Below are 449,330 nucleotides of genomic sequence, written 5' to 3'. Positions count from 1 at the left end.
GCGTGGTCTCCACCGACAAGGTGTACGCCTATTTCGATGCTGACGAACGCGTTTACCTCAAGTACACGCAGCTGGCCCGCCAAGGCCAGCGCGGGCAAAGCACACCGGTCTACCTGGGCCTGACCAACGAGACTGGCAACCCGCATCTAGGGCAGATGAACTTCGTCGACAACCAGGTCAACCCACGCACCGGCACCATTCGTGGCCGGGCCGTGTTCGACAACAAGCGCGGTGAATTCACCCCTGGCCTGTATGCACGCCTGAAACTGGTCGGCAGCGCACAGTACGATGCTGTGCTGATCAACGATGAAGCGGTGGGCACCGATCTGGGCAAGAAGTACGTGCTGGTCATGGACAAGGACAACAAGGCGGCCTACCGCGCTGTCGAGCTGGGGCCAAAGCTCGAGGGCTTGCGCATCGTGCGCAGCGGGCTAGCCAAGGACGATCGCATCGTCGTCAGGGGCCTGCAGCGGGTACGCCCGGGCTCCCAGGTCACCCCTGAAGAAGCGCCCATGGCCAGTGAGCAGACACTGGCCGCACTCGCCCAGCAACGTCAGGCGCTGGAAGCGAGCACCGGCACGGCCAAAGTGGCCGGCACCACCAACCAGGGCGCCAGCGCCCCTGCGCCGCGCGGTTGAGGAACCCCACCGATGAACTTCTCCAAATTCTTCATCACCCGGCCCATCTTCGCGGCGGTGCTGTCACTGGTGCTGCTGATCGCCGGCTCCATATCGCTGTTCCAGTTGCCCATTAGCGAATACCCCGAAGTCGTACCGCCCACGGTCGTCGTGCGCGCCAACTTCCCGGGTGCCAACCCCAAGGTCATCGGCGAAACCGTCGCCGCGCCCCTGGAGCAAGCCATCACCGGGGTCGAGAACATGCTCTACATGTCTTCGCAGTCCACCGCCGATGGCAAGCTGACCCTGACCATCACCTTCGCCCTGGGGACCGATCTGGACAATGCCCAGGTACAGGTGCAGAACCGTGTGACCCGCACGCAGCCCAAGCTGCCCGAGGAAGTAACCCGTATCGGTATCACGGTGGACAAGGCCTCGCCCGACCTGACCATGGTCGTGCACCTGACCTCACCGGACAACCGCTATGACATGCTCTACCTGTCCAACTACGCCATCTTGAACATCAAGGACGAGCTGGCGCGGCTAGGCGGTGTGGGTGATGTGCAACTGTTTGGCATGGGCGATTATTCTTTGCGCGTGTGGCTGGACCCTAACAAGACCGCCTCGCGCAACCTGACGGCCACCGATGTGGTTACCGCGATTCGCGAGCAGAACCGCCAGGTGGCTGCGGGGCAGCTGGGCGCTCCGCCCGCACCAGGCTCCACCAGCTTCCAGCTCTCGATCAACACCCAGGGTCGCCTGGTCAATGAGGAAGAATTCGAGAACATCATCATCCGGGCCGGTGCGGACGGTGAAATCACGCGCCTGAAGGATATCGCTCGCGTCGAACTGGGCTCCAGCCAGTACGCCCTGCGCTCGCTGCTAAACAACCAGCCCGCCGTGGCCATCCCGATCTTCCAGCGCCCAGGCTCGAACGCCATCGACATCTCCGATGAAGTGCGCGCGAAGATGGCGGAATTGAAGAAAGACTTCCCCGAAGGCATGGACTACAGCATCGTCTACGACCCCACCGTGTTCGTGCGCGGCTCGATCGAGGCGGTGGTGCACACGCTGTTCGAAGCACTGGTGTTAGTCGTGCTGGTGGTCATCCTGTTCCTGCAGACCTGGCGCGCATCGATCATTCCGTTGCTGGCCGTGCCGGTATCGCTGATCGGCACCTTTGCCGTGATGCACCTGTTCGGCTTCTCGCTCAACGCCCTTTCCTTGTTCGGATTAGTGTTGGCAATCGGCATCGTGGTCGATGACGCCATCGTGGTGGTGGAAAACGTCGAGCGCAACATCGGGCTGGGCCTCAAACCGCTCGAGGCCACGCAAAAAGCCATGAGCGAGGTGACAGGCCCGATCATCGCCACCGCCTTGGTGTTGTGCGCGGTGTTCGTCCCTGCAGCGTTCATCTCGGGGCTGACCGGGCAGTTCTACAAGCAGTTTGCCCTGACCATTGCGATCTCTACGGTGATCTCGGCGTTCAACTCGCTGACACTGTCCCCTGCCTTGGCGGCGGTGTTGCTCAAAGACCATCATGCACCCCGGGACACCTTCTCGCGGCTGCTGGACAAGTTGCTGGGCAGCTGGCTTTTTGCGCCGTTCAATCGCTTCTTCGACCGCGCCAGCCATCGCTACGTAGGCGGTGTTCGCCGAGTGATTCGCTCCAGTGGTATCGCCTTGTTCGTCTATGCCGGTTTGATGGGCCTGACCTACCTGGGTTTCTCCTCCACGCCAACGGGTTTCGTACCTGCCCAGGACAAGCAATACCTGGTGGCTTTCGCCCAGCTGCCAGATGCCGCCAGCCTTGACCGCACCGAAGCGGTGATCAAGCGCATGAGCGAGATTGCCCTCAAGCAACCGGGCGTGGCGGACTCTGTCGCGTTCCCGGGCCTTTCGATCAACGGCTTCACCAACAGCCCCAACAGCGGCATCGTGTTCACTCCCCTCAAGCCCTTCGACGAACGCAAGGACCCCAGCCAGTCGGCAGCTGCCATCGCCGCGGCGTTGAACGCCCAGTTCGCGGACATTCAGGACGCCTACATCGCGATCTTCCCGCCGCCGCCCGTGCAAGGTCTGGGTACCATCGGTGGCTTCCGCCTGCAGATTGAGGACCGTGGCAACCTGGGTTACGAAGCGCTGTACAAGGAAACCCAGAACATCATTGCCAAGAGCCATGAGGTGCCAGAGCTCGCGGGCCTGTTCACCAGCTACCAGGTCAATGTGCCGCAGGTCGACGCGGCCATTGATCGCGAGAAAGCCAAGACCCACGGCGTGGCCATCAACGATATCTTCGACACCCTGCAGGTGTACCTGGGGTCGCTGTACACCAACGACTTCAACCGGTTCGGACGTACCTACCAGGTCAACGTGCAGGCCGAGCAGCAGTTCCGACTCGACGCCGAGCAGATCGGCCAACTGAAGGTGCGCAACAACCGGGGCGAGATGATCCCACTGGCCACGTTCCTCAAGGTTACCGACACCTCCGGGCCCGACCGCGTGATGCACTATAACGGCTTCATCACCGCGGAAATCAATGGCGCAGCGGCGCCCGGATACAGTTCAGGCCAGGCCGAAGCAGCCATCGAGAAACTTCTGAAGCAGGAACTGCCCAACGGCATGACCTTCGAGTGGACGGACCTGACCTACCAGCAGATCCTCTCGGGCAACACTGCGCTGTTCGTGTTCCCGTTGTGCGTGCTGTTGGCGTTCCTCGTACTGGCCGCCCAGTACGAGAGCTGGAGCCTGCCCTTGGCCGTGATCCTGATCGTGCCGATGACGCTGCTCTCGGCCATCACCGGGGTCATTGTCTCGGGAGGCGACAACAACATATTCACCCAGATCGGGCTCATCGTCCTGGTGGGGCTTGCCTGCAAGAACGCCATCCTGATCGTCGAGTTCGCCAAGGACGAGCAAGCCAAAGGCCTCGATCCCCTGGCTGCGGTGCTCGAAGCCTGCCGTCTGCGCTTGCGCCCGATCCTGATGACGTCCATCGCGTTCATCATGGGTGTCGTACCGCTGGTGTTCAGCTCAGGTGCGGGCTCGGAGATGCGTCATGCCATGGGCGTGGCGGTGTTCTCCGGGATGATCGGCGTCACGGTGTTCGGCCTGTTCCTGACGCCGGTGTTCTTCTTCCTGATCCGCCGTTTTGTCGAGCGACGTCAGGCCCGCAAGGCCGAGCGCGTCCATCCGCTGGAGAACCCTGCATGAATCTGTTCAAACACCTGACACCGAGCCTGCTCAGCCTGGCCCTGGCGGCTTGCGCGGTGGGACCTGATTACCAGGCTCCGGCCACTGCTCCAGCCCAGCTGGAGGTCGACGCCCAAGCCAAGGCCTATGACCGCACCCGTTTCGAGAGCCTGTGGTGGAAACAGTTCGACGACCCCACCCTGAACCAACTGGTGCAGGCCTCGTTAGAGGGCAACCGAGATCTACAGGTCGCTTTCGCACGGCTTAAGTCCGCTAGGGCAATTCGGGACGATGCCGAAAACGATCAGTTCCCGGTCGTGACAAGCCGTGCCAGCAGTGAAGTGGGCAAAGGCCAGGTGCCTGGCCAGACCGACCACCGGGTCAATGCCGAGCGCTATGACCTGGGCCTGGACATGGCGTGGGAAGTCGACTTGTTCGGGCGAATTTCCCGACAGATCGAAGCCAGCCAGGCTCAGGAAGCAGCAGCGGCGGCCGACCTTCAGCAACTTCAGGTCAGTCTCATCGCCGAGCTGGTCGACGCTTATGGCCAGCTGCGCGGCGCGCAACTGCGTGAACACATTGCCTTGGCTAACCTCAAGACGCAGCAACAGTCACGTACCATCACTGAAACGTTGCGCGATACCGGGGTGGGTAATGAACTGGACGTGGTGCGGGCCGACGCGCGCCTGGCAGGGGTTGAAGCCAGTGTGCCGCAGTTGCAGGCTCAACAGGCCAGATCGCGGCATCGCATCGCCACCTTGCTGGGCCGTCGGCCTGACGCAATCGGTGTGGACCTTTCGCCCAAGGCCCTGCCCGCCATCGCCAAATCCCTGCCTGTGGGCGATCCGGGTGAACTGCTGCGCCGCCGTCCGGACATCCGCAGCGCCGAGCGCCAGCTTGCCGCAGCCACCGCCAACGTCGGGGTGGCGACGGCAGATCTGTTTCCCCGGGTGAGCCTGAGCGGTTTCTTGGGCTTCACCGCAGCGCGCGGCTCTCAGCTCGGCTCCTCGGCAGCGGGCGCCTGGGGGTTGGGCCCCAGCATTACCTGGGCGGCGTTTGACCTGGGTAGCGTGAGGGCGCGGCTGCGCGGCGCCAAGGCCGACGCGCAAGGCGCGCTGGCCAATTATGAGCAGCAGGTACTGTTGGCGCTGGAAGAGTCGGCCAACGCGTTCAGCGACTACGACAAGATCCAGCAGCGCCTGCTGTCGCTGATGCGTCAGAGCGAAGCCAGCCGCAAGGCGGCCGATCTGGCGTCGATCCGCTACCGCGAGGGGTCAGTCGATTACCTGGTGCTGCTAGATGCCGAGCGCGAGCGCCTGAGTGCGGAAGATGCGCAGGCGCTTGGCGAGGTCGACCTCTATCGAGGGATCGTTTCGATCTACAAGGCACTCGGTGGCGGCTGGCAACCCGACACGGTGGCCAGTTCGCACTGAGCAGCAGCACCACAGGCTCCTTTGGTGGGTCCATGACCGACCGTTTGCCCCGCCGATTCAGTTCTGCGGGGCTTTTTTTGCTCAGGCTTGGGGTTTCACGCCCAGCCCGCCACACGCGTGCCCAGCCCCGGTTGCATTTGCCCGTAGGCTGGCCCAAGCTTTGCTACTCCTGACACACGGACCGTCCGATGCCAAGACGTACCCGCTACCTGATTGCACTGCTGGCGTTGATGATGCTGTCAGCGCTGTTCGGCTATCTGTGGCGCGACGTGGAGCCTGAACAGCCAGCCCTGCCCCCGCACAGTTACGTGAAGGCACTGCGCCAGGCACATGACGGTCAGCCCGGCGCTGCACGGGTCTTGTACCAACAGCTGCAGCGCCGTGACCTACCGGCCATCCGCCGAGCGGCCCTGTATGCCGAGCTGCCCAACTATCCGTCTGCGCAAGCCTTCAAGCTTGCCCAGGCAGATCTGAATCATGCCGATGCGATCGTACGCCGCGCCGCCGTGGCGGCGATCAGCCGTCTGCTGCCTGGGCCTCAGCGGAGTGTGATACTTGGCCCCCTGCTCGAAGACAGCGATCAGAGCGTTCGTTTTGCCGCCGTAACGGCGCTGCTGGGCGTGGCCCCGGACAGCATGGGCCTTTACATCCGCGCCATGCACAACGCCATTCAAGCGCAGGAAGAGGTTCTGCTCGCCCAGCCCCAGGACGTAGATGCTCAGGTCCAGCTTGCCCGCCTGTACCTGCACGAGGACGAGTATGCCAAGGCGGGCGCTGCCATCGAGCGGGCATTGGCAGGCGATGACAGTAACCTCGATGCCGTGGCGTTGAAGGTGACCTTGCTTGAGCGCCAAGGGGCGCAGGATGCTTCACGTCAGGTGCTGGCCGATGCGCTGGCAGCAAACCCCGATTCGGCTTTCTTGCAGCATGAGCTCGGCCGTTGGCTGATTCGTCACGACCAGCAGGAGTACGCACTGCTGGCGCTGTCACGGGCGGTGGAACTAGAGCCGGACAATGCCGAGTATCGTCTGAGCCTTGCCAAGACCCTGCATGATCTTGAGCAACTGGATGCGGCCCAAAGGCAGTTGGAAGCCATTCTGAGCAGGACGCCCGCCAATCGGCAAGCCAGAGTCCTGCTGATCGAGTACTGGAAAGAGTCCGGGCAGTTGCAGAATGTGCAGGTGCTGCTCGCCGAACTCGAGCGCCAGAACCCGGATGATCCTTATCTGCAGAAAGACCTTTAGGCATACGGCAGCCCCGTATCAGTTGTCGATCATCTCCAGTACCTGCTCCACCAGCTGCGCCAGCTGGAACGGCTTGCGCAGAAGTGCCGTTCCGGGCTGTTGAATGGAGTCTGACTCGATCTCTTGCAGGGCATAGCCTGTGATGAACAGAATTTTTTGTTCGGGCTTGAGCATGCGCATGGCCCTGGCCACTTGCCTGCCACTGAAGCTGCCGGGTAACCCGATGTCGGTAACCACCAGATCGAACGGCTCATCCTGGCGAAAGCGCTGCAGAGCGCTATTGGCATCTGCGGCATCGGTGACATCGAAGCCAGATTCAAGCAAATATTCGCGCATCACCGTACGCAGGTTCAATTCATCGTCTACCAGCAATACACGCTCGCCGCTCCCCACCCGACCCGGGCTTTTGCGGCCGACGGGCGCTTCGTGAACGGCCTCAAAGCAGCGGGGGAACAGCATGCTCACCTTGGTCCCCTCGCCCACTGCAGACTCGATCCACGCATAGCCACCCGATTGACGTACGAAACCATAGACCATCGACAGCCCCAGCCCAGCACCCCGACCTGGAGGCTTGCTGGTGAAGAAGGGTTCGAAAGCCCTGGCCACGTCGCTGGCCGGCATGCCATGACCTTCATCGGCGACATGCACGGCCACATAGTCGCCCGCAGGCAGTCCTGTTTCATCCGGAAAAGGCACGCTCAGCCGTTCGTTGACGCTCCGAACTGTCACGGTGCCCTTGCCAAGGCATGCCTCGCGCGCATTGGCGCACAGGCACAGCAGTGCGTTTTCCAATGCCGCAACGTCCAAGGACACGACCCAGGATGCGACGTCCAGTTGCCAGTCAATGTGCATCTCGGGGCCCAGAGCGCTCAGCAGCAGTGGCTCGCTTAGGCGTAGTTGGCGATTGAGATGAAGCGGTCTCGGGGCCGACGGCCGATCACGAGAGAAAGCGAGTAGGCGTTGAGTCAGCTCCATGGCGCGTAGCACCGAATCACGAGAAAGCTTCACGTACTCCTCTACACGTTCCAGGCGCCCTTCCTGGAGCCGCAGTTGCAGTAACTCCAGCCCACCCCCAATGCCTGCTAGCAGGTTGTTCATCTCGTTGCCCATGCCGCCGGCCAACTGCCCCACCGCCTCCATGCGCTCGGTGTTACGCATCAACATGCGGGACTGACGCATGGCGTCTTCGCGTGCGCCGGTGATGTCTCGCCCAACGATGGTCACCAATCTCGCACCCACTCGCGCACTCCAGCTGAACCAGTGGTAGTGACCCTCACGGTGCCGCAAGCGTGTCTCGATCGGGTGGGTATCGTTGCGATGCAGCAGCGATTCAATCGCTAGCTGGACCTGCGCAAGGTCTGCAGGATGGACCAGGGACAGAATGGGCAAGTGCTGCACCTGCTCCAGCTCCCATCCTAGAAGGCTTAGCCAGGTGGGATTGACATTGTGCAGCTTGAGGTCGGGGGTGACCGTCATCATGGCGTCGCTTGAGAGCTGCCAGAGCCTTTCCAGCTCACTGACATGAGAGGCAATCTGCCTCTCCAAAGACTTGGCCAGGCTTCGCCAATGCTCACGCCCTCCTTTGTTCGCACTGGTTTCGATAACTGTATGGACAAACCCTGCAACCTCCCCCAGCTCATCGTTCAGTGGGGTATAACCCAAGGCGCACCAAGGTCCTTCAGCGTGATCGCAATAACCGACGCGTACTGGCGCTTCTTCGATAAAACTGGAACGGCCCGCTAGCGCGTCGAACACATACGGGCCCAGACTCTCCCATTGGTCGTGCCACAGCGTATCGAAACGCGCGCCCAATGTGCCTGCCGCCCCCTTGAGCGCCACATAGGCGTCGTTGGGGATGACTGTCAGCTGATTGCCCCACACCACTGCACACGGAAAAGGTGAGTGACACATTGTATCGACGGCGATGCGCAGGCAGGCAGGCCAGTGTGGCAAGGCCCCTAGCGCCGTTTGCGACCAATCGAAGCGCATCACCTGTTCCTTCAAATCGCCCGAGAGTGCGCGTTTGGACAGCTCCCTTGCGACCGATGCGGTTGGGGCTCTAGTTCCTTTTTTGCCGACCAATGTGATTCTCCGTCATAAAGCAAAGGCTGTGGTCTGGATGTGGGCCTACGCACAGGGCTCGTGCGACGTGTCACGTTAGCATAGGCCAACGCCACACAATGACCTCCCTGCCCCGGATGCGCCGATGCGAGCGCGTCGATCGGCTGCGATACCGTTTAGATAAACGGATGACAGCTACACCAAGCCTAACCAAATCCCACACTTTCACGGCTCTCCCCCTACAGTGCCGCTTTTGACAACGACCTAGGATCAAACCAGCCGCCCATCCTGGGCAGCGCGAGGCTTGAGGAACGGTTATCAATGGACAAGTTCGTGCATGCGGGACGTAGCCTGCTTGAGTTGGTACTGCTGATGGCAGTAGGTCTGGTACCTGTCTTTTCGGGACTGCTGGTCATTAACTATCAGCAGGAGGCCAAGCTAGAAGAGAACGCTGAAGTGTCGGTGCGCGAGGCGGTTTTCAGCGTCGATCAAGCCCTGGACCGTGTGCATGAAGTCGCCATGAGTACGCTGCCACTAGCAGGTCAGCCTTGCAGTAGGATCAAACGCGCCCTGGTCGACCAAGTGACCAGCCGTTCAATGCTCAGGTCGCTCGCAGTTATCGAGGACGGCAAGGCCTATTGCAACTCCGCATCGGACTCGCTTGAAGTGCTGACTGAAATCGCCTCGACGGGAGAGTTCTTGACATTCGATCACCAAATGCTGGATGCGCAGGGCTATCTGTTGATGAACATGCACTTGCAAGGTGAGAGAACAGGCGTGATTGCAACAAGCTTTCCGATACAATTACGCTCTGAACTTGACGCTTTCAAAGACGGACTCACACTCGTGCTCGAGTTTGACAAGCACGCCGTATGGAAGGATGGCGATAGCCTGCACGGTGAAAGGCCTTCTGTCGCCGAATTTACCCATGAACTGGCATCCACTCATTACCCTTACCGGGTGGTGGGTGGCTATCCCGAGGGTTACATCGCCCAGGAAATCCGCACGGCCGTGTTCAACGTGCTCCCTTCATTGATGCTGGTGGGGCTCTTGACGGGGTCGGTAATTTACGTGGTGTTGGGCAAGATGCGCGTCAGGCAGCGAGACAGTGCCGTCGATCGCCCAGGACGATGACGGCACTGCCGGCCATTACTCGACGCTCAGCACGCCACGGCGTACCTGGTCCCGCTCGATGGACTCGAACAGCGCCTTGAAGTTGCCTTCGCCGAAACCATCGTCACCCTTGCGCTGGATGAACTCAAAGAACACCGGCCCCAGCAGCGTTTCAGAGAAAATCTGCAATAACAGTCGTTTGTCTCCGGCTTGTGCTGCTCCGTCCAGCAAAATGCCACGTGCCTGAAGCTGATCCACCGGCTCACCATGGTCAGGGAGGCGCTCGGGAAGCATTTCGTAGTAGGTCTGCGGTGGCGGGGTCATGAACCGCATACCCAGCCCTTTGAGAGCATCCCAGGTCTTGACCAGGTCATCGGTCGAAAACGCGACATGCTGGATGCCTTCACCGTTGAACTGCATCAGAAACTCTTCGATCTGCCCCGCCCCCTTAGACGATTCTTCGTTGAGCGGAATCCGGATCATGCCGTCGGGCGCAGTCATGGCCTTTGAGGTCAAACCCGTGTATTCGCCCTTGATGTCGAAGTAGCGTATTTCGCGGAAGTTGAACAACTTCTCGTAGAAGCCGGCCCAATAGGCCATGCGCCCGCGATACACGTTATGGGTCAGGTGGTCGATGACCTTCAGGCCCGCACCGGTCGGGTGGCGATCCACGCCGTCAATGAAATTGAAGTCAATGTCATAGATCGAGCTGCCTTCCTCGAAACGGTCGATCAGATAAAGCGGGGCACCGCCAATGCCCTTAATCGCCGGAAGACGTAATTCCATGGGACCTGTTTCGATTTCGACCGGCTGAGCGCCCAGCTCGAGCGCGCGGGCGTAAGCGTCGTGAGCGTTGCGCACACGAAAGGCCATGCCGCAGATAGACGGGCCATGCTCGGCGGCGAAATACGACGCTACGCTTCTGGGTTCATTGTTCAGGATCAAGTTGATGTCGCCCTGTCGATACAGGTGCACATCCTTGGAGCGGTGGGTGGCCACCTTGGTAAAGCCCAACATCTGGAATACAGGCTCCAGAACACCGGGGGTAGGCGAAGCCAGTTCGATGAACTCGAAGCCCATCAAACCCATAGGATTGTCGAAAATATCAGCCATGTGCGTGTCCTCATCTGCAGCGGATTCAATGTTTGCCTGGGATGTCGAACAGCGCTGGCGGGGAGCACGGAATGCCCCGCACACTGCGCGCGAGGAAGTCGCCGATGATCAATCTGAAGCCAGGGTATGTCATAGGACCCGTACTCAGCAGGTGTGACTCCTCCGAAACAAAGGAGCCTTATTGTTTTTTTCGTAAATCGATTCTACACAGCGTAATTTGCTTTGTCCCGTATTTGTTCCTCGCCCCTGGGCACGGGGCTATGCTTTGTAGCGTCTCCCTAGATTAGTTGCCACTATGCCCCTTTCTAGAAAATCGCGCTCAGGCTTCGGCTGGCGAACCCTGCTGCCTTGGATGGTCGGCGCATTCCCTATCGCATGCGGCATCGCCGTGATGAACTGGCAGATCGAGCGTGATCTGCAAGCTGGCAGCCGAGCGTCTGCCCAGCAGGTCATCGAGCACGTCGAGCGCATCCTCGATGGGGCCTCACGTACTGCGATCGCGTTGCTGCCCTTGGCGGGTACCCCTTGCGCCGAGGCGCAGCTGCTGTTACGTGGCGAAGTCACCCGTAACGCCTTCATTCGCTCGACCAACCTGGTCAAGCAAGATCGGCTGTACTGCAGTTCATTGTTCGGCGCGTTCGATGAACCAGTGACAGCCAGCGACTATGTCGATGGGCACCTGTGGTTGATGGACGGTAATTCCGTTACACCTGGGCACCCGCTGCTGATCTATCGCGCCAGTGACAAAGACCGTGCGGCGATCACCACGGTCGATGGCGATCATCTGCTGATGGCGCTGCGACTGCTCGGTGCAGGCCATGCGCTGTACCTGCGCGTGGGAAGCGCCTGGATGGGCCGAGACGGCATTGTGCACCAGGGTCCAGCCCCGGTTGCGATAAGCGCCCCTGTATTCATCGCGTCTGCACACTATCCGTTTAGCGTTGAAGGCGGCTACATGGCGCCGCAGTCGAGCCGGCTTTGGCGCAGTCACTATCTGGCGCTTCTAGGCTTGCTGGCAGTGCTGGGCGTTCTTGCCGGCGTTGCCTGCCACTGGCAGGTCAGGCGGGCTACCTCGCCGCGTGCCGAACTGCGCAGGGCGCTGGAAGCCGACGAGTTCCTGCCCTATTTCCAACCGGTGGTTCGTCGAGGGGACTACCGCTGGGCCGGTGCCGAAGTGCTCATGCGCTGGAATCACCCGAGCGAAGGGCTGGTAAGGCCCGACCTGTTCATTCCCTATGCCGAGCACAGCGGCCAGATCGTGGCGATGACCCGTTCGCTGATCAAGCACACGGCGAGCAGCCTGGCGCCCTACGCCGCCCTGATGGATGACGGATTCCACATCGGCATCAACATCACGGCCGACCACTGCCGCAGCCTTGAGCTTTTGGATGATTGCCGCGCATTCCTGGCCCACTTCCCACCGGGTCGGGTCATCCTCACGCTGGAGTTGACCGAACGCAAGTTGCTCGAACCCTCGCCCACGACGCTTGAGTTGTTTGAGCAGTTGCATGAGATCGGCGTAATGATCGCCCTCGATGATTTCGGCACGGGCCAGTCGAGCCTCAATTACCTCAGGCAATTCAAGGTGGATTACCTGAAGATAGATCAGAGCTTCGTTGCGCTGATCGGCGGGGACGCGTTGTCCGTTGCCGTTCTCGAAACCATCATCGAACTATCGGTCAAGTTGGGGCTCGGCATCGTGGCCGAAGGCGTCGAAACGCTAGTTCAGCGCGATTACCTCGAGCAACACGGGGTTCACTTCCAGCAGGGTTATCTTTACGCCAAGCCCATGCCTGCCGCCGAGTTTCTGCAGACGCTGGCGGCGCAGCCTGCCGCTTCGCGGTTGCCGCAAAGCACGCCCCCTGAGATCATGCGCGGCTGATCTCAACGCTCATCTCCTGTATACGAGGCACTTGTGTCAAAAGGGATTGTTACATCGGTCATGGCGTCCTGCCTGTTCGCCGTGATGTACTTTTATACATCGCTGCTCAAGCCACTGGACGGCGAGGAAATCTTCGGTTGGCGCACGCTGCTCACTCTGCCTTGCCTGACGCTGTTCATGCTGGTGTCCAAGGACTGGGCAAGGGTGGGCGAATTGCTGCGCAGGGTGAGACGTACACCCCGGCTGCTGCTGGGTATGGTGGGTACGTCCTGGCTGATGGGCGTGCAACTGTGGCTGTTTCTGTGGGCGCCGCTGCATGGACGCAGCCTGGAAGTGTCGATGGGTTACTTCATGTTGCCCCTGGCCATGGTGCTCACGGGCCGATTGGTCTACGGCGAACGATTGTCGCACTTGCAGAAGATTGCAGTGGGCTGTGCAGCGCTTGGGGTGGGCCATGAACTGTATCAGCACGGCAGTTTCGCCTGGGAAACCCTGGTGGTGGTTATCGGCTACCCGATCTATTTCGTGCTGAGGCGCCGCTGCGGCACGGATCATCTAGGCGGGCTGTGGTGCGACATGTGCCTGCTGTTGCCTTGGGCCATCTATTTCGTGGTGCAAGGGCCGCTCTCCAACGCCGACATGCAGGCCCATCCAGGCCTTTATGTACTGATCCCCGTGCTGGGAGCGATCAGCGCGTCCGCGTTGATCGCTTATGTCCTGGCCAGCAGACTATTGCCGTTTAGCCTGTTTGGACTGCTCAGCTACGTCGAGCCGGTCCTGCTGGTCGGCGTAGCCTTGCTGTTGGGCGAAACCATCGGTCCAGACCAATGGCTCACTTACCTGCCCATCTGGGCTGCGGTAGTGGTGCTGGTCATCGAAGGGTTCAAGCACATGCTGCGTCACCGTCGGCGTTCGGTTTAAGCCGCACCTGACGTACCCGGCGCTCTTCCACAGCCTCGACGATTAGCGTCCAGCCGTTCCAGGCAATACGATCGCCTACCACCGGAAGGCGATCGAGCAAGCTCATCACCAGGCCCGCCAGGGTCTGGTAGTCCTCGGTCGCACGAGCAGCGAAGCCCGTTCGAGCCTGCACCTGGGTCAGGTTCACTGCGCCACTGACGACAAAGCCCTCGCTGTCCTGAATGATCCCAGGCCCTTCGACTTCACTGGCGTCAGGTAGCTCACCGGCGATGGATTCGAGAATATCGGTCATGGTCAGCACGCCTGTGAAATCCCCGAACTCGTTGACCACGAAAGCAATATGGGTGGACTGGTTGCGCATCTGTTCCAGGGCGTTAAGGATGCTGAAGCTGTCCAGCAGGTTCAACGGGGCGCGGGCCATGCCCTCCAGGTCAGGCTGATTGCCCGACAGCAGTTCCTTGAGCATTTCTTTCTTGTGCACGAAGCCTAATGGCTCGTCCACCCGACCATCACGAATCAGCGGCAGCCGCGAGTAAGGCGAACTGATCAATGCGTGTGTGATGGCGTCGGGCGGTTGAGCCAGATCGATCACGTCGACTTCCGAGCGCACGGTCATGACTGTCCGGATCGGGCGCTCGGCCAAGTTCAGCACGCCGCTGATCATGACCCGCTCGCGGCGATCGAACAGCACCTGTTCGCCATTGCCCTCTACCATGTCGGCGATCTCTTCCCCGATTTCGTCAGCTTCGACGCGACGACCGCCGAGCAGACGCAATACCGCATGCGCCGTACGCTCACGCAAAGGCCGATGCTGCTGCAGGCTGCGCTTGCGCCGCGCCCTGGCCAGCTGATTGAACAGCTCGATCAGAATCGAGAAGCCGATCGCTGCATACAGATAGCCTTTGGGGATGTGGAAGCCCAGGCCTTCTGCGGTCAGGCTGAAACCGATCATCATCAAAAAGCCCAGGCACAACATGATGACCGTCGGGTGGGCATTGACGAACCGGGTCAGCGGCTTGCTGGCCACGATCATGATACCGATGGAGAAAATCACCGCGATCATCATGATGGACAGGTGTTCGACCATGCCCACGGCGGTGATCACCGCATCCAGAGAGAAGACCGCATCGAGCACCACGATCTGCGCAACGATTGGCCAGAAGGCCGCGTGACGTACCGGGCCGCTGGTCTGGGCGACATGGCCCTCGAGCCGCTCATGCAATTCCATGGTCGCTTTGAACAGCAGGAACACACCACCAAAGAGCATGATCAGGTCGCGCCCCGAGAAACTCTTGTCGAACACCTCGAACAATGGCGCCGTAAGCGTGACCATCCAGGAAATACTCGCCAGCAGACCCAGGCGCATGATCAGCGCCAGGCTCAGGCCAATGATGCGGGCGCGGTCGCGCTGATGAGGGGGAAGCTTGTCAGCCAGAATGGCGATGAATACCAGGTTGTCGATACCCAATACCAATTCCAGGACGATAAGCGTGAGCAGGCCTAGCCAGGCCGTCGGATCAGCCAGCCATTCCATTAGCGAATACTCGTAGAGATTGAGGGGATTGAACGATGTGGCCAGCAAGGCCGGGGACTGGGAGGCTCCGCGAAGGTGCTCATAGTGACCTGAATAACAATTAGGGAAGATGATCCTACAAGCACAGCAGGTTTTCCGGTAAGCGCAAAACTATTACAAACCGTTAGCAACCTATGCCCGTGTGCAGCCGGTGCGTTCACCGGCGCCGGGTGGGCACTTTTGTTCAATACCGGACTGACGTTGTGGCTGGATGATGCCCGGCACATCACCCGTGAGTACTTTGCCATGAATCTAGCATTGTCCATGGCCGCCTTCGCACTGGCGGCCTCCATTTCGCCAGGCCCGGTTAATGTAGTGGCCCTGGCCAGCGGCGTTCGGCACGGCCTTCCCGCCAGCCTGAGCCACGCAGCAGGCGCGACACTGGGTTTTTGCGCGCTCCTGCTGCTGGTGGGCAACGGCCTGCATCAGCTACTGGCACATTGGGCGCCGCTACAGGGTGTGCTCCAGGCCGGGGGCGTGCTGTTTCTGCTTTACATGGCCTTGCGACTCGCCAGCGACGACGGCGCACTGGGCGCCACTCATACCTGCGCGCCCCCTTCAGCCTGGTGCGGGGCAACCATGCAGTGGTTGAACCCCAAGGCGTGGCTTGCCGCAGTGGCCGGGGTGGGCGCCTATGCAGCAGGCGAGCAACAGGCGTTGTGGATCTTTACAGGGATATACGCACCGATATGCTTCGTGTCCGTGGCCTGCTGGGCTTGGGCGGGCAGCGTTGCAGGGCGGCACCTGCAGAGCCCGCGCCCGCTGCGCCTATTGAATCGTACGCTTGCTGCGTTGTTGATCGCCAGCGCAGTAGGGCTGGTCATATAGACTCTGCGGCTTACCGATAATGCCCGGGGGTGGCCGCCAGATGCCGCTTGAATGCCCGCTGCAAGTGCGACTGATCGGCAAAGCCCGCGTGCTGGGCTGCCTCGGCGATCGATTGCCCGTGGCGCAAGTGCGACCGGGCCAGTTGCACACGCTGATCGAGCAGGTAACCGTGCGGCGTCAGGCCGAAGCGCTTGCCAAAGGCACGGATCAGGTAGGCACGCGACAAGCCGCATGCCGTGGCAATGTCTTGTAGCGTTAGCGGATCGCTTCGGTGGGCGCGGATGAACGCTGCGGCCGCCTCAAGGCGCGGGTTGAGCGCAGCCTCAGGCGCCGGTTCATGGTCGAGGAAGCTGGGCAGGTCGCACAGCATCGATATAAGGCCTTGCTCACGCTCGGCCGCATCGGGGTCAAACAGCGTGGCGCATACCGATAGCACCTGCTGATACAGGCCTGGGGCTGCGCTGTATCGTTGGCTCGGCCAGGTAAAACCTACCGATGCCAGCCACGGCGTGTCGATGAACAGCATGATGTATGACCACGGCAGACCCGACACAGGATTGCACGCGTGAATCACGCCCGGATTGATTAACACGGTGCTGCCGGCCGCAACCTCGAACTGTTGGTTACCGCTGACGTAAGTACTGCGCCCGCCGGTGATCACCCCGAGCGAAAAGCTCTCGTGGGAGTGGAATGCGTGGCACACCTGGCGCCCGTCTCCCACCACACGCGCCTCGACGAAGGGCAGTGCCGGATCACGCCAGAACCGAGATACCTCAAGCATCGTCGCTTTGCCCCCATCCCTTGGAATCGGCCTATACTACACCGCCGGAGACGGGAACAGGTCCAGCGTTCGCTCCACTTCCTGGATATCGATACGAAAGCCCTCCCCGTCGGGCAAGCCAACCACGAAACCGAAGTGCTGATGGTCGCGGTCGGTGAGGTACTTGTAGTAGCTGACGAAGCGGTTCGGCGGCTGCAGGGTCAGCAGGCACCCGCCCGCCTCCAGCACGTTCACGCCGTGAACCAATTGGCTCCCCTCCACCCCGATGACCACATGCGCCCCGGCGCAGGCTGCGACGATCGAAGGCACGTCGCTTTTCAACGGATCGACGACGCGAAACCCCCGGGTGAGGCGCAAGTGTTCAGCCAGTGCCAGTTCGTTGCGCAGCAGGCGCAGGTCGCCGTCGCCGCCGCGCAGCAGAAATACGCCTGGGTGCGAGGCGTGGGCCACATGCGCACGAAGCTTGTCGCCCATTGCCCGATACCGGGCATGACGGTCACGGTTATTGCTCTGGTCATCGAACAGCACCAGCTCGCGGAAGAACGCCGTGCGCAGGCGATGCGGCTGCATGCCAAGCCATGCTTCATAGGCAGGGGCCTGGGCGAAGATCGGGTATTTCACGGAGGGCGCGGTGGTGACGGGCATGCCCTCGTTGCAGGCCAGCGCGTAGGTCGGGCAATCCTCCATCAACCAGGTGCCGAACCACGCATTGCCGTTATGCGTGCAGTAGATCGCCCCGCGATCGATCTCATGCTCAACGCTCAGGGGCGCGAACGCGCTATGCCGGTGCGACAGCCACTGGGCAGCCTTGCCCTTGTACAACGCGCCGTCGATCAGCCACACGTCCCTGCACAAATAGCCGCGGGTCGGCCCATGCGCGGTCCGGATGCCGCCTTCCATGGTCGAGCGCGGGTGCACGAAGGGATAGAACCGCTTGCCTTCCCAGCCCGTGACGCGCTCGAGCTGGCCTGGCAAAAATATCGCGGGCGGGGTAATGGACATTTCACCCGGCGCAATGTCCCACGAACGCTCGGCAATGCTCCTGATATCTGGCGAGGCCTGCCTGAGCAGGCGCTTTCGCAACATGTACTGATAAGCAGCCAGGGTCCATGAGCGCGACGAAGGGGCCGCGGGCAAAGTGCTGGGCTGCAAGCTATCACCTGCCATTGAACGTCTCCACGCGAAATTGTCGATTAAGGTGGCCGCTTGGCCCGTGCGTTGCCTGTACCGCACTCAGGTACAGGTGATGATCTCCATTGCCGGCGCTGATGGCAGGCCTGCATACCGCTGCTTGAGCGCCGTGACCAGCTGATCGCCCGCCCCCGCGGCACCATACAAGTAGATCTTGCTGAGCCCGCCGAAGACCATTTCGTGATAACGGCTGGCCAGCGCCTGCTCGCTCGCGCCGTCAGGCACGCCAAGGTGCAGCGTAAGCTTGTCACTTTCGACTGCGAACAATGGCGTCTCCCATAGAAAGTGGGCGATGCCGGATTTGGGCAGGCGCACAAAGAGGTGGGCATGGTTGCCAAGCGAGTCGATGTCGCCGCCTCTTCGACGCTTCCACTTCAACAGCCCGTCGTCGGGCCGTGCCAGACACAGGCCAATGTCGTAGTAATCGAAGCCCTGCCCAAGCGCCCACTCCAGCGCCATGTAAGTCGTAATCGAGTTGACTTCACGCAGACGCTTGGCATCGGAGAACACTGCTTCGCAATAGCCGAAACGCAAAGTGCTCCAGTAGCGCTTGCCGTCGCGAACCACTTCACAACCCAGGTGACAACCGATCACGTGATCACCCTGGACGATGAGGTCGAGCCTGCCGACCTGCCTGGCGATCCTGAAGACTTCATCGGTCGGTATGTGCGACGCAAGAAGGCCCTTGCGGGCTGTGGCATAGGGGCGCAGGAACTCCCGGTCTGCCATCTCGATGTCCTCGTCAGACACCGCCTGGCGCATGTGGTAAAGGGGCCGGTGTTTGCGAATGCTGCGGCGCAACTCGCTGTCATAGCGCGCGGTTATGTCGTCTAGGGGGCGCCCCAACGGCACGACAGCACTCACGTAGTGAGGCACCGTCAGAGCACCCGCTGTAGGAACTTCGCTCACCATCACTACTGGACGTCGTGCGGTTGGCCCTGGACTGATCACTTCAGTAAGGGGGCTGGACAGTCCGGTCATCAGCAACTTCGCCATGTCGCGTTGCTGTTTACGGCCCACATAAAGGATGTCATGGGCACTTTCGTGTTGTAGGCGAAACCGACTAATTTCCCAACGCCAGACACAGGCACGGGCGGCAATCTCACGTGCCTGGGTTGCCAAGTGCCGTAACCGATATCGCTGGGAGGGTGACAGTGAGCGACGAGCCACTGCCCAGAGCGTCTGTTTCATCAGGTTCGACGTCCACTGTAGGTTTTGCGTTCTTGCAGACATATAAAAAAGCCGAAGCACTGCTAACCTATTGATTAATAGAGCATTGCATTACTTGAGATTTCATATTCAGTAACAATTTAAGGTGCTATCAAAGTGTTTGGCAAGTAGCGAGCCTCTATAAAAGCCATATGTTTTATGGCGCCAATAATCCACGGAGCAGCCTGGTCCCGATTGGGACAAGCTATGAGTTATAGCGCCTGGCAATAACCGAGTACCACCGCATCAAATACCCCGTGACGTGTGATAGCGCCTCAACAAAAGGAGCTCGCGCCACATGTCTGAAAGCAACTCAGTGTCACCGACAACTTTGCCACATTGGGCTGCACGGGCCACCGCGCGTCAATGGCAGGCCCTCAAGCACACGCAACAACCCCCTTGGGAAACCCAAGACTGGTTCTGCAATGCCCCACCGGATCTGAGGGAAAGTGTTGCCGCCAGTCATCGGCGATTGATCAACGCGCAGGCAGCGCTGGGTCGAGCGATGCGCGGCCTGGAACAAGTTGCAGAATTCGCAGAGCGTGCCGTGCAGCAGGGCTTGCAGGCGCAAGGTTTGAATGTGGACTTGAAAGCCTGCGAGTTGCTGCGCGTCGAGCAAACCTGGCGATGGGTCGGCCTGCGCTATGTTTATAGCCACCAACGGGAAAACATCGTAAGGGCAGCACTGCAGAACTTTGCCGAGGATGAAGTTTTCTCTTCCCAGAGTGCAATCGCCCTGACCAAGGATATTCACATCACGCCCGTCAGGGTGACAGGCACCGCGCCGATTGGCATGCAAGTGCCGAATGCACAATTTTCCATCGACTCGGAACGCTACCATGTAACTGCGTTGCCCCTCACGCCAGCCGCTTTCGCCGTCATGATGCGAGCGCTGGATTTGGGAAGTGCCTACCAGGCTCATCTGCAAAGGTATTTCGACAGCCCGGCGGTAAAAACGCACATGTTGCAGGTGTTCAAAGCTCGCCTGCAGATGGCGGCGGATCTGGCTGTGCTTAGGCACTTGATCAGCGGCAGCGCCCGCGATGACCTTGACCGCCTGTTACAGGGCGAGCCTTTGCCATGCTGGCGGCTGAGCCTGTTCGGCACCGTCCTGTACGAAGTCATGCTGATCGACCTGGGCCAGGCCGGCCTAGGTGTGTACCTGCCCAGCCACGAACCTGCATTGCGTAGCTGCAAGGACCTGGCAGCCGTGCATGAAGCGCTGGCCATCTTGCTGCTCGAGCCAGCAGCGCGTGAAGCGTTCGCAGGGTATGTAGCCCAAGACCAACGCGGCCACTTCTTCGATATGTTGCAGCAAAACCTGGACGCGAATGGCAATACCCCACTCGATAGCCCCTGGGAACGCGCCGTGGGCGCTGACCTGCGCCCGGCCCGTCAACCCATTGAGGGGGATCCATTTAGCGACTGCTATGTCCGGCACTGGGCACGTCTGCAGCACGAAGCCAGTCTGCTCGCCGTTCCCACCGCACAGTTTGACGCCAATGCCAGGGCCCAACGTCTGGCGACGTGGGAAAGTCGCGGCTGGGACCTGCTCAACATCGCCAGCTTTTTCGTACCAGCGGTGGGCACCTTCATGTTGGCCGTCACTGCTTGCCAGCTCCTGGACGAAGCGTTCGAAGGTTATGAAGCCTGGGAAGCCGGCGATCGTCATCTGGCGCTAGAGCACATCGAATCGGTTGGGATCAACCTTGCGTTGCTAGGCGGTTTCGCCGCAGCAGGACACGCGTTGCCGCGACTGTTCGGCAAACTGCGCGGTACGGCGCTGCAAGAGGTGCGTGGCAGCGATGGCACACTCAGGCTCTGGAACCAGGACTTGGCCCCCTACCGTTCCAATGAAGCGCTGCCAACGCAGTTGCGGCCCAACGCGCTGGGCCAGTACCTGCATGACGGCCGGTACTTCATCAAGATGGACGGACACCTCTATGAGCAGCGGCTGGAGCCTTCACTGTCGCGTTGGCAGATCGTTCACCCCGAGCGGGCAGATGCCTGGCAGCCACCCCTTGAACACAATGGTCAAGGCGCCTGGCGCGCCCAGCACGAGCAGCCAGGCGATTGGCCGCTGGCAACGCTGGTAAAGCGCCTGGGTGAGCCGTTCGAGGCATTTACAGCAGAGCACATCCAGCAAGCGTGCGATGTGACTGGCATTGACGCCCACAGCCTGCGAGACCTGCACCTTCGCGGGCAACCGGCGCCGCCGTTGCTACTGGATGTTCTGCAACGGCTGCGCATTAGCGCCGAATGCCCTTCGATGAACGCACAAGACGCGTCGCAGTGGTTCGAGCAGCGCTACAGCCCAAGCATGTCGCACGCCCCTGGCGTGGACCGCTTGCTATCGACCTACCCGTGCCTCACGCCGCCGTTGGCCAGGCAACTGCTGGGCCGGTTGGAGGCTGGCCAAGTTCTGGCCTGGGAACAGGAAGGGACACTGCCTGCCAGCATCCGCCAATCGGTAGAACAGGTGCACAGCGAGCTACCTCTGGTGCGGGCGCTGGAGGGGCTCGTACAGCCAGCGCTGGCCAATGCCGACACCCAGCGTCTGCTATTCAGCGCGCTTGATGCCATGCCGGACTGGCCCGCCGATATACGTCTGGAATTGCGCGCCGGTAACCCTGACGGCCCGATCCTGGCTCATACCGGCGTAGGTCCGCTCGTTCGTGTGATCAAATCAAGCCAAGGCTATGAAGGATTCCTTGGAGAGCGCCCTGCGCCCGGCATGGTGAGTATCGATATTTGCCAGGCCATCGAACAGGCACTGCCTCGCGCCCGTCGCGACCTGCTGGGTATCGAACATACGGATGGCGCCTCTCTTCGCCACCGAGTGATGACATGGGCCAAGGCAAACCGTGCCACCCTCGCACCCAGGCTTTATGGGCAGCGCAGCCAGCGCCTGGCCACACGAGGCTGGTTGCGTGGCGGGCAGCCGCTTGAGCCACTGCCGGCAGCGCCACGTCAGACCAGCTCGTTGAGCGCAGCCTATCGACGTCTTTTTCCCACTGCGACCGACGCAGAGTTTGCCGACTGGCTCAATGAAGGGGATGACGAAGACAACCTACATGACATGCGCTCGCCGACCCAGCGCTTGCGTGACCTGCAAGCCCGTCTTGAGAATTTGCGTCGTGATCTGGCCCAGTGGGCCGCCCCTAATCCCCAGCACCCACATCAGCGCCACCTTGCCGTGCGCCCTGTCATCAACGCCTGGCAACGGGTGTCGCGCACGGTGCTCGATGGCGGCGGTCGTCTATACAGCCTCGAACTCTCCGAGCTGGATCTGACGCATGAAGACTTGGCTAGCTTGCCGCTAACCGATGATTTCAATCACATCGAGCACCTGTCTCTGCGCGGGAACTCTGCACTCAGCCAGCTACCTGCGGCCTTCCACCAGCGGTTTCCGAATCTCAGGCGGCTACTACTTGGCGATTGCCGCTTCGACCACCTGCCTCGCCTGGCCTTCGGCCAGCAACTGCGCTGGTTGGATGTGGAACGCAACCGCATCACCTGGGACGCCACGGACCAGACTACCCTGCAAAGTTACTCCGGCCTGGCCGTACTTGATCTTAGTGAGAATCCGCTGGTGGCCGCGCCTGACCTGCGCCTGAATCCAGGTATCAGGTCGCTGTTCCTGTCAGGATGCTCGCTGACCGAGTTGCCACAGGGGTTAGCGCAATTAACGGAGCCGCTCACCGTCGACCTGACCGATAACCAGTTCGTGCAGCTACCCGACGGCTTCGCCCTGCCCGTTCATGTAGCCGACCCGCTGTCTTTGGAAAGCAGATGGCTGGCTGGGCCGATACTGAGCCAGATCGAAGCGTACAACGAAATCCACGACGTGGACCTGTTGGTGAATGAGGCTGACTACACCGACTTCTTTGAACAGGCCGGCCCACCTGAATTTGCGCTGTGGCGCCGCTTGCCACTGCAATACCGGCGCGACCTCAGGGCGCTGCTGGAGGCTGAGCCGTTCCTCACCCACCCCGAGCGAGCGCGCCGGGAGTTCTGGCGCCGGTTGGCCGTGATCGATAATGCAGGGCCGGACCGGCAATCCCTATTGGAACAACCTGCAGAGGGTCTATTCGAGCTCGACCTGTGACACCGTGATCACGCGCCGGGCGACCGGCGCACTGCTAAAGCGCTTGCTGTGCGCTGGTATTCTGACCGGGTCAGGCGCATGCTCGTCGCTGAACCGTTTCACTGTGCTAGACCCTTCTCGGCCATTGTGAGGTGCAGTTTCATGGAATCCTTGCTCGACAATCTTTATCCCAACGCCGCCGACGTTCCTCAAGCGTGGCAACTGGGTGCTCCGCTTGAACAACGTGACTACCTTGTGGGCGGTGAACTGCGCCATTGGGACGGACCGTTGGCCACAGTCCGTAGCCCCGTTTGGCTCAAGGACAACGGCCAGGAGCAACAAGTGGTGCTGGGCCACGCTCCGCTGCTCGACGCCGACACGGCCATGACCGCACTGGACGCTGCAGTTCAAGCCTATGACAAGGGGCGCGGAGCATGGCCGAACATGCGGGTAGCAGAGCGCATTGGCCATGTGGAAGCGTTCCTGGCGCGCATGCGCGAGCAGCGTCAGGCCGTGGTCAAGCTACTGATGTGGGAAATCGGCAAGAACCTTGCGGATTCGGAAAAGGAATTCGACCGCACCTGCGACTACATCAATGAAACCATCAATGCCCTCAAGGACTTGGACAGACGCTCCAGCCGCTTCGAGCTCGTGCAGGGCACCCTGGGTCAGATACGCCGCGCGCCTTTGGGCGTGGCGCTGTGCATGGGTCCGTACAACTACCCACTCAACGAAACCTTCACCACCCTGATTCCGGCCTTGATCATGGGCAACACCGTGGTGTTCAAGCCCGCCAAGTTTGGTGTGCTGCTGATCCGCCCGCTGCTCGAAGCCTTCCGCGACAGCTTCCCGCCTGGTGTCATCAATGTCATCTACGGCAAGGGCCGCGAGACCGTCAGCGCAGTGATGGCCAGCGGCAAGGTAGACGTCTTCGCCTTCATCGGCACCCACAAGGCTGCCAGCGATCTCAAGAAGCTGCACCCACGGCCCCATCGGCTGCGCGCGGCACTAGGCCTGGACGCTAAGAACCCCGGCATCGTGCTGCCCCGGGTCGATCTGGACAACGCCGTCGAGCAGGCCCTGACCGGCGCGTTGTCGTTCAACGGCCAGCGTTGCACGGCGCTCAAGATTCTGTTCGTCCATGAAGATGTGGTCGAGGCATTTCTCGACAAGTTCACGCGCAAGCTCGCCACACTCAAGCCGGGCATGCCTTGGGAGCCTGGCGTCGCCCTGACACCGCTGCCTGAACCCGGCAAGATCGATTACCTGGACGGCCTGGTGCACGATGCGACTGACAAGGGAGCACGGGTGGTCAACGAACACGGGGGGCGCAGCCGGGGTTCGTTCTTCTATCCAGCCCTGCTGTATCCGGTGTCGGCGCAGATGCGCGTGTACCAGGAAGAACAGTTCGGGCCGGTTGTGCCGATCGTCCCTTACCGCGATCTGCAGACGGTCATCGACTACGTTCTGGACTCGGACTATGGCCAGCAGCTGAGCCTGTTCGGCAACGATCCTGCCACCGTCGGCAGCCTGATCGACATCTTCGCCAATCAGGTCGGTCGCATCAACATCAATACCCAATGCCAGCGAGGCCCGGACACCTATCCGTTCAATGGCCGCAAGAACAGCGCCGAGGGTACTCTTTCGGTGCACGATGCCTTGAGGGTCTTTTCCATACGCACCCTGGTGGCAACGCGCTTTGAGGACGACAACAAGGCCTTGTTCAGTGACATCATCCGCAATCGGCGGTCGAGTTTCCTGACCACCGACTACATCTTCTGACGGTTGAAAGCGGCACCGCTTTGCTGGAAGCTTGAAGCTCATAGCACGGAGCCGCTCAATGCGTATCATCGACAAGACCGCCGCCCAGGTGCGCAGCCTGACGCCCGCCGAAGACGCGCTGCTGGTGGACTTTGCCACCGGCGGCTTGACCGGGCCCCGCCTGCTGCAGGCCAACCAGATGCTGATGAAGGTGCGCAACGCTAACCAGTGGCTGGCCTGCGATTGCCGCACCGATGCCCTGCCTGTGCTCAATGTCACCCTCAATGGCAACACCGGTACGTTGTTTCTCAAGAACAACCCTGGCACGGCCGAACATGCCCCAGGCTGCCCCTTTACCAAGGATGAACAGGAAGCGGCCGAGCGTGCACAGGCACCTGTCCAGCCGGTGGCCTGGCTGCCCCCCGATACGCCGCTGCGGCTGATCGGCGATTTTCGCACGGGCGCAAGCACAAGCACTAACGGGCCAGGTGAGCGCCGCGAACAACAGCGGTTGCTGGCCTTGTTGCTGACGTGGATCGAGACCAGCGGCCTGAACCTTTACGCCACGCATTTGAAGCAGGACCTGACCGGGCAATTCGCTCAACTGCGTGCTGTGGCCAGTCGCTATCCGCTGGTGGAACGGGTACCGGCCAGCAACTACCTGGAAACGCGCCTGGACATGAAGCACATGATGATGCTCAAGGCGCGTCTGCGTGAGGCCACGATCTTTGGCAATCACCGGCGTCATGGGCTACTGCTCGACTGCATCGACCAGATCAAGGGCCGCAAGGTCTTTCACTACCGAAGCGAAGACGGTTTCGATTTCCAGGGCCACCATCTGTACTGGGGTGGTCAGCGCACCTGCGGCCCGCTGCTGACGCTGGCACTCTATTCACCTACGACTCCCGGCAGTCACTTCTTTGAGCTAATCCACGTGGCCAGCGTACCGGTGCTATCGCGGGGCCATCTGTTTCCGGTCTATCGCGATGAAGAACGCGAACCGCTCAAGGCATTGGTATCGCTGGTGGACTGGATGGCCAGCAAGGGCGTCAAGGTGCAGATGCGCCGTCCGGTGGTTGGCGGGCAGCTCATGGATGAACTGGTGATGACGTCCGACCAAGACCGTGTTCTGTCCATATCGCTGCTTGAACAACCCATCGGGCCCGAACCGGATACCGAGAACTTCAAACGGTATGCCGACTTCAAGAGCCCTGAAACCTTCCGCAAGTTCGTGGCCGGTTTCTTCATGCGCGAGCGATGAACCCCCGCCTCAGCCGAGGAACAGCCGATAAGCCGGGTTATCCGTTTCGTCCCAGTAGCGATAATCCATCTGGTCGAGCGCCACGAATAACCCGGCACGCTCATCGGCAGGCACTTGCAGCGCAGCGAACACCCGCGCATGGGCTGCACCGTGGTTGCGGTAATGGAACAGGCTGATGTTCCAGCGCTGGCCCAGGCGCTCCAGAAACGCCAGCAGTGCCCCGGGGCGCTCTGGAAACTCGAAACGCAGCACCTGCTCGTGACTGCCAGGCGCCAAAGGCCCACCCACGGTGTGGCGCACGTGCAGCTTGGCCAGTTCATTGTCAGTCAGGTCCACAACGTCATAGCCTTGTGCTTTTAAACCGCTCAACAGCTGATCGCGCGGGTCCTGCACGGGGTGCGTTTGCACTCCAACAAACAGACGCGCAGGTTTGCCCGGCTGGCAGCGGTAGTTGAATTCCGTGACTTGGCGCTTGCCCAATGCTTGGCAGAACGCCCGGAAGCTACCGGGCTGATCAGGGATGGTCACCGCAATCACCGCTTCGCGTTGTTCACCCAGTTCGGCGCGCTCTGCCACATGCCTCAACCGATCGAAGTTGATGTTGGCCCCGGAATCGATAGCCACCAGTGTCTGCCCGCCAATACCCTCACGGTCCACGTATTGCTTCATGCCGGCAACTGCCAGAGCGCCCGACGGCTCGGTGATCGAGCGGGTGTCATCGTAGATGTCCTTGATCGCGGCACACAGCGCGTCGCTGCTGACCGTTAGTACCTCGTCCACAGAATGCTGGCATAGCTCGAAGCAGTGGGCGCCCACCTGGGCCACGGCCACCCCATCGGCGAAGGTGCCCACATGCGGGAGCACCACCCGCTCGCCAGCTTGCAGGGCGGCCTGCAGGCAGTTGGCATCCTCCGGTTCTACCCCGATCACCTTGACTTCGGGGCGCAGGTATTTGATATAGGCTGCGATTCCGGCAATCAAGCCACCCCCGCCAACCGGCACGAAAACGGCATGCAGCGGCCCAGGGCACTGCCGAAGAATCTCCATGCCGACCGTGCCTTGACCCGCGATCACATCCGGGTCATCGAAAGGTGGCACAAATGTGGCTCCTTCCAGGTCGGCCAGCTTCAAGGCATGGGCCAGGGCATGGGGGAAGCTGTCACCGTGCAGCACCACCCGTCCCCCGCGGGCGCGCACGCCCTGTACTTTGAGCGAAGGCGTCGTGGACGGCATGACGATCGTGGCCGTCATGCCCAGGTGCGCGGCGGCCATGGCCACGCCCTGAGCGTGATTGCCCGCCGAAACGGTCACTACGCCGGCCTGACGCTGGCGGGTCGTCAACCTCGATAGTCGCGTATAAGCCCCACGGATCTTGAACGAGAATGTGGGTTGCAGGTCTTCGCGTTTGAGCAGTACCCGATTACCCAGCCTGTCGGACAACCCTGCGGCCTCTTGCAGCGGCGTTTCGATGGCCAGGTCATAGACGGGCGCGGCCAAGATACGCCGAACCTGCTCGGACAGCAGTTGCTGAGGGGTGATTGCTCGCGGGGCGGAACACAGGTTGGACATCGTCGACTCCTTGGCCGGTTAACGGTGCCCAGGAGTCAGATGAAAAAAACCCGCCTCCAGGGCGGGTTCGGTGCATGCTCGCGCTAGCCCGCCAATCCAATGATGGCGGTAATAATGCTGGCGAAGGCAGGCTGATAGCGGTTCATGCGCCGAACGTTAGCCCGAGGGCTGGCCGCACGTCAACACTTGGCCTGCTGCGCCGACAACGGCACGTCAAAAACCTTGTCGAAGCCCCACTGGAACACGAAGGCGTAGACGAAGAAGAAGACGAACAGGGCCAGATTGGTCAAAAGCGCTGCCAGCAGGCTGACTTGCAACCAATAAGCCACCAGCGGCAGCAGGATGACCACCAGGCCACCCTCGAAGCCAAGCGCATGCAGCAAGCGGCGCAATAGTGTGCGCTTGCGCTGAGGCTGGCGCGCCTCCCAGCGCTCGAACACCCAGTTGTAGAGCATGTTCCAGCTCATGGCGACGCCTGACATCAGTACCGACAGCACGGTGGACTGCGCCATCCCCGCCCCGAACGCCAGTTCCAGGGCGGGAGCGACGCACGCCACGGCGATGGCCTCGTAGAGAATGGCCTGGACGATCTTGCGGGCCTTGCCTTGCATGTTCAGCTCCCTGAATGACGACCCGACACGCTACAAGATCCCGCCGGTTAAAAGAAGAGGCTTACTACCAGGCATCAGGCATCAGGTCACCTTCCCGGCGGGCAAGCGAATACGGAACTGCGCTCCGCCCAATGGGGACTGGGCAACCGTCAAGGTCCCGCCCTGCCCCTCAATGGCCCGCCTGCTGATCGCCAACCCCAAGCCGAATCCACCCGTGCTGCGGTCACGGCTGCGGTCCAGGCGATAGAACGGCTGGAAGATTCGCTCACGCTCCTCGACGGGAATGCCAATGCCGTCATCTTCTACTGTCAGCAGGCATGCTCCGTCGGGCTCCAGGCGCAAGCGCAGCACCAGGCGCTGCTCGCAGTAGCGCATGGCATTGCGCACCAGGTTCTGCACTGCTCGGGCCGTCAGGCGCGGATCGAGCACGAAGCGTGGCAACTCGGCGTCGGCATGCACCTCCCACTGGATGCCACGCCCGTCCAACTCCTCGGCAAAGCTGCCTAGCACGCTGTCCACCAGCTCGAGCAACGACACCTCCACCCGCTCGCGCGCCTGGTCGGCATTGTACAAACGGCTGTAGGACAACAACTCCAACACCAGTTCGTCCAGCTCTCGCACATGCCCGACCAGCTCTAGCAAACGCTTGCGGCTGGCCGGCGGCACTTCGTCAAATAGCAGCACCAAACCGAAATCCAAGCGTGTCAGAGGCGTGCGCAGCTCGTGGGACACGGCATTGAGCAACTCGCGCTGCTGATTGACATGGCGTTCAAGGTCGCTTGCCATGGTGTCGAACACCCTGGCCAGTTCGCCAATGTTCGAATGCGCCGAGATATGCGTGCGTTCGGACATCTGCCCTTGGCCCAGGCGCCGGGCAGTTTCCTTCAAGCGCTCCAAGTCACGCCAGTGCGGCCATACCCAGAGCAACAGGCAACCGAGCATCGCGGCCCCGATCAACACCGTCACGCCCCAGGACAGGACGTTGATGTCCAAAGGATCGGGCGGCGAATCCAGGCGTACCAGCCAATGGCTGTCCAATGGCGCCAGCAGGGTTTCGTAGTAGCCCCATTGGGCCAGGCGCACTGCCGACTCCCCCTGTGCCAATCGTGCGCGCTCCGTTTCATCCAAGCGGGCATGGTCAATACGCAGCAGCTGTACCTGCAAGGGCGCAAAATCGTCGGCAAGCGCCTGCGCCACGACAGGCCACTGGGACTGGGGAGCCTGGTGAAACTGACGCACGATCAGCGTCTGCACACCTTTGGTCTGGCTGAGGTTGTAGGCCATGAAGCGTTCCTGAAACAGCCCCACGATGGTGTCGGGTATGAACAGCAAGGCTCCGGCATAGGCCACGATGATCAGCAGATACAGCCGCACCAGGATCTTGAACATCGCGGCTTACTCCCACTCGACACGGCTGAACAGATAGCCTTTGCCCCAGACCGTCTTGATCTTGCGTGCTTCGCCTGCGTTGTCGTCGAACTTGCGACGCAGTTTGGAAATGGCCACGTCCACCGAACGGTCAGTGCCGTTGAACTCGATACCGCGCAGCTGTTGAAGAATGCGGTCGCGATTGAGCACCACCCCGGCATTGCGCGCCAGCACGACCAGCAGGTTGAATTCCCCGGCCGACAGGTCGACAGGCTCGCCGCGCCAGGTGACGGTGCGCTCGGCCAGGTCGATACACAACCCACCTACCACGATCAGGTCATGGTCCAGCCTGGGTTCGTTACCGCTACGGCGCAGCAAGGTGCGCACCCTTGCCAGCAACACCCGTGGCTCGCACGGCTTGGTGACGTAGTCGTCAGCACCCATTTCCAGCCCCAGCACCTGGTCATGGCTGTCATCGCGGGCGGTGAGCATCAGGATTGGCAGGCATTGGGACTGATGGCGCAATTGACGACACACCTGCAGGCCGTCCATGCCTGGGAGCATCAGGTCGAGAATCACCAGGTCGGGTTTGTCCCGGCGATATTCGTCCAGCACGTGGTCACCCCGGGCGATGACCCGGACCACGAATTCGTTGCGTTGCAGGTAACTGGCGATGAGCTCGGCCAGGGCGCTGTCGTCTTCGACCAGAAGTATAGTGGGCATGGGTCGCTTGGCAGGCAGATATAGGGACTTGCAGCACTGCGGCTCGGCATGGCCAGGTGAGCGCTGCGTTATAGTGGCCCAAGCTTATAGAAACATCACGGTGCACAACCCATCGTTTCACACTTTTTCACACTCCCCGTACAGCTGTTAACAGCCAATCATGACCCGGGTGCCGTAGCATAGCGCAGATCATCAGCGGAAGATCCCAATGTCCGACACATTCACTGTTACCCTGCGCCGCATGGCGCTTCTGGCGCTTCTGGCGCTTGTAGGCTCGAGCCTGGGCGGCTGTAGCGCTAGCGACGAACCCGAACAGCAAGCCCCGGTCCCGCATGTGCGCGTCGAGACGCTGCAACTGCAACCGTTGGCCATTACCAGCGAGCTCAACGGCCGCATTCTGGCGCCGCGTACCGCTCAGGTGCGGGCTCGGGTGGCCGGCGTGGTGCTCAAACGGGTCTACCGCGAAGGTAGCGACGTCAAGCAGGGCGATGTGTTGTTCCAGATCGATCCGGCACCCTTCAAGGCCGACCTGGACAGCGCTCAGGCGGCACTGGCCAGAGCCGACGCCACCCGTTATCAGGCTCGCCTGCAAGAGCAGCGTTACCGCGAGCTGGTCAACGACAAGGCCGTCAGCGGCCAGGAATACGACAACGCCAAGGCCAGCCTGCTGCAAGCCAACGCAGCGGTGGCCGAGGCCAAGGCAGCCGTGCAACGAGCCCGTCTGAACCTGGGATACGCCACCGTCACCGCCCCCATCGCTGGCCGCATTGGCCGCGCCCAGGTCACCGAAGGCGCATTGGTCGGGCAGAACGAAGCCACGCCGCTGGCGACCATCGAGCAACTGGACCCCATTCATGTCGACGTCACCCAGTCAACCCGTGAGATCACGGCGCTGCGCAAGGCCTTGCGTGCCGGCCAGCTTCAACGGGTCGACGCAGACCAGGCCAGTGTCACCTTGATCGAGGACGACGGCAGTGCCTACCCGCTGCCTGGCAAGCTGTTGTTTTCCGACATCCAGGTCGACCCTTCGACCAATCAGATCACCCTGCGCAGCGAGTTCCCCAACCCCAACCTCGACTTGCTGCCAGGCAGCTATGTGCGCGTGCGCCTGGCCCAGGCCGTGCAAGCGCAAGGCCTGAGTGTCCCGCAACGGGCGATCCTGCGTGACAGTGCAGGCGTGCCGAAGGTGCTGGTCGTGGATGCTCAGTCTCAGGTCAGCGAACGGCAGGTGGTCCTGGGCAGCGTACAGGGCGACCGCTGGGTAGTGCGCGACGGCCTGGCTGCCGGTGACCAGGTGGTGGTCGAAGGCCTGCAACATGCCAAGGCAGGCGAACGTGTGCAGATCGACACCGCGCCCCAGGCCACCTCCGTCACCCAGCACACCGGCCAGTGAGGGCTTGATCGATGCCGCAATTCTTCATTGACCGCCCTATTTTCGCTTGGGTGGTGGCGCTGTTCATCCTGCTGGCTGGCGCCCTGGCCATTCCTCAGTTGCCTGTGGCGCAGTACCCCAATGTTGCGCCACCGCAGGTAGAGATCTACGCCGTATACCCTGGCGCCTCGGCGGCAACCATGGATGAAAGCGTGGTCAGCCTGATCGAGCAGGAGCTCAACGGCGCCGACAACCTGCTGTACTTCGAGTCGCAGAGCAGCCTGGGCAGCGCCACCATCACCGCCACCTTCGAGCCGGGCACCGTGCCCGACCTGGCCCAGGTCGACGTGCAGAACCGCTTGAAAGTGGTCGAGTCGCGCCTGCCACGCCCGGTTACCCAACAAGGGTTGCAGGTGGAAAAGGTGTCCACTGGCTTCCTGCTGCTGGGCACGCTCACCTCCGAGGACGGGAAGTTCGACGAGACCGCGTTGTCCGACATCCTGGCGCGCAACGTGATGAACGAGATCCGGCGCATCAAGGGGGTCGGCAAAGCGCAGCTGTATGGCTCCGAGCGCGCCATGCGCATCTGGATCGACCCGGCAAAGCTGGTCGGCCTGAACCTCACTCCCAACGACGTGGCCGAAGCCATCAGCGCCCAGAATGCGCAGGTAGCGCCCGGCAGCATCGGCGACCTGCCCAGCCCCGCTACCCAGGAGATCACCGCCAACGTGGTGGTCAAGGGCCAACTGACCACGCCAGAAGCGTTTGCCGCCATTGTACTGCGGGCCAATACCGACGGTTCGGTGGTGACCATCGGTGATGTAGCACGGGTAGAAATCGGTGCCCAGGAGTATCAGTACGGCACGCGCCTGAATGGCAAACCGGCCACCGCATTCAGCGTGCAGCTGGCCCCGGGTGCCAACGCCATGGAGACGGCCACACTGGTGCGCGCCAAGATGAAGGACCTGGCGCGCTACTTCCCGGAGGGTGTGAAGTACGATATACCCTACGACACCTCGCCTTTCGTCAAGGTCTCCATACAGCAGGTCATCAGCACGCTGTTCGAAGCGATGGTGCTGGTGTTCGCGGTGATGTTCCTGTTCCTGCAGAACCTGCGTTATACCTTGATTCCCACACTCGTGGTGCCCGTGGCGCTGATGGGTACCTTCGGCGTGATGCTGTTACTGGGCTTCTCGGTCAACGTGCTGACCCTGTTCGGCATGGTCCTGGCCATTGGCATTCTGGTGGATGACGCCATTGTGGTGGTCGAGAACGTTGAGCGAATCATGGCTGAAGAAGGCCTGGCGCCACGGGAAGCCACACGCAAGGCCATGGGCCAGATCAGCGGGGCGATCATCGGCATCACGCTGGTGCTGGTAGCCGTGTTCCTGCCCATGGCCTTCATGAAGGGCTCGGTCGGCGTGATCTACCAGCAGTTTTCGGTGTCCATGGCAGTTTCCATTCTGTTCTCGGCCTTCCTTGCCCTGAGCCTGACGCCGGCGCTGTGCGCGACGTTGCTCAAGCCTGTGAACCAAGGCGAGCATCATCAGCGCGGCGGTTTCTTCGGCTGGTTCAATCGGCGCTTCGAGGGTATGAGCAAGGGCTATGAGGGCTGGGTGTCCCAAGCACTTCGCCGCAGCGGGATCTACCTGCTGGTGTACGCCGTGCTGCTGGGCGTGTTGGGCTACGGCTTCAGTCAGTTGCCCACCGCCTTCCTGCCCACCGAAGATCAGGGTTACACCATCACCGATATCCAACTGCCGCCAGGCGCTAGTCGCATGCGGACCGAACAAGTAGCGGCTCAGATCGAAGCGCACAACGGCGGTGAAGCTGGCGTGGGCAATACCACGGTAATTCTGGGTTTCAGTTTCTCCGGCAGTGGCCAAAATGCCGCGTTGGCCTTCACGACCCTGAAGGACTGGTCCGAACGTGGCGCCGATGACAGTGCCCAGTCCATTGCCGATCGCGCGAACATGGCATTCACACAGCTCAAAGACGCCATCGCCTTCGCCGTACTGCCGCCGCCGATTGACGGGCTAGGCGAGTCCACCGGCTTCGAGTTCCGCCTGCAGGACCGGGGTGGGCTGGGTCATGCCCAACTCATGGCTGCACGTGACGAGCTGCTGGCCAAGGCGAGCAAGAGCCCGCTACTGACCAACGTGCGCGAGGCGTCCCTGGCCGAAAGCCCGCAAGTGGAGCTGGAGATCGACCGCCGTCAGGCCAATGCGCTGGGGGTCTCGTTCGCCGATATCGGCTCGGTGCTGGACGTAGCCGTGGGTTCGAGCTACGTCAATGACTTTCCAAACCAAGGCCGCATGCAGCGGGTGGTGGTGCAAGCTGAGGGCGATCAGCGCAGCCAGGTTGAAGACTTGCTGAAGATCCACGTGCGCAACAGCGTCGGCAAGATGGTGCCGCTTGGCGCCTTCGTCCAGCCCCGATGGGTCAGCGGCCCAGTCCAGCTGACGCGTTACAACGGTTACCCGGCGGTGTCCATTTCGGGTGAGCCGACAGCCGGGCAAAGCTCCGGTCAGGCCATGGCCGAGATCGAGCAAATCGTGGCGCAGCTTCCGCCCGGCGTAGGGCTGGAATGGACCGGATTGTCGCTGCAGGAAAGGCTCTCGGGCAGCCAGGCGCCGGTACTCATGACCCTGTCGCTGCTGGTGGTGTTCCTGTGCCTGGCGGCATTGTATGAAAGCTGGTCGATCCCCACGGCGGTGCTGCTGGTGGTCCCCCTGGGCATTCTGGGTGCGGTGCTGGCGGTCACACTGCGCGGCATGCCCAACGACGTGTTCTTCAAGGTGGGCTTGATCACCTTGATCGGGCTTTCGGCAAAGAACGCCATCCTGATCATCGAGTTCGCCAAAAGCCTGGTGGACCAGGGTATGGATGCCACCCAGGCTGCACTCGAGGCTGCCCGCCTGCGCCTGCGGCCCATCGTGATGACGTCTCTGGCGTTCATCCTTGGGGTGGTGCCACTGGCCATCGCCACCGGTGCCAGCTCGGCAAGCCAGCAAGCCATCGGTACGGGGGTCATTGGCGGTATGTTAAGTGCCACACTGGCGGTGGTCTTCGTACCGGTGTTCTTTGTCGTGGTGATGCGTTTGTCCGGGCGCCGACGACCACTGGAGCCTGGCCACGAGCCAGCCACGCGCGGTCACTGACTGGACAAGCGAAGCGTGAAGTGGGAGGGTTTCGGGCATTGACTGCCAGGAACCCTTTTTCATGCCTGCTACCCTGCCCCCTTGCTCTGTCCTCATGCTCGCCGGCGGCCGTGGCCAACGCATGGGTGGGCGTGACAAAGGGCTGATCGACTGGCAAGGCCGTCCTCTGATTGCCCACGTTCATGCGGTGGTTCGTGGGCTCAGTGATGACCTGATCGTTTCTTGCAATCGCAATAAGCAGGTGTACCAGCGGTACGCCGAGCAATGCGTGAGTGATACCGAGGCCGGCTTCCCTGGCCCACTGGCTGGCGTGCTTGCCGGGTTGGCGGTAGCGCGGCACGGATGGATGGTGGTGCTCGCATGCGATGCGCCACAGATCGATCAGATGTTAGTCAACGACCTGCGGCGCGCCGCTTTAACGGCCAACAGTGCCGCCATGGTCCGCCAAGGTGGGTATTGGCAACCGATGTTCAGCGTGCTGCCCCACGCCATCCTGCCACTGCTTGCGCAAGCCTGGAACGCTGGAGAGCGCAGTTTGCAGAGAGCCTTGCTCGGCTCGCCTGTAGCGGCGGTTGATTGCGCTGAAGAGGATTGTCGGTTGAATAATTTCAATAGCCCGCAGTGGCTTGAGGACTGACAAGGTGGCTGTCGGGGTTTTCCCGGTACGAAGAGCAACGGTGGGCTGTGGCGCGGCCCCAGGAATTTAGCTTCGCAGCATAGATTGCCGGGGCTGTCTCGCAACCTATTGCGGCCTGTCAGGCGCCCCGGCAATGTCGCACTTAAGTGCTATATACGTCAGCAGATATCGTGAATACTGTTCCGAATATAACTATTAAGCGCAACCAGACACCTCTACTCAAAGTTAAAACAGGTTACTGTTTCTTTTAGTGCTTCTGTTGATTTTGACCTTGATCTTGATCTTCGCGACTTCAGAAGGCCGAACGTAGGTCTTGCGGAGGGAGGTGACAGGCATGGATGCCTGTCAAGCGCTGGGCCCCAGGATGGGGCCTACAGCGCGGTCCTCCCGGGAGCAAGACCGGAGTGAGGGAACCCCGAAGCGCAGCGTAGGGGCCGTATGAATGGAGCACAGCGTTTTTTGGTTACTTTTTGTCGCGTTTGACAAAAAGTGACTCGCCCGTTGAACTGACCCCCGAATGTTGGACACCTATCTCACCGGAGGGTGTTCCATGACGAAATACAACCTGGCGCTCAAACAGGCACTCATCGAAGAGTGCCTTTCTGCTCCTAGCATTCATGAAGTGGCGCTAAAGCATGACCTCAGTCCATCGATGCTACGTCGGTGGGTAAAGGGCTATGAAAAACACGGCGCAGCCGGTTTAAGTGCCAAGTACAGCCGCTACGATGCCCAGTTCAAATTGAAGGTTTTGCAGTGCATTGAGCAAGAAGGATTGTCTGCCCAGCAAGCCTGCATCCAGTTTGATATTCGTGGTCCAAGTAGCATCAGGCAGTGGAAAAGGTTGTATGATCAAGGCGGAGTTGAAGCACTTCATCCGCATCATACCCGAGAGTTGAGCATGCCCCGTAAGCCATCGAAAAAAACCAGCGCAAGTCCTCCTACCGCTTCGGATAGCGACCTGACACCCGAGCAAATGCTCGAAGAGCTGGAATATCTGCGTGCGGAGAATGCTTACCTAAAAAAGCTCGATGCCTTGATCCAAGCGGACCCTCGCACTGCGCAGGCGAGAAAACGAAGGCTGTCCAGGGTTTGAGGCACGGGCATCGACTCGCTCTGCTGTTACGTGCCGCCGGGCTTGCACGTAGTACCTTTTATTACCAAAGCAAGGTGTTGTTGACTGACAAGCATGCGGCTTTGAAAGAGAGTATCAACAACGTCTATCACGAGCATAAGGGACGGTATGGCTATCGCCGGATCACTGAGACCCTCAAGCACAACGGTCGGATGATTAATCACAAGAAGGTGCAGCGACTGATGCAGCTTATGGGTCTCCAGTCGCTGGTCAGGGCGAAGAAATATCGCTCGTACCGAGGCTCAGAGGGACTGGTTGCGCCTGATCTGCTCAGGCGAGAATTCAAGGCAGGAGCCCCTAATCAGAAATGGGCAACCGACGTGACAGAGTTCAAAGTGAAGGGGCAGAAGCTGTTTCTTTCGCCGTTGATGGACCTGTATAACGGCGAAATCCTCGCTTATCAGATTAACCGGCGCCCGGAGTTCAAGATGGTCTCGGCAATGCTTGAGCAAGCCTTTGAGCGGCTGAATCCAGGTGATAAACCGATATTGCACTCCGATCAAGGATGGCAGTACAGGCAGCCCACTTACCGGCATATGCTGGCCGAGAAGAACATTGAGCAGAGTATGTCGCGTAAGGGCAACTGCCTAGACAACGCCGCAATGGAAAGCTTTTTCGGCACACTCAAGAGCGAATATTTTTACCTGGAGTCGTTTGAAAATGTCGAGCAGTTGGCTTCAGGACTTGATGATTACATCGCTTACTACAACCAAAAACGCATCAGCCTCAGACTTGATGGCCTGAGTCCGATACAATTTCGGACCCACGCGCTGGCCCCATAGCGCTCACTGTCCAACTTTTGGGGGTCAGTTCACGTAAGGGCGAAAAGGTGACTAAGCGTCGCCATCGCAAATGGACTATGCTCTCTTTCAATACCCACGCCAACGCAATCAAACCTGAAACTTGAAACTTGAAACTTGAAACTTGAAACTTGAAAGCGTGGGCGCGCACAGCAAGTTGGTATTCATTGGCGCGGGTGGCGCACAGTCACCTTTCCGCCCTTACGGCGGCTCACTTTTTGTCTTGTCAAAAAGTGAGCAAAAACCGCCTGCTCCTATCATCCGGCCCCTACGCTGCGCTTCGGGGTTCCCTCGCTCCGGGCTTGCTCCCGGGAGGACCGCGCTGCAGGCCCCATCCTGGGGCCCAGCGCTTGACAGGCATCCATGCCTGTCACCTCCCTGCGCAAGCCCTGCGCTCGGCCTCCTGAAGTCGCGATCTGCGGCGCCTGAACTACCGCGCGCTCAGAAGCAAAAGCCAAAGCAACGGCAACAGCAACAGCAACAGCGGGAGCGGGAGCGGGAGCGGGAGCGGGAGCGGGCGATTTGCCTGGGAAAGACATTGGCATGTCTTTCCGAGACTGCGGCATCGCGCCGCAGGCAGTCAACCCTTGGCAAAACCCTGCAAGCCCGTAGAATCGCGCTTCCTTTTCGCCCGTCGCCTTGAACGGTGGCAACCGGCAACCAAGACCGAGTCCGCGCCTGACCCCATGAACGCTCATGTGAAATAGGCTCAACCCTCCCCGCCCGGCCGTCTTCTCGCATGGCCAAGCGGTTGAGTCTTGCCCAGGTCGCATCCGTGCAGCCTCTACCCTATCCGGGTCGATCGGCGTGCGCGCTCGAAAAGGCCAACCTTCGCATATCCAACTTGAGGTACCTATGTCTGCGCGTTTGCTGGCCATGGCGCTGGCGCCGCTGCTCGGGCTGTTCATCATTGCCCTAGGCAACGGCTTCATGTCTTCTCTGACCACCCTGCGACTCGGCGAGGCTGGCGAGTCTGCCACCACCATCGGCATCGTCTCGTCCACCTACTTCATCGGCCTGACCCTGGGCGCCATCTTCAATGATCGGCTCATCCTGCGCATCGGCCATATCCGCGCCTACACCAGCTTTGCATCGCTGATCGGCGTCACCATCCTGCTGCAAGGCCTGTTCTATGACGTGACCTGGTGGTCGGTGCTGCGCCTGATCAATGGCTGGGCGGCCGTGGGTGTGTTTCTGGTGATCGAAAGCTGGTTGCTGCTGGCCGGGGACGCCAAGATCCGCGGTCGCCTGCTGGCCTTGTACATGATCGCTTTCTATGGCGCCGGCGTGCTGGCCCAGGCAGGGCTTGGCGAGATTACTCGCCTGGGCGAGACCGCGCCCTTCATGCTGGCGGGTGTGCTCACCGCGCTGTCGGTGTTGCCGATCGTGATCCTGCCACGGGTCTCGCCACTGCTGGACCAGGTCGAGCCGCTCAAGCCGCGGCAGCTGCTGGGCGTGGCACCCTCGGGGCTGGTGGGATGTTTTGGTTCCGGCGTGGCCATAGCCGGGATCTACACGTTGCTGCCGCTGTACCTCCAACGTATCGGGCTGGACGTTGGCGAAGTGGGCAATATGATGGCCTGGGTCATCCTCGGGGCCATGCTGCTGCAATACCCCGTGGGGCGTTGGTCGGACCGCAGGGACCGGCAGGACGTGCTGATTGCCCTGGCTGCGGTGTGCGCTGCGCTGGCGCTGGTCACCGTATTCCTGCCCTCGGATGCGTTCCTGCTACCGGCAATGCTGTTTCTACTGGGCGGCGGGGTGTTCACCCTGTACCCGGTGGCGGTCAGCCATGCGGCCGACCGTGCCCCATCCGATGCCCTGGTGCCCATGATCCAAGGGCTGCTGCTGATCAACTCGCTGGGCTCGGCGATGGCGCCGATGGCGATTTCGCCGGTCATGACCGAGTTTGGCGAAGCCGGGCTTTTCTGGGCCTTTGCCGTGGTCAACCTATTGATGGTGGGCTTTTTCCTGTGGCGGCGCGGCAAGCGTCCGGCCGCGGAACACCCTGCCCCGTTCACCGCCTCCACCACCTTCTCGCCTACCGGCGCTGAACTGCGGGTTACCGAGGACCTGATGCATGCTGCCCAGGAGCATCCTCCGATGGAAACGGCCGAACCCAAGCCATCGCATCATGGCGAGGCCTGTTGAGGTAAGCGTGCCGTAAACGACCATCCGTCGCCCTCAGGGCACCTCCTGTGCAGGTCTTTGCCAAAGCAATGACAGATTCCATGCACAGGAGCTTCGCCATGATTCGCATCCGTAGCCTTTCGCTGTCCGTTGCTTTCGCCTTGGCCACCCTGGCCGGTACCAGTCAGGCCGCTACTGACACTACCAACACCGATATGCACCCGAAAACCGACCAGATGGGCGGCAAGACCGCAGGTGAAGGCAGCAGCGTGAACACCCCAGGCAGCAGCCGTGACAATGACAGCAGCAACGCCGGCGCAGCAGGTGCCCATGACGGTGCGGCAGGCGGCTCCAACAGCACCGGCGAAGCCACAGGCTCCGGCGCAGGTGCCACCGGTGGGCAAGCTGAAGATCAAGACAGTCACTAAGACCACGCCTTGTGACCCCCTAACGTAATCATCCCATCGATTACGCTCATAGCATTTTTCCATTGAATGGCCCGCGCAATGTGAAGTAAGCTCGGGCTCATTCACTGGAGAGCAACATGCAAGCAACCATCCACACACTCGTCCCTGCCACTGGCCGCGCTTCGCGCCCAGTATCGGCTGTGACCGTGTGCGTGAATGCACCTGCCTCCTATTACTTCGGGTATTGGTTTAGCCACTAGGCGCCGATACCCACACGGCGTCCACCTTCGAGGGGCCGCCGAACATGAGAATACTCAAACCCCCGGTCGGCCTCCCGACCGGGGGTTTTGTTTTTTCAGGCCTACACCCAAACGATTCAGAGGACAGATTCATGAAATACGACACCTATTACGTAGCTGGCACCTTCACCTGGCGATTTAGCCACGTCCGCTCGGGCCAGCCTGCCGCCTCCGATCGGTTCTGCACAGGTGGCACTGCTTCAGCCAATAGCCAATCACCGATCTGTCGAACACCTCGATAGGGCCGACCGCGCAGGATATAGCGCCTGCCGTCCGCCCAAGGAAAATCCCATGCAAGCATCCAGCCTCGCCCTGCCTCTAACCCAACCTCAAGCTGCCAATACCGCTGTCAGCCGCCGTCTTCCCAGTCCGCACCTGCTCAAACAGCAAATGCCGCTCTCTGCCTCGCTCGCACACCAAGTCCAGGCGCACCGCCAAGCCATTTGCGACATTCTCGAAGGACGCGACCACCGCCTGCTGGTGATCGTAGGGCCGTGCTCGCTGCATGATCCGCGCTCGGCGCTGGAGTACGCCGATCGCCTGGCCGCGTTGAGCCGCCAGGTCGATGATCGCCTGCTGCTGGTGATGCGTGCCTACGTCGAAAAGCCGCGCACGACGGTAGGCTGGAAGGGCCTGGCCTACGATCCCCACCTCGATGGAAGTGACGACATGCACGCAGGCCTGGCACTGTCGCGTGGGCTGATGCTGGGCATGATCGAACGGGGCCTGCCGGTCGCGACCGAATTGCTGCAACCCATGGCTGCTGGCTACTTTGACGATGTACTGGCCTGGGCTGCCATCGGCGCCCGTACTACCGAATCACAGATTCATCGGGAAATGGTCAGCGGGCTGGCGCTGCCGGTGGGCTTCAAGAACGGCACCGATGGCGGCGTGGCCATCGCGACAGACGCCATGCGCAGCGCTGCCCATGCCCACCGGCATTTCGGCATGGATGCACAGGGCTATCCTGCGATCGTCGAAACCCTGGGCAATGCGCACACTCACCTGGTGCTGCGCGGTGGCCATCAGGGCCCGAACTACGACGCCCACAGCGTCGCCCTGGCCCGCCAGGGGCTCGCCAAAGCGGGTCTGCCTGCGCGCATCATGGTCGATTGCAGCCATGCCAACAGTGGCAAGGACCCGGCCCGGCAACCGGCTGTGTTCAACGAGGTGTTGCAACAGCGGTTGAATGGGGACGCCTCGATCGTGGGCACGATGATCGAAGGGCACCTGTTCGAGGGTTGTCAGGCGCTCGGCAAAGGGGCGCTGAAATACGGCGTGTCCATCACCGATGGCTGCCTTGGCTGGAGCACCACCGAAACACTGTTGCACAATGCGGCACGACGTCTAGGTGAGCGGCAAGCCGCACCCTGCGAGACACAACCGGTTGAAGTGCGTTAGGCTTTGCCTCTTTACCCTCCCAAGGAGCAGTACCCCATGGCACGTGCAACCGCCCGTCACATCCTGGTCAACAGCGAAGACAAGTGCAACGAACTCAAGGCCCAGATCGAAGCGGGTGCTGACTTCGGTGAAATCGCCAAGGCCAATTCCACCTGCCCGTCCAGCCGCCAGGGTGGTGACCTGGGCTCGTTCGGTCCAGGCCAGATGGTCAAGGAATTCGATACCGTCGTCTTCAGCGCCCCGGTCAACACCGTCCAGGGTCCGGTCAAGACCCAATTCGGCTACCACCTGCTGGAAGTGACCAGCCGCCAGGACTAAATCCTGCGAAGCAAGCCTGGTAGGAGGGAGTGGCTCAAAGCCGATGTATTGGCGCCATGCGAAGGTCCTCACGGAACCTTTGATCAGCCGCTCCGCTCCTACGCTCAGCCCATCCCGGGCGATGCCCAATGGCTTTCTTCGTTCCAGTCAGCGCCGGCGCGCTGCTAGGGAGCTTTGCATGACCCTCAAAGGCAAGACAGCAGTGATCACAGGTTCCACCAGCGGCATTGGCCTGGGCATTGCCCATGTGCTGGCGCGATCGGGGGCCAGCATCGTGCTCAACGGCTTTGGTGACCCTTCACCGGCCATCGCCAGCCTTGAGCAGTTAGGGGTGCAGGTGCGGCATCACCCCGCAGACCTTGCCGATGCCGCTCAGATCGAGGCCCTGCTGGCCTTTGCTGAACAGGCATTCGGTGCCGTGGACATCCTGGTCAACAATGCAGGCATCCAGCATGTGGCACCCGTCGAGCACTTCCCGGTGGACAGCTGGGACAAGATCATCGCGTTGAACCTGTCTGCGGTCTTCCACGGCACTCGCCTGGTGCTGCCAGGCATGCGTGCCCGCAACTGGGGGCGCATCATCAACATCGCCTCGGTTCATGGGATTGTCGGCTCCACAGGCAAATCCGCGTACGTCGCCGCCAAGCATGGGGTAATTGGCCTGACGAAGGTCGTAGGGCTGGAAACTGCCATGAGCGGCGTGACCTGCAATGCCCTGTGCCCAGGCTGGGTGTTGACGCCGCTGGTGCAGCAGCAGATCGACGCACGTGCAGCAACCGGCATCGATCCCCAGCAGGCACAGCGGGACTTGCTCGCGGAAAAACAGCCTTCGCAGGCGTTCGTAACCCCTGAGCACCTCGGCGAACTCGTGCTGTTTCTGTGCAGCGAGGCTGGCAGCCAGGTACGCGGTGCAGCCTGGAACGTGGACGGTGGATGGCTGGCGCAATAAGCCATGCCGGTTCGCACGGCTAGCGGTGCGTCGGGCATAATGCCTGCTTTCTCTCGCTGCATGCATAGGTAGATCATGAAAGCCCAAGCCCGCCACATCCTGGTCAAGACTGCTGACGAAGCTGAAAAGCTCAAGCAGCGCATCGCCAAGGGTGAGGCGTTCGATGTGCTCGCCAGGAAGTTCTCCCTCTGCCCCTCGGGCAAGCGTGGCGGCGATCTCGGGGAGATTCGACCTGGGCAGATGGTCGGTGCGATCGACCAGGTCATCTTCAAGAAACCCTTGCGCGTGGTGCATGGGCCTGTGAAGAGCAAATTCGGCTATCACCTGGTACAGACGTTCTACCGCGACTGAGTCTCAACACTGCCACCTCAGTACCCAGCAGCTAGCAGTTCTGCCAGTTGTCGCCCTCAAGCCTGCCTCTGTAAAAAGTGCCTGACCCCGCGCAATTGAAGACGGGCGGCGGCTTTGGTATGCGTGTACGACTGATTGGGGCTCACTGAGTTTGTTGGGCGCGACCCTACCATTTGCTCAGGCAGCTTGCACATTTTTCGCTGGCGCCGGTAACGACACGTATGTTTGTGACAGCGGGTCCTCGCCTTCGCTCGTCGATACCGAGGGCGACAACCGCCTGGTGTTTCCGGCGAATTGCACCGGCGCCACCGAAGGCGATGCCACCTTCGGTCCAGGCCGGGACAGTGTCGACATGGCCTCCGGCACGATCGCCGGCAACGTCAATCAGGGCGGCGGCATCGATGACTTCGTCGTGAGCGGCGGCGTGATCGAGGGCAACGTCAAACAGGGTGACGGACTCGACGCACCTGGACAGCCGTGAACAGGAGGCTAGCGGCGTCAACCTGGGTGTGCGCTGGCAGTTCTGACACGCAAGAGGGGCGCGAGGGTAATACGCGCCCTGGCCTTCTTCAACGCCGGACGACCAACAGCCCTGCTCCAGCGCTTGCCAGCATCGCGGCACTGGTGCGATTGAACAACCTACGCGGCCGCGGCCTTGAAAACCATCGCTGCAAATAGGCGCCGATTGCGGCGTAGAGCGCGATAGCTGCCCACTCCAGCAGCAGAAACAGAGCGCCCAGTAGCAGGAACTGTTGACCTACAGGGACGGGGCTGGCGACCGATACGAACTGTGGCAAGAAAGCCGTGAATATCAAGATGGCTTTCGGATTGCCTGCTGCAACCATGAACTCCTGACGCGCCAGACGCCAACTATTGCATGGCGGGTACCCAGCCTCGACGGCCGCGGCCACTGGGGCACGCCACAGTTGCCACGCCAGGTAGAACAGATACCCCGCCCCCACCACCTTTATCGCCAGGAACAGGGTTTCGCTGGTATGCAGGACCACGGCCAGGCCCATGGCCGCAAGGCCTATCATGCCGCTGAAGGCCAGCAGGCGTCCTACCCCGGCAAAGCACGCGGTACGCAAGCCATAGCAACTGGCGTTGTGAAGCGACAACAGGTTGTTGGGGCCTGGTGCCATGTTCAGGGCAAAGCAGGCCGGTATGAAAAGCATCAGGCTGGCAATGTCCATCTCTCTCTCCTCTGAATTCACGGGTTGTATCGCAGGTACCGGGCCGCAGCGTCAAGGTACAGCCACGTGCCACAACTGTACGGGCGAGCAGCGGCTGTTTAAGCTGTCGGTCATCACAAGGACCCTTCGATGCCCCATTCCACTACCACCCTGTGGCGAGACCCGCGCTTGCCGCAGGTCGAGAGCCGCCGCGCCTGTAACAGCCGAGCCTGCTACAAGGCCCATAGCCATCCGACATTCTCTATCGGTGCCGTGGACGCAGGCTCCAGCTTGTTCACGGGTGCAGGCTGCGGTACCGAGCGGCTCACCCCCGGTACGCTGGTGGCGGTCCCCGCGCACCGGGTCCATGCCTGCAACCCCGAGGCAGACCAGCCCTGGAGCTACCAGATGGTGCATGTGGATGCGAGCTGGCTGGCCGAGCTGCGCACTGAGTCCGGCCTGCCCTGCGGCGCCCCTGAGCAACCGGCGCGTGTCAGCCGGGATGCCGAGGCGTACCGCCGGTTCTGCCAACTGAATGCCGTGCTGTTTTCCGAGGCGACCCCGGTGCAAAAGGAGGCCGAGTTGATCGCTTTTCTGTGCGACATGGATTTCGACACCTTCTCGCCCTCGGCCGCAGCACCCGTCCTTCAAGCGCCGGCGCTGCAGGGCTTGCTCATGGACCTGCGCGACCAGGACCCGACTCGCCTGACCGTGGAGTCACTTGCCCGTGAGGCCGGCCTTGGCCGTTATCAACTGATTCGCGCGTTCCGCGCTGCCACAGGTCTGACTCCGCACGCCTACGTGCTCAACGCCAGGATCAACCAGAGTCGTCGACTGCTCCGGCAGGGTCACCGATTGGTGCAAGTCGCCCACGACCTGGGATTCGCTGATCAAAGTCATTTCCAGCGGGTATTCAAGGCGCATGTCGGGATCACACCCGGGCTATACCTCAAGGGGCAGACCACGAAGTAAGGCTGCGCGGTCATCACCTGCAATATTGTTCAATACGCGGGGTTCATGTGCCCGCACACTCGGGCAACTGACCTCAAGCGCCGAGTAACCTGCGACCATGCAAGCGTTTATCCTGATTGCCCTCGCCCACTTCCTGGCGCTGTTGTCGCCAGGGCCGGACTTCTTCCTGATTGCCCGAACTGCCATTGCCAGCGGCTGGCGCGTGGCCAGCGGTGCATGCCTGGGCATTGCATTGGGCAACGGGGTATTCATCGTGCTGGCATTTACCGGAGTATCCATACTGCACGAGGGCAGCGTGCTGTTCGACCTGTTGCAACTGGCTGGTGCGGTTTATCTCATCTACCTGGGTATTGCCTTTGTGCGTCATGCCGGCAGTACCAGCGTCTGCGCGACTTCGGGCAGCACATCGCCCACTTGGTGGCGCAACCTGCAGATGGGCCTGCTGTCAGGCCTGCTCAATCCTAAAAATGCCTTGTTTTATGCAAGCCTGGCCAGCCTGGTGGCGGGCAGTTCCACGGTGTGGAAGGTGTCGTACGGAGTCTGGATGCTCTGCGCGGTGCTTGCCTGGGACTTGCTGGTCGCCGTCGGCATAGGCCACCCGCGGGTGCTGCGGCGATTCAGCGCCGCCCTGCCCTTGCTCGAACGGTTGTCGGGCCTCGTGTTGCTGCTGCTCGGCATGGGTTTGCTGATCACGCTGGCCTGGCGTTGACGAGCGTCAGCGTACGCAGGTCCATCAGACTGAAATGCCCACTGGTCCATCCCCCGGTATCCAGATGCCACACATTGCCCAGCTGCCTGACAGACTGGACGGTGGTATGGCCGACCAGCAGGGCACGCAGCCCATTTATGGGCGTGGTATCGCCCTGCTTCAAACGTCGCCTTGACCACAGGCAGGTTTCAAGCACGTCTGGATCGTCGCCCACTTCGAGCCAGGTACCCAGGGTCGACCAGTCATCGAACGGGCTGTCGGCATGCAGCAGGCCCACAGGGCCGCTTGCCGACTCGACCTGCAAAGCGATTGGCATCTGTTCGAAGCGTTCGACGAAGCGCAGCTGCTCAGCGGCCGCTGAATCGATGAACCATCCACCCCCGGCCGCACGGTACATGTCCAGGTCCAGCCGGCCGCCACGCACCAGGTTGATCGCCAGTGACTCGTGGTTGCCCTGGACCGCGTAGAACCATGGCTGCTCCAGCCAGTGCAGGGCTGCCCGGCTCATTGGACCGCGATCAACCAGGTCGCCAACGCTGAACAGCCGATCCTTGCCCGTATCGAAACCGACGGCGTCCAGGCTTTGCTGCAACCGGTCGAAATGGCCGTGTATGTCTCCCACGGCCAGGTCTCGACCCAGAACATTGGCGCCAACAACCTGGAAACGCTGCATGACCTGATCCCTTAGCAAGTAGGCAAAGACCCTAGGCCCTTGCCTGGACAGCATGGCACAAGCGTCTGGTCGGGAGTATGCTCGGCGATCACGTACCAGGGAAGGAAGTGTCATGAAGCTGTGCGCTGCGCAACTGGGTTCACTCAAGGGCGATGTGGCTGCTAACGTCAGGCGTCATCTGGCCTGCATCGAACAGGCCGCGAACGTGGGCGCTGCCGTGATCGTCTTTCCCGAGTTGTCTTTGACCGGTTACGAACCCAGCATTGCCCGTCAGGCTGCGCTGCCCCTATGCTCTCCACATCTGGACCCGCTGCAAGCGGCAAGTGACCGCCTGGGCATCATCGTTGCGGCGGGATTACCACTGCCAACCCCGAACGGCATCCAGATCGGCATGCCGATCTTTACCCCGAGCGCCCCGCGCCAAGCCTATGCTAAACAGCGCCTGCACGAAGATGAACTGCCCTACTTCTACGCTGGGGCGAGCACCTCGCTGATCCAGGCGGCGCAGCACCGAATCGCGCCGGCCATCTGCTATGAATCCATGTTCATGGCCCACGCTGCATCGGCCAAAGAACGAGGGGCAGACATCTATCTGGTCAGTGTGGCCAAGACGGCAAAAGGCGTAGGGGAAGGACACGCGCATTATCCGCAGGTGGCGCGAGAACTGGGCTTGATCGTGCTGATGGCCAATTGCGTTGGACCTGCCGACCATTTCGTGGCGGCCGGTGGTTCTGCGGCATGGGACAGTGAGGGCCGCCTGCTGGGTTGCCTGGACCCTCACAGCGAAGGCATGCTGCTACTGGACACCGAGGCTGGCACTGCCAGCATCATGCCGCTGGACGCGCCAGCGTGATCTACCTGGTAATGGCCCTGGCGAGCTACGGGCTAAGCTACTACGTGGTCGGATTGCTACTCGATGGCCAGGTGGCTGACATCGCCGAGGGTATGCGCCATCGCACCGATGCTCCGACCCCAGGCCAATACCTGCGCGCCGTTGAGCAACGGTTGCGCCGGGTGCGCTGGGAGTACTCGCTCATGGTAGGTACGGTCCTGACGGCGACGTCGTGCGCCGGCGTCTACTGGCTAGGCTGAAGTTGCAAGTCCATTGGCAACGTTTGCCGGCCTTCTAGGGCCAGTAGCAACTGCTTGGCTGCCAGCCCACCGGCAAAGCCGGTAAGCCCGCCGCTAGCCCCTATGACGCGATGACAGGGTGCGATGATCGAAATCGGATTGCGCCCATTGGCAGCCCCCACCGCCCGCACGGCACTGGGGTTGCCGATTTGCTGGGCGATCTGACCGTACGTGCGGGTTTCACCGAAGGGGATGCTCAGCAACGCGTCCCACACCTGACGCTGGAACGCCGTTCCAGTGAATGCCAAGGCCAGATCGAAACGCTGACGTTTACCGGCAAAGTATTCGCTCAGTTGATGTGCGGTTTCGATCAGAACAGGGCAGCGGTCTTCACGCTGCAGCGGGCCAAGGCGTACCCTGTTCTCTCGTTCCTGCTCCCACAGCACCGCACTCAGCCTTTGATCCTGAGAGACGAGGGTCAGCGTGCCAACTGGCGATGGCATGAGGGTGTACAAGCTGGGCATATCGCGACTCGGGATCCAAAAGGCAGCTTGCGACGGGGTGCTTATGACAAAGCGACTAACCGTAATGGAACTGAATTACTGCGAATCAGCACCGGTCAACACTTGTGAACGCTGCAAGAAACTGACGAGGTGAATCATGACTATCGAAGCTGAGACGCTCGCACAACTCGCACAAGCCCTGAAAGCACAAGGGGCTAGGTTGATCGCTGACCTTACGTTCATCCGCGCGCCTTACCGGTGCGGCAAGCGCTGGGTATGCAATGTAGTACGCCGCAAAACCGCACGCAAGCCTGCACTGCTCCAATGAACGGCGGGCGAAACCACCACACACTTCAGTAGGCGAAGGACCGCCCTTTTTCCTGCAATCACCTACGTAAGCAAATCCGCCCACCGCTGGTGTCAATCAAGACATTCGCGTGCCGCCACCCTCAGCTTGTCGCCCGACAGAAAGCTGCCTTTGTAGAACGTTGCACGGCTACCCTCGCCCGATTCGATCACCTCCAACACATCATCGGTCGTCACCGCACTTGGCGCTGTCATACGTACGCCATGGGGTATGGATTTCTGCGTTGAATTGGGTGCCAGTGCCTGCCACTGCGGCATTACGCAGGCTGCATACTGCTGGGGCGTTTTGGATGTGAGTTTGCTGGCAGTGGGCTTGCCTGGTGAGGCGCAGCCCACAAGTGCTACGCACAGCGCCGGCACGACATAAAGGTAATTAGGCATTTCTTTGGCCTCGATCAGTTGCGGGCATTTTAGCAAGCAGAGCAGGAACGAGTAATGGACCATCGTCGAATGCTGAAAACATCGCGGTTGCCCTTTATTGAACTACCTACGGAACGAATGCAGCCTGTGTTGTTTCTGATGAGCAATCATGCACGGCCACGGTGATGTGGCACTGATTGACTGATCTAATTTGGCTATTCGTTGGAGTCCTACATGGTGTGGTGGCTTGAAGTGCTTGCACAGTTTGCAACCTCCACTGGTCTGGCCATGGTGTGCATCCTGGTGTTCTGGACCTATGGGCTGGCGTTCGGCAGGCTTTACATGAAGCTGCTCGCTTGTCTGCTGGCCAGTGTTCTACTGATGGTTGCTGCATTCCCGCACGGGGTGAATTTTGCTACAGGACTTGGCGCATCAGTGGGCAACAGTCACTCACTGTCGTTGTTCCTGGCTGACGCCACCGGGGTTATCGCTGCGGTTCTGATCGCATCTTTTTTCTTCAATCCGGAACGCTTGATAGAGTAGCCGGCGCTGCGCGCGCTGTCGCCTGACAGTTCTGCCAGTAGCATGGGCAGGTAGAGACTGGCAATGTCATCAGGCCAATCCCGGCACAAGAACGCCTTACCTAAGGATGCCGAACCCATGAAAGAGCCGTCCAAACAAACGCGGTTGTTTTACCAGAGCGGTAAGCTGGTGACCCTTGTAAGTCCCGATCAGCGTCAGCAGATTTTTCGCACCCCTGATACAGCGCTTGCAGAAGCCCGTGCTGATGGCGGCCCTGCCCTACTGGGCACGGACGCTCAAGGATCGGTGCTGATGGTGCAGTCCGAAGACCAGGCACCGTCCTGATGGGACGCGCGGCCAGGTGGAGAAACAGAGTGCGTCCAGGCGCTCCATCGCCCTGCGCCGTTGCCGCAAGCGTCGCCAGGCGCAGCGGACGCGAACATGCTAACGTTGACTCATCTTTCAGCGAGTCAACGTGTTCATGGAATCACTCGATTGCATCAAATCGGACTTGGTCAAAACCGCCGATCATCTAGAAGCGCTTGGCAAAGCCCTCAATGGCCATGCGCGCTTCATACAGGCGCGGGGTGCCCATCCTGATCAGATCGACGTGGACGCGCACATCCAAGCCCTTGCACAGGTGACCGAAGCCCTGCGCGAGGTAGCAACCAAGATGCAGAGCTCGCTTTGCCCTACGGTGCCTAACAAGTAACGCATTGTGTTCGATCCCCATGCACTGCAGATCGCCTCAACGAAACCTGAGCTTGACCACCTTGCTCAAAGCCCACCCGCTGAACACGTAGAACAGGTCCAAGTACAAGCGGCCGGCATAATTGGGCATTGGGTGGTTATCGATGAGCTGCTCAGGGCCGGGGTTAGGCGGCATGAGCGTGTAGAATGCATTCGGGATCAGAGCCAAGGCGATCAACAGCAAATAGGTTGCCCTTCTGATCCACTGCGCGCTTGGTGTAGGCTTGGCTGACCATTTGACGCCGTAGTATGCGATCAGACCTGCTACGGGCAATACCCAGAAATGTGTTGGAATACCAATGAACATTTCAGCCACAGCACTTCTTGTTTCCACGCAAGTTCCTCCAATTGAATAAGCGAAGTATTGCGGTTGGGTTTGTCAAAAGCAAAGCACCCATGACGCCTCTACCCGCCTGGCTGCTATTCGAGCGTTCAGTTGACCTCTTGAGTGAAGGCATCTGTCACTTCCGGAGCGCAGTCACTGTCGCTGGGTTTGCATCCAGCGTGGATGCAAACCCAGTACACGTTCCGTATCGCGCGTAGTAGCGTTCGGCTTTCGACGAACTGCCAGGGTCCGTTGCTATTGCCCACGGACCGGGCCACTCACGAACTGGGAAGTCAAATGGAACACGTTCATTCCGTCAGCCAAGACGTCATCGATTCAGCACTCATCGCGTTTTCACGTTTCAAAATTGGTGAAATCAAGGTATTCGATCTTGAAAGTGCAATGAGTTATGAAGCCGGGCAAGCGCTTGCCCGCAGCGGACTGGTGCGATTCTCGATTCACAAGATGCCTTCGGGGCGGTACCGCATCAGTGACGAAGGCGAAAACGCGATTACCGAAGCAGGCCGAGCACGGCTAGAGGTGATCAGGGGCTGAGTCGACGATTGGCTGCGATCGATCACCAAAGATGCAGCGGCACGGGGTGACCCGTGCCGCCTCGCTCCATCAGATACCCTGACTCCAGTGAGCGGCGATCGCCAATATAACGAAAGCCACCACCGCTTCCACAACGAGGTAGATACCGTAGAAATCCTCTGAAAACATACGCAACTATCCGCTTGAAAGACGACTGTCCACGGCCGGGCGAGCCGGCGCGTAAGTCAGATAAGCGATGGCATTCAGAAGTTCACGCCCAGTGAGCACTATCAGGCAACGCCGGGCGGTATCCCATCTTTGTTCTTGTCCTTGAGCCTCGCTTTTTCCTCCTCGGTGGCGTGAGCCGGTACCTCATCTTTCTTGGGTTCATGCTGCTGATCAGTCATGCTCAAGCTCCTCAACGTGTCATGCGTTAGGCATTGGTCGCGCCCAGCAGTTCAGGCGCATACGCAGCCATCACGTTCCATGATCACGCTTGGGGATGCCCAGGAAATTGCACGAAGCCACTTCACGGGCCTTCATGACGCCCCAGGCCAATGCCCGGGACATGGACTCCTTTGGGCGGTCGTCGAACGCCTCCTCATAGACAGGCATGCCGCCCGGGGCATAGACACCGATGAACAATTGAACCCGGCCGTTTCGCGACAAGCGAACCTGAACATTGATCGACGTTCTGTCGATCAACGTCTCTTCGTGCGCGCGGTGGTGCAACGTAGGATCAGCCCAGGACCAGAACACACTGCCGCGCATCCGCATCGCGCCTCCTAATACTTTAGTCTAATGGCCACTACGGGGGACATTAGCGGCCCGCCGCTTGGGCTACTAGCAAAATATGGCATCGAGCGTTATCGATCAGACGAGCGGAAAACGTCAGTGCCATAATGCAGGACCATGCCGACAGGGAGCCATTGGCGATGCCTGGACACACTGCACATCTGCCGCGAGCATAAATCATGAACACGTTAGTTACCTTCTTCTCAGCCGCGGTGATGCCACTGTTGGCGATTAGCCTGACGGTCATGGCGCACCGGCACGTCATGAAGAAATGGCGAGCGAAGATCGATACCGAACTTGCAGATGCCTTGAGCACCTTAGGGGTCACTAGGTACACATTACTGGTCGACAAATTAACCTCGCCCAGTACGGACAGAACCGCCCAGGTCTATCGCATCCTCCGTGGCGAGCGTGGAGACCATTATCTGTTCATGAAAATTGGAGACCAGCCAGGCCTGCTCAAGCCGCTGAGCAAGGAACGGGCTTTGTTGGCTGTGCGGGTCAATGGTTAATATGCCTTGAAGGACGCATCAGCCTGACTTCGATAAGCACAGAGCGTCAGACTCAGACCGATAGCCTTACTCGTTAAAGGACCAAGAGGTATCAACTCCATGGATGGTCATCCCACGCTTTTTACTGATCGGCTGGTGCTCACGGGTCTGTGCTTGGAGGACGTTGCCTTCATCCAAGAGCAATTCCCCCAATGGGAGGTGGTGCGCTATCTGGATAGTCGGGTTTCATGGCCTTACCCAGTCGACGGCGCCCTGGCCTATGTTCGCGACATTGCGCTGCCGGGAATGGCGGCAGGTTGTGAATGGCATTGGATGATTCGCATGCGTGATGACCCTGACTGCAGACTGGGCAGCATTAGCCTGTTCGAACAGCCCGGAAACAACAGGGGTTTCTGGCTGGCACCGCAGTGGTGGGGTCGCGGTTATATGCGTGAGGCGTGCGCAGTCGTCACCGCCTACTGGTTCGAAACACTGGCGCGGCCGATCATGCAGGTGCCCAAGGCGGTGGCCAATCACGCATCTCGTCGAGTATCAGAATTTGAGGGGATGCGCTTGGTGGGCTTGCAGAAAGGATGGTTTGTAAGCGGCTTGATGGATGTTGAACTCTGGCAGATGACGCGGGCTGACTGGTTGGCAAATACCGCAGCTTACAGGGCTGATGGTCGCGGTATTGGTTGAACTGGAAAGGAGCCATTTGATTCGACTCACCTGTGCCCTGCTTATTGCCAACGCCGTCCTAACCGGGACACTTGGTGGATGAGGTTGCAATGAATAAAGGTCTACTAATCGCGCTGATGGCGACCCTGCTTACAGGATGCAATCACTACTTCAACAGCCCCTATGGCAGTCGCTGGGATCAGCGAAACATCCCCTGCGACGCCACACCACCCAACCAGCCTGGGTGCTACGACAATGTGCATCAAGAAGGGCTTCTCAACAGGCTTTTCGAAAAGGGCTAGTCATGCCTACCTTCTTCACGCGCTTGTTCAAGCGCAAAAATAAGTCAGGGCAGGCTGGGCTCAACCGTTCAACCGATTCCAGCCAGATCAGCCATGCCTGCTCCTTTGCGTTCACGAACAACGATGAGCCAGCGCCCATTACCTGTTCGGGACGACACCATGACGGCCATCATGTCAGCAACAGCGACCCTTCGAGTGACAGCCATTCTGGTGACAGCGCATCGAGTTCCAGCAGTTGTGACTGACGATCCGTCATCTTCTGGGTAACCAGGTCGCGATCAGCCAGATCACACCAGTCGCCAGCACCCAAGGCCACCTGCTTGCGGGGTTCATTGCCATTGCGAGCAACGCGATAACGATCAATGCTGCCCCAGCCCATCGCTTGCGTACTGGTGTAAACCATCTCTGAAAACGCTTATGCCTGTGCTGCAAGTTATCACCACCCACCTTGCACTTTGACGACCGCAGTCTCAACCGTCGCGCTGAGTCAACGCGCCCTGTATCTGCATGAGTTGACGTGTACCGGAACTCTGCGGCCATCTGCATGCGTGTCCCGTTTATAGGCAGGTCAGGGAACAGCACCGCCCGCCTGCTTCATTTCCTGCAAGGCTATCCGCCTGTGCTGCAGCGCTGACTGATCTTCGATCCTACGCACCGCCAGTGTTCTCAATACCTCATAAGCAAGCGCGTTACAGGCAGGCTCCGATACGCCGTCCCCATGCTTGATGTCGATAGCCGCTTGCCGGCGCTCAATCTCCATCCTTGCGGGGTCATACTGAAATGCTGCCGCATGCTCTTCAAGCATCACACTATTGGCAGCAGCCAGGTCGACATCCAGCATTCCGGTGATCGCGCACTGCTCCCCGGTAATGGATGACAGCGCAAAGCCCTTGTACTGAGCCTCCTCCATCACTGGCCGTGCAGGTTGCGCAGTACAGCTTGAAAGCATGACAGTGGCCATAATTAGGCATTGATAGTTTTTCATCAGGTCATGTCAGGTCTAATAAAGTTGATGAGCCATGCATTACAATCGGCCTCGTCAAATCCGCGCTCAAGGCACTGCACGCTCGGCCACGATACTGATGACGCGTAGGCTTCCTATCACGCCTACCGCGCCCCTTTCCAACTATTACCTGTTAAGGATGATGCCATGATCATTCGCCAGGCCACTAATGTCGACCATCCGCAGCTGCTGGACATTTGGCTGCGCGCTGTGCGCGCTACCCACCATTTCTTGCAGCAAGCCGATATTGAGGCATTGCTTGTTCAACTGCGCGATGTCTACCTGCCTGCTGTCGAATTATGGATCGCGGAAGAGCCCAAGGACGGACCGCTTGGGTTCATTGGGCTTAATGAAAGCCACGTAGAAATGCTGTTTATCGAACCCGATCGGCGAGGTGAAGGCATCGGCCGCGCGCTATTGGATCATGCCCGCGGTTTGCGCGGTCAAATCAGTGTTGATGTGAATGAGCAGAATCCGGAAGCGGTTGGGTTCTATCTGCATTATGGCTTTATCCAAACAGGCCGCTCCCCTCTGGATGGCGAGGGTCGTCCCTTCCCCTTGCTGCACCTGAGCTTGCCTGGCTAGCACTGTTGTCAGGGAGCGCTCTATTTCGCTCGTTGGTCAGGACGAAAAGCTCATCGGACCCCAACTGCTCACCTAGAGAGGCAGAGAAATGATCGACCATCTTGATCACCTCGTTTTGACAACCATCGATGTCGAGGCATGCAAGGATTTCTACACCCGCATCATGGGCATGAAGCTGGAAAACTTCGGTGCTGGGCGCTTGGCTATGCGCTTCGGTGAGCAAAAGATCAACGTGCACGTGCGTGGCCACGAATTCGAACCCAAAGCTCACTTGCCGGTACCGGGCGCACTGGACCTCTGCTTCATCGCCTCGATCAGCCTTGAGGAAGTCGTGGCCCACTTGAAAGCACAACAGTGGCCAATCATTGAAGGCCCCGTTCAACGTACCGGCGCCACAGGACCTATCCGATCCATTTATGTGCGCGACCCGGACCTCAACTTGATAGAGATATCGGAGCGGCTCTAGTCGGTTTCGCAAAGCAGAGCGTGGAAGTCCAGGCAGGCCTGGATTAGTCTCAAGAAATTGAGCAGGCTATCGGGGGCTGCCGGTGGCAGCCCCAAATGATCAGGAAAAGAGCTTGAACGCTACCCAGCTCGTCGCCAGGGCGAACACTGCGCCTGCAGCAGCCGACAGAAAGATGCTGCGCGCTTGGTGTTGCGTGCCCTCACGGACCTCGCTGCCCAGCTGTGCTAGGTTCTCTTTCATCTGCTTGATAACTTGATCATGGCTCATGGTCGTCCTCGCTTGGGATGCCAGGTCACGCCTGTCGCAAGACCCTATGGCGCTAGTGTCGACCGAATTGGCGTAAAGCTCAAGACCGCTCGGCGCAAGCCTGTTTTCTCAGTGGGCAGGCTAGAGCTTTTGAATGAAGGCAGCAGCGGTAACGATGACGGTGACTAGCCCTCCCACCGCGACAAATGGGTAAAACAGCGTCTCGCGCTTCATTTTGTTGGCCTCGGCGATCAATTTTCGCGCCTCGGCAGTGAGCTTGTGAATTTCAGCCTAAAGCTTCTCAAGCTCCAGCTCCTCCTTCTCGGTCATTGGTCGTCCTTCCGTGCCTCGAGCCGCACCCCGTCGTGCGTCCTGCGTGCTGCATTATGTGCGCTTGAGTTAGGTAATGCAGCATGCCGCTGTTTTGCAGTTTGGCAGCTTTTCCGACTTCATGAGATTCCACACGGCGCCTGGGGCAGCCGCCGTCAGCGGCTGCACCTCGCTGCATGACATCCAGATTGACGCACCAGCAATACCCTTTGCTATTCCAGCCGAACAAAGGTGGGCTGTGGATCGGCGAGACAAGTGTTACAATCCGCCAGTTCAAATCAGCGCCCAAGGCGCTGAACATCCGTGACCGCCGGCAGTACGCCCCCCCCCACACCTACGCAACCATGTGCTTGATGCCTGGGATGAACCCTGCGTTCATTGCAAATCAGCTCGGCCATAGCGTTGAGATGTTGCTCTCGACCTACGCGAAATGGATCAGCTCCTCCTCGGACTGGAGGGAGCTGGAGAAGCTGCCGCCCCGCGTCACGATTGGCCCATGCGTGGTCCAACCGTGACGCAAGGGGCTAAATACACCTCTGGCCCCCCCCCCCCGCAGGACAAGCACTTGATCTCCACAGCTAACATCACCATGCGCTATGCCATGGGGTTTTGCGGGTGGAAATTTGTCGATTTTGCTGGGCCAAACCCCTCTCACTTCCTCACCGATACTCATGAGTTGGTTCGCGAATTGGTCCGATGGCTTTCATCAGGCCATGATGCCGATCCGGCATAACGCACGTCGTTCCCGGCGTATGCTCCGCTGATTCAAAGTCTGCTATCGACCCACAGCGGACTTTCAGACCGTATCTGCTTGCATCACACATATGTATATTCGTATATTCGGATTTCCATATGTTATGGTGCAGCCATGATTACCCCGCCCGATGTGTTCAAGAACTTATCCGACGAGACCCGTGCTCGCGCCACCTTGCTGATCGCTAGCCTCGGTGAACTCTGTGTCTGCGAACTGATGTGCGCTTTGCATGACAGCCAACCCAAGATAAGTCGCCACCTAGCGCAGCTGCGCAGCAGTGGCATGCTGCTGGACCGTCGACAGGGTCAATGGGTGTACTACCGCCTAAATCCGGATCTTCCCGACTGGGTGCATGAAATGCTGCAGGTAACCTTGCAGGCCAACTCACAGTGGTTGGCAGAAAACTCGCTTCGGCTGCAAAACATGGACGGCCGCCCCGTTCGTGACGCTGCCTGCTGCTGATCAACATCGAGCGAGGCTTTCATGCTGATTGCAATTGCCGTCTTTGTGTTCACCCTAATCTTGGTCATCTGGCAGCCGAAGGGACTTGGGGTTGGCTGGAGTGCCGCACTCGGTGCCCTCATCGCCTTGGCGTCGGGTGCCGTTTCGCTGCACGACATCCCAACCGTGTGGGCGATTGTCTGGAACGCCACCGCCACCTTCATCGCCATCATCATCATCAGCCTGTTGCTGGACGAGGCAGGTTTTTTCGAGTGGGCCGCGTTGTATGTGGCGCGCTGGGCAAACGGCAGCGGTTACCGCCTGTTCGGCTTCTGCGTGCTGCTCGGTGCTGCCGTGTCGGCGCTGTTCGCTAACGATGGTGCGGCGCTGATACTCACGCCCATCGTCATGTCGATGCTTCTCGCGCTGCGTTTTTCTCCTGCCGCGACGCTGGCTTTCGTCATGGCCGCCGGCTTCATCGCCGATACGGCGAGCCTGCCGCTGGTAGTCTCCAACCTGGTGAACATCGTCTCGGCCGACTACTTCAGGCTGGGTTTCAGCGAGTACGCCTCGGTGATGGTGCCGGTGAATTTCGCCAGCGTGGGCGCAACGTTGCTGGTGCTATTCCTGTTCTTCCGCCGTGACATCCCTAAGCAATACACGGTCGGGGCCTTGAAAGTCCCAAGCGAGGCGATTCATGACCGCGCAACCTTCAACGTCGGTGGCTGGGTGCTGGTGGTGCTGTTGATCGGCCTGTTTGCCCTGGAACCACTTGGTATCCCGATCAGTGCGGTAGCCGCAGCCTGTGCGGCGATCCTCTTTGCCGTCGCCGCTCGCGGGCACCGCATTTCGACCCGTCGGGTGCTACGCGAAGCGCCTTGGCAGGTAGTGATCTTTTCTCTTGGGATGTACTTAGTGGTCTACGGGCTGAAGAACGCCGGCCTCACCGATATGCTCACTCACTTACTCGACAGACTTGCGCAGCAAGGGCTGTGGGCTGCCGCCATCGGCACTGGGTTGATCGCCGCATTACTATCCTCTGTCATGAACAACATGCCCAGCGTGCTGGTTGGCGCCCTGTCGATCCAGGCCAGCGAGGCGCAAGGGCTGGTGCGTGAGGCGATGATCTACGCCAACGTCATCGGTTGCGACCTCGGCCCAAAAATCACCCCTATCGGCAGCCTCGCCACGCTGCTCTGGCTGCACGTGCTTGAGCGCAAAGGCGTGCGCATCACCTGGGGTTACTACTTCAAGGTCGGCATCCTGCTGACGCTGCCGGTTCTGTTGGTCACTCTTTCGGCCCTGGCATTGCGCCTGAGCCTCTGACACCCGCCACGAAGCGGAGGAGCCCCCATGCGAGTCCTGTTCATGTGCACGGCCAATAGCTGCCGCAGCATCCTTTCCGAGGCAATGTTCAATCACTTGGCGCCTCCCGGATTTGAAGCCGTCAGTTCCGGCAGTTTTCCGAAGGGCCAAGTGTTGCCTCGCACCCTGACCACTTTGCAGCATGCCGGCATCTCAACCGAAGTGCTGAGCAGCAAGGGCAATGACGCGTTCGTGGACTGCCCTCCTGAGATCGTCATCACGGTGTGCGACAAGGCAGCAGGTGAAGCTTGCCCGGTGTATTTCGGCCCTGCACTGAAGTCTCACTGGGGGCTGGAGGATCCGTCCGATGTCGTGGCTGACCATGCATCGGTCGAAGCAGCATTCCGCGCCACGCTGGCTCGCATCGAGTTACGCTGCCGGGCGTTCTTCGCCCTTTCTTTTGGCACCCTTAGCCGCGACGAACTCAAACGCGAGCTGGATCGCATTGGCGCTCTGTAACCAGGAGGAAGCATGTCCGATCAACTGCCTAATCTCGATCTCTCGCTGTTTGACCTACCGACAGCGACAACCTCTATCAGCGAGCACAAGCCGCGCATCCTTTTACTATACGGATCGACCCGCGAGCGCTCATTCAGCCGCCTACTGGTGGAAGAAGCAGCGCGCCTGCTTGAGCACTTCGGCGCAGAGACCCGCATCTTTAACCCCTCTGGTCTGCCGCTACCTGACGACGTGCCGGTGGAGCATCCCAAGGTGCAGGAGCTGCGTGACCTGGTGCAGTGGTCGGAAGGCCAGGTCTGGTGCTCGCCGGAGCGTCACGGCGCAATGTCCGCCGTGTTCAAAGCCCAAATCGACTGGGTTCCCCTCGCGCTTGGGGCCGTGCGCCCCACCCAGGGCAAGACACTGGCAGTAATGCAGGTCTGCGGCGGCTCGCAGTCATTCAACGTAGTCAACCAGCTGCGGGTGCTGGGCCGCTGGATGCGCATGTTCACGATCCCCAACCAGTCGTCGCTCCCAAAGGCCTATCAGGAGTTCGACGATGTGGGCCGCATGAAGCCGTCTGCGTACTACGATCGCGTGGTGGACGTCATGGAAGAACTGGTCAAATTCACCCTGTTGTTACGTGATCGCCAGCAGTTTCTGGTGGATCGGTATTCGGAACGCAAAGAAAGCGCCGAGCAGCTTTCCGTCCGAGTAAATCAGCGCTCAATCTGAGGCATACATGTGCATTGAAGTCAGACAAGCCCGGCCCGATGACGCTGCGGCGATCCAGGCCATCTACGCCCCTTTCGTGACGACGGCGGCAGCGAACTGGGCTGCGTCGCTGCGCAGCCGCTGGCCAGCAGCGTCAGCGCTAGCACCACCGGCAGCCGCGACAACTCTTTGATCATGGGCAGTGGCTCTCGCCTCCTCCTGCGCCCGCGCGCCTTGACGTTGCTGCTGACGAGCGTCACGCTCACCGATCACCTCGGCAAGACAAACGCCGCTATCGCGCTTGGCCGACACTTGGCCAGCCTGCGCCTGCTCTACACTCCGGCCGTGCTCGTAGGCGCCCCAGTGGCTGGCCACCAAGACCACGGCAGCCGCCAAGCCAACCCAGGGGCTCATGCCACGGTCCCGCCCAGCTCTACCCACCGCCCCAGCAGCTTGTCTAGGCGGTGCGGGTTTTGCCCATAGGTGTTCCTGGGGAAGCTCGTCCAGATGTTCGAGCATTTGGCGATCGCTTGCTGAATACTGCCAGCCTTGATGTCATCCAGCGCGCGCCGCCCCCGGATCTGCTGTGGGGCTATGCGATCCTGGTTCTCAGGACGCACGTCCGAAGGACAGTCGCTTTGGGCAAGGTCGAGGAGAGAACGAAGACAGGAATGGACCGTTTTGTGCTGCTGAACGATCGGGCATTGCGTGCTACCCAGTTCGCCAGGCAATACGCCGATCGCCGCAGGAATGGCAAAGGAGCGGTGGCCGTAACGCCGTTTGTTTTCCCGCCTTCCAAGAGCGCCGAGTATGTCAAGCAGACCTCTGACCTGCATAAGCAGTGGGTACAGGTGCTCAGTGAGCTTGGGATTCGACGTCGCCCCCCATATAACTGCCGCCACACGTATGCGACAATATGCTCAATGTCTGGTCTGAATCCCGCATTTATCGCCCAACAGCTGGGTCACAGCGTTTAAATGCTGCTATCCACCTATGCTCGTTGGCTTAACTCAAGCTCCGACTGGAGCGAGCTGGAAAAACTCAAAATTGGTATCAAATCGGTATCAGGTTGAGATCCAGCCCCGTAAGTGACTGATAGGTTAGCCCTTTGATCTCTACCGCCAACATCACCATGCAATTCGGCTCCAAGCCGCTGTTCGAAAACGTTTCGGTCAAATTCAACAACGGCAACCGCTATGGCCTGATCGGCGCCAATGGCTGCGGCAAGTCGACCTTCATGAAGATCCTGGGCGGCGACCTGGAGCCTTCTGGCGGTCAGGTGATGCTCGAGCCAAACACGCGCCTGGGCAAGCTGCGCCAGGACCAGTTCGCCTACGAAGAATTCACCGTGATCGATACCGTGATCATGGGCCACGGGCATCTCTGGAAGGTCAAGGCCGAGCGTGACCGTATCTACTCGCTGCCTGAAATGTCCGAAGAAGACGGCATGGCGGTCGCCGAGCTGGAAACAGAGTTCGCCGAAATGGATGGCTATACCGCCGAGTCGCGCGCAGGCGAATTGCTGTTGGGCCTGGGTATCCCCCTGGAGCAGCATTTCGGCCCCATGAGCGAAGTGGCGCCAGGCTGGAAACTGCGCGTGCTACTGGCCCAGGCGTTGTTCTCCGACCCTGACGTACTGCTGCTCGACGAGCCGACCAACCACCTGGACATCAATACCATCCGCTGGTTGGAAACCGTGCTCACCGCCCGTAACAGCACCATGGTGATCATTTCCCACGACCGCCACTTCCTCAACAGCGTGTGCACCCACATGGCTGACCTGGACTACGGTGAGCTGCGCCTGTTCCCCGGCAACTACGACGAGTACATGACCGCCGCCACCCAGGCCCGCGAGCAGTTGCTGTCGGACAACGCCAAGAAGAAGGCCCAGATCGCCGAACTGCAGACCTTCGTCAGCCGTTTCTCGGCCAATGCTTCCAAGGCCAAGCAAGCTACCTCGCGGGCCAAGCAGATCGACAAGATCCAGCTGGCCGAGGTCAAGCCGTCGAGCCGGGTCAGCCCGTTCATCCGCTTCGAGCAGACCAAGAAACTGCACCGCCAGGCTGTGACGGTCGAAAAAATGGCCAAGGCCTTCGACGACAAGGTGCTGTTCAAGGACCTCGGCTTCACCGTCGAAGCCGGAGAGCGCGTCGCGATCATCGGGCCCAACGGCATCGGCAAGACCACCTTGCTGCGTACGCTCGTGGGCGAGATGACCCCGGACAAGGGCGAAGTCAAATGGACCGACAGCGCGGAAGTGGGCTACTACGCCCAGGACCACGCCCATGATTTCGAAGACGACATGACCCTGTTCGACTGGATGGGCCAGTGGACATCGGGTGAGCAGGTGATCCGCGGCACGCTGGGGCGCATGCTGTTCTCCAACGATGAAATCCTCAAGTCGGTCAAGGTCATCTCCGGTGGCGAACAGGGCCGCATGCTGTTCGGCAAGCTGATTCTGCAAAAGCCCAACGTGTTGGTCATGGACGAACCGACCAACCACCTGGACATGGAATCGATCGAAGCGTTGAACCTGGCACTGGAAAACTATCCAGGCACCTTGCTCTTCGTCAGCCACGACCGTGAATTCGTCTCCTCGCTTGCGACCCGCATCATCGAGCTGTCAGCCGATGGCGTGGTGGACTTCAGCGGCACCTACGACGAATACCTGCGCAGTCAGGGCGTGGTGGCCTGATTCAGCGTAATCGCTGAACGCCTCTGAGGCTGCGGCGCATCGAGCGTCTGCTCGAAGAACGCAGCCGTCTCGCGTTGCAGCGAACGATGGATGTGCCGGCGGTCCACACCCTCGGCATCCTTGCACAGCGCCGGCATGCGCAGGGCCTGCTCGGCGTCGCAATGCGCCATGAATACGAAATGACCGGCCCCTGCCAGCAGGCGGTAGTCAGGTGTGAGGGGTAACTTGCGAGCCAGGGCCTGGGCGTTGCGATCCACCGCCACGAGCTGGTCCTTGTCGCCGCTGTAGATGAGCGCCGGCAGGTGCACATCGACCAGGGCGTGGCGTCCGAACAGCAGGCTCAGCGGCGCCATCAGCATCACTGCGCCAACGCGTGAGTCTGCCTGTGGCGAAAGTTCGCTGCGGTCGGCAATCAACACACCGTGGGTTTTGCAGGCATCGTGATCATCCGGTCGCTCGAGGCAATACGCACGCAGGCGATCAAGGTCGGGGCGCGCGCCGGCCAGGATCAAGGCGGTTTCGCCGCCAGCCGAATAGCCAATCAATCCGACTTTCCCGCCATTGAGCCGAGGTCCAAGCAGTGCATCGCTGCGCGCTGCGGTGATAGCGGCGCTGACTTGCAGCGGCCGACCGTACAGATTGCTCAGGGTGCCCAGCCGGCTGGGGTCGCGGGCATTGTCGCCTGGGTGGACCACGGCCACCACTACATACCCTTGCTTGGCCAGTGAGGTTGCCAAATAGTGCAAGGCCAGTGGGCTACCAGTGTTGCCATGCGAGAGCACGAGCAACGGGAAACGCCCCTGGGCCACAGGCGCCTCTTCAGCCACCTCCAGCGCGTAGCCGTCGATGTGGCTGGCGCGGGCATGCCCCTTGGCGGGATAGAACGCCAAGGCTTGCATTGGGCGGTTGTCTACCGGGTCGGTCAGGGTCATGTGATGCAGCCCTGCCACCCAGGGCCCAGCATCAGCGGCGCCCATCGGGCCAACGACCATGGCCAGTGCCAGCAAGCAACGAGAAAGGATCATGGGGGCTCTGCGCATCTGCCACTGAATAGCTTGAGCTTAATCGCTGCCCTCCCGTCAAAAATGAAAAACCGATGAAACATCGGCTGCGCCATGGAAGATCCGTTCTGTGTTTGTGCGCGTCATCGAACCCATGGCATATAGGCAGGTCAATCAGACGTCGTCGATCATTCGCAATCGTGGAGAGCCGAGCATGAGCACACCCGCTTACCAACCCCCGAAGGTATGGCGCAACGAAGCGGCCTCGGGGGGCCACTTCGCCAGTATCAACCGGCCGGTCGCCGGGCCTACCCATGACAAGGACCTGCCAGTGGGCGAGCAACCGCTGCAGCTTTATTCGCTGGCGACACCCAATGGCGTCAAGGTCACCATCGCCCTGGAAGAGCTGCTGGAACTTGGCCATGCCGGCGCTGAATACGATGCCTGGCTGATCAGAATTGGCGAGGGTGACCAGTTCTCCAGCGGATTCGTACAGGTCAACCCCAACTCGAAGATCCCCGCATTGCTTGACCGCAGCGTCGAGCCGCCGGTGCGGGTATTCGAATCAGGCTCCATCCTGCTGTACCTGGCCGAGAAGTTCGATGCCCTGCTCCCGCAAACGGCCGCCGAGCGCACCGAAGCCCTGAACTGGCTGTTCTGGCAAATGGGCGCGGCGCCGTACTTGGGTGGTGGGTTCGGGCACTTCTACGTCTATGCGCCTGAAAAGATCGAGTACGCGATCAATCGCTTCACCATGGAAGCCAAGCGCCAGCTGGACGTGCTCGACCGCCGTTTGAGCGAGACCACCTACCTTGCCGGCGGCCATTACAGCATCGCCGACATAGCCGTGTGGTCATGGTACGGCCAGCTGGTGCTGGGCAACCTCTACAACGCTGCTGAGTTTCTCGCGGTTCACGAATACCCCAATGTTCAGCGCTGGGCCCAGGCGATCGCTGCACGGCCCGCCGTGCAGCGGGGCACGCGGGTCAACCGGACCTGGGGAGATGAATCCAGCCAGGTACCGGAGCGGCATTCGGCAGCGGACCTGGACTGAACGGCCCGCTGATGTCGGGCGGCCCTGATTGCGGGGCCGCCCAGGCGTCAACGAAGCGTCCTCGCTCAATGCCCGCATGCATGCACCCGTTTGCCCGTGCGCACACCTGCGCACGCTTTAACCTTCTTGTACACTCCCCGCATTAGCCTAATGCCGTTCACTTAGGGCCGTTTCACGGCCCATCGTGGCACAAGGCCGCTCCTACAAAGCGCTGTGAGCCTGTCAACTCAGCCGTCACGCGGTCAGTGTTAGAGCGGCCTTGTGCCGCGATGGGCCGCGGAGCGGCCCCAACGTTGTCAGATGAACCGCATTACCGCATTAGCCCAACCTGCATTTTCTGGTGAACGCATGATCGAGGTAACCGAGGTTTCCATCGCCGAGCTGCGCAGCGCGCTCGAGTCGGGCCGCACGACGGCGGTCGAACTGGTCAAGGCCTACCTGGCCCGCATAGACGCCTATGATGGCGCCGACACCGACACCGCCCTCAATGCCGTGGTAGTCCGCAATCCTGATGCACTGGCCGAGGCCGAGGCCTCCGACGCCCGCCGGGCCCGTGGAGAGGTGCTCGGGCCATTGGACGGGATACCCTACACCGCCAAGGACAGCTACCTGGTAAAAGGCCTGACCGCAGCGTCCGGCAGCCCGGCCTTTAAGCATCTGGTAGCCCAGCGCGACGCCTTCACCATCGAACGGCTGCGCGGGGCCGGGGCCATCTGCCTGGGCAAGACCAACATGCCACCCATGGCCAACGGTGGCATGCAGCGCGGCGTCTATGGCCGCGCCGAGAGCCCCTACAATGCGGCATACCTGACCGCGCCCTTCGCTTCAGGCTCTTCCAACGGTGCCGGTACCGCGACAGCTGCGAGCTTCAGCGCTTTTGGTCTGGCCGAGGAAACCTGGTCCAGCGGCCGCGGCCCTGCGTCGAACAATGGCCTGTGCGCCTACACACCCTCACGCGGGGTCATTTCGGTAAGGGGTAACTGGCCCCTCACGCCGACGATGGATGTGGTCGTGCCATTCGCCCGCACCATGCATGACCTGCTGGAAATTCTCGACGTGGTCGTGGCCGATGACCCTGATACCCGGGGTGACCTGTGGCGGCTGCAGCCTTGGGTGTCGATCCCGAAGCCCTCGCAGGTACGCCCAGCCAGCTACCTCGACCTGGCAGCGGGCACCGCCGCCTTGCAAGGCAAAAAGTTTGGCGTACCGCGCATGTACATCAACGCCGATGAGCACGCGGGCACGTCGGAAAAGCCGGGTATCGGCGGCCCCACTGGCCAGCGTATCCATACGCGGGCAAGTGTCATGACGCTCTGGCAGCACGCTCGCCAAGCCCTGGAAAACGCCGGTGCGCAGGTTGTGGAAGTCGACTTCCCGCTGGTCACCAACTGCGAAGGCGACCGGCCGGGCGCCCCCACCGTCTACAACCGTGGCATCGTCAGCAAGGCTTTCCTGCACGATGAGCTGTGGGAACTCTCCGGCTGGGCGTTCGACGATTTCCTGCGTGCCAACGACGATCCGAATCTCAATCGGCTGGCGGATGTGGACGGCCCGCAAATCTTCCCACACGACCCCGGCACTTTGCCTAACCGTGAGGATGATCTGGCCGCTGGCATGGACGAGTACGTCACCATGGCCAAGCGCGGCCTGAAGACGTGGGATCAGATCGAGACCCTGCCTGACGGCCTGCGTGGCCTTGAACAGACCCGCAAGATCGACCTGGAAGACTGGATGCAAACCCTTGGGCTGGATGCCGTGCTGTTCCCTACTGTGGCCGATGTAGGGCCTGCCGATGCTGATGTGAACCCGGCGTCGGCTGACATTGCCTGGAGCAATGGCGTGTGGGTGGCCAACGGCAACCTGGCCATACGCCACCTGGGCGTGCCCACGGTCACCGTGCCCATGGGCGTGATGAGCGACATTGGTATGCCGGTAGGCCTGACCTTCGCGGGGCGGGCCTACAGTGACAATGCGCTGTTGAGCTATGCCGCAGCGTTCGAAGCCACGGGTTCACGACGGATCATTCCACCACGCACCCCAGCCTTGGGCTGAAAGCACAGGTGAGCGCTAAGCGACTCGCACAAATCAACATTATGTGTAAATATGCACAAAATGTTGATTTGAAGAGTTCGCATGGCCCTGTTGCCCGAAGATGAACGCCGCTTGACCTTGAACGTGCTCAAAGCCTCTATCGAGGCCTTGGGCAGTGTCGTCACTCACAACACCGAAATTCTGCTTCACGACCTGGACCAGCCCGAGCGGTCCGTCGTGGCCATCGTCAATGGGCACCTTTCTGGCCGGCAGGTGGGCAGTCCTATCCTGGCTGTGCCGGAGCAGGATCAGGGCCTGCAAGCCTTGCTGAAGGCCGCGGCCGATCAGCAAGGCTGTGGGCCCGTTGTGCTGCCCGACTATCCGACCGCCATCAAGGGCCGCACGCTGCGCAGCGCTACCGCGATCTTTCGCGACAGCGCTGGCCACCCCTTCGCCAGCCTTTGCGTCAATACCGATGTCACTGGCCTGGACGCTGCCATGGGCTTTCTACAAAGCTTCGCGCCCATGGGCACCTCGCCCGCAGCCGCAGAGCCCGCCGACATGGAGGCGCTGATGAGCGAGATCATCCAGGCGGCGCTGCATGACACCGGCCAGGGCCGCATGACCCGGCAAGCCAAGATCGAAGCGGTCCGCGTGATGCAGGAACGCGGGCTGTTCATCGTCAAGGGCGGCGTCGAGAAAGCGGCCAACGCCCTCGGCGTGACCCGCTATACCGTCTACAACTACCTCGAACATTTGCGTGGAGCCTCCCAGTGACCTTGCACATCCGTACCCCCCTTATCGAATCACGCCCACTGTCGCTGGCTGCCGATTGCACTGTCTGGCTCAAGCTCGAGGCATTGCAGCCCTGCGGCTCCTTCAAGCTGCGCGGCGTCGCCCACGCCTGTGAGTTCCACCATGCCCGCGGCGCGAAACGGTTCGTGTCTTCCTCAGGCGGCAACGCCGGGCTTGCCGTCGCCTATGTTGGGCGCAAGCTCGGCGTTCCCGTGACCGTGGTCGTGCCCGAGACCACCACCGTGCGTGCCCAAGAATTGCTGCGTCTTGAGCACGCTGAGGTCATCGTCCACGGGCAGTCCTGGCAGGAGGCCAATGCGTTGGCCCTGAGCCTGATGGGTGACGATGCCGCGTTCATTCACCCGTTCGACGACCCTTTGCTGTGGGAAGGCCATGCCAGCCTGGTCGATGAGGTGGCCGAAGCCGGCATCAAGCCCGATGCGGTTGTGCTTTCGGTGGGCGGCGGGGGTTTGCTGAGCGGCGTCGTGCAGGGGCTACAACGTAATGGCTGGGCCGATGTGCCGATCCTGGCCGTGGAAACCCATGGCGCAGCCTCCCTGCATGCCGCCATCGAAGCCGGCGAATTGGTGACCTTGGAGCGGTTGGATACGATTGCCACCACCCTGGGCGCGAAACAGGTAGCCGAACACGCGTTTCGCTGTACCCAGCAACACCCCGTGCAAAGCCTGCTGGTCAGTGACCGGCAGGCCCTGGAGGCGTGCGAGCGCTTTTTGCTGGATCACCGCCTGCTGGTCGAGCCCGCCTGCGCCGCCGCCTTGGCGGTAGCGTATGAGGCCAGCGCGCTGGCAAGCTACCGCAATGTACTGGTGGTCGTGTGCGGGGGCGCCACGGCTACCTTGGCGCAGATCCAGGCATGGCGTGCAGCGCTCGAGGCATGAACCAGCCTGCCGGGAGCGGTCATGAACCGCTCCTTGCATAACCCCGCTGCACTCTGCACGTATAGACACGGCTCATAAAAAAGCCCGTGATACACACGGGCAACTGAGCACCAACGCAATAACCTGTGTTCTCAGCCCTTCTTCAATGCCTGCTCCTTGTGCATGGCCATGTGCCCGGTCTTGTCGCTCTTGACCTCGTACTGTGGCTCCTCTTTTGAGCAATGGCGCTGACGCCCCATGAACTCGACGTCCTTGGTATGCACTTTTTCTACGGTGCCGTGTATGACCCCGGCCTCGGAATTCCAGTGCACCTTGTCACCTTTCTTGAAGGTATTGCTCATCGATTTCTCCTTGTAACCTGCGCGGGAGGATTGAGAGTGTCATCTGTCGTTGTTCTACTGAGCACGCCGAACACAAAAAGATTCAGTCACGGCAACGATGCCCGGACGAAATGCAATTGCACCCTTTCGATCTGCGGCGAGTGAAGGCACAATGCGTGTCCTTTTTTTGGCCGGCCTTGCCGAGGGCCTCTAAATGATCAATACGCCGTACTACCTCATCGACAAGACCAAGCTGCTGAGCAACATGCAGAAGATCGCCTATGTGCGCGAACACTCGGGTGCCAAAGCGCTGCTGGCGCTCAAGTGCTTCGCCACCTGGTCGGTGTTCGACCTGATGCAGCAGTACATGGACGGCACCACGTCGTCTTCACTGTACGAGCTCAAGCTCGGCCGCCAGAAGTTCGCCGGCGAAACCCACGCCTACAGCGTGGCGTGGGCCGACGACGAGGTCCAGGAGATGCTCGAGAACTGCGACAAGATCATCTTCAACTCCATCGGCCAGCTGCAACGTTTCGCAGAGCAATCCGAAGGCAAGGTCCGGGGTCTGCGCGTCAACCCACAAGTCAGCAGCTCGGACTATCAGCTGGCCGACCCGGCACGCCCGTTCAGCCGCCTAGGGGAATGGGACCCTGCCAAGATCGAAACCGTGATCGATCAGGTATCGGGGTTCATGTTCCACAACAACTGCGAGAACGGCGACTTCGCCTTGTTCGACCAGATGCTGACCCGCATCGAGGAACGTTTCGGCCACCTGCTGCACAAAGTGAAATGGGTAAGCCTGGGCGGCGGCATCCATTTCACCGGCGAAGGCTATGCGCTGGACGATTTCTGCGCGCGTCTGAAGGCGTTCTCGCAAACCTATGGCGTACAGGTTTACCTGGAGCCAGGTGAAGCCGCGATCACCCAGAGCGCTTCGCTGGAAGTGACTGTGCTGGACACGCTGTACAACGGTAAGCACCTGGCCGTGGTCGACAGCTCGATCGAAGCGCACATGCTCGACCTGCTGATCTACCGCCTCAATGCCAAGATGGCGCCCAACGACGGTGAGCACACCTACATGGTATGCGGCAAATCGTGCCTGGCCGGCGATATTTTCGGTGAATACCAGTTCGAACGCCCACTGGCGATCGGCGACCGCCTGTCCTTCGTGGATGCTGCGGGTTACACCATGGTCAAGAAAAACTGGTTCAACGGTTTGAAGATGCCATCCATCGTGGTCAAGCAACTCGACGGCAGCGTCGAGGTGGTGCGCGAGTTCGGTTTCGAAGACTACGTTTCCAGCCTGTCGTAAGACAGGCCTCGTCTGTAAGGAGCAACAGGTAAATTGAAGAAGAACGTTCTTATCATTGGTGCAGGAGGTGTCGCCAAGGTGGTGGCCCACAAGTGCGCGCAGCATAACGACGAACTGGGTCGTATTGCCATCGCGTCACGGAACATCTCCAAATGCCAGGCCATCATCGACAGCGTCAAGGCCAAGGGTAGCCTCAAGGTACCCGCCGACATCCAGGCCTTTTCGCTCAATGCCCTCGACGTCGAGGCGACCAAGGCATTGATCCGCGAAACCGAATCGCAAATCGTGATCAATGTCGGCTCTGCATTCCTGAATATGTCGGTGCTGCGTGCATGCATCGATACCGGCGCTGCCTACCTGGATACTGCCATCCACGAAGAGCCGGGCAAGATCTGTGAAACCCCGCCATGGTACGGAAACTACGAGTGGAAACACCTCGAAGAGTGCCAGGCCAAGAACATCACGGCCATTCTCGGTGTCGGTTTCGACCCGGGTGTGGTCAACAGCTACGCAAAGCTTGCGCAGCAGCAGTATTTCGACCGCATTGATTCGATCGACATCCTCGACGTCAATGCAGGCTCGCATGGCAAGTACTTTGCCACCAACTTCGACCCGGAAATCAATTTCCGCGAGTTCACCGGGCAGGTGTGGAGCTGGCAGAACAGCCAGTGGACCAGCAACACCATGTTCGAAGTCAAGCGCACCGATGACCTGCCCGTGGTGGGTTCGCAAAACCTGTACCTCACCGGTCACGATGAAGTGCACTCCATCTCCAAGAACCTGAACGTACCCAACGTCCGGTTCTGGATGAGTTTCGGCGAGCACTACATCAATGTGTTCACGGTCCTGAAAAACCTGGGCCTGCTCAGCGAGCAGCCGGTCAAGACCGCAGAAGGCCTGGAAGTGGTACCGCTGAAAGTGGTCAAGGCCGTGCTGCCTGATCCAGCGTCCCTGGCGCCTGGCTACACCGGCAAGACCTGCATCGGTGACCTGGTCAAGGGCACCAAGGACGGGCAACCGCGTGAAGTGTTCATCTACAACGTGGCCGATCACGAAGAGGCGTACGCCGAAACGGACAGCCAGGGCATTTCCTATACCGCTGGCGTACCACCGGTAGCCGCTGCCTTGCTGGTGGCTCGCGGCGAGTGGGATGCCAAGCGCATGGTCAACGTCGAGGAACTGCCTGCCGAGCCGTTCCTCAAGGCGCTGGACGTGATGGGCCTGCCAACCCGTGTGAAGGACGAAAAAGGCGACCGTCCGTGGGACGCTGAAGCCTGATTCACCCAAGAGGGCGCCTTCGAGGCGCCCTCTTCTTTTATCGACCAACCCCACCATGTCTTTCACGATCGCTGAAACCCAGTAGTTGCCCGCGCCATCAACCACTCATCGGATAACCTACGAATTTGCTGGGATATCTCGCCGGGCGGCGTTCAGCACTTGCAATTGACCCTAGCCCTCAATACTGTATGAATATTCAGTACGACAGGTAAGAGTCATGCAACTGATCGCCAAACTGGGCATTCTTGCCGATGCCGCCAAGTACGATGCATCTTGCGCCAGCAGTGGTGCGCCAAAGCGCAGCTCGCGTGGCGGCAACGGTTTGGGCGCTACCAACGGCATGGGCATTTGCCACAGCTACACCCCAGATGGTCGCTGCGTGTCTCTGCTGAAGATTCTGCTTACCAACTTTTGCCTGTACGACTGCCAGTACTGCGTCAACCGACGCTCGAGCAATGTGCCCCGCGCACGGTTCAGCCCTGAAGAAGTGGTGCGTCTGACGCTGGACTTCTACCGGCGCAACTGCATCAGTGGCCTGTTTTTGAGCTCGGGCATCATCCGCTCGGCTGACTACACCATGGAGCAGCTGATCAGGGTCGCGCGGTTGCTGCGCGAAGAACATAACTTCCGTGGCTATATCCATCTCAAGACCATTCCGGACGCCGATCCGCTGTTGATCGAAGAAGCAGGCCGTCTGGCCGATCGCTTGAGCGTCAACATCGAACTGCCTACCGACGACAGCCTCAAGCGCCTGGCACCGGAAAAGCAAGCATCGACCATCCGTCAAGCCATGGGCGTGATTCATCAAGGGCAGCAAGCGGTAGCCAACGAGCCTCGCGCCCCGCGCTTCACCCCTGCCGGTCAAAGTACCCAGGTCATCGTCGGGGCTGACAGTACTGACGACAGCACACTGCTGCGCAATGCCGAATCGCTGTACCAGGGGTACGGCCTCAAACGTGTCTACTACTCAGCCTTCAGCCCCATTCCCGACAGCCCTGGCAGCGTGCCACTGGCCGCCCCGCCTCTGCTGCGTGAACACCGCCTGTACCAAGCCGATTTTCTCTTGCGCGGGTACGGGTACAAGGCCGGCGAGCTGTTGGGACAAACCGGCAACCTGGCGCTGGATATCGATCCCAAATTGGCATGGGCGCTGGCCAATCGCGAAGTGTTCCCGCTGGATGTGAACCGCGCAGAGCCCGCGCTGCTCGCCCGCATTCCAGGCATAGGCCTGCGCAGCGTGCAGCGCCTGGTCGCCTTGCGCCGTGAGCGGCGTATCCGCTATGACGACCTGATCCAGCTGCGTTGCGTGCTCGACAAGGCCCGGCCCTTTATCGTGACCAGCGATTATCGCCCTGCCCAGGCCGACCTTCGCAGCAGCCTGCTGCGTGCCCGCCTGCGTGAACCACAGGCACCGGTTCAAATGGGGCTATGGGGGTGATAGCGCTCGATTGCGATGACCTGTTCGGCGTCTGGCGGGATCAGGCCAGAGCCTTGCTGAGCCATGGCGTCGATCCGTCACAAGTCACCTGGTCCCAAGGGCCCATGACCGATATGCTGGCCGACACCACCACGCTGCCGGCCGGTACGGGCCCGTTTCGGGCGAAGGTGCCGGCGGCCTTGCTCGGTCAACTGGAGGAAGCGGCACGCTATCACGGCGAGCAGCGGTGGAATCTGTTGTACGAAGTGCTGTGGCGGGTCGCTCACGGCGACCGCACTGCGATGCTGGCCGGTGATCGGCTGGGCAGCGAGCTGCATCGACGCATCAAGCAAGTCAGCCGCGAAGCCCATCACCTGCATGCGTTTTTGCGGTTCGTGCCGCTGCCTGAAGCGTTGGTCGAGCACTTGCAATTGGACCTGGTCGCTTTTCACGAACCTGCTCACGACATTCTGCAAAGCGCCAGCCCGCATTTTGCCGACAGGCTGGGGCGGCTGCGGTGGCTGATCGCGACGCCACGCGATGGCATCCGCTATGACGGCCGCCGCTTCGACTATCAGCGGCAATGCCCGGAGCTCTGGCGGCAATGGGCGCAGCACGCAGAAGACCCTGGCGCCGAATTGTGGCGAACATACTACCGCCACACCTTCAACCCCGCCCGCCTGAACCCCAATGCCCTGCGCCTGCACATGCCTGGCCGCTTCTGGCGCCACTTGCCAGAAGGGATGCTTATTCCTCAACTCGAGGGGCTGGCACGCCAAGGCAAGCAGCGGGACGGCCAGGCCTTGGAAGTCGCAGCCCAGGCTGGCAAGCAGATCAACAAGGCCTCGCGGAACAGTTGACTGCCGGAGCCCGAAAAGCGCGCCTGCCACAAACCCCGTGTTGAGCCGTAATGCTGTTCACTTAGGGCCGCTTCGCGACCCATCGCGGCACTAGGCCGCTCCCACCCTGACTGCGTGACGCTTGAGTCAAAGGGCTCACAGGACAGTGTGGAAGCGGCCTTGTGCCGCGATGGGCCGTGAAACGGCCCCAACGATCTTAAGTGAACAGCACTACGTGTTGAGCCGAACGTTCCGCGTGCCCTGCCGTCATAACCTGAGCCGGTGCCGACACGCAAAGAGGACGCGAGATGACCCAACCCGACCCGTCATACGTCAAGTGGCTTGAAGAACGCTCCATGCTGAAGGCATCCCAGGAGCGGGCCAGCCTGTATTCCGGGCAAGCGCGACTGTGGCAACAGCCCTACGCCCTGGCCCAGCCGCGCCGTGCGACGGAAATCGCTTCGGTCTGGCTGACGGTCTACCCCGATGCGATCATCGCGCCCGACGGTTGCTCGGTGCTGGGCGCTTTGGCCCATGAAGCGCTATGGAAGCGCCTGTCAGAAATTGGTATTCAAGGTGTCCACACCGGGCCAATCAAGCGTTCCGGCGGTATCAGCGGGCGCGAGCTTACGCCGAGCGTGGACGGCAACTTCGACCGGATCAGCTTCGACATCGACCCGCTCTACGGTACCGAGCAGGAATTGGTGCAGATGAGCCGCATGGCCGCCGCCCACAATGCCGTCACCATCGATGACCTGATCCCGTCGCACACCGGCAAAGGCGCCGATTTCCGCCTGGCCGAGCTGGGGCTGGCGCCCTACCCAGGCCTCTACCACATGGTCGAGATCCGTGAAGAGGATTGGGGGCTGCTTCCTGACGTGCCCGAAGGCCGCGATTCGGTCAACCTGCTCCCCGCTCAGTGCGACGAGCTCAAGGCACGCCACTACATCGTCGGTCAGCTGCAACGGGTGATCTTCTTCGAGCCGGGCGTCAAGGAGACCGACTGGAGTGCCACGGCACCGATCACGGGCGTGGATGGCAAGACCCGCCGATGGGTTTACCTGCATTATTTCAAGGACGGTCAACCCTCCCTGAACTGGCTCGACCCGACCTTCACGGCGCAGCAGATGATCATAGGCGATGCCCTGCATGCCCTGGACTGCCTGGGCGCACGTGGTTTGCGCCTGGATGCCAATGGTTTCCTGGGTGTCGAAACACGCGCCAGCGGCACCGCCTGGTCGGAAAGCCACCCCTTGTCGCTGGTCGGTAACCAGTTGATCGGTGGCATGATCCGCAAGGCAGGGGGGTTCAGCTTCCAGGAGCTGAACCTCACCCTCGATGACATCGCCCAGATGTCCAGCGGCGGGGCCGACCTGTCCTACGACTTCATTACCCGACCGGCCTATCAGCACGCGCTACTGACCGGCGATACCGAATTCCTGCGCTTGATGTTCAAGGAAATGCACGCCTTCGGCATCGACCCAGCCTCGCTGATTCATGCGTTGCAAAACCATGATGAGTTGACGGTCGAGCTGGTGCATTTCTGGACCCTGCATGCGCATGACATGTACCTGTACAAGGGCCAGACCTTGCCCGGCAGCATCTTGCGCGAGCATATCCGGGAGGAGATCTACGAGCGCCTGTCCGGTGAGCATGCACCTTACAACCTGCGGTTCGTCACCAATGGCATCTCTTGCACCACGGCCAGCTTGATCACCGCTGCCTTGGGTATCCGGGAGCTTGATGACATCACCTCCGAGCAAGTTGAATCGATTCAGAAGCTGCATCTGCTGCTGGTGATGTACAACGCCATGCAGCCTGGTGTGGTGGCCATATCCGGTTGGGACCTGGTGGGTGCCCTGCCCTTGCCTGCCGAAGCGGTGGCTGAGCGGATGACCGACGGCGACACACGTTGGATCCACCGCGGCGGTTATGATCTGGCAGGTCTGGACCCAGAGGCCCAGGCCTCAGTGCGCGGTATGCCGCGTGCCCGTGCCTTGTACGGCAGCCTTGATGAACAACTCGAGCGCAGTGACTCGTTCGCCAGCAAGGTCAAAAAGCTGCTCGCGGTTCGCCAGGCATATGGCATCGCCACTAGCCGGCAACTGCTGGTGCCCGACGTGACCTCGCCTGGCCTGCTGGTGATGGTGCATGAACTGCCTGCAGGGCGCGGTATCCAGATAACCGCCCTGAACTTCAGCCAGGACGAAATCAGTGAGGAGCTGCAACTGACCGGTTTCACGCCAGGCCCTGTGGTGGACATGATCAACGAAACGGTCGAGGGCGATTTGACCGAGGACGGACGCTTGATGGTTAATCTGGACCCCTATGAGGCGTTGTGCCTGCGCATCGTCAACAGCAGTGGTCACGTCTGAGGTGCGGTGACTTGCATTTGCGGGCGCCTGGGCATAGTTTGCGCAAGTCAACTTACCCGTGCCCAGGAGCAACGCAATGTACACCGGCATCGTCCAGGCCGTCCGCCCTCTGCTTGATGTAGCCCGTCACCCTGGCCACAACCAGTTCACCATCGACCTCACCCCGGCACTGCTCGACGATCTGAAGATCGGTGCCAGTGTCAGCGTTGAAGGGACCTGCCTGTCGGTCACCGAGATCGAAGGCACACACGTTCGCTTCGACGCCATGACGGCAACGCTGGAGCGCACTAACCTGCGTTGTTTGCAGGCCGGCCAAGGAGTGAACATCGAGCGTTCGGCGAAAATGAACGCAGAGGTGGGCGGCCACCTCATGGCTGGCCACATCGCCACCACTGCAGACATCGTAGACATCTCCATCGCTGCCACCGGTGCATACATCAAGTTCCGCATGCCGCCTGAATGGGCCAAGTACGTCTTTGCCCGCGGCTTCATTGGCGTCAATGGCTGCAGCCTCACCGTCGCCGACATCGAGGACAACGTGGTCACTGTCAACCTCATTCCAGAAACCCTGCGCCAGACCACGTTTACCCGTTATCAGGAAGGCGACTTGCTCAATATCGAAGTCGACCACCACACCATGGTGCTGGTCGATGTCGTGGAGCGCACCATTCGCAATACCCTGGCCCGCGAGCAACGGTAGACCCGAGGACTGCACATGCTACCTGCCGCCGCAGCCACACCTAGTTCCAGGCGCCGTCGTGTCCACCGGTTACGAGGCCGCGTAGGGCTCGGTCTGGTGGCCGGCCTGTCGGTACTGGCAGGGATGACCGATGCCATCGGTTTGTTGGCCTTGGGCGATTTCGTCTCGTTCATGAGCGGCAACACCACGCGCCTTGCCGTCGCCATCAACGACGTCGATGGCCCGATGATCCTGCGCCTGGCAGGCGCGCTGCTGGGCTTCGTGGCTGGCAATACCTTGGGTGTGGTGCTGGCGCACAAGTGCCGGCGCCGTGCCTGGCCCGTACTGCTGGTGGTAGCGGTGCTGCTTGGGTTTGCGGGGATGCTGCCAGCGCCGGATACCTCAATACTCTTGTTGGCCGCCACACTGGCGATGGGGATGATCAATGCCGTGGTTGAGCAGGTCAACGGTCTGCCGATTGGCCTGACCTATGTTACCGGTGCCCTTTCGCGATTTGGCCGTGGCCTGGGCCACTGGATGCTGGGCGCTCGCCGCCATGGCTGGCGGGTGCAACTGGTGCCTTGGCTGGGCATGCTGCTGGGAGCAGCATGTGGCGCTTGGTTGCAGAAACACCTAGGGCTGCAGGCTATGGTCGGCAGTTGTGTGCTGACCTGCCTGCTGACCCTGGTGTCGCTGTTCATCCCTCGTGCCTGGCAGCGACGCTACATGCCCCGCTGATCAATCGATACGTGGATGCTGCTGCACCAGCAGCTTGCGCTTGGCTTCCAATTCAGCGATCTGGGTATCGATGTCTTCGATCTTCTGCTCGATATTGTCGTGGTGCTCCTGAAGCAGCTCGCGAGCCTCGTCGATGTCAGACGCTGCTGGCGCCGCGCCACGCAACGGCTTGTTGGCCGTTTCTTTCATGGTCACCCCAGTGATGAAACCAATCACGGCAATCACCATCAGGTAGTAGGCGGGCATGTACAGGTTGCCGGAGCTTTCCACCAGCCAGGCGGCCAGAGTCGGGGTAAGGCCTGCAATCAGCACCGAAATGTTGAAGGCACTGGCCAAGGCGCTGTAGCGGATATGCGTCGGGAACATCGCTGGCAGGGTCGATGCCATCACGCCAATGAAGAAGTTCAGCAGCACGGCCATCAGCAGCAGGCCGGCGAAGATCAAGCCCAGCACACCGCTGTTGATCAGCATGAAGGCAGGAATTGCCGCCGCAAAAAGGCCGACGCTACCCAGGATGATGAAGGGGCGACGGCCGAACTTGTCGCTCAGAAGACCGATTATCGGCTGCACGAACAGCATGCCCACCATGATCGCGATGATGATCAGTACACCATGATCTTCGCTGTAATGCAGGTTGTGGGACAGGTAGCTGGGCATGTAGGTGAGCAGCATGTAGTACGTGACGTTGGTCGCGATCACCACGCCGATGCAGGTGATCAGGCTACGCCAGTGCTTGGTCGCCACTTCCTTGAACGACACCTTCGGCCCGGAAGCCAGGCCTTCACGGTCACCTTGCTCCAGTTTGTCCACATGCTGCTGGAAGGCTGGGGTCTCCTCCAGCGCGTGACGCAAGTACAGACCAATCATACCCAGCGGCAAAGCCAGGAAGAACGGCAGGCGCCAGCCCCATTCAAGGAATTTCTCTTCACCCATCACGGTGGAGATCATCACCACCACGCCGGCGCCCAGGACGAAGCCGGCGATGGAGCCAAAGTCCAACCAGCTGCCCAGGAAACCACGCTTGCGATCAGGTGCATACTCGGCCACGAAGATCGACGCGCCGGTGTACTCACCGCCTACCGAGAAGCCCTGGGCCATCTTGGCCAGCAACAGCAGGATCGGTGCCCATATGCCGATACTGTCATAGGACGGTATCAGGCCAATGGCGAATGTGCTCAAGGACATGATGACGATGGTGGCGGCGAGAATCTTCTGTCGCCCGAAGCGGTCGCCGAGCGCGCCGAAGAACAACCCACCCAGTGGTCGGATCAGGAACGGCACGGAGAAGGTGGCCAGCGCGGCAATCATTTGAACGCTGGGGTCGGCATTGGGGAAGAACACTTTGCCCAGGGCATAGGCGACGAAGCCATAGACGCCGAAGTCGAACCACTCCATCGCGTTGCCCAGCGCAGCGGCGGTAATGGCCTTGCGCATCTTGGCGTCGTCGACGATGGTGATGTCCTTCAGGCCAATCGGCTGAACCCTTTTTTTGCGAGATTTCATTTATTTATCCCTGACGGTGACTGCTCTAAGGGATCAGATACAAAGGGACACTAAATAATTCAGCGCTTAGCGTTTTTTTGTGAAAGCAGGCACAAGGCGGGATGCGAGCCTTGAGGCACTGGGTTGCTGGGGCGGCTGCGCAGCCCCAGCAACCGCGTTTTCAAATACCTTCCAGCGCCAGGTCCATGGCGAAGTAGGTCAGGATCAAGTCGGCGCCCGCACGCTTGATCGCCCCGATGCTCTCGCGCATGACGCGGCCCTCATCGATGGCGCCAGCCAGTCCACCGAACTTGATCATGCGTACTCGCCGCTGACCTGGTAGGCCGCCGCCAATGGCAGGCGCGAGGCGTTACGGATGTCGGCAATCACGTCCAGATAGGCACCGGCCGGCTTGACCATGAGCACGTCGGCGCCTTCCTGCTCATCGAGCAGTGATTCGCGCACCGCCTCGCGGCGGTTCATGGGGTTCATCTGGTAGCTCTTGCGGTCGCCCTTGAGCGCCGTACCGCCCGCTTCGCGGAAAGGCCCATACAACGAAGAGGCGAACTTGGTGGAATAGGCCATGATCGCCGTGTCATGGAAGCCCGCGCCGTCCAACGCGCTGCGTATCGCCTGAACCTGCCCGTCCATGGCCGCCGAAGGCGCGATGAAATCCGCACCTGCCGCTGCGGCGATCACGGCCTGCTTGCCGAGGTTGGCCAAGGTGGCGTCGTTGTCCACGCCGTGGTCATGCAGCACGCCGCAGTGGCCGTGGCTGGTGTATTCGCAGAAGCAGGTGTCGGACATCACGACCATTTCCGGCACTGCATCCTTGCAGATCCGCGACATGCGTGCGACCAGGCCGTTTTCATTCCAGGTGTCGCTGCCCACGGCGTCCAGGTGGTGGGAGACCCCAAAGGTCATCACCGAACGGATGCCGGCACGGGCGTACCGCTCGATTTCCCGCGCCAACAGCTTCTCGGGAAATGCGATTGACGCCAGGCATGCTCTTGATCGGCACGAAGTCATCGATACCCTCCTCCACGAAGATCGGCGGCAGGATCAGATCATCGAGGCGGAACTCGGTCTCCTGAAAGACGCTGCGCAGCGCTTGGCTCTTGCGCAGACGGCGGGGACGGACGGACGGAAAAAGAGTGGACATGACAGCTCCAGAAAGATGAACGGCGTATACCTTAAGCCCGAGCCGCGACACGGAAAGACCAAATGACGAGATATTGTCTTGCGTCAAAGGCAATGACCGTCGCGCAGGCCGAAACCTGGCCGGCGCGGCCTGATGTATGGGGTGGGCGCACCGGTAGGTTGGCTGTGTCAGCGCAGCCAGGGCGGGGTCGGCTCTTCAGCCTGCGGTTGCCCTTGCTCGGCCTCGGCTCGCGCTTCGCGGCGGCGGGCATCGTCCAGCCGGGCGGCGTCGATCTCGCGCATGACGCCGGCCACGTCCGCTGCCTGCTCATCTTCAGCGAACAACCCCGTGAGTGGGCTGTCGGGGCGCAATTCGCCGGCTTCGTAGAGGGCCCACATTTCCTGCGCGTAACGGGTGGCTTTCAGCTCAGGGGCAAAGCGTCCAAAATAATGCGCCATGTTCGACACATCGCGCTGCAGCATGCTGAACGCATGGTTGTTGGCCGCAGCGTCCACTGCCTGGGGCAAGTCGATGATCACCGGCCCGTCCGGACCCAGGAGTACGTTGAACTCCGAGAGGTCGCCATGGACGAGCCCTGAGCAGAGCATCAGTACGATCTGGCTGATCACGAACCCGTGATATAATCCCGCGCCTGGTCCGCCTCGAGGTGAACATCGTTCAGCCGGGGCGCAGCATTGCCATTGGCATCGGTTACCAGCTCCATGAGCAGCACGCCATCCTGGAAGTCGTAGGGCTTGGGTACCCTGACGCCTGCCCCAGCCAGCCGGAACAACGCGGCCACCTCGGCGTTCTGCCAGGCATCCTCGGCTTCCTTGCGCCCGTACTTGCTGCCCTTGGCCATGGCCCGGGCCTGACGGCTGTTACGCACCTTGCGCCCTTCCTGATACTCGGCCGCCTGGCGGAAACTGCGCTTGTTGGCTTCCTTGTACACTTTGGCGCAGCGCACCTGGTTGCCACAGCGCACCACCGTACACGGCGGCCTCCTTGCCACTCATCAACGGCCTCAGTACCTCGTCGACCAGGCCATCCTCGATCAGGGGTTCGATTCTCTTGGGTGTCTTCATCAGGCTGTGTTCGGGTCCTGGGCTGTGATGCGGCCTATCCTCTCACAGCCGAGTCGCACTTGCTTGCCCATGTGCTGCCCATGCCGATAAACAAGCAAGGCCATGCAACAGGCGCCAGATGAATTATTCTTAAATCGCCTGCTGGCCGTTCTTTGGCACAATCAGGCTTTCATCTGGATGTTCGGGATCCCGCATGCCTCGCGTACTCACCATCGAAGACGACGCCGTCACCGGCCAGGAAATCGTCGCTGAACTCAACAGCCATGGCTTGGACGTTGACTGGGCCGACAATGGTCGCGAGGGCCTGGCCAAGGCTATCGCCGGCGGCTATGACCTGATTACCCTTGATCGCATGCTGCCGGAGGTGGACGGGCTGACCATTGTTACTACTTTACGCAATCTCAAGATCGCCACGCCGATCCTGATGATCAGTGCGCTGTCAGACGTGGATGAACGGGTCCGAGGCCTGCGTGCAGGCGGCGACGACTACCTGACCAAACCGTTCGCCTCGGACGAGATGGCAGCGCGCGTCGAAGTCTTGCTACGCCGTAAACAGTGTGCCCATGACGCAGACTCGCCTGCAGGTGGCCGACCTGGAGCTGGACCTCATCACCCATGAAGCCCGACGCGGCGAGCACACGCTCAATTTGCTGCCCACCGAGTACAAACTGCTGGAATACCTGATGCGGCACAGCGGTCAAGTGATTACCCGGATGATGATCTTCGAGGAGGTCTGGGGGTATCACTTCGATCCAGGCACTAACCTCATTGACGTGCACATCGGCCGCCTGCGCAAGAAGATCGACCTGCCTGGCCAGTCGCCGTTGATCCGTACCGTACGGGGCTCCGGTTATATGCCATTGCTGAACCCGTCTAAGGGCTGGAGTTCTTCCACGAGCCGGCTGCTGGCGCTCTACAGCTTCCTGTTCGTGGCCTGGAGCAGCATCCTAATGGGGGTGCTGTACTTCGAGGTTTCCAGCTACCTGAACAAACTCACCCGTCATTCGATGCTGCAGCGCCAACACCTGTTCGCGCACATGAGCGGCAAGCAACTGGACGACGCCCTGATTGCGAGCCAAGCCTTCGAAGAACGCAGCTTCGATGCCTATGGCCTGTTCGACGCGCAACTCAACCCGCTGGGCGGCAGCGTACGTGCCCTGCCCCCTGGGCTGGCGCTGGACGGCAAGATCCACGAGCTCAAGCGCTGCCTGAACGCCGACGACCCGAACATGCCGCGCCATAGCTGCGATGCGGTGGCGATCAAGGTGCAGGATGGCCGCTGGTTGGTGTTGTTCCGGGACAACGGCTCGTTGTTCGTTGTCACGCGTATCATCCTCGACGCCTTGCTATGGGGCATTTCGTTGACGCTGATCCCGGGGTTTGCAGGTTGGTACCTGCTCAGGCGCCGGCCACTCAAGCGCATCCGCGCGGTACAGGCTCAGGCCGAGTTGATCGTGGCGGGCGACCTTACCCATCGCTTGCCGCTGTCGGCACGGCGCGATGAGTTGGACATGCTGGCGGACATCGTCAACGCCATGCTCGACCGCATCGAGCGCCTGATGCATGAGGTAAAAGGTGTGTGCGACAACATCGCCCATGACCTGCGCACGCCGCTGACGCGGCTGCGCGCCCAGCTGTACCGCATACGCCAGCAAAGCGATGCCGATACCGCCCAGGCCGAGGCACTGGATCAAGCCATTGGTGAAACCGATACGCTGATGGCACGCTTTCGCGGGCTGTTGCGGATCAGCGAGCTGGAAGATCGCCAGCGCCGCGCAGGGTTCACGCAGTTGGCCCCCCATGACCTGTTGGTGGAACTGCACGATTTCTACCTGCCACTGGCGGAGGACGGTGGCATCCAGTTGACCTTGCACCAACCAGGGCAACTGGCGCCGCTGCATGGCGACCGCGAATTGTTGTTCGAAGCACTGGCCAACCTGGTGGGCAACGCCATCAAGTTTACGCCCGAAGGTGGGCAGGTGCAGATCACAGCTTCCCAAGATGACACTGGCGTGCACCTGGCGGTGGAGGACACGGGACCTGCATTGCCGAACAGGAGCGTACTGCTGTGCTCAAGCGGTTCTATCGCAGTGACGAGGGGCATCGGCATGCGGGCTTCGGCCTGGGTTTGTCCATCGTGGCGGCGATCGTGGACTTGCACGGGTTTGGGTTGGAGATTGGTGAAAGTCGGTTAGGCGGGGCGAAGTTGGTGTTGCATTGTCCTCTTGCGGGTTTGGTCAAGTAAGCCCATGCAAGGCTGGCAACCTCTGCGGTGGCACCAGGCTGCTCCTTATATCGACCATGACCGCTTTAACCCTGGGAGTTTGCTAACAACCAAGGGCGGAGCGAGGCAATTGACTCCGCCACTCGCTAGAGGCACCCCGCTGTCGTCAACTAGCGGTCAGGTACCCGCCGCTGAGCCTCCAACCCATTCAACAAAGCCTCTACCACCGCGGTGGCCGATTCCAGCCCATGGTCATTACCCAGCAACAGGTCGCAGCAAGTTACACTGGCCAACTCCGTGGCCTTCAGATTGGCGGCATAGGCGCCACGCAACAGCGTGGACAGGTGCACGAGCGCATCTTCAAGATCGACGCCCGGACGTACCGAAAACAAAGGCGGATGGCTACTTTCACAGGTAGAGAATGAGGTGGGCGCGGTTGTGAGACTGGCAGGAGGATCAGGTAACCCTTTTGTCATGGTGTTCTCCTTGATTCATCAGGAGCCGCCACGCAACGTGACCAAACGAATGGGTGGCGACTGTACGCGGGTTGGTCAACCGGGAATCAAGGAAACCGGCGCGCACACGGAGGCGCCCCACGCACAGCCGCCATGACACGAGACAGCCGCGCACAAAAAAACGCCGACTGATTCGCTGAGCGGCGCTGATGGCGCCTTGATGATTGCGGGTGACCAAACCCGGCTGCTGGATTTACAACAGCCCGCGAAGACTAACCCTCCCACGGTGCTTTCAAGCCAAGTGCCCCGCTTGTAACACTTGTAATAGCCATAGCGTGGCGCCGATAACGCACCCTTGGCGCCTGATTCGCAGCTACAGTGAACGGCTATGAAGCCTCAAGGCTGGTTCCAACCGACGCGGACTCACAGCACCACGGGCCCCGGCGCAAAAATGCACGATGCCCCTGCACAATTGTCGATTGTACGAGGCAAATTCGCATGCCAGGATCCAGCGATCCTCCAGCGAACTCCAGATTTCACATGGAAAATCAATAACAAGCAGGGAGACCGCAATGACAGCGCTTATTCAAACGCCGGTTACCGAACACATCCTGAGCGAAGTTCGCAACCAGATCGGCCACCTGCGTCTCAACCGCCCCGCCGGATTGAACGCCCTGACTTTGGACATGGTGCGCAGCTTGCGCAAGCACCTGGACGCCTGGGCTAACGACCCGAACGTACGCGCCATCGTCTTGCGCGGCGAGGGCCCGAAGGGCTTCTGCGCCGGTGGCGACATCCGCTCGCTGCATGACAGCTACAAAGCCGGCGACGACCTGCACGAGGCTTTCTTCGCCGAAGAATATGCCCTGGACTTGCTGATACACCGCTACCGCAAGCCTATTGTGGTGCTCATGGACGGCTTCACCCTCGGCGGTGGCATGGGCCTGGCACAGGGCTGCGACCTGCGCGTGGTCACCGAGCGCAGCCGCCTGGGCATGCCAGAGGTAGGCATCGGCTATTTCCCCGACGTAGGGGGCAGCTACTTCCTGTCACGCCTGCCGGGCGAGCTGGGGACCTACCTCGGCGTAACCGGTACACAAGTCCAGGCGGCCGATGCCCTGTATTGCGGCCTGGCCAACTGGTATGTGACGAGCGACAAGATCGAGGCCCTTGATCGGGAGCTGGACCAGTTATCCCTGAGTGACAATCCGCTCAAGGACTTGCAGAACCTGTTGGCGCGCCTGGGCACCCAGACGCTGGAAGGTCCGCCACTGGCCGCGCTCCGTCCAGCGATCGATCATTTCTTCGCCTTGCCCGATATCTCAGCCATCGTCGAGCAGTTGCGCGCCGTCAGCATCGGCGATAGCCATGCCTGGGCCGTGGCCACTGCTGATCTGTTGGAAACCCGATCCCCCCTGGCCATGGCCGTGACGTTGCAGATGTTGCGCCGCGGTCGACAGTTAAGCCTGGAAGACTGCTTCGCAATGGAGTTGCATCTGGATCGCCAGTGGTTCCAGCACGGCGACATCATCGAGGGCGTGCGCGCCTTGATCATCGACAAGGACAAGCAACCGCGGTGGAATCCCCCTACCTTGCAGGGCCTGGAGCGCCAGCGGATCGACCAATTCTTCGAAGGCCTTTGAGCCTGGGAGCAGCAGATGCAAGACGTGGAACTGAGCGAAGAGCAGATCATGATCCGCGACATGGCCCGCGACTTCGCCCGCGGCGAGATCGCGCCCCACGCCCAGGCGTGGGAAAAGGCTGGCTGGATTGATGACGCCGTCGTGCGCAGCATGGGTGAACTTGGCTTGCTGGGCATGGTGGTCCCCGAGGACTTCGGCGGCAGCTATACCGACTACGTGGCCTATGCGCTGGCGGTCGAAGAGATTTCAGTCGGGTGTGGCTCCACCGGGGCCTTGATGAGCATCCACAACTCGGTAGGGTGCGGCCCGTTGCTGGCCTACGGTACCCCTGAACAGCAGCAGCACTGGTTGCCGCGGCTGGCCAGTGGCGAGGTGATTGGCTGCTTCTGCCTGACCGAGCCCCAGGCGGGATCCGAAGCCCATAACCTGCGCACGCGCGCCGAACTGGTCGACGGGCAATGGGTGATCAACGGCAGCAAGCAGTTCGTCAGCAATGCCCGTCGCGCCGGGCTGGCCGTCGTGTTCGCCGTGACCGATCCGGAGCTTGGCAAGAAAGGGCTGTCGGCGTTTCTCGTACCTACCGACAACCCCGGCTTCAAGGTCGATCGCACCGAACACAAAATGGGTATTCGCGCCTCCGATACCTGCGCGGTGACGCTCGAGCAATGCCGCATTCCGGCTGCCAACCTGCTGGGCGAGCGCGGCAAAGGCCTGGCGATCGCCTTGTCCAATCTCGAAGGCGGGCGAATCGGCATTGCGGCCCAGGCACTGGGCATCGCCAGGGCTGCCTTCGAAGCAGCGCTGGGCTACGCCCGGGAACGTATTCAGTTCGGCAAGCCAATCCACGAACATCAGAGCATCGCCAACCTGCTGGCCGACATGCAGGTGCAGATCAATGCGGCGCGCTTGCTCATCCTGCACGCCGCGCGCCTGCGCAGCGCTGGCAGACCGTGCCTGTCCGAAGCGTCACAGGCCAAGCTGTTTGCCTCGGAAATGGCCGAGCGGGTGTGCTCGATGGCCATACAGGTCCATGGTGGCTACGGCTACCTTGAGGATTATCCGGTCGAGCGGCATTACCGCGATGCGCGCATCACCCAGATCTATGAAGGGTCGAGCGAAATCCAACGGATGTTGATCGCACGTGAGCTTAAACACTACGCGCTGTAAGGCCCGGCCTTCCTGGCCAGGCTTGGACGGGCGGCGGGGCTTGTGCCCCGCTGCCGTCAGCGGCAATAACGGGGGTCTTCGACCACCTGGGCGTGGGCAGCGAAAATCGGCGGCAGCCGCTCCTTGAGGTAGTCGATCCAGGTTCGGACCTTGGCATCCAGGTAATGCCGTGAGGGGTAAATCGCATACAAGGCATTTTCCCGCAGCCGGTAGTCCGCCAGCACCCGGCACAGGCGCCCTTGCTCCATGGCCAGGCTGGCGGTGTAGAACGGCAACAGGCCGATACCCATGCCCAACTCGCTGGCGACCAGCATGGCGTCCGCCACGTTGGTCATGAAGCTGTCCTGGGGTGCGATGACGCAATCGCCACCTGCCTGCGGGAACACCCAGTCACCCTCGTACAGCGGGTAGGCCATGCGCAGGCAGCGATGCTGGTGCAGGTCGTCGGGCCGTGCAGGTACGCCTTTTTCATGCAGATAACCGGGCGCGGCACAGGCAATGCTGAAAATCGCGCCCAAGGGGACGGCAATCAGCTGTGAGTCCGGCAATGCCTGGTCGACGGTGATGACCACATCATGCCCTTCAGCCAGCGGGTCGGGGTTGCGCTGGGACAGCGTCAGCTCGATGACCACTTCGGGACAAAGCGCGTTATAGCCTGCCACCAATGGCATCAACAACAACCCAAGCCCATGGGGACAATGCACACGCAGCCGGCCACGGGGCGTGAGGTGAGCACCACGTGCCTCCCCCACTGCCTCGTCGGTCAATAGCAGTATCTGCCGTGCGCGCTCGAGAAAACGCTCCCCCGCCTCGCTCATGCGCAAGCGTCGGGTGGTGCGGTGCAGCAATCGGGTTTGCAGCTGATTCTCCAGCTCCGCCACGATGCGCGAGACCTGCGCGGCGGAGATGTCCAGCGCGTTGGCCGCCGCGGCGAAGCTGCCGCACTCCACCACCCGGACGAAGGTACGCATGGCCTGCAACATGTCCATGAAAGCTAGTCCTCGAGGTGGGGGCGTTCGGCCAGCAGGCGGGTGATCCAGTCAACCTGTTGTTCGAAGTCGGCGACCTTGGCAGGCGGCACTGCGACGCGGGCCTGGGCGAAATTGGCAAGGGTCTGCTTTTTTTGCCCGAGCATGCGCTGCCACTTCACGTGAAATGCCTGGCCATGGTCCCGCATCAACAGGGGGCCGAAATACAGCTGCTGAGGACTGTAGGCCGCATGACCGGGTTCTGCCACGATGATTTCGTAGTCGAAGCGGTGCTCGCGCAGCACCTCTTCAGCGACGATACGGTAGCCGTTGCTCATCAGCCACTGTCGCACCTGCGGCTCGGCGCCATTGGGTTGCAGTACCAGGCGCTCGACACCCGCCAAACGAGCTCTGCCCGCTTCGAGAATCTCGCACAGGGTCTCGCCGCCCATGCCGCACAGGCTCACGGCCGTGATGCGGTCCTCAGGGACGATGGCCGCCAAACCATCGGCCAGGCGCACGGCGATGCGCGACTCGAGCCCCTGCTTGCGCACGTTGCGCTGAGCGGCCGCATGAGGGGGGCTGGCCACCTCCCCGGCCACTGCGTACTCGATGCGCTCGCGGAGCATCAACGCTACGGGCAAGTAGCCATGATCAGAACCAATATCAGCCAGACGCGCGCCCTGGGGCACATGGGTGGCCACACGCTCCAGGCGCATGGACAAGGTGTGTTCGTTCACGGTAAGCCTCTCTGCAATGGCGGCGATTCTGACCGTGAATGCCGCGCTTTGCAAAAAACCGGCCTCTCGACCGGCGCAGGCCGCTCGCGTAGGCTTGAGGCTTTTCCACCGTGCAAGGCAGACCCCATGGCACATGCTGATATCGTCTACACCCCAGACAGCGACCCAGAATCCATTTCCTCCGATGTCGCCGAATACAACGGGATGCTGGTAACCACTCAGGTCCCGGTGCACCCTGACGGTAGCCTCGCGTTGGGAGATATCGTCGAGCAAAGCGAATGCACGCTGCAGGCCTTGAAGGATGCTCTGGAGAAAGCCGGCAGCGGTATGGACCGGGTGCTGCACCTGACCATCTACCTGACCGACATGGCCGACCGCGCCGCCTTCAACCAGGTGTACCAGCGTTTCTTCGCCAAACCCTGGCCAGTGCGCGCCGCCGTAGGCGTGGCGGCGCTCGCGTTCGAGGGCATGCGCGTGGAAGTGACGGCGATGGCGGCCAAAGGCTGACTGAACAGGACCGGAGGCCGTTGCGGGCCTTGACTGGCATGATCCAGACCTGCGCCCGCTGTTTTCAAGGCCAGAACCTTGGGCATGCGGCCTGGGCGTGGGACCGGCTGCGATAGGCTGCGCAGCCGCCCCGGCCATCCGGCCAGCACAGCCTGAGGGTGTCGCCCAGCACAATCGTCGGTACAATGCCCGGCTATACCGTGACAGCCGAAACCATAACGACATGTCCCTTCCCAAGCATCACCTGGAACTGCTCAGCCCTGCCCGCGACGTGGCCATTGCCCGCGAGGCTATCCTGCATGGCGCCGATGCCATCTATATCGGCGGCCCTAGCTTTGGCGCACGCCATAATGCCTGCAACGAGGTGGGCGATATCGCCGCGCTGGTCGAGTTCGCCCATCGCTACCATGCGCGCGTGTTCACCACCATCAATACCATCTTGCACGACAACGAGCTGGAGCCGGCGCGCGCGCTGATTCACCAGCTGTACGACGCTGGCGTCGATGCGCTGATCGTGCAGGACCTGGGGGTCATGGAGCTCGACATCCCACCCATTGAGCTGCATGCCAGTACCCAGACCGACATTCGTACCCTGGAGCGGGCCAAGTTTCTCGACCAGGCTGGCTTTTCTCAGCTGGTACTTGCACGCGAGCTGAACCTGCAGCAAATCCGGGCCATCGCAGCCGAAACGGACGCCGCCATCGAGTTCTTCATCCATGGCGCGTTGTGCGTGGCGTTCTCCGGGCAATGCAACATCTCCCACGCCCAGACCGGTCGCAGCGCCAACCGGGGCGACTGCTCCCAGGCGTGCCGTCTGCCCTACACGCTCAAGGACGACCAAGGCCGGGTGGTGGCGTTCGAAAAGCACCTGCTGTCGATGAAGGACAACAACCAGACCGCCAATCTGCGCGACCTGGTCGATGCCGGTGTGCGCTCGTTCAAGATCGAAGGGCGCTACAAGGACATGGGCTACGTGAAGAACATCACGGCCCATTACCGCAAGGAGCTCGACGCCATCCTGGAAGACCGTCCTGGCTTGGCCCGCGCCTCGAGCGGTCGTACCGCACACTTCTTCGTACCGGACCCGGACAAGACGTTCCACCGCGGCAGCACCGATTACTTCGTGACTGACCGCAAGGTCGATATCGGCGCTTTCGACTCCCCTACCTTCACCGGCCTGCCAGTGGGTGTGGTGGAGAAAGTTGGCAAGCGCGACCTGCAGGTCGTCACCGACGTGCCGTTGAACAACGGGGATGGCCTCAATGTGCTGGTCAAGCGTGAAGTGGTAGGTTTCAGGGCCAACATTGCCGAGGCACGCGGCGAATTCGAAGAAGACGGCCAAAAGCGCTTCCGCTACCGGGTGGAACCGAACGAGATGCCTGCCGGGCTGCACAAGCTAAGGCCAAACCATCCGCTTTCGCGTAACCTGGACCACAATTGGCAGCAGGCCCTGCAGCGTACGTCGGCCGAACGCCGCATCGGTGTAAGCTGGCAGGCGGTGCTGCGCCAGGAGCGCTTGACCCTGAACGTGACCAGCGAGGAAGGCGTGCAAGTGCAGGTCGCCCTGGATGGCCCATTCGGCCCGGCGAACAAGCCCGAGCAGGCGCTGGACCAACTGCACGACCTGCTTGGCCAGCTCGGCACCACGCTCTACCACGCCGACAGCATCGAACTGGACGCCCCGCAGGCGTTCTTCATTCCCAATTCGCAGCTCAAGGCCCTGCGCCGGCAGGCCATCGAGACGCTGACCGAGCAACGCATACAGGCGCACCCCCACGGCCGGCGCAAGCCGGAAACCTCGCCACCACCGGTCTATCCCGAGTCGCACCTGTCGTTCCTGGCCAACGTCTACAATCAGAAAGCCCGGGATTTCTACCACCGTCATGGTGTGCAGTTGATCGACGCGGCCTATGAAGCCCACGAAGAACACGGTGAAGTGCCGGTGATGATCACCAAGCACTGCCTGCGCTTCTCCTTCAACCTGTGCCCCAAGCAGGCCAAAGGGGTGACCGGGGTGCGTACCAAGGTGGCGCCGATGCAGCTGGTCCAAGGGGATGAAGTACTGACCCTGAAGTTCGACTGCAAACCCTGCGAGATGCACGTGATCGGCAAGATGAAGAACCACATCATCGACCTGCCCACCCCTGGCAGCGCCGTGGCCCAGGTCGTAGGCCACATCAGCCCGGAAGACCTGCTCAAGACCATCGTCCGCGCGCCTCACTGAGGCGCGTTTCAGCGTATCTGGTGCTTGTGCAACAAACGGTAGAAGGTCGGCCGCGAGATGCCCAGCACCTTGGCTGCAACGCTGAGGTTGTCGCTGTGACGGTCCAGCACATCGCACAACGCCTGGCGCTCGGCCTTGTGCTTGTACTCCTCCAGCGTGCCCAGCGGCGGCTGTTGTGCAAACGGCTGCAAACCCAGGTCCTTGGCCTCGATCTGGCGCCCTTCGGCAAGCACCAGCCCACGCCGCACCCGATTGGCCAGCTCACGCACGTTACCCGGCCAATCGTGCCGGCCCATGGCCATCAGCGCGTGCTCACTGAAAGAGCGTGGCCGCCTGCCGGTTTCCAGGCTGTAGAAATGGGCAAAATGATTGGCCAGCATCGACAGATCGCCATGGCGGTCACGTAACGGGGCGGTGACCACCTGCAGGACGTTTAAACGGTAGTACAGGTCTTCCCGGAAGCGGCCCTGCTCGATGGCCTTTTCCAAATCGACGTGGGTGGCGGCCAACACCCGTACATCCACCGGTACTGGCTGGCTGCCTCCCACTCGCTCGATGTGCTTTTCCTGGAGAAAGCGCAGCAGATTGGCCTGCAGTTCCAGTGGCAGGTCGCCGATTTCATCGAGAAACAGCGTGCCGCCGTTAGCGGCTTCGATGCGACCGATCTTGCGTTGGTGGGCGCCTGTGAACGCGCCCTTTTCGTGCCCGAACAGTTCGGACTGAATCAGGTGCTCGGGAATGGCCCCGCAGTTGATCGCCACGAAAGGCTGCCCGCTGCGCTGGGACTGGCGGTGCAGCGTACGCGCCACCAGTTCCTTCCCCGTGCCGCTTTCACCGCGTATCAGCACAGGCGACTCGGTCGGTGCCAGCTTACCCAGCAGCTTGCGCAATTCTCGAATCGGCCGGCTCTCACCCAGTAGCTCATCCTGGGTGTCGAATGCCTTGACCGTGCCCTTGCCACGCAGCCGCGCCATGCCGAAGGCCCGGCCCAGAGTGACCTGCACCCGCGATTCGTCGAAGGGTAATGTATGGAAATCAAAGAACCATTCACAGACGAAATCGCCGACGGCCGGGCAGCGCAGTTGTTCGGCACTCAGCACCGCAATCCACTCGGTGTTGCTGCGCTTGATCATGTCCTTGACCACGTCAGGGTGCTTGAGGTGCGCTTCATCCAGGCGCAGTACACCTACATCGCAACGATGCTCCAGCGCCTGCGCCAAAGCGCAGCTGGCGACCTCCCACCCGGCCTGAACCAAGCCTGGCGTCAGGCGGTGGCAATCGTCACAAGGATCGACGATGAGCAGGCGGCGTTGCACTGCGGTTTGTTGCATGACCGATCCTTGGCGCCAAGTATTGGTTTCTTGAAATAAAACAGTAAGTTGTGGCGCCCGAATAACAGTAGCAATTAAGTTGACGGTGCCTATGACCGTCTGTCTGCCAACACTGCTTTTCCTAATTTCGCCAGGGAATTTTCGATGGTTAACGTCCTCACATGGGGCGCGTTGAAACAAAAATGAATAATCGTTGATTATTTTGCTGCACCCATGTGACTTAATGCCGACTATCGAGCATCAGTACACATAACCCCGCGCTGCATTTCGCGATACATGAGGCGACCTTGAAGCAACGCGGACGTCACTTGAATGTTTGGGACCACAGAGAGACCGAACCATGAATGCCCCGCTCCGTGTCAACGAAGCACTGCTGATCGCCGACCACGCCTTCGAACCCTTCCACTGCGTGGCCTGGGACGCCCCCAACGGCACTGGCGACCTGAGCCTGGCGGTCATCGACCGTACCAGCACCCGCATCGGCAGCAAACAGGTAAACTCGCAAACTTATTCCGACAAAGCTCAGTGGCTTAACCTGATTGAGGAAGTACGCGCAGAACTTTGTGAAAAAGGCTACCACCTGCAGCCGTGGTCGATGCCCAAGTAAATGAACAGCGTTGACATGTGCGTGCTCTGCCACGCACATGTACTTGCGGCCCTGCATATTTCATCCTGCTAACGTGCGACTTGTTGCCGCACCCCGCCGTTATCACTTCATCGCTTCGAAACTAAGCAGGTGTTGATAGTCTGCTGCCAGTTGCTGCGCCAGCCGGCGAGCACGGCCCAGCCGGACCGGGGCCAGCTCCATGTCAACCAGCAAGGTGGGGCACGGCAAGGGCTCGACAGGGTCCCATTGCTGCAGACGACCGTCCGTAAACACCAGGCAGCGTACTTCCTCGTTCGGATAGGCCTTGCGCCGATTGCCCAGCCACTGCCTGGCTTGCTCCAGCGCCGGCAGCAACGGAGTGCCCCCTCCCGCCCCAAGCGCCTGTAACCAAGGTTGCAGCGCGGCCGAAGCCTTGAGCCCATGGCGCTGCCATTGCGGTGCACTGCCACTTGCCGTCAACAAAGCCAGCCGTGCGCGCTGGCGGTAGGCATGGTCGAACAATGTCGCCAACAGCCCTTTGGTGTGCGCGAGCGCCTGATGGCGACGCGTCGAGGCGGAGGCGTCGACGATGATCAGCCATAACTGAGCCGGTGCGCCTCTGCGGGTGTGCCAGCACAAGTCGTCGCGGTGCCGAGGCCGGCCCTTCAACAGGCTCGGCAGCCAGGCGACCTGGCCAGCACTGGCAGCCTGGGCCCGACCGCGGCTTGCACCTGCGCGCGCACCCTTGCCTGCTTGCGCACCCGTCGTCTTGGCCGGCTGACGGATGCTCAGGGCTTTTTTGCCCAGCTCGGCACCTCACGCCTTGGCCCGCTTGCCACAGGCTGTGGGGCCAAAGCACCCCAATCCCCCTGCCCGCCTTTCTCGGCCGAGCTGCTGCCGGTCTGTGCCTGGGGCTGTTCGGGGGCTGCGGGCGGTGTAGCCTGGGCAGGCGACTGCCTACGATGGCGCAAGGCGAAATCTTCCACCGCGTCGATGTCAGACACCTCGATGGCCGCCGCCCCGCGCCATGCGCAGTGAGCGCGGGCGGCGCGCAACCACACCAGGTCTGCCCGCAGCCCATCCACTCCGGCGGCGTAACAGCGCTCGGTGATACTGGCCAAGGTCCGGTCATCCAGCGCGATGTCGTCCAGCGCCTGGCGCGCTGCATGACAGCGCTTGCGCAAGCCCTCCTGGGCCGATGCCCACTCGGCGCGGAACGCCAGGGGGTCATGGTCGAAGGCCAGCCGACGCCGGATGATCTGTTGCCGTGCATCAGGTGCGGGTAGACCGTCGAGCGCCACATTCAGACCGAAGCGGTCGAGCAGTTGGGGACGCAACTCGCCCTCTTCGGGGTTCATGGTGCCGATCAAGACGAAGCGCGCATCGTGACGATGGGAGATGCCGTCGCGTTCGATACGGTTGGTGCCACTGGCGGCGACATCGAGCAGCAAGTCAACCAAGGTGTCCGGCAGCAGGTTGACTTCATCCACATAAAGTACGCCGCCATTGGCCTGAGCCAGCACACCGGGGGAGAACTGCGCCTTGCCTTGCCCGAGTGCCGCATCCAGGTCGAGTGTGCCCACCAGGCGCTCTTCACTGGCGCCCAGCGGCAAGGTCACGAAAGGCCCATCGCCCAGCAGGTCAGCCAAGCCGCGGGCCAGGGTGCTCTTGGCCATGCCGCGCGGACCTTCGATGAGCACCCCGCCGATCCTGGGGTCGATGGCCGTCAGGCACAGCGCCAACTTCAAGTCGTCGGCCCCCACCACGGCGGCCAGGGGAAATTGTGCAGCGTCGTTCATTTCAAGCCTGTTCCTCGCCATCGAGCAGCTGTTCTTCCAGGGCATCGCGGTACTCGCCGGGGGACTGCCAGAGGCCGCGTTGCTGCGCCTCGATCAGCCGTTCGGTGAGGTCGCGCAGCGCCTGCGGGTTGTGCTCGCGCATGAATTCGCGGGTCGCCGGGTCCAGCACATAGGCATCGGCCAGCGACTGGTAATGATGATCGTCGATCAGGTGCGTCGTGGCGTCGAAGGCGAACAGGTTGTCGACCGTCGCCGCCATCTCGAACGCCCCTTTGTAGCCGTGGCGTTTGACGCCGTCGATCCACTTGGGGTTCAGCGCACGCGCGCGGATCACGCGGTTGAGCTCTTCCTTCAACGTGCGGATGCGCGGTCGGTCCACCTGGCTGTGATCACCGTGGTAGCTGGCCACGGACGCGCCTGCCAGCGTTTCAGTGGCCGCCAGCATGCCGCCCTGGAACTGGTAGTAGTCGTTGGAGTCGAGCACGTCATGTTCGTGATTGTCCTGGTTTTGCAGCACCGCCTGCACCTTGCTCAGGCGCTCGACGAACTGTGCCCTGGCCGGCGTGCCCTCGTCCTGCCCGCCATAGGCGTAGCTGCCATGGTTCAGGTAGACCTCGGCCAGGTCTTCACGGGTTTGCCACAGGCGCCCATCGATCGCATTCTGAACGCCAGCCCCGTAGGCACCTGGCTTGGCGCCAAAGACACGCCAACCGGCCTGGCGAGCCGCCTGCTCAGCGTCTACACCCTGCTGCTGCAAAGTCGTACGCTCGCTGCGCACGCGCGCAGCCAACGGGTTCAGATCATCGGGTTCATCAAGACCGGCCACGGCCTGAACGGCAGCATCGAACAGGCGGATGAGGCTGCCAAAGGCGTCCCGGAAGAAACCCGACACCCGCAGCGTCACGTCCACCCGCGGGCGGTCCAGCAGGCTCAGGGGCAGTATCTCGAAATCGTCGACCCGCTGGCTGCCGGTGGCCCAAACGGGCCGCACACCCATCAGTGCCATGGCCTGGGCAATGTCGTCACCACCGGTGCGCATGGTCGCGGTCCCCCACACCGACAGCCCGAGCTGGCGCAAGTGGTCGCCATGGTCTTGCAAATGACGCTCGAGTATCAGGTTGGCCGACGCGAAGCCTAGCCGCCACGCTGTGGTGGTCGGCAAGTTGCGCACATCGACGGTGTAGAAATTGCGGCCTGTGGGCAGTACGTCAAGCCGACCACGGCTGGGCGCGCCACTAGGCCCTGCAGGCACGAAGCGCCCAGCGAGCGCTGCAAGCAGCCCGTTCATCTCGGCGGCGCCACAGGCGTCCAGGCTCGGCGCCACGGTATCGCGCAGGTGATCGACAACGGCCTGAACGGGCTGGCCAAGTTCCGCCTCCAGCGCTGGCAGCGTGCCGTCGAGCGCACCCTCGATAACCTGCAATGCCAGCAGTTCGAGGCGCTCGCGGGTATCGCCAGCCGTACGCCAGGCCTGGTCGCTGATGTTCAGCAGTAGCGTGGGCCGTGGGCCTTGCCAGGGTTGCCCCAGGTCACAGTCCAGCGGATCGAAGCCAGGGACCAGTGCCTTGGCCAGCGCGCGCAACACACTCGCATTGCCGCCACGCCCATCGCCCCGCTCAACCCGCAGCAGTGCCAGCAGCGTGTCCAGGCGCAACCGACCCTCGGGCGACTGGCCGAATACATGCAAGCCATCGCGGATCTGCGATTCCTTGAGGTCGCACAGGTAGGTGTCAAGGCGTGGCAACCAGACGGTTGCATCGTCAAGCTGCCCTTCGAGTTGCAATTCCCGGTCGATGTGGTGGGTCCTGACCAGTTCGAGGATGTCGCGTTGCAACTCACGGGCGCGGCGCGGGTCGAGCAGTTGTGCTTCGTAGAATTCGTCGGCCAATTGCTCCAGGTGGCGTAGCGGGCCGTAGGTCTCGGCGCGGGTCAGCGGCGGCATCAGGTGATCGATGATCACGGCTTGCGTGCGTCGCTTGGCCTGCGCGCCCTCACCTGGGTCGTTGACGATGAACGGATAGATGTTGGGCAGCGGCCCGAGCAGCGCATCCGGCCAGCACGTATCGGACAGCCCTACCCCCTTGCCCGGGAGCCATTCCAGGTTGCCGTGCTTGCCGACATGGATGACAGCGTCGGCCGCATACACATGCCTCAGCCAGAAATAGAACGCCAGGTAGCCATGGGGTGGCACCAGGTCCGGATCGTGATAAACGGCGCTGGGGTCTACCTGATAGCCGCGAGCAGGCTGGATGCCGACGAAGGTCATCCCCATGCGCACCCCTGCCACCATCAAACGGCCCTGGCGGAACATCGGGTCCTGCTCCGGTGGCCCCCAGCGCTCCAGTACCGCCTGGCGGTTGGCGTCCGGCAGGCGGTCGAATGCCGCCTGGTAATCGACCAGGCTCATGCTCTGGGCACAGGGCCGCTGGTCGATCTGGTCGAGGTCGTTGGTCACACCGCCCAGCAATTGATGGATCAACTGGGTACCGCTCTCGGGCAGCTCGCTGACCGGATAGCCTTCAGTGCGCAGCGCACGCAAGATATTGAGCGCCGCAGCCGGCGTGTCCAGGCCCACGCCATTGCCGATGCGCCCATCGCGCGTGGGGTAGTTTGCCAGGATCAACGCCACGCGCTTGTGCGCATTGGGCTGGCGCGCCAGGGTCACCCAGCGCCGTGCCAGCTCGGCCACAAAATCCATGCGCTCGGGGTGGGCGCGGTAGCACACCACATCCGATTGGCTGCGTTCGCTGTGCCAGGCCATGTCCTTGAAGCTGACCGGCCGGGTGATGATGCGGCCGTCCAGTTCCGGTAGCACGATGTGCATGGCCAGGTCACGTGCGCCGAGGCCCTGCTCGCTGGCCTCCCAACCCGGTTGGTTGTCCTGCGCGCAAATGGCCTGCAACACGGGTATGTCTCGTCTTAGGGGGCGCAGGTTAGGACGCTCCGGGCTGGACAGGGCGAAACCCGTGGTGTTGAGCACAACCTCGGCGCCGACCATGTCGAGCCATGCTTCGACCTGTTCCAGGCAGGCGCTTTCCTTCAGGCTGGCCACCGCAATCGGCAACGGGTTCAAACCTGCTGCCTGCAGGCGCTGGCAGAACACATCGATGAAAGCCGTGTTCGCTGCTTGCAGGTGCGAGCGATAGAACAGTATCGGCGCCACCGGATGATCGGCATGCCAGTGCGGGTACCAGTCCTCCAGCGCCCCACTGCCCACCTGAGGGTGGTAAACCGTCGTGCGAAGCAACGCCCGCGGCTCGGCCCAGGGATAGTCACGGTCCAGCCACTGACTGGCAAGGTAGTAGAACAGATTGAGTGCGTTGGCCTTGCCACCCTGGCGAAGGTAGTGCCACAACTGCTCGGCTTGCGCCCCCTGCACGGACCCAAGCCCGGTCAGTTCCGGGTCGGGACGGTCGTCGCCGGGCACCAGAATCACGTGCACGCCGCGCTCGGCGAGCGTAACCAACTGTTCCACACCGTAGCGCCAGTACCCCACGCCGCCGTGCAGCGACACCAGGATGACCTTGGCGTGCTGCAAGACCTGATCGACATAAAGGTCGACCGAAGCGTGGTTCTGCACCTGCATGGGGTTGGCCAGGCGCAAGCTGGGATAGTCGCCGGGCAGCTGCTCGGCGCTGTCGGCGAGCAAGGCCAGGTGCGAATCCCCGCTGCAGAGGATGACCAGTTCGGCTGGCGTCTGGCCGAGGTCGGCAATGCTGTCGTCGGGCACGAAGCCGCCGGGCTGGGTCCGCAGCAGGTGCATGGGTCAGGCGCCCAGAGCGTGGCGCAGACGCGCTTCGAGCTGGGCGGGGTCAAGGTCCTGACCGATCAGCACCAGGCGCGTGACGCGCGGCTCTTCGGCGCGCCAGGCGCGGTCGAAGTGCTTGTCGAAGCGCGTACCTACCCCCTGGATGAGCAAGCGCATCGGCTTGCCAGCGATGGCGGCGAAGCCTTTGACGCGCAGGATGCCGTACTCGACCACCAGTTGGTTGAGCGCCTCGATCAGCACCCGCTCATCGGATTCGGGGAGGTCGATGGAGATGGAATCGAAGGCATCATGGTCATGGTCGTCATGGTCATCGCCGTCGTGATGGGCATCGTGGTGGGTCGGGCGGGCGTCGATGTGCTGCTCGGACTCGGCGCCCAGGCCCAGCAACACCTCCAGCGGCAACTTGCCACTGCTGGCTTCGATGACTTTGACAGCCGCTGGCAGCTCTTCGGCGACCTCGGCACGCACCTTGGCCAGGCCATCGGCATCGATCAGGTCGGCTTTGTTCAACACAACCAGGTCGGCGCTGGCCAGTTGGTCAGCGAACAGCTCGTGCAGGGGGGACTCGTGGTCCAGGTTCGGGTCCAGCTTGCGCTGGGCGTCGACCTGGTCCGGGTAGGCGGCGAAAGTGCCTGCGGCAACGGCGGGGCTGTCGACCACGGTGATCACCGCATCGACGGTGCAGGCGGTGCGGATCTCAGGCCATTGGAAGGCTTGTACCAGCGGCTTGGGCAACGCCAGGCCGCTGGTTTCGATCAGGATATGGTCCAGGTCGCCGCGGCGCGCCACCAGTTCGCGCATCACCGGGAAGAACTCTTCCTGGACGGTGCAGCACAGGCAACCGTTGGCCAGTTCGTACACCCGGCCATTGGCCTCTTCCTCGGTGCAGCCGATGCTGCACTGCTTGAGGATGTCGCCATCAATGCCCAGCTCGCCGAATTCGTTGACGATCACGGCGATGCGCCGACCCTGTGCGTTGTCGAGCATGTGGCGCAACAGGGTAGTCTTGCCCGAGCCCAGGAAGCCGGTGACGATGGTAACGGGGAGCTTGGCCAGTGTTTTCATGTTGCAGTGCCCTTGGCAGAATGGCGCGGGCATGCAGGACGAGCGCCGCCGACCAGACAGGCCAGGCATGTTCGCCACCGGATCACCCCGCCCGGTTTAAAGTCGAAAACGTTGCGAGGCAGGTCTCCTGGCTTGCACCTGCGCCAGGCACGGTCATCAGGACCGGGCTTGGGGGAAGACGCCTTCCCGCGCTTGGCGCAGTGGCAGTGTCGACCCATCAATGGTGCCTACAGTTGCGGGGGCAGCCGCGGCTTGAACCGCGTTCCCGTCTTAGCTCCGGCCTGGCCGGAGAACCTCGAACGGCCAAGGCTACGCAGTGGCTGTCGGGTGGTCAACCGTTGTCGAGGCTGTGGGGACCCGCACTGCTGCCAGACGGCGACCTTCGTCCCGCCCTCGCCCTCGCCACCCACGAATAAAGTGCAAGGCAGTACCCTTTCTCTTCATCGCCTGCCCGCTTTACGCGCTGACCATCCTCCTCTACCCTTCCCACTTCCCCTTCATGAGGTATTCGTCCAATGCGCCATTGATGCCGCCGTCTGCTTGACGGCCAGTCTTCACTTTCCGGTCGCCACCGGAAATGTCGCGGCATTTGTGGAGTTGCACATGACGACTACGTCTATCCTGACGCTGGACAGCGTCACCCTGGTCTTGCCAGATGGCAGGCCACTGTTCACCGATCTCACCCAGACCTTCGACACTACCCGGACCGGCCTGGTAGGCCGCAACGGCGTGGGCAAGACCCTGCTTGGCCAACTGCTCGCTGGCCGGCGTTCACCCAGCAGCGGCACGTGCCAGCGCTTGGGCCGTGTCCATCTTGTCGATCAACAGGTGATCGACACCAGCAAGACCGTGGCCGATCTGGCCCAGATGGGGCCCTTGATCGCAGCGCTCGAACGGATCGCACTCGGCAGCGTGGAGGCGGCTGACTTCGACACCGTCGGCGAGCGCTGGGATGCGCCCGAGCGCCTGCGCGCCCAGCTGCACCGCCATGGCCTGGGCCACCTGGACCTGCAACGCCCTGTCCATACCCTGAGCGGCGGGCAGGCCATGGGCGTGGCGCTGATTGGCGCCTGGTTGAGCGAGGCCGACTTTCTCATACTCGATGAACCTACCAACCACCTGGACGACCACGGTCGCACGCAGTGGCTGGCGATGATGCAAACCTGGAACCGCGGCTTGCTCGTGATAAGCCATGACCGTTCTCTACTCGAGCACATGGACTGTATCCTCGAACTGTCAAGCCTGGGCCTGAAAGCCTATGGCGGCAACTTCAGCCACTATCAGGCACGAAAGCGCTGCGAGACCACGCAAGCTGTGCAGCAGTTGGCACACCTCAAGCGCTCCCAGCAGCAGCAAGCCAGAGCCCAGCTACAGCAACGCCAGGCACTGGACAAAGCCCAGGCCCGGGCGGGGCGCAAGGCCAAGGGCGTGAACCAAGCCAAGATCCTGCTCGATCACCAGCAGCAAGGCGGCCAGGCGACGCTTGGCAAGCAGCGCCGACGCCATCGGGCGGCCGGGCAACAGCTGATCGACAGGGTGCGGGACGCTGCGCAAGCGGTCGAAAGAGCCTGCGAAATTACCGTGCACACGCCAACGCTTGAGCCCAATGTCCAGCGGCAGGTGGTACTGCTGCAAGCCTTGCGCCTGCCGCATGGCACACAAGTACCCATCGACCTCAGCCTGCGCCAGGGCCAACGTTGTGCCCTGACGGGCGTCAATGGCAGCGGCAAGAGCACACTGCTGAAAATGATCGCCGGCCAGTTGCCAGCGCCTGCAGGCCACCTCAAGGTCACAGACCAAACGGCGCTGCTCGACCAGCACTGCAGCGTGTTGTCGGCCGACGTAAGCGCGCTGGAACACGTACAACAGGCCAACCCGGCACTGGATCAGAGCCATGTACGCATGCTGCTGGCTCAGCTGGGCCTGGACGCTGCACGTGTCGCGCTGCCCAGCAGCCTACTCAGTGGAGGCGAGCGCATGAAGGCGGCTCTGGCGGGGATCCTGTACCGCAGGCGACCGGTGGAACTGCTGCTACTGGACGAACCTGGCAACCACCTCGACCTGCCATCGCTCAAGGCCCTGCAAAAGATGCTGGAGCAGTTCACCGGTGCGCTGATGATCGCTTCCCATGACCAGGTGCTGCTCGATGCGCTGAGGCTCGACTGCGCCTTACGCCTTGAAGGGCCGAGCATCAAGTGGTGATAGGACATTTCCGATCCGGCGAAGATGTATTAAGGTGGCGTGTGCGCATATAACAGCAGCCCGAACGTGGGCACTTGCAAGACAACGAGGGTGTCATGAGCAACGAAAGCATTAACTGGGACAAGCTCGGCTTCGACTACATCAAGACCGATAAACGCTATCTGTCTGTCTGGCGCGATGGCGCGTGGGATGAAGGCACCCTGACCGAAGACAACGTGCTGCATATCAGCGAAGGCTCCACGGCCCTGCATTACGGCCAGCAGTGCTTCGAAGGTCTGAAGGCCTACCGTTGCAAGGATGGCTCGATCAACCTGTTCCGCCCTGACCAGAATGCCGCCCGCATGCAGCGCAGCTGTGCGCGCCTGCTCATGCCCCACGTGCCCACCGACGTGTTCATCGAAGCCTGCAAGCAGGTCGTCAAGGCCAACGAGCGCTTCGTGCCCCCCCACGGCAAAGGCGCCCTGTACTTGCGCCCATTCGTCATCGGCACGGGTGACAACATTGGCGTGCGCACTGCGCCGGAGTTCATCTTTTCCGTCTTCGCCATCCCGGTAGGCTCGTACTTCAAAGGCGGCATGAAGCCTCACAACTTCCAGATCTCCAGCTTCGACCGCGCGGCTCCGCAAGGGACCGGCGCTGCCAAGGTGGGTGGTAACTATGCCGCCAGCCTGCAACCAGGCTATGAGGCGAAAAAGGCCAACTTCGCCGATGCCATCTATCTGGACCCGTTGACCCATTCCAAGATCGAGGAAGTAGGTTCGGCCAACTTCTTCGGCATCACGGCCAATAACGAGTTCGTAACGCCCAAGTCGGCTTCGGTGCTGCCGGGTATTACCCGCCTGTCCCTGATGGAGCTGGCGCAGTCTCGCCTGGGCCTGACCGTTATCGAAGGGGATGTGGAAATCAGCCAGCTGGATCGCTTCGTCGAGGCAGGTGCCTGCGGCACTGCGGCGGTGATCACTCCCATCGGCGGCATCGAGTACAACGGCAAGCTGCATGTTTTCCATGACCTGGAGAAGGTCGGCCCCGTTACCCAGAAGCTCTACAACGAATTGACCGGCATTCAGAGCGGCGACATCGAGGCTCCGGCAGGCTGGATCGTCAAAGTGGCCTGATCACTCACACTGCATGATCTAGAAGGCGCGCTCCTCAGGGGGCGCGCCTTTTTTTGCACGTCGAAACAGGCCATTGCGTGCCCGAGCAGGCAACAAGGTTTCCTCCGCGCGCCAGGCCCGGTATCCTTCAAGGCTCTACTGCAAGTCCTTCAGGAAGCCGACCATGATCAGGCCCCTTCTAGTGCTGAGCGCAGCCCTGCTGTTGAGCCCCACGCTCCTGGCCCAGCAGATCAAACGTGAAGTGGGCGACTTTGACTTCACCCTCAGTACGACGCCTACTCGCACCATGGCCCAGGGGCTTATTTCCCCAGCCGCTACCGGCGCCTTTCACGGCGGCCTGGATTTCAGTCACACCAGTGGTTGGTACGTGGGGCAATACACACCCAGCATGGGCGTGGCGCCAGGGTCCACCCTGCGGGTCGACAACTACGTCGGCTACAAGCATCACTTCGACAGTACCCTGGGTTACGAGATCGGCGTGATCCACTACAGCCAACCCAACATCGCAGGTGCAGAGAGCCATGCACTGTATGGGGGTATTTCCATAATGGGCAGCCGATTCGGCGGGGCCTTGCGAGACAACCCAAGCAACCGGATCGGCACCCTGTATGCCGATTTCGGGCAAGTCCCCCTGCTCAACGCCGACCTGACGGTCAAGCTGGCCCATCATCGGCTCGGCACCCCATTCACGATCGGCGACGGCAGCCAGGTCAACGGTTTCTCCGACTGGTCCATGCAGCTGTCGCGCCCCTGGTTAGGCCTGGACCTGAACCTGATCTACAGCGACTCGAACCTGACCGGTGGCGGCTGCGATGCTTATTCGGGGATCAACACCTATTGCGAGAGCGTGGTAACCCTCAAGGCCCAGCGCAGTTTCTTCTAGGCAACCCTGCTCACGCTCAGCCTTTGCCGGCCACTGCCACCTCAAGCCTGTGTCGGCGCCCGTGGACGGGGGGCAGTGACAGCGATGGCCACCCCGCCCAGGACAATCGCGCAGGCAGCCATGGCACGTAGCGACAATGTCTCGCCGATCACGAGCATTCCACCCAACGCGGCGATCACCGGCACGCTCAGTTGCAACGTGGCGGCTTGTTGCGCGCTGATGCGCCGCACCACGCTGTACCAGACGGCGTAACCTGCCGCCGATGCCAAAACCCCAGAGCACACTGCAAAGAACACGCCGGCCATCGAGAACCGCAGCTCGGCACCGAAAACCATCAGCGGCGCACACACGGCTAGGAAGGGCACGCTGCGAATGAAGTTGCCCGCCGTGTCGGCCAGCGGCCGAGGTGATCCCTGCCCCAGCAAGGTGTAGATCCCCCACGCTATACCCGCGACTACCATCAGCAAGGCGCTCGTCAGTGTAGGTGCGTGGCTGCCAGGCAGCAGCAACACGATCAGGCCTGAAAAAGCCATCAGCATGCCTGACAACGTGCGCAGGCTGATCCGTTCCCCACGCAGCAACGCCATGCCGAACATGGTCAGCTGCACAGCGCCAAACAAGAGCAATGCCCCTACCCCTGCATTCAAATCAAGGTAGGCGACGGAGAACAGAAAGGCGTAGCAAAATAACGCCAAGCCACCTCGCCAACTGCCGGCAGCGCCTGAGCAGGGACTGCGCAGCCGTACCAGCCACCACAGGCACAAGGCGCCGCTGCCCAGGCGCAGCGCGGTGAAGCTGATAGCGTCGACGGCGCCATCCTTGAGCGCCAGCCGGCAAAAAACCGAGTTGGCAGCGAAGGCCATCAAGCTGAACATGGCCGGCCAGAACCAGGCGCTCAGCAACGGCCGTTCGATCGGAGATGAGGTCGTGCTCATGGTGTGGTCACCTCTGAGAACCGCTGTGCTTATCGCGCAGGAAGGCGCAAACCTGAGCAGAGATTTACTACACAGCCAGTCGATGGCGCTACCTACCTTGGGAGGAGACAGGCAGCGCCGCCACGGCATCCACCTCGATGAGCATCCCGTCCAGGGCCAGGCGTGGGACCGGTATGAGCGTACAGGTAGGCTTGAGGGCCTGGCCCCACGCGTGGTCCACAGCTTCCACCCATTGCTGGAGCCGCGCCTGGCTATGGTCGACGATCAGTAGGGTGAGCTTGCAGACATGCTCAAGGCCCGCCCCTTTGCTGGACAAGGCCAGCTCCAGGTTGGCAAGGGCCTGGCGCGCCTGATCGGCGAAAACAGGGGATAGAGCCCCACTGGCCTGCTCCCCACCCTGACCCGCGATGAAAAGCAGCCTGCTCCCTGAGCGCACGTCGGCCACATGGGAGTATCCGTTGCCACTGGGGTCATACAGAGATTGAGGGTTGCTCAGTTCAAAAGCGGTGGTGTGCATGGTTTGGGCGCTCGGTTCATGGAATGAGCGCCGAGTATCCAACCTCAAGCAAACCTGAGGTCAAGGGTCGGAAGCGGCCCCAGGACATGATTTATGCGGCTACACCCGCGAGGCTGCCAGACGCCCCCGGCGCCTGGCGCGCAATCACTTCTCTTCCAGTACTGCCTTGCCCTTGACTGCACGCGGCCCGCGCCAGGCCCAGATCGGCAGGCCAGGGAACGGTGCCCACACGACGAACACAATCCACAGCATCTTGCGCTCGGCGCGCCGATCGCTGCCCATGATGTGCCAGATCGCCCAGATCTCCAGCAAAATCAAGATGATTGCCACCACGAACCAAATCGTTCCGATTTCCATGAGCTTCCTCCCATTGGCACTTACCCTATTGATTCACCGAAGACGTCTGGGGTTCCGTTCGATTTGAACGGCGCCAGCGTGTATCCAACCCGCCTGCCCCAGGCCGACGCCCAGCGCATGCCTGAACACGACCTGCACGTTGGCACCAGCCACCCTGCCGATTGTCTTTCATAGGGGCACCGGCCACACTTTGGTGCGAAGCCAGGAAGCGGAGTCCAGCGTGTCCACACCCCGTCAGTTCAGCAAAAAGAGCAGCACCAGCAACATGCTGCGATTAAAGACCAGCAGTGCCAGCGTAGAGGCGCCCTATCGGGTCGACTTCGTTTTGCTCGAACACTTCTCCATGGCCAGCTTCACCGTGGCCATGGACGTGCTGGTCACGGCTAATCTTCTGCGCGCGGACAGCTTCCAATTCACGCCCTTGTCGCTTGCCGGTGACCGTGTGCTCAGTGACCTGGGGCTAGAGTTGATCACGACCGAGCTTTCGGCAACCGCCCTCAAGCACTTGGACTTGCTCGTGGTCTGCGGCGGTTTGCGTACGCCGCTCAAATATCCTGAGCTCGACCGCTTGCTTCAGGACTGCGCATCTCACGGCATGGCCTTGGGCGGCCTGTGGAATGGCGCATGGTTTCTTGGCCGCGCCGGAGCGCTGGATGACTACGGCTGCAGCGTTCATCCCGAACAACGTGCCAGCCTCGCTGAACGCAGCCCGCAGACGCGTATCACGCCCGCAAGCTTCACCCTCGACCGGGACCGACTGAGCGCCGCCAGCCCGAACGGGGCGATGGAATTGATGCTGGGACTGGTACGACGGCTGTACGGTGACGGTCTGGCAGAGGGCGTCGAGGAGATTCTGTCCTTCTCGGGTGCTCGCTATCGGCAAGTGGGCCCCGGGGCCAAGAAGTCGATGAGTCTGCACCTGCGCACCATCGTCGAGCTGATGGAAAACAACCTTGAGGAAACCCTCAGCCTGGACCAGTTGGCGGCTTACAGCGGCCGCTCTCGCCGCCAGATAGACCGCCTGTTCCAGGCGCAGCTAGGCACCTCTCCACGGCGCTACTACATGGAACTTCGCATCACCAAAAGTCGCCGCCTGCTGCAGTACTCCGATCTCTCGGTGATGGAGGTGGCGCTGGCGTGCGGCTTCGTCTCGGTGTCGCACTTCAGTAAATGCTACGCCGCCTATTTCGGTTATCCCCCATCGCGCGAGCAGCGCCTGGGGGATTGAACCTGCTCGCGCTTTTGTGGCGTCAGTCTGACGCAGCAGCGGGCTGCTTCGAAGGAGGGGTCAAGTGCAGCACGCGATCCCGCCCGCCTTCTGCAAGCCAGTAACCGCCGCTGCCATCGGCCACGATGGACTGCGGCGCCTTGAGAAACGACAGCACGGTCTGGCGAGTCCCATCGGGCTTTATGCGCAGCAGCCGTGCCCGGTGCGTGTTGTCTTCACTGATCCAAAGACCACGCTGGTCACAAAACAGGAATGTGGGGTTCCTGAGGCTATCGAACACCACAGGGTCCTTGCCATCCTTGGACAACGCCCGTATCTGCCCGTCGGCTTTCTCGGTGTACAGCAGCCGGCCATCCCCGCATCGGGTCAACCCTTCAGCTTCGGTCAGGCCCGAACGCAGCACGTCCACCTGGCCGCTGCGCCAGTCATAGCGCAGCAAGCGGCCATCACCCTTGCGGTCTTCGATGGCATAAAGGTGGTTGCCCTCGTTCCAAAGGCCCTGCACCGCAATACCGTCGAAAAGCGGTGTGACCTGGCCATCGACAGCCAGACTCACCGGCGCCAGGCCACCTTCCTGGCTGAAGACCCAGCCACCTCTGGCCGCCACCATGCCGTCGGGCTTGGACAGCTGGTCCACGAGCACTTCGCGCTCACCGTCGGGTGCAATCTTGAGAATACTGCCCCGACCATCGTCCAGCTCCTGGCTTACCAGCAGACTGCCGTCGGCCTGGGGAAGCAGCGACGCAGCCTTGTCCACGTTGCGGTGCGCGACCTCCACCTGCCAACCCGAAGCGGCCTGCACGGGGTAGAAGCTTTGCCAGGCGAAAAATCCGAGCGTTGCCATTACAAGGCCGGTGGTAGCGGTGAGCACGATGCGGGTGATGGGTTTACGCAGAAAGGTGGGCATGGAGAACTCCTTGATTCTGCAAGGAATGCTAGCAAGGGGATGTGAAAAAAATGTCGGAAGCAGACACCTGATTACAAAACAAAAGGATATAAAAATAACTAAAAAGTCTAATAATTAGTAATAAAGAAATTGAAGCAGCGCGGTCAGGTGCTTATGTTCTGGTGCTCCCACTCATCGCATATCAAGGATCGCGCCATGCCCCACTCTCTCTTTTCATCACTACGCCGGCGAGCACTGGGAGCACTACTGGCCTCGCTTGCCGGGGCCCTGCTGATAGCCGCAGCGGCGCAGGCGCAAGACAACAGCACCCTGCGCATCGGATACCAGAAATTCAACAGCCTCAACATCCTCAAAGGCAGCGGCGCACTGGAAAAAGCCCTTGCCCCGCAAGGGGTGAGGGTCAGCTGGCATGAGTTTGCCGCCGGCCCACAGTTGCTCGAGGCACTGAGTACCGGTGCCATCGACGTGGGACACGCGGCCGATGCACCTTCGGTGTTCGCCCAGGCGGCCGGCAAACCCGTGGTCTACCTGGCCGCTGAACAGCCTTATCCGCGTGGGATCGGCCTGGTGGTGCGCCAGCAGGACCCTCTGAACGATGTGCAGGATCTGAAGGGCAAGCGCGTGGCCACTGGCCGGGGATGGAATGCCCAGTACTTGCTGGCCGTCGCCTTGCAACAGGCAGGCCTGAGTTACCAGGACATCACCCCGGCCTACGTCAATAACGCAGCCGACGCGATAGCCGCGCTGCAGTCAGGCAGCGTTCAGGCCGCCACACTGTGGGACCCATTCCTGGCTGCAGCCGAGCGGCAGCCAGGGCTGAAAAACCTGCGTGACGGGACCGGCTTGACCAACAACCGCACCTTCTACCTGTCCACCGCCCGCTTCGCGGACAGCCATAAGGCGTTGCTCAGAATATTCTTCAGCGAACTGGCCAAAGCCAGCCAGTGGGCCAATGACAAACCCGGCGACGTCGCCGCCTTGCTGGCGCCGCAGCTTGGCATCAACGCCGATGTTCTGGAAGTAGCAAGTCAACGACGCAACTACAACGCTGTGCCAGTGACCCCAGAGATCGTTGCCGAACAACAGAAGCTGGCCGACACCTTCCAAGGGCTTGGCCTGATCCCCCGCAAACTGAACGTAGCCGAAGCGGTTTACCCTGCTTCCGTGCTGCCTTGAGGCCAGCTCAACATGCCCCGCCCTATACGCTTCAACGCCTTCAGCATGAACGCTGCCAGCCATCAATCGCCTGGCTTGTGGCGCCACCCGCGCAACACCAGCACCGATTTCAACCGCCTGGCTTACTGGACCGACCTGGCCAGGCGACTCGAACGCGGTTTGTTCGACGCACTGTTCATTGCCGATGTCATGGGCATCTATGACGTCTATCAAGGCAGCCCGCACCCGGCCTTGCGCGGCGGCGTCCAGGTGCCGGTGAACGATCCGATGCTGTTGGTCCCCGCCATGGCCGCTGTGACCGAGCACCTGGGCTTCGGGGTCACCTTCTCGCTGACTTACGAGCACCCCTATCCCTTTGCACGGCGCATGTCCACACTCGACCACCTCAGTGACGGGCGCGTGGGCTGGAATATCGTCACCGGCTACCTGGACAGTGCCGCGCGTAACCTGGGGCTCGACCGACAACTGGGGCATGACCTGCGCTATGACTTGGCCGAGGAGTATCTGCAGGTGCTCTACAAACTCTGGGAAAAGAGCTGGGACGACGATGCCCTGGTGCTGGACCGTGAAACGGGCCGCTACGTCGAGCCAACCCGTGTGCACCCCATCGGCCACGCCGGCGCGCACTTCCAGGTACCCGGCATGCACCTCTGCCAGCCATCGCCGCAACGCACACCCGTGCTGTTTCAGGCAGGCGCGTCGGCGCGCGGTCAGCAGTTCGCCGCCAAGCATGCCGAATGCGTGTTCATCAGCGGGCCGACACCCACGGTTCTGCGGCGCTACGCCGATGGCGTGCGTCAGGCCAGCGAAGCGGCGGGACGCGCACGTGACGAGGTGCTGATCTATGCCCAGGCGTTGCTGATCGTCGCGCCCACTCACGAGCAGGCTCAGGCACGCTTTGACCAATACCGCAGTTTCGTCGACATCGAAGCAGCCCTGACACTGTTGTCAGGTTGGACCGGAATCGACCTGGATGGCCTGGACCCTGACGCGCCAATCCAGTACGTGGAAAACGATGCGGGCCGTGCAGCATTGGCAGCCTTCACGGCGGCGGACCCTAGCCGTCAATGGACCGTGCGCGAGGCGGCGCAATTCATCGGGCTAGGAGGACGCGGCCCCGTCCTGATCGGTACGCCAAGTGAAGTCGCCGACCAGTTGGAGGCGTGGGTCGATCAAACCGGTATCGATGGGTTCAACCTCACGTATGCCGTCCAACCTGACGACCTGGCCCATGTCGTGGAGTTGCTGGTTCCCGAACTGCAGCGCCGTGGCCGCTATCCCCGCGGGTACGTCGATGGCACCTTGCGCCACAAGTTGTTCGGCAAAGGAAACCGGCTAACGGCGCACCATGTCGGCAGCCGCGTGAGCATTCAGCAACCAAATACTGGGTATTCCAACATTTAATTTGTAGATGTTCGGCGCGCCACCCTATCCTGTGCCCACGTCCCCTGCACCGCACCGGCCGGTGCGGCCCACGGCATGGGGATAGAACAACAAGTCGAGAGCATTCATGTCGAACCACGCCTATTTCGCGCCCCACGGCGGCCACCCGGCTCAAACCGAGCTGCTGACCGACCGTGCCATGTTCACCGAAGCCTACGCGGTCATTCCCAAGGGCGTGATGCGTGACATCGTCACCAGTCACTTGCCCTTCTGGGACAAGATGCGCATGTGGGTCATCGCCCGGCCGCTGACAGGGTTCGCCGAAACGTTCTCCCAGTACATCGTCGAGGTGGCGCCCGAAGGCGGGAGCGAACGGCCTGAACTGGACCCCAACGCCGAAGCCGTGCTGTTTATCGTCGAAGGCGAGCTGGACATTACCGTCGAGGGTCAGCACCACACACTGGTGCCAGGGGGTTATGCGTTTCTCGCGCCTGGCGCCGAATGGAGCCTGCGCAACAACAGCCAGGCCAATGTCACCTTCCACTGGCTGCGCAAGCACTACCAGAAGGTCGAAGGGCTGGACGTACCGTCTTCGTTCGTGACCCACCGCGACAACGCTACCGTGATCGAAATGCCAGGCACCGAAGGCCGCTGGAAAACCACCCGCTTCGTCGACATGGCTGACATGCGCCATGACATGCACGTCAATATCGTCACTTTCCAGCCAGGTGGGGTCATACCGTTTGCTGAAACCCATGTCATGGAGCACGGGCTTTATGTGCTGGAAGGCAAGGCGGTCTATCGCCTGAATCAGGACTGGGTCGAAGTCGAGGCCGGTGATTTCATGTGGCTGCGGGCCTTCTGCCCACAGGCCTGCTATGCCGGCGGCCCTGGCAACTTCAGTTACCTGCTGTACAAAGACGTGAACCGTCACGTGCACTTGACGCTCAACCCCAAGCGCTGAGCACAGAAGACTGCTCGCCGGTCTCCAAGGCGCACCCGCCAGGGTGCGCCAAATCGCTGTTACTCAACCACCCCACACGCCATGCGAGCGCCACCGCCACCCAACTTCTCGGGGTGATCGCTGTGGTTATCGCCGCCTGCGTGCACCATCAGTGCGTGGCCTTTGAAGTCTTCAGCCTTCAGGCGCGGTGCCAGTACCGGATACGTCGCCTTGCCATCGGCACCTACATACAGCGCCGGCAGGTCGCCGCGGTGGCCGCTGTCATCGTAAGGGCCTTTATGCGCGTTGGTCGATTGCGGGTCCCAGTGCCCCCCCGCCCCGCCTGCTGGCACGGCTTTGCCCGCATCCTGCGCAGGAGCGCAGGACGGATTCTGGTGCAGGTGGAAGCCGTGCACACCGGGCGGCAGGTCCTTGAGGTCCGGGGTAAGCAGCGTTCCGTACTTGTTCTGCTCGATGCTGATGGTGCCGATCGACTTGCCTGGGCCATCGGGGCCTGCCAGCTTGAGCTCGACGGTCTGGGCGGCTTGGGCCAGGCCGGTAGTGGCCAGCAGCGCAGCGATTACAACTGCTTTCATAAGGTTCTCCATGGCGTGGTGAAGGCGGACGTCATACCCGCGTTGTGCATGGGACTGCATCATCGCGCAGTCATTCCCTTGTGCCACAGCCTGAAACACTTAAAGACTGCCACCGGCCAACAGTTGCTTGAGCACCTCTGCCAGGGCCTTGACCGTCGGATCGGCGGTTGGACGGTGCACGATGACGATCTCATAGCTGTCGATTTCGCCCAGCCCCTGCTCGGCGCCCAGTACGCGATGCTCTGCAGTGGCCGCGCGCGGCGGTAGCAGGCTGATGCCCATGCCATCGGCGACAGCGGCCTGGATGCCGCTCAAGCTCGAACTGGTGAAACTGATGCGCCAGCGCCTGCCACTGCGCTCGATGGCCGTGATCATGTCTTCGCGGTACAAGCCCCGCGGCGGAAAGGTCACCAATGGCACCGGGTCCAGTTCAAAGGCAGGCAGGCGCGCGCTGTCGATCCATTGCAGCCGCTCGGGCCAACAGGCGACCCCTTCGCGGCTGTTGCGCCGTTGTTTGAGCAATACCAGGTCCAGTTCGCCATTGTCGTAGGCCTGGCTCAGGTCCCGGCACAGCCCGCTGGTGACCTCCAGCTTTACCTGCGGATTGAGCCGACTAAAGGCCGACAGGGCATGGGTGGTCGATCCACCCACAAAGTCCTCGGGTACACCCAGGCGCACCGTGAAGCCGACCATGGCACCGGCCAAGGCTTCGAGCATCTGATCATTCAGGGCCAGCATATGCCGGGCGTACCCGAGCAGCGTCTGCCCGGCGTCGGTCGGGAGCACGTCGCGGTTGCCACGTACCAGTAGACGGTGCCCTACCATGTCTTCCAGGCGCCGGACTTTCTGGCTGATGGTGGACTGGGTCGAATGCAAGCGCGCGGCAGCCGTGGTGAAACTGCCGCAGTCGGCCACCACGACGATGGCACGCAGAAGGTCCAGGTCGAACAAGGCCCTATTCGATTTCACGTTATGAGACATGCAAGTATTCGACAAATGAATGGGAGGACCGTTTTCTAGCACGCACCTGGGTAGCTCGCAACGCTGGCTTCAATCTCCCAGTGCTACACCTTCACGGCGTGGGTCCGCCCCGCCCAACCAGCCTGTCCCGTCCCGCTGAATGACTTGCAGGCCGCTGGTCATATCCATCGGCGTCACGGTGTGGCCCCACGCCTTGAGCTTGCGAATCAGTGCAGCGCTGGTCAGCCCTGATTCCACCTCGGTTGCACCGTTGCGGCTGCCAAAATTGGGCAGCCCGGCGGCTTGCTGGGGGTCCAGCCGCCAGTCCAGCAACGCGATGAGCGCCTTGTTGACGTAACCGATGATCTGCGAGCCGCCGGGTGAGCCAAGGCTGGCTACCAATTCCCCATGGTCCCGGGAGAACACCAGCGTAGGCGCCATGGCTGACAGGGGCCGCTTGCCCGGTTGAACGCGATTGGCCACTGGCCTGCCCTGCTCCTGGGGCACGAACGAAAAATCGGTCAGCTGGTTATTGAGCAAGAACCCTTTGACCATCAGGTGCGAGCCGAATGCGCCCTCCACCGAGGTGGTCATGGCCACGGCATTGCCGCGATCATCAATGGCGCTTAGGTGGGAGGTGGCTATCCGCGGTGGCGATCGGTCAGGCGCAAGGGTCAACAGCGCACCGCTCGGATGGCCAGGGATGGCCTTGTTCATGCTGCGCTCACCCACCTGACTGGCACGCTGTGCCAGGTAGCCCGGGTCGAGCAGGCCCTTGAGCGGAACGGGTACATAGTCACTGTCGGCCAGGTACTGGGCGCGATCGGCATAAGCCAGTCGCTCGGCCTCGGCGACCAGGTGCACGGCGCGTGCTGGCGCCTCCAGGGTGGCAGCAGTGGCCGAGGGGACGGGTGCCAGGTGCGCCAGATCGTCCCTGGCCGACCTGCGTTGCAATGCCTCCAGTATTCCCAAGGTCTGCAGTACCGCCACGCCCCCGGATGAAGGAGGGGGCATGCCACAAACCTGCCAAGCTTTGTAGGGTCCGCAGACAGGTTCACGCTCGCTGGCCCGGTACTGCTTCAGGTCATCGGCGGACAGATAACCTGGGTTGGTGTGGTTTTGGACGGCCGCCACCATGGCTTGCGCAACCTCGCCGTTGTAAAACGCCTGCGCGCCGTGTTGCGCGATCTGCTCAAGCGTGTCGGCAAGTTCGGGATTACGCAGCTGTGTGCCTACTGCAAGCGGGCGCCCCGTCGTGTCCAGGAAATAGCCAGCCATACTGGGCGAGCGAGCCACGAAGGGGTCGGCTTTCAGCAGCGCATGCAGCCTTGCAGAGACTGGGAACCCGGTGCGGGCCAGTTCGATGGCGGGTTGAAACAACGCTTGCCAGGGCAGCACGCCGTGCTGCTTGTGCGCCAATTCCAGGGCCCGCAATACACCCGGCACCCCCACGGCTCGTCCGCCAATCTGTGCTGACCTAAATGGCATGGGTGCCCCCTTGTCGTCGAGGAACAGGCGTTCGGTCACCTGCGACGGCGCCGTTTCCCGGCCATCGAATGCCTGGGTCCTTTTCCCGTCCCAGTGGAGGATGAATGCGCCGCCGCCGATTCCACTCGACTGAGGCTCGACGAGTGTCAGCACCAGTTGCATCGCAATTGCCGCATCCAGCGCACTGCCCCCGGCGCGCAGGATGCGTTGTCCAGCCTGACTGGCCAGCGGATTGGCGGCAGCGGCCATGTGATGCTTGGCTGCCACCGGCTGCAAGCCTGCGCGATAACCGGAGCCAAGTTCGGGTGCTACGGGCAGCGCTTGCCTGGCCTGGGCCAGGTTACAGGACAGGCTCAGGCACAGCGCGCTGACGGATAGAAAGAGAGGGTTCATGCAGCCGCTTCCTGCGTTGGGCCTGGCACAGATGCGAGGCTGTCGAATCGAAAAGTGCACTGACGCTTTTGTTGAGCGTCCAGGCTGGGCGAGGATAACGCGACTGCGACGCACGGGACCACCAACGGTCACGCGGTTGTGGCGCGGTTCGATTCCGGTCGCCCACCTTGACGTATACGTAAAGCACGCTTCAGGATGGCGGCATATCCTGCCCAGAGCCCTGGTATGAGTACCCAGACCTACAGTATTTCCGACCTGTCCCGTGAGCTGGACATCACCACGCGCGCCATTCGTTTTTACGAAGAGCAAGGGCTGCTGCGCCCCGAGCGACGCGGCCTTGAGCGCATCTATTCGGCGCGGGACAAGGTCAGCCTCAAACTTATCCTGCGTGGCAAGCGCATCGGCTTCTCGCTGGCAGAGTGCCGTGAGTTGATCGAGCTGTACGACCCTTCGGGCGGCAACCTCAAGCAACTGAACAGCATGCTCGCCAAGATCGCCGAGCGGCGCGCCCAACTGGAACAGCAAATGCTCGACATCCACCAGATGCAGCTTGAGCTGGACACTGCCCAGGAGCGCTGTGAACAGGCGCTGGCGTGCACGCTTGCCAATAAAGACCACGGTTGACCGTTACAGGAACCTCATCATGTCCTTGCCTGAAAAAGTTCGTCTGGTAGAAGTTGGCCCTCGCGACGGGCTGCAGAACGAAGCCCAGCCCATCAGTGTCGCCGACAAGGTCCGGCTGGTGGACGACCTCACAGCGGCTGGCCTTGCCTACATCGAAGTGGGCAGTTTCGTTTCACCCAAGTGGGTGCCGCAAATGGCCGGTTCGGCCGAGGTGTTCGCCAGTATCGACCAGCGTCCGGGCGTCACCTACGCAGCGCTGGCGCCCAATCTGCGCGGCTTCGAAGATGCCGCGGCGGCGGGCGTCAAGGAGGTGGCGGTATTCGCCGCCGCGTCCGAGGCATTCTCGCAGCGCAATATCAACTGTTCCATCTCGCAAAGCCTGAGTCGTTTCGAACCCATCATCGAGGCCGCGCGAGCCCAGGGTGTGCGGGTGCGTGGGTACGTATCCTGTGTGCTCGGCTGCCCGTACGAGGGCCCGGTCCGTGCAGAGCAGGTACTGCCGGTGGCGCGTGCCCTGCACCAGATGGGCTGCTACGAAGTGTCGCTGGGCGATACCATCGGTACCGGTACTGCCGGTGACGTTCGACGCTTGTTCGAGGTGATAGCGGCCCATGTTCCCCGCGCGCAATTGGCGGGGCACTTCCACGATACTTATGGCCAAGCCCTGGCCAACGTATATGCGAGCCTTCTTGAAGGCATCAGCACCTTCGACAGCTCGGTGGCGGGTTTGGGTGGCTGCCCCTATGCCAAGGGCGCGACCGGTAACGTCGCGACCGAAGATGTCGTTTACCTGCTTGATGGGTTGGGCATCGAGACCGGTATCGACCTGGAGCGCTTGATCGAGGCTGGGCAGCGCATCAGCACGGTGCTGGGAAGGGCCAATGGATCGCGCGTTGCACGTGCGCGACAGGCGCGCTAGGTCATCAAGGTGTCACAACAATGTGGGTGAAGTGTTACCGCTCGCTTGGCGACGAAGCCAGATACGGGTATCCCGGAAACATCCAGTGAGGTTTTTCCGACACCCTGCTTTCATGAATTTCTTCATGCCATTGATTTAAAAGGGTTTTTCAAAACTGGCACGGGACCTGCTATATCTCTTGCATAACAAGAACAACAAAGCGTCACTTAATAAAAATAATAGAGAACGGCTCTGACAGAACAAGAACAACACGGCAGAGGCGTAGCAAGCAGATTTTTTTGGAGTCGACCCGCATTCCTGGGGCAAGCCCCGCGAATTGGCACAGAACAATAAAACTACCTCAAGGTAGCAGCAGCCAACTCGGATCATGCGTGATGAAGGTCGGTCAGCGCTCAAAAAAATACGTTTGCTCTTGGCCCCGCATGGGGGCCTTGCACCACCAGGGCAGGCTGACAAAAACAACAACAGGCCAGCCCCAAGAATAAAAAGAGCAAGCAGCAACGCTTTGGGGGGAGCTTCGGCTCCCCTTAGTGCTTACCCCTCCTCCTTCTGTTTTTCCTCGTGCTTGCCCTCGGCCTTCTCCACCAGCAGCGGCATCGTGCCCAATACCAGCAGCGCGAGCACCGTACTTATCAATGCAGTGGCTTCCCGGCCCATCCCAGCGGCAGTGCCTATGGCAGCGGTCATCCAAAGGCCAGCGGCGGTGGTCAACCCTTTCACGTGGCTGGTGTCCCGTCCGTTGCCTTTCAAGATGGTGCCTGCTCCGAGAAAACCGATGCCGGCGACGATGCCCTGGATCACGCGGCTAAGGGCCTGTTCGTCGGCGCCTGCCATGCTGGGCGCCAACACGAACAGGGCAGCACCGAGCGACACCAGCATGTGGGTGCGCACCCCGGCGGATTTGCCCCGGTGTTCGCGTTCGAACCCCAAAACCGCGCCGAGCAGCGATGCCATCAACAAGCGAATTAGAATGCGTGTGACCTCGTGCGCATCGGTCACATCCGCGAATTCGATCTGGATGGCGTGCCAGATAGTTTCCATCCTGTACGTTCTCTCCAAAGGCTGAGTGCTTGGCAAACGTCAGGTGCCTAGGTCGTGGGGCCATGCTTGCCCCAAGTGCCAACACATCCACCACGGCCCTTGTGCGAGATCCTGGTTGCCGGCGATGGGCTGCACAGCTGCCCACACCACCGGGCCCTGCATTCCCTGTTCACCTTCATGGACCCCAAGAGCCTCTGCAAAGTGCCGTTGAGCCAAGGGGGTGCAACGATGCTCAATACCCTGCGGTCAACCGTTCGAATTCACATCAGGAGACGTGTCATGCCAGTCGAAATCGATGCTCAAACCCAACGCTGCACGCTCATCAACGACCAGCAGCGTCTCGAAGGCGCCGCTTGTGACATCGAAATCGTGACCGACGAGCGACTGCGCATGTCAGTCGCGGTACTGGGTGCAATGCACACGCCGATCACCGAAATCGAGGCCGATGCGCTCACGGTGGCCGGTGCGGTCGATAGCCGCAGGCATCTTAAGAACACCGCGCCAGGCTCGATCATATAAGGGGCTGCACGGCCTGCACCTCAACTGATATGGTTTTTATCGCCAAGGCTGAGCCTGTGCTGATAGCAGACTGACGGCCATAGTGCACATGCCTGATCCAGGCTAGATGAGCACGGAGCCATGACCGACAGAACGCCTTATTCAGTGATTGCCACTGTCCCTGCCAACCCTTCCCGCCGTGTCGGCGACGCCGCCATTCACACGCGCAGTTTCAGCGGGGTGTACCGCACGCTGCGCATCGGTTTCGCCGGGGCCCTGTTTGCCCTGTTCTTCGGCACTGCCTGGCTGAACTGGAACGGTCGTCAGGCGGTACTGTGGGACCTGGGCAACAGCAAGTTCCACATCTTTGGCGCGACCTTCTGGCCACAGGACTTCATTCTGCTCTCGGCACTGCTGATCATCTGTGCGTTCGGCTTGTTCGCCATCACAGTCTACGCCGGGCGGGTCTGGTGCGGTTACAGCTGCCCGCAAAGCACCTGGACCTGGTTATTCATGTGGTGCGAAAAAATCACCGAAGGCGACCGCAACCAACGCATCAAGCTGGCCGCAGCGCCCTGGAGTCTCGACAAGGCCGCCAGACGCCTCACCAAGCATTCGCTGTGGCTGGCCATAGGCCTGGTCACCGGCGTGACCTTCGTTGGTTACTTCACACCCATTCGTCCGCTGGCAGCCGAACTGCTCACACTTCAACTGGGCGGCGTTGCGCTGTTCTGGGTGTTGTTCTTCACAGCCGCCACCTACTTCAATGCCGGCTTGCTGCGCGAAGCGGTCTGCCTGCACATGTGCCCCTATGCCCGGTTCCAGAGCGTGATGTTCGACAAGGACACCCTGGCCGTGGCTTACGATCCGCGCCGTGGCGAGGCACGTGGCGCGCGCAAGAAAGGCAGCGACGCCCGCGCCCAGGGCCTGGGTGACTGTATCGACTGCACGTTGTGCGTTCAGGTATGCCCTACCGGCATCGACATTCGCGACGGTTTGCAAATGGCCTGCATCGGCTGCGCCGCCTGTATAGATGCCTGCGACGGTGTGATGGACAAGATGGGCTACAGACGTGGGCTGATCGGGTACAAGTCAGAACACAGCCTGCAAGGGGGTACTACGCATTGGCTACGACCACGCCTGCTCGGTTACGCCGCAGCACTGCTGGTGATGATCGGTGCATTGTGCGTGGCGTTGTACCTGCGGCCGATGGTATCGCTGGATGTGATCAAGGACCGTGGTCTGTTCCGCGAAAATGCACTGGGTCAGATCGAGAACATCTACCTGCTCAAGGTGATCAACAAGACCGAGCACACTCAACACTACGCGCTGCGGTTGCTCGATGCCGAGGGCTTTACCCTCCAGGGGCAGACGGCGCTTACCGTATCGGCCGGCGAAATGAGCGAAATTCCGGTGTCGGTGGCGATGCTGGCCGACCGACCCGAAAGCAGCTCGGTGCCGCTTGCATTCGAAATCAGCGAACGCGACGACGCGTCGGTGCGCAGCGTGGCGCACAGCCGCTTCGTGGCGCCCATGAACCGATGACGCCTACACTCCTCTTCCCTTGCCTGCCAGGCTTCGACAGAAGGCCACAATGAAACGTTACGAACGCTTCGCCGACGACATCGCCGAACTCATCCGCTCCGGCGTACTGGGCCCTGGTGAACGCGTGCCCTCCGTGCGGTACGCCAGCCAGACCCATGGGGTCAGCCCCTCCACGGTTTTCCAGGCGTATTACCTGCTGGAACGGCGTGGACTGATTCGCGCCCGGCCGCGCTCGGGCTACTTCGTCAATGCCCACGCCACTCGTCAATTCAGCGAGCCCCAAGCGCTGCACCCGATCAGCGAGTCCACTGATGTGGACGTCAGTGCCCTGGTTTTTTCCATCCTTGATTCGATCAAGGACCCCAACACGGTACCCTTCGGTTCGGCCTTCCCCAGTCCCTCGCTATTCCCTCTGCAGCGCCTGTCCCGGTCACTGGCCAGCGCCAGCCGTGCCATGGACCCTCGTGTGGCGGTCACCGACCTGTCGCCCGGCAACCCGCAACTGCGTCGGCAGATTGCCCTGCGCTACATGGTCGGCGGGCTGATGCTGCCGATGGAAGAGCTGCTGATCACCAACGGCGCACTTGAGGCCCTGAACCTTTGTCTTCAGGCTGTCACCCAGCCAGGTGACCTGGTCGCAATCGAAGCGCCCGCGTTCTATGCTTGCCTGCAGATACTGGAGCGGCTCAAACTCAAAGCCGTGGAAATTCCCGTGCATCCCCGCGAGGGCATGGACCTGGAGGTGCTGGCCCAAACGCTGCAAAAGCACCCGGTCAAGGCGGTGTGGTGCATGACCACGTTCCAGAACCCGGTCGGCGCCAGCATGCCGGAGGCCAAGAAGCAGGCGTTGGTCGAGCTGGTGACACGCCACCAAGTGCCCCTTATTGAAGACGATGTCTACGCCGAGCTCTACTACGCCCAGCAGGCACCCAAGCCTGCGAAGGCATTCGATACCCAGGGCCTGGTCATGCACTGCGGCTCCTTCGCCAAGAGCCTCGCCCCGGGCTACCGCATCGGCTGGGTCGCCGCAGGGCGGTTTGCGCAGAAGGTCGAGCGGTTGAAGCTCATGACCTCGCTCTGCGCCTCGATGCCCGCCCAGGCTGCCATCGCCGACTACCTCCAGCACGGTGGCTACGATCGCCACCTGCGCAAGTTGCGTTATGCACTCGAAGGCCAGCAAGCCAATATGCTGGCGGCGATCGGGCGTCACTTCCCGGCACAGACACGGGTCAGTCAACCGTCAGGGGGGTACTTCCTCTGGCTGGAGTTACCGCAACAGATGGACGCGCTGAAGCTGTTCCACATGGCCCTGGCGCAAGGCATCAGCATTGCCCCGGGGCCGATCTTCTCGCCCACCCGACGCTTCGGCAACTGCATCCGGCTCAACTATGGCAGCCCTTGGAACGAAGCAGCCGAGCAGGCAATGGCCACCCTGGGGCGGATAATTCGCTCTTTCTGAGGTCTGCGTTCAACCCTTCATGCGCGCACGGCTATAGTTGTCGAAATTTCCAAGCCGAATCGCCCGCATGACATCACAAACGCCTCTGGATGACCGCGCAGCGCTACAGGCCAGGCTGCTTGAGCTCGAGGCCGAGCACGAGCAGCTGCGCCTGAAAGCTGCTGCCTATGACGCCGTCGTCGAGCAAATCGATGAAGGCCTGTGCGTCCTGCAAGTGCTCGAGGATGAGCACGGCCAACTCAATGACTATCGCTACCTGATGTACAACGCGGCTTGTGCCCGCCACACCCTCCATTTTAAAGAGGTAGGTTTGACCGCAAGGCAGACCATCCCCGACGAAGTGGACCAATGGCTCCCACATTTCGCCGAGGTGGCGCGTACGGGTGTGCCCCTGCACTTCGAGCAGCGGCTGGCAGTCTCGAACCGGTGGCTGACCTTGAAAGTTAGCCGCCTCGAGCCCGCCTGCGAGCGGATATTGCTGGTTCTGTTCACCGGCAGGCCCGACGAAAACGCTGGCATCCATCAGTTGCAGGCGCTCAACCAGGAACTGGCGCAGCAAGTGGACAGAGAGCTTGCCAGTCGCAAGCTGCTGGGCAATCTGGTCGATCACAGCGTTGCCAACGTATTCGCGGCCGATTGCAACTTCAGGCTGCTGGCGATCAACCGCACCGCGCAGGAAACCCTCAAACGCTGGCGCGGCCTGGTGCCCAAGGTCGGTGAGTACATCCCCGACTTCATCGCCGACCAGCCGGACATCGTCAAGCAACTGAACGGGCTGTGGCCAAGGATCATGACGGGTGAATCTTTCGTGGACACCGTTGCCGTTGGCCTGGAAGGAAATGTCCGCCACTACGAGGTGCGCTACAACCCGCTGCTCGATGCCGAGCAGGTCGTGCAGGGTGGTTTCATGTTCGCCTACGACATCACTGAGCGCGTCGCTGAACAACAGCGCCTTGAGCAAGTGGAAGAAACCCTAAGGCAGTCCCAGAAAATGGAGGCTATCGGACAGCTGACCGGCGGTATCTCCCATGACTTCAACAATTTGCTCGGCAGCATAATGGGGGCGCTGGAGGTTGCCGCTCAGCGACAAACCGAAGGTCGCTATCCGGATGCTGCCAGGCTCATGGGGTTGGCCAGGCAGGATACGAAGCGAGCGGCCACACTGGTGCAACGACTGCTGGCGTTCGCTCGGCAACAGAAACTGAGCCCGCAGACCGTCGACGTCCATGAGTTGGTGACCAGCATGCACGATCTCATCAAAAGCTCGTTGCACGCCAGCATCGAGTTCCAGGACCTCACCAAGTCTGGGCACTGGCTTGTCCAGATAGACCCTTCCCAGCTGGAAAACGCATTGCTCAACCTGTGCATCAATGCACGCGACGCCATGCCGGTAGGCGGCACGCTGATCATTCGCAACAGTGACGTGCGGGTATACCCTTCACTGGCCGAACGACTGCATTTGCCTGTCGGCGATTACGTCAGGATTTCTGTCAGTGACAATGGCGTAGGAATGAGCAGCGATGTGGCAGAACGTGCCATGGAACCGTTTTTCACCACCAAGCCGCTCGGCCAGGGATCGGGACTGGGGCTCCCCATGGTCTACGGTTTCATCCGTCAATCCGAGGGGCAGGTAAAGATCACCAGCTCGCCGGGGCAAGGAACCTGCGTAGACCTCTATCTACCCAAGGACACAGGCCAGGTCGCTGCGAGCATTGACAAGGTATCAACGCCCTTCTGCCCTCCCCAGCAGGGCAAGCATCTGGTCATGCTGGTGGAGGACGAAGACACATTGCGGCTGGTGATAGAGGAACTGCTCATTGATCAAGGGATGGAGGTGCGCGTCTTCACCGAGGGCTCGCAGGCCTTGAAAGCGTTAAGGGCCGGCCTGCAGCCATCGCTGTTGATTACCGACATCGGTTTGCCAGGGAGAGTCAGTGGCAAGCAGCTGGAAACCGCCCTGCCCGACTCGGCAGCCCTGCTCTACATCACTGGCTACGCTGATCAACAGGGCATCGCCATGTCGCGCAGAGGTGCGGTGATGTGCAAGCCCTTCGCATTGGCCGCGCTGGTCGAACAGGTGGGCCTGCTGCTGGCGAGCGCCGCCGCCGACTCGAACAGGCGCAGTTGATGATGCGAGCAGCTGGTCATCTTCCGCCACTCAGGTCGATGAATGTACCTGTCGAATAGGAAGCTTTGTCAGACAGCAGCCAGAGGATCGCCTCGGCCACCTCCTCAGGCCGCCCGCCTCGGCCCATGGGCAACCCAGGCTCGAGTTTGCTGACGCGATCCGGATCTCCCGACAGCGCATGAAAGCCGGTGTGGATGTAGCCGGGCCTGACCCCGTTGACCCTTACCCCTTCAGCAGCCAGCTCTTTGGCCAGGCCCACCGTGAACGTGTCGAGCGCGCCTTTGGAGGCGGCGTAATCAATGTACTCGTTCGGTGACCCGAGGCGGGCGGCCAGGGATGAGACGTTGACGATGCCCCCGCCATTCCCCCCGTGACGTGCGGCCATGCGCAATACAGCGTGCTTGGCGCAGAGCATGGGGCCGACGATGTTGGTCTTCATCATGCTGAGCAATCGCGCCTCGGTCATATGTTCGAGGCGGGTTTGGGGAGCGATGGTGGCGGCATTGTTCACCAGGGCCGAGATCGGCCCCAGATCTTCATCTACACGTTGGAACATCGCGATGATGTCGGCTTCGCTGCTGACGTCGGCGCGCACGGCGATAGCCTTTGCGCCCAAGGTACGGACCTGGCTAAGGATGGCATCGGCAGCTTCATCGTTGCTGCGGTAGTTGATGCACAGATGGTAGCCATGCCGGGCGGCGAGCAGGGCGGTGGCAGCGCCTATGCCGCGGCTGGCACCGGTGATGAGGATGACGGGGTTCATGAGGTGCCGGAGATGTTGAGGTGGTGATTTGACGATAGAGGAAATGAAAGGCGGTTGCCAGTTAAGCGCGCCAAGATGGGCTGAACAAGCAAACTTTCAGTTAGGCGTGAGTTCGTGAATTAATCGACTAAACCCTATCTAAGATAGTGATTTGTTGTCGGTAAATACTGCACCGAAGTCCGAGAATACCCATAGAAAGCGCGTTTCACAACGAAACTTCCTACGAAAATTTGGCCCCCCCTGCGCGATGACATCAGCAATTAAGAATATAAAAGATGGCAAATGGAACACTGTCCTGATTACCCATTCGCCACTGCACGGATGAGCGGCGACACAGAGCCATTGCCATGGAACGAACCCGAACGCAACGTAATGAGATGAGGGATGCCAGTGACCACCGTGAGGATGGCCACATGAGCCTCTTCGACGCGATGGCCAAGCCAGGGGTGGGGGTAGGAAGATCTGCCCCTGATCGGGACGTGCATGCACAAACGTCTTTCCAAGGTTACCGCGCTGATGCGGCGATGTTCAGCAGCGAGGACTCGAAATTCACGGTTCCCCATCAAACTCACTTGGGGCTGCTGCGCAGCCCATCGCGGTCGGTCCGGCGCCCCGGCAAGACCGCTACACAAGCCCCAGTACTTAGCAAAGGCACCGGTCGCGTACCCCAAATCAAACTCAATGCCCGCCCCCCGGCCCCGCCTTGGCCGTAAACGGCGGCTTCGCGAACCAGACCAACAAAATCAACCCTGCGAACACCCACGTCATCAACATGAAGTAGTCCACCGTCGACATCATGTAAGCCTGCCCGTTGAGCACCTGCTCCAGCTGCGCATAGTTGTGCAGGTTCGCCCCACCCATCTGCTCAAGCGTGTGCCGCGTCGCCGGCTCGTACTGACTGATGTGCTCACTCAAGTAGGCATGGTGCTGGTCAGCCCGTCGAATCCAGATCCACGTCGTCAACGAAGCCGCGAAGCTCCCACCCAATGTGCGCAGGAACGTTGCCAAGCCTGATCCGTCGGCTATCTGCTGGGGCGGCAGGTCCGACAACAGGATGCTCAGTGTGGGCATGAAGAACAGCGCAACCCCAATCCCCATGAACAACTGCACCAATGCCACATGCTGGAAATCCACCTGGCTGGTGAACCCCGCCCGCATGTAGCAGCTGCTGCCGATGGCCAGGAACGCTAGCCCTGCCAGAATCCGCAAATCGAAGCGATGCGCGTACTTGCCCACGAATGGTGACATGATTACCGGCAATATCCCGATAGGCGCCACCGCCAGGCCCGCCCAGGTGGCGGTGTAGCCCATCTGTGTCTGCAACCACTGCGGCAGGATCAAGTTGATGCCGAAGAACCCTGCATAGCCACCCACCAGGACGATGGTCCCCACGCGGAAATTGCGGTGGGCGAACAACCGCAGGTTTACCACCGGGTGCCGGTCGGTGAGTTCCCAGATGACGAACACGGCCAAAAACACGACGGAGATCAGCGTGCCGATGATGATGAACGAGGACTCGAACCAGTCCAGGTCATTGCCTTTGTCCAGCACCACCTGCAACGCCCCTACCCCAACAATCAAGGTCAGCAGCCCTATGTAGTCCATCGGCTGCCGGCTGGTGACCACTGGACGATCGCGCATCTGCTGGCGCACCACCGCAGCGGCGAACAGGCCGATAGGCACGTTGATGAAGAAGATCCATGGCCAGCTGTAACTGTCCGTGATCCACCCACCCAGGATGGGCCCGGCAATAGGCGCCACAACCGTTACCATGGCCAGTAGCGCAAGCGCCATACCCCGCTTGGCAGGGGGGTAGACCGCAATCAGCAGGGTCTGGGTCATGGGATACAACGGACCGGCTACCACCCCTTGCAACACCCGAAAGCCTACAAGCTCCGGCATCGATTGGGCGATCCCACACAAGAACGATGCCAGCACGAACAGCAAGGTCGCCCACAGGAACAACTTCACTTCGCCAAAGCGCCGGCTCAACCAGCCCGTCAGCGGCAAGGCGATGGCATTGCTCACGGCGAACGAGGTGATGACCCATGTCCCTTGCTCGTAACTGACCCCCAAGTTGCCCGAGATGGTCGGCAAGGCCACGTTGGCAATGGTGGTGTCCAGCACCTGCATGAACGTGGCAAGCGACAAGCCGATGGTGGTCAGCAGCAGGCTTGGCGGGGTGAACTGGGCAGTGGCGTTATTGCTCATCGCTGAGCCGTCTTGCCAGACGCGCTGTTGTCACGGATCAGTTGCTCGATCAGCTTGTCCGCCTCGACCAACTGGCGATCGTAGACGTCGGTGGTGTAGCTCGCCTGTTGCGGCGGTTGCTGGGCCAGGGCCGGGCCACTCTGGTCGTGCAGGTCCACATCCACAACCGTGGACAGGCCGATTCGCAAGGGATGGTCCTTCAACTGGTCGGGGTTCAGGTGAATCCGCACCGGCACCCGCTGCACGATCTTGATCCAGTTGCCGGTCGCGTTCTGCGCAGGCAGCAAGGCGAAGGCGCTACCGGTGCCGGCACCCAGGCTGTCCACCGTGCCGCTGTAGGTGACGTCGCTACCATACAGGTCGGCAGTGATCTCCACCGGTTGGCCAATGCGCATCTGGCGCAACTGGGTTTCCTTGAAGTTGGCGTCGATCCACACCTGGTCGAGCGGGATCACTGCCATGGTGGCAGTACCGGGTTGCAGGCGCTGCCCGAGCTGCACGCTGCGCTTGGCAACGTAGCCGGTCACCGGCGCGACCAGCGTGGTGCGCGCATGGGCCAGGTAGGCCTGCCGCAGATCGGCCGCCGCGGCCATGACTTCCGGGTGCGAAGCCACCACGGTATCGTCGACCAAAGCGGCACTGGTACTCAGTTGCTGGCGGGCACTGTTGACAGCCGCCTGGGCAACACTCAGGTCATCGCGCGCATGGGAAAGCTCTTCGCCAGCGATGGCGCCGCTTTCGGCCAGCACCTTGCGCCGGTTGAAGTCCTGCTGAGCCTTGCGCAGTTCGGCTTGGCGCGTCTGCAACTGTGCCTTGAGCGAATCGACGTTGCTGTACAGACCACGCACCTGCCTTACGGTACGCGCAAGGTTGGCTTGAGCCGATTGCAGGGCCACCTGGCTGTCGGCCGGGTCGAACTGCAGCAAGACCTGGCCGGCATGTACCAGGTCGCCATCGTCGGCGCCAATGCTGGTGACCGTCCCGGTCACCAATGGCGTGATTTCGACCACGTTGCCGTTGACGTAGGCGTCATCGGTGCTCTCGTACCAACGCCCAACCAGGCTGTACCAGGCCCAGGTGCCTAACCCGCCCAGGATCAGCAGCACCAGCAGGCCAATCAGCCAGAGCTTGCGCTTGCGCGAGGAGGTAGGTGCCTCGGTAGGTGCAGGGGTGTCTGAGGAAGTGTCCATGACAATACCTTGGAATAAAGGAAACGGGGTTCAACGATCACCGAAACGACGGATCGTCAGCGGATCGCCAGCGCCAAGCAGTACCTTGGCCAGCAGACGCTCCAGGTCTTGGAGCTCATCGGCTGCCAGTGCGCCACACAGCTCGTTCATGGCGGCAGCGCCGATCTCGGGCAAACGGTCGGCCAGCCGCTGGCCATCGGCGGTCAACGCCAGGCGCACCACGCGGCGGTCCGTGGGGCATCGGGTGCGTACAAGCAGATCCTTGTGCTCCAGGCGATCGAGCATGCGCGTCATCGATCCGCTGTCCAGACCCAGGTAGCGGCAGACCTCAGCAGGTGTATCAACCTGGTACTGCGTCACGATGATCAATACCTTGAACTGCGCAGCCGTGACGCCCTCGGACTCCAGATGCCAGTCGAGGATCCGGTCCTTCAGAAGCGCCGCACGGCCCAGCAACATGCCGATGGCGCACGTCTCGAAATTGTCAGGCGAGAAATGGGGCATGAATGATTGCTCGAACAAGTGTGTGCAAATATTACTGCCTAGGCAGTGAATGTCAAAGACTTAATTAGCTTGCTATGTACGCGTCACGAGGGCCTCGCGTCATGGCGCGAAGCGTTCTCAAAAGCGAAAAATCTGAAGGCTTTCGCCGGAAAAGACCGGGAAATGAAAGGGATTAGCGGCTTGGCGTGTTCCTCGACGCATCGGTGGAACGTTAGAATGCGCAAAACCCGGAGCCGCGATGAATCAAGACCGCCCTACTATCGACATCGATGACAGCATGGCCGATGCCGCTGCGCACTGGTGCATGCGCCTGCATGAAGGCGATTGCACAACTGCAGAGCGTGAGGCGTTTGGCCGGTGGCTGGCAGCCGATCCGCGTCATGCCGAGGAATACCAAGCCATGCTGGCTATCTGGCACACGGCTGACCTGCTGCCGCGGCCCGCTCAAGCGATCGGGCACGCTGGCCCGGTCAGGCGCAGCGGTCGCAGATGGCGCGCCCAGGCTTACGCAGCCGTCATCGCATTGGCGGCACTGCCGTTGGTGGGATGGATCGGCTGGGAGCAAGGCTGGGTTCCCAACCGCTACCAGCATTTCGAGACCACGGACCACATGCAGACCGTGCAGTTGAGCGACGGCAGCACGGTGCAGCTCAACCTGAATACCGATCTGACTTACCTCAACTTCAAGCACCAGCGCCGTGTCACACTCAAGCATGGCGAGGCATTCTTCACGGTGCACCACGACAGCACCCACCCCTTCGTGGTCCGTGCCGGCAATGGCCAGGCCCGCGTGACAGGTACCCGCTTCAATGTCTGGAAATACCAGGACACGGTTAAAGTGACCCTGGTCGAGGGATCGGTGCTGGTCTCCAGCGAGGGCAAGACGGGCTATCGGCTTGGCCCTGGCATGCAGGCCATCTACCGCAAGGGCGATTTCGAGCCTCAACTGCTGGAAAACAGCAACTTTGCCGACGCGCTGGCCTGGCGCAGCGGCAAACTGGTGCTCGACAACTTGACCCTTGAACAAGCACTGCCGGCCATAAACCGCTACCTCGACAAGCCGCTCAGGCTTGCCGATTCCGGTACCGGTCAGATTCGTATCAGCGGCATCTACAACACCCGGGAGGTAGGCCAGCTGGTCAACAACCTGCCCAAGGTGCTGCCGATCTACCTGACCCGCAGCAACGACGGCAGCACGGTGCTCAACCGTATCTCGCCGCCGCCCGCCAAGCGCTGAGCCGCCTGCTGCTAGAGCGTCATCGCGGCCAGCCACCCGAAGGCCAGCAGCGGCAGGTTGTAGTGAATGAACGTCGGCACCACCGTGTCCCAGATGTGATGGTGCTGCCCGTCCACATTGAGCCCGGAAGTTGGGCCTAGGGTGGAATCCGAGGCTGGCGAGCCTGCGTCACCCAACGCGCCTGCCGTACCCACGATACACACGGTCGCCAAAGGGCCGAAGCCGAGTTGGACGCACAGCGGTACGAAAATCGCAGCCAGAATCGGTACGGTGGAAAACGACGAGCCGATGCCCATGGTGACCAGCAGGCCCACCAACAGCATCAGCAAGGCCCCTACCCCTTTGCTGTGGTTGATCCAATGCGCCGACGTTTCGACGAGGCTTTGTACATCACCAGTGGCTTTCATGACGTCTGCAAAGCCTGAGGCGGTGATCATGATGAAACCAATCATGGCCATCATCTTCATGCCTTCGGTGAACAGGTCATCGGTGTCGCGCCACTTAACGATGCCCGACAGCGAGAAGATCAGAAAGCCGACCATTGCGCCGATGATCATCGAGTCCACCAGCAGCTGGACGACGAACGCGGCAACGATCGCAATGCCGGCCACCAACAGTGTCATCGGGTTGTAGCGCACGCTTACCTGCTCGACCTGCTCGATGCGCGCCAGATCGTAGTCGCGTTTTTTCCGGTAGCTGACAAACACGGCCAACAGCAGGCCTACCAACATGCCAACGGCGGGAATGGCCATGGCGTGGGTGACGTTGATCCCAGTGATATCGACCCCTGCACGCGCTACGTTGGCCAGCAGAATCTGATTGAGGAAGATATTGCCGAAACCCACTGGCAGGAAAATGTAGGGCGTGATCAAGCCGAATGTAATGACGCAAGCGATCAGGCGCCGGTCGATGCGCAGGCGGGTTAGCACATAGAGCAGCGGCGGTACCAGCAATGGAATGAAGGCGATGTGAATGGGCAAAATATTCTGAGACGAGACGGCCACCACCAGCATCAAGCCGATCATCAACCATTTCACCCTGCCACCCTGGTCGTGGCCTTGCCGGTCGATCATGGCCAAAGCCCGGTCGGCCAAGGCATGCGCCAGGCCGGATTTGGCGATGGCCACGGCAAAGGCACCCAGCAGCGCGTAGGACAGCGCCACGGTGGCCCCGCCACCGAGCCCGCCATTGAAGGCCTCAAGCGTGCCTTGCACGCCCAGACCGCCGACCAGCCCACCTGCCAGGGCACCGACGATCAGAGCAATGACCACATGTACGCGGGACAGGCTCAGTATCAGCATGATGCCAACCGCGGCAATCACTGCATTCATGGGGGGCTTACCTCACTGGGGACAAAAAAGCGCGCACTCTGACGCAGTGCACGGCAGATGTCAAAACTGCCACGCAGCGGCGATTTGCCCGCAACCGGGCGGATTAAATTGAATGTTTGAATAAAGAAAAGTCTGTAGGCGCCGATACCCACCTGGGGCTGGAAATCGCCTCGCCCGTGCCCTAACCCTTACCTGTCATAAAAAGGGATCCGACCCATGCCTCTGCGACACCTTTCCATCCAATGGAAAATCACATTGCTGGCCGGCCTGTGCCTGGCCGGCATCGTCACCCTGCTCATCGGATTGTCCCTGTACCGGATGGACCACAGCTCGGACCTGGTCAAGGCCAGCAGCATGCAGATGCTGACCGAATCGGCCCAGTCGCGCATCGAATCCCAGGGCGAGGTGCAGGCCCTGAACATCCGCCGCCAATTCATGGATGCCTACCAGTACGGCGCGGGCTTTGCCAGGCAGGTACTGTTCCTGCGCGAACAGGCCGAAAAGCGCTTTCTCGATGCGTTCGACCTGCGCGAGGACATGACCCGGCAGGTGCGTGCCGCGCTTCAGGCCAACCCCGATCTGCTGGGCCTGTCACTGGTGTTCGAGCCCAATGCGCTGGACAGCAAGGACAGCCTGTTCGCCGGCCAGGCACAGCTTGGCAGCAACGAAACCGGCCGCTTCGCCCTGTACTGGTCGCAACCGCACGTGGGCCAGCTGACCTCAATGGCTCTGCCCGAGCGCGACATGGCCGACACTTCCATCGGGCCTAGCGGCCAACCTGCCAATACCTGGTGGGTATGCCCGCGCACGTCGGGCAAGGTCTGCGTGGTCGAACCCTACTTCTATGCCATCGATGGCCAGCAGGTGCTGATGACCAGCATCGTCTTCCCGCTGGTGGTGGACGGCAAGGCGATAGCCACGCTGTCGGTGGACATCAACCTCAACAGCTTGCAGGCACTGAGCGAACAGGCCAGCCGCAGCCTTTATGAAGGCCGCACCACCGTGGGCATTCTGAGCCCGGTGGGCTTGCTGGCAGGTTACAGTCTAGATGCCAGCAAGCTCTCCCAGCGCTTCGACCAGATCGACACGACCAAGGGTGCAGAGCTGGTGGCCAAGATGGCCGACGGCAAAATGACCATCATCAATGATCGCCAGCGCCTGAAAGTGCTCGCGGCCTTCCGTCCGATTCCGGACGCCAAGCCATGGGGCGTGTTGCTGGACGTCCCTGAAAACGCCCTGACCGGGCCTGCCGAGGCACTGAAACAGGAGCTGGACGCCCTCAACACCAGCGGTACCCTCCTCGAACTGGGCCTTGGCCTGGCAGCAGCCATCTTCGGCCTGCTGATGGTGTGGCTGATGGCCCGTGGCGTTACCCGCCCGATCCTGGGCGTGGCGGCCATGCTCAAGGACATCGCCAGTGGTGAAGGTGACCTGACCCGCCGTTTGACCTACGACAAGCAGGATGAACTGGGCGAACTGGCGGGCTGGTTCAACCGTTTCCTGGACAAACTCCAGCCCACCATCGCCGAGGTAAAGCAGTCGGTACAGGCCGCCCGCTCAACGGCCGATCAGTCATCGGCCATCGCTACCCAGACCAGCGCCGGCATGGAACAGCAATACCGCCAGGTGGACCAGGTAGCCACCGCCTCCCATGAGATGAGCGCGACCGCCCAGGACGTCGCCCGAAGCGCTGCGCAAGCCGCGCAGGCGGCCCGCGACGCCGACCAGGCCACCCGCGAAGGGTTGGCGGTGATCGATCGCACCACCCACAGCATCGACTCACTGGCCGCTGACATGAGCACGGCCATGGCCGAGGTCCAGGGCCTGTCGCAGAACAGCGAGAAAATTGGCTCCGTATTGGAAGTCATCCGCTCGATTGCCGAGCAGACCAACTTGCTGGCGCTCAACGCCGCCATCGAAGCAGCCCGAGCCGGTGAGGCCGGGCGCGGCTTTGCGGTGGTTGCCGACGAAGTCCGCAACCTGGCCCAGCGCACCCAGGAGTCGGTCGAAGAAACCCGCCAGGTCATCGAGGCATTGCAGGACGGTACCCGCGAAGTGGTGGGCGCAATGGACAACAGCCATCGTCAGGCCCAAAGCGGCGTGCAGCAGGTGGGCCAGGCCGTGACCGCCTTGCAGCGCATTGGCCAGGCGGTGACGGTCATCACCGACATGAACCTGCAGATCGCCTCGGCAGCCGAGGAACAAAGCGCGGTGGCCGAGGAAATCAACAGCAACGTGGCGACCATTCGCGATGTCACCGAGTCGCTGTCCGGCCAGGCCAACGAATCGGCGAGGGTCAGTCAGTCGCTCAATGCCTTGGCCAACCAGCAGCAGGCATTGATGGACCAGTTCCGCGTCTGAGTCTGCCGCCTGCGCCGCGTCGTCTACACTTGCCCCATCCCCGAGGGGCTGTAGACGACGAGGTTAGGCATGAAACGAGGTTCATCGCTGCTGTTCGGGGTGCTGTTCGCCCTGGGTGTGGCCACTGCCGACGGCGCTGGCGCTGCCGATCAGAAATCGCCCATTCGCTTTGGCGCCCTTACCTGGGAAAGCGGTGCCTTCACCACCGAACTCCTGCGCGTGATCGTCGAGCGTGGCTACGGCTACGCCACCGAAACATTGCCTGGGAGCACGGTCAGCCTGGAAGTCGCCCTGGCCCGTAACGACCTGCAGGTAATCGCCGAAGAGTGGGCGGGCCGCAGCCCTGCCTGGGTCAAGGCCGAGCAGGCAGGCCAGGTGTTTGCACTGGGCGACACGGTCAAGCATGCCGAAGAAGGCTGGTGGGTACCGGCGTATGTCATCGAGGGCGACGCGTCGCGTAACCTCAAGCCCTTGGCACCTGAGTTGCGCAGCGTCGAGGACCTAAAGCGCTACGCCCCGGTGTTCCGCGACCCCGAATCACCCGACAAAGGCCGTTTCCTGAACAGCCCCAGTGGCTGGACGTCCGAAACCGTGAACAGCCAGAAGCTCAAGGCCTATGGCCTCGACGAACTGTACACGAACTTGCGCACAGGGTCGGGGGCCGCGATGGATGCCGAGATCGGGTCGTCCATTCGCCGGGGCCAACCCGTGCTTTTCTACTACTGGAACCCTACGCCGCTCATGGGCCGCTACAAGCTCGTGCGGCTACAGGAACCTGCATTCGATGCCCAGGCCTGGGCGACGTTGACCGACCCTGCCAACCCAGCTCCAACAGGCAGCAGTTCGCTGCCAGCCAAACTTTCGGTTGGCGTGTCCAAAGCCTTTCGTGAGCAATACCCGGACTTGGTCCAGGTGTTCGAGCGGGTGGACCTGCCTATCGACCCGCTCAACCAGGCACTGGCGCAAATGAGCGAAAAACGGACCCCTCCCCGTGACGCCGCCTTGGCGTTCATGCGCCAGCACCCGCAAGTGTGGAAGGCTTGGCTTCCCGAGCACGTGGCCACCAAGGTCGAGGGCGGTCTGTGAGCAATGGTTTTCCCCAGGCTTTGCAGTTTTCCTTCGCCGACCAGGTCAACCGCATGGTCGACTGGTTGGTACTCCACTACGGGGATCACTTGCGCAGCGTCTCCGACCAGTTGCTGCAAGTGCTCGTCGGCCTGGAAAACCTGCTGCGGCTCATGCCGTGGTGGCTACTGCTGGCGGGGGTCGGTGCGCTGGCCTGGCATGCGTGCCGAAGCCTGCTGCGAAGTTGTGTTCTGGTAGGGCTGCTGGCACTCATCGGCATGCTGGGGTTGTGGGACAAACTGCTGCAAACCCTGGCGTTGGTGCTGGTCAGTACCGGGCTGTGCGTGCTGGTGGGCATACCGTTGGGCGTCGTGCTGGCAGCTCGGCCGTTGGCAAGACGCCTGGTAATGCCGGTGCTCGACGTGATGCAGACCCTACCCGCCTTCGTCTACCTGATTCCCGTGTTGATGCTCTTCGGCCTGGGCAAGGTGCCTGCGGTTTTCGCGACCTTGATCTATGCCCTGCCCCCTTTGGTGCGGCTCACCGAGCTTGGGTTGAGCCAGATAGACCCATCGTTGCTCAAGGCTGCCCAAGGCCTCGGCGCGACCCGCGCTCAGCGACTCAGGCGCATCGCCCTGCCCCTGGCGCTGCCCAGCATCATGGCCGGGCTCAATCAGTCGGTGATGATGGCCCTGTCGATGGTCGTGGTCGCGTCGATGATTGGGGCGCGAGGGCTGGGTGAAGATGTACTGGCAGGCATCCAGACGCTGAACGTCGGCCAGGGCGTCGAGGCAGGGCTGGCCATCGTGGCACTGGCCATGGTCATCGACCGGATCAGCCAGGCATATGGGCGTGGACGGCGTTGAAAGGCGTTAGCCAGGCCGGTGGGACGGGCATGGCCAAGCGGGTGTCCGGCCGGTAGTCTGTGCAACGTACCCGGCCACGGATCTGTCTCCATGCTGCATGTGCTGTTGACCACCCTGCTTCCGATCATCCTGTTGATCGCCCTGGGCACGCTGCTGCGGGTGCGTGGCTTCGTCGCGCAGAGCTTCTGGCCAGGTGCCGAGCGCCTGAGCTACTACGTGCTGCTGCCCTCGTTGTTCCTCCATGGCCTGGCCACTGCCAACCTGGACGGGGTGCCGGTGCTGGGCATGGTCGCGGTGCTGATGCTCTCGACCCTGTCCGGGGCATTGCTGCTGGTGCTGTATCAAGGCGTTCGCCAGCACGACGGCGCCGACTTCACCTCGCTGTTTCAGGGTGGCATCCGGTTCAACAACTACATCGGCGCGACCCTGGCCGCGGGCATCTATGGCAGTGCGGGTATCGCCTTGGCAGCAGTGGCCAATGCAGCCATCGTGCCACTGGTCAATCTGCTCTGCGTGCTGGTCTTCGCGCGCTTCAGCGCCCGGCACAGCTCGCCGCTAACGGTACTGCGGGCAATCCTCGCCAACCCACTGATTCTAGGGTGCGCGGGGGGCATGCTGTTGCGGGTGACGGGGCTGGGCCTGCCAGTTGGCATCGAACCTACCCTCGGCGCGCTGGGCCATGCCGCGTTGCCGCTGGGCTTGCTGTGCGTTGGTGCGGCACTGGGTGGTGCACGTATCGGTGATCAGGCCCAGCCATTGATAGCCGCTTCTGTGTTCAAGTTCCTGGTGATGCCAGTTACGACATGGGGGCTCTGCCGCCTGCTCGGTCTCAATGGCCAGGCCGCTGTAGTGGCGGTGATTTTCCAGGCGCTGCCAACGGCATCGTCTTCCTACGTCATGGCCAGGCAAATGGGCGGCAACGCGCCCCTCATGGCGACCATCATCGCGGTACAGACGGTGATGGCGGCGGCCACGCTTCCTCTGGTCCTTTCATTGCTACTGGGCTAACCGCCGCGCAAACCCAGCATGGCCCACGTCATGCTGGGTACACGTCGGGTCCAGGCCCACCAGGCGCTTACCACCAACGTTTGGCCTGGACATCGCCGCACTTTTTGCCCGGGCTGCGGTCTACTCTCCCTTACGACCGACAATGATTGCAGGCGTTTTCAATGCGTTGCACAGCTCGGGTCAAAACCATCGGGCTTGTGTAGGATAGGCAGCGCCTACTCGCCGCTGCCAGCCTCAGGGAGAACCATATGCGCGTCCTGTCATCTGTCGCTGCCTTCACGCTTGGGCTGATCGTTTCGTCCCAGGCGCTGGCTGTCACGGGCGAAGAAGCACAGCTGATCGCGTCGATCAACGCATACCGCAGCCAGGCGCAGCCCTGCGGCGAGCAAGCTTCGCTGGAACTACCGCCGCTTAACAGCGACACTCGCCTGGCGCTGTCTCCTGAAGGCACCCGTGACCTTCAGCAGGCCATGACCCGCGCCGGTTACCCGATGGTCAATGTGCAGGCGATCAGCCTCTCTGGTCCCCGTGATGCACGCGCAGCCATGCACGCCATCGAAGAAAGCTTCTGCCAAGTGGTGCTCGACCCTCAGTTCGTCGACATCGGCGTCAGCCAGGAAGGGCGGGACTGGCGCATTGTGCTGGCTCGCCCCCTGCTCTCTGGCCGCTTGGGCGACTGGCAAGCGGAAGGGCAAAAGATGCTCCAGGAAATCAACGCCGCGCGTCAGCAACCCCGCCAGTGCGGCGGCCAGCCCTACGCCGCCGCCCCTGCACTTGGCTGGAACACGATGCTGGCCGGGGTGGCGGCCAGCCACACACGGGCCATGGCCAACCAGAATTTCTTCGATCACATCGACAAAGAGGGCCGCACCCCAGGCGACCGGGCTGAGCTTGCCGGTTATCTGTACCAGCAGATTGGCGAGAACATCGCCGCCGGGCGCGACACGCCGCACAAGGTGGTTCAAGGCTGGCTGGACAGCCCAGGCCACTGCGCAATCCTGATGAGCGCCGACTTCCGGGAGCTCGGCGCAGCCTATGCCGTAGACCCGAAGAGCGATGCCGGCATCTACTGGACGGCCCTGTTCGGCTCGCCGCAGTAGCGCCAGCTTTCACCAGCGACAGCCAACACCCGCAGTCTTGGCCCCGGGCTTCTTGCAGGCCGGATCAGAAACCCAGCGTGGCGGACAGCAGGTAGGTGCGTGGTGTCGACAAGGTCAGCCCCGGCTCGGCGTCATCCGGTGCGCCTGCTGAGCTCCAGTAACGATCATCGAGTACGTTTTCGACGCTGGCGCGTAGGGTCACCTGCGTGTCGTCCAGCTTGAACGCATACCGTGCCCCCACGTCATAGCGCTCCCAGCCGTCGATTTTCTTGCTGTTGTTCTGGTCCAGGTACTGGGAGCTCGAGTGCGTGCCACGTGCCGTCAGGGTCAGCCCCTGCACACCCGGCACATCCCATTCGGCACCCAGGTTGACGTTGTACGCGGGCGTTGCAGGCGCACGGTTGCCATCGTAGGCACCTCCGACGGTATCGGTCAGCTCGCTGTCGATATACATCACCCCGCCCAGCACACGCACCCCTGTGGTGGGTTCACCGAACACGTTCAGCTCCACACCGCGGTTGTTGCGCTTGCCATTGGGGCCGAAGACCCGGGAGCCGGGGTTGGTTTCATAGGCAGGCTGACGGATTCTGAAGGCGCTGGCCGTAAACGCCACTTTGCCCAGGTCATACTTGGCACCCACTTCCACCTGGCGGCTGGTGAAAGGTGGGAATATCTGATCCTCGTTGATCGACGTGGACGGTGCGATCTTGCCTTGGCTCAAGCCCTCCATGTAGTTGGCATACACCGACAGCTCGTCCGTGACCTTGTACAGCACGCCACCGGAGGGCGAGACCTTCTTCTCGTCATACGCCGTATCGCCTTTGACCCCATCACTCCAATCGTCCACCTGCACCCGCTGCCAGCGCAGCCCTAGGGTCAACAGCAATCGGTCATCGAAAAAGCCGAGGGTGTCGGACAACGCCAACCCGGAGAACCGGTTCTCGGTGTAATCCTTCGAATCGAGCCGCGTTGGGGTACCTGGCGTCGGCGTAGCCGTAGGATGGTAGAGGTTGCCGGGTGAGGAAGCGTAACGAGCCCCCCCATTGGTGAAGTCCATGTAGTAATACGTTGCAGCCAGGTTGACCTCGTGGCTGACCGTCCCAGTGTGTAACCAGGTTCTCAAGCCTGCCAAGGCGGTGCGCACCGATTCATCCCTGCTGAAATCGCGGGGCTGGATGGTGAAGTCGCCAGCATTGTTAACCAGAGAAACGTTATGGCGCAGGAAATCGTGCCGGCTCTCCCTGGCACCCACTGCGCCATAGGCCAGCACAGAATCGCTGAGATCATATTCGGCGTGCACTGCCCCGAAGGTATCGTTGGTGCGCGCCTTGCTCCACGCCTGGGCGTAGTTGCGGTGCACACCGCCAGCACGCGGTACCTGGGCGCGGGGCCCAACCAGCACACGTTCCTGGGGGGCATCTGTATCACGCTCGGTATGCCCGAGGTCGGCCGAAAGCCGCAGGCGTTCGCCGCGAAAATCCAGCCCCAGCACGGCCATTTCGCGGTCCACTTGCTGGTGGTCCCACTCGGTATCGCCGGACTGTTTCACCGCATTCAGACGCATGCCGAACTGCTGCTGGTCGCCGAACCTTCGCCCTACGTCAACGGCCCCGCCTACCTGGCCCGCCGAGGCGTAGCTGCCGGTGAACTCGGTGATCGGCGTGTCACCGGCGCGTTTGGGTTGGATGTTGATGCCGCCGCCGACGCTGCCCCGTGGTGCGATGCCGTTGATCAGTTGGCTAGGGCCCTTGATGATGTCGACCCGTTCGGCCATCTCCATATCGATCGAGTAGGTAGGCAGCAAGCCATAGAGGCCGTTGTAGGACACATCACTGTTATACAAGCTGAAACCGCGAATGGTGAACTGCTCGAAACGCCCACCGGCCGGGTTGGTGGCACGAACCGAAGGGTCACTGGCGACCAGTTCGCTCAGGGTGCGCGCCTGTTGGTTCTTCACCAGATCGCTGGTGTAGCTGGTGATGCTGAACGGCGTTTCCATGAAATCGCGCGCACCCAGCAAGCCTTGTGCGCCCTGGCGAGCGACCTGACCGCCTGCATAAGGGAGCGCCTCGTCGGTGGTCGGTGGGCCGCCGACGATGCTGGTAGGGGCTATTTCCAGCGCGCCCCCTTGCTGCGGCGACGGCACGAGCGTAAAGGCATCGTGGCCCACAGATACCCATTGCAGACCGCTGCCGCGTAGTAATTGCCTGAAGCCTTCATCGACGCTGTACTGGCCGGCCAGCCCTTCACTACGCAGGCCCTTGACCAGCGCCGGGTCCAGCGACAAGCTGACCCCTGCTTGATCGGCGAAGCGGGTCAAGGCCGCCCCCAGGCTCGCCGCTGGCACTTGGTACGTGCGCCGGGCTGGCTCGTCGGCCCAGGCGGGGGTGCCCAGTAGCAGGCTCATGGCGAACAATGGGCGAGCTGCGCGCACCCATGGGCGCAGGTGAATGGACTTTACTGCAGGCATCGATGAGGCTCCCCTTTATGGTGTTCTACGGGTAATGACAGGCGAGCACGAAAAAGGGGACAGCATCGCGTTGATATCACGTGCAATGCGCCGCAACGCAGCGCTCGGGTTCGAGCCTCAGGCAGTCGTTGCTCGCGGCACCAGCGTGATCCAATAGCGGGTACGGGCCACCACCTGCACCGGCAGGCTCGCGGCGAGCAGCGCCAATACCCGGTCGGTGTCATCCAGGCGGAAGGTGCCGGTCACCCTGAGCCTGTCCAACGCCGGATCCCAGCGCAGCACGCCTGGGCGATAGCGGCTCAACTCCACCAGCAGGTCGCCTAGACGTTGATCGTCCAGGCGCAACACGCCATCTCGCCACCCCAGTCGCCAAGCGTGAAGAGGACCGACATTTCGCAGACCTGACGCCAGAACGGCAGCTTGCTGGCCGGCGGTGAGGCGCAGGCGATCACCCTTCAGCGGCTGAACGTCTGCCCGGCCCTGGACAACTGCAACCTGACACCCTGGTTCGACCAGGCGGATGCACACCTGCCCCGGGCCAAGGGTTGCACCACCCACTGTCACCTGACCTGAAGGCACCTGGATGGTCAGGGGTTGAAGGCCAGGCGTGTCGACTGAAACTTCGCCGCGTCGCAACCACAGTCTATGATTGGCAGCGTCCACGTCGACAGCGCTGTCGGTGTTCAACTGCACCTTAGTGCCATCCCCCAGCGTCATGAGCCGCCGTTCACCCACACCCGTACGCAGATCAGCAGCCCAGGCCTCAAGGGGCAATTCGCGGCTCAACCACCAAGCCGTAGGCACCAGCGCTGCCAAACCGAGCATTTGAACAAGCGCGGCACGTCGGCCGTGATCGGGACGGTCAAGGGTGGCCATGGCCAAACTGGCAGGCAACCCGGTAAAGCGCTCACGCAAGCGCAGCGCCTGCTGCCAGGCAGCCTCATGCACAGCGCTTTGCCCCCGCCACTGCTCAAGCCCGGTCAAGTCCGCCTCGCGGGTATCGCCTGAATCGATGAGCGCCAGCCACTGGGCGGCCTCGCGCAACGCCTCGCGTTGGTGCACAGGTGGGCTCACTGAAGTTCGGCCAACAGGCAGTGCTCGTAGGCCTGCGCCATGTAGCGCTTGACCGAACGCTCACAAACACCAAGCCGGCTGGCGATTTCGGCGTAGCTCAGCCCTTCGAGCTGGCTTAGCAGAAAAGCCTTGCGCACGACCGGCTTCAAACCGTCCAGCAATTGATCGAGCGCTTGCAGCGTTTCAAGCAACAACCAGCGCTGTTCGGGCGAAGGCGCGTGCTGTTCAGGCAGGTGCACCAGGGCCTCAAGGTAGGCTTTCTCGAGGCTGCGGCGTTGGTGAAGGTTGCTTAGAAGTCGCTTGCCGACCGTCAGCAGGTAGGCGCGTGGCTCGCGGATGTCGGTCAACGGCTGGGCGCTGGCCATCACGCGAAGGAAGGTATCCTGACTTAGGTCGGCCGCATCCCAGGCATTGCCCATGCGCCGTCGTAGCCAGCCTTCGAGCCAGCCGCGGTGCTCCCGGTAAAGGTCAGGGAAGCTTTGCGTGGGCGGCGGCGCGGCTTCGAACATGGACAAGTCCCTGCGATGGTGTAAATAGGATTAATTCTAATTTACATCTCATCGCAGGGCCAAGCCCTTTATCACGGCTTACGCAATGGCCGCATCTACCAGCACCTGGGCTTCCTGAACCAATCGTTGCAAGTGGGCTTCGTCGACAAAACTTTCCGCGTAGATCTTGTAGATGTCCTCGGTGCCAGACGGGCGGGCCGCGAACCAGCCATTGGCGGTGATGACCTTAAGACCACCGATCGCCTGCCCATTACCCGGCGCGTGGCTCAGGATCTGCAGGATCGGCTCTCCAGCAAGCTCGGTAGAGGTCACCTGCTCAGGCGCAAGCTTGCTCAACAACCCTTTCTGGCGGGCATCAGCCTTGGCCTCGACGCGGGTAGCGAACGGCTTGCCCAGCGCCTGGGTCAGCTCGGCGTACGCCTGGCTCGGGTTACGTCCCGTCCGAGCGGTCATCTCCGCAGCCAGCAAGGCCGGGATGAGGCCATCCTTGTCGGTTGCCCATACCGAGCCGTCGCGGCGCAGGAACGAGGCGCCCGCACTTTCTTCGCCACCAAAGCCCAGCGAGCCGTCGAACAGGCCTTGGGCGAAGAACTTGAAGCCCACGGGTACTTCGTACAGCTCGCGGCCCAACTGTTTGGTCACCCGATCGATCAGGCCGCTGGACACGACCGTCTTGCCGACGGCCGCGTCAGTGCGCCACTGTGGACGGTTGCGGTACAGGTAGTCGATGGCAACGGCCAGGTAATTGTTAGGTTGCAGCAAGCCGTCGGGCGTGACGATGCCATGGCGATCATGGTCCGGGTCGCAGGCAAAGGCCACGTCGAAGCGCTCGCGCAGGCCGATCAAGCCCTGCATGGCGTAGGGTGACGAAGGGTCCATGCGAATCTGGCCATCCCAGTCGACGCTCATGAAGCGGAACGTCGGGTCGACCTCGGTGTTCACCACTTCCAGGTCCAGTTGATAGTGCTGGGCAATGGCCGACCAGTAGCGCACCCCTGCCCCACCCAGCGGGTCCACGCCCAAGCGCAGCTTGGCTGCACGGATGACCTCGAAGTCGATGACGTTTTCCAGGTCTGCCACATAGTGGCTGATGTAGTCGTGACGATGGGTGGTAGGGGCCTGCAGGGCCTGGGCGTGGTCGATGCGCTTGACCCCCGCCAGCCCGGCTGCCAGCAATTCGTTGGCCTTGGCTTCGATCCACTTGGTGACGTCGCTGTCGGCCGGGCCGCCGTTGGGCGGGTTGTACTTGAAGCCACCACTTTGCGGCGGGTTGTGCGAGGGCGTGATCACCACGCCGTCGGCCAGGCCGTCCTGGCGCCCACGGTTGTAGCAGAGGATGGCGTGGGACACCGCCGGCGTCGGGGTGTATTCGTCGTCCTTGGACAACATCACCTGTACACCGTTGGCAGCCAGCACTTCCAATGCACTCGCCGCGGCAGGCGCCGACAGCGCATGGGTATCAGCACCGACGAACAGCGGGCCATCGATGCCCTTTTCCTGGCGGTACAGGCAGATGGCCTGGGTGATGGCCAGCACATGGTGTTCGTTGAAGCTCAACTCGAGCGAAGTACCCCGGTGCCCCGATGTGCCGAAGGCGACACGCTGGCTCGCCACGCCAGCATCCGGCCGGCCGGTGTAGTAGGCCGTGAGTAGGCGGGGAATATCGACCAGCACGCTGGCTGGAGCCGGCTTGCCTGCCAAAGGACTGAGCGTCATGCATTAACCTCGAGTTCAGCGAAATGTGGGGGTTAGAGCGTGCAGTGTACTGAGAGTTGCAAGTGCGCGCGATGCAGTGCACGAAAGAAACCGTGGGTATCGCTCAAGGGCAATTCGATGCCTACCGCTGTCGCTGCCCAGGGAGCGTATCGAGGCCCTGCCCATGCGGATCTTGGCACACGCCGAGCGGTCAAAAACCTTGTCAAGCACACCCCTGCTGTGAGGCACCATGGCTTTCTATCGTCTAACACGCACCCATCCTAGATTGAGCCTGGCCATAGGCGTAGGGTTGCTGGGCGCCTGGCTGGTCCCTGTCACTGACCCTGTGCAACGCCTGCTGGCGGGTTGGAACATTGGCGTTTGGTTGTACCTGATGCTGGTACTCTGGCTCAGCTGCACCGCAAGCCCTGCAAAGGTTCGCAGGGTGGCCCACAGCGAAGACGAAAACGCAGGCCTGGTGCTGCTTACCGTCTGCATCGCGGCAATCGCCAGCCTGGTTGCCGTGACACTGCAGCTGGTGTCCAGCCGCGGGCTGCATGGCAGCGCATTGACGGCTCACTACTTGTACACCGGGTTCACCGTCGCAGGCTCCTGGCTGCTGATCGGCTGCATCTTCAGCCTGCACTATGCGCGGCTGTTCTATGCAGAGACGGCCACGGCGCCGCCTTTACGCTACGCCGATGGAGAAACCCAGCCGGACTACTGGGACTTTCACTACGTGTCGTTCACCATCAGCGTGGCCGTTCAGACATCCGACGTGGGTGTAGCCGGTAGAGCGATGCGGCGGGTGGTACTGGCCCACTCGCTCGTGGGGTTCGTGTTCAACACCGCCATCCTCGGTTTCACCATCAATATTGCGGCTGGATTGCTTGGGTGACCGTCCGCCGGTCGGATTTCACGAATTCAAGCCGTACTCGGCCTTATAGGTTCCAAGAGCCCGTCGCGCGTACCCACGCCGGGCCTGGATCAGGGCGCTCGGTGCGCTCGCCAGGGGGGGCAAAATGTGAAGATGCGCCTTGACCTGCTTCTGAAAGTCCTCTGCGCTGTATTGCAGATCATGCCCTGCAACATTTGTCACATTTGCAAGTGAGAATGCCGTCAACCAGGTGCTATGGTTACTTTCCCGGCAGCCACAGTACGCGGCCGCCCTTCACCAGCTTTCAGTCACGTACAAGGAGGCTCGGATGAACAAGATGACCTTCCCCAACGCCTGCCAGGTCATGCGCTGGCACTTCCATCCTCTGGGCTTCGAAGCCAACATGGATGCGCCGCGCAGCATGGTAGCGCGGCTGTTCGACAGAAGCACGGGCGAAACCTTGCTGGCCATAGCGGGCATCCCCTGCATGGCCATCATGGCTGCCAGCGATGTCGAGCGCATCATCGAAGCGGTCGAAGCCGAACTCGAAGCCTTCCAGCCCGCGCCCCTGCTGCGCAACGCCAGTTAACCCATGGCCGGGCCAGGGCTCGACTCCAGCAACTGCTCGGCCGGCACGGGTCGGCCGAGCAGGTAGCCCTGAAGCGCATCGCAGCCCAGCCGCGTCAGGAAGGCTTGCTGACCGGAGGTCTCGACCCCTTCTGCAACGATTCGCAGCCCCAGTGCGCGGCCCAATGCTACGATGGCCGACACGATGGCCGCATCCTCACCCTCATCCTCCAGCTCGCGTACAAAGCCTCGATCGATTTTCAGCTCGTTGGCCGGCAAGCGCTTGAGGTACATCAGGCTGGAATAACCTGTACCAAAGTCGTCAATTGACAGGTCTACGCCCATGTCCGAAAGCTGCTGAAGGACAGTCAGGCTCACCTCCACGTCCGACATCGCCGTGGTTTCGGTGATCTCCAATGTCAGGCAGTTGGCGGGCACTGCATGGCGTTCCAGAGCGCGCGCCACGCTATCGAGCAGCCCCGCGTGGCAAAACTGGATGGCCGACAGGTTGACCGCGATCCGCCAACCCTCGATACCTTCATCCAGCCACAGGCGCATCTGGCGACATGCTTCGTCCAATACCCAGTCACCGATGGAAATGATCAGGCCGGTCTTTTCCGCAAGGCTGATGAAACGGTCAGGGCCCAAGAGCCCGTGCTGCGGATGCTCCCAACGCAGCAGCGCCTCGGCGCCGATCGGTTGACACTGTTTGGCGTCGAACTTGGGTTGGTAATGCAGACGAAATTGCCCCGCCGCCACTGCCAGGCGCAAATCCTGCACCAACTGCAACTGCTGCCGGGCATTGCTGTTCATCGAGGCGTCGAAAAAGCTGTAGCCATTCTTGCCTACCCGCTTGGCGTGATACATGGCAGCGTCGGCGTTGCGCAGCAGTTCGTGCTGGTCCTGACCGTTGCCGGGGTACAGGACGATACCCAGGCTGGCCGAAAGCTGCAGGTCATGCTCAGCCACCTTGAAAGGCCGTGAGACCAGGTTCACCTGCTTGATGGCAACGTTCATGGCATCGCTCGGGTCCTGCAACTCGACCAGCAGCACAAACTCATCCCCGCCGATGCGCGCCAGTGTGTCCTGGCTGTGCAGGTGCCCGCGCAATCGCGTCGCCACAGCTTTGAGCAGCAGGTCTCCGGCATGATGGCCAAAGGCATCGTTGACCGGCTTGAACCCGTCCAGATCAATGAACATCAGCGCAAAGCAACCGCCCTGCTCTGCTACCTTGGCGATGGCCAGTTCGATGCGGTCAGCCAGCAGGCTGCGATTGGGCAGGCCTGTAAGCGTGTCGTGCAATGCCAGCTGAGTCAGCTCCTGGTTGGCCAGGGTCAGCGACCTGGCCAGCGCCGCCGTGCGGGCCTCGAGGCGCGCGTCCAGCACGGAGGTCAGCAAAGCCACCAGCAGCACCGCAAAGGTCGTGATCAGGACAAGCGATACCAGGCCATCCCCCTCAAGGCCATCGGGCAGCGCACCGCAGAAACTGCCCTTGGGAAACCCAGCGGCCGCCATACCGGTGTAGTGCATGCCGACGATGGCGATCCCCATGAGCACCGCTGCCAGCCCACGGATTTGACGCACGTAGGGGGTCTGTCTGCGCAGCCGGAACGCGATCCACAACGCCGCCGCCGAAGCGCCCACCGCGATCAGCAGCGAAGCCAGAAACAGGCTCGGGTCGTAGTCGATGCCGGGTGTCATGCGCAGCGCTGCCATGCCGGTGTAATGCATGCTGGCGATACCGGCTCCCATGATGAGCGCGCCGAGGGCAAGCTGCAGGGCGGGCAAGCTGGGCTGGCTGACCAGCCAGAGGGCGAAGCCCGAGGACAGCACCGCGATCAGCAGCGAGCATGCGGTCAACGTCAGGTCATAGCCCAGCTCGATTGGCAGCTGCAAGGCGAGCATGCCGACAAAATGCATCGACCAGATGCCGGTTCCCATGGCCAGCGCCCCGCCGATCATCCACAGCGAGGCGGCATACCCCCTGGCGGTGGCAATACGTCCAGCAAGGTCCAGGGCCGTGTAGGACGCCAGGATGGCCACGCACAAGGAAATCAACACCAGCGAAGAGGAGTAGCTAGCGGTCAGCATTTTGCGAAGTACCAAGGAGCCGGCAGAGGTAGGCACGAAAGGCCGACCATTGTACTCAAGCTTTGGTAAAACGCACGGTGTTTCGGCATATCAAATGGCCATGTCGACGGTAGGTCTGTACGTCGACATGGGTCAAAGGTTACGCATCAATCCTGGTCGGCGAACGCCCCTCGTGCATCCCAGCCACCGCCCAGCGCTGCCACCAATTGGACACTGGCAACCAAGCGGCCCTGCAACAGGTTGAGCACACTGCGCTCGTTGCTCAGCGCGGTGGCCTGAACATTGACCACATCCAGATAACCGATCAAGCCGGCCTTGTATTGATTTTCCGTAAGCCGCAGCGATTCGCGGGCGGCCTCCAGGGCCTCCTGGCGCACCACGGCTTCGTCCCCGTACACCTTCAGTTGCACCAGCAGGTTCTCCACCTCCTTGAAACCATCCAGCACGGTCTGGCGGTACTGGGCGACCGTCTGATCATATACGGCTACGGTACGGTCCACCTCGGCGTTGCGCCTGCCTGCATCGAACAGGGTGAGCGCAAGCTGTGGTCCGACCGACCAGTAACGGTTGGGCAACTCGATCCAGTTGTTGAAGCTGCTGCTCGAGTAACCGCCGTTAAGGCTCAGGCTAAGATCCGGAAAATAGGCCGCGCGCGATACGCCGATATTGGCGTTGGCAGCCATCACATTGCGCTCGGCAGCGGCGATGTCGGGCCGCCGCTCGAGCAGTTGCGATGGCAGCGCCACCGGAATTTGCGGCAATGCAGGAATCGCCTGGCTGTCGGCCAGGGCAAATTGCGCAGGCGTCTTGCCCAGCAGCACGGCAATAGCGTTCTCGAACTGGGCGCGCTGCCAGATCAGGTCGATCAGGTCAGCCTCGGTGCTCTTGAGCTGGGTGCGCGCCTGGGCCACCGCGTCGGGGCCGGCGATACCTGCGCGGTATTGGTTCTGATTCATCCGCAGCGAGCGCTCGTAGGCGGCCACCGTGGCTTGCAGCAGGCGCTTCTGCTCGTCGATGACGCGCAGTTGCAGGTAGTTCTGCACCAGCTCCGACTGCTGGCTCAAGCGCATGGCGGCAAGGTCGGCCAGGCTGGCCTGAGCACTGGCCTGGTTGGCATTGAGCGTCTCGCGCAACTTACCCCACAAGTCGATTTCCCAGCTGACTCCCAACTGGGCGTTGTAAGTGTCCCGAATGCCGCTGCTGTTATTGGACAGGCTTGAGCTGGAACTGCCAGTGCCCTGGGCCGAGCGGTTCTTGGCCACGCTCAGGTCGAGACTTGGAAACAGTCCGGCGCGGCTGCTGCGCACCAGCGCCTGGGCCTGGCGATACTGCGCCTCGGCTTGCGCCACACTCTGGTTGTTGCGATTGAGCTCATCGACCAGTGCGTTGAGTTGCGCGTCGCCATAGATCTCCCACCAGGCACCACGGGCGATGGCGTCAGAAGGCGTTGCCTGCGTCCAGCCTTCGGCATGCTTGAATTGCGCCGTGCCGGTCATTTCCGGACGGTGGTAGTCCGGGGCCAATGTACAGGCGCTGAGCAAGGCGGCCCCCAAGGCTGCCCCCAGCAAACGCGAGCCGCGAACACGGCTGAGCACTTGCAGGGCACGATGAAGCGGAGTCTGGGCAAAAGTCATAGCGGGTTTTCCAAGGCCGCGTCGGTGCGCACACCGCGCCAACGGTTGTAGCGGTGACGCAAGCGGTCCAGATACAGATAGACCACAGGCGTCGTGTAGAGGGTCAGGACCTGGCTGAAGACCAGGCCGCCGATGATGGTCAGCCCCAGCGGCTGACGCATCTCCGCCCCTTCTGCCTGGCTCAGCAGCAGAGGCAAGGCGCCGAGAATGGCCGCCAGCGTCGTCATCAGGATTGGGCGCAGGCGCAGCAGGCATGCGCGGCGAATGGATTCCTCAGGCGACAGCCCCTGGTGACGTTCAAGTTGCAGGGCCAGGTCGATCATTAAGATGGCATTTTTCTTTACCACCCCGATCAACAGGAACAGCCCCAGCAGGGAGATCAAGCTGAATTCGCCACCGGTCACATACAGCGCCAACAAGGCACCGACGCCGGCCGAGGGCAGCGTGGACAAGATGGTCAGGGGGTGGATGTAGCTCTCGTACAGAATCCCGAGTACCAGGTACACAAGCACCAGTGCGCCTAGAATCATGAAGGGCTGCCCCTGTGCGGTCTTGGTGAAGGCATCGGCGGTGCCGCCAAGCTTGGCGATCACCCCTTCCGGAAGGCCGAGCTTGGCCACGGCACGCTCGACTGCCGCCAGCGCCTGGTCGGTGCTGTAGCCTTCGGCGACGTCGAAGGCGATGTCCTCGGAGGCGAACTGGTCTTCGTGGCTGACCCGGTCGTTGGCCAGGCTGTTCTCATAGTGCGCGATGGTCGACAGCGGCACCCGTGCGCCCTCGGCGGTAATCACCTGCACCTGCTCCAGCGTACTGGGATCCCAGGCATACTTCGGGTTGATCTCCAGCACTACCTGATATTGGTTGAGGCTGTCATAGATGGTGGAGATCTGCCGCTGGCTGTAGGCATTGTTCAGCACGGTGGTGACCATCTGCATGTCGATGCCCAGGCGCTTGGCCTGGTCGCGGTCCACCACCAGCGTCACCTGCTGGGTGCCCGCCCCGTCGCGTGCGTCGATGGCGGTCAGCTCGGGCAAGGCGCGCATGGCCGCGACGACCTTGGGGAACCACTGGCGCAAGGCTGCCAGGTCGCCGCTCTGCAAGGTATACAGGTACTGCGAGGACGATTGATCACGCCCGCCACCGCCCAGTTGCAAGTCCTGATCGGCCATCAGGAACAGCCGCCCGCCAGGCACCTTGGGCATTTCCTTACGCAGGCGTTCGATCACCTTCTGGGCATCGAGCTTGCGTTCGCTGATGGGCTTGAGCCTGACCAGCACCATGGCGTTGTTGGTACCGCTGTTGCCGCCGATGAAGCCTGCAACACTCTGTACGGCAGGGTCTGCCAGCAAGGCGCGCCGGTAGGTTTCCATCTTGGGCTGCATGACGCTGAACGACAGGCCGTCATCACCGCGGATGAAACCCATGAGCTGGCCGGTATCCTGCTGGGGCATCAGTGTCTTGGGCACCACGACGTACAGCGCCACGTTGACCGCAATGGTCACCAGCAGGCTGATCAGGGTCAGGCGCCGATGCCGCAGCGCCCAGCCCAGGCTGCGGTCATAGCCGGCAACCATGCGCCGGTGCACGGCATCGCTCCACCGTTGCAGGCGAGTCTGTTCGGCCTGGTGCGCAGTCAGCCAACGGGCACACAGCATGGGGGTAAGGGTTAGCGACACCAGCAACGAAACCATGATGGCGGCCGCCAGGGTGATGGAAAATTCCTGGAACAAGCTGCGCACGATGCCGCCCATGAACAGGATCGACACGAACACGGCCACCAGTGACACGTTCATCGACAGGAGGGTGAAGCCGACCTCCTTGGCGCCCAGGAAGGCCGCCTTCATCGGTGGCTGCCCGTCCTCGATATGCCGGGAGATGTTCTCCAGCACGACAATGGCATCGTCCACCACAAGGCCGGTCGCCAGGATCAGCGCCATCAGCGACAAGTTGTTGAGCGAGAAGCCGCACAGGTACATGACCGCGAAGGTGCCAACCAGCGACACCGGCACCGCCAGGCTGGGAATCAGTGAAGCACGCAGGCTGCCGAGGAACAGGTAGACCACCAGGATTACCAGCACCACGGCGATCAGCAAGGTATGCTCCGCCTCCTTGAGTGTGGCCTTGATCACCGGCGAACGGTCCATGGCCACGTTCAGCTCGACGCTCGCCGGAAGTAGCGATTGCAGGGCAGGCAACTGCGACTTGATCTGCTCCACAGTGGCAATGATGTTGGCACCTGCCTGCCGGTTCACGACCAGCAATACCGCGCTCTGGTCATTGAAAAAGCCACTGTTGTAGCGGTTTTCGACGCCATCGGTGATGGTTGCCACATCCGATAGCCGAAGAACCGTGCCGTTCTCCTGGCGAATCACGAGCGGCCCGTAATCCTTGGCGCTTTCCAACTGGTCGTTGGCCCGCACCTGCCAATTGCGCTCGGCATCCTCGACAAAACCCATGGGCCGGCGCTGGTTGGCATTGGCCACCGCGGTACGCACCTCGTCCAGCGCCAGGCCGTACTGGTTCAGCAACTGTGGCTCGACCGAAATGCGCACGGCCGGCAGCGAACTGCCACCGATCTGCACCTCGCCCACGCCCGGCACCTGGGCCAGGCTTTGGGACAGGATGGTATCGGCCAAATCGTACAGCTGCCCTTTCTGCAGCACACTGGAGGTCAGCGACAGGACCATGACCGGCGCCTGGGACGGATTGATCTTCTTGTAGGTCGGCATGCTGCGCATGCCGCTGGGCAGCAGATTGCGGGTGGCATTGATTGCAGCCTGCACCTCGCGCGCAGCGCCGTCGATGTCTCGGCCAAGTTCAAAGCCAATGATGACCCGCGTTGAGCCCTGGTTGGAACTGCTGGTCAATGTGGTAACCCCGGCAATGCTGCCCAGCTTGCGCTCAAGCGGCGTTGCCACGGTCGAGGCCATGACTTCGGGGCTCGCACCCGGCAGGTTGGCCGACACCACGATCACCGGGAAATCCATCTGCGGCAGCGGCGAGACCGGCAACAGACCGAAGCTGACCGCGCCCAGCAGCATGATCGCCAGGCTCAACAGCATGGTTGCCACGGGCCTGCGGATGAATGGCGCAGACAGGTTCATCGGGCCGCCCCTACTGAAGCGCTGCGCGTATTCATACCGGTTCCTGCGCCAGGTCGCGCTTGCCGAAACGACGCCCCAGCCGGTCGAAGTACAGGTAGATGACCGGCGTGGTGAATAGCGTCAGCACCTGGCTCACGAGCAGCCCACCCACCATCACCAGGCCCAGGGGTTGGCGCAGTTCGGCGCCGGACCCGGTGGCCAACATCAACGGCACGGCTCCGAACAGGGCCGCCAGCGTGGTCATGAGGATTGGCCGGAACCGCAGCAGCGCGGCCTGGTAGATGGCATCGCGCGGGCTCATGCCCTGGTGACGTTCGGCTTCGAGCGCGAAGTCGATCATCATGATGGCGTTTTTCTTGACGATACCGATCAGCAGGATGATGCCGATGATGGCGATCATGCCCAGGTCGTTGCCACTGATCAACAGCGCCAGCAAGGCGCCCACGGCAGCCGAAGGCAGCGTCGAGAGGATGGTCACCGGGTGGATGTAGCTCTCATAGAGCACACCCAGCACGATGTACATGGTCACCACCGCCGCGAGAATCAGCAGCAAGGTGCTCGACAGAGATGCCTGGAACGCCTGCGCCGCGCCCTGGAACCGGGTCTGGATGCCCAACGGCATGCCGATGTCCTGCTGAACCTGCTCGATCACCTGCACGGCTTTGCCCAGCGAGGCGCCCTGCCCCAGGTTGAATGACAAGGTGACCGCCGGGAACTGACCGATGTGAGAAATGGCCAGCTGCGCCTGGCGCTGCTCGATGCGCGCCAGCGCCGACAGACGCACCTGCCCGCCATCACTGGCCTTGACGTGGATCGACTCCAGTGCCTGGGGACCGATCACGGCCGCGTCTCGCGACTGCAGCACCACCCGGTATTGGCTGGCCTGGGTGTAGATAGTCGAAATCTGCCTCTGGCCGAAGGCATCGTAGAGCGCGTTGGTGATCTGCGACACGCTGATGCCCAGCCGGCTGGCCATGTCCCGGTCGATCACCAGGTACACCTGCAAGCCATTCTCCTGCAGGTCACTGGCCACATCGGCAAGCTCGGGGCGCAGGTTCAGGGCCTGGACCAGTTTGCCACTCCACTGCCCCAGCAGTTCGGCATCGGGCGATGACAATGTGAACTGGTACTGCGTGCGGCTGACCCGGTCCTCGATACTCAAATCCTGCACCGGCTGCATGAACAGGCGGATGCCCACCAGCTTGTCGAGCTGGGGTTGCAAGCGCTTGATGACATCGCTTGCAGTGACATCGCGCTCCCCATGTGGCTTGAGGTTGATGAGCATACGGCCGCTGTTGAGGGTGGCGTTGTCGCCGTCCACGCCAATGTAGGACGAGAGGCTCTGCACGGCAGGGTCCTGCAGGATGACGCGGCTCAGGGCCTGCTGCCGGTCGCTCATGGCCGCGAACGAGGTGGACTGGGGTGCTTCGGAGATGCCCTGAATGACGCCCGTGTCCTGGACCGGGAAGAACCCCTTGGGCACCACCATGTACAGCAGCACCGTCAACGCCAGGCTTGCCACCGCCACCAGCAGGGTCAGGGGCTGGCGCTTGAGTACCCATTGCAGGGCGCTGGCGTAGTGTTTGATCAACCAGTCGATCCAGGCACCGCTGGCCCGGTAGAAACGGCCTTGTTCATCTGGGGTGGGTTCGCGCTTGAGCAGGCGGGCACACATCATCGGCGTCAGGGTCAGCGAGACCACCAGGGAAATCAGGATGGCCACCGCCAGGGTGATGGCGAACTCCCGGAACAGGCGCCCTACTACATCGGCCATGAACAACAGCGGGATCAGTACGGCGATCAGCGAGAAGGTCAGCGAAATCAAGGTAAAGCCAATCTGCCTGGCGCCTTTGAGCGCCGCCTGCAGCGGCGTTTCGCCTTCCTCGATATGCCGTGAAATGTTCTCCAGCATCACGATCGCATCGTCCACCACAAAACCGGTGGCGATGGTCAGCGCCATCAGGGTGAGGTTGTTGATGGAAAACCCTGCCAGGTACATGACGGCGAAGGTGCCGACCAATGACAGCGGCACGGCGATCGAAGGAATGATCGTAGCGCTGACCCGCCGCAGGAACAGGAAGGTGACCATTACCACCAGGGCGATGGCGATCAGCAGTTCATGCTGAACGTCGCGCACGGCGGCGCGGATGGTCTGGGTACGGTCGGTGAGCACGGACACGTCCAGGCCGGCGGGCAGGTTGTCGGTGATCGAGGGCAGCATGTCCTTGATGCGGTCCACCACCTCGATGACGTTGGCACCTGGCTGACGCTGAATATTCAGAAGCACGGCGTGATTCTGGTTGGCCCAGGCCGCCAGCCGTTCGTTTTCCGCGCCGTCGACGATCTGCGCCACATCCTTCAAACGCAGCGGGGCGCCGTTGTTGTAGGCCAGGATGAGGTTGGCGTATTCCTCGGGCGAGCGCAGTTGGTCATTAGCGTCGAGCATCGAGACGCGTGTAGGGCCATCGAAATTGCCCTTGGGCTGGTTGACGTTGGAGGCCCCGATCAGTGTGCGGACATCCTCCAGGTTGAGCCCGTTGGCCGCCAGTGCATCCACGTTGACCTTGATGCGCACAGCCTGGCGCTGGCCCCCTGCGATGCTGACCATGCCCACCCCGCTGGTCTGGGCCAGCTTCTGGGCCACGCGGGTGTCGACCAGATCGTTGAGCTTGGGCAGCGGCATGGTCTTGCTGGAGATGGCCAGCGTCAGCACTGGCGTATCGGCCGGGTTGACCTTGTTATAGACCGGGGGGGCCGGAAGGTCGCTGGGCAGCAGGTTGCTGGCGGCGTTGATCGCGGCCTGCACTTGCTGCTCGGCCACGTCCATGTTCATGTCCAGGTTGAAGCGCAGGGTCAGGACCGACGCGCCCCCTGAACTGGTCGAGGCCATCTGTTCAAGGCCGGGCATCTGGCCGAACTGACGTTCAAGTGGCGCGGTGACGGCACTGGTCATCACCTGGGGGCTTGCCCCGGGGTACAGGGTCATGACGCGAATCGTGGGGTAATCGACCTGCGGCAGCGCGGCGACAGGCAGCATGCGGTAGGCGATCAAACCGGCCAGCACCAAGGCCAGCATGGTCAAGGTCGTTGCGACTGGCCGCAGGATGAACAGGCGCGAGAGGTTCATGCGCCCGCCTTGCCTGCGGTGCTATCAGCCTGGCCCGGCGCATTGCTTTCCTGGCCCTGCAAATGCTGGCCTGGCGTGGTGGGCACCTGGGCGCTGTCATCGACCACTTCCACCTTGGTGCCTTCACGCAGGCGGTCGGTGCCTTCGAGCACCAGGCGATCACCGGCCGCCAGGCCGTCGAGGATCACGCTGTTTTCACCGTCGCTGGGGCCGACCTTCAGCTTGCGCACGTTGACGGTATTTTCGCCGTTGATCACATAGGCGAACGTCCCGTCGTTACCGAACTGAATGGCGGCGGCTGGCGCCAGCACCACCTGCTTGAGCGTATCGGCAAGCAGGCGCACGTTGACGAACTGGTTGGGGAACAGGGCCAGGTCCTTGTTCTCGAAACGGCCCTTGAACTTGAGGGTGCCAGTGGCAGTGTCGATCTGGTTGTCGATGCTGCCCAGCACGCCGGTGGCCTGCAGCTTGCTGTCGCTCCGATCCCACGCCTCCACAGGCAGGCTGGCGCCGGTGCGATAGCGTTCAAGAACGGTACCCAGTTCGGTTTCCGGCAGCGTGAACGCCACGTTGATCGGCTCGGTCTGGGTGATCACCACCAGCGCTGTGGTGTCGTTGGCGGCCACCAGGTTGCCCAGGTCGAGCTGGCGCAGGCCGACGCGGCCGCTGATCGGCGCGCGAATCTGGGTGAATTCAAGGTTCAGGCGCGCATCGTTGACCTGTGCCTGGTTGGTCTTGACCAGCCCCTGGAACTGGGCCACCTGTGCCTGAGCGGTGTCCAGGGTTTGCTTGGCGATACTGTCCTCGGCATACAGCCCTTTGTAGCGAGCGACGTCGACCTGGGCATTCTTCAGTTGCGCCTGGTTCTGGGCCAGGGTGCCCTCGGCCTGTTGCAGGGCGATGCGGTAGGCACGCGGGTCGATTTCGGCAAGCAAGTCACCGGCCTTTACCTGCTGCCCTTCCTTGAAGTGAATCTTGACCAGCTCACCGCCTACACGGCTGCGCACATTCACGGTATTGGTCGCGGTCACCGTGCCAAGCGCCTTGTAGTAAAGCGGGAAATCGCCCACCCGTGCAGGTTCCACCCTCACCGGGACCGGGTCAGTAGACCCGCCGAAACCGGGCCGCCCGCTTTTGCCGCCCGGCCCTCCAGCAGCCTGGTCGGTGGCTGGCGTGGCAGGCCATAGCCACCAGGCCAGCACTGCGACCAGCAACACGATCAGCAGCGTGACGAGCCAGCGACGGGGAGAACGGGATTTTGGCGCTTGCATGGGTTGAACGAACCTTGTTCGGATTGACGATTCAGGAGGGTGAACGATAAGCACTGTCGACGGCCAAGCAAAGCGCCTTTACCAGAGGTTTACCTTTGCCTGACGTTGCCAAGACCCTGAACTTTAAACGAAAACGGCCCGGAAAAGCGTTCCGGGCCGTTACAGGGTATAGCTTGGAGCGATGGGCAGGCGGAAGGTTCGATCCCTGCCCGGCGCCGTCACTTCAATGCGGCAAGGGCTGCCTCGTAGTCGGGCTCGTCGGCGATTTCAGCTACCAGCTCGCTGTGCAGCACCTTGTCGTGCTCGTCCAGTACCACGACGGCGCGGGCAGCCAGCCCAGCCAAGGGGCCGTCGGCGATGGCCACACCATACTGCTCAAGGAACTCACGGCCACGCATGGTGGACAGGTTCTTGACGTTTTCCAGGCCTTCGGCGCCGCAGAAGCGAGCCTGGGCAAATGGCAGGTCGGCGGAAACGCACAGTACGACAGTGTTGGCCAGGTCATTGGCCTGGGCATTGAACTTGCGCACGGACGTGGCGCAGGTAGGCGTATCGACACTTGGGAAGATGTTCAGCACCTTGCGCTTGCCAGCGAAGTCCTTGAGCGACTTGTCGGCCAGCCCCTCGCCTACCAGGGAAAACGCCGGCGCCTGGGCGCCAACCTGTGGCAGCGAGCCATTGACCTGGACGGGGTTGCCTTTGAGAGTCACTTGAGCCATGACGAAATCCTCGATCTTGGGTTGGGAAAAGGATCACGAGTTAACCATGACGGCCAGCATGTGCCTATGGGGCAAGGTGAATTTGTTGCCGGTGTGGCAACGGCCCGCCCTGGCGCACTTGCCGGGCACCGGGGCGGGCCTGCTGCTGCAGGCTTAGGCCAAGAGGCCGTAGACGACCGAAGTCAGGGCGACCAGGCCGATCACGGTGACGAACACGTTCGACAGCGCCCCGCTGTACTTGCGCATGGCAGGCACGCGGCGAATGGCATACATGGGCATCAGGAACAGCAACACTGCGATGATCGGGCCGCCGAGGGACTCGATCATGCCCAGGATGCTGGGGTTGAGCGTGGCAACGATCCAGCACACCACCAGCATCAGCGCCGCCACCACGCGGTCCAGGGCCTTGGCACCCGGGCGCGCGCCAGTCTTGCCGATGATGCCCTTGAGGCCTTCGCTGGCGCCGATGTAATGGCCTAGGAATGACTTGGCGATAGCGACGAAGGCGATCAAGGGCGCGGCAAAGGCGATGGTCGGGTTGCTGAAATGGTTGGCCAGGTACGACAGGATCGACAGGTTCTGCGCCTTGGCTTCGGCCAGTTGCGCGCTATCGAGGGTCAGCACGCAGCTGAAGACGAAAAACAGCACCATGGCCACCATTAGCAGGTGCGCACGTGCCAGGATCTGGCCGCTGCGCGCGTCTGCATGATCGCCATAGCGGCGTTTCTGGTCGACCGCGAAGGCCGAGATGATAGGGGAATGGTTAAACGAGAACACCATCACCGGGATGGCCAGCCATACCGTATGCAGGAAGGCCGAACCGCTGGGCACCGTGTGGGCGCTGTCAAGAATACCACCGGTCCAGTGCGGGATCAGGTACAGGCCCAGCAGCGCCAGGGCCACGATGAACGGATAGACCAACAGGCTCATGACCTTGACCGTGGCCTGTTCGCCGCAGCGTACGATCGCGAGCAGGCCCAGGATCAGCACAAATGACAGCAGCGCACGGGGTGGAGGCGCGATGTGCAGCTGGTGCTCCATGAAGCTGCTGACGGTATTGGTCAGGGCCACACTGTAAATGAGCAGGATGGGGAAGATGGCAAAGAAGTACAGGACTGTGATCAAGGCGCCAGCCTTGATGCCGAAGTGTTGTTCTACCACGTCGGTGATGTCTGCCCCTTCGCGCCCCGAAAGCACGAACCGGGTCAGCCCGCGGTGGGCGTAGTACGTCATCGGGAAGGCCAGCACCGCCAGCACCAGCAACGGCCAGAACCCGCCAAGGCCGGCATTGATCGGCAGGAAAAGCGTACCTGCGCCAATGGCGGTGCCAAATAGGCCGAGCATCCAGGTGGTGTCCTGCCGGGCCCATTTGCCGAGGCTGGCGGCGGTCGTTTGTTCGTAACGCTGTTCTACGCTTGAGGCCTGCTCATTCATCCGGGTGACGCTCCACTCGCAAGACTGCAACAGGCTGAGAATGACGAAGCGTTGGCTGCGCCCTACTCAACCGGAAAAAGAGGGGCGCGATTGTGCACGGAAAGGTTGCACTTGCGAAGCCTTTTTCGGAGGGGCGGTTGCACTTGTCTGTACAAGCGGTAGGTGCAGCCGGGCGGCCCAGCACGCTCCGCGTGGAGAAGGCCCTGGCTGGCACAGGCGTCCGTGAGCACGGAATGCGGAAATGGAAAGGCAATCGCCGAAGCCACAGGGCGGCCTCGGCGAGGGTTGCTGCAAAACGTCAAGCCTGGGGTGCTTACTGATGTACAGCCGCGAAGGCCTCGGCAACCCGCTGCAGGTTCGCCGGCCGCAGGCCTGACATGCACACGCGGCCACTGTCGATCAGGTAAACGCCAAACTCATCGCGCAAACGGCGCACCTGCTCCACGCTAAAGCCGGTGTAACTGAACATGCCCCGCTGACGCAGCAGGAACTGGAAATCACGCCCCGGCAGCAGCACACCCAGCGCATCGACCAGCGCCTGGCGCATGTCCAGGATGCGGGTGCGCATCACCTCTACTTCCGCAGCCCACTGGGCATTGAGGGCGGGATCGTTGAGCACGCCTGCGACCAGTTGGGCGCCGAAGTTGGGCGGGCTGGAATAATTGCGGCGCACGGTGGCCTTCAGCTGGCCGAGCACGCTCTGCGCCGTGGCTGCATCGTCGCAAACCACCGACAGGCCGCCCACACGCTCCCCATATAGGGAGAAGATCTTGGAGAACGAGTTGCTGACCAGGCATGGCACGCCTGCGCTGGCCATCTCGCGGATGGCGAACACGTCTTCGACCAGACCCTGGGCAAACCCTTGGTAGGCGATGTCCAGGAAGGCGATCAACTGGCGGGCCTTGACCACCTCTACCACTTGCTGCCACTGGCCCTGATCCAGGTCGGCACCCGTCGGGTTGTGGCAGCAGGGGTGCAGCAGCACCACACTGTTGGCAGGCAAAGTGTGCAACGTGGCAAGCATGCCCTCGAAGTCCACGCCACGGGTGGCCTGGTCGAAGTACGGGTAGGTGTTAACGGTGAAACCTGCACCCTCGAAGATGGCGCGATGGTTGTCCCAGGTAGGGTTGCTGACCCAGACTTGCGCCTGCGGGAAATAACGCTTGAGGAAGTCGGCACCGACCTTCAGGGCCCCGGAACCACCGACGGTCTGCACCGTCGCCACGCGACCGCCAGCAACCGCCGGATGGTCGGCACCGAACAGCAGGGCCTGAATGGCCTGGCGGTAGCTGGCAAGGCCTTCCATCGGCAGGTACAGCGAAGCATCGTGATCCTGACCTGCGATGCGCTTTTCCACTGCATCCACTGCAGCGAGCTGCGGCACTACTCCGGCTTCGTCGTAGTAAAGGCCGATGCTCAGGTTGACTTTGTCGGCGCGCGGATCGGCCTTGAAGGTTTCCATCAACGAGAGGATCGGGTCGCCGGCGTAGGCTTCGACATGTTTGAACACAGCGTGCAGCTCCTTGGGATCAGGGCGAGTCAAAAAGGCAGCCAAGAGCATACCCGTACTGGCTGGGAATGGGCACCAACTATCGTGCAAGGGGGATATGCAACACTGCATGATCGGGCGCGGGTCCGCCTACCCTGCCCGGCCGCGATCAGGTGAGCAGATCGCGCAACGCCTGCAGGGCACTGGCGGTGATCGCCACCCCTTCGCGCTGCGCCCGCTCACGCTCCAAGTGCCGCCGCGCACCTGGCATGCGGCTGACACCGGCCGCCTCCATTTGCTCCAGCAGCAGGCGACTGCGCTGGGCGAACCGTTGACCTTGTGCAACCTGCGGGTCGATGACGATCAGCAACTGCCCCGTCCACGGCGTCTTGGCCCCGGGATGGCCGGACCAGTCGAACTCCCACGAAAAATGCCCGCCGGTGAGTGCAGCTGCCAGCAGCTCTACCATCATCGACAGGGCTGAGCCCTTGTGCCCGCCGAACGGAAGCAGGGCACCGCCGTCCAGGATCTTGGCCGGGTCCTGAGTCACCTGGCCCTGCCCGTCCACGCCTACCCCCAGGGCCACTGCCTCCCCGGCGCGGGCTGCCAGCTGCACATCGCCATGGGCCATCGCGCTGGTCGCCATGTCGAATACGATGGGCGGATGCCCTTCGCAGGGCGCAGCGAAGGCGATCGGGTTGGTCCCGAATACCGGCTTGCGTGCACCGTGAGGTACGACGCAGGTCATGCTGTTGACCACGCTCAGGGCAACCAGGCCCTGTTCGGCGAACGGTTCCACGTCCGGCCACAATGCGGCGAAATGGTGGGAATTGTAGATGGCCAGCACTGCGATCCCAGCAGCACGCGCCTTGGCTACCATCAAGTCCCGGGCAGCCGCCAGTGCAGGCTGCGCAAAACCACCCCGCGCATCGACGCTAATGTAGCCGGCCGCCAGATCACTGATCTCGGGCGTAGCCTTGCCGTCCACCCAACCGCTGGCCAAGGTCGAGACGTAGCCGGGCATGCGGAACACGCCATGGCTATGGGCGCCATCACGCTCGGCGCTGGCACAGTTGGCGGCCAGAACCCGAGCCACTGCCGGTGTGCAGCCATGTCGTTCGAAGATCGACTCAAGCAAGGCTTTGAGCTCAGCAAAGGGAACATGCACGACGGGCTCGCGGGTGGGAATGGCCATCAAACTATCCTTCTTCTGATCATGGAGGGTTGAGCTGCACCGCAACAGCTCAGCAGACTAACCCACGCATGCTGGCAGGGCCACGCGATCCGGTCAGATCAACCTCACAACCTCAACGGCTAGCACATGAAACCCGTGGATCATTGCGCCGCTGCAATGAGTCGACTGCGTCGTTAAGTATTATTGACCCTCGCCCCAGCCAAACCCACGCCGGCGCTGACTTATAGCCCGGTCGACCCCGCAATCCGGGCTTAGAGACCGGCTGCAGCCGTTTGACATATCAAACGGCTCTGGCAATCTAACACCAAGTCCCGACCGACATCGTCGACGCCGACGAGTCGGCAGTGCTCGGGGCCCCAGGTTGCACCAGCGCCGCGCGCCTTGCACCTGCACAACAACGACAGGTTCAACCTGTCCCAAGGTGACATATGTCCAACAGCAACATTGGCAACAAGCAACCTTCCCTGCGCAAACCCATCGTTCTGATGACCATGGGTACCCAAGAGCGCAAAGGCCATGACTACCAAGTCATGACCCACAAATACATCACCCCGCTGGTCGACTTCGCCGATTGCGTCCCGGTCCTGGTGCCCACCTGCTGTGGCACCGAGGCACTGGAGACCTACCTGGACATGGCCGACGGCGTGTACTTGACGGGTGCGGGCAGCAACATCGACCCAGCGCTGTATGGCCAGGAGAACGAGACCCCGGGCAAGGGCCAGGACAAGAACCGCGACCTGTTCGACATTCCGCTGGTCAAGGCCGCAATCAAGCGCGGCCTGCCCATCTTCGGCGTGTGCCGGGGCATGCAGGAAATCAACGTGGCGCTGGGCGGGGACATCTATCAGAAGGTCTACGCCGAGCCTGGCTTCAATGATCACCGCGAAAACCCGGAAGACCCTGTCGAGGTGCAGTACGCGCAGGCCCACAGCGTGAAGATCAAGCCCGGTAGCTGGCTGCGCGACACCCTTGGCACGGATGAGATTCGCGTCAACTCCCTGCACGGCCAAGGGCTGCGCAACCTGGGCAAGGGCATCGAAGCTATTGCCCACGCCGAAGACGGGCTCGTCGAGGCCATTCATGCCCCGAGCCTTTCGCCCTTTCTCTTTGCCGTGCAATGGCACCCAGAGTGGCAAGCTGCCAAGAATCCTGATTCGATCAAGATCTTCCAGGCGTTTGGCGATGCGTGTAGAGCGCACGTGCGCAAGGTACAGGGCAAGCCTCAACAGGCTGCCTGATCACTCGCACGCATGCGAGCAGTAAAGCATGGGGCGGCGCAAGGCCGCCCCAGTCGTTTGTGGATGCAACTGCCTAACCCTAGAGATACGATGACCTGACAGCAGAACCCGCTGTCCACGGCCCCTGCCGCACGCTATCACCCCGCCATGGCGAGTCATCGACGCCACCCTTAAATCAGCCCGACCAAAAAAACCTCCCTAAGGGACTGGTCTTGAAAGAGGTTGTACGATAACTTACCTCAAATACACCGCATCACTCCCACCCAAGCGTCTGGATGCCTATAACAATGAACCCACAAGAACTGAAATCCATCCTCTCCCACGGCTTGCTGTCGTTTCCTGTCACCGACTTCGATGCGCAGGGCGATTTCAATCAGGCCGGCTACATCAAACGCCTGGAATGGTTGGCCCCATACGGCGCAAGTGCGCTGTTCGCCGCCGGGGGTACGGGCGAATTCTTCTCCCTGGCTGCCAGCGAATACAGCCAGGTCATCAAGACAGCGGTGGACACCTGCGCCACGTCGGTACCTATCCTGGCGGGCGTTGGTGGTGCAACCCGCCAGGCCATCGAGTATGCGCAGCAAGCCGAGCGCCTGGGTGCCAAGGGGTTGCTGTTGCTGCCGCACTACCTCACCGAAGCCAGCCAGGATGGCGTCGCCGCCCATGTAGAGGCCGTGTGCCAGTCGGTCAACATCGGGGTGGTGGTCTATAACCGCAACGTCTGTCGCCTCAACGCCACCTTGCTCGAACAATTGGCCGAGCGGTGCCCGAACCTGATCGGCTACAAGGACGGCTTGGGTGACATTGAACTGATGGTGTCGATCCGCCGCCGGCTGGGTGAGCGTTTCAGCTACCTGGGCGGGCTACCGACTGCCGAAGTTTACGCTGCGGCGTACAAAGCGCTGGGCGTGCCGGTGTATTCATCGGCGGTATTCAACTTCATCCCCAAGACCGCCATGGACTTCTACCACGCCATTGCCCGGGACGATCATGCCACCGTGGCCAAGCTGATCGACGACTTCTTCCTGCCCTACCTGGACATTCGTAACCGCAAGGCCGGTTACGCCGTCAGCATCGTCAAGGCGGGTGCCCGCATTGCCGGCCATGATGCAGGCCCGGTTCGTGCCCCACTGACCGACCTGAGCCCCGATGAGTACGAAATGCTTGCGGCCCTGATGGACAAGATGGGGCCGCAGTAAACCCTCGCGGCGCCTGCCAGCGCCGCGTCCGGAGTGGGCTCGTCTTACTCCGGCATAAATCGAAGACCCCGCACAACAATAACTAGTGGGAGTACTACCAGCATGCAAGCGACGAAGAAAACGCATGTGCGCTACCTGATCCTGTTCATGCTGTTCGTGGTGACCACGATCAACTACGCCGACCGCGCAACCATCGCCATTGCAGGGTCGAGCCTGCAAAAAGACCTGGGCATCGACGCCGTCACCCTGGGCTACATATTCTCGGCCTTCGGCTGGGCCTATGTGGCCGGACAGATCCCCGGCGGATGGTTGCTCGATCGCTTCGGCTCAAAAAACGTCTATGCATTCAGCATCTTCACCTGGTCACTGTTCACCTTGCTGCAAGGCTTCGTCGGCGGCCTGCCGGTGGCCTGGGCAGTGGTCACTCTGTTTACCCTGCGTTTTCTGGTCGGTTTTGCCGAAGCGCCGTCGTTCCCCGGCAACGCCCGCATCGTCGCCGCCTGGTTTCCGACCCAGGAGCGCGGCACGGCCTCGGCGATCTTCAACTCGGCGCAGTATTTTGCCACTGCCCTGTTCGCACCGCTGATGGGCTGGATCGTGTTCAGCTTCGGCTGGGAGCATGTGTTCGTGGTCATGGGCGTGCTGGGCATCCTTTTCTCGATCATATGGCTCAAGACCATCTACAACCCCCGCCAGCACCCGCGTATCAGCCCCGCCGAGCTTGAACACATCGAGCAGAACGGCGGCTTGGTGGACATGGACCACAAGCGCGGCAACGACGGGCCCAAGTGGGGCTACATCAAGCAATTGCTGACCAGCCGCATGCTCCTGGGTGTGTACCTTGGCCAGTACTGCATCAACGCCATCACCTACTTCTTCCTGACCTGGTTCCCGGTGTACCTGGTTCAGGAACGGGGCATGACCATCCTCAAAGCAGGGTTCATCGCTTCGCTGCCAGCCATCTGTGGCTTCATCGGTGGGGTACTGGGCGGCGTGATCTCGGACTGGCTGCTGCGCCGCGGCCATTCGCTGACCTTCTCGCGCAAACTGCCCATCGTGTGCGGCCTGATGTTGTCCACCACCATGGTGTTCTGCAACTACGTCGATGCCGAATGGATGGTGGTGGGCTTCATGACCCTCGCTTTCTTCGGCAAAGGCATAGGTGCGTTGGGCTGGGCAGTGGTGGCCGACACCTCCCCCAAGCAGATCGCCGGCCTGTCCGGCGGGCTGTTCAATACCTTCGGCAACATCGCCTCGATCACAACGCCTATCGTGATTGGCTACATCATCAGCGCCACCGGCTCGTTCAAGTGGGCGCTGGTCTATGTGGGCGCCAACGCGCTGGTGGCAGTACTGAGCTACCTGGTGATCGTCGGCCCCATCAAGCGAATCGAGCTGCGCGAAGAGTCGCCTGAGTCCAAGCCGGCGTCAGTGCCGGATGCCCAGCTTGCCAGCCCGCGTCACTGATTGAGCACGTGCGCACGGACTAGCCCGTGCGCACGCACGTACAAAAGCCTGAGAACCTGAACAATAGGGCCCGAACATGCAGCTGATCGAACATTCCGAATCGCCGCGCTACATCCGCCTGCACGAGGACGACAATGTCGTGGTGGTGGTCAATGACGGCGGCCTGGGCGAAGGGGCCCGGTTCGTCGACGGGCTGACCCTGGTAGAAGACGTGCCGCAGAGCCACAAGGTGGCCACCGTGCCTATCCCCAAGGGCCAAGCGGTTCGACGCTATGGCCAGGTGATCGGTTATGCCCTTGAGGACCTGCGCCAGGGCAGTTGGGTGCAGGAGGGGCAGCTGGCCATGCCCGCCCCGCCTGAGCTGGACAATCTGCCATGCTGCGATGCAGTTCCCCAGCCACAACCGCCGCTGCAGGGCCATACCTTCGAAGGCTATCGCAATGCCGACGGCACGGTTGGCACTCGTAATATCCTGGGTATCACCACCACCGTGCAATGCGTCACTGGGGTGCTGGAGCATGCCGTCAAGCGCATCCGCCACGAGCTGCTGCCGCGCTATCGGAATGTGGACGATGTGGTCGCCCTCACCCACAGCTACGGCTGCGGCGTGGCCATCAATGCCCGCGATGCCTATATCCCCATCCGCACCGTGCGCAACCTGGCGCGCAACCCCAACCTGGGTGGCGAAGCGCTGGTCATCAGCCTGGGTTGTGAAAAACTGCAGGCCAGCCAGGTGATGCACGACGACGACCCCTCGGTCGACCTCAGCGAGCCCTGGCTGTATCGCCTGCAGGACGCAAGCCTGGGCTTCACTGAGATGATCGAGCAGATCATGGCCCTGGCCGAAACCCGCCTGAAGAAACTCGACAAGCGCAGGCGCGAGACCGTGCCGGCCAGTGAGTTGATCCTGGGCATGCAGTGCGGCGGCAGCGATGCCTTCTCGGGCATCACCGCCAACCCGGCACTTGGCTACGCGGCAGACCTGCTCGTGCGGGCCGGTGCAACGGTGCTGTTCTCAGAAGTGACCGAGGTGCGCGACGCCATCTACATGCTTACCTCCCGCACCCAGGACCGGCAGGTGGCCGATGCGCTGGTACGCGAAATGGACTGGTACGACCGCTACCTGCACCAGGGCGCTGCCGATCGCAGCGCCAATACCACGCCAGGCAACAAGAAAGGCGGCTTGTCGAACATTGTCGAGAAAGCACTGGGCTCGATCGTCAAGTCAGGCAGCGGCGCCATTCAAGGTGTGCTCGGGCCAGGGGAACGGGTGAGCGGCAAGGGGCTTATCTTCTGTGCCACCCCTGCCAGCGACTTCGTCTGCGGCACCCTGCAGCTGGCCGCCGGGATGAACCTGCATGTGTTCACTACCGGCCGCGGTACGCCCTATGGCCTGGCGATGGCGCCGGTAGTGAAGGTGTGCACCCGCACCGAGCTGGCGCAGCGCTGGCCGGACCTCATCGACATTGACGCCGGGCGCATCGCCACGGGCCGCAGCACCATCGAGGAGCTGGGCTGGGAGCTATTCCACTTCTACCTGGACGTGGCCAGCGGGCGCAAACACACCTGGGCCGAGCAACACCGCCTGCATAACGACATCACCCTGTTCAATCCCGCACCCATTACCTGATCCCTTGTCCTTGAGGAGTTCCAGATGCCAGAGATTCTTGGCCACAACTTCATCGCCAGCCAGCGCAGCGCAGCCGGCACGCAGCGCCTGCAAAGCCTGGATGCCACCACTGGCGAGCCCCTGCCCTATAGCTTCGCACAAGCCACCGAGGGCGAGGTGACCGAGGCGGCCGAGGCCGCACAGGCCGCCTTCGCAGGGTTTCGCCAATTGCCACCGGCACGCCGCGCCGAGTTTCTGGACGCCATTGCCGCGGAGCTCGATGCGCTCGACGATGCCTTCGTGGCGATCGTGTGCCGTGAAACCGCCTTACCGACAGCTCGGATCCAGGGTGAGCGCGGCAGGACCAGTGGTCAGATGCGCCTGTTTGCTCAGGTGCTGCGCCGAGGCGACTATCTGGGTGCGCGCATCGACCTGGCCCAACCAGACCGTAAGCCGCTGCCGCGGGTGGACCTGCGACAGATGCGCATCGGCGTTGGTCCTGTAGCGGTGTTCGGCGCTAGCAACTTCCCCCTGGCCTTCTCTACCGCCGGTGGTGACACCGCTGCTGCACTGGCTGCCGGTTGCCCGGTGGTATTCAAGGCGCACAGCGGCCATATGGCCACCGCCGACCTGGTCGGTTGTGCCATCGAACGCGCGGTCGCCCGTACCGGCATGCCCAAAGGTGTGTTCAACATGGTGTTCGGGGCAGGCGTGGGTGAGCCATTGGTCAAGCATCCGGCCATCCAGGCAGTGGGCTTCACCGGCTCGCTCAAAGGTGGCGATGCCCTGTGCCGCATGGCCGCCGAGCGCCCCCAGCCGATCCCGGTGTTTGCCGAAATGTCGAGCATCAACCCGGTGATTGTCCTGCCCGGGGCGCTGGCCAAGCGCGGCGAAGCCATTGCGCGTGAACTGGCAGGCTCCGTTTGCATGGGGGCTGGGCAGTTCTGCACCAACCCGGGGTTGGTGATAGGCCTGCAATCGTCCGCTTTCAGCCAATTCCTCGAAGACTTGGGCACCCATCTGGACCAACAGGCCGGCCAGACCATGCTCAATGCAGGTGGCCTGCGAAGCTATGTCAGTGGGCTGGATCACCTTCACGCCCATGACGGCATCGTGCACCTGGCCGGCCAGCCGCAGACAGGCCCCCAGGCACGTGCACAACTGTTCAAAGCCGAGGCCCGCCTGCTAGTGGCGTCCGACCCGCTTTTGCAGGAAGAAGTCTTCGGTCCGACGACAGTAGCGGTGCAAGCGCGCGACGAGGAACAACTGCGCAGCGCCCTGCAGGGCCTGAGAGGCCAACTGACCGCGACGCTGATCGGCGAGCCGGAAGACTTTGCTGCGTTCGCCTGGTTGGTACCGCTGCTTGAGGAAAAGGTCGGCCGCATCCTGGTCAACGGCTATCCAACAGGTGTGGAAGTATGCGATGCCATGGTCCACGGCGGCCCGTACCCCGCCACCTCGGACGCTCGGGGCACGTCTGTCGGCACGTTGGCCATCGACCGATTCCTGCGGCCGGTGTGCTACCAGAACTACCCCCAGGCGCTGCTGCCCGAGCCGCTGCGCGACAGCAATCCGCTGGGGTTGCGCCGGTTGGTCAATGGCCAGTGGAGTGAAGAAGCGCTCCAAGGTAGATCTTGAGTCATTAGCCGGGATGAGAGACACCCGGAGGCTGGGGCGGTTAGGTCACGCCCCGCTCACCTGCGCCCGCTCATGGGCTTGGCGCAGCCGCTCCCGACTGTTGCTCAGGTGCATGCGCATGGCCATCTTCGCCCCTTCACTGTCCTGGCGAGCAATCGCCTCATAGATCGCTTCGTGCTCATGCATCAACCGGCTCATGTAATGGGGCTGGTCGTCGTGGGCCAGGCGAGCAGAGTTGAGGCGGGTTCGAGGGATGATGCTGGTGCCCAGGTGGTTGATGATGTCGGCGAAATAGTGATTACCGCTGGCCTGGGCAATGCGCAGGTGGAATTGAAAGTCCGCGGACACTGCGTCGGTAGCATGGGCTGCTTGTTCATTTAGCTCATCGAGGGCTGCGCGCATCCCGGCCAGCTCTTCATCGCTGCGTCGCTGAGCCGCCAGGCTGGCCGATTCGATTTCGAGGGCGATGCGCAGCTCCAGTACCGCAAGTACTTCGCGCAGCGTCACCACCGTGGCCGGGTCGATGCGCAGCCCCCCGACCGGCGGAGCGTCCAGCACGAAGGTACCGATACCGTGACGGGTCTCCACCTGCCCGGCGGCTTGCAAGCGCGAGATCGCCTCACGCACGACCGTGCGGCTGACCCCTTCCTCAGCCATGATCTGCGATTCGGTCGGCAGCTTGTCACCGCGCTTGAGTTGACCACTGCGGATGCGTTCGGTCAGCACTGTGACAAGTTCCTGGGCCAGGCTGCGCGGCTTGCGCCTGGCCCGTGGCGGTGGTTGTAGATCTGACATGCCCTGGGCTTCACCTTGAAAGACAGCCGCCATGATAGCGCAGGCAGTTGTACGATCACATACGGCTGCAACGCTATCGGTGCTGGCGCTATCACCAGACCGTTTGTTAAGGTCCGGGCTTTCCACGGAAGGATGCCTGCATGAAATTGCTCGATCGATCACTGCTCAGCTGTGGCTTGCTCATTCCATTGTGGCTAGCTCTGGGCGTTACGCTGACCGCCATGGCCTACCCCGGCTACGATCATCTGCAATTGGCCATGAGCCAGCTTGGCGCCGTCGGTGCCCCAACCCATCATCTTTCCCCGCTGGTGAACAATTTCCCGTTAGCGCTACTGTTCGCCTTGTTCGCATGGGGCATTGCCCGGCGCTGGCGCGGCTCCCGGCTGGCCATGGTCAGTGCAGTGCTGTTGTTGCTGCACGCCGTTGGCAGCTTGGGCACGGGATGGTTCGCCTGCGACCAGGGCTGCGCGCCTGAACAGCCTTCCACGTCGCAGCAGTTGCACAACCTGTCCGGGCTGTTGATGTTCTTGTCCTTGACCCTCGCCAGTGCCCTGTGGATCTGGCTTGGCGCCCGCATCGCGCACTCGCGCGCCCTGGCGGTCTTCTCGCTGGCCTGTACCCTTGGGGCACTTGTCACAGTCGGGTTCATGGGCCAGGCCATGCAGAGCGGCGAATTGTTCGGGCTTTACCAGCGCCTCAATTATGGGGTGGGCGTGCTGTGGGTAGCGGCTATTGCCTGGTACAGCCTGCGCGAACATGCCAGCACAGGCGCCAAAGCTGCGCTGGCCTGAAGGCAAACTGCTGGCCCCCGGCTTTGGAAGGAGGAGGCAAACTTCCTTTTCCTTCAGAAGCTTAGGACAGGAACATGCGAGTAATTCTAGCAATCACGACGGGCTGCCTGCTGGCTACGGCAGGTATCGGCGCCAACGCCCGACCTTTGACTCAGAACGATCGCCAAGCCTGCAAGTGGGGCGCCCAGATTGCAGCCCAGGCCCAGCAGGCCAAGCTGTCTGGGATCACGCTGTATACCGCGCGCAAGAAGCTGCAGGCACGCAAGTTCGCCAAGCCGTGGATGCGCATGACCGCCTTCGGCATTACCGAGCAGACCTATAACAGTCGCTCGAGGCTCTCACCTGCTGCCATCAGCAAAACCTATCAGGAGCAATGTGTGCAACATGCGCTGGCACGCAGATAGCTATACATATCAACTAGTTACTAAACATAGTTGATAAAAAATATTAGCAACTACCCTTCCCGCCATGCTTGGTTCAGCCATTTCGAACCTTGCGTTGAATGGCCCAGTCGGGTATCAACGGGCCAGCCCTTCGCCTTAACAGCCGGTCAAGGTCGTCGCGCGACGCTCCCCTGCAAAGAACGCAGGGCGCAGCCGCACCCCGATCACGTTGCCCAGGTAGGCGGCGATCAGCCATAGCCAGCCGTGCAGGCTCCCTGAAGCGATACCGCTGAAATAAGCGCCGATATTGCAGCCGTAGGCCAGGCGCGAGCCGTAGCCCAGCAACAGGCCGCCGATGACGGCGGCGATCAATGACGGCAGCGGGATCTTCAGGCTTGGCGCAAAACGCCCGGCAAGGCCTGCTGCAAGCAACGCCCCCACCACGATGCCCAGGTCCATGACGGTGGTCACATCCTGCCAGACCGGCGAAGCCAATGCTTTGGCATTTGCCGGTGCCTGCCAGAACACCCAGCTGCTCACCTGAACACCCAGGCTGTCCAGCACCTTGGCGCCCCATAAGGCGAAGGCTGAGGTGATGCCCCAGGGCCGTCCAGCCAAGGCCAGGGTGGCATAGTTGAGCACGGCCAACGCGACGGCGCCCCAGAGCAACGGCCAGGGGCCTCGCACAAAGCGTTGCAGACCTGCCCGGTCATGCTGCTCGGGCTGTTCAAGCCTGCCGTGGCGGCGCTTTTCCAGGTGCACAGTGACCCAGGCGATCAGGCCGAACACGCCCAGGCTCACCAGCAAGGCAGGTACCAGGCCCCATGCCTGCACGATTGAGGTCGCAGGCAAGGATGGCAAGGCAAACCACCAGTCGGCGTGGTGCGTGGCGGTCACGGAACCGATGATGAAGAACAGCAGGGTTACCAGCATGCGGGCATTGCCGCCGCCAACGGTGAACAAGGTGCCCGACGCGCAGCCGCCCCCCAGTTGCATGCCGATGCCGAAGATGAAAGCCCCGAACACGACGGACACCCCGGCCGGTGCCACAAGGCCCGTCACGGGTGTGCCGAACAGGTTGCCGGCTGCAAGCGCCGGGAAGAACAGCAGTACGGCCAGCGCCAGCATGACCATCTGCGCACGCAAGCCGGCGCCGCGCCGCTCATTGATGAACACGCGCCAGGCTGAGGTGAAGCCGAAGGCGGCGTGATACAACGTCAGGCCCAGCGCAGCCCCCAGCAGCAGAAGCAGGACCTGCCTGAAGCCTGCATTGACATCCAGGAACCAAGCGCCAGCTATCAGTAGACCCAACGCGACAAGGGGTGCGCCCAGACGGCGCGGTTCAGGTGAAACGGTAGCGGAAAGACCCATCGAAATACTCGGAAAAAATCGAACAGGTGCGCAGTATAACGGCAATCACCGGTGAGGTCGTGTAGTGCCGCCAGCGGTGCAGGCGCGCATTTGTTAGGCTTGGCCCCTGCCCCCTTACGGATCAGACCCACGAACCATGGATCAATTGCGCCGAATCGACCTGAACCTGCTGCTGGCCCTGCACGCCCTGCTTACCGAGCGGCATGTAACACGCGCTGCCATTCGCCTGCACCGCAGCCAGCCGGCCGTCAGCCATGCGCTGGCGCAGTTGCGCGAGCATTTCGATGATCCTCTGCTGGTACGTCAGGGTGGCACGATGACGCTCACCGCGCGGGCTCAGGCGTTGGCCCAACCGCTGGAGGACGCATTGGCCAATCTGGAGGGGCTGCTGAGCACGCCCCAATTCGATGCTACGCAGGCCCGGCGACGCTTCCGTCTCTCGCTGTCGGACTATGCAGCACGGATCATCCTGCCACCTGTGCTGCGCCATGTGCGGCGCGTTGCCCCGGGCATCGACCTGGCGGTCAGCCAGGCCAGTCGCGAGGCAATGGTGGCTCAATTGCTCGATGGAGAACTGGACCTGGCGCTGGGGGTCTTTCCGGAATTACCTCAAGGCATCACCGCCCAGTCACTGTTTGCAGATCGCTTCGTAAGCGTGGCTGACCATCAGACGCTGCCGGCCACGGGCAAATTGAGTTTGAGCCAGTGGTTGGCGCGCCCCCATGTGCTGGTGGCTACGCGCCCCGACGCCTTCGATGAGATTGACCGTGCACTGGCCTCCCAAGGTCAGCGCCGGCACATTGCCCTGGCGCTGCCGCACTGGAGCGCAGCCGTAGAAGTAGTGAAAGATACCGACCTGATTCTGACCGTAGCGCGACGGGCCCTCGCCCCGCTGCCTGCCCATGGGGGGCTGTGCGAGTTCGTCCCCCCGCTGCCTTTGGACAGCATCGATTACCGGCAAGCCTGGCACAGCCGCAAGCAGGGTGATGCAGGGCATCGCTGGCTGCGCGAGACGGTGCTGGCATGCTGTCAGCCAGAGGTTTGATCGTGGCTTGAGCGCTGCACCGCGGGCTCGATTTTGCTGGGTGTACCGGCGGCACACTGACTCTGCACCAACCACACGCCGGCCAGGATCATCACAAGTCCGAAAATTCGCGCCAGCCCCAAGGGCCTGCCAGGCAGGTTCATGATGGCAAAATGATCAGCAACCACCGCCGTAACGATCTGCCCTGCCACCACCAGCACCAGAAAGCCTGCCGCTCCAAGCTTGGGCGTCAGCGCCGCCGCCCCTGCCACATACAGGGCGCCCAGCACACCGCCGATCCAGAGCCACCATGGCCCCTGCAGCGCCCTGCCGATGTCAGGCGCAGGTACCCGCAACACCAGCAGCGCTGCAATGACAACCACGGCGCTGACGGCAAGCGACGCAAATGCGCCCCACAGCCAGTGACCGAGCGCCCTGCCTGCAGCGGCATTGCCTGCCGCTTGAAACGGCAGAACCGCGCCAGCAATCAACGCCAAAACAATGGGTAACAGCACTATCATCATGGATTTACTGAACATGACCGTTCTCGCTAGACAGGACGGGGTTCAGCATGAGGCTATTGACGCCTCGCATGGAAATCGAAAGCTGAGATGGAAACTATTCGTGTGGCGAATAGCGAATCTGCGTGGCTACGCCAAGGCGTAATCGCCGTGATCCTAGAGAGTAAGCCATAGGGGCGGACAGTCCCGCCCCTGCAGCCGATTGCATCAGTTGCGCGTCACCCGCCAGACGGTGTTGGCCAGATCGTCCGCAATGATCAATGCCCCACGCGGATCGACTGTCACACCCACTGGACGCCCACGCGTCTTGCCATCTTCACCTCGAAAGCCGGTGGCGAAATCGATGGGCTCGCCTGCCGGCTTGCCGTTGCTGAACGGCACGAAGATGACCTTGTAGCCAACCGGGTTCGGCCTGTTCCAGCTGCCGTGCTCGCCCACGAACACCCCCTCGGCAAAGCCTTGGCCCATGGCGGCCGTTGAGAAGTCGACACCCAGCGCCGCGACATGCGACCCCAGGCTGTAGTCGGGCTTGATCGCCGCAGCTACTTTGTCAGGATTCTGCGGCCGCACTCGGTCGTCGACGTTCTGCCCCCAGTAGCTGTAGGGCCAGCCGTAAAAGCCGCCCTCACGCACGGACGTCAGGTAGTCGGGGACCAGGTCTGGGCCCAGTTCGTCGCGCTCGTTGACCACTGTCCAGAGCTGCCCGGTACCCGGCTGGATAGCCAGTGCAGTGGGGTTGCGCAGCCCGGTGGCGTAGGGCCGATGTGCGCCCGTCTGGGCATCGACTTCCCATACCATCGCACGGTCGATCTCGACCTCAAGGCCGCGCTCGGTGATGTTGCTGTTCGAACCGATGCCGACATAGAGGAAGCGGCCGTCCGGGCTGATGGTCAGGGCTTTGGTCCAGTGGTGGTTGACCTCGGCCGGCAGGTCGGTGAGCTTGACCGGCGGGCCGTCGGCCTTTGTCTGGCCGTCGCGGTAGTCGAAGCGCACCAGCGCATCCTGATTGGCCACGTACAACTTGCCATCGGCAAATGCCAGGCCATAAGGCGCATTCAGGTTCTCGGCAAAGACGGTCTGCAGCTCATACTTGCCATCACCATCGGCATCGCGCAACAGGGTCAGGCGGTTGCCGCCCTTGACCTGGGTATTGCCCTTGGCCTTGATCTGGCTGGCGATCACATCCTTGGGCTTGAGTTTGGCAGCGCTGCCGCCCCGCCCTTCGGCCACCAGGATGTCGCCATTGGGAAGCACCAGGCTCTGACGCGGGATCTTCAAGTCGGTCGCGATGGCCGTGATGCTGAAACCGTCGGGCACGGTCGGCTTTTGCTGCCCCCAGGCCACCGGCTCGGCGATCTTCATGCTGGGCAGCAGACCGCGCTGGGGCTCGGGCAGCTTCGGGTCAGGCCCACGGGCCTGGGTGGGGTCACCCTCACCGCCGCAAGCCGCCAGCAACAGCGAAAGGGACAACAAGCTCACAGCGTGCAGCGCTCTCATGCTTCACCTCCCGAACGCAGGTTGCTCAAGCCAAGCCATGCCGTCACCACAGCGAGCACGGTCACGATCACCGACAGTACCAGCCCGGACGGCATCACAGCCCAGGCGTCCTTGGCATGCTCGAAGGCGTTGACCAACCCCAGCACCCACGTCACCAGCAAGAGCAAGAAGTAAAGGGTTGGCCGCCCGGTCTTGTGTCGAGCGCTGATCAGGTTGGCCAGGGCGAACAGCAGGGCCAGCCCGCAGAACACCAACCCGCCTGCGATCAGCCAGGCGGCAAAGTTGCTCCATTGGATCTGGTAGCTGTTGTAGTAGGCAATGTCACTAATCATTGCCCCCAGGAACAGTGGCACGGTGCCCGCCAACAATAATGCATGCAGCGGGCCGGGTCTGCAGCGGTACAGGGTAGGGTCGGAAACGGTCACGGTGCCTCCTTTTCGTTCAGTGACCGGGGCCGACGAGAGACGGCCCGCGGGGATACGCAGGGTGCGCCTAGCAAATGAGCACCTTGACGAGCCGATAGTTCAGCCATACATAGCTGAAATATCCTGCAAAAAACCCCGAACCGCTGCCCTTCGTGGCATACGCGGCCTATCCAGGCCCGCATGCCTGCCAGACGTCAGGCCAGTCGCGCCCGAGCGGCGTGCAGCTTCTTGTAGCTGTCGATCAGACGCAGGTGGCGATCCAGCCCTTCGAGCTTCATGCTGGTCGGGGTCAGGCCGTGGAAGCGCACGCTTCCCTCGATCGAGCCCAGCACCGCATCCATGCGCGGGTTGCCGAACATGCGGCGGAAATTGACTTCGTAGTCGGCCATGTCCAGTTCATCGTCCAATTGCACTTCCAATGCCACATTAAGCGCCTGGTAGAACAGCCCCCGTTCCACGGTGTTGTCGTTGAACTGAAGAAACGCCTCGACCAGCTCTTTGGCCTCCTCGAAGCGCTGCACGGCCAGGCAGATGAGCAGCTTGAGCTCAAGGATGGTCAGTTGCCCCCATACCGTGTTGTCGTCGAATTCAACGCCAATCAGCGTGGTGATGGTGGTGTAGTCATCGACATCGCAATTGTCCAGGCGTTTGAGCAGCAGCTTGAGCGAGCGATTGTCCAGGCGGTGCAGGTTGAGGATGTCGGCGCGGAAAGAAAGCGCCCGGTTGGTGTTGTCCCAGATCAGGTCCTCGACCGGGTAGATTTCCGAATAGCCTGGCACCAGGATTCGGCAGGCGATTGCCCCGAGGTTGTCGTACACGGCCATGTAGACCTCTTTGCCAAGGTCTTCGAGGATGCCGAACAAGGTGGCTGCCTCCTGCGCATTGGCACCTTCGCCCTGGGCAGTGAAATCCCAATCGACGAACTCGAAGTCAGCCTTGGCGCTGAAGAAGCGCCACGACACAACACCGCTGGAGTCGATGAAATGCTCGACGAAATTGTTCGGCTCGGTCAGGGCGTGGCTTTCGAAGGTGGGCTGTGGCAGGTCGTTCAAACCTTCGAAGCTGCGGCCCTGCAGCAGTTCGGTCAAGCTGCGCTCCAAGGCCACCTCAAGGCTTGGGTGCGCACCGAACGAAGCGAACACACCACCGGTGCGCGGGTTCATCAGGGTGACGCACATCACCGGGAATTCGCCACCCAGCGAGGCGTCCTTGACCAGTACTGGGAAGCCCTGCTCCTCCAGCCCCTGGATACCCGCGACGATGGACGGATAGCGGGCCAGCACCTCGGCGGGAACGTCCGGCAGGCACAGCTCGCCTTCGAGGATTTCACGCTTGACCGCACGCTCGAAGATTTCGGACAAGCACTGCACCTGCGCTTCGGCCAGCGTGTTGCCCGCGCTCATGCCGTTGCTCAGGAACAGGTTCTCGATCAGGTTCGACGGGAAGTACACCACCTGCTGGTCTGATTGGCGCACGAACGGCAGCGAACAGATGCCCCGGGCGGTGTTGCCCGAGTTGGTGTCGTACAGGTGCGAGCCGCGCAGTTCGCCATCGGGGTTATAGATGGCCAGGCAATGCGCGTCGAGGATTTCGTCAGGCAGGGCATCCCGAGGGCCAGGCTTGAACCACTGTTCGTCCGGGTAGTGCACGAACGCCGCATTGGCCAGCTCCTCTCCCCAGAACTGATCGTTGTAGAAGAAATTGCAGTTCAGCCGCTCGATGAATTCGCCCAGGGCAGACGCCAGCGCCGCTTCTTTGGTAGCGCCCTTGCCATTGGTGAAGCACATGGGCGACTGCGCATCGCGCACATGCAACGACCAGACGTTGGGCACGATGTTGCGCCACGAAGCAATTTCGATCTTCATGCCGAGGTCGGCCAGGATGCCGGACATGTTGGCAATCGTCTGTTCCAGTGGCAGGTCCTTGCCAGGGATACGGGTGCTGGTTTCGGCCACCGGCATGAGCAAACCCTGGGCATCGGCATCGAGGTTGTCGACCACCTCGATCACGAATTGCGGACCGGTCTGCACCACCTTCTTGACCGTGCAGCGCTCGATCGAACGCAAGATGCCCTGGCGGTCCTTGTCGGTGATGTCTTCCGGCAGCTCCACCTGGATCTTGAACACCTGGTTGTAGCGGTTCTCGGGGTCGACGATGTTGTTCTGCGACAGGCGTATGTTTTCGGTGGGAATGCCGCGTGTCTGGCAGTAGAGCTTGACGAAGTAAGCCGCGCACAGCGCCGAGGACGCCAGGAAATAGTCGAATGGCCCAGGGGCCGAGCCATCGCCCTTGTAGCGGATCGGTTGATCGGCGATCACCGTGAAGTCATCGAACTTGGCTTCGAGACGGAGATTGTCGAGAAAATTGACCTTGATTTCCATGCGGGTTTACCGTGATTTTAAGCGTGCAAAACACAATGGTCGGCATTATCCGGTTTTTCACAGCGGAAATCCTCCCCGACCGGCATGCGCGTCAATGGCGGCCTCGCGCTTGCGCATTCCGGGGAAATCCTTGCCTGATCCTCTGTATCTGCACAGCCTGGCGCAGGCACCGGTTCAGCGCTGTGCTAGCGTTTCTACACGGGGCGACGCACCCCACGATCATGACAAGAACAGCGCTAACCGATGACTGGCAGGTGAACCATGGAACTACTCATCAACGGTACGACCCACCAGGTCGATGCAGACGCCGACACGCCCCTTTTGTGGGTGATCCGCGACGATCTGGGCATGACCGGCACCAAGTATGGCTGCGGCCTAGCCCAGTGCGGGGCTTGCTCGGTGCTGGTGGACGGCGTTGTGGTGCGCGCCTGCGTAACCCCGGTGTCCGGCGTGGTTGGCCGACACGTGTCGACCATTGAGGCGATCGAGGCGGACCCTGTGGGCAAGCGGGTGGTAGCGGCTTGGGTGGAACACCAGGTCGCGCAATGCGGGTACTGCCAATCCGGTCAGGTAATGGCAGCGACCGCGCTGCTCAAGCATACCCCGGCACCCAGCGCCGAGCAGATCGATGCAGCCATGATCAACCTGTGCCGCTGCGGCACCTACAACGCTATTCATGCAGCCATGCATGACCTAGCGCAGGGAGCCAAAGCCTGATGAGCACGCCTGATCCCGTTGCTGAACTGCATAGATTGCAAGCTGGCGAAACCGTCAATCTCTCGCGTCGCCGCTTCCTCGTCGGCACGGCTGCAGGCGCATTGGTCCTGGGCTTCGGCCTGCCGACGGGCGTTGCGCGTGTGCAAGCTGCTGCCGATGCGCAGCGAGGCACCCAGGTACCGGCGTTCCTGGAAATTCGACCGGATGGCACGGTCCGTCTGCTCAGTCCGTTCATGGAAGGCGGCCAAGGACCGTTCACCGCCATGGCGCAGATTGTTGGTGAGGAGCTGGATGTGGATCCTGCTCACTTCATCGTGGACAGCGCCCCACCTGGCCAAGCCTATGTGGTGATGGAAAACGGCATGCGCATCACCGGCGGCAGCATGTCCGTACGCATGAGCTACCCCACCATGCGCCGCCTGGGCGCACTGGCGCGGGCGATGTTGCTGCAAGCCGCTGCGCAGCAACTGGGTGTCGCGGTGGGCGAGCTCACCACGACGCCGGGTACCGTAGTACATACCACGTCAGGGCGCACGCTTGCGTACGGCGAACTGGCCAAACGCGCCATGGACCTGCCGGTGCCCGACCCCGCCACCGTCAAGCTTCGTGATCCTGCCCACTTTCGCTGGATTGGCAAGCCAGTTCGGCGCCTGGATGCATACGACAAGTCCACCGGCAAGGCCATGTACTGCATCGACCTCAGCGTGCCTAATATGCTTCATGCCGCCGTGCAGCATGCCCCTCGCCTGGGCATGACGGTGGGCCAGGTGCGCAATGAGGCACAGGTGGCTGCCATGAAGGGCGTGCACTCGGTGCATCGCCTGCCCGGTGCTGTAGCGGTGGTTGCACCGCGTTGGTGGCACGCCAAGCGTGCGGTCGAGGCACTGCAAGTACAGTGGCTGGAGCCAGCCGCAGATTCCACCGTGCGGGCCATGCCGGCGGATTTTTCCAGCGACGGCTGGCTCCAGCACCTGGCCAGTGCCACGGGTCCAACCCGTGATGAAGAAACGGCCGGAGACGTGGCAAGCGCGCTGGACAACGCCGTGACCACCGTCGAGGCCAGCTACCACAACCAGTACCTGAACCATGCCCAGCTCGAGCCCCCTTCTGCCCTGGCCCGCTTCAACCCCGACGGCACACTGGAGGTCTGGCTGCCCAACCAGGCGCCCGACATGTTCCGCGATGACATCGCCAAGCGTACCGGGCTGTCACCCGACCAGATTACGCTGCACTCGCCGCTGCTTGGCGGCTTCTTCGGTCGACACTTCCTGTATGAGTCCGCCAACCCTTACCCGCAGGCCATCGCCCTGGCCAAGGCGGTAGGCCAGCCCGTCAAGCTGATCTGGAGCCGCGAGGAAGAGTTCCTTCGCGATGTGCTACGCCCTGTCGCCGCGGTCAAGTTCCGCGCCGGGCTCGATGCCGAAGGCTTGCCGGTAGTCCTGGAGGCGGTCAGCGCCACGGAAGGCCCCACCGAAGCCCTGGCCGGCAAGCAAGGTGACAAGGTCGACCCCACGGCACTGGAAGGGCTATCGGGCAAGGCCTATGCCATAGCCAACAAGCGCATCGCACAGGTGTACGTCAAAGGCCCGGCCATGCTCGGTTATTGGCGGTCGGTGGGCAACTCGCTCAATGACTTCTTCTATGAGTCTTTCCTGGACGAGCTGGCGGACAAAGGAGGCCAGGACCCTCTGGCCCTTCGTCGGCACCTGCTGCGAGACAACCCGCGCCTGACCCAGTTGTTGCAAGCGGTCGTCGAGCTTTCAGGGGGCTGGAAACGAGGGCCTTTCACTGCCGAGGATGGCACGCGGCGGGCCCGAGGCTTGGCGATGGCGTCCCCTTTCGGGTCCGAAGCGGCCGTGATCGCCGAGGTCTCCATCGAAGACGGCCAAGTGAAGGTCCACGACATCTGGCAGGCGATCGATCCGGGTAGCATCGTCAATCCGGCCATTATCGAGCACCAGGTCAATGGCGCGGTGGCCTTGGGGTTGTCGCAGACGCTGGTCGAGGAAGCGGTGTACGTCGATGGCATGCCGCGTGCGCGCAACTATGACCTGTACCCGATCCTGCCGCCTGCGCGCATGGCTCGGGTACATGTACGCATCGTTGAGAGTGGCGCGAAGATGGGCGGTATCGGCGAGCCACCGTTGCCCGCGGTAGCACCGGCGGTGGCCAATGCCGTGGCCCAACTGACCGGACAACGGGTTCGCAGCCTGCCCATGAGCCGTCATACCTTCAACTGACCGACAAGGACGCCGCCATGCACCCTCGTACTGCTAGAACCCTTGGCTGGCTGTTGCTGCCCTGCGCGGTCGCCGCCGGCCTGGCCGGTTGGTACGTCACCCGTGAACCTGCCTCGCCGTTCTCTGATGAGCAGGCACGCGCCACCGACGACCCGGCATTGATCAGTCGCGGGGAATACGTCGCAAGGCTGGGCGATTGCGTCGCCTGCCACAGCCTGCCTGGCGAACCGCCGATGGCCGGGGGGCTCGAGATGGCTACCCCGCTTGGCACGATCCACGCCACCAACATCACACCCGACCCGGAGACAGGCATCGGCGCCTACTCGCTGGCCGACTTCGACCGGGCCGTGCGCCACGGTGTGGCGCCTGGCGGGCGCCGCCTCTATCCCGCCATGCCGTACCCCTCCTACGCCAAGCTCAGCGACGACGACATACGTGCGCTTTACGCCTTCTTCATGCGCAGTGTTCAGCCTGCACGACAGCCGAACACGCCTGGCGACATACCTTGGCCATTGAACCTACGCTGGCCCATCGCCCTGTGGAACGGCGCGTTCGCACCTGCGAGCCCTTACGTGGCGAAGGACGACCAGAATGCACTGTGGAATCGCGGCGCCTACATCGTGCAGGGGCCTGGGCACTGCGGCAGCTGCCATACCCCCCGAGGCCTGGCTTTCAATGAAAAAGCCTTCGACGAGTCAGGCGCCCCGTATCTCGCAGGCGCCTTGCTCGACGGCTGGTACGCGCCCAGTTTGCGCAATGACCCTAACACCGGCCTTGGCCGCTGGAACGAAGCTGAGGTGGTGCAGTTTCTCAAGACCGGTCGCAATCGACATGCCGTGGTCTTCGGCTCGATGACCGAGGCATTCAACAACTCCACGCAGTTCATGACCGATGGCGATCTACAGGCCATCGCCCACTACCTCAAGGCACTGCCCGGCGATCCATCCCGAGATGGCAAACCCTGGCAGTACCAGCCTGAGCCGACGCTCGCCCAGCTGGAGCGCCCAGGCGTACGCACGTACATGGCGCGCTGTGCTACCTGCCACGGCATGGACGGCAAGGGCCAGGGTGAGTGGATGCCGCCCTTGGCCGGCGCCACTTCGTTGCTTGCAAAGGAGGCTGCTTCAGCCATCAACATCACCCTGAACGGGTCGCAGCGGGCCGTGGCCGATGGCAGGCCCGATGCCTACCGCATGCCCGCCATGCGTGCACAACTGAGCGATCAGGAAACAGCAGAGGTGCTGAGCTATATCCGAAGTGCCTGGGGTAACCACGGCAACGCCGTCGAAGCCGCGGCAGTGGCCAAGCTGCGCAAAGATACCGATCCTGCCAGCCCTAGTCCGATCATCCTGCAGATGCGCTGACCCATGCCGCGCATTCGAGCACCGGAAGGCCTTAGCGGCTGCGCTCCAGGTTGAGTTTGAGCAGCTGCTGCGGTACCTCCTGCGCGTTGAGCTGCTGCATCGCCCGGCTCAGGGCTTCGCGCAGCGCCGGCTGATTGCACGGCGAAGCCTTGGACAGGGCCAGGTACAGGCCTTCGCTGGAGACAGGCGGCTGCAGCACCAGCACCTGCTGGTCGATGCCCAAGGTGCGCGCCAGGGCTAGGCCTGGGTACTGCTCATAGATTACATAGTCACTGCGCCCGTGCATCAGCTTTTCGAAAGCTTGCCTGGCGCTGGGCACCGCTTCGAGCGTCAGGTGCTGCTTGGCGTAAGCATCGAACGGCTGGCCGTGACTGTTATTGACCAGCGTTCCACCCTTGAGCCCCTGCAGGTCCGACCATTGCCCGTAGACGAAGCCATGCCCCCGACGGGCCCAGATCACGCTCGGCGTGTAGAGAAACGCCGGCAGGATGAAGTCCATTTGCTGCTGGCGGGCGTCGGTGATGAAGTAGCCGGCCATCAGGTCGACCCTGCCGGTACGAACCTCTTCCTGGGCCCTGGACCAAGGGCCTACATAGAGGACGTCGATTTCCAGGCCAAGGCTGTTGGCCAGGCGCGTGACCAGATCCGCATTGGCCCCAATCAGATGGTGCGGGTCCAGGGGGTCATGCCAAAGGTAGGGGGGATATTCCGGGTTTCCAGTGGCGGTAAGCCGTTTACACGGCTCGGCAGCCATTGCCAGCAGTGGCAGTAGCCCAAGGCACAACAGGCCAACCCAACCCTTGATCATGCGAGACCTCCGGCAGACGACGCTGTGATACCTCGATCCCTGTGCTGGGCCCTAGACAATAAGCTGCTTCAGGCGGTCAGTTCCAGCCGCGCGCGCGCCCCTGCCCGCTGGAAAACCTCGCGCACCTCGTCGGCCTTAGCCTTGGTGACCGACTTGCCGCTCAGCAGCTCGTCGACCACGCGCAGGCCTTGCTCGACGGCAGTGGCCAATTGTTCAGCATCGGAGGCGTCGGCGATATCACCCAGATAAGGCGCGATGAGGTAGACATAACGATCCTGCAGTTTCAGCGTTTCCAGGGCGTCGAGGGCCTGCTGGAAGCGATCGGCCGCAGCGGGGCTCATGCTCAATTTATCGAAATGAATCAGGCTCACACGATCAGTGGCCATGTTGACGAATCTCCGTTTCCTGATGCGGCGCAGGCCACGAGCAGCAGCGTGTCCACGCTACTCGGACAAGCAGGCCCGGGTGATGTCGATCAGGTTAACAGAACACGGCACAGAAAGGGTCATCCGCCCAAGAACTAAAAGTGACCAGCAGGTCGCGCAATGGAAGCCCCACGGCGCAACCGGGACAGGCAGCGGGATTTGGCGCGCAGGATAATCGCCCGGCAAACCACCCTGCCGAGAACGCCACCACGCGCTCGCCTCTACAACAACAAGCCTGTTTCAGCAGGCACGCCACACAGGGCTCCCACTTCATGGCAAAGGAACACTCCGCAGAGACACCCGATCTTGGCGTGACCGACCCCTCCAAAACCGACGAAGCCCGACAGGACCGGCGCCTGGAGGGCAAGCTCGACTGGGTCGTATTCGGCTTGACCAGCCTGTTGGCCATCGCGTTCGTGCTGTGGGGTTTCCTCAACCAAGTCAATTTGGCCAGTAGCGCGTCCAGTGCGCAGTCGTGGGTCATTCTCAACTTCGGCTGGTTCTTCGTACTGACCTCCACTGTGTTCGTCGTGTTCGTGCTGTGGCTGGCTGCCAGTCGATATGGTCGCGTACCGCTGGGCCGGGATGGAGAACTACCTGAGTTTCGAACGGTGTCGTGGGTGGCGATGATGTTCAGTGCCGGCATGGGGATCGGTCTGATGTTCTTCGGCGTGGCCGAGCCGTTGTCGCACTACGTTTCCCCGCCGCCGGGCTCGACCACTGGCCAGTCGAGCGAAGCGATGCAGGTGGCCATGGCCACCACCCTGTTTCACTGGACGCTGCACCCTTGGGCGATGTATGCCATCGTCGGGCTCGCCATCGCTTACGGCACCTTCAGGCGCGGCCGCTCCCAACTGATATCCGCAGCTTTCAGGCCCTTGATCGGCAAGCATGCCAATGGCCCGCTCGGCCGTCTGATCGACATGATGGCAATCTTTGCCACGCTGTTCGGCTCGGCCGCCTCGTTGGGGCTTGGTGCGCTGCAAATTGCAGGCGGCCTCGAATACAACGGCTGGATCGAGCACCCCGGCAAGCTGTTCTACATCGCACTGATCACCGTGCTGACCATTGCCTTCGTCACCTCGGCCGTATCGGGCATCGGCAAGGGTATCCAGTGGCTGTCCAATACCAACATGGTGCTCGCACTGATGCTCGCCGTGTTCGTGTTCCTGGTCGGGCCTACCTTGCTGATGCTGAACCTGCTGCCGACATCGATCGGCATCTACATCAAGATGCTGCCGGAAATGATGGCGCGGACCAATGCAAGCGGCGGCGAACCCATGAACGCCTGGCTGGCCGGCTGGACGGTGTTCTATTGGGCGTGGTGGATTTCCTGGACGCCTTTCGTTGGCATGTTCATCGCCCGTATCAGCCGGGGGCGCACCATTCGCCAGTTCGTCACCGGGGTGTTGCTGGTGCCGAGCCTGGTCAGCCTGGTGTGGTTCACCATCTTCGGCGGGGCGGCCATCGATGCCTTGCGCGAAGGCGCCTTCGTACTGGCGGATGGTGCGGTCAACAGCAACCATGCGCTGTACCAATTGCTCGCCAGTTACCCGTTGGCCTCTGCCACGTCGGTCCTGGTGATGATCCTGGTCGGTATCTTCTTCGTCTCCGGTGCCGACGCGGCGTCACTGGTCATGGGGACGCTGTCCGAACATGGCACCACTTCCCCTTCGCGGCGCACGGTGATTTTCTGGGGAGCGCTCACCGGCACGGTCGCAGCCATCATGCTGGCCATCGGTGACCCCAGCGCGCCAGACAAAGCCCTGACCGGGCTGCAGAACCTGACCATCGTAGTGGCCCTGCCCTTCGTACTGGTCATGGTGCTGCTGTGCCTGGCGCTTTATCGCGACCTGCGCAAGGACCCCATGATGCTGCGCCATCTTCGCGGAACCGAGCTGATCGAAAAGGCCGTGTTGTATGGCGCAGTCAAGCATGGCGAAGAGTTCTACATCGTCGTTCAGGAGAAGAAAGCCTCGGTGAAAGCGGTTGCAACCAAGGAGCTGACCGAATCGTGAGGTCAGCAGATCGGTCGCTCTGATACCTACCCGCGAAACTGGTAAAAGTGCCAGTTTCGTATTGCCAGCGACCGACGCAATATCGTCAGCGCCTCCCAGCCGAATGAGCGCAGCGCGCATGAATGACCTCCTGCAAGGTAGAGTCGCCTGGTTCGATACCGACCAGGCGTTTGGCTGCATTCTGGGAGCCAACGGCGTCGGCTTTCTTCTTCAGGGGCGACACCTGCTCGACCCAGGTACACCGCCCTGCCGCGGGCAGGTTTACCAATTCGCACCGGTGTACAGAAAAAATGCCTGGTGGGCCCTGCAGGCCTCGCCCTTACTGCCCCTGCCTGACGAATTGACGGTCGGCGTGCCGGACGATCATCCAGATTGACCTGATGCACACTGCTGCGCAGCTCATCCATTTGCGCAACATGTTGAAGACTTTTCGCGATGCTAGCGGTGAACCAGCTTACAAAAAAACGGTCTTTCGCTGACGGTTCACTACCCGACCGGTTCGCGGCCCATCCACCGGCCTACATTTGTCCAGTTTCAGCGAAGACCCCAAAATGCCCGACTCCCGCCCAACTGCCTTTGCCCTCACTGCCCTGCGCGGCGGTCTGCTTGCCAGCGCGCTGGCGCTTGTCACGCCCGCGCACGCCGAGGCGCCAGCCAGCGATGCACGCTGGGTCAGTGACAGCCTCAGCACCTACGTACGCAGTGGCCCGACCGACGGCCACCGTATCGTCGGTACGCTAAAGTCCGGGCAGCCACTGACGCTAATCGGTACACAGGGCAACTACAGTCAGGTTCGTGGACAAAACGGTGATGTGGTGTGGATCCTTTCCAGTGACCTGCAATCAGTGCCTGGTCAGAATGAGCGCCTGCCTCAGCTCGATGCTCAGGTGGCCGAGCTGACAGGGCAATTGAAGACCATCGATGACAGCTGGAAAAACCGGGTGCAGGGTATGCAGGAAACCCTGGATTCGCGCAAGCAACTGGTCGATGAACTCCAGGCGCGCAACAAGGACTTGAACGAGCAGCTGGACCAGAGCCAATCGAACCTTCGCGACGCTCAAGCGCGCCTGGGTGACGAGAACAAGCAGGTGATGATGCGCTACATGGTGTATGGCGGCAGCATCGCAGGGGCCGGTTTGTTGGTGGGCCTCATCCTGCCGGCCTTGACCCGTGGGCGGAAAAAGAACGATCGCTGGTTCTAGGACTGTGTTGAGGATTGCCTGTCTTGCACAGACCGGCAGATTCTTAAGTTTCGAAACGGACTTGCCGGCTCGTCGGCCTGGCCGGGGCGAGCTATAGATCCGGGGCTGCTGCGCAGCCCTGCTCCGGTAGATGCTCAACCCGTCATCCCCAGCATTCACCGCTACTGCGCTTTCCATACTACTGACCAAGCCGCTCTAGTGCCTGGAGCACAAAGGTAGTAGCCCTCTCCTGCCTGGCGTCCCGGCAGGCGATCCCCAACTGCCGCCACAACCCAGGCCGCAAGGGTCGACAGACCAGACGCGGGTCCGCCTCCATCGCTTCACCTTCCTGCGGCAGCAACGTTGCACCGTACCCAGCGCCCACTAGGCGCTTGATCGCGTCGTTGTAGTTCAACTCGATGCGCGGCTGTGGGTGCAGCCCGGCCGTTGCGAACCATTCGGTGCAGACCCGCGACAATTGCGTGCTGCTGTCATTGAGAATCAAAGGCCGCTCGGCCAGCCACTTGGGGGTGACAGCTGCCGGCGGCTGCCAGTCAGCCGGCATGTAGGCCAGGATGGGGTCTCGCCGCCAAGCGGTGACCGCCAGGCCCTTGCCCGCCACTTGTGGCAACGCTACCAGGCCAATATCCAGCAGCCCTTCACGCAGCTGCACCAGGGACGCTTGTGAAGTGAGCACTTGCACCTGCACGTCGATGCCAGGGTGTTCACTGCGCAGGTGCTCAAGCGCCTCGGGCAGCAGGTGCGCGATGGCCCCGGTTGATGCGCCCAGCCGCACGCGGCCTGTCAGGCCTTGCACTTGATTGCGCACCTCATCCAGAGCCATTTCGGCATCGGTAAGCAGGCGTCTGGCGCGCACCAGCAGGGTTTCGCCGATGACTGTCGGCCGAACTTGGCCGCGTGTGCGGGTCAGCAGCGTGGCGCCCACCCGCGACTCCAGCTCGGCCACATGCAGGCTAATGGTGGGGGGTGCCAGATTGAGCTGACGGGCTGCCGCCGCAAAAGACCCAAGCTGGCTGATCACCACCAGCGTACGCAGGCGGTCAAGGCTGATTTCACGCACAGGGCTACGGCTTCCTTGAGGTAAACGTCGGAAGATTCAGAATAACTGAACGTGCCCGTCATGAAATGTAAATTTTCTTTATGCCCAGCTTGAGCGACTCTGGTGTCCGACCTACCCGCCTGGACACGTGAACATGCATCTACCTCTTGTTTTCATCGATGGCGATCAAGGCACTACCGGGCTGCAAATCCATGCCCGCCTGCACGCTCGCACGGACCTGCGCCTGCTGACACTTGCCGACACGCAGCGCAAGGACCTCAGGTACCGCAGCGAGGCCATCAACCGTGCCGACATCGCCATACTTTGCCTGCCCGATGACGCTGCACGCGAAGCGGTGAGCGCGATCCACAACCCCGGTGTACGGGTGATCGATGCCAGCTCCGCCCACCGCACCGCGCCAGGTTGGACCTACGGTTTCGCCGAATTGAATCGGGACCAGGCTGCGCATATCGGCCAAAGTACCCGGGTCAGTAACCCTGGCTGCTACCCGACGGGCGCGATCGCATTGCTCGGCCCCCTGATCGCGGCAGGCTTGATACCTGCCGACTACCCGCTGGCCATCCATGCCATCTCGGGCTATTCCGGCGGCGGGCGCGCAGCGGTGCAGCGGCACGAGCAGCAGGACGGTAGCGCCGCCTCGGCCTTGCTCATGTACGGGCTGGACCTGGCGCACAAGCATGTGCCCGAGATTCAGGCCCACGCCGGTCTATCTGCCCGCCCCATGTTCATGCCCGCCTACGGCGCCTACCGCCAGGGCATCGTCCTCAGCATCGCCCTGCACCTGCGCTTGCTGCCCAGCCAGGTCAGCGCGCAGCAGTTGCAGGCGTGTCTGGAGCAGCACTACCAAGGCGCCCGCCACGTGAAGGTGATGCCGCTGCAAACCCAGGGCACAGCCGAGCGCCTCGATCCGCAGGCGCTCAACGGGACCGATGATCTGCGCCTGGGCCTGTACGCCAACCCCTCGCAAGGCCAAGTGCTGTTGACCGCCGTCTTCGATAACCTGGGCAAAGGGGCTGCCGGGGCTGCCGTGCAGAACCTGGACTTGATGATCGACGCCATGCGCGCCCACGGCGATAACGGCAAAAACGGGTAGACTGTACAGCCCGCGCACTCATGTTGCGGGCTGTATTCCATTCGCCGGAGCCTGTTTGCCGATGTACATCCTGAGCCGCCTGTCCAGCGTGCCACCCGAGTCGTTCCAGAACCAGATCCGTGAACTGGTCATCCACGAAGTGGGTGAGCTGAGCAGTGTCGCCATTACGCCTGATAACCCGTTGTACCCCTTGTACCAGTACGGTGTAGGCATGGAGGTGCACCAGTATCTGCAAGCACTCGATGGTACCCGCGGGCTGCGCGTTGCCCTGACTCTGGCACTCGATGCCGATGCCCCGGACCAGTTACTGGGCTTTGCTCTGGCATTGCCAGCCGACAACGACGACCAGGCCTGTGCCCTGGCATATCTCGCTGTAGCGCCCACGCACCGCCGCCAGGGGATCGCGCGCGCCTTGCTGGCCGACCTGCAGGCTCAGTACCGCTACATTGAACTGAATGCCTTTGCCCACCAGGTGCCGTGGTTCGAAGTCATGGGCATGCAAGCGGTCTCGGCCAACGGCCCACAGGTACTGATGAGCAGTACCGGTCAAGGCGGTGATGCCCTGATCGGGCGCTTGGACATCGCGCCTATCTACCAGACGACCGAAGTCATGCAAATCCACACCTATCTGCTGAACCAGCACGGCGAAGACGCCATGATTGAGGCCGAACAGCGTCGGGACGAGCGTCTGGATGAGCTAGCCCTTCAGGCCCAGGCCTGCGTGCAGCAACGCCTGACGGTACATTGATTCCCCTGCTCCTGCGCCCGTGACAAGGCGCAGGTCGTCCGCACTCAGGCATGCACCCAACGTCGATGCAGGCCGCGGGCCAGCGCATCCAGGGCAAAGCCCAGCACCCCGATCAGCAGCACCATGGCCATCAGCTCGGAATAGGCCAGGCGGTCGCGTGTATCGAGAATGAAGTATCCCAAGCCTGCGCTCACCCCGAGCATCTCGCAGGGCACCAGCACGATCCACAAAATGCCGATGGCCAGCCGTACCCCTGTGAGCACGTGCCCGATCACGCCGGGGACAATCACCTTGCACAGGGTTTCCCAACGGGTGGCGCTCAGGCTTCGGCTGAGCTGCAGCCAGCGCGGGTCCAGTTGCCGCACCCCGGCAGCGGTATTGAGCAGGATCGGCCACAGCGCAGCGAACGCCAGCAGGAAGTAGATGGGCTGATCGCCCACCCCCATCAGCATCACCACGACCGGCATCCACGACAGCGGCGAGATCATGCGCAGGAACTGGAACGCAGGGGTAGTCGCCGCCTCCAGGTGCCGGTAGCTGCCCACCAGCAGCCCAAGGGGCACACCGATCAGCAGCGCCAGCAGCAAACCGATCAGGATGCGTTTGAGGCTGACCCAGATATGTCCGTACACCTCGCCTTGCCCAAGCAGCTCGATCAGGCTGGTAAAGGTGGCCGAGGGCGAGAAGCGTGCCGACAGGCCATCGGGCTGGCCGAAGGCTGCCACCCCTGCCCACCAGACCAGCAGCAACCCCAGCAACCCGGCCAGCCCCAGGCTGGCATGCACCACATGCTTGCGCATCAGACCGCGAACTCCTCGCTGCGCTCGAAGGTGTCGGCAATACCGAAGACCGAAGGCCCCCCGACGCTGGCGATGGCATTGCGCACAAAACGGTCGTCTACCAGGTCACCGGCCACGTGTGCCGGGTCCAGGTCGGCGAGAAACGCGTTGTTGCCTTCGATCAAGGTGCGCTTGAGCCGTGTGACGAGCTCCTGGGTGTAGCTGGGGTACGGATAAGGCTGGAAGTCGATGCGTTTCTCATCCCACTGCTGGTGTTGTATGGCACCGGTGGCGATGTAGTCGGCACGGTCGCTGGCAGCAGGTGCCAGCACTCTGGTCAACACCGCGGGGTCGTGTGGGGTGTACTTGTTAGGGCCTGCCTTGGACAGCAAAGCAGCCGCCTCGGCCCGGTGCTCGCGGGTCCATTGCTGGGCCTTGACGATGGCGTTGACCACCTTCTGCGACCAGTCCGGCCGGTTGTTCAGGTCGTGTTCATGCATGAACACCACGCAGCAGGCGTGGTTGCGCCAGACGTCCCCGGTGAAGCGCTGCACGCGCCCGACCTTGAGGTTTTCGGCCAAGGCGTTGAACGGTTCGGCGACGATGTAGCCGGCGATGCGCTTGCTGGCCAGGGCCGGGGGCATGTCCGAGGGAGGCAGCACCAGCAGGTTCACTTCGTTGGCGGCAAGCGCTGCTGTGGCGGGTTTGGACACGGCGGTCAGGCCACTGTCCGCGAGCATCTGTTGCAGCACAACGTTATGAATCGAATACCAGAACGGAATGGCCACGGTCTTGCCACCGAGCTGTTTCATGTCGGTAATATCTGGCGCCACCGTCAGCCCCGAGCCGCCCACATGGTTCCAGGCCACCACTTTGGCCGGCACCTTGCTTGCGTAACGCGCCCATACCGTCATCGGGGACAACAGATGGATGACGTTGACCTGCCCGGAAATGAACGCTTCGATCACCTGTGCCCAACTGCGCAGCAAGACCGGCCGTTCGGCCTTGACGCCTTCGGCCTCGAACAGGCCATTGTTGTGCGCCACCAGCAACGGGGTGGCATCGGTGATGGGCAGATAACCGATGCGCACAGGCGCATCGGGTTCGGCGGCGGCGCGTGCCTGCAAGCTGGACAGCAGCGGCAATGCGCCCGCTGCGGTCAGCAGTGCGCTCATCTTGAGAAAATCGCGACGCGAAGAAGCGGCGCAGCAGTCATCCATGCACATGGACAGCCTCCGAGGGCAAGGGGGTGGGTTGGGGTTCGACTGTGCGGCTTCCCCGCCGAAGGGTTTTGAGAATCTCGATGCGCAAGGCGCCCAATGCCTCGACCTGCTGCGTCCGGGGTTGCGGCAGGTCGACGAGCCATTGCCCGAGCGTGTGCGCTGGGTGGTCGCCCAGTAGCAATACGCGGTCGGACAACAGCAGGGCTTCGTCGATGTCATGTGTAATCAGGACCGCCGCGGTGTTGTGCGTGGCGATCAATTGCAGCAGCAGTTGCTGCATGTCGGCGCGGGTCACCTCGTCCAGCGCGCCGAACGGCTCGTCGAGCAGCAGCACTTCTGGCTGGCGCGCCAGGCAACGGGCCAATGCCGTGCGCTGGGCCATGCCGCCGGAGAGCTGGGCCGGATACTGGTTGCGTGCATGGTCCAGGCCTACGGCAGCAATGGCATGGTCGACGCGTGCCCGACGCTCGTCTGCGGCAAGCGTTGGCTGGCGGGCGAAGTCCAGGCCGAAGGCGACATTCTTCTCCAGGCTCAGCCAAGGCAGCAGGCTTGGGTCCTGAAAGGCCACCGCCAGGCGCGGATGCGGGCCCTGCAGCGGCTGGCCGTGCAACATTACGTGCCCGCCTTGGGGTTGCTGAAGGCCCGCAAGCACGCGCAGCAGGCTGGACTTGCCGACACCGCTGGGGCCCAGGATGCTCACCACCTCGCCTGGGGCCAGTTGCAGGTCGAACCGGGCCAGTACCTGCTGCCAGCCCTCGGCACGGGGGTAGCCCAGGCTGATGTCCTTGGCTTGTAGCACAACGTGGGTCATGCCGATGCTGCCTGGCGATGAAGTTCAGCGCGCAGTTGCACCAGGCTGGGCGTGACGATGGGCACGAAGGCTGACTCACGCCAGCGCCGCGCGAAGCCTTCGCCATATTCGCACAGGTAAGCTTTGCCGCCGCTGGCCTGTAGCTCAAGCTGCACGGCATCGGCGGCGCACTCGGCCAGGGTGATGCGCAATTTGAACAGCGCTGCCGGCTGCTCCCTGAAGCGCTCATCGAGCAGCCCTTGCTTGAGCTCACTCACGGTGTTCTCCAGGCGAGCACTGAGTACCTGCCTGGCTTCATCCAGGAACGAAGCGCGCCCGTGCAGGTGACCCTGGACTTCTTCCAGCGCCCTGCGCGCCAGGCCGATGGCCATGCCGCACTGCAGCCCCAGGAAAGCCGGCCGGACACGGGGCAGGAATTGGCGGGCGTTGTCGTGCAGCAACCAGTCACGCGACAATTGCACCTGGTGGAAGGCCAGCGCAGCGGTGTTACTCGACTGCAAGCCCATCAGTTGCAGGTCGTCAGAGCGCTCAAGACCTTGTGCATCGGACGGAATGGCCAGCACGAAGGGGGCGCCACCGGCGTCATCCTCGATGGCAGCGGCTACAACGAAGCCGCTCTTGCGCAGGTTGGTCACCCAGTGCAACCGCCCTTCCAAATCCCAGCCATCCTCCTGGGGCCGACCGCGCACCTGTAGCGTCTCGATACCCGAAAGAAACTTCATGGCGTTGGACAAGCCCGTGGCGCCGGCCAGCTCACCGCTCAACAGCGCAGGCAGCAGCCGTTCGCGCAGCCCGGTATTGGGGCTCTGCAGCAGGTATTCGATGAAGGCCCGCTGCCCCCAGCACACGAAGGCCGTGGCCAGTGAACGGCTGGCAATGGTTGCGATGGCCTCCACCGCGTCGGTGATCTGGCCACCTGAACCGCCCAGGGCAGGGTCGATGCCAACGCGCGGCAATTGCGACTGCGCTATCTGGGACAGCACCTGTTGCGGCTCGCACTGGCCACGGTCGATGGCTTCGGCATTGGCATCCAGCCACTGTCGAAATGCGCACTCTTGCATGTTTTCTTGCTCCTTTTGAAACGCCGCGGGCGCCTGGCGACCCGTTCACGGCCAATGGCCGTTCCAGTACCGACCGCAGTGCGGCGGGTTGCCTGCGTCCTACGCAGACGGCTGTTGCCAGCGATACTTACCCAGCTCATCGTTGAGCGGCGTCTGGGCGAACACATTAGCAAAGTTGCACAGGGTTGCGAGGCTGACACCCAGAATCACTTCCAGCGCATTGCCCTCGGTGAAGCCCGCGTCGCGAAAAGCCTGATAAGTGGCCGGGCTCACATCGCCGCGGGTGGCGATGACTTCGCGGGCAAACGCCGCCAGGGTTTCGTATCGCGCGTCGGGAAGCTCGCCGCGCGCGCGCAGGGCGTCGACCACTTCGTGGGGCAGCTTGGCTTTGTTCAGGGCCACCGCCGTGTGGCCCGCCACGCAGAAGTCGCAACCGTGCTGGGTGGCGGCGATCAACTGCACCACTTCGCGCTCGGCCAAGGTCAGCTCGGACTTGCCGTTCAACGCCGAAACGGTGACATAGGTTTCCAGCGCGGCTGGGGCGTTGGCCAGGACACGCAGCAGGTTGGGGATGAAGCCCGAGTTCTTCTGGGCGTTTTCGAGGAACGGCTTGGCCGCCTCTGGTGCGGTCTGCAGGTCGTGTAGGGTAATGCGCGAGGACATGGGGTACTCTCCTTTGCCGTGTATCAGTACAGTCTGTTGGTTATAAGAAGTACGCTCCATATTCATCAGTCGTTTTTACTTGCTCCTGAGTGTTTGCTTTAGATGATTTCGTCCAGCCATCTCGTCGAGCGGTTATTAGAAAGCCTCGAGCTAGACGCCAGCCTGTTTCATGTCGGCCGTTACTGTGGAGGCTGGCACGCCAGCACCCACGGCATGGGCCACGCCAGTTTTCACCTGGTCGTGCAAGGCGGCTGTTGGCTGCACGCAGAGACCCTCGAGCAGCCGGTGCGCCTGGAGCGCGGCGATGCCGTGTTCCTGCTGCGTGATGTGAGCTACCGGCTTGCCAGCGAAGCCGATGCCGCGCAGGCCTGCGCCCAACCGCGCCAGCCCATGCAGCCCCTTGATGCCGAGGCGAGCGATGGGGTGGGCCTGGTCTGTGGGTTCTTCCATTTCAGCAGCGGCCTTTCGGCGCTGATCATCGACGCAATGTCCGATCTGATCATCCTGCGCGCCGAGGATCCCGCAGGTAGCGCTGCACGCGCCTTGTTCGATCTGATTCTGGAAGAATGCCGGCGCGCCAACGGGCCCTCTCAAGTCTTGCTGGAGCGACTGACGCACCTGTTGTTCCTGTATGCCCTGCGCCAACAGGTGCATGGCGCTCAGCCGCTGGGTGGGCTGATCGCCCTTGCCCGCCAGCCAGTGTTTGCGGACTTGCTCGAACAGTTGATCAAGGCGCCTGGGGCCATCTGGACGCTGGAACGCATGGCGGCGTGCACGGGTTTGTCGCGGTCGGCGTTCTTCAAGCGTTTCAGCGAGCTGGCCGGGCAGTCACCCGGCCAAGTGCTGTTGGCACTGCGCATGCGCCATGCCAGCCAGTTGCTGCGCGCCGGCCATACGGTCGAACAGGTAGGTGCTCAGGCGGGGTATCAATCGGTAGCGGCGTTCACACGTGCCTTCGCCAAGGCCGTAGGCGTGCAACCGGGGGCGTATCGGCGTCAGCAAAGTGGACGGTGAGAGGCCAATTCAAGAACCCAGTGCAGGGGCATCCGCACTCTCATCTCGTTACATTGCATGACTGTCCTACAATAATGGCTTTATGTCATCATCCGCGCATTCAAGTCCACCGCACTCTCCCTCCCGCCCCTTAGCATCTCTAGAGCCTGGCGCCGTCCCGAAGGGCTTGCGCCAACGCGCCTCGCCCCCTGCACGCCATCCTTAGGAGCTTTCGATGCATTTCAGGAACATGAAGATCGGCATTCGCGCAGCCTGCGTGTTTGCCTTGTTGGGCATGCTGATCCTGACCATGGGACTGGTCGCCCTGTATGAAACACAGCAGATGGATGAGTCCACGGATGAAATCCGCCTGACCTGGATGCCCACCGTCATGTCGCTCAGTGCAATCAACAGCAACCTGGGCCGTACTCGCGCCCTCACCCTGCGCAGTGCATTGGAAGAGAATGCCAGCGAGCGCACCCGCTACCTGAGTACGATCCAGAGTATCGAACGCGAATTGGATGAAGGCTTCGAGGCCTATGTGGCCACCATCGTGTCCAACGAAGACCGCGGGCTGTTCGAAACCGCTCGCAGCGCCTATCAGCACTACCATGAGCTCCAGGAAACGGTCCTGGCCGAGCTTTCGGCCGGGCGCATGGACAGGGCTCGCCAGCTGATCAACGGCCCGCTGACGGCACGTGCCGAAACGATGATGCAAGCCATGTCCACACTCATCGCCTTCAACGCCAAAGGCGCAGAAGCTGCATCCCAACTGAGCAGCGACGTGGCCGATGAGGCATTGGTGGCCATTATCACGGCACTGGTTGTGATCCTGCTGGCACTGGTGATGATCGCCTACCTGCTCACACGCAGCATCATCGTGCCGCTAGCCCAAGCCGTTACCGCCGCAGAGCGCGTGGCGGCCGGTGACCTGACCCAGCCCATCCAGGCTGAGGGCCGCGACGAGCCCGCCTTGCTGCTGCAGGCCTTGGCCCGAATGCAAGCCAACCTGCGCCAGACCATTGCCCGCATTGCGGCCTCGTCGGACCAACTGGCATCGGCCTCCGAAGAGCTGCACACCGTGACCGAAGACACCAGCCGTGGCCTGCACCAGCAAAGCGCCGAAATCGACCAGGCTGCCACGGCCGTCAACCAGATGACCGTCGCCGTGGAAGAAGTTGCCAGCAATGCCGTGAGCACGGCCGATGCTTCCAAAGACGCAGACCGCACGACCCGCGACGGCCGTGACCAGGTCAACCAGGCATTGCAATCCATCGAGCAGTTGGTAGCCGAAGTTACCGGCACTTCGGCGCAGGTGCAGCAGCTGGCCAACAGCGCCAGTGAAATTACCCGGGTGCTGGACGTGATCGGCGCTATCGCAGGGCAGACCAATCTCCTGGCACTCAACGCCGCCATCGAAGCGGCGCGGGCAGGTGAAGCGGGCCGAGGGTTCGCGGTGGTGGCCGACGAAGTGCGCGCCCTCGCCCATCGCACTCAACAATCGACTGCGGAAATCGAACAGATGATCGCGGGCATCCAGAACGGCACCGAACGCGCCGTGACGGCGATGTCCAGCAGTCAGGGTCGGGCGGCCGGTACGTTGGAGGTGGCCCAAGGTGCAGGGCGCGCGCTTGAGGTCATCGCCGAAGCCATCGCCTCGATCAACCAGCGTAACCTGGTGATCGCAAGCGCCTCGGAGGAGCAGGCTCAGGTGGCCCGAGAAGTGGATCGCAACCTGGTCAACATCCGTGATCTGTCAATGCAGACCTCGGCCGGGGCCAACCAGACCAGCGCAGCAGCGCAGGATCTGTCACGCCTGGCGGTAGACCTCAATGCCATGGTTGCGCAATTCAAGGTGTAATCCTCAGAGAGGGGCCGACCAGCGGCCCCTCAACGTGAGGCCACTGGCTCACTTGCTGACGCTGACCACCCGCCCCACGTTCTGCGCTGCCTTGCCACGGGTTGCCAGGCAGTAGTACAGCGGCACCGTTACCAACAAACCGAACAGCCACGACAGATCGGCCCCTTCGACGATGTTCGAGTATGGGCCGACATACAGCGCCGTGTTGGCGAATGGCAATTGCACCAGGATGCCGCAGGCATAGGCAATGATCGCGTGGTGGTTGAAACGGCCATAGATGCCGCCATCGGCGCTGAAGATCGAGGCGATGTCGTACTGGCCTTTCTTGATCAAGTAGAAGTCGACCAGGTTGATCGATGCCCAGGGTACCAGCACCAGCAGAAGCGCCAGGATCAGCCCGATGAACTGGCCGATGAAGTCGGCCGAAGCATTGAGCGCCACCAGTGCGCAGGCCACGAGGATGACGCTGGCCAGCACCACACGCACCTTGATGCTCGGCGTCCACTGGGCAAAGAATGTCTGGATTGCCGTCACGATCGAAAGCACGGCGCCGTACAGGTTCAGGGCGTTATGACTGATGATGTTGAGCAGGAACAGCACCATCAGGATCGGCCCGAGCCAGCCGGTGGCCTGTTTGACGGCATCCATGGCATCGGTGCCTTCGGGCACGCACAGCACGGCCACTGCCCCGAAGCTGAAGCACAGGATGGTGCCCAAGGTGGCGCCGAAGTAGGTCGCCCAGAATGGACGGGCGATCCCCACCTCACGCGGCAAGTAGCGCGAATAGTCGGAGGTGTACGGCGAGAAGCTGATCTGCCAGATCGTGCCCAGCGACACGGTGGCGATGAACCCGGACAGGTTGAAGGCACCACGGCTGAAGAAGTCGCCCGGCAGTACCTGCATGAACATCATGATGAACCCAGCCAGCAACGCAGAGCCCATCACCCAGGTGCCGATGCGGTTCAGAATGTGGATGAAACGGTAGCCCACGACGCCGATGGCAGTGGCGCTCAAGGCGCCGATCACGATCGCGCCGGGCATGGGGACCGTGGGTGCGATGCCGTGGATGGTCTTGCCTGCCAGCACGATGTTGGAAATGAAGAAGCCCACGTAGATCAGCGCGGTGAAGAAAACGATCAGCAGCGCGCCGTAGCGCCCGAACTGGCCCCGGCTCTGCACCATCTGCGGGATGCCCAGCTGCGGCCCCTGTGCAGAGGCCAGGGCAATCACCACGCCTCCCAGCAAGTGCCCCATGACGATGGCGATCAGCCCCCACAACAGGTTCAGGTGGAACACCTGGATCACCATGGCGCCGGTGACGATGGGCAGTGGCGCAATGTTGGTGCTGAACCAGAGGGTAAACAGGTCGCGCGCCTTCCCATGGCGCTCGGCAGGTGGAACGTAATCGACCGTGTGATTCTCGACAAACTGATGTTGCGACGACGGTTGGGACATGGTTTTTAGCTCGAAAGGTCGTTTTTATCGTTGTAAGGAAACCGCATCTAGGCGGCCTCTCAGCTGAAGACCATATTATGGTATTCCAAATTTTTGACAATACTGATCCGCATTTCTAAATGTCAGCTGATCCGATTCAGCCATTAACGAAAAGTGATTATGAGCGCTTCTACCCCTTTAAATACGCGGGTTTGGACCATTCATCGTGGTTTTAGCCAAGTCTAAAAATGTGCTTGCAAAAAAGGTATTACGGTATACCATCAGACACATCAACGATAAAAACCGCGGCCCACCGCAGCTTTAAAGAGGTACATCAGATGATCGACGCAACCGTCTACAAGAACGTCCTGGGTTCCTTCCCCTCCGGCGTTACCGTCATCACCACCCTGGACGACGACGGCTCGGTCGTTGGCTTGACCGCCAGCGCCTTCTCATCCCTGTCGATGGACCCTCCCCTGGTGCTGTTCTGCCCCAACTACACGTCCGACTCCTACCCGGTGCTGATCAAGCACAAGCGCTTCGCCATTCATCTGTTATCCGGCAATCAGCAGGCCGAGGCCTACGCCTTCGCCAAGAAGGGCAAGGACAAGGCCGCCGGCATCGAGTGGTCGTTGAGCGCGCTGGGCAACCCCATTCTCGCCGGTGCTACCGCCGTGATCGAATGTGAGCTGTGGCGCGAATACGAAGGGGGCGATCACGCAATCATGGTGGGCAAAGTGCACAACCTGATCGTGCCGGAGCAAGCGCCGCTGCCGATGGTGTACTGCCGCGGGAAGATGGCCAGCCTGCCTGCACTCGCCTGACCTCTGCCCCCCCTGAACGCACTTGGCGCAAAGCATTGCGCTGTCCGCTGCGATACCCGGCTGTACGCCGGGTGACACTACCCAGTCCGAGGAATTGCCCATGAAATTTTCGTTGTTCGTGCACATGGAACGTTGGGATGAACAGGTCAGCCACCGCCAGTTGTTCGAAGACCTCACCGAACTGACCTTGATGGCCGAAGACGGCGGTTTCAGCACCGTGTGGATCGGCGAACATCACGCCATGGAATACACCATTTCGCCAAGCCCCATGCCATTGCTGGCTTATCTGGCGGCGCGCACCGAGAAGATCCGCCTGGGCGCTGGCACCATCATCGCCCCGTTCTGGAACCCGATCCGCGTCGCCGGCGAATGCGCTTTGCTCGATGTGATCAGCAACGGGCGCATGGAGGTGGGTCTGGCCCGTGGCGCCTATCAATTCGAATTCGATCGCATGGCCAATGGCATGCCAGCCACCGATGGCGGCAAGGCGCTGCGCGAAATGGTGCCTGTGGTACGCAAGCTGTGGGAGGGTGACTACGCCCATGAAGGCGAGGTGTACAAGTTCCCGACCTCCACCAGTGTTCCCAAGCCGTTCAATGCCACTCCACCCATGTGGATCGCGGCCCGTGACCCTGACTCGCATAACTTCGCCGTGGCCAATGGCTGCAACGTGATGGTGACGCCGCTGATGAAGGGCGACGAGGAAGTGCTGGACCTTCGCAACAAGTTCCAAGCCGCCTTGGACAACAACCCCGACGTGCCGCGCCCACAACTGATGGTATTGCGTCACACCCACGTACACAGCCCGCAAGAGCCGGACGGCTGGAAGGTCGGCGCCAGCGCCATCTCGCGTTTCTACCGCACGTTCGATGCCTGGTTCGGCAACAAGACCACGCCGGTCAATGGTTTCCTGGAGCCCAGCCCTGAAGCGAAGTTCGCCGAAGTGCCTGCATTCGAGCTGGAGAACATCCGCAAGAACACCATGATCGGCACTGCGGAAGAAATCATCGCGCGCATCAAGTACTACCAGGAACTGGGCGTCGATGAATTCAGCTTCTGGTGTGACAACAGCTTGCCCCACGCCGAGAAGAAAAAATCGCTGGAGCTGTTCATCAAGGAAGTGATCCCGGCATTCACCTGAATTCCCTTTACCTGATTCTTTGCGGGGCATGCCCGCTCGCGCGGGTCGTCTGGCCATGCGCGAGCGGGTTTTTTTCAGCCCAAATACAGGTACCGCCCCCGCGCGCTCGATACAGATGCGGTGCAGACCTGCACATCAGCACACCTTTCGTCTCGGTGGGATGAGAAAACGCCACGCAGTGCTTGCAGAACAAATATTATGGTATACCATCAGACAACAAGATCTGATCACACCGTACAGGAGCCCCCCATGAGTTTTGAAATTCGCAAGATCGTCACCTACTCCGAAGAGACCCGGATCGAAGGTGGCAAAGCCACTGACACGCCGGTCACCATGGTGGGCCTGGCGGTGGTCATCAAGAACCCTTGGGCTGGCCGTGGCTTCGTCGACGACCTCAAGCCCGAAATCCGCGCGCATTGCTCGGAACTCGGCGCGCTGATGGTCGAGCGACTGACCGCCGCCATCGGTGGTGCCGACAAGATCGAGGCCTACGGCAAGGCGGCAGTGGTGGGCGCTGACGGTGAAATCGAACACGCATCGGCCGTCATCCATACCCTGCGCTTCGGCAACCACTACCGCGAAGCCGTGCAGGCCAAAAGCTACCTGAGCTTTACCAACAAGCGCGGTGGCCCTGGCACGTCCATCCAGATTCCGATGATGCAAAAAGACGACGAAGGCCTGCGTTCGCACTACATCACCCTGGAAATGCAGATCGAGGACGCACCTCGCGCCGATGAAATCGTGGTGGTCCTTGGCGCTGCCGATGGCGGCCGCCTGCACCCACGCATTGGTAACCGCTACATCGACCTGGAAGAACTGGCGGCCGAGAAGGCCAACGCTCAATAACAACAATCAAGCCGGGCCTGGGTGTGGCGATCAATTCGTCACGCCCGACCTCAAAGGAGCGCCCTTCATGATTCAGCCCGTCGCTGAACGCACCCCCGCCGGCACCAGTTACCTGTCCGTCGGTCAGGGTCAACCCGTGGTACTCATTCACGGCGTGGGCCTGAACAAGGAAATGTGGGGCGGTCAGATCGTTGGCCTGGCCAACGACTACCGCGTCATTGCCTATGACATGCTCGGCCACGGCCAGAGTGCCTTGCCCCCGGCCGACGTCGGCCTCGAAGGCTATGCCGCCCAGTTGGCCGAGGTGCTCGATCACCTGCAACTGAGCCAGGCCATCGTCATCGGTTTCTCCATGGGCGGCCTGGTCGCACGTGCCTTCGCCCTGCACTACCCCCAGCGCATCGCTGCCTTGGTGGTGCTCAACAGCGTCTTCAACCGCAGCCCCGAACAGAGCGCCGGGGTCATCGCCCGTGCCGCTCAGGCAGCAGAGCTGGGCCCGGACGCCAATGTCGAGGCGGCACTGGACCGCTGGTTCAGCCGCGAGTACAAGGCGGCGAACCCCGCCCAGGTGGCTGCCATCCGTCAAGTGCTGGCCAGCAACGACCCACAGGGTTATCACACCACCTATTCGTTGTTTGCCACCCAGGACATGTACCGCGCAGGTGACCTGGGCAGCATCCAGGTGCCGACGCTGATCGCCACGGGAGAGCTCGATACCGGCTCGACGCCGGCCATGGCCCGCCAGCTCGCCGCCCGTATCCCGGGTGCGCACAGTGTGGTGCTGGCCGAGCAGCGGCATATGATGCCGGTGGAGGCACCGCGCGAAGTGAACAAGATGCTGCTGGATTTTCTCGCCAAAGCCCGCAGCCTGACCGAATCAGCCAAGGGGATTGTGGCATGAGCCTCGTTCGTTTTCAGATGTGCATCGACGGCCAATGGTGCGATGCGCAGAGCGCCAAGACCTTCGACAGCCTGAACCCGGCCACCGCACAGCCCTGGGCGCAGCTGCCGGACGCAGGCGAAGCCGATGTGGAGCTGGCGGTACAAGCCGCCCAGCGGGCATTCGAAAGCCAGGCTTGGCGGGGCATAACCGCTACAGCCCGTGGCAAGCTGTTGCGCCGTCTCGGGGACCTGATCGCCGAGAACAAGGAACACCTGGCCCAGCTGGAAAGCCGTGACAACGGCAAGCTGATCCGCGAAACCCGCGGTCAGGTGGGTTACCTGCCAGAGTTCTTCCATTACACCGCAGGCCTGGCCGATAAGCTCGAAGGCGGCACACTGCCCTTGGACAAGCCGGATCTGTTCGCCTACACCGTGCACGAGCCTATCGGTGTGGTCGCCGGGATCATCCCGTGGAACAGCCCGCTGTACCTGACGGCGATCAAACTGGCGCCGGCCCTGGCCGCTGGCAATACCATCGTGCTCAAGCCCTCAGAGCATGCCTCGGCGACGATTCTGGAACTGGCGCGCCTGGCGTTGGAAGCAGGGTTTCCGGCTGGCGTTGTCAACGTGGTCACAGGCTACGGCCCGAGCACCGGCGCGGCGCTTACCCGTCACCCGCTGGTGCGCAAGATCGCCTTCACAGGCGGTGCGGCCACCGCTCGCCATGTGGTGCGCAGCAGCGCCGAGAACTTCGCCAAGCTGTCGCTGGAACTCGGCGGCAAGTCGCCGAACATCATTTTTGCAGACGCCGACCTCGACAGCGCCATCAACGGTGCCGTGGCGGGGATCTATGCAGCGTCCGGACAAAGCTGCGTGGCCGGGTCGCGCCTGCTGGTGCAGGATGAAATCTTCGACGAGTTCGTCAAGCGCCTGATCGAGCGTGCCCAGCGCATTCGCATTGGCAACCCCCAGGACGATGCCAGCGAGATGGGCCCGATGGCCACTGCACAGCAGTTGGCCGTGGTCGAACAACTGGTCGCCGCGGCCAAGGCCGAAGGCGCCAAGCTGCACCTGGGCGGTAAACGGGCCCAGGTCGACGGCGAGGGCTGGTTCTACGAGCCAACGCTGTTCGAATGCGACAGCAACTCGATGAGCATCATGCAGGAAGAGGTGTTTGGACCGGTGGCGGCCGTCATTCGCTTCAAGACCGAGCAAGAGGCGCTGGCCATTGCCAACGATTCACAGTTCGGCCTGGCCGCCGGTATCTGGACCCGCGATTTGGGTCGAGCCCACCGCCTGGCGCGCGACGTGCGTTCGGGGATCATCTGGGTCAACACCTACCGCGCCGTATCTGCCATGGCGCCCATCGGCGGCTTCAAGAACAGCGGCTACGGACGCGAAAGCGGCATCGACTCCGTGCTGGCCTACACCGAGCTGAAAACCGTGTGGATCAACCTGTCCACCGCCCCCATGCCCGACCCCTTCGTGATGCGCTAAGAGGTAACACCGATGATCGAACCTGGCATCTACAAAGACGTGATGGGCTCCTTCCCGTCCGGGGTGACGGTCGTCACCACCCTGGACGCCGAGGGTGGCATCGTCGGCATCACTGCCAGTGCCTTCAGCGCGCTGTCGATCGACCCGGCGCTGGTGCTGTTCTGCCCCAACTACGCCTCCGACACCTACCCGATCCTGCGCGACAGCAAGCAGTTCGCCATTCACCTGCTGTCGGCAGGCCAGACGGCCGAAGCCTACGCCTTCGCGGGCAAAGGCAAGGACAAGGCCAAAGGCGTACAGTGGCACTTGAGCGCCTTGGGCAACCCGCTGCTGGACAACGCCACGGCGATCATCGAATGCGAGCTGTGGCGAGAGTACGACGGCGGCGACCATGCAATCATTGTGGGCGCCGTTAAAAACCTGGTGTTGCCCGCCGACCCGATGACGCCCATGGTGTACCACAAGGGTAAGCTGGGCGCCCTGCCCCCACTGGGCTGAGGCGCGACTTTTTCAGGGGCGCGCTGGCCTCTAACTCTCCTTAGCGCCCCTGTTTTATTCCGGAGTAGCGTACATGAGCAATGAAAAGTACGAAAAAGGTCTGCAGATTCGCACACAGGTCCTGGGCGAAGACTATGTTAACCGGTCGATCCAGAATGCCGACGCATTCACCCAGCCTCTGCAGGAGCTGGTGACCGAGTACTGCTGGGGCCATGTCTGGGGCCGCGAAGGCTTGTCGCTCAAAGAGCGCAGCATGATAAACTTGGCCATGATTTCGGCACTCAACCGGCCGCACGAGCTCAAGCTGCACATCCGCGGCGCCTTGCGCAACGGCCTGAGCCGCGAGCAAGTACGCGAGATTCTGCTCCAGGTCGGCATTTATTGCGGCGTCCCGGCGGCGGTGGACAGTTTCCGCCTGGCCCGGGAAGCGTTCGCCGAGGCCGACGCGGAGTCCACCCGTTAACACCGGGCTGTTCGTACCCACGCAAGGAGCACCCAGGGTCGTGGTGCCCCGTTACGGTCGTGGCCGGGCAGCCTCATTCAGAGCGCACTCGATGAAACGCCAGCCACTGGACGACAGCTTCAAGGTCAATCGCAACCCCGTCACCCTGCGCGAAATCGTGCTCGACAAACTGCGCGGCGCGATCATGAACTTCCACCTGCTCCCAGGCGACCGCCTGGTGGAGCGCGATCTGTGCGACCGCCTTGGCGTCAGCCGCACGTCCGTGCGTGAAGCCCTGCGCCACCTGGAGTCCGAAGGCCTGGTGGAGTTCGCCGACGCCAAAGGCCCGCGTGTTGCGATCATCACCCTTGAAGATGCACGCGACATCTATGAGTTGCGCTGCGTACTCGAAGGCCTGATCGTGCAGCTGTTCACGCTCAATGCCAAGGCCAAGGACATCCGCGCGCTGGAACGAGCCCTGGACGTCAACCGTGAGGCGTTGGAAGAAGGTGAGCTGCAGCAGGTGCTCGAGTCGGTGCAAGGGTTCTATGACGTGCTGCTCGAGGGTTCGGGCAACCAGGTCGCGGCGCAGCAGCTTCGTCAGTTGCAGGCGCGCATCAGCTACCTGCGTGCCACATCGGTATCCCAGGCCAACCGCCGTGGTGCCAGCAACCTGGAAATGGAAAAAATGGTCGAGGCCATCAAAAGCGGCGACCCCCTGGTAGCTCACCAGGCCTCGGTCGATCACGTGCGTGCCGCCGCCAAGGTTGCACTGGACTATCTGCGCCAGAAACAAGACGACAACGCCAAGGTTCGCGAGATCGTCGCTCCCCTGGCCCTCAAGGAACCTCGCATAGGTCGCTGATCATGCCCAGTGCTCCCCGCTACTGCCCTCATTGCACCACGACGCTGGCCCAGGGCACACCTGCGGGGGACACCCATGAACGGCTGCACTGCGCCAGCTGCGGCTACATTCATTACATCAATCCGAAGATCATTGCCGGTTGCATCATTGAGCGCGACGGCAAATACCTGCTGTGCCAACGCGCCATCCCCCCTCGCCCCGGCACCTGGACGCTGCCGGCAGGCTTCATGGAAGCCGGCGAGACCACCGAACAGGCGGCGCTGCGCGAAGTGTGGGAAGAAAGCGGTGTACGGGCGGAGATCGTCTGCCCCTACTCCATTTTCAGCGTGCCGAAGATCAGCGAGGTCTACATCATCTTCCGCGCCTTCGTCACCGAGGAAACGGGCCAGTATGGACCGGAAACCCTGGCCTATCGGTTTTTCGAACCAGAGCAGATCCCGTGGGATGACATCTACTACCCCGCCATCCGGCAGATTCTCGAGCGTTACATTCTCGAGCGTCAGGCCGGTGTCTACGGGATTTACACCGGCAACGATGACGTGGGCAAGGTGCACTTCATTCGCTGACTGGCCAAGCGCCATAAAACGCTCGCCAATCGTGCCTTCAGGGTGCACCCTAGAGCACCCTGTTTCAATGACCGGCAGAGCAGATGGCGAAGTGGCTAGCAGGCGGCGGCGTGATGGCCGACCGCATTCTTGGGCATGACTGGACGTGCACCTCGTTGGGTCCGCTGGAAAACTGGCCCGATACCCTCAAGACCACCTTGGCGCTGTGCCTGGGCTCGCATTTTCCACAGGCTGTGCTGTGGGGGCCCGATCTGCTGACCTTCCACAATGATGCCTTTCTCCCGATTCTGGGGCGCAAGCCGGTGGCGCTGGGGGTACCGTTTGCAGAGGTCTGGCAGGAGGCATGGGACGATATCCGCTGCATGGCCGACAGGGCCCTCGAAGGCGAAGCGGTCTACATCCAGGACTTCCCCTTGGTCATCGACCGTAACAACGGGCCGGAGCGTGCCTACTTCACGTTCTGCTACAGCCCAATTCGTGACTTGCATGGCAATGTGCTTGGAATGCTCGATACCGTCACCGAAACCACGGCCACCGTGCTGGGTAACCAACGCCTGGCGTTTCTGGACACCCTCGGCCGGGCAGTGGCACAAGCGGTAGACCCTGAGGCGATTCTGGCAACGACCACGCGCCTGCTCGCTGAGCACCTAGGGCTATCAAGCTGTATCTATGCGGTCATGCAAGCTGACGATGACACCTTCACGGTCTGTGGCGAAGCGGTGACCGACGCGAGCCCCTCGTTGATCGGAGAGCATCGCCTGGGAGCTTTTGGCAAGCAGGTGAACGAACGACTGCGCAGCGGTCTGACATTGGCGCTCGATGATTGCAGGCAGGCACTTCCCGAGTCCGAGGCGGCTGTATTTGCAGCCCTTGGGATCAATGCCACGTGCTGCGTGCCGCTGATAAAAGGCGCAAGGCTCACCGCCTTGATGGCGGTCAACAGCGCGTCAGCGCACGCGTGGACCGAATACGAGCGGGTCTTGCTCGGTGACGTGACCGAACGCAGTTGGGCGCATATCCAGCATGCCCAATCCACGGGCGAGACGCAGGCCGCCTTGCTCGCGCTCGAGGCGCTCAACTCCAGCCTGGAGCAACGTGTGCAGACCCGCACCACGCAACTGCTGCACACCGAAGCGGAACTGCGTCAGGCCCAGAAGCTTGAGGCCATCGGCCAGCTTACAGGGGGTGTGGCGCACGATTTCAACAACATATTGACCATCATCCATGCCTCGCTGCATTTCTTGCAGCGTCCGGGCCTGGACGACGATCGGCGCATGCGCTATCTACGCACCATGGTCGAGACGGTCGAGCGCGGCTCCAAGTTGACCGGCCAACTGTTGGCCTTCGCACGGCGCCAGGCCTTGCATCCGCAGGTGTTCGACGCAGCGGCTCGGCTGGCAGCCATGGCCGACCTGTTCGATACCGCAGCAGGTGCGAGCATTGACGTCGAGCTGGACTTGCCTGCTTCGCCGTGCCACGTGCGCGCCGACATCAGCCAACTGGAAACGGCGGTTATCAACCTGATGCTCAATGCCCGCGATGCTATGGCCGGTGTGGGCACCGTGCGCGTGCGCCTCCAAGCCCACCAGCACCTGCCGGTCAGCCGCGATGAGGTTCCCGATCCGTGCGCGTATGCCGCGATTTCCGTCACCGACACGGGAGTTGGCATCAGCACGGAGCTGTTCGAGCGGATATTCGACCCTTTTTTCACCACCAAACCCGCCGGGCAAGGCACTGGGCTGGGGTTGTCCCAGGTATTCGGTTTCGCCAAGCAGTCCGGGGGGGATATCAAGGTCAGCAGTGTCGAGGGCAAGGGCACGACCTTCACCCTGTACCTGCCGCAACAGGCACCGACGGCCTTGTCCGAAACGGATAGGACATGCAGCGTGCAAGCGGGCTAAAGCTTGCGTTTCAGCCTCGGTTAAGGGCAGTTCCGGCCAGCAGGCGCGCCACGCTCTGGGCGAGTTCGGCGCGTCGATAAGGCTTGCGCAGCACTTCGAAACCGCTTAGCTGGCGCGGCGTCAAATTGGCATAGCCCGTGATGATCAGCACCGGCAGCTCGCTGTGATGCTGGCGCATTTGCTGGGCAAAGCGTACACCGGTCATCTCCGGCATGACGTGGTCGGTCACCAACACATCAGGCAGCCACCCCTTTTCCACCAAGCGCAAAGCGGCCACGGCACTTGGCGCTTCGGTCACCTCATAGCCCAGGTCGCGCAATTGCAAAGCCGTTGCGTGACGCACAATCTCTTCGTCGTCCACCAACAACACCCGGCTTGGACGCTCGGCCACAGGTCCGTCGCAAGCCTCGGCATCGCGATGGGTGGGTAATGCATCGCTGGCCGGCAGCCACAATGTCGCCTGGGTGCCTTTCCCTGGCGTGGACTGGATCTCGAACCCTCCGCCGGATTGAACCGCCAAGCCCTGGACCATGGGCAAGCCCAGGCCAGTCCCCTTGCCCACCTCCTTGGTAGAAAAGAAGGGTTCGATGCACCGCCTGAGCTGTTCATCGTCCATGCCGCAGCCATTGTCCCTGACCTGAATCCATACCAGACGTTTGCCCGCAAGGTCCTCGGGGGGTGTCAGGCAGTAGGTGTCATCACCGGCAATGATTTGCAGCTGGCCGGCGCCGCCGATAGCATCCCGGGCATTGACCGCCAGATTCAGCAGGGCCAGTTCCAGTTGGTGAGGATCCACCACGACGCAGGGCAACGACGGGTCGATGTTCACATGCACGGCAATGGTGGGTCCGAGCGAACGCGCCATCAACTCGTGCATGTCCTCGACCAGTGCTGCCAAGGACACCGGTTGCGGTTTGAGTGTCTGACGGCGTGCAAAGCTGAGCAGGCGAGCGACCAGATTGCGTGCCCGTTCTGCTGCCTGCAGGCCCCCGTCGATCAGCCGGGGCGCGCGCTCGGCATGTGGATGCCGGCGCAGCAGCTCGAACGACCCAATGATCGGCGTGAGCATGTTGTTGAGGTCGTGGGCGATACCGCCGGTCAATTGCCCGATCATCTCCATCTTGTGGGCTTCGTGCAGTTGCATCATGACTGATTCGCGCTGGGCCAGCGCCGTGGCAACCCGCTCCTCAAGGCTCTGGTTTAGCAAGTGCAACGCCTGCTCGGCACGAGCATGGAGGATTGCAGCCCACACTTGCTTGGCGGTTTCCTCCACAAGCTGACAGTCCTCCTCGAAGCACCCTCGCGCATCGCTGAAATGAACGCCTAACACTGCTTCGAGTCGCCCACCCCGTAGCACAGGGGCATGCAAGGCGGTGCTTATGCCCGCCAGACAAGGCTCAGGCTGTTCGTACCTGTGCTGAACGGTCCTGCCATCGCTCAATTGCTCATACAAGTCGGCGCCGAACGTCATGTACGAATGGGTGCCCGTCAAGGACGCCACGCCATCGGACCAATCATGGCTGACTTTGAAACCAACACCGTCGCCTTTGTCTTCACCGAAGCAGACCCTGGCTGCGCCCAACTCCTGGGCCAGGCGCTGAACCGCATACGACTCGATACGTGCGGCATCACCCAGCCCAGGCAATGTACGGCTCAATTCCAGGAGAAAAGCCTGGCGCTGGTGGAAACGCACGCGGTCCGTGGTCTCGGTGACCAGGCACAAGACCCCGCCGACGCTTGCATCAGCCTCGCGCACGGCGGAATACGACACGTCGAAATACACTGTCTCACCGTGCCCTCGGCGCTCAATGTAGAAGGGACGGTCCTTGGCCGAAAACGTCTGTCCTGTTTCACGCACACCGCGCAGCAACGGTTCGAGGTCGTCCCACAGTTCGGCCCAGTGCTCGCGCGCCGGGCGCCCGAGGGCTTGCGGGTGCTTATGACCAATAGTGGGCGCATAGGCATCGTTGTACAGCGCGACATAATCCGGGCCCCAGAACAACACGACCTGGGTCTGCGCTGGCAGCAATGTGGCCATGGCGGCCTGAAGGTGCGGGGACCAGCCATGCGGCGTCCCAAGTGGCGAATTCTCCCAGTTCATCGTTTGGAGCAGACGGCCAATCTCACCGCCATTGAGCAGGAAGCTCAGCGGTGTGGAGGCGTCGTCGATTAGAGGGGTTTGAAGCGATCTCATGTCAGGGGAATCCGCGGCACAGGCCAGCCATCTCTGGATAAGAGGCATTGATTCGCGGTTCGTTCCACTGAGATTGATTAGTCGTTCAATGTCAGCGCTGACCGCCCCGCGCAGTCAATCTGCCAGAGGGATGCTTAACTGCCCTCCGGCAGCAGGCTACGGTCGAACATGAATGGCCCCTGCCCTTGCGCCATGTATTGGTACAGTTGCTGCGGACGCCCCATGGGTGGCTGATTCTTTTCGCCTGTGTCCCTGACCCAGCCGAGCACGCGCAAACGCTCCAGGCGCTTGCGCAGCGACGTTGCATTTACAGGCTGGCCCAGGCACGCCTGCATGGCCCCCAGCGCGTCGAGCACGGTGAACCGGGTGTCGAGCAGGTACAACGGCAAACTGCTGTAGACGGACTTGGCCGCGAGCCGCTCACAGGCTCGGCGCGCCAACAAGTTGTGATCGAATGGCAGCAGCACCCTGCTATCAGCCACGTCGGCGAGGTCGAAAAAGGCTAGTTGCTCATCCTTGACTTCCTGGCGGGCGGGCAACAGCGCCAAATAGCAGGTGCTCAATGACCAACCCCGCGGATCCCGAAAGGCATTGCCTTCAGTGCCGACTTGCTCCAGATAGTGTGGCTGGACGCGCGCTTTTTCGCTCAAGGCGCGATGGGCTGCGCTCTGGAGGCTGGTATCAGGCGTGCGCCCATTGATGATCACCCCAGGCAGTGCCCATTGGCCCTGATGCGGTTCTCGCTCACGGCGATGCAAAAGCACCTGCAGGTGCTCGCTGCCGGGCGGCAGGCGCAGCGCGACGATGTCGACGCTTGCCAGGACTTCAGCTGTACTCACTCGTAACTCCTTGACCGAAGCCTTTTATAGTTCACCAGAGCGAATAAGTAAATCGGCCGTAACGTCCAGATAATGGATGCTTGACACATATACAACACCAGGTGGATTATGTAGCCATTCCAGCGAGGAGAACCTCCATGAAAATCGCCAGCTTCGATGTCGACGCACAAATAGGCTTTACGTGCCATGCGCCCCAGGAACTCCCAGTCCCCGAGGGTCATGAAATCGCACCAGACCTCAACGTCATGGCACAGCGGGCCGACCTGCGACTGGGCAGCAAGGATGCGCATCCCGCCAATGCCGCGTGGGTAGTGGCCCAAGCCACGCAGATGCTGCAGCCGCTGACCCTGGCCAACGCGGACCTCACCTGGGTCAGCCATTGCGTCCCTGGCACTCCCGGTTTCGAGCTGCTGCCAGGCCTGCCTGCCCCCATCGAGTACGACTATTTCGTGTGGAAAGGCGTGGAGCCCGACCTGCATCCCTATGGTGCCTGCTACCACGACTTGGCTGAGCGCCGCTCCACCGGCGTCATCGAATACCTCAAGGTGCATCAGGTGGGTGCTGTGATCGTTGGCGGGCTTGCACTGGACTACTGCGTGCGCACCACTGCCCGACAATTGCGCCAGGCCGGGTTCGAGGTGCTGCTGTACCTACCGGCCTGCCGCGCCCTGAGCCAGGCCGGCGCGATAGAGGCCTGCGGCGCCCTGGCTGCCGACGGTGTGAAGTTGTGCGGCGACGAGTCGGCCCTCGACCATCAACTGGCCCTGATCAAGGAGCAAGCAGCATGAGTGACAGCGTATTTGGCCCCCGTATCGTTCAGAACCTGCTGGACACCGACTTCTACAAGATCACCATGATGCAGGCGGTGCTGCACAACTACCCCAATGCCGAGGTGGAGTGGGAATTTCGCTGCCGCAACGGTGAGAACCTGGCCCCGTATCTCGCAGAAATCCGCTACCAGGTCGAGCAACTCGCCGAAGTCACCGTCACCCAGGATCAGCTTGCTTACCTTGAGAAGATTCCCTTCATCAAGCCTGACTTCATTCGCTTTCTTAGCCTGTTCCGCTTCAACTTGCGCTACGTGCATGTTGGCCTGGACGACGCCGGCCAGCTTGCGATACGCGTACGCGGCCCCTGGTTGCACGTCATCCTGTACGAAATCCCGTTGCTGGCGATCATCAGCGAAGTCCGCAACCGTTACCGCTACCGGGAGGTGGTGATCGAGCAGGTACGCGAACAGTTGTACCGCAACCTCGACTGGCTCAAGGCCCAGGCCAGCAGTGATGAATTGGCGGGCTTTCAGCTGGCGGATTTCGGCACTCGTCGACGCTTCTCCTATCGGGTGCAGGAAGAGGTGGTGCACATCCTCAAGCGCGATTTCCCAGGCCGCTTCGTCGGCACCAGCAACGTGCACCTGGCCCGGGAATACGAGCTACGGCCAATTGGTACCATGGCCCACGAATGGTTCATGGCCCACCAGCAGCTGGGTCCTCGCCTGGTGGACAGCCAGGCTGCAGCCTTGGAGTGCTGGGTGCGCGAGTATCGCGGCCTGCTCGGTATCGCGCTGACCGACTGCATCACCATGGATGCCTTCCTTGGGGACTTCGACCTCTATTTCGCCAAGCTCTTCGACGGCCTGCGTCACGACTCGGGCGACCCGCTGGCGTGGGCGGAGAAAGCCATCGCGCACTACCACCGGCTGGGTATCGACCCGAAGACCAAGACCCTGATCTTCTCAGACGGCCTGGACATGCCCAAGGCGCTTGGGCTTTACCGCGCGCTGCACGAGCGCATCAACGTGAGCTTTGGCATCGGGACGCGCCTGACCTGCGACATCCCGGGGGTCGAGCCGATGAACATGGTGATCAAGATGACGGCCTGCAATGGTGCACCGGTGGCCAAGATTTCGGACAGCCCAGGCAAGACGCAGTGCCGGGATGAAAATTTCGTGGCCTATTTGAAGCACGTATTCAACGTAGGCGCGTGACTTTCTGCAGGTGGCATTGCTAGGCCCGTGTACGTATCATGCTGCCCGGTTCAACAATCACCTGCCCTTTCAGCACACCAGGAGAAAGATCGCGATATGGACATCAAATTGGCAAAGCTGGTCACGGCAATGGGCTTGGCAGCCTTGCTCGCAGGCTGCAGTGAAGAAACGGTGCCCGAGCCGACCGCTGAGAACTGCACCCCGCAGATGCAGAAGAAAATTCTGGCGGATTTGTCCAAAGAGGCCAATCGCAATACCTTTACCGCCAACTGCAACAGCTTCCTCCAAGCCCGCAAGCATACCGACTGGACCTTCAAGAAGAGCCCGAAAGACGACTTCTGATGAGGTAGCGGCGGCCCTGACAGCACACGTGCCGCGTGGCAGTCGGGCTGCCTTGCGGCGATGTCTGCAGGGACGGGCGCATGTTTCATGAATTGCCGGTGGTGCGTGAAACATGGGTCGAAGCCCCGGAGAAGGCCACACAAAGCTCGTGAAAGCGGGCAGCCGCTCGAGAGGGTGAACCTGCGTGGGGCAGGACTATCGAAAACCGGCGAAGCAGTGAACGCGGCCCCACCTGGACCTTGCGCAAAACCATCCCTTCGTGACGAATCGACATGGCAGACACGAAACCTACGCCCATACCGGCGCGTACTGCTTCCTTCACCCCCTCCACGCCGGCGATCTCCAGGCCAATCCGCATCTGTAGTTGACTGTTGGCAAACGCTTGCTCGACGACCTGACGCACGCCCGAGCCCTGCTCACGCAGCACTATTGGGAAGTCGGCCACCTCCTTCAAGGCGCGAGGTCCGGCGCAAGCCAAGGGGTGTGCAACCGGGACGATGGCGACGATTTCGTCCTCCAGCCACTCGGTCACGCCAGTGCCCACGGGCAGGTCTCGCCCCGGCGGCCCTTCTATCAACGCCAAGTCCACGTCACCCAATGCGGCGACGATTTCGGCGGTGTTGCCCTGGATGGTGGTGATCACCACCTCAGGGTAGCGTGCCTTGAATTGGGCGATCAGGTACGGCAGCACGTAGCTTGCAGGCGTAGTGCTGGCACCGATCCGCAATGTGCCGCGCTGAAGGCCGCGCATCGCTTCGCGAAGTGACCGCGCCTGATCGAACGTATCGCGCAGACGAGTCGCATACGCCAGTAGCTGTTCACCCGCTGCTGTCAGGCGCACCCCGCGCCCTGCCCGGTGATAAAGAGGCTCGCCAAACGCCTCCTGCAGAAGTTTGAGTTGGCCAGACACCGCCGGCTGAGACAGATGCAGGGCCAATGCGGCATGGCTGATGTTGCCGTGCTCGGCGACGACGGCGAAAGTTATAAGCTGCTCTGGAGTCATCCCAAAAAACTATCAGCTAAATGGATATTTTTCATCCCTAATTACGATTTTTCATAAGCTTATAACCAACATACCGTGGTGCTCATTGATTCCAGTTGCTGGAGAATTCCATGACACCTGCCCCTTATACGCCATCTGACGCACCTGCCGCGCACCGCTGCGCAACGCTCAAGGGTGTGCTTTTGGTTACCGTCCTTGCGTTGGGCATCAGCCAAGCGGCTGCCCTACCCCTTTTCGTCCAGCTTGGCCTCAGCCCGTTGATCCTCGGCATCGTGGCCGGCGCGTTCGTTGGCAATGTGCTGAAAGATCGCCTGCCGGCCTGCTATGCACAGGGCATACACTTCTGCGCCCGGGCCCTGCTCCGGGTTGCCGTCGCCTTGTTCGGCCTGCGGATCAGCTTGCAGGAAATTGCACACGTTGGCTGGCCTGGCCTGGTGATCTCGCTGCTGGTGATCAGCAGCACATTGGCGATAGGACTGTGGTGTGGCATGAAACTGCTCGGGCTTGACCGCGAGACTGCTCTGCTTACAGCTGCGGGCAGCGCCATCTGCGGGGCTGCGGCCGTTTTGGCCTTTGAATCGGCACTGCGCAGCGCGCCGCATAAAAGTGCAGTGGCCGTAGGCAGCGTGGTGCTGTTCGGCACGGCGTCGATGTTTTTCTATCCCTTTCTGATTCAGGCTGGCTGGCTGCACCTGGATGCCCAGACCGCTGGGCTTTGGCTGGGCGGCACCCTCCATGAAGTGGCTCAAGTAGTCGGCGCCGCCAGTACCCTTGGCCCTGATGCCAGCCATGTGGCAACCATCGTGAAAATGACGCGTGTGATGCTGCTGGTGCCTGTCTTGTTACTGGTTGGCTTGTGGATCAGCCGTACCCCAAAATCCGGCTTGGCGTCAGGCAAGGGTCGGCTCACGGTGCCGTGGTTTGCGTTCGGGTTTCTGGCACTGGTAGCGGTCAATTCGCTGGAGGTTCTACCTTTGAGCCTGCGCGAAGCCGTCAACGGCCTGGACACCTTTGCGTTGACCATGGCCATGACGGCATTGGGCATGGAAACCCGCTTCGAACAGATACGCCACGCCGGGCCTCGCGTGCTGGCAATGGGGGCAATCCTCAACGTGTGGCTGTTTGGGGGCGGCTTGGCCATTACCCTGGCCGTGCAGCGGCTGCTGGGGTGATTGTTTCGCAACGCGCGCCGCTGAGGCCGCCATGAAGTGCCGGGCTTTTTTTGCATGCCTCTCGTTGCCGCTTCCATTTCTCGGTATGGTGTGGTCAAAGAAGGATGTTTTACCCGCACAGGAAAGACTTAGATGCCCCAACGCCATGTCATCAATGCATCCGTCAGCCCCAAAGGCAGCCTAGAAACGCTGTCCCAACGTGAAGTACAGCAACTGAGCGAAGCCGGCTCCGGCACTCTTTACACCCTGTTCCGCCAGTGCGCCCTGGCCATCCTCAACACCGGCGCCCATGTCGACAATGCCAAGACCATCCTCGAGGCCTACCAGGATTTCGAAGTGCGCATCCATCAGCAGGACCGAGGCGTTCGCCTGGAGCTGCTGAACGCCCCGGCAGATGCCTTCGTCGATGGTGAAATGATCGCCAGTACCCGGGAGATGCTCTTCAGCGCCTTGCGCGATATCGTGTATACCGAAAGCGAGCTGGCCAGCCAGCGCATCGATCTGGAAAGCTCCCAGGGCATCACCGATTACGTGTTCCACTTGCTGCGCAACGCCCGCACCCTGCGTCCTGGCGTCGAGCCGAAGATGGTGGTGTGCTGGGGCGGTCACTCGATCAGCACCGAGGAATACCAGTACACCAAGAAGGTGGGCCATGAGCTGGGCCTGCGTAAGCTGGACGTGTGCACCGGTTGCGGCCCTGGCGTCATGAAAGGCCCGATGAAAGGTGCCACCATTGCCCATGCCAAACAGCGCATGCAGGGCAGTCGCTACCTGGGCCTGACGGAACCGGGCATCATTGCCGCCGAGGCGCCCAACCCGATCGTCAACGAACTGGTGATCCTGCCAGATATCGAGAAGCGCCTGGAGGCGTTCGTGCGGGTTGGTCACGGCATCATTATCTTCCCGGGCGGTGCAGGCACGGCAGAAGAATTCCTGTACCTGCTGGGTATCCTGATGCATCCGGATAACCAGGATGTACCCTTCCCGGTCGTGCTGACGGGCCCACGCAGTGCAGAGCCCTACCTGCAGCAATTGCATGCCTTCGTCGGCGCAACGCTCGGCGAGGCAGCGCATCGGTTGTACGAGATCATCATTGACGACCCGGCTGAAGTGGCGCGCCACATGGTCGAAGGGCTCAAGCAGGTCAAACAGTTCCGTCGCGAGCGCAACGATGCGTTCCATTTCAACTGGTTGCTGCGGATCGAAGAGAGCTTCCAGCGACCCTTCGACCCCACTCACCAGGCCATGGCTGACCTGGATCTGCGTCGCGAGTTGCCACCTCACGAACTGGCGGCCAATTTGCGCCGAGCGTTTTCCGGGATTGTGGCGGGTAACGTTAAGGACAAGGGCATTCGCCTGATTGAAGAGCACGGGCCCTACCAGATTCGCGGTGACAGCGCTGTGTTGGATCCGCTGGGGCGTTTGCTGCAGGCATTCGTTGACCAGCATCGGATGAAGTTGCCGGGTGGGGCGGCTTATGTGCCTTGCTATCAGGTTGTGACTTGATTCACGCTTGACGGATAAAAGGGTCGCTGCAATGGATGGCGCAGCGGCCCCAGCCTACAAACGTCCCAGCCCCTTTTGCCCGGACACTGCGGCCCACTCCGGCCGGTGAGGCCTACAGGGCTGCACACGTAGATCAATGACGAGGCAGGATTAGCCGAACAACCACACCCCTACCTCGCTCAAGAAAACTCGCCACCTGTCACCTGTCGCTCCACAAATCGAATGCTGTTGCGCCCTGCGCGCTTGGACTCGTACAACGCCACATCCCCCTGCTCGATCAGCGCCGCCAGACTCGCTGGCGCCTGGTCAAACACATTCACCCCAATGCTCAACGTCACCGCTGCAGGTGTCGGGACTGCCCCGCCGGCATAGGCCTGAAATTGCTCCCGTAGTCCCTTGGCCAACCCCAGGACCCCTTCACGGCTAGCCCCACTGAGCAAAATCACGAACTCATCCCCGCCCAACCGCGCCGCCAGGGAGCGCTCGGGCAACACCGCACGGATCATTTCACTCAAGGCCACCAGCAACCGGTCCCCCGCTGCATGCCCATGCAGGTCGTTCACCAGCTTGAAATTGTCGATATCGATCAACAACAACGCTGCAGGCCGGACATTGCTGACCTCCTTGAAGAAAGGCCCCGCACGCACTTCCAGGGCACGCCGGTTGTACAGCGCAGTCAGCGGATCCCGTGCGGCCAGCCGAGCGATGCGTTCTTCGCGGCGGTAGCGAACCGTGCCTGTCATGGACAGCGCGATCAGCATGATCGCCATGGCACCCTCCACCAGGGAGACCTGGATGATCAACCCACCGAAACTGGCCAGGTCAATCAACGTGCCCGGCGCAATCGCAATGATTGCCTTGATCACGTAGAACAACCCATGGACCAGAAGCACGTACCGCAACTGGACTGCACCTACGCTCAGCGACTGCCCATGCGGCTGCAGCAGGCTACTGGCCTTCAAGGTCAGGGCGGCAACCAGCAGCGAGTTGGTCATCAGCATGACTTTCGACCACTCTGGGCCTGCAGGCAGCAGTAACAGGGCAAACCAGATCAGCACGATCACCAGCCAGGCCCGCGAAATACGGTCCTGGGTGAAGCGCAGCACGCCCAGCAGGAACAAGCCATGGGCCACGACCAGCAGGCCGTTCGCGAACCAGATGCCGATGAACAAAAGGCCAACGCCTCGCAGCAGCGCCAAGGTGCAACCGACGGTAATGGTCGCGAACCCGGCGCTCCAGTACAGCAACGATGACTCGCGGACACTGCGCCACTCTATTGCCAGGTACAACGCCGCCGCTGCCGCCAAGGCGATGGAAATGGTGAGCATGGTAGGTGGGTCTAGCGCCATGGCGGGTGTAGCCTATCGAAGTGGTTTGTAAAGGCGGCGATTGTATGCGCTCGCGCTGGATTTTCAGAGCAGCAGACGACCGCGTGCGCCAGACTTTCCTGCTGCCGTGACTTGCAACTTCATAGCAGCCCTCTGGTAGGAGCGGCCCTTGTGCCGCGATGGGCCGCGCAGCGGCCCCGGCGATCCGTGGTACAGCGTTCAAATCCCAGGGCCGCTGCGCGGCCCACCGCGGCACAAGGACCGCCCCTACAAGTGCTACGTTAATCAGGGGTATGTGTGGCGGCCGACGCCATCAATGAGATCAACGCCTGGTTGTCCACCGGACGACTCAACCAGTAACCCTGCACCTCATGGCACTGGTCATCACTGAGCAAAGCGAGCTGCTCCGCAGTTTCCACCCCCTCGGCCGTGACCGTCATGCCCATGGCGTTCCCCAGGCTGATGATCGCCTGCACCACACTGCGGTCACTGCTGCTCTTGCCCAGCGACTGGACGAACCGACGATCGATCTTGATGCTGTCGAACGGGTAAGTACGCAGGTAGCCCAGTGACGAATAGCCTGTGCCGAAGTCGTCCATGTTCAAGCGCACACCAAGTTCCTTCAATGCGTTCATCGTCTGCAACGCGCCTTCAACGTCGTTGAGCATCACGTTCTCGGTGATTTCCAACTCCAGCCGGTGCGCAGGCAGCCCGGTGGTGCGCAAGGCCTCGGCCACATCGCGTACCACGTCGCTGCGGCTGAACTGGGCAGGGGACATGTTCACGGACACCAGCACATCGAGCGGCCAGGCTCCTGCCTCCTTGCAAGCCTCCTGCAGCACCCAGTTGCCCAGCAACACGATCACATCGCTTTCCTCGGCCAAGCCGACAAATTCGTCCGGCATCAGCAACCCAAGGCGGGGATGCTGCCAGCGCACCAGCGCTTCGGCGGAGGCGATCGTTACCCCGTCCACCTTGAACCGTGGCTGGAAATGCAAACGCAGTTCGCCACGGGGGATGCCTTCGCGCAGCTCCTGTTCGAGCACGCGCTTTTCAAGCAGCGCAGCGCTCATCTGCGTGGAGAAATACCGCCATGTGTTCTTGCCCGATTGCTTGGCCCCGTACAGCGCTACGTCGGCATAACGGATCAGGTCGCTAGGGCCACCTGGGTAATCGTCGGAGATGACCACACCCAGGCTGGCGCCTATCTGTACCTTGTGGTGCTCCACCGCCATCGGCTGCTTGAGGGTGTCGATGAGCCGGGCGCAGAACCGGTCGAGTTCATCACGCGTGCCCGGTGCGATCAGGACGATGACGAACTCGTCCCCGCCCAGGCGCGCTACCAGGTCGCTGGAACGGGTCATTTGACCAAGCCGCGTCGCCACCTCCATCAACACTGCATCACCGGCCGGGTGGCCGAGGCTGTCATTGATCGGCTTGAAGTTGTCCAGGTCGAGCATCAGCACGGCCCGCGACACCTTGGCGCTGTCCTCGAGGAAGCGGAACAGCTTGTTACGGTTGGGCAGCCCGGTCAGGGCGTCATGTTGTGACAGGTGCTGAATTCGGGCATGGGCTGCCACCTCATCGGTGATGTCGGTACAGGTGCCGCGGAATCCCTTGCAGATTTTGTGCTCGATGATGGCCCTGGCCGCGATTCGGCACTCGCGTCGCTGCCCGGCCTTGTCCAGGTAATGGCAGCGCAGCGTGCCGGTAGACTCGCTGGCGCCCAGGCTGTGCAGCCAGGTTTCGACATGACCGGTTTCACAATCGAACAACGTGCAGATCGGCTGATTGAGCCAGAGCTCGGCGTCGTGCCCGGTCAGTTCGGTAAAGCGTGGTGAAAGATAGATCAGGTGCTGCTGCGCATCGGTCTCCCAGATCCAGTCGGAAGCCGCCTCGGCCACGGCCTTGAAGCGCGCTTCGCTGGCCTCCAGCGCCCGCTTGGAAATAGCCAGCTGATGGTAGCTGCGGTCAATGTCGGCGCTGGTGCGCATGGCATAGCGTGCAAGCAATACCATCAGTGCCAGGATGATCAGCAGCGCCACCGCCAGCGGTGTGAATACCGTTTGCAACAGATCGCTGCCGGGCTGGTCCATGCGCCAGGTCAAACGATAGGGAACCCCCTGAAGTCGCAAATGCCCCATATCGTCCGCAGCATTGTCGCTTGCCGCGATAGCCAAGTCCGTGAGGCCGGCCGTCTTACCCATCTGACTCAGCAAGTCGGCCTCGATCAATCGAATGAAGACCATCACCGAGTGATGCTTAGCCAGGCTGTCGGCGAGGCCAGGAGGACGTATCACGGCAGAGGTAAAGACCGCGGGCTGGCCAGCAAACATGACGTAGCCTGACGCCGGTTGCTTCTGCGCCATGGCCTGGCGGGCTTGTTGCAGGATGCGATGACCCTCGGGGCTGAAGTGATCGAAACCCAAGTCTGTCAGACGCCCTTGCACTATTGCATAAAGCGTACCCTGATCATCCAGGACGAACACGCCCGCATAGCCATCATCGCTATAGAGCGTGGCACCAACGTTGCCCTCATCGAACGCCCATTGCCGGTCCGCTGGACGCGCCAGATGGTCGTAAGCTGCCTGCCAGGAAGCATGGGTCCACAGATAGGCGCGCTCGGCCTTGTGCAACTGTGCCAAGGCCGCATTCGCATGGAATTGGCTTTGTTCCAGCTCCCGCTGATCGAGCGAAACGGCGATGCGATAAAGCGACACCAGCCCCAGGATCATCGCCAACAAAAGCAGGCCCGAAAAAGCCAGCACAAGGCGGCGAACCATACGGCTGCGCGGCGAATCATTGCCAAAAGCTGCTTCCATTCCTTGAGCGCCTATTGTCGGGGATGCACAGGGTGGACCTACAGCGTGCCCGGCCGATCAACGCTATCGACCATCGGGCAGGCCGCACTACAGCGCCTGCCCTACAGCACCCGCTTGATCAACGGTTCCAACCGACTATAGCGTAGCCTGCGCAGCAGCTTGCGCACGGGTTTGGGGTGTTCGGCCTTGACGCCTAGAGCGTGCGCCGAACCGATAGCCGGGGCATGTTCACGCAATGCGCTCAGCTCCTGCTCGCACGGCCCCCGCCATTGCCCAAGGGGGTCATCGATAAGCAGGCCGTTCTCCAGGTCCAGGTTGAAGCCGCGCGGGTTCAGGTTGTTGCCGGTCAGCAAGCTATAACGTTCATCGACCCACACGCCCTTGGCATGAAAGGTGTGCCCGGGATCGTTCCACAATCGGACCTGCAGCTGACCACTGGCCAGCAGGTGCTCGCGACGGCGCGCAAAGGCCCTGAGGTTGTCTTCATACAGATAAGGCAATGCCCCGCTGGCATGGAACGGCTCCCCCGGAGGGACGTAGAAGTCATTGGCAGTACGATGGCCGACGATGAACTCTACCTGCACGCCGCGTGCCAACGCGTCGTCAATTTCGCGCATCACGACCCGCGGCGGATTGAAGTACGGGGTGCTGATGACGATACGTTCGCGGGCCACGGCCAACAGCGCGCACACCGTCTTGTTCAATGCATTGCGCCTGCCGACGCCGATCAGCGGAATCACTCGCAGGTTCCCCGGCTCGGTTGCAGGGCCTGGTGCATATGTCAGCCGGCGCATCCGTGCCCGCAGACGGCGAATGTCACTGCGCAAATCGGCGGTCGAAGGCGGCGCAGGAAGGTCCAGGCGCGGCGTGGCCTGCGGGTGAAGCAGCCGATGCACCAGGTCGACCATGCAATCGGCCAGGGCCTTGCTGTGGAACAGGTGGTAGCGATCGAGCCGGTAACGGTCGAACCGATGCAGGTAGACGTTGTTGAGGCTGGCACCGGTGTAGATGACGCAGTCATCGATGATGCTACCCTTGAGGTGCAGCACCCCGAAGAGTTCGCGGGTCTGCACAGGCACGCCGTAGATCGCGATGTCCAACTGGCGGCTCTGGCGCTCGGCCTGGTACCAGGCTGCATTGCCAGGCTGCCTGCCCGCCCCCAGCAGGCCACGCCGGGCCCGGAACCAGTCCACCACGACGGTTATTTCAAGCCCTGGACGAGCCGCCTTGGCCTGATAGAGTGCGTCCAGCACCTCCTGGCCCGCCTCGTCATGTTGCAAGTAGAGCGCCACGATGACGATCCGCCGGGTCGCTGCGCCGATACGCTCGAGCAGGCAGGCCCGGTAGGCCTGGGCATCGGGGAGCACTTCGATCGCATCGGCGGCCAACGGGTAGCCTGGCAACTGGGCCAACAGGTTTTCTGGGTTCACTTGCAGCCACCTTCTGGGCAAACTATGCCCCAGCTTGCACAGGAATCGCCCAATGGTCCACCCCGCTTCGGTAAATCCACACTCCGGCACGGTCAAGACATTCGGTTTTCTGATCATGCCCAATTTCACCACCATCGGCCTGGCATCGGCGGTGGAAACGCTGCGCAAGGCCAACCTGGCCGCATGTAGGCCCGTGTTTCACAGCGTACTGATCGCGGCGCAGGAGGGGCCGGTCACCGCCAGCAACGGCATGCGCGTGCTGCCCGATTACACGCTCGTGATGACCAGCGCTGGACGTACTGTTGGTAGCGGGCCTTAACCCCATCGAGCGCGGCCCTGCCACCGGGGCGCACATCCGCTGAAGTCGTTGCGATCATGGAAGCCAACCTCGAGGAGCCGTTGGCACCCAGCGAGCTGGCCAACCTGACCGGCATCACCGTGCGTCAGCTCGAGCGCCTGTTCAAGCATCAGCTGCAACGTACCCCCACGCGCTATTACCAGGAACTACGGCTAACCCATGCCAGGCAGTTGCTGCTGCAAGGCGACGCGCCGGTTGGCGACGTCGCACTGGCCTGCGGCTTCGGCTCGGCGGCGCACTTTTCCAAGGCGTACAGCCGACTGTTCGGTGTTTCGCCTTCCGCGCAGCGCCGCCTGGCAGCCTTGCGCTGACAGAGCGCTCGCTGCTCATTTGCAGATGACGTTGTGCTGCGGCCCATAGGGGAACTGAGTAATGTTCTCGGCCCCCTGCTCGGTCACGACCAGAATGTCATGCTCGCGATAGCCGCCTGCCCCTGGCAGGCCCTGTGGCAGCATGATCATGGGCTCGATCGACACCACCATGCCCGGCTCCAGAACGGTGTCGATGTCCTCGCGCAACTCCAGGCCGGCCTCGCGCCCGTAGTAGTGGCACAACACGCCGAAGGAATGGCCGTAGCCGAAGGTACGGTATTGCAGCAGGTCGTGCTGGCGGTAGATTTCATTGAGCTCAGCAGCAATGTCGCAACACCGTACGCCTGGACGGACGAGGCGTTGACCTGCCTCGTGCACCTGAACGTTCACCTGCCACAGGCGCAGGTACTCGTCCGGGCAGTGATCGAGAAAGAGTGTGCGCTCCAACGCCGTGTAGTAGCCGCTGATCATCGGGAAGCAGTTGAGGCTGAGGATTTCGCCCCGGCCCACGCGACGGCTGGTTACCGGATTGTGGGCGCCATCGGTGTTGGGCCCGGATTGAAACAGCGTCCAGGTGTCCATCAACTGGCTGTCGGGATAGCGCCTGGCAATGTCCCGGACCATGGCCTGGGTGGCATGCAGTGCCACCTCGAACTCCGGCGCCTGGTCAGCCAGCGCGTCGATCACCGCCGCACCGCCGACTTTGGCGACCTGTGCCCCCTGGCGGATCAGGGCCTGCTCTTCAGCCGACTTGATCAGCCGCAGGCGCATGCAGGCGGTGCTGATATCGACCAGCCCGGCATGCGGGTAGCATGCCGCGAGTGCGGCATGGGTGTGGCGCGTCAGGTGATCACCCTCCACGCCAATGCGCCCCGCCTGCGGCAGCGCCTGGCGCAGGGCGGTGAAAAAACTGCCCTGCCGCCAGTCGGTGTAGACGATGTTGTCGGTGCCGATAGACCGACGCCATGGCTGACCGCCATCGATGTTGGCACTGATCGGGACGACCTGATCAGGGGTGATCACCACCGCGTAGGCGCGCCCAAACGCGCAATAGAGGTAGTCACTCTAGTAGTTGACGTTGTGGTAGGAAATAAAGACGAGTGCCTCGAGCTGCTGGGCGCTCATCAGGGTGCGCACCTCGGCATGCCGGCGGGCATATTCTTGAGCCAAGAACGTCGCTTCGACCTTCTGGCCATTGCGAATCCTGAGGGTATCGGGCATGTGCATGATCGTGATTCCTTGGGGTTGTGAGCATGCAAGTCAGGCCGGCCGCCTGAAAGCATTGCAGCACGCAACCCACATGCACGTTTGTACCCAAGCGACTTCGAATTGGCAGCAGTACTGCCTTTCACATCTGCAGTGGCACTGGCCAGTGCGCTAACGCCGCCGTTGCATCCAGGCTGCCCCCAGCCCACTGAGGCAGATCACGCAAATCCCGACCAGGCTGAGCGTATCGGGGGTCTGGCCATAGAACACCAGGCCTAGCAGGCCAGCGAAGACGATCTGGCAGTAGCTGAACGGCGCCAACAGCGCAGGCGCTGCGAAACGGAAGGCCTGGGTCAGCAGCAGGTGAGCGGTCATACCGAAACCACCCAGCGCCAGCATCAGCAAGGCATGGTCCCAGCGCGGCGTTTCCCAGAAAAACGGCACCAGCGCACTCATGGCCAGGGTGTTGCACAACCCTGCATAGAAATTGCTGGTGGTCGGGCTGTCGTGCGCCGCCAGGATGCGGGTCAACAATTGGTAGAAAGAGAAGCCCAGCGCCGAGCCGAACGGGTACAGGATGGCGGGCGTGAACAGCGCCCCGCCTGGATGCACGACAATCAGCACCCCCAGAAAGCCCAATACCACTGCCACCCATTGCGCTATCGTGACCCGTTCCTTGAGCAGTGGTACAGACAGGGCAGTGACCAGTACCGGTGCAAGGAAGTTGACCGCAGTCGCTTCGGCCAATGGCAGGTACTGCAACCCAGAGGTGAACAGCAGGCTGGTGCTGAGCAGGCTCAAGGCGCGCAAGGTTTGCAGCAGCGGGCGTCGGGTGCGCAACACGTTGATGCCCGAGCGCGGCAGGAAAATGCCAGCCATCAACAGTGTGTGCACCACGTACCGTGCCCACACCACCATCACGATCGGGTACAGCCCTCCCAGGAACTTGGACAAGGCGTCGTGGCTGGCGAACATGAACGTGGCGCACACCACCAACACGATGCCGCGAAGCGGTTGGTTGACGCCGGACAGCGGGGTACTGGAACTCATGGCTCTCTCGAAGTGGACGCAAAACCGCGCTGCGCCATTATGAAGCCGCGCGCACGCCCCGATTGGGCGTGGCAGCAGGATTCTAGAAGAGATACCGGGCACGCGGAAGTTCAATCATCACCACAGCGTGTTTTTCCTTGGGGCAACGGGTACGGGCGCCACGGCTGTCAGCCCTGCACCACATGCTGCAGCCTGGCCCAGAGACGTTGCACATCCTCCTTCTCAGTGCCCAGGGCGCCAATCGACACACGCACCATCCAGCGTCCGTCGAGCACCGCGGGCGTCACATAGGCGTCGCCCGATGCATTCATGCGCTCGGCCCAGGCTCGGGTATGGGCGTCCAGCGCCTGGCCGGCCATCCCTTCAGGGCAATGCCGAAGGCACAGCGTCTGCAACGGCACAGGGGCGAGCAACTGCCAGTCGCTTGCCGCGCGCACTTGTTCGGCCAGCCACCTGGCATTGTCCAGGTCCCTGCGCAGCCGTGCTTGCAAGGCCTCGACACCTTCTGCGCGCAACATGAACCACAGTTTCAAGGCGCGGAACCTGCGCCCCAAGGGAATGCCCCAGTCGCGCAGGTTCTTGACCTGCCCATCGACCGAGGACTGCAAGTAGCTGGGGTTGGTGCTCATCACGCGCACAAGGTGCTGGGGGTCGCGCACATAATAGACCGAGCAGTCGAACGCTACCCCCAGCCATTTGTGCGCATTGACCACCACCGAATCGGCAAGCTCTATCCCATCCCACATCCAGCGGCACTCGGGCAGTATCATCGCCGAGCCGGACATGGCTGAGTCCACGTGCAGCCACAGGCCATGTTGCTGGGCCAGCGCGCTGATGGCGCGCAGCGGATCGAGGGCCGTAGTGGCGGTAGTGCCGCAGGTGGCAACGATCGCACACGGCCGATTGCCAGCCGCCAGGTCCTGTTCGATGGCCTGCTCGAGCGCAGTCGGGCACAGCGCATAGGCTTCATCGGTCGCGATCAGGCGGATATTGTCGCGGCCAAAGCCTGCCAGCAACGCCGCCTTGTCCACCGAACTGTGGGCATGGGCGCTGACATACACGATCAGGGGCTGGTCCTGGCCTTGAAGCCCGTGACGGACCAGGGCGTAATCACTTGAGCGCTCACGGGCGCAGATGAGCGCGACCAGGGTGCTGGTCGAGGCGGTGTCCTGAATCACCCCGCTCCACTGCTGCGACAAACCCAGCATCTGGCGCAACCAGTCCAAGGTCGTTTCTTCCAGTTCGCTCAACGCTGGGCTCGATTGCCACGACAAGCCCAGTACGCCAAGCCCGGTACTCAGGAAGTCCCCCAGCACGGAGGACAGCGTCCCATTGGAGGGAAAATAACCGTAGAAATCCGGGTGCTGCCAATGGGACAGGCCCGGCATGATCAACCCGTCCACGTCCTTGAGAATCGCGTCGAACGGCTCGCCCTGTTGCGGCGCGGCCGGCGGCAGCGCCGCCTTCAGGTAACCGGGCTCGACCTGGGCCATGACCGGGCGCTGCTGCACGGTCTGGCGGTAATCGGCGATCAGGTCGATCAGTTGATGGCCATACTGGCGAAACGCTTCGGGGGTCATGCACGTGCTCCTGTGGTGGGCGCCTCACGCGCTGACGGCGGTCAGTGCGTGAGGCGGCTGGCTGGGAGCAGTGTAGAGTGCGCCGCCTGCGCGAAGAACCGCGCCCTGCGCATAGCTGCTATGGCAAATACGCAACGCCGCCCTGGACACCGAATTGAGATTGGCGCCACAGGTCGAACACCCGGTTTCGAAACCAGCGATGCTCGGCCGACCCATGCAAACGTTCGTGCCACACCACCCAATACCGCTGACTGTGCTCGACGAACCCCAACGGGCGCCATGCCAGCGGATGCAGGCGGCACAATTGGCGGGCGATGTGTTCGGGCACGGTAGCCACTGCCTGGCTGCTGGCGACCACCTTTACCGTTGCGCAAAAAAACGGCACTTGCAGGCTGATGTGCCGTTGCAGGCCCTGCGCACGCAGATGCTGGTCAATGAAGCTGTCCTTGTCCCCGCCACCGGAGATTCGTACATGCCTGCACGCCAGGTAGTCGCTTTGCGAAACCCGCCCATGGGCGGTCAAGGGATGATCCGGTGCCATCAGGCACACCGCCCGATCCTCGCCCAGCAGACGCCCGTGCACATTGGGCGGCGACTCGTCGAACAAGGTGGTGGCAAGGTCGATCTCGCCACTGGCGAGCAGGTCATATTGCCCGGCTTGCCAGGTGCGGTACTCCAGGCTGATGCCTGGCGCTTCCTGCTCCAGCGCCGTCACCAGCAAAGGGAGCATATGCTCGGCGACATAATCGGAAGCAGCAAGGCAAAAGCGGCGTTGGCAGCGGCCAGGCTCGAATACCGCAGGCTGACGAAGCGCCTGCAGCTCGTCCAGCACCTGGCGCAAGGGCTCGCGTAGCGTCTGGGCATGCTCGCTCAGCACGTAGCCTCGGCCTTGACGCACCAGCAGCGGGTCGTCGAAGGCCTCGCGAAGTTGAGCCAACTGGCGGCTCAAGGCCGACTGGCTCACGCCCAGCCGCTCAGCCGCCCGGCTAAGGTTCTGCACCTGCAGCAGGTGATCGAGCACCCGCAGGTGCCCAAGGCTGAGCGTGGCAAAGGCAGGATTCACGGCAGCTCCCGCTCGGGGCACGCCCCGGTGCAGCGCTGCCCAGCCATCGCCTGTACGAGACGCCTGGCAATGGGCAGCATCGGCAGATGGGGCTCGAGCTTACTGCGTCAAGCCAACGTAGACGTTCTGGACGTCGTCGTTCTCGTCGATGGCTTCGAGAAACGCCTCGACTTCGGCCAGGGCTTCGGCACTCAGGCTCGAAGCACTCACCGGGTTTTTCGGGGTGTAGCCGATCTTGGCCGACGTGACGGTGAAACCGTGCCCCGGCAGGGCCTTCTGCACAGCGTCCAGGTCGGTGGTATCGGTGATGAACAGGGTAGACCCCTCCTCTTCGCCTTCTTCGAAGTCCTGGGCCCCGGCTTCGATGGCAGCCATCTCAGGATCAGCGTCACCGTTGGGGGTGGCTTCGATCAGCCCGACATGGTTGAAGTCCCAGGAGACCGAGCCGCTGGCACCGAGCTGACCCTTGCGGAACAGCACACGAATTTGCGCGACCGTGCGGTTGACGTTGTCAGTCAGGCACTCGACGATCAGCGGGACCTGGTGCGGGGCGAAGCCTTCGTAGCTGACAGCCGCATACTGCACGGCATCGCCATCCAGGCCAGCACCCTTGCGAATGGCCCGCTCCAGGGTTTCGCGGGTCATCGAAGCCTTTTTGGCCTGTTCGATGGCCAGGCGCAGACGCGGGTTCATGTCCGGGTCGGCGCCGGATTTGGCGGCGATCTGGATTTCCTTGGACAGCTTGCCCATGACCTTGCCCTTGGCGTTGGCCGCGGCTTCTTTATGTTTGGCTTTCCACTGTGCGCCCATGTCGACTCTCTTGTTTCAGCGGCCGGTTCAGGAAGCGACCGGCACAAAAAGTGGGAGCAGTTTATACGCCTATGGGCAAGGATCGACAACCGTCTGCGCTGCGCCGACCCCTCACCAGAAGATTCAGCGGGTAGCGACTACGAACAAGCGCGGAAACGGCAGCAGCACCTTGCCATCGGAAGCTGGCGGGTAGGCGCCTTGCATCGCCTGCAGGTACATCTGCAGGAAATCATCCTGCTCATGCGGTTGCAGCCGTGACAGGTAAGGCCGCAAGGCCGAACCCTTGAACCACTGCACCACGCCCTCAGCGCCGTCGGCCAAGGGGTGGTGGTAGGTGGTGCGCCACACTTCCACCCGGGCACACAGCGGGCTCAACAGATCGTAATAGAACGCCGTGCCATGGCGCGGCGGCAACTGGAAGTCCTCGAACTTGGCCGCCCACGGGCCACGGCAGGCGATCTCGCGCAGTGCGGTATGCGCGGGCTCCTCCAGGTTGTCGGGCGTCTGCACCGCAAGGCTTGCCCCTTCGCTGAGCTGACGCACCAAGTGCGGGTACAGCCGCCCGTGGTCGGGCACCCATTGCAGCGAGGCGTTGGCCAGGATCAGGTCCTGGGGCTCAGGAGCGGACCAGCCTGCGATGTCCGCCGTGACCATGTGCACGCGGGGGATGCACAGCCGCTTGCGCTCTCGGGCCTTCTCGATCATGTCCGGGTCGCTGTCCAGCGCGGTCACCTGCGCGTCGGGGCAGCGCTGCAGCAGCACCTCGGTGGAATTGCCGGGCCCGCAGCCCAGGTCGGTGGCATGCCGCACCGGGCGCGGCGGCACCGCCCCCAGCAGGTCGCGCACCGGCCGGGTGCGTTCGTCTTCGAACAAGGAATACTGGGTGGCAGACCAGGACATGGCGACGTTCTCCGATGAGCGATGCCCTCCAGCATATGCCATCTGTCGCCCAAAACGCGAAGCGGCCGGCCCCTTGGAGGGAACCGGCCGCTTCGCAGAGCCAATGAGGCTTAGTGTCGAGGCGCGCTGCGCATCTGGTGCACAACCCCCATCGCCACCACCAGCGCCGCCGCGATGCCGGTGGAGATCACCAGGATCTGGTAGTCAGGCATGAACGCCATGGTCACCAGGGCCGCCACGATGAAGGCGATCACCAGGTAGGTGAGCCACGGGAACAGCCACATTTTGAGGCGCACTTCCTTGCCTTCGGCAATCAGCTTGCGGCGCATGCGCAGTTGGGAGAACGCGATCACCAGGTACACCAGCAGGGCAATCATGCCCGTGGTGTTCATCAGGGTATCGAGTACGTCCTTGGGGCGCAGGGTCTCGCTGAAGTTGATCAGCGCACACACCACTGCCACCGCGCACGAGCCCATGATCGCGTACACCGGCACGCCAGTGCCGGCACGGGTGATCTTGAAGAACGACGGTGCGTCACCACGCTGGGCCAGGGAGAACAGCATGCGCGAGGCGGTGTAGTGGCCAGAGATCAGGCAGCTGCTCACCGAGGTCAGCACCACGAAGTTCATCAGCAACTCGGCGTAAGGCACGCCCAGCAGCTCAAGGGTACGGCGATAGGCGCCGTATCCGGAGACGCCCAGGTGCGGGTCGTTCCACGGTACCAGGCAGACGATCAGGAAGATCGAGCCTACGTAGAACAGGCACACGCGCCATACCACCGAGTTGGTGGCCTTGACGATCTGCGCTGCCGGGTCCTTGGCCTCGGAGGCTGCGATGGTCACGATCTCGGCGCCCAGGAATGCAAACATCACCCCCAGCAACGCCCCGATGACTGTGGTGATGCCATTGGGCATGAACCCTTCGGCGGTCAGGTGGGTAATGCCCCGCACCTCGCCGAATTGCCAGATGTTGAGCACCGCTGCGGTACAGACGATCAGGAAGCAGACGATCGCGATGACCTTGATCAGGGCGAACCAGAACTCGAACTCACCGTAGTGCTTGACGTTGAAGAAGTTGACCGTGATCAGCAGCAACGTCGTGGCCAGCACGAACACGTTGACACTCACATCTGGGAAGAACCCGTGCAGGATCTTGCCGGCTACGTAGGCTTCCCAGGCCATGAGAATGACCCAGTACCACCAGTACAGCCAGCCGATGGTGAAGCCGGCCCAGCGCCCGATGGCGCGGTCGGCGTAGGTGGAAAACGAGCCCGTGTCGGGTGAAGACGTTGCCATTTCGCCAAGCATGCGCATGATCAGCACCACGAGGATGCCGCCTGCCAGGTAGGCCAGCACCGCGGCCGGCCCGGCGCTGTGGATCACGCTGCCGGATCCTACGAACAAGGCGCCGCCGATGACCCCGGCGATGGACATCATCGTCAGGTGGCGCGACTTCAGCGAGGCACTGAGCTTGCTCTCATGCCCGCCGTTCGCGGTGGTGGTTGTGGATGTTGCGTCCATCAGTTGTGTACCCCGTGCTTCTTTTTATCCAAGGAAAACCGTGAAACCCCGATGGCTGGCGGTTTCACCTGTACATCAGTGCTAATGCGCGCAGGAGGTGTGAACGAACACACGCAGGCCATCCATGGCGGCCTGCTGACGCGCCCCAGGGCTGAGGCCTGGAGCGAACTGAACATGCTTTGTGTGGCGATATCCGACACCTAATGTAAAAATGTCCATCGCAGAGAGCCATGCACAGTGGCATGAAACTCGCACTGCACTGTACAGGTCGCCAACCCTATACACCGGGCCAGCACCTGGCGTTACACACCTGAAGGTCCCCCATGCTGCAATTGAACCCAGACGCTTCCACACCGTTGGTCAACCAGATCATCGACGGTCTGCGCACCCTGATCGACACACAGACGCTCAAGCCTGGCGCCAAGGTGCCGTCGATCCGCGCCTTCGCCGCCACCTACTCGGTCAGCACCTTCACCGTGGTGGAAGCCTACGATCGCCTGGTCGCCCAAGGGTTGCTGGTAAGCCGTGGCAACGCTGGCTTTTTCGTCAATCGCGCCGCCGCTGAACTCCTGGACACGCACACGGCTGACCCTGATGCAAGCCGACCAACGTTCAACACCGAGTGGTACCTGCAGCAGATCTTCGAAACCCGGCAGTTGCCGTTCAAGCCAGGCTGCGGCTGGCTGCCCAATGACTGGATGTACGAAGATGGCCTGCGCCGAGGGCTGCGGCAGGTGGCTGGCAGCCCACTGGAACTGTCCGGTTACGGCGACCCCATGGGGTTACCCGAACTACGCGCATTGACGGCGCAGAACCTGCAGCAGGATTTGTCGATCGTCGCCAACCCCGCTCAGCTGATGTTGACCCACGGCGCCAGCCAGGCCCTGGACCTGGCCGTGCGTACGCTGGTCCGGCCAGGTGACGTGGTACTGGTGGACGATCCTGGCTATCCCAACCTGATGAGCATACTGCGCACCCAAGGCGCAACGCTGCTGGGGGTGGCGCGCACGCCCAATGGCTACGACCTCAATCAGCTTGAGCGGTTGCTGGCGCAACATAGGCCCACGGCTTTCTTCACCCAGCCTCACCTGCACAGCCCGACGTGCTCGCGCACGCCGTTGCCCCAGCTGCACCGCCTGCTGCAACTGGCTAACCAGCATGGTTTCCGGCTGGTCGAAAACAACCTGTACGCCGACATGATCGCCGATCCTCAACCCTGCCTCGCCAGCCTGGACCACCTGCAGCAGGTGGTCTACGTGGGCAGTTACTCGAAAAGCATCTCGCCCAATGTGCGGGTGGGCTATCTGCTGGCCAATCCTGAACTGGCGCAACAGCTGGTACACCTGAAAATGCGCTCGGGCCTGACCACTTCGCAGGTCATGGAGCGGGTCGTCTATGCCGCCATCATCGACGGTCGCTGGCGCAAGCACCTCAAGCGCCTGCGTCAACGCCTGGCCGAGGCGCATCAACGGGTGGGTGAGCATCTGCACCGGCTAGGCTTCGAGCTGTTCACCGAATCGGACGAGGGGATGTACATCTGGACCCGGCATCCCTCGATCCCCGACAGCGCGCTGTTGCTCGATGACGCGCTCGAAAAAGGCATCATGCTCGGCCCCGGGCAGTTGTTCATGGTCGATGCCAGGGCAACGGGCTGGATGCGTTTCAACGTGGCGTTCAGCCTGGACCCGGTCATGTGGGAACTGCTGGAAACGGTATTTGCCCGGCATGCCAGGCGATAGGGTCAGTGAGCACGCTATTGCTGCGGCGCTCTGGCTTGAGCTTCACAGGTTACGCGGCCCCCTGTAGGAGCGGCCCTTGTGCCGCGATGGGCCGCGCAGCGGCCCCAGGATTTAAGCTTCGCAGCTCATTTCGCCGGGGCCGCTTTGCGGCCCATCGCGGCACAAGGGCCGCTCCTACAGGGACTGCGTAGACCTTTGGATTGGCGCAACGCCCTGCGCCTTAGACGTGATGCACGACCGCTCCACCTACCGCAAGACCACCCAGGCCCTGACGCCATACGGTGCTGCCGGCAGCCTGCACACCCTTCGATGCGAACACCTTGCGCAATACCCCACCGATCGGCGAGGTCCCAAGGCCCAGGCTGTTCAGGCACTGTTCGACGCTCTGCAAATGGGCTTCCAACCGCTGGCGCACCTGCATTTCGCCACACATCGCCAGCAGGGTCGACTTGCCCTGGTCCAACCCCATGCTCTTGCCACTTTCCGGGTCACGGTCGTGCAAGTCGTCGTGCAACTGAAACGCCTGCCCCAACTCCCCCGCCAATTTCAGCAGGGTGCCCTGCTGGCTGGCGCCAGCCCCCGCCAGCCGGCCGGCCATGCCTAGCAGGGCCGAGAACAAGGCCCCGGTCTTGAGTTGATTGGTCTCGGCAATTTCAGCCGCCGTCCGCGGCCGTGCACCGTCACGCAGATCCTGCAACTGCCCCTTGACCAGCCCATCGGCACCGATGGCCGAGGTGAGGGTCACCACTAGGTCGCTGCGCACATCCGGCCCGACCGTCTGCAACCCCGCCACAACCCCAAACGCACGGGAGAGCAAGGCGATGGCCGTCAACACAGCCACGTCTTCGCCAAAAGCCAGGTGCAAGGTAGGGCGGCCGCGGCGCAAGGCGGCGTTGTCCATGCACGGCAGATCGTCCAGCACAAGGGAAGCTGCATGTACCATCTCGACGGCACAGCCGAGGTCGAGCGCTGCGTGTGGGCATGCGCCCAGACCCTGTGCCGTAAAAAGTAACAACAGGGGCCGCAAGCGCTTGCCTGGCGCCAGGGTACAGTCGCGCATGGCCGCAACCACGAGGTCGCGCTCGTGACCTGCCGATGGCAGCAAGGCTGCCAGCCGGGCCTCTACGGCCGCATGTGCGACGGCCAGTGACTGATCGTGATCAGCGCCAGCGCTGTGCGGGGGGGCGATGGTCGTCATCCTTGCCTCTCGATGTGGGCGGCCCATTGACCGTAGATGAAAAAGGAACGACTGATAGGCGCCGTTGCCTGATGCTGTGCTTTTTATGAGCTTAGCTATACAAAACGGGTAGTGTTGTACAACTTGTCTGTCTTAAGCACACAGACCGCACGTACCTCAGGATGATTCCCTGGCAGTGGAGCCGGCATGAACAAAAGCCCGTTGAGTCAACGCAAGGATGATCACCTGGATATCGTCCTGGCCACCGGCAGTACCTCGCACGGGGTCGACGCTGGGTGGTCAGCGCTGCGTTTCGAACATTGTGCACTGCCTGAAATGGCCCTGGAAGACGTCGACCTGGGTACCGAGTTGTTCGGCATGGCACTGCGCGCACCGCTGTTGATCAGTTCGATGACCGGCGGGGCTGATCGCGCACGGTTCATCAACCAGCACCTGGCCGAAGCTGCGCAGGCTTTGGGCCTGGCCATGGGTGTGGGTTCGCAGCGAGTCAGCTTGCGCAGCGGCCAGGACCAGGGACTGACCACAGAGCTGAGAAGGCTTGCACCCGATGTCCCGCTTTTGGCAAACCTGGGCGCGGCCCAGTTACGCGAGGCCGATGGCCTGGACCTTGCCCGTCGCGCGGTCGATACACTCGATGCCAGCGCCCTGATCATTCACCTCAACCCCCTGCAGGAAGCCGTTCAACCCGAGGGCGACCGCAACTGGAACGGGGTGCTCGCCTGCATCGAGCACGTTGCCGGGCAGCTTCACGCGCCCATCATCGTCAAGGAGGTAGGCGCTGGTATTTCGCCAGGCGTTGCGCGGCAACTGTACGACGCTGGCGTGTCCATGATCGATGTGGCCGGTGCCGGCGGCACAAGCTGGGCCGCGGTGGAGGCCGAGCGTGCCAATGACCCTGCCGAGCGTGCGGTGGCGATGGCCTTCAGCGGCTGGGGCATCCCGACCGCCCATAGCCTGCTTGCCGTGCGCCGCGCCGTGCCGACGGTTGGCCTGATCGCCTCGGGTGGGGTCCGCGATGGCGTGGACGCGGCCAAGGCCATCCGCCTGGGGGCGGACCTGGTGGGCCAGGCTGCCGGGGTGCTGACCTCTGCAATGGCATCCACCGAAGCGGTGGTCTCGCATTTCGACGTGATCATCCGGCAACTGCGTATCGCCTGCTTCTGCACAGGCTCGGCCACGCTGGCGCAGTTGCGCCGGGCCCGACTGGTCAACGCCCAGTTAGACATCAAATGAGCCACTTCGCCCTGATTGCCCCGCCCTACCCTAGCCATTTTGCAGCGATGCAAGCCTTGGGCGGCGAATTGATCGAACGCGGCCATCGGGTCAGTTTCTTTCACCAGCCTGAAGCCGAACGCTGGCTGAGCGACAGGCGAGTGGGCTTCGTCGCCATCGGCCATGCCGAGTGCCCGCCGGGCAGCCTTGACCTTGCCATGCGCCGCGTGGCTGACCCCGCCGGGCCGCTGCGCCTGCGTCGCTTGATCAAACAGCTGGCGCACACCACGGCAATGCTGATCAGCAACCTGCCGCAGGCGCTCAGTGAACATCGGGTCGATGCGATGATTTGCGATCAGATGGAGCCCGCAGGCGGCTTGGTGGCCGAGGCTTGCAAACTGCCGTTCTTTTCAGTGGCCTGTGCATTGCCAATCAATCGCGAGCCAGGCTTGCCATTGCCCGTGATGCCGTTCGGGCTGGGCTTGGATGCGCGCCTCTACGAAGGCAGTGTTCAGGTCCATGACTGGCTCATGCGCCCGCTGCACGACACCTTGCTGCAGGCCTGTCATCGCCACGGGCTGCAACCGCGCAGCGGCGCCCATGAATTTCTCTCGCCACTGGCCCAGTTGAGCCAGACACCCTTGCACTTGGATTTCCCCAGAGTGGGTCTGCCCAAACACTTTCACGCCGTCGGCCCGTTACGCAGCACGCCCTCTCAGGCGAGCCCCAACTGGTCTTTCGAACCCGGCAAGCCCTTGGTATTCGCAAGCCTGGGGACGCTCCAGGGCCACCGGTTCGATCTGTTCGCACGTATTGCCAAGGCTTGCCGACGCCTGGATGCCCAGTTGCTGGTGGCGCACTGCGGTGGGTTGGATGCCCATCAGCAGGCCAGGCTGCGCCAGATTGGCGCCACCGTCGTGACCGACTTCGCCCCTCAGCACTGGGCGGTGCGGCGAGCCAATGTGGTGATCAGCCATGGCGGCTTGAACACGGTGCTCGATACCGTGTGCGCCGGCACACCGTTGCTGGTCATGCCGATTGCATTCGATCAGCCTGGCGTGGCTGCGCGGGTGCGCCATCACCGCTTGGGGCGGGTACTCTCCAAACGAGCCAGCGTAGCTGCCATTGGCCAGACGTTGCGTCAGCTGCTTGATGAAGCTGCACCACGTGATGCCGCGCTGGAAGCCGAGCTTGCCGCCTGCGGTGGCGTACAGCACGCTGCCAGCCTCATCGAAGCCGCGCTGCACAGTGGCCAGCCCAGCATTTCGGAGAACACACCGTGCCCTATGACCTGATCCTGGTAGGTGGTGGGTTGGCCAACGGCCTGATCGCCTGGCGACTCCAGCATTTGCGCCCGCAATTGCGCGTGCTGTGCCTGGAACACGGGCCGGCCCTGGGCGGGAACCACACCTGGTCCTTCCATGACGCCGACCTCACTCCCGAGCAACAACGCTGGCTGGCCCCGCTGGTCGAGCAGCGCTGGCCTGCGTACCACGTGCACTTCCCGGCTTTTTCCAGGCGTATGGAAGGCGGTTATGCGAGCATCACCAGCGAGCGTTTCGCCCAGGTGATCACCCCTGCCCTCGGCCCGAGCTTGCGCACGGGCTGCGCTGTCGCTGAAGTGGGTGCCAGCCACGTCACACTCACCAGCGGCGAAACCTTGCACGCCGCGGTAGTGATCGATGGCCGGGGCATGCAGCACAGCTCTCACCGGGTGCTCGGCCAGCAAGCATTCCTTGGGCAGATCGTGCGCCTGACGGCCCCCCATGGCTTAGAGACACCGATTCTGATGGATGCGCGGGTACCCCAGGGCGAAGGCTATCGCTTCGTCTATGTACTGCCCTTCACGGCCGACACCCTGCTGGTGGAGGACACCCACTACGTCGACAGCCAGGCGCCCGCCGCAGAGCAGCTGCGCCAGCACATCGAACGCTACCTGCAGCAGCGCGGCTGGCACGTCGCCGAGTGCCTGCGTGAAGAACAGGGCGTATTGCCGATCACCCTGGCCGACGACTTTCCTGGCTGGTGGAACGAGCAGCAAGGGCCGCTCGCCGTTGGCCTGCGGGCCGGACTGTTTCACTGCACCACGGGCTATTCACTGCCCGATGCTGTGCGCCTAGCCGACTGGTTGGCGACGCAAGCGCTGGATGATACGGCGTCACTCAAGCCCGCGTTGGGCGCCTACCTCCACCGACGCTGGCGGGAACAAGGGTTCTACCGCCTGCTCAACCGAATGCTGTTTCTGGCCGGCCGGCCGAACCGTCGCTGGCAGGTGATGCAGCGCTTTTATCGATTGCCTGATGGGCTGATCGCCCGTTTCTACGCAGGCCAGAGTACGCTGCGTGATCGTCTGCGGATCCTGTGCGGCAAGCCGCCTGTGCCCGTAGGCGAGGCCATGAAGGCTGCCTTGCGACACTCTCCTGCCCATTTCAAGGACTATCCATGAGCAACGAACGATCCGCCCTGGTCATTGGGGCAGGCCTTGGCGGCCTGGCCCTGGCCATTCGCCTGCAGGCCTCGGGTATCCCCACCACCTTGCTCGAGGCACGCGACAAACCCGGTGGCCGCGCCTACGTCTACAACGACCAAGGCTTTACCTTCGACGCAGGCCCCACGGTGATCACCGACCCAAGTGCCATCGAAGCCCTGTTCACCCTCGCCGGCCGGCCTATGCAGGATTACGTGGAGTTGCTGCCGGTAACGCCCTTCTACCGCCTGTGCTGGGAGGATGGGCGGGCCTTCGACTATGGCAATGACCAGGCCGACCTGGAACGCCAGATCGAGGCCTTCGAGCCCAAGGACGTGGAAGGTTATCGACAGTTCCTGGCCTATTCCAAAGCCGTGCTGCAAGAAGGCTACATCAAGCTCGGCGCGGTGCCGTTCCTGTCTTTTCGCGACATGCTGCATGCCGGGCCGCAGTTGGCTCGCCTGCAGGCCTGGCGCAGCGTCTATAGCATGGTGGCGCGGTTCATCCAGGATGACCAACTGCGCCAGGCGTTTTCGTTCCACGCCTTGCTGGTCGGGGGCAACCCCTTCGCCACGTCCTCGATCTACACCTTGATCCATGCACTGGAGCGCACCTGGGGTGTGTGGTTCCCTAAAGGCGGCACCGGTGCCCTGGTGCAGGGCATGGCCAAATTGTTCACCGACCTGGGCGGCACCCTGGAGCTCAATGCCAAGGTGGCCGCGTTCGAAACCCAAGGCAGCCGCGTGACCGGCGTGCGCACCCAGGACGGTCGGCACTGGCTGGCAGACGCAGTCGCTTCCAATGCCGATGTAGTGCACACCTACTCCGACCTGCTGGGCGAGCATCCACGGGGTGAACAGGAAGGCAAGCGGCTCAAGGGCAAGCGCTTTAGCAACTCGCTGTTCGTGGTGCACTTCGGCCTCAAGCGCACCCAGCCGCAACTGCGCCATCACACGGTCTGCTTTGGCCCGCGCTACCGGGAGCTGATCGACGAAATCTTCAACGGTCATGAGCTTGCCGAAGACTTTTCACTCTACCTGCACACCCCTTGCGCCACCGACCCGAGCCTCGCTCCGGAAGGATGCTCGAGCCACTACGTGCTGGCGCCCGTACCGCACATGGGCAACGCGGCCATCGATTGGGAAGTGGAAGGGCCACGGTTCCGGGACAAGATTCTCGACTACCTGGAACGTCACTACATTCCTGGCCTGCGCGAGGACCTGGTCACCTGCCGCACCTTCACGCCGCTGGACTTCCGTGAGGAACTCAATGCGCACCTGGGTTCGGCGTTTTCCCTGGAACCGATCCTGACCCAGAGCGCCTGGTTCCGCCCGCACAACCGTGACAGCCAAGTGAGCAACCTGTACCTGGTGGGCGCAGGCACGCACCCGGGGGCCGGTGTACCTGGCGTGATCGCCTCGGCCAAGGCCACGGCAGGGCTGATGCTCGAGGACCTGGGCGCATGACCGCACCGTCCCACGACCAGTTGCTTGCCCATGCCGAACACAGCATTGCCGTGGGTTCGAAGAGCTTTGCCGCAGCAGCCCGGCTCTTCGATGCGCACACTCGGCGCAGCGCCGTACTGTTGTATGCCTGGTGCCGCCATTGCGATGACGTGATCGATGGGCAGCAAGCCGGGCATGATGCGGTGGTAATCAGCCAGGAAGAAGCGCAAGTGCGCCTGTTGGATCTGCAGCGCCAGACCGAAGCCGCCTGCGCGGACTTGCCCGTGGATCAACCGGCCTTCGCCGCACTGCGCGAAGTGGCCAGGCGCCACGGCATCCCCCGCGCCGAAGCCTTCGACCTGCTCGAAGGCTTCGCCCAGGACGTGTCCGCCTGCCGCTACCAGACCCTGGATGAGGTCATGGTCTACTGCTATCACGTGGCAGGTGTGGTGGGCCTGATGATGGCCAGAGTCATGGGCGTTCAGGAGGCGCGCGTGCTTGACCGGGCCTGCGACCTGGGCCTGGCCATGCAGCTGACCAACATCGCCCGAGACATCGTCGATGATGCCAAGGTCGGGCGCTGTTACTTGCCCCAGGCTTGGCTGTCGGAATTCGACCTCAGTGCAGACGACCTGGCCGATGTGCGTCATCGCGCAGCCGTCGCCACCCTGGCCAGGCGCCTGGTCGCCCAGGCCGAGCCCTACTACGCCAGCGCCCAGGCGGGGCTGCCGGCCTTGCCGCTGCGCTCGGCGTGGGCAGTGGCCACGGCTGGTCAGGTATACCGGCGCATCGGCCTGAAGGTCGACAGCGCCGGGATCGACGCCTGGGACGGGCGGCTGTCTACGTCAAAACGCGAAAAGGTCGGTGCCTTGGTCACGGGGTTTTGGCAGGCGCTGAGCTGTCGGCTGCGTCGCTACCCCCAACGCCCGGCTCGCCTGTGGCAGCGCCCTTCGCCCGCAGCGGCCCGCCATGCAGTGCCCGAAGTTGCTGGCGCAGCCTCTCGATAGTGGGGACATACAGAAAACCGAACGACACACAGCCTTCGCGTCCCTGTACGGCATGATGAAGCCGATGTGCCTGGTACAGGCGCTTGAAGTAACCCTTGCGCGGCACCACTTTGAAAGGCCAGCGCCGGTGCACCAGGCCGTCGTGGGCGACGAAATACAGAACCCCATAGGCCGTCATGCCTGCGCCTACCCATTGCAACGGGTACCAACCGGCATTACCCAGGGCGATGAGCACGATCGCCAGCACGGCGAACACCGCGGCGTACAGGTCGTTCTTCTCGAAGATCCCGGTACGCGGCTCGTGGTGCGAGCGGTGCCAGCCCCAGCCGAAGCCATGCATGATGTACTTGTGAGCAAACCAGGCCACGCCTTCCATGGCGGCCAGGGTGCCGAAAAAGGTGAGCAACGTCAGGGTCATGCGCAGGCTATCCAGGCAAAAGGGAACATGGGGCAGTCCTTTGGTGCATCAGGGCCGGGTCGGTACAGCATGATCTACCCAAGGCGCTGGCGCAAAGCCTATGAGTGTGCAAGATGGGCTGGTGTTCCATTGCCGACGCACTACACAGGCCTGTCTCCCGACGCTATTACCCTAAAACGCCATCACAGGATCCCTTATGCTGCCGGGGTCTGCCCCACGAACCCATGTAAAGGCCGGTCATGCACTCCTCAGAACGACTCAAAGGGATCGACGTCTTCGTCGCGGTCGCCGACCTCGGCAGCTTCACGGCAGCGGCCGGGCGACTGAGCCTTACCAGCTCGGCGGTCAGCAAGAGTATCGCGCGCCTCGAGGCGCGCATGGGCGTTCGCCTGTTCGAGCGCACCACCCGCCGGTTGTCGCTGAGCGAGGCAGGCGTGGTTTTCTACCGCACCTGCACCTCGGTGCTGGCCGATCTGGAAGAAGTCGAACACACCCTCGCCACTACGGGTAATGAACCTCACGGACGGGTACGCATCGACTTGCCCGCCTCCTATGGGCGCTTGCATGTGCTGCCGCTGATCCTGGCGTTTACCCGGCAGCATCCGCTGCTGCAGCCGCACGTCTCGTTTTCCGACCGTTTCGTCGACCCGGTGCAGGAAGGCATCGACATCGTGGTGCGCATCGGCGGCCCCGATACCTGGCCCGCTGCCCTGGGCCATCAGTACTTTGGCGCCCAGCGCCTGATGTTCTGCGCAGCCCCCGACTACCTCGACATTTACGGTACTCCGCAAAGCGAGGAGGACCTGGAGCATCACCACTGCGTGGGCTATGGGCACACCGACGGCCTGGTCAGCCCGTGGTTCTTCAAGGGGCGCCAGCCTGGGGAGATGGAGCGTCGCACGGTACAGCCGCGCATCGCCGTGGGCGATGGCGAAGGCGAGGTCGCGGCGGTGCTGGCCGGCCATGGCATAGGTCAGCTACCCACCTGGTTGACCCAGCAGCACCTCGATAATGGACGGATGGTCGAGGTGCTACCGGAGCTGGCAACCGACGGGTTGCCAATGAACCTGGTCTGGCTCAAGCGTCGCGAGCACCTACCCAAAGTGCGTGCACTGCTCGATTACCTGTTGCCCAGGCTCGCCCCTCACGGCACACGTACCGCCGAACCCGTCTGAGGCGCCAGCCTGCCCACTACGGGCACTGCCAGCAGCGCCAGCACAGCGACTGCGGCGGCCACATAGCCCAGATAAGCAACCCCCAGCCCGTCGATGGTCATGCCACCAAGCACCGCACCCAGGCCGATGCCGGCGTTGGCAGCCGATACGTTGGCGGTACCGGCCAGCGCCTTGGCGTGGGTCACCGACGCCATTACGCGCACTTGGCAGACCGGGTAAAGCGCGGTGTTGGCGATACCCCACAACGCCAGCGCCAGGCAGAACACCAGGCCTGCATGGGCCAAGGGCACCAGCGCTGCCATGCCGATCGCCAGCAGCACCAGAAAGCCCGCGGTGGCCTTGAGAACAGAGTGGTCGACGGCGCGCCCCCCGATCCAGTTGCCCAGCAGGCCAACGGCGCCGAAGCCCATCAGCCACCAACCGGTGTGAGCCGGGGCCACACCCGCCACACGCTCGAGCAGGTCGGCCAGGTAGGTGTAGCCGGTGAACATGGCGGTGAACACCAGAATCGACAGCAGCACGTTCGCTACGAAGAAGCGTTCGGTGAAAATCCGCGCCTGACGGGCGAAATCCACCCTGGCGGTGCGGGCTACGTGGGGCATCCAGACGCCCATCGCCACGGCCATCATCAGGGAAAGCACCGCCAGCGCCCCGAAGGCGCCACGCCAGCCCAACGCGTCAGCGGCCAACGTGCCCAGCGGGATGCCCAGCAGCATGGCGGCAGAGATGCCCAGGTAAACCTTCGATACCGCACGCCCTGCATGCTCGGGCCCGGCGAGGTGCCCGGCCGTCTCGCTGGCAGTACCCCAGAACACCGGCAACGCCAATGCCGGTATGACACGTGCAATGGCCAGTACCCAGAAGTTATCGGCCACGGCCGCCAGGGCATTGGCCGCGGCAAAAACCAGCAAGATGGTGATGAACAGCCGTTTACGTTCCAGATGCGCCAGCATGGCCGTGAGGAACGGCCCTGCCAGCATGACTGTGAATGCGAACAGCGTGACCAGTTGTCCAGCCATGGAGATGGACACCCCCAGGTCGCGGCTCAGGGCAGGCAACAGGCCCACAATGAGAAACTCGGTGGTGACAATCAGGAAAGCGGAGAACGCGAGGATGGCAATGCTGATGGCTGCCCGTGGAGCTTCGTCAACGGGTGAAGCGGTGGTGGATGCGGCAGACATGGAAGAACTCTCAAGACATTGGCTGCCAGTTTATTCGATCGCAGAAGTCTTATTTCTGGCCGATTTTCACATATGAGGTGACGCACATTCACAAATACGGTCAATGTATACAACTTGATCATTTCCTGATTACATTGCCGCGTCGCCTACGACGCTGGCCATCGCCGGCGCGTATTGCAACAGGCATCGACCATGTCATCTTCACACGCACCAAGAACGCTCCTGATCAAGCATGCCCAACTGCTCGTCACCATGGATGGCGAGCGCCGCGAAATCCGCGGCGGTGGCCTGTACATCGAAGACAACCTGATCAAGCAAGTCGGCCCCAGCGATACCCTGCCCCAACAGGCGGACGAGGTGCTGGACATGTCCGGCAAGGTGGTCATCCCCGGGCTGGTCAACACCCACCATCACATGTACCAGAGCCTGACGCGGGTGGTGCCAGCCGCCCAGGACGGCGAGCTGTTCAACTGGCTCACCCAGCTGTACCCGATCTGGGCACGGCTCACCCCCGAGATGATTGCGGTCTCGACCCAGACGGCCATGGCCGAGCTGATCCTTTCCGGTTGCACCACCTCGAGCGACCATCTGTACATCTACCCCAACGGATGCCAGCTCGACGACAGCATCCATGCGGCTGCCGAAATCGGCATGCGTTTTCACGCCGCCCGCGGCAGCATGAGCGTGGGCCAGAGCCAGGGCGGGCTGCCGCCGGACTCGGTAGTGGAAAAGGAAGCGGATATCCTCAAGGAGTCCCAACGCCTGATCGAGGACTACCATGATGCCAGCCATGGCTCGATGCGCCGGATCGTGGTGGCGCCCTGCTCGCCCTTCTCGGTCAGCCGCGACCTGATGCGCGAAGCGGCTGTTCTGGCTCGCCAGCATGGCGTATCGCTGCACACGCACCTGGCCGAAAACGTCAACGACATTGCCTACAGCCGGGAAAAATTCGGCATGACCCCTGCCGAGTACGCCGAGGATTTGGGGTGGGTCGGGCCCGACGTGTGGCACGCGCACTGCGTGCAACTGGACCAGCATGGCATCGAACTGTTCGCCCGCACCGGCACCGGGGTCGCCCATTGCCCATGCTCGAACATGCGCCTGGCTTCAGGTATCGCCCCGGTGCGCGCCATGCGCGATCATGGCGTACCGATCGGGCTCGGGGTGGACGGTTCGGCGTCCAACGACGGTGCCAGCATGATCGGCGAGGTCCGCCAGGCCCTGCTGCTGCAACGCGTGGGGTTTGGCCCGGATGCGATGACGGCCCGCGAAGCGCTGGAAATCGCGACCCTGGGCGGCGCCAAGGTGCTCAACCGCGATGACATCGGCGCACTGGCACCGGGCATGGTCGCTGATTTCGTCGCCTTCGACCTGGGCCATGTCGCCTACGCCGGCGGGCATCATGACCCGCTTGCAGCGCTGGTGTTCTGCACCCCGACCCAGGTGCATACCAGCGTCATCAACGGCAAGGTGGTGGTCAGGGACGGCCAGTTGGTCACTGTCGACCTGCCACGGGTACTCGAACGTCACAACCGCCTGGCCCATCAGTTGGTCGCAGGCTGATAGAGGCGCCGCCTCGTGATGCTGGCTGTCTTGTGCCTCTGGGGCTGCATGACAGCCCATCACCAGCAAGCCAGCCCCAGCTCACCGGCAGGTTCAACCTGTAGCGTCGCGCTTGCCGCCGGTGGGCCGCAGTGCGGCCCTACCTGACGCCGCCCGGCAATGGCTCACAGCACCATTACCATCTCATGCCACGCCATACCGCCGTGCTCGGAAGGTGAAGGCTGGACGTACTGATAACCCAGCTTGCGGTACAGCGGTACGTGCTGTTCTTTGCACATCAGGTGGATGGTCTGCTTCGCGCAGGCTTTCATTCGCAGGATGAACGCTTCCATCAATCGCTTGGCATGACCTTGGCCCTGATACGCCGGGTCGACCACCACCGACATGATCACTACGTTGGGGGCATCGGGGTCATGCCCCACCAGTTCCTTGAACGCTTCGTCCGACATCACCACCTGATGGGCGCAGCCGCTGTTGATGAAGCCAACGATCTCTCCATCACTTTCGAGCAACAGAAACCCCTGTGGGTACTGACTGATGCGCGTCTGGATCTTTTCCAGCGTGGCAGCTTCGTCTCCCTCGTAGGCACCGATCTCGATGGCGTGGCAGCGGCTGGCGTCCTCAAGGGACGGCGTACGGAACTGAAGCGAAGACATGACCGGCTTTTCCTTGGGTCTGAACGATACGGCGGCCATGATAACCGCGCCTGATGCTTGCTGCGATGCTCACCGCCACGCATCATGGATGCCTTTCTGCCCGCGACGGACTCACCGAATGATCGCAGTACCCGTGTCACCCCTGGAGACAAGCCGTTGCAAACGCCTCAAAGCGGCCACCCACCGCGAACATGACAGTGTCGATCAGTTGGTCATGGCCGCGCACCCCTTTGAGGACAGAGCGCGCTATGGGCGCTTCCTGCTGGTACAGCATCACTTTCACGGCAGCCTCCATGGACTTTACGAGGACCCCCACCTCAATGCGTGGCTGCCGGGCCTCTCGTCGCTGTCGCGGCTCGCTGCGGTCGAGCAGGACATTCGCGACCTGGGCCAACTACCACCTGCCTTGCCGGCGAGGGTGAAGGTAGACCCGGCCCAGGCACTGGGCTGGCTGTATTGCAGCGAGGGTTCGAACCTGGGCGCCGCCTTCTTGTTCAAGCACACCCAGTGCCTTGGCCTGGACGAAAGCCTGGGTGCGCGGCACCTGGCAGCCCACCCGCAAGGACGCGCCCAGCACTGGAAGGCGTTCGTGAGCGCAATCGACGGCCTGGCGCTCGATGAACAACAAGAAGCTGACGTGATCGCCGGTGCCATTGCAGCCTTCGAAGCCTATCGGACGAAGGTCACCGAGGTATTCGCCGCTGACCTGCACACCACTACGAACACTTCCAAAGGCTGAACGCTTGTGCTGCGCCGGCCATTGACCAGTTTGCGGCCCTGATGCACCGATGGCGTGATCAAAGACGCGATTTGATACTGGGCTGCATTGCCAAACGTCAAGGGCCGTCTTTACTGATAAGTAACGACCCCAGCATAGGTGTGCGCCCATGAAGATCATGCTCACCCGTATTCTTGTCGACGACCAAGCCAAAGCGCTTGCCTTCTATCACTACGTACTGGGCTTCGAACCTAAACAAGACCTCGCCATGGGCCAGCACCGCTGGCTGACCCTGACCTCACCCAACGACCCCAACGGCGTGCAACTGCAACTGGAGCCAGAGGTGCACCCTGCGTCGAAAGCGTACAAGGCCGCGCTCAAAGAAGACGGCATACCCACCGCAACCTTTGCCGTGCGAGACATACAAGGCGAATACATCCGGCTATCCGCTGCCGGTGTCCAGTTCCATCAGACTCCCGCCGAGGTCGATAACGTCATGACTGCAATCTTCGACGACACCTGCGGCAACCTCATCCAGATTACGCAGTTACACTGACTGGCGCCTGTCCACCGCCTGCGCCCGTCCAACATCCCGACTGGCGCAGCCCTATCGATCGTTGCCCAAGGACACACGATGCGTCATGAGTTCGACGAAGTGCTCAACGACCTGGTCGACTACTTCCTGCTAGGTGACATCCAATTGCTCGAGCGCTTCAAGCAGGAGCATGGCCTGCCTGACGACCTGGCCTACGAATTCACCCACCATGACAGCGGCGACAAGGCCGTACGCGACGGCGTCGTGCTGCCTGTGGCCGGCGTCGACAACCTTCCCTACCACGTGGTGTTCACGCTCGATGGGCAAACGCCCAAATTGCGCGAGGCGAGCAGCCGTCTCAAGCACCAGCGCGGTGGTTATTCGCTGAAGATCGAGCATGGCGCTGTGATGCTGTACACCTGGCGTATCCTCCAGTACTTAACCCCCAAGACCCTGGGCGACTTGCTGGCGCGCTACCGTGAGCCGGGCCGCCCTGTGATCGAACTGGACAACGGCTGGTATGACGTCGAAGTCCTGGCCGGCGCCTGCCTGTGTGATGGCCTGTACGAACCGACCTTCGAGTTCGTCTTGAACAAGCGTGCTGGGCGTGTGGCGAACACCACCGTGGATACTGGGTACAATTTCAGCCTGCGAGGCTACTTTGACTGACACGCCTTCACTGTGGCCATGAACGGTGCAGCGCAGCCAAGTTGGCAGGGCGAGATCTGGCTGGCCGAGGATCATTGCCTGGTGACGGGGCGACTGGGGCGCACCGACAGCCACCAGCACTATGCCCACCAGCAAGGGCAGCAACCAAAACAGATAGGTGTTCACCGCCACTGCCAGGGCAGCGCCTATGAACCCAAAGAAAAACACAGGGGCGTAGAGGTAGCGCATGGGCAACTCCAGAATGACAGGAGCCCCCAGTGTCCCCGTACCGGCCGACACCGCGCTTGAACGAACGGCGCAACCGTGTGTGGGCGCTATTCGTTGACCAAGCGCTGCAACACACCGCCTTCATGGCGCGCGAGGATACGCAGCAGTTGATCAACCAAGGCACGGTCCGGCGCATCGAGGTGGAAATGATGGCCGCCTGGGTGCCAGGACACTTTCGCCTGTGGCGGCAATGCCGCTTCACGGCGGCCGAAGGCTTCGCCAGTGAAAGCGCCCTGCCGGCCAAACATCAGGTACAGCGGGCAGCGAATCTGGCTCAGCAGATCGCATGCCTCAGGCTCGGTGAGCGGCATGGGCTCAGGCAGCACCAACCGCGGGTCGTGGCGCCAGCAATAACCGTCGTTGAGCTGGAGCAGGTCGCGCAGCGCCAGTAACCTCGCAGCCTCTTGCGACAAGTCGGTGTCGAGCCGTTCACGACGCTGAGCCAGCGCGCTGTCCAAATCGTCGAAGCGTTGCACATCCGGCTCGTTGAAGCCCTGCATCTGCGTACGCTGGACCATGCGCTTGAGGCGATAGGCCCGTGCCAGGTGCTGCACGCGGTCATGCTCGGCCACGGTGAACGGTGCCCCCATGCCGTCGAGGAAGGTCATGCTCGCAATCGCGCTGGTCATGGCCGCCAGCAGCGAAGCCACACCGCTGCCCATGCCGTGGGCCAGTACATGGAATTGCCGCATGCCAAGGCTTTCGGTGACCGACAGCATGTCCTCGGCGTGTTCCCATAGGTAGTAGCCGCTGTCATGGCGCCGATGGTCGGAACGCCCATGGCCGACCAGGTCGGGGGCTACCACGAAACAGCCATCGAGCAGGGGCGCCAGGCGCTCGAACGAGGCGGCGTTGTCCAACCAGCCATGCAAGGCCAGTACGGGAATGCCATCCTCCGGCCCCCAGCAGCGCACAGCCACTTCGATGCCATTGATGTCCAGCGGGTGATCCTTGGGTGTGGTGGTTGATCGCATGGGTATGCTTCCTGATCGGCAGCCTGATGCAGCTACACCAGACCGAACACGCCACCGCGTTCCACGACGCCTGTCGTCTGCGGCAACCCTTGCGCCGGAGCGCGCAGGGCGCCGACAGGTCACCTTGGCGCAAGCCAGTGGCCACCACTGGCCCCTTACCGACGGTGACTTAACCGTCACCGACCCCGACAGTCTTCGAAACAGTCCTGACGGCCATCCACACGGCTGGAAGCGCGAGCGGCCACGGCGGCATCGCCATTGGCCGGCTCCACGTGCCAGTAGCAATGCTGCACCGCTCGGGTCACGGCCACATAGGCCAAGCGCTGCACCTCCTCTTTCTGGGCGGTATCGAACGGCTGCGGGTCGCCCGCCTTGCCCAGGCCCGCCTGGCGATAGACCTGGTTCTTGTAGGGCGAGCTGGTCAGGTACTGGCAGTCGCCCAGCATGAACACCGCATCGGCCTGCAAGCCCTTGGCGCTGTGGTAGGTGAGTTGGCGAAGACGCCGCTGCTCGGGGGGCACCGCTGCCTCGGCTTGAAGCACAGGTTCCAGGTGTTCGCTCATCGCCGCCCGGTCATTGCCCTTGCGGTAGAGCATCAGCACCGACTCGCCGCGCTGGTAATGCTCGATGAGGGTCTGGCCCAAGGCGGCCTCGTCACGCTCGAAGACCTTGACCGGAGAGCCTGCAAGTTCAGCGGCAGGGCCAGCGGCCCGGGCCTTCTTGCCGGCGATGGTGGACGTGCCCTTGACCAGGTGCTCGGCGGCATCGATCACCTGCTGCTGGCAGCGATAATTCTCCACCATCATTACCCGTGTGCTGGCGGGCGTTGGGAACGCCTTGGTGAATTCGGTGAAGTACTTGGGCGAGCTGCCTCGCCAGCCATAGATCGACTGCCAGTCATCGCCCACGCACAACAGCGATGAGTGCTGAGCATGGCGACCGACATTCAGGCCGGGGCCGCGCCTGCGGATTTCACGCAAGGACGCCCGCAGCCAGCTGACGATTTGCGGCGAGACGTCTTGGAATTCATCGATCATCAGGTGGGCCAGCGGCCGCAACAGCGGGTCGGGCAACAGTTGCAGGTTTTCCGGGTTGTTTTCCCCGAACAGCGCGAACATGCGGTTGTAGCTCATGACCGGAGGGAATTGGTCAAGCAAATGCGCTTCGAACGCTTTCCAGTAAAGGGCCAACGCTTCGAAGAACAGCGCGTCGCTGTCGCCTGGCACAAAGCGCATGTCGGCAATAGCCGTGTTCACTTCCAGGCCGAGGTTTTCGATAAAGCTCGCGGCGCTAACGAATGCGTCGAGCAGCGGCGCGGCCGACAGCTCGCCCTTGACCTTGTATTCGAACCCAGGCCCGGCTACGGCGTCACCTGCCAGCGAAGCGGCCAGGCGCCGGGCCATGGCGTAGTTGTCCAGCCAGATCAACGGCTGATCGCAGAATGCCTGCAACAGGGTTCGTTTGACTGCCCACTCTGCGCGTACGGCGAGCTTGGCACCGGGTCGTTGGTACTGGGCGCTCTCGGAAGGGTCGAAGCCCAACACCACCCATGGCCCGGTGGCACCCAAGCGGCCGTGGACATGAAAACGGCACCCACGGATCTCAACGGTGTCACGCATCGGCTCAATGCCCTGGATTGGCCAGGCCCCCGCTGCGAACCAAAGGTCCTCGATCACATCGCACAGCTCTTCATCGCGTTGCGCGGCCAGTTGCGTCACCTGGGCGCGTTTCTGCACCTCGGGGTTGTCCGGGTCCAGTGGCTTGAGTTGCAAGGCTTCGTTGCGCAAGTGGCCGATCAGCTCGGCAAAGCGGGGGCTGTGCGCCAGCAGGGCGCTGTAGCAATGATTGAGCTGTTGGCGCTGGGCATCGTTCAGGCGCAGGTCGAACGGGTTGCTGTCCGCCTCGGCCTCACGCCCGGCGGGCATCTCGTTGCCCAGGGTCTCGAACGCGCGCACCTGCTCGAACCCAGGCAAGCTGCGCACCAGCGGCAGGATGCGGGAGTGGAAGGTGCGGACCAGTTCGCGCGCCTGTGCCGGTTGCAGATGAACGTCCCACAGCGCGAACACCTGCACCAAGCGCTTGATGAAGTCCTTGCGCGACTCACGGGTGAAGGTGACGACCGTCATCGCATCGAATTCGTAGCCCAGGTAGTGACGCAGCAGCAAGATTCGCAGCACCAGGGAGGTCGATTTGCCCGCCCCTGCCCCGGCCACCACGCAGGTGGACGGTGTGTCGCTGAAGATCAGTTTCCATTGCGCGGCGCTGGGTTGCGCGTGGCTGGGCAGGCGCTGGGCAACGTCGGCCTTGAAGCGTTTCTTCAGCTCGGCGGTCAGGGCCAGGCGCCAGTCTTCGAACAGGTGATCGTCCTGGCCGGGAATGGCTGGGGTGTCGGGGCGGTGGTCACGGATGACCAGCACTTGCTGGCCTGCCTCGTACCCTTGCGCATGGCCACGTTCGAACCCGGCGCGTTCGCCTTCGCCCCGGCCTTGGTGCTGGCCATCGGCATGGCCTAGCCACCAGGAGTGAGGGTGTTGCGCCTGAATGCGGGTCAGACCACGCCCGAGGCACTGGGCGATGAGCCGTTTGAGCCAGGGGAGGCGTGTGGGTGGGGTCAGTTCGGCGAGGGCCTTGGGTTGCTCGTTGGCCACAGTCACTCCGTTGGCAGCAAAATCAGCCGGCAATGTTCGCCGCAATGGCGCAAAAGCGCCAGCGAATGCGTGGGAAAACGTCTGGGTCGGTGGTTGGGTGGGGGTGGGGGGTGCAGGGTAGGTGACCATGGGGCCGCTACGCGGCCCATCGCGGCACGAGGCCGCTCCCACACGGGTGTAATTGTAGCCTGGGGCAGTGCGCAAGCTTCGATCCACTCATTAAAGTCAGTTAATACCTTCAAAGTTGCAACTCTTAACTCCCGGTAGCTGCCATTATTCTTGATCTTGATCTTGATCTTGATCTTGATCTTGATCTTGATCTTGCTTTGGCTTTTGATCTTGCTTTTGATCTTCGCGACTTCAGGAGGCCGAGCGCAGGGCTTGCGGAGGGAGGTGACAGGCATGGATGCCTGTCAAGCGCTGGGCCCCAGGATGGGGCCTGCAGCGCGGTCCTCCCGGGAGCAAGACCGGAGTGAGGGAACCCCGAAGCGCAGCGTAGGGGCCGTATGAATGGAGCGCAGCGTTTTTTGGTTACTTTTTGTCGCGTTTGACAAAAAGTGACTCGCCGCTGAACTGACCCCCAAAAGTTGGACAGTGAGCGCTATGGGGCCAGCGCGTGGGTCCGAAATTGTATCGGACTCAGGCCATCAAGTCTGAGGCTGATGCGTTTTTGGTTGTAGTAAGCGATGTAATCATCAAGTCCTGAAGCCAACTGCTCGACATTTTCAAACGACTCCAGGTAAAAATATTCGCTCTTGAGTGTGCCGAAAAAGCTTTCCATTGCGGCGTTGTCTAGGCAGTTGCCCTTACGCGACATACTCTGCTCAATGTTCTTCTCGGCCAGCATATGCCGGTAAGTGGGCTGCCTGTACTGCCATCCTTGATCGGAGTGCAATATCGGTTTATCACCTGGATTCAGCCGCTCAAAGGCTTGCTCAAGCATTGCCGAGACCATCTTGAACTCCGGGCGCCGGTTAATCTGATAAGCGAGGATTTCGCCGTTATACAGGTCCATCAACGGCGAAAGAAACAGCTTCTGCCCCTTCACTTTGAACTCTGTCACGTCGGTTGCCCATTTCTGATTAGGGGCTCCTGCCTTGAATTCTCGCCTGAGCAGATCAGGCGCAACCAGTCCCTCTGAGCCTCGGTACGAGCGATATTTCTTCGCCCTGACCAGCGACTGGAGACCCATAAGCTGCATCAGTCGCTGCACCTTCTTGTGATTAATCATCCGACCGTTGTGCTTGAGGGTCTCAGTGATCCGGCGATAGCCATACCGTCCCTTATGCTCGTGATAGACGTTGTTGATACTCTCTTTCAAAGCCGCATGCTTGTCAGTCAACAACACCTTGCTTTGGTAATAAAAGGTACTACGTGCAAGCCCGGCGGCACGTAACAGCAGAGCGAGTCGATGCCCGTGCCTCAATCCCTGGACAGCCTTCGTTTTCTCGCCTGCGCAGTGCGAGGGTCCGCTTGGATCAAGGCATCGAGCTTTTTTAGGTAAGCATTCTCCGCACGCAGATATTCCAGCTCTTCGAGCATTTGCTCGGGTGTCAGGTCGCTATCCGAAGCGGTAGGAGGACTTGCGCTGGTTTTTTTCGATGGCTTACGGGGCATGCTCAACTCTCGGGTATGATGCGGATGAAGTGCTTCAACTCCGCCTTGATCATACAACCTTTTCCACTGCCTGATGCTACTTGGACCACGAATATCAAACTGGATGCAGGCTTGCTGGGCAGACAATCCTTCTTGCTCAATGCACTGCAAAACCTTCAATTTGAACTGGGCATCGTAGCGGCTGTACTTGGCACTTAAACCGGCTGCGCCGTGTTTTTCATAGCCCTTTACCCACCGACGTAGCATCGATGGACTGAGGTCATGCTTTAGCGCCACTTCATGAATGCTAGGAGCAGAAAGGCACTCTTCGATGAGTGCCTGTTTGAGCGCCAGGTTGTATTTCGTCATGGAACACCCTCCGGTGAGATAGGTGTCCAACATTCGGGGGTCAGTTCACGCAAGGGCGAAAAGGTGACTAAGCGTCGCCATCGCAAATGGACTATGCTCTCTTTCAATACCCACACCAACGCAATCAAACTTGAAGCCTGAAACTTCAAACTTCAAACTTCAAACTTCAAACTTCAAACTTCAGACTTCAGACTTCAAACTTCAGAGCGTGGGCGCACACAGCAAGTTGATATTCATTGGCGCAGGTGGCGCACAGTCACCTTTCCGCCCTTACGGCGGCTCACTTTTTGTCTTCCCTCCATGTCAGGATAGTTGTCGCCCCGTGCAATAGATGGAGGGCGAGGACTGTCTCATGAAGCAACGACGTTACACCGCTGAGGAAAAAGCCTGGGCGCTGGAGCAAATGTCGGCCCCGATCAGCCGTACGGTCGTAGAGCTGGCCAAGCAAACGGGCATCACTGCTGTCACACTCAGGACTTGGCGTAACGAAGCCAAGACCCAGGGAGCACAGATGGCAGGAACAGGTAAGCGCAACGGGCGCTGGAGCAGCGCTGACAAGTTCAGGGCAGTGCTCCAGACAGCCGCAATGAGCGAGGCAGAGATTTCGGCATACTGCCGTACCGCAGGCATTGTGCCGGCGGACTTGGTGTTGTGGCGTGCAGCGTGTGAGCAAGCCAATACGCCTACCCAGCAGGAACCCGCCAAAGATATTGCTTCGGTCAAGCGTATCGAGCAATTGGAGCGTGAGCTGCGGCGCAAAGAAAAGGCTTTGGCAGAAACGGCAGCGTTGTTGGTGCTGCGAAAAAAGGCCAATGCGATCTGGGGCAAGGGCGAGGACGAATGACCAGCGCCGCAGATCGCACCACTGCCCTTGAGTTGATCGAAGCGGCTATCGAGTCAGGCGCTCGTCAGCGTGCAGCCTGCACAGAGCTGGGCATCACCGAGCGCACCTTGCAGCGGTGGCGCAACCAACCTAAAGACCGGCGGCCTGAAACGAGTCGCCCAACGCCGGCCAACAAACTGAGCGAGCAGGAGCGGCTGGCGGTTCTGGCAGCAGCCAATCGTCCTGACTGTGCAGGCCTCACTCCACATGAAATCGTGCCGAAGTTGGCAGATGAAGGCCTTTACTTGGCCTCAGAATCCACCTTTTATCGAGTGCTCAAGTCAGCAGGCCAGGCACATCGGCGTGGACGCGGCAGAAAGCCCCAAGCCAGGCCGCTCACCACGCACAGGGCAGACGGCCCGAACCAGGTTTGGTGCTGGGATATCACCTGGCTGCCCAGCACAGTCAAAGGCCGTTACTTCTACTGGTACATGGTCAAAGATATCTACAGCCGCAAGCTGGTCATGAATGAGGTGCATGAGGCAGAGAGCGCTGAACATGCCAGCGTCTTGCTGGAACGTGCCTGTCTGCGTGAAGCAATCCGCCCGGAAACATTGGTGCTTCATTCAGACAATGGCAGCGCCATGAAAGGCGCGACAATGCTGGCCGCTCTGCGTGATCTGGGTGTGCTGCCATCGTTTAGCCGCCCGCGGGTCAGCAACGATAACGCCTATGCCGAAGCCTTGTTCCGTACGGCCAAGTACTGCTCGCGATGGCCAGGCCTGCCGTTTGAATCACTGGACGAGGCTCGGGTATGGGTCATGGAGTTTGCTGCCTGGTACAACAATGAACACCGCCATAGCGCGCTTAAATACGTCACTCCTGCGCAGCGACATGGGAGGCAGGATGCTGCTGCGCTGAAGCAGCGTGAACAGGTCTACACGGTGGCTCAGCGTGGGAGTCCAGAGCGCTGGGCTCGAGGAATCCGCAGCTGGAAGCTGCCTGACCATGTGTATCTGAATCGTGAGCGAGACGCCCAGCAGCAAGTCGGTTAGGCAAGACACGACAACTACCTTGACACATACCGTCTTGTCAAAAAGTAAGCAAAAACCGCCTGCTCCTATCATCCGGCCCCTACGCTACGCTCCGGGGTTCCCTCGCTCCGGGCTTGCTCCCGGGAGGACCGCGCTGCAGGCCCCATCCTGGGGCCCAGCGCTTGACAGGCATCCATGCCTGTCACCTCCCTCCGCAAGCCCTGCGCTCGGCCTCCTGAAGTCGCGATCTGCGGCGCCTGAACTACCGCGCGCTTAGAAGCAAAAGCGAAAGCAAGGGCAACGGCAACGGCAACGGCAACGGCAACGGCAACGGCAACGGCAACGGCAACGGCAACGGCAACGGCAACGGCAACGGCAACGGCAACGGCAACGGCATTTTGGACGATAGCTCAGAGATATATCGATTAAAGCGATAAAATAGAGCCGATATTTACGCTTATTTTAGATGTTTCATAAGCGCATGATGGCCCTATTACACCTTTTGAAGGAGTCCAATCATGCTTCAACTACGACCATTCAACACCCTGGGCGCCGCCAACCACGGCTGGCTCGATGCGCACCATCACTTCTCGTTCGCCGAGTACTACGACCCAGCCCGCATGCACTGGGGCAACCTGCGGGTCTGGAACGACGACATCATCGCCGCTGGCAGCGGGTTCCCACCCCACCCTCACCGGGACATGGAAATCATCACCTACGTCCGCGAAGGGGCCATTACCCATGAAGACAACCTGGGCAACAAGGGCCGGACCGAGGCTGGCGACGTGCAGGTGATGAGCGCCGGCACAGGCATCGCGCACAGTGAGTACAATCAAGAGGACAGCGAGGCGCGCATTTTCCAGATCTGGATCGTGCCCGAGCGCACTGGTGATGCACCGTCCTGGGGTACACGCCCGTTTCCCAAGGGTGAACGCGGCGAAGGCTTCGTGACCCTGGCCAGTGGCAGAGATGGCGATGAAGGCAGCCTGCCGATTCGTACCGATGCCCGCCTGGTCGCCGCAACGCTGCGCGCCGGAGAAACCGCCGAGTACCGGTTCGACCCCAAGCGGCGCGGTTACCTCGTCCCGGCCAAGGGCCGCATCGAGGTCAATGGGCTGCAGGCCAATGCCCGGGACGGCGTGGCCATCGCCGAAGAAACGTTGCTGCAGGTCACCGCCCTGGAAGACAGCGAGATCGTGCTGGTGGACGTCGCCTGAAACGCTGGCACTCAGCCGGGCCGATCCCTCAAGGATTGCCCGGCTGGGCCAGCTCAGCCAGCACTTCCGCGGACGTGGTGACCTGGCGGAAATGATGCTCCCACAAGGCGATGCCCATCTTCGCCGAACGATCCAGCGAGGAGCCGACGGTCATGTCGGTCACCAGAGTCGGCATCAACCCGGCGTCGAACAGCGCGAAACCGGCTGCCAGCACACAGGTGTCGGTCTGCAAACCGCTCACCAGCACACGCTCCACCCCGAGACCGCGCAGGTACTCGATCATCTCTTTACCCGGTCCGTAACCATGCTTGATGAACACCCGATCGGCTTCGATCAGGCTTTCATCCTGGGCAGCCGGGTGCCAGCCCAATTGCCGCTCGAAAGGTGTCACTCGCTCATCGTGCAACTCGACCGAGGCGATGGTAGGTATGTTGGCCGAAAGCAGTCGCAGGCCGTCGACCAACCATTCCGGCGGGCTGAATGTGGACTGCACGTCCACGATGAGCAGGACCTGACGCATGAGCACCTTCCGTCATGAAAAAGCCATGGAGTATACCCGCCTGGGCCTGACAAGCGCGTTGAAGCCCAACCCGCTCATGCACGACGGTGCTCGGCCAGACTGATGAACAAATCTTCATGCAGGCTTGAGCCCCGCAGGCTCGGGCGGCCTGGGCGCGGCCCACCTCACCGCGCTGCGCGGCGCCTTGAGGCGGGCATGCAGCTTGCGTAGCATCACTGCCCCACCCGGCACCAGCCCGTTACCAACGCCTGCCCGCCCAGCCTTCTACAGACAGAGCCCATGCCCCAACCGATCCCCCTCAAGGACCATGAAAAGGAAAAGCACCTGGTCAACCGCCGGCTCCTGGCCTGCGCTGCGCTGGTCTTCAGCCTGGTCGCCATCCTGATTGGTCGGTTGTATGTGCTGCAAATCATCCAGCATGACCAGCAAAGCGCCGTGTCGGAAAACAATCGCGTCCATGTGCTGCCGATCGCACCCGAGCGAGGCTTGATCTACGACCGCAATGGCACTGTGCTGGCCGACAACAAGCCCAGCTTCGACCTGACCATGACCCGTGAACGGACCGGCGGCGACAGCGCCAAGGTGCTCGACACCCTGACCCAGGTGCTGGGGCTGGATGACGAGGACCGCAAGCAGTTCGACAAGGATCTGCGACGCGGGCGCAAACCCTTCGAACCGGTCACCTTGATGGTGGGCTTGAACGAACAGCAGATTGCCTTGATTGCCGTCAACCAGTTCCGGCTGCCGGGCCTTGAGGTGGAGCCGCAATTCATTCGCGAATACCCGTTGGGCGAGCACTTCGCCCATTCGGTCGGTTACGTAGGCCGGATTAACGAAAAAGAGGCCAAGACCCTGGACAGCACCGAGTACCGGGGGACTCAGTCGATCGGCAAGACGGGCATCGAACGTTTTTATGAAAGTCAGTTGCACGGCCACGTAGGCTATGAGGAAGTCGAGACCAACGCCCAGGGCCGGGTGATGCGTGTGCTCAATCACAAGGCCCCCACGCCAGGCCAGGACATCGTGCTGACCCTCGATGCCCACCTGCAACTGGCGGCGGAAAAGGCCCTGGGCGAGCGCCGAGGCTCGGTGGTGGTGCTGGACCCGGCCAACGGCGATGTGCTGGCGATGGTCAGCAACCCGGGGTTCGATCCCAACCTGTTCGTCAAGGGCATCAGCTTCAAGCAGTACGCACAACTGCGCGACTCCATCGACCGCCCCCTGTTCAACCGCGTGCTGCGCGGGCTGTATGCCCCAGGGTCGACGGTCAAACCCGAAGTGGCCATTGCCGGGCTGGACAGCGGCGTGATCACGCCGGCCAACCGCGTGTTCGACCCGGGTTACTACGAGTTGCCCAACTACGATCACAAATACCGTAACTGGAACCGCAGCGGTGATGGCTGGGTGGACATGTACACCGCGATCATGCGTTCCAACGACACCTACTTCTACGACCTGGCGCACAAACTGGGTATCGAGCGCCTGCACGACTACATGGCCGAATTCGGTCTTGGCCAGAAGGTGTCGCTGGACATGTTCGAAGAAGCGGCCGGGCTGATGCCTTCGGCCGAATGGAAGCGCGCGACCCGCCGACAGCCCTGGTTCCCCGGTGAAACGTTGATTCTGGGTATTGGTCAGGGCTACATGCAGGTCACGCCATTGCAACTGGCGCAAGCCACCAGCCTGCTGGCCAGCAAAGGCGTATGGCATCGCCCGCACCTGGCGATGACCGTCGGTGGCGATGCGCCCATCGACCCTAACCCCATGCCCGATATCGTGCTGCACGACAAACGCGCCTGGGATCAGGTGAGCCAGGGTATGCAAATGGTCATGCACGACCCGCGCGGCATCGCGCGCGCTGCCGCCGCTGGCGCGCAATACCGCATTGCCGGCAAGAGCGGCACGGCCCAGGTGGTGGCCATCAAGCAAGGGGAACGCTACAACCGCAACAAGACTCTGGAACGACACCGTGACAACGCCTTGTTCGTCGGGTTCGCCCCGGCCGAGCACCCCAGCGTGGTCGTGGCGGTGATGATCGAAAACGGCGAAGCCGGTGGGCGGGTGGCAGGCCCGGTAGTGCGTGAGGTCATGGATGCCTACCTGCTGGACGAACAAGGTCATCTAAAGCCCGAATACGCCGGCAGCTCGGCGGGCAAGTCACCTGCCCACGGCTGAAAGCAAAGCCCGCAGGCGGTCAGGCCTTGCGTTCAGGGCGCAACGCGGGGCATCAGATCGTAAGGGTGCTGCCACCCCGGCAACGCCTGCAGTCGCGCTTTCCAGGCTTCGATGTGCGTGTACTGCTGCACGTTCATGCCGGTGTCCTCGGGCATGAACACATAACCGGCCAGCGACAAGTCGGCGATGGTCACCCGCGCGCCGACCATGAACGGTGTGCCGGCCAGGTGCGCATCGACGATGCGGTAGGCCGCGGCGGCTCGCTCGCGCAGGAACGTCGTCACCTCGGTTTCGCCCGTCTTCTTCAGGCACAACAAAAAGCGCAGCGCCGCGTAGTAGCTGGTGAACTTGTGGTTGTCGAACAGCATCCAGCGCCAGATCTCACGCCGCTCTTCTTCACTCTGGGGGCCGAACTGGCCTGTTTGTGCGCTCAAGTAGTCGAGGATCAACGCCGACTGGGTCAAGCAGGTGCCCCCATGCATCAGCACCGGCACCTCACCCTGCTCGTTCACCTCGTCGCGCCACATCGGGTCGCGGGTCTGGCCATTGAAGAAGTCCACGAACACCGGCTGCCAGTCCTGGCCGGTCAGTTCGAGCATCAGCGCAGCCTTGTAGGCATTGCCGGATTCGGCGAAACAATGCAGCGTGTACTCGGACATGGTGCAGCCCTCGGTGGCTGTTGGGGTAGGCCGCTGAGCAGAGCACACCGGTGGCGATGCGGTCAATCCGGGCCTGACGTCGATGTTGGCCAGACCCGTTGACCCGCCCAACCCTGCCCCGCCTGAGCAGACCATCGGCTAACGCTTCGGTGAGGGAACTCCACCTGCATGCGTAGCCTCTCACCAATAGTGGTAATCCCCTGGGCTTCACCTATTGGAGAACACGACATGCGCCAACTTGCCCTCGTACCCGCACTGCTGCTTCTGTTGCCTGCCGGCGCTGCCATGGCCCGCGTCGACGGCCGCGACATTGCCACTTCGGCCGGTGTCTCGGCTTCGCTGTACTCAACGTTCAAGGATGACAAACGCATCATTCCTGCCCGTGACGAGCTGTCTGCGTTCGTCGCCAGCGGTGGTGCCATTCGTGGTGCCTACGTGGAAGCTGCCTTGCAGCAAGCACGCAAGGACCACCCCGGCCTGCAAGTCAACGATGAAGAACTCGCTCGCGCCATCCTCTCCCAGGACGACCCTCTGGTCGCCCAGCAATGACTGCCGCCGGCGTTGGCCCTCGTTGTGGCCAGCGCCGGTCGTAGCCCGCCCCGCAAGCCCTAAGTCCAGACTGGGGCTACACTCGTCATGACCCTATAAGAACAACGCATCCAAGTGAGATGACGATGCTGTATGACGAACACGTCGACGGCGCGCTGCCGACAGTTGATCGCGAGCTTTTGGTTCAGTCCCTGCGCGAGGCACTGCCTGACCTTCAGGTGCTCCACCGCGATGAAGACCTCAAGCCGTATGAATGCGACGGCCTGGCGGCGTACCGTACGGTGCCGCTGCTGGTGGTGTTACCCGAGCGCGTAGACCAGGTGCAGCGTGTGCTGCAGCTTTGCCACCGGCTCACCGTACCGGTCGTGGCTCGCGGCGCCGGGACCGGGCTGTCTGGCGGTGCCATGCCCTTGGCCAAAGGCGTGTTGCTGGTGATGGCGCGGCTCAATCGTATTCTCGAAGTCAGCCCCCAAGGCCGCTTCGCCCGGGTCCAGCCGGGCGTTCGCAACTTGGCCATTTCCCAGGCCGCCGCCCCTTACGGGTTGTACTACGCCCCCGACCCTTCATCGCAGATCGCCTGCACCATCGGTGGCAATGTCGCTGAAAACGCAGGCGGCGTGCATTGCCTGAAGTACGGTCTGACCGTGCACAACATCCTCAAACTGGAAGTGCTTACCGTGGAAGGTGAACGGCTGACCCTGGGTAGCGATGCGCTCGACAGCCCTGGGTTCGACCTTCTAGCACTGTTCACCGGCTCCGAAGGCATGCTGGGGATCGTCACCGAGGTGACCGTGCGGCTGCTACCCAAGCCACCCGTGGCACGGGTTCTGCTTGCCAGCTTCGACCGGGTCGAGGACGCCGCGCGGTCCGTTGCCCACATCATTGCCGCCGGCATCATTCCCGGGGGCTGGAAATGATGGATAACCTGGCCATTCGGGCGGCCGAGGACTTCATCCATGCCGGGTACCCAGTGGAGGCAGCCGCCATCCTCTTGTGTGAACTCGACGGGGTCGAGGCCGATGTGCACGAAGACTGCGAACGGGTGGCCACACTGTTCACCCAGGCCGGTGCCAGCGAGGTGCGGCTGGCGTGTGACGAGGCGCAGCGTGCACGGTTCTGGGCAGGACGCAAGAATGCCTTCCCTGCCGTCGGCCGCTTGTCCCCGGACTACTACTGCATGGACGGTACGATTCCGCGGCGTGAGCTGCCCCGCGTGCTGGTGCGGATTAGTGAAATGGCGCGCGAACATGGGCTGCGGGTGGCCAATGTGTTCCATGCAGGTGACGGCAATATGCACCCGCTGATCCTGTTCGACGCCAACCGGCCTGGGGAGCTGGAGCGGGCCGAGTCCCTGGGTGGAAAAATCCTGGAGCTGTGCGTGGCCGTTGGTGGGAGCATCACCGGGGAGCATGGGGTCGGCCGGGAGAAGATCAACCAGATGTGCGCCCAGTTCACCCATGACGAGCTGCGGGTGTTTCACGCCGTCAAGGCTGCATTCGACCCGCAGAGCTTGCTCAACCCTGGCAAGAACATTCCCACGCTGCACCGCTGCGCCGAATTCGGTGCGCTGCACGTGCACCATGGGCAGTTGCCCTTCCCTGCGCTGGAGCGGTTTTGATGGGCACGGACCAGGATGCAAGCCAGGCGTTGCTCGAGCAGGTTCGCCAGGCGCTGGATGCCGGTACGCCCTTGCGCATCCAGGGCAGTGGCAGCAAGGCCATGATCGGCCATGCCGTCAACGGGCAAGTGCTCGATACACGCGGCCATCGCGGCATCGTCAGTTACGACCCCACGGAGCTGGTGCTGACGGCTCGCGCCGGTACGCCGTTGCGCGACATCGAGGCGGCGTTGCAGGAAAACGGTCAGATGCTGGCTTGCGAGCCACCGCACCTGGGCCCGGGTGCCACCTTGGGCGGCATGGTGGCGGCTGGCTTGTCCGGGCCCAGGCGGCCCTGGTCAGGATCGGTCCGTGACTTCGTGCTGGGCACCCAGGTAATCACAGGCCAGGGCAGCGTGCTGCGCTTCGGTGGCCAAGTGATGAAAAACGTGGCCGGGTATGACCTTTCACGGTTGCTGGCAGGCAGTTTCGGCTGCCTGGGTGTGCTGACCGAGGTGTCGCTTAAAGTCCTGCCCGTGCCGCGGCACTGCGTAAGCCTGCGCCTTGGAATGGATCGGAGCCAGGCCTTGGCCGCGCTCACGCGCTGGAGCTCGGAACCACTGCCGCTCAGTGGTGCCTGCCACGATGGACAAGCATTGTTCGTGCGCCTGGAAGGTGGCGAGGGTTCGGTAGCGTCGGCCCGCCAGCGCCTGGGGGGCGAGTACGTGGACGGCGAGTTCTGGACGCAACTGCGTGAGCAGCGCCTGGCATTCTTCACCCAGGGCAGCGAGCCCTTGTGGCGTGTGTCGCTGCCCCTCGCAACAGGGGAACTGCACCTGCCGGGACGCCAATGGCTGGACTGGGCAGGCGCCCAGCGCTGGCTGCGGACAGACGCCCCAGCCCATGTCATTCACCGCATCGCCGAACAGGCGGGTGGCCACGCGCTGTGCCTCACCCCAGGCCAGGCCCCCTACCCGCCCTTGTCAGAGCCGCTGATGCGCTACCACCGGAGCCTCAAGGCCCAACTGGACCCCAAGCGTATCTTCAATCCTGGCCGTCTGTACCCGGACCTCTGAGGGCAGCCCATGCAGACCAACCTGAGTGACAGCGCACGCACACTCGAGCGCGCCGAGGAGGCAGAACGCATCCTGCGCGCGTGCGTACACTGCGGCTTCTGCACAGCGACCTGCCCCACCTACCAGCTGCTTGGCGATGAGCTCGATGGCCCGCGCGGGCGCATCTACCTGATCAAGCAGGTGCTCGAAGGCCAGCCCGCCACTACCAGTACTCAATCTCATCTGGACCGATGCCTGTCGTGCCGCAGCTGCGAAACCACTTGCCCGTCGGGTGTGCGTTACCACGACCTGCTGGACATTGGCCGGGCCGTCGTGGAGCAGCAGGTGCCACGACCACTGGGCCAGCGCCTGTTACGTCACGGCCTGCGCTTTGCGATGGTGCGCCCCGCCGTTTTCAAGGCCCTGCTGCGAACTGGCCAAGCCCTGCGCCCCTGGCTACCGGCGCAGGCCCAGCAAAAGGTGCATTTGCAAAAGGCGGCTGACCTGATGCGCCCGGCGGTGCGCCATCCGCGGCGTGTCCTGATGCTCGAGGGGTGTGTGCAACCGGCATTGTCACCGGCGACCAACGCCGCGGCGGCGCGCCTGCTCGATCGCCTCGGTATCAGCGTGACCCCTGCACCGGCCGAGGGTTGCTGTGGAGCAGTGGACTACCACCTCAACGCCCAGGCGCAAGGTTTGCAGCGCGCACGGCGGCGCATCGATGCCTGGTGGCCAGCCGTTGAGGCGGGCGTCGAGGCTATCGTGATCCCAGCAAGCGGCTGCGCCGCGTTCGTGCGCGAGTATGCTCACCTGTTGGCTGCTGACCCGGCCTATGCAGCCAAGGCGGCCCGGGTCAGCAGCCTGTGCCGTGACTTGGTGGAAGTCCTGGGGGATGCGCCCGTCGAGCAGCTGGCGGTGCCCGCCGGACGGCGCCTGGCGTTTCACTGTCCGTGCACTCTGCAACATGCCTTGAAACTGGGTGGCGCTGTGGAAGCGCTATTGATCCGGCTGGGGTTTACCCTGACTCCGGTCACCGATGCCCACCTGTGCTGTGGCTCGGCAGGCACCTATTCGCTGACCCAGCCAGGGTTGTCCAGGCAGCTGCGCGACAGCCGCCTGGACGCTCTGGAACGCGGGCAACCGGACGAGATAGCCACCGCCAATATCGGCTGCCAGGTGCATTTGAATGGCGCAGGGCGCACCGCGGTTCGGCACTGGGTGGAGATCGTCGAAGAGGCGCTCAGGCACGCAGAAGAGCGCGCCGGGGCGAACGAGGGATAGGCGTCCCCTGCCGCCTTGTGCATTTCGTCCTTGATAAGCTTCATCGTCGCCCCTTTACTTTATTGGGATTTTTCACCAGCCAACCTAGGAACCGTCCTACTTGTCGCATGGCAGAGCAGAAAACATGATCGACGCAGTCGCCCCCACACAGGACGCTGCGCATGCTCGCCAACCCGCACCTTCTTGCCGAACTGCGCAGCCACCTGCGCGAACTGCTCACCCATGACCTGGCCAACCCAGACCAGGACCCCCATCTCTCTGGCGTCATGTTTTTCTGCGTCACCGACGAGCCATCCAGGCAACTGATCGAGCGAATCGAACTGCTCGCCAGCGAAGCGTTTTTCGATGCTCGGGGCCGGGCCATCACCCATCACATGAAGGCCGCCGTCGTGGAAGGGGTTCAGATCAAGCGCTGCCGTAGCGCCCCTGCCGACGAAACCCGCATCCGCATCATTCTCTCGGGCAAAGGCTACATCACGGTGAGCATGGCCAGGGCCTAAGCAGTCTTGCTGCGGCGTGAGCAGGCACCCCGCCGTACGCAATCCGCTATCCTGAGCGCTCTCTTGCTTTGGAATGCTCCATGGAACTGCATATTCGCCTGGAGGGCCGCAAAGGCTTGGCTGCCCAGCTCTACGCGCAGTTGCGCGCAGGCATCGAATGCGGTCACCTGGCGGCTGGCAGCCAGTTGCCGCCCAGCCGCTTGCTGGCCGAGCAATTGGGAGTGTCGCGCAAGACCGTCGCGGACGCCTATGCACGCCTTACCCAGGACAACCTGCTGAGCGCGGTAGTCGGCCGGGGTACGTTCATCAATGCGCTTGCACCCAAGCGCAGCGCGCCGCCAAGCGCCTTGACCCTTGCCGGCGATGCGTCGCTCAGGCGCTGGCAATCCCGCGCCACCGTACCGGGCCAACGTCACGCGCTATCGGGGGTGCGTTATGACTTCATCGGCGGTGTGGCGAGCAAGGCGCTATTCCCGTTCGACCTGTGGCGCAGCTGCCTGAACTACGCCGTGCGGCGAAGCCAGCATCATCCACAGCGGCATTTCCCAGCCCAGGGCCTTGCGGAACTGCGCGAGGTCATCGCCCACCACATCGCCTACGCCCGGGGCGTGCACTGCACGGCTGACGATATCCTGGTGTGCAACGGCGCCCAGCAGGCCCTGGACCTGATCGCCAGGGTGCTGGTGGAGCCTGGCTGCAAGGTCGCCATGGAGGACCCGGGGTATCCGCCGGCACGGCAGTTGTTCCTGGCCTTGGGCGCCCAGCTGCAGGGGGTGCCAGTGGATGAGGAAGGTTTGTGCGTTGACCAGATTGCCGAGGGCACGCGGCTGATCTATGTCATGCCTTCGCACCAGTTCCCATTGGGCATGCCGATGGGCGAGACACGCCGGCGAGCGCTGTTGGCCCGGGCAGCCGCGTTGGGTGCGCTGATCATCGAGGACGACTACGACTGCGAATTCCGCTATCTGGGGCCTAGGGCCGATGCGCTGCAACGCCTGGACACCCAGGGCCTTGTGGCTTACGTCGGCACGTTCTCCAAGACCCTGCTCCCGGAGTTGCGCCTGGGTTATGCCGTTTTGCCAGAAGCCGTGCTCAAGGCCAGTTGCGTAACCAAGCAATTGAGCGACTGGCACAGCCCGACCCTGCTGCAGTGGGCCCTGGCCCGCTTCGTGGAACAGGGGCATCTGAACCGGCACATCCGCCGTTGCCATGAGGTATATAGCGCGCGTCGCGATCGTATGTTGCAGCGTCTGGACGACGACCTTGCCCCTTGGCTCAGGGCCATTCCCGCCGAGGCGGGGTTTCATCTAAGTGCCTTGGCGCAAACGGGGTTCGACGTGGAGCACCTGGTCGAACAGGCACGCAAGGTCGACCTGGGCATTTACTCGCTCGCCCCGTTCTTCAATGAAACGCCAGTGCGTCCGGGGCTGTTGATGGGCTTTGGTGCCATTGAAATGCTCGACATCGACCCAGCACTCGACCGACTGCGCGATACGCTGCGGCGGATCAGCTGAGGGCATCGACGTTATCGACCGGGACGGGTCGAGCTAAGGCCTTCGCGTAGCTCTGCGGGCTGAAGGCTATCGTCACCAGCAGCATCGTCAACACGCTGGCCGTGAGCACGGTCCACGCGCTTTGAAAATCACCGTCGAGCGCACGCAGCCACCCGACGATGTACGGCACACAGCCGGTGATGATGAAGCCGATACCCTGGACGAAACCCGCCAGGCCGCCGGCTTCGGCTGGCGTAGGAAGATGTTCGAGGGTCAGGGTCAGGCTTTGGCTGAAACAGGCGCCCAGCCCGAACCCGATCAACGCTACCCAAAGCCCTGGTACGGCGGTGGGTACCATCAGTAACCCCATGAACCCCACCAGTTGAATCGACAGCGCCAGCGCAAGGCCTGGGCGCCGATCCACCCAGCGCCTGAGCAGCAGCGGCAGGCCCAATGCGCCCAGTACCTGGAATAGGGTCATCAACCCCACCAGGTCGGCGCCTCCCTGTGCGCTGCCACCCTGCTCCAGATAAAACGCTGGCAGCCAGGCGACCATGCTGGTGTAGCCGCCATTGATCAAACCGAAGTACACGGCCAGCAACCAGGCCCGTCGGTGGCCAAACCAGTGCCCGCCGTTTCCTTTGAACACTGGGGACTGTATGTTGCGTGGCCGCAGGATGAGCCATGCCAGCATGGCAAGCATCGCCGGTGCGGCCCAGGCCCCCAGGCCCAGTTGCCATTGCCCGGAATACTCAGCCAGGTGCGGGCCCAGCACAGCAGCCAACCCGCCGCCGCTCATCAAGGCAGCCGAGTACAGGCCCATTGCGCCAGCAAGGCGCCCCGGAAACCAGCGATTGACCAGCCCTGGCATCATGCCCTGCACCACCGCCACGCCCAAGCCTGCAAGCACGGCGCTGGCAACCAGTGCCCAGGCACTTTGAAGTTGCAACCGCCACAAGCACGCCAGCGCGATGGCCGCCAAACCACCGAGCATGCCGGCATGTTCGCTCAGCCATCGGCGTGACCAAGGGTGCAGTAACGGAACCGCTCCCATGCACAACACCGGCAGCGCCGTCAGCAATGCCGCTTGCTGATAACCCAGGCCGGTACTGATGCGCATTGGCTCGAGCAAAGGGCCGATGCTGGTCAGGATGGGGCGCAGGTTCAAGGCCAGCAGCACGACCAGCATCGCTCTCCAAGCTACTGTCATTGATCGTTGGCCTGTTGCCACTGAGCGTACAGCCCGCTTTCGTCGTCGGGCTTGAAGGCGCGCAGCGGCAATGACTGCTGCTGGGGCGCACGCGTCATCTGCGCGTACAAGTCAGCGGTGGACAGCCCGTAAGGCTGGCCTTCGTCGTTGTCATAGGCGAACCAGGCCTGGCTGATACCGCACAGGTGCATGGCCGCCAGGCACATGGGGCATGGGTGGCCGCTGGCATACACCTGGGCGCCGTCAAGACGGGCGCGCCCCAGCGCCTGGCTGGCCTGGCGGATGACTTGCATCTCGGCATGGGTGGTCGGGTCTTGTGAGCGGTGTATCTCATTGACACCGCGCGCCACAACCTGGCCTTGGTACACCAGGACGGCACCGAACGGCCGGCCTCCGGCTGCGATGTTGGCGCGTGCCAGTTCGAGGGCCTCGCGCATGAAACGGACTTCTGGCATGGCTCGATCTCCTTGGATGGGACGGGTCATTATCCTGAGTCGGTGGCAGTGGCAGAAATGAAGAGATTGGATGCCTGTCAGTGGGGATGCGAATGGCAGGATTGGCCTCCCCGAAGATGAGCGGATTGGCTATCGGACGTATCGGTGCCCGAGGGTATCGTGACGCCACCCTAAAGCGTTTCTGGAGAGCGCCATGCAACACCGCATCGACTGGTCGAAACAAGCCCCTGACGCCTACAAGGCCATGGCAGCCCTGGAGCAGGCGCTGACCCGCACGGGCCTTGAGCACGATCTGCTTGAACTGGTGCGCTTACGCGCCTCGCAGATCAATGGCTGCGCGTACTGCCTCAATCTGCATGCCAACGACGCGCGCAAGGCCGGCGAGCGCGAGGCGCGCCTGCAGACGTTGTGTGTGTGGCGGGAGACGACCTACTTCACGGGGCGTGAGCGAGCGGCGCTGGCCTGGGTTGAGACCCTGACCCGGCTGGCCGATTGTGGCGCCCCGCAGGGGGAGTATGAGGCGTTGCTGGAGCACTTCGAGCCAGCCGAGGTGGTGAATCTGACGCTGGCTATCGCGACGATCAATGCGTGGAATCGGTTTGGGGTGGGGTTTGCCATGGTGGCGGGTTGAAGGAGCCTGGGAGGCTATTGTTTAATTCAGCCTTTCTCTAATTGGAAGCATCAACATCTAGCTATGCCGCGTGATGAATCGTGGCACATCCCTCGAAGGCTACGCTTTACCGGTGTAGATACCGTCTTGATCCTCACCTCGCAGGTGCGATTTGAGGGTCAAGACGGTATCTACCTTGGTCCTGTATTGGCTGAGATAGCGCAGGCCTGGATCATGCAGAAGTAACGGCCTAGCGCCGTTTATGGAGGCTAGCCGATTTCCGGGTGGGAGCGGCCTTGTGCCGCGATGGGCCGCGCAGCGGCCCCAGCATTTCAGCTTCGCAGCACATATTGCCGGGGCGCGGGACCGGCCGCGATAGGCTGCGCAGCAGTCCCAGGATTTCAGCTCCGCAGCTCATATCGTCGGGGCCGCTGCGCGGCCCATCGCGGCACAAGGCCGCTCCTACAATGGCCGTGCGAGGTCTGGGTGAGCGGTGTCACACACTTGAGCTGGGAAGCCTGAATGCTGGATTGCTTCGCGGTCCGTTGCAACATATCGCTGAGCTCTCAGCGTGATGCGATAATACCCTGGTGCGGTAAGAAAGGTGCCCTCGCTCCCAATCCAGACGCTTGTACGTCGTGCATCAACCCTCATGCCCGTGTATCACCCTCCCGCCACCCGCCCAGCCATCTTCACCAACGCCTGCCTCAAACTGGGCAAATCACTGTACCGCTGCTCGGCCATTACTTTGCCGTCCTGAACCTCCAGCCATTGCACCGATTCGCGGTCCCCGCCGTAGCCCTTGGCCACCTCCCCGTCCCGATCCAGCAAGATCCGGTAATTGGCCGAGCGCATGGCAGGTACCATCACCGCTGCCACCATGCTGGGCATCTTCTCGATGTCTGCGACAAAGACCACGCCCCGCGCTTCAAGATAGCCCTCTGGCGTGTGCTCGACCGCATTGTTGACCAACCGTGCAGTGGCCATGCTGCGCGCAACCATGACCACGCGGGTCTTGTCGTCCAACGTGAATGCCTGGTCGAACTGGTCATTCAAGGTCCAGTGCTCGGCGGCTTGCACCAGGGGTGCACAGAGCATCGCCAGGAACAGAAAAGGAGTGCGCATCTTGCTATCTCGCAGTCAAAGGTTCGCCCACACTAGCCGTCTTGTGCTCAGGCGCCAAGCACTGCGCTTGAAGCCGCCTGCGGATGCTGCAAAATGACGCCCTGCGATGACCGGTTCATCAAGGAAACCACATGCTTTATATCGTCATGCTGGGGGGACGCCACCCAGGGGCCAAGATCGAGGTCCACGACATGGTGTTCGCCCAGGCACCCAGCTTGCAACAGGCCTACCCGCAGCTGCGCGACGCATGGTTCGGCAGCCAGCAGGGGCTGCACATCGATGCCTGGCTGGAAGTCGACGGCGTGGATGGCATGCGGGTGGAGTTGCACCCCCACCCGGCAAAACGTGGTGCGCTGCGCCTGTACTTCATCAACCTGGGCGGCTACGAACGCGGCGTGTTCGGCGAAGCGCACCGCTACGTGCTGGTCAGCGCCCGCAACAAGGCCGATGCCAAGGCATTGGGCAAGCAACACATGCAAACCGGCTGGCTCAAGCCGCATACCGATGCCGTGCTGAGCGTGGACGACTGCCTGGCGATCGACTGCGTAGACGGGTTGTACGTGCACCTGGTCGAAGGGCCGCACAAACCTGTCGTTTCGCGTAACGATTATATTCCCCTCTGACTTTGCGCCTCTGCCGGGGCCCTAGGGAGTCTCCCATGCCTTACCCCATCGAACAGAAACTGGTGATTGGCGTTGCCTCCAGTGCGCTGTTCGACCTGACCGTCTCGGACGACATCTACACCCAAGACGGCGTCGAAGCGTACCGGCGGCACCAGGAACAGAATCTGGATGAGCCTTTCCCCAAAGGCGTGGCGTTTCCGTTTATCCGTCGTTTTTTGCGTATCAACCAGGCATTCCCGGAGCAGCTGCCCGTCGAGGTGGTGTTGCTATCGCGTAATTCGCCGGAAACAGGCCTGCGGGTATTTCGCTCGATCAACCACTACGGCCTGGACATCACCCGCGCCGCGTTCATGTCCGGCCGCTCTCCATACGAGTACATACCAGCGTTCAACGCATCGCTGTTTCTAAGCGCTAACGAAGAGGACGTACAGAAAGCCATCGACGCCAATTACCCCGCAGGCCGTGTTCTGCCGACCCGCATCTACGATGACGAAATCGATACCGAGCTGCGCGTGGCGTTCGACTTCGATGGCGTGATCGCCGACGACGAAGCCGAAAGCGTCTACAAGCGTGGCAACAGCCTGGATGAGTTCCAGGCCCACGAGCAGGCACACCAGCGCGTTCCCCACACACCTGGGCCCCTGGCCGACCTGTACCGCAAACTGTCGCTGATTCGCACCCTCGAAGACCGCAAGCTCGAAGATGACCCCCACTACAAGCGCATCCTGCGTATCGCCATCGTGACGGCGCGCAATGCACCTTCCCATGAGCGGGTGGTGACGACCCTAAAAGATTGGGGCGTATCGCCCGACGAGTGTTTCTTTCTGGGTGGCATGGAGAAACCGCGCGTCTTGTCGATTCTCAAGCCCCACGTCTTCTTTGATGACCAGCGCAGCCACCTGCACTCGCCTGCGGGCGATTTGCCGATGGTGCACGTGCCGTTTGGGGTGGCGAACCGGATACCGACGGCTGAACCTCATGTCGATGGAAATTCGGATGACTAAGGCGGTCTACCCATGACCGAAACGATGGCCAGAGTGTGCTTGTCATGAGTCTCATATCAGGGTTGGACGATAAAGCCTGCGTACTGATCTGCGGGGCCAGCCGTGGAATCGGGCTCGCGCTGTGCAACGCGCTGGCGAGGCGCGAAGACGTCGATCAGCTGATCGCTGTATCGCGCCATGCCACGCAGAATCCGGCATTGAGGGCGCTGGCCGACGCTAATCCGAATCGTATATTGCTAGTGGACTGCGACGCGCGCGAGGAGGCCAGCCTGGCCGCCATGGCCGCGCAAGCCGGCGAGCGATGTGCGCACTTGCACGTTGTCATCAGTACCTTGGGGATCCTGCACCAGGAAAACGCCAGGGCCGAAAAGTCTCTGGCGCAGTTGGACCTTGCCAGTTTGCACGCCAGCTTCACCACCAACGCCTTCGCCCCGATTCTGCTGCTCAAGCACCTGCTGCCTCTGCTGCGCAAGCAACCTGCAACCTTCGCTGCACTGTCCGCGCGTGTGGGTTCGATCAGCGACAACCGTCTGGGGGGTTGGTACAGCTACCGGGCCAGCAAGTCGGCGCTCAATCAGTTGCTGCACACAGCCAGTATCGAACTCAAGCGCCTGAACCCGAATGCGACTGTTCTGGCCCTGCACCCGGGTACCACGGACACAGAACTATCAAGGCCGTTCCAGGGCAATGTGCCTGAGGGAAAACTGTTCGAGACGACGTTTGCCGCGCAGTGCATCGTGGAACTGATCGGGCGTCTCGGACCGAGCGTTACGGGTAGCTTCTGGGGCTGGGACGGTCGCAACATCCCCTGGTAGGCATCAGTGGCGAGCACCCGGGCATTCAACAGGGTAAAGTCGGCACTGTCTTGAGAGCCGGAACGCGCCGCGATGACCTTGTTCTACCTGAAACTTGCCATTACCCCTTTGCTGATGTGGGCCATTTCTCTCGCTTCCAGGCGCTGGGGCGGGCTGTTAGGGGGATTGCTGGCGGGCATGCCCATTACCTCGGGGCTGGTGATGACCTTCCTGAGCCTGGAGCAAGGGACGGACTTTGCCCTCAACGCCGTGCCCGGTGCACTCGGGGGGCTGGCAGCCGTGCTCGCTACCTACGCGTTCTACCTGTATGCCACACGCAGCCTCGCCATCGGGGCTGCTGCGGGCCTGGCGATCGTCTTCTACGGCTTGGTCGCCTATGTGCTTACGCACTGGGGCCATTTGTACGTGTCGATAGGCGTGGCGCTGGGGCTGATCGTACTGCTGATTATCGCCAGCGGGCGCGAGCCCAAGCCTGAAACCCTGGCACGTGTACGGCATCGTTACTGGGAAATTCCCTTGCGCATGGTCTCGGCAACGGCGTTGCTGATGATCACCACGCACCTAGCCGCCTGGCTTGGACCCCAGACGAGCGGCATGCTCGCGCCGATCCCCGTCATCGCCTGGCCATTGATGGTGTTTGCCCATGTGCAGAATGGGCGCGCGGGCATGGCGGCCATGGTGCGCGGCAATGCCATTGGCGCAGTGGGTGTATTGGCGTTCTACCTGATGTTGTCGGGGCTGATGAAAGCGCTGGGGGTCATTCCGACCATCGTGCTGGCCATGGGGACGGCGGTTGCGTTGACGGTAGTGCTGGCAGGCTTGCTGCGCGGCCGTTAGCGTTGCCCAAAGGCGCTGTGGACAGCCCCAGCGCCTCGGGTTCAAGCCAGTATCACGGATGTTCTTGCGAAACAGAGTTGTTGGCTTGCACGTCCTTCATGTCTTCCTCGAGCGCTGCATCCCCAGCGCCAGGGTCTTCATGGGTTCGTGCGGTACCGTTGTCGCGTGGCACCTGGCTGTCCTGGTCGGAGCCGGGGTTTCCGGGGGGTGGATTCCAGTCCTCGGGGCGCTCGCCGCCTGCCTGGCCGGCGCCTTGCTTGGGTTCCGAAGGGGCCTGTTCAAGGCCTGAACCATGACCCTCACCAGTGTCCGGGGTGTTCTGAGCCGGGCCTGGGTAGGGTGCTGCAGGACCATTGTTATCGATTGGCATACGCATTCTCCTGATTGAGGCGCTGAAATAGCATGAGTCTGGTCAGAGCTGTTGCCGCCGGCACCTTTGGCAAGGCGGCCAGGGATGGCTGAAAACTAAACAGCGCCTGTTATTCTCTGGGCGTATTCACATCCATGGGCGGCTGCTCGGTATCCTCCCAGTCACCACCCTCCTCTTCGTTCATGAGCGGATCATCGTCCGGATCGGGTATGGTCGGGTTGTCGGGGTTTACCGACGGGTCCGGTGAGACGGGCATATCCTCGTCAGCGTCGTCCTGTGCCATGGGGTCTCTGTTCATTGCCGCGTACCTCGAAAGAATGGATGAGGCTTACATGCTTTCGAGAACAGGGTCGGCGCAGGCGTTCGATCGGATTGAAGCCCGTCCGTCGCAATCGAGAGAGACAGGGATGATGGCAAGTGTGATCAGAGCGGCGACCGTCCTGGACGCAGAAGGCATCAGCCGGGTGATCCTGGCTGCCCTGCGCCACAGCAACGCAGCAGACTATGACGCCGCCACACTGGCGCGCGTGGCGCGTTCCTTCACACCCCAGGCGGTGGCCACATTGCTGGACAGGCGGGTTGTATGGGTGGCCTTGGAGGGCGGCCTGATCGTCGCAACGGCAGGTCTTGAGAAGGATGTGGTGCGCAGTGTATTCGTCGACCCGACCTATCAGCGCCGGGGTATCGGTGAACAAATGATGGGCTGCATTGAGCAGGAAGCGCTGGACAGTGGGGTCTTGCAGTTGCAGGTGCCCTCTTCACTCACTGCTCAAGGTTTCTATACCAAGTTAGGTTATGGGGTGGTTCGGGAAGTCCGCCATGGAGATGAGCGAACAGTGGTCATGGCGAAGGTGTTGACTGCTGGATAACTTAGGGTGCAAGTGAGTACGTTGGGCTATCTTTGACGCCCGGCAAATCCCGTGTAAATACAGTCTTGATTCTGTATTGGCCTAGAGAGCGGAGGCCTGAACTTTGCGGAAGGAACTGCCTGATGCCGCCCCTGAAGGCTTGCCGATGTAAGGGTAGGAGCGGTCTTGTACCGCGATGGGCCGCGCAGCGGCCCCGGCAATCTCAGTTGCGGAGCTGAAATCCTGGGGCTGCTGCGCAGCCCATCGCGGTACAAGACCGCTCCTACGCGAGACTCGCTAGCTTGCGAAGGCGGCGCAAGACAGTTCCACCTAGCGTACACCAGCGAGCAACCTAGACCACTACGATATCCGTCAACCCCAGCACCTGGGCTTGCGCCAGGATTTCATCGGGCGTGGCATCGGCTGCGGGCATCACCAGGCTGTTCTCGCCGTCGCCGAAATGCAGCACGATCAGGTGCAAGGCCGCTTCGTGCAGGGCCAGGTCAGGCTGGCCCAACTCGAAGGTATGTTCTGTCGAATTGCCATTGAGCGAGTAGCGAACAGTGAAGGCGTGCATGAGCACCTCGGTCTAGGTTGGGAACTCATTACTTGACCGGCGAGACAGGAAATAATTCACACCACCACCAAGATCGCCTTGCCAAGCGGGCAAGACGACCTGGTATCAAGCGGTGCAGGTGTTACTTCATGGTCTCTCGGTACAGCTCGATGAACGGCGCTTCAGCCGGATCGATGCGGTCCATGCCGGCGGCAATGCGGTGCCAGTAGGGATACTGCGGCGCGATGCGGGTGGCCTGTTCGATCTGCTTCAGGTCCTCTTGCGTCAACACCAGGTCTGCCGCCTGCAAATTGTCTTGCAGTTGATCAAGGGTGCGGCCAGCGGTAATCACGCTGGTAATGCCTGGGCGATCCTTGAGCCAGGCCAGGCAGACGCGTGAAGGCGAGCAACCGTGGCGTTCGCCGACCGCGATCAAGGTCTCGATGATGTCGTAGGCGCGCTCACGATCATGCACATAGGGTTCCGGCCAGTCGTTACCCTGACGAGTGCCCTTGGGCGTCTGCTGGCCACGACGCACCTTGCCAGTCAACAGCCCTTCACCCAACGGCCCCCAGACCAGCGTAGCAAAGCCCTGGTCAATCGCCATCGGCAACAACTCGTACTCGGCCTCGCGCGATTCGGGCGTGTAGTAGATCTGCTGGGAAACGGGCTGTTGCCAGCCGTTCAATTGCGCGCTGCCCAGGGTCTTCATCATTTGCCAGGCGGTGTAGTTGGACGTGCCGAAGTAGCGAATCTTGCCGCTTTGCACCAGGTGATCCAGTGCTGCCAGGGTCTCCTCCACTGGCGTGACGCCGTCCCAGTTGTGGATCTGGTACAGGTCGATATGGTCGGTGCCCAGGCGCTTCAAGCTGGCCTCGCACGCGCGAATCAGATGGTAGCGCGAAGCGCCGCTGTCATTGGGGTTGTCGCTCATCGGGCTACGCGCCTTGCTGGCCAGGATGATCGAGTGGCGACGCTCGCCCAGTGCCTTGCCGACAATTTCCTCAGCCAGCCCATGTGAATACAGGTCGGCGGTATCGACCAGGTTGACCCCGGCGTCGAACGCCGCCGCGAACATGCGCTTGGCCAGGTCCACATCGACGCTGCCGGTCTTCTCGAACGAGCCTCGCCCGCCAAAAGGTACGGTGCCAATGACCAGTTCCGAAACCAGCAGGCCGGTGTTGCCGAGTGCGCGATATTTCATGGAAACCTCCATAGCAAAAGACTAGAAATACCGACGTACCTGCGCGCTGAAACGTTCAATCGGAAGCTTTCGGCGGCGTTCCCTATCAAGCCAGCGGTTGCGCCAACGACTGTCAAAGGTTTGCCAACGCACCATGCCCGTCGTGACCCTATGCGTAGGTGGCAAAGGCGTTACGCCACAGGCATGCTGGCAAGCTGACCAACGGAAGATGCGAGATGACGATGCAATCCCCCTGTACCACGTACTACCTAGAAATGACCTCGCCAGAGCAACTGGTGGAAAAACCCCAGCGCCCGGATTTGCACATCGTCGAATGCGAGGTGCCACAACCGGCCTTCAACCGCTTTCTCTACGCGCTGGTCGGCACGCCCTGGTCCTGGGGTGACCTGGACGCGTGGAGCGAGGCGCAGTGGCAGGCGCAGGTCGAGCAGGAAGCTCACCGCACCTGGGTGGCTTACCACCGGGGCGCCATCGCCGGGTATTACGAACTGTATCGCCCTGACGGGCGTAACGCCGAAATCCGTTACTTCGGCTTGGCCCCGCAGTTTCTGGGCGCAGGCTTTGGCGGCCCGTTGTTGAGCCAGGCGGTGCGTTGCGCCTGGGCGTGGCCCGGTACGCAGCGTGTATGGGTGCATACCTGCACCCTGGATCACCCTGCCGCGCTGGGCAATTACCAAGCGCGCGGCTTCAAGATCTACAAGCAGGAACAAACCCCGTCGGAAGCCTGAGGCTCAGGCCTGGGGTTCGGGTTGCACTGCGGCGTCTGCGGCCGTTTGCAGCGCCAGCTTCTCGCGATCGGCCTTGCTGATGTACTTGGGTTTGGTGCTGCGCGGCGCCAGCTTGGCGCTGGCCTTCTTGGCGTGCGCCTTGAGCAGTTGCTTGATTTTCTTCTGACGGTTCATGGTGGGTTCTGGTGAGAAGGAATGGAGCCTATGATAGCGCGTTGTCTTTCCTTTCCGTGAACCGCCGGGGCCTGTGCCATGAAACGTTCGCCCAGCATGCCCCCGGTTTCCGATTGGGTCATCCGCAGCACGCAGCCTGGCGCCATCGAGCGGATCGAGGCGTGGTTCGGTAGCCATGGCTATGATCCCCATCGGCACGACACCTACTCCATCGGCCGTACCTTGGCCGGGGTTCAGAGCTTTCATTACAAAGGCGCGTTGCGCCACGGCATGCCGGGCAACACGCTGGTGCTGCACCCCGATGAGTTGCACGACGGCATGGCCGGCACCGAGACAGGTTTCCGTTACCGCATGGCCTACATCGACCCTGCGCTGATTCAGGCCGCATTGGGCGGCCAGCCGCTACCGTTCGTGCCCGGTGGGCTCTCCAGTGACCCGCGCCTTTTCCACGCCAGCGAAACGTTCGTTCAGGGCGTGGACCACCCTCTGGAAAGGCTGGAAGAGCAAGACGCTGTCTACGACCTGGCCATGGCGTTGCGCGCTGTCGCGGGCAAACCACGCGGGCGCAAGCGCCTGGATTACCGGTCCGCCGAGCGCGCCAAGGCGTTCATTCTGGAGCACCTCCACCTGGGCATTACCCTGGAGATGCTCGAACGCGCCAGCGGCCGTGAGCAATGGAGCCTGTCCCGGGACTTCCGGGCTTTGTACGGCACCAGCCCCTATCGCTTCGTCACCCTCCGGCGGCTGGACAATGTGCGACGGCTGTTGCTCGATGGCTTCACCCTGGTCGACGCAGCCCTGGCGGCAGGCTTTCATGATCAAAGCCACATGACCCGACACTTCACCCGCAGTTATGGGGTGCCGCCGCTACGCTGGCTCGAACGCCTGCGGCCAGGCCAGCAACGTGCAGGATCGTACAAGCCTGCAGACACCGAGCTGCAATAGGCTGCGTGCTCCAATCAGGAGTAACCACCATGTTCGAATCCAATCAGCACATCCAGCCGCACCCTGTGAACCTGAACCAGAAGGCGTCGATGATCGACAGTCAGTGGAGCCCCAGGATTGTTGCACAGATGAACGACTACCAGTTCAAGGTCGTGCGTATTGAGGGGGAATTCATCTGGCATGCGCACCCGGAAACCGATGAAGCCTTTCTGGTAATCGAAGGCACGCTGCGCATCGATCAGCCGCAACGCAGCGTCCATGTAGCGCCCGGCGAGTTGTTCGTGGTACCGCGGGGTGTGCTGCATCGAACAGCGGCCGAGGGCGAGGCCAAGCTGCTGATGATCGAGCCCTGTGGCGTCCTCAACACTGGCCATGAGGGCGGTGAGCGCACGGCGCCTAATGATCTGTGGATCTAGCCATCCAGGTACTGCGCTTCGTCAAAGCCTCAAGGCAGGTCTGGACGCTCAATAGATCCCCAAATCGGTCAAGAGCCTCATTCACTGCCTGACACTCAGCAGTCTTCAGTGATCACTTGGGACTTCCACCGCTGACAGCCGCCTGACCCTCACCAGGCGGCACGTGCTCCGGTGCCAGAACCGTCAAGCCTTCATACAAGCGCCTCGCGGCTATGCTGGCCGTCGATCAGGCGCAGCAGGCCCAGCGGGTTGGCGTCTTTGAGGGCGTCGGGCAGTAGCGCCTCGGGGTAGTCCTGGAAGCAGACTGGGCGCAGAAAACGGTCGATCGCCAGGGTCCCGACGGATGTACCGCGCGCATCGGATGTGGCGGGGTACGGCCCGCCGTGCACCATCGCCTCGCACACTTCGACGCCAGTGGGGTAGCCATTGACCAGCAAGCGCCCGGCCTTGCGTTGCAACACCGGTACCAGCGCGGCGAAGCGCTGGAAGTCTTCAGGCTCAGCAATCAGCGTGGCCGTCAGTTGCCCCTGCAACGCCTCAAGAGCCCGACGCAGTTCTGCTTCGTCAGCCACTTCGATGGCGACCGTGGTAGGCCCGAACACTTCTTCCTGAAGGACTTCATCGCCCTGCAACAAGAGGCTCGCCTGCGCCATGAACAGCTGGGGCTGGGCTTGGTTGCCCCCCTGTGTGGACCCGGCCAGGTGGCGTATCCCTGGGTGCTGGTGCAGGCGCTGCACGCCGGCACAATAGCTGCGCAGGGTTCCGGCATTGAGCATGGTCTGGCCAGGCTGATCAACCAGGTGCGCGCCTAACTGCGCCAGGAAGTCGCTGAAGGCTTCGCCAGCGATACCGATGACCAGCCCCGGGTTGGTGCAAAACTGACCACACCCCATCACCACCGAATTGGCCAGCTCCCTGGCAATCTGCGGGGCTCGCGCTCGCAGCGCGCCTGGTAGCACCAGCACCGGGTTGATGCTGCTCATTTCGGCAAACACCGGAATCGGCTGCGCGCGAGCGGCCGCCATGTCGCACAGGGCCCGTCCACCCTTGAGCGAGCCCGTAAAGCCCACGGCTTGAATCATCGGATGACGCACCAAGGCTTCACCTACCCCCGCGCCGTAGATCATGTTGAACACGCCAGCGGGCATGCCGGTCGCTACAGCGGCCCGTTCGATGGCTTCACCCACCCACTCGGCCGTAGCCATGTGCCCGCTGTGCGCCTTGATCACCACCGGGCACCCTGCCGCCAGCGCAGCGGCGGTGTCGCCACCGGCTGTGGAGAAGGCCAAGGGGAAATTGCTGGCGCCGAACACCGCCACCGGGCCCAGGCCGGTGCGGTATTGACGCAGGTCAGGCCGTGGCAGCGGCTGGCGCTGGGGTTGCGCGCGATCGATGCGGGCGCCCATGAAGTCGCCGCGCCGCAGCACCTTGGCGAATTGGCGCATCTGGTTGCTGGTGCGGGCACGCTCGCCCTGGATGCGCCCCGCTGGCAGGGCAGTTTCTCGGCAGACGGTGGCGATGAAGGTATCGTCCAATGCATCGAGCTGATCGGCGATAGCGTCTAGAAACTGCGCGCGGCGCTCAGGTGCCAGGGCACTGTATGCGGGGAAGGCGGCTTCGGCGGCCTGGGCTGCGGCGTCCACTTCTTCGGGGGTTGCCTGGCTGAAGGTGACCGGCAGGGCCTCCCCCGTGCAGGCATCGAGGCTTTGCAGGCGCACACTGCCAGCGGCGCTGCGTTGGCCGCCAATGAAATTGCTTCCAGTCATGATGGACTCCTGAATTAAGAGATTGAAGTTGCCGCACCTGACCGCTGCCCAGGGCACGGGGCACGTGCCCTGACGGCCAAAGGTGGGCTTACAGGCTTTTCACGCTCCCTGGCTGCACCTGCTTCGCTGCTGGCGCAATGCCGTTGCGCAGCGGCTCGCCGAAGGCTGGCAGGCTGATTTCGAAGGTATCGCCAGGCTGCGCCTGGATGCCGTCGGCGAACGACAGCGTCGCAGTGCCGAAGTAGTGCACATGAATATCGCCAGGTCGCAGGAACTGGTCATATTTGAAGTGATGGAACTCCAGGTTCTCGAAGCTATGGCACATGTTCTGCTCACCCGACAGGAAGGGCTTGCTCCATACCGGTTGGCCATCACGCAGGATGCGGCTGGTGCCCTCGAGGTGCGCCGGCAGTGCACCGAGCCGCAGCTCCGGTCCGAAACTGCAGGCGCGCAGCTTCGAGTGGGCCAGATAAAGGTAGTTACGCCGCTCCGTCACATGGTCGGAGAACTCGTTGCCCAGCGCGTAGCCCAGGCGGTACGGTGTGCCGTCAGGGCCGATCAGGTACAGGCCGACCAACTCCGGCTCCTCGCCTGCATCCTCGGCAAACGCCGGCAGCGGCAGGTCTGCCCCAGGGCGCACAACGATGGCGCCATCGCCCTTGTAGAACCATTCCGGTTGTGCACCCACCTGCCCTGCTGGTGGCCGGCCGCCTTCCATGCCCCACTGGAACATGCGCATGCTGTCGGTCACGGCGTCCTGGGCCTGTTGCTGATGCATCTTGTCGCGCGTGGCGGCGCTACCCAAGTGGGTCAGGCCAGTGCCGGTCACCAGGCAATGGGCCGGATCGGGGTGATCCAGCGGCGGTAGCACCCGGCCTTCGGCCAACAGCGTTTGGTAATCGTGACGCTCGCCCAGGCCCACTACCTGCACGTGATCGGCCAGAGTCAGGCCAGCGGCGATGGCCTGCAGGGCCAGCTCGCGGGTGGTGTCGATGCCACACACGCGCAAGACGTAGTCACCTTCCACCACGCCGACATGGCGCTCGCCGGTGACGGTTTCGAATTGGATCAGTCGCATGGTCGTACTCGCTTGTCGGTTGCGAAAAATTATCGGGAGGCGCCAGCCACCTGGGTGGATGCATCACGCTGTCGACGCTCCAGGCGGGCGTAGACAACTCCGGTAAGCAGCACCCCGAACACGGTGACCAGGGCCAGGAAATACAGCCCGGACGACAGGTGCCCCGTGTGTTCTTTCAGGGCGCCGATGCCAAATGGGCCCAGGTAGCCGCCCAGGTTGCCGATCGAGTTGATCAGGGCGATGCCGGCCGCAGCGCTGGCCCCGGAGAAAAACCGCCCAGGCAGGGTCCAGAAGATCGCCGTGCACGAGAACAAGGCGAACGCCACCAGGCATAACGCCGCCAGTTGCAAGGCCGGCACGCTCAACCAAGCACTGAGAAACAGCCCGACTGCGGCCAGGGCGTACAGCAGACCCAGATGACCGTAACGGTCATTGAGGCGGTCCGAGCTGCGTGGCACGACCAGCAAACCAATGATGCCGAACAGGTAGGGCACCGCCGACACGAAACCGGTGACCAAGTCGCTGCCGCCGAACTGGTGGATCAAGGTGGGCAGCCACAACCCAAGCCCGTAGATGCTCAGGGTCATGGGCAGGTAGAACAGCGCCAACAGCAGCACGCGGCTGTCTTTGAGTGCATGCAGCGGGTTGCCGTGGCGGGTCTGGCCGTATTCACGCAGGTCATTGGCCAGCTGCTCCTGCAACCAGGTGCGTTGCGCGTCGCTGAGCCAGCGCACCTTGGCCGGGCCATCTGGCAACAGGCGCAGGGTGGGCCAGGCCAACAGCACCGCAGGGGTCCCGATGCAGATGAACAGCCATTGCCAGCCGTGCAGGCCATAGGTGCCGTCCAGGCCCAGCAATGCGCCGGAAAGCGGCCCTGTGACCAGCATCGCCAACGGCTGGGAAAGGATGAACAAGCCCAGGATCTTGCCGCGATGACGCACCGGGTACCACTGGGTGATGTAGTACAGCACCCCCGGGAAGAAACCCGCCTCGGCTGCCCCCAGCAGAAAGCGCATCACATAGAAGCCGTTCGGCCCGGTCACGAATGCCATGCCAACGGTGATGGCGCCCCATGTGAGCAAGATGCGCGCGAACCAGCGGCGTGCGCCGAAGCGGTCCAGCAGCAGGTTGCTCGGCACTTCGAATAGAAAATAGCCGATGAAGAACAACCCGGCGCCCAGGCCATAGGCCGCGTCGCCCAGGCCAATGTCGGCGCCCATGTGCAGCTTGGCAAAGCCGACCGCCGAGCGATCGACATAAGCCACCAGGTACAACAGAACCAGAAAAGGGATGAGCTTGAGTGTGATCAGGCGGACGAGCCGCTGCTCCTGAATCATGGCGATGTCTCCAATTGTTCTTGTAATGGGTACAACACCAGGCCGAGGTTTTTGGCAGACCGCTGACCTAGGAAATCGATCATATAGTATTACTATTTAAAACAACAACCCTTCACATGTTGGTTTTTTGGCGATACATTGAGCACCATAACGATAAATAGTAATACTAATAAGGTGTCCATCATGTCCGATAGCAAGCCGTCGCTGCGCTCCGCCCAATGGTTCGGTACCGCCGACAAGAACGGGTTCATGTACCGCAGCTGGATGAAGAACCAAGGCATTCCGGACCACGAGTTCCAGGGCAAACCGATTATCGGCATCTGCAACACCTGGTCGGAGCTGACCCCGTGCAACGCGCATTTCCGCAAGATCGCCGAGCACGTCAAGAAAGGCGTGCTGGAAGCAGGCGGCTTCCCGGTGGAATTCCCGGTGTTCTCCAGCGGCGAATCCAACCTGCGCCCCACGGCCATGCTCACGCGCAATCTGGCGAGCATGGATGTGGAAGAAGCCATTCGCGGGAACCCGGTCGATGCCGTGGTACTGCTGACCGGTTGCGACAAGACCACGCCTGCGTTGCTGATGGGCGCTGCCAGCTGCGACGTTCCGGCCATCGTGGTGACCGGCGGGCCAATGCTCAACGGCAAGCACAAAGGCAAGGATATTGGCGCCGGCACTATCGTGTGGCAGATGCATGAGGCCTATAAGGCCGGCCACATCGACCTGAACGAATTCCTCTCCGCCGAGGCGGGCATGTCGCGCTCAGCCGGCACCTGCAACACCATGGGGACGGCTTCGACCATGGCCTGCATGGCTGAGGCGCTGGGCACCTCGCTGCCGCACAATGCCGCCATCCCTGCCGTGGACGCACGCCGTTACGTGTTGGCGCACTTGTCGGGTATGCGCATCGTCGACATGGTGCGCGAAGACTTGCGGCTGTCGAAAATCCTCACCCGCGAAGCCTTCGAAAATGCCATCCGGGTGAACGCCGCCATTGGCGGCTCGACCAACGCGGTGATTCACCTCAAGGCCATTGCCGGGCGCATTGGCGTCGACCTGCAACTGGAGGACTGGACGCGGGTGGGACGTGGTACGCCGACGCTGGTCGACCTGCAACCTTCGGGGCGTTTCCTGATGGAGGAGTTCTATTACGCGGGCGGTCTGCCGGCCGTGATCCGGCGCCTGGGTGAGCATGGTTTGTTGCCCAACCCGACTGCGCTGACCGCAAACGGCAAGAGCCTGTGGGACAACTGCCACACCGCACCACTTTACGATGAGGAAGTCATCCGCCCGCTGGACAAACCGCTGGTTGCCGACGGCGGTATCTGTATTCTGCGGGGCAACCTGGCGCCCAAGGGCGCAGTGCTCAAGCCATCGGCGGCCACCCCCGCGCTGATGCAGCATCGGGGGCGCGCCGTGGTCTTCGAGCACTTCGAAGACTACAAGGCCCGCATCAACGACCCGGACCTGGATGTGGACGCCAACTCGATCCTGGTGATGAAGTATTGCGGACCCAAGGGTTATCCCGGCATGGCCGAGGTGGGCAACATGGGGCTGCCGGCCAAGTTGCTTGCCCAGGGTGTAACCGACATGGTGCGCATCTCCGACGCGCGCATGAGTGGCACGGCCTATGGGACCGTGGTGCTGCACGTTGCACCGGAAGCAGCCGCAGGTGGGCCTTTGGCCGTGGTACGCGAGGGGGACTGGATCGAACTGGACTGCCAGCAAGGCCGCTTGCACCTGGACATCGACGAACAGGAACTGGCCGGTCGCCTGGCGGATCTGCAGCCACCGCCACAGCTGATCACCGGGGGGTATGCCAAGCTCTACCTGGACCATGTGATGCAGGCTGATGAGGGCTGCGACTTCGACTTTCTCGTCGGCTGCCGCGGGGCGGCGGTGCCCAAGCACTCTCACTAGCCCAGGGGACATCACCCCAAGCGGGACCGTGACTGGCTGAACGGCACGAGGGCGCTTGATGCCGCTTGCCGCTTGAACGCCGTGGAGCTGTCTATGCACCGACAGCTCTGCGCCCGCTAGAGTGCCGAGGCCCGCCAGCCCCCCTCTGTCCGCCATCAAGGCGCTGCAAAACAGCCCTGCATCCATCAGTGCTATGATGCGAGCCCCCGCCAGAAGGACCTCGCACACCCCTCATGAATTACCGCCAGCCCTCAACGCGCAAGAGCATGCACGCGACCTTGGTCCAGGACCTGGGCCTGCAGATCGTGTCCGGTCAACTCGCCCCAGGGCAGAAGCTGCCGTCCGAGGCAAGCCTGTGCGAAAGCTACGCGATCAGTCGGCCGGTGTTTCGTGAGGCCATGCGTGCCCTGACGGCCAAGGGCCTGGTTGAAGCGCGCCCCCGGGTCGGCACCCTGGTCAGGCCGCGCCATGACTGGCACATGCTCGACCCCGATGTGCTGCACTGGCTGATGCAGGCAACGCCGCAACAGGAGTTCTTCAATACCCTGTCCAGCGTACGCTGGGTCATAGAGCCTGCTGCTGCTGCCCTGGCCGCCACCAGTGCCACGCCAGAGGACGTGGCGTCGATCGGCGAGGCCTACCAGCGAATGGAAGCGGCGCGCACGCCAGATGAGCGGCTGCAGCCAGACCTGGACTTTCACGCTCGTATCGCCGATGCCACCCACAATGACCTGCTCGCCTACCTGTGCAACATGCTGTCGATGGCGTTGCGCGAATCGGTGCGCTTTTCCAACCAGCGTCCGAATTTCGATGAGCTCGCCCTCCCCCGGCACAAAGCCATTTTGACGGCTATCCAGAACGGCGACGCCCTCGGCGCCCGGCATGCCTCCCTGGTGCAGCTCGAAGATGCCCGCCTGGCGCTGAGCAAGGTGCTAGGGCAAGACCCGGCCAGCTGAGCGCCAAAAAGCATAATCATAAGGCCATCATTGGCGTAACAGCCTTTGGACGTGGCGAATCGGCCATCCGTTACCGCGGAGTGTGGCGTGCGTCACATTGGGCGCCTAACTAGCACATCCGTACTATTTCACCGTCTTGGGTCGCTCCCGATACTCCCCCTGTTTACCGCCGTACACAGGAACGCCAAGCCCTTGGGGCGCGGTGGCCACGCTGGTGGCATCTCATGGAGTCTCCGGAGCCGTTATGAACCCCTTATTCAAGTTATCCCCCCTCACCTTCGCGATTACGCTCGCCCTGGCCCCCGGCGCGTACGCAGCCGACTACGTGCTCGACAGCGGTCAGGACACTTTCAGCAGCGACCGAGGCATTGATGGCGCTGTGGTGCTACGCCCCAGCAACGGCACGCCGTCCACCCTCACCCTCAACAATGGCGCCCAGGTCACCAGCTTCGGCGGCCGGATCGGTGGATCGTCCACCAACGACGCTGCCAGTACGGCCATGGCCACGGTCGTCGTACAGGGCCCTGGTACACGTTGGAACGTGCCACGCACCGGCGCGGTGCTGGGCAACACCATCGTGATCGGCGGCGCCGGGCAAGGCACTCTCAACGTGCTTGGCGGCGGGCAGGTGTCGGTCCGGGACCTGCAGCTGAGCGACAATGGCAATGCCGGCAACGCACTGTCCCGGGCCAACCTGCTGGTCAGCGGCCAGGGCTCAAAAGTGGACACGGTCAACGTCACCTCCGGTGGCGTGTTCCTGTACGACTCGCGCATCAACCTCAAGGATGGCGGGCAACTGGTCAGTGAGCGTGTGGCCATCAACTCGATCAGCGAACTGTCGGGCGCTGGCACGCGCTGGGACAACACCGGCACCTTCAGAAACCGCAACGACCTGAGCCTGAGCGACGGCGCCGTGTTGACCAGCGACTCCATGGCGCTGGGGTCGGCCAACGTCAGCCGCAACACCCAGGTCAATGTCTCCGGTGAAGGCACCCGCCTGGCCACGCGTGCCATGACACTGGGCACCACGACTTCCAGCACCATCCTGACCCTGTCCAACGGCGCAGAGCTGAGCAGCACCGACGGGATCGACATCAGCGAGCTGACCAGCATCAACTCCGCCGCCCGTGGCACGCTCAGCATCGGTGGCGCCGTCGTGCGGGACGATGCGCGTACCGACATCGATGCCATCAGCGCCGGTACTGCCCAGGCGGCGGGCCGCCTCGACCCGCAAACGGCCATTCGCTTCGGCGCCGGCAGCGGTGCACTGGCGTTCAACCATACCGACAGCAACCTGCAAGTGAACAACCGCATCAGTGGCGCTGGCCGTGTGTACGCGTTCAGCGGCGACACCACCTTGGGCGGCGACCTGACCGGCCTTTCGGGGAGCACGGTGGTACGTGGTGGGCGGCTGGTACTGGGCGGCGACGTGGACCAGACCAACCCACGAGGCACATCATTGCTGAGCGTGGGCAACGGCACCTTGGTGGTCAACGGCACCGTTGGGCATACCGACGCTTCAGGCAACTACAGCAACCGTGCCCAAGTATTGGCCGGTGGCGTGCTGGCGGGTAACGGTCAGGTCGGGAGCACGCAAGTGGCCTCGGGCGGTACGCTTTCGCCAGGTGAAGCAGCACTGGGCACCTTGAACATCAAGGGCGACCTGGACATGGCAGAAGGCTCCAGGTACGCCGCCGACATTGCTGGCAATGGCGGCTCGGACCGCGTCAACGTAAGCGGCAGCGCCACCCTGCGCGGTACGCGTGTGGACGTGACCACCCTCAACGACGCTCAAAGCTACCAGACCGGGCAAACCTATACCCTGCTGGCCGCGCAAGGCGGTGTGGTGGAGGGCGCAGCGGCAGGTACCGCGTATGCGCAAGCGTTTACCAACTCGGCATTTCTCAATGTCAGCCTGCAGCGCACCGCCAATGAGCTGAACCTGACCATTGCGCAGAAAGGCACCACGCCGCCTGTTGAACCACCCGTGGAACCGCCTGTAGAGCCTCCCGTGGAGCCGCCGGTACAGCCGCCTGTAGAGCCCCCGGTCGAACCGCCCGTACAGCCGCCGGTCGAGCCGCCTGTTGAACCCCCGGTGCAGCCGCCTGTAGAACCGCCTGTCGAGCCCCCGGTACAGCCGCCGGTCGAGCCCCCAGTAGAACCACCGGTACAGCCACCCGTTCAGCCGCCGGTGCAAACGCCAACCACAGGTACCCCGGGCATCTTCCAGACGGTGGCGCTCACACAGAACCAGTGGAATACGGCGGGCGCCCTGAGTGCATTGCAACAGAGCGGCGACCCGCTGCGCCTGTACAACAACTTGCTGGTACTGGATGCAGCCAGTGCCCGCAATGCCATCGACCAACTGTCCGCTGATTATCACAGCAGCACGGGCACCGCGCTGATTGCCAATAGTCAAGTCGTGTCGGGCGTGCTCGGCACCCGCGTACGCGGCCTGTTGGACACTAACACCGTGCGCATGCCGCCAGGGGCATCGAACCTGATGCCGGCCACCCCCGAGGCGCAAGGCGGCGCGTGGGCGCAAGTGTTCGGCAACTGGTCGAAGCTCGATGGCAACAGCGGCGCCAGCGGCCTGCACCAACGCACCGGTGGTGTGCTGATCGGCGCGGACGGCAGCATTACCCAGGACTGGCGTGCCGGCGTGTACGGCGGTTACAGCCGCTCCAAGTTCGATGCCGATGACCGCGATGCCAAGGGCCACAGTGACAACTATCACTTGGGCCTGTACACCGGCGCCCAGATCGACGCGCTGCGCCTGAGTGCAGATGTGGGCTACACCTGGCACAAGCTCGACAGCAGCCGCAACGTGGCGTTTGCCGGTTACAGCGACCACCTCAAGGGCAAGCGCGACGCCAAAACGCTGCAAGCCAGTGGCGAGGCGGCCTACCGCATCGGCCTGGGCGCGGTGGCGTTGGAGCCGTTCGTAGGGGTGTCCTACGTGAACTACGACGCCGACCGTTTCCGCGAAAAGGGCGGCGCAGCGGCGCTGAACGTATCGAGCGAGAAACAGGACACCTGGTTCTCCACGGTCGGCATGCGGGCTTCGACCCACACACGTGTGGCCAATCACGATACGCAACTGTTCGGCTCGCTGGGCTGGCGCCGGGCCTACGGCGACCTGGACCCACGCAATGAGCAGGCGTTTGCCGGTGGACCGAACTTTGAGGTGCAAGGGATTGCGCAGACGCGAAACGTGGCACTCACTGAAGTGGGGGCAAAGGTACAGCTGAACCGTCAGACTGATGTAGGGCTGTCGTATCAAGGGCAGTTTGGTTCTGATACACGGTTCCATTCGGTCAATGCAGGCATCACGGTTCGCTTCTGAGGGGCGGCGGGGGCACAGCCCCCGTCGGACATAGTGACTGCGGCATCCAGGGCTTCCAGGCAGCCCTGGATGAGCACCGGCACTTCCTGCCTGGGGACCCACCAGTTTTGAGGTGCGCGGAATCTAGTCTCGCCAGGTCGCTGCCAATTCAGCGACCGGTTTTGACAGATCCCTGACGTTGCCTTCAGGTGCACACTTTCTATGGTGGCTGTACGTGTGGGCACCCCTGTGGTGCGCCCAGTGCCAACGTCTCGGTCTGTCAACCCACGTACAGCTGCCACCCTATTGTTTGACAGCAACAGTGAGGCGGCTCCACTTCCTACGTTGGAGTTGAACCATGCTCAAGATCGTCCCCGCCCCCCTCCCCACAATGCCTGCCTAGAAGACATTTTGATCCAGGCCACCGAGTACGCTACGTGCGCGGCCGCTGTAGTGCAACAGGCCTTGTCACTGGGTTCCAGGTCGCCCTCTTCGGTGCTGATGCTGACGTCTCTGCATGAGCTCGAAACGCTGAAAGCTCTGCTTGAGTCAGCGAGCGCTGGGCCAGCATTAAGCGTGCAGGCCCGCCCGAGCGCTACCCTGGCTGCGCCGGTTGCTTGCGATAGAGCGACGGCATGCAAGCAAACAATGCCAAACAGCTCAACACCGCCACCGCCCCGGCGAGCACACCGAAACCTGTGCCTAATACCGCGCTCACACCCATCGCCACAACGGCTGCGCTGCCAATCTGGCAAAACCCCACCAACCCCGAAGCGGTGGCTGCATGCCCATGTTCACTGGCGATAGCACCTGAGATTGCCAGTGAAAGCGATGACCCATTGGCCAAGCTGACCAGGCACATAGGCAGCACCACGGCCGTAACGCTGTGCCACCCCATGGCGTACGCCAGAAGAAACGCCATGGCGCCGAGTACGAAGCAGGTGATGCCGATCGCAACGATCCGGTCGTAAGGTAAGCGGTCAAGCAGCCGCCGGGCCAACAGGTTGGCCCCGATGATGCCTAAGGTAAGCGGCATATACAGCCAACCGCTTTGCGCCTCGCTCAAGCCTGCTTGTACGAAAAGGAACGGCGACTGCGTCAGATAAACGAACCAAGCACAATAGATAGAACACACCACTAACGTGTAGCGGCAAAAGCTGCGGTCACCCAGCACACGGCTAAAACCCGCAAAGGGGGCGTTCCTGCTCCGCGCCGCGACCGGTAGCGTTTCAGGTATTAAAAACAGCGCCAAAAGCAGCGCTACCGCCCCGAATGCTGCGACGAACAGAAAGTCGGCTCGCCAGCCGAATGCGACGGCCAAGTGCCCACCGATTGCCGGGGCCAATGCCGGCGAGAGTGATACGAGGGGGTAAATCACGGCATAGACTTTCGCCGAGGTTCGCTTGTCGCAGGTGTCGGCGATCAACGCACGACCAATCACCAGCCCCGCCGCCGCGCCCACCGCTTCCACCATGCGCCACGCGATGAAGTCCATGTAGCTGCTGGACAGCGCGCAGCCCACGGAGCCCAGCAGATAGAGAACGCCACCGGCAAGCAGCACCGGCTTGCGTCCTCCTCGGTCTGACATTGGGCCATAAGCCAACTGCGCAATGGCCAGTGCCAGTAGATAGAACGAAACGGTTTGCGGCATTTGCCAACTGGCAATGCCAAATTCAGTAGCCATGCCGGGCATCGCGGGTAGATAGATATCCGAGGCGACGAGGCCGAAGGCGCTCAGCATGGCGACTGTCAGGATGAAGGTTAAGCGAGGCATTGTGCTCCCTGGCATCCGGCTTGGGCCGGCTGCGTGATGGACGATGAATGAACCTCGCTATGTTATGCAGCCTGCATCAATGCGAAAATGCACGTAATCGCAGCCCAGGGCTGCATATTTGCATCTTCAGGAAGCGCGCCACGATGAATTGGGATGACATACGCATTTTCCTCGCAGTGCACCGTGCCGGCACCCTGCGGGCTGCAGCCAAAGCTTTGGGCATCGACCAGACTACGGTCGGTCGGCGGCTGGCGGGGCTTGAGCAAACCTTGAGCAGCCGTCTATTCCTCCGCAGCACTGGGGGGCTGGCGTTGACGACCACCGGACAACAGCTCGTACAAAAGGCTGAGGAAATGGAGCGGATGGCCGTCTCCTTCGAGCGCCAGGGTGAAGGCAGCGACCCTCATCCGTCGGGTGAGGTGCGCGTCACCACCACCGATGCGCTGGCCGTTGATTTCGTCATACCCGCGATCGAGCAACTGCGGGCCACTCATCCTGAGGTGCGGGTCATTCTGACCACCACTACCCGGCTATTGGACTTGGGGCGCAGGGAGGCCGATGTAGCCGTGCGCACGGTACGCCCAGAACAACCTGACCTGATCGTGCGACGGCTGGCTCACTGGACTGTCGGACTGTATGCGACACAGCGCTACCTTGAATTGCGTGGGAAGCCAGAGCCTGGTAGCGCCCTGGTGGGGCATGACATCGCCCTCTACCAGAAAGGTGTAACCGAGCGTCAGGATGACACGCTGGCAGGAGAACCCAGATCCGCAGGCTGTGTTGTCGCGGAGCTGGACTCGAGCCTCATGCTGGCAACCTTCGTACGCGCCGGCCTGGCCCTCGGTGAGTTGCCGGAATACATGGCCCGGCGAGATACCAGTTTGGTGCGAATTTGGCCTGATCGTAAGCGGGCCACGCCATATGAAGCCTGGCTTGTGCTGCATCGGGACCTGGCGCACACGGCAAGGGTGAGGGTTGTAGTGGACGCAATCGTTGCGGCATTTGCCAAATGAGGGCTACATGAGCGCTACTTGGCGCAACACCGCATCGGCGGTCAGACTGAAGCTCGCTGGGGCAGGACACCGTAGTGTGAAGTTCGGCTTGGTGAGTGATGGCATTGCGTTTCTCAGATGAGCTGTGTGTAACTGCTGTCGATCAACAGGTCTTCTGGAGCGTTTATGTTCAGCCACATTCAGCTCGGTGCTCGGGACCTGCCGGCCATGATCAGGTTCTACGATGCCGTACTCGCCACCCTGGGGCTTGTCCGCATGCCCGACAACCACGATGGCGGCCCCTGCGGCGCTGGATGGCAACGGCCGGACAGGGAATGGCCGCAGTTCTATGTGCAACTGCCATTCAACGGACTGCCTGCGACATGGGGCAACGGCGTGCAAATAAGCTTTGCCGCCAGCTCACAGGATCAGGTGCAGGCGGCATGGCGCACAGCGTTGGCGATGGGTGCTCAGGATGAAGGCGCACCTGGGTTTAGGCCGCAGTATGGGCAGGATTACTACGGTGCCTACTGTAGGGATATTGAGGGCAACAAGCTTTGTTTCGTACATGCTTGCGGGCTCGCCTACCCTGATGTCCCATGAAGCAGACGCTCCAGTCTAATACCCTCCTGAATGGCACCATCGCTCGGTAGGCGCTAGGTGATGGCATATTGTTATTCATAAAAGATATTTAAGTAATTTCTTTTATTCCATTAGATTCTGACAGGTGACTTCGATGTAACAAGTCATTTCACCTACTGGGCTGTCACTGCGCACTACTGGGCAGCGGCCTATGACTTGGTCAACTTCCTGTCGGTTTCACATAATGAGTTTCGATGTTGCTTTCGCCCTGTCCACCTTACCCGCGTTCGTTTCGGCAGTCGGCGTCACATTACAAGTGGGGCTGATTGCCATCGTCACGTCACTCGGCGTGGCATCTCTAAACGCCGCGATTGTGATGTTCCGAGTGCCTGTGCTTCAACCGATGGTGCGGGTGTACGTTGAAATTGCACGGAACACGCCGCTGCTGATCCAACTGTTTTTCATCTACTTCGCCTTGCCCAGCATCGGCATACGGGTCTCTGGGTTCGCTTCGGCGATCATCGCCATGACCTTCCTCGGTGGCGCCTACCTCACGGAAATTCTGCGCGCGGGCATTGACGCCGTGCCTGCCGCCCAGATCGAGGCAGGTCTGGCCATTGGTCTTTCTCGCTGGCAGTTGCTTCGCCACGTCATCCTGCCGCAGGCCGGCATCCTCAGTACACCGGCGCTGTTCGCCAACTTCGTGTTTCTGCTCAAGGAAACCACAGTAGTGTCTGCTGTAGCGGTGCCGGAAATCCTCTACACCACCAAGAACTATATCGCCCTTTACTACAAGACCTACGAAATGCTTGCGGTCATGACGCTGCTCTGCGTTCTGCTGTTCGTGCCGCTATCGCTGCTGCTGCGTACGTTAGAAAGGAGGTTGCAACATGGCCAGTTCGGGCATTGATCTGTTGTGGGTGTCCGCGCCACAACTGGCGATCGGCATAGGCCGCACACTAGGAATCTCGTTGCTGGCCATAGTGTTCAGCAGCTTGGGCGGGATGCTCTACGGCGTAGTGCGCAACTTGGAGGTGCGCTGGATCGACGTTGTGCTGATCGTCTACCTGGAGATGTTCAGGGCCATACCGGTGCTGGTCTGGCTTTACCTGTTTTTCTTCGGTATGCCGATCTTTCTGGGATGGAGTATTTCGGGATTTTGGTGCGCTGTGCTGGTGCTGTCGCTATGGGGCGCTTGCGAAGTGGGTGAGGTGGTCCGTGGCGCGCTACGCTCCCTACCCCGCGGCCAACGTGAGGCGGGCCTGGCGATCGGCCTGAACCTGCCGCAATTATACGTCAAAGTGCTCCTGCCCCAAGCCTTGCGCAGAATGACGCCCCCGCTGATCAACGTGTTCACGCGGCTAATCAAGACGAGTTCGCTGGCAGTGCTGATTGGCGTGGTGGACGTGATCAAGATCGGACAGCAGATCATCGAGCGTACCTATGAATCGATGCTGATCTACGGGTTTCTCTTCGCATTCTTCTTTCTGGCCTGTTATCCGCTGTCAGCCGCGTCGCGTGTGCTCGAACGGCGATGGAATCACTCATGACTGCATTGATTGAACTGGCGGGATTCTCCAAGAACTTTGGCAGTAATCCGGTTTTAAACGATATCGACCTGTCCGTTCGTGAGGGTGAGGTAGTGGTGATTCTCGGCCCTAGCGGCTGCGGCAAAAGTACCTTGCTGCGCTGCTTGAATGGCCTCGAACTGGGCCACGCGGGAACATACCGCTTTGCTGGACGCCAATTGCCCGGCAATGGCGGTTGGCGTGCGGTGCGCCAAGAGATAGGCATGGTATTTCAAAGCTATCACCTGTTCCCGCACATGACCGTGCTTGACAATATTTCGCTGGGCCCTGTCAGCGTGCAAAAACGCCCCGTTCACCAAGTGCGCGCCCAAGCCGAAACGCTGCTCGCGCGGGTTGGGCTGCTGGACAAACGCGATGCCTGGCCACGCGAGTTGTCAGGCGGTCAGCAACAACGAATCGCGATTGTCCGTGCCCTGTGCATGCGCCCTAAGGTCATGCTGTTCGATGAGGTCACTGCCGCCCTCGACCCGGAAATGGTCAAGGAGGTGCTGGAGGTGATTCTGGACCTGGCCGACAGTGGCATGACGCTTTTGATCGTCACGCATGAAATGGCCTTTGCCCGCGCAGTGGCTGACCGGATCCTCTTCATGGACGGCGGTCGTATCACTGAACAGAGTAACCCTGAAACATTCTTCAGCTCCCCGCAGACCGCACGCGCGCAGCAGTTTCTGGAGAAGTTTTCCTATGTAGAAAATCTGCCCAAGAGGAATGCATCGTGAAACTAAAATCTGCCCTCGTTTTTCCACTGCTGGCTGTCGGTCTGCTAATCGGCAGCGCCGCTGCCCACGCTGAAGGGTATCTGGATAAGATAAAAGCTCGGGATAAATTGATCGTAGGCGTATTCAGCGACAAGCCCCCCTTCGGTTTTGTCAACGAACAAGGCGATTACGTTGGCTTCGACACGGACCTTGGCCGCCGCTTTGCAAAGGATCTGCTGGGCGATGAAAAAAAGATCGAATTCGTCGTGGTAGAGCCAGCTAGTCGCATTCCGTTTCTGCAAAGCGACAAGGTGGACTTGATCCTGGCCAACATGACCGTGACGCCCGAGCGCGCTCAGGTAGTGGATTTCACCAACCCTAACCTGCGTGTGGCGGTGCAGGCATTGGTACCGGAGAAAAGCACGGTCCAACGCCTGGATGACCTGGCAAGCAAAACCGTCATTGTGACTGCAGGAACAACTGCTGACGTGTGGCTGACGAAAAATCACCCGGACTGGAAGCTGCTCAAGTTCGAGAAAAACTCTGAATCCTTGCAAGCGCTGGCAAATGGTCGCGGTGACGCCTATGCGCAAGACAACCTGGTGCTGTTCGGATGGGCCAAGCAGAACCCGGGCTATCGCCTATTGCCGCAGAAACTAGGCGACGAAGCGCCGATCGCGCCAGCGGTGAAAAAGGGCAATGCCGAGCTGCAACAGTGGGTCAATACCGAACTGGCGAGCCTGGGCAAGGAGAAGTACCTGCTCAAGTTGTATGATCAGTACGTGCGTGCACAACTGGCGGCCGATACCGATCCTGCTGCGGTGATTGTTGAAGGCGGTGACTGGAAGTAAGCCGTTCGAAGGTGGCAGGCTTGCCTGCCGCCTTGGACATCACTAAGCACTCGGCACCACAGCCGACATTCCTTGCAGACTGCTTGATTTGGTGGCAACTGAAGCGCCGGCGGTGAAGCCTGCGCGTGGATCTATCTGGTCTGCAAGAAGCCAGTATTCACCCGCTTGCAAGCCTTCATGAACGCCGACGATACCCGGCGATCAATAATGCCATCCCAGGCACCAGCATCCCCACTGCAGTGTAGCCAAAAGCGGCCTGCCCCGATGCGCCCACGGCGGCAAACGCCGCACCTACGGCGAGCAGCGGCATTGCAGCGAAGTAAAATGGTTTGGCTACCTTGCTCATATCGAACCTCCTGTTTGCAATTATCTGTGTGGGCATCCAAGCTTACATGCACGTGTACTCGGCAGGGTAGCCATGCTTGCGCACCTGCTTCAAACCAATGTGCAACTGACTGGTCAAGTCCACTGAGCTCTCGATTCAACGCTGATCGCCAACCTCATATTTTGGTCGGGCAAGCGCTCAAAAGAGCTGATGCGCGATGTACTTGGCAAAACGCTCAAGCCGGGATGTGGTTTTGGCGGACTCACCAAGTCGGGGGTTAGGCTCAAGTTCATTGATAAATCAAAAGACAATCCGCCCACTTCGCGCTGCGCTTGATTCGAAGGGCTAAGATCGCAGTCGATTAGCCAGATAACCTTTCACGCAGAGCCTAGCTGATCAAATTCGCCATTCTGATCGATGGCTATACCGCGTGCCCGACCTACCCCCCAAGCCAAGGCTCTGGTCATGGATTCTCCGGGTCGAGTTGAACGCATCTTCCAGGATCGGTAAGCCTCCTGAGGCGTAAATGCCTATGAACAATTGAGTGCTGCCTGTGCGCGAGAGACATACCTGCACATCAATGTATGTACCGTCGTTCAACACTTCTTCGTGTACTCGGTGATGGAGATTCACATCAGCCATCCCCAATAAACGCTGCCACGGCGCCGCATACCAGCCTCCTCCGACTTAAGTCGTACTCGAATGGTGAACCTAGAAGGTAGCTCTCTGTCTGGATGGCGCAACTTCAAAGCGGTATTACAGGAAAACACCTGACGACCGGCTCATTTACCCATACGCGCCCGACACCCCGTACAGCTATAAGCACGGTACTCGCCAGCCCGCTGGTCAAAGGTGACCGCAATTCACACCTGGAGTATCCAGGCATTCTCAATTGCCACTGCCCAAGGCTTAGAGGCAGCAAATGAACTGTCGGTCACAGGTTCGTGCGTGCCTGTGCTAACTATTTTGAAGAGGAAGCAGGCGTAACAACCTGAGAAGTTACGTAAAAGTCACGCACATGAAAAAGGCCACCCCTTTCGGAAATGGCCTAAGTCATTGAATATAATGGTCGGGACGGAGTGATTCGAACACTCGACCCCTTGCACCCCATGCGTGCAGTACAGACATAAAGCCTTACGGATCAAGGCCTTGAGCGGTCGCTCGCTGCAAACGGTGCCGCACTGTGCCATACCCGATTCAACAATCCCCCGAAAATCTCCCCTCGGGCTTTTGCCTGTCTCCGGCGTTCTGCCGACCCGAATTCCCTACCCCGCAACACGATCATGATCCCGCACGCTGAACCGGACAACACCCCACACCTCGAAAGTATCCCCCTCCATGATGTACCTGGATGGGTACTTGGGGTTCTCCGACCGCAGGACCAGCACACCGTGCTCATGGCACATCCGCTTGCAGACCGGCTCGCCGTTCACCGCCGCGATCACGATGTCGCCGTGCTTGGCCTCGACGCTTCGATCAACGACCAGTAGGTCGCCGGAATACATTCCAATACCCTGCATGCTCTCGCCTTCGATCTTGACCAGGTAGGTCCAGGGCGCATGCACCTGCATCAGATCGTCCAGGCTGAGCTGGGGCATGTCGTCTATTTCGAAGTCAAGGGCGGTGTTCATTGGCAGGGCCTCCATACTGTATGAATGAACAGTATGGTAGTGGCCTGCTATAGGCCCGGCAACTGCCGACAAGCGGGGTGAGCTAGTGCAGCGGGGGCAGTTTGTTGCCCATCAGCTTGGAGACGGTGCGAAGCTGATAGTCAGAAACCGCCTGGGCCAAGGACTCGGAATGGAGCCGCAGACGCTCTAGCTCATCAGGTGGAGCGCCATAGTCCCTGGCCTCCCAGTACCGTTTGAGAGCTTCCATCGACTGCTCGATCAGCGGTTCGCCTGCCTCAATAGCAGCGGCAAATTTATCCTTGTCCATCGGGGGCACCCTTATTTGGTCAGGGCATTATAGACAGACTCGCACGCCAGGCCTGCTACTCGGCTTCGCTTAAGCGCTGTCGCGAGGCTGCCCGCCATTCTTCAAGCAATCCGCCGAGAACCCGTCGGTAGAGGTTCCTGCCTGGCGCTGATGGGTAGCGATGGTATTGCAGAGGATTCGCAGGCCGGCCTTTTGTTGACGCTGCTCCGTTCTGCTTTTGAAGCGCTGACGGTGCACGCAAGCTTGAGCGCTGAGCGTGTAATCAGCCGATCCGCAAAACCATGGGGCATCCGGCGATGAGATAGGCTGGGGTACGGCACCGGCCGTCTATCAGACCCGACACACCCTCGCCTTGATGATGCCGTCGGCAGGCGAACATCCTATGTGGATGGCTAAGCACTTGGGACAAAGCGACTGGACTATGATTGGGGGGCATACGACAGATGGATGCCGGCGGATATCCAAGCCGGTCCTAAGGGGAAAATCTATGGAGTTCCTTAAAATTGACCCAAAACACGACAAAGCAGGATGAGGGATACTGCATCTACAGTAACCGTCAAAGTAGCGACCTATCGCTAGAACACATAGTCCCACTTTCACTTGGGGGAAATAACAGCTTCTGTATAAAAGTTGATAGAAAGTCGAATAGCGGATGCGCTGCAAAAGCAGATGCTGCACTGGCAAACGACTTTAATATTCTTTTTGACAGGGCAGAGCTAGACAAACGCGGAAATAGCAACAAGCCACAAAGCCCCATTGCTAAAGATTCTCGCTTCAATGGCCGAAAAGTTCAAGCAAGATTTGAAAAAGACGGTCTAAAATTATTTGATGTAGTTTCAAGGCGAGATATTCCTAGACATCAATTTCTAGGAAAGGAAATCGAAATTGGAGGTATTGGTGTTCAGCTAGACGCGCCGTTGAGGTTCGTAGCAAAGGTTGCCCTTAGTGCAGGGTACTTCGCTTATGGAAATGACTTCAAAGAACAGGTGGATCACGAACAGCTAAGGATCATACTAGAATCCACCGACTTTAGAAAAATCAAACCTAACGTGCGATGCTTTGATCGATGGCAAGCGCCTCAAACGGACCTTCATCGCGTGATGTGGCTAATTGCTAACCAGTCCAAAAATTCGTGTGTAACTATAACTCCAGGATACGATTGCTTTGGGGTAGCGGTAGGTATTCTTGGAAGCTTCATCGGTTTTATTAACGTTCCTGCTCTAGGGCATACATTGAGAAATGAAGACGATTATGACCTAGGTCATGTTATCTCAATTGACGAAACAACAATCCAGCGCCGTTCCTTTCGCAGTGTTCTTGCTGAGATCGCACAGAAAATAGAAGACAAGAATGAAAACTTAATGGCAGTATTAAATCGGTTACCCAAGTAAACTGACTCAGACACCACCAATTGTACCGCATAATATTTACAAATCAGCCACTTAGTGCATCGCTGGAGTGCCTTTTTAATTCTTTGGGGCCTTCCGGCGGTCAGCAGGGATGTTGATGCACTCCCGGTGGCCGCTCTCTTTGCATGAAGCCTTCGAATTTCTTGGTAGGTTTTATCGCTGTCCAGTCGACGAGAGGGCGTCGTACTCTCGCTGGCACTGCTCCCCCGCTATTCGGGCTTTGTCATAAGCCTTCGCCAGCTCTCCCGCTCGAGCGTCAGCCCGTGCGAGCAGGTCGGAGAGCACCATGGCGGCGCGGGTGGCTGCCTGGCCTCGGGCGACAGCGGCGGTATCCGTGCCGGGGCAACTGACGGCGGCGGCGAGCTTGGCGCCTTCGTTGCGCAGCCGCTGGCCAGCAGCATCGGCGCCAGCAGCGTCAGCATTAGCCGCTTGGTGTTGTTCGTATGCATGGGCTCTCGCCTCCTCCTGCGATTGGGCGCGTTGATGTTCCTGCTGACGAGCGCCACGCTCACCTATCACCTCGGCAAGACGGTCGCCGCTATCGCGCTGGGCCGAGGCTTGGCCGGCCTGGGCCTGCTCTACACTTCGGCCGTGCTCGTAGGCGCCCCAGTGGCTGGCCACCAGGACCACGGCAGCCGCCAAGCCAACCCAGGGGCTCATGCCAGGGCCCGCCTGATGCCCTCATCGATTAGTGCGGACGGATACGGGTTACCGCCGTTTTCGTGCACGATGATGCCCACCACCAGTTCGCGCAGGATTTGCGGCCTGGAAATGTCGATCGAATCGCGCACACCGACGCCCAGGCGTTTGGCGATGGCCTGCGCGTAGGCATTGGTGTCGTTCTCGCTCGCCGGCGCCCAGCGGTTGATGAACTCCAGCGGGGTGTCGATACCAGGCCGGCCAACACCGGGCATCCCATCCTTGCCCCGGTAGTTGAGCAGCAGCTTGCCCAGGGCACGGATGCCGTTCTCTGGATGGTCGAAGCGGGCGAAGCGCGGTTTGGCCACGCCTACCTCCAGGCCCAGCTGGCCTTGCCAGGCATTGCGCGGGTTGTAATCGATGTTCCCTGGGTTGTTATTGCGGACACCGCGGGGTGTGGTCATAGGTTTTCTCCAGGCGAAAAAAAGCCCGCGCTGGGCGGGCCACACATAAGACGCGTTATGATCTGGTCTCTCACTGGGAGTGACCTCATGAAAAAACTATGGATGGGCGTGATGCTCGCCTCGGCGCTGGGCGGGTGTGGGACTGTACGCACGGTTTCCAACGAGTCAAAAGCCGTGGACGATCTGGCGAAATGGCAGACTAATTGTTATACGATCTCCCGGGCATATAGTGGCGTTGCTTATCAGTTTTGCAACTTAAACAGTCCTCCTCGAACAGGCCCGCACTGGGCCACATTCCCGATCCTGCTCGACATGGCAGCGTCGGGAATCGTCGACACCTTTGTTCTTCCTTACACCGGCTATCAGCAGTACAAGCAAGGCAATGTGCCAATTCGTAGGCTGGAATATTGATACCACTGATTAGGTAGTGGTGGTCCCGCCAGGTTAGATCAGGCGGCCGGGGCTTCCGGCTCCGGCGCCGCTGCGGGTTCCTTCGCAGTGATGGAGACCTTGGCGCTATAGTCCTTCAGCACCTGGGCCACACAAACCTGCGCGGTCGGGAATTGGTTCAGGATCTCGCGAGCGCGGGCGTCGGCTTCTTCCGGAGTGGCATAGCGGGTTTTGTTGGCCACGTCATAGTCATTGGCTAGGTTGATTGTTACGTATGGCATTGGATTGCCCTCCAGGGCTTAGTGATAAAAGATTTGCTTCTAGCGAAACGGATAAGGGTATTGACTAGTTTTGATTACCAGAGCGCTTGGGTTTCTATCTCGAGGTATATCGAACCAGATATTGGCGTTGTTGGTAAGGCCTCTCCTTGTAGTCGTAGGAGCGGGGATAAAGAAAAATCTTACTTTGCCGTCAGAGGTGCCACCGCACCCCTCCTGCATGCCCATTACACTCCCTGGGCCGTTACTCACACCCTCAGTGCTACCCCCGACAGGAGAACCTGACCTCCAAACAACGCCTCCCGATCTTGAAAACGTCAGATGCGCTGCTATCTCTTCATTGAAAACTGTGACCGTGCCAATTCCCTTTAGATACGGGGTGTAAGTTCCGAGCCCGCTGAATACTTCTTCCGTAGTCCCGTTTTTGAAAGCATTCCATTGCTGGTTGGGCTGCGGCATGTTCTCCGTACCGGGGATAATATCGTCCAAGGGAGGCGCCCCCACCAGCGCTGCGATGTTAAGAGGTGGCATGCCGCTGGTGAACGTCAGCACGCCGGTATCCGAATAGCAATTCAGGCCAGATGAATCACCGACGTCCCTCATGAGGTCGAAAACGTATGCCTTTGTTTCCGGGGTAGTCCCATAAAAAAGTAACGTGCGCGCATTGCCTGACACCATTTCACCGCATCGCGATCCGTCGCCTACTAAAAAAACAACAGGTGAGATGCTGTCGTAGACAGTGATACCGGTGATGGGCTGCTTGGGTATGTCCTCCCTCCAGCTGCTTTCCTCGTTCGGATTCAGGTCCAGGGATTTGTATAGGTACCTAGGCCACACATCCACCACATTGAGAGGCCCGCTTTTGAGCAATCCATAACAGATCAGATTAGTGTCCCAGAGCAGCTCACCATTGTCTTTGAAGGCCTGCATTCCAGAAGCCATGGTCACCTCAATAGTAGCCGTAAAAGATTCTACAATTTGCTGAGAACTGCCCGAACCATGTGCTGTGCTGATAAACCCAACTTATGGTATCTCCAGAAATTGTCACACCTGGTTTTTTTCCTCTCCATTTATTAGTGTCTTGCAGTGAAACTATGTAGTAAAAGCGGCTCTTACCTGCAGGCATCGGTGGCATTGCTGCCGCCCCATTTATGGCGTTAGTGTCAAAGTATCCTTGGTGCATACTAAACACTGTCGCCATGTTGACGATCAGTCGCCCCGCGGGGTCATACACTTCGAGGCCTGCGGCCATAGCTTCTCCAAAATAGTGGCGGGCCGAAGCCCGCTATTGATATCACCAGATTCCCATCCTCACACGTCGCACACCGCTAACGACAACATCGATACCGTTCCTGTCGAACTTTGTATAGGTATTCGCCATTGTAGGATGCCGTGCAATCATTTCGCCCCAAGCAAAGTTCACCGTGAGGACGGGCTCCCCGAAGTTAGTGAACTGTGCAGACTGAAGCGTCGAGCCGACTACAGCATTGGTGATCGTGGCCTTCGATATGAAGGCTTCGTTCAAAAACACTTGCCCGTTCTGGACTGCAAATGGGCTGACAAAGCCGTTCCCGCTCGGATTGAGCACCGCGAACCGATCCGCCATGACGGCGAACGTCGATTGCAAAACACCCCCGTTGTTTTCAACCCCAACCCCGAAGCCCGCTGCCACGTACTGGTTGCCGTTTACCACTTGGAGCCGCACTGAGTACGAGGCATTGACCTTGTTGTTGAGCCCGGTTTGAGCAGTGCTGATCTGCTGGACTGAGGCGTTGGTGCTGCCCAGGTTGCTCTGAACAGTGTCAACGCGCTTACCCAAGGCAGTGTCGGCATCGGCTCGCGCCGTGACCTCGCTCTGGACAGCCGCCGCCGCTTCATTGGCTTTCGCCTGGGCGGTGTTGATCCGCGTGCTTAGCGCCGAGTCGGCTGTGGCACGGGCAGTCGTTTCATCCTGAATCGCCGAATTGGCGTTGCCCACTGACGTATACAGCCCGTCCGTACGCTTGGCCTCCGACTCGATCTTGGCACCCTGTTGTGTCACCTTAGTGTCCAGGGCATCTACAGCTATGGCCTGGGCAGCTATCTGGCGGCTTGAAGGTCCAGGAACAAATGCGCTTGGCTCGGCTGATGCTCCAACCTGAGCCTCTAGCATGAACCCGTCGAACCAGGTAGTTCCTAGTGCCGCAGTGTTCTGGGTGAACAGCACCAGACAGCAAGTTGACACCAGGTTGGTTGGTGCCGTGATCACCACGCTTTGCCTCGACAGCGTAGTTGTCACGGAAACAGCCCCAACCACAGCCTCAGTCACCGAACCTGAGCTGTTGACGAAGCGCAAGCGCACTCCCACTACATGGGCCGCGCTACCTTTGACCCACACCGAGAACGTGTAGGTCGCGCCGGGCTTAAGTCGCAGGTTGTAGTCTGCGATGGCCGACGCCAGATACATGAAACCGGTAGCAGCACTTCCCGATACGATCGCTTTCAGCAGATATCCTGAGTAGGCCGCTGAGTCCGCTTCAGTGGTCACCTGCATGGCTGCCAGTTTGTAGATACTCGGCGCGGTTGAGCCGAAGGTGGTGAACTCGGCAGGAATCAAATTGCTTCCTGCTCCGCCTATAGCGTCAATCTGGCTCCCAATCCGCGTGATGCTAGAGTTGGCCGCAGTGAGTCCACCCTCAGCAGCTGAGACGCGACCTGTCAGTGTTTGCAGTGCGCTGGTGCTCGCCTTTGTAGCCAGTCCGCTGCTGGGTTGCCGCCGGGCTGTTGACAACGCTGCCATCCGGGTTGATCCCTCGCAAAAACAACGCAACTACATGCCCATCGGCGCTAGCGCGGGCACGATAAGAGATGATGTATTTCTGGGGCTTCATACCCATGTTGCCGATGTTCCACTTCGGCGACAGGAAAGCAGACAGTCCGGTGGAGTCAGTTGCCCACGCGAACTTCAATGTACCGCCGCTGAATGAAGCCGAATCGTTCTCAACGCTTGCTACGAAGCTGCTGCCGTCCAACACTGGCAGTGTCTTCTGAAAGGTCGAATACTCGGCTGGCAGAAGGTTTACGCCACTACCACCGATCGAATTCTTCAGTTGTGTCAGCTGCGCGCTAGCTGAGGTCAATCCCTCCTCGTTCTTTCCAACTCTCACCGAGAGCGCTGTGGTTGCTTCAGCGAGAACAGCTGTCTGATCAAAGCTATTGCCCATGCTGAAGTTGGATGGTTCGGTCTGGTCGTTTACAGCGGCCTCGAGCATGAAGCGATCATAGTAGGTGACCCGGTTGGCAACCCCTGAGCGGTTGCTCTGGACCGCGAGCTGCATTTGCGCGCCCGTGTAGGCCGGGTCCGTCAGGTCAATGACGCCCACATACCTGACCCACGCAGTGGTCAGCGCGAAAGTAGGCGCGTTCGAGGTCTTGAATGACGAGCCATCGGCAAGGAGCACGCGCGCGTAGATCCCAACAATGTGCCCAGCCACTTCGGAACGAGCGTAAAACGACACAAGGTACTTTCCAGGCTTGAAGCCCATGTTGCATGAGGCAGCATTAAAGCCAGTGCTCAATCCAAAGGTGTGCGAATCAGGATTGCTGTTGTTCGCCCTCAACGCATACCCTTTAAAAGCGGCAGCGTCAGGTACGGTGCTCATCGCAACACCGCCATTTGAGTACATGTTCGCTGGCAAGTCTTTGGTGAAGGCGCAGTACTCGGCTGGAACCAAGTTGACCCCGCTGGCCCCCAGGCCGCTGAGGCTGGCATTGACCTTAGTCAGCGATTGGCTATTGGCAGTAATGCTCTTGCCATGCTGATCCACAGTGTTAGCAAGCACCTGCAGCGCAGCAGCATCAGCTTTGCCTCCAACCTTCGAGTCAAGAGACCTCACCGTATTCTCCAGCTGAGTTACCTGCTGGCTTGTGCTTGTCTGCCCTTGTTCAGTCTTTTCCACCCTGGCCGACAATGCGGTAGTCGCTGCAGCATTTGTGGTCGCCTGTTCGAAGCTGTCTCCCAAGTTGAAGATGGACGGCTCAGCCTGATCATTGACCACCGCTTCGAACATGAACTGATCGAAGTAGGTGGTGCGGTTAGGAACCCCTGATCGGTTGGTTTGGATAGCCAATTGCATCTGCGTGCCATCGTAATCTGCAGCGGTCAGGTCGATGAGCGCAGAGTACCGGGCCCAGGCCGTGGTCAACGTGAATAATGGAGCGCTGGATGTCTTAAAGCTGACGCCGTCGGCGAGCAGGACGCGGGCATAACAACCAACTACATGGCCTGCAGTCTGAGCACGAGCCCTGAAAGACACCAAATACTTGCCGCGCTTGAACCCCATGTTGCACGCAGCGGCCGTGAACGCGGTAGCGAGCCCGAACGTGTGCGAGTTCTCGTTGCTGTTGTCAGCCTTCAGTGCGTAGCCTTTGAAACATGATGCGTCGGTTACAGTACTGAGAGCGACCCCGCCGTTCGAATAGATACCTGCAGGCAGATCCTTGGTAAACACCGAGAAGTCAGCCGGCACCAAGTTGACGCCACTAGCCCCAAGCCGGCCAAGGTTGGTATCAATCCTCGTAAGCGACTGCCCCTGCGCCGTTAAGCTTTGACCCTGGGTCTTCACCTCGTTGCTCAGGGCCTGGACCGTTGAGGCGTCGGCCTTCTTGCTCACGCTGTCGTTCAGCGAGATCAGCGCTTGGCTCTGTGAGGTCAGCTGCTGGTCCTGCGCGGCGTCCTTTTGCTCAGTAGCCGTCACGCGGCTGGTGACCTGCTGCAATGTCTGAGAACTGGCCTTGCCGTCGATGCTGGTCTGCATGCCGTCCATGCGGGTGGCTTGCGACGTGAGCTTGCCCTCGGCATCGCTGACGCGGGTGGTCAAACTGCTGACTACAGAGGCGTCGGCCTTAGTCTGTGCCAACGCCAATGCGCCAGCGGCCGCAGCAGCCGCATCGGTGGCCACCTTGTCCGTTACCGCTACCCAAGCAGAACCGCTCCAGCGTTTCGGGGTGTTGGCATTGCCGGTGGTGTCGATCCACAGGTTTTGCGCCAAGCGATCGGCGACGGCAGGCGCGGCCGATTGAACGATGACCTTGCCCTTCCCGCCCGCCAGCGTGGCCGCATCCTGCGCGGCCTGCTGAGCAGCCGAAACGTTTCCATTGGTGGTGGTCAGGCTCGATTGCAGTCCGCCGATCTGCGACGCCTGGGCGGTCACCTTGCCATCGATCGTCGACACATCGGTCTCGACCTTCGACACCCGCGCGGCCATGCCGTTGGCAGTCACCACCGCCTGACCAACATCGGTCCAGTAGGTGGCATTCGGCGGTGGCGTGTTCAGCGGTACCGCTTTCAGGGCCTGGTAGAGCTTGCCATCACTGCCCAGGGCGCTTTGGCCGACGTTGTAGGCCTTGTCCTTGCGATACGGCAGGGAGCCGGCCAGAGCCGAGACGTTCGCGATCTGCTGCTGCAACTCGGTCTTGGCGGCGGAAACGTCTGCGCTCACGGCAGTGATCTGCTGCTCAAGGTTTCCCTTGACGGTACTAAGGGCGTTATTCACGTCGCTGATTTGCTTGGCCAGCTCGGTCTTGGCGGTGCCGATCCGCTCGTTAACCGAGCCTGGGCCGTTTCCATCAATAAGCGCGATTTTCTCGATCTTGCTGGTGAGCTCCTTGCCCAGTTCACTCTCGGTGATCTGGTCCTTAATCTGCTCGAGGATCGGGCTGGCATCTGCACTTGCAATGCCGGTAACCACGGTCGGAGCCACAGGGAAGAACGGCCCCACATTGCCGGACCGGTCCACCAGGCGTGCCCAGAAGAAGAAGCGCTGCCCCGCACGCAGGCCCTGCATGACGTGCTCGCTCTGCGGGTAGGCCAGGTCGGCAAGCTTGGTTGCCGCGCCGAGGTCGGTGCCTTCGCTGTACCACAGTTCAGTACGCTCGGTGTCTTCGGCGCCGGCAGGCAGGCCCCACTTGATGCCAATACTGAATAGCAAGCTCTCGGTGGTCAGGAACGTAACCGCCGGCGGCAAACCTTCCTTGCCGTTCAGCTGGGTCAGGTTGGAGCTTTTCCAGATCGACGTGATATCGAAGGCACTCACCGAGCGCACGCGGGCCAGGTATGCGCCAGCGTAGATACCGACCACGTCCACAGACGCGGCACCGGTGCGCTGCAAGCGGATCCAGTTGCCATTGTCCTTGCGCCACTCGACATCGTAAGCAACGGCGCCTGCTACTGCCGGCCAAGCGATGGTCATGGTGCTGACCGCGATGCCCTGGTCGATCATGTGGCCGGACGACAGCGATACGCTGGCCGGAGGCGCCACCGTGGTTACCGGAATGACGCTGATCGGACGCTCGTCTAGTTTCGCGCCGGTGTCGATCGCAGCGAACTTGCTCGGGTTGAACTCGAGCGCAGTGATTTCGTAGTTGCCCTCCTGGGTACGGGTGGTTTTGAGCACCCGGAACAGCTGTACGGCCAGGTCGTCGTAATCGATCGCCCACTGCAATTCAGGCTCAGGCTGCAGGCTGTATTCGGTGGTGACGGTCACCGCCCGGCCCGAAACCGAGTGCACAGTCCGCGCCTGGGCGGTTCCGTTTGGCAGGTTGACGATCAGGCGGTCGCCGGCCTTGATCGGGGTGTCACGGTCCAGCGTCACGACGCGGCCAGCAGCCGAGGAAATACGGCCGCCGTTTGGCCGGCCTGCTACCAACTCGTCTGCCACTGGGATGACGAACCCAGGCAGCGGGATACGGCCCTCCATGCCGGTCTTGAACGTAACGGTGCGATCCTGGCTATTGCTCAGCAGCGCCCATTTACCGCGGCGTTGGGCCTCAGATGCCCGGGTACAGCCAATCGCGGACAGCTCGATTGGGCGGTCCCGGTACCGGCGCTGCAGCGCGTTGTCGGTCACCGGAATAACGTCGGTGTCGTAGTTGTTGGCCGGGTTGTCGTAGCTGACCAAGGCGCGGCTGTAATGTGTGCTGCGCTCGGCGCCGCCATACACGAACTCACCGTCAATCACGTTCGACCTGGTGAAGACGTAGTCGATGTCCTGCGCACGCGGCATGTCCGCCTGCATGAACAGCGAACCGTGAGCCCAATACACCATGCCCCGATAGATCGCCGATAGGTCGCGCAGCAGCGTCCATGCCTCGGCACGGCCCTGCAGGTTCATGTCGCAGAGGAAGCGCGGCTCCTGACCGCCCACACCGTCCGGCACAAGCTGGTCGCAGTACTGGGCGATGCGATACATCTCCCACTTGTCGACCATCCACGGCTTGATGCGCTTGCCCAGGCCGAAGCGGTCTTCCACGCACAAACCATAGGTCACGAAGGCAGGGTTGTTGGTCCAGGCCAGCTTGAACGTGCCGTCCCAAACACCGCTATAGGTGCGGGTGATCGGGTCGTAAGTGCTCGGCACCGGCCAGCGCTTGGCCTTGCACTTCACCGTCACCGCCGGGATGTTCTGGAACTGCTGGGCATCGAACTCGATGTACAGCAAGGCCGTATTCGGGTACCGGATCTTCTGGTCAATGATCTCGGTGTAGCCCGCCACGGTCATGGTATCGGCCACGGTACCGCTGTTAGCGTTCGGCGTGAGTCGGCGCACGCGCAGCATCCACCCGGAAGTTGCCTTGGGCAGATTCACGCGCACCGAGCGCTGGTAGCCGTTGGTGGACTTGCCATCCACGGCGCCAAGATGAGCTTCGACATAAGCGCCACCGTCTGTAGCGATATCGATCGCGTACTCGATGCGGTAGCCGATGGTGTCGCCGTTGCTCTCCTGCTTGGCCAGGCGCGGCCAGGACATGCGCACGCGAACAGCCGAGAGCTGGGTGTTGCTCAGGGCGCGCGTGAACGGGTTGTCACTGCGCAGCTCAACGTTGACGGAGGTTTCGTTCTCCACCGAGGGGATGCCCTGGATGTAACTCTGCTCAACAGAGCCCGGGCGCCACTCCCACTTCACACCTGGGAAGTTCACATTGCCGCTGGCATCAGCGATCGGGGTGTTGTCGAGGTAGATGTCCCGGTCGGTGGGCACCCCATCGAATTCGCCTTCGCCTACTGCCAGCAGGATCTTGGCGATGTTCGTCGAGCGCAAGCTATCCGGCGACTCCACTGCCTGCTTTGGCTGGCTCTCGCCGCCTTTAGCGCCGACAATTTCCAGGTGATCTACTGGGCCCATGCTTTCCTCCGGGCGAAAAAAAACCGCCCACTGGCGGTCTGTACATTCTTTTGGCGCTATGCCTTGTCCTGTGCCTCAATCGAGGCGGAGATGATCGCCCCACCCCAGCGTCGTTCGCCGATGCAGATCGGGACGGGGTTGCCGCTGGCTGTGGTGTTCTTGGCGGAGCCGAAGGCGTAACTCGGAAGGTTTTCTGGCGCCGCGCTTTGGGATAGGCCCTTGGCCTGGGGGCTGAGCATTTGGATTACGCCTGCGGCGACCATGGCCCCACCCAGCTGGTAGAGAAATGGGGAGGCGCCAGCAAATGGCGTAAATGAGAGGACAAAGGCTGCGGCGATGAGTACAGCGCCGACAACCGTCTGAAGCGTGCCTCCACGCTTGCTGCCTCCAACGACAGGGACGATACGTATCTCTTTCACACCTCCGCGATCGAATTGATCAGGGCCGACGTTACGACCGTTCCGGAAAATAGCGAAGCGCATGCCTAGTTGGTCAAGCCTCCTGATCTCTGCCTCAAAACCCGGAATGGTCGCATTAAGAGCCCTGAACACTTCGAAAGTGCTTCCGCTATCGAGTAATTTTTGGTGCAGGCGGCCGAATTTTCGGGCAAGCGAGCAAGACAATTTGATGCTGGTCAACGCTGGTAGCTGAGCATTGGGCATGGCTGTAAATTCCTTTGGGCATAAAAAAACCTCCCGGAGGAGGTGTTGATCTTGGATATGCTCAGATGCAGGTTCGCGCCACCTTCACCCACTTGGACCACGTACTGTTCCGAGTGTAGATACTGACCTTGGCACCAACCGTCTGGCTCTGCACTACCGCCATCACTGGCGTGCCCACCATGTCGATGTCTAAGCGAATGCGATACCCAGTTTCGGTTTCCGTAGAGACTACTCCGCTACTCATGTCCTGCCATTTCGGGGCGAGACATTTAGAGAAGTCTCTCGCGGTCTTAGGAGTTTGGCTTTCGAAGGCAGGCCCACGCTCTACCAGATCGGCTGGCGAGACACATCCCGCCAGCAAAGCCAGCCCCAGTGACAGAATAAGAGCCTTCATACGGCGCCTCCAGCAGTTCCAGTCAAGTCACTTCCACAATGCTTGCACTTGATAGCAACCGCCAAGACTTCTTCGCCGCAGTATGGGCAGTCTTTTTTGGGCTTGGAGTCAGCGACTGCAGGAATATCGACAACTGGTTCGGGCGAGGCGGCTGCAGACATGTCCGCGACTATCACGGGAGAAGGCTTCTTGAACGCCCACACCAGGGCAGCCACCCAGCCCAACAGGCTCCAACCAAGGAAGAAGTTGAGGGCAGCGATTGCTCCCAGATTGTTGCTTTTTCGCAACCACGCTTCAATTGTGGGAAGCATGTAAAAGGCAGGCACGAACACGACTCCGCTGAACGCCATCAATGTGCCGAAGGCGTTCAACCCTCCTCGCTCCATTCCCATTGCATAACTGAAGAAGGCGAGAAACCCCAGTACCAGTAGCCGTACGACGAACATTCGAAATCCTTGCTCACTGGCCACGGCCTATCCATGGCTAATGACGGCAATCTACCATCATCAGCAGGAAGCGCCAAAACCCCGCGCGGGCGGGGTTCGGCTTGAACGCGCTATGCCCCTCAGGTGCGGGGCGCTTAGGGCGTCAACTTATGCGACTTCAAGCTTCAGGGTTAGCTGCATCTGATTACGCCAGTACTCGACGTTATGCTCAAGCCCTGGCTTGGCCCAGCGCCAACTGGATAGCTCTTTTCCGCTGAGGCTCGCTACCTCCTTGCCTCGATCAAGAGCTGCGCATGCCGATTCGTACCTGGTGCGAACATCAACATCACCATGAAGCAGCGAGTCAATTTGCAGGTCGCACCAGACAGAAAAGTCAGCCGACAGCCAGCGAGCGAACGCTACAGCCAACTTTGGGTGAAGCCACACCCCTCCGTTTCGGCCCATTTTCCGGCGAATTAAACTGTCGGAATTTCCGACACTTAATCGCTTGGCCAGCGCACCTAGGTACTCTCCGGTCGTTGGCAATTCAAGCCAGTGGCTTGGACGCTTTCCGAATTTCTTCGAGATTGCTGTGGCGTTCAGCCAGCCATCAGTGCTGAGCTGTACTGGGTGCCCCTCGTAGTCAAACGGAATCACATTGCTCATGCGGCAACCCTTCCCTTTGGTGAATCCACTGCATACCGCTGAGGCTCTTCCATCACCCGGCCCAGACCCTTCACAAACGAGGTGATCTCCCGAATCTTGTTGCGGTAGGTGCGAAGCTCCCACCAGGCGCCACGGATGTCGAAGCCAGCCTTCTCAAGATCCCAAAGCAGGCTCTCCAGAGGTGTGGTGCCGTCACGCGTATCGCGGATGTCGTTAAGCGTCACATCTAGCCATGCCTGCTTGTCGTTGCGGACGGTCAGCATCCCTTCGCGCAGGGCTGCCAAGGCCTCGACTGGGTAATGAATGTTCAGCGGCAGTTGCAGCTGTGGCGGCTCCTTGGCGATGAACTCACCTTCCAGCACGTTGTAGGCCGCAATGAAGTTGCAGGCCGCTTCGAACTGGCCCGCAGGGATAAGCTCAGTGCGCGGCACGTTGAAACGAGTGTGCAGGCGATTGTGCATGACCAAGGCAAAGCTCTGGCGCTTATCTGCTGCAACCGCCTTACCCTTGTTCCTGATCAGGCCCTTGATGACGCCCAGTTCGCTCATGCCGATCAGCTCGTCCATGAGGGTTGGCATCTTCGCCTGGCGGTCTTTGTATCGACCATGCTTGCGGATCGCTGGCAAGACTTCAGCCGTAACCCACTTCTTGAAACGCTTGGCCTCGGCCTTGCGACTGCGAAGTAGCGCTGAGTACAGGCCGGACTCATTGATGACCAGCATTTCCTGAGGGCCGCCAGGGGTCGGCACAATCTGCCGGCCCTTCTCGTCTTCATCCAAGTTGCGGGTCATGTCCTTGGCTTCTGCGTAAAGCAAGGCTGCCGAGACGTCAGCAGCTACGAACCATGGCTGCTCATCAATCAGCAGCGTGCGGACCTGCTGTTTGCCAAAATTGAAAGGGATTACGTTTGTGCTATTATCGCCCATGACGATTTCTTCTCCGAAGTTGATCTCGTTTCCCGAAGCCTCAGTGTTCCCGCACTGGGGCTTCTTCGTTTTCAGGCTGCCACCTGTTGCCTCTGCATTGCCCGCCATTTCAGCCCCTCCTCAATTAACAGGCCCAGCTCGGCATTGAGGCTGCGACGGTTGATGCCCGCCTCCTGCCTCGCCTTCTCTTTCAGTTCACTCGCGATCCGCAAGCTGTACGCGGGACATTGATGCGCGCCTTTCATAATTCTCCTCCCAGAACCTGTGGATTCATATTGACGTCACATCATGGTGACGTCAAGTGGATTCTTGAATCTTTTTGAATGCACGAACAGAATCTCTGTTTAATATCATTGCACCTTGGAAAACCATGAACGATCGCCACGTACTCCCACCGTACTCGCTACGCATGCCGGCCGATCTTCGCGAAAAACTCGAGGCTTCATCACAGCAGGCGAAGCGAAGCCTGAATGCTGAGATCGTGGCGAGGCTAGAAGCTAGCTATGAATACGTGCCGCACTCTCGTGCAATTTCTTTGGAGGACGGCGTAGCCGAGCTGCAGGATCTGAGCAATCAGAGAATGATTGTCGGCCAGATGAAGATGGCAAAATTCCAAGCCCGATCCGCGCTGCAGGACGAGCTCGATAACGCGCAGAGCCTTGGGCAAAAAGCTGCTCTGCAGGCTGCGCTAACTGCCACCAAGGCCGAACTGGACGGTCTCTGGGAGCAAGAGCGCAAGCTATCAGAGAAGTACTACGAATTGAGAGCTCAGCTCACACTGAATTCCAAAGCCCCGAAAGACGAGTAACCCCAAGCCCGGCCAAGAGCCGCCCATTCAAGGAGACCCAATGTACAAGGTTATGCTTGCCGTCCGCGTGGTGCAGCGCGGCGAAGTAATCCGCGGTTACTACCACAACCTGGAGCTGCCATTCGTTCCTGCCGAGGGAATGCGGTTCGAGCAAGGCATAAGCACCACTATGTGGGAAACCGTCTCGGGGCAGCAAATAGATCCGCAAGTTGAACGTGTTGTGTACGACCTAGACGAGCGAGTGATCGTGTGCCTCTTCACTGTCGACGCGCCACTTGCGGCATCCTTCTGGCAGAACGCTGCAGAAGTCAATCCTGGCCAGGTATGCGGTGTGCTGCGTTACTTCCGCCACATGCCCATTCCCAGATAGCCCCAGGCCCGGCCAAGCGCCGGGCTTTTCGCGCCTAGCCGGGAGGTAGGCAATGCACTGTGACTTCACAAACTTGAAGCAGGCGCTGCAGGATCCTGCAGATGGCCCATACGCTCTCGACAGGATGAGAGGTCTGCTCGTTCAAGTATTGAAGAGCGACTGGCCATCAGAGGCTTACCCAGTCACCGATCTACTCCTGCCATGGAGCGGTAAAATCTCTGATGGGGCCCGCGGTGAGATCGCTTGGCTTATAGAGCGGCTAGAGCGCGACCCAAGCTATGGCAGAAGCGGGCTAGCCAAAGTGGTCGCACTGATGCAGACAATTTCCCAGTAGAACAGCTAGCACAAATGCAAAAAGCCCAGCTCGGGGCTGGGCATTAGATATAACCTGCTCAAAATCCGGATGTAATCCAGCCGGATATCGTTGGAAAGTCTTGCGAAAATGCTCGAGCTTCCGAATTGAAATGAATGCCAAGCTCAGACAACATTGGCCGATCCTTCATCTGCTCGTGAGCGTCCGGATCGAGTAGGGCTAGCAGAAAATATGGAGCTCGAGGAACATCCCAGGTCTTGCCGAAAACAAGAATCTTGTCGGAGGTGAATGCCTGAGGGTCTTCAATTCCCTCGTCGAGCATGCGGTTCCACCTTACCGAAACGTTTGGATTCTCGAGGTGAACTTTGCTCAAAAGGCCGGTGATATCTGGCGGTGCCACAAATGGAGAGGTTTTCCCGAAGGTATCACCGGGACCAATACCACCTTGTTTCCACAACGAGAACTCATCAGCCCATGATTTAGCCTCATCGGGGCCAGTGATCAGCGTGAGCCTCCTGCTCACCACCACTGCTGTCATGGACGCTGAGCTGCCGCCCGCTCTGCAGCACGCGCAGAGAAATACGCGTAACACTCAGAGGCGACGCGATCCATCGCTTCTGCCGACATCATGGCAGGACGATTTCGAACCTTTTTGCGCTCTGCGGCAGTCATGGTGGTGCCACCTTCGACGCTGCGTTTCATGTCCTTTCCTCATGGGATGGGTGAAGACGCTGTGGGTTACTGGTAGCGCCTTATGGTTGATTGTATCAAATACTCAAATTTGATCAATCGCGCTGCAGAATATGCGACAAACGCTACGAAACGCTCTGCGACGAAAGTGTTGCTCCACGATGACGCAACACAAGGCGCGTCCGGTCGAGCCAGGGCCCGCCAAACACGATAATTTCCGATGGCCGCCCCAGAAGGTGGTGCAGCATGAATGGACCCGGCCCAAACACCTGGCTGCCCTCGCCTGGCAGCCGGGCATCATCACCGAGGTAGATGCCCGCATGATTTGGATGAGCAGTGCGCCCCACCGCCATGACAACCAAGTCACCCCGTTGCGGCTCGCTCACCTGGTAAAAGCCGGCGTCTTCATAGGCCTGCTCGTACAAGCTCGGACCGTCAGCATTCTCCCACCAGCCCTCTTCCCGGGCGTAGGCGGGAAACTCCAGCCCCCATTCTCGCTTGTACCAATCGGCGCAGGTCTGCCAGCAGTCCCAGGCACCGTGGACGAACGGGCGACCGAGTAGCGGCGTACTGCCGGTTGGCGTGATCGTGCGCAGATCCCCCTCCGGCCAAGACAAGATGTACCAGGGCAGGCCCGTAGCTTCGCACATGGCCAAGTCCCGCGGGGACGGCCTGCTGGTGGCGTCCGGGTGTGAGTGGACAATGCCAATCACCTCGCCCAGGTCTTCGGCTTCGGCGTACTGCTCGGGTGCAATCCGGAATTCCTCACTCGGGTCGTTGGACGCGTTGGTGCACGGGTGATAGACCTGCCTGCGGCCAACCTGCAGCAGCAGGCCGCAGCACTCTCGCGGGTATTCAGCCGCTGCGTGCGCTTGCACGGCGGCCAAGATGTGTTTGCGCATGGTCAGCTCCGGGCGATCAGCGAGACGGCAGGGAAGCCGCCGAAGGGAAGTTCGTTGCCCTGGCCATGCCGGACGGTGCAGCCGGTGTCCAGGCAGCCATTGCACTGGTCCTTTGCCGGGTCCGAGGTCGGGTTTCCATCCATGTCGTAGTAGGGCCCGGTGTAGCCACAGTTCGGCCCCCGGTACCCTGCCGTCATCGCCCAATGGCATAGCTGCGTCATCTGACGCCCAATCGTTTCGCCGCCCACATCACCCGGGCTCGCAAGCTCCCAAGCTACAGTGGTGCCGCTCTCAGACACCTTCTGGTCGATATACCAGACTTCTATAGCCTCCTCCGCCGGATCTGCCGAGGGGTTGCCGCCGGGGGAATTCACAGCGTCCAGGTACTCAGCGAAGGTGTGCCGCATGGTCAGCTTGAATTCGAGCAGGTTGTCGAAGGCCAAGCACAACGCGGTGATCCGGCCACTGACGTTACCTACGCTGAACGTCGGTCGCACCGCAGTACCGTCGGAGTTCGCCTCGATGCCTTCAATCTGCACTGGCCAGGCGCTGTACTCGTTGCCCTGCCACCAGATGGACTTGGCCTGCAGCTGGTCGGCATTGGCGCCGGCTGCTCGCAGCTCCTCGGGGGTATGAGGAATCGCATGGCCATGGAAGCGCAGGGTGTCAGCGCCAAAGTCCGAGCCATCGAGCTCGAACAGCAGCACCTCGTTGCCAGGCTCCAGGGTCTGGATATCCTTGATCAGTGACATGCTGGTTCCTTATGGGTGAAAAGCCCGCTCGAGTGTGGCGGTCACTTTGAAGCGTCCACCACCCACCGGGGTAGGCTTGGGGTCTTTGCAGGTGAATAATCCAAGATCCCCGAGCGGCGTGGTCCACAGAAAAGCCTTAGCCCCGCCGTGCCTGTCGAAAAACTCCATGACTTTGCGTACCTGGGCCTTCGTGCCAGTGACGGTGATGGGGTAGCTGTCTTCCTTGTTGTTGGGCCCGTCACCGACCACCTGTCGGTACCCGCCCCCAAACCGGGATTCGCGGGTGCGATAGCTGATCTCAGGCGTTTCACCGCGCTGGGTTGGCCAGCTGAATTTTTCAATGGCCATCAGCGCCTCCCGCTGGTGTTTCGATGGCTGACACCACCTGGGCGCCATGAGTCGGCGACCGCCTTCTCGGCAGCCATCTGCATCTGCTTCTGCATATTCTGCTGAAGCAGCGTTTGATCGAGCTGCATGCCTTCGTTGCTCCTGTCCTCCATGACTAGGCTCACAGGGGCGGATAGAGTAATGGAGGTAGCTCCACCGCCTACCGCTCTTACCCCGAGCTGACCACCTGAGGTCCTGGTCAAAGGCATGACGGCCTCGTCGCCTGCCTCTCCCATCACGCCCATCCTGCCGCCAGCCATGCCGAACGCCGTGGGTGTACTCACAATCGAGTTGGTGAACGCGCCGCCATTTGCAAACAGCTGCACGCCTTTCGACCAGGCGCCGCCAAGAGCTTGAGGGAAGTAGGTGCTGCTGTAGCCTGCCTGCGACGCACCGAGGTTCGAGGAAACAGCGCCCGCTGAACCGGCCTCCATGCCGTTGCCCCCACCGCCGCCAAAATAGGCGGAGGCCGCAGTGGCGCCCCAGCTCACCAGACTGCCAAGCAGCCCAGAGGCAGCGCGCTGCGTCTCGATCCGAACCATGTCAGCCAGGATCGACTTGGTGAAGTCCGCGAACGAGAACTTGCCAGTCATGGCGAAGTTTACGACCGCATCCTCCATCGAGCTGAATGCATTGGTGAACAGGGATCTCGTCTGCCCGGCTACATCACGGGCCTGCTCCAAGTAATTTTGGAAGGCAGACGACGCCCCCTTACGCCAGTCGCCCTGCGCGGCCGTCATCTGGTCGTAGTTGGCGATGGTGGTTTCCTGCAGATCCTTCTCGGTTTTGTTCAGGGCCACCAGCTTCTGGTTGTACTCATCAAGGCTCATGCCACGAGAGCCATCGCCGTACTGGTTGGCCAAGTCCAGCCGCTGTTGGTTGATGCGATCAGTGATACCGTACTGCTGCTCCTGGAGCCCTCGCCGGCGATCACCGAGGCCAAGGTTCTCGGCCGAGCGCTGTCCTTGAAGCCTCAGCGCTGTTACCTGCTGGCCGAGCGCGTCGGTATAGGTCTGCACTGCCCTGGCCTGCTTGGCCAGCCGGCCCTGCTCGTTGGTCGCCAGCACCGAAAGCTCGGTGTCGGCGTCCTGTTGTGCCTTGACCATGGCAGCGCGGGCGTCGGCGATCTTCTGGTCTAGCTGAATCCGCTGCTGGGCGCTGGTGCTGGTTCGCCCTTTGACCGCCTCCAAGGCTTTGATCTCGGCCTCGTAGACGTTGGTGACCTCGGCCTTCTGCTGCTCGATGATCGCAGCGCGCTGGGCGGCGTACGACTCCTGAGAAATCAGGCCGGCCTTCTGCGCAGCGTCCAACTCCTTCTGGTGATTCTTGTATTCGGAGAGAATGGCGACCAGAGCATTCTTCTGGTCATTGAATCCGGAGAGGTCAAGCGGCGAAGTGCGGCCGGCAGCGTCTTTGTATTGCTTGGCGATATCCGCCTTCACCCGAGCTATGTTCTCAGGCTTCAATCGCTCATCGCCGGGGTCGACCTTGCGTATGGCGTCAAGGGATTTTGTGTATTCCTTCAAAGCGTCAGCGCGCTTCTCGGCGTTGGTCCGAGCGGACTTTTCCAGAGCGTCAATCTTGCCGATGGCGACAATGGCCGCCTGTTGCCGTTGAGCATCTAGCTCCTGGGCTCTGGCGATCGCCTGCTGTGTGTCTCGCTGCTGAATCAGGCCCTTCAGCTCAAGATTAGCGTTGGTCAGCTTTTTCTGAGCATCGCTGTCGTCCTTGTCAGCATTGACGGCGCTCTGGGCTGCGGCTACCTGGCGCTGCAGTTCAACGATTCGACTGGCGATATCCTGCTCGCGCCCAATGTTTTTAACCGAGTCAACCGTAGCAGCCACCTCCCCTCGTAGCGCTTTCCAGCCGCGCTCCCAGATGGACAGATTTTCGGTGACTTCCTTGCTGCGATTCTTGATGGTGTCGACATAGGTGTCAGTGAGCAGCTTGGTGGCGTCGATGGTGTCACCTTGCTCCTTCAAGGCCACGATCTGTGAGTATGTGGAAGCCGTGAGAAACCCGTACTGCTCGTTGAGCTCCTTGGCCGCCGTCACCGGGTCCTTGCCGATCTTCACGAACTCGGCGACGGTCTCCTCCACGGCGCGGCCTGTAGCATCGCGCCACTCAAGCGCAGCCTCGGTGATCTCGACGAAGCTGTCGGCGGCAACTTTCCCACTACCAGCCAGTTGGGTGAGGACTTCCGCGGCGGCGCCGGTGGTACCCACTGTGGCCGATACCTGAGCAGCCATCCCTGACAACCGGTCAGCAGTAGTGCCCGCCGCGTTGCCGGTGGTGATCAAAGCCTTTTGAAAGCCAACGGCTTCCTCGCTGCCTTTGTAGTACGCATAACCCAGCACGCCCACTGCGGCAGCGGCGACGGTGAATGGATTCACCAGGCCAAGCACATATCCGCCGAGGGCCTTGATGGCCGGCCCGACACCACCAAACATGTCCTTGAGCTGCCCGCCCTGCTGGAGCAAGACGGTTAGCGGCGCTTGGCCGCCCTGCAGGGATACGACGATGTCAGTGAACTGCGCAGGTACACCGCGCAATGCCGCTGCAGTTGCCTTTGCCGACATACCGGTCTTGTTCAGCGCTGCATCTGCGCCTCCCAGGGCCGTGCGCGCTTGATCGATCTTTGACTGGTACTCGCCGAAGGTTTCAGCATCCAGTGCACCGCTCGCACGGAAGCTCTTCAGCCTCTGCTCCATCTGGTCTAGACGGCCAAGCGCAGCGACGGTCGGGTCAATCTTGCCTAGCAGCTCATCAAGCGCCTGCCCCTCCTCCCGGTGGGCCCCGGCCGCCTTCCTCGCCGCTTCTGCTTGGCGTTCTTCCGTGGCGATGAGGGCTTGAGCTCGGCTGTTGATGGCCGCCTGACGGCTAGCGCTATCTGAGAGCACGGCGTTTGCCTGGGCGGTGACCTCTACGCTCTGTTCAGTGGCCCGATTGAGGGTCTGAACATACTGGCTCGCCTCCAAAGAGGCTTTGGCCACGGCCAGAATCCTGGCCTGTTGCTCATCGGCAGACTCTGCAGCGCGACGGCCCGCCTGGGCACCGGCATCCGTGGCGGTAGTCAGCGCCTGCTGGACTTGCCCGGCCTGTGCAGCTTCAGCCCGGAACGAGCCCATGTTCGCTGCAGCGCTGCTGAATGCGGTCGATGCACTGGTAACGGCGCGGCCCACGGTAGCCATCTGCTGCGCGAGTTCGGCCTGCTTGGCGTTAAGCGACTGCAGCTCCTGCACGATCTGCCGGGTGTCGCCCTGCAAGCTGCCCAGGGCCGTTTCCCAAGCGCGACCAGTTCGACCAGCCGACTCCTCGCTACGCTTGCCAGCGTCCGTCAGCTGGTCGAGGTTATCCTTGGCCTCAACAGCATCACCGGAATCGATCTGAAGACCGAGGGAGGCAATGGTGGTCATGATCTACTCCATGGATTCGGCCATGACGGCCAGGGCCTCGACTTCCATCACGCGGAGGTCGGGAAAAATGTCAAGAAGGTCGCGGCGCTTGATGCCCAGCATTGCGGCTGTTGTCGGAATGACCGTGTAATCCAGCCCAGACGGGCCGCCCGGGCCAACCCGCCACTGCGTGCCCATTGCGTCGAATAGGCGGAAGGCGGGCCAGGCATCGGGCCAGATCTCCACTTCATCTTCTGCAATGTCAGCCAAGGTCAGGCCAAGAGCGGCCAACTGCTCAGCAGAAGGCCCTTGCTCGTAGCACACGCGGGCGGCCGCCCTCAGTTTCCCAGGCGGGCCGGGCTGTAGGCAGCCTGGAAGGCGTCGATGACGGCCTTTGGCGCCCCCGTGCAGGTTCGAACCAACTCGAGGATCGCTTTCTGGCTGAACTTGTCCTCCAGGTCCCACCCAGTGACAATTTCGCCCAGCTGCTCAGCCTGCAGAGCGATCTCGCCGGCAGTCACCTCTTCCCAGGTAGCGTTGTCGGCCTTGGCCTTCTCTGCCCAGACGTCGCGCGCCTTGTTCCAGCGATCAAACATGCCGGCCAGCGTTACGCGGTCCATGTAGCGGAACTCGAACTCCACCGGCACCGACTCTCCACCGATTCGAGGCACCTGCACCTCGGCAGTAAAGGTCGGGTTCTGCGCGATTTTGATCTTCGCCATGAGGTTTCCTTAGGCAGCAGCCAGATAGCGAACCGGACGGCCCGAAAGCGCGATGCTGATGGTTCGGGTCATCAGGTTGTTGCGCTCCATGGTCGGGGTGGTGGTGATGCTCACGTAACCCGGATAGAGGATCTGGTCGCCGTTGGGCAACTTGAGGCGGACAACCGTCAGCTCTTTGCTGTCACCGTAGGCTTCGACCAGGCCCACGTATGCAGCCGCTGGTTGATCCTCGACAGTGATCGACAAGGTGATGGGGTTGCGATTGGTGGGGAACTGGCGATCGTCATCGTCCTCTAAGTACCCGACGGTGAGGTACTGCTGCTCGCCGCCGGAAGAGGTGAAGGCAGTCACCTTGGAGATCTGCGCCCAGTTGCTCACTGGGATCACAGAGCCCACACCTGCGCCGGCGGTGTACTTGTCGGCGTTGGTGGTATTCAGGCCGGCCATGGAGAACTTGTCAGAGGCAACACTGACAGCGCGAACCGCGCGGTCATTGATCAGCGACCAGCCGGAGCTGACGACCAAGACGTCGCCGTTCTTGATGTTGTGCCCTGCGGCGGTCGCCACCGGAGGTGCAGCGTTGGTCAAGGCAGTAAAGGCAACGGCAGCGGCGAGTACGCTGGCGATTTCCAGCACAGAGCCGTTCGGCAGCGGGAAGCGTGCGGCCATGGGTATTTCCTCTTGAAGGTTCGCCTGGTGGCGGATGGTTATGCCCCTACGGGCGATTGGTCGGCGATGCCGCGGTAGGTGAAACTGGTCGGGACCGTGTAGGACGCAGACTCGGTGATGGTCGGGCCCTGCTCCACCGGTTCGGTGATAAGGCCTTCGAAGCCGCTGCGGCTTAGCTCGGTATCAACCCGGAACAAGCTGCTCAGCTCATCAACCAGTGATTCGGCAATGCCCAAGGCTTGGCCTGCCGGGCAAACAATGCTGATCTGGTAGACGCCGGTGTATTCGTAGGCGTCGCCGCCCAGGTAGCGGCAGGTGGTACTGGCCGGCAGCAAGTAGGCTCGAAGATAGATCTCGCCGGACTCGGCCTCGAACCCCTCTTCGAAGTTGGCCACCCGAATCGGGCGCGCCGTGGCCCAGGCCATCAGCTTGATTTCAATGGCCTGGCGGGCTCGTGCATGGCTCATACGCTGTTGTTCCTGATGGCTTCGTCGACGATGCGTTGGAAGTTGGCCAGGGTCACCCGAACCATGCCGGCCGGGGCCTGGGCTGAATGCCCGTATTCCAGCGGGACCGCGTATGCCAGGTTGTTCACGATGTAGGCCGTCTGGCCGATGCTCAGCGCCTGCACCTGGCTGATAAGCGCGGTTATGGCTTCGCTGCCCGACGGGTCGATGCGATCCAGTTCTGAGGTTGCCGGCGAGTCGATGGAGAACTGCCAGTTACCCCGGAACCGGCCGCCGACGTAGCCCTGGCCGGCGACTAGGCCGTTGGTGGCGAAGTTCTGCTCGCGTTCAGTCTTCGTCAGGGGCTTGGCGTACTTCACACCCTTGCGCAGATTGCCGGCCTTGGTGAAGTTGTCATGATTCAGGTTGATCAGGGTGTTGCGCACCGCGACCTTGAAGTTGTAGTCATCGGCTGCCTTGCTGGCCTTGGCCCGGTGGGCCACGTTGGCCGCCCACAGCTCCGGGTTGCCGACCGGCGACATGCGGATCACGCTGCTGCCGATCTCGATCACAATCTCGCGGAACGTAGCGTCCAGAGCTTGCTCCGCCTGCTCGGCGAACGCCCGAATTGCCTCAGCGAAGCCGCCCTGCTGGCCGCCGTATCGCTGGGCCATGTGTGAGCCGCGCGCCATATCACTTTCTCAACTGAATAGTCCAGGTCGCCTGCGCCGGATCCTGGGACACGTTAAGTGCGCGGTACCCGCTCACCTGATCGCCGATTTTGGGCGCGGCCGAAACATTGGTGACAGCGCCGGCCTGGCCTTCGAACAGTTCGTTCTGCAGCACCAGCAGCTTCACGTCCTCGGTCTGGATACGTGTGCCATCGATTTCCTTTGCCAGGTAACTGCCGAACACGCCGCGCCCGGTGTAATGGATGGTCGAGGCCGGGACGGTGCCGCCGATCTCGGGGTCGTATCCGCCCTTGACGGTACGGCTCCCTGCAACGGGCTTCACCGCGTCGGCAAGGCCGTCTGGATCATCGAACGCTTCCGCCAGCTCCGCCTGGAGCTCTTCACGCATGCCCATGGGTCAGGTCCTCTTGAGCATTACGGTGCCGGCGCGGCGGATCCAGGGAGCGATGAGGTCGAGGGCGAAGTTTTCGCCAGCAGAGCGGTCGACGGAGCCCGCGACGTAGGTCTTGCTGGTCGAGGTGCCAGCCTGGGCTGACACCGTCTTGCTCTGCACCTCGCGTTGGGTGTCCTTGTAAAGCTTGCCGGCGGCAGCCAGCTTGGCCACCTGCGCGCCGGCACTCACTATGGCATCCGGCACCGGGTCTGGCACCGGTCGCTTGATCTTGGCCGTGAGCCAGGCATTGGCCATGGAGACGGCGAGGACTGCATCACCGTCGCCTGCCCAGCCCTGCCCGAGCGCCTGGTCAACATCAGCGACGGTGATGAAGTCGGTCATGGCTTATTCCTTCGACGGGATCAGGGCCTGAAGCTCGGGTTTGTTGAGGGCTGGATCGAAGGTGATGCCCTGGGCCGTCAGCCACTCCTTGAGCTCCGGCACCTTCATCTTGTGAGGGTCAGTCTCGTCACCGCCCTCTTCCTCGATCGCCTTGTCGATCTCGGCCTGGCTGCTGACCGGGGCGTAGCCGTTCGGCGGGTAGGCCGAAGCCTTGTAGCCCTGCTCCAGCCACTGGGCGACAGTGGGCCCATCCAGGCGCAGACCTTCCTCGATCTCGCTCACGCTGATGCCCTGGCGCTGGTACGCCTCGCCGATGTGCGGAGCATCGCCCTGCACGGACACCGAGGTCGCGCCGTCAATCACGCCGAAGAACTGGTCCAGGCGGCGATAGCAGGTGCCGCGCTCGCTCCCAGGGGTGTTGGTGTAGATGACTTTCATGCAGATCTCCTGCGCAGGGCGCCAGGCCGGCGCCCTGCATCATGGGGTCAAGGGGTGGCGGTGCCGCTGATGACCGCAGCGAATGGAACCTGCTTTCGGTCGAAGACGCGCTTCCAGTTGGCCGCCGAGGCGTACTGGGTGGCGGTCGGACTCAGGTTGCGGTTTTCGCTGCCCTGCCAGCTGAAGCCTGCCGGCTGGAGGATGTAGGTTTTTCGCTCCCACAGCACTTCAGCACCACCGCCGTTGCCGCCGGCAGCGTTGCGCTGCATCTCGACCGGCATGTGTGGGTCGCCCTCGCCGTAGCCAAAGGCGCCTTGGCCGAAGAACAGCGACAGGAACTGGCCCGGCGCGTAGGTCAATGCGTCATCCATGAACACTGGCTTGCCCAGGTACGTGGCCAGGATGATCTTGCCCTGCGAGTCGCGCAGGTATTCGATCATGTCCTGCTTGACCATCTGGTTCATGACAACCGAGTGCACGCCAATGGCGCCGAACATGTCGGCGGCGTCGCCGGCGGTAAAGGCGGCGTCTTGGAAGGCGTTGGCACTGATCGAGGGGCCCGCATCCTTCACCATGTCGCCGCCATTCTGGGCGATGTTCGCCGCGATGATGCCGCGGCCCGCGCCCATCAGGTAACGTTGCCACTGGCGTGTCCAGTAGATTCCGAAGCGGTTGCGGATGTGCTGCATCGGCTCGGAGTTGGCCAGCTCAGCAGTCAGGTCGGAAACGCCGTAACCCTTGTTGAGGTACAGGGTTCGGGCGCGCATGCTGCCCTGCTCAGCCTTGCCGACGGCGCCCAGGTCGTCGGGATCATCGTTGGAGATGTTCGGCGCCTCATCGGCATCAAGATCCTGCCAGTAGCTGATCTCGGAGGTGCCTTGGCCGTTCTTGGCGATGTTGTCCAGGGTGGCCGAGCGGGTGATGATGCCCGACTCGTAGACGGCAGTCTTTTCTGGGGAATTTACCGGCTCCAGAGTGCCGTAGTAGTCGGAAACGAAGATGTCCGACAGTTGGGTAGATGCCATGGATTAGGTTCCTCGGGTGGCTTGGAGTTTTTTGAATGCCTCGGGGTTGTCACGAGCCATCGCTGCACGCTCGGTCTCTGTGTACTCGCCCCATTTCTTCGTGGCCTTGCCACCGTTGTCGCCGGTCTGTCCGGCACCCTGAGCCCTTGGCCACAGGTGGGTAGCGGTTTCGCGCAGCGATTCCGCCCATTCGAGGGGAGACAGCGGGGTCTTGCCGTCCTTGCCGTACACGACCTCGCCGGCACGGTCAGTGGCAACAGGCTCACCGTCTTCGCTCAATTTGAAGGTGCCGCGGGCGCGGAGGATGATGTCCTCGGCAGCCTCAGGCAGCGCGCCAGCCTTGATGGCGGCAGCGCGGATGGAGTCAGCCAGTACCTTGTCGCTGTACTTGGCAGCAAAGGCCTCGGCCTTGTCGGCACGCTCGTTGGCGGCCTTCACCTGCTTGTCCAGATCGGTGCGCAGGCGCTCGGTGCGGCGGCTGATGACTTCGTCCAGCTTGCCCTCGGCAATCAGCTTGGTTTCTTCGTCTTGGCCGGCCTTGGCCAGCAGGCCTTTGACGGCTTCGATGTCCAGGCCGTCGAACTGGCCTTTCAGCTTGTCCAGTTCGGTCTTGATGGTCTTGTTTGAGCCGATCAGCTCGGCATTCTTGGATTTGAGGCCCGAGACCTCCCCGTCCAGGAATTTCTGTACCTCGCCGCCGAGCGCTGCCTTCAGCGCGGCAGCTTGGGTTTCGTCGAGGGTCAGGCCGTGGGCGGCCGGGTCAAAGTCAAAAGGCATGTGGCTATCCCCTGGGGACTGGTTGGCCCGCCTCGCGGGCATAAAAAAACCCGACACTTGGCCGGGTTCAAATTGAGGTTTAACGCTTGGGTATTCGCTCGGAGTCGGGGACTAGCTGGTTCACCCGCTTGAGCATCGACATGAGCCCACCATGCAGCCCTGTCTTGGTCGCTTTCCGACGAGACAATTGCTCTTTAACCAGAAGCCCGGGCCCGTTGTAGATCTCTTCGAATGTGCCGTCACGATTCATTCGAATGCCGAGGTAGTAGTCAGGAACATGATGGACTGGAAACGTGAGGCTTGTTCCGAACGTTGTTTTGATCTGCACATTGCGTCCGTCATCAGTAACCGCATCGTGGTGCTTGGTTAGCCCTTCATTCAGAGTCAAGCAGTACGCCAGACTCGCCACGACCTCACCGATGTCTCCGACCAGGCGTCCATCAGGAGTAAATGGTTTGCCCGGATAGGCCTCTTGAAGCATTGAGACGGCGGTGAAAAGCCCATTCAAGGCCTCTTCAATCTTCGACTGGATGGCTCGGTCCATGCTAGCTCCTTAAGTGGAGCTGAGATGCTAACTCAGATTCCCGCCCTCTCGAACGCCAACGGCTCCAGCTCCTTGAGCTGATCCAGAGTCAGTGGCTTGAAGTTCTTGTCCAACTGCAGCGAGGCGAACCGCTCCGCAGTAAGCCCGCCATCGCGGAACAGCTTTGCGCGCACCGGCCCCAGCGCAGCGTCCTGGAACGCCGGTGGCTGCGTTTTCAGCCACTGGTAGTAGCTGAGACTGGCGGAGACCTGCGCGCCGCCAGATGCGCCCACAGATGCGCGCGTGGCGCCCTTCGCGAGCGCTGCTGACAGCTTGGTGATGGGCGTGATGGTCGTGCGGCAGTTGATGTGGAACGGCGGCACCGGCCCCTTCCCTATCTCGAACTCACGCCCGTCCAGGCTCATGCACTGCTGGCTGGTCTTCCGGTCGAGGGTGGCCACGATGCGGTAGCCCGGAACGAGTTCGGCGTTAGCGGCGAGCGTCTCCACGCGTGCCGTCGCGGACACGTGCTGCACGGCGGTGTGCACAACCGACCTGGCGTTGCGATTACTGACCGCCAGCACGCCATCGGTGAAGTTCTGCGCGGCAGTACCCCGAATGGCCTGGGTGATCTCCGCATTCGTCTGGCCCTGCACCACGCCGAGCCGTATGGCGTTGGTGACCCGGGTCGACTCGTTTCGCGTCCAGCCCGCAAGGAAGGGCTTGAGCAGCGTGCCGCCGTCGATGCCTGCCACCTGCAGTGGCTGGGTATTGATTGCTGCCCGGATCAGTGAGTCGGTCGGCATGATCGCGTCGATAAGCAGCGCCCTGGACAGACTCCGGCTTTCGAAGGCGGCCAAGTAGAGCGCGATGTCCACCAAGTCTGCCTGCATGCGATCGCCGAACGCCTGGTAGATGCCCAGCAGCTTGGCGCCTACACGGCCCAAAAATTCCTCAAGGCGCGTCCGGCTGTATGTCGTCAGATCCTTTCGGGTCAGTTGATCCCGCACCTGCGTATCCACCTGGCGCAGGACCGTCTCGAGCTTCTTGACCTCACCCGCCTTCAGCCGCTCCAGCAGCACCGCGTGCCGACTGACCTGTTCCAGCAGCATCTCGTCCGCCGTTTGCGTCGGTTTCGTCGCCATCGTCTTTGTCCAGGTTGATGCCGGCCGACTCACGTTCGTCGCTTATCAGTCCGGCCTCTTCGTCATAGGCCCGCTCAGGCAGTTTGCCGGTGGTGAGGTACTGCCAGTAGGTCTCGGCGCTGATCGTGCCGGCCATGACGCTCTTCTGTAGCTCGGCCAGCACCTGGGCGTTGACCTCTGGGATCAGAAACTCCGGCTTGACCGTGAAGACCACGTCGTCCGGGTTGTAGCCAGTCCACTCGGCGGCGTACCGCAAGGCCTGCTCAATGGCTGCCGCTGCGGTGATGACGATGCTGTGCAGCGTGGCATGCTGGTCGTTCTGGCGCGTCTTGCGTGCCTCTCCCGACTCGGTACCGGACACGTCCATGACCTTGGCGCCAGCCTCTAGGGCTGCGCTCTTCTGGTCAGACATGGCCGTTCGGACAGCCTCAACGCCTGCCCCTTGGAACTCCAGATATCCGCACTGACCGTTTGGGCCTAGGTCCCAGGCTGCAGACGGCCCGGTCACACTGAGCTCCACGCTTTCGTCCAGGCCGGACACCCACGGCTGTGGATGGCTGGTCTGGTGCAGAGCGGTGAAGTAGTCAGCGCTGAGCTGGTACGACTTCAGCGCAGCCCTGGCCATGGTCAGCAGCGGGATCTCGTCCACGTCCGGTGAGTTGTCGGTCGAGCCGCAGTAGATGACCGGGATGTACTCAAGGCCGCGCACCAGTTGGTTGCCGGCGCCAACGGTGCCAAGGGGGCGCTCATCTTCAATGAGCTCGCCTGCTTCGTTGCGTACAGCCGTGTAGCAGACTTGCCCCTGCATGAAGAACTCGCGGTAGACCGTATGGCACTCATGGCTGTATCGGTCCTCCGCCTTCTTGCGGAACTCGCGGAACACGGCCAGCACCAGATCCTGGCGACCGCCTTGATCGGCGGTATCCCAGTTGATGCCGTTCCGAGCAGCGTAGGTTGCAAAGTAAGGCTGGCCCTGGTCGTCCACGTTGACCACAAGCGGCACACGCCCGTGGGAGATCGTCTGCCGGACGATGCGCAGGAAGAGTTGAGTCAGGCCAAACCCGTCAGCGGTGGCGTTCTCTTCCACGCCCTTGAGTCCGCTGGGCAGCTTCACCTCAGGAATGAGCCGGGAGACCAGACCCATCATCGAGCGCAGCGAATCGCGCACCCAGTGGTCGTACTGTGCCCGCGCCGTGTAATTCTGATAGAGATAGGCATTGCCCTGGCCATCCAGCTTTTCAGCCTCAACCATGCCGCTGGGCTTGGGCAGGTTGCGTGGACTGCCCTTGATGGCGCACTCGCCTTCCAGAGCATCGTCCATCATCCGCCACTCTTCGATGTGAGCGTCGTACTTTGGGTTGGTGGATTGAACAGGCATTACGCCAAACCTCCGATGCGGCGGGTGCCGGCGGACTGAGTCTTGATCGGGAACCGCTTGGCGATGAAATAGCCTGCGGCGTCGTTCATGTGGTCGTGACCTTTCTTCAGGTCTTTGTCCGGCTCGCCCTTGTCCGTGTAGGTCTGGCGCTCCAGGCACTGTGTAAGCTGCGGGCACTGGTCAATATTGATCTTGAGGCGGCGCTCGCCGTAGGTGTTCAGGAACATGGAGTTGACCGCGTTGATGCGGTCCTTGACGCCAGGGTTCTGCGAGTCGACCACAACGGTGAAGCCTGCCTTCTTGAGTAAGGACAGGTCCGATTCACTGGCATTCTTGCTGCTGGTGTTCTGGCCGCTGGCGTCGGGGTACACGGAGATGCCATGCCCAGGGAATCGCGCCTTGATCTTGTCGATCATCTCCGGTGTGTCACGCACCGAGTGGAATTCGTCCAGCGCCAGCGGTAGGCCGTCCCGGACCACGTAAGCGACCGCCGCCATCTTCATGACGTTGAAGTCCATGCCGATGTGTAGAGCTTCCCCTGGCTCGATGCGGGCGCTGGTGCGGCACTCATTCCGGTCGAAGGTGTAGTAGACGACACCCGCGTAGTTCTCGAACCCGGCCTCGTATTCCTGGCGGAACGTGCGCGGGTCCATCTTGCGGCGGGCTGCGTCCAGCTCCTCGGCCGGGACGTTGCCACCCTGTAGCGATGTGTACTGCCAGCTCTTGTGGTCAGGCTCACCGCCTGGCTGCCCATCGCGATAGGTGTCGTAGCAGTGGTTGAAACCCTTCGGAGTGCCGATCCTCAGCGCGTGGCCGCCCTTCCTCGATTCGCCGGACTCGGGAATCGTGTACTGGCAGGTCGAGAGCATGGGACGCAGCACTTCTTCCCATGCCGCCCACGGGCAGTCGGCCCACTCGTCCACCAGGACGAAGAACAGACCTGAACCCCGCAGGTTGTCGTAGTTGTCGAGACCGACAACGCGCATGATGTGGCCGGACTTGAGCGTGATAGAGCATTCGGTCTCGTTGGGGCGGGCCGCGCGCCATGCTTCGGGAATGGCCTGCTTCAGCCTGCGCCAGAATACCCGCTTGGCCTGCTTGAACGTCGGCGCGCCGTACCAGATTTCGTCCTCGACGCTCACACCCCACTCCGCAGCCAGCCGGGCCGCGCGGCGCATCTCTGCCTTGCCGAGGAAGGTCTTACCGAATCGACGCCCGCACACCGCATCACGGAAGCGCGCCTCGGGCTGGAAGCCCCAAACGTAGATGTTCGCCTGCTTCGGCGTCAGCTTGACCGGCGCGTCATAGGTGCGGGGTAGTCGGGACATTCTCGTCTGGCTCCAGCGTGTACTCAGCAACGGCGTGCTGCTGGTCCGCCTGGGAGCCCAGGGGCTTGTCGGGTTCGAGCTTGCGGTTGACGTACATATCGCCGCATTCCTTAGCGGCCTGCTCGTACAGCTGGGCCGTCAGCGCCAGGTTGCGCATGTTCTCGGCCTTCTCCGCCATTCGCCCTAGGCCGCGCAGTCGGAACGCTCGGTTAGCGATAGGGATCTCGGCCGTCTCCTCGCGAAAGCGCTTGCGGGTGTCCTCAAAAAGGGTTCGCCATTTGGCAGCCAGGTTGGCCCCGGCGCGCTTGGTCGGGTCGTGCTGCTCCACCTGCTGGCGGGTCACATCGATGTCGAATTCTTGCTTCACGGCTTGTGAGACCTGGGTGGGCGTGTCAAAGCACGCCAAAGCCTGAACGATGAAGGCTTTCACATCGTTTTTCAGGGCTGCCATAGATTGGATTCCGTCTCATGCCTGTCTCACATCAGGCCAACTTGAGCAGACAGGTTCCGCAGGCCCTCGAAATGTTGATCTTGGCCACCTCAGGCGGCCGGCTTGCAGCGTCGATCAGCTGCTGTACTTCTTGGCTGGCACCGTAGCGGCGAACCACACCGATGAACTCCTCGACGTCGTGCCCGCGCATCTCCAGCTTGGGCATGCCGTCCTGAGTGAATTTAGGTGCACCGTACTGATCAGTCGCCTGGGCGATGTGGTAGAGCTCGTGTTCGACCAGGGCGCAGAACTCAGCGTCGGTGCATTGGGCGCAGTAGTCAGCCGCCAGGGTGATGAGGAATTGGAGCTCTTCGCCGAACCACTCCCGCATCTGCTGCTCTTGGCGTGCCTTCTGCCATCCACCCGCGCGGATCATCAGTTGCTCGGCCTGGCCAAGCACTGAGCGACCCTTCTGGTTGAAGGCAGAGGATGCCCACAGCACGCCAATATTGGCGTCGATAAGGTGAGCGTGCTCTTCCTTGTGGATACTGCCTGTGGTGGCGAGGATCTCGCGCTGTATCCACTCCCACACTTCAGGGGCGGGACGCAGTGTCAGCCACAGTGATTCGAGCAGAGCGGCCGGCGGCATCGGTCTGCTCATAGGTCACCTGAACGTTCTTAGGATGGCATTTCGCAGATATTGGTAAAGATCGATGTGCAGGCGACATGCCTATGATGCGGGTGGAAAGAGGCTTCGAGCACTCAGAACCAGGCGTCCAGTGCGCGTAAGCGATGGAGAGCGTGTTGATACTCACAGCGGAGTGCAAAGGTGGAACGGGCGGTCCCGCCTGCGCTCTCTGCGCCTATACCGTCGCAATCAGTTTTCACGTATTTCTTCCATTGAGCCTGAGACTCCTCTAAGAGGCCCGGCACCGTCTCGTAGGTTGCAAACCCATCTGGATGCTTAGCCATATCTCGAGCTTTTTCCAGTTTGGCTAGATATTTCTGCTCAACCGCATCGTTAGTCGCCCGTAGCATCGTTACGAGACAGCGATTGCTATCATTCGTGGTGCGTACATCTGGTCTCTTAAGGCACTGCTGCCAGACGGCCTCCACTTTTGCTGCGAACTGACGGACCGCCTCATCCAGCTCTTCTTCACGACCCACGTCAGCATGGGCAGTAGTCATAACGAGCAAGGATCCTATGCAGATCGACTTAAAAAATTCCTTCACGACTCATTCCCTGAGATATCTGTATTGAAACTGCATAATGCCGCAACCAGGATCTGAGCGCCACGAAACGGCGCATGTCGATTTTGTGGTGCGGTTCAGCTCGACCGCTTGCACAGGTCACAATCCAGGCGCCGACAGATCCAGCGCTTCACGCGCGGCCAGTAGGTGATGACGAACATGTGCCGCAGCCCAGCCAGAGCCAGGGCCACATGCATCGTGACGCCGGCGGTGTTCGGGGTGAAAAACATGCGGTCCGACCTGGCCAGAATGGCGTAGCCGCTCAGGGCGATGATCGAGTAAAGGATTTTGCCGATCACCCCGTCTCGCACTCTTCCGCTCAGGACTGCCCAGGATGCCCACAGGGCGATCACGCCGGCAGCCAGCGCGTTGACGTATTCGAGAATCATCCGTTTGGCCCTCCGAACTTGGACCTGATGACAGACCATAGATCAGCGGCCTTGATGGCGCGGGTGACGGCAGCAATGAGTGAGCCGCCGAAGGTGCCCAGTAGAAACCCGACGCCTGCCACGCTGCGGGGCTCAACTATCCCGAAGTACGCGCTGACCATCCCTGTGAGGTAGTGGGCACAAGCCATACCTGTGAGCAGGAAAAGAATCCAGGCCTTGCGATCTGTGAGGTCCTCTTTGTGCCAGCGGGTTGCAACCAAGGCGCCCATTAGACCCGCTATTGCCCAGTCGAGCTTGTCGAGCAGGCGGTGAAAAAAATCCATTCGCTCGACTCCAGCTTGCAGAAAAAGAGATATGGCAAATGTTGGGCGAAAATCATTACTTGAATTGTTAACAATTCGCACAACAGAGAAAGGGGCGAAGAGTTAGAGACGAATTCAAGATACGATTCAAACCCTGAGAATTTAGAAGCAATTGAAAAATCAGAATAAAATATACATCCACTTCCCGTGATCAGCACTTTACCTGACTGAGATGCGACCGGGACTACAAAGAGCCCCGCCGCTGCCCAAACCAGTTCACTGCATTGCCTTGAATGCATCGCTCAAGGAGCCAACCAGGGAAGGAAAGAGATGTTACTTAGTCGCTGAAGATAGATTGATTCAGAAATCGCCGCCTCGCCCCGCCTCCAAGAAAAGGTCACGAGTTGCATTATTCCTTTCATCATTGGGACCGATTCGATGAGATTCAGCGGCAGCTGTCTGCCAATCACGACGCGCAATTGCAGCTCTCAAGTTTGTGTACCTTCGCAGACCCTCTTCACCCAAGTTATAAACCATATCCTGCAGAGCAATCCGAGCTGCTGATGGCAACTGTCCTACATCAGGAAAAATGCGAGACAGCGCCATAAAGCTGTCATCGATCAACTCCGCAACTTTGGAATCGATAAATTCACTTTCAAGATATAGATCTCCGTGCTCTGAGTACCAAGAAGGAAGATAGCCAGACGGGAGTGAATGAATAGTGCGCCATTCCGAACGTTTCTGCTCGTCTGATGCTGGATTGTCGTCCAGATCAAAGAATGGATAAGCCAACGCTGCTTGTTCATTGGGCAGCATGAATCCAACTCCCACGGTCACGAAACCTCTATCGTCAAGATACATGAAGTCCGTATTGCCTTCGTTATGCCGCAATGCAGCATCAATGGCTTTAGTCTCACGAGTTGTGAAATTCGTCGATTTGTTCTCAAGCGGGAATGTCAGCCTGACAGATGCATTGACAGAAGTTCTTGATGCACTAATACGGATCACCGCCGAGCGCGCATCCAAACTGTGCAATGTAGCCAGATATGGAGCGCCCATAACGATAGGCATATTGATTGAGAATCCACCACCAAAATAAATACCTGGCTCACTGGTATTTATCAACTTTCCATCTTCACCTTCAGTTTTGAGTGTATACCGTTTATTGAAAATAAGCTGACCTTGGCGCAGCACCATCAGGTGAACCTGAGCATTATCCTCATATACAATCTCGCTCGACGTCTCGCCTGACTCTGGATCCGGCTTTTCGATAACCGCCTGTTTAAATTCATAGACAGAAAACACAGCGGAGAGCGCGTAATCGATTTGGATTGTAGCATTGACCGCATCTGCATTAAAAGCAAAAACGCCTGATGCTGAACTACCATTAGCACCATCTGAAAAAGCATTAAATGTCAGGCGCTGGCTCGCACTTCCATAGTCAGAACCGCTTGCATTATTCACGACAGAAAATTCAGCCCCGCAGATATTCTCATCCGCACTTTTAATTGGGGTGGTGACAATATTCATATGATTACCTTATTCGACTGAGTAGTTAGGCGATCAACGTCGCTCTCTTTATCGCTCGATGACGATAACTCGAGACTCAAGGTCTTCACATGATTCAACGTCCCACACCGGGAGCACTTGATCTGGAGCTGGCTGATCCCCGCCGCTCGGGCGAGGAGTCGTTTGCAATTACCGCAACGGATATCTTTAAGCATCTGCAAAGCCTTGTGATTTTCTGCTAGGCTCCGCCCCGCTCGCGCGAGCAGTGAGGGCCTTGGCTGGCTTGCAGGCTACATCTGCGATCTGGCGTCTCCATTGGGTGTTGCTGCACCCTCTGGAGTCGCCCTCTCTTTTTTCCTCGCCGCACAAACGACAAAGCCCCGACTAGTTCGGGGCTTTTGCTTTCCTGCGGGCACAAAAAAACCGGCGCTTTGGCCGGTTTCTAAATGAGCTTGCCGAAGGCAAAACTCTAACAGTGGTGAAATCATGCCACCAGCCGCACGGGAACGCAATAGGCCCTCAAGCGGCTCTACGCATTTCGTAAATTGCAGCTGCCACCGGGCTCAATGCTTCCTTGTCCATGTCCTCACAGCACTCAAACGCTAGACTGATGAAAGCCCCCCAGTCACGCTCCCAGTTCGACGACTCTAGCCTCACACCATAGTGAGCATCTAGCCAAGCTCTGAACCCCTCAGGCGATGCCAGCGGGTCATTATTGGCGGACTGGCCACCTTGGTGCATGTATCGATAGCGCGCCATCACGCCCTTGACCACGTACTCCAGTTTCTCCCGCTTAGCGGCCGTCATGCGCGGCGCTCTCTGCGTCACCACAATGAAAACTGACTCTTCGGCCGTTTCTTGGGTGTCCACGTCCAGCCGTGGCGAGTACATGAAGTTGCCAAAGGCTCTTAAATGCGCTGCCAGTTCGCCGATAGAGGCTTGCACCTGTCCTGCGATGACTTGATGAGCGGCGTGGCCAGCGTGCCGCTGACGCTCAGTGGTTTGCACCATCGCCCCCAGCATCCCCAGTTGCTCTATAAAAGCTCCCTGGCTGTCCCATGCGGTGTAAAAGCAGTCATGCCAGGCCTGCCGTGCGCTGTTCAGTTGCATGGGCCTTCCCCCTTTTTGAGCCGGTTTGCAATGGTGTTGCCGTAGATCACGCACCAGGTCGAGGTGACGGCAATGGCCAGCAGCAATGTCCAGGCCGTGTCGCTAATGGTCCAGGTCATGCTGCTGCCCTCTTGAGGTCACGAAGTTTCTGGCGGTACAGGGCTTTGATGTCCTGCAGGTCTTCGATGGTGTAGCGGCGCGGGGCTTGGTCGGCCTCCAGCGCTTCGACTGCGGCCAGGCCGATGCGCTGGATCAGCCCTAAGCGATACTCGGCCACGTTGCCGGACAGGTAGCGGTTGTCGTGTTTGCTTTGTGCATGGCAGTTGTTCTCGTCGAAGCGCAGGTGCGGCGCGGCGCCGGTGCTGCGATAGTGCCCGGCATCTACGGCATTACCGTTCCAGTCCAGGGGTCGCCCGCTGGAGATGCAGGCATACCCCGCCAAACGGTCACGCTCGCGGATGTAGGCGTTGAACGCGGCTTGGGCCTCCCGTAGGTGCTCACCCTTCGTCTTGAGCTTCTCGCGGCGCTCCTGGAGGTCCTGGCGCTTCTGCTTGGTGATGGCCTTGGCCGCGACCTTCTGGAGCTTCGGGTCTTTGGCCATGGCCAGGGCACATGTTGGGCTGCATACGCGCTGGGTGGTCATGGTCGGATGGAAGGGTTTGCCGCAGCCTGGGGCGCGGCATTTCTTCGGCTTGGCTTGACCTACGCGCATCGCTCGGCCTCCTTGGCTTTCTGCTGCTGAGGCTCGAAGTCGCCGCCTAGAGGCATGAGCCATTTCTGCCGGCACGGACCAGAGCTGACCATGATGGTCCGCTGGATGTAGCCACCAACGAGGGTCTTGCAACCGTCGGGAGTCTCCACGATCCAGGTAGCCATATCCCGAGGACCGAATCTCACGCCCTCGCGAATGAAAGGAGTGCCGTGGGCAGCAATGAACTCGACGAGCCGGACGGTCTTGCCAATGTTTTCAGGTGCCGCTGAATTAATGATCAGCGCCAGATCGCCCGGTTTGAATTGATGGCTCATGCCGCCACCTCGCCCACTAGATCTCCGAAGAACACCCCCCTGGGTGTGAACTCGGCCAGGATGCGGTCGGTGTAGGCCACGCCCTGGGCGCGATTGAACAGGCTGGTCACCGGGAAACCGTCTGGGCCAAACAGCTTGCACTCGCCCATCATCGCCAGCTTCTCCTCGTACGGTAGGTGGCGCATGACCCGGTACCACGCCTGCTGGAATTCGGCGTCTTCGTTCAGCAAAATCTGCACGCCGATGTGCAGCTTGCAGTAGCGCCGGGCGTCAGCGGCGTCACCGATCTGGGTCATCTCCGCGATGCGCTTGTAGAACGCAAACCACAGTGCGTTCTGGTCTAGGGTGCGTTCCTTACCTGGGCGCAGGCTGACCACTACGAACTTCTTGTCGCGGAACATGCTTGTCAGCTTGCTGATGGCCTCGGAGAGCTTTGTGGTGCTGTTGACGCTTATTTTGTCAGCCATGGCTCGCCTCCTTACCGCGGTACGAATCCCACTCGAACGGAACGACGATCATCCCGCCTTCGCGCAGGCGGTCGACGCAGCGTTCGCCCATGGCCATAGGGAGCTGAGGTCCGTCCAAGTTCGATATCACGACCGTGGGCTTCACCTGTTCGTATCGACCGTTGATGATCGCAAACAGGCTCGTCAGCTCGAAGTCGCTCGGCTGCTCCTTGCTAACGCCCACCTCATCCAGCACCAGCAGGGATGGATCGATGAGGCTAGCCAGGATGCTTGCCTCAGTCGCCTCGCTGGATCGGTCGTAGGTGGCACGGATGGCCTGTAGGATTGAGCCGACAGTGCGGTACACCGCCGAATGGGAGGTGTTACGCATCAGGTCGTTGGCCATGCCGGCGCCCAGGTGAGTCTTTCCGGTTCCAGGCTTGCCCAGCAGAACCATGCAGCGACCAGTCTCGGCGATTTGATCGAAAGTCTTCACGTAGTGACGACAGAAGCGCAGTGCCTCGGCCTGCCCCTTATTCTGGACGAGATAGTTCGCAAGCGAGCGATCAGCAAAGCGCTTGGGGATTAGCGAATCACCGAGTTTGCGAGATAGAGCCATGCGAAGGTTGACGGCCTGCTCGGCCTGGGCCTTTGCCTCACGCTGCTCATTAGCTATCCGGGTGCACTCTGGGCAGTGGCTCCGCAGGGCTTTACCCATGAGCATGGTCACCTTCTGCTCAAAGGCTCCGTGTTTCTCGCATTCGGCGGGCTGGACACGGTTACCGAGGCTGGCCCGATTGATCGGCGTAACTTTTTCAGAGCGCATAGCTACCGTCCTCTCGGCGCTTCAAGCCGGCGGTGTAGTCTTTGTCTTCGAACCCGTGGTGACGGGACTGGGTAGCGGCTTTAGGCTCTTGCTCGGCGAGACGCTTGGCGATCCATGAAGCCTTGAAGCCCTGCCACCCAGCGGACAGAGCCTCAGTCATCGCGACATTGGCGGCGATGCCCAGGGCGGCGCATGCGACGAGTTCGGCGTTCAGGGAATCCCACACCGTCTGGGTGACGGCTGCCTTCTTCGCCTTACGCAGGGCAAGCCAATCGTTAAGCAACGGCTCAGCCAGGCCGTGGGGGTTGTCGGCAAGCAGCTTGGCCAAGCCAAATGGTTTTTTTCGCTCAGCCTTCGCCTGCTTCGGCTCGCCCTTGGGGGGAGATGTAATATCTTCCGAAGGAAGATTTACATAGGGGGTTTCTTTCTTGGAATAGAGAAGGGAATCGTCGGTTTGGGTCTGTTTCGGCTCGGATCCGATTCGGATGATTTGGGCCGAGTCAGACGATTTGGTCTGTTTCGGCTGTTCGACGAAGATCCATTCTTTGGGGTCGCAAAGACCGATGTCACCACGGGAACCACCGTCGCGGAACAGGACGCGACGACGCAGTAAGCCCGAGATCGCTTTAGAAACGGTGTCGGGGTGGATGTGGGTGGCTTTGGCAATGGCCGAAGCAGGGATACGCTGGGCGCCCTCGTTGAAGTTCAGGGTAGCCTTGGCCACGTATAGCACTACCTTCATTTCGTGCGCTGACAGGTTGATGGCCATGAGGCCATCCATTAGCTGATTGTCCATCCGGGTGAACCCCCCGGTATTGCGAAGTGGGACGATGTTTGTCATGATTCCTCTCACAAATTGCTGTAACGAAATCGCCGACCTTGCCCGTCGGCTTTTTTGTGCCCGCCAGGTCCGCTACTTGTAAGTGCGGCCCTAAAGGGCACTGAATCGAGGTAAGTAATCCGCGCATGCGCGGTTTTTTCTGTTGGGCTCATCAGGGCCTATTCAGGCCTTGCGCTGGAACGGCGTAACCGTCCCCCTCGCGTTTCGAGGTTTCGTTCGGCTGGCCAGCTCTCGATCAATCAGCTCGGCTGCTAACGCTTCCGGGGTAATGCCCCGCTTCCGCGCCTCTCGCTCAAGCAAATCCATCGATCCCGGATCCAGACCGAATTGTTCGGTCGGCATAGGGCCTCCTCGCGGCCTTCAGGCTGCGGTTTGATCGCCGGTATTCTCCGAAGCCAGCGCAGCCAGCTGCGCTTCCAGCAGTTCGCGGCACAGCACGGCGCGCTGGGTGCGGTGATACGCGGCCAACGCCTGTATCAAGTTGAATGTGTCCTCATCGACCCGGACCTTGATCTCGCGGTCATGCAGGTGCTTGGGATTGGCGTACATGCGGGGATTGCTCCTTGCTATGGAAATTGATTAAGCCGCGCCCTTTAGCGCTTTGCGTGCAAACGGGATGAGGTCTGGGCGCAGACCGGCGATGGTGATTTCGCCGCCGGATGCGTCCTGCAGGCGCTCAGCAAGATCAACAGAGGCCTTCCGATGACCACCTGCGAGCTGCCAGAGATGGCCAACAGTGGTCTTCGCCTCAGCAGCTACGTGCCGCCGGCGATCGTTGGAGGCGGTGGCCAACCATTCACGGAGGTGATCATTCATGTGGGCTCTCCTTAAACATAGGGCGGAATTTAGCTTATGGCTAATTTCATATCAAGGAGAATTTAGCCTTGCGCACATTTAGCAGCGAGCTAAACGCTGGCATTCTTCGCGTCATGGATATCTACGAAATTCGCAAGCACAACCTGGTGAAGCTGATTGGCACCCAGAGAAAGGGATCCTGCGCGGAGCGCTGGGGGATGGCCCCTGCGCATCTCAGTCAGATCCTTTCTGACAAGACGGCAAAGAACCTAGGCGATGATGTCGCTCGGAGGATTGAGAGGATTGAAGGCTTGCCTAGAGGCTGGTTCGATTCGATGCCATCTGGCGATGAGCCTATGCCGCAGGTCGACGCCTCGGACCGCAAGCTCTCAGCGGCGGATCTGGTTAAACAGATGCTGGCGAAAAGCGGCAAAGGTATCCCAGAGGAGACGCGGCAGCGCTTGCTAGCTGCAGCAGAAATACCCGTCGAAGCAGAAGTTAGCGAAGCCGGCCTTATGACAGGTGATTTCAACCGGCCCGGCCAAGTTGGCGACGAGGTATGGATCGCGCACTACGACGTTCGGGCCGCTATGGGCGGCGGACAGATCCCCCACGAATACCCTGAAATGCTCCAAGATATCCGGGTCAGTCCGCGCCACCTGCGTGAAATGGGTGTCACGTTCAAAGAGCATTACCATCTCAAAATGATCACCGGCTGGGGGCAATCGATGGCTCCAACGATCAAGGATCGCGACCCTCTGCTTGTCGACATCACGATCCGCGAGTTCACAGGTGACGGAATCTACCTCTTCTCCCACGACGAAATGTTGTATGTGAAGCGCTTGCAGAAAAAAGGCAAGGAACGCTTCAAGATGATCTCGGACAACAAGCATCACGACCCCGAAGAGATACGGGTGGACGATACCCACATTCTGGCCCGGGTGCTTTACGTGTGGAACGGTCAGCCGGTGTGATTTGAGAAATTTGCTTCAAGGCCTCAGCCGGATTTCTATAACGATGCAATCAAGGATGTGCAATGGTCGGCTGGAATGAGATGACTGGCGTCACCGGTCACATGAACATGAAGTACGAAGGCTTGGACGCCAACCGCCACTTGCTCGATGCCGGCCAGTACGCAAAATCGGTAGACGGAGCATCCCGGCTCTACAGGCTCATCAGTCACTACTGCATTTACGGGAAGGTGCTAGCTTCACGTGAACAGTCCGACATAAGGTGCTTCTCAGCGCCTCCTAAAGAAGGATCTTTTGAACAAACACTGGTTATACTTACAGGCATCACGCACCAGATGCCTGCCTTTGCTGATGTCTATAAGAAGGCATTTGACTGGTTGACTTCTCAGGTTCTGGCCTACGTCAAGAAAGCGCTATCGGGAAACCCAGACGTGAAAGAGCTGGTAGAGGTCATCAAAGATCAAGCAAAGCAGTCATCAGATCTCAATCACGTCATGGCGAATGGCTTGATCAAGGCGAACGATAACGCGCACCTTTCAACTGAAAGGCTTACTGAGAAATTGCTGGCGACTCTCCCGCTTTTGGTTGAGGCTGCGAGAACCCCCATGCGGAACGCCTTGGCTCCAATTGGTAAGTCATGCGATCAAATCACTCAGTTCGCAGACTCAGAACATCCAGTTGAAATTACTGAGCCGGAGGCATTAGCCATTCGATCAAATGGCGAGGTTTCAGTTGGCGATCCTGGTGACTATGTGATTTCCCGGATCTACGCACTCAGCGTGGACACAGGCGTGTGCCGCGTCCAGATCGAGGGTCACTCAAGCTCAGTTCACGGCAAGATAACTGACGTCGCACTCTCCTTTCCTAACAACGCATACACCCAGGCTATGGGTAGTCACGCTAGCCTCAAAGTCCGCGCGCGCCCTGTATATAAAGACGGTGAGCTACACAGGCTTTTCATCACAGAGACATGATTCATGCCTGATCAAGTGCCCGGCCAATCGCCGGGCTTTTTGTTCCATCAGAAAGGTGCAGGTTCCTCTTCTGGTTCGTGCTCGGCCTCAATAGGTAGATCCTCAATAGGTACCGGCTCCCACCTAACTGTCACGCTCTCATCGTCGTTGAAAGTCAGATCCAGCTCTGGCGTTTCGACCAACAGCCCCATCACCTCCTCCCACTCTGCCTCCCCATCCGTATCGAGCCGGTGAATATTCACCCAGCGCTGCGTCTGCGCTAACGGGTGATTGATCATCGACGACACGCGCAGGCTGAGACGCTCTAGGCCGGTCATTTCTTGGCGTTCCTGAGGCGCTGACTTTTTCTTGGACATTCTTCCCTCCCTGATAGCTGTATATTCGTACAGTGATTTTGGAGAGCTTATCTCACTGCTAAATCATAGGTAAAGCCCTGTCGGAAAATTCTCGGGCGGGAGGTAATTTTGCGTCCAGCGAAAATAATTTAGCTCAGAGCTATTGACGAAACTTTAGCGCCGGGCTAAATTTCAACTCAAGCAGTTACCAACCAGGGACTGCAGAGGCTCTCAAGCCGATCGCTCTTTAACAACCAAGACCGCCGAGCCTGCAGGCATAGCAGGCCACCATCCCCGCAGGGCTCTGGTGCGATCAGGTGTGCCGCAATAGAGCGGCATCCAAGCGGCGCGCATGCCTCGACAGATGCAGGAAGCGCGATACCGGGTGAGCGACCGGGGCCTGAGAGAGAACAGATTTCACTGGCTGGCCTTGGCGACAGGGCCAGACGGGAAATCAACCGCCCTGGAGGACAAGACGATGCGCAAAGTACTGGTTAGCGTGCGAGTTCCCATGATGGGTGATGTGGTGCTGATGTCGGTGGCGATGATGCAGGGTTGCGACTATCGACCTTTGATCGAAACCTGGGATGGGGCGCCTTTCGTAGCTGTCGTCTTCCACTGATTCCCTGACAGCCGGAAAGACGGTCCGATGCCCTGCTCCCCATCGCAGGCTGCATCGGGGTGTGATCTGAATGCGCAGGCTTGCGCACAACTGGAAGTGGTCAGCCCGTCAGCCGTTTGCCGGGGTAGCACCAGCGGCGGCCAGGTAAAGCTCAGTCGAAAGAATGACCCCGGCGCCGAGCCGGTCAGATCACACCCCGATGCAGAGAAGCGCCCAGCTCAGGGCGCGGTTACCGAAGCACCTGTGGACGTCCCTGCCCTCGCTCTGAGGGTAAACGAATTGCGCCGCTGGATGGGTCCACGCCAAGCCAGCTGCCGGGGTAGCGCCCGGCATCTGCATCACCCCTTCCCTTCACATCGACCGCATTGGCAGGCACCAGGCCACCTTTCACGGTGGGTTTGGTCACCCGCGCCTGGCGTCTGGCCAATGCGGCCGCATCAACGCCCTGGAGGCGAATATGCAAGCACTTCGAGCAGCACAGTTTGAGTACGACAACCGCATGCCTCCTGAGGTGAGTGAAACGCCGCAGGAGCGCGTAGAGCGCCACTGGGTCGAGGAAGGCATCGACCAGCTGATGCGTGGCGCGGACTACGTGTTCCAGCGCCGTATGCGCCCAAAGCAGGGCGTTACGCAGGAGCGGTTTGCTGAGGCCGTGGACGAGTTCGCCATGGGCCAGCTCGGGCTGCAGGGTGCGAGCAAGTCGGTACTGGGCAGGCTGGTCCTGGCTGCCCACTTCAAGATCGGCAGCGAGGCGCGGAGCGCGGCTGATGAGCTGATGGCGGTACCTAACACCGACACGGTGCTGCGCGAGATAGCGCGCACCCTCCTCCAGCCATTTGTGAAGGATGGGCTGATGGCCCAGGCTGAGGAGGCAGAGTGAAAAGCCCCCATGTGCTGATAGACCAAGAGCTTGAAGCAATGGCTGATCCCTCCACCCCTAACGAGTGGCAGGCCATGGTGCTCAAGCTTTTGACCGAGATGCTGGCCGACGGCCGCATCACCATCGAAGAGTTCAACCACTACTGCGGGCGACTCAACAAGATTGTTGATGGCCGCAAGGAGGCTGCATGAGCACTGCACCGGTTAAGTCCTTGATTGATGAACAGCTCGAGCAGATCGAGCGAAGCCTGGCGATTATCGGCGCAGGCGTGCCGCGCGACCTTCCGGTGCAGCAGCTGCGGCCAGAAATCGTCGCTGCGCTCAAAGCCGGACAGATAGCCGTGAGGCCGGCCCAGTGACCCGCTACCAGCGGGCTCGCCGCCTGGTCATCTGGCGCGGCTCCTTCTCTGCCCTCTTCGCCTGCACGGCCTTCATGCTGGCCAGCGCTCTGGCTGGACACATCGCTCCGTAACCAACACATCAGCGCCGCCCTGGCGCGGGAGTCACTATGCAACCCGGCTATTACCGTGACCTCAGCAATGAGGCGTACCACGGCGGCGAAGGCGTGTCCAAGTCGCAGCTAGACCTGATCGCCAAGGCCCCGGCCTTGTTCCAGTGGAGCAAGGCGGCGCCGGAAGATCCCGAGAAGAAGAAGGCGCTGGACCTGGGCGACGCAGTGCATGCCCTGCTGCTTGAGCCGGAACGGTACGCTGCCGAGTACGCAGTTGGGCCCGCTGATGCGCCGCGAAACACGAAGGCCGGCAAGGAAAAGTGGGAAGAGTTCGAATCCACGCTCTCCGGCCAGACCGTCCTGTCGGCAGAGGACGGCAGGAAGATTGGCCTGATCCGCGAAAGCGTCATGGCTCACCCGCATGCCAGGTTCCTGCTCGAGACACAGGGCGACGCCGAGGCCAGCATCTACTGGAACGACGATCGAGAGGGCGTGCTGTGCCGCTGCCGACCAGACAAGACCATCGAGCGCCTTGGATGGATTCTGGACCTCAAGACGACCGCCGACATGAGCAAGTTCGCCCGGTCTTTCTACGACTACCGCTACCACGTTCAGGACAGCTACTACAGCGACGGCTACGCAGCGCACTTTGGCGAGGCGCCGGCCGCGTTCGTGTTCCTGGTCGTGAGCACCAGCATTGAATGCGGCAAGTACCCGGTTCGCCTGTTCACTATGGACTTCGAAGCCAAGGCCGCAGGCCGAACCGAGTATCACCGCAACATCGAAGTCTACGCCGACTGCCTTCGACACAACGAGTGGCCGGCCATCGAAACCCTCACGCTGCCCTACTGGGCGAAGGACAAGCTATGACAGAGGTAAACCCATTCGCCCCACGTGGCATGGCGGAGCACGTCAACCACGGCACGGTGAACATCGAACAGAGCCGGGCCGTCACCGAAGCCCAGGGCAAGCTCCTGCTGGCCAAGCGATTCCCGCGTGATGAGGCTCTGGCCTACAGCAAGATCATGAACTCGTGCAGCCGGCCAAGCCTGGCAGCTTCCGGCGAGTACGCCTACCCGCGGGGCGGACAAACCGTATCTGGCCCTTCTATCCGCCTTGCCGAAGAGCTGGCCAGGTGCTGGGGCAACATCGAGTACGGCATCCGCGAGCTGAGCCGCCAGCAAGGCAACAGTGAGATGGAGGCCTATGCCTGGGACCTGGAGACGAACACTTACTCGTCGCAGAAATTCACTGTTCGCCACATCCGTGACAAGCGCGGCGGAGGTCAGGCCCTGACTGAAGAGCGCGACATCTACGAGATCACCGCCAACATGGGCGGGCGTCGACTGCGGGCGCGCCTGCTAGCCATCCTGCCCCCGGATCTGGTCGAGGCGGCGGTATTGCAGTGCCGCAAGACTCTGGCTGGCGATACCAGTCTTCCGCTCGCCGACCGTGTACGCGCGCTGGTCGACGCATTCGCCCAGCAAGGCGTAACAGAGAAGCACTTGCGCGCCTACCTCAACAAGAGCCTGGACGAGATCCTGCCCGAGGAAATCGCCACTTTGCGCAGCGTGTTCAACAGCATCAAGAATGGTCAGGCTGCTGTTGGCGACTTCTTCTCGATCAAACCGGCCGAAAGCCAAACCGCAGACCTCAACGCCGCCCTCACCGAGGCGCAAAGGAGTGAAGGGTGAACCCATCAATCGACCTGGAGGCCGCAAAAGCGGCCTTCTTCGCGTCTGGCGGCCAGCTCGTCGTGCTGGAGGGCTTCACCTACCAGCCGCTGCCGCAACGCAAGCACCCCGAACCATGCCGCAAGAAACGCAAAGGCCCACCGCCCGTCCAGAACGGCACGCGCCAGGAAATGGCCATGGCCCGCGCAGATATGGTGGCGAAGATGGCCGAAACCATGACCTGCCGAGAGGCCAGTCTAGAGCTGAATGTGTCCCAGTCATCACTGTGGGACATGGCCAAGCGCTACGGCTTCAAGTTCCTTCCAGGCAATCGTGGCAAGCACACGGAAACGCCAGAAACTAAGGATCGCGATGCCAGGCTGGCCGAGCGCATTCGGGCACTTCGTGATGTTGGAGTGTCGAGGTACGCCGCCGTCCTCAAGCTCGAGATCGGCCATTCCACCTTGAATCGCATCGTTGAGAAGTTCGACATCGACTTCCCACGTAAACGACCCAGGAGGTAGCTATGCAACGCAGGAGAAAGCAAGTCTTCCCCCTTCCGTACTACCAGGGCCGCACCGCCCGAGCCGCTGGCCGATGCCGAGCCTCCCAGCCATACCCCGAAATGACAGTCGACAGCGCCTGGTGGCTTGGGGGCTGGCACGACTGCGATATAGAGCTTACCGATGAACCGAAGAATCATCCGATCGCTCCAGCTGCACAGGCGGCGTGAGCAGTTCAACCTACCGCCCAGCGGATTGAAGGAGTTGCCGTATGGCGATGACGCCGCAAGAACGCGACAAGCGCCGACGAGAGAAAGCCGAGCGCCTGCAGGAAGAAGACCTGCGTTTGAAGGTTCGACCAGGGACTAAACAGGCCCTGCTGGAGCTGATGGAGTGGGCCGGGATCGAGGAACAGGGCGAGGCGCTGACGCTGATGATTCATCACATCGAGGCGCTTGGGCATCACGCGCTGTTCAGGATCGCGCGCCACGAAATCGAAGCTCACCGGAATGTGGCGCGCACGGAAAGCCTGAGGCTGTCAGCCAGGAAGCTAACCGGTCAGCACCTACGCGCCATCTGCGGCTGGGCCGACGCCACCTACAGCCAGATGATGGAAGCGCTCATCCACGGCATCCACGCTCTGGGCAGACTGCACGCGGCGAAGTTTCTCACCCCGCCTCGGCACGTAATCAGCATCTCGCCACGCCTGGCCCTGGCCTTTGATCGGAAGAGCATGCTGATGATTCAGAAAGAACCGGGTGATGAGGTCATCACACCAAGTTGAAATTGGTGGGAGCGGGAGGAGTTTAACCCCCTGCGGAACTGTCCGGCAGCTGTATTACTCGTCCCGTTCTTCGCAATTGGACATCGATCGCTCCCAGCGCCGCCCCGCCCCACCCAAATGCTGCAATCGTAATCATCATCAGTACTCCTAGATCAATGCTGCTGATTAGGGATTCACCACCAAGCCATGGGTTTCCCATCAATGTCACTAGGGCCGACGCGACGTTTAAACCGCTGAAGAACAATCCTTTCATACGAGCTGTTAGCCCGTGCTCTTGATGCATCATCAAAACTCGATGCATTCCTTGTCGGCGATATTACGCGTCGACCTGCCCTTATTCAACTCGCGTCGCCCCGGCCACGGAGGGCGGCGCATGCATGGAGAAAGCCATGAACGTCGAGACATCGACCGTCACCAAGCTGCTGATAACCGGCGCCGATGGCCTGGACCCGATCAGCGTCTACCTCGAAGACTTCGAACCCTGCAAGGGCAAGATCACCGTCAGCTGCTTCGACAAGACCTGGCACGCCTACTGGGGCGGCATGTGGGATGGCCTGACCATCGGCCAGTTCTTCTGCAAGCTGCATGATGCCTACATCATCGGCTACTTCGACCGCTCGCTGAGCTCTCGCCGGTTCAGCGCTGAAGCGCTGGCCGACAAAGCGCGGAAGGTGATCGTGCAAATGCGGCGTAACCGTGACCTAGACGCAGAAGACGCCCGGAGCCTGCTCGACGAGGCCGAAGATGTGCGCCACACCAGCTCGCTCGATGAGTGCGGAGGCGCCCACCGCGAGTTCATGCACCGGGTGTTCGGTGACGAATGGTGGATCTTGCCGCCTGACGCCGGAGAGCCGAATCCTGACTGGGCTCACCTCTGCCGCATCATCGCGACGGTGCAGCAAGCCCTGAGACAAGAGTTTTAGGTCGCCGCGTGAGCCCGCGGCGACGACTTTTTGAATCTTTTCTTGTTACTTGAAAGTCGCTCACCCAACGCATCAAGCATCCGAACATCACGGATACTTACCTCTTCATAATCAGCAAATGCCAGATAACTATAGAATTCGTTACCGAAACCCGGCTTAAGCTGAGATGAGTGTACACCTTTGAAAAGCGAGTATTTTTCTGCAAGATTTTTTAATTCCCTACACTCCTCAGTCAAGCAGACCAAGTAAAGCACGGTCAATTCTAGCGAAGTTAACTGTGCTCGAAGCATGTTCACATACTGGCGCTTCGCATAATAGATCGGCCTGTAAGCCCTATCTTGCTCACGCCTTTGCTGAAACTTTTGGCTAGGAGTGAGCTCCTTGAATTCACTTTCAATTACCTGAGTGACGCTGCCCTCAGAGTAAAACCCCTCATAGGTATCCACATATTTCAAAAGCTGATACATACCGCGACAATACACATTCAGTGAATCACCTGTGCACCGTCGAATTTCATGACCAATATCATTTAACCACTCTGCTCTGTCATCGAGACCCGCAGTTCTCTGGCGATTGTTGACCTCATGAAGAACAGGAAATGTGACACGTTTCAGGTGCTCGAATGCAGCCTTGCCCGACATTTCACCCACGGTGACGTTGGCTTTTGCGCTCATATGAACATCAAGTAGCCTAAAGAAGACTGACTCAAAATTCTGAGTCCTGATGTAGTTCGCTTGCTTCTCTAGGTGCTCATTCGCACGCTGGCTCTCGAGCTGAGCAGCTCTTAGCTCTTTGGCCTGCAATCGTAACGTAACCAACACAGCAGCTAGTGTAAGACTACTCAAAAGCGGATTAAGTATACCCCCAAAAAAATCCCCAAACTGCCCCCAGACCTCTTGCGACTTTGAGGTCTGCACGCCAAAAGTCGAAAGATACTTTATCAACATAGCTATGGCAGAAAATGCGACAAGTGCAATCATCATCTGCAGCCAAAGGGGAACAACAACCGATCTAACCTCACCTGAAGCTTCGAACTTATTATCCATCAATTCGCTTCCACACAGTGCTTCTTTTGAATGGAGGGTAGATCGACATGCTCTCTCTAATTTCATAACTCGCCACAACAGTCCGGTCTGCGGCGAGTTCGTCCACTATATAAACATCTGTGTCCAGTCCTTTTCGCTGTTCTATCTTACTGCCCCGCACCACCAACACGTGGGAAGGAGAGATTTTGAGAAGCTTTTCGTAGTCCATATTAGTTTTTCTCACTTACACCTTTAGCAGTACAAGTATAACAAAGATACTCTCTAAGGTTACCTTTATGAATATTAGGTATGGAAGCGTCTGCAGCGGCATTGAAGCTGCGACCGAGGCTTGGCATCCGCTCGGCTGGAGTGCCGAAAATGGTACGCCGAGATCGAGCCTTTTCCATGCGCGTTATTGGCCTACCGGTACCCGAAAACGCCGAACCACGGCGACATGACCCGCCTGGCAGCCATGGTGCTGTCCGGCAAGATCCAGGCGCCCGATGTCCTGGTCGGCGGCACACCCTGTCAGGCGTTCAGCGTGGCCGGTATGCGCGAAGGCCTCGCCGATCCCCGCGGCGCCCTCACCATCAAATACGTGGAGCTGCTCGATGCAATTGACCATGTTCGAACAAAGCGCGGCCAGCCCGAGGCCACCTGTCTCTGGGAAAACGTCCCAGGCGTCCTATCCGACAAAGGCAACGCGTTTGGCTGCTTCCTCGGTGCCCTGGTGGGCGAATCCGAAGAACTCCAACCGCCAGGGGGTAAATGGAAGGACGCTGGTTGTGTGTATGGACCCACGCGAACAGTCGCATGGCGGATTCTGGATGCCCAATATTTCGGCCTGGCCCAACGACGCCGTCGTGTGTTCGTTGTCGCAAGTGCTCGAGCAGGGTTCGATCCACTCGAAGTACTTTTTGAGCGCGAAGGCGTGCGCCGGGATACTCCGCCGCGCCGAGGCGAGGGGCAAGACCTTGCCGGGACAGTTACAGCAAGCACTGGAGGCGTCGACGAGAACGACGCAGCAGATGGACGACTGACCGTCTTTGGCGGCAACAACACCGCCGGCCCTATTGATGTAGCGCCAGCGCGCAATGCTTGCGCAAGCGCGAGCGGAAGGATGGATTTTGAATCTGAGGCCTTCGTTGTAAGCGGAACTCTACAAGCCAACGGCAAAGCGGCTGGCAGCGCTACCCAGCAGGATGCGGAGAGCGGAATGTTGGTCGTAACCGGCACGCAAGATCCTTGCACCCTTACCGACCAGGCATTCGCACTCGGGAGGAACAGCCGCCAGGAGAATGCAGTGCTCGCATTCGCCGAGAACAGCCGAAGCGAGGTCCGCTTGGAGGGCGGTGACGGCGAATTAGTGGGCGCGCTATCAACAGGCGGCGGCAAGCCAGGCCAAGGTCTGCCCTGCATCGCTTTCCAAGAAAGAGGGCGAGAAGGCGGTCGATCTTTGGAGGTCGGCGGAGACATCGCCTACGCGCTCACCGCACCTGGCGACGGAGGTCGATCTCAAGAGCGCAACGTGCTTACAGGGTCAGCCGTGCGCAGGTTGACTCCGCGCGAGTGCGAACGGCTTCAGGGATTCCCTGATGACTACACCCTGATCCCCTATCGCGGGCGCGTCGCAGGCTTGTGCCCGGACGGCCCACGCTACAAGGCCATTGGCAACAGTAAGGCCGTCCCAGTCGTGCGCTGGATCGGCCAACGCCTTCAACAACAACTCGAACGCTCAGCTTGAGGTATCCCATGCCCACAGAAAACCGATCCAGCAACACCGAGATGGTCAGCGTACCGCGCGACAAGCTGCAGGCCTGGCAGGAGCGCTTCTCGAAAGCGCAGATGTTCCAGCAGTCGACTGAAGTTCAAGCCGCTCTGGACCGGGCAGCCCCGCAGCCCCACCCCGAGCCAATAGCCTGGATGGTTGGTACTGCCTTCTGGTGGACCAAAGAAGAGGCAGAGAGGGATGCGGCGGAGACTGGGCTGCCGATTGTTGGGCTGGGGCCGATGACCGAAAGTGCCGACATTGATCAGCTCCAGCTGGAGATCGCAGAGCTGCAGCTGGCACTGACGATGCACGATGACGCAGCGATCCAGGATGAATGTATTCGGGCTGAGAACTCGGAGCTGCACGCCAAGCTGGCCGAACGGAGTGCCCCAATAATTCCAGAGCTGACCAGCGATCTTCGCGAAATTCTCGGGCGCCCAAATTTCACCTGCCACCACGTCGCCAAGGCACTTAGGGTCATGGGGATCACCATCGCCCCTAAGTCCGAGGATGAGCAGGCCGTCGTGATCCACTGGCTTCTCGGGCACTACCTGAAACATGGCGCAGATTGGCGCCAGCGAGCCACCGCCGAACTCGAAGCGGCCAGCGAAACGATGAAAGCCTGATAGAGCACATCTGTACTCCACCCCGCTGTAACCCCTCTCCCCTCTATTCACTGGCGCTGCTCTGTGGGCGGCAAGGGCGAACACATGTCTGAAAATGACCCCTGCTCCGAATACAACAAGGAAGAAGACCGCTGCAACAGCGGCTTCCCTGTTTTGCACGCCGTCTGTCGTGGGATGCCGAGCGGCTGCCATGCGTGCGGAAGGCCTTACACCAAGCCGATGTGCATGCAGGAAGAACTGCCAGCGCACTTGGTTCGCAAGGACGGCATGCCGCTCGGCTGGCCGGTCAAGTAACTCCCTCTCACCTCTATTCACTGCCGCGATATGGCGGCCAAGGAATCCGTATGCCCAGCGCACAAACGGCGGCACGGTGGTGCCCGGACGAATGCCCGATAACAGGCCGCAAGTTCTTCATGTGGATCGAGCACCCAGATGGCGGGATGGTGCCGACCTATGGTGGTCCTTTCGACAGCTACACGATCCCGACCCGCGACGGCGACGAAGGCTTCTGTTGCGAGCGGTACGACCACGATTACGGTGGTTGGCGCGACGACGAAATGGTCGGGCTGAAGCTGATCGACGACCGAAGCGACGAATGCGAACACGGCCAAGTTGCCGAGCTTCAGGCGGAAATTGAACGGCTCAAGGGCCAGAGCCGGACCATCACCCTGGCGGGTTGCGAATACACGGAAGATGACCTCATCGGTACTGCGGTTCGGTGCGTCAGCGGAACAAGCAGGCAAAAGACCCCGCGCTGGGTACTCATGATGGACGCCTTTGTCTGCGGCTCAGGCGTAGCCCAAGCGCTGTGTCGGCGTTACGGGCTGGACCCGGACGAGGGCCTGCGCAAATGACCCGCCTCGCCCTCTGCCTCCTGCTGCTGGCCACCGGCGCCAGCGCAGCCCAATCAGTACAAATCGAGAAATCCACCAACATAAAAACGGGTGTGAACAGAGTTCACGATGACCAGCGAGGGGTGACCTGCTACGTGTACTTCGACGGCGGTCCTGGCGGCATCAGCTGCATCCCCGACAGCCAACTGCAGGCCGGCAGCGAGCGCCAGCTCTCCCCGCACGAAACCCAACCCGAACCTACACCCGCTATGGCGCCTGGCCGCTGGATTGATGAGAGGTATGAGCTGTGAACAAAGAACGACTCAAGCAGTTGGCCCGCGCAGCCACCAAGGGCGAGTGGGAGCGAGACGGCAATCAGGTTTGCCCGGTGGCGGATCAGAGCAAATCGCTGGCCACCTTCGTGAACGTGCCGGATGCCGCCTTTGTGGTGGCTGCTCAGCCTGCGGTGGTGCTCAACCTCATTCTGGAAATCGAGCACCTCACCAGCTCTCTCGCACGAGTGACTGAGGACCGCGACGGCCTTCTTGAAGCAGGAGCACACCTTCTATGATCCTGCCCCTGATGTACATGGCCTACCTGATCTACAGGGGGCCGCGATGATCCCGCGCAAAGGCTGGCTCCGGCGCCAGTTCGAATCGGCATTGATCCTGCTGGCCGCTTGGATCCTTGGCGGCCGAAACGTCACCCGCTCTCCGGTCGTCTCGCGCAGAGACAACAATGACATGTTCGAGATGGACTGGGAGCTTCGAGCCATCGCCCGCCGAATCCGCAAGCAGTACAGCGAGTAACCCATCCCCCTACTACTCAAGCCCGCCGACATGCGCGGGCGAGGATGACCCCATGCCCGAAATAAAGTGCGAGCACGGCCACACCATGCGGATCGGCACTGACCAGTGGGTGGAAACCCTGACCCTGGATCAGCTGCGCTACGCCCGCGACCAGATAGCCCTGAAGATCCAGGCGGCCGAGGCCCAGCCGAAACGCTGCGTGTGGCGGGTCTGCCGCGGCGGTCTCGCCGAAGGCAATTACCGCGAGGAAGACTTCGAGAAGGCGGCCGATCACCTGCTGCGCATCTTCAAAGAGCGATTCATCAAGGAGGCGCAGCGGTTCACTGAACACCACTATGGAACGCTTCGCTTCGAGCGAGAGGTTCCTCATATGTCAGTCGAGCTGGTCAGCCAGTTCGAGTACGAAACCGAGTGGTTCCCGGCCAAGCCCTGACCACCAACCTGCCGCCACCGGCGGCGTGGAGACACACATGGCTAATGCCACAGCAGCGAAGCCCTCAAGCATTCAGCCGCGGTTCATCCGGTTCGGCGATGCGCCTGGGTACCTCGGCATGTGCCGGGATGAATTCAACAAAACGGTCAGGCCGAACGTGCGCGAGTTTCCGATTGGCAAACAGGGCGTGGCCTTCGACCGCCAGGAGCTCGACGAGTGGGCAGATGCCTACATCGAAGCCAAGGCAATTGAAAAAGCCACCGGACAGGACAACAATCGGCCCCGCAGCGAGCGCCGAGGAGATGATACATGGCGCGAAAAACGATCACCGGCCTCTATGAGAAGGGCGGTGTCTGGCAAATCGACAAAGTCTACAAAGGGGAGCGAATTCGAGAGAGTACTGGAACTGGTGACCGGGAAGAAGCAGAGCAGTACCTGATTCACAAGCTCGAGCAGCTGCGTCAAAGGAAGGTATACGGCGTTCGGCAAGTGCGCACTTGGGAGGAGGCAGCGATGCGCTACCTCCTTGAGGTCAAGGATCAGCCCTCGATACACCTGACCGCCTTGTGCATGAAGCAGCTTCACCCGTACCTGGGCCACCTGCCGCTTACGCATATTGACGACCAGGCACTGGAGCCGTTCATCAAGGACCGGCAGACAGAGAAGGTCCGAGATGACGGCACGATCGAAAAGGCCGTGAGCAATCGAACGATCAACATCGCCATCGAGCGCGCTGTGCGGGTTTTGACGCTCTGCGCCAGGAAGTGGCGAGACGAGGATCGCCGGCCATGGCTGGACAGTGTGCCCATGCTGAGGAAGCTCGAAGAGAAGAAGTCGAGCCGCAAGCCCTACCCCATGTCGTGGGAAGAGCAATCGATCCTCTTCAACGAGTTACCGGGCCACCTGCAAACGATGGCCCTGTTCAAGGTAAACACAGGCTGCCGGGAGCAAGAAGTGTGCAAGCTGAGGTGGGATTGGGAGATATCGGTGCCGGAACTGGGAAGCAGTGTTTTCCTGATCCCCGCTGACTTCGGCGGGAGACACGCCCGATCGGGCGTAAAGAATGGCGACGAGCGCCTGGTGGTGCTGAACAACGTGGCCAAGTCGATCATTGAAAGGCAGCGCGGGATCAGCAAGGAATGGGTATTCCCATACAACGGCACCGCGATGCACAGGATGAACGATTCGGCATGGAAGAAGGCACGGGTGAGAGCGGCGAAACTCTGGCAGGAGGAAAACCTTCGCCCCGCTCACCCTGGATATGCCTCGATCAGGATTCACGATTTGAAGCACACCTTCGGTCGACGGCTGCGGGCAGCAGGCGTTACTGAGGAAGATCGGAAATCACTGCTCGGGCACAAGAACGGCAGCATCACCAGTCATTACTCCGGTGCAGAGCTGGGCAAGCTGATTGAGGCTGCGAACATGGTATCAACAACGGACTCTAGAGGCCCTGTGTTGACGATCTTGAAGAGGAAAATCGGATGATGTCCCGAAAATCTCCCCACATGCAGAAATGAAAAAGCCACCCGAAGGTGGCTAAGTCATTGAATATAATGGTCGGGACGGAGTGATTCGAACACTCGACCCCTTGCACCCCATGCAAGTGCGCTACCGGGCTGCGCTACGCCCCGACTGGGCTTTGAAGCATGTTCTCGTTACCGCTGAGAACGATGAAGAATATACCCTAACCTTTTGATTAATGGAAGCTTTTTTTCAAAAATTTCCACTCATCCTAAACAACGGTCACTTCTTCAGCACCACCAACACATCTTCCAACTCGACAATCATCTGACGAATCAGCTGTTTGTACTGGCTCGACTCATCCTTGGCCTCATCACTGGAAAGCCGCAACCTCGCCCCGCCAATGGTGAAGCCCTGGTCGTAAAGCAGGGCGCGAATCTGGCGGATCATCAGCACGTCTTGGCGCTGGTAATACCGCCGGTTGCCCCGCCGCTTCACAGGATTGAGCTGATCGAACTCCTGCTCCCAATACCGCAACACGTGCGGTTTTACAGCGCAAAGTTCGCTGACCTCACCAATGGTGAAGTACCGTTTGCCCGGTATGGGGGGCAGTTCGTCGTTATGGCTTGGTTCCAGCATAGGCCTCAACCCGGGCCTTCAACTTCTGCCCTGGACGAAAGGTGACGACGCGCCGTGCGGTGATCGGGATTTCTTCCCCAGTCTTGGGGTTGCGGCCCGGCCGCTGGCGTTTATCGCGAAGGTCGAAGTTGCCGAAACCGGACAACTTGACCTGCTCGTTCTCTTCAAGTGCGTGCCGAATTTCTTCGAAAAACAGCTCGACCAGCTCCTTGGCCTCACGCTTGTTAAGCCCCAGCTCCTCGTACAGCCTCTCGGCCATCTCAGCTTTCGTCAGAGCACCCATGCCGTTATTTCCTTAACGTGGTGTTCAACCTTTGTTCGAGCGAGGTGAGGATAGTGTGCAAGGTAGTGTTCACCTCATCGTCGTTAAGAGTGCGCGATGGATGCTGCCAGGTCAAGCCGACTGCCAGGCTTTTTCTATCAGGATCAATGCCTTTACCCTGGTAGACATCAAACAGCCTGAGGTCTGTGAGCCATTCGCCTGCATTGTCACGAATTACGTCAAGCACGTCTTGAGACGCTACATCACGACCTGCGATCAACGCCAGGTCACGACGGGTTTCCGGGAACTTGGACAACTCGCTGAATTTCGGCAATCGGCCTTCGACCACATCGGCCAGCACCAGCTCGAAAACGAAGACCGGGCGGTCCAGGTCCAGGACTTTTGCAAGCTCTGGATGAAGCGCGCCCAGATAGCCAACGGTCTTACCTTCACGCTGGATTTCGGCGGTCTGACCAGGGTGCAAGGCTGGATGCTTGCCAGCGACGAAGGTGAAGTCGCCCAACGCACCGGAATAACCCAACAGGGCTTCCACATCGGCCTTCACGTCGAAGAAGTCGATAGGGTCGCGGCCGTTGGCCCATCCTTCAGGCAAGCGGCTGCCTGTAACGACGCCGGCAATCATCGGTTCCTGTGCCAAGTCGCCCAGTTGGCCGACGAAACGTAGGCCACTTTCGAACAAGCGCACGCGGTCCTGCTGGCGATTGAGGTTGTGCTGCAATGCCTTGACCAGGCCCGGCCACAGAGAGGCACGCATGGCCGCCATGTCGCTGGAGATAGGGTTGGCCAGCAACAGTGGCTCTACGCCTGGGCTGAACAGCTCGAACAGTTTCGGATCGATGAAGCTGTAGGTAATGGCCTCCTGGTAACCACGAGCAACCAGCAGACGACGCAGGTTTGGCAGCTCGCCACGGGTTTCCGGGCGTGCTTGCGGCGCCAGGCGCGCTTGCGGGTAGCGCACGGGCAGGTTGTTGTAACCGTACAGACGCGCGAGCTCTTCGATCAGGTCGACTTCGAGGCTGATATCGAAGCGGTGGCTCGGAACGTTGACCGTCCACTGCCCTGCTCCGTCTGCCTGGGTAGCCAGACCAAGGTTGTTGAGCAACTGCTCGACCTGGGACGGGTCCATTTCCATGCCAAGCATCTGGGCGATGCGATCGGCACGCAGGGTAACTGGGGCAATGCGGGGCAAGTGTTGCTCGCTGACGGCTTCAACGATAGGGCCGGCTTCACCGCCTACCACTTCCAGCAGCAATGCGGTCGCGCGCTCCATGGCCTCGCGGGCCAACTGGGAATCGACGCCGCGCTCATAACGGTGCGAGGCGTCGGTGTGCAGGCCGTAGGAGCGGGCCTTGCCTGCAACGGAAATCGGCTCGAAGAAAGCGCTTTCCAGGAACAGATCACGGGTTTTAGCGGTGTCGACGCCGCTGTGCTCGCCGCCCATGACGCCGGCGATGGCCAGGGCGCGGGTGTGGTCGGCAATGACCAGGGTGTCGGCACGCAGTGCAACTTCCTGGCCGTCGAGCAGCACGAGCTTCTCGCCTTCCTCGGCCATGCGTACGCGAATGCCGCCGTTGATCTCTGCCAAGTCAAAGGCGTGCATCGGCTGGCCGAGTTCGAGCATCACGTAGTTAGTGATGTCTACGGCAGCGTCGATGCTGCGCACGTCGCTGCGGCGCAGACGCTCGACCATCCACAGCGGCGTCGGCTTGCTCAGGTCGACATTGCGGATGACCCGCCCCAGGTAGCGTGGGCAAGCTGCCGGCGCATGGACCTCGACTGGGCGCACTTCGTCGTGCGCGGCAGCCACGGCTGGCACCAGCGGGCGGGTGACCGGCACGTCGTACAGCGCGCTGACGTCGCGGGCCAGGCCGGCGATCGACAGGCAATCACCCCGGTTGGGCGTAAGCCCGATTTCGATGCTGGCATCATCCAGGCTCAGGTACTGGCGAATGTCTTCGCCTACCGGTGCATCGCTGGCCAGTTCGAGCAGGCCATCGTTTTCTTCACTGATCTGCAGTTCGGCCGCCGAGCAGAGCATGCCGAATGACTCCACACCGCGCAGCTTGGCCTTCTTGATCTTGAAGTCACCAGGCAGTTCGGCGCCGATCATGGCGAAGGGGATCTTGATCCCTGGCCGTGCGTTAGGCGCGCCGCAAACGACCTGGAACGTTTCCTGACCATTGCTGACCTGGCACACACGCAGCTTGTCGGCGTCTGGGTGTTGTTCAGTGGCAAGGATTTCACCCACCACAATACCGCTGAACTGGCCGGCAGCGGGGGTCACGCTGTCGACTTCCAGGCCGGCCATGGACAGGCGGGCCACCAGTTCGTCACGGGAGACTTGCGGGTTTACCCAACCGCGCAGCCACTGTTCACTGAATTTCATGCTGTTCTTCTCCTGAAGGTTGCGTCGATTGGCTTAGCGGAATTGGGCTAAGAACCGCAGGTCGTTGTCGAAGAACAAACGCAGATCGTTGACGCCATAACGCAGCATGGCCAGGCGCTCGGCACCCATGCCGAAGGCGAAGCCCTGGAATTGCTCAGGATCAATGCCCGACATGCGCAACACGTTCGGGTGCACCATGCCGCAGCCCATTACTTCCAGCCAGCCGGTCTGCTTGCACACGCGGCAGCCATTGCCCGAGCACATGACGCACTGGATATCCACTTCGGCAGACGGCTCGGTGAAGGGGAAGAACGATGGACGGAAACGCACCGCCAGTTCTTTTTCGAAGAACACGCGCAGGAATTCTTCGATGGTGCCCTTGAGGTCGGCGAAATTGATGCCACGGTCGATCAGCAGGCCTTCGACCTGGTGGAACATCGGCGAGTGGGTGATATCCGAATCGCAGCGGTAGACGCGGCCAGGACAGACAATGCGAATAGGTGGCTGGGTCGACTCCATGGTCCGCACCTGCACCGGCGAGGTGTGGGTACGCAGCAACATGTTGGCATTGAAGTAGAAGGTATCGTGCATCGCCCGGGCCGGATGGTGGCCGGGGATGTTGAGCGCTTCGAAGTTGTGATAGTCGTCTTCGACTTCAGGGCCTTCGGCAATGCCGTAGCCAATGTGCGTGAAGAACTGTTCGATGCGTTCGAGTGTACGGGTGATGGGGTGCAGGCCACCGGTGGCCTGGCCGCGGCCTGGCAGGGTCACATCAATGCATTCGGCAGCCAGACGAGCGCTGAGCTCGGCTTCTTCAAAAGCTGCCTTGCGTGCGTTCAGCACAACGGTGACGCGCTCTTTGGCGTCATTGATCAGCGCGCCCACTTTGGGCCGCTCCTCGGCTGGCAGGTTGCCCAGGGTCTTCATCACCTGGGTCAGCTCGCCCTTCTTGCCGAGATAGTTGACCCGGATCTGTTCCAGGGCATTGATGTCTTCAGCGCGCTCCACGGCCTCCAGGGCTTGGGAGACCAGCGCATCCAGGTTTTCCATGTACAGACTCCAGATACGAAAATAGGGGAAGAGCTTTGAAGGCTCTTCCCCTATCGATGACGTTCAATGCCCGGCGACGCAGGCGTCGCCGGGTGATTGTCGCGGGTACTTAAGCCAGAACGGCTTTAGCTTTCTCGACAATCGCAGCAAACGCCGCTTTTTCGTTCACTGCCAGATCGGCCAGAACCTTACGGTCGATTTCGATCGAAGCCTTTTTCAGGCCAGCAATCAAACGGCTGTAGGACAGACCGTTGGTGCGGGCACCGGCGTTGATACGAGCGATCCACAGTGCGCGGAACTGACGCTTCTTCTGGCGACGGTCGCGGTAGGCGTATTGGCCTGCCTTGATGACCGCTTGCTTGGCAACACGGAATACGCGCGAGCGTGCACCGTAGTAACCTTTAGCCAGTTTCAGAATTTTCTTGTGACGCTTACGAGCGATGACGCCACGCTTAACACGAGCCATGAGTAACTTCCTCTATCTTAACCAGAATTAACGTACGCGCAGCATGCGCTCGACTTTTGCCACGTCGGACGGGTGCAGCAAGCTGGCACCGCGCAGTTGACGCTTACGCTTGGTCGACATTTTGGTCAGGATGTGGCTCTTGAAAGCGTGCTTGTGCTTGAAGCCCGAAGCGGTCTTCAGGAAGCGCTTCGCAGCACCGCTCTTGGTTTTCATTTTTGGCATGTTGGAACTCCGCATTCGATAAAAATTACACAATAATCATCAGGCCTGCCGTGCCCGGGAGATTATTTCTTCTTTTTGGGGGCGATGACCATCATAAGCTGGCGTCCTTCCATCTTAGGATGCTGCTCGACGGAACCGTATTCGATCAGGTCAGCTTCAACCCGCTTCAACAGCTCCATGCCCAGCTCCTGGTGGGCCATCTCACGACCACGGAATCTCAGAGAGATCTTGGCCTTGTCCCCTTCGGTAAGGAAACGTACCAGGTTGCGTAGTTTTACCTGGTAATCCCCTTCTTCCGTCCCTGGACGAAACTTGATTTCTTTAATCTGGATCTGTTTCTGGTTTTTCTTGGCTTCGTTGGCCTGCTTCTTCTTCTCGAAGAGGTGCTTGCCGTAGTCCATCACCTTGCAGACGGGTGGAACCGCGTCTGCAGAGATTTCCACCAGATCCAGCTTCGCTTCTTCAGCGATACGAAGCGCTTCATCAATCGAGACGATGCCAACCTGCTCGCCGTCTGCGCCAATTAACCGAACCTCGCGGGCCGAGATATTCTCGTTGATCGGGGCCTTCGGTACAGCACGTTTATCATTTCTCATTTCACGCTTAATAGTCATTACTCCGTTGTTTGGCGACCACGCCGGGAAACCGCTTGCGTCAGGAGCTCAGCGAACTGGGCGACGGGCATGGAGCCCAGGTCAGCGCCTTCGCGAGTACGCACTGCTACGGTCTGCGTTTCGACTTCGCGGTCCCCTATAACCAAAAGGTACGGGACCTTGAGCAAAGTATGCTCACGGATTTTAAAGCCGATCTTCTCATTTCTCAAGTCCGACTTGGCACGGAAACCGCTACCATTCAGAGTTTTCTCAACCTCAAGGGCGAAATCGGCCTGTTTGTCGGTGATATTCATAATCACCGCCTGCGTTGGCGCCAGCCAGGCAGGGAATACGCCGGCGTAGTGCTCGATCAGCATGCCGATGAAGCGCTCGAACGAACCCAAAATGGCGCGGTGCAGCATGACCGGGCGCACGCGGCTGTTGTCTTCGGCAATGTAGCTGGCGTCCAGGCGCTCCGGCAGGTTCGGGTCGTACTGCAGGGTGCCGCACTGCCAGTTACGGCCAAGGCAGTCACGCAGGGTGAACTCGATCTTCGGCCCGTAGAAAGCGCCCTCCCCTGGCTGGTATTCCCACTCCAGGCCAGATTCATTCAGGGCATCGGCCAACGCTCCCTCGGCACGGTCCCACAGCTCTTCAGAGCCAACGCGCTTGGCCGGACGAGTAGACAGCTTCATGGCGATGTCGCTGAAGCCAAAGTCCTTGTAAACGTCCAGAGTCAGCCTGATGAAGTCGGCGGCTTCTTTCTTCACCTGTTCTTCGGTGCAGAAAATGTGGGCATCGTCCTGTACGAAGCCACGCACACGCATGATGCCGTGCAATGCACCAGACGGCTCATTGCGGTGGCATGCGCCAAACTCGGCCAGACGCAGCGGCAGGTCGCGGTAGCTCTTGAGCCCCTGGTTGAAGACCTGCACGTGGCACGGACAGTTCATCGGCTTGACCGCGTAGTCACGGCTCTCGGACGAGGTGGTGAACATGTTCTCGGCGTAGTTGGACCAGTGGCCGGAACGCTCCCACAGGATACGGTCGACCACTTGCGGAGTCTTGATTTCCTGATAACCGTTCTCGCGCTGAACATTACGCATGTACTGCTCGAGCACTTGGTAGACAGTCCAGCCATTGGCATGCCAGAACACCATGCCCGGTGCTTCTTCCTGCAGATGGAACAGGTCGAGTTGCTTACCGATCTTGCGATGGTCGCGCTTCTCGGCTTCTTCGATGCGCTGGATGTAGGCCGCCAGCTGCTTCTTGTCAGCCCAGGCGGTGCCGTATACCCGCTGCAACTGTTCGTTCTTGGCATCGCCGCGCCAGTAGGCGCCGGACAGCTTGGTCAGCTTGAATGCCTTGAGGAAGCGGGTGTTGGGCACGTGCGGGCCGCGGCACATGTCCACGTATTCCTCGTGGTAGTACAGGCCCATGGCCTGTTCGTTTGGCATGTCCTCGACCAGGCGCAGCTTGTAGTCTTCGCCACGGGCAGTAAACACGTCGATGACTTCGGCGCGCGGGGTCATTTTCTTGATGACGTCGTAGTCAGTATCGATCAGCTGCTGCATGCGCTTCTCGATGGCCGCCAGGTCATCCGGCGTGAAGGGCCGCTCGTAAGCGATGTCGTAGTAGAAGCCTTCGTCGATCACCGGGCCGATCACCATCTTGGCGGTCGGATACAGCTGCTTCACCGCATGGCCAACCAGGTGGGCGCACGAGTGACGAATGATCTCCAGTCCCTCTTCATCTTTGGGGGTGATGATCTGCAGGGTAGCGTCGTTCAGGATCAGGTCGCAGGCGTCGACCAGCTTGCCATCTACCTTGCCGGCAACGGTGGCCTTGGCCAGACCGGCGCCGATGGATGCGGCGACCTCGGCAACGGACACGGGGTGATCGAACGAACGTTGGCTGCCATCGGGAAGAGTAATGGTGGGCATTGGCGCCTCCTCTCCTAGTGGTGACCCCTACCAAAGGTCACGTGGGTTGGGATGAGCCAGTACAAGATCCGAACCTGCCTTCCGTTGACGGGAAGCCTGCCTCACAGTGGCAGAAGCCTTTGGGCTTGCGGGGACGAACCAGAGTGACTGGAAAGAAAATAGAACTGCAGCGGGGACGTTCTCAGCTGCAAGCCGGGCATGCTAGCACGCAGTCAGAGCCGCGCGCAGGAATATTTGGAAATTGCCACTGATGGTGAACTTCCGCGACAGCTTCCCTATCAGACGTGTGGAAACAACTACTCTTGATGAGAACTGACCCAAGGAGTAATCGGTTATGCGAGTTCCGTCTCTTCTGGCCCTGGCGGCCGCTGGCGCCCTGCTGATGCCAATGGCCGCGAACGCCGGCAACTTCCCTGCCGGCAAGGAAGGTGCCTATATGGCCCAATGCACGCAAGTTGCCGCTGGCCAGGGCGTTGATGCCGCCGCAGCGAAAAAGCACTGCGAATGTGGTGCACAAGCGATCAAGAAGAATTTCTCCGACGCTGAAATTGCTGACCTCGACAGCAAGGATGGCGTGGACGCCAAACTCATGCAAAAGGCGCAAAACGTCGTTAAACAGGCCTGCGCACCTAAAAGCTGATGTTATGTAGCTGCGCGTGTCCGGCGATAAATTGCGCTGGATCAACCTGCCACGAAGGTAAAAAGACGCGACAGCCGCAGAATTAGACTATGATGTACCGGTGCTCCGTAGCTTTGGCCGCATTGCACCACCGAAAATACTAAATGTTCTGGAGATTCACCCATGTCCAATCGCCAAACCGGCACCGTCAAATGGTTCAATGATGAAAAAGGCTATGGCTTCATCACTCCACAAGGCGGCGGCGACGACCTGTTCGTTCACTTCAAAGCCATCGAATCTGACGGATTCAAGAGCCTGAAAGAAGGCCAAACTGTTTCCTTCGTCGCCGAGCGCGGCCAGAAGGGCATGCAGGCTGCGCAGGTTCGTTCGGAGTAATTCGGACAGCCGTAAAAAAACCCGCCCCCGTGGCGGGTTTTTTTGAGTTGGCTTTGACAGCTCAACGCGCACAGGGCACTGATGCCCTCCATACGCGAGGCAAATCTTAGCCGCAGTTAACGCGTGTTACACGCCCTTGCTCATCGACATTCAAGTTCAGCCGCTCCGAGCGGTATTCCAGGGTGACCACATCGTGGGGTTTGAGTATGCGCGCCATTTGCGAGCCGCTCGCCTTGCGGGCCTGCTCCAGCAGCTCTGCACTACCCATCTTGCCCACTGCAAAATCAGCGCCGCTGGCCTGGCAGCGACCATCATCGCCCGCAGGTGCCTCAGGCACTTGACCGCCACTGGAGTCGCCACCAGTGCTGCAGCCTGCCAGGACAGCAGCCACCGCCAGGGTCGCCAGATAAGCACGGGTACGTAACATTAAGCCTCCTAGATCATTTGGGAACTGCCTGATCCGACAGCCCCACCCTAAATTCGTTGCAAAACTCGCCAAGTCTGCACCATCCCGGCGGCTGATGGGGGAAGACAATCGTGACCGAATTTTACCATTCGGCCCACACGCCGCTTGGTTTGGCCTGCAAAGTCATGATTTACTTTAAGAAGTGAAGGCATAGTGCCTGCTACGAATACCCGGTTTGGTCATTCGTTCTTTCATCCCGCGCCGCAAGCGAGAGCTTTTCATGAGCACCCACAGCATCGATGCCGACATCAAGGTCAAATGGGCCGAGGGCCAGAGCGCCTATAGCCCCAGCACCCCGGAGGAGCTGCTGCTGATCGCCATCGACCTCCTGGTACGTGACCGCGGCGCAGAAGCAGCGCGCGGCTTCATCGACCAGGTGGTCGAACGGTATGCACCACGCCCTGCTACTTTAAACGCGCCAACCGCTCGCTGAGCAGGTCGAACAGCCCCTGAGCATCCCCCTCCTCCACCCACATGACATTGGCCGGTTGCTTGAGCACCCCGTACCAATCAGCCACGGTCTGGCCGAAGGTAGGGCCCTCGCGGGTATCGATTGACATGTGAATGCGCCGGCCGCTGAACTGCTGGGGTCTGAGCAGATAGGCAATGACGCTGGCGTCATGCACCGGGCCGCCGGGCATCCCGTACAACGCCATGTCATGGGTGATGTAGGCATTGAGGATATCCACCACACGCTTGCTGGCCTGCGTATTGACGCCAGCCAGTTGCTTGAGCCGTGCTTCGCTGGTCAACAGCTTATGGGTCACATCCAGGGGCAGGTAGGTCAACGGCACGCCACTTGCCAGCACCACAGCGGCCGCGTGCGGGTCGGCATACAGGTTGAACTCGGCCACAGGCGTGATGTTGCCACCGTTAAAGTGAGCCCCGCCCATCACCACCACTTCCTTGATGCCCTGAGCGATCTCCGGGCGCTGTATCAAGGCCAGGGCCAGGTTGGTCTGCGGACCGAGCATGGCCAGGGTCACGCTGTGTGGCGGCGCCGCACCTAGGGTGTCGACCAGGTACTGAACAGCGTTGCCGCTCGCCAAAGGCTGCTTGGGTTCATGCACTTCAACCCCAGTGACGCCTTCTTCGCCGTGCACTTCAGCCGCGTAGATCGGGGCGCGCACCAAGGGGCGACCCGCACCGGCGTATACCGGGACATCCTCGCGACCGGCCCACTCACGGGCTAGGCGAGCGTTACGTGCGGTCTTCTCCAGGCGCACATTGCCGGCGACTGTCGTGATGGCACGAATTTTCAGCTCATCAGGCGAGGCCATGGCCAGGAACAGGGCCACCAGATCGTCAGCCCCCGGATCGGTGTCGATGATCAGGTCGATAGGTGCCGCTTGTATGGCAGACGCTGCAGCCATGAGTGCGAGTCCTTGAAGCAGGGGTTTTAGCATGACGAGGGCACTCCTGTTGCCAGTGGATATCGAGTAAGGACCGTCGGTGTCAGAAGGTTACACCGGACACCAGGGCGATGTTGCTGTAAGGCTGGCACTCGCCCGTGCGCACCATGGCCCGGGCCTTGCGCGACAGCATCTTGAACGCTTCGTGGGGCATGTATTCACGCTCGCCCAGCGTGTCGCTCAGGCGCTCGATTTCTGCAAACGCCGGCGGCTCCACGGTTTGTATCTCTTCAGCCAGCACGTGCCGCTCGACCTGCAGCTCGCTCAGGACGCACCGCAGCACACTGGCAAAATCAGGCAGCCCTGGGGTGACAGCCAAGTCGATCAGCTCCACGCTGTGCGGTACGGGCAACCCGGCATCGCCGATGATCAGGATGTCGCCATGGCCCATGCTGGCAATGGCCCGAGACAGTGCAATGTTCAGCAGCGGCGTCTTCTTCATGGCAGCAGCTCCGCGAGCCTGGGGATGGAAGGTTGCGCGCCGGCCCGGGTCACCGACAGGGCAGCCGCCCGTTGCCCGAAGCGGATTGCCTCGCCCTCCTCCAGGCCCTGCACCAACCCCGCCGCAAAGCCTCCGATGAAGGTGTCCCCTGCAGCGGTGGTGTCCAAGGCTTTTACCACGGGTGCCGGATAATGCTGGTGGCCATCGGGCGTGATCAGCAAGGCACCTTGGGCGCCGAGGGTAATGATCACTTTGCCAGCTCCCAGCGCGAGCAGGCGCGTGCCTGCCAGTAAAGCGCTGGCCTGATCATGCACGGCAACACCGGTCAACGCCTCGGCCTCGCTTTCGTTGGGCGTGAGGTAGTCGACATGGTTGAACCATTCGGCGGGCAGCGGCCCTGTTGCTGGCGCTGGGTTGAGTATCACCCGTTTGCCGAGCTGACGGCCTCTGGCCAAGGTCCAGGCCACGGTAGGCAATGGCACTTCAAGTTGGCAGATGATCACCTGCGCCGCCTGCAGCAAGCCGTCGAAGCGCGCTACGGCGTCGGGTACCAGCAACCCATTGCCCCCAGGCACAATGACGATGCAGTTCTGGCTGGCCGCGTCGACGGTGATCATCGCCACCCCCGTGGACACGCCGGCGCAGGTGACCACGCCCTGACAGTCAATGCCTTCCACTTCCAGGGCATTGCGCAATTGCAAACCGTAGGCGTCGTCGCCGACGCAGCCGATCATTGCCGCGCTGGCGCCCAGCCGCGCGACCGCCACGGCCTGGTTGGCACCCTTGCCTCCGGCAGCGGTGAAGAAGGTATCGCCGGCCAATGTCTCGCCAGGCCGTGGCAGGCGCTGAGCGCGCGCTACCAGGTCCATGTTGAGGCTGCCGACTACCACGACCTTGGCACTCATGCGGTTTCCTTAGCGGTAATCGTTGAACAGATCCGGGCGCGGCCCGGTGGACTCGCGCAATACGATGCGCGGGGTGACGATGCGCTGCTGCGCCGAGCTATTGCGAGGCTGAGCGATACGCGCCAGCAGCAGCGCCGCAGCGCTCTCGCCAAGCTCGCGGATGGACTGCCCCACAGTGGTCAAGGGTGGGTAGACGTAGCGGCTCAGCTCGATGTCGTCGAAGCCGATCACCGACAGCGCACCCGGCACGTCGATGTGGCGCTCGGCCGCTGCGCGCAATACGCCGAACCCGATCATGTCGTTGCCCGCAAAAATGGCCGTCGGCCGCGGCCCTGCCAGCAGCTCGGCAGCTGCAGCGTGACCGCCTGGGCTGGTGAAGTCACAATGGCGCACACGCTCAGGGGCCACGGTGACGCCCGCCTCGGCCAAGGCTCGACGAAAACCGCCCAGGCGCATCTGCGTCACCCCGGTTTCTGCTGGCCCACCGATGTAGGCGATATCCCGATGGCCAAGCTCCAACAGATGGCGCGTAGCCAGGTAGGCGCCCAGCTCATGATCGATCCGCACCAGATCGGCATCGACGCCTTCGAGCTCTCGGTCCACGATGACCATGGGTGTGCGCACCTCTGCCAGGCTTTGCAACAAGTCGTCATCCTGCCCTACCGACCCGACCACCAGCCCATCGATGCGCTTTTCCAACAGCACCCGCAGGTAATTACGCTGCTTTTGAGGGTCGTCGTCGGAATTGCACAGGATCACGCAATAGCCATTGCGCTCGCACGCGTCTTCAATGCCGCGGGCCAGCTCGGCGAAATAGGGGTTGACGCTATTGGGCACAAGCAAGCCGATGGTGGCCGTGCTGCGTGCCTTGAGCGACCGCGCGACGGCGCTGGGCACGTAGTCAAGCTCCCGTATGGCGGCCTCGACTTTGAGCCGAACAGGCTCGCTCACCGGCCGCGTTTTGTTCAACACGTGGGACACGGTGGTGTAAGAAATCCCCGCCAGGGCCGCGACGTCTTTGATGGTTGCCATGGTTCAGTTCCGCCGGGCTGCGCGCCGGCTGCGATAAGTGTCGAGCACCACGGCAATGACGATCACAGCGCCGGTAATGATGCGTTTGGTTGGCTCGCTGGCACCGATCTGCGCAAGGCCCGCTGCCAGCACGGAAATGATGAGCACGCCAAAAAAGGTGCTGATGACCGAGCCACGCCCACCCATCAGGCTGGTACCGCCGATCACGACGGCGGCAATCACCTGCAACTCCAGGCCGGAGCCCGCATTGGGGTCGGCCGCCTCCAGGCGCGACACCTGAAACAACGCAGCCAGGCCAGCCAGCAGCCCCATCAGGACGAAGACCAGTACCTTGTAGGGGCGCGGGTCGATACCAGCCAGGCGCACGGCTTCTTCATTGGTGCCGATCCCGATCAGGTAGCGCCCGAATACGGTACGGGTGAGCACCAGGTGAGCGATTACGATCACCAGCAAGGCGATGATGAACGCGGGTGATATACCGAAGGCTATCGGGTTGGAGAACCAGGCATAGGCATCGCCGATGTAGGCCGTGCGCGAATCGGTGAACTGGTAGGCCAGGCCGCGGGCCATTTCCAGCACGCCCAACGAGACGATGAACGAAGGGATGCGCCAGGCCACGGTGACGACGCCGGTAACGCTGCCAGCCAATGCGGCCACCGCCATGCCCAGCAGTGCAGCCGGCACGATGCTCCAGCCCCAGCCAAGAATCGCAACGCTGACTGTCGATGCGGCCAGGGCCAGCACCGAACCGACCGACAGGTCGATGCCGCCGATGATCAGCACGAACGTCATGCCCACGGCCAATACCATCAAGTCAGGTATCTGGTTGGCCAGGGTACTGAACGTACCGTATGACCAGAAATGGCTGCTCAGCATCGAGAACAGCACGATCATCGCCAGCAAGGCGCCGGCCAGCCCCAGGTAAGTACCAAGGCCCAAGTAGGTGCCGCTGCGGCGTGCCGGGGCAGCGCTTTGGTTTTCGAGCGGTGTGGTTTTCATGCGTCCATCCTGGGGGCTGCAGGGTGCAGCAGTGCGTCACGTTTCTGATAGCCGGCGAAGGCTGCCGCCAGCAACTGGTCCTGGGTCCAGTGGTCACGTTCGAAGGTGTCGATCAACCGACCGGCAGACAAGACCGCAATGCGGTCGCAGATCAGCATCAACTCGCGCAGATCGCTGGAGACCACGACCAGGGCCTTGCCCTGCCGAGCGAGTTCGGCGAGCAAACCGTAGATGTCGAACTTGGCACCGACATCGATGCCGCGCGTAGGCTCGTCGAACAGCAAGACCCGGCAATCGCGCTCGAGCCAGCGGCCGATCACCACCTTCTGCTGATTACCACCAGACAGCTCGCCGACCACTTGATCAGCGCCGGCACTGCGAATGCGCATGGCCTGTATTTGCCGCTCGGCCAAGTCGCGTTCGGCTTGGCGGTCCAGGACGCCAGCCCGCGACACCGCACCCAGGTTGCCCAAGGCGATGTTGGCGCTGATCGACTGGCTCAACAGCAGGCCTTCGCCTTTGCGATCTTCGGTGATCAGGGCAATACCCGCGTTGACGGCGGACTTTGGCGAATCGATGGTGACGGGCAGCGGCGGCTGGCCTAGGGCAATGCTACCGCTGTCGGCGCGGTCGGCGCCGTAGATCAACCGCAGAAGCTCGGTACGGCCCGCGCCGATCAGCCCGGAGATACCGAAGATCTCCCCAGCACGGACTTCAAAGGATACCTCCCGCACCTTCTCGCCCCGGCTGAGCTTGTCCACCCTGAGCAGTGGACCACCTAATGAGCGGCGGCCCAGGTCGATGTGTTCGCCCAGTTCACGCCCAACCATCAGGTTGACCAACTCGGCGCTGCTGTAGCGCTGGATCGGTTCGTCGCATACCAGCCTGCCATCGCGCAGCACGACGATACGTTGAGCGACGCGCTGCAGTTCTTCGAGCCGATGGGAGATATAGACGATAGCCACCCCCCGGGCGCGCAAGCGCTCGATCTGGGTGAACAGCAATTCCACCTCGCGCGCGGTCAGCATGGCGGTGGGCTCATCGAAGATCAGCACGTGACAATCTCCGATCAGGTTGCGGGCAATCTCGACCGTTTGCTGGTGACCGATGCCCAACTCTCCGACCGGGATATCGGGGTCAATGGCCTCCAGCCCCACCTGGGCCATGGCATCGACGGCCATCTGGCGCAGGCGCTTCTGGCTGATCCAGCCGAGGCGGCTGGGCAGGTTGTCCAGAAACAGGTTTTCTGCCACGGTCAGGGTGGGCAACAGGTTCAGTTCCTGCATCACCATGCGCACGCCGAGGCGCTCGGCCTCGCGGCGACTGGCCGGCGCATAGGCCTGCCCGCGGTAGAGCATGTGCCCGGCAGTGGGGGTTTCCAGGCCGCTGATCAACTTGGACAAGGTGCTCTTGCCAGCGCCGTTTTCGCCAGTCAAGGCCAGCACCTCGCCGGCACGCAGCTCCAGGCTCACCTCGCCCAGCACCGGCTGGGCGTACGTCTTGCCGAGGCCGCTGGCAGCCAGGACCACGTCATGGGCCGATGCGGACATCGCCGTGTCTCCTGGCAGCATCAAGGTTGCTTCGTAATCAGTTCGACCGGGGTCTGGATGACGTTATCGGCATCCACATCCGGCTTCTCGCCCTTGACCATTTTCAGCGCGGCCTGGATACCGAAAACGGCTTGCTGACTGGCTGCCTGATCAAGCGTGGCCAGTACGCGGCCGTCGGCAATCATGGGCTTGATGGCATTGATGTTATCGTAACCGACCACCTGCACCTGGCCAGCCTTGCCAGCCGCGCGCACGGCCGAGACCGCGCCCAGGGCCATGCTGTCGTTGCCTGCCAGCAATGCCTTGAGGTCAGGGTATTCGTTAAGCATGGACGCGGCGACGGCATTGCCTTTGTCGATTTCCCAATTGCCGCTCTGCGTGGAGACGATCTTGATCTGTGCAGCGTCCATCGCATCCTTGAAGCCTGCGGTACGCTGTTGGGCATTGGTCGTGGTCGGCACGCCTTCGATGATGCCCACCTGATCGCCCGCCTTGAGTTTTTCCGTGGCCAAGTATTCGCCCACCAGGCGAGCGCCCTTGCGGTTGTCAGGGCCTACAAAGGGTACGCTGATGCCTTTACTCTTGAGCAGCTCGGGGTCAAGTCGGTTGTCGATGTTGATTACCACCACACCCTTGTCCATCGCTTTTTTCACAGCTGAGACCAAGGCTTTGGAGTCTGCCGGCGCGATCACCAGCGCCTTGGCACCGGCGTTGACCATCTGCTCGACGATGCGGATCTGCTCGCCTGTGTCGGTCTCGTTCTTGATGCCGTTGGCAACCAGGTCGAATTCGCCTGCGTGGGTTTGCTGGTAGGCCTTGGCACCGTCTTCCATGGTGCGGAAAAACTCATTGGCCAATGATTTCATGACCAACGCCACCTTGGGCTTGTCTTCGGCATGAGCCGCCGAAAATGGCATGGCGATGGACAAGGACGAAAGAACAGCGACGGCCAGCAAGCGGCCTCGGAACGGCAGTTTCATGGGCGATGACTCCGAATCTTGTTTTTTTATCGGAAAGCAAACGTTTGCGCTAAGTAACTATGCGAACGCGCCAAGCGTTTGTCAAATACCTACAGCTGAATTCCGAGCGAGATTATCCGTAAATTTCCGGATAACCGAATACGTTTTCCTACCAATATTCGGGTTTTCGAATGAAATACTTCCGGCCCAAATTGCGCACGTCATTCGACGCCTCCAACAAGACGTCACCCTCCTCAACGCACGCGGTAGGATTGAACCTGCCTGAACGCTCTGTCACGAGCTGTTACAGAGGCTATTGGCGATCTGGTACGGAACATGCCTTAGCGACTGCGCGACGCACTAAAAACCATCTCATTAGGAAGAGAGCACAAAAACGATGAATGCCGCACTGAAATCCTTTGCCCCCAGCGTACTCGCCCTGCTGCTGATCCTGCCCGCTACGGTTTCGGCCGATCAAGCCAAGTCCCAGCAAAAGCTCGCCAACGTGGTCATCCTGGCGACCGGCGGCACGATTGCCGGGGCCGGTGCCAGCGCCGCCAATAGCGCTACTTACCAGGCCGCCAAGTTGGGCGTCGACAAACTGATCGCCGGCGTGCCTGAACTGGCAGACCTGGCCAACGTGCGTGGCGAACAGGTCATGCAGATCGCCTCCGAGAGCATCTCTAACGACGATCTGCTCAAGCTGGGCAAGCGGGTGGCTGAGCTGGCCGACAGCAAGGACGTGGATGGCATCGTCATCACCCACGGTACCGATACCTTGGAAGAAACCGCCTACTTCCTGAACTTGGTCGAGAAAACCGACAAGCCTATCGTGGTCGTCGGCTCCATGCGCCCCGGCACCGCCATGTCGGCAGACGGCATGCTCAACCTGTACAACGCCGTCGCCGTCGCCAGCGACAAGCAGTCGCGTGGCAAGGGCGTGCTGGTGACGCTCAATGACGAAATCCAGTCGGGCCGTGACGTCAGCAAGTCCGTGAACATCAAGACCGAGGCCTTCAAGAGCGCTTGGGGCCCGATGGGCATGGTCGTGGAAGGCAAGTCCTACTGGTTCCGCCTGCCAGCCAAGCGCCACACCCTGAATTCGGAATTCGACATCAAGCAGATCAGCAGCCTGCCTCAGGTGGACATTGCCTATGGCTACGGGAACGTGACTGATACCGCCTACAAGGCGTTGGCACAGAACGGCGCCAAGGCGCTGATTCACGCAGGTACCGGCAACGGTTCGGTGTCTTCGCGCGTGGTGCCTGCACTGCAGGAGCTGCGCAAGAACGGCGTGCAGATCATTCGCTCTTCCCACGTCAACCAGGGCGGTTTCGTGCTGCGCAACGCCGAACAGCCTGACGACAAGAACGATTGGGTAGTGGCCCATGACCTGAACCCGCAGAAAGCGCGCATCCTGGCCATGGTCGCCATGACCAAGACCCAGGACAGCAAGGAGCTGCAGCGGATTTTCTGGGAATACTGATCCCATCAACGCTGGAGCCGATCATCGGCTTCAGCGTTACCAGGCACCCTATCTGAACTGATATTCCAAGCCAGCACCGGCGTACCATGAACGCCCCGGGGCTGCCTCGTAATAGCGTTTGTTGCTGTCACCGACAATCACCGAACCCACGTACTGACGGTCGAACAGGTTGTCCAGGCGCACCAGCTGATGGAACGTCCAAGGGCCGACCTGTTGCTCGAAGCGCGTGCGCCAGTTGAACACAGCATAGGCGGGCGCAGCTTTCTGCTGGTTGCTGTCCTCAACGAACACCTTGCTGCGGTACTGCCCCTCGAACCCCATGCTGACCGACGTGGTGGGTTTCCACACCACTTCTGCATACAGGTTGTCTCGCGGCACACCTGGCAAGCGGTTGCCACTGTCGATGACTTGTCCGCCTTGCTTGAAGTCGTCGGCATAGCGAGCGTCGGTATGGGTGTACACCCAAGTGGTCTGCCAGCGCTCGGCAAGGTCGCTCTGTAAGCTGGCTTCGAAACCACGGCGCACGGTCTGCCCGGCATTGTGGTAACTGGTGCGACCGTTGGTGGCATTATCGACCACGATTTCGTTATCCGTACGGATCTCGAACAGGGCTGCGTTCAGCCGCGTGGCGGCGCCCAGGCGATATTTCACCCCTAGCTCATATTGCTTGCTGGTGGCAGGTTCCAGCCCGAAGTTGAAGCTTTCCTGCAAGCCTGGCGCATAGGCCATTTCGGCCTGTGTAGGCGTTTCGAAGCCCTTTCCTAGGCTGGCGTAGCCACGCAGATCAGGCGTGAAGGCATACATCACAGACAGCGTCGGGTTGGCCTGCTGATACCGCTTGGCACCGCTGGCGTCACCGTTTTCCAGATAGTGGTCATCGACCTTCATCTTCATAGTGCTGTAGCGCACACCCAGCTCGCTGGTCCAGTTGCCAATTTCCCAGCGCGCCTGCACATACGGGTCGAGGCTGGTAGCGATGTCTTTCTCGTCGCGCTTGAGCTCGCCCTTGACCCCAAGTTGGTCGCCACGGAAGTTCTGGTAGCCCCTGCGGTCATCCGTACTCTGGTCGTAGTCGGCACCCACGGTGAACGTGAAATGCCCAGGCACGGCCAGTACCGGCTGAATCCAGCGCAGCGTACCGCCGTGAAACTCGCGGTCAAAATCGACCACACCGCCACCGCGCTGGCTGTTGGAAGCGACCTGCCGAGGAATCGACAGGTACTGCACCACGCTCCGGCGCCCTGCGTAGAGATTGAACTGAAGGGTAGCGTCGCCTACGTAGCGTTCGTAGTTCATGCCCACCTGTTGGTGGTCGATACTCTTGCGCGTGTTGTAGGCCCTTGCGCCATCAGCGACCGAACGTGGGTCGTGCTTGTAGCTGGACCAAAGCTGACCCAGCGGGTCTTGCGTGTTGTTCTGTTCCAGGCTGCTGTAAATCAGCGCCAGGCGTGAATCGGCGTCCGGCTTGATGTGCACCTTGGCGAACGTCTGGTCGCGCTTGGCCGCGCTATGGTCACGGTAACCATCGGTGTCCATACGCGAAGCATCCAGCACGAAACCACCGATCTCGTTGCCCCCTTGCGCCGACAGGTGGTGCTTGCTGAAGCCATCGCTGCCAAATGTTGTTTCGGCACCAAGGCGAGCCGGCCCTTCCCCATCACGGCTGAACATCTGGATGACACCGCCAGCGTTGCTGCCATACAGCGTAGCGGCCGGGCCACGCAGTACCTCGATGCGGTCGGCCACATCCAGGTTCAGCGTGGCTGCCTGACCCTGTCCGTCTGGGGTGCTGGCGGGGATACCATCGCTGAGCAGCTTGATACCGCGCACGCCAAATGCAGAGCGAGCACCAAAGCCACGTGACGATATCTGTAGGTCCTGGGCATAGTTCTGGCGATTCTGTACTACGAGGCCAGGGACTTTGGTCAGGACCTCTGACAAGTTGACGCCAAGTTGGCCATCCGTGCCATTGGACAGGTCGACCGTGTCCACCGAAAACGGCAGGTCAAAGCTGCTGGTAGGGGCGTAGGCGCCGGTGACGACCATCGGATCGATAACGATCGCGGTCGACGGGTCGGCCCAGGCCTCAGTGTGAGCAGTAACAGCACCGACAAACAGCAAAGCGAGGTGTGTGGAAGAGGTAAGGCGTAAGACCAATCGATACATGAGCAATTTCCGGAAAGTGCCGCTATTACAGCAGACCTTGGCCTGGATCGCGAACATGACGAGGACGAGCCGCAGAACTTTCCCTTCAAGCTGTTGCGAAATCCCTTACAGTGAAATACTGTACGTGCATACAGCAAAACAAGGAAATGCCTGTGTCTACCTCCTCGCCCTCACCTGCCAGCTACCAACAATTGGGCATGCGCATCCAGAAAATCATCAACAACCCCATTGCCCAGCGCAGCCGGGCGGCTTTGATCTTTCGCCTGGAACAGGAAACACCGGAGGACTGGGACACGTTGCTGGCCGAGATTGCCGAAAATGACAATGTCACCCTCGCCCACCGTGACGATGGCGGCGTACAGATTTTCTGGACTGTGCCCAAGGAAGACTGACCGCGCATGAGAGTTTCGCTTATTGCAGCTGCCTGCCTGCTGATGGCTCCGCCTGCCCATGCCGATGCGCCCCGCACGTTCCAGGAGGCCAAGAAGGTCGCCAGGCAACTCTACGCACCACAATCCACCGAGTTCTATTGCGGTTGCAAATACAACGGCAACAAAGTCGATATGGCTTCATGTGGGTATGCACCACGCAAGAATGCCCAACGCGCTTCACGCATCGAGTGGGAACACATCGTGCCGGCCTGGCAAATCGGCCATCTGCGCCAATGCTGGCAAAGCGGCGGTCGCAAGGCCTGCTCGCAGCACGACGAGGTATACAAACGCGCAGAAGCCGATCTGCACAACCTGGTGCCAAGCGTGGGAGAGGTCAACGGCGACCGCAGCAACTACAGCTTCGGCTGGCTGCCAGAGCAACGCGGGCAATACGGCAAGTGCCTTACCCAAGTGGACTTCAAGGCCAGGAAGGTCATGCCGCGGCCTTCGATCCGCGGCATGATTGCACGCACCTACTTCTATATGAGCAAGCAATACAACTTGCGCCTATCCAGGCAGGACCGCCAGCTATTCGAGGCGTGGAACAAGACGTATCCGCCGCAGCCCTGGGAATATCAACGCAACCAGCGGGTTGGGTGCCTGATGGGGCGCGGCAATGAGTTCGTAGGGCCGGTCGACCTCAAGGCGTGTAGCTGATCGACCGGCTACGAGCGCTTAGCGGGCTGCGCCGTGCTGGATGACCACTGAATCGGTACCAAGCTTGGCCATGACTTCATCGCGACGGGCCTGAGCCTGCTCCCGGGTTGGAAATGGCCCCAGCAGGACCACAGGCTTGCCGTCCCGGTACTCCACCGAAGACGGTATGCCCTTCTCGATCAGACGCGCGGTCATGTCGCTGAGTGCACCCATGTTGGCGCCCTGGATGACTTCGACGTCCCATCCCTCTGGCGCGGGCTCACCTTCGAGCGCCTGCGCGCGGCGCTGCAATTCGGCGCCCCCGCACAGCTCACGGATACGCAGGTTATTGCCATTGTCGTCGACAATGATTTCGTACTGACCGTCGCGTTTGATGGCCACGTAACTGCGGTAGGCCTGGTATTGGCCGGCATCGTCCTTGCCGCGCACCTGACCGCAGATCGTACCCTGGGTATCGATGCGCACGTTACCGAACTTGGCGGTCTTGGGGTTTTGCAGGTGTTCGGCCACACGCTTGTGCACGCCCTCCACCTCGTTGTCACACCCCGCCAGGGCCATTACTGCCATTACCACCGCCAGTTTGCGCACGCGTCTACCTCCAGGTTGGAAGAGGCGGATTCTACCACGCGAGGCCATGAACCGGACTGCGGCCAAAGGTTACACGCTGATTCAAGCAGACATGCAAAAAGGGCGACCATTTCTGATCGCCCTTTTTGGGATTTGGTAGGCACAATTGGACTCGAACCAACGACCCCCACCATGTCAAGGTGGTGCTCTAACCAACTGAGCTATGTGCCTGTCGTGTGGTGCGCATATTAGAGATCTACTAAGCACCTGTAAAGCTTTTTTTCGATATAAATCAGAAACTTTCGAACACGGCTCGGACGGGAGCCATGCCAAACTTTCTCACGCCAAACGCAAGAAGGGTGACCCTTTCGGATCACCCTTCTTTGATTTGGTAGGCACAATTGGACTCGAACCAACGACCCCCACCATGTCAAGGTGGTGCTCTAACCAACTGAGCTATGTGCCTGTCGTGGTGCGCATTCTACGTAATTACAAAAGCGTGTCAACAGTTTTTTTTGCGCTAACTCACTGAATTGCAAACTCTTTATAAAGAAGCGTCAGACGCAGGCGGTGTTCATGATTTTCAGCGGATGACTAGCGGGTGTTTATTATTATTGATAGCATCGCTACATTCGTTAAAAATATAAAACACGAGGTTCTGCAGCATGGCTAACACCCCCTACCCCCAGTCCTACTACGCCGCCTCGGCCAACCCGGTGCCGCCACGTCCGGCGCTGCAGGGTGAGGTGCAAACCGATGTCTGCATCATCGGCGCAGGCTACACCGGCTTGTCCAGCGCCCTGTTCCTTCTAGAAAACGGCTTTAAGGTCAGCGTCGTCGAAGCGGCCAAGGTTGGTTTCGGCGCCTCGGGCCGCAACGGTGGCCAGATCGTCAACAGCTACAGCCGCGACATCGATGTCATCGAGCGCACCGTGGGTGCCCACCAGGCGCAGCTGCTGGGCGAAATGGCCTTCGAGGGCGGGCGCATCATCCGCGAGCGGGTGGCCAAGTACAACATCCAGTGCGACCTCAAGGATGGTGGCGTTTTTGCTGCACTGACCAGCAAACAGATGGGTCACCTGGAATCGCAAAAGCGCCTATGGGAACGTTTCGGCCACAACCAGCTGGAGCTCATGGATCGACAGCGCATCCGCGAAGTGGTGGCCTGCGACAACTATATCGGCGGCATGCTCGACATGAGCGGCGGTCATATCCATCCGCTCAACCTGGCCCTCGGCGAAGCTGCTGCCGTCGAATCGCTGGGTGGCACCATCTATGAGCAAACCCCGGCCGTGCGCATTGAGCGTGGCGCCAACCCGGTCGTGCATACCCCACAGGGCAAAGTGCGCGCCAAGTTCATCATCGTGGCGGGCAACGCCTACCTGGGCAACTTGGTCCCAGAGCTTGCCGCCAAGTCCATGCCCTGCGGTACGCAGGTCATCACGACCGAACCCTTGGGCGATGAACTGGCGCGTACCTTGCTGCCGCAGGACTACTGCGTCGAAGACTGCAACTACCTGCTCGACTACTATCGCCTGACCAGTGACAAGCGCCTGATCTTTGGTGGCGGCGTAGTATATGGGGCACGGGACCCGGCCAACATCGAGGCGATCATCCGTCCGAAGATGCTCAAGGCCTTCCCGCAGCTGAAGAACGTCAAGATCGATTACGCCTGGACCGGCAACTTCCTGCTGACGTTGTCGCGCCTGCCACAAGTAGGCCGGATCGGTGACAACATCTATTACTCCCAGGGGTGTTCGGGCCACGGGGTCACCTATACCCACCTGGCAGGCAAAGTCCTGGCCGAGGCGATGCGTGGCCAGGCGGAGCGGTTCGATGCCTTTGCCGGGCTGCCGCACTACCCGTTCCCGGGCGGTCAGATGCTGCGCGTGCCTTTCAGTGCCTTGGGCGCTTGGTACTACAGTCTGCGTGACCGCCTGGGCTTCTGAGCTAAGGCATGGCAGCCCGTAAAGGGCTGCCACTTGGCGTGATGCTGTTCAGTCGATATCGCTGGGCCGTAGCCGCTCCGGCGCCCCGTCAAGGCCGCTCTTACAGTGACCGCGTGACGCTTGATGCGAGCGGTCTCACTTGATGCTGTCCAGGGCCTGCCTGGCCGCTAATTCCTGACCCGCACGCGCCAGTTCGTCAGCGGCCTGCAGCCAGCGCTGACGATCGACGTTCGCCGGCAACTGCCCCGGCGGCTGCACCAGAATTGCCCAGCGCCCCTCCTTCGCCCAGGCAGAGGCGAAATCGTCGAATGCCATCACCAGGCGGCGTTGCATGCCTGCACGCATCAGCACGCGCTGTTTGTACCGGTCATACCCTATCAAGACCGCATACCTGGGTTCGCTCCACCATGCCGAACCGTCCTGATAGCGAACCAGCACCGGGTTTCCAGCGGCAACCTGCGTCAACAAGGCATCGAGCCGCTTGTCCAAGGGGTACACCACCCTCCCGTAGTTCCGCGCAACGCGCGCAATGCTGGTATCGAGGCTGTCGAGGCCCATGGGCAGGTTCAGCGGCTGATCGAGCAACCCTGGCGTGATGGGCGCACCTTGCTGCGACAGGACCGCGGCCAATGCCATGGCTGCGCTGTGGTTGGCGTTACCGCGGTAGAACGGAACGCTGCTGAGCTCCACCCGCTGGGGCAGGCCCTGGAGGGCGGTAGAGGGTGTCCCGGCACAACCTGCCAAGGTGACACCCAACCAACACGCCAGGATGAGCTGACGAACGGCCTTGGTCGGCGACGACGAGGTGAAAGTGGGCATGGGGTACTCGCTTGCTCAAACGCAGGGCAGGCAGCGCCCTGCTGTGTTCGCGATGATAGGTCCCACAACAGCGGCGGTACAGTCCGACAGGGCATGTTGGCGAATCAGCTCGGCGCCGCAGGCGTTATTCGATGGAACGTACCGACGCAGGGGCTACACTAATCAAGTGTCTGGAAGGCAATCGCTGGCGTATCAAGCGCTCGCCGTAGAGATGGAGGCACGAATGAATATGACCTTGGCAATCATCATGTTGGTGTGCATGTGGCTCAGCGTTGCGGTGGCCATGCTCTGGGGCGTACTGCGCATCGCACGGCGGCACGCTCAACCCGTTGCGCAAACACAGCCACGCCCTCAACCCGCCCCTGCACGGCGTGCTCCACGCGCAGCAGCGGCGCACTGACCCCACCCGAAACATGCAGCGAATGGGGCGCCATGCGCCCCGCCTGCTGTCATCCTTGCTTGGCCTCACGCTTGAGGCGTGCCCGACGTGCCAGAATATTCAGAATCTCGATAGCGGTCGAGAATGCCATGGCCGCATACACATAGCCCTTGGGCACGTGGGCGCCGAACCCCTCGGCGATCAGTGTCATGCCGATCATGATCAGGAAACCTAGCGCCAGCATGACAACGGTAGGGTTGTCGTTGATGAAGTTGGCCAACGGATCGGCCGCCACCATCATCACGATCACGGCAGTAATCACGGCGATGATCATGATCGGCAAATGTTCGGTCATGCCTACGGCAGTGATAATGCTGTCTACCGAGAACACGATATCGAGCAACAGAATCTGGAAAATCGCTGCGGCAAAGCCCAAGGTGACGGTAGAAGAAGCCTTGGACTCTTCCTTGGCACCGTGTGGGTCGACGTTCTCGTGAATTTCCTTGGTGGCCTTCCACAGCAAGAACAGGCCGCCGGCAATCAGGATCACATCCTTCCAGGAGAAGGCGTTGCCAAACACCTCGAACACAGGGTCGGTCAGTTGCACGATCCAGGCAACGGTGCTCAGCAGTGCCAGACGCATCACCAGTGCCATGCTGATACCGATGCGACGTGCCTTGGAGCGATACGCAACGGGCAACTTGTTGGTCAGGATGGAGATGAAGATAAGGTTGTCGATACCCAGTACTACTTCCATGGCCACCAGCGTGGCAAGCGCCACCCAGGCTGTGGGGCTAGCGGCAAGTTCCAGCAAATATTCCATTGTTCACATCCTGTCACGCGGGTTAGGGATCAAATGTCCTGGGTTTTGGAGGCAGGGTCATCTTGCTCGGGCTCTTGCTTCTCGGGCCCCAGCGCGTCGCTCAGGGCCTGCTGGGCAGCCTGATTGGTTTGCTCGATAACCTGCTGAGCCGACTTCGCTGCCTGGTCCAGCACCTGCTGCGCAGACTTCTCAGCCTGATCACAGCCGGCCAGTACTATCAGCGTCATGCCCATGACCAGCGCAGTACCCATTGATTTGAAATACAGCATAGGCGCCTCCGGAATGATGTGCGCAGGCTCGTATCAGCCTGAATGATGTGGATTCTAGTCGGCGCAACACTTCTGTAAAATTCGTATTTTCAAGCGATATACTTCGGTTTTTTCGAATTGGCCTTTGCGCTCATGCTTAACTATCGCCAGCTTCACTACTTCTGGGTGGTAGCCCGAACCGGCAGCATCGTTCGCGCCAGCGAGCAATTGAACTTGACGCCACAGACCATCAGCGGGCAGATCACGCTGTTGGAACAGGCTTATGGCGTCGAGTTGTTCCAGCGGGTTGGTCGGCAATTGGAATTGACTGAAACCGGACGCCAGGCGCTCACGTACGCCGAGCAGATGTTCCAGCTAGGGGGAGAGCTTGAAGCCATGCTGCGTGCCGGCCCCCAGGAGCAGATTCTGTTCCGGGTCGGGGTGGCTGACGTGGTGCCCAAATCCATTGTCTATCGATTATTGGCACCGACCATGGAGCTTGAGAATGTGCTGCGCATCAACTGCCGTGAAGACAAGCTGGAGCGCCTCCTGGCCGACCTTGCCATTCAGCGACTGGACCTGGTCATTTCAGACAGCCCGATGCCGCCGCACCTGGACATCAAAGGCTATAGCCAGAAACTGGGAGAATGTGGCCTGAGCTTTTTCGCAACCCCAACATTGGCCCACCGGCATGACGGCCTGTTCCCGGAGTGCTTGCACGATGCACCGCTGCTCATACCCGGGCAGGAAACCGTACTGCGCAGCCGCCTTCTGCGCTGGCTTGGTGAGCAACATATCCAACCGCGTATCGTCGGCGAGTTCGACGACAGCGCCTTGATGCAGGCGTTCGGGCAGTCTGGCAGTGGCATCTTCGTGGCGCCCAGCGTAATTGCCGAAGAAGTGTGTCGCCAATATGGCGTACAACTGATCGGACAAACCGAGGCCGTGAACGAGTCCTTCTACGCTATTTCAGTCGAGCGCAAGGTCAAGCATCCTGGCATCGTTGCCATCACTGAAGGGGCACGACGCGAACTGTTCAACTGGTAGCGTTTCCTGACAACGGCCAGCAAGTGCCTGACCAAGGTCTATGGTAAAGTCCAGCCCTTTTCAGATTTCGGGACCTCGCTGCGCATGACACCGCTCCTTCGCCTTCTCAACCGCACCGGCCTGGTGACGCAAATCGTGATCGGTCTGGTGGCAGGTATCGCCCTTGCCCTGATCGCGCCAGCCGTCGCCCGCGACCTGGGCTTTTTCGGTACGGTGTTCGTCAGTGCCTTGAAGGCGGTGGCACCCGTGCTGGTATTCATCCTGGTCATGGCATCGATTGCCAATCATCGACACGGACAGGAAACCCACATCCGTCCCATCTTGTGGCTGTACTTGCTCGGCACGTTCGCCTCGGCTGTCGTGGCGGTGGTTGCCAGCATGATGTTTCCTTCGCACCTGGTACTGAACGCAGCCGACGCCACCCTAAGTGCACCGGGCGGCATCAACGAGGTGTTGAAGAACCTGCTGCTCAGTGCGGTCGACAACCCGATCAACGCGCTGCTCAACGCTAATTTCATCGGTGTGCTGACTTGGGCGATCGGCCTGGGCATCGCATTGCGCCACGCCGGTGACACCACCCGCAAGGTGGTCGACGACCTGTCCAATGGCGTTACGCTGATCGTGCGCATTGTCATTCGCTTTGCGCCACTGGGCATCTTCGGCCTGGTCACCTCCACCTTGGCTCAGTCCGGGCTGAAAGCGATGCTGGGGTACCTGCACCTGCTGGCGGTACTGATCGGGTGCATGCTGTTCGTCGCTCTGGTCATGAACCCGCTGATCGTGTTCTGGAAAACCCGTCGCAATCCCTACCCGCTCACCCTGCTGTGTCTACGCGAAAGCGGTATTACTGCATTTTTCACCCGCAGTTCGGCAGCCAATATTCCTGTGAACATGGCGTTGTCCGAACGGCTTGGGCTGCATGAGGATACTTATTCGGTATCCATTCCGCTGGGGGCCACGATCAACATGGCCGGCGCTGCAATCACCATTACCGTATTGACGCTGGCGGCGGTGCACACTTTGGGCATTCCCTTGGATCTCCCCACGGCCGTGTTGCTCAGTGTGGTAGCGGCGGTCTGTGCTTGCGGTGCGTCAGGCGTGGCCGGCGGTTCCTTGCTGCTCATCCCGCTGGCCTGCAGCCTGTTCGGTATTCCCAGTGAAATCGCCATGCAGGTCGTGGCGGTGGGGTTCATCATCGGCGTGCTGCAGGATTCCGCCGAAACCGCACTCAACTCCTCCACCGACGTGCTGTTCACTGCAGCCGCTTGCCAGGCCGAGGAGCGCCGCAGCGCCTGATTCAGCCGGGCCGTCTTGCGGCCCTCCCCTCATTTACCTACGCTAATGGCCTTTTCCCAGCAATGAGACAGGGCCATGTCCGAGCAAGACACCACCACTGAAGGTCGCTTGAACAGCGTCGAGATTCGCGTGCTCGGCTCGCTGATCGAAAAACAGGCCACCAGCCCGGAAAGCTACCCACTCACCCTCAACGCCCTGCTCCTGGCCTGTAACCAAAAGACCAGCCGCGAACCGGTGATGAACCTTACCCAGGGCCAAGTAGGCCAGGCGCTGCGCAGCCTCGAAGCACAACAGATGGCACGCCTGCAGATGGGCAGCCGCGCCGATCGCTGGGAACACCGGGTGGACAAGGCGCTGGAATTGGTGCCTGCACAGCTGGTGCTGATGGGGCTGATGTTCCTGCGTGGCCCGCAGACCCTCAGCGAGTTGCTAGCCCGCAGCAACCGCCTGCACGACTTCGACGATACTGACCAGGTCCGCCACCAGCTCGAGCGCCTGGTATCACGTAACTTGGCCGTGCACCTGCCGCGTCAGGCCGGTCAGCGGGAAGACCGTTACACGCATGGGTTGGGTGACCCGGCGGAAATAGAAACCATTCTGGCCGCAAGGCAGCAGGAAGGTCCAACACGCAGCGGTACCGGCGCGGCCGCGCAGGATCGAATCGAAGCACTGGAAGCGCGTATCGCTGCATTGGAAGCTCGCCTGGACGCACTTGGCGGCTAGGCTTCAACGGTCTGATTTGGGGAAGTTGCGGCAGCTCTTGCGCTCGGCCATTTCACGATCGCTTGGGCGCTGATCGACGAATACGGTGCGGCCGTTACTGTAGATCTCAAGGTAGCCCCAGTGCAGGTCTTGTTCAGTCTGCCCAGGCTTTGGCGGCACTAGCCACCAGGGTTCGCGGCTGATCAGGGTCATGGCGTGGCTCCTGGAGGGTCTGCATGTAAGCATAGACACCCTCATGCCACGGGGGTTTAGCCAGGCCCATGACAAAACCCCCGCATGCGCTGCGCCGTAGAGCACGGCCAGTGCATGCGAGGGTTGCGGCTCTGCCCAAATGTCGCTTATGCAGGGGCCGTGGTGCGGATCAGGTGGTCGAAGGCGGCCAGAGACGCCTTCGCCCCTTCGCCTACAGCGATCACGATCTGTTTGTAGGGCACCGTCGTTACGTCACCTGCAGCGAACACACCCGCAATACTGGTCTGCCCCTTGGCATCGACGATGATTTCGCCGCGTGCCGACAGTTCAACGGTGCCTTTGAGCCAATCGGTGTTCGGCAACAGACCGATCTGAACGAAAATCCCCTCCAACGCCAGCTCCTGTTCGATGTCGCTGGTCCGGTCCTTATAACGCAGGCCAGTTACTTTTTCGCCATTGCCGATCACTTCGGTGGTCAGTGCCTGGGTGATGACCGTCACGTTAGGCAAGCTGTGCAACTTGCGTTGCAGCACCGCATCGGCACGCAGCTGGCTATCGAATTCAATCAACGTCACCTGCGCCACGATACCTGCCAAATCGATCGCCGCTTCCACGCCGGAGTTACCGCCACCAATCACCGCCACGCGCTTGCCCTTGAACAATGGGCCATCGCAGTGCGGGCAGTAGGCCACGCCGCGGCCACGGTATTGCTGTTCACCCGGTACATTCATCTCGCGCCAGCGAGCGCCGGTGGCCAGGATGACGGTCTTGGCCTTGAGCGAAGCCCCGCTCGCCATGCGCACTTCATGCAGGCCGCCGTCGGTAGCCGGAATCAGTGCTTCACCGCGCTGCAGGTTCATGATGTCCACCTCGTACTGCTTGACGTGTTCTTCAAGCGCGGTGGCCAGTTTCGGGCCTTCGGTTTCATGCACGGACACAAAGTTCTCGATGGCCATGGTGTCGAGCACCTGCCCACCGAACCGTTCGGCGGCCACGCCGGTGCGGATACCCTTGCGCGCTGCATAGATGGCGGCAGAAGCACCTGCCGGGCCACCGCCCACGACCAGTACATCGAACGCCTGCTTGGCATTGAGTTTCTCGGCCTGACGCGCGCCGGCGTTGGTGTCAATCTTGCCAAGAATTTCCTCAAGACCCATGCGCCCCTGGCCGAACACCTCACCGTTGAGGTACACGCTGGGCACGGCCATGATCTGGCGGGCATCGACTTCAGCCTGGAACAGTGCACCGTCGATGGCCACGTGGCGTACGTTGGGGTTGAGCACCGCCATCAGGTTCAATGCCTGAACCACATCCGGGCAGTTCTGGCAGGACAGCGAGAAGTAGGTCTCGAAGCTGAACTCCCCTTCCAGCGCCTGGATCTGCTCGATCACTTCCAGGCTGGCCTTGGAGGGGTGGCCGCCCACTTGCAGCAGCGCCAGTACCAGGGACGTGAACTCGTGGCCCATGGGAATGCCGGCGAAACGCAGGCTGATGTCGCCGTTGGGGCGATTGAGCGAGAACGAAGGGCGGCGGGCGTCGTCGCCATCGGCTCGCAGGGTGATGAGGCTGGACAAGCCGGCGATTTCCACCAGCAGGTCGTGTAATTCGCGGGACTTCGCACCGTCGTCGAGGGAAGCAACGATCTCGATCGGCTGGGTGACCCGCTCCAGGTAGGTTTTCAGTTGCGATTTAAGCGTGGCGTCCAACATACGGGCGATTTCCTTTTTCAAAACTCGGATACAAAAACGCCCAGGCGAAGTCGCCCGGGCGTTTGACGGGGCGGTAAGTGGTTCAGCTGTGGCGGCTGCTTACCGCCCGCGTATGGCACATGACTGGCTGCTCATCCCGCAAGGCCTGCGCGGCGCTGCCGCTGCACAGGCGCTTATCGGGCGAGAATCAGATCTTGCCGACCAGGTCCAGCGACGGCGCCAGAGTAGCCTCGCCTTCTTTCCACTTGGCTGGGCAGACTTCGCCTGGGTGCGCGGCGACGTACTGGGCAGCCTTGACCTTGCGCAGCAACTCGGTAGCGTCACGACCTACACCACCGTCGTTCAGCTCGACGATCTTGATCTGGCCTTCGGGGTTGATCACGAAGGTACCGCGGTCAGCCAGGCCGGCTTCTTCGATCAGTACGTCGAAGTTGCGGGCGATCACATGGGTCGGGTCGCCAATCAGTGGGTACTGGATCTTGCCGATGGTGTCCGAGGTGTCGTGCCACGCTTTGTGGGTGAAGTGGGTGTCAGTGGAAACACCGTAGATCTCAACGCCCAGTTTCTGGAACTCGGCGTAGTTGTCAGCAAGGTCACCCAGCTCGGTCGGGCATACGAAAGTGAAGTCGGCTGGATAGAAGAACACGACAGACCATTTGCCTTTCAGGTCGGCTTCGCTGACCGGGACGAACTCGCCCTTGTGGTAGGCAGTGGCGTTGAACGGTTTGACCTGGCTGTTGATGATAGGCATGAGAGACGCTCCTTCATGGGTTGAAATCAGTTGACGGAGAGAATCCTAACCGCATGGACCGATAAAGGCTCATTGGCAAACCTGATGCTTATGATTGGCTTTGGCTATGAGCCAGACCGGTCAAGGGCTGCCTAGCCCGGTGTTGCCCAAGCGGGCGGCAACCCATGGATGCGGCGGCGTGGGGGCTGCGGCTCGTTAACCGCCACCCCGCAACCAGGCCGCACGTTGCGTGCGGCCTGGGTTGAGTCAGCGAGTCACCGTGCGCATGGTCACGAATTCTTCCGCTGCCGTGGGGTGCACGCCGATGGTTTCATCGAACTGTTGCTTGGTCGCGCCCGCTTTGAGCGCGATGCCCAGGCCCTGGATGATCTCGCCTGCATCCGGCCCGACCATGTGGCAACCGAGCACCTTGTCGGTCTTGGCATCCACCACCAGCTTCATCAGGGTCTTTTCCTGGATGTCGGTGAGGGTCAGCTTCATGGCGCGGAAGCGGCTTTCGAAGATCTTGACCTCATAGCCCTGCTCGACAGCCTGTTCTTCGGTGAGCCCTACCGTGCCGATAGGCGGCTGACTGAACACTGCCGTGGGGATATTCTGGTAGTCCACGGGGCGGTACTGCTCCGGCTTGAACAAACGCCTGGCCACGCCCATACCTTCAGCCAGTGCCACAGGCGTCAGTTGCACGCGGCCGATCACATCACCAATGGCCAGGATCGAGGGCGCCGTGGTCTGGTATTGATCGTCTACTCGCACATACCCCTTGTCATCCAGTTCGACGCCGGTGTTTTCCAAGCCAAGGTTGTCCAGCATCGGACGCCGGCCGGTGGCGTAGAAGATGCAGTCGGCAACCAGTTCCCGCCCGTCCTTGAGCGTCGCCTTGAGGCTGCCATCCTCGAGTTTGTCGATGCGCTGGATGTCAGCATTGAACTGCAAGTCGAGCCCGCGTTTTTCGAGCTCTTCCTTGAGGTGGGTACGCACCGAACCATCGAAGCCGCGCAGGAACAGATCGCCGCGATACAGCAACGTGGTCGCGGCGCCCAGCCCCTGGAAGATCCCGGCGAATTCCACCGCGATGTAGCCGCCGCCCACCACCAGCACCCGCCGCGGCAGGTCCTTGAGGTAGAACGCTTCGTTGGAGGTGATCGCCAATTCCTTGCCAGGGATGTCCGGCACCTGGGGCCAGCCGCCGGTGGCGATCAGGATGTGCTCGGCGCTGTAGCGCTGACCTTCGACCTCGACTTCGTTGGGCCCGGTCATGCGCGCATGGCCTTGAATCAGGGTTACGCCGCTGTTGACCAGCAGGTTGCGGTAGATGCCATTAAGCCGTTCGATTTCACGGTTCTTGTTGGCGATCAGCGTACCCCAGTCGAAGTGCCCTTCTTCCAAGGTCCAGCCGTATCCAGCCGCTTGCTCCAGTTCGTCGGCCACATGGGCGCCGTACACTAGCAGCTTTTTAGGCACACACCCCACGTTGACACAGGTGCCGCCCAGGTAGCGGCTCTCGGCAACCGCTACCTTCGCGCCAAAACCGGCAGCGAACCGTGCGGCGCGCACGCCACCGGAGCCGGCGCCAATCACGAACAGATCAAAATCGTAGGCCACTTTTCGTTCTCCAAAAAAAAGCTGCAAGCTTCAAGCGGCAGACTGCACAACGGGCAGCGTGGCTTGTCACTTGCAGCTTGGTACCGGCAGTTTCAAGCTTCAAGCATCAGGCGGCAAGAAAAAACGCGCCTGGCTTGCAGCAGGGGCTCAGTAGGCCTTGCCGGTCTTGTAGTAGTTCTCGAAGCAGAAGTTGGTCGCGTCGATGTAGCCTTCGGCGCCACCGCAGTCGAAACGCTGGCCTTTGAACTTGTACGCGATTACGCAGCCATTCTGGGCCTGTTGCAGCAAGGCGTCGGTGATCTGGATTTCGCCGCCCTTGCCGGGTTCGGTATTGGCGATGATGTCGAAGATATCCGGGGTCAGGATGTAACGGCCGATGATCGCCAAGTTGGACGGGGCATCTTCAGGTTTTGGTTTCTCTACCATGTTGGTCACACGGAAGATGTCGTCACGGATCATGTCGCCGGCAATGACACCGTACTTGTTGGTTTCCTGCGGATCGACTTCCTGAATGGCGACGATCGAGCAACGGAACTGGTTGTACAGCTTCACCATTTGGGTCAGCACGCCGTCGCCTTCAGGGTTGACACACAGGTCGTCCGCCAGCACTACGGCGAAGGGCTCGTCGCCGATCAGCGGACGGCCGGTGAGGATAGCATGGCCCAGGCCTTTCATCTCGGTCTGACGGGTGTAGGAGAACGAGCACTCGTCCAGGAGGCGACGAATGCCTACCAGATATTTCTCCTTGTCGGTGCCCTTGATCTGGTTTTCCAGCTCGTAGCTGATGTCGAAGTGATCTTCCAGCGCGCGCTTACCGCGACCGGTAACGATGGAGATCTCGCTCAATCCTGCATCCAATGCTTCCTCAACGCCGTACTGGATCAACGGCTTGTTGACCACTGGCAGCATTTCCTTCGGCATGGCTTTGGTGGCGGGCAGGAAGCGAGTGCCATAGCCGGCTGCCGGGAACAAGCATTTCTTGATCATAAACGTCCTTAACAAAGGCTAGGCCTGGGGGTTACGGCGCAGTCTAATCAGGCGGCGGTCACCTTACAATGCCCCGCCTGTGGCCGATCGTTGGGAACATAGAGGCAACCGCTCACGGATAGTTCAAAGGGTCGCCCAATATTCCTGACCGGTACGTCACCCCTCCAGGCCCTTGCCCGGTCATCAGTGACCGGTGCCCTGCCCGATCAACACCCCCTCGACCTTCTGGCCATAGAGGTTGACCCCGTCATTGGCATGGAACTTCAGGCGCGTTTTCTCGATGGAGCCCTCCACCAGCCGTGGGTCCTGGGGCCGCTCGTGCCGGTTTATCCAGGCCGCCACATCCCAGGCCTGCTGGTCGCTGAGCGAACCCGGTCGACCCAGTGGCATGTTGTACTTGATGAATGACGCCGCCGTGTTGATCCGGTGCATGCCCGCCCCCCAGTTGTAGGCGTCCCTGCCCCAGAGCGGCGGCATCACATACTCGCCCGCCACCTTCTGCCCTTCGCCCTGCTTGCCGTGGCAGATCGCACATTGTTCGAGATACACCTTCTGCCCACGCGTGAAGTCATAGCCACCCGCTGGCGGCGCCACTTCCGGATAACCTCGCCCGGCCAACTCGACCCCGGTCGGCGCCTTGGTAGAAAGCCAGTAGGAATAAACCGACAGCGCAGTCATCTGCGGACTGTCAGCCGCCGGCGGCTTGCCGTTCATGCTGAACTGAAAACAGCCTTGGATTCGCTCGGCATAGGTGTTGACCTTGTCGTTTTTCTTGCGGTAAGCCGGGTACATCGGATAGGCGCCCCACAGGGGGGCCGAGTGCGCCATGCGCCCTTGATCTAGGTGGCAGTTACTGCAGTTCATGCCGTTTCCAACCGCTTCAGGCATCAGTCGCCGGGTATCGACGAACAGGGCGTGCCCCTCGCGCACCATCTTGCCAAACGCATTGTCCGGCAACTCGCCCTCGGCCGGCGGCACGAAGCGCGGCTGCGCCTGTGCATCCGGCACCTTGAGCTGGGACTGGTCCTCCATGGTCACGGGGTTGGCGTGAGCGCTGCCTGCGGCCAGCAGCAGGGCTGTAAGCAAGGGCTTCATGGCTTGGCCTCCAGGTTGGCGGGACGGGCGAAAAACTCGGCAACGGCCGTGATCTCGTCAGGGGTCATGGCCTTGGCCACGCCGACCATCAGCTGGTTGGGATCGTTACTGCGCGTTCCATCCCGCCAGGCGTTGAGTTGTGCCACCAGGTAAGCTGCAGGCTGACCAGACAACGGAGGGAAGTGCTCGCCCACCCCGCCACCGCCAGGGCCGTGACACTGGATACATCCGGGGATATGCCGCTCCCAGTCGCCATAAAGCGCAAGCCGCAGCGTTGGATCATCGGCAATTTGCTGACGGCGCAGGTCACCGGTTGGCGGTGCCGGCAAGCTGGCCAGATAGGCGCTCACCGCCGTGATCTCGTCCTCGGACAACGCCTTTGCCACGGGCGCCATTACTGCCTGCTGTCGAGTATCCTTGCGCCAGTCATGCAATTGCTTGCTCAAGTACGAGGCCGGCAGGCCAGCGAGCCTGGGGAAGCCTGCTGCGCCGATGCCGTTGCCATCGGCACCGTGGCACCCGATGCAGGCCAGGGCAGCGGGGTCTGCGCCCCCTTGGGTAAAGACTTTCTGGCCATCTGCAGCGTGGGCCGATGCCCAGGCCAGGGACATCAGGCCACCGATCACCATGACGCTGAACGGTTTCATCACGAACCTCCTTTTCTATTGTTATATGCTTAGGCCCAAAACATATAAGCAAAAGGAGGATGGTCACTTGCGCTGGGTCAATCCCCGGAAATACAAGCCGTCGCGGCTTTGCGCACATCACCCGGGCGCAATGGGAAGTTGCTCAGACGCTCATGCAACTTGATGCTGCTGCCATTGTTGCTACGCTGGCTGATATCCAGGAGCGCGCCTGGGCCCTCGCCTGGCGAGAACTTCTGCGGCACGATCAGACGCAATCCATCGCCGCGTTTCTCTTCCGTCAACGGGCCACGCGAGTCGGCCAGGCGGGCCTTCACGCAGTCGGCATATTCACGTGGCGTCTTGCCTGACATCACATCCATCGTCTCATGGGACTGTTCAAGGTCAGACACACTGGCGCACCCGGCCAGGGTCAGCATCCACGCCGCCAACATCCACTTCATCTGCTGCACCTCTGTCATCACGAACCCCGTTCGACCGTGATCTGGCTCTTTTGCTCCCTGGACTGGCAGATTTATCTGCGCCCGATCAGCCGCCCGGCGCGCTTACCGCGCATCGTGGTATCGTGCGCGTTTGCAAAACCAGACTTTGCGGAGCCACACATGAAATTCGTACACCAGCGCGAGCACCTCAACGAGGACGATATCGTCGTCATCGAGTGTTCCCAGCGCTGCAACATCCGTCTGATGAACGACGCCAACTTTCGCAGCTTCAAGAATGGCGGTCGTCACACTTATCACGGCGGCCACTTCGACAAGTTCCCCGCCAAGATCACCGTGCCCAGCACCGGTTTCTGGAACATCACCATCGATACCGTGACGACCCGTCCGATCTCGGTCACGCGCAAGCCCAGCCTCACGCACAAGATCAAGATCATCCGCCGTTCCTCGTCGCAACTCAGGTAAGGCCAGCCATGACCCAGACCATCAAGTACGTCATCAAATACAAGCTCGAAGGCCAGCGCCGCTGGGATTTCGCCCTCATGTCAGACGACTCTCCGGAACAGGCCCTGCAAGCCCTGCGCAAGATCCATGGTGAAGATGTCGACAAGGTCAGCGACATCCAGGTCAGCAAGGCACTCTAATCGCCCAGTCCCCATTCACCGCGCTTGAAGGAGCTTCGCATGAGTCAGTGGCCCGATCGCCGTATTCTCGATTTGCTGGGTATCGAACGGCCCATCCTTCAAGCGCCGATGGCTGGGGCATCGGGCACGGCGATGGCCATTGCGGTAAGCCAGGCTGGTGGTCTGGGCGCCCTGCCTTGCGCCATGCTCACTCACCAGCAGGTACGCGAGCACATCGCGGCCTTTCGAGCTGCCAGCCCTGGCCGCGCCCTGAACCTGAACTTCTTCTGCCATCAGGTACCGGCTTGCGATGCCGACGCCCTGACCGCGTGGAAGCAGACGCTTGAACCCTACTATCGAGCACTGGGGGCTGATTTCGAAGCACCTGCGCCGGCGTCTAATCGCGCCCCTTTCGACGAACAGAGCTGCCAGCTGGTTGAGGAACTGCGCCCTGAAGTGGTGAGTTTCCACTTCGGCCTGCCTCAGGCTGACCTGCTACGCAGGGTCAAAGCCAGCGGGGCCCGGGTACTGTCCAGTGCCACCACTGTCGAAGAGGCGCGCTGGCTACAGGACCGTGGCTGCGATGCGATCATCGCCATGGGCTATGAGGCTGGCGGGCATCGCGGCATGTTCCTCAGTGAAGACATCACCACCCAAATCGGTACGCTTGCGCTGGTGCCGCAAGTGGCCGATGCCGTTGATGTACCGGTGATCGCGGCCGGTGGTATTGCCGATCACCGTGGTCTGCTGGCCGCATTGGCACTGGGCGCTTCTGCGGTGCAGATCGGCACTGCTTACCTGTTCTGCCCTGAGGCAAACGTGTCGTCGTTTCACCGGCAGGCGCTGGACAGTGCACCGGCCAGCGACACGGCCCTGACCAACTTGTTCACTGGTCGCCCGGCCCGCGGCATCAATAATCGCCTGATGCGCGATCTGGGCCCCATGAGCGCGCAGGCACCGCGGTTTCCACTGGCAGGTGGCGCGTTGATGCCGTTGCGGGCGATCACTGAGGCCCAAGGCGACAGTGACTTCAGCAACCTTTGGGCAGGCCAGGCACTGCGCCTTGGCCGGTACATGTCCGCTGCAGACCTGACCCGTGACATTGCAGACAAAGCATTGGCTCGACTAAGCCGCTAATCGGACCGCTCGAAACTTGCTCCAACCTCTATTTAACAAAAACAGCTGCAGGCAACTGGCGAAGCGCTATATAGTCAGGCATATAACGAAAACCAGGAGCTGTCCCAATGCGTTCTCGCCTGCCCTATCTAGCCGCCCTCGCCAGCCTGATCATGCTGAACACCGCCTGGGCCGACGAGGTCCAGGTGGCTGTCGCTGCCAACTTCACCGCGCCAATCCAGGCCATCGCCAAGGATTTCGAGAAGGACACCGGCCATACGTTGATCGCAGCCTACGGCGCTACCGGGCAGTTCTATGCCCAGATCAAGAACGGTGCCCCCTTCGAAGTGTTCCTGGCAGCAGACGACAGCACCCCGGCCAAGCTCGAGCAAGAGAACGCCATCGTGCCGGGCTCACGCTTTACCTACGCCATCGGAACACTGGCCCTGTGGTCGGCCCAGCCTGGGTATGTGGATGACAAGGGCGCGGTCTTGCAAGGCAATGCCTACAAGCACCTCTCACTCGCCAATCCAAAGACCGCGCCGTATGGCCTGGCGGCCACGCAAGTGCTGGAAAAGCTCAAGTTGACCGAGGCGACGCGCGCCAAATGGGTCGAGGGTCAAAATATCACCCAAGCCTTCCAGTTCGTATCTACCGGTAATGCAGAGCTGGGCTTCGTGGCGCTGTCGCAGATCTTCAAGGATGGCAAGGTACAGAGTGGTTCGGCCTGGATCGTCCCGGCTTCCTTGCACGACCCCATCCGCCAGGACGCAGTGATCCTGAAAAAAGGCAAGGACAACCCGGCTGCCAAGGCCCTGGTGGACTACCTCAAGGGCCCCAACGCTGCTGCGGTAATCAAAGCCTACGGCTATGAAATCTGATGCCGCTCGATGCCAGTGACCTTGGCGCCATCTGGCTTACCCTGAAGCTGGCCAGCCTGACCACCCTGATCCTGTTGATCGTGGGCACACCCATCGGCTGGTGGCTGGCACGCACCCGGTCATGGCTTCGCGGCCCGATAGGTGCCATCGTTGCCCTGCCTCTGGTGCTGCCGCCTACGGTGATCGGGTTCTACCTGCTGATTGCACTAGGCCCGCATGGCTGGCTTGGCCAAGCGATTGCAGCACTGGGCCTGGACAGTGTGGTGTTCAGCTTCTCGGGCCTTGTGATCGGCTCGGTCATCTACTCGATGCCCTTTGTGGTCCAGCCGCTGCAAAACGCTTTTGCCGCCATCGGTAAACGCCCCATGGAAGTGGCGGCCACGCTGCGCGCCGGGCCGTGGGACAGTTTCGTGCACGTGGCGCTACCACTGGCCCGTCCTGGCTTCATCACTGCCAGCATTCTGGGTTTTGCCCACACCGTAGGCGAGTTTGGTGTCGTGCTGATGATCGGTGGCAACATTCCCGACAAGACCCGCGTGGTGTCCGTGCAGATTTTCGACCATGTCGAGGCGATGGCCTACACCCAGGCTCACTGGCTCGCAGGCGCCATGCTGGTGTTCTCTTTCCTGGTGCTGCTGTTGCTGTACGCAGGCAAACGCGGCAATACGGGCTGGAACTGACATGACGCACTTGATCGTGGCACGCCTGAAACTGGCACGCGACGCTTTCACGCTGGACGTCGACCTGCAACTGCCAGGGCGCGGTATCAGCGCCTTGTTTGGGCACTCCGGGTCAGGCAAAACCAGTTGCCTGCGCTGCCTGGCCGGCTTGGAGCGCCCTGGTCAGGCGTATGTGCAAGTCAATGGCGAGGTCTGGGAGGACACCGCTCGCGACGTCTTTCTACCGCCCCACCAGCGCCCGGTGGGCTACGTTTTCCAGGAGCCCAGCCTGTTTGCGCACCTGAGCGTACGGGGCAACCTGGAGTTCGGCTGGCGCCGTGTCCCGTCGAGCCAGCGCAAGGTAAGTCTGGAACATGCCAGCGAGCTGCTGGGTATCAGTCACCTGCTGGCGCGCCGACCTTCGACGTTATCGGGAGGCGAGGCGCAACGCGTCGGGATTGCCCGTGCGCTGCTCAGCAGCCCCCGACTGCTGCTGATGGATGAGCCCCTGGCCGCTCTTGACGGGCCCCGCAAGCGCGAAATCCTGCCTTACCTCGAGCGCTTGCACGAGGAGCTGGACGTACCCGTGGTCTATGTCAGCCACGCCCAGGACGAAGTGGCACGCCTGGCGGACCATGTGGTGCTGCTCGAGCACGGACGTGTGGTGGCAAGCGGTTCGGTTGCGCCTACCTTGGCCCGTCTGGACTTGTCGCTGGCCCAGGGCGATGACGCCGGTGTGGTGCTCGAAGGCCAGGTGACAGGGCACGACCCGCACTACGATCTGCTTGAGCTGCGCCTGCCTGGCAACAAAGGGCTCGTCTTACGTTGCGCACACCCCATGCGCGCCCTGGGCAGCGCCTTGCGGGTCAAGGTCCATGCGCGCGACGTAAGCCTGGCGCTCACCGCTGACGGCACCTCAAGTATCCTCAACCGAGTGCATGTTCAGGTACGCGACACCCACGCTGCTGACAACCCAGCCCATCTGTTGGTCAGCCTGGATGCCGACGGTAGCATCCTGCTCGCCCGCATTACCCGTTTTTCGGCGGACCAGCTTGGGGTGCACCCAGGCCAGCGCCTGTATGCACAGATCAAATCGGTTGCATTGCTCAGCTGACGTGCGGAAATGGAGCAACGGCCAAGCGGCTGTTGTCCATTGATCAGTGACTTGATCGAGGCCTGCCGCCCATGCTCGACTGCCCGCTTCCCGAAACGCTGCATTACGTCGACGACAGCCAGCCCGGTTTGACTCGCCGCCGCTGGCGCGACCGCTTCATCTACCTGGATGCCAACGGTGAACGGGTACGCGACCCCGAAACACTGGCACGTATCGCTGCACTGGTAATCCCACCGGCCTACACCGATGTCTGGATATGCGCCGACCCGCAAGGGCACCTGCAGGCCACTGGCCGCGACGCCCGTGGCCGCAAACAGTACCGTTATCATGCCCAGTGGCGTGAAACCCGTGACCAGCACAAGTACGGCCGCATGCTCGCCTTCGCCCAGGCGTTGCCAAAGCTGCGCTCACAACTGGAAGCCCACTTGTCTCGACCGGGCCTTGACCGTGAAAAGGTCATGGCCCTGGTGGTCAGCCTGCTGGACCATACCCTCATCCGCATTGGCAACCAGCGCTATATGCGCGACAACAAGTCCTACGGGCTGACAACCCTGCGTAATCGACATGTAGAGGTCAAGGGCAGTACCATCCGCTTTCAGTTCCGCGGCAAGCGTGGTGTCGAACACGATGTAACGCTGCGCGACCGACGCCTGGCGGCCTTGCTCAAGCGTTGCATGGAACTGCCCGGCCAGGCACTGTTCCAGTATCTCGATGCCGATGGCCAGCGTCACAGCATTGGTTCGAGCGACATCAATCAGTTTCTGCAACAGCTGACTGGCGCCGACTTCACGGCCAAGGACTACCGTACCTGGGCCGGCAGCAGCCTTGCGCTGGACCTGCTCAGGCCCTTGGCCTGGGAGCCGGAAACCGAGGCCAAACGCCAGGTCGCTGCCATCGTCAAGCAAGTCGCCTCGCGCCTTGGCAACACCCCTGCGGTATGCCGACGCTGCTACATCCACCCAGCGGTACTGGAGCACTACACGCTCGGGCGCCTGGCCGCCTTGCCCAAGAGCCGAGTACGCAAGGGGCTGGACCCGGAAGAGGTCGCGTTACTGGTCTTTCTCAAGGCATTGGAACAGCAGGCCGCACATTGAGCGCGTCTATCCAACCGATGATGCAAAGGTATTTCCCATTGAACGGCGCCCCCACTATCCTTGCAAACGAAGCACCTTGTCCTACGAAGCTTTCATCGTGTGCCTAGCTGTCCACATACCCGCTGCGTGCCACAGATTTTGACATTCTGGGAATTACTAGGCTTCGAAAGCGTCTGTAATGAGAAGGAAAAGGGATATGCTCCCACCGCCAGCGCACATGGCCTGCGGACTTTTTTATCACCAAGGAGAAGTACATGCTGATACTCACCCGTAAGGTTGGCGAGAGCATCGTCATCAACGACGACATCAAAGTCACCATTCTGGGCGTCAAAGGGATGCAGGTGAGGATAGGCATCGACGCACCCAAGGATGTTCAAGTGCACCGCGAGGAGATTTTCAAACGCATCCAGGCCGGCAGCCCGGCCCCTGAAAAGCAAGACGACTGACACTGGTCATTCAAGCGGGCAGCAGGGATGCGCCCAAAGCCTCAGCCGCCCAATAGGTTACGCACGGTCGCAATCATCTCGTCCATGTCGAATGGCTTGTCGAATATTGCTGCGAATAATGCCGGGCATCCCTCGTTGGCCTGGGCGCCGCTCATGAGGATGACCGGCAGCGTCTGTAACGCAGGGTCAGCCCGCATGGCACGCACCAGCTCCTGGCCGTCGAGTACGGGCATCATGTAGTCGGTGATAACCAACTGCACCTGCACCCGGTTGAGCACCTCCAGTGCTTTCCGGCCGTTACTCGCCTTTTCGACCGCATACCCTTCATCCTCCAGGGCAAACCCCAAGATGTCGGCTATCAGGTATTCATCGTCGACGATCAGCACGGTCTTCATGTAACTGAAACCTACAGGCTCCCTTGCGGCACGGCTGTGCCAGAGAGGGCCCCACTGGTGCCTTCGAATGCTCTGCGCAATGTGATTCCCGTTGAAGCGATCACAAGCTCATGCAAGGACGCGTCGTGATCACTGTCGCGCGCTTTGAGGATTGAAAGCATCCGGCGCAAGGTGCCGTCATGCTCCACGAATCGCATCAGCACCAGGTTGTCGACGATGCTGGACAAGTCGGGCGCCGGCGCGCTGATCTCCGCACCGAAGATATCGCGCATTTCCCAGGTCAGCATCACACTCACCTGGCGAGCGCGCAGCTCCCCGGTCAGCGCGCGAAAGAAGGCATTAAGGCGCCCGGGTTCCGTGGCCAGGCGGCTCAACGCACCCAGGCTGTCGATCAGTACTCGCTTGGCGCCGGTTGCCTGTACCTGTTCGATCAAGCGCGCACCCAGCTGGTCCAACAGCACCTGCGTACTGGGCTCCCAGCACAGTGTCAGGCTCTGGGCCTGCTCCATGGCTGCAAAGTCGTACCCCAGTAAAGCCGCCTTGCTGTGCAGGCGATCGGGTGATTCATAGAAGCCGAAATGCAAACCGGGGGCCTGGGGTGTGCTGGCCGCCAGAAATGCCATGCCCAGCGACGTCTTGCCAATGCCCGAGGGGCCCATCAGCAGCGTGACCGATGCGGCGGACAGACCGCCATCGAGCATGTCGTCGAGCGCCGACACACCGCTGCTGATTCGTGATGCGGCTGCATTGCAGGGCCCAATGGGCTTGGCGAACAAGGACTCCAGACGTGGAAACACCGTCACACCGGTATCGTCTATCAGGCACTCGTGGCGCCCGGACAAGGCGCCACTGCCACGGGTCTTGCGCAACTGAATCGTGCGAACGGCGCGGCTACCCACCATCTGCTCACCCAGTTCGATCACGCCGTCGACCATCGTGTGCTCAGGGCTGCCTTCCTCAAGCCGCGCACTGGTCAACAACAGTACGGTGCAGCCGGCAAAAGCCGCATGACCTTGTAGTGCCGAGACGAATTTTTTGGTATCGAGCGATGTTTCGGCATGTACGCGAGCATTGAGTACGCCATCGACGATCAGCAGGCTAGCCTTGTGTCGACTGATCTCCTGCCTGAGCAACCGGACCACGGCATCAAGGCCATCCTGTTCCAGGGTATCGAAAGCGCTAACGAACTGAATCTGGTCGCCGACCATCGAAGGGTCGAAGAAGTCCAGCGTGCCCAGGTACTGAAATAACCGCTCATGGGACTCGCTGAGCAAGGTTGCCACCAGCGCCCGCCCTCCCTTGCGCACATGCTCGCAGGCCATCTGGTTGGCCAGGATGGTCTTGCCTGCCCCAGGTGGGCCCTGCACGATGTACGACGCCCCCGCCACCAATCCGCCCTTGAGCAAGGCATCGAGCCCATCGATACCAGTCAGCAATCGCTTGAGTGTCTGAGTCATGCTGCGCCCCTTACGGCTTGAAACCTGGCTGGCTTGAATGGACGGGCAAATAAAGCCGCATGCGGGTGCCGCCCCCCAACTCGCTGTGCACGCTCACGGCACCGCCACTTTGCCTGGCAAATCCGTGCACCTGGCTCAGGCCCAGGCCGGTACCCTTGCCGAAGGGCTTGGTGGTGAAGAAGGGTTCGAAAATACGTGGCAGCACATCCGCCGCGATGCCCTCGCCGCTGTCTTGCACGTCGAAGCAGACGAAGCGGCCATGTAGGCCGTCAACCTCGCCTGTGAGTAACACTGCTTCGACGGTCAGGGCAATGTGGCCTTCCTCGGCAATGGCATCCCGAGCATTGAACAGCAAGTTGAGCAGCACCATTTGCAACTGACCAGCATCCACTTCGATGTTGGGTAGATCGGGTTGCACTCGCGTATCCAATGTGATCGAACTGGGCAGTGCATGAACAAGCAGGCCATGGGTTGCGTCGATCAATTTGGCCGGCTCGATACAGGTCACCTCAAGCTTGCGATGACGGGCAAAGCTGAGCAGTTGACGGGTCAGGTCAGTGCCGCGTTGGCCAGCTTCCAGAATATTGTGCAGCATGCGCTGAGCGCGTTCTGGGTCGGGAGCGGCAAGGGCCAAGCGCGCAGAACTAAGAATGATGGTCAGCAGGTTGTTGAAATCATGTGCCAGGCCCCCGGCCAGCTGACCCAGCGCTTCGAGCTTCTGGGCTTCGAATAATTGCGCTCTGACAGCGTCCAGCTGCATCGCCGACTCGCGCCGATCGGTAATGTCCCGCGTCACCTTGGCAAGCCCGACGATCTGGCCTTGATCATCGCGCACCACATCGAGGGCCACCAGTGCCCAGAAGCGCGTGCCGTCTTTGCGCTGTCGCCACCCTTCATGCCGCGACACGCCGTGTTCAAGCGCTTGACGCAGCAATTGCTCCGGCTTGCCTTCGGCGCAGTCTTCAGGCGTGAAGAACAGAGAAAAATGACGGCCCACCACTTCATCGGCGCTATAGCCCTTGATTCTCTGGGCGCCAGCATTCCACGAGGCGATATGACCGGTGGTATCCAGCATGTAGATGGCATAGTCCACCACGGACTGGACCAATTGCTCGTAACGATGAGCAGGCATTTCTGAATTGACCTGGCAATCAGTTGAAACCATGCGAGCTCCACCGGTACGGCAGGTAAACATAATCCAAACGACTACATCTCAGGCATTGACACACGCTGTTCACCGTCGTTGCGCAGTCGTCAGCCCGACCATCACATCCAGTGACTTGGCTAACATTGGGCCAAGCTCATGCCACTGTCAATCGGCTGCTCGCGATGGGATGTGATGTGCGGAATACGTCAGCCAAGGTTGACTCTGCTATAACGGTGGGTTATAAAGCCGCCTTGATTGCACAGCCCTTCTGTCTGAAGCGAGCCGGCCACCCGTGGCCCTTTCAAGCGTGCGAGTGTGGTGGAATTGGTATACACAGCAGACTTAAAATCTGTCGGCGTGAGCCTTGCGGGTTCGAGTCCCGCCACTCGCACCACATCCTGAAGAAGGCGCCTAGGGCGCCTTTTTTGCTGCCTGCCTTTTGCTAGCCTGCCACTACTCATCATCGCAGTCGTCGAACCACGCAGGATGATTGCGCTCGTCCTCTTCGAGTTCCTCAAACGACGGCTCCTCGATCTCGTCTTGCGCCCCATGAGCATCCGGCTCGAACGCGTCTTGTTCGTCATGAAGAAACTCATGATCCAGCAAATGATCATGCTCAGGTTCGTGCAGTTCGTCGTCGTGCATATGGGCCTCAATTCAAGTGGCACGCTTGTATAGGCTCAACTGCCTCTGAGGTCAACGCCGCAGTGATTTAATTCCAGGTTAATTCCACGCGTCCAATGTAGCGGCTCTCCCTTCAAAACGTCCTTGGCCCGCTGATTCCTGGCGGGCGTTTTTTTGTCGGTCGCTCAGCAGGGCCTGTCACCGCCGTCTCGTACATTTTCTTGGCGCACGACGCATCCATCACCTTCCCTTCACGAAATGATGACATTCACCTTGGCAATCTGAACCTGCTCCGTATGTTCTTGCAGCCCGCCGCATTCTTGCCGCGGGCTTTTCTTTTTGTCCCCGCCCTCCACGCCCCTGACTTTCTATGACCTGCGGCAGTTTCCCACATGCACGGTGGCGCTATTGTGCGTGGGCTATTTTCAAGTCAACCGGATAGACACGGAGGTTCGCATGAAAGCTGCTGTCGTAGCCCCAGGCGGTCGCGTTGAGGTGGTCGAAAAATGTATTCGCCCACTCGAATACGGCGAGGCGCTATTGAAAATGCAGTGTTGCGGCGTTTGCCACACTGACTTGCACGTCAAGAACGGCGACTTCGGCGACAAGACGGGTGTTGTGCTGGGCCATGAAGGCATTGGCGTGGTGCAAGAAGTCGGTCCTGGCGTAAGCTCCCTCAAACGAGGCGACCGCGCCAGCGTGGCCTGGTTTTATGAGGGCTGCGGTCACTGCGAGTATTGCACCAGCGGCAATGAGACGCTGTGCCGACAGGTCAAGAACGCCGGTTACACCGTAGACGGTGGCATGGCCGAAGCCTGCATCGTCAAGGCCGACTACTCGGTAAAGGTACCGGAGGGGCTAGGGTCCGCCGCGGCCAGCAGCATTACCTGCGCAGGCGTGACGACTTACAAGGCAGTAAAGACATCCAATATCCGTCCCGGCCAATGGATCGCGATCTACGGGCTTGGCGGACTGGGCAACCTGGCACTGCAATACGCCAAGAATGTTTTCAATGCCAAGGTCATTGCGGTCGATGTCAACGAAGAACAACTGCGCTTTGCGACAGAAATGGGTGCCGATCTTGCCATAAACCCTTCCAGCCAGGATGCCGCGAAGGTCATCCAGGCACAGACCGGTGGCGCCCATGCCGCTGTGGTTACCGCCGTGGCCAAGGGCGCTTTCGATTCGGCCGTTGACGCGCTGCGTGCCGGTGGGCGACTGGTTGCCGTAGGGCTACCATCGGAAGCGATGAACCTGAACATCCCCCGCCTGGTACTCGATGGCATTGAGGTCATCGGTTCGCTGGTGGGGACGCGCCAGGACCTGCAAGAGGCCTTCCAATTTGCTGCCGAAGGCAAGGTGGTGCCAAAAGTCAGCTTGCGTCCCATCGAGGACATCAACCAGATTTTCGAAGAGATGCTCGATGGGCGCATCAAGGGCCGAATGGTGATTCAGTTCGAGGGTTGAACCAGGGGCACTTCACTCGAGCTCTGCGCAATAGGCAGCGGCCCTGCCCGTCAGGGCCGCAGGCCACTGCGGTGGCGGTTGTAGACTGATGAGCGCCGCGCTCAACGACCATGACTTCGAACCGCGTAGGCTGATGTGGGAGCTTTACGGCTGCGCCCCTCATATACCCACACTTGAGATACTGGCAGCTGTGCCATGACCTCGGCATCCTCCGCTTCGGTATGCGGCTTTTTACCTGTGTCCTTGGCCTTTACACACGCCTGCACACGCTCACGCTCGTCCGATGCCGCCTCGAGCATCTTGTTCAAAGATTCGACCATGCTGGAATAGTCCATTGCCTGACTCCTTTGCGGAAGGTGTTCACCTGATGAGCCTGATCATAGCGAGCCAACCTTTCAGAAACTGGCAACGCAAAACGCAATAAATCGTGGGTCTCCTACTTGATGACCCCTACTGCCGCGCGAGGTTCAGCCAAAGCGATCAACAGGTACCTTGAGACTAGCAGTCCTTGCTGTGTTTATCTGTCCCGACATCACATCAGCCCTGATCTACGCCGGCCTTGAACAGCTATCAGGTCTGTTACGTTCGTCGGAGAAGGTCACCAAGGGCCACATATTGCGCTCTACTTAAACAGGCATCCCCGTTCCCGGTCCAGAATCCACGGAACGTGGACGTCTCTGATTCAACAGGAGCCATTGTCATGACAGAAGAAGAAGCGCGCGATGTTGTCGAACGAATTCAAGATGAACTCAGCCGCCAGGCGCGGGTTGCCACGCGCATTGAAATACATGATTTGGGCCTATGGGAGTGTCTGGAGAAGGCGCACTTCAAAACAAGCACTCACGGCAACCTGTTGTTCGAAAAACCAGTCGTAATCGTACCCAAGTGTGATGCGTCCTACACCATCCTCTACACCTGTTGAGCCCATTAATTCAACCGTTCAATACAGGAGTTTCGGATGAGTGTCCGTAGTCTTACGAGGAACCTGCCTGCCGATCCTTACAATCCAGGGTGGGTACTGGGGTGGGGCGTATTGAGAGACCGTCATCCGTGGCACTTTGTCGACGTTTACGCTGATCAGCGTACGGCCTATATCGAAGCCCAGCGCCGAGGGGCGGGGTATGTGGTGGAATATGGCGCTCATCGCCTGGGCTCGAACGAATTTGTCTGTGGTGTCAGCCTTCCTGAAGGCTGACACGCGCGCCTGGCTTCATGAGCAGTCTTGATCCTGTGCTGAAATCAATTCAGTAGGGACACGGGTGCGCTCACTCTAAGATGGTCCCAACTTTACAGGGACAGACTCGACGAGTGGACCTCAATACTCATGACGCCTCAGAACATTACCTACTCGCTCAAACGCACGCGCTTTGACGAACATTATTGCCCGTGCCAAAACACGCGGCTGACCACAAACTTTGCCAACCTGGCCAGGGGTTCGCGCCGCGAACAGAACCTTCGCCAAACACTGGACATGATCAATAATCGCTTCAACGCGCTGGCGCACTGGGATAACCCTGCCGGTGACCGCTACACCGTGGAACTGGATATCGTATCGGTGCACATGCATTTCACAGCCGGGGTCACGAATACGCTGCTGCCCTTGATCGAAATACTGTCCACTACGGTGATCGATCATCATGCAGGCAAGCGTTTACCGGGTGTAGTCGGCAACAACTTTTCGTCCTACGTGCGCGATTATGATTTCAGTATTGTGCTGCCCGCCTATAACGCTCATCGCCCAAACTTCAGTGCCCCTGCCGATTTTGGAGCGCTCCACGGCAAACTTTTCAAAGGGTTTGTGGGCTCAACCGTTTACCAACAAACCTTCATCAAGCCGCCGGTCATTTGCCTGAGCGTGTCAAGTAGCAGAACCTATGAGCGCACGGGGCATTACCACCCCGTATTAGGGTACGAATACCGGCAAGACGAATATTCTTTGACCGATGCGTATTTCCAGAAAATGGGCTTGCGTGTTCGTTATTTCATGCCTGCCGGCAACAGGGCGCCGCTGGCCTTGTACTTTTCCGGCGACTTGCTCAATGACTACACCCCCTTGGAGCTGATCAGCAGCCTGAGCACGATGGAGACTTTTCAGAAAATCTATCGCCCCGAGATTTATAACGCCAATGCAACGGCTGGCGCCACCTATCAGCCCAGCTTGCAACACGAAGACTACTCCTTGACGCGCATTGTTTACGACCGTGAAGAGCGCAGCCGTTTGGCCATTGAACAAGGAAAGTTTGCTGAAGCCCACTTCATCAAGCCTTATCACATGCTGCTCGAACAATGGTCTGCACACTTCGCAGACTGATCGCCTCTTCGCACAAGGTCGAATTTCATGAACAAATTGCTTCCCACCTCTACCGCTGGCAGCCTGCCTAAGCCGACCTGGCTCGCTCAGCCCGAAACCCTCTGGTCGCCTTGGAAACTGCACGGCGATGCCCTGCTAGAAGGCAAGCAGGACGCACTGTGCCTGGCGCTGCAGGAGCAGTCGAGCGCTGGGATAGACATCGTCAGTGACGGCGAACAGACGCGCCAACATTTCGTGACCACCTTCATCGAACACTTGAGCGGCGTGGACTTCGAGAATCGGCAGACTGTACGCATTCGTGATCGCTACGACGCCAGCGTCCCGACAGTGGTGGGTACGGTCGCCAGGCGCAAGTCAGTATTCGTCGACGATGCCAGGTTCCTGCGTAAGCAGACTCGACAGCCCATCAAGTGGGCGCTCCCAGGGCCCATGACCATGATCGACACGCTGTACGACAGCCACTACAAGAGTCGCGAGAAGCTCGCGTGGGAGTTTGCCGTACTGCTCAACCAGGAAGCCAGAGAGTTGGAAGCTGCGGGTGTCGACATCATCCAGTTCGACGAGCCCGCCTTCAACGTGTTCTTCGATGAAGTGAACGACTGGGGCATTGCCACGCTCGAGCGGGCATTGGAAGGCCTCAAGTGCGAGACAGCCGTGCATATCTGCTACGGGTACGGGATCAAGGCCAACACTGACTGGAAGAAAACGTTGGGTACCGAGTGGCGCCAGTATGAAAAGGCATTTCCCAAACTTCAGAAATCCAGCATCGACATCGTGTCGTTGGAATGCCAGAACTCGCGCGTGCCCATGGACCTTATCGAGTTGATCCGCGGCAAGAAAGTCATGGTCGGCGCAATCGATGTGGCCACGCACGCTGTCGAAACACCCGAAGCCGTTGCCGATACATTGCGCAAGGCGCTGGCATTCGTTGACGCCGACAAGCTCTACCCCTGCACCAATTGCGGCATGGCGCCCCTGCCCCGCTCGGTTGCCCAAGGCAAGTTGCGGGCCCTAAGTGCGGGTGCTGCAATCGTGCGGCAGGAATTGTCAGGTGCAGATCAGTAATAGGCGCACGTCAACTTGCGTTTGACGTTAGGGTCGCTTAGGGTCCTGCGGCGTCAAACAGGAGGTCATGACATGCTACGCCCCTATGTACTGCCGGATACCGATGCGTTACTGCAGATCTGGCTCGATGCATCGGTCCAAGCTCACCACTTCGTGCCTCGCGCCTTCTGGGAGGGCCAGCTCGAAGCGATGCGGATTGTTTACCTGCCCGCTTCGGAGACGTTCGTCTTCGAGCAGCACGCAACCGTCGAGGGCTTCATTTCTCTACTCGGGGAAACGGTAGCTGCGCTGTTCGTCGCGCCTGCGTCACAAGGCATGGGCATCGGTAGCCGCCTGCTCGACTACGCCAAGCAGCGCTCGGCACGCCTGGAATTGAAGGTGTACAGCGCTAATGAAAGCGCGGTCGCGTTCTACCAACGTTCTGGCTTTTCAATCGTGGCCCATGGTGAAGATGAACACACCGGTGCCACTGAGCTGACCCTTCAGTGGCTGGCGGCGACCTCTTGAATCCATAGCTTGCGCTTCACTGCCTGCCGCACCCTTTGCCATGGGTCAACCGAGTAGCCACATTTTAATGCATTGCCTGACGCACAGCCTGGCGAGCCGCTTTCACACGACCCGCCAGCCCCTCTCATGCCGGCATTGCCGCCTTGCTGAACCGCTCCGCCAGAAACGGGGTGATGTCCAATGGCAACGCCTCCTCGTGGATCACCTTGTCCAGCATTACCCCCGTGATCGCCGAGGTCAGCACCCCGGTGCGGAAATGCCCGCAGGCGTTGAAGTAACCCTGCATGTCATCCACGGGCCCGAGGATGGGTAGCTCATCGGGCGAGCCTGGCCGCAGGCCGGCCCAGGTACGCTTGAGGTTGACCTGTTCGAGTGCCGGCATGCAGCGTATGGCGCCCTGGACCAAGCTGCTTATCTCCGGGAAGGTCGTGGTGACATCGAAGCCTTTCTCCTCGGTGGTACTCCCGATGAGAATCTCCCCATTGTCCTTCTGCGCCATGTAGCAGTCACTGGTGGTGATGCAGCCATCAAGCAGCTTGGGTAGGCGCTCGGTCAATACGATCTGCCCCTTGACGGGTTTGACGGGGATGGAGGTGCCCGTGGCCCACTCACTCAATTCGGCGGCCCAGGCGCCGGCCGCATTGATCAGCGTGTCGCAATGGAAGTCACCGGCCTGTTCGGTACGAACCCCTTTGATGCGTCCGCCTTGGTGCAACACGTCGGTGACACGTGTGTTGAGATACAGATCGACGCCATTTTGCCGCGCGCCTTCCATGTACGCGTCGCCAAGGCGAAACGGGCTGAGCTGGTGGTCACAGAGAAACTCCAGCGCACCGTGCGCGCTTTCGGTGATCGATGGCTCCGCCTTGCGCAGTGCCTGGCGGTCAAGCCAACGGATCTGTGACTGCAGGTGAGGGATGTGCTTGACGATGTGTTCGGCATAAAGCTGATCTTCATCGTCCTGGATCACGTACTTGAGCCCAGTGCGCTCGAACTTGAAGTCCATCCCGTGGCGCTCGATCAACTCCTGGTGCAGTTGCGGGTAAAGCGCGTTGGACTCAAGCGCCAGATCGAAGAAGCATTGCGGCAGGATATGCGGTGTGCTCGAGTCCACGGCCACCGCCGCGCCATGGGCCTGGCGCTTGGCCTGGGAAGACAGCATGCGAAAGAAAATCACCCCACAGCCCAGGCCCACCGATTCGCCAATGGCCCATAGCCCACCTGCCGAGGCACGCGTGGCATTGCCGGGGCGCTTGTCGTCGATCAGGGCGATGCGCAGGTTGCCGCGCTTGGACAGCTGGTACGCGCAGGACGCGCCAATTACACCGGCACCGGCAATCACGATGTCATAGGTCTTGTTCATGTCAGGCCTCCGTGCCCACGTGCTTGAATGCCGAAAACGGTACCGGGTCTACTGGGAATCGAGGACGCAACCAACCTACGTCAGCGCGGCCAGTGGCGGCGCGCAGTCGATCGCTGCAATAGCCCACGCACATGCGCCCCTGGCAATCCCCCATGCTCACCCGCGTGCGCATCTTCAGCCCGGCCATGTCTTGAACCCCCTGCTCCAATGCCAGATCAATGGCGTCGCGCGTCACCTGCTCACAGCGGCAAATCACTGTGTCAGCCTGTGGCAACTCGACCTGCGCTGGCCCCCGCGCGGTATAGCGCTCGACGCCGGAGCGGAAACGCTTGATGCCTGCCAACTGGCCCAGGTAACGCTCGCGCCGTTCAATGGCCTGCGCGGCGTTCAGCACGCCACGCTGCTGCAGAATTGACACAGCCGCGATGCGCCCGGTCAGCATGGCCGCCTCCCCGCCGCGGATGCCGGCCATGTCGCCTGCCAGGTGAATATGTTCCAGGCTGCTTTGCTGCCATACGTTGCACTCGGCGCGCAGATAGCCATCGGTGCTGTAGCCATGGGCAAGGCCCAATTGCTGGCTGAGCTGCGTACGCGGAATGAAGCCGTAGCCTACCGCCAGCGTCTGCACCGACTCGCGGCGCACCTGGGTCATGTCCGCCCTCCAGGCATCGTCGTAGGGCGCCACGCTGACTTCGGCCAACTCACCTTCGCCCCGCGCCTGGACCACGCCCCAGCCGTAGTGCATGGGAATGCCGTGCAACTTCAGGTAGGCCAGCATGCTCAGGCCGTCGAGGAACAGCTGGGGCTTGTTCATCAGCGCCAGGCTCTGGCGCGCGATACGGTTGAACGCACAGGCCTCGTACACACCCGCCACCTTGGCACCGGCGGCGTGCAACTGACAGGCAACCAACGGCAGTAAAGGGCCTGTGCCAGCGATCAGGGTCGTGCCCAGTGGCTTGACCACGTTACTTTTGATCTGCAGTTGCAACCCGCCGAGCAGAATGACGCCCGGCAGGGTCCAGCCTGGAAACGGCACATTGCGCTCATGGCAACCGGCTGCCAGGATCAGCTGCTCGAAGGCCAGCGGCTGCAACTGCTCCTGCTCGTCGAGCACTACCAGGCTACGGTCATCACCGCCCACGACGCGGCTATTGAGCCGCAGGTCGATAGACTGCGCACGGGCGGCGAAGTCGGTGTGCAGTTTACCCAGGGCCTTGCTGTAACGAGCGCCCAGGTAGCCCAGGTCGACACCTGCGCGCAGCGGGCCACGATAGACCACCCCGCCGGGGCGCGATGCCTCGTCGATCAGCGTGCAGCGCACGCCCGCGTCCGCCAGCTCGATGGCGGCAGCCATCCCCGCCGAGCCCCCTCCGACAATGACTGGATGCCCACTCATACCCGCGCCTCCCCGACAACCGCATTGACCTGGGTTTCGATGCGCATGCCAGCCCGCACCAGCGTCTGACAAGCGCGCCGCTTGGGGCGTCCGTCGATAGCGACCAGACAGCAATGGCACACCCCCATGCCGCAGAAGGCGCCACTGACTTGGCCATGGTCGTTGAGGGCGAGCTGACGCACGCCCACGGCATTGAGCACACTCAGAACCGTTTCGCCAGGGGCGGCAGTCACGGCAGTGCCATTGATGGAAAGGGGGATTTGTTCAGCCGGGAGTGGCTGTATATCGAGGGTTCGTTCCATGAAATGTCGTCTGCCTTCCGTGATTGAAAGACAGACAGACTACGGGAGGCGTCAGGCCGAAAAATTGACCTGGGACGGGGTTTTACGACGCAACCTTGCCACTTGGTGAGAAACGTCTGTAAGCGAAGTCGCCTTCTACCAGTGGAATCAGCGCTTCAAAACCCCTGACACTTCTAACATGGCGTCAGAGAAATCGCTCCACATCCATGCCGAACACTTGCCGATACCCCCTGCAAAATGCCTCCCATTCGGTCGGTGCCCAGTCAGACCTGCGCTTGACCTGTCGTAAGTCGTGACGGCTAGCTTTCATCGCGGTCAGCCGCTGCCTGGCCTTTTCGAAATCCAGCAGCGCGATCTTGATGCCAGACTCGTCGAAGGCGACGAACACATGCTTCAAATACAGGCAACCATGCTGCCAACGCCCGAGATTCAGCGTGGCCAGCGCACGCCCATACGCTTCGAGAATATCGTGGTGCAGCTTGGGCTCGATGGTCTTGTCCAGGCCTTGGAGGTAGAAGTCTTCAAGCGATACATACCCGTCCAGCCCTGCCGTGACCATCACCGCACGCCACTCACCGTCCTGCTTGTGGACGTCACTGTGCAGCAGTAACGGCGTAGCGACGCCCAGCGCGGCAGCGGCACGCAGCGCCTTGGCCTCACGGGCCACCGTAGGATAGCCGAATGGGTGGACCAGGCTGCGGTAGATATGGCCGACCTGCTGCTTCTTGTAGAACGTGAAGCCGTCGAGCTCGACCTTCAATACACCGCTCTCGCCGCCCCTGCGGATATTTGGCGGCTCTACCCACATCCCAGGAGCACTCAGAATGGCTTGTACCGGCGGATGAGAGGCCTCAAGGCCAGACGCGCTAACGTGTTTCATTAAAACCTGCTGAATATTGAGCCACACTGCGGCAAGGGGCGAAATATATCAGTCAAATCTGAAAGAAAGCGATTACTGCGACACGGCGTTGATCGTTTTTTTCAGGCATGAACGGACAAAACTGCGGGCGCAATCGCCATTGTCAGACAATCCGGCAGCCGTAAGCTTAAGTTTGCGCCAGTTCGCCGAAGTCGAGCCACCTCCCGCTCACCCCCTGACAGTCCATAGCTGATCGATTCGGGTGGTGTAGGACTGGCTCATCATCTCCCGTTTCATGCCCCAGTCCGGTGCGGCTGGCACGCTGGCCGCACGGACCGTTCCCCTGCCCCAACGCTCATTGATACTGTCCATTACTTCCATGAGCCGATCGCGCGCCACCGATTGCCTGGGGGCGAACAAGTCACCCGAAAAATCACCTGGTTGACGTAGGTCCATCAGCAACACCTCCGCCTTGCTGTAACGAAGCCCCGGCCGGAAGATCCGCTCCACGGCATCGGTAGCCAATCGGGTCAGCAGCAGCGTGTCACAGGTCGGATAGGGAAGCTCCACCCAGGCGCCTTGGGCATGGTGCACTTCGTTCGGGTTGAACATGCCCGTGCGGATGCTCACCCGCATGCGCTTGCACACCGACCCCTGGGCCCTGAGCTTTTCGGCAGCACGGCCGACGTACGTGGCCACCGCCTGCTTGATCGGCGCCAACTCGCTCAGGCGCATGCCGAACATGCGGCTGCTGCAGATTTCCTGCTTGGGCGGATCGACATCGTCCAGTTCCAGGCAAGGCGTGCCCGCCAGCTCCCTGGCCGTTTTTTCCACCACCACGTTGAAGCGTTGTCGCAACGTCCAGGCATCGGCGCGGGCCAAATCCATTGCCGTACGAATGCCCATGCCCTCCAGGTGCGCGGTCATCTTGCGCCCGATGCCCCACACCTCCTTGACCGCAGTATTGCGCAGCACCCAGTCCCGTTTGACCGGGTCGGTGATGTCCACCACGCCGCCAGTGTGGCGCTGCAGCCGCTTGGCAGTGTGGTTGGCCAGCTTGGCCAGGGTCTTGGTGCGTGCGATACCCACACCGACAGGAATGCCGGTGCACTGGGCGATGCGCAAGCGCAGCCGGTGCCCGAACAGCGTCAGGTCTTGGGCCATGCCAGTGAGCTCAGCAAAACATTCGTCGATGCTGTAGACCTCGGTAGCAGGCACCATCGATTCGATCAGCGTCATCACCCGCTCGCTCATGTCGCCATACAACGCGTAATTGCTACTGAATGCCACGACACCGTGCCGGCGGAGTTTTTCCCGCGCCTGAAAATAAGGCTCGCCCATTTTCACGAATGGCTTGGCGTCATAGGACCGGGCAATGACGCAGCCGTCGTTGTTGCTCAGCACCACGATCGGCGTCTTCGCCAGATCGGGCCGAAATACGCGCTCACAGCTGGCGTAGAACGCGTTGCAGTCGATCAGCGCGAATATCGGCTCACTGCGCATGATCGCGGACGCTATAGCGCACCACGCCCCAAATGAGCAGATCATCACCCTCCATGACATAGCGCGGCGGGTAGGCTCGGTTCTCGGACTTCAAGATCACCACACCGTCACGTCGGTGCAGGCGTTTGCACACCGGCTCACAGTTGATGGCCGCAATCACGATATCCCCGTGCTCGGCCTCGCGCCCCCGGTCCACCACCACGATATCGCCCGAATAGATGCCAGCGCCTTGCATGCTGTCACCCTCCACTTTCACCAGATACACATGCGGTGCGCGGATGTCGAATAGCTCATCAAGGGATATGTGGCCTTCAAGATGATCCGCGGCAGGCGATGGAAAACCGGCTGGAACGTAGTACGAATAAATCGGGAGTGGTTCAGAGCTGCCACATGGCGCGCCCAGGAAGGTGATGGTCATGAGAGAAAGTCCAATGCAAACTGTATGCATATACAGTTAAACTGGCTTCGGCGAATGGGTCAATCCTGAACGTGTGAATTTCTGACGGACGAGAGGTGGATACATGTGCGGACGCTACTCGATCTACGAGTCGATGGATCACTACTTGCGACAACTGGCGCTGGATCTGGTCGTGATCAACGGCTATGACCATGAACCGATCGATCGCTATAACGTGGCGCCTTCTACCCGTGTCGAAGTTATACGCCAGGCTGAGGATGGCCTACATGTAGACAAAGTGAAGTGGGGATGGTCGCCTCACTGGGCCAAAGGCAAGCGACTCGACCCCATCAATGCCCGGGCCGAAACCGTAACCACGGGCAAGTTCTTCAAGAGTCTCTGGCCACATGCACGAGCGCTCGCCCCCGCCAATGGCTGGTTTGAATGGCTGCCAGATGCGCAAAACCCCAAGCGCAAGCAACCCTACTACATCACCAGTGCCGACGGTGCACCGCTCTACTTTGCCGCGCTTGCCGAAGTTCACCAGACCCTTGAACCGGACGAGCGCGATGGTTTCGTGATCATCACGGCAGCCGCTGACCAAGGCTTGATCGATATTCATGACCGAAAGCCCCTGGTTTTGGCACCGCACCTTGCAAGGGAGTGGTTAGACCCTGCCACTTCAGCGCAGCGCGCCGAGGCGATCGTGACGGCAGGCTGCCGTCCGGCCACTGACTTTCGCTGGCATCCGGTCGACAAGGCCGTTGGCAATGTTCGTAATCAGGGTGCGCAACTGATAAGGCCGATTGCCAAAGAGAGCAGGCAGGGTGATCTCGAGTTCTGAATAGAACGTCATGCGGGGGTGTGCTAGCCAAATAACACAGCTGGCCTGATAGGCTGCGCACCCGCAGGCTGGGTAACAAACAGCTTGCACGCACTTTGAAAGAGACCGACGAAGGATTACGTCATGGACCGCAAACGCTCCCACCTCCTCCCGCTTGTTGGGTTGATTACCCTGCTGGCAGGCTGCACGGAAGAAAAAGTGCCTGAGCCAACGGCAGACAACTGTGGCCCGCAGCTGTACGAAAAAAACCTTGCCAGTTTGTCAAAGGAAGCCAACCGCAAGGAATTCATTGCCAACTGCGAGAGCTTCCTGGCAGCGAAGAAAATGACGGAATGGAAGTTCGAGAAAAGTCCCAAGGGCAAGTACTGATCAGCTGGTCCAGATAATTGCAGATACGGTGATCTAACCCAGGATCGTCAAGCTTACCTAACACGAACGCCGCTTTTATAGACGGCGTTTTCTGGCGGACTCAGGACTCACAGGCTTTTGCGTACGGCACACATTTAGCGAAAGCGGTGAATGCACGTGGTCATTTCTTCAAAACGTGAGTCAAGCTTTGCCTAGCAAGCGCCCCGCCCCTATCGGCTATCACCGATCATTCCCGAGCCGGGTCGAATTGTTTCTCGCGGATGCACAGCAGCGGAATCATGCCGCAAAGGAAATACGCAGCACCGACGATCAGGAAACCGACACCGATCGAGCCCTGGCTGGCGAAGAAGCCAATGGCAGCCGGCGAGACCGCTGCACCAATACGCCCGATATTGTAGGCACCCCCAACCGCAGAGCCACGGAACTTGGCCTCGAAGCTTTCCGTCATGTACGTGGCGTTGACGCTGTAAGGCACGCCATAGAGGAAGCCGAAGACAATCAGCAGCCAGAGAATGTTTTCCGGCTGGTTGAACAGCACGATGATCGGCAGGAACAGCGCCGTGCCCAGGCAACCAGCGGCAAACACCTTGCGCCGCCCGAACTTGTCCGCCGCCATGCCGGCGATGACCTTGCCGAGGATCGAAGCGGTGTAGGTGCCGACCAGGAACGTGGTCATCTGCTTGAACGCCATGCCCAGCTCGGTTTCCAGGTAGCTGGGCATCCAGTTGTTGACACCGTAGTTACCGAACTGCAGGAAGCCGGCGGTCAGTGACCAAAGGACGAACATCTTTGCGGCATTAGGGTTGGCGAAGATCTGTTTGTACTTGCCGCCCTCTACGCGCTCACGCGCCTTGCGCTCTGCGCGATCAGCACTCTGCAGGCGGGTCCAGGTAGAAGGTTCCGGCACCATCTTGTGCATCAGCACGGCCAGAATCACCGGCGTGACGCCCACGAAGAACAACGTGCGCCAGCCGTAGCTTGGCAATATCCAGGCAGCGAGCAGCGTTGCAACGATATAGCCGACCGACCAGCCCGCTTGCAGGCTGCCAAGAACGGTATTTCGAAACCGGGTAGGTACGTACTCGGCCATGAGTGTATTACATGCAACGTACACCGAACCCAGGCCGAGGGCCGAGACAAAGCGAATGATCGCAAACTGCACATAGTTCTCGGTAAAGCCCAACAGTCCCGTACCAAGGCTAAACAGCAGCACACTGAGCACCACGGTACGTACCCGCCCGAGACGGTCGGTCGCCCAACCACCGTAAATGCCCCCAACAGCCATGCCGGCCAGGGTGCAACTGCCGAGCATGCCAGCCTGCAGGCCAGTCAGGCCGAATTCCGTTTTGAGCGTGGCCAGGCTATAGGCCAGGATCATGACATCGGCGCCATCAATGACCATCGTCAGGAAGCAAAACACGAAGGCTGTGATCCAGGTCCGCTCGGTGGACGCGGCGGTGACCCCGGCGGGGTTAGGGTTGTGCATGTTTTATCCTTATTATGGCGGGTTACGGCGTGCCTGTTCCGGCACTACACGGCGCTGCGGCAACAGCGCGAGCGGCGGGCACAGCCCACCGCCAAAGGCCGTCACAACCTGCGGTAAAACCTGTATTCACGCAAACGAAAAAATGTCGGGCCTGCATTCCCGATAGGAATGGCCTGGTTTGCAAGGCGCAAGCCGCTGTCGCTGACGACTCGGCATGCCGTGGTACAGCAGGTGCATGTACCTGAGGCCAGGCATGCGAAAAAGTCAGGCAGCGATTCGGTTAATTCGTTTGCCAGGACGGCGCGTCACCGTGATCAATGCAGGCCTCGAATTTCCCAGGAGGCTCACCATGGACCCGGTCCGTTTCATGCACCCCGACGCAATCCGCGCGCTTTTCAGTAGCGCCCTGTCAGCGATGTACAAGCAGGAGGTACCGCTGTATGGCGATTTGCTGGACCTGGTCGCCGAAGTCAATACCCAGACCCTGGCCGCCCAGCCCGCGTTGGCAGAACGACTGCGTAGCAGTGGGGACGAGCAACGCCTGAGCGTGGAACGCCATGGCGCTATCCGTGTTGGAACGGCCGAGGAACTGCGAGGCTTGCGCCGACTGTTCGCGGTCATGGGCATGTCGCCAGTCGGCTACTACGACCTGAGCATCGCCGCCGTGCCGGTGCATGCCACTGCGTTCCGACCGATCGAGGCCGCATCGCTGCGCGCCAATCCGTTCAGGGTGTTCACCTCGCTGTTGCGGCTCGAATTGATCGAAGACCCACAACTGCGTGAACAGGCCTGCCAGTTGCTGAACGCGCGGACCATTTTCACCCCTGGTGTAATGGCGTTCATCGATCGCCACGAACGTGACGGCGGGCTTACCGATACGGACGCTCAAGCGTTCGTCCAAGAGGCCCTGGAAACCTTTCGTTGGCACCAGAGCGCGACGGTCAGTGCCCAGCAATACCGCGCTCTGCATGACCAGCATCGCCTGATCGCTGACGTGGTGGCGTTTCGTGGGCCGCACATCAACCACCTTACGCCCCGCACGCTCGACATCGACCGCGCGCAGGCCCAGATGCGTTCGCGCGGCATGACCCCCAAGGCAGTCATCGAAGGGCCACCGCCGCGCCAATGCCCGATCCTGTTGCGCCAGACAAGCTTCAAGGCCTTGCAGGAAGCGGTGACCTTCGCTGGTGGTGATGGAGCCCCGGGTCATCACACGGCTCGCTTCGGAGAAATCGAGCAACGAGGCGCGGCGCTGACACCTGCGGGCAAGGCGCTGTATGACCGGCTGTTGAGCCAAGCCCGGCAAGCCCTGGGCGCAGCACCCTGCGCAGATAACGCTGAGCAGTACGCGCACATACTCAACACAGTATTCAGCGCTTTTCCTGACGACTACGCCTCGCTGCGCACGCACAAGCTCGCTTACTTCAGTTACTACGTGAGGGATGCGACCAAAGCGCGTGGGACGAATCTGGAAGCACTGATCGAACAAGGTGCAGTCGGCTTCGAGCCATTGGTGTATGAGGACTTCCTGCCTGTGAGCGCCGCCGGGATCTTTCAGTCCAACCTCGGCGACAGCGCCAAAGCCGAGGCCATGACGCAAGGTAACCAGCAGCAGCTGGAGGCAGCACTGGGTGCACGCGTGATCGACGAGACGACTCTGTACGCCCAGGCCCAGGCGCAATCCATCGCGTCCTGCCTGCACGCGCTTGAAATCCCGGCGACCAGCGCATAGATTGGCCGACCGCCCAGCCGCCCTGGCCCAGGCGGCTCGTCCGGCCTGCCTGGCCATAGTTTTAGGTGATGCCTGCAAGCCATGCACAAGAAATTGCTTCCGTCCATGATGTCGCTGCAGTGCTTTGAGTCCACTGCCCGTCATGCCAGCTTCACCCTCGCCGCCCGTGAACTGAACCTGACGCAAAGCGCCGTCAGCAAGCAGGTCGCTCAACTTGAGCAGATGTTGCAGCGCCGGCTGTTCAATCGGTTGCGTGGCGGCTTGCAACTGACCGCCGTGGGCGAGCTGTACCTGAGCGAAGTTGGCAAGATTCTGAGCCAGACGGACATCTCGACGCGCTTCATCCTGACGTTCGATGGCCAGGCAGAAACCTTGAGAATCGCAACTCAACCGACATTCGGCTCGCGCTGGTTGATTCCTCGGTTGCCGGCATTCAGCGCAGCGTTCCCGCACGTACGGCTAAGCGTGCGCAATGAGCTGGAGCCATTCGACCTGTTGCAGGCCAAAGCGGACGTTGCATTCTTCTATGGACGCGGCACCTGGCCCGGCGCCCAATGCGTCGAGCTGTTTCGCGAAGACGTCGTGCCCGTGTGCGCCCCTGCTCTGCTGCTGCACCGGCCGCTGAAGGCTATCGATGACATTCACAGCCATACGCTCTTGCAGTGCGTTTCGCGACCCGAGGCTTGGCATGACTGGCTGGGTGCCCAGGCAATGACGTCCAGAAACAGCTACAGGGGCCCGCAGTTCGACACCTTCGACCTGTGCATTCGCGCGGCGATCGCAGGCTTGGGTGTGGCCTTGGTACCCAGGTTCATGGTGACAGAAGAACTGCAGCGCGGGGCCTTGTTGATCCCCCTGCACTACTATGCACCAAGCCCGGATGCTCATTACGTGGCCTATGCGACCCAGAGTCACGATTCACCGAAGATTCGCAATTTCGTGGACTGGGTGTGCGAGCAGACGCCTTGAGCGGACCTACGTCCGGATCTCATGCACCTTCGATGTTGCAGATACAGTCAGCCACCTTACATGACCGGGGTTACCACCTGTCCGCCATGTAAAGCATGCCGCCACCCAGCGCGGTCAGGAACAGCCCTCCCAGCACGTCTGTCAGGGGGGCTTGGCCATGAATGTACGCTTCGATTTGAGTGGCAAGATACAACACGGCCAATACCAGAACCACGGCCGATATGCGTCGCTGAATCTTGAACCTGGATTTTTCGGGGCCGATCCACCACATGCGCGTTTTCCTTGGGCGGGGTGAGTACTGAACCTTAACTACATCATGGGCCCTTAGCCAATGACCAGACGTGAACGCTGCCGGCCAGTGACTGGTTTTAAGGGTAGACACACTGCGCCAGCAGAGCAGTATTACAGGGTCGTCATGAGAAACGCCGCAAAGCCCTTGGCCACGCGCCAGGGCTTCAAGGCGGACAAGTGATCGAACACTCGACTGGAGTTGCCTGCCAGCCCTGCAAGTACAAGGTAAACGACCCACTTTCGCAGCGCCCTTGAGATTTTTCTTTTCATGACTCGAAACAAAGGGCACGCCTCGGGGAAATTCTGCCGCTTGAAGCGAAGAAGCCCACATCATGCTGGGTTCCAACGTTGCTCTTTTAATCGCACGGGCTTGGGTATGAATAACAACATCCGACCCATGGCAACCGAAGGGCAAAACCCATAGGCATTAAAAAAGCCCCGCAACCTAAATGGCTGCGGGGCTTTCGAATGGTGGAGGCCGAGGTCGGAATCGAACCGGCGTAGACGGATTTGCAATCCGGAGCATAACCACTTTGCTACTCGGCCTCAAAGTCAGGATCTAGCAGCTTACGCTTCGCTGTCTCCCCGAAACACCGCACCTTTAAAGCTTGCTGCGTTTCGATGGGCGCCATTATGTCTACATTCACTTAACCGTGCAACCCCCTGAACGAAAAAAAATTTCAGCAGGTTCAAGGTGTTAGCGCAGGCGGCCAAGTTTGCTCCATAACCCCACCAGCGTATTCTCCACGGTGCCGCTGGCCGCCATGCCAATACGCTCCTGCAGGCTCTTGCGCTCTGCGAAGTGCAGGTGGAACAGGTTGGCACTGCGCGCACGCTCGCTGAGGTATTCATCGCTGGTCTGCAACGTATCCACCAGCTTGCGGTTCAGGGCTGCAATGCCCAGCCACACTTCACCGGTGGCTACTTCATCAATATGCAGCTGGGGACGGTAGCGGGCGACGAAGTCCTTGAACAGTTGATGGGTCACATCCAGGTCTTCCTGAAACTTCTCCCTGCCCTTTTCGGTGTTTTCACCCAGCACGGTGAGGGTGCGCTTGTATTCACCGGCAGTCAGCATCTCGACATCGATGTCGTGCTTCTTCAACAGGCGATTGATGTTGGGCAACTGTGCCACTACCCCGATGGAGCCGAGCACAGCAAAAGGTGCGCTGATGATCTTCTCGCCAATGCAGGCCATCATGTACCCGCCGCTTGCAGCCACCTTGTCGATGCACACCGTCAAGGGGATGCCGGCCTGGCGAATGCGGACCAGCTGGGAGGCAGCCAGGCCATAGCTATGTACCAGCCCGCCCCCGCTTTCCAGGCGTAGTACCACCTCGTCTTGAGGGGTGGCGAGGGTGAGCAGTGCGGTGATTTCGTTGCGCAGGCTTTCAGTTGCAGATGCTTTGATGTCGCCGTCGAAATCGAGCACGAAGACCCTGGCTTTTTCTTCTGCCTTGTCCTTGCGGGTTTTCTTTTCGGTCTTGGCCTGCTGCTTGCGTAACGCCTTGAGCTGAGCCTTGTCGAGCAGGCCTGATTCCAACCGCTCGCGCAGGTCCTTGTAGAACGCGTTCAGGCGGGTAACCTGCAATTGCCCACCCGGTTTGCGCCGCCCTTTACCGCGCAAGCCGGCAATGGCCGACAGCACGATGAGAACAGCGATGACCAGGGTGGCGGTTTTGGCGAGAAAGCTTGCGTATTCGGCAAGAAACTCCACGGTGACTCCTTCGATAGCTGCGCCAGAGGGCGCGTGAATGGTACAAGCATACCGGTGCACCTAAAGCGCTGCCAGGGGATGTAAACGCTGGCAATACCTTTCAAACGACCTTTTCAAACGCTTGTATGTTTTTCGTTGACAGCGCCGTGCACCGCACCCTAACCTCGGCAGCAACCTTCAATGGCGGAAGCGTTCGTGGGCAACCTCTACCTGATTCGACACGGCCAGGCCTCCTTCGGCGCACAAGACTACGATGTGCTGTCGCCCGTTGGCGTGCGCCAGAGTCAGGCGCTGGGTGAGCACCTTGCTCAGCTAGGGGTACGGCTGGAGCGGTGTGTGGCAGGTGATCTGCGTCGCCAGCAGGACACTGCCCGCCTCGCCCTTCAAGCAATGCAGGCCGGTGGCAACGCCGTGCCGGCTGTTGAGACCGACGCGGCTTTCAACGAATTCGACGCCGATGGGGTGATCCGTGCGCTGTTGCCTGGTTTGTCGATAGACGAACCCAACGCGCCAGCCATCCTGAGCAACGTCGCGCAGCACCGCAGCGAGTTTCAGCGCCTGTTCGCGCTGATGGTGCAACGCTGGCACTCAGGAACCCATGGCAGCGACGAGTTGGAAACCTGGGAAGCGTTCACTGCCCGCGTGCGCGAGGGGCTGAACCGCGTGCTGGACAGCGCAGGCAGTGGCGACAACATTGCCATTTTCACCTCCGGTGGCACCATTGCCGCCTTGCTGCACTTGGTTTCAGGCATTACCCCGGATCAGGCATTTGCCTTGAACTGGCAGATAATCAACACGTCGCTGAGCCAATTGAAGTTCAGAGGCCGCGACGTGGCATTGGCTTCTTTCAACAGTCAAGCCCATGTGCAACTGTTGAGGACGCCGGAGCTCATCACCTACCGGTGAGCCCGGCCTGTTGTGTCCCTGCGGGGACGTGAAAATCACTCTATAAGGAATGCGCCATGACCTCCGTAGCTGATGCCGTCAAAAAGATGCAAGAGAAATTCAACCCATCCGCTGCCCAAGGCCTGGACCTGGTATTCGGCTTCAACATCACCGATGAAGACAAGCACTACGCCCTGATCGTCAAGGACGGCACCTGCGAACTGCAGGAAGGCGAGAATCCAGACGCCAACTGCACGTTGGTAATGGACAGCGAAACACTCAAGGGCATCGTCAGCGGCGAAACCGACGGTATGCAGGCTTTCATGGGCGGCAAGCTGCGCGTGGAAGGCGACATGATGCTGTCGATGAAGCTCAGCGAACTGTTCCCATCCTGAGCAGCATCCTTGGATGACCCTGAACCGAAGCCCATAAGGCTTCGGTTTTTTTTGGTCTGGCGCTTACCGGCACGGCAAGCATCAAAGGTGTTGATCGACTGGCAACACCCTGGCCAATAGCGACCTGGGACGCTTGTCCCAACCGAGCGCAAGCATTAGATTACAAAATAGTCCGAGTGATCGAGAATAAGGAAAACCCATGACGCTCACCGACCAGTCCACGCAAGTACGTTCCGGCGAGGAGCTTGACCTGGCAGCCATCGACCGCTACCTCAAGGCGCACATTGACGGCTTGACCGGTGCGCCCGCCGTCAGCCAGTTCCCGGGTGGTGCGTCCAACCTCACCTACCTGGTCAAATACGCTGACCGAGAACTGGTCTTGCGCCGTCCGCCGTTCGGGCAAAAAGCCAAGTCGGCGCACGACATGGGGCGTGAGTTTCGTATTCTCAACCAGCTCAACAATGGGTTTCCCTACTGCCCCAAGGCCTATGCGCACTGCACCGATACCCACCTGATCGGCAGTGAGTTCTACGTCATGGAGCGCGTCAAAGGGGTCATTCTGCGCTCGGACATCCCCACTGCACTTAACCTCGATGCTGCACGCACCACGGCGTTGTGCAAAAGCTTCATTGACCGCTTGGTGGACTTGCATCGCGTGGACTACAGCGCCTGCGGCTTGAGCGACCTGGGCAAGCCGGACGGTTACGTGCAACGCCAGATAGAAGGGTGGGCCAGCCGCTACGACAAGGCCATGACCCCCGACGCACCGCGCTGGGAGCAGGTCAAAACTTGGTTGCGCGAGAAAATGCCTGCCGACCACGTCACACCTGCAATCGTGCATAACGACTACCGGTTCGACAATGTCATCCTGGATGCCGACAACCCGATGCGCATCATTGGCGTGCTGGACTGGGAAATGGCCACCTTGGGCGACCCCTTGATGGACCTAGGCAACAGCCTGGCGTACTGGATCCAGGCAGACGACCCGGCGCCGGTACAACTGATGCGTCGTCAGCCGAGCAACGCGCCGGGCATGCTTACCCGGCGCCAGTTCGTGGACCATTACGCCGAGCGTGCAGGCATCGACCTGGACAACTTCGATTTCTACTACTGTTACGGTCTGTTCCGTCTGGCCGGCATCGTCCAGCAGATCTACTTCCGTTATTTCCATGGCCAGACCCAGGACAAGCGTTTCGCCCAATTCATTCACATGAACCGGCTGCTGGAGCAGATGACCTTGCAAGTCATTGCCAAGTCCAGCCTTTGATCACCAACGCACCTTACGACAACAAGGGACCAGCAGCATGCCGCAGACCCACCTGTTCGACCTTCAGGGCAAGATCGCTTTTGTTTCCGGGGCCAGCCGAGGCATTGGCGAAGCGATTGCACACTTGCTGGCGCAGCAAGGTGCACATGTGATCGTCTCCAGCCGCAAGCTCGAGGGCTGCCAACACGTTGCCGATGCCATCATCGCTGGCGGCGGCAAGGCCACAGCAGTGGCGTGCCACATCGGCGAACTGGAGCAAATCCAGCGGGTATTCGCCGGTATACGCGAGCAGTTCGGACGCCTGGACATCCTCGTGAACAATGCCGCGACCAACCCGCAGTTCTGCAATGTGCTGGACACGGATCCGGCGGCATTCCAGAAAACCGTGGATGTGAACATTCGCGGCTATTTCTTCATGTCGGTGGAAGCAGGCAAGCTGATGCGCGAGCACGGCGCCGGCAGCATCATCAACGTGGCCTCGATCAATGGCGTTTCACCTGGCCTGTTCCAGGGCATCTATTCGGTGACCAAGGCGGCGGTTATCAACATGACCAAGGTGTTTGCCAAGGAGTGTGCGCAGTTCGGGATTCGCTGCAATGCCTTGTTGCCGGGCCTGACTGACACCAAGTTTGCATCGGCACTGGTCAAAAACGAAGCCATCCTCAATACAGCGCTACAGCAAATCCCCCTTAAGCGCGTGGCAGACCCGAAGGAAATGGCCGGGGCTGTCCTGTACCTTGCAAGCGACGCCTCCAGCTATACGACCGGGGCGGCGCTCAACGTGGACGGTGGCTACCTGTCCTGATCAGGCTTTGACGGCTGTCAGGGTATAGCTCAGCGGCAGGCGGGCCGGTTGCTCGCGCAGCCGCCACTCCCCGTCCGGGCCCTTGGCCATTTGCCCCGGCAGCGCTTCCCATGGCACGCTTTGGTGTTCTAACAGCGCTGTGAGCTGCAACCCGTTGGCCATCAGCGCGGTGATCAACTCGCCCAGCCCGTGGTTCCACTCATGGGTTTGGGTGTTCGCTAATCGCTGCGAGGTGGCCACATAGGTCTCGTCGCTCTGCCATACAGTTGGCTGCTCGCATTCGAAATAGGGATAGTCGAGCTGCAGGCGGTCCTGATGGCTTTCATTGACCGCCCAGAGCATGGGGTGCCCCTCGCGCAAGAAAAGCCGGCCGCCGGGCTTGAGCAGGGCCGCTACGGTTTGTGCCCACGGCGCAATACGGGGCAGCCAGCACAGGGCGCCGATGCCGGTATAGACCAGATCGAACGTACCTGCTGGCAACACCTGGGCTGCGGCGTACACATCGGCCTGATGGTAGTCGATGGGCGTAGCGCACAGGGTCGCCAGCCGCTTGGCCTGCGCCAGGGAGGCCGCAGAGAAGTCCAGGCCGCACACATCGGCGCCCAGCCGGGCAAGCGAGAGCGTGTCTGTGCCGATGTGACACTGCAGGTGTACCGCTCTCAGCCCCTCGACATTGCCCAGCATCGGCAGGTCGAACTGAACTGTCTGTGACAGGTGCGCAAGGTGTTGGACGTACTGATCGAACTGGTAGTCCTGTGAGGCTGCGTGCAGCGGTGCGCGCTCGTCCCAATTGGCCTGGTTCAGCTGTAATGAAGGGTTCACGTCGACATCCTCGATGGGCGATGCCGCAGTCTAGCGGCCGATGCCACACACCTGGCAGCGTTCTGATGCAAAAAAGTGTAAAGCCCTGGCTCGCACGTTACCCGTCAGAGACAGGTTGCGGCCGCCGCCCGGCGCTGCAACGAGACGCCGTTGTCGTTCTGTGTGTAGTAATCGATACGCGTACCGCCGTCCTGCGGGTAGACATCGACGAACGTCTCGGCCTCGCGGGTATAAACCGTAAAGCCGCCTTGCTTGCGCGGCTCCAGGTAGCCGCTGGCGTCCTGGCCGAATACGCGCTCTTCCTGCCACCCGTACTGGATGCACTGGGCAACGCGTTCAGGCGCCTTGCGCGAGTTCATGTGCGTAGTGGGTTGGCCGCTGCGGGCCGCATCCATGGTCGCAGAAGCACAACCGACCAGCAGCACGGCTGCGGCCAGGGGCAAAATCACACGCATGGTCCATCCTCTAAATCATTAAGAAGGAGGCGACTCTAGCACTGGCATGGACGCGAGTGAATTGTGGTGCGACTTCCGCTGTCTTAGCACAAACACCACGCAACAAGGAAACCGCCATGAAACTGCACTACCTGCTCCTCGCTGCCCTGCCCTGCCTGCCGATGGTCGCCACTGCAGCAACGTCCACCGACGATAGCGTGCAGAATTCGGCCACCCACAACCGTGAACTGAAAGAAGGCGACAAAGCCCCGGATCAATACAAGCGCGACGAAGCGGCCATCAAGGACTGGAAAGCCAAGGGCCTGCCGGCACCGGAAAAAGAAAGCCATTGGGTACGCATGGGCGATCGCTACGTCCTCGTACAAACGACCAATGGCGTGGTTCTGGCCATCCAGCACGTCAAATGACCCATTGCTCGGCGGGTGTCAGGCACCCGCCGAGCAAGCCCCCGCATCGCCTCTCCTCGTTAAACACTGCAATACATCAACACCTCGTACACGCTCAGGTGGCACACTACCGGCTATTGTTCATGTGCCCTGTGTGAAGGAACACCTCTCCCGATGAATCTAGAGCTGACATGGGTGCTGGCCCTGCTTGCCATTGTCGTTGTGCTGTTCATCATCAACCGTCCACGCATGGATGTCGTAGCGCTGCTGGTGATCGTAGCGTTGCCACTGTCGGGCGTGCTGACGATCGACCAAGCGCTGGCAGGTTTCAGCGACCCGAACGTCGTGCTCATCGCTGCCCTGTTCGTCATCGGTGAAGGCTTGGTGCGCACCGGTATCGCTTATCGCATCGGTGAATGGATGAGCGAACGGGCAGGCAACAGCGAGGCGCGCCTACTGGTACTGCTGATGGTCGCGGTGGCCGGCCTGGGTTCGGTCATGAGCTCCACGGGGGTAGTGGCCATCTTTATACCGGTCGTGCTGAGCATTGCTGCGCGCTTGAAGCTCTCTCCCAGCCGCCTGATGATGCCGCTGAGTTTTGCCGGCCTGATCAGTGGCATGCTCAGCCTGGTGGCGACCCCGCCCAACGTGGTGGTGCACAGCGAACTGGTACGCCATGGTGAACAAGGCTTCTCGTTCTTCAGCTTCACGCCCTTCGGGTTGGTGGTCCTGGTACTGGGTGTGGGCTACATGCTTCTGACGCGACACTGGCTCAATGGCGAGGTGCGCAAGGACGGACGTGTCGAGACCCGGCGCACGCTGCTGGACCTGGTTCTGGACTACAAGCTCAATGGTCGCGAGCGTCGCTTGCGCATTCGTCCCCATTCACCGCTGATCGGCCATACCCTAAGCGAGCTGGAGCTGCGTACCCGCCACGGAGCCAACGTCATCGGTATTGAACGTCAGCACAAGTTCACCACGCGCGTTATTGCGCCAGACTCCAACACCGTGCTGCACCAGGGCGATGTGCTGCTGCTGGACCTGTTTGCCAACCGCGACGATCTGCGCAGCCTGTGCCAGACCATGCAACTGGAACCCTTGCACTTCAAGGCCGCCTACTTCATCGACCAGTCCCAGGAGGTAGGCATGGCCGAGGTATCCCTGCCGCCGGGCTCGCAACTGATCGGCAAGAGCATCCTGGAGCTTGGCTTTCGCTCGCGTTACGACCTTAACGTGGTGGGCTTGCGGCGCGACCAGGCGGCCGTGCAAGACCAGTTGGTCGAAGAAAAGCTGCGTCTGGGCGATACCCTGCTGGTGGTCGGGCCGTGGAAGGCCGTACGCCAGCTACAAGGCAAACCGCGCGATTTTCTGGTGTTGAGCTTGCCGGCCGAGGTCGATCTGGTGGCACCTGCTCGCCGGCGCGCGCCCCAGGCGCTGCTGAGCCTGGCGGTGATGGTTGGCTTGATGGTCAGTGGCGCGGTCCCCAATGTCATAGCAGCGCTCATTGGTTGCCTGTTGATGGGCGCAGGCCGCTGCATCGACATGAACAGCGCCTACCGTTCGATCCATTGGCAAAGTCTGATCCTGATCGTGGGCATGTTGCCCTTTGCCCAGGCCTTGCAGAAAACCGGTGGCATAGACCTGGCAGTCGGGGCGCTGGTGAATGTGCTGGGCGACGCCGGGCCCAGCGCCATGCTGGCCTGCCTGTTCGCGGTCACGGCTGTGATCGGGCTGTTTATCTCCAACACGGCGACCGCGGTGCTGATGGCGCCGGTTGCCATCTCGACCGCGGCGCAGCTGGGCATGTCGCCCTACCCCTTTGCGATGACGGTGGCGCTGGCAGCCTCGGCGGCCTTCATGACGCCGGTGTCTTCGCCGGTGAACACGCTGGTGCTGGGCCCAGGGCAATATCGGTTTGCGGACTTCGTGAAGATAGGGGTGCCGTTCACGCTGTTGGTGATGGGGGTCACGGTGGTCATGGTGCCGTGGTTCTTCGGGCTGTGAGGTTGGCGGCACGCGCAAAACCTTCCAGCTGGGCAGATTGACATCAACTAGCCGGAACAACACACTGATGCGCAATTGCCCCAGGTGCGTTCAGCGGTCGTCCTGGATATCGTTTCCGCTTGCCGGTCGAGCCCATGGTTTTTCCAGCCCAATCGCGCTTGTTGCCCTACGCCGCACTGTTCAGCCTGACCTTCGCGCTTACCATTGGCGGCATCCTGGCTCGCCCGATCGAATCCCTGTCCTTGTTCTGGCCAGTCAATGCCGCACTGGCAGGTGTGTTGCTGCGCTATCCCCGCCAGGCAACTGTGTCCGGGTTCGTGCTGATGTGGTTGGCCATGGTTGGCGCCGACCTGCTCTGTGCCAGTGCCTTGGCGCCGGCGCTGTGGTTCAACCTGTGCAACATGGGCGTTGTGGTCACCCTGTGGCAATTGCTTTCGCGCTTGCCGCGCCTGCATCGGCGCATGCGCACGCCCCATGGGGTGCTATGCGTATTCGGCGCCTGCGCGGCTGGGGCCTCAGTGGCTGCGAGCCTGGCCTCGGTGATGGCCGCGCCCTGGTTCGAGCAGTCCCTGCGCAGCACCTGGCTGGCCTGGTTCAGCGAGCAGTTTTCCACCGCGGTGCTGGTATTGCCGGTGATGCTCACCGCACCGGCAGCGCGTACCTTGTTGCAGGGCGGGAGCCAGAAGATTCGCCTCGCCCCGCTGTTGGTCATGCTGGTGTCGCTGGCGTTCAGCATCGCGTTCGGCGGCCCGGGCGCCATCGCGTTTCCGATCGCCGCCCTTTTGTGGTGTGCCTGGACGTACTCGCCCTTTCTGGTTTCGTTGTTGACGCTGACCGCCGGTAGCACGTTGATCGTTGCCGTTGCCCAGAGCCTTATGCACTTCAGCGTGCCGCAGAGCGAGTCGGGTGTGACGGCGCTGATGTCTGCGCGCCTGGGCATCGCGATGTTGGTGTTGGGGCCGCTGGTGGTGGCCTGCGTGACCCAGGCCAATCGCAGCCTGCTTGCCCGTCTGGCACACCAGGCCACCACCGACCACCTTACGGGTACCTTGAGCCGCAGCGCCTTTACCCAGCGTGCAAACGCGCTGCTGGAAAGTCGTCAGCATCAGCAGTTCCTGCCACTGACGCTGATGATGCTGGATATCGATCACTTCAAGTCCATCAACGATGCCCACGGGCACGCCGTTGGCGACCAGGTGCTGCGCCAGTTCGCCGATGCGTTGCAGGAACAGTTGCACAGCAACGAAGTATTCGCGCGCATGGGTGGCGAGGAGTTCGTGATCATCGTGCCAGGGCTTGCACCGGACAGGGCGCAATTTACGGCCGAGCGCCTGCGCCGTGCCGTTCAGGACCTTCAGGTGGAGCAAGCCGGGCAGCGTTTGCAGATCACGGTCAGTATCGGTCTGGCAGGCTGCGACGAAGGCATGCCGACTCCTGATCTGACCGCATTGCTGGCCAGTGCCGACAAGGCGCTGTACCTGGCCAAAGCGAAGGGACGCAATCGCGTGGAGCAAGCTGAGCCGCAGCGTCGGGCCATTTAAGCCTATTGCTGTGCGCTCATTGAAATCAGTAGCTTCACCCGGCAAATCAAGATTATCGCCGGCACGTCAAGCCGGCCGCTCAGGCGATTTGAGCAAGGACCTGTGCGACGGCCCCGCTCGATCAGGCAGTCCAAAAGCCAGACAAAATGTTGCTCAATTTCTGCTCAATTTAACGGAGCCCGCCGGGCGCTTGGGTTGCAGCACGTTATCCACAGACCTACCCACTTTTTCTGTGGACAGATTTCCCAGCCTGGAGAACGACTTATCCCACTTCGACCCTTGAATGAATGAGCCGTGCACAGCGGGGGCTATGAAGACACCAGGCTTGAAGAATGACAGTTGAGCAGCGCTGGGCTGTGGCACAAATCAAAAGCCCGCCTGGGCAATGGAACCCGGCGGGCTGGAAGGAGGGAAACGCTCATGCGATCAACTAGGAGGAATGGTTCCCAGCAGCCCGATCATGATGGTCAACAGCAGGAAACCACCCAGGAACAGCGCCAGCTTGCTCATTGAAACCTCGACAGTGTGATACGGAATGACGTCATTTTCCGTTTTTCACTGATACGGTTACAGATTCAGGTTTGTAGAAAAAAAGCAGATCAGATGAAGGGTAGACACCCTTCGTACCCGTCCATCCCGCCGCTGGTTCGCTTACGTTCATATAAGTTGCTGGAGCTTGCCGGCAGGCAACCATCCCAGCTCCCCATCCCCGTGACGACGACACCACAGCCAGCCGTTGAGCAGATGCAACTGCTGCACCAATTGACCCGGGTCCACATCCAGCTCATGGGCGCAATAGTGATCCAACGCCCTACCCTGATTGAAATCCAGGCGTTCAATAAGCTGCTCCGGTACCCAACCCGGCTCTTGGCCCGTGCAACTGCACAAGTACCAGTCCCGCATGCCCGGCTCACTCTCGTAACGCGGGCCCACTTCCAGCAGCGTGCCTTGAGCGAAACGAAGGGGGCGTCGGTAAGCACTGCGATGTCGCTCGATCACGATGAAATGCACAGGCCTCTCCTTGGCCGGAAACCTCCGAGCCTAGCAGAAGCTGTGGAAGTTGCTGCTTTGCGGCCTCTTTGTGGGAATATTTGGCGCGTAATGTAGGAGATTTCCTCAGGCTTCATTTCCGCTGTATGAAAGATCAGTTTATGGGATGGATCTGAGCTGTTACGGTCAGCCTTTCCTACAACAGCAAGGACGCTTTTCGTTAAGAGAACTATATGGACGACTACAATGAGTCGGCGTTGCGACTTCAAAAAACCTTGTTGAACCTGCGCCGCGAGCGGGACAAGCTCAGCAGTGAAGGCAAGCACGAAGAAGCGAGCGCACTGGCGGGATCGATAGCGCGAATCGAAACCACACTGGCACAACTACCGGGTGCGTTTAAGCCTGAGACGCTGCAATAGCCCCTGGCCCCGGCCTCCAACAGGGTCGGGGCTGCCCGTGGTTCCTGAAGCTCACAGCAAGAGGCCGGCACTCGCCTGCTTCAACCGAACCTGGGTTAAAGAATACTTCGAAGACCTGCGGTCGATCTGATCAACATTTGATTGATCCAGATCAATGCGAAATAAATTGTTACCTAAACAGCACTGCGCGGTAACGAAATAAATAGGCTCGCTGCTTGCTGAAAGTCACTCAACTGAGCGATCGGATGGCGGACTGCGCCGTTCGTAGACTGCTTATGTTTATTCTTAAAGTTTATTGCCCAAGGTGCCGATAGCTGTTTCAACGAGAGGGCTGCAGCCTTATTACCACGGTCACCCTGCTGGACTTGCTTAGCCTAGCAAGCATTGCTACACCAAGGAGCTACACATGTATTTTCGGAACTTGAAAATTGGCACACGCGCGGCGGTCATCTTCACGCTGGTCGCCCTTCTCGTACTGATCCTGGGACTGGCATCGTTGTACCGCATGCACACGATGGACAAGGCCACTGACGAAGTGCGCACCGAATGGTTACCGTCAATCATGCTGCTGGACGAGGTCAGCATGAACCTGGGCCGCGCCCGAGCACTGACCTTGCGCAGCGTTTTGGAAGAAAGCCCCAGCGCCAGGGCCGCGACACTGGACAAGATCGCGGACATCTCCAAGCACTACCAGGAACAAATCGAAACGTACAAGGCAACAGCGACAGAGGAACGAGACCGGGCCCTGTACGACGCATTTCTGGTCAGAAGCGCGACCTACCATACGTTGCAGGACGCAATTCTTGACGCCGTACGCAGAAACGACATTGCAGAAGCGACTCGCCTGGTCAATGGTGAATTGGCCAATTATGCCGACGCGATGATGAAGTCGCTGATCGAGCTGACCCAGTACAATTCCAACGGCGCAACCAACGCCTCCCAGGTCAGTACTGACGCCTATGAGCAGTCCTTCTCGATTATCACGGCGACGATCGTCGGCATCATCGTACTGATGATCGCGCTGGCCATCATGCTGACCCGCAGCATTGTGCGGCCTTTGAGCGAAGCGGTGGCCGTCGCCGAGCGGGTGGCCTCGGGTGAGCTCAATCAGGTCATCAAGGTGACGGGTAGCGACGAGCCCGCGCTGTTGTTGCACGCCTTGTCCAGAATGAAAGACAGCCTGCGCGAGACGATTGCCGGCATCGCTGCCGCCTCCGACCAGCTCGCCTCGGCGTCCGAAGAGCTGTTCACGGTGACCGAAGACACCAGCCGCGGCCTGCATCAGCAAAGCGCCGAAATCGACCAGGCGGCCACGGCGGTGAACCAGATGACCGCAGCGGTGGAGGAAGTGGCCAGCAATGCCGTCAACACCGCCGATGCCTCCAAAGGTGCAGACCAGACCACCCGTGAGGGTCAGCAACGGGTCAACGATGCGCTGCAGTCCATTGGTCAGCTCGTTGGCGATGTCACGACCACTTCGCAGGAAATCGAACAGCTGGCCACCAGCGCCAACGAAATCAGCCGGGTACTGGATGTCATCGGCTCGATCGCAGGCCAGACCAACCTGCTTGCGCTCAACGCTGCCATCGAGGCTGCGCGCGCCGGTGAAGCCGGCCGTGGGTTTGCCGTGGTCGCCGATGAAGTCAGGGCGCTGGCGCACCGAACTCAACAATCGACCGCCGAGATCGAAGGCATGATCACAGGCATCCAGTCGGGCACCGAGTCTGCAGTCGGAGCCATGCACGCAAGCAAAGGGCGCGCCTCAGGCACTTTGGAAATCGCCCAATCCGCAGGTCAGGCACTGAACACGATTGCCGAGGCCATTTCGTCCATCAACCAACGCAACCTGGTGATCGCCAGCGCCTCCGAAGAGCAGGCCCAGGTGGCCCGCGAAGTGGATCGAAACCTGGTGAACATCCGGGACCTGGCGATGCAGACCTCGGCCGGCGCGAACCAGACCAGCGCCGCCGCCCAGGAATTGTCACGCCTGGCGGTGGACCTGAACGCAATGGTCGCCAAGTTCAAGGTCTAGGGCTTGATGACAGAGGGGATGCGGCCTGCCAGGAAAGCTTGCACCGTGCCCCTGGGGCAGGGATTCGCGCGATTGTGTGACGCAAATACCGCTGCCCCGGAGCAAGGCCGTCGTGAGTTTCTGTAAAAAAAGCGACGATTTGTGCCTTTTGGGCTGCTCACCGGGGCTGCATCGCATATCCTTGCACCACGCAATCAACCTTGAAGCAGTGAATTGAACGATGAGCTTTGAACAACTGGCAGCGCTACGGGATCGCCTGCGGGCTGAAAAAGAGCAGCAACAGGCAAGCGCCCCAGCGCCGGCCAAGCGCAAGCCGCCCCAGAAGACCAAGCCGCGCGAACTGGACCCGGCAGTGGCCGCCATCTGGCCCCTGCAGAAGCACTTCCCGTTGGCCTTCCCCGTCAACCCTGCGCCCAAGGTGCCGCTCAAGGAGGGCATCTTCAAAGATGCCGAGCAACACCTGGAGCTGCTGGGCATCACCCGTGAGCAACTGAAGCTGGGCATTTCCACCTGGTGCCGGGGCAACCGCTACTGGACCAGCATGGTGGAAAACGCCCCGCGCCTGGACCTTAACGGCCAGCCGGCGGGCGTGGTGACTGCCGCCCAGGCGATCCATGCCAAGCGTCAGGCAGCCCAACAGCGTAACCAGGAACGCCGCAAGCGGGCCCAGGCCAAGGCACAGACCGCAGCGCCTGCAGAACAGGGCGAGGCTGCAGTCGAGCCGGCAGTGGAACAGGCCGCGGAGTAAAGGCCTGGTCTGAGCAGCGCCCACCGCCCGTTCGCCGAGCGCGCGGGTGGTGGGCGCTGCGGGCTAGCACATGGTCTCAGAGTCTCCAATCCAGGCTGACCATCATCGTGCGTGGCTCACCGTGGTACACGCCGTTGTAGAAGCCGACGTTGTTGTAGTAATGCTCGTCGAACAGGTTCTTGACGTTGACCGAAGCGCTCAAGTGCTCATCGATCTGATAGCGCGCCATCAGCCCAACCACCGAAAACGCCTTCTGGCCGATCTCATCCTTGGCCGTGATGATTCGATCACCGTCGCGCCCCACTGGTCGGTTGGCCAGCCTGAAATTGTCGCTCTGCCAGTCCAGGCTTGCCCCCACGGTCAATGCTGGGGTTAGGGCATAGGTGCTGGACAAGCGCACCAAGTTCAAGGGTTGCTCGGTGTTCTTTCGCTTTTTCTCGGCCGTGGCTGCATGCGTATAGCTGTAGCCCAGGCTCATCTGCCACCCGGTCATCACCTCGCCTGCAACTTCAGCTTCGAAGCCTTCGACAACTACGCCCTTGCCACCGCTTTTGTAGAACACCTCGTTGCCATTGGGCGGCACAGAGTCGTCCTGTTCCGCCACGTTATCCTGCTTGCTGCGAAACACTGCCGTGCTCAGGTTCAGGCGTTCAGCGAACAGGCTGCCCTTGAGGCCCACCTCATAGACCTTGCCTACGATAGGCTCAAGGTACTGCTTGTTGACGTCTCTGACGGTCTGCGGGTTGAAGATATCGGTATAGCTGACATAGGCGGTGAACTGATCGGTCAGATCGAAGAGTACGCCGGCATAGGGCGTCCACTGGTCATTCTGGACCTGCTTGGTAGTGGACTGATCGGCGACTTCCAGGGCATCACCGTAATCCCACTCCCGCTGCTGCGTCTGCCAACTGCCGTAGCGGCTGCCAATCACGATATGCAGGCGATCCGTAGGGTTCAGGCGTGTTGCAATGTAGCCGGCCTTCTGACGAATGCTGGAGCGCGAGCTGTCGAGCCCGGTTTCGAGGTCGTAGAACGTAGGGGTGGTCCCCATGTACTTCCAATCCGCAATATTTTCGTAACCGTCGGGTACCGGTAGACCAAGGCGATAGGGTTCACTGTCGCGTCGTCGCGACTCGCCGTAACCGATCATGAAATCATGGCTGCGGCCCAACAATTGGAAAGGGCCGGCGAGGTTGAAGTCCAGCGCGTCCATCTGCTCGGAGCCCCCGAAGTGCGAGTACCAGGCTTTCATGCCACTACGGTCGGCCTCAGGAAAACCATTGCCCCCATAGTAGACTTTCCCGTCGCTGTCGCTTTGCCGGTGGGTGTACGCCACTTTCATGACCCAGTCGTTGCCCAGGTACTGATCGAGGGTAGCGAACACCGTCTGGTCTTTGAGTGGCCAGGAAGACCAGGGGGCACTCAGGTTGGTGGAACGGGGCAAGTTGGCTTTGCTGCCGTCGGCGTTCCAGAACGGCACCGTGCCCCATGATGACCCTTGCACATGCTTGTTCTGATAGTCATACCCCACCGCCAGCACGGTGCTTGGGGTCAGGTCAGCTTCGAGCACGCCGTAGGCCACTTCTCGCTGGGTGGCGTACTTGTCCATGAACGACTTGTTGTCGCGGTACGCCAGCACGGTGCGTCCGCGCAGACGGCCGTCCCAGCCCAGCGGGCCACCGACGTCCAGGTAGCTGTAATAATTGTCGAAACTGCCCCCGCTCACGCCACTCTTTACTGCCAACGCGTGCGTCGGGCGCTTGCGAACCATTGCAATGGTCCCCGAGGGATCGCCGGCGCCTGTGGTCAGGCCGGTGGCCCCACGCACGACCTCGATTCGATCGTAGATGATGGTGTCCGAGTCGGACTTGAGCCCCGAGAAGGTGTTGAGCATGCCATCGATCTGGAAATTGTTGATTGCGTAACCACGCGAGTAGTAGCCCGGTCGCTCCGAATCATTGCGTTGTACCGTGACCCCCGTGACGTGAGCCATGGCCTCGGACAGGCTGTTGAGCTGGAAGTCGTCCAGTTGCTGGCGGGATATGACCGAGACCGACTGGGGTGTCTCCTTGATCGAGAGGTTCAGCCGGGTGGCTGCGCTCATGCTACCGGTGGTGTAGGAGCCACTGTGTTCGGTGACACTGCCAAGGCCAGTGGCAATCACATCGGTTGCGCCCAGCTCGAGCACGGCGTCGTCTCGTCTTGCCTGGGTATCGGCCAGGGATGGAGGGCAGATCAAGCAAGCGTACAGGCCAAGGGTGACTGTGGTGGGGTGGGACATGAACGGGGGCATTGCGGGCTGACTCCTTGCGCGTAAAAATCCGTGCGCGCAAATCTACATCATAATCATCCTCATATGATAATTAATCTCATAAGACCTCCCTCACGTCGCACCTGAGCGCAGCTGTACGCCTGGTCGCTTATAGCCGGCCAGGTGCACGCCTGAGCTCATCGTTCTGCGCACTCGCTTGGTCGTGCGCTACAGCCTCTAGAACAGCTTGACCGTATAGCTGAGCACCACGCGGTTCTCGTCGATATCGGTTCGGTAATTGGAGCGAGCCATCACATTGCGCACGCGCACGCCGAGCCCTTCCAGCGGCCCACTTTGCACCACATAGGCCAGGTCCAGGTCTCGCTCGCGGTCGCGCCCTTCAAAGCCCAGCCCGGTTTTGACATCCCGGCCTTGTACGTAGCGCAATGTCGAGGTCAGCCCGGGGATCCCCCATGCCGCGAAGTTGTAGTCATGCCGCACCTGCCAGGAACGCTCCCCTGGCGCCGAGAACTCGTAGGTCGGCAGGGTATTACCCATTGGGTTGGTGTTGGCGCCCACCTGGATGAAACCGTCCTCACCGCCAATTTGCTGGTAGCCCACGTAAAACGTATGCCCGCCCGTTCTTGCCGAGAACAGGCTGAACAGCGCATGGTTGTCATAGTTGCCGGCAAGCTTGCGCCCATCCTCGCGCGCCTGGAAATAGCCGGTATTCACACCCAAGGTCCAGTTACCCAGGGGTTCGGCGTGCTTGAGGCTGTAGAACCGTTGCTGATAGATGTCCTGCAGTTGCGCCTGCCAGACCCCCACGCTGGTGCGGTTGTCGTTGAAGGCATAGTCGGCGCCCAGGTAATTGAAGCGGTCACTGGTAAAGCGGGCCAATCGTGCGGGGTTGATGGGGTCGTTGACCAGCGCATACATTTTCTGACTGTTGGACGAATCGCGCAGGCTGGTGGAGCGAAATTGGCCGGCACTGAGCGTCAGCCCCGCAAACTCATGCGACTCCAGCATTGCGCCCTGGTAGGTCGGCGGCAGCAGGCGCAGGTCGCTGAACAGCAACACAGGCAGATTGGGCATCAATTCGCCCACCTTCAACTCAGTCTGGGAAACCTTGAACTTGAGCGCCGCGCCCACGCGGCTGTACTGGTCGGCGGACGTGCCGCTGTCAAGACTTGGCATTAGGCCTGAGCGTGCGTGTTCAGGGCTGCTGTCGAGTTTGAAACCCAACAGGCCGATCACATCGACACCGGCACCTAGGACGCCCTGGCTATAACCTGAACTGGCGTTGAGGATGAAGCCTTGCGCCCACTCTTGAGTGCGCGATTGGGTGCTCGCCCCCTTGATATCGGCGTAGTCTCGGCTGAAGAAATAATTGCGAGCCTGGAGTGTCGCACGGGCGCCTTCGATAAAACCGACCTCTTCAGCCGGTGCCTCGGTACACAGCGCGGCTGCGATGCAGCCGCCGGCCAGGCGTGCTTTCGGGAAAAAACGCGGTGCAGTGCAAACGTGCATGGGGCGATTCCTGAATGTCGGGCAACAGCAATCCACCGGCCAGACGAACGCCCGCCGACGTGCAGATTGCATCGAGAATGGGTGTGGGCAGGCCGGCACCCGCCCGCCTGCCCTATCGGGCGTGAAGCGCTGGACCGCTAGCGGTTGACCAGCTTCGCTGGCAGGGCGATGACCAGGAAGCAACTCAGGAGCAGGCAGCCAGCGAACACCCACAGCGCCGCGTGGGAAGTGCCGGTCCAGTCGGTGACCAGGCCCATCAGCGAGTTGCTGACCAGCCCGGCGATGTTGGCCACCGAACAGGCCAGAGCAAACCCGGTGGCGGCCGCGGTCCCTTTGAGGAAAGTCGCCGGCAGGCTGAAGAACACCGGCACCGCACCAATGATCGCAGCCGAGGCGACTGCGAACAGGAATACGGTCATGACCAGGTTCTGGCTGAACAATGTACTGCTGGCCATGGCGATGGCGCCGACGATGAAGGGCACGATAATGTGCCAACGACGCTCACGGTGACGGTCGGAGCTCGCGCCGATCATCAGCATGCCGGCCAATGCGGCCAGGCTCGGGATGGCAGTGAGCAGGCCGATGTGGAACGTGTCGCTCACCCCTGCATCGCGGATGAAGGTCGGCATCCAGAAGCCCATTGCGTAGGCGCTGAGCAGGATCGAGAAATCGATACCGCCAAGCATCCACACCTTGAGGTTGAAGAACCCGTCACGGAAACTGTGCTTGCTGTCCTTGCCCTCTGCATCGTCCGCGGCAAGGTCTGCTGCCAGCTGAGCCTTGTCTTCGCTGGACAACCACTTGGCCTGCTGGAAGTGATTGGGCAAGGCCCAGAAGGTCAGAATGCCGAGCAGCACGCTGGGGATGGCCTCCAGCAAAAACAGCCACTGCCAGCCATGCAGGCCATGCACCTGATCGAAATGCCCCATGATCCAGCCCGAGATCGGTCCACCAATCACGCTCGACAGCGGCAGCCCGATCATGAACAGGGCAATGATGCGCCCACGCCGGTACGTGGGGTACCACATGGTCAGGTAGAACAGCACCCCTGGCAAAAAGCCTGCTTCGGCAGCCCCGAGCAGGAACCGCAGGATATAGAACTGGGTGGTGGTGCTGACGAACATGGTGCACGCCGACAACAGCCCCCAGGTGATCATGATGCGGGCGATCCACAGCTTGGCGCCGACGCGCTGCAGGATCAGGTTGCTGGGGACCTCGAAAATGATGTAGCCGACGAAGAACAGCCCGGCACCCAGGCCATAGGCGGCAGTGCTGAACTGCAGATCCTCGAGCATCTGCAGTTTGGCGAAGCCGACGTTGATACGGTCCAGGTAGGCGGCAAGGTAGCAAAAGCACAGGAAGGGAATGAGCCTCCAGGTGATCTTGCTGTACAGCGCTTTGGTGCCCTGATCGATGTCGCTGTGGGCCGTGGTTGCATTCGCAATTGGCATTTCCTGTCTCCTGGCGGGCGACTTTGTGGTTGTTTTTAAGGCCAGCAGTTTTCGACGCACCAGTACCGTCGCGCGCTACACGCAACGTGCCCAGGCCACGCCTGAAAAAACCCCGAGTGCTCCTGCGGGGCGACCACCCGGACAGCAGGCGATCATGAACGTGCTTCCGGCACCGTTCCTCGATTGTTATTGGGTAGGCCCCCTGCCGGTGTCAGCCGGTCGATTGCCTCAATTGCGCCATCGCTTCCTGGCGGGAAACCACATCGCCGTACTTACTGTCGATGTCGAACAGGTTGGCGTGGTGCGGGTCATCATGGCGATCACCCACACATTCGCGCACCACGATGGTTCGAAAGCCATGCTGCATCGCATCGACCGCGCTGGCGCGGATGCAACCGCTGGTGGAGCAGCCGGCCAAGACCACGGTATCCACCCCTTGGGCGTGCAGCAGCGGCGCCAGGCTGGTGCCGAAGAAAGCGCTGGCGTACTGCTTGCTCAGCACCAACTCCTCCGGCTGTGGGGCAACGGCCTCGCAGAACGCAGCCAAGGGGTTGCCCTCGACCATGTCCTTCATCACCGGCGCCTTGCGCACCCAGACACCGCCATCGACAAAATGCGGAGGCTGGTAGCGGATGTTGGTATGCACCACCAGAATGCCGCAATCGCGGGCTAGCGCCAGCAGGTCTGCGGCCTGCTCCACTGCCGCGACGACGCCTGGGGCGTACAGCGCAGCCCCCGGCGTGGTGTAGCCCTGCATGAAGTCGATCATCAGAAGCGCCGGTGCGCGACCAAAGCCGATACGCTGCCCCCATACACCCTGATAGTTGTCCCGAGCACTTTGTGCCTCGCTCATGTCCACCTCCCGATTTCAATAAGCGCCCGACAGCAAGGCACCGGCACCTGGCACCACCGCTTCCAGGTCCAGCGCCTTGAGCATGGCGTAGGTGGTGGCGATGGCAGCGGTGACCACAGGCTTGCCGGTCTGTGCCTCGACCTTGGCCACGGCCGGCAACGACTGCATCTGCACGCAGGCCGACAAGACCACCACATCCACCCCTTCAAGGTTCATGCCGGCTACGATGCCTGGCAGGTTGGCGGGGTCGTGACGGGCTACGGCCAGGTTGTCGGGAATCTCCAGGGCGCGCCAGTCCTGCACCTCAAAGCCTTCTTCGCGGATGTAGTTCACCACGAGCTCGGTCAGCGGCTTCATGTACGGGGCGACGATGGCGATGCGCTTGGCCTTCATCACATGCAAGGCTTCGACTAGCGCTCCGGCACTGGTGATGACCGGCGCCAGTGCGTCGTTGTCGGCAGTCGCCTGCCTGAGGCGCTGTTCGGATTGCCGGTGATAGCCAAGGCCCATGGCCATGATTGCCACCAGGCAGGCGTAGCCCAGTACATCGACCTTGGCATCGGACAGCTCCAGCGCACAGCGGTCGGACTCGGCATCCATGGCCGCCAGCTCTTCCTTTCTCACCTGCTTCATGCGCATGCGGCTGGAATGAAAGGTAAAGCGCTCCGGGCGGATGGCTTGGCGCGCGTTGAGCATCGCCGGTATCTCGGTTTCCATGGTGGTGTTGGAACTCGGCACGATCTGGCCGATGCGGTATAGCGTGGTCATGTCTGGTGCTCCTTCAGGCAACGGATCGGTCGAGGAAAAGGCCGAATGCGGCAAAGAAACCATCGAGATCGTCCCACGGGATCATGTGGCCAGCGTTGGCAACCTGTACGACCTGAATGTCTGACTTGAGCTCACGGATTTCATCGATGTCGCACGGCTCGATCACCCCGCCGCGCCCAGCCACCATCAACAACGCCGGTTGGCGTACGGCGGGCAGATACTGATGGATGTCCACCTCGTGAAAGTCGTCGAAGGCCCGCACGATCGCAGGCTCGTAGCAGGTGTGCAGCCACTCGGCCCTGAGCGCCAGCTGCTCGTCGCTCCAGGTGGCGCAATAGGTGCGCATGTCCTCGCCACTCATACCCAGGCTGGCCTGGCGAATGGAGTCGACATACCAGGGCAGCTTGCTTGGGTAAGCGCGGCGCCCTGGCCCGGATACCGGTGGGTCGACCAACACCAGCTTCTGCAGGCCTGGCGCGCCGTTGGCAGCGGCACGAATCGCAAACCGTGCGCCCATCGAGTGGCCGATCAGGTGATAACTGTCCAGGCCCAGCGCGGCGGCAAAGGCGGGAATGTCGCTGGCACAGGCATCGGTGCCATAGTCCAGATCAGGGCCACTTGATGACAAACCGCGCCCGCGTACATCCAGTACGTAGGTATCGAAGTGCTGGCCGAGGCGCTCGGCGACGAACCCCCAGGTAATCGCCGGGCTGGTGATCCCCGGCACCACGATCAGCGCATGCCCCTTGCCGCCATAGCGCAGGTAATGCTGACGGATGCCATTGGCGCTTACATGACCGCCGTTGAGGAAGGTAGTCATGCGGCCTCCCCGCTCTTGAGCGGCTGGCCATAGAGGTCATAGCCGTATACCCAGGCCGGATCCTCCTGCGTATAGAGCCAAGTGTTGGCGTTGGACACCGACTGCACCTGCGAGGCTCGCTCTTTACGGTTGGCCTCGTACAGGGCAAAGGCGGTGCGGTGGTCCGACAAACCGGTCTCCTGCAAGCAGCGGGTCAACATGGCCGCATCCTCGATGGCCATGCAGGCGCCTTGGGCCATGTGCGGTTTCATCGGGTGACAGGCGTCGCCGAGCATCACCAGACGCCCACGGCTCCAGAGCGGCAGCGGGTTGCGGTTGCGCAGCGGCCACTTGGTGATCGATTCGGTAGCATCGATCAGCTTCTGGACGGTGGGGTGATAGCCCTCGAAGGCAGCGCGCATTTCTTCCTGGCTGCTGTCCACGTAGGCGCCCTGGAAGTCCCACGCTTCGTGGGGCACACCGGTCACGAAGTAGTATTCGTCGCGCTTGGCCGTGGTGTAGTAGACCATCATGTGCCGGTCTTCGGACCACCACTTGACGCAAGGCTCGAATGCGTCGGCATGCTGCGCCAAGTTGACCCCACGAATCAACGCCCGGTGCGCCACCCAGCCGCTGTAGTTCGGCGCTTCGGCACCGAGCAATTCTTCGCGGATCTTGGAGTGGATGCCGTCGGCTCCGATGACGATGTCCGCGACCGTGTGGGTGCCATCGGCGAAGTCCAGACGCACCTGATCACCCGCGTCGATGATCTTTTCCAGGCGCTTGCCGAAGTGCACGGTGCCGGGCTTGATGGCGTCGATCTGCAGCGCATGCAAGTCCCCCCGGTGGATGGTGATGTAGGCCGCCCCGTATTCGCGGCGAGCATGCTCACCCAGTGGGATACGCGACAGGTAATCGCCGCTCTGACCATCGCGGCTGAACCAGAAGTCCGGGTGCGAGCCCATCAGCTCCAGCTTCTGTTCCAGCCCCATCCGCCGAAAGATCTTCATGACGTTGGGGCCGATGTGGATACCGGCACCCAGGCGGGTGAACGCCGGGGCCTGTTCGTACACCTCCACATCGAAGCCGGCCTGCTGCAGCAACGTTGCCGCTGCCGCCCCACCTAAACCCGCGCCGACGATTGCGATTTTTTGGCTTCCCCGCATGGAGAGTCTCCTGTTGTTCTGATGTGTGGCAAGCGGCATGGCCGCGAGTCATTTACAGCGTATACACTTTAAATGGCTCTTAGGAATAGGCTCATGAAAATATTTTCAAACAAGCGATCGAAACTCAAAAAGATCATAATGTTACCGATTAATGGGGGATTGGGTTGAATGGTAACGTTCTAAAGATCACTTGCGTCAATCCAATGAATGCGTTTTCATCGAGCCAGTTATGGTGTACACACTATTGTTTTGCACCATGACAAAGCGTCGAGCACTGCGATGGTGCACCGCTTTATTCCGCCAGAGACTGCCTAGGAGAAACCACGATGCCGGTGAGCAATGCACAATTGACCCAGATGTTCGAGCACGTACTGAAGCTGTCCCGAGTGGACGACACCCAGAGCGTTGCCGTCCTCAAGAGCCATTACTCCGATCCGCGCACGGTCAATGCCGCGATGGAAGCGGCGCAGCGACTAGGGGCGAAGGTCTACGCCGTGGAATTGCCGGCATTCAATCACCCCACCGCCATGGGCCGTGACATGACCGCCTACTGCGGCGATACGGCACTCACCGGCAACCTGGCGGCACAGCGCGCGCTGGAGGCCGCCGACCTGATCGTCGACACGATGATGCTTCTGCACTCCCCCGAGCAGGAGCAGATTCTCAAGACTGGCACCCGCATTCTGCTGGCAGTGGAACCCGCCGAAGTGCTGGCGCGCATGCTGCCCAACGAGGACGACAAGCGCCGGGTACTGGCTGCCGAAACCCTGCTCAAGCAGGCGCGCAGCATGCATGTGCGATCCAGGGCCGGCAGCGACTTCCATGCACCGCTCGGCCAGTACCCGGCAGTCACCGAGTACGGCTACGCCGACGAGCCAGGGCGTTGGGATCACTGGCCCAGCGGGTTCCTGTTCACCTGGCCGAACGAGGACAGCGCCGAGGGCACGCTGGTCCTGGATGTAGGCGACATCATCCTGCCGTTCAAGAACTATTGCCGTGAGCGCATCACGCTCGAGATTGAAAAGGGCTTTATCACCGGCATTCATGGCGGCTTCGAGGCCGAGTACCTGCGCGACTACCTCAAGTACTTCAACGACCCGGAGGTCTACGGCATCTCGCACATCGGCTGGGGCTTGCAGCCGCGCGCCCAGTGGACTGCCATGGGCCTGCACGACCGCAACGACGGGATGTGCATGGATGCCCGCGCGTTCTACGGCAACTTCCTGTTCTCCACGGGCCCGAACACCGAAGTGGGCGGCAAGCGCAAGACCCCTTGCCACCTGGACATCCCGCTGCGCAATTGCGATATCTACCTGGACGATCAGGCGGTGGTCATGGCCGGGGACGTGGTCGCGCCCCAGCAATCACTGGCGCGATAACAGTTATACTGGCCGGGCGCTCCGCTATTGGCGGCCGGCCAGCTCCTTTCCACCAGCCCAAGCCCTCCCATGCCGAACAAGACTTCCCCCAGCAGCCCCCTCCACGACACCGCCCCTTACGACGTTACCGAACAGGTGGGCCACTTACTGCGCAAGGCTTACCAGCGGCACACGGCGATCTTCCAACAGCAGGCGTGCGACCCACAGTTGACCTCCATTCAATTCGTCACCCTGTGCGCCCTGCGCGACCATGGCCCCAGCTCTCAGGCCGAGTTGATCAAGGCCACGGCCGTGGACCAGGCGACCATTCGCGGCATCGTCGAGCGCCTGAAAGCCCGTGAACTGGTACAGCTCTCGCCAGACCCGGGAGACCGGCGCAAGGTGATCGTCACGCTCACCGGCAGCGGTGCGGCATTGCTCGATGCGATGATCCCTTGCGCCCGGCAGATCAGTGAACTGAGCATGGGCAGCCTCAATGCCGCTGAGCGCGTGGCCATCTTGTACCTGCTGCGCAAAATGATCGACAGCGACGACGGCGCGGCCTGAGCAGCATCACGGCTGGACAGCCTCCTCGTCTTACGCCCTGCCTGAGCCACCGATTCGGTGAGCTCATTGCCCCTGCCCTGCTCATCCGTATCCCTGGCCTGCTTCTTGCTCACTCATTTCATGTAGTGAGTACTTACCGAAATGCACGCCACCTGTGGGTGCTTCGGTAGCGCAAGTCACCTCCAGAGATGAGCCCATCATGCAAACAACCCTCTGCGTGCAGGTCAACGGCCAGTCGTTCGACGTCGACGCCCCGCCTGAAACGCCCTTGCTGCTGACCCTGCGCAACGACCTGTGCCTGAACGGCCCCAAGTACGGCTGCGGCCTGGGTGAATGCGGCGCGTGTACGGTGATCATCGACGGCGTGGCCGCTCGCTCCTGCATCATCCCCCTGGCCGGGGCCGTCGGCCGCGAGATCACTACCCTCGAAGGGCTGGGCTGCAAGCGTGCGCCGCACCCTGTGCAGCAGGCGTTCATCGACGAGCAGGCAGCCCAATGCGGCTACTGCATGAACGGCATGATCATGACCGCCACGGCCCTGCTCGATCGAATCCCCCAGCCCAGCGATGAGCAGATTCGCAACGAACTGTCCGGCAACCTGTGCCGCTGCGGCACCCACGTCGAAATCCTGCGCGCCGTGCGCCGCGCCGCCGACACCCGGAGGAAAGCATGAACCACTCGCAACAGGTGCCCAGCCGTGACCAACTGCTGGCCAAGACCGGCGTGCTGCTGATCGTCGATCAGATCACCCCGCCTTCCGGCCCGGTGGCCAAGGGTGTAACGCCCGTGACCCGGGAGCGCGAACTGGCGCTGTTCATCGCCGTCTGCGACGACGGCAGGGTCTATGCCTTCAATGGCCACGTCGACCTGGGTACCGGTATCCGCACCTCGCTGGCGCAGATCGTCGCCGAAGAGTTGAACCTGCGCATGGACCAGGTGCACATGGTGCTGGGCGATACCGAGCGGGCGCCCAATCAAGGCGCGACCATCGCCAGCGCCACCCTGCAGATTTCAGCCGTGCCCTTGCGCAAGGCTGCGGCGACTGCACGCCGTCATTTGCTGCAACGGGCGGCGCTGCGCCTTGGGTGCGAGCCCGCGTCGCTGCGTATCGAAGAAGGCACGGTAATCACCAACGACGGCACCACGCTGGGCTACGCCGAACTGGTAGCGGGTGAAAACCAACAGTTGCACATTGCCGAGGATGCGCCGCTCAAACCCATCGAAGACTACACGTTGGTCGGGCGCAGCACCGCCCGTGTGGACATTCCCGGCAAGGCCACCGGTGAACTGACCTACGTTCACGACATGCGCCTGCCCGACATGCTGCACGGGCGAGTGATCCGTCCGCCCTATGCTGGCCACGACAGCGGCGACTTCGTGGGCAACAGCCTGCTGGCCGTCGATGAATCATCCATTGCCCACGTACCGGGCGTCGTGGCGGTGGTCGTGATCCGCGATTTCGTCGGCGTGGTTGCCGAGCGCGAGGAGCAGGCCATCCGGGCTGCTCAGGACCTGAAAATCAGCTGGAAGCCCTTTACCGGCAAGCTACCCGACCTGAGCGATGTAGCCCAGGCGATCCGCAACAACCCAAGGGTTCAACGCACGGTGCTGGACCAAGGCGATGTCGATGCCGGCCTTGCCAATGCCAGCCAGCGCCTGAGCCGTACCTATTTATGGCCGTATCAGCTGCATGCTTCGATTGGCCCATCGTGCGCGCTGGCCGACTACACGCCTGGGCAGATCCGCGTGTGGTCCGGCACCCAGAACCCACACCTGCTGCGCGCTGATCTGGCCTGGCTGCTGGCCTGCGGCGAGGAGCGCATCGAAATCATCCGCATGGAGGCTGCCGGTTGCTATGGCCGCAACTGCGCCGACGACGTCTGCGCCGACGCCGTGCTGCTGTCGCGCGCCGTGCAACGCCCTGTGCGGGTACAGCTGACCCGCGAGCAGGAACACGCCTGGGAACCCAAGGGCACAGCCCAACTGATGGAGATCGACGGCGGCCTGAACGCCGATGGCAGCGTGGCTGCCTATGACTTCCAGACCAGCTACCCGTCCAACGGCGCGCCTACCTTGGCCCTGCTGCTCACCGGGGCGGTGGAACCCGTACCGGCCCTGTTCGAAATGGGCGACCGCACGTCGATTCCACCCTATGACTACGAGCACATGCGCGTGACCATCAACGACATGACGCCGCTGGTGCGCGCTTCGTGGATGCGCGGCGTATCGGCCATGCCCAACAGCTTTGCCCACGAGTCCTATATCGATGAGCTGGCGTTCGCAGCGGGTGTCGATCCGGTGGAATACCGCCTCAAGCACTTGTCCGACCCACGTGCCATCGACCTGGTCAAGGCTACCGCCGCGCGCGCCGACTGGCAGCCGCATACCCAGCCCATGCAAAGCCAGGGCGAAGGTGACGTGCTGCGCGGGCGCGGCTTTGCCTACGCGCGCTACATCCACAGCAAATTCCCAGGCTTTGGCGCCGCGTGGGCGGCCTGGGTGGCCGACGTAGCCGTTGACCGGCGCACCGGTGAAGTCGCCGTCACCCGCGTGGTGATCGGGCATGACGCCGGGATGATGGTCAACCCCGAGGGCGTGCGCCACCAGATCCACGGCAATGTCATCCAGTCCACCAGCCGGGTGCTCAAGGAGCAAGTCAGTTTCGAAGAGTCGACCGTGGCCAGCAAGGAATGGGGTGGCTACCCGATCCTGACCTTCCCCGAGCTGCCTGCCATCGACGTGATGATGTTGCCGCGTCAGCACGAAGCACCGATGGGCAGCGGCGAATCGGCTTCGGTACCCAGTGCCGCTGCCATTGCCAACGCCATCTTCGACGCCACCGGGATCCGCTTTCGCGAGCTGCCGATCACCGCCGAACGGGTGCGCGCCGCCCTGGGTGGCGATGGCCAGGGGCCTGGGCCATCGACTCAGACGCAGCCTGCAAGTAAACGTTCAAAGTGGTGGTTCGGCGGCTTGGCCGGGGTGTTGGGCGCAGCCCTGGGCATGCTTGCCACTGCCCTGCCCTGGCGCAGTGAAATCGCACCGGTTACCCCGCCCGGCGCTGGCAGCTGGAGCGCCGCGATGCTCGAACGCGGGCGCCAGGTGGCTGCGGCCGGCGATTGCGCCGTGTGCCATACGGTCAGCGGTGGCAAGGTCAATGCCGGCGGTCTGGCCATGCAGACGCCCTTCGGCACGCTCCACACCACCAACATCACGCCCGATCCGGAAACCGGCATTGGCCGCTGGTCATTCGCCGCCTTCGAACGGGCCATGCGTGAAGGCATCAGCCGTGATGGCCGTCACCTGTATCCCGCGTTTCCCTACACCTCGTTCCGCACCATCAACGATGCCGACATGCAGGCACTGTATGCCTATCTGATGTCGCAGCCTCCGGTACGCCAGCAAGCGCCCACCAACCAGATGCGCTTTCCGTTCAACCAGCGACCGTTGATGGCTGGCTGGAACGCCCTGTTTCTGCAGCGCGGGGAATACCAGCCAGACCCGCAACGCAGCGCTCAGTGGAACCGCGGCGCCTACCTTGTCGACGGCCTCGGCCACTGCACGGCCTGCCATTCACCGCGCAACCTGATGGGCGCCGAGAAAGCTGGCAGCAGCTACCTGGCCGGAGGGATGGTCGATGGCTGGGAAGCACCGGCCCTCAATGCGCTGGGCAAATCAACCACCCCGTGGACTGAAGAGGAGTTGTTCAACTACCTAAGTACTGGGTTTTCTGAAAAGCACGGGGTGGCGGCAGGCCCCATGGGCCCGGTGGTCAGCGAGCTGGCGACGCTGCCCAAAAGCGACGTGCGTGCCATCGCCCACTACCTCCGCTCACTCGATGGCGAGCCTCAGTCGCAGGCGGCCAAGGCCCCGCAGCCGGCTGAAACCCACGTGTCATTGAGCAATGGCGAACGCGTGTTCAAAGGCGCCTGCATGGCCTGCCACAGCGATGGACAGGGGCCGAAACTGTTCGGCGTCAGCCCGTCGATGGCGGTGAACAGCAACGTTCACAGCGAGCTGCCAGACAATCTGCTACGGGTAATACTGCACGGCATCCCCACCCCAGCTACCCGCGACCTGGGCTACATGCCGGGCTTCAAGGACAGCTTGTCGGACCGCCAGATAGCCGATCTTGCGGCATACCTGCGCCAGCGCTTTGCAGGTGACAAGCCCGCCTGGCCAGGGCTCGCCGCCAAGGTCGCGCAGGTGCGCGCCAACCCAGGCAGCCATTGAAGTCACAGGCGCAGGCCGCGCAGGACAAGGTCGCTGATGAAGGCCAACCAGTCGGCCTTGGCCTTGGGGTCAGCCAGGTCCACGGCCAGGAACGAACTGAGCGTATGGCGGTTGGAGTTGTAGAAATAGCAGAGCGAAGCAATCATCAGGTAGGCGTGGGTAATGTCGATGTCGTCACGAAACAGGCCCTTCGCCTGGCCCGCGTCGATGATCGGCCGCAGCACGCCAACCGCCTCGCCCGACAAGGCCTTGAGGTTCTGCGACTTGCGCGCATGCTCGCCTTGGTGAAGGTTCTCAGTGGCCAGTAGGGTGACGAATTCGGGGTGTTGCACGTAGTAATCCCAAATGAATGCCACCAGTGTGCGCACCGCCTGTTCAGGGTCGTCCAGGTCCAGTTGCAGCCCGGCTTCGGCCTGATTGAAGCTGGCATAGATGTGCTCCAGCACACTGATGAACAGCTTTTCCTTGTTGCCGAAGTAGTAATAGATCATTCGGTCGTTGGATTTGGCCAGGGTGGAAATCTGCTCGACGCGCCCACCAGCGAAGCCTTCCCGGCTGAAGACCTGTACGGCCGCCTTGAGGATGTTGTCTCGGGTGCGGTCGGCCTGTTGGGCACGGATACCGGTTTTGCGCGTTGGCATGGGGGGCCCTGTGGGGGTGGCGAGGGGAACCACACTGCCACATTAGGGGGGTGTTGCGTAGTTTTTCGGCGAGGGGATCGGTGCGAGCGAGGGAGGTGTTACTCAAATGCTGCGATTGGCAAACGGCGGACACTAGCAAGGCGTGGTCAAAAGGCGGAAACCGGCCTGACACAAAAAAGCCCTGATAAATCAGGGCTTTGATGAAGAATAGTGGCGGAAGCGTAGAGATTCGAGGAAGTGTCAGATTTTTTGTGTGCGGGCCGGTAGCGGCCTGCCTGACGGCAGGCCGCTACCGGCCCGCACACAAAAAATCTGACACTTCCGCGGTCACGCAATAGCGCATTCCGCCACATTTCTTGCCTATTTCTGCGAAGCGGCAAAAGCGCCAATAGACGCTGATCAGAGCGTCAGCGTAGAGTTGTTATCTCTGAAACTGCGCCACGCCAGCCTCTCCCACCATGACAGATCTGAACCACCTACAGCTCGTTGCTGCACGACGAGTTCTCGCTGCACTGGCTCCTAGCCACGGTGACTTTCCAACTGCCATTGCTGATGTAATGCTTTGGCGCAGAAATCAACCGGCCCCACCCAGCATGTGCATCGTCGAGCCAAGCGTTGTATTGGTGTTGCAAGGCGCGAAGGAGATGGTGATCGCCAATGAAGTCTACCCGTAAGATACCTCGCGGTTTCTCATAACCTCGCTGAATCTTCCAGCAAATTCAGCCGTTACGATGGCTAGCGAACACGCGCCATGCCTAGGCCTACTTTTCAAGCTCGATCTGAGCATTTTGGCAGAGCTGATTGCCAATGAATCAGCGCTACCCCGGCAAGGCCCTTCGATCACAAAAAGCGCCGGTGTAGGTACTATGAACCCTTCGCTGATGTCCTGTTTCACTCGTCTTATTGAACTGCTTGCTGAGCCCAACGCGTCGCAAAAGCAATTGACTGGATCAAACAGAATTACACATTACCGATGCGTGTAGATGCATTGGCCGGACGCGTGCAGATGGGCGCTTCATCCTTTCATCAGCACTTTCGCCAACTCACTGCCATGAGTCCCCTGCAATACCAGAAATGGCTCCGCCTAAATGAGGCCAGACGCTTGATGCTCAAAGAGCACGCAGATGCGGCAAGTGCTGCTTACCGGGTGGGTTACGAGAGCCCGTCCCAGTTCAATCGCGAATATTCACGGCAATTTGGCTCTCCACCCAAGCGCGATATCGCAGATTTGCTCAGCAGCGCAGAGGCTTCTCCGAGTACGCCCGATTGAGCGCACCCAGAAAGTGCGCAAGCCGCAATGGGACGACTGCAGAAGGGACTCAGTACCTGAGATCATGTCAGACAAAAACAACCATTTCAGCCTGAAACTGTTGACTTTGAACCGTCTCATTGGCTCTAACACACCAGCGTATGGAGCGATAGAGCCTGGTAATTCATGCAGTGGCTCAGGCCGCTAAAGAGTCGTACCTTTTGCAAAATTCTGCAGAAAGGGCGCTAGGAAAGCGCCTTTCCGGGATCACTCGGCTATAGTCCTTATCGCCTTTTCGATCCGCTGACGGCCCGCATGGGCGAGTTTAACGACCCCTGCTTCTTTGGCCACCGCATAAACCAATCCCTCTCCAACGTGTCCGTGTTTGGACATTTCGTCTACTAGAGCACGTAGTTCGGGCAAGCAGATTTCAGCGAGTGGGCGAATCGAATTGTCATCACCAGGCCTGCGGAAGACGACATTTGAATCAGAGTCGATATTTGTGGGCCAGAAGAAGGTTCCAGCCTGCTCCTCTTCATGGGAACGGAATCGCTCCCGCGCGATTTGGTCGACACGATCACGAATGCGTGAGCCCGTCCTAACCCAGCCATGAGCACGCGCAATACGCCGTGCAAGTGCCGAATCGAGCACCGGCCCTTCTTCCGCCACCACGTGTGCAATCATCTGCTCCAACGTGGCTGAGTAGCTTGCTTCAAAGAAACGGTCTGGATCAACCGTATCTACAGCCTTGGTAGGGTCTGCCTCTCTGTAAACCACGTGTTCCACTGGCACGTAAGGCGTGACCACAGCCTCAACTCCTTGAGCCGTGGCCGCTCTTGCGTATTTCAATTCTGGCAAAGCGCCAATCGGATCATTGGCTTCATCAGCGTGGGGCGAAGCAACGACGGCAACTCGATCAACCACCTCAATAACCTCAGCCATGGCGGCATCGATTTTCAAGCGCTCCACCTCATGCGCTGCGTCGATGACGGCTTGCTTGGCTCTCGACTCGGACAGGAGCTCCGTCAATTGTTGATGAACCTTTTCCGCAGTCCCTGCAGCATCAACCCACCAGTCTGTCGACCAGATTCGCACGATCTCCCAGCCAAGCCCCCGCAGGACGAACTCCCGCAACTTGTCGCGATCACGTGCAGTTGCACTGCGGTGGTAAGTAGCACCATCGCATTCAACCCCGGCAAGGAACTTTCCAGGTGCATCGGGATGAACGACTCCCAGGTCGACTCGGAACGACGAGACGCCAATCTGGGTGTGAACCTGCCAACCCTTCTTGGCCAAGGCAGCTGCGACCGCCTCTTCGAACGGGCTATCGAAACCGCCCACGCTACCGAAATTGGCTTCAGCCAAAGCCTGCGGCCCACGTACCGCAAACTCCAAGAAGTGCTTCAGGTCACGAACGCCAATGGCGTGCGTGCGGGCAAGGTCAATGTGCTCAGGCCGCAGGGTCGAGAACAGCACCAGCTCCTGACGAGCACGCGTAATCGCAACGTTGAGTCGACGCTCGCCACCAGGACGGTTCATCGGGCCGAAGTTCATCGACATCGCGCCGGCAGCATCCTTCCCGTAGGTAGTCGAGAAGTAGATGACGTCTCGCTCGTCGCCCTGAACACTTTCCAGGTTTTTGACGAACACGGGCTCGAGTTCCGACTCAGAGAAGTAGCTGTCCAGCGATGGGTCTTTCCGGCATGCTTCATCAAGCATGTCCAAGATGAGCTTCTGCTGCTCACCATTGAACGTCACAACACCTACTGTACGACGGCTCTCACGGAAGGCTGGCGACTGAAGGCGAGCAATAAGGTCAGCAACTAGGGCTCTTGCTTCGATCAGGTTGGTACGTGAGCCGCCCTTGTCGTAGACACCAGCAACCGGGCACAGCCTCACAGCCTTATCAGCTGTGAATGGCGACGGGAACGTCACCAGCTTGGAGCCGTAGTAACGCTGGTTGGAGAACGCGATCAGGCTCTCGTGGCGACTACGGTAGTGCCAGTTCAGATTGCGCATCGGCAGGTTCGCGCTGATGCATTCATCCAGGATGCTTTCGAGATCCGCCTCAACATCTTCGTCATCGGCCGTGGACTCAGCCCGATCGAAGAACGAGGTCGGCGGGAGCTGTTTCGGGTCGCCCACCATAACAACCTGCTTCCCTCGCGCCATCGCACCAATCGCATCCCAGACCGGGATCTGAGAGGCCTCGTCGAAAATGACGAGGTCAAACGGGGTCGAAGCCGGCGGCAGGTACTGAGCGATCGAAAGCGGGCTCATCAGCAAGCACGGCGTGAGTTTCGTGAGCGCCTCTGGTGCTCGAGTCATCAACTCACGCAATGGAATATGCTTGGTCTTCTTGCCCATCTCATGACGCAGCAAGCCCCACTCTGAAGAGCGGCTCACGCTGTCCTGACTCGGCAGGTCAGCACACAGCCGAGCACGGAGCCAGTCCTTCGTCAGCTCGGTGAACTTGTCATCCAGCGCTCGGAAATCGCGAATACGCTGTTCGTGCTCAACGCTGACAAATGTCCGGATCACTTCCTCGTTATCGACAGTGGTATTCAGCCACCAGCGAGCGTAATTCACCTCGAAGACGCGGCGGACTTTTCCAGAGGTGATCGCTCCGCTTTCCATAGCCTGGACAATTGGGGCGAGGCCAACGGCGAAGGCCTCATCGCGCACCTTCCTCCAGGCACACCATGCCTTGAGTCGTGCCTCGGAAGAAACTACGGTTTCGCAATTATTTTTGAGGTCATTCAACGAAAGGTGTGCGGTCTCATCAGCACCGCCCTCGGTGAAGTGGCCGATCGACGTCAGCTGCGATGAACGCTCCTGCAGCAACGCAAGTTTTTCACGTAGAGCAACGCCTGCGAGAGCTATCGCACCTTCAGGCTCTAGCAAAGCGTTGCCATCGCCCAAGAGCGTTTGAAGGGGAGCCTTGTAAGCTGCAATCTGCTCCGGGTTCAGCGCGAGCTTCGCGACAGCAGTCGCTACCTGCCCTTGGAACACCACAGCCTGACGTGCAATCTCAAGCTTGGTCTTCAGGTCACTCCAGACCGGCACCAGTTCTCGCAGGTCAGCCAGGTCGGACAGATCACGTTCAACCGCTGCCCGCTCCTTCAACAGATCGAAGTCACCTTTCAGCAAGGCTCCACAGCGGCCCTCCTGCACTTCTGGGTGATCATCAACAAGGCGACCACGTTCTTCGATATCCCGACGCTCAGCCTGGAAGCGCAGCGCTGCAGTAAGGAGTTCAATGTTAGTGTCCTTGCCGCACCAAAGCTGCTGAGTGCTCGAGCCAAGATCGGACAAGGCAGCCATATCGCTATCAAGGCGAATCAGCGTGCGAAGTCGTCGCAGTTCTTCCTTCAATGCATCACCCAGCTGGCCTTGCTCGACCAACTGGAGCCCATCATCGATCCAGTCCGAGTCTGATTGCTGGAGCCGAATGGCCTCTTGAAGTTTGATCGACGTGGAAAGCTTCTCAGCGTCAGACTTAGAACCTTGCCAAACGGCAACGCACTCGTGCCCTGGCTCAAGCTCATCAATAGCGCGGCGCACGGCGCGGATTTCTGCCCAGGTGGCCAAATCTTTACCGTGATCGGCCTCGCCTGCAGTGGTTTGAGTCGGGGCTAGCAAACTCGTAATACGACGCTTTCCGAACCAGGATTTTGGCCAGAACGATTCATCAGCCTCTTTCCACTCACGCAGCAACAGATCGATGTCGAGCGATTCGATCGTATCGCCATAGGTCGCACTGAGCTGCTGCTTGAGCTCTACTATTTGGCCAAGCAGTGCCATCGCCTGAGCAAGCACATCGGTGACACTTTCCGGCCAGGCCGGACTGAGCTCTCCGAGGGTGGTACGACGTTGCTG

The 449,330-nt window shown here is 61.1% G+C and carries 427 protein-coding genes, 5 tRNA genes, 17 pseudogenes and 1 riboswitch (2 of these 450 cut by a window edge); of the genes and pseudogenes, 226 read left to right on the top strand and 223 right to left on the bottom strand.

The window, feature by feature from the left end; translation table 11 throughout:
* From mexE to B2J77_RS10520, 4 genes are all read left to right on the top strand, one after another.
* A protein-coding gene (gene mexE, locus B2J77_RS10535) for a multidrug efflux RND transporter periplasmic adaptor subunit MexE (RefSeq protein WP_078478595.1) crosses the window boundary here: on the top strand, nt 1–638 show its 3' portion. 604 nt of this gene lie to the left of the window's left edge; the window shows 638 of its 1,242 coding nt (coding positions 605–1,242); the start codon falls outside the window, past its left edge; its stop codon occupies nt 636–638.
* Between the two features lie 12 nt (nt 639–650).
* Entirely contained in the window at nt 651–3,830 is a 3,180-nt protein-coding gene (locus B2J77_RS10530; RefSeq protein WP_078478594.1) for an efflux RND transporter permease subunit, read from the top strand.
* On the top strand, nt 3,827–5,242 hold the full coding sequence (locus B2J77_RS10525; RefSeq protein WP_078478593.1) for an efflux transporter outer membrane subunit: 1,416 nt from the start codon (nt 3,827–3,829) through the stop codon (nt 5,240–5,242). Before B2J77_RS10530 ends, B2J77_RS10525 begins: the two co-directional genes overlap by 4 nt.
* A gap of 188 nt (nt 5,243–5,430) precedes the next feature.
* Nucleotides 5,431–6,486 (top strand): tetratricopeptide repeat protein, encoded by a 1,056-nt coding sequence (locus B2J77_RS10520; RefSeq protein WP_078478592.1) that lies wholly within the window; start codon nt 5,431–5,433, stop codon nt 6,484–6,486.
* Nucleotides 6,487–6,504: 18 nt separating this feature from the next.
* Here B2J77_RS10520 and B2J77_RS10515 read toward each other — a convergent pair whose 3' ends face one another.
* The gene (locus tag B2J77_RS10515; RefSeq protein ID WP_078478591.1) at nt 6,505–8,475 is read right to left on the bottom strand and encodes a response regulator; all 1,971 of its coding nucleotides are present in this window, start codon (nt 8,473–8,475) and stop codon (nt 6,505–6,507) included.
* Nucleotides 8,476–8,868: 393 nt separating this feature from the next.
* Between B2J77_RS10515 and B2J77_RS10510 the strand changes: the two genes are divergently transcribed.
* Nucleotides 8,869–9,681: a CSS-motif domain-containing protein gene (locus B2J77_RS10510; RefSeq protein WP_078478590.1), complete on the top strand. Its 813-nt coding sequence runs from the start codon at nt 8,869–8,871 to the stop codon at nt 9,679–9,681.
* A 15-nt stretch (nt 9,682–9,696) separates the two neighbouring features.
* On the opposite strand, the gene hppD is transcribed toward B2J77_RS10510, so the two are convergent.
* Nucleotides 9,697–10,773, bottom strand: a complete 1,077-nt coding sequence (gene hppD, locus B2J77_RS10505; protein ID WP_027914930.1) for a 4-hydroxyphenylpyruvate dioxygenase — start codon at nt 10,771–10,773, stop codon at nt 9,697–9,699.
* 295 nt (nt 10,774–11,068) lie between these two features.
* On the opposite strand from hppD, the gene B2J77_RS10495 reads away from it, so the two are divergent.
* The gene (locus tag B2J77_RS10495) at nt 11,069–12,655 is read left to right on the top strand and encodes an EAL domain-containing protein (RefSeq protein ID WP_078478588.1); all 1,587 of its coding nucleotides are present in this window, start codon (nt 11,069–11,071) and stop codon (nt 12,653–12,655) included.
* A gap of 33 nt (nt 12,656–12,688) precedes the next feature.
* Complete coding sequence (gene rarD, locus B2J77_RS10490; protein ID WP_078478587.1) at nt 12,689–13,576, top strand: EamA family transporter RarD; 888 nt, start codon at nt 12,689–12,691, stop codon at nt 13,574–13,576.
* Here rarD and B2J77_RS10485 read toward each other — a convergent pair.
* Nucleotides 13,539–15,110 carry a TerC family protein gene (locus B2J77_RS10485; protein ID WP_058637763.1) on the bottom strand — a complete coding sequence of 524 codons (1,572 nt, stop codon included), beginning with the start codon at nt 15,108–15,110 and terminating at the stop codon, nt 13,539–13,541. The two genes, rarD and B2J77_RS10485, sit on opposite strands and share 38 nt — an antisense overlap.
* Nucleotides 15,111–15,395: 285 nt before the next feature.
* Between B2J77_RS10485 and B2J77_RS10480 the strand changes: the two genes are divergently transcribed.
* On the top strand, nt 15,396–15,977 hold the full coding sequence (locus B2J77_RS10480; RefSeq protein ID WP_078479418.1) for a LysE family translocator: 582 nt from the start codon (nt 15,396–15,398) through the stop codon (nt 15,975–15,977).
* Between the two features lie 10 nt (nt 15,978–15,987).
* Here B2J77_RS10480 and B2J77_RS10475 read toward each other — a convergent pair whose 3' ends face one another.
* The 3 genes from B2J77_RS10475 to B2J77_RS10465 all read right to left on the bottom strand — a co-directional run bounded on the left by B2J77_RS10475 (nt 15,988) and on the right by B2J77_RS10465 (nt 19,140).
* Nucleotides 15,988–16,758, bottom strand: a complete 771-nt coding sequence (locus B2J77_RS10475; RefSeq protein WP_058637764.1) for a helix-turn-helix domain-containing protein — start codon at nt 16,756–16,758, stop codon at nt 15,988–15,990.
* A gap of 36 nt (nt 16,759–16,794) precedes the next feature.
* On the bottom strand, nt 16,795–17,925 hold the full coding sequence (locus tag B2J77_RS10470; RefSeq protein WP_078478586.1) for a glycosyltransferase 61 family protein: 1,131 nt from the start codon (nt 17,923–17,925) through the stop codon (nt 16,795–16,797).
* A 66-nt stretch (nt 17,926–17,991) separates the two neighbouring features.
* Nucleotides 17,992–19,140 (bottom strand): hypothetical protein, encoded by a 1,149-nt coding sequence (locus B2J77_RS10465; RefSeq protein ID WP_078478585.1) that lies wholly within the window; start codon nt 19,138–19,140, stop codon nt 17,992–17,994.
* 316 nt (nt 19,141–19,456) lie between these two features.
* Here B2J77_RS10465 and B2J77_RS10460 point away from each other — a divergent pair, with 316 nt between their 5' ends.
* From B2J77_RS10460 to B2J77_RS10450, 3 genes are all read left to right on the top strand, one after another.
* Complete coding sequence (locus B2J77_RS10460; protein ID WP_078478584.1) at nt 19,457–23,266, top strand: dermonecrotic toxin domain-containing protein; 3,810 nt, start codon at nt 19,457–19,459, stop codon at nt 23,264–23,266.
* Nucleotides 23,267–23,407: 141 nt separating this feature from the next.
* On the top strand, nt 23,408–25,027 hold the full coding sequence (locus tag B2J77_RS10455) for an NADP-dependent glyceraldehyde-3-phosphate dehydrogenase (protein WP_058637767.1): 1,620 nt from the start codon (nt 23,408–23,410) through the stop codon (nt 25,025–25,027).
* A 58-nt stretch (nt 25,028–25,085) separates the two neighbouring features.
* Nucleotides 25,086–26,267, top strand: coding sequence for a hypothetical protein (locus B2J77_RS10450; RefSeq protein WP_058637768.1), 1,182 nt, complete (start codon nt 25,086–25,088; stop codon nt 26,265–26,267).
* 9 nt (nt 26,268–26,276) lie between these two features.
* Here B2J77_RS10450 and ilvA read toward each other — a convergent pair whose 3' ends face one another.
* From ilvA to B2J77_RS10430, 4 genes are all read right to left on the bottom strand, one after another.
* Nucleotides 26,277–27,836 (bottom strand): threonine ammonia-lyase, biosynthetic, encoded by a 1,560-nt coding sequence (gene ilvA, locus B2J77_RS10445; protein WP_078478583.1) that lies wholly within the window; start codon nt 27,834–27,836, stop codon nt 26,277–26,279.
* A gap of 179 nt (nt 27,837–28,015) precedes the next feature.
* On the bottom strand, nt 28,016–28,447 hold the full coding sequence (locus tag B2J77_RS10440) for a PACE efflux transporter (RefSeq protein ID WP_058637770.1): 432 nt from the start codon (nt 28,445–28,447) through the stop codon (nt 28,016–28,018).
* 81 nt (nt 28,448–28,528) lie between these two features.
* Nucleotides 28,529–29,836 carry an ATP-binding protein gene (locus B2J77_RS10435; RefSeq protein WP_058637771.1) on the bottom strand — a complete coding sequence of 436 codons (1,308 nt, stop codon included), beginning with the start codon at nt 29,834–29,836 and terminating at the stop codon, nt 28,529–28,531.
* Between the two features lie 6 nt (nt 29,837–29,842).
* Nucleotides 29,843–30,538 carry a response regulator gene (locus B2J77_RS10430; RefSeq protein ID WP_078478582.1) on the bottom strand — a complete coding sequence of 232 codons (696 nt, stop codon included), beginning with the start codon at nt 30,536–30,538 and terminating at the stop codon, nt 29,843–29,845.
* A gap of 208 nt (nt 30,539–30,746) precedes the next feature.
* Here B2J77_RS10430 and B2J77_RS10425 point away from each other — a divergent pair, with 208 nt between their 5' ends.
* The 11 genes from B2J77_RS10425 to B2J77_RS10375 all read left to right on the top strand — a co-directional run bounded on the left by B2J77_RS10425 (nt 30,747) and on the right by B2J77_RS10375 (nt 43,976).
* Nucleotides 30,747–31,931, top strand: a complete 1,185-nt coding sequence (locus B2J77_RS10425) for an efflux RND transporter periplasmic adaptor subunit (RefSeq protein ID WP_078478581.1) — start codon at nt 30,747–30,749, stop codon at nt 31,929–31,931.
* Nucleotides 31,932–31,942: 11 nt separating this feature from the next.
* A complete protein-coding gene (locus tag B2J77_RS10420; RefSeq protein ID WP_078478580.1) occupies nt 31,943–35,071 on the top strand; it encodes an efflux RND transporter permease subunit in 3,129 nt (1,042 codons plus the stop codon).
* 61 nt (nt 35,072–35,132) lie between these two features.
* Nucleotides 35,133–35,708 carry a molybdenum cofactor guanylyltransferase MobA gene (mobA, locus tag B2J77_RS10415; protein WP_078478579.1) on the top strand — a complete coding sequence of 192 codons (576 nt, stop codon included), beginning with the start codon at nt 35,133–35,135 and terminating at the stop codon, nt 35,706–35,708.
* Nucleotides 35,709–36,258: 550 nt separating this feature from the next.
* Nucleotides 36,259–37,622, top strand: a protein-coding gene (locus B2J77_RS10410; RefSeq protein ID WP_153302491.1) for an IS3 family transposase whose coding sequence is annotated in 2 segments (ribosomal slippage) — nt 36,259–36,724 and nt 36,724–37,622 — 1,365 coding nt in all. Because the reading frame shifts where the segments join, the coding sequence is not laid out codon by codon here.
* 873 nt (nt 37,623–38,495) lie between these two features.
* A complete protein-coding gene (locus tag B2J77_RS10405) occupies nt 38,496–39,791 on the top strand; it encodes an MFS transporter (RefSeq protein ID WP_058638244.1) in 1,296 nt (431 codons plus the stop codon).
* A 98-nt stretch (nt 39,792–39,889) separates the two neighbouring features.
* Entirely contained in the window at nt 39,890–40,198 is a 309-nt protein-coding gene (locus B2J77_RS10400) for a hypothetical protein (RefSeq protein ID WP_027916365.1), read from the top strand.
* Between the two features lie 569 nt (nt 40,199–40,767).
* Entirely contained in the window at nt 40,768–41,877 is a 1,110-nt protein-coding gene (locus B2J77_RS10395) for a 3-deoxy-7-phosphoheptulonate synthase (RefSeq protein ID WP_078478578.1), read from the top strand.
* Nucleotides 41,878–41,913: 36 nt separating this feature from the next.
* Nucleotides 41,914–42,195: a peptidylprolyl isomerase gene (locus B2J77_RS10390; RefSeq protein WP_058604152.1), complete on the top strand. Its 282-nt coding sequence runs from the start codon at nt 41,914–41,916 to the stop codon at nt 42,193–42,195.
* A gap of 178 nt (nt 42,196–42,373) precedes the next feature.
* A complete protein-coding gene (gene hbdH / locus B2J77_RS10385) occupies nt 42,374–43,144 on the top strand; it encodes a 3-hydroxybutyrate dehydrogenase (protein WP_078478577.1) in 771 nt (256 codons plus the stop codon).
* Between the two features lie 75 nt (nt 43,145–43,219).
* Complete coding sequence (locus B2J77_RS10380; protein WP_027916368.1) at nt 43,220–43,495, top strand: peptidylprolyl isomerase; 276 nt, start codon at nt 43,220–43,222, stop codon at nt 43,493–43,495.
* A 154-nt stretch (nt 43,496–43,649) separates the two neighbouring features.
* Nucleotides 43,650–43,976 carry a hypothetical protein gene (locus B2J77_RS10375; protein ID WP_058638247.1) on the top strand — a complete coding sequence of 109 codons (327 nt, stop codon included), beginning with the start codon at nt 43,650–43,652 and terminating at the stop codon, nt 43,974–43,976.
* A gap of 88 nt (nt 43,977–44,064) precedes the next feature.
* Here B2J77_RS10375 and B2J77_RS10370 read toward each other — a convergent pair whose 3' ends face one another.
* Complete coding sequence (locus B2J77_RS10370) at nt 44,065–44,688, bottom strand: LysE family translocator (RefSeq protein WP_058638248.1); 624 nt, start codon at nt 44,686–44,688, stop codon at nt 44,065–44,067.
* 129 nt (nt 44,689–44,817) lie between these two features.
* Between B2J77_RS10370 and B2J77_RS10365 the strand changes: the two genes are divergently transcribed.
* Together B2J77_RS10365 and B2J77_RS10360 are read left to right on the top strand one after the other, a co-directional pair.
* Nucleotides 44,818–45,639: an AraC family transcriptional regulator gene (locus B2J77_RS10365; RefSeq protein WP_078478576.1), complete on the top strand. Its 822-nt coding sequence runs from the start codon at nt 44,818–44,820 to the stop codon at nt 45,637–45,639.
* 97 nt (nt 45,640–45,736) lie between these two features.
* Complete coding sequence (locus B2J77_RS10360; RefSeq protein ID WP_078478575.1) at nt 45,737–46,348, top strand: LysE family translocator; 612 nt, start codon at nt 45,737–45,739, stop codon at nt 46,346–46,348.
* Here B2J77_RS10360 and B2J77_RS10355 read toward each other — a convergent pair.
* Nucleotides 46,329–47,021 (bottom strand): metallophosphoesterase, encoded by a 693-nt coding sequence (locus tag B2J77_RS10355; RefSeq protein WP_078478574.1) that lies wholly within the window; start codon nt 47,019–47,021, stop codon nt 46,329–46,331. The two genes, B2J77_RS10360 and B2J77_RS10355, sit on opposite strands and share 20 nt — an antisense overlap.
* Before the next feature lie 112 nt (nt 47,022–47,133).
* Here B2J77_RS10355 and B2J77_RS10350 point away from each other — a divergent pair, with 112 nt between their 5' ends.
* Nucleotides 47,134–47,874 carry a carbon-nitrogen hydrolase family protein gene (locus tag B2J77_RS10350; RefSeq protein WP_058638252.1) on the top strand — a complete coding sequence of 247 codons (741 nt, stop codon included), beginning with the start codon at nt 47,134–47,136 and terminating at the stop codon, nt 47,872–47,874.
* Nucleotides 47,871–48,113, top strand: coding sequence for a hypothetical protein (locus tag B2J77_RS10345; RefSeq protein ID WP_058604143.1), 243 nt, complete (start codon nt 47,871–47,873; stop codon nt 48,111–48,113). The genes B2J77_RS10350 and B2J77_RS10345 overlap by 4 nt, the downstream gene beginning before the upstream one ends.
* On the opposite strand, the gene B2J77_RS10340 is transcribed toward B2J77_RS10345, so the two are convergent.
* Nucleotides 48,098–48,616, bottom strand: coding sequence for a methylated-DNA--[protein]-cysteine S-methyltransferase (locus B2J77_RS10340; RefSeq protein WP_078478573.1), 519 nt, complete (start codon nt 48,614–48,616; stop codon nt 48,098–48,100). The genes B2J77_RS10345 and B2J77_RS10340 overlap by 16 nt on opposite strands.
* 136 nt (nt 48,617–48,752) lie before the next feature.
* Here B2J77_RS10340 and B2J77_RS21495 point away from each other — a divergent pair, with 136 nt between their 5' ends.
* The gene (locus tag B2J77_RS21495; RefSeq protein WP_023533860.1) at nt 48,753–48,923 is read left to right on the top strand and encodes a hypothetical protein; all 171 of its coding nucleotides are present in this window, start codon (nt 48,753–48,755) and stop codon (nt 48,921–48,923) included.
* A 92-nt stretch (nt 48,924–49,015) separates the two neighbouring features.
* Here B2J77_RS21495 and B2J77_RS10335 read toward each other — a convergent pair whose 3' ends face one another.
* Nucleotides 49,016–49,342, bottom strand: a complete 327-nt coding sequence (locus B2J77_RS10335) for a hypothetical protein (protein WP_058638381.1) — start codon at nt 49,340–49,342, stop codon at nt 49,016–49,018.
* 213 nt (nt 49,343–49,555) lie between these two features.
* Here B2J77_RS10335 and B2J77_RS10330 point away from each other — a divergent pair, with 213 nt between their 5' ends.
* The 3 genes from B2J77_RS10330 to B2J77_RS10320 all read left to right on the top strand — a co-directional run bounded on the left by B2J77_RS10330 (nt 49,556) and on the right by B2J77_RS10320 (nt 50,555).
* Nucleotides 49,556–49,864: a hypothetical protein gene (locus tag B2J77_RS10330; RefSeq protein ID WP_078478572.1), complete on the top strand. Its 309-nt coding sequence runs from the start codon at nt 49,556–49,558 to the stop codon at nt 49,862–49,864.
* Nucleotides 49,865–49,981: 117 nt separating this feature from the next.
* Nucleotides 49,982–50,188 (top strand): hypothetical protein, encoded by a 207-nt coding sequence (locus B2J77_RS10325; protein WP_058638256.1) that lies wholly within the window; start codon nt 49,982–49,984, stop codon nt 50,186–50,188.
* 136 nt (nt 50,189–50,324) lie between these two features.
* Nucleotides 50,325–50,555 carry a hypothetical protein gene (locus B2J77_RS10320; protein WP_058638257.1) on the top strand — a complete coding sequence of 77 codons (231 nt, stop codon included), beginning with the start codon at nt 50,325–50,327 and terminating at the stop codon, nt 50,553–50,555.
* 36 nt (nt 50,556–50,591) lie between these two features.
* On the opposite strand, the gene B2J77_RS10315 is transcribed toward B2J77_RS10320, so the two are convergent.
* Nucleotides 50,592–50,900 (bottom strand): hypothetical protein, encoded by a 309-nt coding sequence (locus B2J77_RS10315; RefSeq protein WP_058638258.1) that lies wholly within the window; start codon nt 50,898–50,900, stop codon nt 50,592–50,594.
* 315 nt (nt 50,901–51,215) lie between these two features.
* Between B2J77_RS10315 and B2J77_RS10310 the strand changes: the two genes are divergently transcribed.
* Nucleotides 51,216–51,473, top strand: a complete 258-nt coding sequence (locus B2J77_RS10310) for a hypothetical protein (RefSeq protein ID WP_058604136.1) — start codon at nt 51,216–51,218, stop codon at nt 51,471–51,473.
* Nucleotides 51,474–51,929: 456 nt separating this feature from the next.
* On the opposite strand, the gene B2J77_RS10305 is transcribed toward B2J77_RS10310, so the two are convergent.
* On the bottom strand, nt 51,930–52,229 hold the full coding sequence (locus B2J77_RS10305) for a hypothetical protein (protein ID WP_078478571.1): 300 nt from the start codon (nt 52,227–52,229) through the stop codon (nt 51,930–51,932).
* 197 nt (nt 52,230–52,426) lie between these two features.
* Between B2J77_RS10305 and B2J77_RS10300 the strand changes: the two genes are divergently transcribed.
* Together B2J77_RS10300 and B2J77_RS10295 are read left to right on the top strand one after the other, a co-directional pair.
* Nucleotides 52,427–52,759 carry a hypothetical protein gene (locus B2J77_RS10300; protein WP_058638261.1) on the top strand — a complete coding sequence of 111 codons (333 nt, stop codon included), beginning with the start codon at nt 52,427–52,429 and terminating at the stop codon, nt 52,757–52,759.
* 99 nt (nt 52,760–52,858) lie between these two features.
* Complete coding sequence (locus B2J77_RS10295; RefSeq protein ID WP_078478570.1) at nt 52,859–53,437, top strand: GNAT family N-acetyltransferase; 579 nt, start codon at nt 52,859–52,861, stop codon at nt 53,435–53,437.
* Nucleotides 53,438–53,887: 450 nt separating this feature from the next.
* Here B2J77_RS10295 and B2J77_RS21340 read toward each other — a convergent pair whose 3' ends face one another.
* Together B2J77_RS21340 and B2J77_RS10275 are read right to left on the bottom strand one after the other, a co-directional pair.
* Complete coding sequence (locus B2J77_RS21340) at nt 53,888–54,121, bottom strand: hypothetical protein (RefSeq protein ID WP_058638263.1); 234 nt, start codon at nt 54,119–54,121, stop codon at nt 53,888–53,890.
* 165 nt (nt 54,122–54,286) lie between these two features.
* Complete coding sequence (locus B2J77_RS10275) at nt 54,287–54,703, bottom strand: hypothetical protein (protein WP_145256027.1); 417 nt, start codon at nt 54,701–54,703, stop codon at nt 54,287–54,289.
* A 165-nt stretch (nt 54,704–54,868) separates the two neighbouring features.
* On the opposite strand from B2J77_RS10275, the gene B2J77_RS10270 reads away from it, so the two are divergent.
* Together B2J77_RS10270 and B2J77_RS10265 are read left to right on the top strand one after the other, a co-directional pair.
* A complete protein-coding gene (locus tag B2J77_RS10270) occupies nt 54,869–55,306 on the top strand; it encodes an acetyltransferase (RefSeq protein ID WP_058638265.1) in 438 nt (145 codons plus the stop codon).
* Nucleotides 55,307–55,394: 88 nt separating this feature from the next.
* The gene (locus tag B2J77_RS10265) at nt 55,395–55,772 is read left to right on the top strand and encodes a VOC family protein (protein WP_058604129.1); all 378 of its coding nucleotides are present in this window, start codon (nt 55,395–55,397) and stop codon (nt 55,770–55,772) included.
* A gap of 99 nt (nt 55,773–55,871) precedes the next feature.
* Here B2J77_RS10265 and B2J77_RS21490 read toward each other — a convergent pair whose 3' ends face one another.
* Nucleotides 55,872–56,039 (bottom strand): hypothetical protein, encoded by a 168-nt coding sequence (locus B2J77_RS21490; RefSeq protein WP_165919287.1) that lies wholly within the window; start codon nt 56,037–56,039, stop codon nt 55,872–55,874.
* A gap of 485 nt (nt 56,040–56,524) precedes the next feature.
* Here B2J77_RS21490 and B2J77_RS21765 point away from each other — a divergent pair.
* The 5 genes and pseudogenes from B2J77_RS21765 to arsH all read left to right on the top strand — a co-directional run bounded on the left by B2J77_RS21765 (nt 56,525) and on the right by arsH (nt 60,081).
* Nucleotides 56,525–56,876: pseudogene (locus B2J77_RS21765) on the top strand (integrase).
* Between the two features lie 340 nt (nt 56,877–57,216).
* On the top strand, nt 57,217–57,564 hold the full coding sequence (locus B2J77_RS10250; RefSeq protein ID WP_058638266.1) for a metalloregulator ArsR/SmtB family transcription factor: 348 nt from the start codon (nt 57,217–57,219) through the stop codon (nt 57,562–57,564).
* A 21-nt stretch (nt 57,565–57,585) separates the two neighbouring features.
* Nucleotides 57,586–58,869 carry an arsenic transporter gene (locus B2J77_RS10245; RefSeq protein WP_058638267.1) on the top strand — a complete coding sequence of 428 codons (1,284 nt, stop codon included), beginning with the start codon at nt 57,586–57,588 and terminating at the stop codon, nt 58,867–58,869.
* Between the two features lie 27 nt (nt 58,870–58,896).
* On the top strand, nt 58,897–59,367 hold the full coding sequence (locus B2J77_RS10240) for an arsenate reductase ArsC (RefSeq protein ID WP_058638268.1): 471 nt from the start codon (nt 58,897–58,899) through the stop codon (nt 59,365–59,367).
* Between the two features lie 12 nt (nt 59,368–59,379).
* A complete protein-coding gene (arsH, locus tag B2J77_RS10235) occupies nt 59,380–60,081 on the top strand; it encodes an arsenical resistance protein ArsH (RefSeq protein WP_058638269.1) in 702 nt (233 codons plus the stop codon).
* A 63-nt stretch (nt 60,082–60,144) separates the two neighbouring features.
* Here arsH and B2J77_RS10230 read toward each other — a convergent pair whose 3' ends face one another.
* Together B2J77_RS10230 and B2J77_RS21650 are read right to left on the bottom strand one after the other, a co-directional pair.
* A complete protein-coding gene (locus tag B2J77_RS10230) occupies nt 60,145–60,474 on the bottom strand; it encodes a DUF2514 family protein (protein WP_058638270.1) in 330 nt (109 codons plus the stop codon).
* Nucleotides 60,471–60,674: pseudogene (locus B2J77_RS21650) on the bottom strand (glycoside hydrolase); the annotation flags it as partial. The pseudogene B2J77_RS21650 and the gene B2J77_RS10230, both read right to left, overlap by 4 nt.
* A 3-nt stretch (nt 60,675–60,677) precedes the next feature.
* On the opposite strand from B2J77_RS21650, the pseudogene B2J77_RS10220 reads away from it, so the two are divergent.
* Together B2J77_RS10220 and B2J77_RS10215 are read left to right on the top strand one after the other, a co-directional pair.
* Nucleotides 60,678–61,133: pseudogene (locus B2J77_RS10220) on the top strand (tyrosine-type recombinase/integrase); the annotation flags it as partial.
* Between the two features lie 35 nt (nt 61,134–61,168).
* Nucleotides 61,169–62,755 (top strand): ABC-F family ATPase, encoded by a 1,587-nt coding sequence (locus tag B2J77_RS10215; protein ID WP_023533837.1) that lies wholly within the window; start codon nt 61,169–61,171, stop codon nt 62,753–62,755.
* On the opposite strand, the gene B2J77_RS10210 is transcribed toward B2J77_RS10215, so the two are convergent.
* A complete protein-coding gene (locus B2J77_RS10210; protein WP_078478566.1) occupies nt 62,737–63,780 on the bottom strand; it encodes an alpha/beta hydrolase family protein in 1,044 nt (347 codons plus the stop codon). The genes B2J77_RS10215 and B2J77_RS10210 overlap by 19 nt on opposite strands.
* Nucleotides 63,781–63,970: 190 nt before the next feature.
* Here B2J77_RS10210 and yghU point away from each other — a divergent pair, with 190 nt between their 5' ends.
* The 4 genes from yghU to B2J77_RS10190 all read left to right on the top strand — a co-directional run bounded on the left by yghU (nt 63,971) and on the right by B2J77_RS10190 (nt 68,535).
* The gene (gene yghU, locus B2J77_RS10205; protein WP_058604069.1) at nt 63,971–64,810 is read left to right on the top strand and encodes a glutathione-dependent disulfide-bond oxidoreductase; all 840 of its coding nucleotides are present in this window, start codon (nt 63,971–63,973) and stop codon (nt 64,808–64,810) included.
* Between the two features lie 348 nt (nt 64,811–65,158).
* A complete protein-coding gene (locus tag B2J77_RS10200) occupies nt 65,159–66,862 on the top strand; it encodes an amidase (protein WP_078478565.1) in 1,704 nt (567 codons plus the stop codon).
* A gap of 81 nt (nt 66,863–66,943) precedes the next feature.
* Nucleotides 66,944–67,618, top strand: a complete 675-nt coding sequence (locus tag B2J77_RS10195) for a helix-turn-helix transcriptional regulator (protein ID WP_078478564.1) — start codon at nt 66,944–66,946, stop codon at nt 67,616–67,618.
* Nucleotides 67,615–68,535: a pyridoxal-phosphate dependent enzyme gene (locus tag B2J77_RS10190; RefSeq protein WP_078478563.1), complete on the top strand. Its 921-nt coding sequence runs from the start codon at nt 67,615–67,617 to the stop codon at nt 68,533–68,535. The genes B2J77_RS10195 and B2J77_RS10190 overlap by 4 nt, the downstream gene beginning before the upstream one ends.
* A 131-nt stretch (nt 68,536–68,666) precedes the next feature.
* On the opposite strand, the gene B2J77_RS10185 is transcribed toward B2J77_RS10190, so the two are convergent.
* Nucleotides 68,667–68,876 (bottom strand): DUF2945 domain-containing protein, encoded by a 210-nt coding sequence (locus tag B2J77_RS10185; RefSeq protein ID WP_078478562.1) that lies wholly within the window; start codon nt 68,874–68,876, stop codon nt 68,667–68,669.
* A gap of 193 nt (nt 68,877–69,069) precedes the next feature.
* Between B2J77_RS10185 and B2J77_RS10180 the strand changes: the two genes are divergently transcribed.
* The 7 genes from B2J77_RS10180 (at nt 69,070) to B2J77_RS10150 (ending at nt 77,493) form a co-directional block, all read left to right on the top strand.
* Nucleotides 69,070–70,167, top strand: a complete 1,098-nt coding sequence (locus B2J77_RS10180; protein WP_058605458.1) for a carboxynorspermidine decarboxylase — start codon at nt 69,070–69,072, stop codon at nt 70,165–70,167.
* A 33-nt stretch (nt 70,168–70,200) separates the two neighbouring features.
* Nucleotides 70,201–71,445: a saccharopine dehydrogenase family protein gene (locus B2J77_RS10175; protein WP_058638276.1), complete on the top strand. Its 1,245-nt coding sequence runs from the start codon at nt 70,201–70,203 to the stop codon at nt 71,443–71,445.
* A gap of 217 nt (nt 71,446–71,662) precedes the next feature.
* Nucleotides 71,663–72,883 carry a putative DNA modification/repair radical SAM protein gene (locus B2J77_RS10170; protein ID WP_023533877.1) on the top strand — a complete coding sequence of 407 codons (1,221 nt, stop codon included), beginning with the start codon at nt 71,663–71,665 and terminating at the stop codon, nt 72,881–72,883.
* Complete coding sequence (locus tag B2J77_RS10165) at nt 72,874–73,722, top strand: TIGR03915 family putative DNA repair protein (protein ID WP_058638277.1); 849 nt, start codon at nt 72,874–72,876, stop codon at nt 73,720–73,722. Before B2J77_RS10170 ends, B2J77_RS10165 begins: the two co-directional genes overlap by 10 nt.
* A 287-nt stretch (nt 73,723–74,009) precedes the next feature.
* Nucleotides 74,010–76,076: a maltose alpha-D-glucosyltransferase gene (gene treS / locus B2J77_RS10160; RefSeq protein WP_058638278.1), complete on the top strand. Its 2,067-nt coding sequence runs from the start codon at nt 74,010–74,012 to the stop codon at nt 76,074–76,076.
* A 76-nt stretch (nt 76,077–76,152) separates the two neighbouring features.
* Nucleotides 76,153–76,776, top strand: coding sequence for a riboflavin synthase subunit alpha (locus B2J77_RS10155; protein ID WP_078478561.1), 624 nt, complete (start codon nt 76,153–76,155; stop codon nt 76,774–76,776).
* A 15-nt stretch (nt 76,777–76,791) separates the two neighbouring features.
* Nucleotides 76,792–77,493 carry a YoaK family protein gene (locus B2J77_RS10150; protein ID WP_078478560.1) on the top strand — a complete coding sequence of 234 codons (702 nt, stop codon included), beginning with the start codon at nt 76,792–76,794 and terminating at the stop codon, nt 77,491–77,493.
* Here the strand turns inward: B2J77_RS10150 and proP are convergent, their stop codons facing one another.
* From proP to B2J77_RS10135, 3 genes and pseudogenes are all read right to left on the bottom strand, one after another.
* Nucleotides 77,494–78,996: a glycine betaine/L-proline transporter ProP gene (gene proP, locus B2J77_RS10145; protein ID WP_058638281.1), complete on the bottom strand. Its 1,503-nt coding sequence runs from the start codon at nt 78,994–78,996 to the stop codon at nt 77,494–77,496.
* 160 nt (nt 78,997–79,156) lie between these two features.
* Nucleotides 79,157–80,137, bottom strand: a pseudogene (gene hemB / locus B2J77_RS10140) (porphobilinogen synthase).
* Nucleotides 80,138–80,304: 167 nt separating this feature from the next.
* Nucleotides 80,305–81,201, bottom strand: a pseudogene (locus B2J77_RS10135) (PA4780 family RIO1-like protein kinase).
* A 193-nt stretch (nt 81,202–81,394) separates the two neighbouring features.
* Between B2J77_RS10135 and B2J77_RS21895 the strand changes: the two are divergent.
* Complete coding sequence (locus B2J77_RS21895; RefSeq protein WP_416231931.1) at nt 81,395–81,820, top strand: response regulator; 426 nt, start codon at nt 81,395–81,397, stop codon at nt 81,818–81,820.
* A 235-nt stretch (nt 81,821–82,055) separates the two neighbouring features.
* Nucleotides 82,056–83,446: pseudogene (locus B2J77_RS10130) on the top strand (sensor histidine kinase).
* Nucleotides 83,447–83,595: 149 nt separating this feature from the next.
* Here B2J77_RS10130 and B2J77_RS10125 read toward each other — a convergent pair.
* Complete coding sequence (locus B2J77_RS10125; protein ID WP_078478559.1) at nt 83,596–83,901, bottom strand: DUF3077 domain-containing protein; 306 nt, start codon at nt 83,899–83,901, stop codon at nt 83,596–83,598.
* A 551-nt stretch (nt 83,902–84,452) separates the two neighbouring features.
* Here B2J77_RS10125 and B2J77_RS10120 point away from each other — a divergent pair.
* Together B2J77_RS10120 and B2J77_RS10115 are read left to right on the top strand one after the other, a co-directional pair.
* Nucleotides 84,453–85,523: an enoyl-CoA hydratase/isomerase family protein gene (locus B2J77_RS10120; protein ID WP_058638286.1), complete on the top strand. Its 1,071-nt coding sequence runs from the start codon at nt 84,453–84,455 to the stop codon at nt 85,521–85,523.
* A gap of 15 nt (nt 85,524–85,538) precedes the next feature.
* A complete protein-coding gene (locus B2J77_RS10115) occupies nt 85,539–86,690 on the top strand; it encodes an acyl-CoA dehydrogenase family protein (RefSeq protein ID WP_058638287.1) in 1,152 nt (383 codons plus the stop codon).
* A 56-nt stretch (nt 86,691–86,746) separates the two neighbouring features.
* Here B2J77_RS10115 and B2J77_RS10110 read toward each other — a convergent pair whose 3' ends face one another.
* Together B2J77_RS10110 and B2J77_RS10105 are read right to left on the bottom strand one after the other, a co-directional pair.
* Nucleotides 86,747–87,679: a LysR family transcriptional regulator gene (locus B2J77_RS10110; RefSeq protein WP_058638288.1), complete on the bottom strand. Its 933-nt coding sequence runs from the start codon at nt 87,677–87,679 to the stop codon at nt 86,747–86,749.
* 5 nt (nt 87,680–87,684) lie between these two features.
* On the bottom strand, nt 87,685–88,398 hold the full coding sequence (locus B2J77_RS10105) for a tRNA (adenine(22)-N(1))-methyltransferase (protein ID WP_058638289.1): 714 nt from the start codon (nt 88,396–88,398) through the stop codon (nt 87,685–87,687).
* 126 nt (nt 88,399–88,524) lie between these two features.
* Here B2J77_RS10105 and B2J77_RS10100 point away from each other — a divergent pair, with 126 nt between their 5' ends.
* Both B2J77_RS10100 and B2J77_RS10095 read left to right on the top strand, forming a co-directional pair.
* Nucleotides 88,525–88,905 (top strand): RidA family protein, encoded by a 381-nt coding sequence (locus B2J77_RS10100; protein ID WP_058638290.1) that lies wholly within the window; start codon nt 88,525–88,527, stop codon nt 88,903–88,905.
* 223 nt (nt 88,906–89,128) lie between these two features.
* Nucleotides 89,129–91,129, top strand: coding sequence for a peptidase U32 family protein (locus B2J77_RS10095; RefSeq protein WP_078478558.1), 2,001 nt, complete (start codon nt 89,129–89,131; stop codon nt 91,127–91,129).
* Nucleotides 91,130–91,137: 8 nt separating this feature from the next.
* Here the strand turns inward: B2J77_RS10095 and B2J77_RS10090 are convergent, their stop codons facing one another.
* The gene (locus B2J77_RS10090) at nt 91,138–92,460 is read right to left on the bottom strand and encodes a sigma-54 dependent transcriptional regulator (protein WP_078478557.1); all 1,323 of its coding nucleotides are present in this window, start codon (nt 92,458–92,460) and stop codon (nt 91,138–91,140) included.
* 340 nt (nt 92,461–92,800) lie between these two features.
* Here B2J77_RS10090 and B2J77_RS10085 point away from each other — a divergent pair, with 340 nt between their 5' ends.
* Entirely contained in the window at nt 92,801–93,067 is a 267-nt protein-coding gene (locus B2J77_RS10085) for a hypothetical protein (protein WP_058638293.1), read from the top strand.
* 102 nt (nt 93,068–93,169) lie between these two features.
* Here B2J77_RS10085 and B2J77_RS10080 read toward each other — a convergent pair whose 3' ends face one another.
* From B2J77_RS10080 to cobW, 4 genes are all read right to left on the bottom strand, one after another.
* Nucleotides 93,170–93,715, bottom strand: coding sequence for a vWA domain-containing protein (locus B2J77_RS10080; protein ID WP_371921581.1), 546 nt, complete (start codon nt 93,713–93,715; stop codon nt 93,170–93,172).
* 119 nt (nt 93,716–93,834) lie between these two features.
* Nucleotides 93,835–94,845 carry an ATP-binding protein gene (locus B2J77_RS10075; RefSeq protein WP_078478555.1) on the bottom strand — a complete coding sequence of 337 codons (1,011 nt, stop codon included), beginning with the start codon at nt 94,843–94,845 and terminating at the stop codon, nt 93,835–93,837.
* A gap of 1 nt (nt 94,846) precedes the next feature.
* Nucleotides 94,847–98,608 carry a cobaltochelatase subunit CobN gene (cobN, locus tag B2J77_RS10070; RefSeq protein ID WP_078478554.1) on the bottom strand — a complete coding sequence of 1,254 codons (3,762 nt, stop codon included), beginning with the start codon at nt 98,606–98,608 and terminating at the stop codon, nt 94,847–94,849.
* Between the two features lie 3 nt (nt 98,609–98,611).
* A complete protein-coding gene (gene cobW / locus B2J77_RS10065; protein ID WP_058638297.1) occupies nt 98,612–99,679 on the bottom strand; it encodes a cobalamin biosynthesis protein CobW in 1,068 nt (355 codons plus the stop codon).
* A gap of 99 nt (nt 99,680–99,778) precedes the next feature.
* A riboswitch (cobalamin riboswitch) is annotated at nt 99,779–99,992 on the bottom strand.
* Between the two features lie 290 nt (nt 99,993–100,282).
* On the opposite strand from cobW, the gene B2J77_RS10060 reads away from it, so the two are divergent.
* The 3 genes from B2J77_RS10060 (at nt 100,283) to B2J77_RS10050 (ending at nt 103,879) form a co-directional block, all read left to right on the top strand.
* Nucleotides 100,283–101,881: an ATP-binding cassette domain-containing protein gene (locus B2J77_RS10060; RefSeq protein WP_058638298.1), complete on the top strand. Its 1,599-nt coding sequence runs from the start codon at nt 100,283–100,285 to the stop codon at nt 101,879–101,881.
* A 74-nt stretch (nt 101,882–101,955) separates the two neighbouring features.
* On the top strand, nt 101,956–102,996 hold the full coding sequence (locus tag B2J77_RS10055) for a branched-chain amino acid aminotransferase (protein ID WP_256674249.1): 1,041 nt from the start codon (nt 101,956–101,958) through the stop codon (nt 102,994–102,996).
* Between the two features lie 163 nt (nt 102,997–103,159).
* Complete coding sequence (locus B2J77_RS10050; RefSeq protein ID WP_078478553.1) at nt 103,160–103,879, top strand: TorF family putative porin; 720 nt, start codon at nt 103,160–103,162, stop codon at nt 103,877–103,879.
* A 41-nt stretch (nt 103,880–103,920) separates the two neighbouring features.
* Here B2J77_RS10050 and B2J77_RS10045 read toward each other — a convergent pair whose 3' ends face one another.
* From B2J77_RS10045 to B2J77_RS10035, 3 genes are all read right to left on the bottom strand, one after another.
* On the bottom strand, nt 103,921–104,814 hold the full coding sequence (locus B2J77_RS10045; protein ID WP_078478552.1) for a DMT family transporter: 894 nt from the start codon (nt 104,812–104,814) through the stop codon (nt 103,921–103,923).
* Between the two features lie 88 nt (nt 104,815–104,902).
* Entirely contained in the window at nt 104,903–105,331 is a 429-nt protein-coding gene (locus B2J77_RS10040; protein WP_058638301.1) for a RidA family protein, read from the bottom strand.
* 144 nt (nt 105,332–105,475) lie between these two features.
* Entirely contained in the window at nt 105,476–105,688 is a 213-nt protein-coding gene (locus B2J77_RS10035) for a PLDc N-terminal domain-containing protein (RefSeq protein WP_023535666.1), read from the bottom strand.
* Nucleotides 105,689–105,908: 220 nt separating this feature from the next.
* Here B2J77_RS10035 and B2J77_RS10030 point away from each other — a divergent pair, with 220 nt between their 5' ends.
* Entirely contained in the window at nt 105,909–106,916 is a 1,008-nt protein-coding gene (locus tag B2J77_RS10030) for a GlxA family transcriptional regulator (RefSeq protein ID WP_058638302.1), read from the top strand.
* A 22-nt stretch (nt 106,917–106,938) separates the two neighbouring features.
* Here the strand turns inward: B2J77_RS10030 and B2J77_RS10025 are convergent, their stop codons facing one another.
* Complete coding sequence (locus B2J77_RS10025) at nt 106,939–107,823, bottom strand: hypothetical protein (protein WP_058638303.1); 885 nt, start codon at nt 107,821–107,823, stop codon at nt 106,939–106,941.
* A gap of 195 nt (nt 107,824–108,018) precedes the next feature.
* Here B2J77_RS10025 and B2J77_RS10020 point away from each other — a divergent pair, with 195 nt between their 5' ends.
* The 3 genes from B2J77_RS10020 to B2J77_RS10010 all read left to right on the top strand — a co-directional run bounded on the left by B2J77_RS10020 (nt 108,019) and on the right by B2J77_RS10010 (nt 111,346).
* Nucleotides 108,019–108,999: an aliphatic sulfonate ABC transporter substrate-binding protein gene (locus B2J77_RS10020; RefSeq protein WP_058638304.1), complete on the top strand. Its 981-nt coding sequence runs from the start codon at nt 108,019–108,021 to the stop codon at nt 108,997–108,999.
* 12 nt (nt 109,000–109,011) lie between these two features.
* Nucleotides 109,012–110,403, top strand: a complete 1,392-nt coding sequence (locus B2J77_RS10015) for an LLM class flavin-dependent oxidoreductase (RefSeq protein WP_078478551.1) — start codon at nt 109,012–109,014, stop codon at nt 110,401–110,403.
* 106 nt (nt 110,404–110,509) lie between these two features.
* A complete protein-coding gene (locus tag B2J77_RS10010; RefSeq protein WP_058605425.1) occupies nt 110,510–111,346 on the top strand; it encodes a bifunctional allantoicase/(S)-ureidoglycine aminohydrolase in 837 nt (278 codons plus the stop codon).
* Between the two features lie 59 nt (nt 111,347–111,405).
* On the opposite strand, the gene sodC is transcribed toward B2J77_RS10010, so the two are convergent.
* From sodC to ggt, 3 genes are all read right to left on the bottom strand, one after another.
* Nucleotides 111,406–111,921 (bottom strand): superoxide dismutase family protein, encoded by a 516-nt coding sequence (sodC, locus tag B2J77_RS10005; protein WP_078478550.1) that lies wholly within the window; start codon nt 111,919–111,921, stop codon nt 111,406–111,408.
* Nucleotides 111,922–112,020: 99 nt separating this feature from the next.
* Nucleotides 112,021–112,902, bottom strand: coding sequence for a LysR substrate-binding domain-containing protein (locus tag B2J77_RS10000; RefSeq protein ID WP_058638306.1), 882 nt, complete (start codon nt 112,900–112,902; stop codon nt 112,021–112,023).
* A gap of 69 nt (nt 112,903–112,971) precedes the next feature.
* Nucleotides 112,972–114,762, bottom strand: a complete 1,791-nt coding sequence (ggt, locus tag B2J77_RS09995; protein WP_078478549.1) for a gamma-glutamyltransferase — start codon at nt 114,760–114,762, stop codon at nt 112,972–112,974.
* A gap of 225 nt (nt 114,763–114,987) precedes the next feature.
* Here ggt and B2J77_RS09990 point away from each other — a divergent pair, with 225 nt between their 5' ends.
* On the top strand, nt 114,988–115,386 hold the full coding sequence (locus B2J77_RS09990) for a MerR family transcriptional regulator (protein WP_028687491.1): 399 nt from the start codon (nt 114,988–114,990) through the stop codon (nt 115,384–115,386).
* Nucleotides 115,387–115,405: 19 nt separating this feature from the next.
* A complete protein-coding gene (locus B2J77_RS09985; protein WP_058638308.1) occupies nt 115,406–116,305 on the top strand; it encodes a hydroxymethylglutaryl-CoA lyase in 900 nt (299 codons plus the stop codon).
* A 534-nt stretch (nt 116,306–116,839) separates the two neighbouring features.
* Here the strand turns inward: B2J77_RS09985 and B2J77_RS09980 are convergent.
* Nucleotides 116,840–117,346, bottom strand: coding sequence for an MgtC/SapB family protein (locus tag B2J77_RS09980; protein WP_058638309.1), 507 nt, complete (start codon nt 117,344–117,346; stop codon nt 116,840–116,842).
* Nucleotides 117,347–117,625: 279 nt separating this feature from the next.
* On the opposite strand from B2J77_RS09980, the gene B2J77_RS09975 reads away from it, so the two are divergent.
* From B2J77_RS09975 to B2J77_RS09960, 4 genes are all read left to right on the top strand, one after another.
* Nucleotides 117,626–117,865: a DUF3203 family protein gene (locus B2J77_RS09975; RefSeq protein WP_058638310.1), complete on the top strand. Its 240-nt coding sequence runs from the start codon at nt 117,626–117,628 to the stop codon at nt 117,863–117,865.
* A 120-nt stretch (nt 117,866–117,985) separates the two neighbouring features.
* On the top strand, nt 117,986–119,389 hold the full coding sequence (gene ccoG, locus B2J77_RS09970; RefSeq protein ID WP_078478548.1) for a cytochrome c oxidase accessory protein CcoG: 1,404 nt from the start codon (nt 117,986–117,988) through the stop codon (nt 119,387–119,389).
* A gap of 49 nt (nt 119,390–119,438) precedes the next feature.
* Nucleotides 119,439–120,848, top strand: coding sequence for a GntR family transcriptional regulator MpaR (gene mapR / locus B2J77_RS09965; RefSeq protein ID WP_058605418.1), 1,410 nt, complete (start codon nt 119,439–119,441; stop codon nt 120,846–120,848).
* Nucleotides 120,849–121,332: 484 nt separating this feature from the next.
* Nucleotides 121,333–122,976, top strand: coding sequence for a PAS domain-containing sensor histidine kinase (locus tag B2J77_RS09960; protein ID WP_372239220.1), 1,644 nt, complete (start codon nt 121,333–121,335; stop codon nt 122,974–122,976).
* A 16-nt stretch (nt 122,977–122,992) separates the two neighbouring features.
* Here the strand turns inward: B2J77_RS09960 and B2J77_RS09955 are convergent, their stop codons facing one another.
* The 4 genes from B2J77_RS09955 to B2J77_RS09940 form a co-directional block, all read right to left on the bottom strand.
* Nucleotides 122,993–123,739 carry an SDR family oxidoreductase gene (locus B2J77_RS09955; RefSeq protein ID WP_058638312.1) on the bottom strand — a complete coding sequence of 249 codons (747 nt, stop codon included), beginning with the start codon at nt 123,737–123,739 and terminating at the stop codon, nt 122,993–122,995.
* A 678-nt stretch (nt 123,740–124,417) separates the two neighbouring features.
* Nucleotides 124,418–125,950, bottom strand: coding sequence for a DHA2 family efflux MFS transporter permease subunit (locus B2J77_RS09950; protein WP_058638313.1), 1,533 nt, complete (start codon nt 125,948–125,950; stop codon nt 124,418–124,420).
* Complete coding sequence (locus tag B2J77_RS09945; protein ID WP_078478546.1) at nt 125,947–127,140, bottom strand: efflux RND transporter periplasmic adaptor subunit; 1,194 nt, start codon at nt 127,138–127,140, stop codon at nt 125,947–125,949. The genes B2J77_RS09950 and B2J77_RS09945 overlap by 4 nt, the downstream gene beginning before the upstream one ends.
* 30 nt (nt 127,141–127,170) lie before the next feature.
* Entirely contained in the window at nt 127,171–127,644 is a 474-nt protein-coding gene (locus B2J77_RS09940; RefSeq protein ID WP_058638315.1) for a MarR family winged helix-turn-helix transcriptional regulator, read from the bottom strand.
* Nucleotides 127,645–127,882: 238 nt separating this feature from the next.
* Here B2J77_RS09940 and B2J77_RS09935 point away from each other — a divergent pair, with 238 nt between their 5' ends.
* Nucleotides 127,883–128,881, top strand: coding sequence for a FecR family protein (locus B2J77_RS09935; protein WP_078478545.1), 999 nt, complete (start codon nt 127,883–127,885; stop codon nt 128,879–128,881).
* An 11-nt stretch (nt 128,882–128,892) separates the two neighbouring features.
* On the opposite strand, the gene B2J77_RS09930 is transcribed toward B2J77_RS09935, so the two are convergent.
* Nucleotides 128,893–130,212, bottom strand: coding sequence for a Na+/H+ antiporter family protein (locus B2J77_RS09930; protein WP_078478544.1), 1,320 nt, complete (start codon nt 130,210–130,212; stop codon nt 128,893–128,895).
* A gap of 216 nt (nt 130,213–130,428) precedes the next feature.
* On the opposite strand from B2J77_RS09930, the pseudogene B2J77_RS21890 reads away from it, so the two are divergent.
* The 6 genes and pseudogenes from B2J77_RS21890 to B2J77_RS09905 form a co-directional block, all read left to right on the top strand.
* A pseudogene (locus B2J77_RS21890) lies at nt 130,429–131,715 on the top strand (HAMP domain-containing protein); the annotation flags it as partial.
* A gap of 102 nt (nt 131,716–131,817) precedes the next feature.
* The gene (locus B2J77_RS21885; protein ID WP_371259672.1) at nt 131,818–132,573 is read left to right on the top strand and encodes a methyl-accepting chemotaxis protein; all 756 of its coding nucleotides are present in this window, start codon (nt 131,818–131,820) and stop codon (nt 132,571–132,573) included.
* Between the two features lie 69 nt (nt 132,574–132,642).
* Nucleotides 132,643–133,659 (top strand): ABC transporter substrate-binding protein, encoded by a 1,017-nt coding sequence (locus B2J77_RS09920; RefSeq protein WP_078478542.1) that lies wholly within the window; start codon nt 132,643–132,645, stop codon nt 133,657–133,659.
* Nucleotides 133,656–134,504 carry an ABC transporter permease gene (locus tag B2J77_RS09915; protein WP_078478541.1) on the top strand — a complete coding sequence of 283 codons (849 nt, stop codon included), beginning with the start codon at nt 133,656–133,658 and terminating at the stop codon, nt 134,502–134,504. The genes B2J77_RS09920 and B2J77_RS09915 overlap by 4 nt, the downstream gene beginning before the upstream one ends.
* 90 nt (nt 134,505–134,594) lie before the next feature.
* Nucleotides 134,595–135,512, top strand: coding sequence for an AEC family transporter (locus tag B2J77_RS09910; protein ID WP_078478540.1), 918 nt, complete (start codon nt 134,595–134,597; stop codon nt 135,510–135,512).
* A 248-nt stretch (nt 135,513–135,760) separates the two neighbouring features.
* Nucleotides 135,761–136,612: a CAP domain-containing protein gene (locus tag B2J77_RS09905; RefSeq protein ID WP_078478539.1), complete on the top strand. Its 852-nt coding sequence runs from the start codon at nt 135,761–135,763 to the stop codon at nt 136,610–136,612.
* A gap of 64 nt (nt 136,613–136,676) precedes the next feature.
* Here B2J77_RS09905 and B2J77_RS09900 read toward each other — a convergent pair whose 3' ends face one another.
* The 4 genes from B2J77_RS09900 to pgm all read right to left on the bottom strand — a co-directional run bounded on the left by B2J77_RS09900 (nt 136,677) and on the right by pgm (nt 142,381).
* Nucleotides 136,677–139,082: a TonB-dependent receptor gene (locus tag B2J77_RS09900; RefSeq protein WP_078478538.1), complete on the bottom strand. Its 2,406-nt coding sequence runs from the start codon at nt 139,080–139,082 to the stop codon at nt 136,677–136,679.
* Nucleotides 139,083–139,199: 117 nt separating this feature from the next.
* Nucleotides 139,200–140,156, bottom strand: coding sequence for a FecR domain-containing protein (locus B2J77_RS09895; RefSeq protein WP_078478537.1), 957 nt, complete (start codon nt 140,154–140,156; stop codon nt 139,200–139,202).
* Nucleotides 140,153–140,665: a sigma-70 family RNA polymerase sigma factor gene (locus B2J77_RS09890; RefSeq protein ID WP_058605405.1), complete on the bottom strand. Its 513-nt coding sequence runs from the start codon at nt 140,663–140,665 to the stop codon at nt 140,153–140,155. The genes B2J77_RS09895 and B2J77_RS09890 overlap by 4 nt, the downstream gene beginning before the upstream one ends.
* A 78-nt stretch (nt 140,666–140,743) precedes the next feature.
* On the bottom strand, nt 140,744–142,381 hold the full coding sequence (pgm, locus tag B2J77_RS09885) for a phosphoglucomutase (alpha-D-glucose-1,6-bisphosphate-dependent) (protein WP_058638324.1): 1,638 nt from the start codon (nt 142,379–142,381) through the stop codon (nt 140,744–140,746).
* A gap of 229 nt (nt 142,382–142,610) precedes the next feature.
* Here pgm and B2J77_RS09880 point away from each other — a divergent pair, with 229 nt between their 5' ends.
* Both B2J77_RS09880 and B2J77_RS09875 read left to right on the top strand, forming a co-directional pair.
* Nucleotides 142,611–143,258: a DUF1345 domain-containing protein gene (locus tag B2J77_RS09880; protein WP_078478536.1), complete on the top strand. Its 648-nt coding sequence runs from the start codon at nt 142,611–142,613 to the stop codon at nt 143,256–143,258.
* A gap of 307 nt (nt 143,259–143,565) precedes the next feature.
* Complete coding sequence (locus B2J77_RS09875) at nt 143,566–143,826, top strand: DUF1652 domain-containing protein (RefSeq protein WP_058638326.1); 261 nt, start codon at nt 143,566–143,568, stop codon at nt 143,824–143,826.
* Here B2J77_RS09875 and B2J77_RS09870 read toward each other — a convergent pair.
* The 9 genes from B2J77_RS09870 to B2J77_RS09830 form a co-directional block, all read right to left on the bottom strand.
* On the bottom strand, nt 143,823–145,895 hold the full coding sequence (locus tag B2J77_RS09870; protein WP_078478535.1) for a putative bifunctional diguanylate cyclase/phosphodiesterase: 2,073 nt from the start codon (nt 145,893–145,895) through the stop codon (nt 143,823–143,825). The genes B2J77_RS09875 and B2J77_RS09870 overlap by 4 nt on opposite strands.
* A 146-nt stretch (nt 145,896–146,041) precedes the next feature.
* Entirely contained in the window at nt 146,042–147,529 is a 1,488-nt protein-coding gene (locus B2J77_RS09865) for an efflux transporter outer membrane subunit (protein WP_078478534.1), read from the bottom strand.
* Nucleotides 147,526–150,633 (bottom strand): efflux RND transporter permease subunit, encoded by a 3,108-nt coding sequence (locus B2J77_RS09860; RefSeq protein WP_058605399.1) that lies wholly within the window; start codon nt 150,631–150,633, stop codon nt 147,526–147,528. The genes B2J77_RS09865 and B2J77_RS09860 overlap by 4 nt, the downstream gene beginning before the upstream one ends.
* Before the next feature lie 31 nt (nt 150,634–150,664).
* Nucleotides 150,665–153,760: an MdtB/MuxB family multidrug efflux RND transporter permease subunit gene (locus B2J77_RS09855; protein ID WP_058605398.1), complete on the bottom strand. Its 3,096-nt coding sequence runs from the start codon at nt 153,758–153,760 to the stop codon at nt 150,665–150,667.
* Nucleotides 153,757–155,031 (bottom strand): MdtA/MuxA family multidrug efflux RND transporter periplasmic adaptor subunit, encoded by a 1,275-nt coding sequence (locus tag B2J77_RS09850; protein ID WP_058638330.1) that lies wholly within the window; start codon nt 155,029–155,031, stop codon nt 153,757–153,759. Before B2J77_RS09850 ends, B2J77_RS09855 begins: the two co-directional genes overlap by 4 nt.
* 218 nt (nt 155,032–155,249) lie before the next feature.
* Nucleotides 155,250–155,750, bottom strand: coding sequence for a thiol peroxidase (tpx, locus tag B2J77_RS09845; protein WP_058638331.1), 501 nt, complete (start codon nt 155,748–155,750; stop codon nt 155,250–155,252).
* Between the two features lie 153 nt (nt 155,751–155,903).
* Nucleotides 155,904–157,184, bottom strand: coding sequence for a serine/threonine transporter (locus B2J77_RS09840; protein ID WP_078478533.1), 1,281 nt, complete (start codon nt 157,182–157,184; stop codon nt 155,904–155,906).
* Between the two features lie 313 nt (nt 157,185–157,497).
* On the bottom strand, nt 157,498–158,694 hold the full coding sequence (locus B2J77_RS09835; protein WP_078478532.1) for an aromatic amino acid transaminase: 1,197 nt from the start codon (nt 158,692–158,694) through the stop codon (nt 157,498–157,500).
* A 148-nt stretch (nt 158,695–158,842) separates the two neighbouring features.
* Nucleotides 158,843–159,868 (bottom strand): Ldh family oxidoreductase, encoded by a 1,026-nt coding sequence (locus tag B2J77_RS09830; RefSeq protein ID WP_078478531.1) that lies wholly within the window; start codon nt 159,866–159,868, stop codon nt 158,843–158,845.
* Between the two features lie 428 nt (nt 159,869–160,296).
* Here B2J77_RS09830 and B2J77_RS09825 point away from each other — a divergent pair, with 428 nt between their 5' ends.
* The 5 genes from B2J77_RS09825 to B2J77_RS09805 all read left to right on the top strand — a co-directional run bounded on the left by B2J77_RS09825 (nt 160,297) and on the right by B2J77_RS09805 (nt 167,019).
* Nucleotides 160,297–161,106: a gamma-glutamyl-gamma-aminobutyrate hydrolase family protein gene (locus tag B2J77_RS09825; RefSeq protein ID WP_058605392.1), complete on the top strand. Its 810-nt coding sequence runs from the start codon at nt 160,297–160,299 to the stop codon at nt 161,104–161,106.
* Between the two features lie 287 nt (nt 161,107–161,393).
* Nucleotides 161,394–162,305: a 5-dehydro-4-deoxyglucarate dehydratase gene (gene kdgD / locus B2J77_RS09820; protein ID WP_078478530.1), complete on the top strand. Its 912-nt coding sequence runs from the start codon at nt 161,394–161,396 to the stop codon at nt 162,303–162,305.
* A 102-nt stretch (nt 162,306–162,407) separates the two neighbouring features.
* Nucleotides 162,408–163,772, top strand: coding sequence for an MFS transporter (locus B2J77_RS09815; RefSeq protein ID WP_058638335.1), 1,365 nt, complete (start codon nt 162,408–162,410; stop codon nt 163,770–163,772).
* 76 nt (nt 163,773–163,848) lie between these two features.
* Nucleotides 163,849–165,402, top strand: a complete 1,554-nt coding sequence (gene garD, locus B2J77_RS09810; RefSeq protein ID WP_078478529.1) for a galactarate dehydratase — start codon at nt 163,849–163,851, stop codon at nt 165,400–165,402.
* Nucleotides 165,403–165,426: 24 nt separating this feature from the next.
* A complete protein-coding gene (locus tag B2J77_RS09805; protein WP_078478528.1) occupies nt 165,427–167,019 on the top strand; it encodes an aldehyde dehydrogenase (NADP(+)) in 1,593 nt (530 codons plus the stop codon).
* Nucleotides 167,020–167,064: 45 nt separating this feature from the next.
* On the opposite strand, the gene B2J77_RS09800 is transcribed toward B2J77_RS09805, so the two are convergent.
* Complete coding sequence (locus B2J77_RS09800) at nt 167,065–167,814, bottom strand: FadR/GntR family transcriptional regulator (protein ID WP_058638384.1); 750 nt, start codon at nt 167,812–167,814, stop codon at nt 167,065–167,067.
* Nucleotides 167,815–167,954: 140 nt separating this feature from the next.
* Between B2J77_RS09800 and B2J77_RS09795 the strand changes: the two genes are divergently transcribed.
* Complete coding sequence (locus tag B2J77_RS09795) at nt 167,955–168,605, top strand: DUF998 domain-containing protein (RefSeq protein WP_078478527.1); 651 nt, start codon at nt 167,955–167,957, stop codon at nt 168,603–168,605.
* Nucleotides 168,606–168,679: 74 nt separating this feature from the next.
* The gene (locus tag B2J77_RS09790) at nt 168,680–169,009 is read left to right on the top strand and encodes a hypothetical protein (protein WP_078478526.1); all 330 of its coding nucleotides are present in this window, start codon (nt 168,680–168,682) and stop codon (nt 169,007–169,009) included.
* Between the two features lie 135 nt (nt 169,010–169,144).
* Here the strand turns inward: B2J77_RS09790 and B2J77_RS09785 are convergent, their stop codons facing one another.
* Nucleotides 169,145–170,359, bottom strand: coding sequence for a YeeE/YedE family protein (locus B2J77_RS09785; protein WP_078478525.1), 1,215 nt, complete (start codon nt 170,357–170,359; stop codon nt 169,145–169,147).
* A gap of 136 nt (nt 170,360–170,495) precedes the next feature.
* On the opposite strand from B2J77_RS09785, the gene B2J77_RS09780 reads away from it, so the two are divergent.
* Nucleotides 170,496–171,404 carry a LysR family transcriptional regulator gene (locus tag B2J77_RS09780; RefSeq protein WP_078478524.1) on the top strand — a complete coding sequence of 303 codons (909 nt, stop codon included), beginning with the start codon at nt 170,496–170,498 and terminating at the stop codon, nt 171,402–171,404.
* Here the strand turns inward: B2J77_RS09780 and B2J77_RS09775 are convergent.
* The 4 genes from B2J77_RS09775 to B2J77_RS09760 form a co-directional block, all read right to left on the bottom strand.
* Nucleotides 171,389–171,922, bottom strand: coding sequence for a DMT family transporter (locus B2J77_RS09775; protein WP_058638341.1), 534 nt, complete (start codon nt 171,920–171,922; stop codon nt 171,389–171,391). The genes B2J77_RS09780 and B2J77_RS09775 overlap by 16 nt on opposite strands.
* A 189-nt stretch (nt 171,923–172,111) precedes the next feature.
* On the bottom strand, nt 172,112–173,401 hold the full coding sequence (locus tag B2J77_RS09770; protein ID WP_078478523.1) for a PQQ-dependent sugar dehydrogenase: 1,290 nt from the start codon (nt 173,399–173,401) through the stop codon (nt 172,112–172,114).
* The gene (locus B2J77_RS09765) at nt 173,398–173,826 is read right to left on the bottom strand and encodes a DUF2231 domain-containing protein (RefSeq protein ID WP_058638343.1); all 429 of its coding nucleotides are present in this window, start codon (nt 173,824–173,826) and stop codon (nt 173,398–173,400) included. Before B2J77_RS09765 ends, B2J77_RS09770 begins: the two co-directional genes overlap by 4 nt.
* Nucleotides 173,827–174,020: 194 nt before the next feature.
* On the bottom strand, nt 174,021–176,207 hold the full coding sequence (locus tag B2J77_RS09760) for an OsmC domain/YcaO domain-containing protein (RefSeq protein WP_058638344.1): 2,187 nt from the start codon (nt 176,205–176,207) through the stop codon (nt 174,021–174,023).
* Nucleotides 176,208–176,468: 261 nt separating this feature from the next.
* Between B2J77_RS09760 and B2J77_RS09755 the strand changes: the two genes are divergently transcribed.
* Genes B2J77_RS09755 through B2J77_RS09745 form a run of 3 tightly spaced genes read left to right on the top strand, consistent with a single transcriptional unit; the run spans nt 176,469 to nt 180,528 of the window.
* A complete protein-coding gene (locus B2J77_RS09755; RefSeq protein WP_058638345.1) occupies nt 176,469–176,924 on the top strand; it encodes a (2Fe-2S)-binding protein in 456 nt (151 codons plus the stop codon).
* Nucleotides 176,924–179,164 (top strand): xanthine dehydrogenase family protein molybdopterin-binding subunit, encoded by a 2,241-nt coding sequence (locus tag B2J77_RS09750; protein WP_078478522.1) that lies wholly within the window; start codon nt 176,924–176,926, stop codon nt 179,162–179,164. The genes B2J77_RS09755 and B2J77_RS09750 overlap by 1 nt, the downstream gene beginning before the upstream one ends.
* A gap of 17 nt (nt 179,165–179,181) precedes the next feature.
* Complete coding sequence (locus B2J77_RS09745; RefSeq protein WP_078478521.1) at nt 179,182–180,528, top strand: c-type cytochrome; 1,347 nt, start codon at nt 179,182–179,184, stop codon at nt 180,526–180,528.
* A 31-nt stretch (nt 180,529–180,559) separates the two neighbouring features.
* Here the strand turns inward: B2J77_RS09745 and B2J77_RS09740 are convergent, their stop codons facing one another.
* Complete coding sequence (locus tag B2J77_RS09740; protein WP_078478520.1) at nt 180,560–181,336, bottom strand: substrate-binding periplasmic protein; 777 nt, start codon at nt 181,334–181,336, stop codon at nt 180,560–180,562.
* A 68-nt stretch (nt 181,337–181,404) separates the two neighbouring features.
* The gene (locus tag B2J77_RS09735) at nt 181,405–181,722 is read right to left on the bottom strand and encodes a hypothetical protein (protein ID WP_058605375.1); all 318 of its coding nucleotides are present in this window, start codon (nt 181,720–181,722) and stop codon (nt 181,405–181,407) included.
* 311 nt (nt 181,723–182,033) lie between these two features.
* Here B2J77_RS09735 and B2J77_RS09730 point away from each other — a divergent pair, with 311 nt between their 5' ends.
* The 3 genes from B2J77_RS09730 (at nt 182,034) to B2J77_RS09720 (ending at nt 184,981) form a co-directional block, all read left to right on the top strand.
* The gene (locus B2J77_RS09730; RefSeq protein ID WP_078478519.1) at nt 182,034–183,779 is read left to right on the top strand and encodes a BCCT family transporter; all 1,746 of its coding nucleotides are present in this window, start codon (nt 182,034–182,036) and stop codon (nt 183,777–183,779) included.
* Between the two features lie 118 nt (nt 183,780–183,897).
* Nucleotides 183,898–184,155 carry a hypothetical protein gene (locus tag B2J77_RS09725; protein WP_078478518.1) on the top strand — a complete coding sequence of 86 codons (258 nt, stop codon included), beginning with the start codon at nt 183,898–183,900 and terminating at the stop codon, nt 184,153–184,155.
* 175 nt (nt 184,156–184,330) lie between these two features.
* Entirely contained in the window at nt 184,331–184,981 is a 651-nt protein-coding gene (locus B2J77_RS09720) for a TIGR04211 family SH3 domain-containing protein (RefSeq protein ID WP_058638351.1), read from the top strand.
* Between the two features lie 178 nt (nt 184,982–185,159).
* Here the strand turns inward: B2J77_RS09720 and B2J77_RS09715 are convergent, their stop codons facing one another.
* Entirely contained in the window at nt 185,160–186,041 is an 882-nt protein-coding gene (locus tag B2J77_RS09715) for a LysR family transcriptional regulator (protein ID WP_078478517.1), read from the bottom strand.
* Nucleotides 186,042–186,174: 133 nt separating this feature from the next.
* Here B2J77_RS09715 and argC point away from each other — a divergent pair, with 133 nt between their 5' ends.
* Both argC and B2J77_RS09705 read left to right on the top strand, forming a co-directional pair.
* Nucleotides 186,175–187,134: an N-acetyl-gamma-glutamyl-phosphate reductase gene (gene argC / locus B2J77_RS09710; protein ID WP_058638353.1), complete on the top strand. Its 960-nt coding sequence runs from the start codon at nt 186,175–186,177 to the stop codon at nt 187,132–187,134.
* A gap of 61 nt (nt 187,135–187,195) precedes the next feature.
* On the top strand, nt 187,196–187,882 hold the full coding sequence (locus tag B2J77_RS09705; RefSeq protein ID WP_078478516.1) for a GNAT family N-acetyltransferase: 687 nt from the start codon (nt 187,196–187,198) through the stop codon (nt 187,880–187,882).
* Between the two features lie 44 nt (nt 187,883–187,926).
* On the opposite strand, the gene B2J77_RS09700 is transcribed toward B2J77_RS09705, so the two are convergent.
* The 5 genes from B2J77_RS09700 to B2J77_RS09680 form a co-directional block, all read right to left on the bottom strand.
* Nucleotides 187,927–188,682 carry an ABC transporter permease gene (locus tag B2J77_RS09700; RefSeq protein ID WP_058638355.1) on the bottom strand — a complete coding sequence of 252 codons (756 nt, stop codon included), beginning with the start codon at nt 188,680–188,682 and terminating at the stop codon, nt 187,927–187,929.
* Nucleotides 188,682–189,887 (bottom strand): ABC transporter substrate-binding protein, encoded by a 1,206-nt coding sequence (locus tag B2J77_RS09695; RefSeq protein WP_078478515.1) that lies wholly within the window; start codon nt 189,885–189,887, stop codon nt 188,682–188,684. Before B2J77_RS09695 ends, B2J77_RS09700 begins: the two co-directional genes overlap by 1 nt.
* The gene (locus B2J77_RS09690) at nt 189,874–190,695 is read right to left on the bottom strand and encodes an ABC transporter ATP-binding protein (protein ID WP_078478514.1); all 822 of its coding nucleotides are present in this window, start codon (nt 190,693–190,695) and stop codon (nt 189,874–189,876) included. Before B2J77_RS09690 ends, B2J77_RS09695 begins: the two co-directional genes overlap by 14 nt.
* Nucleotides 190,692–191,756: an acyl-CoA dehydrogenase family protein gene (locus B2J77_RS09685; RefSeq protein WP_078478513.1), complete on the bottom strand. Its 1,065-nt coding sequence runs from the start codon at nt 191,754–191,756 to the stop codon at nt 190,692–190,694. Before B2J77_RS09685 ends, B2J77_RS09690 begins: the two co-directional genes overlap by 4 nt.
* Nucleotides 191,757–191,855: 99 nt before the next feature.
* Entirely contained in the window at nt 191,856–192,419 is a 564-nt protein-coding gene (locus B2J77_RS09680) for a carboxymuconolactone decarboxylase family protein (protein WP_023535132.1), read from the bottom strand.
* 102 nt (nt 192,420–192,521) lie between these two features.
* Between B2J77_RS09680 and B2J77_RS09675 the strand changes: the two genes are divergently transcribed.
* Nucleotides 192,522–193,433, top strand: coding sequence for an AraC family transcriptional regulator (locus B2J77_RS09675; RefSeq protein ID WP_058638357.1), 912 nt, complete (start codon nt 192,522–192,524; stop codon nt 193,431–193,433).
* A gap of 214 nt (nt 193,434–193,647) precedes the next feature.
* The gene (locus B2J77_RS09670; protein WP_078478512.1) at nt 193,648–195,273 is read left to right on the top strand and encodes a methyl-accepting chemotaxis protein; all 1,626 of its coding nucleotides are present in this window, start codon (nt 193,648–193,650) and stop codon (nt 195,271–195,273) included.
* A gap of 48 nt (nt 195,274–195,321) precedes the next feature.
* On the opposite strand, the gene B2J77_RS09665 is transcribed toward B2J77_RS09670, so the two are convergent.
* Nucleotides 195,322–196,728 carry a purine-cytosine permease family protein gene (locus tag B2J77_RS09665; RefSeq protein WP_058638359.1) on the bottom strand — a complete coding sequence of 469 codons (1,407 nt, stop codon included), beginning with the start codon at nt 196,726–196,728 and terminating at the stop codon, nt 195,322–195,324.
* 317 nt (nt 196,729–197,045) lie between these two features.
* Here B2J77_RS09665 and B2J77_RS09660 point away from each other — a divergent pair, with 317 nt between their 5' ends.
* The 10 genes from B2J77_RS09660 (at nt 197,046) to B2J77_RS09615 (ending at nt 206,169) form a co-directional block, all read left to right on the top strand.
* On the top strand, nt 197,046–197,531 hold the full coding sequence (locus B2J77_RS09660) for a flavin reductase family protein (RefSeq protein WP_023535123.1): 486 nt from the start codon (nt 197,046–197,048) through the stop codon (nt 197,529–197,531).
* 100 nt (nt 197,532–197,631) lie between these two features.
* Nucleotides 197,632–198,672 carry an LLM class flavin-dependent oxidoreductase gene (locus tag B2J77_RS09655; RefSeq protein ID WP_058605895.1) on the top strand — a complete coding sequence of 347 codons (1,041 nt, stop codon included), beginning with the start codon at nt 197,632–197,634 and terminating at the stop codon, nt 198,670–198,672.
* Between the two features lie 249 nt (nt 198,673–198,921).
* Nucleotides 198,922–199,518, top strand: a complete 597-nt coding sequence (locus tag B2J77_RS09650; RefSeq protein ID WP_058605896.1) for an amino acid synthesis family protein — start codon at nt 198,922–198,924, stop codon at nt 199,516–199,518.
* 67 nt (nt 199,519–199,585) lie between these two features.
* Nucleotides 199,586–200,419: an alpha/beta fold hydrolase gene (locus B2J77_RS09645; RefSeq protein WP_058638360.1), complete on the top strand. Its 834-nt coding sequence runs from the start codon at nt 199,586–199,588 to the stop codon at nt 200,417–200,419.
* Nucleotides 200,416–201,897 (top strand): aldehyde dehydrogenase, encoded by a 1,482-nt coding sequence (locus tag B2J77_RS09640; protein WP_058605898.1) that lies wholly within the window; start codon nt 200,416–200,418, stop codon nt 201,895–201,897. The genes B2J77_RS09645 and B2J77_RS09640 overlap by 4 nt, the downstream gene beginning before the upstream one ends.
* 12 nt (nt 201,898–201,909) lie before the next feature.
* Nucleotides 201,910–202,395, top strand: coding sequence for a flavin reductase family protein (locus tag B2J77_RS09635; protein WP_058605899.1), 486 nt, complete (start codon nt 201,910–201,912; stop codon nt 202,393–202,395).
* 73 nt (nt 202,396–202,468) lie between these two features.
* On the top strand, nt 202,469–202,858 hold the full coding sequence (locus tag B2J77_RS09630) for a carboxymuconolactone decarboxylase family protein (RefSeq protein ID WP_058638362.1): 390 nt from the start codon (nt 202,469–202,471) through the stop codon (nt 202,856–202,858).
* A 91-nt stretch (nt 202,859–202,949) separates the two neighbouring features.
* The gene (locus B2J77_RS09625) at nt 202,950–203,702 is read left to right on the top strand and encodes a GntR family transcriptional regulator (protein WP_058605900.1); all 753 of its coding nucleotides are present in this window, start codon (nt 202,950–202,952) and stop codon (nt 203,700–203,702) included.
* Nucleotides 203,703–203,704: 2 nt separating this feature from the next.
* Entirely contained in the window at nt 203,705–204,268 is a 564-nt protein-coding gene (locus tag B2J77_RS09620; protein WP_058638363.1) for an NUDIX hydrolase, read from the top strand.
* A gap of 83 nt (nt 204,269–204,351) precedes the next feature.
* Nucleotides 204,352–206,169, top strand: coding sequence for an ATP-binding protein (locus tag B2J77_RS09615; protein WP_078478511.1), 1,818 nt, complete (start codon nt 204,352–204,354; stop codon nt 206,167–206,169).
* 10 nt (nt 206,170–206,179) lie between these two features.
* Here the strand turns inward: B2J77_RS09615 and B2J77_RS09610 are convergent, their stop codons facing one another.
* Nucleotides 206,180–208,363 (bottom strand): response regulator, encoded by a 2,184-nt coding sequence (locus tag B2J77_RS09610; RefSeq protein WP_078478510.1) that lies wholly within the window; start codon nt 208,361–208,363, stop codon nt 206,180–206,182.
* A gap of 134 nt (nt 208,364–208,497) precedes the next feature.
* Complete coding sequence (locus B2J77_RS09605; RefSeq protein WP_078478509.1) at nt 208,498–209,202, bottom strand: NUDIX domain-containing protein; 705 nt, start codon at nt 209,200–209,202, stop codon at nt 208,498–208,500.
* A gap of 137 nt (nt 209,203–209,339) precedes the next feature.
* Here B2J77_RS09605 and B2J77_RS09600 point away from each other — a divergent pair, with 137 nt between their 5' ends.
* From B2J77_RS09600 to trbK (B2J77_RS09590), 3 genes are all read left to right on the top strand, one after another.
* A complete protein-coding gene (locus tag B2J77_RS09600; RefSeq protein ID WP_078478508.1) occupies nt 209,340–209,990 on the top strand; it encodes an isochorismatase family protein in 651 nt (216 codons plus the stop codon).
* Complete coding sequence (gene pncB, locus B2J77_RS09595) at nt 209,987–211,189, top strand: nicotinate phosphoribosyltransferase (RefSeq protein WP_058605906.1); 1,203 nt, start codon at nt 209,987–209,989, stop codon at nt 211,187–211,189. The genes B2J77_RS09600 and pncB overlap by 4 nt, the downstream gene beginning before the upstream one ends.
* Before the next feature lie 96 nt (nt 211,190–211,285).
* A complete protein-coding gene (trbK, locus tag B2J77_RS09590) occupies nt 211,286–211,531 on the top strand; it encodes an entry exclusion lipoprotein TrbK (protein WP_078478507.1) in 246 nt (81 codons plus the stop codon).
* A gap of 85 nt (nt 211,532–211,616) precedes the next feature.
* Here the strand turns inward: trbK (B2J77_RS09590) and B2J77_RS09585 are convergent, their stop codons facing one another.
* Nucleotides 211,617–212,534, bottom strand: a complete 918-nt coding sequence (locus B2J77_RS09585) for a LysR family transcriptional regulator (protein WP_078478506.1) — start codon at nt 212,532–212,534, stop codon at nt 211,617–211,619.
* Between the two features lie 110 nt (nt 212,535–212,644).
* Between B2J77_RS09585 and B2J77_RS09580 the strand changes: the two genes are divergently transcribed.
* Both B2J77_RS09580 and ppnN read left to right on the top strand, forming a co-directional pair.
* A complete protein-coding gene (locus B2J77_RS09580; RefSeq protein WP_078478505.1) occupies nt 212,645–213,706 on the top strand; it encodes a YeiH family protein in 1,062 nt (353 codons plus the stop codon).
* Nucleotides 213,707–213,838: 132 nt separating this feature from the next.
* Complete coding sequence (gene ppnN / locus B2J77_RS09575; RefSeq protein ID WP_058638370.1) at nt 213,839–215,212, top strand: nucleotide 5'-monophosphate nucleosidase PpnN; 1,374 nt, start codon at nt 213,839–213,841, stop codon at nt 215,210–215,212.
* Nucleotides 215,213–215,391: 179 nt separating this feature from the next.
* Here ppnN and B2J77_RS09570 read toward each other — a convergent pair whose 3' ends face one another.
* From B2J77_RS09570 to pssA, 3 genes are all read right to left on the bottom strand, one after another.
* Nucleotides 215,392–216,540 (bottom strand): GGDEF domain-containing protein, encoded by a 1,149-nt coding sequence (locus B2J77_RS09570; protein WP_058638371.1) that lies wholly within the window; start codon nt 216,538–216,540, stop codon nt 215,392–215,394.
* 281 nt (nt 216,541–216,821) lie between these two features.
* Nucleotides 216,822–219,362: an EAL domain-containing protein gene (locus B2J77_RS09565; RefSeq protein WP_078478503.1), complete on the bottom strand. Its 2,541-nt coding sequence runs from the start codon at nt 219,360–219,362 to the stop codon at nt 216,822–216,824.
* Nucleotides 219,363–219,463: 101 nt separating this feature from the next.
* Nucleotides 219,464–220,792 (bottom strand): CDP-diacylglycerol--serine O-phosphatidyltransferase, encoded by a 1,329-nt coding sequence (gene pssA, locus B2J77_RS09560; RefSeq protein WP_078478502.1) that lies wholly within the window; start codon nt 220,790–220,792, stop codon nt 219,464–219,466.
* A 52-nt stretch (nt 220,793–220,844) separates the two neighbouring features.
* Between pssA and B2J77_RS09555 the strand changes: the two are divergent.
* Nucleotides 220,845–221,461, top strand: a pseudogene (locus B2J77_RS09555) (helix-turn-helix domain-containing protein).
* A gap of 15 nt (nt 221,462–221,476) precedes the next feature.
* Here B2J77_RS09555 and B2J77_RS09550 read toward each other — a convergent pair.
* The 7 genes and pseudogenes from B2J77_RS09550 to B2J77_RS09520 all read right to left on the bottom strand — a co-directional run bounded on the left by B2J77_RS09550 (nt 221,477) and on the right by B2J77_RS09520 (nt 229,590).
* Nucleotides 221,477–222,688: pseudogene (locus B2J77_RS09550) on the bottom strand (M24 family metallopeptidase).
* A 150-nt stretch (nt 222,689–222,838) separates the two neighbouring features.
* Entirely contained in the window at nt 222,839–223,717 is an 879-nt protein-coding gene (locus B2J77_RS09545) for a DMT family transporter (RefSeq protein WP_058638376.1), read from the bottom strand.
* Nucleotides 223,718–223,884: 167 nt separating this feature from the next.
* Nucleotides 223,885–225,297 carry a DOPA decarboxylase gene (locus B2J77_RS09540; RefSeq protein WP_078478501.1) on the bottom strand — a complete coding sequence of 471 codons (1,413 nt, stop codon included), beginning with the start codon at nt 225,295–225,297 and terminating at the stop codon, nt 223,885–223,887.
* A 118-nt stretch (nt 225,298–225,415) separates the two neighbouring features.
* Nucleotides 225,416–226,360, bottom strand: coding sequence for a LysR family transcriptional regulator (locus B2J77_RS09535; protein ID WP_058638378.1), 945 nt, complete (start codon nt 226,358–226,360; stop codon nt 225,416–225,418).
* A 99-nt stretch (nt 226,361–226,459) separates the two neighbouring features.
* On the bottom strand, nt 226,460–227,170 hold the full coding sequence (locus B2J77_RS09530) for a YebC/PmpR family DNA-binding transcriptional regulator (protein ID WP_058605919.1): 711 nt from the start codon (nt 227,168–227,170) through the stop codon (nt 226,460–226,462).
* 123 nt (nt 227,171–227,293) lie between these two features.
* Complete coding sequence (gene tam, locus B2J77_RS09525; RefSeq protein ID WP_058638379.1) at nt 227,294–228,070, bottom strand: trans-aconitate 2-methyltransferase; 777 nt, start codon at nt 228,068–228,070, stop codon at nt 227,294–227,296.
* Between the two features lie 110 nt (nt 228,071–228,180).
* Nucleotides 228,181–229,590 carry an amino acid permease gene (locus B2J77_RS09520; protein ID WP_027914808.1) on the bottom strand — a complete coding sequence of 470 codons (1,410 nt, stop codon included), beginning with the start codon at nt 229,588–229,590 and terminating at the stop codon, nt 228,181–228,183.
* 323 nt (nt 229,591–229,913) lie between these two features.
* Here B2J77_RS09520 and B2J77_RS09515 point away from each other — a divergent pair, with 323 nt between their 5' ends.
* A complete protein-coding gene (locus tag B2J77_RS09515) occupies nt 229,914–231,329 on the top strand; it encodes a PLP-dependent aminotransferase family protein (RefSeq protein ID WP_078478500.1) in 1,416 nt (471 codons plus the stop codon).
* 220 nt (nt 231,330–231,549) lie between these two features.
* Here B2J77_RS09515 and B2J77_RS09510 read toward each other — a convergent pair whose 3' ends face one another.
* Nucleotides 231,550–232,527, bottom strand: coding sequence for a polyprenyl synthetase family protein (locus B2J77_RS09510; protein WP_078478499.1), 978 nt, complete (start codon nt 232,525–232,527; stop codon nt 231,550–231,552).
* Between the two features lie 186 nt (nt 232,528–232,713).
* On the opposite strand from B2J77_RS09510, the gene fni reads away from it, so the two are divergent.
* From fni to B2J77_RS09485, 5 genes and pseudogenes are all read left to right on the top strand, one after another.
* On the top strand, nt 232,714–233,760 hold the full coding sequence (gene fni, locus B2J77_RS09505; RefSeq protein ID WP_058638004.1) for a type 2 isopentenyl-diphosphate Delta-isomerase: 1,047 nt from the start codon (nt 232,714–232,716) through the stop codon (nt 233,758–233,760).
* The gene (locus B2J77_RS09500; protein ID WP_058638015.1) at nt 233,757–235,034 is read left to right on the top strand and encodes a glycosyltransferase; all 1,278 of its coding nucleotides are present in this window, start codon (nt 233,757–233,759) and stop codon (nt 235,032–235,034) included. Before fni ends, B2J77_RS09500 begins: the two co-directional genes overlap by 4 nt.
* Nucleotides 235,019–236,185 carry a lycopene beta-cyclase CrtY gene (gene crtY / locus B2J77_RS09495; protein WP_078478498.1) on the top strand — a complete coding sequence of 389 codons (1,167 nt, stop codon included), beginning with the start codon at nt 235,019–235,021 and terminating at the stop codon, nt 236,183–236,185. Before B2J77_RS09500 ends, crtY begins: the two co-directional genes overlap by 16 nt.
* Nucleotides 236,182–237,672 (top strand): phytoene desaturase, encoded by a 1,491-nt coding sequence (locus B2J77_RS09490; RefSeq protein ID WP_078478497.1) that lies wholly within the window; start codon nt 236,182–236,184, stop codon nt 237,670–237,672. The genes crtY and B2J77_RS09490 overlap by 4 nt, the downstream gene beginning before the upstream one ends.
* A pseudogene (locus B2J77_RS09485) lies at nt 237,669–238,601 on the top strand (phytoene/squalene synthase family protein); the annotation flags it as partial. The gene B2J77_RS09490 and the pseudogene B2J77_RS09485, both read left to right, overlap by 4 nt.
* Here the strand turns inward: B2J77_RS09485 and B2J77_RS09480 are convergent.
* Nucleotides 238,525–239,076: a sterol desaturase family protein gene (locus B2J77_RS09480; RefSeq protein ID WP_078478496.1), complete on the bottom strand. Its 552-nt coding sequence runs from the start codon at nt 239,074–239,076 to the stop codon at nt 238,525–238,527. The pseudogene B2J77_RS09485 and the gene B2J77_RS09480 sit on opposite strands and share 77 nt — an antisense overlap.
* A 239-nt stretch (nt 239,077–239,315) precedes the next feature.
* Here B2J77_RS09480 and B2J77_RS09475 point away from each other — a divergent pair, with 239 nt between their 5' ends.
* On the top strand, nt 239,316–240,251 hold the full coding sequence (locus tag B2J77_RS09475) for a LysR family transcriptional regulator (RefSeq protein WP_078478495.1): 936 nt from the start codon (nt 239,316–239,318) through the stop codon (nt 240,249–240,251).
* On the opposite strand, the gene B2J77_RS09470 is transcribed toward B2J77_RS09475, so the two are convergent.
* Nucleotides 240,221–241,432, bottom strand: a complete 1,212-nt coding sequence (locus B2J77_RS09470; protein WP_078478494.1) for an MFS transporter — start codon at nt 241,430–241,432, stop codon at nt 240,221–240,223. The two genes, B2J77_RS09475 and B2J77_RS09470, sit on opposite strands and share 31 nt — an antisense overlap.
* Nucleotides 241,433–241,624: 192 nt before the next feature.
* On the opposite strand from B2J77_RS09470, the gene B2J77_RS09465 reads away from it, so the two are divergent.
* On the top strand, nt 241,625–242,995 hold the full coding sequence (locus B2J77_RS09465) for an 8-oxoguanine deaminase (protein ID WP_078478493.1): 1,371 nt from the start codon (nt 241,625–241,627) through the stop codon (nt 242,993–242,995).
* A 164-nt stretch (nt 242,996–243,159) separates the two neighbouring features.
* Here B2J77_RS09465 and B2J77_RS09460 read toward each other — a convergent pair whose 3' ends face one another.
* On the bottom strand, nt 243,160–243,651 hold the full coding sequence (locus B2J77_RS09460) for a GNAT family N-acetyltransferase (RefSeq protein ID WP_058638016.1): 492 nt from the start codon (nt 243,649–243,651) through the stop codon (nt 243,160–243,162).
* A 118-nt stretch (nt 243,652–243,769) separates the two neighbouring features.
* Between B2J77_RS09460 and B2J77_RS09455 the strand changes: the two genes are divergently transcribed.
* The 3 genes from B2J77_RS09455 (at nt 243,770) to B2J77_RS09445 (ending at nt 245,573) form a co-directional block, all read left to right on the top strand.
* A complete protein-coding gene (locus tag B2J77_RS09455) occupies nt 243,770–244,390 on the top strand; it encodes a biliverdin-producing heme oxygenase (protein ID WP_078478492.1) in 621 nt (206 codons plus the stop codon).
* 148 nt (nt 244,391–244,538) lie between these two features.
* Nucleotides 244,539–244,925: a VOC family protein gene (locus tag B2J77_RS09450; protein WP_078478491.1), complete on the top strand. Its 387-nt coding sequence runs from the start codon at nt 244,539–244,541 to the stop codon at nt 244,923–244,925.
* A 78-nt stretch (nt 244,926–245,003) separates the two neighbouring features.
* Nucleotides 245,004–245,573 carry a hypothetical protein gene (locus tag B2J77_RS09445; RefSeq protein ID WP_078478490.1) on the top strand — a complete coding sequence of 190 codons (570 nt, stop codon included), beginning with the start codon at nt 245,004–245,006 and terminating at the stop codon, nt 245,571–245,573.
* A 314-nt stretch (nt 245,574–245,887) separates the two neighbouring features.
* Here B2J77_RS09445 and B2J77_RS09440 read toward each other — a convergent pair whose 3' ends face one another.
* From B2J77_RS09440 to B2J77_RS09425, 4 genes are all read right to left on the bottom strand, one after another.
* Entirely contained in the window at nt 245,888–246,814 is a 927-nt protein-coding gene (locus B2J77_RS09440; protein WP_058605934.1) for an alpha/beta fold hydrolase, read from the bottom strand.
* A gap of 176 nt (nt 246,815–246,990) precedes the next feature.
* Nucleotides 246,991–249,462 (bottom strand): UvrD-helicase domain-containing protein, encoded by a 2,472-nt coding sequence (locus tag B2J77_RS09435; RefSeq protein ID WP_228385177.1) that lies wholly within the window; start codon nt 249,460–249,462, stop codon nt 246,991–246,993.
* Between the two features lie 2 nt (nt 249,463–249,464).
* Nucleotides 249,465–249,866 (bottom strand): hypothetical protein, encoded by a 402-nt coding sequence (locus B2J77_RS21645; protein WP_078478488.1) that lies wholly within the window; start codon nt 249,864–249,866, stop codon nt 249,465–249,467.
* Between the two features lie 197 nt (nt 249,867–250,063).
* Nucleotides 250,064–251,427, bottom strand: a protein-coding gene (locus tag B2J77_RS09425) for an IS3 family transposase (protein WP_153302491.1) whose coding sequence is annotated in 2 segments (ribosomal slippage) — nt 250,064–250,962 and nt 250,962–251,427 — 1,365 coding nt in all. Because the reading frame shifts where the segments join, the coding sequence is not laid out codon by codon here.
* A 352-nt stretch (nt 251,428–251,779) separates the two neighbouring features.
* On the opposite strand from B2J77_RS09425, the gene B2J77_RS09420 reads away from it, so the two are divergent.
* Together B2J77_RS09420 and B2J77_RS09415 are read left to right on the top strand one after the other, a co-directional pair.
* Nucleotides 251,780–253,305, top strand: a protein-coding gene (locus tag B2J77_RS09420; RefSeq protein WP_416231908.1) for an IS3 family transposase whose coding sequence is annotated in 2 segments (ribosomal slippage) — nt 251,780–252,239 and nt 252,239–253,305 — 1,527 coding nt in all. Because the reading frame shifts where the segments join, the coding sequence is not laid out codon by codon here.
* A gap of 497 nt (nt 253,306–253,802) precedes the next feature.
* The gene (locus B2J77_RS09415) at nt 253,803–254,501 is read left to right on the top strand and encodes a pirin family protein (protein WP_058603303.1); all 699 of its coding nucleotides are present in this window, start codon (nt 253,803–253,805) and stop codon (nt 254,499–254,501) included.
* A gap of 28 nt (nt 254,502–254,529) precedes the next feature.
* Here the strand turns inward: B2J77_RS09415 and B2J77_RS09410 are convergent, their stop codons facing one another.
* Entirely contained in the window at nt 254,530–255,021 is a 492-nt protein-coding gene (locus tag B2J77_RS09410) for an isochorismatase family protein (protein ID WP_078478487.1), read from the bottom strand.
* Between the two features lie 279 nt (nt 255,022–255,300).
* On the opposite strand from B2J77_RS09410, the gene mrdA reads away from it, so the two are divergent.
* On the top strand, nt 255,301–257,196 hold the full coding sequence (gene mrdA / locus B2J77_RS09405; RefSeq protein WP_078478486.1) for a penicillin-binding protein 2: 1,896 nt from the start codon (nt 255,301–255,303) through the stop codon (nt 257,194–257,196).
* Nucleotides 257,197–257,228: 32 nt separating this feature from the next.
* Here the strand turns inward: mrdA and B2J77_RS09400 are convergent, their stop codons facing one another.
* Nucleotides 257,229–257,855, bottom strand: a complete 627-nt coding sequence (locus B2J77_RS09400) for a glutathione S-transferase family protein (RefSeq protein WP_078478485.1) — start codon at nt 257,853–257,855, stop codon at nt 257,229–257,231.
* Nucleotides 257,856–258,083: 228 nt separating this feature from the next.
* Between B2J77_RS09400 and B2J77_RS09395 the strand changes: the two genes are divergently transcribed.
* From B2J77_RS09395 to B2J77_RS09370, 6 genes and pseudogenes are all read left to right on the top strand, one after another.
* Complete coding sequence (locus B2J77_RS09395; RefSeq protein ID WP_027915726.1) at nt 258,084–258,404, top strand: DUF2388 domain-containing protein; 321 nt, start codon at nt 258,084–258,086, stop codon at nt 258,402–258,404.
* A gap of 119 nt (nt 258,405–258,523) precedes the next feature.
* Nucleotides 258,524–260,022, top strand: a pseudogene (gene glcD / locus B2J77_RS09390) (glycolate oxidase subunit GlcD).
* Nucleotides 260,022–261,077, top strand: coding sequence for a glycolate oxidase subunit GlcE (gene glcE / locus B2J77_RS09385; protein ID WP_078478484.1), 1,056 nt, complete (start codon nt 260,022–260,024; stop codon nt 261,075–261,077). The pseudogene glcD and the gene glcE overlap by 1 nt, the downstream one beginning before the upstream one ends.
* A gap of 9 nt (nt 261,078–261,086) precedes the next feature.
* Complete coding sequence (glcF, locus tag B2J77_RS09380) at nt 261,087–262,337, top strand: glycolate oxidase subunit GlcF (protein WP_078478483.1); 1,251 nt, start codon at nt 261,087–261,089, stop codon at nt 262,335–262,337.
* A 161-nt stretch (nt 262,338–262,498) separates the two neighbouring features.
* Nucleotides 262,499–262,837, top strand: coding sequence for a hypothetical protein (locus B2J77_RS09375; protein ID WP_058603310.1), 339 nt, complete (start codon nt 262,499–262,501; stop codon nt 262,835–262,837).
* An 80-nt stretch (nt 262,838–262,917) separates the two neighbouring features.
* Nucleotides 262,918–264,351 (top strand): PLP-dependent aminotransferase family protein, encoded by a 1,434-nt coding sequence (locus B2J77_RS09370; protein WP_078478482.1) that lies wholly within the window; start codon nt 262,918–262,920, stop codon nt 264,349–264,351.
* Here the strand turns inward: B2J77_RS09370 and B2J77_RS09365 are convergent.
* Both B2J77_RS09365 and B2J77_RS09360 read right to left on the bottom strand, forming a co-directional pair.
* A complete protein-coding gene (locus B2J77_RS09365) occupies nt 264,344–265,519 on the bottom strand; it encodes a CynX/NimT family MFS transporter (protein WP_230379101.1) in 1,176 nt (391 codons plus the stop codon). The two genes, B2J77_RS09370 and B2J77_RS09365, sit on opposite strands and share 8 nt — an antisense overlap.
* A 17-nt stretch (nt 265,520–265,536) precedes the next feature.
* Entirely contained in the window at nt 265,537–265,995 is a 459-nt protein-coding gene (locus tag B2J77_RS09360) for a nucleoside deaminase (RefSeq protein WP_058603313.1), read from the bottom strand.
* A 193-nt stretch (nt 265,996–266,188) separates the two neighbouring features.
* Here B2J77_RS09360 and B2J77_RS09355 point away from each other — a divergent pair, with 193 nt between their 5' ends.
* Nucleotides 266,189–266,626, top strand: coding sequence for a carboxymuconolactone decarboxylase family protein (locus B2J77_RS09355; RefSeq protein WP_078478480.1), 438 nt, complete (start codon nt 266,189–266,191; stop codon nt 266,624–266,626).
* Nucleotides 266,627–267,268: 642 nt separating this feature from the next.
* On the opposite strand, the gene B2J77_RS09350 is transcribed toward B2J77_RS09355, so the two are convergent.
* The gene (locus B2J77_RS09350; RefSeq protein WP_058603315.1) at nt 267,269–267,730 is read right to left on the bottom strand and encodes a hypothetical protein; all 462 of its coding nucleotides are present in this window, start codon (nt 267,728–267,730) and stop codon (nt 267,269–267,271) included.
* A 131-nt stretch (nt 267,731–267,861) separates the two neighbouring features.
* Between B2J77_RS09350 and B2J77_RS09345 the strand changes: the two genes are divergently transcribed.
* The 4 genes from B2J77_RS09345 to B2J77_RS09330 all read left to right on the top strand — a co-directional run bounded on the left by B2J77_RS09345 (nt 267,862) and on the right by B2J77_RS09330 (nt 271,009).
* Nucleotides 267,862–268,353, top strand: a complete 492-nt coding sequence (locus tag B2J77_RS09345) for a DUF1543 domain-containing protein (protein ID WP_078478479.1) — start codon at nt 267,862–267,864, stop codon at nt 268,351–268,353.
* Between the two features lie 35 nt (nt 268,354–268,388).
* The gene (locus B2J77_RS09340) at nt 268,389–269,357 is read left to right on the top strand and encodes a 5'-nucleotidase (RefSeq protein ID WP_058639906.1); all 969 of its coding nucleotides are present in this window, start codon (nt 268,389–268,391) and stop codon (nt 269,355–269,357) included.
* 44 nt (nt 269,358–269,401) lie between these two features.
* Nucleotides 269,402–270,172 carry an SDR family NAD(P)-dependent oxidoreductase gene (locus B2J77_RS09335; protein WP_078478478.1) on the top strand — a complete coding sequence of 257 codons (771 nt, stop codon included), beginning with the start codon at nt 269,402–269,404 and terminating at the stop codon, nt 270,170–270,172.
* 72 nt (nt 270,173–270,244) lie between these two features.
* A complete protein-coding gene (locus B2J77_RS09330) occupies nt 270,245–271,009 on the top strand; it encodes a hypothetical protein (protein WP_078478477.1) in 765 nt (254 codons plus the stop codon).
* A gap of 52 nt (nt 271,010–271,061) precedes the next feature.
* Here B2J77_RS09330 and B2J77_RS09325 read toward each other — a convergent pair whose 3' ends face one another.
* Together B2J77_RS09325 and B2J77_RS21335 are read right to left on the bottom strand one after the other, a co-directional pair.
* Nucleotides 271,062–271,379, bottom strand: a complete 318-nt coding sequence (locus B2J77_RS09325; RefSeq protein ID WP_058639909.1) for a hypothetical protein — start codon at nt 271,377–271,379, stop codon at nt 271,062–271,064.
* A 109-nt stretch (nt 271,380–271,488) separates the two neighbouring features.
* The gene (locus tag B2J77_RS21335) at nt 271,489–271,677 is read right to left on the bottom strand and encodes a hypothetical protein (protein WP_138031817.1); all 189 of its coding nucleotides are present in this window, start codon (nt 271,675–271,677) and stop codon (nt 271,489–271,491) included.
* Nucleotides 271,678–271,786: 109 nt separating this feature from the next.
* On the opposite strand from B2J77_RS21335, the gene B2J77_RS09320 reads away from it, so the two are divergent.
* A complete protein-coding gene (locus B2J77_RS09320; RefSeq protein WP_228385176.1) occupies nt 271,787–272,248 on the top strand; it encodes a GNAT family N-acetyltransferase in 462 nt (153 codons plus the stop codon).
* Nucleotides 272,249–272,579: 331 nt separating this feature from the next.
* Here the strand turns inward: B2J77_RS09320 and B2J77_RS09315 are convergent, their stop codons facing one another.
* Both B2J77_RS09315 and B2J77_RS09310 read right to left on the bottom strand, forming a co-directional pair.
* Nucleotides 272,580–272,804 carry a hypothetical protein gene (locus B2J77_RS09315; RefSeq protein ID WP_078478476.1) on the bottom strand — a complete coding sequence of 75 codons (225 nt, stop codon included), beginning with the start codon at nt 272,802–272,804 and terminating at the stop codon, nt 272,580–272,582.
* Between the two features lie 121 nt (nt 272,805–272,925).
* A complete protein-coding gene (locus tag B2J77_RS09310; protein ID WP_058639925.1) occupies nt 272,926–273,987 on the bottom strand; it encodes an aldo/keto reductase in 1,062 nt (353 codons plus the stop codon).
* Between the two features lie 221 nt (nt 273,988–274,208).
* Here B2J77_RS09310 and B2J77_RS09305 point away from each other — a divergent pair, with 221 nt between their 5' ends.
* Nucleotides 274,209–274,715, top strand: a complete 507-nt coding sequence (locus tag B2J77_RS09305) for a GNAT family N-acetyltransferase (protein WP_058639928.1) — start codon at nt 274,209–274,211, stop codon at nt 274,713–274,715.
* A 3-nt stretch (nt 274,716–274,718) separates the two neighbouring features.
* Here B2J77_RS09305 and B2J77_RS09300 read toward each other — a convergent pair whose 3' ends face one another.
* The gene (locus B2J77_RS09300) at nt 274,719–274,889 is read right to left on the bottom strand and encodes a DUF2986 domain-containing protein (RefSeq protein ID WP_078478475.1); all 171 of its coding nucleotides are present in this window, start codon (nt 274,887–274,889) and stop codon (nt 274,719–274,721) included.
* A gap of 78 nt (nt 274,890–274,967) precedes the next feature.
* Here B2J77_RS09300 and B2J77_RS09295 point away from each other — a divergent pair, with 78 nt between their 5' ends.
* Together B2J77_RS09295 and B2J77_RS09290 are read left to right on the top strand one after the other, a co-directional pair.
* Nucleotides 274,968–275,834, top strand: a complete 867-nt coding sequence (locus tag B2J77_RS09295) for an AraC family transcriptional regulator (RefSeq protein WP_078478474.1) — start codon at nt 274,968–274,970, stop codon at nt 275,832–275,834.
* A gap of 29 nt (nt 275,835–275,863) precedes the next feature.
* Nucleotides 275,864–276,250, top strand: a complete 387-nt coding sequence (locus tag B2J77_RS09290; RefSeq protein WP_078478473.1) for a cupin domain-containing protein — start codon at nt 275,864–275,866, stop codon at nt 276,248–276,250.
* A gap of 191 nt (nt 276,251–276,441) precedes the next feature.
* Here the strand turns inward: B2J77_RS09290 and B2J77_RS09285 are convergent, their stop codons facing one another.
* The 3 genes from B2J77_RS09285 to B2J77_RS09275 form a co-directional block, all read right to left on the bottom strand.
* Nucleotides 276,442–278,016 (bottom strand): aldehyde dehydrogenase (NADP(+)), encoded by a 1,575-nt coding sequence (locus tag B2J77_RS09285; RefSeq protein WP_078478472.1) that lies wholly within the window; start codon nt 278,014–278,016, stop codon nt 276,442–276,444.
* Between the two features lie 88 nt (nt 278,017–278,104).
* Complete coding sequence (gene araD1 / locus B2J77_RS09280) at nt 278,105–279,094, bottom strand: AraD1 family protein (protein ID WP_078478471.1); 990 nt, start codon at nt 279,092–279,094, stop codon at nt 278,105–278,107.
* Nucleotides 279,095–279,123: 29 nt separating this feature from the next.
* Complete coding sequence (locus B2J77_RS09275) at nt 279,124–280,431, bottom strand: MFS transporter (RefSeq protein WP_058603328.1); 1,308 nt, start codon at nt 280,429–280,431, stop codon at nt 279,124–279,126.
* A gap of 183 nt (nt 280,432–280,614) precedes the next feature.
* On the opposite strand from B2J77_RS09275, the gene B2J77_RS09270 reads away from it, so the two are divergent.
* The 4 genes and pseudogenes from B2J77_RS09270 to B2J77_RS21640 all read left to right on the top strand — a co-directional run.
* Entirely contained in the window at nt 280,615–282,348 is a 1,734-nt protein-coding gene (locus B2J77_RS09270) for an IlvD/Edd family dehydratase (RefSeq protein WP_078478470.1), read from the top strand.
* 233 nt (nt 282,349–282,581) lie between these two features.
* Nucleotides 282,582–283,304: a FadR/GntR family transcriptional regulator gene (locus B2J77_RS09265; protein ID WP_058603330.1), complete on the top strand. Its 723-nt coding sequence runs from the start codon at nt 282,582–282,584 to the stop codon at nt 283,302–283,304.
* A 325-nt stretch (nt 283,305–283,629) separates the two neighbouring features.
* On the top strand, nt 283,630–286,650 hold the full coding sequence (locus tag B2J77_RS09260) for an autotransporter domain-containing protein (protein ID WP_078479415.1): 3,021 nt from the start codon (nt 283,630–283,632) through the stop codon (nt 286,648–286,650).
* Between the two features lie 337 nt (nt 286,651–286,987).
* Nucleotides 286,988–287,190: pseudogene (locus B2J77_RS21640) on the top strand (hypothetical protein); the annotation flags it as partial.
* 34 nt (nt 287,191–287,224) lie between these two features.
* Here the strand turns inward: B2J77_RS21640 and B2J77_RS09250 are convergent.
* Nucleotides 287,225–288,403 (bottom strand): multidrug effflux MFS transporter, encoded by a 1,179-nt coding sequence (locus B2J77_RS09250; RefSeq protein ID WP_078478469.1) that lies wholly within the window; start codon nt 288,401–288,403, stop codon nt 287,225–287,227.
* Nucleotides 288,404–288,546: 143 nt separating this feature from the next.
* Between B2J77_RS09250 and B2J77_RS09245 the strand changes: the two genes are divergently transcribed.
* The 6 genes from B2J77_RS09245 to B2J77_RS09220 all read left to right on the top strand — a co-directional run bounded on the left by B2J77_RS09245 (nt 288,547) and on the right by B2J77_RS09220 (nt 293,115).
* Entirely contained in the window at nt 288,547–289,416 is an 870-nt protein-coding gene (locus B2J77_RS09245; protein WP_078478468.1) for a LysR family transcriptional regulator, read from the top strand.
* Nucleotides 289,417–289,581: 165 nt separating this feature from the next.
* Nucleotides 289,582–289,998, top strand: coding sequence for a VOC family protein (locus B2J77_RS09240; protein WP_078478467.1), 417 nt, complete (start codon nt 289,582–289,584; stop codon nt 289,996–289,998).
* A 223-nt stretch (nt 289,999–290,221) separates the two neighbouring features.
* A complete protein-coding gene (locus B2J77_RS09235) occupies nt 290,222–290,887 on the top strand; it encodes an amino acid ABC transporter permease (protein ID WP_078478466.1) in 666 nt (221 codons plus the stop codon).
* Nucleotides 290,868–291,527 (top strand): amino acid ABC transporter permease, encoded by a 660-nt coding sequence (locus B2J77_RS09230; RefSeq protein ID WP_078478465.1) that lies wholly within the window; start codon nt 290,868–290,870, stop codon nt 291,525–291,527. The genes B2J77_RS09235 and B2J77_RS09230 overlap by 20 nt, the downstream gene beginning before the upstream one ends.
* The gene (locus B2J77_RS09225) at nt 291,524–292,285 is read left to right on the top strand and encodes an amino acid ABC transporter ATP-binding protein (RefSeq protein ID WP_078478464.1); all 762 of its coding nucleotides are present in this window, start codon (nt 291,524–291,526) and stop codon (nt 292,283–292,285) included. The genes B2J77_RS09230 and B2J77_RS09225 overlap by 4 nt, the downstream gene beginning before the upstream one ends.
* Nucleotides 292,282–293,115 carry a transporter substrate-binding domain-containing protein gene (locus tag B2J77_RS09220; protein WP_153302501.1) on the top strand — a complete coding sequence of 278 codons (834 nt, stop codon included), beginning with the start codon at nt 292,282–292,284 and terminating at the stop codon, nt 293,113–293,115. The genes B2J77_RS09225 and B2J77_RS09220 overlap by 4 nt, the downstream gene beginning before the upstream one ends.
* Nucleotides 293,116–293,290: 175 nt before the next feature.
* Here the strand turns inward: B2J77_RS09220 and B2J77_RS21480 are convergent, their stop codons facing one another.
* The 4 genes and pseudogenes from B2J77_RS21480 to B2J77_RS09205 form a co-directional block, all read right to left on the bottom strand.
* On the bottom strand, nt 293,291–293,461 hold the full coding sequence (locus B2J77_RS21480; RefSeq protein WP_178091252.1) for a hypothetical protein: 171 nt from the start codon (nt 293,459–293,461) through the stop codon (nt 293,291–293,293).
* A gap of 356 nt (nt 293,462–293,817) precedes the next feature.
* Nucleotides 293,818–294,111: pseudogene (locus tag B2J77_RS21635) on the bottom strand (hypothetical protein).
* A 594-nt stretch (nt 294,112–294,705) separates the two neighbouring features.
* Nucleotides 294,706–295,086, bottom strand: a complete 381-nt coding sequence (locus B2J77_RS09210; RefSeq protein WP_153302500.1) for a S24 family peptidase — start codon at nt 295,084–295,086, stop codon at nt 294,706–294,708.
* Between the two features lie 67 nt (nt 295,087–295,153).
* Complete coding sequence (locus B2J77_RS09205) at nt 295,154–295,378, bottom strand: hypothetical protein (protein WP_078478461.1); 225 nt, start codon at nt 295,376–295,378, stop codon at nt 295,154–295,156.
* Between the two features lie 503 nt (nt 295,379–295,881).
* On the opposite strand from B2J77_RS09205, the gene B2J77_RS21330 reads away from it, so the two are divergent.
* The gene (locus B2J77_RS21330; RefSeq protein ID WP_153302499.1) at nt 295,882–296,769 is read left to right on the top strand and encodes a hypothetical protein; all 888 of its coding nucleotides are present in this window, start codon (nt 295,882–295,884) and stop codon (nt 296,767–296,769) included.
* Nucleotides 296,770–296,940: 171 nt separating this feature from the next.
* Here the strand turns inward: B2J77_RS21330 and B2J77_RS09200 are convergent, their stop codons facing one another.
* Nucleotides 296,941–297,447: a DUF2514 domain-containing protein gene (locus B2J77_RS09200; RefSeq protein ID WP_078478460.1), complete on the bottom strand. Its 507-nt coding sequence runs from the start codon at nt 297,445–297,447 to the stop codon at nt 296,941–296,943.
* Nucleotides 297,444–297,890 (bottom strand): structural protein P5, encoded by a 447-nt coding sequence (locus tag B2J77_RS09195; protein WP_078478459.1) that lies wholly within the window; start codon nt 297,888–297,890, stop codon nt 297,444–297,446. The genes B2J77_RS09200 and B2J77_RS09195 overlap by 4 nt, the downstream gene beginning before the upstream one ends.
* Nucleotides 297,891–297,977: 87 nt before the next feature.
* Here B2J77_RS09195 and B2J77_RS09190 point away from each other — a divergent pair, with 87 nt between their 5' ends.
* Nucleotides 297,978–298,301: a YceK/YidQ family lipoprotein gene (locus B2J77_RS09190; RefSeq protein WP_078479414.1), complete on the top strand. Its 324-nt coding sequence runs from the start codon at nt 297,978–297,980 to the stop codon at nt 298,299–298,301.
* A gap of 38 nt (nt 298,302–298,339) precedes the next feature.
* Here B2J77_RS09190 and B2J77_RS09185 read toward each other — a convergent pair whose 3' ends face one another.
* The 9 genes from B2J77_RS09185 to B2J77_RS21325 form a co-directional block, all read right to left on the bottom strand.
* Nucleotides 298,340–298,561: a hypothetical protein gene (locus B2J77_RS09185; protein ID WP_078478458.1), complete on the bottom strand. Its 222-nt coding sequence runs from the start codon at nt 298,559–298,561 to the stop codon at nt 298,340–298,342.
* A 39-nt stretch (nt 298,562–298,600) separates the two neighbouring features.
* Nucleotides 298,601–299,500, bottom strand: a complete 900-nt coding sequence (locus B2J77_RS09180; RefSeq protein WP_078478457.1) for a hypothetical protein — start codon at nt 299,498–299,500, stop codon at nt 298,601–298,603.
* 352 nt (nt 299,501–299,852) lie between these two features.
* Nucleotides 299,853–301,154, bottom strand: a complete 1,302-nt coding sequence (locus tag B2J77_RS09175; RefSeq protein ID WP_194286101.1) for a phage tail protein — start codon at nt 301,152–301,154, stop codon at nt 299,853–299,855.
* Between the two features lie 79 nt (nt 301,155–301,233).
* Nucleotides 301,234–306,720, bottom strand: coding sequence for a host specificity protein J (locus B2J77_RS21880; RefSeq protein WP_416231904.1), 5,487 nt, complete (start codon nt 306,718–306,720; stop codon nt 301,234–301,236).
* Nucleotides 306,721–306,776: 56 nt separating this feature from the next.
* Nucleotides 306,777–307,382, bottom strand: coding sequence for a tail assembly protein (locus tag B2J77_RS09165; RefSeq protein ID WP_078478455.1), 606 nt, complete (start codon nt 307,380–307,382; stop codon nt 306,777–306,779).
* A gap of 390 nt (nt 307,383–307,772) precedes the next feature.
* Entirely contained in the window at nt 307,773–308,222 is a 450-nt protein-coding gene (locus B2J77_RS21625) for a superinfection immunity protein (RefSeq protein ID WP_207059805.1), read from the bottom strand.
* Nucleotides 308,223–308,369: 147 nt separating this feature from the next.
* Complete coding sequence (locus B2J77_RS09145; protein WP_078478453.1) at nt 308,370–308,867, bottom strand: KilA-N domain-containing protein; 498 nt, start codon at nt 308,865–308,867, stop codon at nt 308,370–308,372.
* On the bottom strand, nt 308,864–309,901 hold the full coding sequence (locus B2J77_RS09140; protein ID WP_228385175.1) for a Bro-N domain-containing protein: 1,038 nt from the start codon (nt 309,899–309,901) through the stop codon (nt 308,864–308,866). The genes B2J77_RS09145 and B2J77_RS09140 overlap by 4 nt, the downstream gene beginning before the upstream one ends.
* Nucleotides 309,865–310,038, bottom strand: a complete 174-nt coding sequence (locus B2J77_RS21325; protein WP_153302498.1) for an Arc family DNA-binding protein — start codon at nt 310,036–310,038, stop codon at nt 309,865–309,867. The genes B2J77_RS09140 and B2J77_RS21325 overlap by 37 nt, the downstream gene beginning before the upstream one ends.
* 125 nt (nt 310,039–310,163) lie before the next feature.
* Between B2J77_RS21325 and B2J77_RS09135 the strand changes: the two genes are divergently transcribed.
* Both B2J77_RS09135 and B2J77_RS09130 read left to right on the top strand, forming a co-directional pair.
* Nucleotides 310,164–310,601 (top strand): Arc family DNA-binding protein, encoded by a 438-nt coding sequence (locus tag B2J77_RS09135; protein WP_078478452.1) that lies wholly within the window; start codon nt 310,164–310,166, stop codon nt 310,599–310,601.
* A 40-nt stretch (nt 310,602–310,641) separates the two neighbouring features.
* On the top strand, nt 310,642–310,971 hold the full coding sequence (locus B2J77_RS09130; RefSeq protein WP_078478451.1) for a hypothetical protein: 330 nt from the start codon (nt 310,642–310,644) through the stop codon (nt 310,969–310,971).
* Nucleotides 310,972–311,363: 392 nt separating this feature from the next.
* On the opposite strand, the gene B2J77_RS21320 is transcribed toward B2J77_RS09130, so the two are convergent.
* The 37 genes from B2J77_RS21320 to B2J77_RS08950 form a co-directional block, all read right to left on the bottom strand.
* The gene (locus tag B2J77_RS21320; RefSeq protein ID WP_153302497.1) at nt 311,364–311,822 is read right to left on the bottom strand and encodes a type II toxin-antitoxin system YafO family toxin; all 459 of its coding nucleotides are present in this window, start codon (nt 311,820–311,822) and stop codon (nt 311,364–311,366) included.
* A complete protein-coding gene (locus tag B2J77_RS21315; protein WP_153302496.1) occupies nt 311,819–311,986 on the bottom strand; it encodes a hypothetical protein in 168 nt (55 codons plus the stop codon). Before B2J77_RS21315 ends, B2J77_RS21320 begins: the two co-directional genes overlap by 4 nt.
* A gap of 113 nt (nt 311,987–312,099) precedes the next feature.
* Nucleotides 312,100–312,876 carry a C40 family peptidase gene (locus tag B2J77_RS09115; protein ID WP_078478448.1) on the bottom strand — a complete coding sequence of 259 codons (777 nt, stop codon included), beginning with the start codon at nt 312,874–312,876 and terminating at the stop codon, nt 312,100–312,102.
* A 2-nt stretch (nt 312,877–312,878) separates the two neighbouring features.
* The gene (locus B2J77_RS09110) at nt 312,879–313,628 is read right to left on the bottom strand and encodes a phage minor tail protein L (protein WP_078478447.1); all 750 of its coding nucleotides are present in this window, start codon (nt 313,626–313,628) and stop codon (nt 312,879–312,881) included.
* Between the two features lie 9 nt (nt 313,629–313,637).
* The gene (locus tag B2J77_RS09105) at nt 313,638–313,976 is read right to left on the bottom strand and encodes a phage tail protein (RefSeq protein ID WP_027916409.1); all 339 of its coding nucleotides are present in this window, start codon (nt 313,974–313,976) and stop codon (nt 313,638–313,640) included.
* Nucleotides 313,976–317,008, bottom strand: a complete 3,033-nt coding sequence (locus B2J77_RS09100) for a phage tail tape measure protein (RefSeq protein WP_323368213.1) — start codon at nt 317,006–317,008, stop codon at nt 313,976–313,978. Before B2J77_RS09100 ends, B2J77_RS09105 begins: the two co-directional genes overlap by 1 nt.
* A gap of 426 nt (nt 317,009–317,434) precedes the next feature.
* A complete protein-coding gene (locus tag B2J77_RS09095) occupies nt 317,435–317,686 on the bottom strand; it encodes a DUF1799 domain-containing protein (RefSeq protein ID WP_078479412.1) in 252 nt (83 codons plus the stop codon).
* A gap of 62 nt (nt 317,687–317,748) precedes the next feature.
* A complete protein-coding gene (locus B2J77_RS09090; RefSeq protein ID WP_078478445.1) occupies nt 317,749–318,132 on the bottom strand; it encodes a phage tail assembly chaperone in 384 nt (127 codons plus the stop codon).
* 9 nt (nt 318,133–318,141) lie between these two features.
* Entirely contained in the window at nt 318,142–318,801 is a 660-nt protein-coding gene (locus B2J77_RS09085) for a phage tail protein (RefSeq protein WP_078478444.1), read from the bottom strand.
* A gap of 38 nt (nt 318,802–318,839) precedes the next feature.
* A complete protein-coding gene (locus B2J77_RS09080) occupies nt 318,840–319,268 on the bottom strand; it encodes a phage tail terminator-like protein (RefSeq protein ID WP_078478443.1) in 429 nt (142 codons plus the stop codon).
* Nucleotides 319,265–319,939, bottom strand: coding sequence for a hypothetical protein (locus tag B2J77_RS09075; RefSeq protein ID WP_078478442.1), 675 nt, complete (start codon nt 319,937–319,939; stop codon nt 319,265–319,267). Before B2J77_RS09075 ends, B2J77_RS09080 begins: the two co-directional genes overlap by 4 nt.
* Before the next feature lies 1 nt (nt 319,940).
* Entirely contained in the window at nt 319,941–320,333 is a 393-nt protein-coding gene (locus B2J77_RS09070; RefSeq protein ID WP_078478441.1) for a hypothetical protein, read from the bottom strand.
* Between the two features lie 3 nt (nt 320,334–320,336).
* On the bottom strand, nt 320,337–320,714 hold the full coding sequence (locus B2J77_RS09065; RefSeq protein WP_078478440.1) for a hypothetical protein: 378 nt from the start codon (nt 320,712–320,714) through the stop codon (nt 320,337–320,339).
* A 3-nt stretch (nt 320,715–320,717) separates the two neighbouring features.
* Nucleotides 320,718–321,152 carry a hypothetical protein gene (locus B2J77_RS09060; protein WP_078478439.1) on the bottom strand — a complete coding sequence of 145 codons (435 nt, stop codon included), beginning with the start codon at nt 321,150–321,152 and terminating at the stop codon, nt 320,718–320,720.
* Nucleotides 321,153–321,199: 47 nt separating this feature from the next.
* Nucleotides 321,200–322,177 (bottom strand): major capsid protein, encoded by a 978-nt coding sequence (locus B2J77_RS09055; RefSeq protein ID WP_078478438.1) that lies wholly within the window; start codon nt 322,175–322,177, stop codon nt 321,200–321,202.
* A gap of 3 nt (nt 322,178–322,180) precedes the next feature.
* Entirely contained in the window at nt 322,181–322,954 is a 774-nt protein-coding gene (locus tag B2J77_RS09050) for a hypothetical protein (RefSeq protein ID WP_078478437.1), read from the bottom strand.
* A gap of 79 nt (nt 322,955–323,033) precedes the next feature.
* Nucleotides 323,034–323,498 carry a DUF6998 domain-containing protein gene (locus tag B2J77_RS09045; RefSeq protein WP_078478436.1) on the bottom strand — a complete coding sequence of 155 codons (465 nt, stop codon included), beginning with the start codon at nt 323,496–323,498 and terminating at the stop codon, nt 323,034–323,036.
* A 32-nt stretch (nt 323,499–323,530) separates the two neighbouring features.
* Nucleotides 323,531–324,589, bottom strand: a complete 1,059-nt coding sequence (locus B2J77_RS09040) for a minor capsid protein (protein ID WP_078478435.1) — start codon at nt 324,587–324,589, stop codon at nt 323,531–323,533.
* Entirely contained in the window at nt 324,531–326,000 is a 1,470-nt protein-coding gene (locus B2J77_RS09035; protein WP_078478434.1) for a DUF4055 domain-containing protein, read from the bottom strand. The genes B2J77_RS09040 and B2J77_RS09035 overlap by 59 nt, the downstream gene beginning before the upstream one ends.
* Complete coding sequence (locus tag B2J77_RS09030; RefSeq protein WP_078478433.1) at nt 326,000–327,328, bottom strand: terminase; 1,329 nt, start codon at nt 327,326–327,328, stop codon at nt 326,000–326,002. The genes B2J77_RS09035 and B2J77_RS09030 overlap by 1 nt, the downstream gene beginning before the upstream one ends.
* On the bottom strand, nt 327,303–327,779 hold the full coding sequence (locus tag B2J77_RS09025) for a DUF2280 domain-containing protein (protein ID WP_078478432.1): 477 nt from the start codon (nt 327,777–327,779) through the stop codon (nt 327,303–327,305). The genes B2J77_RS09030 and B2J77_RS09025 overlap by 26 nt, the downstream gene beginning before the upstream one ends.
* Before the next feature lie 31 nt (nt 327,780–327,810).
* Nucleotides 327,811–328,419 carry a putative metallopeptidase gene (locus B2J77_RS09020; protein ID WP_228385173.1) on the bottom strand — a complete coding sequence of 203 codons (609 nt, stop codon included), beginning with the start codon at nt 328,417–328,419 and terminating at the stop codon, nt 327,811–327,813.
* A 101-nt stretch (nt 328,420–328,520) separates the two neighbouring features.
* Nucleotides 328,521–328,991 (bottom strand): lysozyme inhibitor LprI family protein, encoded by a 471-nt coding sequence (locus B2J77_RS09015; RefSeq protein WP_078478430.1) that lies wholly within the window; start codon nt 328,989–328,991, stop codon nt 328,521–328,523.
* 95 nt (nt 328,992–329,086) lie between these two features.
* Entirely contained in the window at nt 329,087–329,398 is a 312-nt protein-coding gene (locus B2J77_RS09010; protein ID WP_078478429.1) for a hypothetical protein, read from the bottom strand.
* Nucleotides 329,395–329,721, bottom strand: coding sequence for an MFS transporter (locus B2J77_RS09005; protein ID WP_078478428.1), 327 nt, complete (start codon nt 329,719–329,721; stop codon nt 329,395–329,397). Before B2J77_RS09005 ends, B2J77_RS09010 begins: the two co-directional genes overlap by 4 nt.
* Nucleotides 329,722–330,060: 339 nt before the next feature.
* Nucleotides 330,061–331,230 (bottom strand): hypothetical protein, encoded by a 1,170-nt coding sequence (locus B2J77_RS09000; RefSeq protein ID WP_078478427.1) that lies wholly within the window; start codon nt 331,228–331,230, stop codon nt 330,061–330,063.
* Nucleotides 331,227–331,424 carry a zinc finger domain-containing protein gene (locus tag B2J77_RS08995; protein WP_078478426.1) on the bottom strand — a complete coding sequence of 66 codons (198 nt, stop codon included), beginning with the start codon at nt 331,422–331,424 and terminating at the stop codon, nt 331,227–331,229. Before B2J77_RS08995 ends, B2J77_RS09000 begins: the two co-directional genes overlap by 4 nt.
* Nucleotides 331,425–331,728: 304 nt before the next feature.
* The gene (locus B2J77_RS08990) at nt 331,729–332,319 is read right to left on the bottom strand and encodes a hypothetical protein (RefSeq protein ID WP_078478425.1); all 591 of its coding nucleotides are present in this window, start codon (nt 332,317–332,319) and stop codon (nt 331,729–331,731) included.
* Nucleotides 332,310–332,438, bottom strand: a complete 129-nt coding sequence (locus B2J77_RS21715) for a hypothetical protein (RefSeq protein WP_267128935.1) — start codon at nt 332,436–332,438, stop codon at nt 332,310–332,312. Before B2J77_RS21715 ends, B2J77_RS08990 begins: the two co-directional genes overlap by 10 nt.
* Nucleotides 332,435–333,031: a recombination protein NinG gene (locus B2J77_RS08985; RefSeq protein WP_078478424.1), complete on the bottom strand. Its 597-nt coding sequence runs from the start codon at nt 333,029–333,031 to the stop codon at nt 332,435–332,437. The genes B2J77_RS21715 and B2J77_RS08985 overlap by 4 nt, the downstream gene beginning before the upstream one ends.
* Nucleotides 333,022–333,345 (bottom strand): hypothetical protein, encoded by a 324-nt coding sequence (locus tag B2J77_RS08980; protein WP_078478423.1) that lies wholly within the window; start codon nt 333,343–333,345, stop codon nt 333,022–333,024. The genes B2J77_RS08985 and B2J77_RS08980 overlap by 10 nt, the downstream gene beginning before the upstream one ends.
* The gene (locus B2J77_RS08975; protein ID WP_078478422.1) at nt 333,342–333,812 is read right to left on the bottom strand and encodes a hypothetical protein; all 471 of its coding nucleotides are present in this window, start codon (nt 333,810–333,812) and stop codon (nt 333,342–333,344) included. Before B2J77_RS08975 ends, B2J77_RS08980 begins: the two co-directional genes overlap by 4 nt.
* Complete coding sequence (locus B2J77_RS08970) at nt 333,805–334,617, bottom strand: ATP-binding protein (protein ID WP_078478421.1); 813 nt, start codon at nt 334,615–334,617, stop codon at nt 333,805–333,807. Before B2J77_RS08970 ends, B2J77_RS08975 begins: the two co-directional genes overlap by 8 nt.
* Nucleotides 334,607–335,413 (bottom strand): replication protein, encoded by an 807-nt coding sequence (locus B2J77_RS08965; RefSeq protein WP_416231924.1) that lies wholly within the window; start codon nt 335,411–335,413, stop codon nt 334,607–334,609. Before B2J77_RS08965 ends, B2J77_RS08970 begins: the two co-directional genes overlap by 11 nt.
* A 207-nt stretch (nt 335,414–335,620) precedes the next feature.
* Complete coding sequence (locus B2J77_RS08960) at nt 335,621–335,800, bottom strand: hypothetical protein (RefSeq protein ID WP_078478419.1); 180 nt, start codon at nt 335,798–335,800, stop codon at nt 335,621–335,623.
* A gap of 18 nt (nt 335,801–335,818) precedes the next feature.
* A complete protein-coding gene (locus B2J77_RS08955) occupies nt 335,819–336,007 on the bottom strand; it encodes a hypothetical protein (protein WP_004573832.1) in 189 nt (62 codons plus the stop codon).
* Between the two features lie 30 nt (nt 336,008–336,037).
* Nucleotides 336,038–336,274 carry a hypothetical protein gene (locus B2J77_RS08950; protein WP_078478418.1) on the bottom strand — a complete coding sequence of 79 codons (237 nt, stop codon included), beginning with the start codon at nt 336,272–336,274 and terminating at the stop codon, nt 336,038–336,040.
* Between the two features lie 113 nt (nt 336,275–336,387).
* On the opposite strand from B2J77_RS08950, the gene B2J77_RS08945 reads away from it, so the two are divergent.
* Both B2J77_RS08945 and B2J77_RS08940 read left to right on the top strand, forming a co-directional pair.
* Nucleotides 336,388–337,227 carry a S24 family peptidase gene (locus B2J77_RS08945; protein ID WP_078479411.1) on the top strand — a complete coding sequence of 280 codons (840 nt, stop codon included), beginning with the start codon at nt 336,388–336,390 and terminating at the stop codon, nt 337,225–337,227.
* Between the two features lie 62 nt (nt 337,228–337,289).
* Entirely contained in the window at nt 337,290–338,198 is a 909-nt protein-coding gene (locus B2J77_RS08940; RefSeq protein ID WP_078478417.1) for a hypothetical protein, read from the top strand.
* A 47-nt stretch (nt 338,199–338,245) separates the two neighbouring features.
* Here B2J77_RS08940 and B2J77_RS08935 read toward each other — a convergent pair whose 3' ends face one another.
* The gene (locus tag B2J77_RS08935) at nt 338,246–338,554 is read right to left on the bottom strand and encodes a DUF1654 domain-containing protein (protein ID WP_078478416.1); all 309 of its coding nucleotides are present in this window, start codon (nt 338,552–338,554) and stop codon (nt 338,246–338,248) included.
* A gap of 457 nt (nt 338,555–339,011) precedes the next feature.
* On the opposite strand from B2J77_RS08935, the gene B2J77_RS21310 reads away from it, so the two are divergent.
* From B2J77_RS21310 to B2J77_RS08885, 9 genes are all read left to right on the top strand, one after another.
* Nucleotides 339,012–339,155: a hypothetical protein gene (locus tag B2J77_RS21310; RefSeq protein WP_153302495.1), complete on the top strand. Its 144-nt coding sequence runs from the start codon at nt 339,012–339,014 to the stop codon at nt 339,153–339,155.
* A 457-nt stretch (nt 339,156–339,612) separates the two neighbouring features.
* On the top strand, nt 339,613–340,035 hold the full coding sequence (locus B2J77_RS08925; RefSeq protein WP_078478414.1) for a hypothetical protein: 423 nt from the start codon (nt 339,613–339,615) through the stop codon (nt 340,033–340,035).
* A complete protein-coding gene (locus B2J77_RS08920) occupies nt 340,032–340,226 on the top strand; it encodes a hypothetical protein (protein WP_078478413.1) in 195 nt (64 codons plus the stop codon). The genes B2J77_RS08925 and B2J77_RS08920 overlap by 4 nt, the downstream gene beginning before the upstream one ends.
* A complete protein-coding gene (locus B2J77_RS21475; RefSeq protein WP_165919235.1) occupies nt 340,223–340,393 on the top strand; it encodes a hypothetical protein in 171 nt (56 codons plus the stop codon). Before B2J77_RS08920 ends, B2J77_RS21475 begins: the two co-directional genes overlap by 4 nt.
* Before the next feature lie 149 nt (nt 340,394–340,542).
* Nucleotides 340,543–341,355, top strand: a complete 813-nt coding sequence (locus B2J77_RS08915) for a PD-(D/E)XK nuclease-like domain-containing protein (protein WP_078478412.1) — start codon at nt 340,543–340,545, stop codon at nt 341,353–341,355.
* A complete protein-coding gene (locus B2J77_RS08910) occupies nt 341,352–342,179 on the top strand; it encodes a hypothetical protein (RefSeq protein ID WP_078478411.1) in 828 nt (275 codons plus the stop codon). Before B2J77_RS08915 ends, B2J77_RS08910 begins: the two co-directional genes overlap by 4 nt.
* Nucleotides 342,176–342,682, top strand: a complete 507-nt coding sequence (locus B2J77_RS08905; protein WP_078478410.1) for a hypothetical protein — start codon at nt 342,176–342,178, stop codon at nt 342,680–342,682. The genes B2J77_RS08910 and B2J77_RS08905 overlap by 4 nt, the downstream gene beginning before the upstream one ends.
* Nucleotides 342,683–342,932: 250 nt before the next feature.
* Nucleotides 342,933–343,445: a hypothetical protein gene (locus B2J77_RS08895; RefSeq protein ID WP_078478408.1), complete on the top strand. Its 513-nt coding sequence runs from the start codon at nt 342,933–342,935 to the stop codon at nt 343,443–343,445.
* A gap of 389 nt (nt 343,446–343,834) precedes the next feature.
* Nucleotides 343,835–344,368 carry a hypothetical protein gene (locus B2J77_RS08885; RefSeq protein WP_078478406.1) on the top strand — a complete coding sequence of 178 codons (534 nt, stop codon included), beginning with the start codon at nt 343,835–343,837 and terminating at the stop codon, nt 344,366–344,368.
* Here B2J77_RS08885 and B2J77_RS08880 read toward each other — a convergent pair.
* Complete coding sequence (locus tag B2J77_RS08880) at nt 344,365–345,414, bottom strand: putative phage abortive infection protein (RefSeq protein ID WP_194286100.1); 1,050 nt, start codon at nt 345,412–345,414, stop codon at nt 344,365–344,367. The two genes, B2J77_RS08885 and B2J77_RS08880, sit on opposite strands and share 4 nt — an antisense overlap.
* 328 nt (nt 345,415–345,742) lie before the next feature.
* On the opposite strand from B2J77_RS08880, the gene B2J77_RS08875 reads away from it, so the two are divergent.
* From B2J77_RS08875 to B2J77_RS08835, 10 genes are all read left to right on the top strand, one after another.
* Nucleotides 345,743–347,137 carry a DNA cytosine methyltransferase gene (locus tag B2J77_RS08875; protein WP_416231897.1) on the top strand — a complete coding sequence of 465 codons (1,395 nt, stop codon included), beginning with the start codon at nt 345,743–345,745 and terminating at the stop codon, nt 347,135–347,137.
* Between the two features lie 8 nt (nt 347,138–347,145).
* Nucleotides 347,146–347,790 (top strand): hypothetical protein, encoded by a 645-nt coding sequence (locus B2J77_RS08870; protein WP_078478404.1) that lies wholly within the window; start codon nt 347,146–347,148, stop codon nt 347,788–347,790.
* An 84-nt stretch (nt 347,791–347,874) separates the two neighbouring features.
* Nucleotides 347,875–348,084, top strand: a complete 210-nt coding sequence (locus B2J77_RS08865) for a hypothetical protein (protein ID WP_153302494.1) — start codon at nt 347,875–347,877, stop codon at nt 348,082–348,084.
* 50 nt (nt 348,085–348,134) lie between these two features.
* Nucleotides 348,135–348,644 carry a hypothetical protein gene (locus B2J77_RS21620; protein WP_228385172.1) on the top strand — a complete coding sequence of 170 codons (510 nt, stop codon included), beginning with the start codon at nt 348,135–348,137 and terminating at the stop codon, nt 348,642–348,644.
* Nucleotides 348,641–348,934: a hypothetical protein gene (locus B2J77_RS08855; RefSeq protein WP_078478402.1), complete on the top strand. Its 294-nt coding sequence runs from the start codon at nt 348,641–348,643 to the stop codon at nt 348,932–348,934. Before B2J77_RS21620 ends, B2J77_RS08855 begins: the two co-directional genes overlap by 4 nt.
* Nucleotides 348,931–349,194 (top strand): hypothetical protein, encoded by a 264-nt coding sequence (locus tag B2J77_RS08850; protein ID WP_078478401.1) that lies wholly within the window; start codon nt 348,931–348,933, stop codon nt 349,192–349,194. The genes B2J77_RS08855 and B2J77_RS08850 overlap by 4 nt, the downstream gene beginning before the upstream one ends.
* 46 nt (nt 349,195–349,240) lie before the next feature.
* Nucleotides 349,241–349,432, top strand: coding sequence for a hypothetical protein (locus B2J77_RS08845; RefSeq protein WP_078478400.1), 192 nt, complete (start codon nt 349,241–349,243; stop codon nt 349,430–349,432).
* A gap of 52 nt (nt 349,433–349,484) precedes the next feature.
* A complete protein-coding gene (locus tag B2J77_RS08840; RefSeq protein WP_228385171.1) occupies nt 349,485–349,865 on the top strand; it encodes a hypothetical protein in 381 nt (126 codons plus the stop codon).
* Between the two features lie 37 nt (nt 349,866–349,902).
* The gene (locus tag B2J77_RS21615; RefSeq protein WP_228385170.1) at nt 349,903–350,304 is read left to right on the top strand and encodes a hypothetical protein; all 402 of its coding nucleotides are present in this window, start codon (nt 349,903–349,905) and stop codon (nt 350,302–350,304) included.
* Nucleotides 350,190–351,353 carry a tyrosine-type recombinase/integrase gene (locus B2J77_RS08835; protein WP_228385185.1) on the top strand — a complete coding sequence of 388 codons (1,164 nt, stop codon included), beginning with the start codon at nt 350,190–350,192 and terminating at the stop codon, nt 351,351–351,353. Before B2J77_RS21615 ends, B2J77_RS08835 begins: the two co-directional genes overlap by 115 nt.
* A 69-nt stretch (nt 351,354–351,422) precedes the next feature.
* On the opposite strand, the gene B2J77_RS08830 is transcribed toward B2J77_RS08835, so the two are convergent.
* The 9 genes from B2J77_RS08830 to thrS all read right to left on the bottom strand — a co-directional run bounded on the left by B2J77_RS08830 (nt 351,423) and on the right by thrS (nt 358,911).
* Nucleotides 351,423–351,499, bottom strand: a tRNA-Pro gene (locus B2J77_RS08830).
* 112 nt (nt 351,500–351,611) lie between these two features.
* Nucleotides 351,612–351,968: a MerR family transcriptional regulator gene (locus B2J77_RS08825; protein ID WP_003250681.1), complete on the bottom strand. Its 357-nt coding sequence runs from the start codon at nt 351,966–351,968 to the stop codon at nt 351,612–351,614.
* Nucleotides 351,949–352,251 (bottom strand): integration host factor subunit alpha, encoded by a 303-nt coding sequence (ihfA, locus tag B2J77_RS08820; protein ID WP_003250679.1) that lies wholly within the window; start codon nt 352,249–352,251, stop codon nt 351,949–351,951. The genes B2J77_RS08825 and ihfA overlap by 20 nt, the downstream gene beginning before the upstream one ends.
* A gap of 4 nt (nt 352,252–352,255) precedes the next feature.
* Nucleotides 352,256–354,637 (bottom strand): phenylalanine--tRNA ligase subunit beta, encoded by a 2,382-nt coding sequence (gene pheT / locus B2J77_RS08815; protein WP_078478398.1) that lies wholly within the window; start codon nt 354,635–354,637, stop codon nt 352,256–352,258.
* A 33-nt stretch (nt 354,638–354,670) separates the two neighbouring features.
* Nucleotides 354,671–355,687, bottom strand: coding sequence for a phenylalanine--tRNA ligase subunit alpha (gene pheS / locus B2J77_RS08810; RefSeq protein ID WP_058603341.1), 1,017 nt, complete (start codon nt 355,685–355,687; stop codon nt 354,671–354,673).
* A 109-nt stretch (nt 355,688–355,796) separates the two neighbouring features.
* Entirely contained in the window at nt 355,797–356,153 is a 357-nt protein-coding gene (gene rplT, locus B2J77_RS08805; protein ID WP_003250671.1) for a 50S ribosomal protein L20, read from the bottom strand.
* A 27-nt stretch (nt 356,154–356,180) separates the two neighbouring features.
* Nucleotides 356,181–356,375: a 50S ribosomal protein L35 gene (rpmI, locus tag B2J77_RS08800; RefSeq protein WP_003250667.1), complete on the bottom strand. Its 195-nt coding sequence runs from the start codon at nt 356,373–356,375 to the stop codon at nt 356,181–356,183.
* Between the two features lie 62 nt (nt 356,376–356,437).
* The gene (gene infC / locus B2J77_RS08795; RefSeq protein ID WP_178091251.1) at nt 356,438–356,989 is read right to left on the bottom strand and encodes a translation initiation factor IF-3; all 552 of its coding nucleotides are present in this window, start codon (nt 356,987–356,989) and stop codon (nt 356,438–356,440) included.
* A complete protein-coding gene (gene thrS, locus B2J77_RS08790; protein ID WP_058637781.1) occupies nt 356,989–358,911 on the bottom strand; it encodes a threonine--tRNA ligase in 1,923 nt (640 codons plus the stop codon). Before thrS ends, infC begins: the two co-directional genes overlap by 1 nt.
* Nucleotides 358,912–359,245: 334 nt before the next feature.
* On the opposite strand from thrS, the gene B2J77_RS08785 reads away from it, so the two are divergent.
* Both B2J77_RS08785 and B2J77_RS08780 read left to right on the top strand, forming a co-directional pair.
* The gene (locus B2J77_RS08785) at nt 359,246–359,551 is read left to right on the top strand and encodes a hypothetical protein (protein ID WP_058637782.1); all 306 of its coding nucleotides are present in this window, start codon (nt 359,246–359,248) and stop codon (nt 359,549–359,551) included.
* Between the two features lie 162 nt (nt 359,552–359,713).
* The gene (locus B2J77_RS08780; RefSeq protein WP_058637783.1) at nt 359,714–359,926 is read left to right on the top strand and encodes a cold-shock protein; all 213 of its coding nucleotides are present in this window, start codon (nt 359,714–359,716) and stop codon (nt 359,924–359,926) included.
* A gap of 106 nt (nt 359,927–360,032) precedes the next feature.
* Here B2J77_RS08780 and B2J77_RS08775 read toward each other — a convergent pair whose 3' ends face one another.
* Complete coding sequence (locus tag B2J77_RS08775; protein WP_058637784.1) at nt 360,033–360,353, bottom strand: I78 family peptidase inhibitor; 321 nt, start codon at nt 360,351–360,353, stop codon at nt 360,033–360,035.
* 259 nt (nt 360,354–360,612) lie between these two features.
* Here B2J77_RS08775 and B2J77_RS08770 point away from each other — a divergent pair, with 259 nt between their 5' ends.
* Nucleotides 360,613–360,825, top strand: a complete 213-nt coding sequence (locus tag B2J77_RS08770) for a hypothetical protein (RefSeq protein ID WP_058637785.1) — start codon at nt 360,613–360,615, stop codon at nt 360,823–360,825.
* On the opposite strand, the gene B2J77_RS08765 is transcribed toward B2J77_RS08770, so the two are convergent.
* The 7 genes from B2J77_RS08765 to B2J77_RS08735 are packed head-to-tail and all read right to left on the bottom strand — an operon-like array spanning nt 360,797 to nt 367,712.
* Nucleotides 360,797–361,798, bottom strand: coding sequence for a nucleoside hydrolase (locus tag B2J77_RS08765; RefSeq protein ID WP_058637786.1), 1,002 nt, complete (start codon nt 361,796–361,798; stop codon nt 360,797–360,799). The genes B2J77_RS08770 and B2J77_RS08765 overlap by 29 nt on opposite strands.
* A 49-nt stretch (nt 361,799–361,847) precedes the next feature.
* A complete protein-coding gene (gene rbsD / locus B2J77_RS08760) occupies nt 361,848–362,246 on the bottom strand; it encodes a D-ribose pyranase (protein WP_058637787.1) in 399 nt (132 codons plus the stop codon).
* Complete coding sequence (gene rbsK / locus B2J77_RS08755) at nt 362,243–363,151, bottom strand: ribokinase (protein ID WP_058637788.1); 909 nt, start codon at nt 363,149–363,151, stop codon at nt 362,243–362,245. Before rbsK ends, rbsD begins: the two co-directional genes overlap by 4 nt.
* A gap of 9 nt (nt 363,152–363,160) precedes the next feature.
* Entirely contained in the window at nt 363,161–364,183 is a 1,023-nt protein-coding gene (locus B2J77_RS08750) for a LacI family DNA-binding transcriptional regulator (RefSeq protein WP_078478397.1), read from the bottom strand.
* A gap of 3 nt (nt 364,184–364,186) precedes the next feature.
* Nucleotides 364,187–365,182: an ABC transporter permease gene (locus B2J77_RS08745; RefSeq protein WP_078478396.1), complete on the bottom strand. Its 996-nt coding sequence runs from the start codon at nt 365,180–365,182 to the stop codon at nt 364,187–364,189.
* Nucleotides 365,179–366,732: a sugar ABC transporter ATP-binding protein gene (locus B2J77_RS08740; protein WP_078478395.1), complete on the bottom strand. Its 1,554-nt coding sequence runs from the start codon at nt 366,730–366,732 to the stop codon at nt 365,179–365,181. The genes B2J77_RS08745 and B2J77_RS08740 overlap by 4 nt, the downstream gene beginning before the upstream one ends.
* A 20-nt stretch (nt 366,733–366,752) precedes the next feature.
* Nucleotides 366,753–367,712 carry a sugar ABC transporter substrate-binding protein gene (locus B2J77_RS08735; protein WP_078478394.1) on the bottom strand — a complete coding sequence of 320 codons (960 nt, stop codon included), beginning with the start codon at nt 367,710–367,712 and terminating at the stop codon, nt 366,753–366,755.
* A gap of 376 nt (nt 367,713–368,088) precedes the next feature.
* Here B2J77_RS08735 and B2J77_RS08730 point away from each other — a divergent pair, with 376 nt between their 5' ends.
* The gene (locus B2J77_RS08730; protein WP_078478393.1) at nt 368,089–369,177 is read left to right on the top strand and encodes an asparaginase; all 1,089 of its coding nucleotides are present in this window, start codon (nt 368,089–368,091) and stop codon (nt 369,175–369,177) included.
* Nucleotides 369,178–369,225: 48 nt separating this feature from the next.
* On the opposite strand, the gene B2J77_RS08725 is transcribed toward B2J77_RS08730, so the two are convergent.
* Nucleotides 369,226–371,223: a TonB-dependent receptor family protein gene (locus tag B2J77_RS08725; protein WP_228385184.1), complete on the bottom strand. Its 1,998-nt coding sequence runs from the start codon at nt 371,221–371,223 to the stop codon at nt 369,226–369,228.
* Between the two features lie 266 nt (nt 371,224–371,489).
* Here B2J77_RS08725 and B2J77_RS08720 point away from each other — a divergent pair, with 266 nt between their 5' ends.
* Both B2J77_RS08720 and B2J77_RS08715 read left to right on the top strand, forming a co-directional pair.
* Entirely contained in the window at nt 371,490–371,735 is a 246-nt protein-coding gene (locus B2J77_RS08720) for a DUF1654 domain-containing protein (RefSeq protein ID WP_058603354.1), read from the top strand.
* A gap of 6 nt (nt 371,736–371,741) precedes the next feature.
* A complete protein-coding gene (locus tag B2J77_RS08715; protein ID WP_078478391.1) occupies nt 371,742–372,431 on the top strand; it encodes an endonuclease in 690 nt (229 codons plus the stop codon).
* Between the two features lie 18 nt (nt 372,432–372,449).
* On the opposite strand, the gene B2J77_RS08710 is transcribed toward B2J77_RS08715, so the two are convergent.
* The 3 genes from B2J77_RS08710 to B2J77_RS08700 form a co-directional block, all read right to left on the bottom strand.
* Nucleotides 372,450–373,019 carry an SPOR domain-containing protein gene (locus B2J77_RS08710; RefSeq protein WP_078478390.1) on the bottom strand — a complete coding sequence of 190 codons (570 nt, stop codon included), beginning with the start codon at nt 373,017–373,019 and terminating at the stop codon, nt 372,450–372,452.
* 133 nt (nt 373,020–373,152) lie between these two features.
* Nucleotides 373,153–373,229: transfer RNA gene (locus B2J77_RS08705), tRNA-Val, on the bottom strand.
* A 158-nt stretch (nt 373,230–373,387) separates the two neighbouring features.
* A tRNA-Val gene (locus B2J77_RS08700) sits at nt 373,388–373,464 on the bottom strand.
* A gap of 199 nt (nt 373,465–373,663) precedes the next feature.
* Here B2J77_RS08700 and B2J77_RS08695 point away from each other — a divergent pair.
* Nucleotides 373,664–374,947 carry an NAD(P)/FAD-dependent oxidoreductase gene (locus B2J77_RS08695; RefSeq protein ID WP_078478389.1) on the top strand — a complete coding sequence of 428 codons (1,284 nt, stop codon included), beginning with the start codon at nt 373,664–373,666 and terminating at the stop codon, nt 374,945–374,947.
* Nucleotides 374,948–375,082: 135 nt separating this feature from the next.
* Here B2J77_RS08695 and B2J77_RS08690 read toward each other — a convergent pair.
* Nucleotides 375,083–375,785: pseudogene (locus B2J77_RS08690) on the bottom strand (peptidase C39 family protein).
* A gap of 204 nt (nt 375,786–375,989) precedes the next feature.
* Here B2J77_RS08690 and B2J77_RS21470 point away from each other — a divergent pair.
* The gene (locus B2J77_RS21470; RefSeq protein WP_178091250.1) at nt 375,990–376,166 is read left to right on the top strand and encodes a hypothetical protein; all 177 of its coding nucleotides are present in this window, start codon (nt 375,990–375,992) and stop codon (nt 376,164–376,166) included.
* A 49-nt stretch (nt 376,167–376,215) separates the two neighbouring features.
* Here B2J77_RS21470 and B2J77_RS08685 read toward each other — a convergent pair whose 3' ends face one another.
* Together B2J77_RS08685 and B2J77_RS08680 are read right to left on the bottom strand one after the other, a co-directional pair.
* Nucleotides 376,216–376,968: a TerC family protein gene (locus B2J77_RS08685; protein ID WP_027916097.1), complete on the bottom strand. Its 753-nt coding sequence runs from the start codon at nt 376,966–376,968 to the stop codon at nt 376,216–376,218.
* 29 nt (nt 376,969–376,997) lie between these two features.
* A complete protein-coding gene (locus B2J77_RS08680) occupies nt 376,998–377,237 on the bottom strand; it encodes a hypothetical protein (RefSeq protein ID WP_058637795.1) in 240 nt (79 codons plus the stop codon).
* A 132-nt stretch (nt 377,238–377,369) separates the two neighbouring features.
* Between B2J77_RS08680 and nhaR the strand changes: the two genes are divergently transcribed.
* The 3 genes from nhaR to B2J77_RS08665 all read left to right on the top strand — a co-directional run bounded on the left by nhaR (nt 377,370) and on the right by B2J77_RS08665 (nt 380,282).
* Entirely contained in the window at nt 377,370–378,263 is an 894-nt protein-coding gene (gene nhaR / locus B2J77_RS08675) for a transcriptional activator NhaR (RefSeq protein WP_058637796.1), read from the top strand.
* Between the two features lie 84 nt (nt 378,264–378,347).
* Complete coding sequence (gene sstT, locus B2J77_RS08670; RefSeq protein ID WP_058637797.1) at nt 378,348–379,559, top strand: serine/threonine transporter SstT; 1,212 nt, start codon at nt 378,348–378,350, stop codon at nt 379,557–379,559.
* Between the two features lie 75 nt (nt 379,560–379,634).
* Nucleotides 379,635–380,282 (top strand): YceH family protein, encoded by a 648-nt coding sequence (locus B2J77_RS08665; RefSeq protein ID WP_058603363.1) that lies wholly within the window; start codon nt 379,635–379,637, stop codon nt 380,280–380,282.
* Between the two features lie 3 nt (nt 380,283–380,285).
* Here B2J77_RS08665 and B2J77_RS08660 read toward each other — a convergent pair whose 3' ends face one another.
* The 8 genes from B2J77_RS08660 to B2J77_RS08625 form a co-directional block, all read right to left on the bottom strand.
* A complete protein-coding gene (locus B2J77_RS08660) occupies nt 380,286–380,474 on the bottom strand; it encodes a hypothetical protein (protein ID WP_058637798.1) in 189 nt (62 codons plus the stop codon).
* Between the two features lie 146 nt (nt 380,475–380,620).
* Entirely contained in the window at nt 380,621–382,183 is a 1,563-nt protein-coding gene (ahpF, locus tag B2J77_RS08655) for an alkyl hydroperoxide reductase subunit F (RefSeq protein WP_058637799.1), read from the bottom strand.
* A gap of 187 nt (nt 382,184–382,370) precedes the next feature.
* Nucleotides 382,371–382,934, bottom strand: coding sequence for an alkyl hydroperoxide reductase subunit C (gene ahpC / locus B2J77_RS08650; RefSeq protein ID WP_028686434.1), 564 nt, complete (start codon nt 382,932–382,934; stop codon nt 382,371–382,373).
* Nucleotides 382,935–383,180: 246 nt separating this feature from the next.
* The gene (gene gorA / locus B2J77_RS08645; protein WP_058637800.1) at nt 383,181–384,536 is read right to left on the bottom strand and encodes a glutathione-disulfide reductase; all 1,356 of its coding nucleotides are present in this window, start codon (nt 384,534–384,536) and stop codon (nt 383,181–383,183) included.
* 147 nt (nt 384,537–384,683) lie between these two features.
* Nucleotides 384,684–385,523: a UTP--glucose-1-phosphate uridylyltransferase GalU gene (galU, locus tag B2J77_RS08640; RefSeq protein ID WP_058603367.1), complete on the bottom strand. Its 840-nt coding sequence runs from the start codon at nt 385,521–385,523 to the stop codon at nt 384,684–384,686.
* Nucleotides 385,524–385,706: 183 nt separating this feature from the next.
* The gene (locus B2J77_RS08635; RefSeq protein ID WP_078478388.1) at nt 385,707–386,618 is read right to left on the bottom strand and encodes a c-type cytochrome; all 912 of its coding nucleotides are present in this window, start codon (nt 386,616–386,618) and stop codon (nt 385,707–385,709) included.
* Nucleotides 386,615–387,265 (bottom strand): c-type cytochrome, encoded by a 651-nt coding sequence (locus tag B2J77_RS08630; RefSeq protein ID WP_058637802.1) that lies wholly within the window; start codon nt 387,263–387,265, stop codon nt 386,615–386,617. Before B2J77_RS08630 ends, B2J77_RS08635 begins: the two co-directional genes overlap by 4 nt.
* Nucleotides 387,266–387,342: 77 nt before the next feature.
* Nucleotides 387,343–387,705, bottom strand: a complete 363-nt coding sequence (locus tag B2J77_RS08625; protein ID WP_058637940.1) for a hypothetical protein — start codon at nt 387,703–387,705, stop codon at nt 387,343–387,345.
* A gap of 159 nt (nt 387,706–387,864) precedes the next feature.
* Between B2J77_RS08625 and B2J77_RS08620 the strand changes: the two genes are divergently transcribed.
* The 8 genes from B2J77_RS08620 to csrA all read left to right on the top strand — a co-directional run bounded on the left by B2J77_RS08620 (nt 387,865) and on the right by csrA (nt 393,635).
* Nucleotides 387,865–388,167 carry a DUF1883 domain-containing protein gene (locus B2J77_RS08620; protein WP_027916110.1) on the top strand — a complete coding sequence of 101 codons (303 nt, stop codon included), beginning with the start codon at nt 387,865–387,867 and terminating at the stop codon, nt 388,165–388,167.
* Between the two features lie 8 nt (nt 388,168–388,175).
* Nucleotides 388,176–388,346: a hypothetical protein gene (locus tag B2J77_RS21465; RefSeq protein ID WP_167339645.1), complete on the top strand. Its 171-nt coding sequence runs from the start codon at nt 388,176–388,178 to the stop codon at nt 388,344–388,346.
* Nucleotides 388,347–388,385: 39 nt separating this feature from the next.
* The gene (locus tag B2J77_RS08615) at nt 388,386–389,462 is read left to right on the top strand and encodes an NAD(P)H-dependent flavin oxidoreductase (protein WP_058637803.1); all 1,077 of its coding nucleotides are present in this window, start codon (nt 388,386–388,388) and stop codon (nt 389,460–389,462) included.
* Nucleotides 389,463–389,569: 107 nt separating this feature from the next.
* A complete protein-coding gene (gene modA / locus B2J77_RS08610) occupies nt 389,570–390,322 on the top strand; it encodes a molybdate ABC transporter substrate-binding protein (protein ID WP_058637804.1) in 753 nt (250 codons plus the stop codon).
* On the top strand, nt 390,322–391,002 hold the full coding sequence (gene modB / locus B2J77_RS08605; protein ID WP_058637805.1) for a molybdate ABC transporter permease subunit: 681 nt from the start codon (nt 390,322–390,324) through the stop codon (nt 391,000–391,002). Before modA ends, modB begins: the two co-directional genes overlap by 1 nt.
* 1 nt (nt 391,003) lies before the next feature.
* A complete protein-coding gene (gene modC, locus B2J77_RS08600; RefSeq protein ID WP_078478387.1) occupies nt 391,004–392,095 on the top strand; it encodes a molybdenum ABC transporter ATP-binding protein in 1,092 nt (363 codons plus the stop codon).
* 71 nt (nt 392,096–392,166) lie between these two features.
* Nucleotides 392,167–393,189: a DNA topoisomerase IB gene (locus B2J77_RS08595; protein ID WP_058637807.1), complete on the top strand. Its 1,023-nt coding sequence runs from the start codon at nt 392,167–392,169 to the stop codon at nt 393,187–393,189.
* Nucleotides 393,190–393,443: 254 nt separating this feature from the next.
* Nucleotides 393,444–393,635 carry a carbon storage regulator CsrA gene (gene csrA / locus B2J77_RS08590; protein WP_058637808.1) on the top strand — a complete coding sequence of 64 codons (192 nt, stop codon included), beginning with the start codon at nt 393,444–393,446 and terminating at the stop codon, nt 393,633–393,635.
* A gap of 41 nt (nt 393,636–393,676) precedes the next feature.
* On the opposite strand, the gene B2J77_RS08585 is transcribed toward csrA, so the two are convergent.
* Genes B2J77_RS08585 through B2J77_RS08575 form a run of 3 tightly spaced genes read right to left on the bottom strand, consistent with a single transcriptional unit; the run spans nt 393,677 to nt 396,652 of the window.
* Nucleotides 393,677–394,030, bottom strand: coding sequence for a response regulator (locus tag B2J77_RS08585; protein ID WP_058637809.1), 354 nt, complete (start codon nt 394,028–394,030; stop codon nt 393,677–393,679).
* A gap of 11 nt (nt 394,031–394,041) precedes the next feature.
* On the bottom strand, nt 394,042–395,487 hold the full coding sequence (locus tag B2J77_RS08580) for an ATPase domain-containing protein (RefSeq protein WP_078478386.1): 1,446 nt from the start codon (nt 395,485–395,487) through the stop codon (nt 394,042–394,044).
* A gap of 10 nt (nt 395,488–395,497) precedes the next feature.
* Nucleotides 395,498–396,652, bottom strand: a complete 1,155-nt coding sequence (locus tag B2J77_RS08575; RefSeq protein ID WP_078478385.1) for a two-component system sensor histidine kinase NtrB — start codon at nt 396,650–396,652, stop codon at nt 395,498–395,500.
* 291 nt (nt 396,653–396,943) lie between these two features.
* On the opposite strand from B2J77_RS08575, the gene B2J77_RS08570 reads away from it, so the two are divergent.
* Nucleotides 396,944–397,028, top strand: a tRNA-Leu gene (locus B2J77_RS08570).
* 59 nt (nt 397,029–397,087) lie between these two features.
* Here the strand turns inward: B2J77_RS08570 and B2J77_RS08565 are convergent.
* The gene (locus B2J77_RS08565) at nt 397,088–397,279 is read right to left on the bottom strand and encodes a hypothetical protein (protein ID WP_078478384.1); all 192 of its coding nucleotides are present in this window, start codon (nt 397,277–397,279) and stop codon (nt 397,088–397,090) included.
* A gap of 435 nt (nt 397,280–397,714) precedes the next feature.
* Between B2J77_RS08565 and adhP the strand changes: the two genes are divergently transcribed.
* Entirely contained in the window at nt 397,715–398,725 is a 1,011-nt protein-coding gene (adhP, locus tag B2J77_RS08560) for an alcohol dehydrogenase AdhP (protein ID WP_078478383.1), read from the top strand.
* Nucleotides 398,726–398,826: 101 nt separating this feature from the next.
* Here adhP and B2J77_RS08555 read toward each other — a convergent pair whose 3' ends face one another.
* Nucleotides 398,827–399,060 carry a hypothetical protein gene (locus B2J77_RS08555; protein WP_058637814.1) on the bottom strand — a complete coding sequence of 78 codons (234 nt, stop codon included), beginning with the start codon at nt 399,058–399,060 and terminating at the stop codon, nt 398,827–398,829.
* Between the two features lie 365 nt (nt 399,061–399,425).
* On the opposite strand from B2J77_RS08555, the gene B2J77_RS08550 reads away from it, so the two are divergent.
* The 5 genes from B2J77_RS08550 (at nt 399,426) to B2J77_RS08530 (ending at nt 402,608) form a co-directional block, all read left to right on the top strand.
* The gene (locus B2J77_RS08550; RefSeq protein ID WP_058637815.1) at nt 399,426–399,647 is read left to right on the top strand and encodes a hypothetical protein; all 222 of its coding nucleotides are present in this window, start codon (nt 399,426–399,428) and stop codon (nt 399,645–399,647) included.
* Between the two features lie 36 nt (nt 399,648–399,683).
* A complete protein-coding gene (locus tag B2J77_RS08545) occupies nt 399,684–399,920 on the top strand; it encodes a hypothetical protein (protein WP_078478382.1) in 237 nt (78 codons plus the stop codon).
* Nucleotides 399,921–400,049: 129 nt separating this feature from the next.
* Nucleotides 400,050–401,036, top strand: coding sequence for a DUF1852 domain-containing protein (locus tag B2J77_RS08540; protein WP_058637817.1), 987 nt, complete (start codon nt 400,050–400,052; stop codon nt 401,034–401,036).
* Nucleotides 401,037–401,063: 27 nt separating this feature from the next.
* A complete protein-coding gene (locus tag B2J77_RS08535) occupies nt 401,064–402,101 on the top strand; it encodes a methionine synthase (RefSeq protein WP_058637818.1) in 1,038 nt (345 codons plus the stop codon).
* Nucleotides 402,102–402,173: 72 nt separating this feature from the next.
* On the top strand, nt 402,174–402,608 hold the full coding sequence (locus B2J77_RS08530; RefSeq protein ID WP_058637819.1) for an N-acetyltransferase: 435 nt from the start codon (nt 402,174–402,176) through the stop codon (nt 402,606–402,608).
* A 124-nt stretch (nt 402,609–402,732) separates the two neighbouring features.
* Here the strand turns inward: B2J77_RS08530 and hcnC are convergent, their stop codons facing one another.
* From hcnC to B2J77_RS08500, 6 genes are all read right to left on the bottom strand, one after another.
* Nucleotides 402,733–403,971 carry a cyanide-forming glycine dehydrogenase subunit HcnC gene (hcnC, locus tag B2J77_RS08525; protein ID WP_058637820.1) on the bottom strand — a complete coding sequence of 413 codons (1,239 nt, stop codon included), beginning with the start codon at nt 403,969–403,971 and terminating at the stop codon, nt 402,733–402,735.
* Between the two features lies 1 nt (nt 403,972).
* Nucleotides 403,973–405,367 (bottom strand): cyanide-forming glycine dehydrogenase subunit HcnB, encoded by a 1,395-nt coding sequence (gene hcnB / locus B2J77_RS08520; protein WP_058637821.1) that lies wholly within the window; start codon nt 405,365–405,367, stop codon nt 403,973–403,975.
* The gene (locus B2J77_RS08515) at nt 405,364–405,669 is read right to left on the bottom strand and encodes a (2Fe-2S)-binding protein (RefSeq protein WP_058637822.1); all 306 of its coding nucleotides are present in this window, start codon (nt 405,667–405,669) and stop codon (nt 405,364–405,366) included. Before B2J77_RS08515 ends, hcnB begins: the two co-directional genes overlap by 4 nt.
* 184 nt (nt 405,670–405,853) lie before the next feature.
* Nucleotides 405,854–406,549 (bottom strand): lipopolysaccharide kinase InaA family protein, encoded by a 696-nt coding sequence (locus B2J77_RS08510; protein WP_078478381.1) that lies wholly within the window; start codon nt 406,547–406,549, stop codon nt 405,854–405,856.
* 207 nt (nt 406,550–406,756) lie between these two features.
* Nucleotides 406,757–408,031, bottom strand: a complete 1,275-nt coding sequence (umuC, locus tag B2J77_RS08505) for a translesion error-prone DNA polymerase V subunit UmuC (RefSeq protein ID WP_078478380.1) — start codon at nt 408,029–408,031, stop codon at nt 406,757–406,759.
* On the bottom strand, nt 408,021–408,449 hold the full coding sequence (locus B2J77_RS08500) for a LexA family protein (RefSeq protein ID WP_058603391.1): 429 nt from the start codon (nt 408,447–408,449) through the stop codon (nt 408,021–408,023). The genes umuC and B2J77_RS08500 overlap by 11 nt, the downstream gene beginning before the upstream one ends.
* A gap of 103 nt (nt 408,450–408,552) precedes the next feature.
* Here B2J77_RS08500 and B2J77_RS08495 point away from each other — a divergent pair, with 103 nt between their 5' ends.
* Complete coding sequence (locus B2J77_RS08495) at nt 408,553–409,272, top strand: SOS response-associated peptidase family protein (protein WP_058637825.1); 720 nt, start codon at nt 408,553–408,555, stop codon at nt 409,270–409,272.
* Nucleotides 409,273–409,395: 123 nt separating this feature from the next.
* Complete coding sequence (gene trbK, locus B2J77_RS08490; RefSeq protein ID WP_058637826.1) at nt 409,396–409,641, top strand: entry exclusion lipoprotein TrbK; 246 nt, start codon at nt 409,396–409,398, stop codon at nt 409,639–409,641.
* A gap of 226 nt (nt 409,642–409,867) precedes the next feature.
* Here the strand turns inward: trbK (B2J77_RS08490) and B2J77_RS08485 are convergent, their stop codons facing one another.
* Nucleotides 409,868–411,127: an MFS transporter gene (locus B2J77_RS08485; RefSeq protein ID WP_058637827.1), complete on the bottom strand. Its 1,260-nt coding sequence runs from the start codon at nt 411,125–411,127 to the stop codon at nt 409,868–409,870.
* Nucleotides 411,128–411,476: 349 nt separating this feature from the next.
* On the opposite strand from B2J77_RS08485, the gene B2J77_RS08480 reads away from it, so the two are divergent.
* Together B2J77_RS08480 and B2J77_RS08475 are read left to right on the top strand one after the other, a co-directional pair.
* The gene (locus B2J77_RS08480) at nt 411,477–412,859 is read left to right on the top strand and encodes a VOC family protein (protein ID WP_078478379.1); all 1,383 of its coding nucleotides are present in this window, start codon (nt 411,477–411,479) and stop codon (nt 412,857–412,859) included.
* Between the two features lie 81 nt (nt 412,860–412,940).
* Nucleotides 412,941–413,828, top strand: coding sequence for a LysR family transcriptional regulator (locus tag B2J77_RS08475; protein ID WP_058637829.1), 888 nt, complete (start codon nt 412,941–412,943; stop codon nt 413,826–413,828).
* Between the two features lie 70 nt (nt 413,829–413,898).
* Here B2J77_RS08475 and B2J77_RS08470 read toward each other — a convergent pair whose 3' ends face one another.
* The 3 genes from B2J77_RS08470 to sohB form a co-directional block, all read right to left on the bottom strand.
* The gene (locus tag B2J77_RS08470; RefSeq protein WP_058637830.1) at nt 413,899–414,099 is read right to left on the bottom strand and encodes a hypothetical protein; all 201 of its coding nucleotides are present in this window, start codon (nt 414,097–414,099) and stop codon (nt 413,899–413,901) included.
* A 492-nt stretch (nt 414,100–414,591) separates the two neighbouring features.
* A tRNA-Cys gene (locus tag B2J77_RS08465) sits at nt 414,592–414,665 on the bottom strand.
* Nucleotides 414,666–414,816: 151 nt separating this feature from the next.
* The gene (gene sohB / locus B2J77_RS08460) at nt 414,817–415,836 is read right to left on the bottom strand and encodes a protease SohB (protein WP_078478378.1); all 1,020 of its coding nucleotides are present in this window, start codon (nt 415,834–415,836) and stop codon (nt 414,817–414,819) included.
* 195 nt (nt 415,837–416,031) lie between these two features.
* On the opposite strand from sohB, the gene B2J77_RS08455 reads away from it, so the two are divergent.
* From B2J77_RS08455 to B2J77_RS08440, 4 genes are all read left to right on the top strand, one after another.
* Entirely contained in the window at nt 416,032–416,742 is a 711-nt protein-coding gene (locus tag B2J77_RS08455; protein WP_078479408.1) for a histidine phosphatase family protein, read from the top strand.
* A 56-nt stretch (nt 416,743–416,798) separates the two neighbouring features.
* Entirely contained in the window at nt 416,799–417,116 is a 318-nt protein-coding gene (locus B2J77_RS08450) for an SCP2 sterol-binding domain-containing protein (RefSeq protein WP_058637884.1), read from the top strand.
* Nucleotides 417,117–417,315: 199 nt separating this feature from the next.
* Nucleotides 417,316–418,383 (top strand): phosphotransferase family protein, encoded by a 1,068-nt coding sequence (locus B2J77_RS08445; protein WP_058637885.1) that lies wholly within the window; start codon nt 417,316–417,318, stop codon nt 418,381–418,383.
* 37 nt (nt 418,384–418,420) lie between these two features.
* Nucleotides 418,421–419,188 (top strand): SDR family oxidoreductase, encoded by a 768-nt coding sequence (locus B2J77_RS08440; RefSeq protein ID WP_058637886.1) that lies wholly within the window; start codon nt 418,421–418,423, stop codon nt 419,186–419,188.
* On the opposite strand, the gene B2J77_RS08435 is transcribed toward B2J77_RS08440, so the two are convergent.
* Together B2J77_RS08435 and B2J77_RS08430 are read right to left on the bottom strand one after the other, a co-directional pair.
* A complete protein-coding gene (locus tag B2J77_RS08435) occupies nt 419,189–420,010 on the bottom strand; it encodes a class I SAM-dependent methyltransferase (RefSeq protein ID WP_058637887.1) in 822 nt (273 codons plus the stop codon).
* Nucleotides 420,011–420,114: 104 nt separating this feature from the next.
* Nucleotides 420,115–420,465 (bottom strand): hypothetical protein, encoded by a 351-nt coding sequence (locus B2J77_RS08430; protein WP_058637888.1) that lies wholly within the window; start codon nt 420,463–420,465, stop codon nt 420,115–420,117.
* Between the two features lie 116 nt (nt 420,466–420,581).
* Here B2J77_RS08430 and B2J77_RS08425 point away from each other — a divergent pair, with 116 nt between their 5' ends.
* From B2J77_RS08425 to B2J77_RS08415, 3 genes are all read left to right on the top strand, one after another.
* Nucleotides 420,582–420,872 carry an RcnB family protein gene (locus B2J77_RS08425; protein ID WP_058603420.1) on the top strand — a complete coding sequence of 97 codons (291 nt, stop codon included), beginning with the start codon at nt 420,582–420,584 and terminating at the stop codon, nt 420,870–420,872.
* Nucleotides 420,873–421,025: 153 nt separating this feature from the next.
* A complete protein-coding gene (locus B2J77_RS08420; RefSeq protein WP_078478377.1) occupies nt 421,026–422,855 on the top strand; it encodes an SLC13 family permease in 1,830 nt (609 codons plus the stop codon).
* A 119-nt stretch (nt 422,856–422,974) separates the two neighbouring features.
* Nucleotides 422,975–424,396, top strand: coding sequence for a GGDEF domain-containing protein (locus tag B2J77_RS08415; protein WP_078478376.1), 1,422 nt, complete (start codon nt 422,975–422,977; stop codon nt 424,394–424,396).
* A 657-nt stretch (nt 424,397–425,053) separates the two neighbouring features.
* Here B2J77_RS08415 and B2J77_RS08410 read toward each other — a convergent pair.
* Complete coding sequence (locus B2J77_RS08410; RefSeq protein ID WP_058637891.1) at nt 425,054–425,407, bottom strand: SH3 domain-containing protein; 354 nt, start codon at nt 425,405–425,407, stop codon at nt 425,054–425,056.
* 212 nt (nt 425,408–425,619) lie between these two features.
* On the opposite strand from B2J77_RS08410, the gene B2J77_RS08405 reads away from it, so the two are divergent.
* From B2J77_RS08405 to B2J77_RS08395, 4 genes and pseudogenes are all read left to right on the top strand, one after another.
* Nucleotides 425,620–425,805: a hypothetical protein gene (locus tag B2J77_RS08405; protein ID WP_078478375.1), complete on the top strand. Its 186-nt coding sequence runs from the start codon at nt 425,620–425,622 to the stop codon at nt 425,803–425,805.
* 406 nt (nt 425,806–426,211) lie between these two features.
* Nucleotides 426,212–426,745 (top strand): annotated as a pseudogene (locus B2J77_RS21875) (MCP four helix bundle domain-containing protein); the annotation flags it as partial.
* 90 nt (nt 426,746–426,835) lie between these two features.
* Nucleotides 426,836–427,837, top strand: a pseudogene (locus B2J77_RS21870) (methyl-accepting chemotaxis protein); the annotation flags it as partial.
* A 220-nt stretch (nt 427,838–428,057) separates the two neighbouring features.
* A complete protein-coding gene (locus B2J77_RS08395; protein WP_078478373.1) occupies nt 428,058–428,585 on the top strand; it encodes a ProQ/FinO family protein in 528 nt (175 codons plus the stop codon).
* 76 nt (nt 428,586–428,661) lie between these two features.
* Here the strand turns inward: B2J77_RS08395 and B2J77_RS08390 are convergent, their stop codons facing one another.
* From B2J77_RS08390 to nicC, 7 genes are all read right to left on the bottom strand, one after another.
* A complete protein-coding gene (locus B2J77_RS08390) occupies nt 428,662–430,878 on the bottom strand; it encodes a TonB-dependent siderophore receptor (protein ID WP_058637894.1) in 2,217 nt (738 codons plus the stop codon).
* Nucleotides 430,879–431,073: 195 nt separating this feature from the next.
* Nucleotides 431,074–432,366 carry an OprD family porin gene (locus B2J77_RS08385; protein ID WP_078478372.1) on the bottom strand — a complete coding sequence of 431 codons (1,293 nt, stop codon included), beginning with the start codon at nt 432,364–432,366 and terminating at the stop codon, nt 431,074–431,076.
* A gap of 137 nt (nt 432,367–432,503) precedes the next feature.
* The gene (locus B2J77_RS08380) at nt 432,504–433,817 is read right to left on the bottom strand and encodes an MFS transporter (protein WP_078478371.1); all 1,314 of its coding nucleotides are present in this window, start codon (nt 433,815–433,817) and stop codon (nt 432,504–432,506) included.
* A gap of 211 nt (nt 433,818–434,028) precedes the next feature.
* Complete coding sequence (locus B2J77_RS08375) at nt 434,029–434,670, bottom strand: N-carbamoylsarcosine amidohydrolase (RefSeq protein ID WP_058603430.1); 642 nt, start codon at nt 434,668–434,670, stop codon at nt 434,029–434,031.
* A 15-nt stretch (nt 434,671–434,685) separates the two neighbouring features.
* Nucleotides 434,686–435,438, bottom strand: coding sequence for an Asp/Glu racemase (locus B2J77_RS08370; RefSeq protein WP_058603431.1), 753 nt, complete (start codon nt 435,436–435,438; stop codon nt 434,686–434,688).
* A gap of 13 nt (nt 435,439–435,451) precedes the next feature.
* The gene (gene nicD / locus B2J77_RS08365) at nt 435,452–436,258 is read right to left on the bottom strand and encodes an N-formylmaleamate deformylase (RefSeq protein ID WP_078478370.1); all 807 of its coding nucleotides are present in this window, start codon (nt 436,256–436,258) and stop codon (nt 435,452–435,454) included.
* A complete protein-coding gene (gene nicC, locus B2J77_RS08360; protein ID WP_058637900.1) occupies nt 436,255–437,403 on the bottom strand; it encodes a 6-hydroxynicotinate 3-monooxygenase in 1,149 nt (382 codons plus the stop codon). The genes nicD and nicC overlap by 4 nt, the downstream gene beginning before the upstream one ends.
* 326 nt (nt 437,404–437,729) lie before the next feature.
* Here nicC and B2J77_RS08355 point away from each other — a divergent pair, with 326 nt between their 5' ends.
* The 4 genes from B2J77_RS08355 to B2J77_RS08340 all read left to right on the top strand — a co-directional run bounded on the left by B2J77_RS08355 (nt 437,730) and on the right by B2J77_RS08340 (nt 443,561).
* Entirely contained in the window at nt 437,730–438,782 is a 1,053-nt protein-coding gene (locus B2J77_RS08355) for a 2,5-dihydroxypyridine 5,6-dioxygenase (protein ID WP_058603434.1), read from the top strand.
* 69 nt (nt 438,783–438,851) lie between these two features.
* Nucleotides 438,852–439,328, top strand: a complete 477-nt coding sequence (locus B2J77_RS08350; protein ID WP_078478369.1) for a MarR family winged helix-turn-helix transcriptional regulator — start codon at nt 438,852–438,854, stop codon at nt 439,326–439,328.
* Between the two features lie 199 nt (nt 439,329–439,527).
* Complete coding sequence (locus tag B2J77_RS08345) at nt 439,528–440,001, top strand: (2Fe-2S)-binding protein (RefSeq protein WP_078478368.1); 474 nt, start codon at nt 439,528–439,530, stop codon at nt 439,999–440,001.
* Entirely contained in the window at nt 439,998–443,561 is a 3,564-nt protein-coding gene (locus tag B2J77_RS08340) for a molybdopterin cofactor-binding domain-containing protein (protein ID WP_078478367.1), read from the top strand. The genes B2J77_RS08345 and B2J77_RS08340 overlap by 4 nt, the downstream gene beginning before the upstream one ends.
* A gap of 2 nt (nt 443,562–443,563) precedes the next feature.
* On the opposite strand, the gene B2J77_RS08335 is transcribed toward B2J77_RS08340, so the two are convergent.
* Nucleotides 443,564–444,202 (bottom strand): TetR family transcriptional regulator, encoded by a 639-nt coding sequence (locus B2J77_RS08335; protein ID WP_078478366.1) that lies wholly within the window; start codon nt 444,200–444,202, stop codon nt 443,564–443,566.
* A 458-nt stretch (nt 444,203–444,660) separates the two neighbouring features.
* On the opposite strand from B2J77_RS08335, the pseudogene B2J77_RS08330 reads away from it, so the two are divergent.
* Nucleotides 444,661–445,472 (top strand): annotated as a pseudogene (locus B2J77_RS08330) (AraC family transcriptional regulator N-terminal domain-containing protein).
* 246 nt (nt 445,473–445,718) lie between these two features.
* Here B2J77_RS08330 and B2J77_RS08325 read toward each other — a convergent pair.
* Nucleotides 445,719–449,330, bottom strand: partial view of a DUF3320 domain-containing protein gene (locus B2J77_RS08325; RefSeq protein WP_078478365.1) — the 3' portion only. Its footprint extends 3,015 nt past the window's final position; only the last 3,612 of its 6,627 coding nucleotides appear in the window; its start codon lies off the right edge, out of view; the stop codon is at nt 445,719–445,721.

Origin of the sequence: Pseudomonas parafulva (assembly GCF_002021815.1) — a bacterium.
Classification (GTDB): domain Bacteria; phylum Pseudomonadota; class Gammaproteobacteria; order Pseudomonadales; family Pseudomonadaceae; genus Aquipseudomonas; species Aquipseudomonas parafulva_B.
This window is presented reverse-complemented; position numbering and strand designations above follow the sequence as displayed.

What these genes read in the sequence shown, in the direction of transcription:
- B2J77_RS10530 (WP_078478594.1), top strand. Translation starts at nt 651, where the DNA reads ATGAACTTCTCCAAATTCTTCATCACCCGGCCCATCTTCGCGGCGGTG.
- B2J77_RS10525 (WP_078478593.1), top strand. Translation starts at nt 3,827, where the DNA reads ATGAATCTGTTCAAACACCTGACACCGAGCCTGCTCAGCCTGGCCCTG.
- B2J77_RS10520 (WP_078478592.1), top strand. Translation starts at nt 5,431, where the DNA reads ATGCCAAGACGTACCCGCTACCTGATTGCACTGCTGGCGTTGATGATG.
- B2J77_RS10515 (WP_078478591.1), bottom strand. Translation starts at nt 8,475, where the DNA reads ATGCGCTTCGATTGGTCGCAAACGGCGCTAGGGGCCTTGCCACACTGG.
- B2J77_RS10510 (WP_078478590.1), top strand. Translation starts at nt 8,869, where the DNA reads ATGGACAAGTTCGTGCATGCGGGACGTAGCCTGCTTGAGTTGGTACTG.
- hppD (WP_027914930.1), bottom strand. Translation starts at nt 10,773, where the DNA reads ATGGCTGATATTTTCGACAATCCTATGGGTTTGATGGGCTTCGAGTTC.
- B2J77_RS10495 (WP_078478588.1), top strand. Translation starts at nt 11,069, where the DNA reads ATGCCCCTTTCTAGAAAATCGCGCTCAGGCTTCGGCTGGCGAACCCTG.
- B2J77_RS10485 (WP_058637763.1), bottom strand. Translation starts at nt 15,110, where the DNA reads ATGGAATGGCTGGCTGATCCGACGGCCTGGCTAGGCCTGCTCACGCTT.
- B2J77_RS10480 (WP_078479418.1), top strand. Translation starts at nt 15,396, where the DNA reads ATGAATCTAGCATTGTCCATGGCCGCCTTCGCACTGGCGGCCTCCATT.
- B2J77_RS10475 (WP_058637764.1), bottom strand. Translation starts at nt 16,758, where the DNA reads ATGCTTGAGGTATCTCGGTTCTGGCGTGATCCGGCACTGCCCTTCGTC.
- B2J77_RS10470 (WP_078478586.1), bottom strand. Translation starts at nt 17,925, where the DNA reads ATGGCAGGTGATAGCTTGCAGCCCAGCACTTTGCCCGCGGCCCCTTCG.
- B2J77_RS10465 (WP_078478585.1), bottom strand. Translation starts at nt 19,140, where the DNA reads ATGAAACAGACGCTCTGGGCAGTGGCTCGTCGCTCACTGTCACCCTCC.
- B2J77_RS10460 (WP_078478584.1), top strand. Translation starts at nt 19,457, where the DNA reads ATGTCTGAAAGCAACTCAGTGTCACCGACAACTTTGCCACATTGGGCT.
- B2J77_RS10455 (WP_058637767.1), top strand. Translation starts at nt 23,408, where the DNA reads ATGGAATCCTTGCTCGACAATCTTTATCCCAACGCCGCCGACGTTCCT.
- B2J77_RS10450 (WP_058637768.1), top strand. Translation starts at nt 25,086, where the DNA reads ATGCGTATCATCGACAAGACCGCCGCCCAGGTGCGCAGCCTGACGCCC.
- ilvA (WP_078478583.1), bottom strand. Translation starts at nt 27,836, where the DNA reads ATGTCCAACCTGTGTTCCGCCCCGCGAGCAATCACCCCTCAGCAACTG.
- B2J77_RS10440 (WP_058637770.1), bottom strand. Translation starts at nt 28,447, where the DNA reads ATGCAAGGCAAGGCCCGCAAGATCGTCCAGGCCATTCTCTACGAGGCC.
- B2J77_RS10435 (WP_058637771.1), bottom strand. Translation starts at nt 29,836, where the DNA reads ATGTTCAAGATCCTGGTGCGGCTGTATCTGCTGATCATCGTGGCCTAT.
- B2J77_RS10430 (WP_078478582.1), bottom strand. Translation starts at nt 30,538, where the DNA reads ATGCCCACTATACTTCTGGTCGAAGACGACAGCGCCCTGGCCGAGCTC.
- B2J77_RS10425 (WP_078478581.1), top strand. Translation starts at nt 30,747, where the DNA reads ATGTCCGACACATTCACTGTTACCCTGCGCCGCATGGCGCTTCTGGCG.
- B2J77_RS10420 (WP_078478580.1), top strand. Translation starts at nt 31,943, where the DNA reads ATGCCGCAATTCTTCATTGACCGCCCTATTTTCGCTTGGGTGGTGGCG.
- mobA (WP_078478579.1), top strand. Translation starts at nt 35,133, where the DNA reads ATGCCTGCTACCCTGCCCCCTTGCTCTGTCCTCATGCTCGCCGGCGGC.
- B2J77_RS10405 (WP_058638244.1), top strand. Translation starts at nt 38,496, where the DNA reads ATGTCTGCGCGTTTGCTGGCCATGGCGCTGGCGCCGCTGCTCGGGCTG.
- B2J77_RS10400 (WP_027916365.1), top strand. Translation starts at nt 39,890, where the DNA reads ATGATTCGCATCCGTAGCCTTTCGCTGTCCGTTGCTTTCGCCTTGGCC.
- B2J77_RS10395 (WP_078478578.1), top strand. Translation starts at nt 40,768, where the DNA reads ATGCAAGCATCCAGCCTCGCCCTGCCTCTAACCCAACCTCAAGCTGCC.
- B2J77_RS10390 (WP_058604152.1), top strand. Translation starts at nt 41,914, where the DNA reads ATGGCACGTGCAACCGCCCGTCACATCCTGGTCAACAGCGAAGACAAG.
- hbdH (WP_078478577.1), top strand. Translation starts at nt 42,374, where the DNA reads ATGACCCTCAAAGGCAAGACAGCAGTGATCACAGGTTCCACCAGCGGC.
- B2J77_RS10380 (WP_027916368.1), top strand. Translation starts at nt 43,220, where the DNA reads ATGAAAGCCCAAGCCCGCCACATCCTGGTCAAGACTGCTGACGAAGCT.
- B2J77_RS10370 (WP_058638248.1), bottom strand. Translation starts at nt 44,688, where the DNA reads ATGGACATTGCCAGCCTGATGCTTTTCATACCGGCCTGCTTTGCCCTG.
- B2J77_RS10365 (WP_078478576.1), top strand. Translation starts at nt 44,818, where the DNA reads ATGCCCCATTCCACTACCACCCTGTGGCGAGACCCGCGCTTGCCGCAG.
- B2J77_RS10360 (WP_078478575.1), top strand. Translation starts at nt 45,737, where the DNA reads ATGCAAGCGTTTATCCTGATTGCCCTCGCCCACTTCCTGGCGCTGTTG.
- B2J77_RS10355 (WP_078478574.1), bottom strand. Translation starts at nt 47,021, where the DNA reads ATGCAGCGTTTCCAGGTTGTTGGCGCCAATGTTCTGGGTCGAGACCTG.
- B2J77_RS10350 (WP_058638252.1), top strand. Translation starts at nt 47,134, where the DNA reads ATGAAGCTGTGCGCTGCGCAACTGGGTTCACTCAAGGGCGATGTGGCT.
- B2J77_RS10340 (WP_078478573.1), bottom strand. Translation starts at nt 48,616, where the DNA reads ATGCCCAGCTTGTACACCCTCATGCCATCGCCAGTTGGCACGCTGACC.
- B2J77_RS21495 (WP_023533860.1), top strand. Translation starts at nt 48,753, where the DNA reads ATGACTATCGAAGCTGAGACGCTCGCACAACTCGCACAAGCCCTGAAA.
- B2J77_RS10335 (WP_058638381.1), bottom strand. Translation starts at nt 49,342, where the DNA reads ATGCCTAATTACCTTTATGTCGTGCCGGCGCTGTGCGTAGCACTTGTG.
- B2J77_RS10330 (WP_078478572.1), top strand. Translation starts at nt 49,556, where the DNA reads ATGGTGTGGTGGCTTGAAGTGCTTGCACAGTTTGCAACCTCCACTGGT.
- B2J77_RS10325 (WP_058638256.1), top strand. Translation starts at nt 49,982, where the DNA reads ATGAAAGAGCCGTCCAAACAAACGCGGTTGTTTTACCAGAGCGGTAAG.
- B2J77_RS10320 (WP_058638257.1), top strand. Translation starts at nt 50,325, where the DNA reads ATGGAATCACTCGATTGCATCAAATCGGACTTGGTCAAAACCGCCGAT.
- B2J77_RS10315 (WP_058638258.1), bottom strand. Translation starts at nt 50,900, where the DNA reads ATGTTCATTGGTATTCCAACACATTTCTGGGTATTGCCCGTAGCAGGT.
- B2J77_RS10310 (WP_058604136.1), top strand. Translation starts at nt 51,216, where the DNA reads ATGGAACACGTTCATTCCGTCAGCCAAGACGTCATCGATTCAGCACTC.
- B2J77_RS10305 (WP_078478571.1), bottom strand. Translation starts at nt 52,229, where the DNA reads ATGCGGATGCGCGGCAGTGTGTTCTGGTCCTGGGCTGATCCTACGTTG.
- B2J77_RS10300 (WP_058638261.1), top strand. Translation starts at nt 52,427, where the DNA reads ATGAACACGTTAGTTACCTTCTTCTCAGCCGCGGTGATGCCACTGTTG.
- B2J77_RS10295 (WP_078478570.1), top strand. Translation starts at nt 52,859, where the DNA reads ATGGATGGTCATCCCACGCTTTTTACTGATCGGCTGGTGCTCACGGGT.
- B2J77_RS21340 (WP_058638263.1), bottom strand. Translation starts at nt 54,121, where the DNA reads ATGGTTTACACCAGTACGCAAGCGATGGGCTGGGGCAGCATTGATCGT.
- B2J77_RS10275 (WP_145256027.1), bottom strand. Translation starts at nt 54,703, where the DNA reads ATGAAAAACTATCAATGCCTAATTATGGCCACTGTCATGCTTTCAAGC.
- B2J77_RS10270 (WP_058638265.1), top strand. Translation starts at nt 54,869, where the DNA reads ATGATCATTCGCCAGGCCACTAATGTCGACCATCCGCAGCTGCTGGAC.
- B2J77_RS10265 (WP_058604129.1), top strand. Translation starts at nt 55,395, where the DNA reads ATGATCGACCATCTTGATCACCTCGTTTTGACAACCATCGATGTCGAG.
- B2J77_RS21490 (WP_165919287.1), bottom strand. Translation starts at nt 56,039, where the DNA reads ATGAGCCATGATCAAGTTATCAAGCAGATGAAAGAGAACCTAGCACAG.
- B2J77_RS10250 (WP_058638266.1), top strand. Translation starts at nt 57,217, where the DNA reads ATGATTACCCCGCCCGATGTGTTCAAGAACTTATCCGACGAGACCCGT.
- B2J77_RS10245 (WP_058638267.1), top strand. Translation starts at nt 57,586, where the DNA reads ATGCTGATTGCAATTGCCGTCTTTGTGTTCACCCTAATCTTGGTCATC.
- B2J77_RS10240 (WP_058638268.1), top strand. Translation starts at nt 58,897, where the DNA reads ATGCGAGTCCTGTTCATGTGCACGGCCAATAGCTGCCGCAGCATCCTT.
- arsH (WP_058638269.1), top strand. Translation starts at nt 59,380, where the DNA reads ATGTCCGATCAACTGCCTAATCTCGATCTCTCGCTGTTTGACCTACCG.
- B2J77_RS10230 (WP_058638270.1), bottom strand. Translation starts at nt 60,474, where the DNA reads ATGAGCCCCTGGGTTGGCTTGGCGGCTGCCGTGGTCTTGGTGGCCAGC.
- B2J77_RS10210 (WP_078478566.1), bottom strand. Translation starts at nt 63,780, where the DNA reads ATGATCCTTTCTCGTTGCTTGCTGGCACTGGCCATGGTCGTTGGCCCG.
- yghU (WP_058604069.1), top strand. Translation starts at nt 63,971, where the DNA reads ATGAGCACACCCGCTTACCAACCCCCGAAGGTATGGCGCAACGAAGCG.
- B2J77_RS10200 (WP_078478565.1), top strand. Translation starts at nt 65,159, where the DNA reads ATGATCGAGGTAACCGAGGTTTCCATCGCCGAGCTGCGCAGCGCGCTC.
- B2J77_RS10195 (WP_078478564.1), top strand. Translation starts at nt 66,944, where the DNA reads ATGGCCCTGTTGCCCGAAGATGAACGCCGCTTGACCTTGAACGTGCTC.
- B2J77_RS10185 (WP_078478562.1), bottom strand. Translation starts at nt 68,876, where the DNA reads ATGAGCAATACCTTCAAGAAAGGTGACAAGGTGCACTGGAATTCCGAG.
- B2J77_RS10180 (WP_058605458.1), top strand. Translation starts at nt 69,070, where the DNA reads ATGATCAATACGCCGTACTACCTCATCGACAAGACCAAGCTGCTGAGC.
- B2J77_RS10170 (WP_023533877.1), top strand. Translation starts at nt 71,663, where the DNA reads ATGCAACTGATCGCCAAACTGGGCATTCTTGCCGATGCCGCCAAGTAC.
- B2J77_RS10165 (WP_058638277.1), top strand. Translation starts at nt 72,874, where the DNA reads ATGGGGGTGATAGCGCTCGATTGCGATGACCTGTTCGGCGTCTGGCGG.
- treS (WP_058638278.1), top strand. Translation starts at nt 74,010, where the DNA reads ATGACCCAACCCGACCCGTCATACGTCAAGTGGCTTGAAGAACGCTCC.
- B2J77_RS10155 (WP_078478561.1), top strand. Translation starts at nt 76,153, where the DNA reads ATGTACACCGGCATCGTCCAGGCCGTCCGCCCTCTGCTTGATGTAGCC.
- B2J77_RS10150 (WP_078478560.1), top strand. Translation starts at nt 76,792, where the DNA reads ATGCTACCTGCCGCCGCAGCCACACCTAGTTCCAGGCGCCGTCGTGTC.
- proP (WP_058638281.1), bottom strand. Translation starts at nt 78,996, where the DNA reads ATGAAATCTCGCAAAAAAAGGGTTCAGCCGATTGGCCTGAAGGACATC.
- B2J77_RS21895 (WP_416231931.1), top strand. Translation starts at nt 81,395, where the DNA reads ATGCCTCGCGTACTCACCATCGAAGACGACGCCGTCACCGGCCAGGAA.
- B2J77_RS10125 (WP_078478559.1), bottom strand. Translation starts at nt 83,901, where the DNA reads ATGACAAAAGGGTTACCTGATCCTCCTGCCAGTCTCACAACCGCGCCC.
- B2J77_RS10120 (WP_058638286.1), top strand. Translation starts at nt 84,453, where the DNA reads ATGACAGCGCTTATTCAAACGCCGGTTACCGAACACATCCTGAGCGAA.
- B2J77_RS10115 (WP_058638287.1), top strand. Translation starts at nt 85,539, where the DNA reads ATGCAAGACGTGGAACTGAGCGAAGAGCAGATCATGATCCGCGACATG.
- B2J77_RS10110 (WP_058638288.1), bottom strand. Translation starts at nt 87,679, where the DNA reads ATGGACATGTTGCAGGCCATGCGTACCTTCGTCCGGGTGGTGGAGTGC.
- B2J77_RS10100 (WP_058638290.1), top strand. Translation starts at nt 88,525, where the DNA reads ATGGCACATGCTGATATCGTCTACACCCCAGACAGCGACCCAGAATCC.
- B2J77_RS10095 (WP_078478558.1), top strand. Translation starts at nt 89,129, where the DNA reads ATGTCCCTTCCCAAGCATCACCTGGAACTGCTCAGCCCTGCCCGCGAC.
- B2J77_RS10090 (WP_078478557.1), bottom strand. Translation starts at nt 92,460, where the DNA reads ATGCAACAAACCGCAGTGCAACGCCGCCTGCTCATCGTCGATCCTTGT.
- B2J77_RS10085 (WP_058638293.1), top strand. Translation starts at nt 92,801, where the DNA reads ATGAATGCCCCGCTCCGTGTCAACGAAGCACTGCTGATCGCCGACCAC.
- B2J77_RS10075 (WP_078478555.1), bottom strand. Translation starts at nt 94,845, where the DNA reads ATGAACGACGCTGCACAATTTCCCCTGGCCGCCGTGGTGGGGGCCGAC.
- cobN (WP_078478554.1), bottom strand. Translation starts at nt 98,608, where the DNA reads ATGCACCTGCTGCGGACCCAGCCCGGCGGCTTCGTGCCCGACGACAGC.
- cobW (WP_058638297.1), bottom strand. Translation starts at nt 99,679, where the DNA reads ATGAAAACACTGGCCAAGCTCCCCGTTACCATCGTCACCGGCTTCCTG.
- B2J77_RS10060 (WP_058638298.1), top strand. Translation starts at nt 100,283, where the DNA reads ATGACGACTACGTCTATCCTGACGCTGGACAGCGTCACCCTGGTCTTG.
- B2J77_RS10050 (WP_078478553.1), top strand. Translation starts at nt 103,160, where the DNA reads ATGATCAGGCCCCTTCTAGTGCTGAGCGCAGCCCTGCTGTTGAGCCCC.
- B2J77_RS10045 (WP_078478552.1), bottom strand. Translation starts at nt 104,814, where the DNA reads ATGAGCACGACCTCATCTCCGATCGAACGGCCGTTGCTGAGCGCCTGG.
- B2J77_RS10040 (WP_058638301.1), bottom strand. Translation starts at nt 105,331, where the DNA reads ATGCACACCACCGCTTTTGAACTGAGCAACCCTCAATCTCTGTATGAC.
- B2J77_RS10035 (WP_023535666.1), bottom strand. Translation starts at nt 105,688, where the DNA reads ATGGAAATCGGAACGATTTGGTTCGTGGTGGCAATCATCTTGATTTTG.
- B2J77_RS10025 (WP_058638303.1), bottom strand. Translation starts at nt 107,823, where the DNA reads ATGCCCACCTTTCTGCGTAAACCCATCACCCGCATCGTGCTCACCGCT.
- B2J77_RS10020 (WP_058638304.1), top strand. Translation starts at nt 108,019, where the DNA reads ATGCCCCACTCTCTCTTTTCATCACTACGCCGGCGAGCACTGGGAGCA.
- B2J77_RS10015 (WP_078478551.1), top strand. Translation starts at nt 109,012, where the DNA reads ATGCCCCGCCCTATACGCTTCAACGCCTTCAGCATGAACGCTGCCAGC.
- B2J77_RS10010 (WP_058605425.1), top strand. Translation starts at nt 110,510, where the DNA reads ATGTCGAACCACGCCTATTTCGCGCCCCACGGCGGCCACCCGGCTCAA.
- sodC (WP_078478550.1), bottom strand. Translation starts at nt 111,921, where the DNA reads ATGAAAGCAGTTGTAATCGCTGCGCTGCTGGCCACTACCGGCCTGGCC.
- B2J77_RS10000 (WP_058638306.1), bottom strand. Translation starts at nt 112,902, where the DNA reads ATGTCTCATAACGTGAAATCGAATAGGGCCTTGTTCGACCTGGACCTT.
- ggt (WP_078478549.1), bottom strand. Translation starts at nt 114,762, where the DNA reads ATGAACCCTCTCTTTCTATCCGTCAGCGCGCTGTGCCTGAGCCTGTCC.
- B2J77_RS09990 (WP_028687491.1), top strand. Translation starts at nt 114,988, where the DNA reads ATGAGTACCCAGACCTACAGTATTTCCGACCTGTCCCGTGAGCTGGAC.
- B2J77_RS09985 (WP_058638308.1), top strand. Translation starts at nt 115,406, where the DNA reads ATGTCCTTGCCTGAAAAAGTTCGTCTGGTAGAAGTTGGCCCTCGCGAC.
- B2J77_RS09980 (WP_058638309.1), bottom strand. Translation starts at nt 117,346, where the DNA reads ATGGAAACTATCTGGCACGCCATCCAGATCGAATTCGCGGATGTGACC.
- B2J77_RS09975 (WP_058638310.1), top strand. Translation starts at nt 117,626, where the DNA reads ATGCCAGTCGAAATCGATGCTCAAACCCAACGCTGCACGCTCATCAAC.
- ccoG (WP_078478548.1), top strand. Translation starts at nt 117,986, where the DNA reads ATGACCGACAGAACGCCTTATTCAGTGATTGCCACTGTCCCTGCCAAC.
- mapR (WP_058605418.1), top strand. Translation starts at nt 119,439, where the DNA reads ATGAAACGTTACGAACGCTTCGCCGACGACATCGCCGAACTCATCCGC.
- B2J77_RS09955 (WP_058638312.1), bottom strand. Translation starts at nt 123,739, where the DNA reads ATGAACCCCGTCATCCTCATCACCGGTGCCAGCCGCGGCATAGGCGCT.
- B2J77_RS09950 (WP_058638313.1), bottom strand. Translation starts at nt 125,950, where the DNA reads ATGAGCAATAACGCCACTGCCCAGTTCACCCCGCCAAGCCTGCTGCTG.
- B2J77_RS09945 (WP_078478546.1), bottom strand. Translation starts at nt 127,140, where the DNA reads ATGGACACTTCCTCAGACACCCCTGCACCTACCGAGGCACCTACCTCC.
- B2J77_RS09940 (WP_058638315.1), bottom strand. Translation starts at nt 127,644, where the DNA reads ATGCCCCATTTCTCGCCTGACAATTTCGAGACGTGCGCCATCGGCATG.
- B2J77_RS09935 (WP_078478545.1), top strand. Translation starts at nt 127,883, where the DNA reads ATGAATCAAGACCGCCCTACTATCGACATCGATGACAGCATGGCCGAT.
- B2J77_RS09930 (WP_078478544.1), bottom strand. Translation starts at nt 130,212, where the DNA reads ATGAATGCAGTGATTGCCGCGGTTGGCATCATGCTGATACTGAGCCTG.
- B2J77_RS21885 (WP_371259672.1), top strand. Translation starts at nt 131,818, where the DNA reads ATGGAACAGCAATACCGCCAGGTGGACCAGGTAGCCACCGCCTCCCAT.
- B2J77_RS09920 (WP_078478542.1), top strand. Translation starts at nt 132,643, where the DNA reads ATGAAACGAGGTTCATCGCTGCTGTTCGGGGTGCTGTTCGCCCTGGGT.
- B2J77_RS09910 (WP_078478540.1), top strand. Translation starts at nt 134,595, where the DNA reads ATGCTGCATGTGCTGTTGACCACCCTGCTTCCGATCATCCTGTTGATC.
- B2J77_RS09905 (WP_078478539.1), top strand. Translation starts at nt 135,761, where the DNA reads ATGCGCGTCCTGTCATCTGTCGCTGCCTTCACGCTTGGGCTGATCGTT.
- B2J77_RS09900 (WP_078478538.1), bottom strand. Translation starts at nt 139,082, where the DNA reads ATGCCTGCAGTAAAGTCCATTCACCTGCGCCCATGGGTGCGCGCAGCT.
- B2J77_RS09890 (WP_058605405.1), bottom strand. Translation starts at nt 140,665, where the DNA reads ATGTTCGAAGCCGCGCCGCCGCCCACGCAAAGCTTCCCTGACCTTTAC.
- pgm (WP_058638324.1), bottom strand. Translation starts at nt 142,381, where the DNA reads ATGACGCTCAGTCCTTTGGCAGGCAAGCCGGCTCCAGCCAGCGTGCTG.
- B2J77_RS09880 (WP_078478536.1), top strand. Translation starts at nt 142,611, where the DNA reads ATGGCTTTCTATCGTCTAACACGCACCCATCCTAGATTGAGCCTGGCC.
- B2J77_RS09875 (WP_058638326.1), top strand. Translation starts at nt 143,566, where the DNA reads ATGAACAAGATGACCTTCCCCAACGCCTGCCAGGTCATGCGCTGGCAC.
- B2J77_RS09870 (WP_078478535.1), bottom strand. Translation starts at nt 145,895, where the DNA reads ATGCTGACCGCTAGCTACTCCTCTTCGCTGGTGTTGATTTCCTTGTGC.
- B2J77_RS09865 (WP_078478534.1), bottom strand. Translation starts at nt 147,529, where the DNA reads ATGACTTTTGCCCAGACTCCGCTTCATCGTGCCCTGCAAGTGCTCAGC.
- B2J77_RS09860 (WP_058605399.1), bottom strand. Translation starts at nt 150,633, where the DNA reads ATGAACCTGTCTGCGCCATTCATCCGCAGGCCCGTGGCAACCATGCTG.
- B2J77_RS09855 (WP_058605398.1), bottom strand. Translation starts at nt 153,760, where the DNA reads ATGAACCTCTCGCGCCTGTTCATCCTGCGGCCAGTCGCAACGACCTTG.
- B2J77_RS09850 (WP_058638330.1), bottom strand. Translation starts at nt 155,031, where the DNA reads ATGCAAGCGCCAAAATCCCGTTCTCCCCGTCGCTGGCTCGTCACGCTG.
- tpx (WP_058638331.1), bottom strand. Translation starts at nt 155,750, where the DNA reads ATGGCTCAAGTGACTCTCAAAGGCAACCCCGTCCAGGTCAATGGCTCG.
- B2J77_RS09840 (WP_078478533.1), bottom strand. Translation starts at nt 157,184, where the DNA reads ATGAATGAGCAGGCCTCAAGCGTAGAACAGCGTTACGAACAAACGACC.
- B2J77_RS09830 (WP_078478531.1), bottom strand. Translation starts at nt 159,868, where the DNA reads ATGGCCATTCCCACCCGCGAGCCCGTCGTGCATGTTCCCTTTGCTGAG.
- B2J77_RS09825 (WP_058605392.1), top strand. Translation starts at nt 160,297, where the DNA reads ATGTCCAACAGCAACATTGGCAACAAGCAACCTTCCCTGCGCAAACCC.
- kdgD (WP_078478530.1), top strand. Translation starts at nt 161,394, where the DNA reads ATGAACCCACAAGAACTGAAATCCATCCTCTCCCACGGCTTGCTGTCG.
- B2J77_RS09815 (WP_058638335.1), top strand. Translation starts at nt 162,408, where the DNA reads ATGCAAGCGACGAAGAAAACGCATGTGCGCTACCTGATCCTGTTCATG.
- garD (WP_078478529.1), top strand. Translation starts at nt 163,849, where the DNA reads ATGCAGCTGATCGAACATTCCGAATCGCCGCGCTACATCCGCCTGCAC.
- B2J77_RS09805 (WP_078478528.1), top strand. Translation starts at nt 165,427, where the DNA reads ATGCCAGAGATTCTTGGCCACAACTTCATCGCCAGCCAGCGCAGCGCA.
- B2J77_RS09800 (WP_058638384.1), bottom strand. Translation starts at nt 167,814, where the DNA reads ATGTCAGATCTACAACCACCGCCACGGGCCAGGCGCAAGCCGCGCAGC.
- B2J77_RS09795 (WP_078478527.1), top strand. Translation starts at nt 167,955, where the DNA reads ATGAAATTGCTCGATCGATCACTGCTCAGCTGTGGCTTGCTCATTCCA.
- B2J77_RS09790 (WP_078478526.1), top strand. Translation starts at nt 168,680, where the DNA reads ATGCGAGTAATTCTAGCAATCACGACGGGCTGCCTGCTGGCTACGGCA.
- B2J77_RS09785 (WP_078478525.1), bottom strand. Translation starts at nt 170,359, where the DNA reads ATGGGTCTTTCCGCTACCGTTTCACCTGAACCGCGCCGTCTGGGCGCA.
- B2J77_RS09780 (WP_078478524.1), top strand. Translation starts at nt 170,496, where the DNA reads ATGGATCAATTGCGCCGAATCGACCTGAACCTGCTGCTGGCCCTGCAC.
- B2J77_RS09775 (WP_058638341.1), bottom strand. Translation starts at nt 171,922, where the DNA reads ATGTTCAGTAAATCCATGATGATAGTGCTGTTACCCATTGTTTTGGCG.
- B2J77_RS09770 (WP_078478523.1), bottom strand. Translation starts at nt 173,401, where the DNA reads ATGAGAGCGCTGCACGCTGTGAGCTTGTTGTCCCTTTCGCTGTTGCTG.
- B2J77_RS09760 (WP_058638344.1), bottom strand. Translation starts at nt 176,207, where the DNA reads ATGGAAATCAAGGTCAATTTTCTCGACAATCTCCGTCTCGAAGCCAAG.
- B2J77_RS09755 (WP_058638345.1), top strand. Translation starts at nt 176,469, where the DNA reads ATGGAACTACTCATCAACGGTACGACCCACCAGGTCGATGCAGACGCC.
- B2J77_RS09750 (WP_078478522.1), top strand. Translation starts at nt 176,924, where the DNA reads ATGAGCACGCCTGATCCCGTTGCTGAACTGCATAGATTGCAAGCTGGC.
- B2J77_RS09745 (WP_078478521.1), top strand. Translation starts at nt 179,182, where the DNA reads ATGCACCCTCGTACTGCTAGAACCCTTGGCTGGCTGTTGCTGCCCTGC.
- B2J77_RS09740 (WP_078478520.1), bottom strand. Translation starts at nt 181,336, where the DNA reads ATGATCAAGGGTTGGGTTGGCCTGTTGTGCCTTGGGCTACTGCCACTG.
- B2J77_RS09735 (WP_058605375.1), bottom strand. Translation starts at nt 181,722, where the DNA reads ATGGCCACTGATCGTGTGAGCCTGATTCATTTCGATAAATTGAGCATG.
- B2J77_RS09730 (WP_078478519.1), top strand. Translation starts at nt 182,034, where the DNA reads ATGGCAAAGGAACACTCCGCAGAGACACCCGATCTTGGCGTGACCGAC.
- B2J77_RS09725 (WP_078478518.1), top strand. Translation starts at nt 183,898, where the DNA reads ATGAATGACCTCCTGCAAGGTAGAGTCGCCTGGTTCGATACCGACCAG.
- B2J77_RS09720 (WP_058638351.1), top strand. Translation starts at nt 184,331, where the DNA reads ATGCCCGACTCCCGCCCAACTGCCTTTGCCCTCACTGCCCTGCGCGGC.
- argC (WP_058638353.1), top strand. Translation starts at nt 186,175, where the DNA reads ATGCATCTACCTCTTGTTTTCATCGATGGCGATCAAGGCACTACCGGG.
- B2J77_RS09705 (WP_078478516.1), top strand. Translation starts at nt 187,196, where the DNA reads ATGTACATCCTGAGCCGCCTGTCCAGCGTGCCACCCGAGTCGTTCCAG.
- B2J77_RS09700 (WP_058638355.1), bottom strand. Translation starts at nt 188,682, where the DNA reads ATGCGCAAGCATGTGGTGCATGCCAGCCTGGGGCTGGCCGGGTTGCTG.
- B2J77_RS09695 (WP_078478515.1), bottom strand. Translation starts at nt 189,887, where the DNA reads ATGTGCATGGATGACTGCTGCGCCGCTTCTTCGCGTCGCGATTTTCTC.
- B2J77_RS09690 (WP_078478514.1), bottom strand. Translation starts at nt 190,695, where the DNA reads ATGACCCACGTTGTGCTACAAGCCAAGGACATCAGCCTGGGCTACCCC.
- B2J77_RS09685 (WP_078478513.1), bottom strand. Translation starts at nt 191,756, where the DNA reads ATGCAAGAGTGCGCATTTCGACAGTGGCTGGATGCCAATGCCGAAGCC.
- B2J77_RS09680 (WP_023535132.1), bottom strand. Translation starts at nt 192,419, where the DNA reads ATGTCCTCGCGCATTACCCTACACGACCTGCAGACCGCACCAGAGGCG.
- B2J77_RS09675 (WP_058638357.1), top strand. Translation starts at nt 192,522, where the DNA reads ATGATTTCGTCCAGCCATCTCGTCGAGCGGTTATTAGAAAGCCTCGAG.
- B2J77_RS09670 (WP_078478512.1), top strand. Translation starts at nt 193,648, where the DNA reads ATGCATTTCAGGAACATGAAGATCGGCATTCGCGCAGCCTGCGTGTTT.
- B2J77_RS09665 (WP_058638359.1), bottom strand. Translation starts at nt 196,728, where the DNA reads ATGTCCCAACCGTCGTCGCAACATCAGTTTGTCGAGAATCACACGGTC.
- B2J77_RS09660 (WP_023535123.1), top strand. Translation starts at nt 197,046, where the DNA reads ATGATCGACGCAACCGTCTACAAGAACGTCCTGGGTTCCTTCCCCTCC.
- B2J77_RS09655 (WP_058605895.1), top strand. Translation starts at nt 197,632, where the DNA reads ATGAAATTTTCGTTGTTCGTGCACATGGAACGTTGGGATGAACAGGTC.
- B2J77_RS09650 (WP_058605896.1), top strand. Translation starts at nt 198,922, where the DNA reads ATGAGTTTTGAAATTCGCAAGATCGTCACCTACTCCGAAGAGACCCGG.
- B2J77_RS09645 (WP_058638360.1), top strand. Translation starts at nt 199,586, where the DNA reads ATGATTCAGCCCGTCGCTGAACGCACCCCCGCCGGCACCAGTTACCTG.
- B2J77_RS09640 (WP_058605898.1), top strand. Translation starts at nt 200,416, where the DNA reads ATGAGCCTCGTTCGTTTTCAGATGTGCATCGACGGCCAATGGTGCGAT.
- B2J77_RS09635 (WP_058605899.1), top strand. Translation starts at nt 201,910, where the DNA reads ATGATCGAACCTGGCATCTACAAAGACGTGATGGGCTCCTTCCCGTCC.
- B2J77_RS09630 (WP_058638362.1), top strand. Translation starts at nt 202,469, where the DNA reads ATGAGCAATGAAAAGTACGAAAAAGGTCTGCAGATTCGCACACAGGTC.
- B2J77_RS09625 (WP_058605900.1), top strand. Translation starts at nt 202,950, where the DNA reads ATGAAACGCCAGCCACTGGACGACAGCTTCAAGGTCAATCGCAACCCC.
- B2J77_RS09620 (WP_058638363.1), top strand. Translation starts at nt 203,705, where the DNA reads ATGCCCAGTGCTCCCCGCTACTGCCCTCATTGCACCACGACGCTGGCC.
- B2J77_RS09615 (WP_078478511.1), top strand. Translation starts at nt 204,352, where the DNA reads ATGGCGAAGTGGCTAGCAGGCGGCGGCGTGATGGCCGACCGCATTCTT.
- B2J77_RS09610 (WP_078478510.1), bottom strand. Translation starts at nt 208,363, where the DNA reads ATGAGATCGCTTCAAACCCCTCTAATCGACGACGCCTCCACACCGCTG.
- B2J77_RS09600 (WP_078478508.1), top strand. Translation starts at nt 209,340, where the DNA reads ATGAAAATCGCCAGCTTCGATGTCGACGCACAAATAGGCTTTACGTGC.
- pncB (WP_058605906.1), top strand. Translation starts at nt 209,987, where the DNA reads ATGAGTGACAGCGTATTTGGCCCCCGTATCGTTCAGAACCTGCTGGAC.
- trbK (WP_078478507.1), top strand. Translation starts at nt 211,286, where the DNA reads ATGGACATCAAATTGGCAAAGCTGGTCACGGCAATGGGCTTGGCAGCC.
- B2J77_RS09585 (WP_078478506.1), bottom strand. Translation starts at nt 212,534, where the DNA reads ATGACTCCAGAGCAGCTTATAACTTTCGCCGTCGTCGCCGAGCACGGC.
- B2J77_RS09580 (WP_078478505.1), top strand. Translation starts at nt 212,645, where the DNA reads ATGACACCTGCCCCTTATACGCCATCTGACGCACCTGCCGCGCACCGC.
- ppnN (WP_058638370.1), top strand. Translation starts at nt 213,839, where the DNA reads ATGCCCCAACGCCATGTCATCAATGCATCCGTCAGCCCCAAAGGCAGC.
- B2J77_RS09570 (WP_058638371.1), bottom strand. Translation starts at nt 216,540, where the DNA reads ATGCTCACCATTTCCATCGCCTTGGCGGCAGCGGCGGCGTTGTACCTG.
- B2J77_RS09565 (WP_078478503.1), bottom strand. Translation starts at nt 219,362, where the DNA reads ATGGAAGCAGCTTTTGGCAATGATTCGCCGCGCAGCCGTATGGTTCGC.
- B2J77_RS09545 (WP_058638376.1), bottom strand. Translation starts at nt 223,717, where the DNA reads ATGAGTTCCAGTACCCCGCTGTCCGGCGTCAACCAACCGCTTCGCGGC.
- B2J77_RS09540 (WP_078478501.1), bottom strand. Translation starts at nt 225,297, where the DNA reads ATGACCCCCGAAGCGTTTCGCCAGTATGGCCATCAACTGATCGACCTG.
- B2J77_RS09530 (WP_058605919.1), bottom strand. Translation starts at nt 227,170, where the DNA reads ATGGGCGCACAGTGGAAAGCCAAACATAAAGAAGCCGCGGCCAACGCC.
- tam (WP_058638379.1), bottom strand. Translation starts at nt 228,070, where the DNA reads ATGTCCTGGTCTGCCACCCAGTATTCCTTGTTCGAAGACGAACGCACC.
- B2J77_RS09520 (WP_027914808.1), bottom strand. Translation starts at nt 229,590, where the DNA reads ATGGACGCAACATCCACAACCACCACCGCGAACGGCGGGCATGAGAGC.
- B2J77_RS09515 (WP_078478500.1), top strand. Translation starts at nt 229,914, where the DNA reads ATGCTGCAATTGAACCCAGACGCTTCCACACCGTTGGTCAACCAGATC.
- B2J77_RS09510 (WP_078478499.1), bottom strand. Translation starts at nt 232,527, where the DNA reads ATGACGACCATCGCCCCCCCGCACAGCGCTGGCGCTGATCACGATCAG.
- fni (WP_058638004.1), top strand. Translation starts at nt 232,714, where the DNA reads ATGAACAAAAGCCCGTTGAGTCAACGCAAGGATGATCACCTGGATATC.
- B2J77_RS09500 (WP_058638015.1), top strand. Translation starts at nt 233,757, where the DNA reads ATGAGCCACTTCGCCCTGATTGCCCCGCCCTACCCTAGCCATTTTGCA.
- B2J77_RS09490 (WP_078478497.1), top strand. Translation starts at nt 236,182, where the DNA reads ATGAGCAACGAACGATCCGCCCTGGTCATTGGGGCAGGCCTTGGCGGC.
- B2J77_RS09480 (WP_078478496.1), bottom strand. Translation starts at nt 239,076, where the DNA reads ATGACCCTGACGTTGCTCACCTTTTTCGGCACCCTGGCCGCCATGGAA.
- B2J77_RS09475 (WP_078478495.1), top strand. Translation starts at nt 239,316, where the DNA reads ATGCACTCCTCAGAACGACTCAAAGGGATCGACGTCTTCGTCGCGGTC.
- B2J77_RS09470 (WP_078478494.1), bottom strand. Translation starts at nt 241,432, where the DNA reads ATGTCTGCCGCATCCACCACCGCTTCACCCGTTGACGAAGCTCCACGG.
- B2J77_RS09465 (WP_078478493.1), top strand. Translation starts at nt 241,625, where the DNA reads ATGTCATCTTCACACGCACCAAGAACGCTCCTGATCAAGCATGCCCAA.
- B2J77_RS09460 (WP_058638016.1), bottom strand. Translation starts at nt 243,651, where the DNA reads ATGTCTTCGCTTCAGTTCCGTACGCCGTCCCTTGAGGACGCCAGCCGC.
- B2J77_RS09455 (WP_078478492.1), top strand. Translation starts at nt 243,770, where the DNA reads ATGATCGCAGTACCCGTGTCACCCCTGGAGACAAGCCGTTGCAAACGC.
- B2J77_RS09450 (WP_078478491.1), top strand. Translation starts at nt 244,539, where the DNA reads ATGAAGATCATGCTCACCCGTATTCTTGTCGACGACCAAGCCAAAGCG.
- B2J77_RS09445 (WP_078478490.1), top strand. Translation starts at nt 245,004, where the DNA reads ATGCGTCATGAGTTCGACGAAGTGCTCAACGACCTGGTCGACTACTTC.
- B2J77_RS09440 (WP_058605934.1), bottom strand. Translation starts at nt 246,814, where the DNA reads ATGCGATCAACCACCACACCCAAGGATCACCCGCTGGACATCAATGGC.
- B2J77_RS21645 (WP_078478488.1), bottom strand. Translation starts at nt 249,866, where the DNA reads ATGCCTGTCACCTCCCTCCGCAAGCCCTGCGCTCGGCCTCCTGAAGTC.
- B2J77_RS09415 (WP_058603303.1), top strand. Translation starts at nt 253,803, where the DNA reads ATGCTTCAACTACGACCATTCAACACCCTGGGCGCCGCCAACCACGGC.
- B2J77_RS09410 (WP_078478487.1), bottom strand. Translation starts at nt 255,021, where the DNA reads ATGCGTCAGGTCCTGCTCATCGTGGACGTGCAGTCCACATTCAGCCCG.
- mrdA (WP_078478486.1), top strand. Translation starts at nt 255,301, where the DNA reads ATGCCCCAACCGATCCCCCTCAAGGACCATGAAAAGGAAAAGCACCTG.
- B2J77_RS09400 (WP_078478485.1), bottom strand. Translation starts at nt 257,855, where the DNA reads ATGTCCGAGTACACGCTGCATTGTTTCGCCGAATCCGGCAATGCCTAC.
- B2J77_RS09395 (WP_027915726.1), top strand. Translation starts at nt 258,084, where the DNA reads ATGCGCCAACTTGCCCTCGTACCCGCACTGCTGCTTCTGTTGCCTGCC.
- glcE (WP_078478484.1), top strand. Translation starts at nt 260,022, where the DNA reads ATGGGCACGGACCAGGATGCAAGCCAGGCGTTGCTCGAGCAGGTTCGC.
- glcF (WP_078478483.1), top strand. Translation starts at nt 261,087, where the DNA reads ATGCAGACCAACCTGAGTGACAGCGCACGCACACTCGAGCGCGCCGAG.
- B2J77_RS09375 (WP_058603310.1), top strand. Translation starts at nt 262,499, where the DNA reads ATGCTCGCCAACCCGCACCTTCTTGCCGAACTGCGCAGCCACCTGCGC.
- B2J77_RS09370 (WP_078478482.1), top strand. Translation starts at nt 262,918, where the DNA reads ATGGAACTGCATATTCGCCTGGAGGGCCGCAAAGGCTTGGCTGCCCAG.
- B2J77_RS09365 (WP_230379101.1), bottom strand. Translation starts at nt 265,519, where the DNA reads ATGCTGGTCGTGCTGCTGGCCTTGAACCTGCGCCCCATCCTGACCAGC.
- B2J77_RS09360 (WP_058603313.1), bottom strand. Translation starts at nt 265,995, where the DNA reads ATGCCAGAAGTCCGTTTCATGCGCGAGGCCCTCGAACTGGCACGCGCC.
- B2J77_RS09355 (WP_078478480.1), top strand. Translation starts at nt 266,189, where the DNA reads ATGCAACACCGCATCGACTGGTCGAAACAAGCCCCTGACGCCTACAAG.
- B2J77_RS09350 (WP_058603315.1), bottom strand. Translation starts at nt 267,730, where the DNA reads ATGCGCACTCCTTTTCTGTTCCTGGCGATGCTCTGTGCACCCCTGGTG.
- B2J77_RS09345 (WP_078478479.1), top strand. Translation starts at nt 267,862, where the DNA reads ATGCTTTATATCGTCATGCTGGGGGGACGCCACCCAGGGGCCAAGATC.
- B2J77_RS09340 (WP_058639906.1), top strand. Translation starts at nt 268,389, where the DNA reads ATGCCTTACCCCATCGAACAGAAACTGGTGATTGGCGTTGCCTCCAGT.
- B2J77_RS09335 (WP_078478478.1), top strand. Translation starts at nt 269,402, where the DNA reads ATGAGTCTCATATCAGGGTTGGACGATAAAGCCTGCGTACTGATCTGC.
- B2J77_RS09330 (WP_078478477.1), top strand. Translation starts at nt 270,245, where the DNA reads ATGACCTTGTTCTACCTGAAACTTGCCATTACCCCTTTGCTGATGTGG.
- B2J77_RS09325 (WP_058639909.1), bottom strand. Translation starts at nt 271,379, where the DNA reads ATGCCAATCGATAACAATGGTCCTGCAGCACCCTACCCAGGCCCGGCT.
- B2J77_RS21335 (WP_138031817.1), bottom strand. Translation starts at nt 271,677, where the DNA reads ATGAACAGAGACCCCATGGCACAGGACGACGCTGACGAGGATATGCCC.
- B2J77_RS09320 (WP_228385176.1), top strand. Translation starts at nt 271,787, where the DNA reads ATGATGGCAAGTGTGATCAGAGCGGCGACCGTCCTGGACGCAGAAGGC.
- B2J77_RS09315 (WP_078478476.1), bottom strand. Translation starts at nt 272,804, where the DNA reads ATGCACGCCTTCACTGTTCGCTACTCGCTCAATGGCAATTCGACAGAA.
- B2J77_RS09310 (WP_058639925.1), bottom strand. Translation starts at nt 273,987, where the DNA reads ATGAAATATCGCGCACTCGGCAACACCGGCCTGCTGGTTTCGGAACTG.
- B2J77_RS09305 (WP_058639928.1), top strand. Translation starts at nt 274,209, where the DNA reads ATGCAATCCCCCTGTACCACGTACTACCTAGAAATGACCTCGCCAGAG.
- B2J77_RS09300 (WP_078478475.1), bottom strand. Translation starts at nt 274,889, where the DNA reads ATGAACCGTCAGAAGAAAATCAAGCAACTGCTCAAGGCGCACGCCAAG.
- B2J77_RS09295 (WP_078478474.1), top strand. Translation starts at nt 274,968, where the DNA reads ATGAAACGTTCGCCCAGCATGCCCCCGGTTTCCGATTGGGTCATCCGC.
- B2J77_RS09290 (WP_078478473.1), top strand. Translation starts at nt 275,864, where the DNA reads ATGTTCGAATCCAATCAGCACATCCAGCCGCACCCTGTGAACCTGAAC.
- B2J77_RS09285 (WP_078478472.1), bottom strand. Translation starts at nt 278,016, where the DNA reads ATGACTGGAAGCAATTTCATTGGCGGCCAACGCAGCGCCGCTGGCAGT.
- araD1 (WP_078478471.1), bottom strand. Translation starts at nt 279,094, where the DNA reads ATGCGACTGATCCAATTCGAAACCGTCACCGGCGAGCGCCATGTCGGC.
- B2J77_RS09275 (WP_058603328.1), bottom strand. Translation starts at nt 280,431, where the DNA reads ATGATTCAGGAGCAGCGGCTCGTCCGCCTGATCACACTCAAGCTCATC.
- B2J77_RS09270 (WP_078478470.1), top strand. Translation starts at nt 280,615, where the DNA reads ATGTCCGATAGCAAGCCGTCGCTGCGCTCCGCCCAATGGTTCGGTACC.
- B2J77_RS09265 (WP_058603330.1), top strand. Translation starts at nt 282,582, where the DNA reads ATGAATTACCGCCAGCCCTCAACGCGCAAGAGCATGCACGCGACCTTG.
- B2J77_RS09250 (WP_078478469.1), bottom strand. Translation starts at nt 288,403, where the DNA reads ATGCCTCGCTTAACCTTCATCCTGACAGTCGCCATGCTGAGCGCCTTC.
- B2J77_RS09245 (WP_078478468.1), top strand. Translation starts at nt 288,547, where the DNA reads ATGAATTGGGATGACATACGCATTTTCCTCGCAGTGCACCGTGCCGGC.
- B2J77_RS09240 (WP_078478467.1), top strand. Translation starts at nt 289,582, where the DNA reads ATGTTCAGCCACATTCAGCTCGGTGCTCGGGACCTGCCGGCCATGATC.
- B2J77_RS09235 (WP_078478466.1), top strand. Translation starts at nt 290,222, where the DNA reads ATGAGTTTCGATGTTGCTTTCGCCCTGTCCACCTTACCCGCGTTCGTT.
- B2J77_RS09230 (WP_078478465.1), top strand. Translation starts at nt 290,868, where the DNA reads ATGGCCAGTTCGGGCATTGATCTGTTGTGGGTGTCCGCGCCACAACTG.
- B2J77_RS09225 (WP_078478464.1), top strand. Translation starts at nt 291,524, where the DNA reads ATGACTGCATTGATTGAACTGGCGGGATTCTCCAAGAACTTTGGCAGT.
- B2J77_RS21480 (WP_178091252.1), bottom strand. Translation starts at nt 293,461, where the DNA reads ATGAGCAAGGTAGCCAAACCATTTTACTTCGCTGCAATGCCGCTGCTC.
- B2J77_RS09210 (WP_153302500.1), bottom strand. Translation starts at nt 295,086, where the DNA reads ATGGAGGCCCTGCCAATGAACACCGCCCTTGACTTCGAAATAGACGAC.
- B2J77_RS09205 (WP_078478461.1), bottom strand. Translation starts at nt 295,378, where the DNA reads ATGGACAAGGATAAATTTGCCGCTGCTATTGAGGCAGGCGAACCGCTG.
- B2J77_RS09200 (WP_078478460.1), bottom strand. Translation starts at nt 297,447, where the DNA reads ATGAGCCCCTGGGTTGGCTTGGCGGCTGCCGTGGTCCTGGTGGCCAGC.
- B2J77_RS09195 (WP_078478459.1), bottom strand. Translation starts at nt 297,890, where the DNA reads ATGACCACACCCCGCGGTGTCCGCAATAACAACCCAGGGAACATCGAT.
- B2J77_RS09190 (WP_078479414.1), top strand. Translation starts at nt 297,978, where the DNA reads ATGAAAAAACTATGGATGGGCGTGATGCTCGCCTCGGCGCTGGGCGGG.
- B2J77_RS09185 (WP_078478458.1), bottom strand. Translation starts at nt 298,561, where the DNA reads ATGCCATACGTAACAATCAACCTAGCCAATGACTATGACGTGGCCAAC.
- B2J77_RS09180 (WP_078478457.1), bottom strand. Translation starts at nt 299,500, where the DNA reads ATGGCTTCTGGAATGCAGGCCTTCAAAGACAATGGTGAGCTGCTCTGG.
- B2J77_RS21880 (WP_416231904.1), bottom strand. Translation starts at nt 306,720, where the DNA reads ATGGGCCCAGTAGATCACCTGGAAATTGTCGGCGCTAAAGGCGGCGAG.
- B2J77_RS09165 (WP_078478455.1), bottom strand. Translation starts at nt 307,382, where the DNA reads ATGCCCAATGCTCAGCTACCAGCGTTGACCAGCATCAAATTGTCTTGC.
- B2J77_RS21625 (WP_207059805.1), bottom strand. Translation starts at nt 308,222, where the DNA reads ATGTTCGTCGTACGGCTACTGGTACTGGGGTTTCTCGCCTTCTTCAGT.
- B2J77_RS09145 (WP_078478453.1), bottom strand. Translation starts at nt 308,867, where the DNA reads ATGAGCAATGTGATTCCGTTTGACTACGAGGGGCACCCAGTACAGCTC.
- B2J77_RS09140 (WP_228385175.1), bottom strand. Translation starts at nt 309,901, where the DNA reads ATGGCGGGCAATGCAGAGGCAACAGGTGGCAGCCTGAAAACGAAGAAG.
- B2J77_RS21325 (WP_153302498.1), bottom strand. Translation starts at nt 310,038, where the DNA reads ATGAAAGGCGCGCATCAATGTCCCGCGTACAGCTTGCGGATCGCGAGT.
- B2J77_RS09135 (WP_078478452.1), top strand. Translation starts at nt 310,164, where the DNA reads ATGAACGATCGCCACGTACTCCCACCGTACTCGCTACGCATGCCGGCC.
- B2J77_RS09130 (WP_078478451.1), top strand. Translation starts at nt 310,642, where the DNA reads ATGTACAAGGTTATGCTTGCCGTCCGCGTGGTGCAGCGCGGCGAAGTA.
- B2J77_RS21320 (WP_153302497.1), bottom strand. Translation starts at nt 311,822, where the DNA reads ATGACAGCAGTGGTGGTGAGCAGGAGGCTCACGCTGATCACTGGCCCC.
- B2J77_RS21315 (WP_153302496.1), bottom strand. Translation starts at nt 311,986, where the DNA reads ATGAAACGCAGCGTCGAAGGTGGCACCACCATGACTGCCGCAGAGCGC.
- B2J77_RS09115 (WP_078478448.1), bottom strand. Translation starts at nt 312,876, where the DNA reads ATGCGCAAACACATCTTGGCCGCCGTGCAAGCGCACGCAGCGGCTGAA.
- B2J77_RS09110 (WP_078478447.1), bottom strand. Translation starts at nt 313,628, where the DNA reads ATGTCACTGATCAAGGATATCCAGACCCTGGAGCCTGGCAACGAGGTG.
- B2J77_RS09105 (WP_027916409.1), bottom strand. Translation starts at nt 313,976, where the DNA reads ATGGCCATTGAAAAATTCAGCTGGCCAACCCAGCGCGGTGAAACGCCT.
- B2J77_RS09090 (WP_078478445.1), bottom strand. Translation starts at nt 318,132, where the DNA reads ATGGCGAAGATCAAAATCGCGCAGAACCCGACCTTTACTGCCGAGGTG.
- B2J77_RS09085 (WP_078478444.1), bottom strand. Translation starts at nt 318,801, where the DNA reads ATGGCCGCACGCTTCCCGCTGCCGAACGGCTCTGTGCTGGAAATCGCC.
- B2J77_RS09080 (WP_078478443.1), bottom strand. Translation starts at nt 319,268, where the DNA reads ATGAGCCATGCACGAGCCCGCCAGGCCATTGAAATCAAGCTGATGGCC.
- B2J77_RS09075 (WP_078478442.1), bottom strand. Translation starts at nt 319,939, where the DNA reads ATGGCGCGCGGCTCACACATGGCCCAGCGATACGGCGGCCAGCAGGGC.
- B2J77_RS09070 (WP_078478441.1), bottom strand. Translation starts at nt 320,333, where the DNA reads ATGGGCATGCGTGAAGAGCTCCAGGCGGAGCTGGCGGAAGCGTTCGAT.
- B2J77_RS09065 (WP_078478440.1), bottom strand. Translation starts at nt 320,714, where the DNA reads ATGACCGACTTCATCACCGTCGCTGATGTTGACCAGGCGCTCGGGCAG.
- B2J77_RS09060 (WP_078478439.1), bottom strand. Translation starts at nt 321,152, where the DNA reads ATGAAAGTCATCTACACCAACACCCCTGGGAGCGAGCGCGGCACCTGC.
- B2J77_RS09055 (WP_078478438.1), bottom strand. Translation starts at nt 322,177, where the DNA reads ATGGCATCTACCCAACTGTCGGACATCTTCGTTTCCGACTACTACGGC.
- B2J77_RS09050 (WP_078478437.1), bottom strand. Translation starts at nt 322,954, where the DNA reads ATGCCTTTTGACTTTGACCCGGCCGCCCACGGCCTGACCCTCGACGAA.
- B2J77_RS09045 (WP_078478436.1), bottom strand. Translation starts at nt 323,498, where the DNA reads ATGGACCGAGCCATCCAGTCGAAGATTGAAGAGGCCTTGAATGGGCTT.
- B2J77_RS09040 (WP_078478435.1), bottom strand. Translation starts at nt 324,589, where the DNA reads ATGCTGCTGGAACAGGTCAGTCGGCACGCGGTGCTGCTGGAGCGGCTG.
- B2J77_RS09035 (WP_078478434.1), bottom strand. Translation starts at nt 326,000, where the DNA reads ATGCCTGTTCAATCCACCAACCCAAAGTACGACGCTCACATCGAAGAG.
- B2J77_RS09030 (WP_078478433.1), bottom strand. Translation starts at nt 327,328, where the DNA reads ATGTCCCGACTACCCCGCACCTATGACGCGCCGGTCAAGCTGACGCCG.
- B2J77_RS09025 (WP_078478432.1), bottom strand. Translation starts at nt 327,779, where the DNA reads ATGGCAGCCCTGAAAAACGATGTGAAAGCCTTCATCGTTCAGGCTTTG.
- B2J77_RS09020 (WP_228385173.1), bottom strand. Translation starts at nt 328,419, where the DNA reads ATGAGCAGACCGATGCCGCCGGCCGCTCTGCTCGAATCACTGTGGCTG.
- B2J77_RS09010 (WP_078478429.1), bottom strand. Translation starts at nt 329,398, where the DNA reads ATGATTCTCGAATACGTCAACGCGCTGGCTGCCGGCGTGATCGCCCTG.
- B2J77_RS09005 (WP_078478428.1), bottom strand. Translation starts at nt 329,721, where the DNA reads ATGGATTTTTTTCACCGCCTGCTCGACAAGCTCGACTGGGCAATAGCG.
- B2J77_RS09000 (WP_078478427.1), bottom strand. Translation starts at nt 331,230, where the DNA reads ATGAATATTGTCACCACCCCAATTAAAAGTGCGGATGAGAATATCTGC.
- B2J77_RS08995 (WP_078478426.1), bottom strand. Translation starts at nt 331,424, where the DNA reads ATGCTTAAAGATATCCGTTGCGGTAATTGCAAACGACTCCTCGCCCGA.
- B2J77_RS08990 (WP_078478425.1), bottom strand. Translation starts at nt 332,319, where the DNA reads ATGCAACTGAACAGCGCACGGCAGGCCTGGCATGACTGCTTTTACACC.
- B2J77_RS21715 (WP_267128935.1), bottom strand. Translation starts at nt 332,438, where the DNA reads ATGACCTGGACCATTAGCGACACGGCCTGGACATTGCTGCTGGCCATT.
- B2J77_RS08985 (WP_078478424.1), bottom strand. Translation starts at nt 333,031, where the DNA reads ATGCGCGTAGGTCAAGCCAAGCCGAAGAAATGCCGCGCCCCAGGCTGC.
- B2J77_RS08980 (WP_078478423.1), bottom strand. Translation starts at nt 333,345, where the DNA reads ATGAGCCATCAATTCAAACCGGGCGATCTGGCGCTGATCATTAATTCA.
- B2J77_RS08975 (WP_078478422.1), bottom strand. Translation starts at nt 333,812, where the DNA reads ATGGCTGACAAAATAAGCGTCAACAGCACCACAAAGCTCTCCGAGGCC.
- B2J77_RS08970 (WP_078478421.1), bottom strand. Translation starts at nt 334,617, where the DNA reads ATGCGCTCTGAAAAAGTTACGCCGATCAATCGGGCCAGCCTCGGTAAC.
- B2J77_RS08965 (WP_416231924.1), bottom strand. Translation starts at nt 335,413, where the DNA reads ATGGACAATCAGCTAATGGATGGCCTCATGGCCATCAACCTGTCAGCG.
- B2J77_RS08960 (WP_078478419.1), bottom strand. Translation starts at nt 335,800, where the DNA reads ATGCCGACCGAACAATTCGGTCTGGATCCGGGATCGATGGATTTGCTT.
- B2J77_RS08955 (WP_004573832.1), bottom strand. Translation starts at nt 336,007, where the DNA reads ATGTACGCCAATCCCAAGCACCTGCATGACCGCGAGATCAAGGTCCGG.
- B2J77_RS08950 (WP_078478418.1), bottom strand. Translation starts at nt 336,274, where the DNA reads ATGAATGATCACCTCCGTGAATGGTTGGCCACCGCCTCCAACGATCGC.
- B2J77_RS08945 (WP_078479411.1), top strand. Translation starts at nt 336,388, where the DNA reads ATGGATATCTACGAAATTCGCAAGCACAACCTGGTGAAGCTGATTGGC.
- B2J77_RS08940 (WP_078478417.1), top strand. Translation starts at nt 337,290, where the DNA reads ATGGTCGGCTGGAATGAGATGACTGGCGTCACCGGTCACATGAACATG.
- B2J77_RS08935 (WP_078478416.1), bottom strand. Translation starts at nt 338,554, where the DNA reads ATGTCCAAGAAAAAGTCAGCGCCTCAGGAACGCCAAGAAATGACCGGC.
- B2J77_RS21310 (WP_153302495.1), top strand. Translation starts at nt 339,012, where the DNA reads ATGCGCAAAGTACTGGTTAGCGTGCGAGTTCCCATGATGGGTGATGTG.
- B2J77_RS08925 (WP_078478414.1), top strand. Translation starts at nt 339,613, where the DNA reads ATGCAAGCACTTCGAGCAGCACAGTTTGAGTACGACAACCGCATGCCT.
- B2J77_RS21475 (WP_165919235.1), top strand. Translation starts at nt 340,223, where the DNA reads ATGAGCACTGCACCGGTTAAGTCCTTGATTGATGAACAGCTCGAGCAG.
- B2J77_RS08915 (WP_078478412.1), top strand. Translation starts at nt 340,543, where the DNA reads ATGCAACCCGGCTATTACCGTGACCTCAGCAATGAGGCGTACCACGGC.
- B2J77_RS08910 (WP_078478411.1), top strand. Translation starts at nt 341,352, where the DNA reads ATGACAGAGGTAAACCCATTCGCCCCACGTGGCATGGCGGAGCACGTC.
- B2J77_RS08895 (WP_078478408.1), top strand. Translation starts at nt 342,933, where the DNA reads ATGGCGATGACGCCGCAAGAACGCGACAAGCGCCGACGAGAGAAAGCC.
- B2J77_RS08885 (WP_078478406.1), top strand. Translation starts at nt 343,835, where the DNA reads ATGAACGTCGAGACATCGACCGTCACCAAGCTGCTGATAACCGGCGCC.
- B2J77_RS08880 (WP_194286100.1), bottom strand. Translation starts at nt 345,414, where the DNA reads ATGGATAATAAGTTCGAAGCTTCAGGTGAGGTTAGATCGGTTGTTGTT.
- B2J77_RS08870 (WP_078478404.1), top strand. Translation starts at nt 347,146, where the DNA reads ATGCCCACAGAAAACCGATCCAGCAACACCGAGATGGTCAGCGTACCG.
- B2J77_RS08865 (WP_153302494.1), top strand. Translation starts at nt 347,875, where the DNA reads ATGTCTGAAAATGACCCCTGCTCCGAATACAACAAGGAAGAAGACCGC.
- B2J77_RS21620 (WP_228385172.1), top strand. Translation starts at nt 348,135, where the DNA reads ATGCCCAGCGCACAAACGGCGGCACGGTGGTGCCCGGACGAATGCCCG.
- B2J77_RS08855 (WP_078478402.1), top strand. Translation starts at nt 348,641, where the DNA reads ATGACCCGCCTCGCCCTCTGCCTCCTGCTGCTGGCCACCGGCGCCAGC.
- B2J77_RS08845 (WP_078478400.1), top strand. Translation starts at nt 349,241, where the DNA reads ATGATCCCGCGCAAAGGCTGGCTCCGGCGCCAGTTCGAATCGGCATTG.
- B2J77_RS08840 (WP_228385171.1), top strand. Translation starts at nt 349,485, where the DNA reads ATGCCCGAAATAAAGTGCGAGCACGGCCACACCATGCGGATCGGCACT.
- B2J77_RS21615 (WP_228385170.1), top strand. Translation starts at nt 349,903, where the DNA reads ATGGCTAATGCCACAGCAGCGAAGCCCTCAAGCATTCAGCCGCGGTTC.
- B2J77_RS08825 (WP_003250681.1), bottom strand. Translation starts at nt 351,968, where the DNA reads ATGCTGGAACCAAGCCATAACGACGAACTGCCCCCCATACCGGGCAAA.
- ihfA (WP_003250679.1), bottom strand. Translation starts at nt 352,251, where the DNA reads ATGGGTGCTCTGACGAAAGCTGAGATGGCCGAGAGGCTGTACGAGGAG.
- pheT (WP_078478398.1), bottom strand. Translation starts at nt 354,637, where the DNA reads ATGAAATTCAGTGAACAGTGGCTGCGCGGTTGGGTAAACCCGCAAGTC.
- pheS (WP_058603341.1), bottom strand. Translation starts at nt 355,687, where the DNA reads ATGGAAAACCTGGATGCGCTGGTCTCCCAAGCCCTGGAGGCCGTGGAG.
- rplT (WP_003250671.1), bottom strand. Translation starts at nt 356,153, where the DNA reads ATGGCTCGTGTTAAGCGTGGCGTCATCGCTCGTAAGCGTCACAAGAAA.
- rpmI (WP_003250667.1), bottom strand. Translation starts at nt 356,375, where the DNA reads ATGCCAAAAATGAAAACCAAGAGCGGTGCTGCGAAGCGCTTCCTGAAG.
- infC (WP_178091251.1), bottom strand. Translation starts at nt 356,989, where the DNA reads ATGACTATTAAGCGTGAAATGAGAAATGATAAACGTGCTGTACCGAAG.
- thrS (WP_058637781.1), bottom strand. Translation starts at nt 358,911, where the DNA reads ATGCCCACCATTACTCTTCCCGATGGCAGCCAACGTTCGTTCGATCAC.
- B2J77_RS08785 (WP_058637782.1), top strand. Translation starts at nt 359,246, where the DNA reads ATGCGAGTTCCGTCTCTTCTGGCCCTGGCGGCCGCTGGCGCCCTGCTG.
- B2J77_RS08780 (WP_058637783.1), top strand. Translation starts at nt 359,714, where the DNA reads ATGTCCAATCGCCAAACCGGCACCGTCAAATGGTTCAATGATGAAAAA.
- B2J77_RS08775 (WP_058637784.1), bottom strand. Translation starts at nt 360,353, where the DNA reads ATGTTACGTACCCGTGCTTATCTGGCGACCCTGGCGGTGGCTGCTGTC.
- B2J77_RS08770 (WP_058637785.1), top strand. Translation starts at nt 360,613, where the DNA reads ATGAGCACCCACAGCATCGATGCCGACATCAAGGTCAAATGGGCCGAG.
- B2J77_RS08765 (WP_058637786.1), bottom strand. Translation starts at nt 361,798, where the DNA reads ATGCTAAAACCCCTGCTTCAAGGACTCGCACTCATGGCTGCAGCGTCT.
- rbsD (WP_058637787.1), bottom strand. Translation starts at nt 362,246, where the DNA reads ATGAAGAAGACGCCGCTGCTGAACATTGCACTGTCTCGGGCCATTGCC.
- rbsK (WP_058637788.1), bottom strand. Translation starts at nt 363,151, where the DNA reads ATGAGTGCCAAGGTCGTGGTAGTCGGCAGCCTCAACATGGACCTGGTA.
- B2J77_RS08750 (WP_078478397.1), bottom strand. Translation starts at nt 364,183, where the DNA reads ATGGCAACCATCAAAGACGTCGCGGCCCTGGCGGGGATTTCTTACACC.
- B2J77_RS08745 (WP_078478396.1), bottom strand. Translation starts at nt 365,182, where the DNA reads ATGAAAACCACACCGCTCGAAAACCAAAGCGCTGCCCCGGCACGCCGC.
- B2J77_RS08740 (WP_078478395.1), bottom strand. Translation starts at nt 366,732, where the DNA reads ATGTCCGCATCGGCCCATGACGTGGTCCTGGCTGCCAGCGGCCTCGGC.
- B2J77_RS08735 (WP_078478394.1), bottom strand. Translation starts at nt 367,712, where the DNA reads ATGAAACTGCCGTTCCGAGGCCGCTTGCTGGCCGTCGCTGTTCTTTCG.
- B2J77_RS08730 (WP_078478393.1), top strand. Translation starts at nt 368,089, where the DNA reads ATGAATGCCGCACTGAAATCCTTTGCCCCCAGCGTACTCGCCCTGCTG.
- B2J77_RS08725 (WP_228385184.1), bottom strand. Translation starts at nt 371,223, where the DNA reads ATGGTCGTCACCGGCGCCTACGCCCCTACCAGCAGCTTTGACCTGCCG.
- B2J77_RS08720 (WP_058603354.1), top strand. Translation starts at nt 371,490, where the DNA reads ATGCCTGTGTCTACCTCCTCGCCCTCACCTGCCAGCTACCAACAATTG.
- B2J77_RS08715 (WP_078478391.1), top strand. Translation starts at nt 371,742, where the DNA reads ATGAGAGTTTCGCTTATTGCAGCTGCCTGCCTGCTGATGGCTCCGCCT.
- B2J77_RS08695 (WP_078478389.1), top strand. Translation starts at nt 373,664, where the DNA reads ATGGCTAACACCCCCTACCCCCAGTCCTACTACGCCGCCTCGGCCAAC.
- B2J77_RS21470 (WP_178091250.1), top strand. Translation starts at nt 375,990, where the DNA reads ATGAATATGACCTTGGCAATCATCATGTTGGTGTGCATGTGGCTCAGC.
- B2J77_RS08685 (WP_027916097.1), bottom strand. Translation starts at nt 376,968, where the DNA reads ATGGAATATTTGCTGGAACTTGCCGCTAGCCCCACAGCCTGGGTGGCG.
- B2J77_RS08680 (WP_058637795.1), bottom strand. Translation starts at nt 377,237, where the DNA reads ATGCTGTATTTCAAATCAATGGGTACTGCGCTGGTCATGGGCATGACG.
- nhaR (WP_058637796.1), top strand. Translation starts at nt 377,370, where the DNA reads ATGCTTAACTATCGCCAGCTTCACTACTTCTGGGTGGTAGCCCGAACC.
- sstT (WP_058637797.1), top strand. Translation starts at nt 378,348, where the DNA reads ATGACACCGCTCCTTCGCCTTCTCAACCGCACCGGCCTGGTGACGCAA.
- B2J77_RS08665 (WP_058603363.1), top strand. Translation starts at nt 379,635, where the DNA reads ATGTCCGAGCAAGACACCACCACTGAAGGTCGCTTGAACAGCGTCGAG.
- B2J77_RS08660 (WP_058637798.1), bottom strand. Translation starts at nt 380,474, where the DNA reads ATGACCCTGATCAGCCGCGAACCCTGGTGGCTAGTGCCGCCAAAGCCT.
- ahpF (WP_058637799.1), bottom strand. Translation starts at nt 382,183, where the DNA reads ATGTTGGACGCCACGCTTAAATCGCAACTGAAAACCTACCTGGAGCGG.
- ahpC (WP_028686434.1), bottom strand. Translation starts at nt 382,934, where the DNA reads ATGCCTATCATCAACAGCCAGGTCAAACCGTTCAACGCCACTGCCTAC.
- galU (WP_058603367.1), bottom strand. Translation starts at nt 385,523, where the DNA reads ATGATCAAGAAATGCTTGTTCCCGGCAGCCGGCTATGGCACTCGCTTC.
- B2J77_RS08635 (WP_078478388.1), bottom strand. Translation starts at nt 386,618, where the DNA reads ATGAAGCCCTTGCTTACAGCCCTGCTGCTGGCCGCAGGCAGCGCTCAC.
- B2J77_RS08630 (WP_058637802.1), bottom strand. Translation starts at nt 387,265, where the DNA reads ATGAAACCGTTCAGCGTCATGGTGATCGGTGGCCTGATGTCCCTGGCC.
- B2J77_RS08625 (WP_058637940.1), bottom strand. Translation starts at nt 387,705, where the DNA reads ATGAAGTGGATGTTGGCGGCGTGGATGCTGACCCTGGCCGGGTGCGCC.
- B2J77_RS08620 (WP_027916110.1), top strand. Translation starts at nt 387,865, where the DNA reads ATGAAATTCGTACACCAGCGCGAGCACCTCAACGAGGACGATATCGTC.
- B2J77_RS21465 (WP_167339645.1), top strand. Translation starts at nt 388,176, where the DNA reads ATGACCCAGACCATCAAGTACGTCATCAAATACAAGCTCGAAGGCCAG.
- B2J77_RS08615 (WP_058637803.1), top strand. Translation starts at nt 388,386, where the DNA reads ATGAGTCAGTGGCCCGATCGCCGTATTCTCGATTTGCTGGGTATCGAA.
- modA (WP_058637804.1), top strand. Translation starts at nt 389,570, where the DNA reads ATGCGTTCTCGCCTGCCCTATCTAGCCGCCCTCGCCAGCCTGATCATG.
- modB (WP_058637805.1), top strand. Translation starts at nt 390,322, where the DNA reads ATGCCGCTCGATGCCAGTGACCTTGGCGCCATCTGGCTTACCCTGAAG.
- modC (WP_078478387.1), top strand. Translation starts at nt 391,004, where the DNA reads ATGACGCACTTGATCGTGGCACGCCTGAAACTGGCACGCGACGCTTTC.
- B2J77_RS08595 (WP_058637807.1), top strand. Translation starts at nt 392,167, where the DNA reads ATGCTCGACTGCCCGCTTCCCGAAACGCTGCATTACGTCGACGACAGC.
- csrA (WP_058637808.1), top strand. Translation starts at nt 393,444, where the DNA reads ATGCTGATACTCACCCGTAAGGTTGGCGAGAGCATCGTCATCAACGAC.
- B2J77_RS08585 (WP_058637809.1), bottom strand. Translation starts at nt 394,030, where the DNA reads ATGAAGACCGTGCTGATCGTCGACGATGAATACCTGATAGCCGACATC.
- B2J77_RS08580 (WP_078478386.1), bottom strand. Translation starts at nt 395,487, where the DNA reads ATGACTCAGACACTCAAGCGATTGCTGACTGGTATCGATGGGCTCGAT.
- B2J77_RS08575 (WP_078478385.1), bottom strand. Translation starts at nt 396,652, where the DNA reads ATGGTTTCAACTGATTGCCAGGTCAATTCAGAAATGCCTGCTCATCGT.
- B2J77_RS08565 (WP_078478384.1), bottom strand. Translation starts at nt 397,279, where the DNA reads ATGCACGACGACGAACTGCACGAACCTGAGCATGATCATTTGCTGGAT.
- adhP (WP_078478383.1), top strand. Translation starts at nt 397,715, where the DNA reads ATGAAAGCTGCTGTCGTAGCCCCAGGCGGTCGCGTTGAGGTGGTCGAA.
- B2J77_RS08555 (WP_058637814.1), bottom strand. Translation starts at nt 399,060, where the DNA reads ATGGACTATTCCAGCATGGTCGAATCTTTGAACAAGATGCTCGAGGCG.
- B2J77_RS08550 (WP_058637815.1), top strand. Translation starts at nt 399,426, where the DNA reads ATGACAGAAGAAGAAGCGCGCGATGTTGTCGAACGAATTCAAGATGAA.
- B2J77_RS08545 (WP_078478382.1), top strand. Translation starts at nt 399,684, where the DNA reads ATGAGTGTCCGTAGTCTTACGAGGAACCTGCCTGCCGATCCTTACAAT.
- B2J77_RS08540 (WP_058637817.1), top strand. Translation starts at nt 400,050, where the DNA reads ATGACGCCTCAGAACATTACCTACTCGCTCAAACGCACGCGCTTTGAC.
- B2J77_RS08535 (WP_058637818.1), top strand. Translation starts at nt 401,064, where the DNA reads ATGAACAAATTGCTTCCCACCTCTACCGCTGGCAGCCTGCCTAAGCCG.
- B2J77_RS08530 (WP_058637819.1), top strand. Translation starts at nt 402,174, where the DNA reads ATGCTACGCCCCTATGTACTGCCGGATACCGATGCGTTACTGCAGATC.
- hcnC (WP_058637820.1), bottom strand. Translation starts at nt 403,971, where the DNA reads ATGAACAAGACCTATGACATCGTGATTGCCGGTGCCGGTGTAATTGGC.
- hcnB (WP_058637821.1), bottom strand. Translation starts at nt 405,367, where the DNA reads ATGAGTGGGCATCCAGTCATTGTCGGAGGGGGCTCGGCGGGGATGGCT.
- B2J77_RS08515 (WP_058637822.1), bottom strand. Translation starts at nt 405,669, where the DNA reads ATGGAACGAACCCTCGATATACAGCCACTCCCGGCTGAACAAATCCCC.
- B2J77_RS08510 (WP_078478381.1), bottom strand. Translation starts at nt 406,549, where the DNA reads ATGAAACACGTTAGCGCGTCTGGCCTTGAGGCCTCTCATCCGCCGGTA.
- umuC (WP_078478380.1), bottom strand. Translation starts at nt 408,031, where the DNA reads ATGCGCAGTGAGCCGATATTCGCGCTGATCGACTGCAACGCGTTCTAC.
- B2J77_RS08500 (WP_058603391.1), bottom strand. Translation starts at nt 408,449, where the DNA reads ATGACCATCACCTTCCTGGGCGCGCCATGTGGCAGCTCTGAACCACTC.
- B2J77_RS08495 (WP_058637825.1), top strand. Translation starts at nt 408,553, where the DNA reads ATGTGCGGACGCTACTCGATCTACGAGTCGATGGATCACTACTTGCGA.
- trbK (WP_058637826.1), top strand. Translation starts at nt 409,396, where the DNA reads ATGGACCGCAAACGCTCCCACCTCCTCCCGCTTGTTGGGTTGATTACC.
- B2J77_RS08485 (WP_058637827.1), bottom strand. Translation starts at nt 411,127, where the DNA reads ATGCACAACCCTAACCCCGCCGGGGTCACCGCCGCGTCCACCGAGCGG.
- B2J77_RS08480 (WP_078478379.1), top strand. Translation starts at nt 411,477, where the DNA reads ATGGACCCGGTCCGTTTCATGCACCCCGACGCAATCCGCGCGCTTTTC.
- B2J77_RS08475 (WP_058637829.1), top strand. Translation starts at nt 412,941, where the DNA reads ATGCACAAGAAATTGCTTCCGTCCATGATGTCGCTGCAGTGCTTTGAG.
- B2J77_RS08470 (WP_058637830.1), bottom strand. Translation starts at nt 414,099, where the DNA reads ATGTGGTGGATCGGCCCCGAAAAATCCAGGTTCAAGATTCAGCGACGC.
- B2J77_RS08450 (WP_058637884.1), top strand. Translation starts at nt 416,799, where the DNA reads ATGACCTCCGTAGCTGATGCCGTCAAAAAGATGCAAGAGAAATTCAAC.
- B2J77_RS08445 (WP_058637885.1), top strand. Translation starts at nt 417,316, where the DNA reads ATGACGCTCACCGACCAGTCCACGCAAGTACGTTCCGGCGAGGAGCTT.
- B2J77_RS08440 (WP_058637886.1), top strand. Translation starts at nt 418,421, where the DNA reads ATGCCGCAGACCCACCTGTTCGACCTTCAGGGCAAGATCGCTTTTGTT.
- B2J77_RS08430 (WP_058637888.1), bottom strand. Translation starts at nt 420,465, where the DNA reads ATGCGTGTGATTTTGCCCCTGGCCGCAGCCGTGCTGCTGGTCGGTTGT.
- B2J77_RS08425 (WP_058603420.1), top strand. Translation starts at nt 420,582, where the DNA reads ATGAAACTGCACTACCTGCTCCTCGCTGCCCTGCCCTGCCTGCCGATG.
- B2J77_RS08420 (WP_078478377.1), top strand. Translation starts at nt 421,026, where the DNA reads ATGAATCTAGAGCTGACATGGGTGCTGGCCCTGCTTGCCATTGTCGTT.
- B2J77_RS08405 (WP_078478375.1), top strand. Translation starts at nt 425,620, where the DNA reads ATGGACGACTACAATGAGTCGGCGTTGCGACTTCAAAAAACCTTGTTG.
- B2J77_RS08395 (WP_078478373.1), top strand. Translation starts at nt 428,058, where the DNA reads ATGAGCTTTGAACAACTGGCAGCGCTACGGGATCGCCTGCGGGCTGAA.
- B2J77_RS08390 (WP_058637894.1), bottom strand. Translation starts at nt 430,878, where the DNA reads ATGCCCCCGTTCATGTCCCACCCCACCACAGTCACCCTTGGCCTGTAC.
- B2J77_RS08385 (WP_078478372.1), bottom strand. Translation starts at nt 432,366, where the DNA reads ATGCACGTTTGCACTGCACCGCGTTTTTTCCCGAAAGCACGCCTGGCC.
- B2J77_RS08380 (WP_078478371.1), bottom strand. Translation starts at nt 433,817, where the DNA reads ATGCCAATTGCGAATGCAACCACGGCCCACAGCGACATCGATCAGGGC.
- B2J77_RS08375 (WP_058603430.1), bottom strand. Translation starts at nt 434,670, where the DNA reads ATGAGCGAGGCACAAAGTGCTCGGGACAACTATCAGGGTGTATGGGGG.
- B2J77_RS08370 (WP_058603431.1), bottom strand. Translation starts at nt 435,438, where the DNA reads ATGACCACGCTATACCGCATCGGCCAGATCGTGCCGAGTTCCAACACC.
- nicD (WP_078478370.1), bottom strand. Translation starts at nt 436,258, where the DNA reads ATGACTACCTTCCTCAACGGCGGTCATGTAAGCGCCAATGGCATCCGT.
- nicC (WP_058637900.1), bottom strand. Translation starts at nt 437,403, where the DNA reads ATGCGGGGAAGCCAAAAAATCGCAATCGTCGGCGCGGGTTTAGGTGGG.
- B2J77_RS08355 (WP_058603434.1), top strand. Translation starts at nt 437,730, where the DNA reads ATGCCGGTGAGCAATGCACAATTGACCCAGATGTTCGAGCACGTACTG.
- B2J77_RS08350 (WP_078478369.1), top strand. Translation starts at nt 438,852, where the DNA reads ATGCCGAACAAGACTTCCCCCAGCAGCCCCCTCCACGACACCGCCCCT.
- B2J77_RS08345 (WP_078478368.1), top strand. Translation starts at nt 439,528, where the DNA reads ATGCAAACAACCCTCTGCGTGCAGGTCAACGGCCAGTCGTTCGACGTC.
- B2J77_RS08340 (WP_078478367.1), top strand. Translation starts at nt 439,998, where the DNA reads ATGAACCACTCGCAACAGGTGCCCAGCCGTGACCAACTGCTGGCCAAG.
- B2J77_RS08335 (WP_078478366.1), bottom strand. Translation starts at nt 444,202, where the DNA reads ATGCCAACGCGCAAAACCGGTATCCGTGCCCAACAGGCCGACCGCACC.